The sequence below is a fragment of the Lacrimispora sp. BS-2 genome, assembly GCF_040207125.1.
Lineage (GTDB): Bacteria > Bacillota > Clostridia > Lachnospirales > Lachnospiraceae > Lacrimispora.
Map to the genome: position 1 here is coordinate 2476058 of NZ_CP157940.1, position 461373 is coordinate 2937430.

A 461373-nucleotide genomic window follows, 5' to 3' on the forward strand; every position below is an offset into this window, starting at 1 on the left:
CGGAGGGAAATAAAGGTTCCCTTTATCCGGTCTTTTCTTTACTATGTTCCTTATGTGACATTGTCGGTAATGACCTTTCCTGCCATCCTTACGGCCACGAAAAGCATATGGTCCGGCGCCGCAGCACTTTTGACGGCTGCCATTCTGGCTTATAAAGAAAAAAGCCTGTTTCAGGTTTCCATAGCCGCCTGCATGGTGGTTTTTGCAATGGAATTGTTCCTGTGACCATCCTTTTCTGCAATCAGCTTATAGGCCTTAACATATGCAACAATATTAACAATAGGTAACATGTCAGTAAAATCCACCTGGATGGCTTGCCGCATGGCAATCAGGTATTGAAAATTTGAAAAATAAAAATGCCTCCCCGCCGTTTCTAAGAATCCGCAGGGAGGCTGTATTGTTATTGTTTCATGGTTTTCTGATGAAGACCTGTGGAAGCTAAATCCGTCAGCCTTTGTTTTGACTGCATTTAACCGCATCAATGGCAAGGACCACCATAAGTGCCAAAAGGCTGTCCTGCCCATTGGCCACATCGATCAAGTATGTATCGGTAAATTGAAAAAGCTGCTTTTCAATCCGTGCAACAACGCTTCCGGTCTGGGAAAGAATGGAGTAATCCCATTCCATGAAACTGCCTTCCACATGCCAGCCATTGCAGTCAACGGAAAAAGAAGGTTTGAAAAAAGTAAACTCTTTTGTAATGGTTCCCACCGTTTGTCCGCCGATCTGGATGGCAAACCGGGGCAGAAAGGTAAGCACCTGCTCCCTTAAGGTGGCCAGGTGATTGCCGCTGTTGTCATAGATTTCCAGCTTGTGGCCCCAGGCGGGCCTTCCGCAGACCGTGTATACGGCAGCACCACTTTCATCATATATATCGTAACTGTCAAACCAGGAAAAAAAACGCTGTTTAAACATAAGCTTCATGATATCTCTTTATCTCCTTTTCCATCTTTGTCCATTATCTGCTCACACCATTCCCTTAGCATGCATTCCCCGCATTTTGCCTTCCTTGCCGTACAGATTGCCCTGCCATGATAAATAAGCTGAAAATTGATCCGGTTCCAGTGGTCCTTTGGAAGTATCGTCTGTAATTCCAATTCTACCTCCGCCGGATTTTTCCCGGAAGCCCAGCCCAGCCGCTTAGAAATGCGGAATACATGAGTATCCACTGTGACCCCGGGTATTCCGTAGGCATCTGCCAGAAACAAGGTGGCGGTCTTTCTGCCCACTCCGGCCAGATTCAGGACCCCGTCAATATCCCTTGGAACCTGGCCTCCATATTCCTCCGCGATCTGTCTGCAGCATTTTTTTAAATTTCTCGCCTTATTCTTATAAAGCCCGATGGAGCGTATGGAATCCTCAATCTCCTCCAGGGGCGCTTCCGCCATCTGCTCTACGGTCTGAAAACGCTGAAACAGCTGGGGAAGCACCTCCTCCACCTGTTTATCTGTGCTTTGGGCACTGAGCATGATGGCCGCCAAAAGCTGCCAGGGCTGCTGATGGTAAAACCCTTCCTTTGTCACACCGTAAATCTGGTCCAGTTTTTCAAGTATATAACTGACACTTTTCTTTCTCATCGGGTATTTTCCAACCTTCCGTCACTGTATTATATCTGCTCTCCTTTTCAGGCTCAGCTGTTTTTTCCCCGCTTGCTGATTTCCTCCGGCTCAAACAGCCGGATGATCCCATATTCCCCGTCATATCCGGGAGAACATATGACCCTTCCCTCTCTTAACCGCCTGATTCCCTCTGAAATCATATCACCGGAAGCATGCCTGATGTCCTCCAGGGGCAATTCCCGAAGGATAGGAAATTCCGGTCCTAAATCTCTTATCATGGATTCATACTGGTTCTGGACCCTTTTACTTGCAACCGTATATCCGATAGAAGCCGCAATGACTTCAGAAAGAGGAACCAGATTCTCAAACGGCTTTCCGCCGGGAAGAACAAAGCCCTGGCTGCGGTCAGCCAATTGATCGATCCGGTGGGACACGCCGGTGGTCAGCTTGCGGCCGCATACCGGACACTTGCCGGAATACTGCTTTGCTTCTGACGGAGAGAGGCAGAGGCTGCATTTCCGGTGGCCATCATAATGGTATTTCCCCTCTTCCGGAAAGAACTCTACGGTCCCCTCTAATCCCTCTCCCTTTTGTATGGCATTCCAAAGCCCGGTATAAGACAATTCAATATCCAGAAGATTGGCTTCCCTGCCCAGCTTTGATGGGGAATGGGCATCGGAATTGGAAATCAGCTGAAAACGGTCCAGAGCCGACAAACGCCATATCATAGGAGGATCCGAAGAAAGCCCGGTTTCCAGTGCATGGACATGGGGAGTCAGATCCTCAAAACACTCCTCAATGGAATCAAAACCGGAAAATGCCCCGAACAAAGAAAAATGGGGCGTCCAGATATGGGCCGGAATGTAAATGGCCCTGGGGCATAATTCCAGGGTGATCTCCAGAAGGTCATGACAATCCAGTCCCAAAATAGGCCTGCCGTCTGAATGAAGGTTCCCAATGGTCTCCAGTTTTTTTGAAAGCAGCTCTGCCTCCTCAAGGCCTGGAAGGAGAATGACGCTGTGAACCTTTCTCACTTTCCCATTCTTCTTATAAATAGAGCTGATCTCCCCGGATATCACAAACCGTGGAGTACTGTCCTCCGGCCCGGCTCCCTTGTCCACCCGGTATTCTTCTTTTAATATGTAAAGCCCTTCCTCTGCAGGAGTCAGCTTATCCTTTAATTCCTCACGCCACGCCGGATGGGTAAAATCACCGGTCCCCAGAATACCGATTCCCTTGCGCCTTGCCCACAAGTCCAAATACTCCAATGAACAATCCTTACTGGTCGCCCTGGAATAATGGGAATGGATATGCAAGTCTGCTATATACATAAATTTCACCTGCTTCTATTAATTTATGTTTTATTATAGCCTTCTTTGGCGCGATCTGCAAGAAGCAGGCCCTTCCTTTTCCCGGCATATTTTTCATAAATTCCCATGGCCAGCTCTTCCATGTCTTTTCTGAATTCCTCTGGCTCCATTAGTTCAACCTGGTCTCCCATGCTTAAGAGCCATCCAAAGAGATTATCCTTGTTGGAAAAGCCTGCTTCAAACAAAAGCTTTCCATCCTCCTGTTCCTTAAAACAACCGATTCCAAACTCTTCGATCAGACGCCACTTTATCCCCGGCTCGCAAACCGCGGTAACATTAAAACTAACGGGGTATGGATTTTCCGGAAAGCACTCAAAGGGAGGAATGGGAAGCCTTTCATAATGTTCACCGGTATCCCCAAGCTCCTGGATCCGGTTCAGCTTGAACATGCGGAAATCCTTCCGTTCCCTGCAATATCCCCACACATACCAGGAGGACCACTGGAATACCAGCAGATAAGGGTCAATGATCCTTTCCGTCTCACCGCCGGGAGCATAATAATAGAATTTTATGGAGTGGCTGGCTTCAATGGCTTCCTGAATCAGCTCTATCTTTGGGGACAGGGAAGATTTATACCAGGAGGACAGGTTAATCATGATATGGCTTTCCGGGACCTGTACCGATGCCTGGTCCACTGACAGCTTTTTCATTAACTGCTGGTACCGGCTGGTTCCCGCCACACTGTCCAGACTTCTGAGTCCGGTCAGTATGGATTGCATTTCAGAGGAAGTAAGCACCGTCCGGTCGATCCGGTAGGCAGGCATGATGGATATCCCCCCATTCTTCCCCTGGGAAGTTGCAAGGGGAATGCCCGCCCTTAACAGGACTTCCACATCCCGGTTTATGGTCCTTCTTGAAACCTCAAAGATTTCTGCAAGATAAGAAGCCGTTACCTTTTCCTCCTGAAGCAGAATGGACAAAATTCCGATAAGTCTGTCAATCTTCATAGGCAATCCTTTCTTTTATGTTCCCATTATACCGTGAAAGCAATGAGTAAGGCGCCGCAAGCCGGCATTTGGCAAATGCAGCACAATTATTGACTCCTTTTTCCATTTATGCTAGGATATGCCTAACAATCAAGAAAGAAAGGATCAGTTAAATGAACTTAATGAACCTGATGCAGTTAAAGGAATCCTGGGCTGTTTTTAAAGATAACCACCCTAAATTCCCCCTGTTCTTAAAAGCAGCTTTAAACGGCCCGTTAAAAGAAGGAAGTGTGATGGAAATTCGCATTACATCACCGGAAGGAAAAGACCTTACAACTAATTTAAAGCTTAAGGCTTCCGACATGGAGCTGTTTGAACACTGGAAAGACTCCTTTGTATGATATTAAAAAGTCGGCAGGCTGCCGACTTTTTTAACACTTGAATACCCCTATGAAACGATTATTTGCTTTCAACCAGCGGAAGGTTCCAATCCAGCAGGTAAGGGCTGTTATCCCTTGTTTTGATATCTTCATAGACTTCGCGCCGGGCATCTCCGCTTTCATATGCCCAATATTCATACCCTCTTAAGTAACTGTCCATCATTTCATCCCATGATGAAAACCTTTTCTGAATCATCTGTGCTATTTCAAGGGACTTGTCCAGTGCCTCCTGTTCCGTATAATATCCGGCAATATAATACCAGCCGCACAAGGATGCAGCTCGGCAGTAATCCCAGCCGTCAATGGCCCCTGCTCCGTATTTTATGTAGTCGTCATATCCTTTTGCAAGATAAAAAGCTTCATTTTCATCACCTGTAACATCACTAAAATATTCAACCAGTTCCGCCTGTTCCAGTTCCGATGCGCCATCCTCCTCCAGCGACTGCATCAGCGAAGCATAATCGGTCCGGTGCCCTTCGTCAAGCAGCCAGTTTAAATTTTCGTCCGCGCCGGCTCTGTCCGTTACACCCCACCATTCGTCCAATGCCCTGAGCTCAAGCTGTTTATTGGCTTCATTCGCCTTCATTCCCCCAAAGAGCGTATAATCTCCGCCGTTAAGCTCTGTTAAAACTGCATAAGTACCGTTGATCCAAAGAATTTCCGGCTGTACCTTTTTCTGTGGCACACAGCCGGCACAGCCACACAGGATGATCCCTATGATACTAAGAAGAATAGCATTTTTTGTAATCTTTTGTTTATTCATGTTTTGTTTTACCTTTCATAAAATTAATTCATTTCATAAATCGCTTCATCATCGATTGCAAAGAACCGGAGTACATACCCGGCACTCCCTGCATCCTCTTTTTATTCCTTCCATATTTTAACATATTGACAAATATTAATCAATCATTATTGGGAACAGTAAAATCCTGATCGAACACCTGAGACAGTATTTTCTTGTTGTATTTACCAAAATATGGTACAATAATAAATAAATGCAGTAACCGGAAGCTTTGTCTAAGCCTTTCTCACCATAAGGGCGAATATAACAAGCAGGAGGAATGAAAAAGCATGAAAAAAATCATAAAATTATTTGCAGTTGCATCGCTTCTCTCCATATCCATGGCATCAACCGCCCTTGCGGGAGTCTGGAAGCAGGATAGCACTGGCTGGTGGTGGCAGGATAAAGATAAATCCTATCCCTCCTCCGCCTGGAAATGGATCGACTCCGACGGAGACGGAACAGCAGAATGCTACTATTTTGATGAAAACGGTTATCTTCTGACCGAAACCACTGCCCCGGACGGCAGCACGGTCAATGAATCCGGCGCATGGACTGATCAGGGCATTATCCGCCAAAGGGCATCAAACCCGTCTGCGGCGCGGATCATCAACCAGAAGGGGCTGGAGCTTTACCAGGAAGCAGACCAGAAGAGTTCCGGGCTGCCGGGCCTTGATATCGCGGCAGACATCCAAATGAACCTTTCCTATGACTGGCTGGAGATCCCGGTCTCCATGAATATGCTGCTTCAATACCATGACTTAAATACTCCGAACATGGAATTTCTCTCCCAGACCAGGATGGATATGCTGGGGATACGCAATTCAGAAACCTCTTTCTACACCAATGGCTGCTATTATCTGGATGGGGGGATGTATGAAAAATATAAAATGAAAATCGGATATGAAGATATGACCAGAAATATCACTTTAGGAGGACTGACCGGGCAGTTTGGAGCTTTCCTGGATAACGTACAGATTGCAGACGGTGACGCCGGTAATAAGATTCTTTTGTATTCCAGCAAAACAGAAGGACTGGAAAGGTACCTGGCCGATTTCTGCGACGAGATATGGCCCACCCTTTCTGATTCCAATTTTAAGATCAGCCGGGTTGACGGAAAGGCAGTCATCAGCCCGGAAGGCTATTTTTCCAAGGAGGCAATCTCCATATACATGACCATAACCGAAGAGGACGAAACCATGGGTATGCTCATGAACATGAATCTGGATTACAACAATCCAGGAAAGGCTGTTTCCATTGAGTTTCCTTCCACAGAAGGATATCAGGAAGTCGTCTATTAATAAAGAACAGGAGGGAAAACCGCTGGCGGCTCCCTCCTGTTCTTTTATCAATCCTTTAAACCGATATAAATATGAATCAGTGCATCCTCCATGTCCCCATTCTGATATTCTTCAAAATCCCAGGCAAAGGCTCTCGGCAGATCCATCTTCCAAAGCTCCTGCCAGAATTCTGCCACTGCCGTTATCATGTTTCCCCTTACCACAAATTTTGCATACGTTCCTGCTGGAATGGTCCTTGCCACCGTGCCCTCCGGGATCTCTTTTGCAGCCTCTACTTCACAGGCTGTTATCACACTGTAATCGTCCATTTCCCTTCCTGCATAATCTGTATAGATTCCCAGGGCCTTGTCATTGCTCTTATTTTTAATGGCAGAATAAATGCCCTTTCCGTAAAAGCCTTCCCACAGGCCGCCGATCACCTTTCCCATATCCGGTGATGCGTTGTTTGTCCGGGCCAGCAGCCCAACTACCTTTTTTTCCTTAAGTTCAACCCTCTCAAAATCCATTTTTCTTACCTCTTTTCCTTTTTCCCGCCTGATTTGTGGCATAGTGGGATATCTATAAGGTATTTCTTTCTATGATAAGAGGATTGTAGCATACCGAATATGACATCTATATGTCGCAATTCATCTGCTCCTGATTATTTTTTATAAAAATCTCTGGGTGCTTATGGTTCCATTCTCTTATTCGTATATTTTACCGTATCCAAATGCGCCGCTGATTCCGCAGACTTTTGCTGCAAAGCCTGCTGCTTTTTGCAGGCTTTCTGTAATTGCACCGGCATCTGCCTCACCTTTTTTAAGATGAGCAACATAACTAACCATGAAGGAAGTGATCAAAGAATCTCCGGCACCCATGGTATCCACCACTGTTTCAACAGGTGCAGCCTTTTGCATAAAGAAACTTTTACCATCGTACAGGATACAGCCGTCAGCACCTCTTGACGCCACTGCCAGCTTCGGGCCGTAGGAAACCACCTTTTTCAAATGCTCTTTTGCTTCTTCATTGGTTCCGTCAAAGGAGCAGAAAGCAAAATCAACATCCGGAGCCACCTTTTGGTAATATTCCTCTGTGGAGTCATCGGAAAAATCAAAGGAAACAAGGATCCCTGCCTCACGAATCTTATGAAGTTCTTGTTCCATAAAGCAGTAATTTCCTGAATGAACCAGGTCAAACTGTTTTATATACTCCAGATCAAAACGGTCCAGAATAAAAGGAGTTTTTCCCCTGATACCGCCTTCATTAGAACCTAGAAATATACGGTCCCCATCAATGACAGTTGCTTTTGCACAGCCATTCTCACCTTCCAGCTGCTCACATTTAATCATTTCAATTCCGATTTCTTCTAAAGTGGCAATTACATGCTCAGCTTCTGCATCATCTCCGAAGTATCCCATATAAGCGCTTCTTTTTGCTCCGAACATATCTGCATATACTGCAAAATTCACGCAGTTTCCGCCTGGATACATCATCTTGATATGCACATATTTATCTACCACATTGTCACCAAATCCCAGTACACTTACATCATATTTGTCCATGATCCACACCTCGCCATTTTATTTATTTTAGTACTCTACAACCCCCATGTAACGTCTCATATCTGTTGGATGGCATCTTTTGTCCTGAAGCGCATTTCTGTAAGCAACGCTCATTGCGTAGAATACCATCGGGTTGAAATATTCAACACAGCTGTCATCGATCATGTCCAGGCCTAATTCCTCCGCATCAATTACTTCGTATTTTTTTCCGTATTTTTCAAGGAAGGCAAGACATCTTTCATCCATGATACGGTTTCTTCCTCTGCTCATCAGCAGGATGTATAGATGCTCCTCATCGGTCACCTCAAACGGTCCGTGGAAATATTCTGCCGAATTTAAGTAGCAGCAATCCATCCATTGCATTTCCTGAAGGGAACAGATTGCAAAACCGTAAGCTGCTGCATAGGAAGCGCCGGAGCCCATAATATATAGAAAATCTTCCTTATAATATTTTTCTGCAAAAAGCCATGTCCGGTTTTTTACCTTTGTTATGGCTGCACGGACGATTTCGTCTGCTTTTTCCAGACCGTCTTTTACCGCATCGTATTTTATATAATCCGGCTCCTGAGCTTTCATGAGTTCATTTAATACACGGAGAACAATTCCCTGTGGTTTTTCTTTTTCATTCACATGATCTGACCAGTCATAAATAACCGGCATCATAGAATCATCGTTACACGCAGAATCAGGATTGTGGGTCATTGTGATTACTGCGGCGCCCAAGTCTCTTGCCATATGGGCGGCTTCGACGGTTTCTTTTGTATTACCTCCATGGGAGCAGATAAATACAAGACTGTTTTTTCCAAGGTGGATTGGAGGAGTTACCACAAATTCCTTGCTTGTAATCCAGTCAGCATGCATTGTTTTGGACTCACTGCGTACAAAATAATATCCTGGATACAGATCCACCAAGGAACCTCCGCATGCCACAAAATAAACATCCTCTATTTTTTCTCTGCCAGATAAAATTGCTTTTGTCATTTCTTTTTCGTTCATGATTTTTCTTTCACCCTTTTTTATTTATTTCTAATGATTGCTTATGTTTTTTCTGCAGGCATACAGCGTCTTATAAGATTGCTGATACCGCACAAAATACCAAAGCTAATACGGTTACTGCCATAAAAAATTTCCAGATCGTCTTCCACCACTGTCCGAAGGAAATCCTGCACACTGCAAGTCCTGCTACGGTCATACCTGCGGTTGGACTGATCATATTGGTCAACTGGTTCGCAAACTGCAATACGGTTACGCTCGCCTCCGGATTCACTCCCTGCAGATCACAAAGAGGCGCCATAATCGGCATGGTCAATGATGCCAGCGCAGAAGAAGAAGGTACCAGGAAGGACAGGAGTGACTGAACCACATACATCACTGTAGTAAATGCCACACTGTTAAAGCTTTCAAGGCTGCTTGACAGTGTATTTAAGATTGTATCAATGATCATACCGTTTTCTGCAACGACCAGAATACCGCGGCAGACACCGACTACAACTGCTGCAAATGCCAGGTCTTTTACACCAATTACGAATTCTTCTGCGATTTCCTTTTCTTTCATTCCTCCTACGATTCCCATAAGAATACCCATAACCAGGAAGATTGCAGAAATTTCATCCATGTACCATCCATATTTTAAAATTCCAAAGATAATAGTTGCCATTCCCAGGCCAAATACAACAAGCACCAGTTTGTCACGGAGCGTAAAGGATGTATCGCCTTCATCCATTGCAAATTCCTGTTTTTTCAGAATATCATCATTATAAGTAATAGAAACCGAAGGATTTTTGTGTACCTTAGCGGCATAGCGCATTACATAAGCAACAGATACAGCCATCATGATGATCCACCATGCAAAACGGTAAATGAGTTGCGGATTCCCCTGAATTCCAGCTACACCCTGAGCAATTAATACATTAAAGGGGTTTGTTGTAGACGCTGCATAACCGATCTGCGGACCTAAGAATACAACCATGAATGTCGTCATGGAATCATATCCCATAGCAAAGAAGATTGGCATCAGCATGATATAAAAGGGAATGACTTCTTCCGACATACCAAACGTAGTTCCTCCGATTCCCAAAAGAATCATCATAATAGGTATCAGCAGCCTCTCTTTCCCCTGAAGCTTGCTAATGACCTTTCGGATTCCCCTGTTCATGGCATTTGTTTTTGTAAGTATCTGGAATGTGCCGCCAATTAAAAGGATAAAAGCCACTACGTCCGCAGCTGCCTGAATACCTCTTGTAGGCGCCATCAGTATTTCCAGAATACCCTGGCGCAGATCCCCGCCGTCTGTCACCTTGTCAACCACCTGGTAAGTACCTGAAATTGCCACCTCACGTTCACCTGCCGGTGTATCAATCAGCTGTCTTTCAAATTGTCCGCTTGGCACTACCCATGTCAAAACGGCAAATACAATAATCAGAATAAATGCAAGAGTATAAACGTGCGGCAGTTGAAGTTTAAATTTCTTTTTTTCATTCATATTCTGTTCTCCCATTATTCTCGTATACAACCTCTCCGTTAACTATCGTCAAAGAAACTTTTACGTCTCTCATCTCCTCCATTGGTACTTCAAATACATTGCGTTCCAAAACTGTGATATCTGCCAGCTTACCATCTTCCAAGGTACCGAGTTTTTCCTCCATACTTAAATTCACCGCACCGCCGTAGGTCCATGCTTTCAGCATTTCTGAAACCGTAATCGTGTTCTGCTTATTAAAAGGCTGTCCACCTTCCGGGAAGTAACCGCCGCATCCATGATAAATCGCTTGGGGAATATCGGTAATCATAAGCGGTAAGTCTGTGGCCCCTGAAAGTACAGCACCGCTGTCCAGCATTTTTCTCCGGTTCCAGTAGTATTTCCCACGCTTCATACCAATAGTCTTCCCGATGTTTTCCTTAACCGCATCTCCGGGATCAAGGGACATAATCTGGAAATAAATCTCTCCTATCACACCGAGCTCTCCCATTTTCTCCAAATCTGCCGGATTGGAAAATTCCAGATCAGTGACCGCATGCCGGTTCACTAGCTTACCATTCTCTTTCTTACATTTTCCGAAAATCTCCATCACTTTATGCACCGCCCCGTCTCCCTGTGCATGGAGGGAATAACGAAATCCATTTTCATCTGCCAAATGTACTTCCTTCTCAATTAAGTCATAGTCAATGTGGACTCCGCAGCAATAGTCCTGCCCTTCATATGGCTCTAACAGATCCCCTTTATGGCTTGCCACCGTGCCGTCCGTCATACGGTTGTAACCGGAAAATCTTACAAAATCCCCTGTAAATTTCTCCCGCATCCGAATGCCGTGTTCGATGTTGATCTGTTCTCCTACCGGCTGGGACATGAAGAAGATCCGCATGGTCAGCTCTTTATTTTCCTCCTTTTCCTTGAGAAAATTATCAAAGCCATAATAATCATCGAAGCCCATTTCCTTAACTGTCGTTACACCCCTGCTATTCATCAACTTCATATAATCTGAAAATTCTCTCTGGATGAAGCCTCTGTCATTGAGATACTCTCTCATGATTTTGTAGTAAGCTTCCGGATAACATTTCTCCGGGGTAAATCCGTAGGTATTCCTGGCATGATCATTCATGATGCAGGTGCTTCTGTCCGCCGCGAAGATAATAACGCCTCTATCTGGATAAGCCTCGTTTAAATGCCGTTCCATTGCTTCTGCCGGAAATCCCTCCGGCTTCCAGCCATGTCCGAAAAGCGTATCCTTTGCGCCCTTTTGTCCGGCGTAGATCTTCAGGCGTTTCATACACTCCTCCGGGGTCTCTGCACCAGCCATGTCCATACCGATATGAAAAATAGCGTATCCGGTGAAGAAGGTATGAACATCAATAAATCCAGGTGCTACCAGTTGTTCCTTCAAATCCAATATTTTCGTCTTTTCTCCAACCAAGGTCTGATAATCATTGTTGGTACCAACTTTCAGTATCTGATTACCTTCAATAGCGACATAGCCCTTTATCAGCTCATCCGTAAGTCCAGTAAAGATGTTGTCAGAGAATAAAAGAATATCTGCTGTTGTATTGGTCATTTCTTATCCCTCCTTGTCATTATTTGTTACTTACTTTATAACATAATATAACGTTATATTCAATGGTTATATAACGTTATATTATCTTTTCTACTTTTTATCCAATTTTTTATTCTATTTTTTATTGATTTTTACCAAACAAAAAAAATCCTATCATTTCTCTTACCAAAGACAGGATAATAAAGTCATTTTAATAAAGGCTTTGACCCTCATAGCACAACTATAGTATAATTGAAATAACGAGTATGAATTAAAGGAGTATGTATTATGAAATTAGACATAGGTAATGAAATTCCACTTTACCAGCAACTAAAAGAAGAATTAAAGACTGCCATCAAGGATGGCACTTTTCCATATGGACAGAAAATTCCTACTGAAACAGAGTTAAGCAAGCTTTTCAATGTAAGCCGTATTACTGTGCGGCGTGCAGTGGAGGAACTATGCCAGGAGGACTTTTTATCAAAAAAACAAGGGAAGGGTACCTTTGTTAAGCATGCAAAGGTAAAACGAAAAATTGAACATCTATTAAGTTTTGGACAGGCATGTGAAGCCAACGGCATGGTACCCTCGCGCCTGGTTACCAAGCGGGAAGTTATCGCTCTGTCTTCGGAGGATGCCAGTGCCATGGGCGTACCTGCAGGCAGTCCGGCAATCTCTATTCAGCGTGTGAATATGGCGGATGGGTTTCCTATCATGTGTGAAAACAACCTGTATCCTTATGACCGGTTTTCTTTTTTGTTGGAAGAATCTCTTGACGGCCCTCTTTACAAGCTTCTTGAAAATAAATACCAGATTAAGGTCACCTATTCCACTGACTCTTACCTGGATATTGTACGAGCCGGAGGTGACGTAGCCAAACTTCTCCAGGTATCCAACGGAGAACCTTTGTTTTTCCTGTACTGCCAGATTTACGACCAGAACCATGAGCTGATTCATATAGGCAAACAGTACATTAATGGTGACCAGTACCGTTTCTATCTGGAAGACTATAAGGTTCTATAACAGCAACCAGCAGGAAATTATTAACCAGAAGCCAGGCCCAGCCCTATAAACCAGAAAATAAAGAATATCAAAAAGTACACGAGTACCGCCAAAAGACAAATTTCACCTGCCAATCGGTATTTAATTAACCGAAAGCCTTTCATCCATTGATAGAAATAATAAAAAATCAAAGCAATTCCCAACGCTCCAATAAGGATTGGAAGCCAGGCCATTAAAAGAAAGATAAGATTCATCGCATTACTCCCCAAAACCGTCCTGTTCTTATCTTCCCCTCATTCTTCCTCTATTATAAGCAAAGGGCTGACCGGAATTACCTTTCTTCCATATTTCCCTATTCTATGTCAATCTTTTCTCCGTACAGGTGATAATATAAGGCTCCATACAGATTCGCCCTGCTGCCGTTTGTGCAGGCTGTGATCCTTGGTACCAGGTAGCCCTGCTGCTGTCCTTTTAGCAGGGAAACCACCGTCTTCTGGATCCGGTCAATGATTCCCGGATTGCTGCTGATCCCACCGCCGATTGCAATGAGTTCCGGATCAAAGGCAAATTCCAGGGTTATGCAGCCCATCGACATCCAGTAATAAAATTCCTCCATCAGTTCTTCTGCCAGAATATCCCCTTCCCTGGCAAGCTGGTCCAGCCTTATCCCATCAACGGGGGGCTCTGACGGCTGCTTTCTTTTATTGTATTTCTGCGCTTGTTTTTCCAGGGTATAATTGCTCCAGGAAAGGAGGACGCCGTCCTTAAAGCCTCCCATGGGAAAATTTCCGAATTCTCCCCGGTTCATGGTCACTCCCATATCAAGCTTTCCGCGTTCGATCACTGCGCCCCCGATACCGGTACCACAGATGACGAACACTACACTTTGACATTCCTTTGCCACCCCTTTCCAAAGCTCCCCCATGGCAGCGCAGTTGGCATCATTGGCCATGGTCACAGGAAGTCCGCCAAACCTTTCCTCCAATATAGCCTTTAAAGGGATTTCATGAAGATACGCTACGGCACTGATGCCTTTTATTACCCCTTCCCTGCTGTGCACCTCTCCCGGAAAGCTGAATGCCACGCCGTCAATACCGTATTCCCTGACAGCCTTTTCAAAAATACGTTCTGTCACCTGCAGAAATTCTCCCACATCTTTTTTCGGCGTAGGCACCGAATCCGTGAAAGAAAAATTACCTTCCTCATCTGCAACGCCGAATTTCACTGACGTTCCGCCTATATCAAACACCAATTTCACGCTGATTCCTCCTTACATTTATAGATATAAGCCCTATTTCCCTGTACCAGAAGCTTTGCCTGCCCGCAGGACTTTACGACATGACCTGTCAAAAAATTCACAAGCTTCGTTTTTTCAACACTTGCGGTCATGCCTTTCATGATTTGATTATAAGACAAGAAATACATAATTACAACCGGTAAGGCGGAAACAGCCGTTACTGCCTTTCAGCCTGTAAATAAAAAACAAGGGGCACCGCAAAATCAATGCCATGGGGTTTTATCTAATGACATTGATTTTGCAGCACCCTTTTAGTATAAGTACTGCCTACTTGCTAAATAAAAATTTCATATAGCGGATGAATACGTAAACCACCAGACATACTGCAATAACGGTTTCAGCAAGCACTATGACCGGTAAAACTCCTACGGCATATCCCATTTTTGCCAGGAACCCTGTTGACATCTTCATTGCAATAGCACTGATCACTACCGGAAATGTAAAGGCCGCATAGCTTGGATAAAAAGGCAGAGCAAGGAACCTTGGCAGATAAACCAGCACGGTTACATACAATACCCCGGCTAATACCATGAGCAGGATAACCAATGTTACGGATTTTGTTTCCGCGGACTGAAGGTATCCAGCCAGGCAAAGGCTCACCGGAGCCGTATAGATACAAAACAGCGGTCTTGCCGGTTCTGCAATTTCCCTGTATTTCACATACCGGGCCGTAACAAGAACCAGTAAAATCAGGCAGCAGACCAGGCCGAACCAGAAAATTCCAAGCCCCAGGGCCGTTCGTCCAAATGCAGGGGCCGTCACGCTGGCCGTCACAATCCCCACATACACGATGTAATAGCTGGCAAATACAGCTTTCATATTCAGCTTATAAAGAAAACGCGCGGTAAAATACACCATGAGAAGAAGGTGCAGGGCGATCCCCAGATACCAGATATAGACCGCACCATCTCCAATAAAAGGCTTGGCATAGGCGGACAGAAGAATCACTGCCATGGAAAAGGTCCCTGATACGCTTGCCATCACCGGGTTTTTCATATCTTCTTTTGCCATATCAAAATGAAAAATACACTTACATAAAAACAAAATCGCCAATACAGCGGATATGGCTCCGCAAACCAGGCGGATGGTTTCTGAATAGCTTTGAAGGAGATTGCCCAGGGCTGCAAACCCAAGGGAAAGCCCTGCCATGGGAATGGGAACTTTTTTAATCATTGCATCCCTCCGCAGATTCCAGTTCATCGGTATTGGTAAGGCCGTATTCCCGCACCACGATCTCAGCTACTTTTCTGGCTACCAGTCCTGTGAAACGAATACACTGTTCCTTGTGCTCTCCTTTTCCCATATCAAACTCTTTGGTAAGGATCCTGCAGCATAATGCATTCTTTCCGTTGTTTTCCTTGAACCAGTCGTGAAGCTCCTTTGACACTTCTAGATTCTTTTCCACTTTGGGGTCACCCTGTTTTGTCCGTCCAAAGAACAGGCCAAGGGCCATAACCCCGCCGGATACCGCTCCGCACAGACATTTGGAACGTCCGATACCTACCGGAAAGCCGGAAGCCATGGCTATGACTTCTTCTGGTATATCCAGTTCAAAATTGGACCTCATGGAGCTTACAACCGCCTCCGAACAAAAAAAGCCTCCCCGAAACAGAGCTTCCGCATCATCTCCGATCTTCTTAACACTAACCGCCTGTTTCACATTCATCCTTTGCATCCTCCTGCATGTTTATTGATAATTATATTCTATTAAGATTTAAGGCTTACGTCCAATTCATAAAATCTATAAATAAGCCGTACTTATAGGAAATATCTATTACATGCAGTCAGAAACTGTATTTTCTGCAAAAATCGGCTGCAATCAGCCGTTTTCCGGTCCCGCGCATACTCAAAGCTTACATGGTCACTTGTTAAATCAAATATCAGTTCCTCCTCTTTATACAGTAAAAACCTTGCCAGCAATAAATGCTCCTCTTTTATGAAGCGAACCATCTTTCCCTGATCCGGAGCCAGGAGCCTGTGGGAAAACCCCCCATTTTTAATTCTGTTCCGGTTTGTTAAAAATATTTTAAAAGTGTATTGGCCCTGCTTTAATATAACTGCAGTTTCTCTTTTGCATACCACCTTTACTCCCAGATAAGTGGCAAAACGGTATTCCTGCCCTTTATACTGGATGACACAGATGCAGCCCTGAAAGCTATGTCCGATAAAAGGAATATGAGCAATGGAAACCATGACCGATGCTTCTTCCGGAAACCGGTTGCATTGAAGCCATAAGTAATCCCTGGGAAAGGATCTGCCCCTGTCTCCCTCTATATATCCCTTTTCCCCATGAAAATCCAGGACCTTTCCATTGACATTAAGAACTCCTTTAAGGGCATGGGCCATGCTGATAATTTCATGCCTGCATTCCATATGATTTGCAGAAACGGGCGCCTCACTCCCCTTTCATCCACACTATGGCCGGGAATAAAGGCTAAGACCGTGTCTGCGTTCTGATGCTTGAAATACCAGCCCTCAAAATACTTCTTCCTCTTTTGATGGGACGGACAGCTCATGCAAAGATCTTTTAAATCATCTCCTAAACCAGACATTCTGGTTTTTATGATTCTATTAAGGTTTTTTATTACCACAATGGATTCCATATCTCCTTTCTTTTTAAGCATTGGATGATTCTAAACATAGGGTTTCCAAATGTCACGTGATATAGTCAGAAAAGCCCGTCCCTTTGCGGGACGGACCTTCCTAATATCCTTTTTTATATTAAACGCTGACTCCCATGTCATAAACTACCTTATCTATAAATACATCGACGTACTCCCTGCAAAACTGCGTACCAGCGCCCTTAACCAGTTCACTGATCGCATATTCCCTGGATAATGCATGACGGTAGCTTCTTTCACTGATCATGGCGTCGTATGCATCTGCAATAGCAATGATCCTTGATTGAACCGGTATTTCATTTTCCTTAAGTCCCTTGGGATAACCACTTCCATCCCACCATTCATGATGGGCCAGAACGTAATCTGCCATCTCTGACAGTTCATTGACCGTGCTTAAAATGCGGTAGCCGATCTCCGGGTGCTTTTTAATTTCTTCCCATTCCTTTTCCACCAGTTTTCCGTTTTTATTAAGTATCCCCTCTTCAATTGCCACCTTACCGATATCATGGAGCATTCCAACGGTCCTTAACTCTTTTATTTCATCTTCCTGCAGTCCAAGGGCTGTCCCCATCTTTTCGCACAGCTGAGACACACGGAGGGAATGCTGTTCTTCCCTGGGATTTTTCTCATGAAGGGCAGTCATAATCGTATAGATAGTCTTCCCCCTTATTCCCGCGCTTTCCAGCAGCTTTTTCTTGTACATATAGTCCTCGGCCTTTTTAAGGACTTCCAATATGGATTCCTCATCCTTATATTTCGCGTTGTATCCAAAAGATACGGAAAGGGTAATCTTATTTACGGCTTCATGCTTTGTCCGTTTACTGACCCTGCCGATCATCTCCTTTATTTCCTTAACATCGGTATTGGGAGAAATTATGATGAATTCATCGCCTCCCAAACGGCATATGATATCCTTTTCCCTGAAACCTTCTCTTAATACTTCAGCCACTTTTTGAATATATTTATCTCCCACCTTGTGTCCAAAGGAATCGTTCATGAGCTTTAATCCATTGATATCGGCCATGGTAATCATTAGCGGATAATAGCTTTTGGAATTCAGCCGTTTTAACTGTTCTTCAAAAAACCTTCTGTTGTATAATCCCGTCAACTGGTCATGATAGCTTAAATAATGGAGCCGATCCTCCGCCTGTTTGCTTTTGGTAATGTCATTTAAAATAATGGCCAGCTGGTTTTCCTTTGGGCGGGACGCCAGAACCTCATAGTAATAATTCGTATTCTCCTGAAACCGCTGGTAGCTGGTCGATTCTCCTGTATTTATGGTCCATATCAGCTTGTCCAGGTTTTTTGGTTCCATATTTTTATGTATATCAAAAAATCTTTTCCCTAAAATATCTTCTTTTTTTAATCCGGTCAAGGCCTCATGGCTGTAATTGGAATCTACCAGCCTATATTCAAAAATATCATCGCCGGCAGCTCCCTCATACAATGCCATGCCTAATTGCATCTGTCTGATGATGGCCTTATATTTCTCTTCGCTTATTCTTAACCTTTGATCATACTCCATGATTTTTTCATACTGTATCCTCAGCTCTTTTTCTGATGCAGTGAGCTGTTCCACGTATTCCTTAAGCTCTTCATTGGCGGCGGACAGATCGTCATAGCTTTTGCCCAATCTTCTCTCTGCCAGCTCTACCTTTCGTAAAAGGTTGGAAATTAAATAATAAAGAACCGAAGCAGTAATCAAAACATACATAATTCCCTTATAAGTATGGATCACCATCCTTGCAGAAGGATTATAAACGAGCCGGTTCACGATTCTGTCGGAGAAATAAACCCAGACAAAACCAAAAAGAAAATACATAATGCAGATTTTAATTCCTTCCTGTTTTAAAGGATCTCTCTTTTGCTTCATATCATTCTTTTTAGCCTTTAACCATTTAATCATGCTACTCCCCCTTTAAACGGTATTATACACTATTTTGATTCCATAGGAAACATTTTACCAATTTTTCCTTTTAATAATAATCCGTAAAACAGCAAAAAAAGAAGGGCCTGCGTGTGCCCTTCCTTCTTATGGTTTTTAACAGTATTTTTGAAAGCGGCTTTCCATTAGTCGGCCTTTAATACTTTGACGATTTCTCCTATAATATAATCATGGTAATCCTTTGCCGGATAGTTTTGCTTGTCAAGGGTTTGATCAAAGAAACCATTGGGATCAATCCTCTGCTTATAAAGCTTACGGCAGATAAGCACCAGCCTTGCTTCGGAAAAATAAGGTGCTTCCGCATCAAAAACAGGCGTAAGCCCGGACTCTTTCTCCTTATCTACGTCACGTCCGGAATGGGCGCCGCAGTAGTTTAAAGCAGATCTGCAGTTGTCACCGAAAAAGCTAAGAGCGTAATACTCGCTTTTATCAATAAATTCCAAAGTATATCTCTGGGGACGGAGCACAATGGTGGAAACACTCTTATTCCACATGATTCCCAGGCCTCCCCAGCTGGCTGTCATCATATTATACTTTTCCTCGCTGCCGGCGGAAATAAGCATCCATTCCTTTCCTATCATTGTGATCGGGTCCATGGTCACTTGTTTCAGATCAACAGGTCTTAACATATTAATACCTCCATATTTTTGATATTTGTTTATTATATGTCTTAACAGAACTTGCAACGCAAGTGAAGATCAGGATTCAGAATTATTCCGCACATCAATATCCACCAATTCCAGGCCATCCACTACCTCGTGAAGGTATAGATCTTCAATATGTCTCCGTATGACCCGTTTTCCGCCCACATCTCCTTCTAATTCCAGAAGCTCCTTAAGATAATTTCTGGAAAAGATGGCCGGGTTCCCCAAAGCGCCCATGTTACACAGACAGCCGATCCCTTTTTTGCTGTCCCGCCAGCTTTCCACCAGATCTCTTATGGTAGCCGCTTTTAAATATGGCTGGTCACAGACCGCAAAACAATAATCTGTTTCTTCATTTTCAAGCTCTTTCAGCGCCAGATGAATGGAATGGGAGATACCAAGGCTGCTTTCCCTGTTTACCACTACCTCATAACCATAGTTTTCCATGGTGTCCATAATCTCCTGGTACTGGGTGACAACCATTTTCCTGTCAAAGATACCATCCGGAAGCGCTTCTACTTCCTCTAAAATATATCGGTACATGGGTTTTCCTTTGAATTCATGAAGCAGCTTATTGCCGTTAAATCTGCGGCTGTCCCCCGCTGCCAGAAGGATAAGTGCCAGTTTCATGCCATCAAACCTCCCCTTTTCATTGCTTTTCCGTTTTTGCCGCCGCCCTTTTTTTCTTTTTCATGCTCAAAATCGCCTCCAGGACGCCTCCGCCTATGGAAGACGCCTTGTCTGAGATCGTATAGCAGTTTTCAATGTTTCCTCTGGGGTCAACATCTCCTGACTTCATTCCCTTTGTCACTGCCACACCGTCCTGAAGCAGACCTCTTACAACGCCTCCCACCTGGGCATATATGGGAGCATCGCCTGAATAGCCTACCAGGTCGCCTTTTTCTACCAGATCACCGATCTTAACATGGCCTTTAAAAATTCCATCATCGGTTGCACGGATTATCCGTTCCTTATCATAACCGCCGATCATGCCTGGAACTCCTGTATTGGGAAAAGCGCTTCCCTCCCAGATGCAGCGGCCCAGATTATGGCCTCTTTTTGTCTCCACCACCACATGACAGTCAAGTCCGGCAGTAAAGCCGGGGCCAACGCCTACTACCACATCTGCGTCAGTTATCCTGGTTCCCAGGTTCTTTTTTGCAATAATGGCATCCACCACCACATCCGGCTTCCAGGTTTCCCGGATCTTGCATTCCTCGTCTGCCACTACCGCAACCTGATCCCCTGCTATGGCTCCATGGATTTCCTCCAGACTGCGGCATAAAACACCGGTGATATCCTCCACCTTTGCCTCTTCCTCATAAACTGCCCTTGAAAAGGCCACTGTCCGCCGTACCGTGGTTGGAACGGCGATATCCGTCATGACCAGTTCAAAGCCGCAGCGGTGCAACCGGCATCCGATGCCTGTTGCCAGGTCACCGGCTCCTTTTATCAATACCTTCATTATAGTCTCCTGATCTTCTGTTTTATTTCTGCAGGGTATCTGATGTTCTGGCACATTCTCCGCCTCTGCCTGAAAGGATTTCCAGACCGTGAGAAAGGGTATCTAAAATGTATTCCAGGCTCTCTCTCACCGCCTTGGGGCTTCCCGGAAGATTGATGATAAGGGTCGATCCCCTGATGACACTGGCTCCTCTGCTTAACATGGCCCGTTTGGTCACAGTCATGCTGTAAGCCCGTATGGCCTCGGCAATTCCCGGTGCATTGCGGTCCGCAACGGCCAAAGTGGCCTCCGGGGTCACATCCCTGGGAGAAAACCCGGTGCCGCCGGTGGTCAGAACCAGATCACATTCCACTTCATCACTTAAGCGCATGAGTTCTTCCTTTAAGTCTTCTCCTTCATCGGCTAAGAGCCTGTAGCTGACCACTTCATAGCCTGCCTCTTCCAATATCTCTCTTATGACGGCGCCGCTTACATCTTTCCGTTCTCCGGCGGCTCCCTTGTCACTTAAGGTTACGATTCCTGCCCGGTACATACTGTGATCTCATCTCCTTCCTTCATGGTCCCTCCCTGAAGAACTCTTGTAAAGATTCCGTTTGTGGGCATGATGCATTCTCCCATTTTCTTGTATATCTCGCAGTGGCTGTGACATTCCTTTCCTATTTGAGTCACCTCCAAAAGGATATCTCCGCTCTTTAACCTGGTGCCAATGGGAAGATGAATCAAATCAATTCCCTGGACAATGATGTTTTCACCAAAGGCTCCGTTTCCGATCTTAGCACCTCTGGCCTTAAAATCCTCTATGGTATCAAAGGATAAAAGGCTTACCTGCCGGTGCCATTTGCCTGCATGGGCATCCCCTTCTATCCCGTATTCTTCTATTAGATGGCCTTCATCCACTTTGGTTTTCTGAGTTCCCTTTTTTTCGCTGATACAGACAGCCATTACCTTTCCCATCTGCTTATCCTCCTATCTGGTTCATGTTGGGGCCCGTTTCTCCCAAAGCTTCTTCAAAATGATGGCTCTCCGGTTTGTTCCGGATGCTCTGCTTCATCAGATTAAAAAGGCTGTCATCGGAAATTCCTTCGCGCAAAGGCCCTTTTAAATCCACTCCCGCAGGGCTGTCCAGGCAAAGCTTTAGAAATCCGTCAGAAGTCAGCCTTACCCGGTTACAGGTACGGCAGAATTTGTGGCTTACGGCACTGATAAAGCCGATAAAGCCTGTTTCATCTCCCCATGTATAATAAACGGCAGGACCGTTGCCTTTTACCTGGCGGCTTTCCTTAAGTTCTCCAAAAGCCTCTGACAGGATTCCCGCCAGATCATCATTTTCCAGTGCTTTGTAATGTTTCCCCTGTCCAATGGGCATCATTTCAATAAAACGGACAGGGATCCTGCGTTCCATGGAAAACCGGGCAAAGGCCAGCACCTCTTCCTTTGTTAATTCCTCCATGACCGCACAGTTTATTTTTACCTTGATTCCGGCTGCCAATGCGCTGTCGATTCCTTCCATGACGGATTCAAAAGAGTCTCTTCTTGTGATTCTGGCAAACCGCACGGGATCCAGGGTATCCAGGCTCACATTGACGCTTGATAAGCCTGCAGCCTTTAGTTTAGCTGACTTTTCCTTTAACAGGCAGCCATTAGTGGTCATTGTCACATCCTCAATTCCCGGAATCCTTGCCAGCTCCTTGATCAGGACCTCTATGTCCTTTCTCACCAAAGGCTCCCCTCCGGTTACCTTTACCTTACGGATTCCAAGGCGGGCACCTGCCTTACAGATCCGCAGGATTTCCTGATAGGTGAGGATGTCCTCATGGCGCAGAGGGGAAATCCCCTCCTCCGGCATGCAGTAGAGACACCTTAAATTACACCGGTCCGTAACGGATATCCGGATATAGTCAATGGTTCTATTGCAGCTGTCTTTCATCCTTTGCTCCCCCTGCTGCCTGAATCCTTTTCATAAAGTCCGCTTTTACCGCCATCCTTTTTCAAAAGGCAGATATGACTGATGGTCATCCCCCGGTCCATGGCCTTGCACATGTCATATATGGTAAGAAGAGCGATATTCACCCCTGTCAGGGCTTCCATCTCCACCCCTGTCTTGCCCTGGGTTTTAACCGTACAGACTGCCTCTACAGAAAGCTGTTCCTCATGAAGTACAAAATCCACCGCGCATTTTGTAAGCATCAGTCCATGGCACAGCGGGATCAGTTCAGAGGTCCTTTTTGCTCCCATGATACCTGCTACCCTGGCTACTCCCAGAACATCGCCCTTTTTTGCGGTTCCAAGGGAAATGGCTTTAAAAACCTCCTGATTGACTGTAATAAATCCGTGGGCAACGGCGATCCGGTCTGTTTCCGCCTTTTCCCCAACATCTACCATGCGGGCATTTCCCTGTTCATCAAAATGTGTCAGTCCATTCATATTTTTCTTTTAACCTCTCCTCCTGTAGCGTCTACCAGCCCTTTCCGAAGCCGCAGTTTGGATAATAGCATACGTCACAGGAAAGGCAAAGCCCTCCTTTGCCCAGCTTATCAAGATCTTCCTTTATCACCGGGTCATCGGTCATAAGCCTTGGGAGCACCAGATCAAACACTGTCCGTTTGGAATACATGACGCATCCGGGAAGTCCGGCTATAGGAATAGTTTTCCCGTCCTGTCTGTAATAGGACAATAAGAACATGGCTCCCGGAAGCACCGGAGCACCGTAGGAAATCACTTCAGCCCCTGTATTGCGGATTGCCAGAGGAGTCTTATCATCCGGGTCAACGCTCATGCCTCCGCTGACAAGGACCATGTCAGCCCCCTGGCCGATGAGGTCAAGAATGGCCTCTGTGGTATGCTCCGGCTTATCATCGGTGACTGTCTGGCCAAGGATCCTGCCGCCTAGCTCTTCCACCTTTGCCTTTAAGACAGGTCCAAAGGAATCCTTTATCCTGCCATGGAATACTTCGCTTCCCGTGGTCACGATTCCCACCTTTTTATCCAGGTAGGGCAGTACGGCAAAGATCTTCTTTTCTCCACAGACCGCTTTCGCCTCTTCCATCTTTTCCTTTTCAATGACAAGGGGAATGATCCTAGTGCCGCACAGCTTGTCCCCAGGCTCCACCGGGGTGTTGGGATGTCTGGAAGCGATCATCATATTCCCCAGGCTGTTTATTTTATCTAAAAGTCCGGTATCTATTTTTAACAGGCCCCGAACAGTTGATTTCAATTCAATTTTTCCTTCCTTTACCTCGCTTCGTTCCATATTGTCACCAAAACAAAGGCTGCACAGGATTTCAGCAGCTTCATTTTCATGGTAAAGAGAATCATCCTTTTCCCAAACATAAATGTGTTCTTTTCCCATGGACAGCAGCACCGGAATGTCCTCCTCTGTCACTACATGTCCTTTCCTGAATCTTGCATCCTTTATGACTCCTGGTATGATCTGAGTCATATCATGGCAGAGAACCTGTCCTACCGCATCTACTGTCTTGATTTCCTTCACGTTCCCCTCTCCTTTCGTTCTTAGGCTTAACAAGTTATTCTCAAGTAAGAATATCCCTATTTACAGAAAATTACCATATCCACTCATTATATCATCCGGGAAAATATTTGTAAAATAATTCTTCCACCGCTGATTCTGCCTCCTCTACAAAGGCCAGATACCGGTCTAAGAACTTCTCGCCCTCTTCCGTTAAAACAGTAGTTCCTCCGTTTTCCCCTCCCCTTCTTCCTTCCATCAGGGAAAATCCCAGGTCCTCTTCTGCCTTGTTGATAATCTTCCACGCTTTTGAATAAGCCATGTGCAGTTCCTGGCAGGCGGCAGAAAGGGATCCCCTCTCCCTTACAAGCCTCATTAAGTCTGCCACTCCCGGCCCAAAGTTACGCTCTTCATAATAAACACGGAGCTTTAAATGATACTTAAGCGTTCTTTCTTCTTTGTTTATTTCTTTCATTCTGATCCTTTTCTATGGTGTAAAAAACTGGTCATCACACAGCGTCCGGCCCATTCTTCTCCCAGACATTTCATGACCTGGATCCCCTGGAACAGCCTGTTTTCATTGTCAGCCTTATTTAACAAAATCCGGTATTCCATGGATTCTGCTCCCTTTCTGGTTCCACTGCTGCTTATAAGAATCCGGGCTGCCTGGGCCGGTGTAATAAAACTTTTTTCCGTCTGCCAGCCAAATGCGGCTTTTGCAAGCTCCCACCGGAAGCACGTTTCTTCCCATGGACTGCCGATGGCATCTAAGCCGGCGCATCCGACCACCCCATGGGTGCCTTTTAAAAGAACAGGCTCCCCTTCCCTTGGGATCTTCAGAGGCAGACGCTTTGCTCCGTCCGCCTCCACAAGAAGCACATCGGAAAGGCCTGAAAGCTGCTCCATTTCTGAAAGAGCCATGCCCTTTAATTTTCCCTCACCTGCAGGCTGCCCTGTTACCAGAACCTGGCCTGTATGGTCAGAATGCCATTCCTGATCATCTTTTAAGAAATCTTTTACTGTCCCGGCCTGGTCTGCCAGCACTACCTTACGGTTCTCAGGATAGAATATGTGGGTGCTGGTGGTGACAATTACCCGTTTCCCCATGTCCGCAAGTTCATCGGCCAGGGCAAACATGGCACTTGTCTTACCGCCTCCGCCGGTAAAGCAGATGATCATATGGTCCTTAAGGGGAAAACCCAGGGCTTCCCACAGGCAGCTCCTCCTTGTCACGGCCGTTTTTCCATGACGGCCGTTTAAGGTATAGACACTTTTTAGTCCCATTTATACAGCTCCATACGTTTCTTTCTCGGAACATAAGAACCGGTTTTCTCCAATACCACTTGACCGTCTTTTGCAGCCAGGCGGCCCTTTAAGAATACAAGCTCTGCTTTTCCCTGGACAGAAGTTCCTTCAAAAGGACAATAATCCACATTTGCCACCTGGTTTTCTACAGACATGGTCCACTGGACATCAGGATTCCACACCACGATATCCCCATCGCTTCCAGGAGCAATCGCCCCTTTCTGAGGATAAACACCATAAAGCTTTGCCGGATTTTCTGACAGCAGACGGCACATCTGTTCCAGCTTTAAGTTATGCTCCAGCACTCCAAAGCTGTATATAAGGACCGGACGGGATTCCACTCCAGGCATTCCGTTTGGAATCTTTGTAAAATCCTCTTTTCCCGCTGCCTTCTGGCTGGTGGTAAAGCTGCAGTGATCCGTTGCTATGGTCTGGATATGGTTCTTAAGGAGGGCATTCCACAATCTGATGCTGTCCTTTTCCTTCTTAATGGTGGGAGAGATCACATACTTACTGCCCTCAAAGCCAGGAAGATCATAAACGCTTTCATTAAGAAGCAGGTACTGGGGACAAGTCTCCAGATAAATCTCCTGGCCCCGTTCCCTGGCGTATTTCACCTCCTGATAGCCCTCTCCGGAGCTTAAATGGACGATGATCACCGGAGTATCCGCCAGATCTGCAATTTTTAACAGTCTGCCAATGGCTTCCGCCTCCACTGCGGCCGGTCTGGTTTTTTTATGGGCGCTGATGGATAAATTACCTTTTGCTTTCTCTTCCTCTACCAGTGCCTCTATGAGTCCCATATTTTCACAATGGATGCCGGCAATTCCTCCCACCTCTTTCAGACGCTTCAGTACCTGATAGATTTTCTTATCATTTAAATACATCTCATCATAGGTCATATAGAGCTTGAAGGAGGTTACGCCACTCTCAACGATTTCTTCCAATTCCTTGCTGATAGAAGGATTCCAGTCGGAGATTGCAAGATGAAAACCATAATCACAGGATGCGTTTCCATCTGATTTTTTATGCCAGTTCTCCAGAGCCTTTTCAAGAGTCTCTCCCTGATACTGGGTGGCAAAATCAATGATCATAGTCGTACCGCCTGACAATGCGGCCTTTGTTCCTGTCTCAAAATTATCTGCTGTCACAGTACCTGCCACATGAAGATCAAAATGCGTATGCGCATCGATAAAGCCAGGGAATAAAAGCTTTCCCGTTACATCAATAACCTCCGCTTCTTTTTCCTGGATTCCTGGTTCCACTGCCTGAATCTTTCCCTCATCCATGAGTACATCTGCCTGGATCAGGCCGCTTCCCGATACTACGGTTCCACCCTTTAATAGCGTCTTCATAAAATATCTACTTCCTTTCTTTCAGCTGTATCGGCGGGTCTTCCTGCCTGCTTTTCATTTTCGTCCATTGGCTGCTGTCATTTTCAAAGCTTGAAAGGCGCAGGGAGAAAACTGTTCTCCGACTGCGCCGATTCATTACCATTACAATTACTTATTCTTTTTGCTTGTTTCCGGACTTTTCTTATCCTAAGATATAGTCGTAGTCACTGCAGACAGTTTCCATAACTTTTCTAAGTCCTTCCGGAATCACGCTGTCCTTTTCACCGGCTTTCCAGGTGAGAATATTTCCAAGGTAACGTACCTTGCAGGCAACTGCTGCCTTATCTAATACAACAAAGCCCTCGTTTTTGCTGTTTTCCATGTCAGCCTCATTGGCGAACAAGGTAAACTTATCCAGGTAAGGAGCGCTGTCATATGGACAGAAGCTCTTGCAGTTTCCGCACTCGTTGCACATATAGTCCACATGAACGATCTGGTGCATGGATAAACCAGGAATATTCAGTGCCAGGTTTGCACGGTTTGGACAGACCTCAGCACAGTTTTCACAGACATTGGAACAGCCAAGACATCTGGCATCTTCTACCTTATATTCCCTGGTTCCTTCAAGAATACCGCGCTTGTCATAAATCTTATCTAAGTTATCCACTGTGTCATCAAAGTCCACAACAGCTTTTTTACCTAAAATAGCTTCAGCCGCAATGCGTGCATCTCTCATCGCCTCTACCACAGTAGCTGGTCCATAGAGTCCGTCGCCTACCACATAAACACCTGATGCGCTGGTCTCTAAGGTTTCCTCGTTTACAAGGGCTTTCCCGCGGTTGCTTACGTTAATGCCGTTTGCTTCATAGAATTCTGTTGGAACCTGCTCGCCCACTGCTGCGATCACTGTATCTGCAGGAATCTCTACGGTTTCTTCTGTTTCCACAATGCCCCTTCTGCCGGTAGCATCGGTATCGGAAAGCTTCATAACCTTGCAAAGGAGTTTTCCATTCTTAAGTTCTACAGGAGACAGCAGTTCCTTAAATTCCACGCCGTCTTCCAGCGCCATCTCTAATTCTTCCTCATCTGCCGGCATATAGCGTTTGGTTCTCCGGTACACCAGGTAGGAGTGTTCCACGCCTTCTGTTCTCTTCACTGCTCTTGCTGTATCCATGGCAGTGTTGCCGCCGCCGATGACCACTACGTTTTTACCGATGTTTAATTTTCCGTCGGCTGCCTTGAACTGAGCCAGGAAATCCAGTGCATTTATGGTCTCTCCTGCCTCAAGCTTTAACACGCCTGGTTTTGAAGCACCTGTGGCAAGGATAATATAGTCAAAGCCTTCCTTCTTTAAGGCTTCCAGATCTGTCACTTCAGTATTTAATCTCACCTCAGCTCCAAATGCCAGAGACAGGGCAGCATCCTTGTCAATCGCCTCATTGGGAATACGGAATCCAGGGATCACATGCTTTACCACGCCTCCCAGGCTGCCGCTCTTTTCAATAATGGTTGCAGGCATTCCGTTCTTTGTCAGGAAATAAGCTGCTGCAAGTCCAGCCGGGCCTCCGCCGACTACTGCCGTCTTTTTGCCTTTCAGCTCGCCGGCTTCAATCTTCTTCATGAAGGCATCATAGCCGCCTTCCGCACAAACCAGCTTGACTCCGCGGATGTTTACCGGATCTTCATAATAATTCCGGTTACACTTGCTCATGCAGTTATGAGCGCAGATGGTTCCGGTTATAAATGGAAGCGGATTCTTCTCTGCAATCACCTTCATGGCATCCTCGTATTTTCCTGCACCGGAAAGCTGTAAATAAGTGGTGATATCCTGATGAATCGGACATCCTTCCTTACATGGAGCCACATAGCAGTCAATAAGCGGAACGCTCTTTGGCATCTTTCTGATAGGAAGAGGTTTTACTGCCTTTCTGTGATGAGGATCATGAACTGCATCTGCTGCCAGTTTCGCTGTCTTTTCCGGATCAACGCCTGTAAACTCCACATTGCCGGCTTCCAGCTTCTCTGCGATCTGGTAAAGTCTCTGATAGCCGCCTGGCTTTAAGAGAGTGGTCGCAACGGTAACAGGCCAGATTCCTGCATCAACGATTGCCTTGATGTTATGGTAATCTGCTCCGCCTGAGAAGGAAATTCTTAATTTTCCGTCAAATTCCTTTGCCAGCTTAGCTGCCAGGGTAATGGAAAGCGGATATAAGGACTTTCCGGACATATACATCTCTTCGCTGGGAAGCTCTTTATTTTTTACATCAACCGGGAAGGTATTGGTAATCTTTACACCGAACTCCAGGTTCTTTTTCTCTGCCAAAGCCATAAGAGTCTTTAACATAGGAACCGCATCCTCGTACTGTAAATCATCAAGGAAGTGGAAATCGCCGAATGCGATATAATCATATCCCATATCATCCATGGTCTTTCTGGCAAATTCATATCCAAGAAGAGTCGGATTGCACTTAATGAAGGTATTCAGTCCCTTTTCCTCGATCAGGTAGGTAGCGATTCTCTGAATCTCCTGTGGAGGACATCCGTGAAGAGTGGAAAGGGTCACGGAATTGCAGATTGTGGAAGGAATGTTCTCAATATCCTCTTTCGTCACATTCTTGAACAGATCTAAATGATCTAAAAGATATTTGATGCTGTTCTTGAACATATCCGTATCTTTTGCTTCCTTCATGGAATCGATAAAGGAGTTCACCTTCGGGGATTTAATTCCTTCTAAGTCATAGCCTACGCTCATGTTGAACTGGAAGCCATCCATTGCACCAAGGCCGTATTCCTTGGCAATGATGTGAAGCAGGATCCATGCCTTGATATACTCGTCCTGAGCCTGGGGAACATAAAGCTCTGTAGACCACTCACAGTTGTAGCATTCATCGTCTGCCTTGATACATGGTTTGCTTACAGGCAGATCCTCTCCGTCTAAGAGCTGAACAGTCTTTAACTCGAAGAAACGGCTTCCGGCATAATAGGAAGCCACAATGTTCTGGGTGAGCTGGGTATGAGGGCCGGCTGCCGGTCCCATAGGAGTCTCCAAAGTGCGTCCGAATATTTTCCGGTTGTTTTTCTTGTCTGCCTTGTAAGGTCTGTAGACTCCGAAAACAGTCTCATTTTTTCCATATTCATTAATAATCCAGTCCACTAACTGCCCAAATGGCATTGGGGTCATTCTATCTCCCATTTTTTACCTCCTGTAACGGGGTTGTCCGCTTTCTTTCTCTGCAGACAACCCTCAGTGAATATTCTATATTTGTATATTTTACTATTTTACCTGATTTTATGAAACTGTTATTACCTGGAATTGATCCGGTTTGCCAGTTCAGCTGCTGCCTGTCTGCAGTCTGCCATCACCTTTTCTTCATCAATGGTTGTAAGGATACGGTCCTTCATCAGCACTTTTCCGTTGCCTACTGTGGTTACCACACTGCGTCCTGTCATTCCAAAAAGGATATGGCTGTTGCAGTTATCCCCATTCATTGGTGTTAACGGAATGTAATCGGTAACGATTACGTCAGCTGCTGCACCCTCTTTTAATACGCCCAAAGGCTTCTTAAAGTAACGGCCTGCAATCTTTGCATTTCCTTCAAACAGCATCTTGGGAACTTCGCCCCATGCCGCATTAGGATCGCACAAATGATGCTTGTGCAGAACATTGGCTACTTTATAGGATTCTGTCATGTCGTGGGTATAACCATCAGTTCCAAGACCTGTTAAGATTCCTCTGTGAACCAGTTCCATGGTTGGCGGGCAGCCGCATGCATTGCCCATGTTGGATTCCGGATTGTGAACTACCATGGTATCTGTATCCTTAATCAACTGCATCTCATGAGGATTGATATAGATGCAGTGTCCAAGAAGGGTCTTTTCTCCCAGGATTTTGCAGTCCATCAGACGATCTACGATCCGTTTGCCGTGTTTCTTAAGGCAGTCATGAAGATCTTCGATTCCCTCTGCCACATGGATGTGGTAGCCCACACCTTCAGGCTTGTGGGAAGCTGCAAGCTCCATGGTCTCATCAGAAATCGTAAACTGGGCATGCATTCCCATCATTCCTGCAATCATGTCGCTGTCATCTGCCAAAGCATGCTTAATGAATGCTTCATTCTCCAGAACCCCTTCTTTTGCCTTTTCTTTGCCGTCACGGTCAGAAACCTCATAGCACAGACAGGAACGGACGCCAGTCTCTTTTGCAGCCTCTTCGATCTTAAACAGGGAATCTGTAATATGTCCGAAGCTTGCATGATGGTCAAAAGTCGTTGTCACACCGTTCTTAATAGAATCGATGTAAGTAGCCATAGCACTTAACCGTGTTTCTTCTAATGTGAGGTTACGATCAATGGTCCACCACATTCCGTCTAAAATCTCCAGGAATCCGTGAGGATCATATCCTTTGATGCTTAAGCCTCTGGCAAAAGAGCTGTAAATATGTTCGTGAGCATTAATAAAGGCCGGCATGATAACTCCACCCTTTGCATCAACATACTCCGCATTCGGGTATTCTTTCTTAATTTCTTCCGTGGTTCCTACCTTACGGATCACGCTTCCCTCCATTGCAACTGCACCGTTCTCAAAAAACGGATTTTGGGGGTCTCTTGTAATCATTCTTCCATTACCGATAACCAGCATGTTTCCATCTCCTTTTTTTCCATTTTTTAACATAATTTGAGTTAAACCTAAAAATTTCCAACTGTACAAACCTAACATAGGAATCTCCCCTATGTATGTACTTCATTTCCGCAATCTGCTGATACAGGATCCTATAATCCGTCATTTTCTATACAGATTACACCATAAATTCCTCACTAGGTACAGTGTATCATTTCATATAAAGAAATGCAAGTAAAAAATACAAAAAAAATTAGAGAACCTAAAAAATTTTTAGAAAACCACTTGAAATTTTAAATTTTTATGCTATGATGAGTGTATAAGATGTTCCAATGAGGGGAGGCAAACGATGGATTCAAAGCTTGAACTGCTGACGCAGATCGCACGTGGAATCGCTACTCATTTTGGCAACAACTGTGAAGTAGTTATCCACGACTTAAGGAAGGAAGATATAGACAGCTCCATTGTCTATATTGAAAACGGCCAGGTAAGCAACAGACAGCTGGGGGACGGTCCCTCTGAAATCGTTTTGGAAACGTTAAAAAAGAACCCGGATCTTTTAAAAGACCGCTTATCCTATTTAACAAGAACCGATGACGGCAGGATCTTAAAATCCAGTACCATGTATATAAGAGGGAAAGATAATACCATTGACTACATTCTGGCTCTTAATTATGATATCACAGGTCTGCTTACCATAGACAATTCCTTAAAATCTCTTCTCTCCACCTCGGAAACAGAAGACGATGAGAAGCAGCCAAAAAGAATCACCCATAATGTGAACGATCTTCTTGACGCACTGATCGAACAGTCTGTGGCCCTGATTGGCAAACCGGTCGCTCTCATGAGCAAGGATGACAAAGTTACCGCAATTCAGTATTTAAATGACGCAGGAGCTTTCCTTATTACTAAGTCAGGCGACAAGGTTTCCAATTATTTTGGCATATCCAAATTCACTTTATACAGTTATATGGATACAAATAAAGAAAAGTAACATAATTAATGAAGAAAAAGGAGTGTAAAAAATCATGAAACCAATCCAATGGGTTGTAAACACCATGCCAAAGACCGATGATAAAAATTTGCCGGTTATGGCAATTGATGAAATCAAGAAAGCAAGAGTGTTCCACGAAAGCTTTCCTCAGTACAGCAAGACTCCTCTTGCAAAGCTGGATCACATGGCAGATTATTTAGGTCTTGGCCAGGTCTACTTAAAAGACGAATCTTACCGGTTCGGCTTAAATGCATTCAAGGTATTGGGCGGATCCTTTGCCATTGCAAAGTACATTGCAAAGCAGACTGGAAAAGATGTTTCTGATCTTCCTTACAGCGTACTCACATCTGATGCTTTAAGAAAAGAGTTTGGCCAGGCAACCTTCTTCACCGCTACCGATGGAAATCATGGACGTGGTGTTGCATGGGCAGCAAATAAATTAGGCCAGAAATCTGTTGTCTATATGCCAAAGGGCTCCACCATCACCCGTTTCAACAATATTAAAGCAGAAGGCGCTACCGTTACTATAGAAGAAGTCAACTATGACGAATGCGTCCGTATGGCTGCAGATGCCGCTTCCAAAACAAAGAACGGCGTTGTGGTACAGGATACTGCCTGGGATGGTTACGAAGAGATTCCTGCCTGGATCATGCAGGGCTACGGAACCATGGCACTGGAAGCGAACGAGCAGCTTGAGGAATATGGCTGCGACAGACCGACCCATGTATTTGTTCAGGCTGGTGTAGGTTCTCTTGCAGGCGCTGTTCAGGGATATTTTGCAAACCGCTATCCAGAGAATCCGCCTAAGGTTGTGGTTGTGGAAGCTGATGTAGCAGACTGTCTCTATAAGGGTGCAAAAGCCGGCGACGGAGCGATCCGTATCGTGGACGGTGATATGCAGACCATTATGGCCGGCCTTGCCTGCGGAGAGCCAAACACTATTTCCTGGGATATCTTAAAGAATCACGTAGATACCTTTGTTTCCGCTCCTGACTGGGCAGCTGCCCAGGGCATGAGAATGCTTGCCGCTCCTATCAAAGGCGATACACCGGTAACCTCCGGCGAATCAGGCGCTGCTCCGTTCGGAGTTCTGGCCTGCATCATGCTTCTTGATGAATACAAGGAGTTAAAAGAGCATTTAGGACTTAATAAGGATTCAAAAGTTCTCCTCTTCTCTACTGAGGGTGACACCGACCCAGATCGTTACAAAGCAATTGTCTGGGAAGGAAAAGAACGATAATAACTTATAAAAAATATGGAGGACAAAAACATGGATTACAAAAAAATCAAAGAAGCAGCACAGAATTATGAAGCCGACATGACAAAGTTCTTAAGGGAAATCGTTAAATTCCCAGGCGAAAGCTGTGATGAAAAAGCTCACATCGACCGCATCGCAGAAGAAATGCGGAAGCTGGATTTCGACAAAGTAGAAATCGACGGCATGGGCAACGTATTAGGTTATATGGGAACCGGCAAAACTTTAATCGGTTTTGATGCTCACATTGATACTGTTGGTATCGGCAACAAGAACAACTGGACATTTGATCCATACGAAGGCTACGAGAATGATACAGAAATCGGCGGCCGCGGCGTATCCGATCAGTGCGGCGGTATCGTATCCGCTGTTTACGGTGCAAGAATCATGAAGGACTTAGGTCTTTTAAATGACAAATACACCGTTCTGGTTACAGGTACTGTTCAGGAAGAAGACTGTGATGGTCTTTGCTGGCAGTATATCATCAACGAAGGCAAGGTTCGTCCTGAATTCGTTGTTTCCACAGAGCCGACTGACGGCGGTATCTACCGCGGACAGAGAGGCCGTATGGAAATCCGTATTGACGTAAAGGGTATCTCCTGCCATGGTTCCGCACCAGAGCGCGGTGACAACGCAATCTACAAGATGGCTGATATTCTTCAGGACGTTCGTGCTCTTAACGAGAACGACGCTGCTGATGACAAGGAAATCAAAGGCCTTGTAAAAATGCTTGATGAGAAATACAACAAAGAGTGGAAAGAGGCTAACTTCTTAGGACGCGGTACTGTTACTGCTTCCGAGATCTTCTTCACCTCCCCAAGCCGCTGTGCAGTTGCTGACTCCTGTTCCGTATCCTTAGACCGCCGTATGACCGCAGGCGAGACATGGGAAAGCTGTCTGGATGAAATCCGCAATCTGCCAAACGTGAAGAAATACGGCAACGACGTTACTGTTTCCATGTACGAATATTCCCGTCCTTCCTATACCGGACTTACTTATCCGATCGAGTGCTACTTCCCGACCTGGGTTATTCCGGAGGATCACGACGTTACCAAGGCACTGGAAGAAGCTTACAAGAACCTTTACGGTGATGCAAGAATCGGTGCAAAAGAAACTCTTGATATGAGAACTGCCCGTCCTCTTACCGACAAGTGGACCTTCTCCACAAACGGCGTTTCCATCATGGGCCGCAACGGAATCCCATGCATCGGCTTTGGACCTGGTGCAGAGGCTCAGGCTCATGCTCCTAACGAAAAGACCTGGAAACAGGATCTGGTTACCTGTGCAGCTGTATATGCAGCACTTCCAACCGCTTACTGCAAATAATAGAAACAAGCCATTAACAACCATTTTACCATAATTCTGGCAGCAGGCCCTTTAAGGCCTGCCGCCACTCCTAGCAATCATTTTTGCAGACTGCCGATCATTCCTTCCCCAATCAATGCCTGGCAGACTGCATGAAGGATAGATAACAATAAAACAAGACAAGAATCAGGAGGCTAACTACTATATGAAAACCTTACAGGATTACATCGACAAACTCAACTCCTTAAACTTTAAGGAAATGTATGAGAATGATTTCTTCTTAACATGGGAGAAGACCGACGACGAGCTGGAAGCTGTCTGGACCGTTGCTGACGCACTTCGTTTCATGAGAGAAAACAACATTTCCACAAAAGTATTCGAGAGCGGTCTTGGAATTTCCTTATTCCGCGACAACTCCACACGTACCCGCTTCTCCTTTGCTTCCGCATGTAACTTACTTGGTCTGGAAGTTCAGGATTTAGACGAGGGCAAATCCCAGGTAGCTCACGGCGAGACCGTTCGTGAAACAGCTAACATGGTTTCCTTCATGGCAGATGTTATCGGTATCCGCGATGATATGTATATCGGCAAGGGAAATACCTATATGCATGAATTTATGGACGCTGTTACCCAGGGTAATAAAGACGGCATCTTAGAGCAGAGACCAACTTTAGTAAACTTACAGTGCGACATTGACCATCCAACTCAGAGTATGGCTGATATGCTTCACATCATCCATGAGATGGGCGGCATTGAGAACTTAAAGGGCAAAAAGCTGGCTATGACATGGGCTTACTCACCTTCCTACGGAAAGCCATTATCCGTTCCTCAGGGAATCATCGGCTTAATGACTCGTATGGGTATGGAAGTTGTTTTAGCTCATCCGGAAGGCTATGAGGTTATGCCTGAAGTTGTTGAAGTTGCAAAGAAGAACGCTGAGAAATCCGGCGGTACTTTCCGTGTATCCAACGACATGGCTGACGCATTCAAGGATGCTGACGTTGTATATCCAAAGAGCTGGGCTCCATTTGCAGCTATGGAAAAGAGAACCAACCTTTACGCTGAAGGCGACACAGACGGCATCAAGGCTCTTGAGAAAGAATTACTTGCTCAGAACGCAAGCCACAAAGACTGGTGCTGTACAGAAGAGCTGATGAAGACCACAAAAGACGGCAAGGCTCTTTACATGCACTGCTTACCAGCTGACATCAACGATGTAAGCTGCAAGGACGGCGAAGTAGTTGCTTCCGTATTCGATCGTTACCGCGATCCGTTATACAAAGAAGCAAGCTTCAAGCCATATGTAATTGCCGCTATGATCTTCTTAAGCAAATTTGAGAATCCACAGGAAATCTTAAAGAAGCTGGAATCTGGCAAAAAACCAAGAATTTTTGAATAATTAAATATCGGGGCAACTGTCCCTTATTTAAGAATTCCGGGCGCACCTGCAGCCTACTAATGGATACGGGTGCGCCTTTTAAATAATTCTTAATCGTTAAGAGGATAACAAAATGGAAAAGAAAAAGAGAATTGTTATTGCGTTAGGCGGCAATGCTTTGGGAAACACTTTGCCGGAGCAGATGGCTGCAGTAAAGATCACGTCAAAAGCAATCGTTGACCTGATCGAAGAAGGCTGTGAAGTGGTGGTGGTTCACGGCAACGGCCCACAGGTCGGTATGATTAACAATGCAATGAGCGCATTAACCCGGGAAGATCCCAAGCAGCCCAACACTCCTCTTTCCGTCTGTGTAGCCATGAGCCAGGCTTATATCGGCTATGACTTACAGAATGCTTTAAGAGAAGAGCTGGTAAACAGGAACTTAAACAGCATTCCTGTAACCACCATGATCACACAGGTACGTGTGGATGAAAACGATCCTGCTTTCAACTCTCCCAGCAAGCCTATCGGTCACTTCATGAGTGAAGAAGAAGCAAAGCTGGCTGAGGAAAAGTACGGATACATCACAAAGGAAGATGCCGGACGTGGATACCGCCGTGTGGTAGCATCCCCAAATCCTGCAGAAATTATTGAAATCGGCGCGATCCGCTCCCTTGTGGAAGCAGGACAGCTGGTTATCGCCTGCGGCGGCGGCGGTATTCCCGTAACTCGTCAGGGAAACCACTTAAAAGGCGCAAGTGCAGTTATTGACAAAGATTTTGCAAGTGAATTGCTGGCTGAGGAACTGGATGCAGACTTCTTAATCATCCTCACAGCAGTTGAGAAAGTAGCAATAAACTTCGGTAAACCGGAAGAGAAATGGTTGGACGATATCACAACAGACGATGCCCGCAAGTATATTGGAGAAGGACACTTCGCTCCTGGCTCCATGCTGCCAAAGGTTCAGGCTGCCGTGAAATTCGCAGATTCCAAGGAAGGGCGCAATGCGCTCATCACCTTGCTGGAAAGAGCAAAAGAAGGAATCCTGGGGAAGACCGGAACTCATATTCATAAGTAAACCGTAAATCTTTCCTAAAGGAGGAATTTTACAATGACGGAATCTAATAAGCAATACGCTTCTATATTTGAAATGGATGGTATCCCAAAATTTTCACAGGCTATTCCACTGGCTATTCAGCATCTTGTGGCCATGATCGTAGGCTGTGTAACTCCTGCTATTATCGTATCAAACGTTGCCCAGCTTAGTGATGCGGACAAGGTCATCCTGATTCAGGCTGCTCTGGTAGTATCCGCATTATCCACCCTGCTTCAGCTTTTCCCTGTAGGCAAAAAAGATGGCTTCCACTTAGGGGCCGCTCTTCCTGTTATCATGGGTATCAGCTTTGCCTATGTTCCAAGCATGCAGGCCATTGCCGCAGATTATGGCGTGGCCGCGATCTTAGGAGCACAGATGGTCGGCGGTGTGGTTGCATTTATCGTAGGCTTTGGTGTAACACGTATCCGTAAATTCTTCCCACCGCTCATTACCGGAACGGTAGTATTCACCATTGGGCTTTCTCTTTACCCAACAGCCATCAATTATATGGCCGGAGGTGTTGCCAATAAGGATGTAGAAGGTCTACTGCGGTACGGCTCCTGGCAAAACTGGCTTGTGGCACTTATTACCCTGGCTGTTGTAACCGGTCTGAACCACTTTGGAAAAGGCATTTTTAAGCTGGCTTCTATTCTGATCGGTCTTATGGTTGGTTATGTCGTTGCCCTCTTCTTTGGCATGATAGATTTTGCCAGCGTGGGAGCTGCAACCATTTTCCAGGTTCCACAGCCGCTTCATTTTGGAATTGTATTTGAACCATCCTCATGTGTTGCCATTGGACTCTTATTTGCGATCAACTCTGTTCAGGCAATCGGTGACTTTACGGCCACTACAACAGGATCTATCGATCGTGAACCAACGAATAAAGAACTTCAGGGCGGAATTATGGGCTATGGCTTTACCAACTTCTTTGGTGCCCTTTTAGGAGGCCTTCCCACTGCAACTTACAGCCAGAACGTAGGAATCGTAACAACAACTAAGGTTGTCAACCGTTGCATTATGGGACTGACTGCAGTCATCTTATTAGCAGCCGGATTAATTCCTAAGTTTTCCGCTCTACTTACTACGATTCCCCAGTGTGTTCTTGGAGGTGCTACCGTATCGGTATTTGCTTCCATCGCCATGACAGGAATAAGACTTATTACATCAGAGAAGATGACCTTCCGGAACTCTTCAATCGTAGGTCTTTCTGTTGCTCTCGGTATGGGAGTTTCTCAGGCTCCGGCCTCTTTACAGACTTTCCCAGCCTGGGCTACCACCATTTTCGGTCGTTCCCCAGTCGTTGTAGCAACAATTTTAGCAATCTTTTTAAATATTATATTACCGAAAGATCAGGCAAGTAAGAATTAAAAGAGAGCAGGTCCTTTCAGGACCTGCTCTCTTTACTGGCTGAGGGTGTCCCCACCTGTGTAAGCCTTACCATGCACGTATTAATTGGAGCCGTTCTGCAGCTCCCATGGTCCCCCGGCAGAAGGGATATCACCTTTTGTCCACCATTTGCACAGGTAAGTCTTCCCCTGGTATATCACGGTCTGGCCGGCAGTGTAGACAACATCGGCCTCCCATGTATCACCGCCAGGCAGCTGGTTCTCCGTAACCGATACTGTTACCGCATTGCTTGCCGCTGTGGCAGTTTTGTTACCTGCAGCCGCGCTGTCTGTGTTGATGACAAGGCAGTAGTAATAGTTCGTACCTTCTGTGCCTGTGGGCGGGTTGTAAGTTGAACTTGTTGCGCCGTTTATAGCGGTGCCACCGGTGTTAACTTTGCCGGAGACCTGATACCACTGGTAGCTGAGCGTACCTTTCGATACAGCAGCCGCCACTGTCAGAACCGCCGTCCCATCAAGACGTACCGACTGGTCAGACGGCTGGCTGGTGATGATGGGTGTTTGCGCATCCGCGGACGGCTGGAGATTGTTTGCTGCGGTGATAATCGGGGCGATTGTGTTGACAAAGCTGTTGCCGCCACTTTCATCCCAGCCGATAGACCAGGTCATAATTCCACGGTAAGTGGGATATTGGGCAAGCAGGGTATTCAAGGCTGAAGCATAAACTGAAACGCTTTGTGCGCCACTGCCCGCGCCATTGCGTGCAGGAACTCCAAAAGCTACCTGATCGGGCCTCAATCCCACAAAAGTTCCTTTGTCCATAGATACAAAACCTGTTATGAGCATCTCCGAAAGACGGATATAGCCTTCGGCAGAATATACTTGCGTAAAAGGCGGGCCGGCATTTGCCGATGGCTGTAACCAGGTAAAGTCCGCGTTAAAGCCATTATAGTACTGGGGATGAATATAGGTCAGGATATCGCGGCAAGCGTCAAGAACAGGCAGGAAGGCACCGTAATTCCCTGTGCTGATAGCACCGCCCTGAACGTAGCAATACTCCGGAGCGGCCGAAATAATAAAGTCAGATCCGTAAGTATTTTTGAGGTTACGCAGGATATATTCCAGATTTATGGACTGTTGCGTGGTAAGGCTGCCAATTCTGTCAGCATTCATACAAGAGATGGAACTACCCTCAAAATCCACATCAAAGCCGTCAAAATCGTATTCATCAATGATTGCTTTGACCCCATTAAGGAAAATATCCCGTTGAGAAGCATTGTCAAGGTGGACAACGCCATTTTGTCCGCCGCAGGAGATTACGACTTTCTTGCCCTGTGCTTTCAACGTTTGAATATCCGCTTTGAATGCTGCTGCCTGCTGAGCCTCCGAGCCAGAATAAACGGCTGAAAGGTCCATTGACAGGCATGGAGTGTAATAATTCCCTTTTGTCTCAATAAATGAAACGTTTATAACGTCCCATCCCTGACTCGCCTGAGCCAATGTTTTGTTGCTTCCCCCGTTTCCGCCCAGCCAGTAACCTATATTTACATGCGGTTTAAGCGGTGTGCCTGATGCGGCAAACGCAGGTGCTGCCGGCATCATAGAGGAAAGCAGGATTATTACGGCCAAAAATGCCGCCGTAATGGATTTTCGTTTGAATCTACTCATAAAAACCCCCCATTTCTGATTTAATTTATTTACCCACTGATTCCTGTAACATCAATCCGGCCATAAATAAATCTTGCAAAGTTAGAAAATCAACCTTTTCACCTCCTGTCTTTTCCATTCTGTCATTCGTGGATTGATTGCCCCAGGTCAATAGTTTGCCACAAGTTATACCGTCTATTTCACTTCTAACACTTATGACACATAAATCCTATATACCTGACATAAAATTGTAATTATATTACTTAAATCATATCATGGGTTTCAACATTATCCTAAACAAACTCATAGCAAGTCACGATAAAATTCGACAATAAATAGTGACCCCACATCTGTATGTTCATGGATTTGTCGAAAACTGTTCATAAGAAAAGAACAGAAACCGAGTTTACCACATACAGAAGGAGGTCACTGCAATGAATATAGCCCCTTTCCTATTGTCCTAAAGCTTCCAGATATCCTTATTATATTCCAGAATAGTCCGGTCTGAAGAGAAATACCCTGCCTTGCTGATGTTTATTAACATCTTTTTCGCCCAGCCTAAAGAATCCTCATAATCCTTGTAGATTCTTTCCCTGGCAGCCGCGTAAGCGCTGTAATCCAGCAGGGTCATGAACCAGTCCTTTTTTAATATCTCATCATAAAGCCGTTTTAAGTTCTCTTTATGGCCGATGGCAGTCATCTCCGCTCCCACCATAAAGTCCAGAGCTTCCCGGATATCAGAATCCTTTTTATAATAGTCCTTAGATACATAATCCGCTTTTTCGTAATGCTTGATTACCTTTTCACTGGATTCCCCGAAAATATAAATATTATCCTTTCCCACCAGCTCTGCAATCTCCACATTGGCACCATCCATGGTTCCAAGTGTTACCGCACCATTTAGCATGAACTTCATGTTTCCGGTCCCGCTGGCCTCCTTGGAAGCGAGGGAAATCTGCTGGGAGATATCACAGGCAGGAATCAGCTTTTCCGCCTTGGATACGTTATAGTTTTCCACCATCACCACCCTTAAATAAGGGCTTACCTGGGGATCATTGTTAATTAACTCCTGAAGGCATAAGATCAGGTGAATAATATCCTTTGCAATCACATAGGCAGGAGCCGCCTTTGCACCGAAAATCACGGTAATCGGAGTGGAGGGCAGGTTTCCTTTTTTTATCTCTAAATACTTGTGTATCACATAAAGGGCATTCATCTGCTGTCTTTTGTACTCATGGAGGCGCTTGATCTGGATATCATAAATGGAGTTTTCATTTATTTCCGTTCCCTGAGTTGACATGAGATATTCTTTTAATGCTATCTTGTTTTGTTTTTTGATATCCAGGATTGCCCTTAAGGTCGCTTCATCATCAAATGCAGCCAGTTTTTCCAACTCCATGGCATCCTTCTTATACCCCTCTCCGATTCTGGAAGTGATCAGCTGAGTAAGCAGCGGATTGCAGTGGAGAAGCCACCGGCGGAAAGTGATTCCGTTGGTCTTATTAGAGAATTTCTCCGGATAAATATCATAAAACTTCTTTAATTCGCTTTTTTTCAGGATTTCCGTATGAAGGTACGCCACTCCATTGACGCTGAAGCCATAATGGATATCCATATGGGCCATATGCACCAGATCCTTTTCATCTATAATACCAACGGAAGGGTCCTTATGAGCCTTGCGGACCTGTTTATCAAGCTTCTTTATAACAGGCACTAACTGGGGTACGGCTTCCTCTAAATATTCCATAGGCCACTTTTCAAGGGCTTCCGCAAGAATGGTATGATTGGTGTAAGCACAGGTTCTGCTGACAATCTCCGCCGCCTTTTCAAAGGAAATTCCCTTCAGGGTTAAAAGACGTATCAGCTCCGGGATCACCATGGAAGGGTGGGTATCATTAATCTGGATCACCGCATAATCCGGTAAGTCATATAGCTTGCAGCCCTTTTTCACACACTCATCAAGAATATACTGGGCACCGCTGCTGACCATAAAATACTGCTGGTAAATACGAAGCTTTCTGCCAGCCTCATCGCTGTCATCAGGATAAAGGAATAAGGTCAGGTTCTTTTTAATATCCTCTTTATCAAAGGAAATCCCATCTTTTATGATCTCCTCATCAATGGTTTCCAAGTCAAACAGATGAAGCTGATTGGTCCGTCCCTCATAGCCGGTCACCCCTATATCATACATTCTGGAACGAACGGTCATCCCTCCAAAGGTTACGGGATAACTGACCTCTGTCTTCTTAAGCCAGCTGTTTTGCTCTATCCAGGGATTGGGATTTTCTGCCTGAAGATGGTCCTCAAAGCTCTGCTTAAATAAACCAAAGTGATAATTAAGCCCAATTCCGTCTCCGTTTAAGCCAAGGGTTGCCATGGAATCCAGAAAACAGGCTGCAAGACGTCCCAGGCCGCCGTTTCCAAGAGACGGCTCCGGCTCTATTTCCTCGATCTCACAAATATTTTTACCGTTTTTTACAAGAACCTGGCGGACCTCTTCATACATTCCCAGGTTGATCAGATTATTGGAAAGCAGCTTTCCCATCAGGAATTCCGCAGACAAATAATATACTTTCTTCTTTCCTTCTTCCTGCCGTCTTTTTTCCGCCTCTTCTCCCACGATTTTCAGCAGTGCAGAATAAATTTCCTTATTAGAACACTGACTTACTGCTTTCTTATATATTTCAAAAATCCGCTGCTCAAGATTCATAATGACCTCTCCTTTTTTGTTTTTTAACATTACTCTTGTATTATAGTATCCCATGCAGTGTTTATCTTGCAGCATTCTGGCATATTATGATACAATACTATCATCAACCATTAAAATTTTTCGAAAAACAGGAGTTTTATGAATATCATACAGTACGAAAACTATCAGGAGAAGCATGAGCAGGACCCTTCCGGTTTTCCTTACCTGACTTATCCCTGCACCATACCCCTGGATTTTAACAAGGTTCCCCTGCACTGGCACGATGAGATGGAATTCATCTACATTAAAAAAGGAACCGGACTGGTGTCCGTGGATTTTATTCCCTATGAAGTCCACGGTGGCGACATCATCGTCGTCTGCCCCGGTAAGCTTCATACCATTGAAAAATGGAACCAGGAATCCATGGAATATGAAAATATCATTTTTGATTTAAACCTGCTGCGGTCCAGGCAGCCGGATATCTGCTGGGAAACCTATCTCTCCCCCATCAGCCTGGGACAGAAAAATCTTCCGGTGCTCTTGACGAAAAGCCTTTCCAGTTACAGCAGGATTGCTTCCTGCTTAGACCAGATCGATCAGATCCGCGAAACATTTCCGGAGGGCTATGAGCTGTTAATCAAAGGAAAGCTATTTGAACTGTTTTTTCTTTTCTGGAACAATGAGCCGGCGTCCCCCTCTCCTTCTCCCCGTCCCCAAAAGGAGCTGGAACGGACCAGGCAGATCCTTAAATATGTGGAGCAGCATTACAGCAGGCCGCTTTCCATAGAAGAAGTATCAGCTGCCTGCGGCATGAGCCAGTCTCATTTTATGAGATTTTTTAAGAAAACCATGGGAATGCCCTTTACCGCTTACTTAAATGATTACCGTCTGACCATGGCCTCCAGGCTGCTCCTCTCCTCCGAGGATTCTATTCTGACCATTGCAGGAGATACGGGGTTTAATAATCTGTCTTATTTTAACCGGATCTTTAAGGAAAAATTCGGAATAACCCCCAGGGAATTCAGAAGGCATATGGATATTCCTCCCTCCGTCTGAATAAGATAGTATCAAATCAGAGACAGGAGAATCCATATGGATAGAAACCGGATTAAATTATATGCTTTCACCGCCGTTCCTTTAGGGGTTGGGGCTGTGACAGCATTTTGGGTGAGAAACAGCTTGTCCATATATAAAAGCTTAAATCATCCTGCCCTTTCTCCCCCAATATGGCTGCTTCCCATCATATGGACCCTTCTATATATCCTCATGGGATTCGGCTCCTATCTGGCCGCTTCCTCACCTTCTCACAGAAAAGGAACGGCTCTCCGGTTATATGGAATTCAGCTGCTGCTGAACTTCCTCCGGATCCTGGTGTTTTTTAACTTAAAAAACTATCTGCTGTCATTTTTGATTCTCCTTTTCCTTTGGTACTCTGTTGTAAAAATGATATCAGCCTTCTGGACCGTCAACCCGGATGCGGCGGTCTTGCAGGTTCCTTATCTGCTGTGGATCACATTTTACGGGTACTTAAACCTGGGAATCGTGTTTCTTAACTAAAGCATGAACCACTCTCCATAATGACACAAAAAAGGAGCAGGGCCAAGGCAACATTCTCTGTTGCCTTGGCCCTGCTCCTTTTAAGCTGCTCTTATCATCTGCATTTAGGATGGCAGCTTTCCCAATCTGCGGAGCATGGTTTTCTCTACCGCATTCAGGATATTCTCATAGCCTGTGCACCGGCATAAATGGCCGGACATCAGCTTTCTAAGTTCATCTCTGGTATACTCTTTTCCGCTTTCCAAAATTTCCACTGCTGACATGATAAATCCCGGCGTACAGAATCCGCACTGGACTGCTGCCTCGTCGATAAATGCCTGTTGGATGTCAGATAGCTCTCCATTTGGTCCCATCAGACTTTCCAGAGTTTTAATTTCTTTTCCATCTGCCCAGACTGCCAGATAGATGCAGGAATTGTAACATTCATGGTCTATGATCACGTTGCAGGCTCCGCATTCTCCCACTTCACAGCCCTTTTTCACGGAAGTCAGACGGTAATCATCCCGCAGCATATCCGTAAGGGAAGCCCGTACATCCACCATTGTTTCCGTGTACTTTCCATTGATGGTACATTTTACTAACTTATATTGTGCCGTCATTCAATCTCACCTCCTGAAAGTTTCACTGATTCTATGAAACAGCGGGTTGCCATTTCCACAGCAACGTGCTTACGGAAATCCTTTGAAGCACGCCAGCTGTCGCGGGGATTGATGTCTGCAAGTACTTCTTTTCCAAAGGCTTCTGCCAGTTCTTTTGATACAGGCTGTCCCTTTGCCAGGTTTTCTGCGCTTTTTGTGCGCATGGGAATAGGGCCTGCCACTCCATAAGCGATCCTTATGTCTTCCACAGTCTTTTTATCCTCTGACAGCTTTACATTTACGGAACAGCCTGTGGTGGCGATATCCATGGCGTTTCTGTTGGCGTATTTGATGTAATGGCCTTTGTAGCCTTCATAACTTTTCTTTGGAATGATCACTGCTGTCTGAAGCTCTCCCTCTCTGATATCCACGGTTCCAGCCTTTATATAGAAATCGCTGATGGGAATCCGGCGGATGCCTTCCGGGCCTGTCAGTTCGATGATGGCATCCCATGCAAAAAGCGTGGAAGCTGAATCCGCTGAGGTAACCCCGTTGCAGGTGTTTCCGCCGATGGTGGCGATGTTTCTTATCTGGGGGCCACCCACCATATCCACCGCTTCACCAAGGACATTGATGTATTTTTGAATGATGGGGTCCTTGGTAATATGAGAGAAACTGGTGAGAGAGCCTATGCGAATGGCCTCTTCTCCGTCCAGCTTTACGCCTCTCATTTCATCGATCATATAAATGCTGATCAATTCCTTTCCGGCGCGTTTTCCCTCCCGCATCTGTATTAAAACGTCGCTTCCGCCTGCTATGATCTGGGCCTCAGGATGTTCCAAACGAAGCTTTACCGCTTCCTTTACGGTATTTGCTTCATATAATGCTTTCATATCATACATAAAGCTTTCCTCCTTGCTATTAATGGCTGAACTGTAATATCAGAAGAGTCCCTCTTCCTTGAACCGTTTAAATAAAGCCTGGGATGTCATCGGTATCTGGTACATGTGCACGCCTGTTGCATTTAAAATGGCATTGCGGATGGCCGGAGCCACCGGACAGGCCGGAGGTTCTCCCAGGGACTTTGTTCCAAATGCGCTGGTAGGCTCATAATTTTCCACAAACTGTGCCTCAAGATGAGGATGATCCATGGTAGTAGACAATTTATAGTCCAGCAGATTGTCATTTAACGTTCTGCCTGTTTTCCCGTCAATGAGAAGCTGTTCTGAAAGGGCATAGCCGATTCCCATGCTCATTCCTCCATGAACCTGGGCCTGGGCAAGAGCCGGGTTGATCAGCTGACCACAGTCATGGACATTGATAATATCCAATAACTTTACCTTGCACATGGGAATATCCACCTCTACCTCTGCAAAGCAGCAGCCAAAGGAATAAGCATTGGACTTTATCTGATAGGTGCTTTCAGAGGTCAGATGCTGGCTGTTGGACAGGCTGTAAATGGCTTCTGTGGCCAATTCCCCCAATGTTATAAGCTCTCTTCCATCTGTAGTCCGCACGATTTTTCCATCCCTGATATCCAGGTTAAAGGCCGGCATGCGAGTCAGCTCATGAGCATAATTTAAAATCCTCTCTTTTAATAAAAGAGCTGTCTGCTTGATGGAAAAGCCTCCCACATAGGTCTGTCTGGAAGCATAAGATCCTGTTCCGAAAGGAGTGACATCCGTGTCCTGACAGGAGATCACATGAACCATTTCAAAAGGAATTCCAAGGGTATCCGCCGCCATCTGGCCAAAAGCCGTATCAGCACCCTGGCCGATTTCTGTCTCACCAAGCTGAACCTGTATGGAGCCATCCTGGTTCATTACCATCCGGCAGGAAGAGGTTTCCAGGCTGATTGGCCATACCGCGGTGTTATACCAAAATACCGCACAGCCCACGCCTTTGCGTACAGGTCCGGTCTGGTTTGCGTATTCCTTTCTTTTCCTGTCAAAATCTATATAAGCTTTTCCCTTTTCCATACACTGGTTAAAGGTATCAAAATAATTTTCATTTTTAGAGAAACCATCCACATAGCCAACGGGCATCAGGTTTTTACGGCGGAATTCCACCGGATCCATGCCGATTGCAAGGGCAATGTCATCGGACTGGCTTTCCACCGGGAACATGGCCTGAGGGATTCCATAGCCGCGCATGGCACCTGCCACAGGCATATTGGTGAATACCGTATAGGCATCGCATTCTATATTTTCGCAGGGGTATAACTGTGGAAAAGCATTCATGCCCTTTGCCGCGATTCCATGTCCGTGAGAAGCATAAGCTCCCTGGTTGGAAAAGCACTCCAGTTTACGGGCTGCAAAGGTGCCGTCTTTGCGCACCCAGCTGATGATATGGCTGCGGATAGAGTGTCTTGTACGGTTGCTTACAAAGGTTTCTTCACGGGTCACATCAAGCTTGACCAGCCGTCCTCCCACCGCCGTTGAAAGATAGGCGCAAAGAGGCTCATACAGAGCATCCTGCTTATTTCCAAAGCCGCCTCCTATATATGGCTTAATGATGCGGACATTTCCCCAGGGGATTCCAAGGGCCTGCCCCACCACCCTCCTGACGATATGAGGGATCTGGGTAGAAGATACCACGGTTATTTTTCCGTTTTCCATGCTGGCAAAACAAATATGGTTTTCAATATGGCAGTGCTGAACAATGGGAGTATCATACCACTGGTCGATTTTTACAAGTCCCGGCTCTTTTATAGCCTCTTCCAGATTTCCCTTTCTGACGCTGGAATGGCCCAGAATATTATTGATAAATTTCTCGTGAAGCTGGGGTGCTTCCTCCTTCATGGCCTCCTGAACGTCCAGAACAAAGGGATATTCCTCGTATTCCACCTTTAAGGCCCTGATCGCCTGCTTTGCAGCGATTTCATTTTCCGCGACTACCGCCGCCACCTCATCGCCGCAAAAACGCACCCGGTCCGTTAAAAGAAGCCGGTCAGCCACATCCTGATGTGCGATATCCGTTGACCAGGGATGGCCGGCCGTTGGAAAATAGTTTTTAGGCACGTCAAAGCAGGTGACTACCTTAACCACTCCCGGTATTTTTTCGGCCTCTGAGGTATCAATAGATTTTACGACTCCATTGGCTATGGAAGAATGGCAGATCTTAGCTACCAGAGCATTTCTCTCACAAAGATCATCGGTGTATTTGGATCTTCCCGTGACCTTATCAAATGCATCCACACGGGCAACACTTTTTCCGATTATCATATTTACGCCTCCTATTTCTCATTCTGATGTGTAAACAGCCTGCGGTCTCTTCCCTTATGAAAAGGACCGACGGAGACGAGACTTTTTCAAAGCGTAAAACGCTTATCAAAGTGATGTCGCCGCCAGTCCATGTATCTGTTGACCGGTTGTTCTGATATGAATCAGGCTGCTTTATTGGGTTGCTTTTTGGGCTGAAGAACAGCTCTTTTATCTTCACTTGCTTTGCAATTTCAGATAAGCTATATTATGGTCACAAGAACGTGACCATAATCGGATGGACGGGGCAAAAACGCCCCTTTTATCAGAAATCTGAAAAGAGATTTCTGATAAGTTATATTATAGTCACAAGGACGTGACCATAATCGGATGGACGGGGCAAAAAACGCCCCTTTTATCAGAAATCTAAAACGATTTCTGATAGGTTATATTATAGTCACAAGGACGTGACCATAATCGGATGGACAGGGCAAAAAACGCCCCTTTTATCAGAAATCTAAAACGATTTCTGATAAGTTATATTAATACATATTTTAGCACAAACAATACTGCTAAAATATACATAAGGGTACTGATTTTCTTTTCTTTTGCTCTGCCTGTTACCACATTAATAACAACATAAGAGATAACTCCCATGGAGATTCCCTCGGAAATACTGTACATAAAAGGCATGGCAATAATTGCGATATAGCTTGGAATTGCCTCTGTGAAATCTGCAAAATCAACCTTGGTGACGGAAGTCATCATTAAGAAGCCTACCACTACCAGAGCCGGAGCCGTAGCAAAGGACGGAATGGCTAAGAAAATCGGGGATAAGAACAGGGATAAGCCAAACAGGATGGCTGCAACCACTGCTGTTAATCCGGTTCTGCCGCCTTCTGCAACACCGGCAGCACTTTCTACAAAGGTGGTGGTGGTGGATGTCCCAAATATTGCGCCTGCGGTAGTACCGACAGCATCTGCCAGCAATGCGCCCTTGATCCGGGGAAGTTTTCCCTCTTTATCAAGCATATCCGCCTTGGAAGCCACACCGATTAAGGTTCCCAGAGTATCAAATACGTCTACAAACAGGAATGCAAACATAACTACCAGGAAATCCAGGGAAAGGATCTTTGAAAAATCCAATTTAAAAAAGGTAGGGGACATATCCGGAATACCAAAACCAGCTGAAAAATTAGGAAATACGCTGAACATTCCCAGCTCCGGATCCGGTCTGTACCAGCCGATGGCCTGACAGACCATACCCAGTACCCATGTAATAATAATTCCCCACAAAATATTGCCCTTCACATTTTTTACTACCAGCACGGCTGTAATCAGAATGCCGATAATTGCCAGCAATACGGTAATGCCGACTGTCTGGAAGGAACCATCTGCCAGGGCCCCCTTAAAAGAAAACATGGTGACAAGAGTTGCTCCATCCACAACGATCTTTGCATTCTGCAGTCCGATGAATGCGATAAACAAACCAATGCCAACGGATACGGCATGCTTTAAATTCATGGGAATTGCATTAAAAATCGCTTCCCGCACATTCGTCAATGAAAGAATGATGAAAATAATACCTTCAACAAATACGGCGGTCAAAGCGATCTCCCAGGAATACCCCATGTTAAGGACTACGGTATATGCGAAATACGCATTAAGTCCCATTCCCGGTGCCAGTACAAAAGGATAATTTGCAAGTCCTGCCATTAAAAGGGTGGCAAATAGTGATGCAAGAGCCGTTGCCGTGAATACTGCCCCGCTGTCCATTCCCGCCGCACTTAAGATGCTGGGGTTTACCGCCAGGATATAAGCCATAGTCATAAATGTGGTGATACCGGCTACAATCTCGGTCCTTGCATCCGTATGGTTCTCAGATAAGTGAAATACTCGCTCCAGGAACCCTGCATTTTTTTGTGTTTCCATACCTCTACCTCCTTGATAGTTAAAATATTTTCCTTGCTGTATAAGAGCTGCCCCATGCAGTTCTTTCTTTAAGAAATAAAACTAAAAAATCCTGTTTCCTCCCGCATATTTCCCCTTCAAGTGTCTGTCATCAGATAGGTAGATGAACCGTTCCAGCCTCTCTTTCAAGGTAAGAGACTGAGGATAAGGCAAACCGCTGTCATCAAGAATCAGCGCATCAAATTCATATCCTTCCAGGAAGGTTCCAACCTTTCCAAAGAAGGAGCCTCCCCCTAAGGTTCCCAGGTAAAAAGCTTCTTCCACAGTAAGAGGTTTTAAGTTTTCATCTTTTAGCCTCCATCTCAGCTTTGATACCTGAATCGCATCTGCCATGGCGCGGAAAATGGATTCCCCGCTTCCTCCTGCCACATCACTGCCAAGCCCCACATTGATCTCCCTGTCCAGATAGGTCCTGACCGGAGCGATTCCTGAGGATAGGTTGGTGTTTGACTGCGGACAATGAGCGATATAAACCTCACGCTCTTTTATTAATTTAATTTCCTCTTCTGACGAAGAAACACAATGAGCCATTACTGTCTTCCCGTTTTCTCCAAACAGGCCGAACCTGTCATAAGCATCCCCATAAAATCTGGAGACCGGGCAAAGCTCCTTTACCCATGCCACCTCGCCCTGATTTTCCGACAAATGAGACTGGACCGGGAGTCCGTACTCCTTTTGCAGCCTTCCCAGCCGTTCCATCAGATCATCCGTGCAGGACGGAATGAACCGGGGTGTTAAGATGGGCTTTACGTTCTCGTATCTGGATCCTGTTTCCTTAAGCCAGCGGAGGGTCTCCTGCTCTGACTCTTCTGCGCCTTCTTCCCTTAAGTAATCCGGTGAATTTCGGTCCATATTGACCTTGCCGATCATGGTCTTTAAACCGGTTTCCTCCATTAAGTCCATTAAAAGTTCTGTTGCCTGCCTGTGGATGGTGCCAAAAATACAGGCCCTTGTAGTAGCGCTTTTTTTCATGGATTCTGCAAAAATACCATAAGCTTTATTTGCATATTCCAGATCAGCATACTTGGCCTCCTCCGGAAATGTATTGGTGTTCAGCCAGTCTAAAAGCTCCAGATCCATCCCCAGGCCGCGAAAAGCAAACTGGGGCGCATGAATGTGAAGATCCACAAGGCCGGGGACAATGAGCATATCTCCCCAGTCCTTCAGAAGATAATCCTGAAACTGCGCCGGAAGTTCTTTATAAATTCCTGCCGACTTCCCGTCCCGGCAAACTAAATATCCCTGCTCCACTGTCTTTAACGTGCGGACATCCTCACTGTAACAAATATTCCCCTTTAAAACAAAATTATTTTTACCAGTCATAGAACCTCCTATTCCGTATCAGAAAAATTTAAAATACGGCAGCCATAATTGCGGCGTTTCATTCATTCCGAAAATTCTGCGCAATAAAAAAACCACCGTTCATTCCATCCGTTCACACGCACATCATAAAAACACAATGAAAAATATGGGCTTATTATGGCGTGGAAACTTATAGGCAACTATTACGGTAGTTGGTAGAAACGCTCAACCAATTATGAGCATATATAAGTCCCTTATGAATACTGATACTAAAAAAACCTGTAATTTGTGACAGGTTGACTATATCATATTGTACAACTATTTGTCAATACCCATTTCATTTTTGTGCATTTGCTATAATTTTATAGTTTTCTTACCATTTAATCAACAATTGTCGGTGAATTATTAATAGATTTTTTCTATAAATGAATTTTCTATTTATCTATCTTTAAAAAAAGAGTCGGAAAAAACAGCCGCAGCCGTTCCCTTCAGACTCTTTCTCTTTAAATTTGTTAAAACTTTCACATATTTCCTTGATAAGATCAGATCAGATATTCCCCATACTTTTCCCAGCAAAGTCCCCTGCTTTCCATCCACTGTCCAATGTCTCCCTCCCAGTCAACGGGCATAGCCCAGGAAAGTCCGCAGCCGGAAGATATTTGTCTGGGAACCGGAATGAGCCGTCCCGGTATTCCCTCTTTCTGGCATTGGGATTCCAATGCAATGGCCTCTGCAGTTGTGCGGAAGGTAATAACAATTTTTTGTTCTTTTTTTCTCATGATCTCTAACCTGCATTTCCATAATAATTCCTGTATCATCCGCCCTTTAAGTCTTATAGGAAGACTCTATAAATACGCATATATCTCCCGGATAAAACGGATAAATAATCTGGCTGCCTTGCCAGGCTTGTGATTTTTGCTCCATACCATATATAATTTTCGGCAAACTTCCTGGTCCCCCGGTGAAAAACGAAGCAGAGATCCCTGCTCTACATAATCAACCACAGCTGCAGCGGATATGATGGAAATGCCCATAGCCGCTTCCACTGACTTTTTAATGGTTTCCTGATTGCTGATGGTTGCCACGATTTCCAGACGGCTTAAATCCACACCCATTTCCTGTAAATGACGTTCCGCTTCCTTTCTTGTGCCGGAGCCTTCCTCCCGGAGGATCCACCTCTCTTCATAAAGCTGTTCTATGGGAAACCCGGTTTTGTCATATTGGCGGTATTTGTCATTATTGGGGGTAATAATCACCAGACGGTCAGAATAAAAAGGTTCAAACACACAGGTAGAATCAGAACACAGAGTTCCTGTAAAACCTATTTCCACCTGTCCATCCTGAACCATCCGGACCACTTCCATGCTGTCTGCCTCCTTTAATTCCAGCTGGTTTCCAGGGTAGGTTCTGGAAAACAGGGAAAGAATCTGAGGCAGAATGTACTGTCCGGGGACCGTGGAAGCGCCCACTATGATTTTATTGGCTGTTTTTAAATCCTTCTGAGTGAAATCCCGGAGGATATTTTTTTCCAGCTGCAGCATTCGCCTTGCATTGCCATAAAGCATCTCTCCCTCCTGGGACAGCTCCACATCCTTTGTGGTACGGACAAACAGCCGGACCCCCAATTCCTTTTCTAAAGAGCTGATATGGGCGCTTACCGTAGGCTGGGTCAGATAAAGCTTCTTGGCAGCCGCTGAAAAGCTTTTTTCTTCCGCTACGCACACAAACGCTTCCAATTGTTTCAAATTCATAAGCTCAGCTCCCTTACTGCATGAATGGCTTCATCAATTTCTTCTTCTTTATTATAATGGGACATGGAAAAACGCACGGCTCCCTGCTCCACCGTTCCAAGAGCCTGGTGCATGAGAGGAGCGCAGTGCGCTCCCGCCCTGGTATAGATTCCGTAAGAGTTTGCCAGTTCGTCAGATACTTCCCCGGAATCGTAATCTCCAATGTTAAGAGCCACCACCGGGGCGCGGCAAAGAAGGGCCTTTTCTGAAAAATCCCCATATACGCGGACTCCCGGAATATCCTTTACCCCTTCATAGAACCTCCTCATGAGAAGCAGTTCTCTTTCCCGGATGGTTCCGATTCCGGTCTTCTCAAGATACAAAAGAGCTGCATGAAGACCTGCAATCCCGTGTCCGTTTAAGGTTCCGGCTTCCAAAACCTCCGGCATCTCCTCCGGCTGGGTTTTTAAGTAGCTTTTAACTCCGCTTCCGCCCACCATAAGAGGGCGGATGGAAACTCCCTGACGGACACAGATTCCTCCTGTTCCCTGAGGGCCCAAAAGCCCCTTGTGACCGGTAAAGCACAAAACATGGATTCCCATTCTCTCCATATCGATGTCAAACACTCCTGCGGTCTGGGATGCATCCACCACCAGGAAAAGCCCATTCTTTTTACAGATTCTCCCAATGGTTTCTAAGTCATTCATATTTCCTGTTAAGTTAGAAGCATGAGTACATACCACTGCCTTTGTATTTTGTCCCACTTTGTCCTCAATGTCCTCATACCGGATCTTCCCCTTTTGATCTGCGGGAAGAATGGTAAGCTCCACTCCCTGTTCTTCCATTAAGTACAGGGGACGCAGTACGGAATTATGTTCCATCATGGTGGTAATTACATGATCACCTGGTTTAAACAGACCCTGGATGGCCATATTTAAGCTGGCCGTGGAATTGGCTGTAAAGGCCACCCGGGAAGGATCTCCTGCATGAAAAAGCTCTGCAATAAGCCTGCGGGTATGGAAAATCAGACGGGACGCATCTAAGGATGCCCCATGGGCTCCCCGGCCGGAATTCCCAAGAGTGACCATGGCCTCAGTCACTGCCTTTATCACTTCCTCCGGCTTCTGGCAGGAGGTTGCCGCATTATCCAGATAGATCATGTCCTTACCTCAACTTTACTGATTTTTCTTCCTGTTCCACCACCTGTCCGATGATGCCGTAGGCTGTCTCCATTTCCGCTTCTTTTAAATCCTTCATAATGTTTTTTGCATCCTCAGGCGAAACACTGATTAAAAGTCCTCCTGAAGTCTGGGGATCACAGAAAATATCACGGATGTATTCCTCTGTCTCCCCAAAATCCAGCTTGCTCTCCGTATAGGAACGGTTCCGGTAAGCACCTTCCGGAATAAGTCCCATCTGGGCAAGGCTCTTCGCTTCCTTTTGGATCGGTAAATCCTTAACGAAAATTTCTATTGTAACACCGCTGCCCTCTGCCATCTCAACCGCATGACCTGCCAGGCCAAAGCCTGTGATATCGGTGCAGCTATGAATTTCATAATGCTCGATCACCTGCTTTGCCTTCTTGTTTAAAGAGGTCATGACACGGATCACTTCCTGTTTCGCTTCTTCTGATGCCATATCCGCCTTGACAGCGGTGTTGATAATTCCGGTGCCCAAAGGCTTTGTCAGAATGAGAACATCTCCCGGTCTGGCTTCGCAGTTTTTAAAAACCTTGTCCGGATGAACAAAGCCGGTAACACTTAAGCCATATTTAGGCTCGTCATCCTGAATGGAATGACCTCCGGCAAGTACAGCACCTGCCTCAAGAACCTTGGAGGCCCCTCCCTCTAAAATCTTCCCCAAAAAAGCCGGATTGACGCAGTTTGGCCATGCCACAATATTAAGAGCCACTTTGGGTTCCCCTCCCATGGCGTAAATATCACTCAGTGCATTGGCGGCCGCTATCTGGCCAAAGGTATAAGGATCATCCACCACCGGAGTGAAAAAATCAAGGGTCTGGATCAATGCGGTTTCCTCATTTACCTTATAGATGGCTCCGTCATCAGAGGTTTCAATCCCCACCAACAGATTGGGATCCTGAAATTTAGGCAGGTTCTCTAATATCCCGGCAAGGGTTCCAGGGCCGATTTTAGCGGCGCAGCCAGCAGTTTTCGTCATTTGGGTAAGTCTTACTTCTTGATCTGGTATCATGCCTGTTCTTCTCCTTGTATTCATAGATATCTTCTATTATTTTAACATATTGTCGTTTTTTAGCAACCCTCCAAAGCGTTCAGCTCAGGGTTATTTCCTTTTCCAGTGTCATGGAATAAATGATTTTTTCCCTGACCTTTTTCCCTGTCATCTGTTCCAGGGCACGTTCATAATAATCCATCTGCATCTGATACCGGTCTACCAGCACCTTTTCTTCTCCAGGCTTTATATGATCCGTTTTATAGTCCACCAAAACCAGGCCTCCTTCCTCTTCCATATAGGCATCCATGATACCCTGGATGAGGATCAGTTCATCAGAATCCCCTGCATCTATATCCCGTGCAGGAAATCCTACTACAAACTGCTGTTCCTTTTTCAAACGCCCTGAGACTTCTGCCGCCGCCAGACGCTTTCCTAGGGAAGAGTTCAAAAAAGCCATAAGGGTTTTCTCCGACAAAAGGGAAAGGCTTTCTTCATCCATCCGCTGATCCCTGCGGAATCCTTCCAGGGCATCTCTTAAATCTTCCCTGGTTCTTACCTTTCCAAAGTCCAAAAGCTCCATAGCCCTGTGATAAGCAGTTCCCCGGAATGCTCCTCCAGGGCGTTCCACCTTATCATCTTCTCTTAGGAATAAGGGAATCGTGGGAAGAAACTCACTTTCTTCCTCATCTGCAAACTGTCCCTGCTTTTTTAACTCGGATACGGTCAGCTTGGTATGGAGCCTGGTATCAGCCTCATGGGGATAACAGTACTCAAAGGCAGCCCTTAGATCCGCTGCAAATTCCTGGTCATAAACTCTGACCGTATCAAGGGACAGGAGCGCGTCCTTTGTCAGCTTCTTTTCAGCCTGCCGTTCCATCTCTCCTCCTACTAAATCAGATACCGACAATTCCTTTAGAATCAAATTCCCGGTGTCCGCTCCTTCCTCCCCCTGGATTTGGGAAATGGAATATTTTCCTGAAAGGCTCATGAGCATCCAGTCCAAATAAGAATCCGCGGAACCGAGAATGGTAAAGGGGATCTGGCCCTCCACTCTTAAAATCTCGGCAAAGCGCTCCAGTTTTTTGTCCAGATACCGGTCAAGTCCGGTCATCACCAGCTTTTCCTTTGCCCTTGTCATGGCAACATAAAGCACCCGAAGCTCCTCTCCCATGGCCCCAAGATCCATTTTTCTGCGAAGGACATGCTTTTTTAAGGTAGGCGCCTTGATTCGGCGTTCAAGATCCAGATGGTCGGTCCCGATCCCTAAGTCCGGGTCTATGAGAATCTTTCCATAAGTGTCCTGCTTATTAAACTTCTTTCCCATGCCCGCCAGAAACACCACCGGAAATTCCAGTCCCTTGCTCTTGTGGATGCTCATGACCCTGACCGTATTCTCCTCCCCGGCCAGGGAAGCCTCCCCAAAATCCGTATCGTATTTTTTTAAGTTTTCAATGTAACGGATAAAATGGAACAATCCGGTATAGCTGGTCTTCTCATAGGCAGACGCCTTTTCCACCAGCATGGAAAGATTGGCCCTCCGGACCTCTCCTGCCGGCATGGCGGAAATGTAATCATAATAACCGGTTCCTTCATACAGGTCATAAAGCAGTTCATGAATGGAAAGATAAGATGATTTCTTCCTGTAAATGGAAAGCAGCTCAAAAAAAGTCTCCAGCTTCTTAAACAGGTCCGGATAATCCGGATCCTCCATCTCCCCATATTCCTTTCTGTAATGCTGCCATGCTCCATATAATCCCCTGTCCTGGCCTTTTTTAGCCGTCTTTTTCCAAACAGCCATCAAATGAGCCATTTCCTCATCCATCACCCTGCCTATGGGTGACTTTAATACTGCCGCCAGAGGGATATCCTGCATGGGGTTGTCAATAATATTCAGCATAGAAAGGATGGTTTCCACCTCAGGTGCAGTAAAATATCCGGTTTTCCGTTCCGCATAGGCAGGGATCCCTTCGTTCATCAGGACGTTTACAAAGTCTTCCGCCCAGCCGCTTAAGCTTCTTAGCAGGATGACCACATCCCCATATCCGGCGATGTGGTAGCCTCCCTTCCCCCCCAGCCTTTTATCCCAGATCAGAAGGCCGTTTACCGGGTCCGTAAGCTCCTTGATCTTTCCTGCAATGATCTTTGCCTCCATCTCCCGGCTGGTATAATCAACGGCATCCTCATCAAGCTGCTTTAATAAGTTCCCTGATCCATGGATCATAAGAAGCTCTGTTTTCTCTCCAACACGCCCCTCTTCTTTAGGAAATTCTGCTCCCGGATGGAGTGCCGCATCCTTTGTATACTGTATATTTCCCAGATTTTTTGTCATGATCTGGTAAAATACCTCATTAATGCTGGAAAGGACTTCATCCCTGCTTCGGAAATTCTGGTGCAGCTCGATCTTCTGATACTTTCCTTCCTCTTTGGAATAGGAGTCATATTTCTCTAAAAACAGTTGGGGCCTGGCAAGACGGAACTGGTAGATGCTCTGCTTCACATCGCCTACCATAAACACGTTAGGGGTTCCGAACCGTTCTCTGGAAATGCTGCCGATCAGGGCCTCCTGGACATCATTGCTGTCCTGGTATTCGTCTACCAGGATTTCCTCAAACTGCCTGCTAAGCTCGTCAGCTACCTCGGTCGGCATGATCTTTCCATCTTCCTTTGTAAGCAGTATTTCCAAAGCATAATGCTCCAAATCATTAAAATCTACCAGGTTCTTTTCCTTTTTCTTTTCCTGATACTTACAGGCATATTCTCCTGCCAGATGAAGAAGAGTCGTCACTGCGTCCCTGGTTCCCCTGATATCGGAAAGAACCTCCTCCGGCGATTCAAAGCAGTATAAATCCAGGAGCTTTCCAACCGCCTTTTTCACCCTGTCCCGGATCCCTGTCACAAAAGCCTTCTTTTCTGCATCAATATCCTTGCTGCGGATAGAAGCCAGGCGGTCAAAGGCGACCTTTTTTAACTGCTCATTAAACGTCTCATAATCCTTGGCAAGACTTAAACGGTCCAGCATCTGTAAGTCATTTGCCAGCATGGGAAGATAGGCCTCCGGCCCGTTTTCCTCCTCGCAGACCTCCATGGCCTTCTCCACCTGGAATTTTAATTCCGAAAGCTGAAGCCCTGCATCCTTCATTAAAAATTTCATCCAGCCGGTATCCATGATCTCATCCATGTCAGAAGTCTCAAGTTCTTTCCTGCATCGGTCGAGCCATTCCATTGGCCAGGGATTGCTCTGGGAAAAGGTATATACCTGCATGATATAATCCTCAATTCCTCTGTCAGACTTTCCCGTGGCATAGGTTTCCACAAACTTCTCAAATAAGGGATCGGCCTTTTCGTAATACTCTTCCAGCATCTCCTTCATCACATCAGCCCGTAAAAGGATCAGCTCTCCCTCATCCCCTACCCGGAAGGCAGGATCAATATCCAGCTTATTATAATGATCTTTAATAAGTCCAAGGCAAAAGCTGTCAATGGTGGTGATCTGGGCATAGGGAATCATGGCTGCCTGCATCTGTAAATGAGAGCTGTCAGGATTCTCCATAAGCTTTTCATCTACGGCCTTTAACACCCGTTCCCGCATTTCATCGGCAGCCGCCTTGGTAAAGGTCATGACCAGAAGCTGATCGATCCTTAAGGGAGTTTCTCCTTCCGTGATCATGCGGATGATCCTTTCAACCAGCACAGCCGTTTTCCCACTTCCTGCTGCTGCCGATACCAGGAGATTCCTGTTTCTGCTTTCAATGATAGCCTTTTGTTCCTCTGTCCAGCTAATCGCCATTTGATTCACCTTCCTCCTCTTCTCCTTCAATGACCGGCCATATTTCCTGGGATTTTAAGGCTTTAAATTTCCGGAAACCATATCCGGTTGTCTTTAAATCGAATCCGCAGACCGCATGGTAAGGGCAGTAATCGCAGGCGCTCCTGTTTCCCTGTTTATAGGGATTTACATCGATGACGCCGTCAAGGATCTCTCTTCCTTCTGAAGTCAGCTTTTCCCGCACAAATTGTCTTAATGAGGAAAAACGTTTGCCGCCTGCAACCGATGACCTTGCTTCCTGTATGATTCCATTTTTCATTGCAACAGGAATTACATCAGATTCTGTTTCAATCTCATGATCTAAGTGGGCGATGGCGCTTAAATCGCTGTTGACCAGGCCATTCATGCGGAGCTGTTTCAACATCTTTCCGCTGATTTCCTCATCAGTCATTTCGCCTTCCCTGTCAATGACCGGATCATTGATGTTATAATAGAAGATGCCGGCAGGAACCACAGGCTTGTCCTGCTTTTTCCTCTCCTCCATCTCGAGAGCCGCATCCATATAGACCACCAGCTGAAGCTGAAGTCCGTAATACAGGGCCGTCAAGTCAAATGCCGTGCTTCCTGACTTATAATCGATGATCTTCACATAAACTGCGTCTTCATCCTCGCATAGATCCATGCGGTCGATCCTGCCTCTTAAATGAATGGCTTCCTCCTTTGACAGAGGAATTCTCATGGCCTTCAACTGGTCGGCAGCGGAAAAGGAAACCTCAAATCCCACCGGAACAAAATCTCCCTTTTTCAGCTGCTCGGAAAGGGCCCATACCGTCCGGTCCGTAATCCGTTCCACCTTGCCTGCCAGATAAGCATTTCTGGCAGAGCTTTTTAAAATAGTATTGCCGTATTCTTCTGTCACCTTAGCCACGCATTCATGGACCAGGCTTTTCCTCTCCTCCTCTGTAATGTTCCTAAAATCTCTTCCTTCCTCTTTCATCCGCTGAAACCATAAGTCAATAGAATCATGAAACAGGTTCCCGATATCCATGGCAGCCAGCTCATATTCCTGCCGTTCCATCAGCTCCAGCCCGTAATTTAAGAAATGGGCATAGGCGCAGGAGGCGTACTGTTCCATTCTCGTAACACTTCCGCTTATAACAGAACCGTAAAGAGCTTTTGCTGCTACTTTTCCGATTCCCCTCTGCTCATAGGCATAGAAAGCGGCTTCTGCCAGCCTCTTTCCTTCCTCCCTGTGGTTCTCAGATAAAAGAAATGCCTTTAAAAGCTCCAAAAGCTTCCTGTCTTCCCCGGTCTTTCCAAACTCACGGAGTCCGTCTGCCAGCCGGTCCTTTGCCTCCCTCATGGACAGAGGAACCCCCAGCCTGGAAGGGGAGATCTCCAAAAGGCCGGGAAACAGCCTTTTCAGTTCTCCCACCAAAGTGGAAGGACGCAGGCTTTTCCCGCTGCCATCCATGGCTGCATAGGATAAAACCAGCCGTTTCTCCGGTTTTGTCAATGCCAGGTAAAGATAAAACCTCTGCCGTAATCCCTCTTCCCTGGCAGTTGGAGCCAGTTCCATATCATGATTTCCCAGAAATTCTCTTTCCCGGTCCGTAAACAGGCTGCTTTTTTCCTTTTTCACCGGCACGATCCCGTCGTTGACCCCGACAAAAAACAATACCTTAATGTGATCCAGCCTGGTTCTGGTGATATCCCCCACCACCACCCGGTCCAGAGTGGCCGGAATCAGTCCTACCTGAATCTCGGAAAATCCGGCCTCAAGAATCTCTCCATACTCCTTGCGGCTTACGTGTTCTTCTCCTAAAAGCCCTGCCAGCCGGTCAAATAAATCCATGACCAGCCCATAAACCTGGCTGTATTCCATGACAAGGGTGAATTCTCCCATTGCCCGGAATTTTTCTTCAAAGGTCAGCATCTTTTCTTCGATCCCGGTCTCCATAAGAAGGGCTGTCACTGCCCCCGTCATGGAGGCCACCGTGGAATCTGCATTTTTAAATGCCTCTCTTAAGCGCCTTAAAGGAGCCATGATCTCTTCCCGGAATTCGTTTAATTCTTCCAGATTAAGCTCCTTGCCGCCCCGGTACCAGCCTTCCCACAGGGTATCCCACTTTTTAAATCCCCGGATTCCCATGGCAAGGACATAATTTTCCAGACGGTCTGTTTTTTCTTCTTCCTCTTTGGACGTAATAAGACCGGTTCTCAAATACCTGAAAACAGATTCATAGGAAAAATCCTTTTGAATGATCTCCATGGCAGCGCGGATCAGTTCTACCATAGGATTTTTTAAAATGCTTTTTTTATTGTCCAGGAAATAAGGGATTCCATTCAGCTGAAACTGATGAATGATTTCATTGGAATAGCCCCCGATATCCCCGGTAATGACCGCCATATCCCGATAACGAAGCCCATGGCTCCGAATCTCCTCTTCCATGGAACGGATCACAAAGGCAATCTCCTCCATTGGATTTAAAGCCTTAATCAGACGTATGGAACCGGAAACCTCATGACAGGATTTCCCTTTATAACGGTACAGGTTTTGTTCCAGAAAATCCAGGGCATTTTCCCCGCAGCCCTGCCCTTCCCGGTCCTCCCCTTCCGACTCTCCTAAGTAACGGACAGCAGGGTGGTTCTTAAGAAGGATATCCTTCTCTTTTCCTGCCTCTGTCTCTTTTGCCAGTTCATTTAATTTCCAGATCATCTGACGGCTCATATAAAACAGCTCCTGAACTCCGGATCTTCTGCTCATGTTTTCAGCAGGATCTATGGTCACAGTAACTATGACCCGTTTGCTGTAACGGAGAAACAGCTCCAGGATCCGGTATTGAACCGGAGTAAAGCCGGTATAGCCGTCAAGGGTGATCACGCTGTTCTTAATCAGCTCAGACCGGGGCAGAACTCTGCACAGTACGTCTAAAATCTCCTCCGTGGTGATATATTTATCTTTGATGTAGTCCTTAAAGCCCTGATAAATGACAGAGATATCGGAAAGCTTCTGACGGAGCATGGGACTTATGGTATCCGGTATCTCTTCACTCAGCATTTCCGGTGATATGCCGTACTGGTAAAGCTCTGACAGCATGGACTTTAGCTGGGAGATGAAACCTGACTTTGACAAGTGTTCTTTATAAAGGACCAGGTCCTTTTTCTTATTGGCAGCAACCTTCCGCAGCACCATGGATTTTCCCATATCGTCAAGAACCTGGGGATTTGAAATAGCAAGCTCCTCAAATACCCGGTAGGCAAGACGTTTGAAGCTTACGATATCAATATTCATGACTCCATGGTTTGGATGAAGGGAAACGATCTCCTTCTGGGTCTGCATGGTAAACTGTTCCGGTACAATGGCGATATACCGGGTATCCGGCTGCTCTATGGACTGGCGGATCAATTCCGTATAAAGACGATAGGTCTTGCCGGAGCCGGATCCTCCCAGTATCAGTTGAAGGGACATAGCTTTTCGCCTCCTTTCTATGCGGAAAACAAAACTCGTGTTCGTTTATCATCTTAACACAGATTTCCTTCTCCAACAATGAAATCTTAGGTATGAAACACCTGGCCCCTTTCATACATTATAACAAAACTGTACGGAGGGCTTTTTTTTATGAGCTCAAAAACAAAAATTGTTGTGTTACGAATGAAAGAAATTATCTATACCGCAATCTTCGTCGGCCTTGGAATCCTACTCATCACTTTGTTTTTAGTCATGTTCCGTCCGAAGAAGGATACTGTCCCGACTTCCGGCGATCCTGTGCACTATGTTCCGGGAGTGTATTCCTCTGTCATTACGCTGAACAGCCAGGATATCAATGTCGAGGTTACGGTTGACTCCAAAAAAATCACTTCCGTTACCCTGGTTCCTTTAAGCGAGGCCGTAACCACCATGTATCCCCTGATGCAGCCGGCCATGGATAACCTGTCACAGCAGATTATTAAAAACCAATCCACAAAGAACATCTCCTATTCAACCGAAACCCGCTATACCTCGGGCGTGCTTCTAAAAGCCGTGGATCAGGCCATTACAAAGGCGCAGATAACCGAATAAGACCGGGGATTGTATTTTTCCATTTTTGACAGTATAATGGAAAAAAAGACTACATAATTACTTGAATGAGGATATACCCTGCGGGTATCCCTCTATGTCCGGAAAGCATGGGCAGGAAAGATGAAACGGATATGAACCAGAAAGCAGACACGGCAGATGTACTTAAGCATAATCAGATTACAGAGGGAGTGATATGGAAACAGCTTCTTCTGTTTTTCTTTCCCATTTTATTTGGAACTTTTTTTCAGCAGCTTTATAATACCGCCGATGCAGTTATTGTGGGACGGTTTGTAGGAAAGGAAGCGCTGGCAGCCGTTGGAGGCCCTACAGGACCCCTCATCAATCTTTTGATCGGGTTCTTCATAGGGCTTTCTTCCGGTGCCGGTGTCATTATTTCCCAGTTTTACGGAGCCAGGCAGGAGGAACGGGTGAGACAGGCGGTCCACACTGCAATCGCATTTTCCATCCTATGCGGCGCAATCGTGATGGTTGTGGGCATCCTGGCAGCGCCTTATGCTTTAATAGCAATGGGAACACCTGATGAGATCTTATACTATGCAGTTCTGTACATACGGATCTACTTTGCAGGAGTGATCCCAAATCTTGTTTATAATATGGGCGCAGGAATCCTGCGGGCTACCGGGGATTCCAGGCGCCCTCTTTACTTTTTGATTGCAAGCTGCTTCACCAATATCATCCTGGATATCCTATTCGTGGTCTACTGGCATATGGGCGTCATGGGAGCGGCCCTTGCCACCATAATCTCCCAGTTAGTCAGCGCCGTTCTTGTGATCCTGGTTTTAATAAGGACAAAGGAAGCCTACCATCTGGTGCCAAAGGCCATCAGGATCGACCGGGACATGCTGAGCCGCATTATAAGGATCGGATTTCCCGCAGGACTTCAATCCGTTATGTACTCCTCTTCCAATATCATCATCCAGTCCAGCGTCAATACTCTGGGAACCAATACCATTGCAGCATGGACAGCCTATGGTAAGATAGACAGCGTATTCTGGATGATCATCAGCGCTTTTGGAATTTCCATCACTACCTTTGTGGGACAGAACTATGGAGCAGGGAAAAAAGACCGGGTCTATAAAGGGATCCGGGTCTGCATGGCCATGAGCTTTGCTTCTGCTGCCGTACTCAGCGTTCTTCTTTATACCTTTGGAAATTACATATATCTGCTGTTTACCACCGACGAGGCTGTAATTGAAAAAGGAACGGAAATACTCCGTTACCTTGCTCCAACACTTTTCACCTACGTCTGCATAGAGATTTACTCCGGTTCCCTCCGGGGAGCCGGTGACTGCTGGATTCCCATGATACTCACCAGCCTTGGAGTCTGTGCGCTCCGTATTATCTGGATCTGCATAGCAGTTCCCCTGCGTCCCACCATTGAGACCGTGATTTTCAGCTACCCATTGACCTGGGCCGCCACCTCGTTACTGTTCATCATATACTTTAACTGGTTCAGCAAACTGAAAAGGAAACGGCTTCCCGCTCTTTTTAAAAAATAACCTCTATGAAACCTGTCATGGGAGACTTTTACTGCATGATCTTTAAGCAGTAAAAGTCTCCCTTCCTTTTTAAAGGCCGCCGGAATCATTCCATGGGCGCTCTGTAAAAAGTTCCGTAAAACTGCTGGGTTTTAAACATGTTTACGATCACATGCTCATCCACCTCATGGAACAGCGCTACAATGTCGGCTACCTCATAGGAAGACACCACGGTATGAAGAAGATACATCTTCTTCTTGCTGTAGCCTCCTACCGCATCCACGCAGGATATTCCATGATGAAAGGCCTCAACATATTTATTAGCAAGCTTTGGCCCCTCCACCGTAGTGATCTGGAGAGTAACTCTTTCGTATCTGTGGTGAAAAGTAGAGATAACTTTCGTCCCTACAAACTGGAACAAAATGGAATACCCTGCATAATCCCATCCGAAAATCCCTCCGAAAATACAAAGCAGCAGCACATTTCCTATAAAAACCTGGGACCAGATGGAATTGCCCGTCTTATTGGAAACATACAGGGCGATAAAATCCGTTCCTCCGCTGGAAGCGTTGCCCTTAAGAGCAAGAACAATGCCAAAGCCATAAAGGACACCGCCGTAAATAACATTTAAAAGCCGGTCTTCAAATATAGGTGAAAAATTCAATATCCTTAAAAACCCACTGGTCAGGAAAACCTGCATCAGGGAAAAAAAAGTGAACCGTTTGCTGATATTCCTGCTGCAGGCCCATGCCACCGGAATATTCAAAGCAATCATGCCAAGGGAAGTGGAAATATTAAATCCATACAGGGACGTCACCCGGTCAACTAAAATTGCAATCCCCGTAAAACCTCCTGACAGAAGGCCTGCCGGTTTGATAAATGCCTGGATAACATAGGTCTGCAAAAGTGCGGAGACTGCAACTGCCATGGTCGTTATCGCATTACGGGCGCGCTTATCTCTCCTCAGTTTCTCCCACATAAAAATCCTCCTCATTTCTTTATTTTTGCCCTGTCTCTCCGGGCATAAAGGTATCCCTGGACGGGATTTCTCTTTTTCGCTCAACCTCTCAGGGCATAAAAGTATCCATGAAAGGGATTTCTTGATATTATATGTAAAACCTTCTCCTGTATCAATCTTTTTTAAATTAATAGAGGACTGCCCTTCCCCCACAGAAGGCAATCCTCCGTCACGATCTGAAACCGTCACATTATTCAGTTTCTGCTACCTGGCATCCCCATGCCAAAATCACGCACACAAAAAACCCCTTTGTGCTTCTCACATGGACGATAATACCATCTATTGCCTAAAAAGTCAACGTTTTTAGTACATTTTACTAAAAATCTTTTTATAAAAAAGGATCATTCTCATATCTTTTCATACAATACCGGGGCGAAATCCCTTATCATACATGCAGATTTTATAAAACATAATTTCATAGAAAATGCACATACTTACTTTATTGCCGTATTTTCGCTATTTTATTTGCAAGGAGATAATCGCTATGGAATTTACCAACAGCCTTTCCAATAACATGAACCATTTAAGCACAAAGCTGGATGTAGCCGGAAACTTTGATATCGTCTACCGGACTTTTTATATCGGGGAACAGGAAGCCTGTCTTTACTTCATCGAAGGATTTACTCAAAGTGATGCGTGGCAGAAGATCCTGAACAGCTTTTTATCCATTAAGGCGGGGGATATGCCGCCAGATGTCCATGAATTTTCCAAAAGGTATCTTCCTTATGGTCAGGTGGGCCTTGTAAAGGACGAAGAAACCATGATCAAACAGCTTTTATCCGGAATATCCTGCCTGTTTATTAACGGTTACGACAAATGCCTGACCGTGGACTGCCGCAGTTATCCCGCCAGAAGCGTTTCAGAGCCGGAAAAGGACAAGGTTCTCAGAGGATCAAGGGATGGATTTGTGGAAACCCTGGTTTTTAATACCGCTCTCATCCGCCGCAGGATCCGTGATCCCAAGCTTACCATTGAAGTCATGAATGCAGGGGAAAGCTCCCACACGGATATCGCCATCTGCTATTTCAAGGGACGGCATGATGAAAAGCTTCTCAACATGATCAAGGACCGGATCAACAAGCTTAAGGTAGACGCCCTTACCATGAACCAGGAAAGCCTTGCGGAATGCATTTATCCCCATAAATGGTTTAACCCTTTCCCAAAATTCAAATATTCCGAACGGCCGGATACTGCCGCCGCTTCCATACTGGAGGGCAACATCATTGTCCTGGTGGATAACTCTCCTTCTGCCATGATTTTACCGTCTTCTGTCTTTGATATCATTGAAGAAGCCGACGACTATTATTTTCCGCCTGTGACCGGGACCTATCTGCGGCTGTCCCGCCTGGTCATTTCCATTCTGACCCTGTATTTAACGCCTTTGTGGCTGCTTTTCATGCAAAATCCGGAAATGATCCCCTCCTGGCTGCAATTCATCCGCTTGTCTGAGGATCCCCAGGTGCCCTTGCTTTTCCAACTCCTGATCCTGGAATTTGCCATTGACGGACTAAGGCTTGCCGCAGTCAACACCCCCAGCATGCTGACCACGCCTCTCAGTGTGATCGCCGGTATTGTATTGGGTGAATATTCCGTAAAATCCGGCTGGTTTAACAGTGAGACCATGCTTTATATGTCCTTTGTGACCATTGCTAACTACTCCCAGTCAAGCTTTGAACTGGGCTATGCCTTTAAATTCATGCGTATGATCATGCTGATCACCACCGCATTGTTAAACTTCTGGGGATTTGTGGCCGGCGCGGCGCTTTCCATATTGGCCGTTGTCTTTAACAAAACCATAGCCGGAAAGAGTTATATCTATCCCTTAATTCCCTTCCACTTTTCCGAGTTAAAGAAGCGGTTCTTCCGGGGTAGGCTTCCTCACAGGGAGAAGTAACCGGACAACAAATGTCTTTCCTTTCACTTGATTTCTTCCTTTCCCTATAATACAATAAAGGGCGAGGAGGAAGCCATGAAAATCGTTATCATTGACGGGCAGGGCGGCAAAATGGGACAGTCCGTCATCGCCCAGTTTAAGAAATCCTTTCCCAAACTTCCGGTCATTGCAATCGGGACCAATTCCATTGCTACTTCCGCCATGTTAAAGGCGGGAGCTGATGCAGGAGCAACTGGTGAGAATCCGGTCCTTGTAGCCAGCCGGGATGCAGATATTATCATCGGTCCCATTGGGATCGTCATTGCCGACTCCCTCTTAGGAGAGATCACTCCGGCCATGGCTGAGGCCATCGGTAAAAGCCGTGCCTATAAGATCCTTATACCGGTAAACAAATGCAATCATCATGTGGTGGGCTGTGAAAACCTGACTTTAACGGAATCCATTGCCCTGGTAATCAAAGAGGTGGAGAATCGTTTATGATCTCCACCTCTTTGTTTATGAGGAAATTGGCTTGGCCCCCGGCTTATCCAACGTCTGTTTATTCATCAATGCTATAGTTAGGTGCTTCCTTTGTGATATGAATATCATGAGGATGGCTTTCCTTAAGGGAGGCTGCCGTAATCTTTATGAATCTTCCGTTTTCCTGCATGGTCTTGATATTCATTGCTCCGCAGTATCCCATACCGGACCGTAAGCCGCCCAGCATCTGGAATACAGTATCCTCTACCATTCCCTTGTAGGCCACACGGCCTTCCACGCCCTCGGGAACCAGCTTCTTGGCGTCAGTCTGGAAGTAACGGTCTTTGCTTCCGTTTTCCATGGCAGCGATGGAACCCATACCACGGTATACTTTATATTTTCTTCCCTGATACAGTTCAAAGGTTCCCGGGCTTTCGTCACATCCGGCAAACATGCTTCCCATCATGCATACGCTTCCGCCGGCTGCAATGGCCTTTGTTAAATCTCCGGAATACTTGATTCCTCCGTCAGCAATGACGGGGACACCGTATTCCTTAGCAACTGCATAGCAGTTCATAACAGCCGTGATCTGGGGAACCCCGATGCCGGCTACCACACGGGTGGTACAGATGGATCCTGGTCCGATTCCTACCTTCACCGCATCTGCTCCTGCCGCTATAAGAGCCTTGGTAGCCTCTCCGGTTGCCACATTCCCTGCAATGACTGAAAGAGCCGGATAAGCCTCTTTGATCATCTTTACGCAGCGGAGAACGTTCTCAGAATGGCCATGAGCGGAGTCTAAAACGACCACATCCACCTTTGCCTTTACCAGAGCGTCCACACGGTCCAGCACATTGGCGGTGATTCCAACGGCAGCGCCGCACAGAAGCCTTCCCTGTCCATCCTTTGCGGACAGCGGGTATTTGATCTGCTTTTCAATATCCTTGATGGTGATAAGGCCCTTTAAGTTAAAATCATCGTCAACGATAGGAAGCTTTTCCACCTTTGCCTTTGCAAGGATCTTCTTTGCCTCCATAAGGGTAATGCCTTCCTTGGCTGTCACCAGGTTTTTAGAAGTCATGCACTCCTTGATCTTCCTGCTGAAATCCTCTTCAAACTTTAAGTCCCGGTTGGTAACGATTCCCACCAGCTTTTTTCCTTCTGTGACCGGCACTCCGGAAATACGGAATTTGCCCATAAGCTCATCCGCATCCTTTAATGTATGTTCCGGAGAAAGATAGAATGGGTCCGTTATGACGCCGTTTTCCGACCTCTTTACCTTATCAACCTCTTCTGCCTGTTCCTCTATGGACATATTCTTGTGGATGATACCGATACCTCCCTGTCTTGCCATGGCAATTGCCATACGATGCTCGGTAACGGTATCCATGCCTGCACTCATAAGCGGAATATTGAGCTTGATGGTCTTTGTAAGATTGGTCGTTAAGTCAACCTGATTAGGAATGACTTCTGAATAAGCCGGAACTAACAGCACATCATCAAAAGTAATGCCTTCGCCAATTATTGTACCCATTAACTTTTCCTCTCCTTCTTTATATTTTTATTAATAATACTAATAAGCCTTTTCACTTGTTAGTTACATAGTTTAACAAATTTTACATGGGTTGTCAACGGACATTTTCCGGTTTCTTTCCGTCCTCCATGGACAGTGGGAGCTGTCTTTCCTGTATAAAAAGGAACCGGACAGTCTTTTACAAAACCGCCTGGTTCCTTTTTCTTTTATACCTCTTTTACAACCTTACGGGGCGCTGTCATCCTCATACATTGAAGCAGCTTTTCGTTAGGTTCAAATATGATCTTGGTCGTTTCAGCACCGGACTGGCTGATCAGCGTATAGGTCTTTGCACCTGGTACGTGAGAAGAAAAGTCCAATACCTTCATGTTTTTTGTTTCATGATCCCTGGCCTCTGTAGAGCCGGTAGGGGCAACGATCTGTATCCCTTCCATGGAACCTTCCCAGGCCTTCTTTCTCTTGCTTCTGCCATAAATCCGGTCAATGGAAAGAGTGTTTGTAACATACAGATATTCAAATTCTACTTCGCTGTTGCGGAATACAAAGTATGTAGCTGCAACGGCTGCAAGCAGGATGATCACTCCAAAGATTCCGAAAACCGGGGACATGGAGAGGAAAAATGCAATTACGCACAGGATTCCCATCGCAATTTTTATCAACATGGTATAGGCTGGAGACTTTCGCTTCACAAGCCATTCTGCATACATTTCATTCATAACGATTGGGGTCCTTTCTTCTCCTCTTTTTTGTCAGGTATTTAAGGGGCGGGGGGGTATCACTTATGTTGGATGGAAGGGGATAGATGAACGGAAGTCCGCAGTGGAGGGAGTAAAGCCGCAGGCTTTACTCCCTCACGGGCATTCGCCCTATGAAACAGAACATGGAAATTTTTTCTTATGTGCAAGCACAACGAAAAAATTTCCATGTTCCGTTTCGCACTGCTCATTGCTTTCGTGAATGTTACATCATATCCATTCCGCCTGGTGCTGGCATGGCGGGGGCTTTTTCTTTAATATTAGCAACAACGGACTCTGTTGTCAATAAGGTTGATGCAACACTTGTGGCATTTTGAAGCGCGCTTCTGGTAACCTTAGTCGGATCCAGGATGCCTGCTTCTACCATGTCTACGTATTCTTCTTTATATGCATCAAAGCCGGTTCCTACCTTGGACTCTCTCACCTTGTTGATGATTACGCTTCCTTCCAGGCCTGCATTGGCTACAATGTGGTATAACGGAGATTCAAGAGCTTTTAAGATGATCTTTCCTCCGGTCTTCTCATCGCCTTCCAGACCCTTCACAACATCCTCAATCTGATTGATGGCATGAACGTAAGCAGAACCGCCGCCTGCGATAACGCCTTCCTCAACTGCTGCTCTTGCTGCGGATAAAGCATCTTCCATACGAAGCTTTGCTTCCTTCATCTCGGTTTCTGTTGCAGCACCTACACGGATCACTGCTACGCCGCCGGATAATTTTGCAAGTCTTTCCTGTAATTTTTCTCTGTCAAAATCAGAAGTAGTTTCTTCGATCTGGCCTTTGATCTGGCCAATTCTTGCAGCGATTGCTTCCTTATCGCCGCAGCCGTCCACGATTACGGTATTTTCCTTCTGAACCTTAATGGATTTTGCACGTCCTAAAAGGTCAAGGGTCGCATTCTTAAGCTCATATCCCAGTTCGTCGGAGATTACGGTACCGCCTGTTAAAACAGCGATATCCTGTAACATCTCTTTTCTTCTGTCTCCATAGCCTGGAGCCTTCACACCGATTACATTGAAGGTTCCTCTTAATTTATTAACGATTAAGGTTGTTAAAGCCTCGCCTTCCACATCTTCTGCGATGATAAGAAGTCTTGCGCCAGACTGAACTACCTGCTCTAATAAAGGAAGGATCTCCTGAATATTGGAAATCTTCTTATCGGTAATAAGAATGTATGGATCGTCTAAATTTGCTTCCATCTTTTCCATGTCGGTGCACATGTAAGCAGAAATATAACCTCTGTCAAACTGCATACCTTCAACCAGATCCAGCTCTGTCTTCATGGTCTTGGATTCTTCAATGGTAATAACGCCGTTGTTGGAAACCTTTTCCATAGCGTCAGCTACCATCTCGCCGACCTCATCATCTGCTGCGGAAATAGCTGCAACTCTTGCGATGGATGCCTTTCCCTTGATCGGCTCGCTCATCTTTGCAATTGCTTCTACTGCTGCTTCTGTTGCTTTTTTCATACCCTTTCTTAAAACGATAGGGTTAGCGCCTGCTGCTAAGTTCTTCATTCCTTCGTTGATCATAGCCTGAGCTAAAACGGTAGCTGTGGTAGTACCGTCACCGGCTACGTCATTGGTCTTTGTAGCAACTTCTTTTACAAGCTGAGCGCCCATATTCTCAAAAGCATCTTCCAGCTCGATTTCCTTTGCAATGGTAACGCCATCATTTGTGATTAGCGGTGAGCCAAAAGATTTATCCAGTACAACGTTTCTTCCCTTGGGCCCTAATGTTACACGTACAGTATCTGCTAACTGATTCACTCCAGATTCAAGTGCTTTTCTGGCATCTACGCCATATTTAATCTGCTTTGCCATGATTCATTCCTCCAGTTTTCTGTTAAAATAAAGATACGTATTATCTAAAATCTGACCTTATGACTAGCGATATCGCTTTCTTAATTATTCGATCACTGCTAATATGTCATTCTGCTTTACAATCACATATTTCTCGTTCTCTTCTCCGGTCTCTATTTCTGTTCCTGAATACTTGGAGAAGATTACTTTATCGCCCACTTTAACCTGCATGGTAACTTCCTTGCCGTCTACCAGACCGCCAGGACCCACTGCGATGACTTCCGCCTGCTGTGGCTTCTCTTTTGCCTGCCCCGGCAGAACAATACCGGACTTTGTTGTCTCCTCTGCAACCAATGGTTTTAACACAACTTTGTCAAATAATGGTACTAATTTCATTGCAATTCCTCCTCATAACTTTCTTCTAATTATTTCTTTCTTTGGCCTTCCGAAAGAAGTTTTATTTTATTCACATACTAAGTTATATCACTCATTATTAGCACTGTCAATAGTTGAGTGCTAACTTTATATATTTTTTACATTTTTACCATATTTGTGCGTTTTTTACCTTTACTTACATAGTTTATAGAAATTTTCTTATTATATACCTTTATTTTTTTCAATGAACGTATTACAATAACTAAGAGAATAAAGCGCCTTACAAGCGCACCATTATGCCCATAAAGCATAAGCCGTGAAAAGCAAGCGCCTTGCAGGCATACCTCTATGCTTAGAATACATGGACGGCAATAAGGAAAGGAGTGTTTCAAATGGCAAAAAATGGTAGTGGGTTTGGGAAATTTGTGGCATTGGCCACTGTGGCCGGCGTAATTGCTGCCGGTATCTCTTATTTAACGAAGTACAAATCCTTCCACAAAGAACTGGAGGAAAATTTCCATGATTTTGAGGACGAGGGAAATGACGACATTTCTAAAATTGACAGCACGATGAACCGCAACTATGTTTCTTTGCATGCCAATAAGGATGAATTTAAGGTCGCCGCTGATCATATGGCAGACGCTGCCAAGGATGCGGTGAGTGCGGCAAAAAACCTGGTAAAGGATGCGGCCAGCATTGTCTCTGATACGGCAAAGGAAGCGGCTTCTGCCGTTGCATATACCGCAAAAGACATGTTTGATAACGCAAAAGAACAGACCGATACGTTTTTAGATGACGAAGATACTACAGAGGATGGCGGCCTGGATTATGCTGCCGGAGCCGCAGACCATCTGGCAGATAAAGCCAGAGAAACAGCAGACTCTATAAAGGAAACAGCAGAAGTTGCTGCCGGTGCAGTAAAAGAAGCGGCACAGGATGGGTTTGATGCGGCAAAAGAAGCGGTACAGGATGGGTTTGATGCGGCAAAGGAAGCAGCACAGGATGGGTTTGATGCAGCAAAAGAAGCAGCACAATCCACTGGGGCGGCCCTTAAGGAACTAGCCGATGAAACTACTACCATTGTGGAAGAAGAAATGGATTGATCATAATCTGGAAGCAGAAATCAAGCATAGCCACTGGAAAGCATACGCTCTCCAGTGGCTTTTTTCACAGGTTATTTATCATACAAAAATTCTTCCGGCAGACTCACTTTAAAATCAACCGCCAGATCGCGGAAGTTCTGGGACGTGATGGTCTGAAGCTTATCCGGACGGATGGAAAGCACTTTAACAAGGATTTCCGCAGACTTTTCCACCGTATGCATAAGACCAAAGGTCAGGTCAAAGTCCTCTCCTGACGCAAATAAGCCGTGATGGGCCCAGACCGCCACATCGTACTTCTTCATCAGTTCACTGGTCGCCACTGCAATATCACGTCCGCCAGGCACCATCCAGCCGACCACGCCAACGCCGTCGGGGAAGACCACCGGACATTCCGTAGCCATCTCCCATAATTCCCTGGTGAAGACTTTATCCTCTAAGGGAAGAACAAAGGTAAGGGCAATTACATTTGCAGGATGGGCATGATAGATCACCCTGTGTTTATCGGCTGTAGCCTCTTTCTTTACTTCATGGTTCATGAGATGGGAGGGAAGTTCACTGGTAGGACGCCCGCCGTTTACTAACCCCCAGCAGATCCTGTAATTCTCTCCGCTTTCATCCACCTCAATGATACAGGTATTTGCTTCCGTATCCAGGATTACGTTGCGGAAAAACTTCCCGCTTCCGGTCACCATGAAATACTCTCCTGCCAGCCCTTTTACGCAGGTTCCGATGGGCTGCCAGGGATTCTTATCCGTAAAGCCTTCTCTCACTGATTCCACCTCTGACGTCTTAATGCGGTAGCTTAAATTACCGCCGTTTCTCTCATGCCAGTTCTGGCGGAAGCCATCGTCACACAGACGGATAAAGCCTTTTACAAATTCAGTATCTAAAATATTCATATTCTTTTCTCCTCATTTCCGATTAAGCAGCACTTCTTTTTCATAGCTGCGTATTTCTTCAAACCAGTCTTCCTTTGCGGGAACTCCGTTTATCTCACAGAAGTAGTTCCATACATCACCTACGGGATAAAGCTTAAGCTCCTCCTGAAGCATCATCTGTTCTGTGAAATTGCGTTCCTTCTGTAATTTTGAAAGCATTTCATTAGGAAGAAGAAGGGCATTTAACAACGCCTTCTGCATGTTGCGCATTCCCACGATCCAGGCGCTTAAACGGTTAATGCTCGCATCAAAAAAGTCAAGTGCTAAAAGAACGCGGCCGGCTCCGCCCCGTATGATTTCCTTTGCGATCTCCTTTGTCTCATCATCAAATAATACTACATGATCGCTGTCCCACCGAACCGGCCTTGTCACATGAAGGGCTACCTTGTCAAAGAACAGGAGCATGGAAGAAATCTTATCGGACACCATCTCCGTAGGATGATAATGGCCGCTGTCCAGCAGGCAGAGGATATCATTCTTGGAAGCGTAATTCATATAAAATTCATGGGAACCAACCGTACAGCTTTCCATACCGATCCCAAATACCTTGGATTCTACTGCCACATATACCTTGGTCTTATCGTAATCCACGGAAAGGATCTGGTCAATGGAATCCTTTAACCGCGCTCTTGGGGAGGTACGATCCGCCGGAATCTCCTTAAACCCATCAGGAATCCAGATGTTCATGGTACAAGGAGTCCCCTGCTCTTTAGCAAAATATTCGGAGATACGGATACATGCCTGTACGTGTCTGATCCAGAAGCTGCGGATTTCCTCATTTTCACTGGATAAGGTTGAGTTTTCCGCCTTTGGATGGGAAAACAGGGTGGGATTAAAATCAATGCCTATTCCTCTTTCCTTTGCAAATTCCACCCATTTCGCAAAGTGCCTGGGTTCTAACTGGTCACGGTCAGCCCATTCCCCCTCATTAAATATGGCGTAGCTTGCATGAAGGTTTATTCTGTGCTTTCCCGGAATCAGGCTCAGTACCTTATCCATATCACTCATCAGCTCCTGAGGATTTCTTGCCCGGCCCGGATAATTGCCTGTGGTCTGTATGCCGCCTGACAGCCCGCCTGCCCCGTCAAATCCAATTACGTCATCTCCCTGCCAGCAGTGCATGGAAATAGGAATCCGCTTCAAGGCCTCCACTGCCTCATCCGTGTTTACGCCAATGGCCCTGTATGCTTCCTTTGCTGCTTCATATCTTTCTTTTATTGTCATGGCTCTCTTCTCCCTTTCTTATGATCTGTTTCAGTCCAAATGAAATACTGGCTTTAAGCCAACGGAAACCGGACTGTTGTCCGGGTTGGTTTTCATGATGTCAGCCATGTAATCCCACCATTTCCGGTTGATTGGCGTGTCTGCCGATTTTGCCCATTTCTCTTCATCCTGGATTTCAATGTATCCGTAAAGGACATTGGTTTCCTGGTCTAAGAAAATAGAGTAATTATGTCCCCCGTGCTGGCTGATCATTTCCTTCATTTCCGGCCAGAGCAGATTGTGCCTTTTCTCGTATTCCTGGGCCATTCCTTCATTTAAATACATTTTAAAAGATTTTCTTATCATGCGATTTCCTCCATTTTATCCATGCTTTTTGGACATAAAGGGATACCCGAAGGGTATCTCCTCCATTTCATGACAGCTTATTGCCTGGCTTATACTTCTTTATATCAAAGGACCGGTATACTGCTTCCCTTGCCTGTTTTAAGCCTTCAAATTCTCCGGCAGCCAGCATCTGAGCCAAAAGATTTCCAATAGCAGTGGCTTCTCCCGGTCCGGCATAAACGGTCCGGCCTGTGCGGTCTGCCGTCAGTTGGTTTAAGTACTCTGCATTTGAGCCTCCTCCTACCACATGGATGTCCGGATAGGTTTTTCCAGTGATGGATTCCAGCTCCTTCACCGTATTACCGTAACAGTCTGCAAGGCTGTTGTATATGACTGCCGAAATCTGTCCCGGAGTCTTTGGTACTTCCATACCAGACCTCCCGCAGAAATCCTGGACCTCCCGGATCATGCTCTCCGGAGCCAGGAATACGGGGTCATTGCAGTCCACAATGGAGGGAATCCCTTCTTCAGAAGCCATCCGGCAAAGCTGTGCAAAGGAGTACGCCTCTCCCTTTTCTTCCAGCTCCTTTTTCACAGACTGGATCATCCAAAGGCCCATGATATTTTTTAAATACCGGAAATGGTAATCATAGCCGCCCTCATTGGTGAAATTTGCTTCCATGCTTTTAACGGAGCAATCTGCCTTAGGAAGCTCTGTTCCCATCAGGGACCAGGTTCCTGAACTGATGTAAAGAAGATCGCCCATGGAGTCCTCTCCGTCTGGAACCAGGGGAACCGCCATAACGGCAGAACCAGTATCATGGGTTGCCGGAAGGACCACCTGGCAGGAAAACCCTACTTCCTCCTGGGTAGCCTTTGTCAATGGTCCCACCGTTGTTCCCGGCATGGACAACTCCCCAAACAGCCCTTCAGACAGGCCCAGCTTCCGGATCAGTTCATAATCCCAGGCTCCGGTTTCCCCATTGACCAATTGGGTGGTCGTTGCATTTGTATATTCCTGCTTTTTCACCCCTGTCAGCAAATAGTGGAAATAATCGGGTATCATAAGGAAGGATTCCCCTTTTTCCAGATATTCCGGAGTTTCTTCCCTGACAGCCATGAGCTGGTAAATGGTGTTAAAGATCTGCTTCTGGATACCGGTTCTTCCATATAAATCTTTTAAAGAAATGATCTCATATAATTTTTCATCCATTCCCTTTGTTCTGCCAGCCCGGTATCCTGCCGCGTTTCCCAGCATCCGGTTCTCTCCGTCCAAAAGGACAAAATCCACAGCCCAGGTATCGATCCCCATGGCTGCCGGGATCTTCCCCAGCTTCCTGCACTGCTTCATGCCCTCTTTGATTTCGGAAAATAAGGACTCCACATCCCAGCACAAATGACCATCCTTCCGTTTCATACCATTGTTAAACCGGTAAATTTCCTGAAGGACCAGCTTTCCTTCCCTTACGTTTCCAAGAATATGGCGGCCGCTGGATGCGCCGATATCTACGGCAAGATAATACCTCTCCATGTAAACCACTCTCCCATTGTTTTCTTCTTTGCCCACGCCCGTTGGGCATAAAGGTATACCCGAAGGGTATTTCTTCTTCTATAATAATGGATTTGTTCAAAAAAATAAGGACGCTGTTTATTTAAAACAACGTCCTTATTTGCATTATAGGCAATGCAACACCTATGTTTACTACATTTTGCCACCCACTACCTGCTCTTAATTTGTTGATTGACGCCAATTTTACACCAAATGATATGAAAATAAAGAAGGACCATCGTCTTTAATGGCCCCCTCATACTACGCAATTTTTATGAACTCCTGTATCTTCTGAATTTCATTTTTTCGCTTCTCTTCCATGATATGCGTATATCTGTTTATCATTGTAAGGTGAAGAAGACGAATCCATTTTTTAATTCCCCACTTACAACGAGTAATGAATGGCAGTGAAGGAATGGCTATTGATATGTGCATGGAATCAGAACAATCTGAATAAGAATCTGACTCAAGAAATTATCTATATGTAATTTAATACTTAATACGTAACTTAATTCATATATTTCTTGAATCTTGCTACCAGATATGCTATATTAGAATTACAAAAGGAACAACCGCCCACAAGGGGTTGACCCGAATTAGGATAGAGAATCCACCCGTACCGGTCAAGTATCAGGGTGGTTTTTCTTATGTATTGTTACTTACTAAACGTAAAAACGAACGTAAGTAATGCCAGAAGGAAAAGACCAAAGGTCATAAGATCTTTAAAGTCGAACTTCATTAGCACCACCCCCATTCTATCAAAGAATGAGGTCAACACACCCTGCACTCTTTCACTAACCATAAAATTGTTGCCGGCTCAGCCCATGGTACGAACGGAAGGGGTATTAATCTGTCCCCCCGATTTAGCACTTCTTTCCCTTCTGGCCTGTTGCGACCGTCGCAACTCCTCCCGAACCGTTTCAAGCTGCCGCCTATGCTCTGCCATTTGTTACCATTGATTAATGCATTGAGTTCTCCGTGGGATATACAGTTATCGACAGCCCTTAAATAATGACTTTTATAAAACTAAAGTCAAATTTCATAGCAATCTTTTCAGTAGGGAATCTCTATGATTCACAAAAAGACTTGTTATTTGATAACTCTCCGTTGAATAATAATCTATTGGTTCGATTGTACTACCATTAAAAGACAAAATTTCAGCACTGGGTATTCCTAATAAAATTGGAGAATGTGTGGCAATAATAAATTGAGTACCCTTTTGGGATAAATGATATATTTGTTCAAGGACCGTTAATTGACGTTGTGGAGACAATGCGGCTTCTGGTTCGTCCAATATGTATAAGGAGTTTGGGTAAAATCTCTCTAATATCACATTAAGAAAACTCTCTCCGTGCGATTGATCATGAAGAGAGCTGCCACCATAAGAATTGTAATAAGAATCTTCGCCCATACTATATTCGTCTGCTTTACTTGCGACATTATAAAAACTTTCAGCACGCAAAAAAAAGGCATCACACACCTTTCTAGGCCCTTTGTATAAAGTAATAGCATGATGTAAATCAGAATGCGTATTTTGAGTAGAAAAATTAAAATTTCTACTTCCCCCTTCAGGATTTAGTCCATAGGCAACAGCAATCGCTTCGAGTAAAGTAGATTTACCCGAACCATTTTCTCCAGTAAACAAAGTAATTGATTTATGTAAATTGATTTGACTCAGATTCCTTAAAAAAGGTATTGTTTTCAAATAAGAATCTGGAGAAATTTTATCCCAGCTAATTTTTATTCCAGATATAAACAGTGAATTCATATTTATCCCCAAATATAAGAAAAGGGAGCCAGCAGATCCCCATACTTATGGTTACGTGTTTAATATAACAGACGATTTTTACCAAATCAACATTAAAACACCAAATTACTGAAAACTCAATAAAAGATTAAGAATCAAACAGTAATCCATAATATATATATAAAACCATTACATAAGCAAGTGAGTAATCTACGGAACAACGTCCCTTTTGACAGCTTCTTTATTTTCACCTATATGCCGGTGCTTTATTTGCTGGATCAACGACAACTTTTAATCTTCCTATTGTTGAAACACGCCGTAAATACATGGGCTTGTGACATTCTTCAATACTATGCCGTATTTTAATTAAAATTATGTCCTTATTTGGGTAATGCCAGGCGGGAATATATCTTCTTTAAAGAATACAGCACCAAAGGCATTATATAAAACAAAGGATAGGAATAATTCAGTACTATATGGTACAATTTGTTGATATTAGCTGTATAAAAGGAACTATTGAAGCAGTTTAGCATCTTATCAAAATATATTATTCCTAAATATTGTACAATAATAAAAGTTCCTCCCAGTGCAAGATATTTTTGACAGGTAATTTTCTCCCTGAATAAAGCAATTCCACCAACACATATGGTTCCATATATTAAGATTGGAAAAAAAAGATCGATATAAGTGTTCCTCAACATTAATTGATCCATAATCTTTTCAGCTATATCCGCCTTTTCGGAATATTGCATATCTTCCGTGAAAATGGTCCGGGTTATTATGGTCAGCTCTTTACTTCTCACCCCCTCAATAACATCTCTAAAGATATATAGATTTATACTTCGTAAAACAGTGGGCAATAACAACAGGAATAAAATCATTATATCAACCTTGGTTAAACCATTTTTTGTTTTGTCATTCTTACTTTTTATTGCATAATACACTAAAAAAATTACATATAGGATAGAAAACACATGGCTGACCATAATATCATGAAACACTACATTATTTAAAGCTATATTATAATATTTCAATAATAACTCAAATTGATATACACCTGCAAATTGCAGCAATATAAAAATTCCAGAAAAAAGCCATATTTTTTCCAGTGTATAATCTTTTTTTATTAATTTATAAATTCCAAGGATAACTGCAGCAATGAGCAAAATGCAAAAAAGGGTACAAAGAACAGCCATTCTTTTTTCCTTATCATACTTTTTTCATAATTCATAAGCAACCTCTCTATTAATATATGGCAGCGCATGGTTTTTACTATTCAAATCACCTTAAGTTTCTGGGATCTTATCCCCGAAAAACCTGTACCATCCTTTTTTCCTCCTGATGACCAGTTCTTTTATTTCCTTCTCTGCCAAGTCCGGTTGAAAACCGATTCAAACTCCTTAAGTCACTTTCCACTACCAAATATATTAAATGGTATTACAATGACAATGGTATCTCAAAAATACTTTTCCAAACTAATAGTACTTCCTTTTGGATACCATTGTCAAATAAATATACTACTTTACCCCCCAAGCCTCTCCACCTATGGCAGCAGTTCTGGCTCACATATTTTCACCCCAAATCATGCCACCGTATTCAAATTTACCAGTAATCACCATCGTTGACCTTCCACTCTCTAAAATCTTCAAATCCGACTCTTTAAGCCAGGAAGTTTTTAAGTTTATACCTATATCCCTCCCCCACACAAAAAAATATGCCAAACACCCAATGAGGATATTCGGCATATAGACTATTCTTTATTGGTAAGTATATCTTTTAATTCTGATATCGACATGTTTCTCTTTTCGAGAATAGCTGATATTTCCTTGAATTCTTCCAATTTAATTTCTTCTTGTATTTGTTTCACTCTTTCTTCCTGAGTCTTAATAGAAGTCTTATATTGCTCTATGGCATCTTGAATATTTTTTTGTTCTTCCCGTAGTTTTTCAAGCGATGATTTACGTACACCTCTAGGCATAATGGCCCCTCCTTATTTTACCCCAAATCGTCTCGGCTTTGGCCGACACAAAACGATTAATAATGACAACTTTTAATTGTAGTATTGTTGAAAAATGCCGTAAATATGTGTGTTTGTGACATTCTTCGATACTATGTCGTATTTTAATTAAAACTGCGTCCTTATTTGCATATCCTCTCCAGTCATCCAAGCATGTTATTCTGCCTTTGATGAAACAAGCAACTCCTTTAAATCCATAATTGACATTTCATGCTCGTCCAATATTGTTGATACTTCCTTAAATTGTTCCAGCTTAATCTTCTCCTGAATCTCTTTCTCTTTTTCACCCAAAGTTACCAGATTGTTCTTATATTGCTGAATTGTTTCCTGGACCTCTTTTAATTCTTGCTGAAGTTTTTCAAGTGGTGTCTTTCTTACTCCTCTTGGCATACTGGTTCTCTCCTTTACAGAAATATTTTATCAACCATATATTACCAAGTATATGCAAAATTCCTTTTGTTTATTACTTTATGGTTACCATTGTTGAAAAATCTTCGGGGAGAACTTTTATAGAAACCTTCTGGTTTTAAAGGTCCTTTCATGGCTTAATCAAAAGAAAAGGAAAGCAGATAATATCCGCTTTCCTTTCCCTGTCTCAAATAACTCTTTTCACATTCTATAAAACCTTTCGATACCGGTTCTTTACCCTTTTACTCCCGTGTGGGCCACTCCTTCTATAAATTGTTTCTGGAAAACAAAAAACAAAACAATCATTGGAATGACAGCCAGAACAGCGCCTGCCATCTGTGCCGGATAATCATTAAGATGCTGCCCCTGCAGGGTGGAAAGAGCGGGAGCCAGGGTCATTTTTGTTGTGCTGGTATTGACGATCAAAGGCCACATAAAATCATTCCAGGCAAACTTTGCCGTGAAAATCACAAGGGCCACGACCCCTGATTTCACCAGAGGCATCATGATCTTAATTAAAATCTGGAATCTGCCGCACCCGTCAAGTATAGCCGCTTCCTCCAGCTCATCAGGAAGAGATAAGAAAAACTGCCTCATCATAAAGGTACCGAAGGCGCTGAATAAGTTGGGCAGAAAAAGGGCCGGCATGGTATCTAAAAGCCCCACCTTTTGTATGATAAGATACTGGGGCACCAGAAAGATCTGTCCCGGAACCATCAGAACGGAAAGCACCACCAAAAACAAGATATCTCTTCCCGGAAACCTAATCCTGGCAAAGGAATAAGCAGCCAGGGTGCAGATCATTACCTGCCCTGCAACCGTTATGACCGTGGAAAATATGGTGTTCATATATATTCTTCCAAAGGGAAGTGCGGTCAGAACATTATAATAGGCCTCTGTAACAAACCGTTCAGGCAGAATCGTGGGCGGGATTGCCATGGACTCTCCCTTTGTTTTAAATGAGGTGCACAGCATCCAAAGAAACGGAAGCGCGGTTATACCGATTCCTGCAATCAGAATCAGGTGGGTCAATAGCTTTTTATAACTGCTTGTTCTTTTCATCCTGCACCCCCTTTAGTCGTAATTGACCCATTTTCTCTGTCCTATCATCTGAATCACCGTTACCAGCATGATAATAGAAAAGATTAAAATGGATATGGCTGCTGCATAACCTTTGTGGCCATAATCAAACGCATTGCGGTAGAATATCATGACCAGGGTCTGGGTACTCCGATAAGCCGTATTTGCCTTACCAACCATCATGTAAATGGTGTCAAACACCTGAAATCCGCTGATGACAGAAGTGATCAAAACGAAAAATATGGTCGGGGACAGCATTGGAACCGTGATCTTGAAAAACTGGCGGATACCGCTTGCGCCATCCACAGCCGCCGCTTCATAATAGGACCTTGATATCCCCTGCATACCGGCTAAAAGAATGATCATGTTATAGCCTACGGTTCCCCAGATCCCAACGATCATAACCATGAACAGGGCTGTTTTTGGGTCCGTGATCCAGCCGTGAGGAGAAAGACCAAGGGCCTTTACAGCCGCATTTAAAAGGCCGTACTGCTCATTATAAATCCATCTCCAAACCATTGCCACTGCAGCCGACATGGTTACAGAAGGCAGAAAATAAATGGTCCGGTAAAAGGAAGTTCCCCTGATTTTAGTATTGAGCAGGGCCGCTACAAACAGGGATAAGGCAAGGCCTAAAGGAACGGTGATCCCCACGTAGAGAAGTGTATTGCCAAGAGCCCTCCACAGTTCTTTATCTTTAAACATTTCTATATAGTTGTTAAGACCATAAAAGGTGGCTACATTGAATTTATTCACTTCATTAAAGCTGAACCAGAAATTCTGAATGAAGGGGAAAATGTAAAATATGAAGATTCCAAGCAACAGAGGTGTTATAAATAAATACCCCTCTCCCCATTCTTTCCATTGCCGCTTTGCTATTTTCTTTTTTGTCGTACCCTGCATTTCATACACCTACTTCTTATTTTTTGCCAGAATCGCATCTGCATCCGTCTTAAGCTGTTCGCATACATCTGCCAAAGGCTTCTCGCCGGAATAGGCTGCCTTTAATGCCTCTAATTCCACATCATAGATCTCTGCCACGGATTTGCACACAGGAAGGGGATTTGCTTCACTGGAATGATTGGTGTAAGCAGCCAGGTTTAAATCCTTGTTGGAATCGGCAAAATACTTCTGGGCATCATTCCGTGCGGAAATGACCACGCCGCTTTCGCCCTGGATCTTCATAGCCTCTTCACTTCCCAGCCACAATGCAAAATCTGCTGCTGCATCCTTATTTTTACTTCCTGCAAACACCGCATAGCCAAGTCCGTTGATGACATTTGGCTCTTTCCCGTTAAATTCCGGGAATTCTACCAGGTTGATCTTGGTGTTAATGGCATCATTGGAAGTATACTCCGGCGTCATATAGGAACCTGCCAGAACCATAGCCAGAGAGCCGCCCCCAAACATGGCATCAGGAAGAGTTTCTGATAATGCGGCTGCTGTCGGCGAATAGCCTTCCTCAAGCAGATCAATCCAGCACTGGATTCCTCCCTGGGTCTTGGGATCTGTATAACCGGTCTCAGTTTTGTCAGCATTTAAAATCCAGCCTCCATTGGCATATACGGTGGGGTAATACCAGGTCTGGAAGTCAATGGGGCAGGCAAAGGGATACACTCCTTCGTCAAGTCCAGCAGCCTTTAAGTCCTTACAGGCCGCTGCAAGGTCATCATAGGTCCAGTCATCGGTAGGATATGCCACTCCTGCCTTATCAAAGATTTCCTTGTTATACCACAGGGCATTGGTATCAAAATCCTTTGGTATGGCGATCTGCTTATTCTCAAAGTTATATGACTTTACAAGTGCTTCCGGGAAATTCTTTTCTAAATCCAGGTCTGATTTTTTCAAATAATCATTTAAATCAAGGAGGATTCCTCCGTCATAATAATCCTCTGCATGGAGTACATTGAGCCAGAATACATCCGGCGCTGTTCCACCTGTTGCCGCAGCCTCCAGCTTGGTCCAGTATTCTCCTCCCTTATAAGGTGTAAGCTGGATATTAATCTTTACATTTTCATGGGTTTTCTCGTATGCCTGAATCATGGATTCCATGACCGGACGCTGCTTTTCATCCCAAATTCCAAAGCTTAAGGTGGTAGCACCTCCCTTGGAAGCACTGCCTCCGCCTCCACATGCGGTAAGGCTCATTGCCGCCATGGCAAATGCCATTCCCATTGCCAGCACTTTGAATCCTCTCGTTTTCTTCATAAATTGCTCTCTCCTTTTTTATTGATATTTTAAAAGGTATATTTCTTTCAACCTTTCATTTAACGAATATCCTCTAAATGAATCAGTTTTCCTCCCGAAAGTCTGGACTGTTCCGCCGCCAGGGCAATATAATGGCTTTCCATTGATTTTTCCAATGTGGTCATGGAACGGCTCGGTTCGGTTCCTTCCCTGACCATATCAAGAAACTGCTCCACCATCCGGTTGTCGCCGCCGGCATGGCCGGAAAAGTCATCGGATAATTTGGAAACGTCTATGGTTTCCTTTTCTTTTCCAAAAGGCATTACGAATATGAGATTGGAATGAAGGTTGGCCTCAATTTCTCCCTTTGTTCCCATAAATCTGGCGAACCGGGAATTTTGTTCCGTGCAGCCTGTCATGGTAAAGCTGATGGTAGAGCCGTCTGTCATATCCAGATTTACTACCTGATGATCCACCACATTGTTGTCGCAATGGTACACACATCTTCCATAAGGTCCGGTCTTTATGGCTTCCATAACCGATTCTTCCGTAGGGTGAAGAGTCAGCACGTTGCATGGCCAGTCAGATTTGCCATGGGCGATGCCGGTCTTTTCATTGGTTATGTAAATCTTTTCCGCATCAAAGGGACATTCTGCCTTGGCAGCGCATCCATCCAGACAGCGTTTTGCCGCACCCTCCGGCGCTTTTTCCTCCTTGAATAAATAGGTGCTTCCAAAGGAGGTGACGGACTTACAGGCCTTTCCTGTCAGCCACAATAAAAGGTCCATATCATGACAGCATTTTTGAAGAATCATGGGGCTGGTTTCCTCTGAATTTCTCCAGTTTCCCCTGACAAAGCTATGGGCCTGATGCCAGTAGCCTACATTTTCAATGCCCATAACAGTGACCACATCCCCGATCACACCGGAATCAATAAGCTCTTTTACCTTTGTGTAAAAAGGCGTATAGCGCAGAACATGGCAGACTACCACCTTCCGCCCTCTCTCACTGGCAGTTTTTAAAAGCTCCCTGCATTCGTCTAAATCCGGTGAAACAGGCTTTTCCAGCAAAAGATCATACCCCTTTTCAAGAGCCGGGATGGCATGGCCCACATGTTGTCTGTCCTGTGTGGAGATAAACATCACATCAGCAAGCCTTTCCTGTTTTAACATCTCCTCTGCACTGGAATAGCACCGTTCCTTTGGAACCCCGTATTCTCTGGAAACCTCTTCCACCTTTGCCTCATCAATATCCGCTATGGCAGTGATCTCCATTTTTTCAGGAAGCAGCTTAGCAACCGGTGCATAGGTATCCTTTCCTCTGCTTCCCAAGCCCGCAAGGGCAACTGTAATCCTTTTCATGTTATCTTCCCCTTCCTATATCATGAACATACGGTTCATGACCGGCATTCAGCCTTCGCGCCGATGAGCAGGCTCCTCTTTGCTCTCCTGCGCTCGTTATCTATTGATTCTGTCTTCATTATATAATGAACCAGGAGGATATGCTTATACTATTATCCAGACTCATTGCCAAATTCCTTATTTTTTTCGTTATTATGCACAAATTAAATCAGAAAGTATCCCATCATTACGGTATTTTCAACAGAATCCTTCTAAAAATACAAAAAGAGGCATCCATACGAATCGATGAATGCCCCCATTGGCCGGATAAATATTTTTCTCTATTATACACTCATACTATAGTTTTGAATTACAGGATTGTCCTGTCTTGTTATCAAATTAACCAATCTTGCCAGCAGCAGCATTTCATGCTACCATAAATGCCAAAGGAGGTATTTCAAATGGCATACTGCAGCACAGCGCTAACCATAGAATTTGAAATCCATGAGATCATAACCGTCCACTATTTTGAATACATGAAGGATTTTGTATTTTCAGGGGAATCCCACGATTTCTGGGAGTTCCTTTACGTGGACAAGGGCGAGATCACCGTACAGGCAAACCAGTCTATCTACCATTTAAAGGCTGGGGATGTGATTTTTCACAAGCCAAATGAATTCCACGCCTTAAATGCGTCCGGAAACAAGGCTCCCAATCTGGTAGCAATTTCCTTCCGCTGCTCCAGCGAAAGCATGAGATTTTTTGAAGAGAAATCCTGTTCCTTAAATCAGGAGGAACGTTACCTTATTTCCATGATCATTGCAGAGGCAAGACAGGCTTTTTCCACCCCGCTTCACATCCCTTCTGTGGAAAAGGTGGAGTTAGCCCCTTCCCCGCCCTTTGGAGCTGCCCAGCTCATCCTTTTATATCTGCAGATTTTCCTGATCCATGTGAAACGGAATCATTTTGGAGAAGACAGCACGCCCATTCAAGCGGTTCCAACCGAGCCCATGGCTCTTTCCTCCAATTCCAGCCATTTGGATCAGATCATTCAGTATATGGAGTTTCACATTTGCGAACACCTTTCCATAAAAACCATTTGCGACGAATTCTGCATAAGCCGTTCCACCCTTCACTCCCTGTTTCACAAAGAGAAAAACTGCGGGGCAATCGATTATTTCAATTTTATGAAAATCGAGCGTTCCAAGGAGATCATGCGGGATGGCAACATGAATTTTACGGAAATCGCGTATTTCCTTTCCTACAGCTCCCTGCAGTATTTTTCCAAGCAGTTCAAAAAAACAACCGGAATGTCTCCCCTGGAATATTTTAAATCCGTCAAAAAATATTCCAATGAAGTCACAAGCGCAAGTAAGAAAAGAAGAGAGAATAATAGGATGATTTGACAAGCTTCCGTGATGATTCCGTAAGGTTTTTTCCTGAAAAAATGATATATTAGAACCATCAATTCAGTGGAGGATCGACAATGCAGGATATTATATTCAATCAAACCACCTTGAGCTTTGAGGAGAGCTCCCTCCTGTTTTCCATAAAGCATGGGATGGCACTTTGGAAATGGGATGCAGAATACAAACCGCGCCTTATGGCCGGCGGACAGACCGTTTATTTTCACGATGCAGCTTCCATTACCCATAATAAATGGAAGACAGGAGTCGGAGAAGGGATCATCAGCCATTACCAGGGCTTCCTGTTAGACGGCATTGATCTGGAACTGGCCTTTGAAACGGTTTCATGGATCGAATATGCCACGGAGGACGTTCATTTTGAATGGATCCCTCTGACAGAAAGCAGCATCCCGGTTTCAGAAATATACTGGCCGGGGTACATGGAATTTGAAAAAGAAAGTGACCGCTGGTATACTCTTTTGAACATCCAGCAGGGGCTTCTTATCCCAAATACCTGGGAAACGGCTCTTGAAAAGCTGCCCTTTGACGGCATGATGTGCACAGCGGGCTCATATATGCCCTGGTTTGGGCAGGTAAAGGACAAAGAAGGTTACATAGCCATCTGTGAACAGCCCTGGGATGCCGCCTATTATGCGGAGCATCCGGCAAAGGGTCCTTATACCCACACCGGCATCAAATGGTTTCCAAGCCTTGGCAGAATGAACAGCCGAAGAACCCTGCGGTATTCCTTTCTGTCGGACTGCGATTACAATGATATCTGCAAGCATTACAGAAGCTACGTAAAGGAGCAGGGTACTTTCTGTTCCCTGAAAGAAAAAGCTGCCAAGGCACCTGTTCATAAGCTGGTTGGCGCTTCCTTCATCCATAAGGGGATCAAAACCCAGGTCATGCCGGATTCCCGCTTCTTTGACCCGGAAAACCCGGACAAAAACAACCATGTATACAGTTTTGAGAAAAGAACCGGCGAGATCCGGCACTTCCACAGGGATCTGGGCATTAAAAAGCTGTATCTCCATCTGGATGGCTGGGCGGAGCCAGGCTATGACAACCAGCATCCCGACTATCTTCCTGCCTGTGAAGAAGCAGGAGGCTGGGAAAAGATGAAGGAGCTTGCAGATACCATGCACAAATATGGATATTCCTTTGGCATCCACGACCAGTACCGGGACTATTACCACAGGGCCAAAACCTTTGACCAGAATTTTGCAGCCCAAAAGCCTGATGGAACCCTTACGGAGCATGCCAACTGGGCAGGCGGCCCCCAGACCTATCTGTGCGCCACCCAGGCTCCCTATTATGTTAAAAGGAATTTTACTGAGGTTAAGAAAAACGGAGTGGAATTAGACTGTGCCTATTTAGATGTGTTCACCTGCAACGAGCCTGACGAATGCGATCACCCCTGGCACCGGATCAACCGGAAGGAATGCTTAGACTACCGGAGCCTTTGCTTTGAATACCTGCTTTCCCAGGGGATCCTTCCAAGTTCCGAGGAAGTGACGGACTGGTCTGTAAGAAGCCTTGTGTTCTGCCACTATGCCCCCTATTCCTTTATGATGCACGAGCCGGGAGCTGAGCGCCAGGGAATTGCCGTACCTCTCTTTAACCTGGTATACCATGACTGCCTGATCATTCCATGGATGATGGAAAAATATGAAAAAGAAGATTTCATGCTTTACGCCCTTTTAAACGGCGGCGCGCCGTATTTTATCCGGGACGGGGCTTACGAGAACATTGACGGCTCCTTTGGCGGCCATCAAAGCCTTTCAGAAGAGGAAATGGCAGCCCGCTGCAAAGTTGTTGCTTCTCTTCACGAAAAGGTCGCCATGTGTGAAATGCTGTCCCATGAATTGATTGACGGAGATCCGCTGCGGCAGCGCACCACCTTTGCAGGCGGTACTGCAGTGGAAGCTGATCTCCTTCGCGGGACCTATGAGATCAAAACAGGGCAGGAAAGGGCCTAAGAATTTAACGCCCTGTATTCCTTTGGTGACATTCCGTAATAATTCCGGAAGATCCTGTGAAAATAGCTGGTATTATCATACCCAATGGCTATGGAAATGTCAGTCACGGAAAGCCTGGTATTTAAAAGAAGAACAGAAGCCTGATTCAGCCGCTTTACCTGTAAAAGTTCCTTATAGGTCCGCCCGGTCAATCGCTTTATGGCCCGGCTCAGCCAGTAAATGTTATAATTAAGGAGGGCCGCAAGCTCAGTCAGCTCTCCCTCCTTATAATTTTCATCAATATAGGTAAGCACCTGAAATATAAGCTTCTGTTCAAAGCTCTCCAGGGTATGGCTGATCTTATCCGTATGATGCATGAGATGAAGGAACAAAAGCTCCATGGTGATCTGATTGATGCTCTTTTTATTGGGCTGGTCGCTTAAAAGGGTCCACACCATGTTTTCTACCAGATTCTGTACGGTCAGCACATCTGCCACCTGGAAATGCAGGCAGCTGGCATAACGGGTATCAGAGCAGAGACAGCCTACCAGGAAATCCCGTAGCAGGTTTTCTTCTTCTCCCATCATTTCAAAGGCAGTATCAAAAAATTCCGGCAGGATGATAAAGTTTATTCCAATATCCTCCTCTCCTGCCGGAAGGATCTCCTGGGTGGCATGCTGGTTTAAAAACAGCAGCTCCCCTGTCTTTAAAACCACCTTTTCCCCATCAATAAAATGGACTGTTTCTCCTTTGCACATATAGATCACTTCAATATAATTATGCTTGTGCCTGGGAAAATGGACGAACCTAGTGTGAGGCCTGATGCTGATCATTTTCCCGTGTTCCAGCATCTTTTTGCTGTCAATGACCAGCTCCTGCCCCTCGGTATACCGGTTGCGGTCAATTTCCGTCCGTCCATTCATGATTTCCCGTTCCTCGTCTGTAATGACTCCCAGACGGTCTAAGATTTCCTGATTCACCCGTCAAGGCCTCCTTTTTAAACATAGGGAAACAGGATCAGATTTTTCCACCTGACCTCTCCCATGGCGTTTTCTCCCAAGGTATAGGCATGAACATCATCATCTTTTGCCATCAGCTTGTAAATAACGGCCCCGGAGCTGTCCATACCCTGAATCCATCTTTCATCCTTTACGATCACGCCATCAAAAACCTGAAACTGCCAGACAGCAATTTCCCCTTCTGCATTGGTGCTGGTATAGGTAATCTCTCCCTGCATCAGATCATCTTTAAAAACAGCCCTTTTTGCATTGAGCTTTGTGACATCCTTTGTTACTCCGTCATAATAATTATAACCGCATTCGCCATTTCCGTTCATCTTTCCGCTGACCCATGTCCCATAAGAGTAATCGTAGCGTTTCCCCTCCTCCAGTTCAAGAATCTGCAGGGCCGCACATTCTCCCTCCGGTTTCCCGTAATCAAAACTCCCGTAAAAAACCGTGGAAGCCTTTACAAATACCAGGCCTTTGCCGGAGGATATTTTCCCTCTCATGGCCGCTCCATCATACATGCAGGGAAACTCCTTCCAGGGGATGTCATAACTGTTTAACAGCCTGGCCGCTCCTTCTAAGTCTCCCTGGTCAAATAACCAGGTGAGCTGGGTTAAGAACTCCTTATCCCCGGGAGAAAGGATTATCTCATCTGATAAGGTCTCATTCAAAGGCATGGCCATGGCCCTTGGTTCCACCTTCTCTGCCTCTGTAATATCCTGGTTGGGTTCTTCCCCATTCCTTATACTGCCTGCCACGCTAAGCAGAAGCAAAAGCACCGTAATAAGTCCGATCCAAAGGAGGACGTGAAGATTTTCCCTCTTTCCCTGATCCGTCCATTTTTCAAACACAAAATCCCTCCTTCCCGTCATATACGGACCAGGCCTGGCAAAGAAGCGCAAGTCCTGTCCTTATCTCTTCTTCCGTAAGGCTTGCAAACCCAAGGATAATGGTGGAAGGATAGGCACCAGGCTGTTCATGGATAAAGTCTCCCGACATGCCATAGACCTTAACCCCGGATTTTGCCGCCATGGTTATGAGCAGGCTTTCCGCCCGTCCCTTACGGTCCGTTAAAAGCAGATGGAGCCCGGCATGCTCACCTCTGATTAAGAACTGGCTTTCAAAGGGTTTAAGCCCTGCCGCCAGTGTATCATGCTTTGCCTTATAGACCGCCCTCATCCGGTTCAAATGGCGTTCGTAGTGTCCCTCTGCCATAAATTGATAAAGGATGTTCTGGTCAATACGGGATACCGTGGAAGCATAGAAATTCATCCGGTCCCGGTAAACAGCCAAAAGTGGGCCTGGCAAGACCATATAGCTTACACGGATGGCCGGGGCAATGGATTTGGAAAAGGTTCCGTAATAAATCACCCGGTTTCTTCCGTCCATTCCCTGTAACGCAGGAATCGGCTTTCCCTTGTATCGGAATTCACTGTCATAATCGTCCTCAATAAGATACCGCCCTTCTTTTTCATAAGCCCAAACAAGAAGCTCCTGTCTCCGTTTTACCGGCATAACGATACCGGTGGGATACTGGTGGGAAGGCATGACATAGGCGATATCTGCCCCGCTTTTTTCCAAAAGCTCTATATCCATGCCAAAACGGTCCATGGCAACGGGAACCACCTGGTATTTTAAGCTGTCAAATACCCGGTATGCCTGCTTATACGTAGGGTTTTCCATGGCAATTACCCGGTCGGTTCCAAGGATCTGGGACAGCAGCATCAAAAGGTATTCACTTCCGGCACCTACGATGATCTGCTCTGCCTGACAGTTTACCCCGCGGGCGGAATGGAGATAGGAACGGATGGCCTCCCTGAGAACCGGTTCTCCCTGGGGATCTCCCGGCATGAACATCTCCCGGTTATCATCTACAAGGGTATTTTTCGATATCTTCCTCCATGTATTAAAGGGGAATGCACAAAGATCAATACCCCTTGGAGAAAAATCCACCTTCCACTCCGGGACATTTTCCCTGCCAAAGGGAGAGGAGCCAAGAAGAGAAGGGATCTTATCCCTTTGCTCCTGCCCGGTATGCACCAGATTCTCGATCCTGCATACAAAATACCCCTTACAGGGAACAGCCTCAATATATCCTTCCGATAAAAGCTGTTCATAGGCCATCTGGGTGGTACTGCGGCTGACCTTTAAATTCTCGGCCAGCCTCCTTGTGGACGGAAGGCGGGTGGCCGGCCTTATATTTCCTTTTTTTATTTCCTCTTTGATGTAGCTGTAAATCTGGCTGTAATAAGGTGACCCAGACTGGTTTCTTAAGGGTATCATTAACTCCATGGAAAAAACTCCCCCTTTCCTCTTTCCCGGATATGAAGAAATGCCACACGTCCCCTGTTCTCCCGGCCATGCAGCATTCTCCTCATTTAACCGGCCCTTCGGCCTGTCAAAGGTTATTTTGTTATTTTAAATGAACTCTTTAATGAAACGATCCGATTAAATACCAGATGGTCCGCCCCGCTGTCCTTGCAGTCAACGCAGAAAAATCCGTTTCTCACAAACTGGAAGCTGTCATAAGCTTTTGCACTTAAAAGGCCTGGTTCCACATAACAGTTCTTTAAGATCGTCAAAGAATTTGGATTTAAGTTTAAGCTGCCGTCTTCATTAAGCTTTCCTTTTTCTTCATCCACAATGTTTTCATACAGACGGACTTCCGCCTGTACTGCGGTGGAGGAAGCTACCCAGTGAATCGTTCCCTTTACCTTTCTGCCTTCAAAGCCTGAGCCGCTCTTTGTTTCCGGGTCATAGGTACAGTGAACTACAGTGACATTGCCGTCTTCATCCTTTTCACAGCCTGTGCAGGTTACAAAATAGGCGTTCATCAGGCGGACTTCATTGCCTGGGAAAAGGCGGAAATATTTTTTAATGGGTTCTTCCATAAAATCTTCCCGTTCAATGTAAAGCTCTTTCCCAAAGGGAACCTTTCGCTCTCCTAATTCAGGATTTTCCATGTTATTTGCAACATCCAGATACTCTACGGTATCCTCAGGATAGTTGTCGATGACCAGCTTAATGGGATCCAGGATGGCCATCATTCTCGGCCTTTTCAGCTTTAAATCCTCACGGATACAGTATTCAAGCATGGCATAATCCACGGAGCTGTTAGCTTTTGATACACCTACCAGATCCACGAACATGCGCAGGGCCTCCGGCGTATAGCCTCTTCTTCTTAAAGCTGCAATGGATACCAGGCGGGGATCATCCCATCCATCAACGATCCCATCCTCAACCAGCTTCTTGATATAGCGTTTTCCCGTTATCACATTGGTAAGATACAGCTTTGCAAATTCAATCTGGCGGGGAGGAGCCACGAATTCACACTCCTTAACCACCCAGTCATAAAGCGGCCTGTGATCCTCAAATTCCAAAGTACAGATGGAGTGGGTGATGTGCTCAATGGCGTCCTCAATGGGGTGGGCAAAATCATACATGGGATAAATGCACCACTGGTCGCCGGTGTTATGGTGGGTCATGCGGGCCACACGGTAAATGACCGGATCACGCATGTTGATGTTGGGAGATGCCATATCAATCTTGGCGCGGAGAACCTTTTCCCCATCCTGATATTTGCCTTCCTTCATCTCTTCAAACAGCTTTAAGTTCTCTTCCACGCTGCGGTTCCGGCAGGGGCTTTCTTTACCAGGAGTCTTAAAATCTCCACGGTATTCCCTGATTTCCTCTGCAGTCAAATCACAGACAAATGCCTTTCCCTTCTTTATTAAAAGGACAGCACAATCATACATCTCCTGAAAATAATTGGAAGCAAAGAAAAGGCGGTCCTCAAAATCAGCTCCCAGCCACTTCACATCTTCCATGATGGATTCTACAAATTCTGTCTTCTCTTTTGTCGGGTTCGTATCATCAAAACGGAGGTTGAACTTTCCACCATACTTCTGAGCCAGGCCATAGTTAAGTAAAATCGATTTTGCATGTCCGATATGCAGATAACCGTTAGGCTCAGGTGGAAATCTGGTCTGCACGTGATCATAAACACCTTCTGCAAGATCCTTATCTATCTCCTGTTCAATAAAGTTTTTAGAAACCACTTCTTCTTTATTCTCTTCCATTTCTCTTCCTCCATGTCAGTAATCCCAATATTACACTATCATACCATACTTCATCCATTTAGAAAAGGGGGAAAATGCAGCGAAAAACCGGGCTTTTTGTAATGGTCCTGCCATGCCATTCATCATTTTTCGGATAGAAAATTCATTTTCTTGCGGCCTTTTCCCAGACCGGCCGGTTTTCCTCATACTTCTCATTGATCCAGTCCACGACCTGCCCCCTTCCCTCTTCCGTAAAGGGAAAAGCTGCTCTTATTTTCTGCTCCTCAGGAGTGGCTTCATAGCAATAAGGTTCCGGATATACGGCAGCAGAAAACTCCTCTTCCTCCTTTTTGACCCAGTAACGCATTCCCTTCATGCTCCCGGTGTAAGCCTCTTTTTTAAAAAACTGCATGGGCACGAAGGTATCTTTATTAAACATTTTATTCTCCTCCTTACATATAGCTTTGATCTATTGAAACCCTATACCAGTATGATGCCATTGTCAAGAAAATCCTTTGTTTCATAATAAGAATCTGCTTTACAGACTCTCACGCCGGAGCGAGGCTGCCTTTGCAGCCACTTTTCCATGATATAAAACAAAAGGCCGCGGTGCCGGCTCGTATAAATAGCCGGTACCGCAGCCCAGGGGCTTTGCATTACTTATGCGCGCCAGGCCCTGTTTTCTTTTTCTCTGAGCGGGTGGAAACTCCAGGCCCGATCTCGCCTTCTTTGGAAGGAGCGCTTGTTGAAATCTCTGTCTCCGGTTCCTTGGTTGCAGGAGGAGCCGCTGTAGTGGGAGCCGCTGTGGTGGGCGGAGCCGTTGTCGGTGTTTCCGTAGGCTTTGCTGCGGTGGTCGGCTCTGTGGCCGGCTTTGTCTCTCCTGGTTTGGAAGTTCCGTTAGAGGCTGTCTGGGATTCCGTTCCAGGCAAATGATAACAAAGAACAGGAACCCCTGCTGCAATATTCTCAAATATGGTCTTTGCCACTGCCGGGGGCAGATTGACACAGCCGTGGGAACCGCTGGTCTTATAGATGGTTCCGCCAAAGGTACTGCGCCATGTGGCATCATGGAGGCCGATATTTCCGTTAAATGGCATCCAGTAAGACACGGGAGTCCTGTAAGTTTCTCCCTTTAGGGTGGCATCCCTTTGCTTATAGGTAAGAGGGAACACACCGGCAGGAGTGGACCACCCCTTTGACTCATTGCCGGATACGAAATCCGATTCCACCAAAAGCTTTCCGTCTTTATAAAAAAACAGGTGCTGGGCCGTTAAGTTGATTTCCACATACGTGTTGCCGAAATCAGTGTCTCCGTGGCTGGCTGCCTTTTGTTTGTAGACAGGCTCTCTCACCAGGCTTTGACCGGAACGGATCAGCTCCGCCAGCTCATCCGCCTCGGCGCTTTGATCGATTTTCCAGCCATAGCTGCCTCCAGTGATCCTTACGTTCTGTCCATAGGAGGTCTTTAAGTTTTTAGCCCTTGTGGACGTATCATACTTGGAAGCCAGTTCTTTCACATATGCGGTAACTGAGGAGCTGTTTAAATAAACCTTGCTATCCTCTCCGATCCCGATCCATTTGGAGATCGTATCACCGTTTAACACCTTTTTTTCATTTCCAAAGCTATATGTAATTGTGGCATTGGCATATTTATTCAATGTCTGCACCTGGGCGATCAGCTGCGGATCGTCAGACGGAATCTGGGGCTTTACGTAAGCATCAAACTCTTCCAGGGATATTTCCGGCTTTAAATTTATGATAGCCTCGGAAATTACCGACTTCACCTTTTCCGGATCAAGCTGGTTTCCTTCCTTAGCAGGAACGATTGTGTAGCCCTGTCCCGATACATAATCGGACACATGTGCATTCTCCGGCTTTTCCACAAGCTCATCCTTTAAACAGGCCAGGCTGGAAACAGCCGATTCATATTTGTCCTGGTCATACTGTATCATAGTCCCTATATCAAATTCCTGGGGCGTTTTCCTATGTTTCAACCATTCATAAGTCTTCTGGTCTGCCAAAAGCTTTTCAAGGCTTCCGTCAAAAACTGACTCAAGGCCGATATCCCTTCCCTTTATTTCTTCTGTGCTTCCTCCTCTTTCCCCGATTGACAACACATAGTCATCAATACCGGAAGTAATTGACTTCTTTACTTCTTCTATGGACTTCTTTGAAGCGTCCATTCCATTGATCGTGGTGTTGGGGAAAAACACCTTCTCATACTGCCTGCCTATCTGAAGATAGGCCAGAGCAGCAATCAGCGCCGCTGCAGCTACAGTCCCGCTTCCAATTGCTGCCCAGCCCCTTAATCCAAGTGGCTTTTTCTTCCTGCTGCGCGGTTTTACATTTTCCATTAATTTCCTACCTCTTATCAGCCTATTCGTTCAGAATCCATTATACCTTAAAACCGCGAAATTTGTCTAAATTTTATTGGTATATTTCTTGACATTTTTATTACGATTTCATTTTCCCCTTGTTTCCTAAGGCATATAAAGATTCCTGAATTCCAGCTTTCCACGGTGACAAAATATTTCATAATACCCCCGCAGTCTTCATAAGATAAAATTAAGAATGATAAAAAAGGATTCCTTTATGGCACGCTATACCCCTGTCTACGGATCAGTAATGTCCGTCAACCCTTTAAGGACCTCCTCTGCCGATAAAAGCTGTACTATGATCATTTCCGTAATGAGCGAGAGCCTGGGACAGACCAACTTTATTGTCACTCCCCAAACCTATGTTGTTAACCAGCATACCTTTAACCCCGGTGATACCATTGTGGCCTTCTATGATACACAAGCGCCTGTTCCCCTCATTTATCCGCCTCAGTACACAGCAATCATCCTCGCGGAAAACATAGATGGGTATGAGGTTGTTTTTGATTATTTTGATGAAAGTCTGCTAAATTCATCAAAAACCCTGAAGCTGAGCTTAAACGACCTAAGTGAGACAACGATCCTCCTTTCCAACGGCCAGACCTTCTTTTATAATCCTGGCGGCCATTTTCTTCTTGTCTTTTATGCGTTTACCACCCGCAGCATTCCGGCAGTCACCACTCCCCAGAAGATTGTGGTCTTCTGTGCTCCAGAGAGGAGAACCCAGGCAGGCCCCTGATTACGGCATAAAACAAAGAGTCTGCCAAAAAAACACCTGGCTTCAAAGGAATTCCTCTGAGCCAGGCGTTTCTTGCCTTAACATATTAACGAAAAAGCCTGTAGGCTACCTGCCTGCAGCTTTCATATCTTCTGCTGTCATAAATGCACCCTCATAGCCCAGGAATTCACATAGCCTGGCCGTATGGGGCTGCTCCAGCCGGGCCTTTATAAGGCTTTCTTTCTCATAAAAGACCTTTTCTCCAGGTCCATCCGAAAGCACCTTTCCATGGGCCATAATAATGACCCGTTGAAAGTACTCCGCCACAAAGTCCATATCATGAAGGATCGCCAGCACAAATTTTCCCTTTTCGCTTAAGGTACGGACAATCCTTCCAAGCATTGCCCGGCCTTTTGCATCCTGGGCAATGGTCGGTTCATCTAAAATAAGCACCTTGGGATCCATGGCCACCACCGATGCAATGGCTACCATTTTCCGTTCCGATAAATCCAGATCATAGGGATTTTCCTCTGCTGCCTCCATAAGCCCTACCATCTCAAGGGCCTCTGCTGCCAGCTTTTTTGCCTCTTCCCTGCTCTTCCCCAGGTTTAAGGGGCCCACCATGACCTCTTCCATTACCCGGTTTTTGAAGATCTGGTCATCCGGATTCTGGAACACATATCCCACCTTTCCGGCAAGCTGTGCCACGGTCCTTATGGAAATATCCTGGCCTTCAAAGAAAATACTCCCTGAATCCGGCTTTAAAAGTCCCTTTAGCAGCTTGACCAGAGTGGTCTTTCCCGCACCGTTCTGGCCGATGATGGCGGTAGGCCTTTCATCAAGACAGAGATCCAGGTGTTCGATCACCGGAGTGTCAGGCTGATAATGAAATACAAGATCCTGGATCCGGAACACTTCCTGACCATGCTTTTCCTCCTGGCATTTTACAAAAGACCTGCCAGAAAGTTCTGGAGGAAACTGTTCCCTTAAACGCTCCATCTGCGCCAATGTGACCGGATAAAGTTTGTCCTCTCCCTCTTTCCTGTACACCCCAAGGGCTCTGCACACCTGGGTGTAGACCGGCGGCTTAACGCCCAGTTCCTCCAGATCATCCCTGGAAAAAATCCGTTCCGGTGTATCATAGGCGATCTGCTTCCCTTTATGGAGAAGAAGGATCTTATCACAGTAGGAAGCAAGCTTTTCCATCTTCTGCTCCACCATGATAATGGTTATGCCTGTTTTTGCCAGCTTGTCAACCACCCGGAATACCTCTTCGCTTCCCTGAGGATCTAATTGGGAGGTGGGCTCATCAAGCACAATGACCTTAGGCTCCATGGCAAGGATGCTGGCAATGGCCACCCGCTGGGTCTGTCCTCCGGACAAATCAAAGGGATTCCTGTCCCTGTATTCCTCAATATCCAGAAGCTTTAAATTCTCTTCCACTCTCTTAAAAATCTCTTCCCTGGGAATCCCCAGATTCTGAAGCCCAAAAGCTATTTCCTCAAAGACCGTATCCTTTGCTCCGGAAAGCTGGTTAAAAGGATTCTGGAACACCAGACCAACCTTCTGGCACAGCTGGGCAATCGGCGTTTTTGCCGCTTCTGCTCCGTCAATGAGAAGCTTTCCGCCGTAAGCCCCGCGGAACATGGTGGGAACCAGACCGGCAAAGGCCTGGCACAACGTGCTCTTTCCTGCCTTGTTTTCACCGACGATCCCGATAAACTGCCCCTTTTCCACCTGAAGAGCAATTCCGTCAAGAGCCAGGCTTTCTGTATGGGGATACCGGTATTTCAAATTATTAACTTCAATCAAAGCCATGTAAGCACCCTCCATACAACAGATAACACAATGAGCAGAGCCATCAATGCCATCAATGCCTTGTCCCTGCCCGCAAGCTTCCGTTCCCTTAAAAATGTCTTTTTACTTTTTGAATCAAATCCCCGCACTTCCAGGGCAATGGCCCTTTCTCTTGTATTGATCAGGGAGCTGCTGACCACAGGTGAGATCAGGGGGATAAATGCCCTGGCTCTTACAAGCAGGCTTCCTTCTGTTTCCATGCCCCGGCTTCTCTGGGCATCCATGATGGTATTCATGGTTCCCATCATCTGGGGAATGATCTGAAAAACAGAGCTGATCATATACCCGAACCTGGGAGAAAAGCCTGCCTGCTCCAGATCGTCAACCAGGTCCGCAGGCTTGGTGGTCAGTACAAAGGTGGCAAAGGCCAAAAGCATATTCAGGATATTAAGACCGATCCTGGCGGCATAGAGAAGTCCTTCCTGATAAAAGGCAAGAGGCCCTAAATGGAACAGAATCTTCTCATTTTCCTGATTAAAAAGGCCGTGGATCAAAAAAATGGTGATTATGATGGTAAAAGAAAATGCAATCAGGGGGAAAACCTTCCGTATTATTTTCCCGCTGATCAAAAGGCATAGGCTGATGGCCAGAAACAGGCCGTATATCCACAGCGCACCCCCGATCAGGGGTGCGCTGACGGCTGCCAGAATATAAAACATCTTGGCAAATGGATGGAGCCTGGTCAGGTATGTATCTTTATCCACGTAAAGACTGATACTTTTCATATGATTCTGCCTTTCCTGCTTTAATCCAGACTTAACACTTCATCATCAAGTTCGTAAAGGGAAGTCAGTTTCTTTGGAAGACCCTTGATGATGGCGTACACGATCAAAAGGGTGATCAGTTTATCCGGCACATCCACGATGACCTCATCAAGGAAGGAGCCAAAGGCAACGGGAAGCCCTGATGCCTGTGACCAGGCAAAAACAGCGTCTCCCCAGATATTGCCTGTGGTTCCGCCCCAGAAAATGATATTTAAGGGAGTGGAGATTACAACAGCCGTAATTCCTGCCACGCAGGCGGTTAAAATGGCTCCGGAAAGCTTTTCCATACGGCCAAGCCTTGCCATGATTCCTACCGCGACACCGATTCCCAGGCTGGTTAAGGCATATACCAGGGTAATGGAATCACCTGTGGTAAAGCCGTAAATCAAGTTGTTTGCCGCACCGCAGATTCCCCCTATCACGGGTCCCCCAAGAATACCGCCGATGCAGGTACCGATAGAATCCAGCCAAAGAGGCAGCTTTAAAACAGACGCAAAAAGCTTTCCTAAATAATTGATTCCAATACAGGCTGGAATCAGCACAAAACAGGCCGCATTCAATTTGGTTTTAAATAAATTTTTCATCTCATAATCCTCCATTCATGTTTTCCTTCAACCCTGGTCCATACGGACAAATGCCTCTAATGCCGTAAGGATCTCCAAATGCTCTCCCCTCATCATGGCGGACTCTCCGCCGGTGTAGCTGTTGATGTTGTCTTCTATGGACTCCTCACTTTCGACCACCACGTTTAAAATGGAGGCGGTTTTCACTCCCCGCAGTCCGCCCACCACAAATAATGCCGCGGTTTCCATATCAGAGCCCATCACTCCTTTTTCTGCCCAGTAAGCACAGACCTCTTTTTCCTCATCAATGTAAAAGCTGTCATGGCTTCTGACTATTCCCACGTGAGATTTTGCTCCCAATTCCCCGGCCTTTTCCATGCAGGCCAGCAAAAGCTTTGTATCCGGTATCGCCGGATAGATGGAGTCCGTATAAGAGGACGAGGCTCCGTCATCCCGGAGAGCTCCATTTACAAGAATCAAATCCCCAAGACGGATCCCCTTTTGAAGCGCCCCACAGCTTCCGATCCGGATCATGGCCTTAACCCCGATTCTTGCCAGTTCCTCCACTGCAATCGCTGCAGACGCACCTCCAATTCCTGTAGACACCGCCATAACGGGCACTCCCCTGTATTTCCCCTTAAGACTTCGGAATTCCCTGTTATAGGCCAGTTCCTCCGTATCCGTCAGACAGGCTGCAATCCGGTCCAGGCGTTTTGGATCTCCCGGCAAAAGCACATAGGGAACGGCCTGTTCTTCCGACAACTTGATATGAGGCATGATCTCAACCACAGGTATCATCTCCTTTCACCCTTTTTATGTCCTGAATGTAGCACAAAGAGGCCATCCTGTCAATCGGTTGAAGCAAACTATAACCTGATAATAACGCCATTTTCACGAAGGAGTCCGTCTATTTCCCGCCATCTGCATTGACTTATTAAGTATTCGTGATAAAATAAACCGAGAGATTTACAAGGAGGTTTCCCATGGTCACACTTCATCTGGATGACGCCGTTATTAAAAGCCTGAGCAACAATGAACTGAATGTCCTTAAATTTGTTTATGAACACATTGACGAGGTTTTGGATATGAGCATACAGACACTGGCCGCCAGGACCTCCTATTCTTCTGCCACGATTCTGCGTTTCTGCAAAAAGCTTGGATATTCCGGCTTTGCAGAATTAAAATATGCCCTCCGTGCCGAGGGAAGAAAAGAAAATCCCGTTAAAGCGGCTTCAAAAGCCCAGGATTTTAGTACCCGGATCATGATTGACAGCCTGTGTTCCAACGTGGAAGGGACCTCTAATCTCATATCCGAGGATCAGCTCAGCCTTACGTTCCGGTATTTTGACAGTAACTGTCCCATCTACTTATGGGCCCCGGGAGGGATTACTTCTATTCTCAGCGACTATTTTGAGAAGCTCCTTTTCTCAATCGGACGCCAGAATGTATACAAGATTGAATCCAGCAAAATGGGGGAACACATTTTAAAAAATATCCGCACGGAATCCCTGCTGATCTTAATCAGCACCACCGGCGATTTCGGGCCGACCGTACGTTTGGGAAAGATCGCCAGGATGAACAATGTCCCGATTCTATCCATCACCCCATATACCAACAATGAGGTTGCCAGCTTAGCCACTGTCAACTTCCGCTTCTTCACCAATCAGCGTGAGAACCGTGGAGCGGAGTTCACCTCCAGGCTTCCTGTGTTTTATATGATCGACGTGATTATACGCTGTTACCTTCAGTACAAGCTGGCCGGCCAGGATCAGGCAAAACAGGAGGAAAACCATGATTCCTTTATTTGAAAAAGCACATCATCTTCCCCTTACCGATACGGAGAAAGAAATCCTGCGGTATTTTGAAACCAATCTTCCCTCATCCGTGTATGCCAGTTTAAATGACTTAAGCGCCATCCTGTATACCTCCAATGCTACCATCGTCCGTTTCTGCCAAAAGCTGGGGCTAAAGGGCTATAACGAATTCAAATACCAGGTGCGCAAGGAATTAAAACAGCTTCATCCCCAGAACTTCCGTACCGATGATCTGGTCCATCATTCCCTCGCCCTGTTTAAGGATAATCTGGAGCAGATCGATGAAGAAAAGCTGGAAGAGATCGCCGGGCTTTTAACCAGCGACCGTCCCATCTATATTTATGGCTCCAATTTAAGCTCCCTGGCCGCCAAATATCTCCAGACCGTCTTAAATACACTGGACTATCCCTGTATTCTGGTTGAATGGCAGCGCCTGTTAAATGGCCTTGTGCATGAAATCAGCAGCGATGCCGTTCTTTTCATTATCACAGCCCATGGAGATGCCAGGCGGTATCTGTCTGCATTCCGGAAAGCTAAGGCCCGCGGCACCATCACGATTCTGCTCACCTGTGAGAAAGACAGCCCTCTGATTCCCTACAGCACCATTGCGCTCTGCACCAATGACCGGAATGAGGAATACCGCCATGTAGATATTAATCCCAGACTGGGAATCTTCACCATTGTCCAGATTCTGATTGAGCTGGCCGCCAGGATCAAACAGAATTCCCAGACAGACGGTGACACCTTTGGTTCACTGCCTTAAAGGAAATAAAAAGGCTGCCCGGTTCCATGTTTCCCATGGCCGGGCAGCTTTCGCTTTGTTTCTTTAATATTTTAATACTTCCCTCACATTTGATGCAATTCCTTCCACCTTTGGCCCATAAATCACCTGGATATGTGTATCGCTGGTTCGGACAACTCCCATGGAACCTGTTTTCTTTAAAAGTTCGTCACTCACCATTGCCATATCCTTAATATCCACCCTAAGTCTGGTCAGGCAGTTATTTACTGCCGTGATATTATGAAATCCTCCAAGTCCTTCTATAATCTTTGATGCAAGGACTTTCTGTTTCTCCTCCATAGTGCTTCCCTTACTATCCGCCTCCTGCTCTTCGTCGGATACATCGATGGAAAGCTGCTTTCTTGTCAGATAGCTTTTAAATACGTAATAATAAATAACGGAGAAGAACGGCCCTGTAATGATCACCCAGTACCAGCGGGACCCTGGCTGGAATACGCCCCAGATCAGGAAATCGATGAGGCCGCCGCCTGTATTGCCGATAATGACTTTAAATGCCGCCATCAGCAAAAAGGACAGACCGCCCATTACCGCATGGAATAAAAACAGCGGCGGAGCTATAAACATAAATGAGAATTCCAATGGTTCTGTAATACCGGATACAATGCTGGCTGCAACACCTGCAATCATGAGGGCCTTTACCTTGTTCTTTTTCTCCGGAGGAGAGGTCCTATATATAGCCAGAGCTGCTGCCGGAAGACCAAACATCATCATCGGCATTTTACCCTGTCCTAAAAATACTGTAAAGGGCCTCAGCTCTGAGATGTCTACCTTATCGACAAATTGAAGGAAGATATTTAAGCATCCTTCCACTCCTTCATAGGTTCCTCCAATGGAGGTGGTACGGAAAATGCCGTTTAAAACATGGTGCAGACCGGTGGGAATCAGCAGCCGCTCCAGGAATCCATAGCCAAATACTCCCACCAGTCCTGTGGCAGATATCAGACCTCCCATCCCGTCAATGACCATGGATACGGGGGACCACAGGATGGGTGCAGCAAGGCCCACAACCGCCATAGCCATGATAACAACAATGGCAACAAAACGTTTTCCTCCGTAAAAGGAGATTGCCACCGGAAATGTGATTTTATGATACCGGTTATGGAGTGAGGCGGTTATAATACCTGCCGCAATACCTGCGACCGCCCCCATATCCAGGGTCTCTACGCCCAGAATCGTGGATATCTTCAAAGCACCGAAATTCATAAAGCCGGAATTAATCATACATGCCGATGCCACCAGAAACGTATAATACCCGATAAAACCTGCAAATGCCGCTATTTCCTTTTCCTCTCTTGCCATGCCAAAAGAAATGGAAATGGAGAACAGCACCGGAATCAATGTAAATACAACACCTGACACTTTATTTAAAGTAGAAATAATGAAATAGATAAGCCCCTGCTGTAAAAATGGAACAGCCGCCTGTACCTGCGCTTTCATAAGCGCGGAAGTCAACCCCAAAACGATACCGCATGCGGCCAAAGCGGCAATCGGCATCAGCAAACTACGTCCAAGAGCCGAGAAAAAATCCATTGCCCTGTTTTTTTTCATGATAATATCCTCTCCCGTCACAGGCATCCCTGCTCTGTAACGTTACATCCTGTTTTCTTATGTTTCTCCATAGGAGCACATTTCATTTCACTCCCGCCAAGTTTTTGCTTTCCCCTATTTTAACTCCGGCCACATGCCTTTATTAGCCTCGATCAAGGCATCCAGTACCTTTCTTGCTTTCTTTGCATCGCCTATCAGCCTGTTTAAGGTAAATGCTTCCAGAGCTTTCTGATAGGAATTCTCAAAATAAGCATCTACAATCAGCTTTTCACAGGATACCTGATTAACCAGAAGTCCCAGATAGAACTGTGAGATGTTTCCTACCCTCATGGGACGTGGGCCATTTGCTCCAAGTTCGCACACAACCTCTACCATGGCATCGTCCTGCATATTGGCTATTGCACCGTTGTTTTCGACAATTAAGATATGCCTGTCATTTTTATTAAAAGCAATGGATTCTGCAACCTTAATCATCATTTCGGCATGTGCATCGGAAATCTCATCAAACTTATCTCCCAGCTTCCCTTCTTTGATCACCTGGGCACACTCGTGAAAGACCCGCTTTTCTCTTCCCGCCATAACCTCATCCGCACGGGTAAAACCAGCATCCAGATGGCTGGCCTTGTATTCCGGATATAAGTAATACTGGTCATAGGTGTTGGGCAGAAAATCCGGGAAGTCCTCCATGATTGTCTGTACCATTCCATAGGTATCCAGCCAGGACTTGTCTCTCTGTTCCGCATCCTGGGGAAGGAAGCCGTTTTTAGCAACCATTTCCCTGATCTTTGGAAGCAGGTCTTCTCCTGTGCGGACGTCATACATATGGGTGAACCAGCCATAATGATTCAGTCCAAAGTAAACCGGGTCTAAATCCTCCCAACTGCATTTTAAAAGTCTGCTGCAGGAGCGTACCACATTCTCCGGCTGGTCGCAGATGTTTAGGATTCTCCTGTCATCCGGAAATTCTCTGCGAAGTGCTTCCGCAACGATTGCAGCGGGATTGGAATAATTTAATACCCATGCATCCGGCGCAAAGGTACGGATATCGTGTACGGCCTTTATCATATCCACACAGGATCTTAAGCCGTAGGCCATTCCTCCTGCCCCGCAGGTTTCCTGTCCGATGATTCCCATGCTCAGCGGAATGTGTTCATCCTTTGCACGCATGGGAAGTCCTCCGGAGCGCATCTGCATGAATACGAAATCCATTCCCTCATAAGCTTCCCTGATATCGGTAGTGTAAGAGAAATCCAGTTCCGGAAATCTTTCTTTAAATAGAATCTCACCATACTTTCCAATGGGTTCCTGACGGTCGTTGTCGATATCAAACAGCACCAGCTTCTTTAAGGGGAACTCCTCTTTGAGTCTGACAAATGACTTTAGAAATCCAAGTGTAAAAGTACTTCCTCCTCCAACGATGCATACGTTAAATGTTCTCATTGTTTTTCTCCTTTTCCGTTGCTTATCCTTATCTGATGGCCTTATGATACTTCATTTTATTTGACGTGTAAATAGTTTCACATGCATACGGATACCATCCCATATTTCAATATTTGTTACTATTATAGTAATATTTTTCACTTCCTCAAAAACAACGTTTCTGCCGGAAATAAGGGCTGCTGCATCCATGCAGATAAAAAACGGACTTCCGACGAATCCGTCAGAGGTCCTGTTAAAAAAGCCGGTTCGGATATAAATACCCGAACCGGCTTCCTCTTTTTTATTGTCTTTTAGAAGGCCCATCCTTTGTCTATCTCATGCACCTGACTTAATTGTGACAGATTACGGGGATTCCGGAATAAACAAGGCCATATAAAGCCTTTGCCTTATCCGGGGGAAGGTTGATACAACCATGGCTTCCCTTTGTCTGATAGATGTCTCCACCGAACCTACTTCTCCAGCTTGCGTCATGAAGACCAATTCCTCCGTTAAACGGCATCCAGTAATTCACATGGCTTTCATACTCATAGGTGCCGTCTGCTTTTTTCTCTCCCCGCAGGACCCGGTCTGCCTCCTTATAGTAAAGGGTAAAAATGCCCTCCGGAGTTGTGTATTTTTTGGAAACATTTCCTGTCACGCAGGGAGAATCCCAGACCAGACCACCTTTTTTATACATGTAAACATGCTGGGCCGTCATATCTATCTCCACATAAGTTCCGCCCCAGGCATTACTCCGTTCAGCTACTATCTGAACATACTTGGGTTCCCTTTTCTGACTTTTCCCGGACTGAATGAGAGCTGTCAGGGCAGCGGTTTCCCCCGCCTGATCAATCTTCTGGCCATAGGAACCAGGAAGAAGGCGGGCTTTTCCATCTGTGACACGAAATGCCCGTTCCGTTCCTGCTGTATCATACTTATCCGCCAGAGCCTTTATGTAAGCCGAAGCCTTATCTTCTCTTACGTTTATCACTTCTCCTGTCATCCCCGATATCCAGGAACAGATTTCCTCTCCTTTTAAGACCTCTGACTGGTCTTTAAAGGCATAGGTGATTTCCATTTCCCTTACACGGTTGAGCGCCTCCCGCTGGGCAATCAATCCGGCATCCTCTGAGGTGACGGTGACGGTGTCATAACAGCCTGATTCCTCCATATTTATTTGAGGAAGTTCTTCATTTAACGCAGCCTTGACTGTTGCTTCCAGTTTTTCTAAGTTCACGCTGTTTCCCTGTACTTCCGGAAGGATGGCAAAGGGAACCCCCTGCTGCCAGTCAGAAATCCGGGCATTCCTCGTGACCGTAATATCCTTTCCGTTTATGCAGGGAAGGGAATTCAGCTTTTCTTTTAACTTTCCTTCATCATAGCTGACCACTCCCTTTGGGTTATGGGTATTGTCGACGGCAGGCCCTGCCATACGTCCCGTGGCATTCTGTTCCTCCAGAATCGTCTGAAGCCCTTCCGTAAGGACCACCTGATAGTTGATTTCAGGGCCGCTTATCACCTCAGTTACGCCATCCTTTGCCTTAATGGAGAGCTGATATTCCCTGCCATAAAAGCCTTCTATCTGTATCTTCGCTTCTTCAACTGTCATTCCTCCCACAAGAACGCCGTTGATCCTGGTCCCCGGAACAAATTTTGAAGCGTCATCTGCCAGTGCAACTGTCGTCCCTGCCAGCATAAATAGAACTGCCAGGAGAACGCTCTTTCTCATCGTACCCGCATGATTTCTTTTCCTGATCATTATTTAAATCCTTTTCTAAATATTATGGAAGTAATTCCACGTTTTCTAGGGTAACACGATTTCAAGGGAATCTCAAGAAAAATCATTCCCCATTTTTCTCCACCTTGGAATACAGAAACACGCCGCCGATGGTAATCAGACCTCCCACAACCTGTAAAAGAGCCGGAAGCTCGGTAAAAAGGAAAACGGCAAATATGGCCGCAACCACAGGCTCACAGAGCTTGGAAGCCGATACAAAAGAAGGAGACAGGAATTTTAAGCACCAGCTGAAAATGCTGTGTCCAAGGAGGGTGGAGAATACAGCCAGTAAAAGCCCCACCACCACAGAACTAATCCCATATCCATGGAAAGGAATTCCGGCGGCTGCCGTAAATATGTAAAGTACCAATGCACAGAAGAAATAGACGATATAAGTGTAGGATGTTGTCGACATGCCTTTTCTCACTTCCCGGCCGATCAGGGTATAGACGGCTGAAAATATTGCCGCTGCCAGGGCAAGACCATCTCCGGACAGATGATCTCCTCCTGCCGAATAATCGGATAATGCAATAAGCAGGCTGCCCAACACGGTAATGGCAATGCTCATAAGAGCAGCTTTTCCAATCCTTCCTTTTAAGAACACTACAAATCCCAAAGCCACCCAGATGACCTCCGTGCAGACGATTGCCGTTGAGCTTGCCACAGAAGTCTGCTTTAAAGATTCAAACCATGCCGTAAAATGAAGAGCCAGAAAAACTCCGCTTACTGCACATAACACTATAGTCTTCCCATCTGTCCGTTTCAGTTCCTCCCGGACCTGGGCTTTCCCAAATACCACCGGAGTCATAAGCCCCACCGTCCATAAAAGCCGGTACGCAGCTGTCACTACGGAAGGCGCGTCAGAATATTTGACAAAAATTGCAGAAAGGGAAATTCCTATGACACCGATTACGATCATGACCATGGGATGCTTTTCAAGAACTTTCATTTTTCTTCTCCTTTGTTATCCTTGTCTCAATATATGCCTCCTGATTATAGCATCACTTCCGGTATTGTCAAAGCATTATAGGGAAAGAAAGATAATCCATGTTTGCTGATCCATATCATTTTCATCATGCTTTTCCCGTCGTTCATTAGAGTTTGCTGTTGCATTCTGTCGGTTTTGGAGTTGTTTTTCACCTTTTATGCAAAATTACTTATATATCTACATTTATTTATTATCAATCACTTATCATTCGTCACTTTTCGACCTTACTCAACCTTCCGTTTGAATATTGAGATGATCCATCTTGTGCTGCCGTAGTTTTGAGCGGCGGGAACCGTTTCCTTTTGCATCGGTAAACAGTGTTTTATATTCAAATCTTTCCATCTTCTTACCTCCTGTCATTTTCTGTCATTACTTACAAATTATATTATCGTTCCGTTCAATAGACCTGCAGTCCCACTTAATAATACCATGTTCCATCAGACAAGAAAAGGCACAATTTTCCTCGGTGGACTGCCCTTCCAGTTCTGTGGGAACCGGCTGTTTACCTTTTTTCTATGACATACAATAAAATCCGCAGAGTCATTCTCTCTGCGGATTTCTGGTTTTTACATATTCTCCTGAAGTCTTAGATTTCCAGATATAAATGCATTGGATAAGACATGTATTGAACATCGTCAAGCTTTTCTACTGTTACAAACCCTGCCGGAGCATTCAGTATGGTTGGAATGCGGTTTACAACGGTTGCACAGGTATGCTCTACTGTAGCCGGTTTCTGTACGAAGAAGGTGGTGTCCGGCTCTCCGATGATCTTCCAGTCGCACATGTCACCGTCATCCGGGCCGTAAACCTTGCCAATGCACTGAGTCTCAATAATTGGTCCCTGGAAGGTTTCCGTGGTAACAACTGCGCTCATGCCGATGCAGTTGCCCTTTGGGATGGTAGCTCCCAGAGTTTCGGAATATAAGTCTTTATCATAGAAATAAGGAACGCATTTCTGTGTCTGGGATTTGATGGTCCAGCCCATCTTATTGCACAGCGCTTCATTGGAGTTCCATACATAAGAAGGCTCCAAAGTAGTTGGGTGGGCGATTTTTTCCTCGAATTCCTCAGGAGTCATGCCTGCGCCGTGAGCCTCGGCAAGGGCCAGTCCGTAGTCTTCCACATTATAGCTGACTGCGCCTTCAATGCGGTCGATCCGATGAACGCCGCCAGCCACACAGCCGATCATGTTGATCCAGTAAATATCCTGCATTCCTGCACCAACAATGGTACAGCCGTTTTCCTTGGCCAGACGGTCCAGACGGTTGGTAATTGCGGAAGCAGTTGTCCATGGATAAATAGCTTCCTCACAGGTCGTCACCACATTGATTCCTCTGGAAACACATTTCTCGAAATGCGGATACACGTCATCCATGAAACTGAACAGGGTCACAATGGCGATGTCTGCATTACACTCATCTAATACTGCATCTGCGTCACTGCGGATGGGAACACCGATTTTAAATCCAAGGCCGGCAAATTCGCCCACATCCATGCCTACCACATCAGGGTTCACGTCAATGGCACCTACAATTTCCGCACCCTTTTCATACAAATATCTTAAAATATACTTTGCCATTTTTCCACAGCCATACTGTACCACACGGATCTTTTCGTTATTCATCATCGTCGTCATCCTTTCCATATAAGAACTTGTTTTGGAGCAAAGCTCCTGATGCATTCATTATAAAGGTTATAGATGGTATCAGGTCAATGGAGCAAAATAACCAAATATCAGGACAGGCGGACCGGCACCTGAAGGCGCAGGAACATACCCCTTTCCTTATAATCCAGAGGCATCTCAACGATGACTTCGCAGATGTAATCTCCGATCACCGTGTAATGATTTTCTTCTATGGTGGCAAGCAGGCGGTCTATGTATTCTTTTTCTTTGGAAAAGCGGTCACAATAGATACAAAGATAGGAATTGGCCGGTATGACGGTAATCAGCTCTTCCTCAACGTATTCCTGGTCCACGAATACGAACACCTGAGTGGAATACAGGTTTCGCTTCATAAAATTCTCCCGTTTTAAAATGGTCCCTGCATTGGCAAAGTAAAACGGAGATATCTTACGGGCGCCCATATCCTCTTTTAGGCTGCGCAGAAGACGTTCGTATTCATCGATTTCATAGTCATAAAAATTAGTTTTGGTCTCTTTTACATACATCCGGCGTTTTGGTATGTACTCCATAACTATAGCCCCATCGGGAGGAGCCGCCTCATAACGGTCATAGCTGTCAAGAGTCCGTTCAATGGCCCGCTTTTGAAGATTAAGTTCCACGATCTTCTGGTCAATGGCATCTCTGTTTTCCCTAAGAAGCTGTTTTACCCGTCCCATATCCCACTTTTTCATGTGAATCCGGATCTCCTTTAAGGGCATCCCCAAGGCTTTCATGTACCGGATCATGTCAAGCTGGGCACTTTGGCGAATGTCATAGTAGCGGTATCCTGTATTTTCATCCCTGTTTACGGGCGAAAACAACCCTTCCCTGTCGTAAAGTCTCAGGGTCTGCTCTGATATGTGATTGATTTTCGCCATTTCTCCAATCGTCATTTTTTTAACATTGAAATTTGTCAACTTTATCATATTCATCAATCTCCGCAGTCAATCTCCATGGTTTCTCTCTTTATTATACAAAATTAACTTGATACTTACAATAAGGTTTTTGATATTTCTTTCACATAATCCAGACAAAAACAGCGGGCTTTTCAAAAGCCCGCATGCTATCATATTCCTTCCAAATGCTTTAAAATCTCTCTCTTATATTCCAGAAATTCCTTTGAAATGTTAAAATCCTTTTCCCGGGGTTTTGGTTCCTTTATGACGATCTCCTTTGTAATCCGGCCGGGATATCCGGTCAGAATGCAGATACGGTCTGATAAAAGAATGGCTTCGTCAATATCATGGGTAATAAAAAGGGTGGAAAGATGAATGTCATCCATCACCTTTAAATACCACTCATGTACCCCCCGTTTTGTCATCATATCAAGAGCGGAAAAGGGCTCATCAAGAAGAGCGATTCGATTGGAAAAAAGGTAGGTCCTTAAAAGGGCCGCCCTCTGTCTCATGCCGCCGGATAACTGGGAAGGATACTGCTTTTCCGTTCCCTCCAGGCCAAACAGCTTAAAATATTCTCCCGCTTTTTTCCTGGCGCCGGCTTTCTTCATGCCCTTAATGAGAAGGGGAAGGGCCACGTTGTCCACGATGGTGCGGTAAGGCAGCAAAAGGTCCTTTTGCAGCATATAGCTGACAAACCCAGGTTTTCCTGTGATTTCCTCTTCATTCAGATACACATGTCCCTCATCCGGCAGAGAAAGGCCTGCAATGATATGAAACAATGTGGTCTTTCCTCCTCCGCTGACTCCAAGAAGAGATACCAGTTCCCCTTCCTTAAGCTCTAAGGACACTCCTTTTAAGACCGCCTTTCCATCAAAGGATTTTGTAATGCCTTCCACCTTTAAGTGCGTCATGGTTTCCTCCTATATTTCTGCAGGCAATGAGCCTCCCCATATCTTACTTGGGAGAATTTTGCTGAGGCAGATAATCATTTGAAAATCCGGCGTTTTCCGGAATCTCAGAACCGGAAAGGCCGTTCTCATTCAGCCAGCCATAAAACCTGTTCCACCGTACAGGGTCTATATATCCCCATGCATCCACTTCAGCCTTATACTGATCCGCCAGATATTTCTGGCTTTCCATTACCAGTTTCTCATCAAGCTCCGGCGCTGCCTTAAGTAATATGCCGGCCGCTCCTTCCGGATCTTTTACGGCCTCCTCATACCCCTTGCTCACAGCCCTTAAAAAGGCTTTGGCTGTCTCAGGATCCTGCTTTAAGAATTCATCTCCCGCAATAATGACCGGCGTATAATAATCAAACACAGGATTCAAATCTGCAAATGCAAAGTAATCCGTATCAAGGTCTTCTACTTCCATCTTAATACCTGCCCATGCATAAAAGATCCAGATGGCATCTACTGATTTTGACTTTAATGCGGAAACCTCATCCGTTACCGTACTGGGAACCAGCTGAACTTTGGAAAAATCGCCTCCATCGGCTTCTACCACATCTTTGACCATGGCCTTTTCCACCGGAATATCCCAGGTGGCATATTTCTTTCCTTCCATTCCCTTTGGAGACGCCATCCCCTCCCCTTTTCTGGAAATGATTCCGGAGGTGTTATGCTGGATGACCGCTGCTACTGCTGTGATGGGAAGGGCATCTTCCCCTGCCAGGGCCGGAGCCATGGAATCCTGAAAAGACATACCAAACTGGGCTTTCCCGGAAGCTACTAAAACTGCCGCCCCATCCTCGGGGGGCTGAACGATTTCTACCTGAAGCCCTTCGTCTTTGAAATACCCCTTTTCTTCTGCAACATAAAGTCCAGTATGATTGGTATTGGGCGTCCAGTCCAGAACAAATGTTATCTTTTTCAAATCCGATGGATTCGTACTTACCGCCTGTTTCCCACTTCCTCCGCAGGCAGTTAAAAATGCGGCGGCCACTGCAGCCGTACAAATTGCCAAACCTGTTTTTTTCATTTTTTCCTCCAATTCTATCCTATCACTGATTATCCCATGGCATGCATTTCTTAGACAGCATGTCCACACCTTTCATAAGAAGAAGACTGATGGCCGATATGAGAAAAATGACCGCAAACATCTTATCAAAGGCAAAGGATTTTTTCACCCGGGTCATGTAAACGCCCAGCCCGCCAAAGCCTCCCAGCCATTCGGAAATGACTGCCCCAACCACTGCATAGGAAACCGAAATCCGAAGGCTTGCAAAAAACTGCCCCATGGCTCCGGGAAGCTTGATATAGCGGAATATTTTTACTTTTCCGGCTCCCATGGACTTTAAAAGGTTCACTGCATCCGGATTTACTGACTTAAAACCTGTAAGCATGCCCACGGTTATGGGAAAGAAGGTGGTCAATACGATGAGGATCACCTTGGGAGCCATTCCATAACCAAACCATAATACCAAAAGAGGGGCAATGGCTACCGTTGGAACGGTCTGGGTCAGGACAATAAGCGGATAAAAGGCCTGGTAAAGACCTGCAAAATGATCCATGATCACAGCGATCACAAAACCGGTCGCCACCCCCAGAAAAAGCCCGGTGAATGCCTCGGCAAGGGTGATTCCTGCATTGACCGCCAATACCGGGAATTCCGTTACAAATGCCCTCCCAACGCTGATGGGCGATGGGAGCATAAACCGGTCCACAAGGCCCAAAGTACTGATTCCCTGCCATAAGATGAAAAGACAGGCAACCGCCGAGCAGGACCAAAGCTTACTTGTGATGCTTTGTGACTTTTTTATCAATGGTAAGTACCTCCCCTTCCGGCCGGTAGGTGACTTTAATATAAGCGGCAACAGAAGGGGCACCTGCCCTGATGGCAATGTGCTGGCATTCCTTAACAATATCCATCAGCTGGTCATAATCCCCTTCAATGGCGGTTTCAAAAGGCCCTACATAATAATTCAGTCCGGTGCTTTTGATATAATCAATTACCTGGTCAACGATACGGATCAGTTCCTCATCATTTTTTGCCTCCGGCAATGTCTGGATCGCTACGCTTGCATTCATGTCTCATCTCTCCTTTTATCTATTAGAAAACAAAAAAACCGCCCGGATATCCGGGCGGGTGAACAGGCTTAGCCTGAAAGCTTCCTACGCTGGCATTATCCAGATCAGGTTACAGGGTTTAAGACAATACTGTCTTATCTCAGCCGGACTTTCTCCAGCACCCCTTTTAATTTTCAATGCAAGTATACATCAGACAGACGGGAATGTCAATCCCGGCTTCCTAGGTCAGCAGATTCCGCATGCTGCTCAAACTGATCCCCAGGGTGGACGTATTATGAAGCAGAGCCGAGACCGTGGGGGACATGGCCCCTCCCACTCCCAGAAGGATAAGGCCCGTATTAACGCCAACAATGCTTCTGTAATTTTTATGGATCCGCTTCATCAGGCTGTCACTTAACAGCTTCAGCGTAACGATTTCATAAAGATTGTCCGCCGCAATGGTGATATCCGCAATTTCCCTGGCAATCTCAGCTCCGTCACTGATGGCGATCCCCACATCCGCTGCGGAAAGGGCAGGCGAATCGTTGATCCCGTCCCCCACCATGATGACCACATTTCCTGATGCCTTTTCCCGTTCTATAAAACGGGCCTTTTCCTCAGGGAGTACCTCTGAATAATATTCATCCACCCCTACTCTGGCGGCAACAGCCGCTGCGGTCCGCTCGCTGTCTCCTGTCATCATGACCGTTTTGCATATCCCTGCCTTTTTAAGGGAATTTACAACTGCCGCAGCCTCCTCCCGAAGAGGATCTTCAATGCAGATCACTGCTGATAGCTTTTGGTCAATGGCAAGATAAAGGTGGGAACAGTCCTCGGGCAGGCTCTCAAATTTCTCCCGGTAAGCCTCAGCCACCTTACAGCCTTCATCCTCAAAGATAAAATGATAACTGCCAATGACCACTTTTCTTTCGTTTATGGACGAAGCAATCCCGTGAGCCACGATATATTCCACCTTGGAATGCATTTCCTCATGCTCCAGCCCCTGGTTTCTGGCAGCCGTCACCACTGCCTTTGCCATGGAGTGGGGGAAATGCTCCTCCAGACAGGCGGCGATCCGAAGCATTTCTTCCGGACTCTCTTCTCCAAAGGTAACCACGTCCTTCACGGTTGGCCTTGCTTTTGTAAGAGTTCCGGTCTTGTCAAAGACAATGGTCACAGCCTCTGCCACTGCCTCCAGATATTTGCCTCCCTTAACGGTTATGTGGTACATGCCTGCCTCCCGGATGGCTGATAGCACAGAAATTGGCATGGCAAGCTTTAGCGCGCAGGAAAAGTCCACCATCAGCACGGAAAGTGCCCTTGTCACATTTCCCGTAAGCAGCCAGGTAAGACCTGTGCCCATAAGTGTATAGGGCACCAGCTTATCAGCCAGATGACCGGCCTTGCTTTCCATGGAAGATTTCAGCTTTTCCGATTCCTCGATCATGGTAACGATCTTTTCAAACCGGGTGGAGCCGGAAACTTCCCGGACCTTGATGGTCAATTCGCCTTCTTCCACCACGGTTCCTGCATATACATATCCATCCGCCTCTTTTTTCACGGGAAGGGATTCTCCTGTCAGGGAAGCCTGGTTGACCATACCTTCTCCGGAAATCACGGCTCCGTCAAAAGGAATGACATTTCCCATGTGCACCACCACCTCATCTCCAGGTACAATGGAGGAAGCCTCCACCAGCACTTCCTGTCCGCCGCTTAAGAGCCAGACCCTGCTGACATTTAAGGACATGCTTCTGGCCAGATCACCAACGGATTTTTTATGGGTCCATTCCTCTAAAAGTTCTCCGATCCCAAGCAAAAACATGACGGAACCTGCTGTCTCCAGTTCGCCGCGCAGCACGGATACGCCGATGGCCACGGCATCTAGGACCGCCACCTCAAGCTTTCCTCTAAGAAGAGACTTGATCCCCCTGACAAGATATTTCATAGACTGAAGCCCGATATGGAACGTTTTTATGGGGCCGGGAATAAAAAGCTTCCTCACTGCCCGCATCATCACCCTGCCCACAAGCCTTTCCTGGTACTCAGCATTCAGCTCACGCCCGGAATGCTCGATCACCCCGGCAGGTACTTCAACAGAATCATACCTAAAACGTTTCAGGGCTTCCAGGATTTCCTCTCTGATACCAACGTAGGAGATCACCGCATCGCCGGTGCGCTCATAGACCTTAACTCCAGTCACATTTTTCAAGCCGTGAAGGTAATACAACAAAGTGTCGGCTTCCCGGCAGGTCATCCGCGGCTGGGAAAGACGGACCCGGAGTCTTCCTGACATTTCATGTTTGATGATAAATCTCACGTCTGATCCTCCTATAGAAAACGGGGCCCTTTTCTCTTTTGGCCCCGCTCTCTCCTTTTCTTTTGTCGTCTATTGCGCCTTACTGCTGCCGTCTTCAACTGATTCCGGTTCCTCTCCGACCTCAGCTTCCTTTGCTGCCCGCTCTTCATTGATCTGCTTTGCTTCCGCAAGGATGTCCTCTGCGTTCTCCTGAACCAGGGTGGCCGTCTTCATCACGCAATCCTTTGCCCGTAAAGCGGCTGCTGTACAATTGGTGTAGACCTTCTTCGCATCCTTACTGGAAAGAAGCTTGACTCCCGCTGTTCCAAAGAGCACGCCTCCGGCAAAGATTCCTGCCTTTTTAAGCTTTAAAATATCCCACATCTTTTGTGTCCTCCTCTATGCTTCCAGATTTTCTCTTTTGTAGTGCAATCATATCAAGCATAGTTTTACCAGTCAAATACAATTCCGTTTATTGATAAATTTTATCATTTTCGGGCCGTTTTGGTCACCTTGTCCCAATGCTTTAATGCCAATGCCCCGATCAGCGGATCGTACATCACTCCCAGATTCTTTTCGATTTCTTCATAGCAGTGTTCCATAGAATAAGCACTCCGGTATCCCCGGTCCGACGTCATAGCATCGATGGAATCACAGATGGCTATGATCCTGGCGCCCAGAGGGATCTCCTCTCCCTTTAAGCCTTCCGGATACCCTTTTCCGTCAAAGCGTTCATGGTGATGCAGGACAATATCCTTCAGCTCCTTTAAATGACGGGACTTGCTTAAAATATCAGCCCCTATTCTGGGATGCTTTTTCATGGCCGCCCATTCTTCCTCGGAAAGCTTTTCCGGCTTATTTAAAATAGAATCAGGAATCCCGATTTTTCCGATGTCATGAAGGTGAGCGGCTATATGTATCTTCTCTATTTCCTTTTTATCAAGCCCTAAAAACTCCGAAAGGGCCAGCGCCATATCGCTGACCCTCTGGGAATGCCCCGCGGTATAGGGGTCTTTGGCATCCAATGCACTCACAATGCATTCGATGATTTCATGATAATCCACACTGCCTGAACATAATTCTAATTCTGGTCCCCTATCCATAAATTTCTATACTCATCCCTCCAGTTAGTCAATGCTAACCACATATTAAATGCAATCTGCATTCTCACAATCACAGGGCTTTACTATAATAGAAGATATCTTCTGGCCATCCAAATATCCGCAGGCACTAAGCCCTGCCTGAACCACCTGATTCCAGTTCTTGGCAGAAAGCTGATAAGTAGTCTCATCGTCTAAAACCACCGTACATGCCTCTTCCATGGGACAGGTATCCGAATAAACAACTTTATACATGTTCTTCCGGCTGATGGCTCCGATTTCTTCCAGGATATTGACCATCCGGTAGACGGTCGCAGCACCGATGGTTTCATCCACGCCTGATGCCTTATAATAAATCTCCTTGCAGCTGGAACATTCATGCTCCAGTATAACATCTAACAGCGTACAACGCTGCTTTGTGATCCTGCAGCCTCTTGCCTTCAGCTTCTCAATGATCAGTTCTTTCTGCATTTTTGTCCTGCGATAGCTTCTGGAGTCAGGCATTTTTCTTTTCTCATTGATGTTCGTTTGTCTCTCCACTTGCACGCCTCCGTTTACAGGTTTTTAAGGCTAAAACAGCTTTTAATTCTGCCGCCCGGGTTAATGGCAATGTCCTCCGCAATTTTTGCATTCTCCGCCACACTGAATGGATTTCCCGTTCTTTTTATCACGAATCATGCTCTTTACTGCCAAAGCCACTGCTCCGGCAACAACGACTAAAACAACCAGTGTTCCCATAAAGTACCTCCTTATATTTTGAGCCTGCAGGTAAGTGCAGGCTTCCAGCCGTGGCCGGAGCTTATTTAGCTCCTGCCACACTGTTTAAATGAATGTTTGATGTCTTTTCTTCCTTTGCCGGTCTTACCATCAGGTAAATGAATCCTGCGATCAGGGCAAAGGCAACAACAGTAAAGATTCCAAAAGTTCCTGTGAGCACCAGGTTTCCAACCTGGTAAACGCAAAGGGATACTACATAAGCCAGAAGGGTCTGATATCCAACGGCAAACCAGAACCATTTGGTATTGTTCATCTCTCTTTTAATGGCTCCCATAGCGGCAAAGCATGGAGCGCAGAGAAGATTGAATACCAGGAAGGAATAAGCTGCTAAAGGAGTCATGCTGCTTGCAAGCGTTCCCCAGATTTCAGATCCATCTTCTGCAACTTCCGCAAAACCGAACAGGATACCGAAAGTACCTACTACGTTTTCTTTTGCAACCAGTCCGGTGATAGCTGCAACTGCAGATTTCCAGTCACCCCAGCCAAGAGGTGCAAAGATCCAGCTGATCGTGTTTCCGACTGCCGCAAGGATGCTGTGGTCAAGTTCCAAATCGTCTAACATTCTGAACTGGCCGTCAACCCAGCCGAAGAAGGATGTAAACCAAACAAAGATAGTTGCCAGAAGAATGATGGTACCTGCTTTTTTAATAAAGGACCAGCCGCGTTCCCACATGCTTCTTAAAATATTTCCAACTGTAGGCATATGGTAAGCCGGAAGTTCCATAACAAATGGTGCCGGGTCTCCTGCAAACATTTTTGTCTTCTTTAAAATGATTCCTGAGCAAATGATCGCTGCTATTCCTACAAAGTAAGCACTTGGAGCCACCCAGGATGCTCCGCCAAACAATGCACCTGCAATCAAAGCGATGATGGGAAGCTTTGCTCCGCAGGGAATGAATGTAGTTGTCATAATAGTCATCTTACGGTCACGGTCATTTTCAATGGTACGGGAAGCCATGATTCCAGGTACGCCGCAGCCGGTTCCGATTAACATCGGGATAAATGATTTGCCGGAAAGACCAAACCGGCGGAAAATACGGTCCATGATGAATGCAACTCTCGCCATGTAGCCGCAAGCCTCCAAAAATGCCAGGAAGATGAAAAGCACCAGCATCTGAGGTACGAAACCAAGAACAGCGCCAACACCTGCTACGATTCCGTCAAGAATCAGGCCCTGGAGCCAGTCTGCACATCCTACAGCAGTTAAAACGCCTTCAATAACAACCGGCACGCCAGGAACTTCCAGACCAAAGAAGCTGAAGCCTTCACCGAATAAGCCATCATTGGCCCAGTCAGTTGCCCAGGTTCCAACGGTTGTTACAGAAACATAATATACAATATACATAACCAGTGCAAAAATAGGCAGAGCCAGGAAACGGTTTGTTATAATCCTGTCAATCTTATCAGAAATGGTCAGTTTTTCTACCTTGTTGCGCGTAAAACACTCATGGATGATGGATGAAATATATACGTAACGCTCATTGGTGATGATGCTTTCCGTATCGTCATCCATTTCCTTCTCGATCCGGCTGATCTCTTCTGAAACATCCGGTACATGCTTCATCTGGGTCTGGATCTTATTATCCTTTTCCAGAAGCTTGATGGCAAAGAAGCGCTTCTGATCTTCCGGGATTTCATTTTCCAGCTTATCTTCAATGGAATCCAGAACAGATTCCACTTCCAGTGCAAATTTATGAACCGGGACAGTACTGTTCTTCTTATTTGCCAGAGCTACGGCTTTTTTCGCCGCCTCCTGGATTCCGGTTCCTTTTAATGCGGAAATCTCCACTACTTCACAGCCCAGTTTCTGGCTCAGCTTTTGGATATGTATCTTGTCTCCGTTTTTCTCAACAATATCCATCATGTTGACTGCCATGATCACCGGGATACCCAGTTCCATAAGCTGGGTGGACAAGTATAAGTTACGCTCAATATTGGTTCCATCCACGATGTTTAAAATCACATCCGGACGATCTGTGATCAGATAATTTCTGGCCACCACTTCTTCCAGGGTATAGGGAGAAAGTGAATAAATGCCGGGAAGGTCCATGATGATCACATCCTTATGGCCTTTCAGCTTTCCTTCTTTTTTCTCTACTGTTACGCCCGGCCAGTTCCCCACAAACTGATTGGATCCCGTAAGCGCATTAAACAGCGTTGTCTTTCCGCAGTTCGGATTACCTGCTAATGCAATCTTAATTGACATACTCTACCTCTTTCTGCCTGTCAGCACCTAAATTATCCGGTATTAGTTATACCTAACTCATCTGTAAAAAAAATTACTCCACAAGAATCATTTCCGCATCCGCTTTCCGCAGAGACAACTCATATCCTCTTACGGTCACTTCAATCGGATCCCCAAGGGGAGCTACCTTTCTTACAAAAACATCCACGCCTTTTGTAATTCCCATATCCATGATACGTCTCTTGACCGGGCCTTCCCCGGTGAGCTTTGTTACCTTAACTGTTTTTCCGCATGGAATTTCCTTTAATGTCATTGTCTGCCTCCCTCTCTATTCCACCAGGATCTTATTGGCCATATCTTTCCCAATCGCCACTCTGGAATCCTTAACATTTACAATCATATTTCCGCCTATTTCAGAAACAACAGTTACAACTCCTCCGGTGACAAAACCCAGATTCTCTAAAAAGCGTCTTGTTTCTTCCTTACCGCCTACCTTGCGGATCACATTAGGTTCACCTGTCTTCACCATTGTCAAAGGCATCATCCATCATCTTCTTTCTTTTTCATATTGCCCTTGCATCTTAAGCAGGGGCCAGCCCCGCACAGCGGGACGTTTCAGTACGCCAGTGAAATATTTTCAATAATATTAATGAGAATCATTCCCATCACGCAATAGTTAGTATACACTAACCCTTAAATATTGTCAAGATTTTTATGAAATCTTTTTGTCGATAATAAAAAAATCATGCCATGGGGGAACCTTCCGGGCATGGCATGATTTTTTCCGTGCTTTTACCAGATCTTCACACGTTTTTGAGGTGCCACGTACATGGCATCCCCCTCCTTTATTTCCGGATAAGCTCTATAAAAGGCGTCAACAGCACTAAGAACTGCATTGACCCTCACCTTTGCCGGGGAATGGACATCAACGTTCAGCCTTCTGATCATGCTCTCCGGCGTATATTTCGACGCCCATATGGTTGCATACTGCTTAAAGAGCAGCTTTAAGCTCTCCGCATCATCTCCCACAATGGAAGTGATGGCGGCCATGGAACCTAAATCCGCGATATTCTCATTTAAGGTCTGGGCACCGTTTACGTGACGTCCCTTATAGCCGTCCTGTCCGTCATAGTAAGCCACCACCCGGTCTGCCAGCTGTTTGAATTTAGCCCTGTCCTCATTGGTCCACCATACATGGTAATTCCCCTTTTCGTCATAAAGAGAGCCGGAAGAATCAAAGGCATGGCTGACCTCATGGGCAATGACAGATCCGATTCCTCCAAGATTTGACGCATAATCCTGGTCAGGATCATAGAAAGGAGCCTGCAAAATGCCGGCCGGGAATACAATTTCGTTTCCGGTGGGGTTATAATAGGCATTCACCGTCTGTGGCGTCATGCCCCATTCCGTTTTATCCACCGGTTTGCGGACTTTTTCCTTGTTCACGGTATTTTGTGCTTTCATAAGGGAAAGGACATTATCAATCAGGTTCCCCCCTTTTTCAGCCGGCGTGATGGCGGCCTTTGCATAATCATCCGGCCACTTGTCAGGATATCCGATCTTAAGAGTCATGTTGTCCAGCTTTTTAATGGCTGCCGCCTTAGTCTCTTCTCCCATCCAGTCAAGGGCCATGATCTGCTTTTTGTAAGCCTCAAGGATATGGCGGACCATCTTTTCAATGTCCGTCTTATCTTCTTTTGAAAAACGCTTTTCCACATAAAGCCTGCCGAATTCAAACCCAAGCATGTCCTGGGTCCTTTCACTGGCCAGTTTTTTATCCGTCTTTCTCTCCTTAATGCCATTCTGGGTATTATGCCAGTCCAGATTATTATCTCTTATCTCAGGGGTGAGATAAGGGGAAAAATCACTTACCAGGCTGAATATGGAATAGTTTTTTAAAACAGGGAGATGATCCTCTGTCAGATACCTGCCGATTTTTACCATCTGAGCCTTCTGGGTCACAACTACGGAATCAACATCTGACAGCCCGGCTGACGATAGATAGGAATCGGCAGCACCTTCCGGGAGCAGGGCTTTTATTTCCTTCATGGAATAAGGGTTGTATATAATATCAGGATCACCCTGCTGGCTTAAGGGAAGGGCACTTTCAGCCAGATCCTTCTGGAATGCCAGAATTTCAGAAGCGGCTTTTTTTGCTTCCTCACGGCTCTGTCCCGTATATTCCAAAGTCCGACCGATATAGTCTTCATACTGCTCCATGAGCTTTGCCTGCGTCTTATCCTCCAGTGTTTCCTTTCCCGGCCCCAGATCCGCCCCAGCCACATACAGGGCATACCGGCTGGAGTCCTTCATATCTTCCATCCACTGTGCCATGAGAATGCTGCTGACTCCCAGATCCCCATAAATACTTCCCACAGCCTTTAAATACTCATTGATGTCAGAGGCATTTCTCACCTGGTCTATATAGGGCTGAAGCTGTCCAAAACCCGCCTTTTTACGCCCTTCCATATCAATGGCCGATAAATACACATCCGCAATTTTCTGCTCCAGAGAACCTGGTTCCGCCTCTTTCCGGTTCTTTACTGCCTCCTCAAGCACTCCTTCAAGAACTTCATAGGACTCCTTTTCTAACTGATAAAAATAACTCCAGCCGCTGGAATCCCTTGGTATCTCCACCTGATCCAGAATATCCTGGTTGGTATAATCATAATAATCGTCCTCCAGCCTCACCCCATCTGATTTTTCCGCTGCAGCGCTTCCTGCTTCCCCCTGAACATTAACCGGCTGGGCCGCTGTCTGCTCTGGCTCTGGCTGTGTCTCCATCTTCTTCCCGCACCCGGATAGGAGAAAAGACAGCATTACAATGGCTGCCAGACAGAACCTGATCCTGTTTTTCATTTTATCCCTCTCTTCTTTTACAGGTTTTTCAAACTAAAAAGGAAGTGGATCTCTCCACTTCCTTATCAGTTAGTTCTGTCTATTATTATGCTTAAACTTCGTCAGAATATACTGTCCCATCTTCTGATAAAGACTCATCCTGTGACTGAAGTGCTTTGATGCTTAAGCTGATCTTCTTTTCGCCTTCGTTGAAATCAACCACTCTGGCCTCGATCTCCTGGCCGATAGCCAGAACGTCAGCAGGTTTATCCACATGCTCCTTGGAGATCTGGGATACGTGAAGCAGTGCATCCACGCCTGGTTCCAGCTCAACAAATGCGCCGAAATCTGTCATACGTGCAACTCTTCCGCTTACCACGTTGCCTACTGCATATTTTGAAGATGCGTCCTTCCATGGATTTGTCTCCGGGAACTTTAAGCTGAGGGCGATCTTATCACCGTTGATATCCTTAATCAGGACTTTAATTTTCTCTCCGGCCTTGAAAGCTTTCTTCGGGCTCTCTACTCTGCCCCAGCTCATCTCAGAAATATGAAGCAGACCGTCAGCACCGCCAAGGTCAATGAATGCGCCGAAATCGGTTACATTCTTGATGGTACCTTCAACTACATCTCCTGCATGGATTCTTTCAAATAATTCTTTCTGAAGCTCGGCTCTCCTTGCAACCATGATCTGCTTTCTGTCGCCGATGATTCTTCTTCTCTTAGGATTGAATTCGGTAATAATGAACTCAATCTCCTTATCTGCATATCTGGATAAATCCTTCTCATAAGTATCAGAAACCAGACTTGCAGGAATGAAGACTCTTGCTCCCTCTACAACCACACTTAAACCACCGTCAAGTACCTGCGCAACTTTTGCAATAAGTACCTCGTGGTTTTCAAATGCTTCTTCTAATCTCTTATTGCCTCTGTCTGCTGCCAGTCTCTTATAAGACAGGGCTACCTGGCCTTCGCCATCGTTTACCTTGATGACTTTGGCTTCCATCTCTTCTCCAACCTGTACAACAGTTGTAAGATCTAAATTCTGGTCATCCGTGTACTCACTACGCGGAATGATGCCGTCGGACTTGTAACCTATATTCAAGACGATTTCATCTTCCTTTACGTCGATGACTTTACCAGTGACGATCTCTCCTGTACGTATAGTTTTCAATGATTCTTCTAACATTTGTTCAAAACTTAATTCTGACATTAGTATGAACCTCCTCGATAATATAATTCGGGGTTGAAGCCCCGGCTGTAATACCTACGCTGCGCACAGAATTTCCACAATCAGGATCTAAATCACCTAGTGTCTGGATATAGTAAGTATTCTTACATTCCCTTCGGCATATGTCGTACAGCTTCTGGGTATTGGAACTACTTTTTCCGCCTATAACAATCATGGCATCCACTTCTGAAGCTATCCGCTTTGCTTCCACCTGTCTTTCCTGTGTTGCATTGCAAATCGTATTTAAAACAAGTATATCATACCGCGTTTCAGAAATTTTTTCAACTAAATCTTGAAATTTATTGTAATTAAATGTCGTCTGTGATACAATACACAGCTTTTCCCCTTCTGATAGAGGTAATCCTTCCACTTGCTCGGGTGTTTCCACCACTAAAGTATTGTCATTTCCCCAGCCTTTAATACCTTCTACCTCCGGATGGTTTTCATTGCCGATGATAATAAGCCGTCTGCCCGCCTGATTCTGCTCCTGGGCGATCCTGTGGATCTTCTTCACATAAGGACAGGTGGCGTCTACGATCTCGATCCCGTTTCGTTCCATGATCTCATAAATATGCTTCCCTACTCCATGGGATCTTATGACAACGACTCCATCCCTGATCGTCTCAAGCTCCTCCTCCGAATGAATGACCTTTACTCCCTTTTCCTCCAGATCACGTACCACTTCCTCGTTATGGATAATGGGGCCATAGGTATAGATGGGCTTGTCATCTCTTTTCAGCTGTTCATAAACCTGTTCCACAGCCCGCTTTACTCCAAAGCAGAACCCGGCGGTTTTGGCAACAATCACTTCCATAGGCTGCCTCCTTCCATTTTTCTCTCATGAAAAAGTTCAAGGATCCGGTCCACCACTTCAGGAACAGTCATGTCAGAAGAATCTACAAGGACCGCATCCTCAGCCTGCTTAAGGGGAGAATTTTCCCGGTTCATATCCCGGTAATCCCGTTCAATGATATCCTTTTCAATGTCCTCCAGGCTGCATTCCTCTCCCTTTGCCCTAAACTCCCCATACCGCCTTTTTGCCCGGACCAGGCTGCTGGCCGTTAAATATATCTTTAGATCAGCATTCGGAAGCACGCAGGTTCCGATATCCCGGCCATCCATGATGACATTTTCTTTTAAGGCCAGATTCTTTTGAAGCTCCACCAGCTTATTTCGCACCGGCATATAGACGGAAACCGAAGAAGCCATGGCGCTGACCTCTTCTGTACGGATCAGTCCTGAAACATTTTCCCCGTTTAAAATCACCTGCTGCACTCCATTTTCGTAGGAAATGGTGACATTCACTTCTTTGGCAGACCGGGAAATCCCTTCCTCATCGCCTGCCGGTATCTCATTTCTTAAAAAATGCAGTGCCATGGCACGGTACATGGCTCCCGTGTCCACATAAACGAAGTTGAGTTTTTCTGCAACAGACCTGGCAATGGTGCTTTTTCCTGCCCCGGCCGGTCCGTCGATCGCTATATTATAAACCTTTTTCATCCTTTGAATTTCTCCTCTCCGGCAGCACTTCCGGCCGCCCAACCGGTAGACCAGGCAATTTGTAAATTAAAGCCTCCGGTCACTGCATCAAGATCCAGCACTTCTCCTGCAAAATAAAGACCTGGAAGAAGCTTGGATTCCAGGGTGGAGGGATTTACCTCCTTAACGGAAACACCGCCCTGGGTGATAATGGCCTCATTGTAGCCCCGAAGTCCTGTAAGCGTCAGAACAAAGCCTTTGGTTGCCCGGACAAGCCGCTGACGTTCTTCCCTGGTGATTTCATTGACTTTCTTTTCCGGTGGGATTTTGCTTACATCCACCATGACAGGCACCAGCTTGGAAGGATACAAATGCTCCAGAGAATTCTTAAACTGCTTATTTGCAGCCTCTTCAAAATCCCGTAAGATCCTGGCATCAAGCTGTTCTTCGGAAAGAGCCGGTTTTAAGTCAATGGAAAGAGTCAGGGGCCCTTTTTTCAGTTCCTTTACCGCATAGCTGCTGGCGCTTAAAAGGACCGGACCGCTGACCCCGTAATGGGTGAACAGCATTTCCCCGAATTCCTTATAAACCACCTTTTTTCCGTTTAATATGGAAGCCTCCACATTGCGAAGGGACAGGCCCTGCAGTTCCTTTACCAATGGTTCCTCTACCACAAAGGGAACCAGGGCAGGAGAAAGAGACGTGACTTTATGGCCGGCTTCCTTTGCCAGCTCATAGCCGTCTCCTGTGGAGCCGGTTGCCTGATAGGACAATCCGCCGCATGCCACGATTACAGCATCTCCGTACACCTTTGATTTTTTACCACCGTCTTTTAAAACCAGTCCTGAAAGTCTGCCGTCTTCTATCAAAAGCTTCTCCGCCTGGGCGCGGTAATGGATGGAAACCCCAAGCTCCAAAAGCCTTTTTGTAAGAGCCTTAATTACGTCCGAAGACTTGTCCGATGCCGGAAATACCCGGTTGCCCCGCTCTGTCTTTAAAGAACATCCAAGCTCTTCTAAAAGGTCCATCATATCAAAATTGGTAAAGCCATAAAAGCTGCTGTAAAGGAATTTAGCATTGGTCACTACGTTTCCAAACAACTCCTCAGTATCACCGGCATTGGTCACATTGCAGCGCCCCTTGCCGGTGATATAGACTTTTTTGCCAAGTTTTTCATTTTTCTCAAAAATGTGGACGGTACTGCCCTTCATGGCTGCTGCTATTCCAGCCAGCATCCCTGCAGCGCCACCGCCCACGATCAAAACCGTATTCATGCAGTTTCCTCTTTTCCGCCCATGCTATTTGGGCATAAAGGTATACCCGCAGGGGTTTCCCTCCTGCTTTCGTTCACCATTTTTCTACTTTACACGAAAAAGAGGGAAAAAACAAGCGGTCATGAATTTTTCTTTCCATTTTTTTTGCCCGCTTCCCGGGCCATATAGGGTTGCCCACTGAGGGTTCTTTCTTTTATCTTTGCCTCTAAAGCCTCCACAACGGTTTTTAGCACCTTGATCCTGGCATAATATTTGCAGTTTCCCTCCACGACCACCCAGGGAGCATAGGTGGTGGAAGTCCGCACCAGCATCTCATTGACCGCAGATTCATACTGATCCCATTTCTCCCGGTTTCTCCAGTCCTCTTCCGTGATCTTCCACTGCTTTGACGGATTGTCCTGACGCTCCTTAAAGCGCTTTTCCTGTTCCTCTTTATCGATATGGAGCCAGAATTTAATGACTACGGCTCCTGCATTTGCCATGTGGTTTTCCATTTCATTTATTTCCTGGTAAGCCTGTTTCCACTGGTTCTCACTGCAAAAGCCCTCGATCCGCTCCACCAGAACCCGTCCATACCAGGTACGGTCAAAGATAGCGATATGGCCTGCTTTTGGCACATGGTTCCAGAAACGCCACAGATAATGATGGACCCGTTCCAGATCATTGGGTGCCGATGTAGGGTACACTTTATAGCCTCTGGGGTCTAAATGGCTGGTAAGGCGCTTGATTGCCCCGCCCTTTCCTGCCGCATCCCAGCCCTCAAAGCCTAAGACTAGGGGAATTCTTAAGCGGTATATTTGGCTGTGAAGAGATTCCAGCTTCTTCCATAGCCGGTCCATCTCCTTCTTATAATCTTCCTTTGTTATGGTCTTTGTCAAATCCACGCCGGACAAGACTCCGTTCTGGTATTTCTCAGAGCGGACCGGTACTTCCTTTTCCTTTCTCTCTCCCCTTAATTCCCGCTGCCTTAAGGCATCCTCTAAGCAGTCCGCCACCTGGGTCATGATCTTGGCGGAGGCAAAATCCTTGTCAGTTGCTTCGATGATGGTCCAGGGGGCGTAGTCCATATCTGTCCGTTCAAGCATTTCCTCGCAGATTGCCAGATAACGGCCATACTCCTTATTCCTCCGCCAGTCTTCCTTTGTTACCCGCCAGTCTGTCTCCCTGGAACTTTCCAGTTTGTTAAACCGCTTTTTTTGTTCCTCCCTTGAAATATAGAGGAACAGCTTTATGATGACCATACCGTCATCGGTCAGCTGACGCTCAAAGGACTGAATGTCATGGAAAGCCTCCGGCATGGCTGTTTCCGGGATCTTTCCCTCAAACCACTCTATGGTCACCTGCCGGTACCAGCTTCTGTCAAAGAGGGCGATTCTGCCCTGGGCCGGAAGCTTGGTCCAGAAACGCCATAAAAACGGGCGCATCCGTTCCTCTTCCGTTGATTTATCATTGGCATATACATCAAAACCTCTGGGATCCAGCGCCTGAATCAGGCGGTTGATCTGGGTTCCCTTTCCTGATGCTCCCATGCCTTCAAACACCATCATGACAGGAATTCCTGCCTCCTTGCATTCCCGCTGCAAAAGGCCCAGCCTTTCGCTCTGCTCCTTTATTGTCTTTTTATAGGTATCCTTGTCCATTCTTTTCGATAAATCAAGTTTCTCCAGCATAAACCGTCCCTCCTTTGTCTAAACCGTTAAGCTTAAAGCTTTGCAAACACTTTAGCCACCGACCGCATGACCTCACTGATCTTAATCATCTGCGGACATTCCTTTTCGCAGTGATGACATGCCTTACAGCCTTCCGCCTTTACCCCCATGGCCTCGTATCCGGCCTTTGCCTCCCTCTCTTTATGGGCGGCAGTCATGTTATAATAAGAGAAAATCTCCGGGATCTCTAAGCCAAAGGGGCAGGGGAGACAATAACGGCATCCGGTGCAGCCCACCAGAGCCATGGAGTCAAAGATTTCCTTTGCCTTTTTATAAACCTGTTTTTCATCATCCGTCACCATCCCGATATGGCTGCGGTCTGCAAATTCCAGATTTTCCTCAAGCTGTTTTTCGTCGCTCATTCCGCTTAGAAGAAGGCTCACCTCTGGCTGGTTCCACAAAAAATCAAGAGCATATTCCACAGTACCTTTTCCCTCAGGGAAAACCTTTTTTACATGATCAGCAGGATCAGCCAGCTTTCCTCCAAGAAGCGGTTCCATGACCACCACGGCAAGTCCCTTTTCCGCTGCAGCTTTTAGTCCCTTAACTCCGGCCTGATGCTCTAAGTCCACATAGTTATACTGAATCTGGCAAAAATCCCATCCGTCATAATAATCTAGGATATCCTGAAACACATCGTATGAATCATGGAAGGAAAATCCAAGATATTTTATTTTGCCCTCATCTCTGGCCTTTTCCATGCGTTTTACAAGATCGAATTTTTTGACCTTATCTTCAAAACGGTCCCTGCTTAAGGCATGAAGCAAATAAAAATCAATGTGGTCTGTCTGAAGCTTTTTAAGCTGTTCCTCTAACACCTCATCAAAATCGCCGGGTTGTTCAAGCTTCCATACCGGACATTTGGTAGCCAGATATGTTTTCTCCCGGTAGCCATCCCTTAATGCGTTTCCCACGATCCTTTCGCTTTCTCCCTGGTGGTAAGGATATGCCGTATCAATGTAGTTGACTCCTTCATCAATGGCATGGCGGATCATGGACACCGCCCGTTTTTCATCCACCTGCTCTTCCTGAAGGATAGGAAGCCTCATGGCTCCAAACCCCAGAGCCGATACCTTAATTCCTGTTTTTCCAAAATCACGATACTGCATAATCTTCCTCCGGATCATATGTATTGCAGCTTTTTCTGCCAGCCTGCTTATCTTTATTTTATCATACTTCAATCCTGCACCAAAGACTTTTTTCTTAATTCGGCTGATAAATCACCAGCTTAAACTGCAAATCTCACGGCGCTGTTATAATACCCATGAAAGCGGTCTGAAAACCATGGGAAAAATACAAAAGCGCCGCGGCAATACTGAATTTCAGTATACCGCGGCGCACTGCAGACTCCCCTCGTCTTAAATATCAGAATCAGATTGTCATGATATTTTATCTTATTTTAACTCTGGCCAGTAATCCTTATTCGCTTCAATCATTTCATCCAGAATCTTTTTTGCCGCCATCGCTGATGGTATGGTCTTATTTAACGTAAATGCGGCTAATGCTTTATCATAGCTTCCTTCAATTGCCGCCTCTACGATCAGCTTTTCACTGGCCTCCTGCTGCTCAATCATACCTTTATAGAAAGTCGGAATTTCCCCTACTCTGGTGGCTTCCGGTCCTTCCTTGGTAATATAGCAGGGAATTTCTACCATGGCATCGTCCGGTAAATTTTTAACGGCACCATTGTTCATGACCATGACCAGATGGCGTTTCTTTAAATTATATGCCAGGCTCATAGCCACTTCCACAATAAATTCTCCATGAACGCCGGTAAAAAATGGAGTCATATCGATTTCTCCAGTTGTTTCGAACTGTTCGACTGCCTGGAAAATCCGTTTTTCTCTTCCCTCCATGACTTCATTGGCTCTTGTATAATTCTTATCCGAATGTTTTACAATCTCATCACCTAACAGATAGTATTGCATATAGGTATTAGGGAGATAATCCGGGAACATTCTCATTAAGTTCTTTGCATTGTCAAAGGTATGTTTCCAGGATGCATCATTATGGCGTACCTCACTTCTTTCATCCGGCGGCATATAGCCATGTTCCCTTACATATGCCTTTAATTCTTCGGTACGGTCCTCTTCTCCTACACGGATTTTTGTAAACCAGCCAAAATGATTTAATCCAAAGTAATCCGGCACAATATCTTTTCTGTCACAGTCCAAAATGTTCGCCATGTTTCTCATGATCGCTACCGGCATATCGCAGATATTTAAGATTCTGGCATTTGGCCGCAGCTTATGCATTGCTTTTGCAACTATGGCAGCCGGGTTAGAATAGTTTACAATCCAGTATTCCTTGCTTGCATACTTTTCACAGTAATCGATCATATCTACCATGGGATAGATGGTTCTAAGGCCATATGCAAGGCCGCCTGGCCCGCATGTTTCCTGGCCTACCACATCATATTTTAAAGGGATCTTTTCATCAAGCTCTCTCATATGATATAAGCCTACCCGCATCTGGGCAAAGATAAAATCTGCATCCGAAAATGCTTCTTTGGGATCGGTTGTAAGAACCAGCTTTACTTCCGGATCAAACATCTCAATAACCTTTTTTACCAGAACTCCTACTTTGTCCTGGCGTTCTTTGAAATTATCATAAAGCCTTAATTCAGAAAGCTTAAACTGATCCTTCTGATCCAGCAGACTCTTTACGATTCCCGGTGTATAAGTACTGCCACCGCCTACGATGACTAATTTAAATGTTTTGTTCATAGCTTTACCTCCTATTTATGTGAATCCATCTGTTCCAACACATCATCCACCAGGGTTCTCATTTTGGAAACGGTGAGACCATATACTACCTGGACATTATTTCCCTTTTTCATGATACCGGCTGCTCCGGTGCTCTTTAATGCTTCTTCATCAATCCTTGAACTGTCTGCAACTTCCACTCTTAACCTGGAAAAGCAGTTTTCCAGACTTACAATGTTTTCTTTTCCGCCTAATGCTTCTACGATGATCCTGCCCTGGTTCAATCTGTCTTCCCCAGTTTCTCCGCTGGCGGACTGCTTTGCTTTTAATTCTTTTTTCACTGCTGCTGCATTGGCATTTAAATCCAGGGCCGCATCCGTATCGTCATCTTCACGTCCCGGAGTCTTTAAGTTGAACTTTTCAATCATAAACTTAAAGACCAGGAAAATCACAAGGATCTCCACAAGACCAACCAGCACATACAAAGGCCATAAGGTCCTGCCGATTCCTGCCGGAAGATTTAACACAAGGAAATCCAGGATCCCATTGGTGGCGCAGACACGGACACCGATCAAATAAACTACCATCTGAAAAAATCCATCCAGAACGGAATATACCAGCCATAATAAGGGAGCTGCAAAAATAAAAGTAAATTCCAGTGGTTCTGTAATTCCGGCGATCACCGCCGTTAAAGTAGCCGGGATCATCTGAGCCTTTAAGTTCGCTTTTTTCACTTTCCTGGCAGTTACATAGAAAGCCAATGCCACACCAATGATACCAAATGTCTTCATAAGACCATAAGTTAAGAAGCGGCTGGTATCCGGCATCATTCCTGCTGCGGGATCACTTAATAACGCCAGGAAGATGGGTTTTGCACCAACAACATTTTCCCCGCCAATCACCGCCTGTCCGCCGACCGCTGAATAAAGGAAGGGTGACCAGATTAAGTGGTGCAGTCCGGTTGGAATCAAAAACCGGTTTAAGAATCCGTATACAAATACACCTGCTGCTCCGGCCGTACTCATAAAACCGGTCAATGCGGATATTCCGTTTGCAACGCCCGGCCACACATAAGTCACGCCAACGCTTAATGCTGCAATGACCGGAATCATGATCATGTAAACAAGTTTGCTGTTGCCATAAGGTGCGAATCCGCCCTTAAACTCGGTATCGCAGTATTTGTTGTGAACCAGAGCCACAAGAACGCCGATGATCATGCCAAGAAACACGCCCATATCTGTTACATGGAATCCTAACTGAATGGTTTGGCCCGTACCATATAAGGCGCCGGCAGTAGCCCCTTCCGCCATCTTTCCTGACAGCTCCAGCCACTTGCTGTTAGAACCTAAAAACATGATATATGACATTAAAGCTACGAATGATGCATCTGCTTTTTTCTTTTTTGCCATACCATTTGCAATTCCCACACAGAATAAAATGCTTAAATTCCCCATAATCGAATTCAGCATGCTGTTAAAAAATTTCCCCACAGTCCACATCAGCCCGCCTTCAGAAACAAAAGCGGTATTGGTCATGATCGCAGTTAAGGCAATCAACATACCTACGACAGGTAAAAATAATACCGGTCCAATCATCGCTTTTGAAAAGCTTTGCATGGCTTTTACTACTTTATCCTTCATTTCATATTCCTCCATACATATTTGTTTTCACTGGTAATTACCTGTGGTGAGATTCTATCATACTTGAATTCAAATCAAAATATATTCTGCATCATTCCCAACATGTTGACCATATAGTGAACAAATTTACTTAGGTTCATTATATATTTTTGTGCCAGCTCAGGTAAAAAGCATTAAAAAAGCGTTGACACTCAATTCTTATAATAAAATGAGTGTCAGCGCTATCCTTTGCTGCTGCCCTTTATTCACGTTGTCAAGCGAAAATCGCAATGACCAATGGGTCACAGTGCGCCCCGCGTCACCGGGCATAACCGAATAGCTGCTATTCGGTTAAAAAATTGATCAAATTTCCATTACAAGGAACTGCCAGCCCTTCAAATGTATCCTGGCTCCGTCAAATGACACTTCCTGGCAGTTATTGATCAAAACTGTCTTTGGCATATGGGGAAGAGTAACTTCCTGTGCATCTTTTTGAAAATTTCCAATGATAAGGAGTGTTTTTGGCCCTTTCCGGCAGTAAGCCATAATATTCTTTTCATCCTCAAGAACCGGTTCCAGAGTTCCATAGATTACGGTTTCCTTCCACTGGGGATGTTTCCTTAACTGAATCAGTTTTTTATAGAACATGAAAACCGAATTATCATCAGAAATCTGATCAGCCACATTGATATCCTTATAATTAGGATTCACCTTCAGCCAGGGAGTGCCTTCCGTAAAGCCTGAATTAGCCGATGCATCCCACTGCATGGGCGTTCTTGCATTATCCCTGCTGTAGTGGCTTACAATACCCAGTGCCTCTTCTGGTGAGTACCCTGCCTCCAGGGCGGTCTGGTATTGGTCAAGGGTGGCAATATCATCCACTTCGTCAATGCTGGAAAAAACAGTATTTTCCATTCCGATTTCCTGACCCTGATAAATAAAGGGGATCCCCCTGAGCATAAAATTCAGTCCGCCAAGCAGCTTTTTGGCTTCCAGGGTACATTCTCCTGCCGGAAGGTAATGGCTGACCCCTCTTGGCTCATCATGGTTTTCAATGATGTTGGATAAAAATCCTGTAGTGCCCGCATGCCTTTGGGCTGCAAAGCAGCAATGCTTATAATCTTCCGGAGTAATGGTTTTGGAATCGTACCAGCCCTTTTCACTTCCGCCGAATATGGTCTCATTAAAATCAAATTTACTGGAAAAGTAACCATTTTCACCAATAAAGGATTCTAATTCTTCCGGCTTTTCATCAAAGACTTCTCCAACAGTAAAGGCATCATGAGGGACAAAACAGCGGTCCCGCATCTCACTTAAAAACTCACCCACCCCATTGGCTTTGGACAGCATTTCCTGGATGTCTGCATAAACCATCTTCCCTGTCCGGTTCGTAGTCCTGAAAGGGAAAGGCCTTTTTTATATTGATGATTGCATCAATCCGGAAACCGCCCAGGCCTTTATCCAGCCACCAATTGATATTTTTATAGATTTCCTCCCGGACCGCTTCATTTTCCCAGTTTAAGTCCGGCTGTTTTTTATGGAAGGAGTGGAGATACTGCTTATTGGTACCGGGAATATCGCTCCACACAGAATTCCCAAAGTAAGAGCGCCAGTTGGTAGGTGACTTTCCGTCTTTTTTCTCACGGATATAAAAGTAGTTTCCATATTCGCCATCCGGATCGGCACAGGCCTTTTTAAACCATTCATGCTCGTCGGAGCAATGGTTTACCACCAGATCCATGACGATATACATCTCCCTTTCTTTCGCTTTTTCAATGAGTTCTTCCATATCCTCCATAGTCCCGAACCTGGGATCTATGTTGTAATAATCAGCAATGTCATACCCCTGATCCGCAAAAGGGGAAACGTAGATTGGGGAAAGCCACAGGATATCCACTCCTAAGCTCTTTAAATAATCCAATTTACTGATAATCCCTTTTAAGTCTCCAATGCCGTCCCCATTGGTATCCAGAAAACTCTTCGGATAAATCTGATAAGCGGTTTTATCATGCCACCATTTCTTAGTCATCGTATGTAACCTCTCTTTTTTGTAGTAGCCTTATTCTACCGCTCAGAGCAGGATTTGTCTTACGATTCTATGATTAAAAAATACACTATCTTGACTTTTCTTTCCGATATCGAAGGGGCGTGGTCCCGGTATACCTTCGGAATATTTTCAAAAAGTTCCCAAGGTTAAAAAAACCGGAATCCAGGCATATGTTCATGACCGGGAGATCGGTGGTCTCAAGCAGAGAAATTGCCTTCCGGATCCGGTAATCATTGATGTATTCAGTGGGGGTCCTTCCAAGGGCCTTTTTAAAAAAACGGCAGAAATACTGTTCATTCATATTGACAAGGGAAGCAAGGTCGCGGATATAAATCTTTTCTTTGTAATGATTTCTTATAAAGGTAATGGAGGTTTTGATCAGTTCCACCCGCGTGTCTGTATCGCGGTAAGAATCGGAAAAAAGACGGAATCTGTACAAAACAGCAAGCATTTTAATCAGCGATGACTTGATCTGAAGCTGGGAGATAACGGTTTTTCCAACCTCTCCCTGCATCTCTAAGCCTTCCTCTCTTTCAAAGGAATCGGTCACACTGGTAAAACAATCCAGAACGGAAGCATAAGCCGGATGATCTGGATAAAGACATCTTGGAAAGGAAAGCTCATTGTTTTTTAAGGGATTGAGCAGGTACATCTGAGCGGAGTCATAAGCCTCAAAGCTAAGAAGCCCAGGCTGAAACACAATGGCATGCTCCTCATTTAAGCTTTTGGATTCACTGATGATTCCATGAAGCTCTCCTGGATTGACAAAAAAAATACATTCTTCCTTGATTTCATAGGACTCCATGTTCACTAACAGGCGAAAATCCCCTTTAATAAAGTGGATGATCTCAATTTCTTCATGCCAGTGATGCTTCACTATAATCCCCTTTTGAGCCGACTGTGTCCGATATATCCCACAGGGGAAAGAACTGGTGCCATGGGGACGCCCCTCTTTTAATTTGGATTTTATCTCTGGATTCATGATTATCCTCATTTCCCGGCCGCTTTTACGCCATGATTTAAACATATGGTATTTTACGTGTATCATAACACAGGAAGGGAAAAGGATTCAAGTAAAAGCATACTGTTCAAGAGGTAATGTTTATAGTACACTTAGTATCATAACCCAAGCCAGATTACCAGGAGGAATATTATGATCAGACGATTCCGCAGATTATCTTTTCAATCCAAGATACTGCTTACCTATTTGCTCTTACTGCTGTTTACCGTGATTACTTTTGCCATCTGCTATGTTCAGGGGGTTTCTTCGGCCCTTACCTATAACATTGAATACATGAAACAGTCTAACCAGCAGAAAAACATGAACTTAGATATTGTCATGGGAAATAACAGCTCCCTAAATCTTCTGCATCTGATCGATCCCAAGGTCAATGTCATACTCCATGAAAAAGTCAGCAAAATGTCTCCCGAAGATCGTTATGAAAGAGAGTATTATATGCAGAACGTTCTTAAAATGCTCACGGTCATCAATCCCCATGTACAAAGAACAACCATCCTGACATCAGCAGGCGACACCTATTGCAGCATAAACAATATATCAGAGGATTATATTAAAAACGCATGGAATACCATCGGACGTGTGGATTGGAAAACAAAGAGCCAGAAATGCTATACAATCCCTTATCCACAAAAAATAGGAAATACCGGCTATTCCCTAGTAACGGTATACTACCAGCTTTCGGATATCGGCGAGTATAAAACCTATGGATATCTGCTGGCAGACTTGGATTTTGGTTCCATTGCAGAAGATTTTAATTCCATTGATGCAGCCGATGGGCTGGCATCTTCCTTTGCCATTGTATACAAAAACCAGGTCATCTATAATTCCAGAAACGCCTACATCAACCTGGAGACCGACCTCTTAGAAAAGGAAAAACAGGAAGCCTTTCCTCAACTGGAGCAGATTGAAGCTTCGGGGAAGGGAGCAGGTGAGCTTTATCTAAATGATACTCTCTGTATTGCCGCTGTTTTAAAAAACGAATCCACCGGCTGGTATCTGGTGCAGTATATCCCAAAACACCTGCTGATCAACACCAGTATGGAAAGTATGTTAAATGTCATGGCATGGGTGATGCTTATCCTGACTGCAGCAGGGATCTTAAGCCTCATATTATCAAAGCAGGTCAGCCGGCCTATTAAGGCACTGGCAGAAACCATGAACCAGGCAAGGCAGGGAGAAGTAAAGCTTTTAAAAGGATTAAAACCCAGGGAGGATGAAATCGGCAACTTAATTGAAAGCTATAATGAAATGGGAAAGAGGATCAATGACAGCATTACCAAGCTGTATATTATGCAGTTAAATCAAAAGCAGGCGGAGCTTAAAATGCTTCAGTTCCAGATCAATCCCCATTTTTTATATAACGCGCTGAACACGGTAACAGCCATTGCAAGGCTGGAAGAAATTGAAGAAATCCCTGCAATCACGGAAAGCCTGTCGGATATGTTCCGCTACAACATAAAGGGAACTGATTTTGTAACCATAAAGGATGAATTGATTCAGCTAAAGAACTATATTCGAATCCAGTCCATCCGGTTCCCCGGGCGCTTTGCAGTGAAGTATGATATCCCCGTGGAATACGAAAATAACGGAGTTATTAAATTCATCCTGCAGCCCATTGTGGAGAACTCCATTCAACATGCCTTTAAGAGAAAACGGAACCAGGATTATTTAAAAATCTCCGTATCAGCAGATTCCGAAGATTACCTTTTGATCTCCGTATACGATGACGGGTGCGGTATGCCAAAAGAGAAGGTGGATGAATTAAACCATGCATTATGCAATACCAAAGCCAACACCCTGTTGGGAGAAGATGGAACAGGCATCGGGCTTGCCAATGTAAATGCAAGGCTTAAAAACTTTTATGGAGAAGATTGCGGAATTGTGGTGGAAAGCAGGTACGGAAGCTTTACCTGCATTCATATGCGGATAAAGAGAAATAAGGAGGGGTAGAATGAAGGTCATCATTGCAGAGGATGAATATTACGCAAAAAAAATGCTCGTTAAGCTTTTAACTAACATCAATATGGATATAACCGTTTGTCTGGAAGCCGAAACCGGGAAACAGGCGGCAGATTATCTTGGGTCTAAGGACGCAGATCTTGTCATAACCGATATCCGTATGCCGGAGATGGACGGGCTGTCCCTTGCAAAATATGTGGAAGAAAACTGTCCTTTAACGGATGTAATGATTGTAAGCGGCTACTCGGATTTTAATTACGCCAGGGAAGCCATGAAGTATGGAGTCAGGTATTACCTTACTAAACCGGTAAAGCCGGAGGAACTGGAAAAGGCCATATGGGATATTACAAAAGCCAGGGAAGAAAAGAAAATGCAGCTTGAAAAGCAGGTGGACCGCAGGCTTTTGCAGGAATCCCTCCAATATGTGAATATCTCCGGCATTCTGGCAAACCGGGCCTTGATGGATACCTTCCGTAATTTGTGCGGCGGCCAGCTAAAGGAACACTCCTACCAAATGCTCTTATTGCAAGGGAAACAGCGCATGAGCCGGGAAGATGCAAGGGGGCTGTCAGATTTTCTGGAAGCTGCTTCCGACCATACCAATATCCAGGTCTTTTATTTCCAACAGCCGGACGAGGTAATTGCCATGAGGTTTGGCAGACAGGAGGTACTGTCTGATAAAAGGCTTTTACTGCGGCTGAAGCAGAAGCTGCCACAATGGGAAATGGAAATCACCTGCGGAATCAGCAGGATTTACAAAGGGGAAGAACTGCTTGGAGACGCTTACCGGGACTGCGTTTATGCCATCAATGGAAGACTGCTTGATGAAAAGACCAGGGTTTTTGAATATGAACCGGAGCTTTCCATGGAACAGATTCTGACCCAGCAGGAGGAGCTTGCTATTTATGAGAGTGTGATGAAGGGAAGCTACCAGCAGGCAGAGGCAGCTCTTTGTCAGTTCTTTGAAAAATGCGGGAAGGGAAGCTGGAATGTATATTCCTTATACAGCGGGATCATGCAGATCTTTTCTGTTATCAGCAGAGCCTATTGCAGCAGGGAGGCTCCTTCTGAATCAAAGGAGGTAAACCGGTATCTTTTATTTTCCTTTAAATCAGACCTTTACCAGTTCCGGACCAGGCAGGAGCTTGAGCGGTATATGCTTAAAATCCTGGAAAACACCTGCGGCTCCCAGGTGGAAAAAGGAAGCATCATCGAGGACATCAAAAATTACGTATCCTTAAACTTCCGGTATGAGATTTCCTTAAATGAATTGGCAGCCCACAAGTATTTTATGAATTCCAGTTATTTAAGCCGTCTGTTTAAATCGGAAACAGGGATGAATTTTTCCAAATACTTAATCACCTACCGCATGGAACGGGCAAAGGAGCTTTTAAAGAATACGGTCTTTAAAATAAATGAAATTGCCGATTATGTAGGCTATAATGATACCTCTTATTTTATCCACACCTTTAAACGCCTTTACCAGATGACCCCCGAGCAATATCGCGCCCAGGAAGAAAAAAGGTAAAAAATGTTTTACGAAACATCTCAGATACCTTATATAGGGAAACACGATTTTTTTTGTATACTGGTACTACTAAATAATCAGGAAACAGAAAGGGAGAGATGATGTATATGAAAACGAAAAAAATGTTGGCAGTTGGTTTGAGCTGTTCCATGGCAGTGATGCTGGCTGCAGGATGCAGCGGAACAGGCAAAACCTCAGGCAAGAGCGCTGATTCCGGAGTTACAAAACTGGAATTTTTCTCTTCAAAAATGGAAAATGTATCCACCATGCAAAAGCTTGTGGACAAATTTAACACACAGAATACCGATGTTCAGGTCACCTTAAATTCCCCGGCAGATGCGGGAACCGTATTAAAGACCAGGATGACCAAGGATGATTTACCGGATATCATCGCCTATGGTGGTGATAACATTTATACAGAGCTTACAGAAGCGGGGATCTTACTTGATTTAAGTGACCAGGAGGTTTTAAAGACCATAAACGATTCTTATATGCAGATGGTCTATGATATCAATGGGGATAAGGCGGAAAAGGCATACGGAATCCCATTTGCTGCCAATGCTTCCGGAATTATCTACAATGTAGATCTGTTTCAAAAAGCAGGTGTTGAGATTCCAGAGACCTGGGATGAGTTAATTGAGGTATGCGAAAAGCTGTCCGCAGCAGGCATCCAGCCCTTTGAATTAAGCTTTAAGGATAGCTGGACCATTCTTCCATCCTGGAACTCCCTGGCACCGGCAACACAGCCTGAAGGATTTTTAGATGCAAAGAAAGAAGGAACAACAACCTTTTTAGGCACCCATGAAGAAGTTTTGGAAAAGTACAGCAAGCTGGTGAATTATGCCCAGACAGATTTTATGGGAACTTCCTATGATGACGGCAACCGCAGCTTTGCTAATGGCGAAGCCGCAATGTTGATTAACGGCGTGTGGACCGTACCGGAAATCAAAAAAACCAATGAATCCATCAATCTTGATATGTTTGCTTATCCGGCAACCAATGATAAAAGTAAAAACAAGGTTGTATCCGGTATCGATGTCATGCTTATGGTGACAAACCACTGCAAGAACCCGGAAGCTGCCAAGCGTTTTGTAGCATTTATGCTGGAACCGGAAAACAGCCAGCTTTATATCAACGAACAGTTTGCATTTTCACCGGTAGAAGGCGTTGTACAGGAAGATGCTTCGGTGGCTGGCCTGGCAAAGGATATTGCAGATGGAAAGGTTACGGATTTTGTAGATCATTATTATCCCAACGGTTATAATCTGTCCTCAATTTTATCCGAGTTCTTTTTAAACAGGGGCAATGGTATGGATGAAAGCGGGAACATAGCTGCAACACTGAAAAAATGTGATGAACAATATGATATCCTTAATACCCAGTAAGCCTGGTAAAAGGAGGATAAGGCGTTGAAAAAGCATAGAAATAACCATATTAATCCGGCGTTCTATCTTATGGTAGTTCCCATGGCAGCACTCTTCTTTTTATTCCATACGGTTCCCTTTTTAAGGGGTATCTTTTACAGCTTTACCAACTGGAAGGGCTATGGGAACTGGGAATTTATCGGGCTTAAAAATTTCCTGCAGTTTTTTAAGGATCCTTCCATAAAGCAGGCCTATGGCTTTACCTTTCAGTTTGCGCTTTCCGCCACTGTCCTTGTCAACGTGTTAAGTTTGGCGCTGGCATGCGGACTCAATGGAAAAATTCTGGGAAAGAACCTTTTAAAGGCGCTGTATTTCCTGCCATATATGCTGGGAACGCTGATCATCGGTTTTGTATTTAATTTTATCTTTGGCAATATCATTCCAGGGTTAGGAAGATCAGCAGGTATCGATGGGCTGAGCGTAAATATCCTTGGTACCAGCAAAGCATGGCTGGGGGTTTTATTTGTGACCGTCTGGCAATCCATGGCCTTTAACATCATGATATATCTCTCCGGCCTTCAGACGGTGGATAAGGATATCTATGATGCAGCCGACCTTGACGGCGCTGTTGGCCTCCAGCGGTTTACCAAGATCACCTTCCCGCTGATTGCCCCCTTTTTCACCATCAATATGGTATTAAGTGTCAAAGGTTTTCTTATGGCATTTGACCAGATCATGGCAATGACAGGGGGAGGGCCTGGAACCGCAACCACTACGATCTCCATGTTGATCTATAAGAGAGGATTTGACGGCGGACAGTTTGCCTATCAGTCAGCCAATGCCGTTATTTTATTCCTGGTTGTGGCGGCAATTTCCGTATTACAGTTGAAGATATTAGAAAAAAGGGAGGCGAAAATAAACTGATGGAAGGAAAAGAAAAGACCAATTGGCCCCTGACAATCCTTTTGGCGGCAATCGCTGTTTTAGTTATTCTTGGCCCCCTTTATATTACTGTGGTAATTGCCTTGAAATCACCGTCAGATATGGAAAACATATTAGCCCTTCCGGCTTCCCTCCACTTTGAGAACTTTTCCAATGCCTGGAAGCTTACCGACTATCCCAGGAAGTTCCTTAATACATTTTTTATCACAAGTATTAATCTGGTGTTTACCATCCTGACCAATTCCATGGCAGCATACGCCATTGTACGAAATAAGGATAAAAGCAAGTTTTTCAATCTCATGTATTATTATTTTATCAGTGCCATGTTTATCCCTTTTAATGTGATTATGCTTCCCCTGGTAAAACAGGCCTCCTCCTTACATTTGGATAACATCTATGGTATCACATTAATTTATATTGTTTTCGGACTTCCCATGAATACATTTCTTTATTCGGGATACATCAAATCCCTGCCCGTGGCTTTAGAGGAGGCGGCAAGGATTGACGGAGCGGATACGATCCAGACCTTTTGGCGCATTATATTTCCGCTTCTTAAGCCGATGAGCGCTACGGTGGCAATCTTATCCTTTATGTGGACCTGGAACGATTTCCTGATGCCCCTGGTTTTATTAAGCGATGCAAGCCAGCAAACCTTGCAGCTGGCACAATATGTGTTTAAAGGCCAGTTCTCTACACAGTATAATCTTGCCTTTGCCTCATATTTAATGGTGCTGCTGCCGGTTTTAGCTGTATATGTTTTTTGTCAGAAATGGATCATCGCAGGAGTTACAAGCGGTTCTGTAAAAGCTTAAGGGAAGGAAGAAGAAAATGGACAGAAAATGGTGGAAACAAGCGGTTGTATATCAGATTTATCCCAAAAGCTTTCAGGATAGCAACGGTGATGGGATCGGAGACCTTCAAGGGATCATCTCCAGACTTGATTATTTGGAAGAGCTGGGGGTAGATGCTCTCTGGCTCTCCCCAGTCTATTGTTCCCCTCAGGATGACAATGGTTATGATATATCCAATTACCAGGATATTGATCCCATGTTCGGGAACTTGGAAGACATGGAAGAACTGATTAAAAAGGCAGACAGGCGGGGCATCCGCATTATCATGGACCTGGTTTTAAACCATTCTTCCGATGAGCATCCATGGTTTATGGAGGCGAAAAAAAGTAAGGATAATCCCTATCATGATTACTATGTGTGGAGGGATGGGGTGGAAGGAATTTCCCCCAATGAACTAAGAGCCGCTTTTGGAGGCTCTGCCTGGGAGTGGGTTCCGGAACTGGGGCAATACTATTTCCATCAGTTTTCAGTGAAGCAGCCGGATCTTAACTGGGATAACCCAAAGGTACGCCAGGAGATCCGGGATATGATCCTTTGGTGGATGGAGAAAGGAGTCGGGGGGTTCCGGCTGGATGTCATCGATTTAATTGCCAAGGAACCTGACCGGATGATCACAGCTGATGGGCCAAAGCTTCATGAATTTATACAGGAGTTAAGCAGGGAGACCTTTCAGAAAGGAGATTTAGTCACCGTAGGGGAAGCATGGAGTGCAAATACAGAAAATGCCGTACTTTACAGCAACCCGGATGGCAGTGAGCTTTCCATGGTATTCCAGTTTGAACACATCTGCCTTGACCAGAAAAAGGGCGGAGAAAAATGGGACTTATCCCCTCTTCCATTCCTGGAATTAAAGCGTGCCTTATCCACCTGGCAGGAATCCCTTTACTGCAAAGGCTGGAACAGCCTGTTCTGGAACAACCACGATCTTCCGAGAATTGTATCCCGCTGGGGAAATGATAAGGAATATCGAATAGAATCTGCCAAAATGCTGGCAATACTCCTTCATGGAATGCAAGGTACCCCCTATATATACCAGGGCGAAGAACTTGGGATGACCAATGTAAAATATGATATGGAAGACTACCGGGATATCGAAACTTTAAATATATACAAAGAAAGAACCGGGGCCGGATATAAAAAAGCAGAGGTCATGGAGTCTATCTACACAAAAGGCCGGGATAATGCGAGAACACCCATGCAGTGGAATAGCGGCAAAGAGGCCGGGTTTACAGATGGAACCCCCTGGCTTAAGGTAAATCCAAACTATTCCGAAATTAATGCAGAGTCCGCAATGGCAGATGAAAGCTCCATCTTTTACCTTTACCAGAAGCTGATTCGGTTAAGAAAAACCTATGACGTATTCGTAGATGGGAAATACCAGCTCCTGATGCCGGAGGATCCCGATATCTTTGCTTATACCCGTACACTGGAAGGAATTACTTTACTTGTAATATGTAACTTTTTCGATAAAATGGTTTCTTTTCAGCTTCCTGAAGAGCTTGACCGTGAGAAAAAGCAGTTGATCAGTTCTTATACGGATGAAGGCCTGGCAGATGTGCTCAGGCCGTATGAAGCCAGAATGTATCTGATCAGGAATTAAAAATAAAAAGAGCCGAACGGCTCTTTTTATTTCTTTGCATGCCATGGGCTTCTCCAGCGCGCACTAATCCAGTTCCTCCAACACCTGGCTCATCAAATATTCGAATACCACAATCACCCTTGCATAAAAATAATTAGACTGCAGATTCCGGTCATCCAGGGTCTTGTCATCCAGAATGGGAATATTTACTGTGGACGAGCGCCCGATATAATTGCTCTGTTCTCCTGTAAATGAAACAACATCCACCTGATTTTCATTTGCATAGTCAACAAGCTTTGCAATGGTATCTGTCTCCCCGCTTTTAGAAATCACAATAACCAATGATGCGCCAAGACTGTTCTTATCATATACTGCATAGGCATTGGTCTTTATAACCCTAAAACCGGTCACCAAAAGCTTGCGCTCCACATATTCCGCCAATGGGGAGGAAAATCCGGTAGCTGATACTAAGATAATATCATTTCTGTGCGCTTTCAACTGGTTCATAAAATCATTTAATATTCCATCTGGTATATCGTTGATAAAACTGGTGATGTCCGACAGCCTTTCTTTATTTTTCCTGTGACTTGTCATCATGAAATTAAGACGGTATATCATATCCGTATATCCGGTAAACCCCATCTTTTTTGATAATTTAATGATCGTTGCAGCAGATACAAAATTTTGATTTGCAACTTCACGCACTGCCATATGAAGTACCTGTTGATTATTTTCCAAAATATAATTTAATATCTGGGTTTCTGTATCTGTCAGCTTGTATTTATCCGCCAGTTTATAAACATCAAATTTCATATAATCCCCTCACCTTATTCCCTTCCGTTTTTATGATCTCCCCTTCTGTCAATATCATTCACTCCATTTGTCCATGGATCGGCGGCCGCTGACAGCACCCCAGCCTTAAGCCGCAAACCTTGAGCACAGGAAAAAAGACAGGCTGTCAGGTACTTCCTTTCAGCCTGTCTTTCAATCTTAAACCTCAGTCATAATAAACATATCATAAATTGCCTTGATCGCTTCCTCAAAATCTGCGTTCTTTACGCCAATGATGATGTTGAGTTCACTGGAGCCCTGGTCGATCATTTTAACGTTTACCCTGGAATGGGCAAGGGCCGAAAAGATTCTTCCGGCAGTCCCTCTGGTCGCCTTCATGCCACGGCCCACCACAGCGACCAGCGCAAGGTCTGATTCCATCTCAAGGAAATCAGGTTCTACCGCCCTGTGGATTCCTGCGATAACGGACTGCTCATATTCTTCAAATTCCGACTGATGGACAAAAACGGTCATGGTATCGATTCCCGACGGCATATGCTCAAAGGAAATGCCGTACTTTTCAAATACTTCCAGCACCTTTCTCCCAAAACCAACTTCAGCGTTCATCATGGCCTTTTCAATGTTGATGGAGCAGAAGCCCTTCTTACCGGCAATTCCCGTAATGGTATAATGAGGCTTTCTGCAGGTGCTTTCCACGATCAGAGTCCCCTGGTCCTCCGGCTTATTGGTGTTCCGGATGTTGATGGGAATTCCTTCTTTTCTCACCGGGAAAATGGCATCCTCATGGAGGACACTGGCTCCCATATAAGCAAGCTCTCTTAACTCCCGGTATGTAATGGTCTCAATGACCTCCGGATTTTTAATGATCCTTGGATCCGCAACCAGGAAACCGGAAACATCCGTCCAATTTTCATACATGTCCGCATGAATGGCCTTTGCAACAATGGAGCCGGTTATATCGGAACCGCCTCTTGAAAAGGTCTTTATGGTTCCGTCCGGCTTTGATCCGTAAAAGCCCGGGATCACCGCTCTCTCCACATGCTCCAGGCGCTCACCAAGTTCTGTATTGGTAAGCTCCGCATTAAAACTGCCATCTGTATCAAAGAAGATTACTTCAGCTGCGTCAATGAATTCGTAGCCTAAGAATTCTGCCATCACCATTCCATTTAAGTACTCTCCTCTGGAAGCCGCATAATCACGCCCGGCCTTTTTAAGGAAATTTTCTTCAATGGCTTCAAACTCATGATCCAGATTCAAATTCAGATGAAGCCCGTCAATAATTTCCATATAGCGTTCCTGAATCTTTTCCAGAATCTTTTTGTAGCTCTTGCCCTCTGCCGCAGCATCATAGCACTGGTATAACATATCCGTGACCTTTTCATCCTTGTCATTTCGTTTGCCCGGCGCAGATGGAATTACAAACCGCCTGCTTTTTTCTGCACGAATGATGTCACCCACCTTTTTGAACTGTTTTGCACTGGCTAAAGAGCTTCCTCCAAATTTCACAACTTTTTTCATAGCCTTTTTCTCCTTTGATTCAGGTTATTTCCATATTTAACGGAAATAATATCCTAATTGCAGGTGGCTGTCAAGTATTTTCTCCGGCCGGTCCATAATTTCCCACTTAAGAATCTTTTCATCCTTTTCCCTGATTTCACTTCCAGGCGGCTACCGCAAACATGACGGCCCTTGACGAAGCAGAGGGCTTTGTGTACTGGTTATTCCATCTCCCAATGCCCAAAAGTTTTTCTAAATCCCTGTAGCAGCAGACTCTTTCCGCCCCTTCTTTCCAGAGCTTTACCATGTCCCACTCCGGACGGTCCGTCCTGGTGATTTCCAAATCACGGGCTATAAAATTCCTCATTTTCAGCTGCTCCAGGCTCTGGGTGGGATGGCTGGGCGTCTCTCCCCTTGCATCTGCCTCATTAAAGGCCCTTCCATAATTGGAGTCCATATTCAAGAGGACCCCTCCAGGCCGGAGGACCCGCATCATTTCCTCATAGGCCCTGGCGGCGTCGGGCAGCACCCAGGTAACATTTCTCGTAACGATGAAATCAAAGGTTTCATCGGAAAAATCCATATTTTGAATGTCCATGTGTAAAAATGAAATGCGGTCATGTCCCGTATCACGGGCATTTTTAGCTGCCTGCCGGAGCATGTCCCGGGAAAAGTCCACACCCGTGACCTCACACCCTAATTCCGACAGCAGCATGGAAAAAAAGCCCGCGCCGCAGCCAGCATCCAAAGCCTTTAAAGGTGCTCCGGTTTCCGGCATATTTTTCCTTAAAAATTCCTTAAAAGCCGGGTAAAGGGGGGAATCATAATCCTGCATCCGAAGCTGGGAAAATTCCTCCGCCCTCTGGGACCAGTAAGAATGGGAAAGCCTTTGTATATTATCCTGTTTTTCCATATTTAATCCTCATCAATTCTTCCCGGAATACAAATACTCCGTTTTCCAAAGGTCTTAACATTTACTTCTATCTGATAAAGCTCCTTCATATTCCGGCTGGTGACCACGTCGGCGGCCGGTCCTGTCTTAACAATTCCCCTGTCTTTCATTATTGAGGTTTTCCCTTTTAACTCCAGCGCATGATCGGGGAAATGGGTTGTCATAATAACTCCCATCCCTTCCTTTTGAAGCTTTCCAATCAAATGGATAAAACGGTACTGGTTCCCAAAATCCAGATGAGAGGTGGGCTCGTCTAAAATCAAAACCTCAGGCTCCTGGTTTAAGGCGGCAGCAATCAATACCAGCTGCCTTTCCCCGCCGGAAATATCTGTATAGGGCTTATCCCTCAGATGGCCTATATTTAAAAATTCCAGCCGCTTCATGGCAGAGCCTTCCTCCGCCTTTCCCGGTGTGGAAAAATAGCCAATTCTGGACGTCCGGCCCATAAGAACTACATCCATAACAGAAAAGGGAAAGGCGGGCACATGGGTCTGGGGAATGTATGCGATTTTCTGGGCCAGCTTTCTGGCGGAATAGTTTTTCAAAAGCTTACCGTCAATCAGAATTCTTCCTTCTTTTGGCTTATACTCCCCAATGATGTTTTTTAATAAGGTACTTTTCCCCGTACCGTTAGCTCCCAACAGGCAAAAAATTTCCGGTGATTGATAAGATAAGGACACATCCTCAAAGACATTTTTTTCCCCGTCATAACTGAATGTAAGGTTTTGTATCTCCAGCTTCATTACCATCTCACCTTCCTCTTATATATGAAATAAATAAACAAGGGAACTCCGATAATGCCTGTAATCACGCCAATGGGGATTTCCACGGCCGTCAGGGCCCGGCAGATATCGTCAATCACCAGGAGATAGCAGATACCTAATGAGGCGGAAACGGGAATGATCCGCCTAAAATCAGGCCCCGTAATCATGCGGGTCAGATGAGGAATGACGATTCCCACCCAGCCGATGATGCCTGAAATGCTCACCACCAGGGCCGTCAAAACGGAGCAGGCAACAATAGCAATGCCCCTCTCCCGCCTTACGTCAATTCCAAATGATTTTGCCTCCTGATCCCCCATACTTAAGACGTTTATCTTCCAGCGGAAAAGGAAAAGAAGGACCATTGCCATGGAATAAAGGGGAAGGATTGTCAGGATTTTCACGTAACTGATCCCTGAAAGAGAACCCATGAGCCAGAATACAATTGCCGGAAGCTTATCAAAGGGATCCGCCACAAATTTTATAAGAGACACCAGAGAGGAAAACAGGGAACCCACCAGCATTCCTGCCAGAATGAGTGTGACTGTGTTTTTCTGTCCCCTCATGGACAGGAAAAATGTCAGGCCTACAGCAAAAAGGCCGAAGAAAATGGCGGTCATCTGGATTTGCATGGAAGAAAAAGTTAAAATAATGGCTAATCCGGCCCCAAACCCCGCTCCATTGGAAACTCCCAGGGTATAGGGGGAGGCAAGAGGATTTTTAAACAGCCCCTGAAACACCGCACCGGAAACGGAAAGACCGGCCCCCACCAGGGAAGCTCCTATAACCCGTGGGAAACGTACCTGCCACAACAGTCCGGCCGCCATGGAATCGGAAACCAGCACCTGCCCTGTTATCCGTCCGTAAATGATTTTTATAATATCAATAGGGCCGATATGATACGGCCCTATTGTCAATGATATAAGAATACAGAATACAGGAAGAAGAACTATTACAATTCCCGTTATATTTTTTAAAACAGATTTTTCTTTCATAGGCTTCACATGATTAAACAGAGCCGTTAAAATCTACACCGTAGAAATTCTTGTAAAAGGCTTTGGCTCTTTCCAAAACCACATCTTTGCTGATTTTATCAGGATAGAACTGGGAAGCCAGCCACAATTCACCCAGGGCAATGGAATCCGTATCCGGATTTCCCCAGGGCTTTGTCCAGTAGGGAGCCAAAAGGACTTTGTTTTCCTTGACCGCTTTCAGTTCCTTATATTTTGCATCAACGGTGATTTGATCGTATACGTCCTTATAACGGTCCTGCACGATAATCACATCAGGGTTCCATTCCGCCAGCTTTTCAAAGGTATAAGGCTTATAGCCCTGGATTTCCTGGGCTGCCACATTGATTGCACCTGCCCTTAAAAGCTGGGAGCCCACATACTTGTCATTGCCGTAGGTTTGTTCTCCTTCATTGGCAATAAATACCCTGACTCTCTGGTCATCCGGTATGCTGCCAACGGCGTCATCCACCAGTTTGCGGCTTTCCAGGCAGAAATTCCATATATCATCCGCCTTTGAATCGGTCCCGGTCAATTTTCCCAGGGTCTTTACCGCCCATTCACAGCCATCTGTATAAGCCTTGTCCGCATCGGAAAGTCTGGGGCTTTGAGCCTCTGCCTGCTTCCCCTCTCCCCGTAAGGAAACCACCACCACCGGAATTCCCAAATCCTTTAATTGCTGAATGGCTTCCGGCTTTGCCTGGGAGGCGGCAATGACCACATCCGGCTTTAATGCCGCGATTTCCTCCACATTCCACTCCGTTAAATCGCCTGGCGTGGGAAGGCTGTCAATGCCTGGGAATACGGTTTCCATATAAGCGCCTAAATCCTTTTTCCAGTTTTTCTCCGTAGCCACCACCTTGTCCTGGGCTCCTAACTGGGCCAGAATGTCCAGAGAATGATGCTGCATAACCACCATGCGTTCCACCGGAATCTTTACTGTCACTTCATTGTCCGCCTGATCCTTAAAGGTCCAGCTTTCCTGTCCTGCAGCTTTCTGGGATTCCTTTTGAGCCTCCGCCTGGGACTCTGTCTTTGACTGCTCCGTTTCTGCCGCCGCAGAGGACTGGGCCTCTGTCGTCTGTGAAACACTTCCCTCTTTCTTTCCGCAAGCAGTCAGAAGAAAAAGAGCAGCAAGAATCAGAACGGCCACTTTTAACCTGAGTTGTTTCATAACATTTCTCCCTTCGTAATTAAGAAATCAACATCCCCCGTTTCGGCAGGCGGCTATAACGCCAAGCAACGGACAACCACAGGCTCAAAGGACAGGGGAGTTTCGATATAAGTATAAAATTACATCGGAAAAATGTCAATCACCACTTTAATAAAGTGGTGATGTCAATGAATCTTATTATTCCAACGCATCCATCTCCTGATTCACGGCTTCCTCACAGGAGCGCATTGCCAGGATGGTCTTCTCAAACAGTTCTTCAAGAGTCCAGCCCAGATTTTCTGCACCTGATGCGATCACATCCCTGGAACAGCCTGCTGCAAACCGCTTGTCCTTGAATTTTTTCTTAAGGCTGGAGACTTCTAAATCCATAACGCTTTTTGAAGGGCGCATCCTGGCCGCCGCTCCGATGAGTCCGGTCAGTTCATCCGCTGCAAACATGATCTTTTCCATCACATGTTCCGGTTTTACCTGGGAACAGATTCCATAACCATGGCTGCATATGGCATGAATAAGTTCTTCCTCTGCCCCGATTTCTGTCAGAAGCTCCGGAGCCTTTGTACAATGTTCCTCCGGGAATTGTTCAAAATCCACATCATGAAGAAGTCCTGCGATTCCCCAGAATTCTTCCTCTGACCCAAATCCCATTTCTCCTGCATACCAGCGCATCACCCCTTCCACGGTCAGACCGTGAAGCAGATGAAACGGTTCCTTATTATATTTCTTTAGTAACTCCAGTGCCTGTTGTCTTGTGATTGCTGTTTTCATAACTCCTCTTATCTCCTTTCCTATTTGCCGCCCATGCTCTTTGGGCATAAAGGGATACCCGAAAGATCCTATGCTGCTCTCTCCTGATACGTGGATTCCGTTTTCTTCCAAAAGCCTTGCGGTCACACCGCTTCCCGGAACCTTTGTCCCTGAAAACGTCCCATCATAAATGGACCCATGACCGCAGGACGGACTACGCTCCTTTAAAATCGCCCGCTTACAGCCATAAAGCCTGGCAAGCTTCAGGGTTTCTTCTGCTCCCTTTAAAAAGCTGTCCGTCACATCTTTCCCTGACCGGTCCATCACACGGATCTTATTATAATTCCCGTTTTCACCGCAAACAAGCTGCTCTGCAGGCTCTCTGGGCGTTCCCAGGCCACCAAGCTGCTCCGGGCAGACCGGTATGAAGTTGTATTTCTCCATAAGCCCGATCAGGCTTTCCTGCCTGCCGCTTCCGCCGTCATAGCGGCAGTTAATTCCAAGCAGACAGGCGCTTACCAATATGTTTTCTTTTTCCCCGCTCATTTTCTGCCTCCTTTTATAGATCCTGATGCATCAAAATGAAAAACTTCACCATGATAGAAACGATCCCTGTTTATTTCTCTGAAATATTAAAGTTTTCCACACCTTTGTGTAAAAAAACATCCTCCAGGCAAAAACCCAGAGGACATCTTTTCTTAATCTATTTATTATAACATATACGACAAAATTTGCAATAATTTTAAGGTCTAAAATGTTTTTTCAGTATATATAAAAAAAAGTTTGATAACAGTAAAAATTGCCTTATTTTCCCGGCTTTACTTATAGATATTTTCTATAAATAAAACGGATGAAACCTCCTGTTTAAGCGAAAAAGCAGGTGTTCTAACTTTTTTTGTATATAACTAAAAATTTTTTATATTTTCATGGAATATGAATTGTTTTTATATTATTTGTATGTTAAAATGTCTGTGGAAGCAGAAATAAAAACGCCATTTTTTGATAAAATTATATAAAATAGTATTGTTAGAAAAAATGTGCGGAATTATATAATATCAACCAGTATATTAGAGAGAGAGGTATTGTCATGTATGTAGTAAATGTCAACGGTAAAGATTACCAGTCAGAAGAAGATTTAACATTAATGGATTTTCTCAGAAACAAGCTTGGTATCACTTCCGTTAAAAACGGATGTAAGGAAGGTGCCTGCGGGACATGTACGGTAATTGTGGATGGGAAAACAATCCGCGCCTGCATACAAAAGCTGTCCAAACTGGAAGGCAAAAAGATTCAGACCATAGAAGGGTTTACACAGAGGGAACGGGATGTATTTGTTTATGCTTTTGCGGCAGCAGGAGCCGTACAGTGCGGCTTTTGCATTCCTGGCATGGTAATCAGCGGCAAATGCTTAATTGACCAGAATCCCAATCCAACCAGAGATGATGTTAAGCAGGCGATCCGCACAAATATCTGCCGTTGTACAGGCTATACCAAAATAGAAGACGGTATTTTGCTGGCAGCAAAAATGTTCAATGAAAACTTAGAGGTTCCTGAACTTAAGCAGACCGGTACAGTAGGAGAAAGAACCTGCCGTGTGGATGCAGAAGCAAAAACACTGGGTACCGCCAATTATGCAGATGACTATTATCTGGAAGACATGCTTTACGGAAAGAACGTGTTCAGCAAATATGCATGCGCTAAAATTAACGGGATCGATACCAGCAAGGCTCTTGCAATGCCAGGCGTAGTCGCTGTTTATACGGCAAAGGACATACCCGGAGACAGGTATATCGGCCATCTGGCACACGACTGGCCCGGCATGATCGATGTAGGCGAAGAGACAAAGTGCTGCGGCGACACCCTTGCCATGGTCGTGGCTGAAACGCTGGAACAGGCGACAGCGGCAGTTAAAGCCGTAGAAATAGATTATGAAGAATTAGAGCCGGTCCGCTCCCCAAGGGAAGCCATGGTTCCAGGCGCCCATCAGGTTCATGGCGAAGGCTTTATGCAATTTGGCAAATTCAGAATTCCAGAAAATAACCTTCTTGACCATGAAGAGGTAAAACGTGGTGACGCAGAGAAAGCTCTTGCAAATTCCAAGTATATCGCAGAAGGCACCTTCTATGTTCCGCCCACAGAGCACGCTTTCATGGAACCGGAAACTGCTGTTGGTATTCCTGACGGCGACGGAGTAAAGGTAATTACCGGATCACAGGGTATTTATGATGAACATCACGAATTAAGTGCATATCTTGGCCTCCCTATGGAGAAAGTAAGAATACAGAGCGCATTTGTCGGCGGCGGCTTCGGCGGAAAGGAAGATATGAGCGTACAGCATCAGGCTGCTCTTTGTGCTTATCTATCAAAGAGACCTGTAAAAGTATCCTTCTCCCGTCAGGAAAGCATAAATTATCATCCAAAGCGTCACGCCATGGAAATCTACTGCAAGATCGGCTGTGATGAAAACGGTATTATACAGGGAATGAAGGCAAAGCTTCTCTCTGATACGGGAGCCTATGCTTCTCTGGGCGGACCGGTTCTTCAAAGAGCCTGCACTCATGCGGGCGGACCGTATAATTACCAAAACGTGGATATTGAAGGTGATGCTTATTATACCAACAATCCTCCTGCAGGCGCATTCCGTGGATTCGGAGTAACCCAGTCCTGTATGTCAACGGAAGTTTTGATCAACCAGTTAGCGGAGAAGGTTGGAATTTCCGGTTGGGAGATCCGTTACCGCAATGCCATCAGGCCAGGCCAGTCTCTGCCTAACGGACAGATCGCTGACGAAGGCACCGGTATGGTGGAAACTTTGGAAGCAGTAAAAGAAGATTTTGAAAAATATGAAGCAGATCCTAATTATTTCGTAGGTATTGCATCTGCCATGAAGAACGCAGGAATCGGTGTGGGCCTTGCAGACGTTGGCCGCTGTATCTTAAGAATACGTGACGGAAAGGTTATTACAGGCTCTTCCGCTGCTGCTATCGGCCAGGGACTTCAGACCATAACCTTACAGATGGTCTGTCAGACCACAGGTCTTAAACCGGAACAGGTAGTGGTTGGACATCCGGATACAAAATACACACCAGACTCCGGAACTACCACCGCATCCCGTCAGACCGTATTTACAGGAGAAGCAATCCACATTGCAGCCATGAAACTGAAAGAGGATCTGGATGCAGGACATTCTTTAAGTGATTTGGAAGGCAAAGAATACTACGGCGAATTTGACTATAAAACAGATCCTATCGGCAGTGACAAGCCAAATCCAGTCAGCCATATTGCTTATGGATATGGAACACAGCTTTTTGTTATTGACCAGGAAGGAAAGGTTGTAAAGGTAATCGCAGCTCATGACATAGGCAAAGCCATCAATCCTCTTGCCGCAGAAGGACAGGTAGAAGGCGGTGTTGCAATGGGTCTTGGTTATGGACTGACAGAGGACTTCCCGTTAAAGAACGGCATTCCTCAGGCTAAGTTAGGTACTTTAGGTCTCTTTAAAGCACCTCAGATGCCTCCTATCGACGTACGGTTCATTGAAAAGAATCCATCTGAAGTTGCATTTGGAGCAAAGGGCGTGGGTGAGATCGTATGCGTTATGGGAGCGCCTGCACTGCAGAATGCTTACTATAAAAAGGATGGTGTATTCCGTTACAAACTTCCTCTGGAAGATACATTCTACCGTAAGCCTAAGCCTGCAAAATAAAAGGAAACCACAATACCCGAAAAAGGGCGGAATGAATACCGCCCTTTTTTATTATAAAAGCACGAGACAGCAAAAGGGAGCAATCATATGACAGCAGGATTTTATGAAGAATTAAAAAATGCCGATAAAAGCACCACCTTAGTCAGCCTGACAATCATCGAAGGTCAGGGACTTGGAGCCAAAGCCCTGTGGTCTGGCGGAGAAATCATCTGCAGGCAGGGAGATGAAAAAGCTTTTGATGCTTTTTCAGAAGATTTAAAGAGCATTGACAAAACCCAGATCATTAAATCTCAGAAAAGCACTCTGTTCTGCGAATTTATAACAGGGGAAAAGTATATGGTGGTGTGCGGAGCCGGACATATCTCCATTCCCATCATCAGGATCGGAAAAATGCTGGGATTTCATGTTACGGTTATTGATGACCGGTTATCATTTGCCAATACCGCAAGAAAAGAGGAGGCTGACACCGTTATCTGCAAGCCCTTTCGGGAAGCCCTGGAAGAGATAGAGGGAAGCACAGGCCATTATTTTATCATCGTCACCAGAGGACACCGGTATGATCAGGACTGTTTATCCCAGATCATAGGCAAAAAAAACGCCTATATCGGCATGATCGGCAGCAGAGCCAGGGTAAAGCTTGTAAAGGATTATTTAGAAGAGCAGGGAATAGACAAAGAGCTTCTTGAACAAGTTTACACTCCCATCGGACTAAAGATCAATGCCCAGACCCCGGAGGAAATCGCCGTAGCCATTATGGCGGAGATCATTCAGGTGAAAAACGGAAGCCAAAAAAGCTTTGGCTATCCAAAGGAAATCCTTGACGGACTTACCTCCGGAGAACTGTCAGACATGCCAAAAGCCCTTGTGACCATCGTATCCAGAAAAGGCTCCGCTCCCCGGGATGTTGGAACAAAAATGGTTGTAATGCTTGACGGAAGCACCATCGGAACCATCGGAGGCGGCTGTGTGGAGTCCGAGGTGTGTCTTGCAGCAAGAGATGTTGCCAGGGATAAAAAGCCGGTATTAATGAAAGTTGATATGACTCCGGGCAACGCAGAAGACGAAGGTATGGTATGCGGAGGCATCGTAGAAGTATATATTGAGCCGGTTTTCAATTGACCGGACAAATTGGACCTTAAAAAACACAATGACATTTTCCTGAAAATATAGTATACTTTTAAGGATGGAATAGAACGAAAGAAAGGAAGGCAGCACCATGTATTGTATAAAAACTATTAAAGATGACTTGTTCTGGGTGGGAGGAAGTGACCGCCGTCTTGCCCTGTTCGAAAACGCCTACCCCATTCCGAAAGGGATTTCCTATAACTCCTATGTCCTGCTAGATGAAAAAACCGTTCTTTTTGATACCGTTGACCGGGCCATCACCGGACAGTTTTTGGAAAATGTGGAAGCAGTTCTTGGCGGACGTGATCTGGATTATATCATTGTAAACCACATGGAGCCGGACCACTGTGCCACCTTAGGGGAAATGGTCAGAAGATATCCGGAGGTTCAGGTGATCTGCAATGCCAAAACAGTCCCTATCATTAACCAGTTTTATGAATTCGGCGTTGATTCCAGAGCTGTTGTTGTAAAAGAAGGGGATACTTTCTGCTCCGGCAAACATACCTTTACATTTTATATGGCTCCCATGGTTCACTGGCCGGAAGTAATGGTCACCTACGACACTACGGACAAGGTTCTTTTTTCAGCCGATGCCTTTGGCACCTTTGGCGCAATGAACGGAAACCTGTTTGCCGATGAAGTGAATTTTGAACGGGAATGGCTTGATGATGCCAGAAGATACTATTCCAATATTGTAGGAAAATACGGGCCGTCTACCCAGACCCTTTTAAAGAAAATTGCTGATCTGGACATTCAGATCCTTTGTCCGCTTCACGGGCCTGTATGGCGTTCCAATATTTGCTGGTATATGGACAAGTATCTCGCATGGAGCAGCTATACACCGGAAGAAAATGCCGTAATGATCGCCTATGGCTCCATTTACGGAAATACGGAGAATGCCGCCAACATTCTGGCATGCCGCCTGGCAGAACGCGGGGTCCGCAATATTGTAATGTATGACGTATCCAATACTCATCCGTCTGTAATCATTTCAGAAGCATTTCGCTGCAGCCATCTGGTATTCGCTTCGGCCACCTATAACGGAGGAATTTTCAGCAGCATGGAGCACTTACTTCTGGATATGAAAGCCCATAACGTGCAAAACCGCACCGTTGCTCTTATGGAAAACGGTTCCTGGGGTATCATGGCAGCTAAAAAGATGAATGAGATTCTTTCAGGAATGAAAAATATGACCATACTGGATCAAACCATTACCATCAAATCTTCTGTAAAAGAGGACCAGCTGGCTGAGATCGGGGCTTTGGCTAATGCCATTGTAGAATCAATAAAATAAAACAGGTAAGAGCAAGGGGAATGGCCGAGGAATGCCAGGTACCTTGCTCTTTGCGTTTTCTATATAACTGCTTTTTTATATTCTTTGTAGCATACTAAAATTCATGTCCATATTCTGTGTCAAATTCCTTTATTAGAGTAGTTGTTTCATAAGCGCATAACAACAAGGTCCCTTACGTGGTTGTTGTGCGCTTACCTTGGACAGAAAAAGGCAGTAGATTTCCCAATCTCTTAAAACATAAGTTTTATGATGCCTTTTTTCTATTTGCCATCAAGCATATTTTCCACTATAACATACTCGCCGTTTAATTCACCAATATAGTCAAACACCGGCTCTAGTCTTAGATTCCCCTTCAATACTCGTCTTTGGTAAGATGAAAATTTGTGAGTATATCGCCCGCTTTTTCGATATTTTGCTGAGTTGGTATATTGTTTGCAACTATATTTTGACAACTATATAGCAAAATAAGAGCCAATAGTAATGCAGTTATTTTAAAGATATTTTTCGTTTTCATAGTTTTTGCAAAACTATTGGAAAATGCTCCACCTAACAACTCCTTGCATGAGGGCGATTAAAAACCTCCAGAAGTGAAGCTATTTACTAAATAGATTTGCCTCTGTCCTCCTTCTTTCTTCGTATGTATAACTGAGGTTTGCACCTTTGCTGTTTACAAATAAGAACTCAAGATTAATTATATCTTATCCCGACTGGCTTGCTAACGAAGAACCATACCTACACCGGCAAGGTTTTCTGGACGTGGTAAGGACTATAAGTTTGTTGGGAAAATTATAATTACTTAAATAAAATGGGCTTGTGTTGCAGTTTTTAAAACAAGCCCAAGTAATTCCTAAGTACATATGAATTTTATTGTTTTATATCTAGGATTTGGGTTTGTAATGTACCCTTCTTATTCGAGAAAAAGTAGTTAATAATCTGACCGCTTTCATAATAAACTCCTGAGAAAGTTTCTCCATACCTTTCCATGTCAGCTTCAGTAAAAGTCCACTTTTCTAACGGTATTCTTTTATTCTCGCCAGAATCAAATTGTTGAATTAACAAATAGGGAACATCTGTATTTATATGAATTGATACAAAATACTTATCATCAATAACGATATTTCCGAAAATCCCATTAGAAAACGACCACTCATTCATATCATCTGTTTTTACATTCCCGACCTTTTGGTTACTTTTTCCATCCCAAAGCATAAGATTCATCTGTGAAGCAGAATCACTTTCCTCCAGATAAAAAAGTCCTCTGGAATCATAAAGTACCGGAATGCTTGGTTTTGTTTCTATTATTGGAAATAAAGTCTTTTCTTCATATTTAAAGTAACGAGTTATTGCTCTATCCAGATTTTCGGAAATAATCACCTCTCCATTTTCATTTATAATAAACCTAAATAGCTTATCGCTTTCACATGAATAGATATCTTTTTCTTCTAAGGAGTCCAATTTAATGGCTGTTAACGTTCTATACCCTGAAGAAATAGTATAACCATAAAGTACGTTTGCATAAATATATTCCGGACTGATAAGATTTATTTCCTTCCTATTTTGAATTTTGAATTCCGAATTATATATAATGATTTCATTATTCCCTTTTTCATTTTCAGAAATGCAAATCAACTGATTATTATGTTTAATAACATAGTGTACTTTTGTTATTCCTGTAAATAAATCCTTAGGGCTTTCCCATAAATGATAATTGCCATGTTCATCCTTACCAGAAAAAATATAGTCTGCATACATTGATTTTATATATAAATAATCACCAAATAAAATAGCCTTATTATTTAAGTGTTGGAAAGAACTATCTGCACTGCCATCAAACCTTAACTGCTTTTCTTCTTTTGGTAACTCCTCTCCAGAAAATATTTCTGGGGAGGAATCAGTAATCATATTCTGATTTTCTTGTATAGTTTTATCTATTCTGTGTCCATTACAAGCACATAAACTTAAAGAAATTAACATAATGGAACAAGCTTTAATTGTAGCTATCCGCATGTAAAAAGCCTCCGTTAAATGCAAGATCATTAACATCATTCATATATTGTACTTTATGGGTACTCCCATTATACTCTTGTGCAGCAAGTAATACATTACCATTAGCAGCATCTAATTTTATTGCATATGTTCTAATACCAAGTGCTACGCTTAATAACTGCGATGAATTTTGGTATTGATAATGATAGTATCCATCGCTAGCTTTATTAAATAATCGATCCGCTACAGGCGTATTATAAGTTGTCCTTGATTTCTGGTAATTATAGGTGGAATCGATTGTATGAGGAAGGACATAATTACCATTACCATCAAGAATTTTAACATTTGTTGTTGTATCAAGATTATATGTACAAAATTCATATATCATAGGGTTTCTCGGGTCTAGGACTTGCAGTATATCTATACTTACGTTGGCATTAGGACTTGAGCTGGTATAATACCCCATTTTACTCTCTTTCCATATCATTGCCTTTATTACTGCAGCATCATTATCTGAAAGATTTCCTTGTAAATAGGAATCAAGCTTTTTAAACAAATCTTCCTGCCCCGTACCCTCAACATCAGAAGTTTTGCTTTTGCCGTAACTGGAAGCTTTAGAAGCTCCAATCATACCAGCAACCGCTTGTTTCGGCATACCAGGTATGGCAGCTAATCCAGCTGCGGCCGCCCCCATAGCTGGCGATTCCGCATTACTTCCCGGAGATCCTGACAGAGGGACGTAATGGGGGCTGATTTCTACCTGTGGCATATCCCCTGCTTCCGGTTGTCCTGAATCAATGATTTCTATTTCTCCACCATATAAACAATAAACCTTTGCGCCTGCAAGTAAGGGGACTTATTTACTTCTACAGTATTACCCCCGTTATCCCATTCTGCTGATATGATTTTAGGGGTGCATATACCGACCACCCGTAATGGAACATCGGAACTTTCTTTCTGATCCTTTTTTGCAAAAAAATTCATTACGGTATCTGTAAAAGTATTTGGGCAATCTTTTTCAACATCCATTTGTATCTTTTGAGCCTCTGCTGCAGTGTCCGGATTTTCCATACTGTAACAGCCGCCAAAATAGTACTAAAAACGGTGCTATTACAAATAGCCTCGAATCATAATCCGTTTTTTTCTATATTAGCCACTTATAATCACAGGTTCTTCTGAGCCGCCATCATATGAAATTCTAGTGTATTCAACGCAATAATGACCCCTATACACAATTAGTGTGTTTTCATCTTTAACAAAAAAGCTGCTGACCCCAAAAGATTCATCTGATGCTGTTTCAACCTCTACATATACGAAATAGTTACCTTCTGCTTTTGTTAGCCCAATATCCTTCAGTGTCATTTCAAAGTGGAGATGATAGTTGTCGGTTGCGGGAAAAATACTATATTTATACCTAATGTTTTCAATCATTTCGTTTCCATTTATAACGATATTTTTCTGCGTAAACTGAATGGTCTTTGTACTAATCCCTTTGAGGATAGATGCTTTTTGCTCTTCAACTTCATATTCAGAATAATGTATTCCTCTAAAAGGTGTAGGGTCCACATAGATATGATCTGTTACCTCCCACTCCCCATAAAACATTTCATATGCGGCGTTTTTACAAAGTTGTGATTTTAATATATCCTTATCTTTATCGGACTTTTGTTGTTCTACTTGTAATTCCGCTAAAGCCTTATCAGAAGCTTGTTTTTCTTCAGTTAACCTCTCTATGATCTCATCATACGTACGTTTCTTAGCTGACTCGGCAAGATTCAGCGTATTTAAAGTATAAAACACTATAATCATAACTGCTAATAAAATAAGTATCACAATAATAACGGTTTTCTTCATCTCAAACATCCTCTTTTCTTTTAATGGTTTCTTTTCTCGTCACCATCAAAGAATAATTCAAGTTCATCTAAAATACGGTTTTTCCAGCCATCTTCATAAATTTTGTAATCAGCCTCATTAACAGTATTTTTTAAATCTCCCAGCATTGCATCAAACAATTTATCCCAATATAGCTTTTTGAGGTTTGGATCGTTAGCATCGTTGTTCTTAAACATTTCGATAAGTGCGTCCTGTGTTTTAGAACCTAGCCTATACGTTAAATGCCTATGCATAATAAGTGCATCCAATTGGTTTTGATTTAGCCAAATTTGATCGTCGTTTGTGAACTTATAAAGAGCAGGTAAATTCTCATTAACATAATCTTGATACATTTTTTCGCAAATGGCAATTGGTACTCTTGTTTTCTCAGCAAATTCAAGCCCATAAATGTCTTTAAGTCTTTTTCTCTCTTCTGGTGTGTTTTTGAACAAAACTCCATATCCATACGTAATATTACCTTTACCTTCTACATCACGTGATAGTATGGCAACCAGTTTGCCACTTTCATAAACCTTATAATCTTCTCCAAGATTTTCATAATCTATTAAAAGTGCCGTCCCTTTTGAACCAATACTTCCAGTTCCGGGAGCTAACTTATCTCCCGGCCCCTCAACATCAGAAGTTTTGCTTTTGCCGTAACTGGAAGCTTTAGAAGTTCCAAGCATACCAGCAACCGCTTGTTTCGTCATACCAGGTATGGCAGCTAATCCAGCTGCGACCGCCCCCATAGCTGCCGATTCCGCATTACTTCCCGGAGATCCTGACAGCGGGACGGAATGGGGGCTGATTTCTACCTGTGACATATCCCCTGCTTCCGGTTGTCCTGAATCAATGATTTCTATTTCTCCACCATATAAACAATAAACCTTTGCGCCTGCAAGTAAGGGGACTTATTTACTTCTACAGTATTGCCCCCGTTGTCCCATTCTGCTGATATGATTTTAGGGGTGCATATACCGACCACCCGTAATGGAGCATCGGAACTTTCTTTCTGATCCTTTTTTGCAAAAAAATTCATTACGGTATCTGTAAAAGTATTTGGGCAATCTTTTTCTACATCCATTTGTATCTTTTGAGCCTCTGCCGCAGTATCCGGATTTTCCATACTGTAACAGCCGCCAAAGCAAATGATATTTTCAGGCTTACAATCATTAACCGTCATCAGTGCCCTGTCCTTAAAAAAACTCCGTGGCTTTTTTCCAGTACAGTTCTGCTTTTTCTCATACCACAGGTACATGTAGTACATTGACTGCTCTCTTTAATTGAGTGTGTTGATTCTAGAATAATTAATTTGTTCCTTCATACAAAACAGTCCATTCAATTTCATTTTTTACTTGCTCAATACCAGCCTCATCAATATATAAAAACCTTTTAGTCAATAACTCCCATTGTTCTTTTGTAACATTGACCCCATCAAACAAATATTCATCACTATCATCATAAATTTCATTTTGATTTTGATCATATTTGGAAAAACTAAGACCATAAATTTCATTTCCCAAATAATCCATGATAATATAATTATAAACATCATGCATTGGTCCAGCCCCAAATTTTCGACTAATAAATGCACCATTATTTAATGCATAGTAGTGTGGATATGGAGATAAGTCCTTCCATACAACCATTTCACTATCTCTAATTGTAAATACATAATAATATCTTGCCGCATTTATATGTAACTCTGGAATTTCATCACCATTAGAATCGAAAAAAGCATAGCTTGTTGCATAACGTTTGTCTGGTTCACCAGTTGGAATAGTCATTTCATTTATATCCCAACCAGCAGCTTTCACATTGCCAGTCAAGAATGCATTATATATTTCAATCGCCAATTCCTGCTCTGTTTTTGTTTCTGTCGTAACAGTTAATTCTTTCTTTGATTCCGTTAAAACAGGATTCTCCTTGTCTTGTTGTAAACTGTTTTGACATGCTATTAAGTTCAAGGCTACTGTAGCAACCATTGCCATATATATCATTCTTTTCATATCGCTCTCCTACATATGCATACGGCAAAGACATCAGATATGCTTTGCCATATGCAAAAATATTACTTAATAATTAACATTACCATCATAGACAATTAATTCGATCAACTTATAATCGTTTGTATAATTTACTGTGCTTTTGCTGCTTCCGTTGGCATCTATAAAAGTAGTAATACCATATCCTATAAATTCAACAGAGCTACCATCCCCTAACACTGTCGGTCTATTAGTGCCAAAGGGAACTCCTGTTTGATATAATCCATCAGGTTTTGAATGTTCTTTTGCATCGCCAACAACAGCAGGAATATAATAGTCTTTTCCATCATGCTGGCCAACTACATGTATATCAATTTTTGTTCCATAAGACATTTTTTCTGGTTTGAGTTGCATATTGCTAGTATGATTAGGATTCATGAAATTTGGACCAACTGCTACCCAATATCGTCCCTCATCATCTGTGTAAACATTATTACCTTCTTTTTTTACGGTAAGTGTACCACCTGCCCCATTTATCATCGTTGCCGCCATTGAAGCTGTTGAGTAATTCTCGGGATTAAGATTATTGTTGCTGTCGTATTTCAATAATTCTTCAGGCATTCCCCAATCATAATTATTGGCATTGGGGTGTTTTGCAACATGGCGACCAATACCAGATACAGTAGGACTACTATAAAGTCTTAACCAATCCTTGGTTATAGCTGGCTGCCCCGAACCCTCAGCATCAGAAGTTTTGCTTTTGCCGTAACTGGAAGCTTTAGAAGCTCCAATCATACCAGCAACCGCTTGTTTCGGCATACCAGGTATGGCAGCTAATCCAGCTGCGGCCGCCCCCATAGCTGGCGATTCCGCATTACTTCCCGGAGATCCTGACAGCGGGACGGAATGGGGGCTGATTTCTACCTGTGACATATCCCCTGCTTCCGGTTGTCCTGAATCAATGATTTCTATTTCTCCACCATATAAACAATAAACCTTTGCGCCTGCAAGTAAGGGGACTTCCCCATTTACTTCTACAGTATTACCCCCGTTGTCCCATTCTGCTGATATGATTTTAGGGGTGCATATACCGACCACCCGTAATGGAGCATCGGAACTTTCTTTCTGATCCTTTTTTGCAAAAAAATTCATTACGGTATCTGTAAAAGTATTTGGGCAATCTTTTTCTACATCCATTTGTATCTTTTGAGCCTCTGCCGCAGTATCCGGATTTTCCATACTGTAACAGCCGCCAAAGCAAATGATATTTTCAGGCTTACAATCATTAACCGTCATCAGTGCCCTGTCCTTTAAAAAAACTCCGTGGCTTTTTTCCAGTACAGTTCTGCTTTTTCTCATACCACAGGTACATGTAGTACATGCTCCATGAACGACATAAGTATCTTTTAAATCTGCCATTTATACTCCCCCCTATCTCTTAAGATATTTTTATTATAATAAAAACATCTCTTAAATCAAGTCCATATGTAAAACTAACGGTTTATATGTAATTTTTGGCAGAGGAAAGCCTGCTTTATTCTATGACCATGGACTTATATTCTCATGTTCATCCAATGTAAGTGTCAAATAAGTTGGTGTATAGAAAAACAGACAGCCCCTGTTTATAATTAAAGGCTGTCTTTTAACGGCAAAGTTTTTGAATCGTCGTATACCATGCATATATTCTCCCAGGTATTCTGGAAATTCGTATTCACATAGTCTTGATTTATTATTTCACAAAGTCCAATTGGAACTCTTACTTTTTCTGCAAAATCAACACCATAAATATCTTTTAGCCTTTTCATTTCACCTTTTGTGCTTTTAACCAGTATTCCATATCCATACGTAATATTGCCCTTTCCTTCTACATCACGTGATAATATAGTAACCAGTTTTCCGTTTTCATAAACTTTGTAGCTTTCCCCAAAACTCTCATAATATATTAAAAGTGCTGTTCACTTTGAACCAATGCTTCCAATTCCCGGAGCTATTCTAGCATCCCCCGAACCCTCAGGTGGAAGACCCTAGTCCTCAGATTTATTGTGTTGCATCCTATCTTTTTTTTAAATCTAACATATTCCAAGCTACAAAAGAAAGAGAATTTATTCCTCTGTGGCATTATTTTCAAGCGTAAAAGGACGATATTCCCTCTTATTCTTCATTATTCCGTAAACGATATTGACCAGTCTTCGCATAATGCACACCAAAGCCTGTGATTTCGTCTTGCCTTCGCTGATTTTTCGCTGAAAACAGGCATAAAATATCGATTGATTCGGCTTGCCACTTTTTGGAACGGTAACCATGCTGACAGCAAGGAAATAGAATAAGCCGTGTAGTTGGCGGTTGCCTTGGCATCCCCCAAAAGCCCGCAGTGCGGGCTTTTTCAGACCTTCAAAAAGGTGCTGTAAAATCAAAAGCGGTGCTGTTTGGGGTGCTGTGGTTGAAATTAAACTGCCAATAAATTCAAGTGTTTAGGGATTTTCCGTGTATAAAAGACAGATCTATCAACGGCGCTATGTCAAAAACGCTTATTCTGATTCTTTAATTAAGGTATTTCCCTTCCATATCAGTTTTTCCTTGATACTTTCTTCAGGGCTACCTCCTCTTATAAAATTTTCAATATAACCCTCATGAACGGTAAACCAAACAAGCATATCAAATCCCTCATAAATGACCTTAATAAGGTTTTTAGAAGAAGTGTCCCAAATATATAAATCGTGTGTCTCATTTATAGTGCCGCCTGTGTTCAATACAATGTCTGTATACCCATCCAAATTTACGTCCTCAAATTCTGTTCTCGTTATTACTGGATCCCACCCTAGTTCAATTACTTGCAACAGAGTAGATTTTTCATCAACAAGCTGTAGGGTGTAACCGTTTTCTTTATCATATAAAGCAATTATTTTGTATGTCGAATTGTCCTTTTCATGATGGATCGCATATATGGTACTTTGCTTTTTCTCTGTAGTTTCTTTAATGCCACCTGACTCAATAGTTGCAATTTGGGGATCTTCAGTTACACTTGAAATCATTGAATTATCTGGTTTCAAAGTTGTCGATGCATCAGGTGTTGTTTTTTTACTTGGAGTAGAAGAAATGTACTGTTGTGTTGTGTCTTTTTCTTGTGAAATATTGATTTCATTTTCGTTTTTATTCTCTTTGGATAATGGTTCAGAACACGCAGATAACATAATAAAGATTAAAGTTAACCCGGCTGTAATTATTCTCAGTTTCAAATGGATACTTTTTTTAATCACAACTATCTCCTTTCATTACAGCATATATTGCCTGTGCGTCTTTTGCTCTAATGGGCGCTTTAGAGTTAGCATTCTTAGGATTTTCGTATTTCATGCATACGTCATATCCAGCATTATAAGCCGCCTGACTCGAATCTAAATTTCCCTGATTAGTGTTCAACCAAGGCATATAAACTCTATTATAATAAGTACCAGTCAGCTCACGAACAACCATTATTCCTTCTGCTTCTGTCGCTTGCTCTTCAGTTATTGTGTCACTTCCCTTGGCCACTTCCATATATATATTCCAATTAATTGATATGTCCGGTCAAAAGTCCATTGTACACATCCAAGGCCAAACCCTACTCGACTTTTTTCCTGTGTATCATACCAGTTCATATTGTTGAAATTTGTTAGTATTGCATTTAATTTTGATAGACTTTTTCCCACGATGCTTTGTCCTGAATAATCATTTCGATAATTATGAAATTTATCCATATACTTAAGATAATCTGGTTTATCGCCTGGGCTAGAGGCATAATTAGAACTCTCAAACATTCCGATATTACCCTCATTTTTTATATTACCAAGTACCCCTGCAATAAATGCCAACTCAAATTTTTGTTCTATCAACACGCTTGCTGCAGTGATCATAGCTTTTTTCTTTACATTTGTAAGGGATATGGATGTATCATTCTCCAGATTACTTAACCAAGCGTTACTCCCCGGCCCCTCAACATCAGAAGTTTTGCTTTTGCCGTAACTGGAAGCTTTAGAAGCTCCAATCATACCAGCAACCGCTTGTTTCGGCATACCAGGTATGGCAGCTAATCCAGCTGCGACCGCCCCCATAGTTGGCGATTCCGCATTACTTCCCGGAGATCCTGACAGCGGGATAGAATGGGGGCTGATTTCTACCTGTGACATATCCCCTGCTTCCGGTTGTCCTGAATCAATGATTTCTATTTCTCCACCATATAAACAATAAACCTTTGCGCCTGCAAGTAAAGGGACTTCCCCATTTACTTCTACAGTATTGCCCCCGTTGTCCCATTCTGCTGATATGATTTTAGGGGTGCATATACCGACCACCCGTAATGGAGCATCGGAACTTTCTTTCTGATCCTTTTTTGCAAAAAAATTCATTACGGTATCTGTAAAAGTATTTGGGCAATCTTTTTCTACATCCATTTGTATCTTTTGAGCCTCTGCCGCAGTGTCCGGATTTTCCATACTGTAACAGCCGCCAAAGCAAATGATATTTTCAGGCTTACAATCATTAACCGTCATCAGTGCCCTGTCCTTAAAAAAAACTCCGTGGCTTTTTTCCAGTACAGTTCTGCTTTTTCTCATACCACAGGTACATGTAGTACATGCTCCATGAACGACATAAGTATCTTTTAAATCTGCCATTTATACTCCCCCCTATCTCTTAAGATATTTTTATTATAATAAAAACATCTCTTAAATCAAGTCCATATGTAAAACTAACGGTTTATATGTAATTATTAGCAGAGGAAAGCCTGCTCTATTCTGCGACTATGGACTTATATTCTCATGTTCATCCAATGTAAGTGTCAAATAAGTTGGTGTATAGAAAAACAGACGGCCCCTGTTTATAATTAAAGGTGTCTTTAACGGCAAAGTTTTTGAATCATCGAATCCCATGGTATAGATACCCGCACTTGCTTCTGCTCCTTTGGGACTTCCTGCGAAGCCAGTAACAGTTTCTGGGAATCAGTTGTTGCGGTTAAGTGATCCATAGATAAATCTCCAATCCTTTAATGTACTTAAGTTCCTTAAGACTTTTAGAATTATAGACATTATCTCACAATTAAAAATCAAAAAATATACACCGACATATTTGACGGTTCTTTCCAGAGTTAGTTGATTTGATAATAATATTCATTGAGAAGCAGCTTTGCTTTTAATAGCAAAAAGCTGTTTCTCCCATACATAATTCGTTTGATCAGCTTGATTTTATTCACACTTCCTTCAGCCAACCCATTATTATATTCAAAATCTATACCATTTTTTACTGCTGTAATATCATATTTCAAACCATTAATATATGTATCCACCTCATCAATTTCTAATTGTTTTGCTTTTGTAATCCATGAATCCAATTCCTTACTTTGACGGGAAAATATAATACGATGAAATTCCCTAAGCAGCCAATAGATTTTTCCTAAGACAGGATATCTTTTAATTGCAGCTTCATATTGTTTAAGTGTTAACCCTTTTACACGTTCTAATTCCCTATAAATAAGCTGACAAAAGAACTTGCGTGGAATATATTCAACAGGCTCGTTCTCATTTTTTGATACGTTCTTTAAATGTGTTCTTTCTTTCTGCATAAACATTCTTAAAGAAGCAACCGTGCCTGTGTACCCATTTTTACAAATATGCTCATGAATTTTGTCATAAGTTATTCCATTTGAACGCATTTCAATGACTGTTTGCTCGTAAGGTGCCAATTTGCCTGGCCTCCTGCAATCGTAGTGTCCATTACTCAGTGGGCAGTCTTTTTTCAGATAGTTTTTTACCGTTAAGGTAGTATGACCAGTTAAATATGTGATTTTGTCAATTGCATTCCCCTGTGCATATAAAGTTCTGACTTCTTCAATTGCTTGCTGTTTATTTTGCATTTGCCTGATATGCTGACGTTCCCGGGCATTTTCCTTCGCTTCAGGGATTTTATCTTTTGGAATAGCAAGATATTTTCTTATTGTAGAGGATAATGAGTGCAAAAGCAAAGCAATATCATCCGTCATATATCCTTCCTGACGCTTTTTATGTGCAAAATGGATTCTTTCTGTACGGTTTCTTGTATCATATAGCGCCTGCATTTCTGCATTCTGTGAAGTGGCAGATATCACCAATCTGGAAGGAAATAGACGGTACATATATTTTTGTACTGCATCCGATAGATTTTTCAACAGATGAAATCTGTCACTGATTTGAAGTGCATCTGGATGAGAATTTGTTGAAGCAGATGAATATGTTTGGGCTCCATCACGCGAAATAACCACTAAGTTAGGATAGGATTTTAGCCAATCCTCAACCTGTTTCGTTTCTCTTGAGTCGATAATATCAATAATTCTGTGTGTTTCTAAATCGACCATAACTGTGCCATAAGTATATCTTTTTCGAAAAGCAAAATCGTCCACACAAACTTTTGTAACAGCAGATTTATCCACAAGGGAAGGCATTTTTTTTAATCAGGTCACAGATGCTGCTTTTACTGGTTTTGACATAATCCGCTTTAAGTAAAGATGATGCACTTACTGAACTTAATTTAACAGATGTCACTAATATCTTTTCAACAAGACGTTTCGTTTTCTTTCCGTTAGGTACAACAAAATCAAAGCGTTCCGAAAAAGTTTTGTGACTGCACTCCGGATTATCACAGTATACTTTTCTTGTATCCAATAGTAGAATTGTTTGTTTCTCATGTAAAGGGATATCCTGAAGTTCCCTTTGATAAACAGAATGTATTTTTGAAGATGCATTACCACAATAAGGGCAGATCAGTTTTTGCTTTGTGGAATAAATATGTAGAATTATCTTATCATCTTTAATTTTACAAGCAATACATTCTAAAGAAGAATCTAATAGTTTTATAATTTTAGTTTCCATGTAATCACCGTCCTATGGAGTAATTATACACCTTTAACAATGTGAACACAACTAACTCTGGAAAGAACCTATTTGACGCTTACAATTCATGTCCATATTATCTATCAAATTCCTTTATTAGAGTAGTTGCTTCTTTGTTATCCTTATAGACAGCACTGTAAATATGCCACTCATTTCCCCAAAATTCCGCAGTGAGGGATTTTTCAGACCTTTAAAAACAGAGCTGTACAATCAAAACTGGAACTGTTTTTTTACTTCATTTTTTCCAATCCAAGATTGCTTTTAATACTATTAAAAGCAACTTTTAATTTATGTGGGTATCTATCATCAATTAATAAAATTATGCCGTCTTCATCAAAGAAAAAGTTTGTTAGCTCTTTGTTATTATATTGTTGATTCTTTAGAGATGTCTGAAACATTTGTGCAAAATCTTCTCCAGAATAAGTATCACTTTCATCTTCTATAATACCAATATATTTATAAGAACCATTGGAAATAGCATCATATAGAGACTGAATATCAACAATATCTGAAATGCCTATTCTGTAAAGATTTGGTAAATAATCAATTTGATGTAAATCTAAATTTACTCCATATTGGACATAACTGACTCTGGATCCATCTGTATCTCCTTTGCCTGTAAACTCTATACTAATATAGTTCTTATCCATGTAATGAATTGAATAATCTACTTGAAGACTTAAATTACTAATAGTCCAATTGTCAAAATAGTCATTTAATGCATATATGTATAGAGCATCGTTTACTATTTTTTCATAGGAGCTATCATTTAATCCCCTAAGTTGGGGGTAGTAAATTTGTATTTTCCCCTCATTCGCAACATACTTACATTTTTCCAGTTTAATATATTCATCTTGATATTCTGTGTTTTCCACTAATGCGGTCTGAGAGACCGTCGGAGGAATAACACTTTTACATGAACTTATTGAAAATACTGCTAAAAAGGCAAAAAACAAATATAATCCTTTCATAAATCTAATCTCTCCTTAATATGTAATTCATACCATAACCAAATATTAGTATATAAATAAAAATAAACAATGGCGCAATCTCATATCTGCACATTATTTTAACAAATCTATGCGTATATACAAGATTTGCGCCATTGGATTTAGATAATAACTCATTCAATCATATTATAGAATTGTTTTTAGCCTTTCATAAAAGTTAGTTCTTTCTTCCAGTCCATTACTACCACCATTTATGACTCTTGTTACTTCCTTTACGGTAGTGCCGTTTTCAATTTTAATGTTTAAGTTCTTATAGTTATCCCAAAACCAACCAGCTGACTCCCATGAATAATGCTCAGCTACATAGCTTGCACCATACAAAACAACATTCTGATCCCCAATGAAATCTGCAAAATCCTGATATGTACTTTTCCATGTTAGCTGCATATACCCAGCACCTCTATATTTTGCGCCATCTCCTTTTGTATTGTGTCCATATTCTGTACGAAAGTCTCTATCCGCAAAATATTCTTCAGCGCTATTTCCGTTATACTTCTCAATCAGCCCAACTTTTGACTCATGGGAAACTTGAGCAAAAAAGTGCCTAGCTTTTTCAACCGAATCGATGTTGTATTTTTTTAGGACTCGGTTTATCTCATCTAAATCTTCAATATTTGCCTTTAGGCTGATACCACCAGTCCCATCTTTATTATAAGGCTGCATCATTAATTCTAGCTGTTGCCTTGTTATTAGATCCCCCGCCCCCTCAACATCAGAAGTTTTGCTTTTGCCGTAACTGGAAGCTTTAGAAGCTCCAATCATACCAGCAACCGCTTGTTTCGGCATACCAGGTATGGCAGCTAATCCAGCTGCGGCCGCCCCCATAGCTGGCGATTCCGCATTACTTCCCGGAGATCCTGACAGCGGGACGGAATGGGGGCTGATTTCTACCTGTGACATATCCCCTGCTTCCGGTTGTCCTGAATCAATGATTTCTATTTCTCCACCATATAAACAATAAACCTTTGCGCCTGCAAGTAAGGGGACTTCCCCATTTACTTCTACAGTATTACCCCCGTTGTCCCATTCTGCTGATATGATTTTAGGGGTGCATATACCGACCACCCGTAATGGAGCATCGGAACTTTCTTTCTGATCCTTTTTTGCAAAAAAATTCATTACGGTATCTGTAAAAGTATTTGGACAATCTTTTTCTACATCCATTTGTATCTTTTGAGCCTCTGCCGCAGTATCCGGATTTTCCATACTGTAACAGCCGCCAAAGCAAATGATATTTTCAGGCTTACAATCATTAACCGTCATCAGTGCCCTGTCCTTTAAAAAAACTCCGTGGCTTTTTTCCAGTACAGTTCTGCTTTTTCTCATACCACAGGTACATGTAGTACATGCTCCATGAACGACATAAGTATCTTTTAAATCTGCCATTTATACTCCCCCTATCTTTTAGGACATTTTTATTATCATAGGAAATAATGCCTTTTCTTCATATTTAAAATAACGAGTTATTGCTCTATCTAGATTTTCGGAAATAATCACCTCTCCATCTTCATTTATAATAAACTTAAATAGCTTTTCGCTTTCACATGAATAGATATCTTTTACTTCTAAGGAGTCCAAATTAATGGATGTTAACGTTTTATGCTTTGAAGAAATTTGATACCCTCCACGTACTCTGCCAGCTGGTCCAGTTTCCAGTCTGTTTTATTGGATCGTTTAATCATCCGGCTTGGATAAATCCTTACTCCCATTTATCCCTCTCTCTTTCTCAAAAACTTTTTCATAATATCGCTTCACTTTTACCCTGTATTCATAAAAATATGCTTAAGTGTTTATACAGTCAAGTAAAGGTCTTGACATAGCTAAATTAATTCAAATTTAATACTGGTTACTTTTCCATCTTTATCTACATAGAATGTTAATATTTTACCGTCATAATGATACGTATATGAATTTCCGTCAACGAAATCATATTTTTCAAGAACATCTGAAACAGAATCCCCCTACGCTAATACCTCTAAAAGTCTTAAACTTTGGAGTCACTAAATTAATAAAAAGTATAGTATTGTTAACTGGTCAAACTGATACAATAAAATTTTCATAAACATAAGTATCATAAACGTGATTCTCGTCAAGATAACTAATACGTGCTATTTTTTCATTTGTAATTAAGTTGTCATAATTACCTTTTAATTCAATAAAGATATCCTTACTCATTACAATAAAATCTTCATCAAATAAAGCGGTAAGAATGTTTTCATCTGCTTTATCTGTAATATTGGAGTATAGGGGCATATTCTCTTTTGTTTGAGTCTGCTCAGCTTTTTCATAAAATACTTGGAAATTATTAATACATCCAGTTGAAACAATGGACAGTATAATAGTAAGTAAAAGAGACTTAGTCTTAATCATTTTAAAATCACCTTCCCACTCACAGCGTCAATAGGAATATACCATAAGCACCAGCAAAAAAGATAATTTGGTAAAGCAGGTGCCTATGGCACCTATTCAGGCTTTACCTTCATATGCTTTTTAAGGTCACTATACTTAATTTCAAATTCAGCATGATCCCCTATTGAATGACTAACAGGAATTGAGATTCCCAACCCATCAGGTGTAAAATAGCTAAATACATCTGATTGATTTCCCGAACCAATATTATCTAATGAATCAGCATCTTTAAGATATCTTAACATATCATTTTTAGAATAATTACTAATGTACTCACCTTGTCCATGCCACAATGCTTCAAAATCCCCATTATATAGCTTATCAACAAAATCTGAATTTATCTCTACTATATCACTTAGTCTTAATTTTGTTCCTTCCTGAATATCAATATTCACAGTGTAAAACAGATTGTTAGGATGTGCCGCATTATCTACATTCCCAGTCCCTGAAAACTGGATGCTAAGAATGCTTTTGTTTGAGAAAGTGATTTGATATCCAATTGCTAATTCAGTAAAACCAAAAGAGTCTGTATAGTAGTTTAATACTTTTAAAGCTTCATTTTTTAATATAGTATTGATCTTTTTTTGATTTTCTTGATCATTAAGTCCAGATATTGAAGGGTACTCGATATTACAAAAAAAATTTTCATTAGTTTCTTCATAATTATTCTTCTTTACCTCATAAATATTGCTCGAATTACAGGCAATAAGGCTAATGGCAATTATTACTATAGCAATGGTAAATATAGGGTTTCTTTTCATGTTATAACTCCTTTTTATAAGCAACTATTACTCTGATATAGCAGAATATAAACATAATATCAAAGTAATAATTGCAAGATATATAAATCCACTATTACCTATTTAATTCACTTATAACTGCATCATAAACAGCAATGCGCTCAACTAATCCATTTGTTCCTCCATTTACTCGCTTACTAACATCTGCTATTGTTGCTCCATTATCAATATATTTGTTCATGCCGTTACTTTTCCACCACCAGCCGGTTGCTTCCCAAGCATAGTTTTCTGCAACATAGAAAATGCCTTGATTATAAATTTCTTCATTTTGCATAGCATCAGAAAATGCTTTGTAGTTACCTCTTCCGGTCAACATAATGTATCCCCCGCCACAGTACCGCCTCAACCCATTCGATATGTCTACAATATCTCCAAATTTCTCTTCGCTTTTATAAGTTCGGTAAAAATAAGTTTTATCTCCGTAGTCATTTTCCATTGTTTTTTTCCAAATTCAGACTCTACACTTATTTGAGCTATAAACTTTGCAATTCTTTCATTATTTACCGACTCATCTGAACTTTGACCTATTATAAATGTTTTTAGTGTATTATCAAGACCTATTATAAATTCATCAGTAAGTTTTTCGCTGCTGAATCCAATCTTCATAAGTAACTGCTTCGATATGATGTTCCCCGTGCCTTCAACATCAATAGTTTTGCTTTTGCCGTAACTGGAAGCTTTAGAAGCTCCAATTATACCAGCAACCGCTTGTTTCGGCATACCAGGTATGGCAGCTAATCCAGCTGCGACCGCCCCCATAGCTGGCGATTCCGCATTACTTCCCGGAGATCCTGACAGAGGGACGGAATGGGGGCTGATTTCTACCTGTGACATATCCCCTGCTTCCGGTTGTCCTGAATCAATGATTTCTATTTCTCCGCCATATAAACAATAAACCTTTGCGCCTGCAAGTAAGGGGACTTCCCCATTTACTTCTACAGTATTACCCCCGTTGTCCCATTTTGCTGATATGATTTTAGGGGTGCATATACCGACCACCCGTAATGGAGCATCGGAACTTTCTTTCTGATCCTTTTTTGCAAAAAAATTCATTACGGTATCTGTAAAAGTATTTGGGCAATCTTTTTCTACATCCATTTGTATCTTTTGAGCCTCTGCTGCAGTATCTGGATTTTCCATACTGTAACAGCCTTTCAAAAACAGTGCTGTGAAATCAAAAGCGATGCTGTTTTAGGTGCTGTAGTTGAAAACATACGGCGGATAAATCCGAGTCTTTAGGGATTGGTCTGTTTCTCAAATACGGCTCTATAAACGATGCTGTAGATAAAATGCCTTAATTCCGACTCATTTTTTTATTGCCTTTGCTGAATGGATTCCTAATCATTTTTTAGGCATACTTAATCCAAAAATAAGACAGATTTATTCTATTTTAAAAAAATTTCAACATATTCCATGCCACAAAAGAAAAAGAATTTATTCTTCTGCGGCCTTATTCTCTATCACAAAAGGACGATATTCCGTCATATTTTTCATCATGCCGTAAACGATATTGACCAACCTGTGCATAATACACACCAAAGCTTGCGATTTCGTTTTACCTTCGCTGATCTTACGCTGAAAATAGACATAAAATATAGGCTGATTTGGCTTGCCCGACTTTGGAACGGTAACCATGCTAACAGCGAGGAAATAAAACAATTCGTGCAATTGGCGGTTGCCTTTGTTGGCTGTTTGAATTCCGGTGCTCAAACCGATGTCGTTGTTGATTCTACTTATACCTCAATTCATATCTATTCTCAAAAAGTCTTTAATTTTAGAATATTCAGCCTCGTAGAGCACATAAGAACCCATTGAGTGTGGAACTGTAATACTAATAATTAATGAGTCATCTGTGAGGAAACTATGAATTTCTGAATTTAATCCTTCATCAGAAATTAAGAGGCTTTCTCGTGAAAGAATACCCGACACATATTCGTTTACAACATTTTCTTCTTCAATTGAATTATATTTACTGTAAAGATGAAAGTTATTAAAAAACAAATTGATGAAATCATCATTAATATCTATGATTTTAGTGAGCTTAATGATATCACCTGATTCAATAGAAAAAGTTGCAGCTGAGATACGAATCAACGGATATGCTTGTGCAGGATGAAACGACTCTGCAACAAAATATAAACTCAATATATCAGATGTAGAATGTGTTATTGTATAGGTCACGTTTACCTCCATTTCATTAAGAGTAGTAAACTGTTCTAGTATTTCTAGCGCTAAAGATTCAATAGAATTATTTATTAATTGCTCAACATCTATATTTTTAAGATTGCTTATTTGTGGATAGCTAATACTAACTTTTTGATTTGTAGCATCAATATTATCTGTATAAACAGTCTCGACTGTGTTGTAGTTGCCAATACCTTGCGAATGTTTCTCCGGACTTTCCGCCGAGCATGAACATAGGCAAGTAAATAAAAAGCTAAAGATAATAACATGTAATGCTCTATTCACGATAACTCCTTTCACTTAAAAATATTTTGTGCAATTCCATAAAAATGGTTTCTTTCATTCCATCCATTAGGTGTTCCCGTATAGCTTGGACCCCCATTGATAACTTGGGATACTTTATAGAAATCTTCGCCTCTATCGATTCTTGTATTAATAATGTTTCCTTGAGCAGTCCAATGCCATCCCGCAGCTTCCCAAGCAAAATTTTTTGCTACATATTCGGCTCCTCCACCTATCGATGTTATTGGATTACTACCGTCTGAACTTAATGCTACAAGTCCTTCTTTTTCCATCTGTTCAGCGAATGGCTTATAATTAAACTTGTAGCCGGTAATTTGTGAATATCCTCCACCACGATAGTCAACACCATCTACAACATATGTATTGCCCACTCCACCTTCAACTAGGGCAGTTTTAGACTCATGGCCGATAGTTGCCATAAACATGGCTATTTTTTCCGGAGTGTTGATTTCGTACTTTTCTAGCATTCTATTCAAGTCTTTTACCATAGTGTCCGTAACAGCATTAGCTTGAAAATGGCCTATTTGAGTAAAAAAATCTTCCAGTTGCAATTTGCTGACTAAATCCCCCGCCCTCTCAACATCAGAAGTTTTGCTTTTGCCGTAATTGGAAGCTTTAGAAGCTCCAATCATACCAGCAACCGCTTGTTTCGGCATACCAGATATGGCAGCTAATCCAGCTGCGGCCGCCCCCATAGCTGCCGATTCCGCATTACTTCCCGGAGATCCTGACAGAGGGACGGAATGGGGGCTGATTTCTACCTGTGACATATCCCCTGCTTCCGGTTGTCCTGAATCAATGATTTCTATTTCTCCGCCATATAAACAATAAACCTTTGCGCCTGCAAGTAAAGGGACTTCCCCATTTACTTCTACAGTATTGCCCCCGTTGTCCCATTCTGCTGATATGATTTTAGGGGTGCATATACCTACCACCCGTAATGGAGCATCGGAACTTTCTTTCTGATCCTTTTTTGCAAAAAAATTCATTACGGTATCTGTAAAAGTATTTGGGCAATCTTTTTCTACATCCATTTGTATCTTTTGAGCCTCTGCCGCAGTGTCCGGATTTTCCATACTGTAACAGCCTCCAAAGCAAATGATATTTTCAGGTTTACAGTCATTAACCGTCATCAGTGCCCTGTCCTTTAAAAAAACTCCGTGGCTTTTTTCCAGTACAGTTCTGCTTTTTCTCATCCCACAGGTACATGTAGTACATGCTCCATGAACGACATAAGTATCTTTTAAATCTGCCATTTGTACTCCCCCCTATCTCTTAAAATATTTTTATTATAATAAAAACATCTCTTAAATCAAGTCCATATGTAAAACTAACGGTTTATATGTAAGTTTTAGCAGAGAAAAGCCTATTATTGGGGGGAGAATTATACATATTAATGCTTTTGTTTATAACACGTAAAAAGTGAAAAGAACCGTTTTCTATGGCTCTGGTTACGAATGTGTATCAAATTGGCATTGCCCCTGGGACAGCCTGCTTTATTCTATGGCCCTGAGCTTATACTCATGTTCTTCCAACGACCAGAGCGAAAGAAATGGATCTAATAGCAAAGGCATTTTAACTATCTATGGAGAGATCCACAAAGGTTCCTTTCTACATTTCAGGACAAAAATAAATAAAGGCATTCCCCGCCATGATACACTGTTTCTATCATGGCAGGGAATGCCCTTCTTCCGCATTATGGTTATAATCTTATGGAGAGCCAAACGGATATTCCCAATCCGCGACCCTGCTGCATTCGGTTAAATTACAAGAGACGCCGGTGTATAGACCCTTGCCGCTAACTCCGTATCCAGCAAATACAATCCCTTTGCATCATTTCCAAATAAGTCATATCTCTTTATAATCTCATCCGTATTTTTTTCCTCTTCATTCTGTTCTTTAACAAACCAGTCGAGAAACTGCATGGTACGGAAATCTTTTAATTCATAAGCGGCTCCGTAAATATCATGAATGGAAGCCGTTACCTTCACCTCATGTTCATAGGCGGTCATAGCCGGCTGGCGGAAATCCGTGTAAACAAAATCAGGAGCTTTAATATCTTCCAGTACAACCTTTTCGCCATTGTTAAGTAAATAATCCATAAAGAGCATGGCATGATCCCGCTCTTCCTGAGTCTGAATCTTAAACCAGTTTGAAAAACCGTTTAAATTACTATCTGCATAATAGTTGGATATGTCCAGATAGATATATGCCGAATACAGTTCAAAATTAATCTGTTTGTTTATTTTCGCAACAATTTCTTTATTTAACAAAACCTTCGCCCTCCTTTTTCTCTGTTTTTTTATTAATCATTTTCTGTCAGACTGTATTGAATGCATCTTTCTCAAAACCGCAGATCAGGCATGTCCAATCGTCCGGACATCCTTTCTTTTGCATTTAACACCTCCATAAAAATGATTTATTATATTCTAACATCTTTTACCATGTTATTCAATGGTGTAATAAGAATATTTTATTTCTGATAACGTCTGACAATAGCCTCAACCCGCAAAAGTTACGATCACCTTCCTAAGAAAAGAGCCGCTGCTTTGCCTCTGATTCTTCAGCGGCAAAGCAGCGGCGTTTAAAGGCTTAAAAAACACTTTTTACTTTTTTTCCTTTTTCTTTTCCCACATAGCCCAGAGCGTACCTGCCACGCAAATGGAGGAGTAGCACCCGGTCAGGATACCAAAGAACATTGGAAGTGAGAATTCCAAAATAGAGCCGATCTGGAAGTAAACCGAAGCTCCCAGAATAATAAGCACACAGATTCCCGTAGTACAGGACGTATTAATGGATCTTCCAAGGGTCTGGGAGGTACTGATATTTACCAGCTCATCCACCGGCATCTTGGAGTCCTTCTTTCTGTTCTCACGGATCCGGTCATAGATAACAATGGTATCATTGATGGAATAACCGATAATCGTAAGAACTACCGCCACAAAGGCATCATTTAACGGAATCTGGAACAGCACAAATGCAAAGAACACCACAATCACATCATGGACCAGTGCGACCATTGCAGTAACTCCTGCCGAAAGGCCGGATATAGTTGAAAAACGGATCCAGACATAGACTACAATGAAAAGCAGGGACAGTACAATGGCAACCACTGCATTCTTTAACGCCTTTGCTCCGATATAAGGTTCAACCACATAAGTCTCCGACAGCTTTGCATCTACCTTGTCAGAGGTACTGTTGATGGCATCTGTTAAATCCTTCTGATCTTCCGGAGACATACCCGCATTTCCTGCAAGGGTGACGGAAAGCCTTTTAAGCCCGGTCATGTTATCTTCCTTGATCTGAACCGTAACCGGACGGTTTGTCTGCTTTTCAATAGCAGCCTGAATCTTACCTGTATCCGCCTCGTCTGATACGGAATAGCTTAACACTGCCCCTCCGGTAAACTGGGTATCCAGCTTAACTCCGAAAACAAAGCAGCCAACAATTCCGGAAAGGAAAATCAGTCCGGAGATGATTCCAAAAATATGTTTCTTCTGATAGAATGGTATGATTTTTTTATCTTTTCTGATCCGGAACCATTTCTCATCGCGCCATGGATCATACTGGACAAGAGATAATAAAAGCTGCTTGGAAACAGAAACGCCCACCAAAAGGTTGACGATCATACCGATCAATAAGGTATAACCAAAGCTGAGCATGGTACCTGAACCTAAAAACATCAGGATCACTGCAACAATGGCTGTAGTAACATTTCCGTCTAAAACAGAGGAAAAAGCATTTTTATATCCGGTGAGTACCGCGCCTTTCACGGAAATACCCTTTTTCAGCTCGTCCGATATACGTTCTGAAATAATAATATTCGTATCCACCGCCATACCTATGGTCAGGATAATACCGGCGATACCCGGAAGAGTCAGTGTATACTGTGGAATAGAGACGGCAAGCATCTGAAGAACCGTCTGCAGGACCAGGGTGACACATGCAACAGCGCCTGGCAGCTTGTAAAATACCAGCATAAACAGACAGATTACTAAAAACGCAGCCATTCCCGCATACACCATAATCCCCAAAGCATTGTTTCCAAGGGAAGGGCTTATGGTGGAGAAATTGGTGGTCTTAAGAGAGAATGGAAGAGAACCTGCATTGATCTTCTCAGCCAGGTTCTTTGCATCATCATAATCCTCCATTCCTGTAATAACTGCCTGACCGCCTGATATCTTGGTCTGTACTGTGGGGCTTGATATCAGATCCTGATCCATGTAAATGCTCATCCGCTTTCCGATCAGCTTTCCAGTCGCTTCTTCAAACAGCCTGGAACCTTCTGCGTTAAAGCTAAGAGCTACCTGATAGCTTTTGATTCCGTTGTTATTTGCGGTCTCAGGTGCTGCACTCTGCACGTCTTTTCCCTGAATCAGCACATTTCCATCCGGATCCCGGAACGTAAGCTCAGCCATTTCTCCTAATTCTGCAATGGCCTCTTCCGGGTTAAAATTGGTCTCCCCGGACTTCCATGGGAAACGAACGATAATATATCCTCCGTTTTTATCCACGGTCACCTCGCGGTCAACGATATTCTGGTTATCCATACGGGTCTCAATGACCTGTCTGGCTGTCTCAAGCTCCTTTTCTGATGGGCTGCGGTCAAGCCCCTGGGGTTCAAATACTGCCTCAACGCCTCCGCGGATGTCGATGCCGTAGCGCATTTCACGTACGCCCTTAATACTGCTTCCGGCCCCAAATGCCCCAACATAAATGAGAGCTGCAATTACCACTAAAATTGCAGCAAGCATTTTCTTTCCTGGTTTCATAGGTAATCCTCTTTTCTTGTTAATATTTTAATTATTTTTTAAATTCCTGCCCTTACTCCTTTCTCACCATCCGAATCATGGATGTACCTGATCAGATACTTTCTGCCGGCATACCCCTCCTTCATCATCATGATTCGTTCCGACCATAAAATAAGCGGGACAAGCAGGAAAAGCTCCCTGACCGCCAGATACTTTAACGGCAAGATTCCGGCCATGAACCTGCTCCAGGTATCAACCAGGGTTTCATCCCCGGCTTCTTCCTCCAAAGCCCCCGGAAATCCGGCGACTGCATCATTCTTTCTCCAATGGGCATATCCCTTTGGCAGGGCTTGTGTTAAAACCAAACATGCCCGGACCGGATTCCAGTCCATGCCCAGCACATTTAATTCTCCAAAAAGCAATGCAATGCAACAAAATAATGCCAGTATCCAGCTGACAGACCTGGTTTTCTTTACCTGAAATCTCAATGGTAATCCTCCTGCGGCAGCCGCATCATAAAAAATATAATAATCGGATGATATCCTGTTGCATTGTACTACAATTTTTCCCGAAACACAACCCTGGCATTATGGAAAACGCTATATTCGCGGAGCAGTTCGTTCACTTCAGGATTTTTTTCAGGATATATTCAAGAAAACTTTTTTCTTCCTCAGTAAGCGGGGAAAAAACAAAGTCATTCCCTCTCTTCCAGTCCCTCATATGTTCTTTGGCTGCCTCCAGCCCCTTACCAGTCAAAAAGACCTTTTTTGCTTTTCCTTCATCCTGTTTCCGGCTGACCCAGCCCTTTTTCTCCAGCTTATGCAAAGCCTCTTCCAGTTCCCTGAAATGCAGCCCGGAATTTTCCTTAAGTTCCTTTTGTGTCAGGCCGCCTTTTTCTGCCAATGCTGCCATGATATAAAGCCTGACCGCTTTTCCGCCCTGCTTTCCTGCTTTCCGGTCCGGTTGCAAACGGCAGCCGGTCTGGCAAAGGCGCAGCAGCCTGATTTCAGACTGGATATTAATCCAATCGTCTGTTTCCGGTACTGTGACCGGTTCCTTTTTTTCTTCTTTTCCCCTCTTTTCTTTTTTTATCTTCTTCTCCGCCAATGCTTTTCCCTTTCCGCAATGGGGATCTTTTAAAGAACAATGTCTTTTACAGTATGGGCAGTGTTCTTTTGCAAGTATCTCATTTTTCATTCCTGCTCCTTCATATGTGCATTCTTACAGTTCCGCTTTAAGTATTGCAATGCTTTCGTTCATCCGTTGATACTGTTATTATATTTTTCTGTACCGGTTATTTCAAGTTATTTTTTTTAGATAATCCTTTTATTTTCCATGAATTTGCAGAAAAAGGCCGGAACCCCAGACTTATAAAGCCTGCAGTTCCAGCCTGACAGAAATCCTGCCTTTTTCCAATCCTTACAGTTCTAATAACAGCACCTGACAGCCTTTTTAATGGAGCATCTTTCCCCCACAGGAAATCTCCACGTGGTTATTTAACAGAACCCGGCTGCTTCTTATGAAAGAGGGGAAGTTAGTACCGGTCCCATCTCCGATCCGTTCCCGGCGCTTCTAATCAAATGTTTTCATAATATACAATCGCTTCGTATGGAAGAAGCCTGTTTTTGTCATCTCCGGTCCGATGCTCATAATTCCCGATCAGGCATTCCCCATCTTCCCCATGGAATTCATCAGGTATGGAAACCTGTAATTCTTCATCCGTGAAATTACACAATACAAGTAATTTTTCCTTTCCCAGCCTTCTAATGTAGGCAAATACCCTGAAATCCTCTTCCATTAAAGGCTCGTAGGTGCCGTACACAATGATGTCATGGCTTTTTCTCAGTTGGATCAGCTTCTTATAATAATGGAATACCGAATTTTCATCCGACACTTCCTTTTCAGCATTGATTTCTTCATAGTTTGGATTTACCTGAATCCAGGGAGTGGCTGATGTGAATCCTGCATGGGGATCATCATTCCATTGCATGGGAGTTCTTGCGTTGTCCCTGCTCTTGAATCTTAAATAGCTCATCATCTTCTCATGGCTCACCAGTCCTGCGCCAACAAGCTGCTCATAGATGTTCAGGCTTTCAATATCTTTAAACTGGGACATATCCTGGAACGGAAAATTCGTCATCCCCAGTTCTTCTCCCTGATAAATGTAGGGAGTCCCCTTCAGCATGTGGAGACATGTGGCAAGCATCTTAGCAGAAACTTCCCGGTATTTTTCGCTGTCATCTCCAAAATAGGAGACGGCCCTTGGCTGATCGTGATTATCCCAATACAGGCTGTTCCATGCACAATCCTCAAGCCCTGTCTGCCATTTGGAAAAAATGCGTTTTAATTCCACCAGATCCGGCTTTTTATCCGTCCACTTCCCGATTTCACCATTCATAGTCACATGCTCAAAATGGAACACCATATGAAGCTCCGATTCCTTCTCACCGGAGTATCGTTTCGCTTCCTCAAGGCTGACACCAAAGGTCTCTCCCACGGTCATTAAATCATATTTTGACAATACCCTGCGGTTCATTTCCTTCAGATAAGTATGAACATTCGGACCGCTGGAGGCATATGGGGAGAAATCTCCATACAGCCCATCCGTTACCGCTCCATCCGGAAGGCGCGGGTCTTTTGATATCAGGTTTATAACATCCATGCGGAAGCCGTCAATGCCTTTCCTGCACCACCAGTCCATCATCTCAAATACTTCATCCCTTACCTTTGGATTATCCCAGTTTAAATCAGGCTGCTTCTTAGAAAACAGGTGAAGGTAATACATTTCCGTTTCCCTGTCATATTCCCATGCAGAACCTCCGAAGCAGGCGCCCCAGTTGTTAGGACAGCTCCCGTCTTCCTTCCCTTTCCGCCATATGTAGTAATCCCGGTAAGGATTATCCTTACTTTTTCTGCTTTCCACAAACCACTTATGCTCATCTGATGTGTGATTTACCACCAGGTCCATAATAAGCTTTATGCCTCTTTGATGGGCTTCCTGTAAAAGTTCATCAAAATCTTTCATGGATCCGAACTCTTTCATAATCTCCTGGTAATCACTGATGTCATACCCATTGTCATCATTGGGAGACTGATAAATGGGAGAAAGCCAGATTACATCAATTCCTAAAAGCTTTAGGTAATCCAGCTTTTCCGTGATCCCCCTTAAATCTCCCACTCCATCTCCGTTGCTATCCTTAAAGCTTCTAGGATAGATCTGATACACCACAGCTTCCTTCCACCACTTTCGTTCCATTTTAACACTCTGTCCTTTCTAAAATTTTATTTGATCGCGCCTTCTACCATGCCCTGAATGATCTGTTTCTGTGCCAGCAGAAAGAGTATGATAATCGGTATCATGGCTAAAAAGGCCGCAGCCAGTATTAAGTCCCACTGCTTTACATAAGAGCCTACAAAGCTGCTTACCGCTACGGGCAGCGTCTTGATCCTGCCGTTTAACCCAAGCATCAGAGAAGGCAGAAGGTAATCGTTCCATATCCAGATTCCATTTAATATGAGAACGGTCATCTGAACCGGTTTTAAAAGGGGAAATACGATTTTGAAAAAGGTTCCCTCAGGGCTGCATCCGTCAATCCATGCCGCCTCTTCCAACTCCCTTGGAACCCCTTTGATAAAGCCATGAAGGATAAAGATGGACATGGAGCCGCCAAATCCCAGATAAGCAATGATAATTCCAGTATAACTGCTGAGAAGCCGGATACCGATAAAGGAAGAGAGCTCCCGGAATGTGGATAAAAGAGGGAGCATGACCACCTGAAAGGGGATTACCATAGCTGCAACAAAGGTCATGAAAATAACATTGGACCACCTCGTCTTATTGCGGACCAATACCCAGGCCGCCATACTGGAAAAGAGAGTTAAAAGTCCAAGGCTGACAATCGTTATAAACAGGGAACTGGAAAAAGACCTCCAATAGCTGAAATTCTGATTATGGATCACGTTCTGCAGATTAACTATCATCTGCCCCCAGTTATCAGGCGGAGCAATGGGACTAATAACAATGGCCGCACTTTTCTTGGCCGCATTGAAAATGACCAGAATAAAGGGGGACAAAACCAAAAGGGATAAAATAAGGGCTATCAGTTCGATTATGGTTCCTCTGAATTTTCTTCTGCTCACAGTTCAATCTCCCTCCTTTTGCTGATGGTCACCTGGGTCAGGGACACTATTGCCAGAATAATGAAGAATACAACCGCTTTTGTCTGCCCCTGGGCGTACTGGTTCTTGGCAATGGCCGTATTGTAAATATTAAGTGCCAAAAACTCGGTGGAGGCAATGGCCTTGGCACCCAGGATCCTGCTGGGCGCTCCATTGGTAATGGCAAAATTTAAGTCAAACTGTTTAAAAGAATTAACAAGGGTTAAGAAGATGCAGACCGTAAAGGTATTGGCGATCATGGGCAGCTTGATATGAAACAGGGTCTTTAAGCCGTTTGCCCCATCCACCCCGGAAGCTTCCAATACATCTTTGGGTACCGATTGAAGCCCAGTCACATAAATCATCATAATATAACCGGCATACTGCCAGGTACTGACGATCAGTATAGCTAAAAAAGCCAGATCAGGGTCCGTCAGCATGGATAGGCTTCCCTTAAAAAGAGATGGGAACACCTTGTTAAAAATGAACTGCCATACATATCCCAGAACAATTCCCCCGATTAAGTTGGGAAGAAAAAATGACGCCCGGTAAAAGTTCCTTCCTCTTGCCCCTGATGTGCATAAAAGCGCCAGAGCAAAAGCCGTGAAGTTTACAAAGATCATATTGACCACCGTAAACAGGAAGGTGATCACCAGGGAATACAGATAATCAGGGGACCGGAACATATTCACATAATTTGCCAGTCCAACGACCTGTGTAAACCCGATTCCATTCCAATTTGTGAAAGAATAAAAGATGCCGAATAAAAAAGGAATCAGGACCGTTATGACAAATGCCCCCAACAGAGGCAGTAAAAACAATCCATTCACGATCATCCTGTGTCTCTTTCCCGGAAGGAAATATAATCCGGCAATGACCAGAAGAAATCCAAGAACCAGAAGAATTCCCCTGTATGCCATATTCTTATAGAACAAATCTAAATAAAGTGCATAAATAACCATCAACACGCCAAGCAGCACGGGCAGCATGAATACAACCTTTTTTGCATTTCCATCCATATATATTCTCCTAACCTTTTCACCGATCCTCCATGGTGGCGACCACTTAGTTAAGGCGGCTTTCATAAGCCGCCTTTTCCCTAATTATTTTTTCACATAATCGGCAATTGCGGTTTCCATCATGGTGACAAACGTATCCCTGTCGATTTCTCCTTTTGCATATAATTCAAAAACTGCTGCCGTAGCGTTCATTGCCATGCCTTCCGGCATCTTCGCCCATTCCCAGGAATAGGTATTTCCTGCATCCACATAGGTTTTTAAGCTCTTTGCAAGAGGTGTTTCAGGGCTTACGGTACAGGTGGTATAGGGAGAAATCATTCCGCAATCGGTCACAAGGCTTTTCTGGCCGTCTGCCGAGGTTGCAAGTTCTTTTAAAAACGCTTTTGCTGCGTCAGTATTATTTCCTTTGTTATAAACGGCCCACCAGGATGGACAATCAGCAAGCACGCCCTTCATCTCTTCTTTGGTAAATGCCAGAGGAGCGATTCCGCAGTCAAACTTGACCTGATAATCAGGAAGGGAAGGATCGATCCAGTTTCCCTGAGTGATAAATGCAGTCTTTCCTTGAGCCCACAGCGCAAGCTGATCATCATAGGTTCCTGAAATCAGAGTATTCTTATCGGAATAATCAAAGAGCAGCTTCATAAAATCAGCAAACTGTCCCAGACGTTCCTCATCCACTGTGCCGGCTTTTAACATATCAATGTATTTGGCATCCCCTCTTTCTAAACCGCCGGATAAGTAATACCCAAACAGATGATTTCCTGTTGCCCAGTACATCTGTCCGGATTCCGCCGCAACAGAGCATACCGCGGTGATTCCCAGCTCCTCTTTTTTGCTGTCAATGGTTTCAAATACCTGCTTGAACCCATCATAGGTTGTCAGGGAAGCCGGATCAATTCCGGCAGCTTCCAGAACGTCCTTGTTATATGTAATTCCATATCCTTCCACGGCATAAGGAAAACCAACGGTTTTACCATCTGCCGACTGAAAACCGAAATCAGTCTGGGAAGCCCATTCTTCTCCGCTTAAATCTACCATGTAATCCTTCCAGGTCTGATAATCGCCTTCTCCTCCGAATACGAAGATATCAGGCATGTTTCCTGCTGCCAGATAATTTTTTAAAGCGCCGTTAATATCCACTCCGCCCCCCAGGGATTCAATCACCACTTCCTGGCCGGTTTTTTCCTGATACTGTTTTGCAAAGGCCTTTAATGGTCCGTCAATTTCAATCTTCCCATTTACAATGCGGATTGCCTCCCCGCCTTTGCCTGAGACAGCTTCTTCCTTTCCATCCTTGGAAGCCGGGCTGCCTGTATGATCAGTATTGCTCCCGCAGCCTGTCATTGCGCCCAAAACCATTGCTCCCACTAGTGCCATAGTTAATAACTTCTTCTTCATAATACACCCTCCATATATTAATTTTTGCTGTTAATTAGTGAAAAATTCCCGCTTTCATTGTAACTTATGCGCATAAGTTATTTGTACATTATATTATCATCTCTCAGGCAAGTTATCAAGTGTTTTTTTCTTTTTTTTATAAAAAAATGGATATTACCAGATTCCTAAGCCTAAGATCTGTAAATCAAACAGTCATTCATTACTTATACGCATAAGCTGCTCCGTAAATGTAGATGTCTAAGGTATACTTCACCGAAAAATCACAACCTGCTGACAGCTCTGCCGCCGTTACTACGGGCACTTGCCTGCCTATAAAACAAGGAAGCCTTACTCCCGCCCCTTTCGGGAAAGTAAGACTTCCTTGATATGCCATACTATCTTATTTCCTTTACAGAATTTCTTTCCACAAGAGAAACAGGAAGCTGTTCAAACTTGTCTCCATAATCCTCTTTACGGATCATATGAAACAGCTTTTCAACTGCAAGCCCGCCCTTCCTGGTAACATCCTGGTGAACGGTGGTCAGTGCCGGCCTAACCATCCGGCTGTAAACATTATCATCAAATCCCACCACAGATAAATCTTCCGGTATCTTAAGCCCATGATCCTGCAAATAATTCATGATATTGGCCGCATAGTAATCGGAGGCGCATACAAAGGCGGTAAAATCCCCTGCCCTGCGGTATACATCGGCTAAAAGCAGAGACATATCCGAGCCATTGGGTTCCAGCATGATAAAATCTTCTTCCTCATAAGGAAGCCCTGCTTCCATAATTGCCGCCTTATATCCCTTAAACCGCTGATAGTCTACTCCCACACAGTTATCCGCAAGAAAAGCAATCTTTTGATGGCCTTTGCGAATGAGGTATTCCGTTATTTCATAGCCTCCCCGTTGGTCATCTACCCCAACATTGACATATTCAAAAATCGAATCATCAAAATAGCAGTCAATAAAGACCATGGGCTTTTTTACCTTTTGTTTCAGAAGAATTCCATCCGCCCTCTGCATTCCCAACAGGATAAGGCCATCAACATTCCAACTGGCAACCGAATTTATTATTTCAGTGACATCATCAGAAATATACACCATGGTAAAGTATCCTCTTGCCCTGACAAAGCTTTCAACAGCTCCGGTCAGTTCTCCTGCAAAGGGATCCTTCATAAAGTTATCATATTTGTCACGGTTTGTTCTCATAGCCAGTCCAATAATGCCAGATTGGTTTCTGGCAAGATTCCTGGCATTAATATTGGGAACATAATCATATTCTTCGATCAGCCGTTTTACCTTTTCCACCATGGCAGGAGAAACCTCGCCTGTTTTTCCATGAATGACATTAGACACCGTGGTCGTACTGGTTCCAAGCATTTCCGCCATTTTTTTAATAGTAATCATACCATTCTCCTTAAATTTCCAGTAATGGCCATGATCAGATACCATTACGAATTTCCTCTAATCATTTTATTACTACTCTATTAAATATGCAAGTACCAGATGACCAAAGCTTTTGCTCCAGGGATCTTGTTGGTAAATAGGTACAACTTTTAAAAATTCTGTTGCATTTCATTTTAAATCATTGTACTGTGAAAAAGGACCGGCCCGGATGTGCATCATGGCAGCATTGCCGGAGGAAAGTATGGTGTTTTTACCATAGACCACACAGCCGAAGCAATGAAGCAGGCATGGGGAGCGGTTTTCCAGCAGCTTTTTACAGAAAACCATGTTCCTGACCCTTCGCGGCCGGTTTTAGAACGATACAAGGCCGAGCTGTTAGAGCGGCATCTTTGTGAAATCTGTATCCCTATTCAATAACCCCCCAATGCAGGTCCTGATTTAAATTTTACATTGTCAGCCTTGTTGCACTGAATCAGGAAATAGAAAAAGAAAAAGGCGAAGCCTGAAAAGACTTCGCCTGAAACAACTGATTATTCTCCAAATACTGCCTTATAATCCGCCTTGAATTTCTCAATTCCCTGATCAGTCAGCGGGTGCTTTACCATCTGAATCAGTACACTGTAAGGTACGGTAGCAATGTCCGCTCCTGCCTTTGCACAGTCAATGACATGGATCGGGTTGCGGACGCTGGCTGCAATGATTTCTGTCTCAATTCCGTGTTCCATGAAAATATCCATGATATCACGAATCAAATCAATACCCGGCATGGAAATATCATCCAGACGGCCTAAAAACGGTGAAACGTAGGTCGCACCTGCGCGGGCAGCCAAAAGCGCCTGAGCGGAAGAAAATACCAGTGTCACATTGGTCTTAATTCCTTCTGCGTTCAACACCTTAACGGCTTTCAGCCCTTCCACGGTCATAGGGATCTTTACAACCATATTGGGATGGATCGCTGCAATTTCACGGCCTTCTGCGATCATGCCTTCTGCATCTTCGGTCGTCGCTTTTACCTCTCCGCTGATGGGCCCGTCCACGATGGATGTGATTTCTTTGATGACTTCCACAAAATCCCGTCCCTCTTTGGCAATCAGGGAAGGATTGGTGGTAACACCACAGATAATTCCCATGTCGTTTGCTTTCTTTACATCTTCCGTATTTGCTGTATCAATAAAAAATCTCATAGCACTTCTCCTTAAATATTTATTTGTTAATAATTAATAACCAGCTTTGAAAATTCAATTTTCTCCCCATTAAAGCTTAAGGTGCCTCCTATGCCAGCAGGCTCTTTACATATTCGGCAATGGATTCATCCTTGCAGTTTGCGAAGAACAGCTCGCCAAACTTCTCGCCGCCAACGGCTCCCTTCACCAACTCCTGGTCAAGTCCCCTTAAGCAGGTCAGGATATCCTTTAAGTTATTTTCTCTTACCACATCTAAGATTTTCTTATTTCTCTGCTCCGGAATGGCCCTCTCTCTTGGGTAGCCCTGTCCGCTTGCTTCAGAGAATAACTTTTCAAATGTATATTCCAAATTCAGCTCTGCTCCCCAGCCAAAGCCCTTTGCAAACGGCATGGAGATTGCATTGCCGTCGTTGATCTGTGCAAACATGTAGCCGTCGCTTGGATCACACACATGGCCGCAGATTACGCCCGGGAAGCTGTTTAAAGCCAGCATGGCACCTTCTCCGGTTCCGCATCCGGTAACCACATAATCCGCTGCACCGGAGTTTAAAAGAATGGCCGCAAGGATTCCGTTCTGTACATAGGTCAGGGAATTGCTGTCCTCCGGGGAATACATGCCATAATTATCCACCACATAACCCTTTGAATCTGCAACCTTCTTTAAGCTGTTGTAAATCAATTCATTCTTAGCCGCCTGGCTGTTCTCATTAATTAATGCGATTCTCATGCTTCCAACACTCCTTTTATCTTATATACCTGTTTCTCACTCAGTCCGTATTCCCAGGAAGCTCTTCCGGTTTTCCGGACTGGCTGAATCGGTCCTGTACACCGATCTTCGCCAAGCAGATATTCGCAATCCGCTCTGCTGCTTGATTCGGTTAAATATTATGTTACACTTAACAGCATATTTTAAAATCCACTTCCTGTCAATAGGCTTAATGGTATACTTATTGACTAATGCAATGAGTATCTGTCTTTACCAGAGAAATTTCTCCGGGCAGATGTCCTCCCACTTTCTCTTTTACAAGGGCTGTCATTGGATTATTCATGGTATAGCCTTTTGGATTGTTTTTGCCTTTTTCCAGTCGCCCTTGTGGGGATAGATGAAAAATACAAAGCTGTGGTGTTCCTTACTGGGATCTAATCTGCCCCCATCTATCCGTCAGGTCAACGCCAGGGCGGTTACGGATTTAAACCGATGCCCTTCTTCTTCAATTTCACTGATCAGGACCTTTACTCCAAATGCCTCTTCCATATGCTCTTTTGTCACCACTTCATCCACTTTGCCAAATATGCTTTTTCCGCTGCGGTTCAAAATCAATGCCTTATCGGATATCTTCAATGCGTGTGCCGGATAATGGGTATTAAAAATACAGGATATGTTCTTTTCATCGGCCAGGCGCCGGATGGTATCCAGAATAATCAGCTGGTTTTTAAAGTCCAGATTGCTCTCCGGCTCGTCCAGCACAAGAATCCGGGGTTTCGCAGTCAGAGCCCGGGCAATCAAGACCATCTGCAGCTCTCCGCCGCTGATCCGGCTCACCAGCTTTCCTCTCAGATAATCAATTCCAACACTCCGGATGGCCTCATCGGCTATTTCCACATCCATCGTTTTCGGACGGCTGAAATTTCCGATATGGGCACTGCGCCCCATTAAAACCATCTCTTCCACCGTATAGGAAAAAAGGGACGCCTTTGCCTGGGGGACATAGGCGATGGTCTGCCAGACATCTTTTACAGACATATCTGTCAAACACGTTCCATCCAGATAGCTTCCCCCTGATTTCCATTTCAGCAGTCCCATCATATTGCGAAGCAGTGTGGTTTTTCCTACACCGTTAGGCCCCAGGATCGACAGTACCTCTCCATCCTGAAGCCGGAATGTGATTTCCTTAAGAATTTCTTCCCCTGCCTTATATCCAAAGCATCCTTTCTTTACTTCAAAAATCACAGCCATCCTCCTCCTGTCTTTCTCAGCAATAAAATAAACACCGGTGCTCCGATTACTGCCGTCAGGATTGACAGGGGAATTTCAGCAGTCGTTGCAGCCCTGGCAGTCGTATCCATAACCAGCATAAATATTGCTCCCAGGCTGATGCTGGCCGGAATGACCCGCTCGTTATTGCTCCCAAACAGCATCCGGACCCCATGGGGAATTAACAGCCCCACCCACTCAATCCGTCCACACATGGAAGCACAGGATGCAGTGATCAATGCTGCTGAAAGAATAATGATAATGCGAAGTTTTTTCAAGTCAATTCCCATTGATCTTGCTTCATCTTCAGACATTGACAGGATATTTAACCGCCAGCGCAGCAGATAGATCATCAGAATTCCCCCGCAGACCAGGGGACCGCCGATAGCCAGACTCTTATAGGTAATTCCAGCCATACTTCCTAACAGCCAGTAGGTAATGGTCGGCAGCTGAGACTCCGGATCAGCTACATATTTAATCAGCGATACCAGCGAAGTGAAAAGAGAAGAAACCGCAATTCCCGCCAGAATAATCATAAACGTGGAAGACTGACCTTTTACCTTGCTGATGGAATAGGTAAGCATAATTGCAATCAGGCCAAATACCAGGGCCACCAGCTGAACCCATAAAAGGCTGTCCGAAAACAAAAGAGCCAGTGCCGCACCAAAACATGCTCCCTGTGCCACTCCCAGGGTATCGGGAGTCGCCAGTGCATTGGAAAATAAAGGCTGAAAGGCTGCTCCAGAGACAGCCAGCCCTGCTCCGCAAAGAACTGCCAGAATGATTCTCGGCAGCCGGATATTGAATACAACGCTATATGCCTGAGGCTCGATTGCATCTTTTCCGGAAACCGCATAGGTATATAACAGTTTACAGATATCGGCCAGGTTAAAGGAATATCGTCCGATGCCCAGACAGATCAGGGCAGTTAATACCGGAGCCAGGATCAGTAAAATCCTGGTTCCGGCTCCATATCGTTTCATCAGCATGTTTATACTCCGTCTGCTGCTTCACGGGGAGGATTGAATATGCCTTCTACTTCCTCATCCGTCAGCTCCACATTATAAAATTTCAGATAGAAATCTTTAATTGTCTGGTTCAAATCAAGATCTGCAAAAGCTTCCGGATGATTTTTCTGGGCCATCCAGTAAAGACACAGAGAAGAATCAGATGACGGCGGGAACCAGCGGTACATTCCCAGAGGGAATTTATAAACTTTCTTTTCCCGTACTGCCTTAACCGGACTCCAGTCAAATCCTTCGATGCTGTTGTCATAGAAGTCCTGAGGCAGGTAAGGACTGAAGTTGGTTACATAGATAATATCCGGATCCCACTCATAGATCTGCTCCATGGTCAGATCCACGCCTGACCCCGGAATATCCTTTGATACGCTGACAGCTCCGGTGGCGTCGCACCAGTACTGACCGAAGAACTGGTTGCCGGAGGTCTGGAATACCCCGTCTTTATAATGATAAATAATCATTACTTTCGGTTTATCTTCCTCTTTTACATCTTTTAGCCGTTTTTCAATATCAGCGGCCGCTTCACGTCCGTAATCAGTAATACCGGCTACTTTATCCGGCTCATCAAATACTTCTCCCAACAGCTCAACCCATTTGTTTACAGTTTCCACCGTATTAAACCCGGCAATGGAAGTACTGAAGCCAACCACCGGAATACCGGTCTTTAACAGAACTTCCCTTTCTTTTGCATTATTGGCGTTACAAAAGATCACATCAGGCTTCAGCTTAATGAGTTCTTCCACATTGACCTCGCCGCCCTGAATAAAGGAGGTATCCACATCCTTTAATTCCGGAGCCACCTTCATTAACAGAGAATGCTCTGCCGCACTTTTAGAAGCAGGATGCATGCCCACCAATTTGGCGCCTGAGCCCTGATACAATGCATAAACCGACGGCAGCGGCCATAAGGACGCAATGGCCACACGCTTAATATTAACCGGAATAACCACCTCATTGCCGCCATGGTCAAGGATGGTCTTGGTCTCGCCGGCTGCCGGTGCAGATTCTTCCTTTTCCCCGGCCTCCGTTTTGTCTTCCGCTGACGCTGCCTCTGTACCGGCTGCGGTTGCCGGAGCCTCTGTGGAGGCTGTCTTGGCCGTACAACCGGATAATAAAGCCAGACACAGAGCCATGCTCAATACACGCGTTACTGTCTTTTTCATCATTTCATTTCTCCCTTCTTCATATCATGAGCCTGCGGTTCCTGACCGGCATTCCCTGCTTGTGACCATGAGCAGGCTCATCTTCGCTCTCTTTTGCTCATTCTATCATTGGAAGCCGAATAAGCTTCCGCTCAATCGTTCTCCCATCAGCTGGGGTGCATGATCCCAGCAGATCTTGCTGGAAACAGCCACATGGGGCAGCTCGATGAACCGTACCCTTTCTTTTTCCCGGATCAGCTGCCGGATCAGCGGATCAGCTATAATTGTGTGATATCTTCCACTGTTCACCAGTTTTCTGATATCACTCTCACTGTTCAGCGCAAGGCTGTCCTGCCGGTACACTCCCTGTGTTCCGCCAAATAAAACCGCCGTCTGAATTCCCCCTATTCCCCTCTCTTCACGAAAGTGAAATGCCAGCGACCGGATCAGAACCTCTTCACCGATGATCAAAACCTGACTGGTTTCTTCTGCCGCCGTTTCCAATACCCTTTCCCGTTTATCTGCCATTGTTTCTTTTAACATTACCGCCAGACGGTCGGCCGCCAGTTCCCCAGCCGGCACTCCCACCACGTAAGGAATTTGATACCTTTTTTTCATATATTCTGCCAGACCCAGGCCGCTCTTTGATACTACCAGGTTTACACTGGCTGACGGTGCCTGGCAAGCCTTGTGGAAATCAGATACCATAGAAAAATCCGCCTGAATTGTAAAGCCCCGCTTCTCCATTTCACCGATTAAGTCATCCGCATTGCTGTTGTTGGAGAAATCAAGGGGGGTCAGCCCAAGAATATTGATCCTGTCCCCAGACGGGCGAACCGCCTGAGGCAGCGGAAAGAACTTTTTCGCAAAAGCTATGTAAGCATCCGAAACCCCTTTATCATAGTAATGCAAACCGGTTGTGGCCAGTCCCATGGAAGGAATTCCGGTACGTTCTTCCAGCTCTGCCGCAATCCCTTCCAGATCTGTACCAATAACCATGGGAACAGGACTTCCCAGAAAGCAGAGGAAATTCGGCTTTAAATCATTTGCGGCGTTTTCTATCTTTTGTATAAATTTTTCATCATTGCCAAGAATCGCATCCATTTCCCTGAGTCCTGAGCAGTACACCAGACTGTGGGAATCATACCATCTTGGTTCATCATAACCGGTATAATTTCCTGTGCAGCCGGACGCATCATGAATCACCAGCAAGCCTCCAAATGCAAACAGCGCGGAGCATACACCGGAATAGTCAGGAGCAAACGGAGGCAGTTGTATCGAAAGTTTATGCATTATATCACCAACCCATAATTTTTTATCAGCGTTTCTAAATCTTCTTCCACTTGAACCGCATGAACGATTCCCTGCATCAACCGGACTAAACCGTCAAATCCAAAGTTCCCTTCATTGTTCACCAGACCATACACATGGCGGGAACGGGTAACATAAGCAGCTTCAAAGCCAATGGCAATGCTGTCCTCCGGAAATGTCCCGATCTTTCCAGGAATATCATGGGCGATTGGATTCATAATCTGAATTTGAGGCATATGTTCATAAATCCAGTCCGCATGTTCCTTTTCCTGCGCCCCGATGGTCCGGGCAAAAATTCCGGCCACATGGAAGCCTGCCTCACATAATGCCCTTGCTGCCGCAAAAGGAAAAATCACAGCCGTGTAATCGATAAATACCGGTCTGTCCCGTACTGCCTCTCTAGCCTCCCTGACAACCTCCCTAGCTCTCCTTTGGTACGGCTCCAGATCAAACCGGACGTCCTCTTTGTCTGCCAGCTTTTTCTTCAGCCGTTCATAGGTACTTAGAATATCTTCTTCCCGATAGTTAGTTATGGCTAACTCAAAATCAATATTCAGCCGTTCTTTCATGTCCATGGCCGTTTTCACTGCCGGCGGGGCTATGACCAGGTTCCATTGGGCAGCCGCCATCTGCTGGTATGCTTCAAATGTTTCAAACTGTGCAATGTGGTTGACCCGTTCAATTCCCAGTGCCTGTAAAAACCCGAACAGTTCGGATTCCGGACGGATCTGCACCGGATTCCCAATGAGATTGACCTGCCGTTTCTTTCCTTCCGACGGTTCCAGGAGACCGTACATCTTCCGGCGGACATTGACCGGAGGAGGATTATCCGTATCCAGGGTGATGGGGTTCATATGGCAGAAAGTAAACCGTACATCTTCATGCTGTTCCCGTAAAACAGCCAGTATGGACTCATGATCGGTTCCCAGCAGGTCATCCAGGCAGCTGACAAAGATCATCAGAACCTTAGGCTTTTTCTCCAGAGTTTCCAGAAGCTCTGCCACTGCTTCCGGAATTAAATCTTCATATCCTCCCGATACAATATCACTTTCATCAATGTATAAATAGGAGAGACGGTCTTTTAAGCCATGCCCGATGGCCCCCAGCGCCCCATGTCTCCCACAGGCAAAGGGGCAGACAAACAGCTGGTAACTTTCCGGAACCAGCATGGCCAGGCGGACTACTCCCCAACCGCCGTGGGCAGGCGATGTATAATGAAGAGTATTGCAATCAGTTTTCATGACCACATACCTCCAGAATAGATTTTGCCAGTGTACGGTATTCTCCTGCCATAGCACTGTCCGGAAATGCCTCCACAACTGTTTGCTTCTGGTGTTCTGCCTCCTGTACAATTCCATCCCGCGGCAGAATCCGCACGATCTTCCCGCCGCTTTCCTCTGCAAACTCTGATACAAGCTCCTGTTCTTTTTCAATATTTCGTGAGTTTAAAATGATACCTGAATACCTGGCATATCCCCGCCTGGAAAACTGCCCCACCGCACTGACAATATTAGCTGCCGCATAAAGGGACATCTTCTCACCCGAAGTAACAACAAATACATGTTCCGCATAGCCGCCCCGAATGGGCATGGCAAAGCCTCCGCATACCACATCACCAAGAACATCATAAAGTACGATATCCGGCTTGTATACCTCATAAGCATTTAATTCTTCCAGCCGCTCAAAAGCGGTAATAATGCCGCGCCCCGCGCAGCCGATTCCAGGAGTCGGACCTCCGGCTTCCACACATAACACCCCATTGTAACCAGGAAATACAATATCTGAAAGCTCCACATGGTCAGACTTTTCCTTAATTGCATCCAAAACCGTCTTTACCGGTTTTCCCAGTGTCAGATTCTGTGTGGAATCCGCTTTCGGGTCACATCCGATCTGCATCACCCGGTATCCCATATCAGACAATGCCGCTGCCAGGTTTGAGGTAGTTGTGCTCTTGCCAATTCCTCCCTTCCCGTATACTGCAATCTTTAACATATATGACTCTCCTTAGTCCGCTTTTAGTTAGCTTCAACTAACCCCTGCATACTAACATGTAGCCGCCTGGGAGTCAAGCTGATACCGGGAAAATTGTCTCAAATGAGATACATCCCGGATCACAATCTTCTGATCCGTATATTCAATCGCCTGAGAAAACCGGAAGTTGTCCAGTTCCCGATACAGACTGGCACGGCTGATTCCCAGGCTGGAACAGAGTCCGGTCTTGCCTGTACGCAGGAAAATCACCCCATTGCTATTGGCGTGGCTCACTAAATAATCTGCCAGACGGGCTTTTGCAGAGGTAGTATTAAGCATTTCGATTTTCTTCTGCAAAAACAGTATCTTTTTATTAAAAATCGTCATGATATGAAGCATCAGATCCGGATCCCTTTTAAACACCTTCAAAAGTTCACTTTTTTTTATGTACAGTACGGTTGTGGGGCACATGCACTGGAGTGTGTTAGGCATCTCGGCATGAGTAAAAATCGTGCAGATACCAAAGCAGTCTTTCGGGTAAATCCGTTTCATGGTCAGTTCCTTCCCATCCTGGGTAACCGAAGAGACCGCAATCTCGCCGGTTACTACAATGCCGATGGATTTCTCTCCTAAGTAGTGGTTGCTTACCAAGGTGCCTTTTTTTAAGCTGCTCATTCCATACTCCATATCCCTCACATTCATTCCCCGGAACAATTCTGTGGTTTTTAAAAATTCCAGGTCCTTTTCCCGTTGTGTCACATGAGACACCTCCCTCTTCCTATGTCTGCTATAATACGTTGGAAATACCATTATTATACAAGGAGACTGGAAAAATGAAAAGTAAAATAATTCTCATTAGCGGGGGAGCCGCCGCCGGTAAGACTCTGGCTGCCTCAAATCTGATCCGGCATATTCAGTCCGCCGGTAAACGCTCCTCTGTCTGCAAGATTGACTGTCTGCATTCTGATGATCCGGCTGCCTATCAGGCTTTGGGTGTTCCGTTTATACTGGGCCTGTCCGGTGACATATGCCCGGATCATTTCCTTATATCAAACCTGGAGGAAATGATCGCCTGGAATGAACAGCAGAAAACCCAATATCTGATAATTGAAACTGCCGGACTCTGTAACCGCTGTTCACCTGCCACCGCTCACACGGTCAGCATCTGTGTGACAGATTGTACCAGCAGCCTGCGTTCCCCCAAAAAGCTGGGTCCAATGCTGACAACCGCTGATATCATCCTCATGACCAAGATCGATATGGTTTCACAGGCAGAAAAAGAAATTATCCACTATAATATAAGCTCCTTAAACCCAACCGCTCATATCTTTCCGGTAGACGGATTATCCGGTTACGGCAGCGGACTTCTCTTCCAGTACTTAGAAAGCCTTCCCCAAACAGAGTGGAACAGTAGTGACACCCTGCGCCACACCATGCCTGCCGGTGTCTGCTCTTACTGTGTGGGAGAAAAACGGATCGGCACCATGTATCAGCAGGGCATTGTGGAAAAAATGGAATTTAAGGAGGTACCCCATGTTTCATGAATTGACAATTATTCCGGGCCGCAATAAAAACGGACAACCGGAATCCTTTGCTCCCCTTACCATGAAGCCGGGACAGCTGTACGCAGTTGTAGGCCATACCGGTTCAGGGAAAAGCCGGCTGATTCAGGACTTAGAGCAGCTGGCCTGCGGCGACACGGTCTCCGGGCGCCATGTATGGATCAACGGAAACTTACCGGATAAACAAGCCCGGTTCAACATCTCCAGGCAGCTGATCGCCCATCTCAGCCAGAATATGCGTTTCGTATTGGATGGGACGGTTGAGGAATTTATCCGCATGCACTGTACCTGCAGACAGCGGGACTGGCATAGGGTCCTTCCGGAAGTCATTGACCAGGCCAATGCTATCACTCCGGAGCATCTGCATGGAAGTGACGGCTTAAATCTTTTAAGCGGCGGTCAAAGCCGCGCCCTGATGATCGCTGATGTAGCGGTTTTGTGTGAAAGTCCCATTGTTCTGATCGACGAAGTGGAAAATGCCGGTATCCATAAAGAAAAAGCTTTGCACCTGCTGCTGAAAAAGCAGAAACTGGTACTGATCGCCACACACGACCCACACACTGCTTTAATGAGCGACTGCCGGATCTGTATGAAAAACGGCGGAATACAATCAGTAATTGAAAGAAATGAAAAAGAACAGGAAACCTGGGAACGCCTGCATACATACCAGCAATATATTGTAGAAATGCAAAGAAAGATGAGAGTCGGTGAATTATGCGTAAAATAAGTATGTACTGGAATAATATCTGTGTCCTGCACCGGTATGAAAAGAAACATATAGAAGAGGTAACATCGCTTTTAAAAGAACAGGATATCCTGCTGGAAACAGAATATTTTGGTCTGGGATATCCCAAAAAACTGTCGGAAGAGGTAAAAAAAACCGGGATCACACCGGACATCATAGTTTCCACCGATTTAGAGGTGTTTGAAGATCCGGATATCTATGGTTTGTTTAAAGAAGACCTGCTGGAAATACAGGACCTGCTTCCATTAAAAAAAGAGATTCGTAACAGCAATCTCTGTCAGGACAAGCGCCTTCTTCCTTTTTTAGTGATCCCGCTTATCATGGTATTTAACAGACAATTATTAGCCGGTCAGCCTTTGCCGGCATCTCTTAAAGAACTGGCAGAGCATCCCAAGGCCTTTGGCGGAAAGACAAATTCAGCCGGGAGGGGTGTTTTCAAACAGCTTACCTGGTTATACGGCAAAGAGTTTACCGATCTTTTTATGGAAAATGCCACGATCTTTGATATGCCGGTCCAGTCTCTCCAAAGTGTCCAAAAAGGGATAAGCCCTGCTGCAATTACTCCCTCCATCTTTGCTTTCCGGGCAGATGAAACACTGCTTTCACTCCGGTATCCCAAAGAGGGAGCCTTAACCGTTCCTTCTTTTATCGCTGTAAAAAACACACTGTCCGCCGATCTTGCCGGATGGATTCTGTCAAAACTGTTTACGGCCGGCTTTTGTAATTACTTTGCTGAATATGGGGAAATACAGCCCTGTTTCCAACATGCCAAAGATGTAAACATGGTGGCTGAGCATCAATACCGCTTTGTTTATCCTGACTTTGCAAAATCACCGGAAGGGTATGCGTAACATTGTCTATCGCATGTATCTCCCGATTCTGGCAGAAGGGGACAGCCTGAAAAACCAGCCAGGAATAAAGGGTCTGTCCGATATAAACGAAAAACAAGGCTTCGGCAAAATCGCCGAAGCCTGTCTATTCATCTTCCAGGAACATTTCATTTCCCGCCTAGAATCTAATTTAAACCCATTTTTCGTCTTTTTTTCATAATGTGATCTTCAATATCATTGGCTACCTGTACCGGATCATCTCCTAAAGCCACTTTACCGCCGGTCAGGCCCTCTACGTCTTCTGTGAGCAGCTTTACAAGCTTTGGTGCGCCGGTGATAAAGGGAGTGGGAGAAAGATGAGTATAAGCTCCATATGCAATGGCAAATAAGCCATCTATGGTGGCCTTCTGTTCCATCCACTCCGGTGCGGTCACTGCAATAGGCAGGTCAGAAATGTCTGCATCCAGATGGTCAGCCAGAGCCGTTACAAGCATGGAAATCCTTCCTGTATCCGTACAGGTTCCAAAGCTTAACACAGGGGGAATTCCCAAAGCCCTGCACACTCCCTGCAGTCCTTCTCCCGCCTGATCGATGGCGTCTAAATTGCACATACCCGCAACCTCTAACCCATGGTTTCCGCAGCCTCCAGCCACAACAAGGATGTCTTTTTTAATCAGTTCTTTTGTTAAATTCACCGTATTCCAATCCTGGGGACCATTTCTCAAGGTGGAGCAGTTTGCCAGAGCGACGATTCCTTTTAACTGGCCTTTTGCAATTACCTCCACCAGGTTATCTAAATCATTTCCGATTGCATTTAACACTGCTTCCGTAGAAAATCCGGCAATGGCTTTTTCCCTGTATTTTGGTACCATTGGCTTGATCTGGCCATGTCTTTTCTTAAAGTTCTCAATGGCAACGTTAATGCAAGTTTCCGCCATCTCCTCTGCCTTTCCAGGATAATATGGCATCTTATGTTCGGTGCCTGGAACACCGATAATCGTACTGACGCTTACAAGGGCAACCTGATATTTTTCCGCATATTGATCAATGGCAGGCGGGGAGCAGTTTTCCTCCATTACAAATGCATCCACCGTTCCTGTTGCTAAAAACGGCTCAATGGATAACCAGTTTCCCATAAGGCCCACAAACACATCATCCATTTCAAACCTCTGCAGTAATTCCTGTCCTGTTTCAATGGAGCCTACGATGTGGATACCCTTTGCTCCGGCCTGTCTGGCCATATCCTGATACTTCTCCATCCTTGCCTTCTGTAAAGTGGCGACCCCAATCCAGGGCTGATGTCCATTAAATGCAATATTTACGTAATCAGGATCCATAATTCCCAAATCCACATCCACTTCATGAGGCATTGGGGTTCCAAATAAAATATCCTGTGTCATTTCAAGGCCAATTTGCGCAGTATAAATAGTGGACAGACCCAAACGCAGGGCTTTTGTTGCCAGGGAAACATAATCACCATCTACGTTGGTAAGGCAGCTTGCAATGCTGTTCTGTACCTCATGTTCAACTCCTGAAGGGTAAATGTGTAAATCTTCCCAAATCTTTTTTCGTTTTTTGGGTGAAAAAACTTCTACCATAACACTTTTCTCATCAGGGCCTGATTTCATCTCCCGGTCAAGAAATTCTGCCAGGCAGACAGCCATCTGGTTTACATCCTGATTTGTATTGATCCCGGTTTTTTCACACATCCATTTTAATTTGTCAACGTCTGTAATCTGAAAAACTGTGTTCCCTTTTCCTGTTTCTTTTAAGGTCCGGAAGGCCTCATAAGCATGATGGGCATAAGTGGCAGCTCCCATAATGTTTCTCATAAGAAGATTTCTCATGGCCATGGCATCAGGGCCAATTCCGCAGACACCCTTTTCCGGTCCCTTCTGTTCGTTGATTCTGCAGGGTCCATTGGTACATAATTGGCAGCTTAATCCCTGCAGGCAAAACTTACATCGTATCTTTTCCTGCTCGTCCCATCTGGAAAATACGCTTGATAATCCGTCATCCCTTATCCTTACAAGCATCTCTTCCACGGAATCATGATAGCTTACCCGTCCTTCTGTCTTTTCTAAAACCGTCTCTGGCATAATTACCTCCATTAAAATATAATTCTGTCTGTAGTATGCCAAATTTTAGAAACCCTATTCTTTTTGCAGCGGAATCAAACGGTCTGTTTTGTGTATCTTTAGCCTCCCAGGGTTACATCCTGCCTGGAATACCATTCAATCGCATCGTATACGTGCTGCGGCGTAAAATCCGGCCAATAATCATCGATTACATACATATCCGAGTAAACGGACTGTACCGGCAGGAAACCGGACAGCCTTCTGCGGCCTCCCCACCGGATCACCAGATCGATCCTTGAAACATCGGCGGTTTTTAATTTAGGACCTATGGCTCCGTCATGAAGTCCCAGATCCCACTCCCAGCTGTAATTGACCAGAAAATTGATCTTCATTCCCCCCTTGCCGAACTGGTGTCTGTTGGTATATGGCTTCAGCTCCTCCGGAAACATGGCTGACGTTGTCTTTCCCAGAACCAAAAGCTCGGCATCTTCCTTTGACAGTTCCTCAACGGCTTTTACGCACGCCTTTGTAAATGCCTCCCTTTGAATTGACGGACGCTTTGTATTATCCACCGTAAAACCGTAAAAGGTCATTTCCTTAATCCCCAGTTTTCTGCAAAGGTTGTAAAGGACCATTCCAGGGGATATTCCATTGTCATACCCTGCCTCTTTTCCCATTCCCTTTCCAAGGGCCCAGCGGCGGTTGCCGTCTGGTATGATCCCAATGTGCTTTGGAATTCTCATACACTTCCTCCATCTTTTCCTGCTATATTTAAATTATATAGAAAGTATAGCCATTTTTTTCTCTTCCATAATTCTTCCTCCGGTAAATCATTATGGACAGGAAATCAAACAGACGGCACGCCCCTCTTCCCAGGGCATGCCGTCCATCTCCATACATGACTTTTATAGAAAATTATATTCTGTTAGTATCTTCTCCCGTCCCGTAGTCATATCCATAAAATATTCATAATAACTGATTCCCAGGAAGGAACCGGAAATGTTAATGATATTGTCAAAACCCCGGCCCTTTAAGGTCATGATTGCATTATAGCTTCTCTGGCTGGTCCGGCAGTGTAAGTATACCGGCCTGTCATGAGGAATCTCTGATACACGCTGCCTTAATTCACCCAAAGGGATATTCACAGCTCCAATGAGATGCCCCATCTCAAACTCATCCCGGCCTCTTACATCAATGATGCAGGCTTTGCTCTCCACCAGCTTACGCACTTCACTTACATGAACCTGTTTAAAGACTCCGTGAAGGACATTAAGCGCCACCAGTGCTGCCAGATTAACCACATCTCTTGCTGTGCCGAACACCGGTGAGTAGCAGAGCTCCAGTCCTTTCATATCCTCCAATGTTCCATTCATGGCAATAAGGGTTGCGATCACGTCGATTCGTTTGTCCACATTGCCTTTGCCGATGGCCTGGGCCCCCAGGATCCTTCCTGTGGGCACTTCGAATACAAGCTTAAAGTGCATGGGAGAACTGCCGGGCATCAGGCCTACCTTATCCATGGTCATGGTGTAGACAGAATCGCATGGTATATTATTTTCTTTTGCGGTTCTCTCATTTAAGCCTGTGGCAGCAGCGTTCAACTGGAACAGCTTAACAGCGCAGGAGCCAATGACTCCGTTATTCCTGGTGGACATGCCATACATGGCATCAGCAGCTGCCCTTGCCTGGCGCAGAGCCGGACCAGCCAGCGGGAGCCTGGTTGGTTTGTGGGTCAGACGCTGGTAGACCTCGATGGCATCACCCACTGCATAGATATGCGGGTCGCTGGTGCGGTAATCCGGCGACACCTTGATTGCACCTGTCTCACCGATTTCCAGACCGGCCTGCTTTGCCAGCTCTGTTTCCGGCAGTACGCCAATGGAAAGCACCACTGCATCGCAGGCAAGTTCCCTGCCTGAGTTTAAGATTACCTTATCCTCAGTGATGGCCTTCACACCGTCACCCACAGCCAGTTCCACACCCTGATCGCAGAGCTCTTTTTGCAGGATCTGGCTCATATCATAATCAAAAGGTGCCATGATCTGGCCGGCAGCCTCTGCCACAGCTACCTGCTTTCCTGCTGATTTCAGATTTTCCGCCACCTCCAGGCCGATAAAGCCGCCTCCGATTACCACCACACTGCGGACTTCTTCCCTGGCAACATATTGATCCAGCGCTGCAATATCATTTACATTGCGCACTGTGAATACATGAGGGAGATATACCCCCTCGATTGACCTGGGGCGGATAGGATAGGATCCCGGCGAAAGCACCAGCTCATCATATGATTCTTCATATTCCCGGCCGGATGCACCGTCTTTAATACGTATTTTCCTGAGGGCGGGGTCAATGCCGTACACCTCACTGTTTACACGCACCTCAATATCATAGGAATGTTCAAATCCCTCCGGCGTCATCAGCACCAGATAGTCCTTATCCTCCACGGTCCTGCTTAAATAATAAGGAAGTGAGCAGTTGGAGAAGGATACATGCTCTCCCCGTTCAAATATGGTTATGGACGCATCTGCATCCAGACGCCTGATCCTGGCTGCGGCGGACGCACCGCCGGCAACACCTCCTACAATAAGAACACGTTTACCCATGATCACACCTCCTTTGTAAATAATTTTCTTATTAATCTTCTTTTGCTGAAGCCGGCTTCTTTTCCAGGTTCAGCGACTTGTCATTATATACTGTCATATCAATATTATTGGTCAGTTTTGCAGCAACCAGACCGGTTACCATGCCATCGCTTACATTCAGGGCAGTTCTGGCCATGTCGATAACAGGCTCAATTCCTACCAACAGGCCTGCAAGGCCAACCGGGAGTCCAAGTGCAGATAACACGGTGATCCCTGCAAAGGTTGCGCCGCCGCCTACGCCGGCGATACCGATAGAAGCAAACGTGATGATGACTACCATCAGGATAAAGAAGGAAGGGGTAATGGGCTGGCCTACAGCAGGAGCCACCATGATTACCAGCATGGCAGGATAAATAGCCGCGCATCCATTCTGCCCGATGGAGGTACTGAGGGAACCGGCCAGGTTGGAAATTCCGTTATCCACGCCCATCTCATCTGTCAGGGTTCTGATGGTCAGCGGCAGGGTTCCTGCACTGGTACGGGAAGTAAATGCAAATACCAGGGTTGTCATGGCCTTCTTAAAATAGGTCATAGGGCTTACTCCCACTGCAGCCAGTATCAGCCCGTGAATGATGAACATGATAAATATCGCTGTATAGGAAGCAAGAACAAAGGTTACAAGCCGCAGGATACTGGTGTAGTCACTTCCGGCAATGGTCTTGGTCATCAATGAAAAGATGCCGAATGGAGTCAGCATAATAATCATCATGACCACTTCCACAACCAGGGTGTTCAGCGAATTCATTATTTTCCCGAAAAACTCCGCCTGTTCCGGGGCATATGTCCGTACCCCGATTACTCCGATTCCAAGGAAAGCCGCAAAGAGCACCACGGAAAGGGTTGCATTGTTTCCCTGTCCGGTAAGGGCATAGATCGGGTTGGATGGAATGATATCAATAATGGTATCTTCAATGGAAAGACCTTCTTTCGCCTTTTCCTCCAGCTGGGAAGTCTTCTTGCTCTCAGCCTCTCCAATCTCCAGTCCCTCAGCACTGACACCAAATGCCGCAGCTGTAGCACCGCCTACCACTGCTGCAATTGCTGCCGTGGACAGGAGGATTGCCAGTACAAGAGCGGTAATCTTGCCAAGGTTCTTGCCTGACTTCTGGTTAATGATAGCGCACACGATGGATACAAAAATCAGCGGGATAACCATCATCTTCAAAAGTTTGGTATAAGCAGTACCCACCAGGCTGATCCAGCGCAGGCTCTCAGAAACCGCCGCATCATCTGCCACTGTCTTTAAAACCGCACCAAATATAATACCGCCGAACAAACCGGCTATTACACGTACATTAAAAGATTTGCCTTTTTTCTGCAATACAAACAGAACACCCAGATAGATTAAAAAACAGATTACACTAATAGAAACAGCCATTTATTCCCCCACCTTTTCTTTGATATTTTTGATAATGCTTTCAACAGCAGTAACAACATTCTTTGCATCTGTAGCCAGGTTAATACGGATAAATCCGTGTGCCATAAGGCTGAACCATTCCCCAACATCGCAGGCAAGACGGCACTTGTTCTGGATAAAGCCGGCAGTCTCTTCCCCCGTAAGATAGCCCCTTAAGTCAATCCAGGACAGATATGTTCCTTCAAGAGGCGTAACCACGATCTTTGGAAGCTCCCTTTCAAACTCCTCCTTCATATAATTGTAATTGTGAATAATCAGTGCCTTCACATTCTCCAGCCATTCTTCCCCTCCCCGGAAAGCGGCCTCCACCCCTGTAAGCCCCATGAGGTTGACTTCCGGTGAACCAATGCCTTTGATGTACGCATCGTAGGTTTCCATCAACTGTTTGTCAAATATGATCACATGGGAGTGAATCAGCCCGGCCAGATTAAATGTCTTGGAACCTGCATTTAAGGTGATCAGAATATCCTTATACTTGCCGTTACTGACCACTGCGGAAGATACGAACTTCTTCCCCTCATAGGTAAAATCCTGATGAATCTCATCTGAAACCACCAATACACCATGTCTGTGGCAGATACCGAACATGGTATCCAGCTCTTCCTCTGACCATACCCGGCTTACAGGGTTATGGGGGGAACACAGAATGAACATTTCTGCCTTGTTGTCCACGATTTCCTTCTCAAACTTTTCAAAATCCAGGGTGTAATAACCGTTGTCATTATCAAGCTCACAGGTTACCAGCTTTCTGCCAGTGTTCAGTATGGCATCATAAAATGGGTAGTATACAGGAGGGCAGATAATAACGGAAGCTTCTTCTTTGGTATATGCCCTTACAGCCGCATATAAGGATCCCACCACCCCGGTAGCAAACCTTACATTTTCCCTGTCAAGTTCTACATTATGATGCTTCTTCTGCCATGCAAAGAAAGACTCAAAGCATGCATCCTCCACTGTGCCATAGCCAAACACGCCGTGGTCCACACGCTTTGCCAGCGCTTCTCTTACTGCTGCCGGTGACTGGATCTCCATATCGGCAACCCAGAGGGGAAGCAGGTCTGCATCTCCAAAAATCTCCTGAAGTGAGTCCCATTTTAATGTACCTGTTCCCCTCCGCTCCACACAATTTCCCCTACAGAACTTCTCAATGTCCATAAAAATACCATCCTTTTTCAAGTATAAGCGAGATGTTGCGTAATATTGTTAACTAACTTAACTATATTATAAAATGTATAGTGAATGTTGTCAATATATTTTTAATATACTTTTTATAATTAGGGCATTTTAAACATAAAATATTAATTTTTAACTTTTATAGTTAATTTACTTAACAATATTTCCATTTTGTTTGAAATAATATATTGAAGCCCTATTCTATATATGGTACTATTACATGTACAGATATCATCAATGGAACAGGAGCATCTATATGAGTCATATTTCAGATATAAACAGTGCGTATCAAAAGTTGAATGCACGGGCAGATACATTGTATGAATTTATTATCTTATATCACAACTACATCTATGCCCATCACACATATGAGAATGAAAACTTTAACATGATGGAAATACACACCCTTACCTACATTGACGACTCCCCCGGTATTACTGCCACTGAGTTGTCAAAAATATGGCACAAAAGCAAAAGTGCCATTTCCCAGGTTATCAAGAAGCTGGTTGACAACGGATATATAGAAAAACGCTACAAGGAGAACAATGAAAAGTCCGTATGCCTGTACGTAACAGAAAAGGGGCAGAGACTTTCCTCGGTTCACAAAGCATACGATGTTGCAGACATCACACAGACCACCTCCTATCTGATTGAACAGTGCGGTGAGGCAGACCTAGACGCCTTTTACCGGATTATTGAGAAGTATAATGAACTTCTGAAATCTGATTTGGAATCATAGGCATATCAGCTGTTAATATATTTAAGAAAAGCAAAAAAGCTGCATGATCGAAACCGTATGGTCAGATCAAGCAGCTTTTCTCATATGTTGCATTCCTTTTGTATTTCAAGTATCCCTCTGATGCCCAAAGGGGCCGTGTACTAAACAGCCAGTACACAACCCCTTTTGAGTGTCATATATAGATTTTCATATAATATCTTTAATCGGTTATTATCCTTAATTGTTCAATGCTGCCTGTGCTGCTGCCAGTTTTGCAATCGGCACACGGAATGGAGAACAGGATACATAATCCAGACCGATCTTATGGCAGAACTCTACAGAAGAAGGATCTCCGCCGTGCTCGCCGCAGATACCAACATGCATTTCCGGACGAACGCCCTTGCCTAACTTGATTGCAGTTTCCATAAGCTTGCCTACACCGGTCTGATCCAGTTTTGCAAATGGGTCATTCTCAAAGATCTTGGTGTCGTAGTAAGCATCTAAGAACTTGCCGGCATCATCACGGGAGAAGCCATAAGTCATCTGAGTCAAGTCATTGGTTCCGAAGCAGAAGAATTCTGCCTCTTTTGCAATGTCATCAGCGGTCAGGCATGCTCTTGGGATCTCGATCATGGTACCTACTTCATATTTCAAATTGCTTCCTGCTGCAGCGATCTCTGCGTCAGCAGTGTCAACAACGATCTTCTTAACAAACTTTAATTCTTTCTCATCACAGATCAGCGGGATCATGATCTCCGGGCAAACGTTCCAGTCTGAATGTGCCTTCTGTACGTTGATGGCTGCACGGATCACTGCCTTTGTCTGCATTTTTGCGATCTCAGGATAGGTAACTGTCAGACGGCATCCACGGTGTCCCATCATTGGGTTGAACTCGTGTAAGGAATCGATGATGCTCTTGATCTGAGCAACAGTCTTGCCCTGTGTATCTGCCAGCTTCTTAATATCATCTTCCTCTGTGGGAACAAACTCATGAAGAGGCGGATCTAAGAAACGGATGGTAACAGGATTTCCTTCCAGAGCCTCATAAAGTGCCTCAAAGTCGCCCTGCTGTACAGGAAGGATCTTTTCCAGAGCTGCTTCTCTCGCTTCAACGGTATCGGAGCAGATCATCTCACGGAATGCATCGATTCTGTCTCCTTCAAAGAACATATGCTCAGTACGGCAAAGGCCGATTCCTTCTGCGCCCAGTTCTCTTGCTTTTCTTGCATCAGCAGGTGTATCAGCATTGGTTCTTACTTTCAGTCTTCTGTACTTATCTGCCCATGCCATGATTCTTCCGAATTCTCCGATAATGGCTGCGTCTACTGTCGGAAGGATTCCGTCATAGATCTTTCCGGTAGAGCCATCAAGGGATAAGAAGTCTCCTTCATGATATTCCTTGCCTGACAGGGTGAATTTCTTGTTCTCTTCATCCATAGCGATTTCAGAACAACCGGATACACAGCATGTACCCATTCCACGTGCAACAACTGCTGCATGAGAAGTCATACCGCCGCGTACGGTTAAGATACCCTGAGCGGCCTTCATTCCTTCGATATCTTCCGGAGAGGTCTCAAGACGAACCAGGACAACCTTCTCGCCTCTTTCATGCCATGCTTTTGCATCGTCTGCTGTAAATACGATCTTACCGCATGCAGCTCCCGGAGATGCTGCCAGAGCCCGTCCAACAGGTTCTGTCTTCTTTAATGCTTCCGTATCAAACTGAGGATGGAGTAAGGTATCGAGGTTTCTTGGATCGATCATCTTAACTGCCTTTTCCTCTGAAATCATGCCTTCATCGACCAGATCACATGCAATCTTTAAAGCAGCCTTTGCTGTTCTCTTGCCGTTACGGGTCTGAAGCATGTAAAGCTTTCTATCTTCAATGGTAAATTCCATATCCTGCATATCTCTGTAATGGTCTTCCAGTGTGTTGCAGATTCCTATGAACTGCTCATAGGCTTCCGGCATAACTTCCTTTAACTGGTCGATCTTCTGAGGAGTACGGATACCTGCAACTACGTCCTCACCCTGTGCGTTCATTAAGAACTCGCCCATAAGGTGTTTTTCACCGGTTGCCGGATCACGTGTAAATGCAACGCCGGTACCGGAGGTCTCGCCCATGTTTCCGAACGCCATCATCTGAACGTTAACAGCTGTACCCCAGGAATATGGGATATCGTTGTCGCGGCGGTAAACATTTGCTCTTGGGTTGTTCCAGGAACGGAAAACAGCCTTAATGGCTTCCATCAGCTGTACCTTTGGATCTGTCGGGAATTCAGCTCCGATTTTCTCCTTATATTCATCCTGGAACTGTTTTGCAAGCTCCTTTAAATCATCGGCCGTTAAATCTACGTCCTCTGTGATTCCCTTTACTTCCTTCATCTTATCGATGAGTTCTTCAAAATACTTTTTGCCGACTTCCATAACTACGTCGGAGAACATCTGGATAAATCTGCGGTAACAGTCCCATGCCCAACGGGGATTACCGGATTTTACAGCCAGAACTTCCACTACTTCTTCATTCAGACCAAGGTTTAAGATGGTATCCATCATACCTGGCATGGATGCTCTTGCACCGGAACGAACAGAAACTAAAAGAGGATCTTCCTTATCGCCGAACTTCTTTCCGGTGATTTCTTCCATCTTTGTGATGTGTTCCATGATCTGGTTCATGATCTCATCATTAATCTTCTCGCCGTCCTCATAATACTGAGTACAAGCCTCTGTTGTTATAGTAAATCCCTGGGGAACCGGAAGTCCTAAATTTGTCATCTCTGCCAAATTAGCTCCTTTTCCACCTAACAGGTTTTTCATGCTTGTATTACCTTCGGTAAACAAATAAACCCATTTTCTTGCCATAAGTATAGTTCCTCCTCAAATTGTGTTGGTTATTCGGCCTTTCTGCCGATTTCTTATGCGGAAAAGCCCTGCAGATATTATAGCATAATTCAAACGCTAGTAAAGGGGTTTCTTTAATTATTGCCAAAAATCAGCTCTTTTTTCAATACAATTATCTTGAAAGCACTTCCATATTCTGTCATTTTCTGATATGCGATTTTATTTCGCATATGCGAATTTATCACCTGAAAACCTCTCCTTTCCCCCTTGATTTTAACAGGAAAATTTCAGATTTTTTCAGGCAGAACAGATTTCTTTTCCTTCAGCAAGATCAGACAGATTCCCATCGCCAGAAATTCTGCTGCCGGCATGACCGACCATATCCCGGTTACTCCAAATACCATTGGAAAAAGAAATACCAGTACACTGCTTAAAACAAGCCCCCTCATCAGACAGATGAACAAAGCCTTTCCCGGCTTTAACACAGACTGGAACCAGGTGCTGAACAATATATTAAATCCCATGGGCAGAAATGACAGGAAATAAATCCTGACAGCAGGGACCGACATAGCTAAAATCTCATCCGTTGGTCCTACAAAGGCCTTTGTTACCAGAGCCGGAAAAAGCATACCGATCCCCACAAACAGCAAACCGGAAAAGCATACCGCCAGCTCTCCCATGCGGCGTGTTTCCTTTAACCTCTCCTTTTTTCCTGCCCCATAATTCATAGCAAGAATGGGCTGGGATGCCTGAGAGATACCATTATTAATAGAAGCAACGATCAGAGCGCTGTTGGATATGATACCGTATACCACCACTCCAAGGTCGCCAACGTAAGCCAAAAGCTGGCGGTTGAATAAAAACATGACAATTCCGCTGCACGTTTCCAATAAGAAGCTGGAAAGGCCGTTCACCAGGATTTCCCCTGCCCTTCTCCATTTGATGCGAAGGACGATTTTCAAGGAATTCCCCTTGGAAAACAAATGGGTGAGCAAAATGCCAAGAGTTAGGCAGGAGCCAATTGCAGTGGCCGCCGCTGCTCCCACCATTCCCATATTCATAGGAAAGATAAAAATATAATCCAGGATCACATTGGTGATACCGCCGGAAATCACGGCTGCCATGGCCACTTTAGGAGCCCTGTCATTTCTGACAAAGGATTGCAGAAAAGAAGAAAGCAGGAATACAGGCGCCCCTGACACCAGTATCCTTCCATATTCCCTGACATAGAGATCCATGGATTCATTTCTCCCCAAAAACTTTGTTACAGGATCAAACAGCAGATGCCCTGCCGTCACATAGAACACGCCGGCAGCAGCCGCCATGCAGAATGCAGCCGTAAAATACTCCCTGGCCCCCTGCTCATCTCCCTTTCCCTTGGAAATGGATAAGAGCACTCCCCCGCCTACGCCAAACAGCAGGCCGGTTCCAAAAAACAGGCTGTATAAGGGCAGAAGTAAGTTTAAAGCAGCAATTCCCATGGGACCTACTCCCCGCCCGATCATCAGGGTATCCGCCAGGATATATATGGAGGTGACCAGCGTGGCGCTGATGGAGGGCATCAGATACCTTAAAAATAATCTCTTCACCGGTTCTTCCAGTAGATTTGCTTTTTTCATAAGCAGCCTCCTTTTCAAGTCTTTTAACAGTTTAGCATTTTTTTCTTAAATAACAAGCAAAATCAGAGAAAACCGTCCTATATGCAGAGTTAAGGAATATATTCCATAAAATGCTTGATTCTTTTTTGATTTTTTCTGTAAAATAATACCAAATGAGATTGTTTCTGGGACAAAAATGTGGTACATTAGTGGTATCTCTAAAATCAATAAAAAACAGGAGGAAAAACAAGATTATGAAAAAGAGAGCACTAGCATTAGTAATGGCAGTTATGATGGCTGCAACCTTAAGCGGATGCGGTTCTTCCAATCAAGGCGGTGACGCTACCACAGCGGCACCTGCAGAGACCACAGCTGCTGAAAAAACGGCAGAGACAACCGCAGCTTCAGAAAAGCCTGAAAACGGGTATGAGCTTGCATTGGTTACAGACTTAGGAACCATTGATGACAAGTCCTTTAACCAGGGTGCATGGGAAGGCATGAAGAAGTATGCGGAGGAAAACAGCATTTCCTACAAGTACTACCAGCCCCAGGAAGGTACTACCGATTCCTATCTTGAGACCATCGGACTTGCTATCGAAGGCGGCGCTAAGCTAGTTGTTTGCCCGGGATTTTTATTTGAAGAGCCTGTATTCCTTGCCCAGGATCAGTACAAGGATGTTCATTTCATCCTTCTGGATGGCGAGCCTCACAATGGTGATTATTCCGAATTCAGAACAGAGGCTAATGTAATGCCGATCCTGTTCCAGGAAGACGAGCCTGGATTCTTAGCCGGCTATGCAGCAGTAAAAGAAGGCTATACAAAACTCGGATTCTTAGGCGGCATGGCAGTTCCGGCAGTTATCCGTTACGGCTACGGATTTGCAGAAGGTGCTGACTTTGCAGCAAAGGAAATGGGAATCGATGGCATAGAAATCATGTACAACTACACAGGTGCATTTGCCGCTACACCGGAAGCACAGTCCATGGCAGCTTCCTGGTACCAGAACGGAACAGAAGTGATCTTTGGATGCGGCGGAGCTGTTGGTAACTCCGTTATGGCTGCTGCTGAAGAAAAAGGCACAAAGGTTATCGGCGTTGACGTTGACCAGAGCTATGAATCCAATACTGTTATCACTTCAGCTATGAAAGAACTGTCCGTTTCCGTTTACGACGGAGTGAAAGCATTCTATGACAATGCTTTCCCAGGCGGAAAGACAAGCATATTCACTGCCAAGAACGATGGTATCGGACTTCCAATGGAAACTTCCAAATTCACCAAGTTCACACAGCAGGATTATGACGCTATCTTTACACAGTTAAAAGACGGTAAAATCGAACTTGTACAGCCTTCTCAGGATAACAACAATCCTACGGTTGACTTAAAGCTTGAAAAAACAAAAATCAGCTTTGTAGAATAGTCTTCAGGCATACCTATACACCCGGTAAAGCAGGGTGGGCACTGCCCAAAAAGCGCGGGCAATGAAAAAGAAAAGGAGATGCCGTTTGATTCACCAGTCATAACAGACCTGGTCTCTTACGGCATCTCTTTTTTATTTTCTTAAAAGCGGAAAAATACCAAGGTATATTTTATTAACCAGGTCCCATAGATAGGTACCGAATTAAGGGGGATTTTATGGACTACATTATTGAGATGCTTCACATCACGAAAGAATTTCCTGGTATCATCGCAAATGATGACATCACTCTGCAATTAAAGAAAGGCGAGATCCTTGCTCTGCTTGGTGAAAACGGCGCAGGAAAATCCACGCTCATGAGCGTCTTATTCGGCCTGTACCAGCCGGAAAAAGGCGTCATTAAGGTCAGAGGCAAGGAAGAAAAAATCACCGGGCCTTTAGATGCCAATGCCCTGGGTATTGGTATGGTTCATCAGCATTTTAAGCTGGTCGAGAATTTTACCGTGCTCCAGAATATTGTTCTGGGCATTGAAACAACAAAACGCGGGTTTTTAAAAATGGATGACGCCCGCAAAAAGGTTATGGATTTAAGTGAGAAATACAAATTATTCGTGGACCCGGATGCAATCATATCAGATATTACCGTTGGCATGCAGCAAAGGGTCGAGATTTTGAAAATGCTTTATCGCGATAACGAAATCATGATTTTTGACGAACCCACTGCGGTTCTTACCCCTCAGGAAATTGAAGAACTGATGCAGATCATGAAAGATCTGGTAAAGGAAGGCAAGTCCATCCTGTTTATCACCCACAAGCTCAATGAAATCAAGGCGGTTGCGGACCGCTGTTCTGTCCTGCGCCGCGGTAAATATATTGGAACGGTAGAGGTAGCAGAAACAACGCCCGAAGAAATGTCAGAGATGATGGTTGGCCGCAAGGTGAACCTGACCGTTGACAAGAATCCTTCCAAGCCCGGAGATATTGTGCTGGAAGTTAAGGATCTTTCCGTAGAGGCCAAAAGAGAAGGCCAGACAAAAAAACTGGTCCATGATGTCTCTTTCAAGGTAAAAAAAGGAGAAATCGTATGCATCGCCGGAATCGACGGCAACGGCCAGACAGAGCTCATCCATGCGATCACCGGCATTTCCGATATGAGCACCGGTACCGTTACCATCAATGGGGAAGACGTGACAAAAAAAAGCATCCGTTACAAAAATACCCATGGATTATCCCACATACCGGAGGACAGGCACAAACACGGCCTTGTCCTGGATTACAACCTGGCTTATAACCTGGTCCTTCAGCAGTATTTTGAAAAGGACTTCCAAAGCAGTACCTTCTTAAAAAATGACAAGATTTATGAATACGCAGAAAAGCTGATTCAGGATTATGACATAAGAAGCAGCGAAGGCCCCTTTACCACAACCCGCAGCATGTCCGGCGGAAACCAGCAAAAGGCCATTGTGGCAAGAGAGATCTCTAAAGTTCCCGATATTCTTCTGGCTGTTCAGCCCACCCGCGGCTTAGATGTGGGGGCTATTGAATACATCCACCGCCAGCTTGTAAAACAAAGAGATGCCGGAGCAGCTATTCTCTTAGTATCCCTGGAATTAGATGAAGTCATGAATTTAAGCGACCGGATTCTGGTCATGTTTGAAGGCGGAATCGTAGCCGACTTAAATCCTAAGAACGTCACGGTTCAGGAATTGGGTCTTTATATGGCAGGCGCAAAGAAAGAAGGTGGCAAATCATGAAACCGAAACAGATAAAGGATCATACAGGAATTCTCTCTTCCATCTTTGCCATTATACTTGGATTGATCGTAGGCCTGATCATTCTGTTCCTCTGCAATCCGAAGCAGGCTCTTCCAGGATTTGCAACGATTTTATCAGGGGCATTTACCCATGGAGCCAAAGGCGTAGGACAGGTATTTTACTATGCAACTCCCATCATCCTCACCGGTCTTTCCGTGGGATTTGCCTTTAAGACAGGGCTTTTTAACATCGGAACTCCCGGCCAGTTCATCATGGGAGGATTTGGCGCTGTCTATGTAGGAATCCTCTGGACATCCTTAGGACCTGCCCACTGGGTAGTCGCCCTTCTTGCCAGCATCATCCTGGGCGCCGTATGGGGCCTTGTTCCAGGACTTTTAAAAGCTTATTTTAACGTAAATGAGGTAATCGCCTCCATTATGATGAATTACATCGGCATGTATCTGGTAAACTGGATCGTAAAAAGCTATAAGCCCTTATTTAACAACCTGCGCAATGAGTCCAGGAATGTGGCGGCAACAGCCAACATCCCAAAGATGGGGCTGGACAAGATATTCCCAGGCTCCAGCGTAAACGGGGGAATCCTTATTGCAATCCTCACGGTAATTCTGATCTGGCTTCTCCTTAACAAAACCACCTTTGGCTATGAATTAAAGGCTGTGGGCTTTAACCGGGATGCCAGTAAATACGCCGGCATCAATGAAAAAAAGAGCATCATCCTGTCCATGATGATCGCAGGAGCCATTGCAGGACTTGCCGGAGGGCTTTTGTATCTGGCTGGTACCGGAAAGCACATTGAAATCAAGGACGTGCTGGCATCGGAAGGCTTTACGGGTATTTCCGTTGCATTGCTGGGCTTAAGCAACCCCATCGGAGTTCTCTTCTCCGGCATCTTCATCGCATACTTAACAGCCGGAGGCTTTTACTTGCAGCTATTTGAATTTTCAACGGAAATCATTGACATCATCGTAGCGGTCATCATCTATTTCAGCGCCTTTGCCCTTATGGTAAAGATTATTCTTTCTAAAATCCACAGGCAGAAAGATGAAAAAGCTGAAAGTGCAAAGGAAGGAGGGATGAAATCATGAACGTAATTTATTTTATTTTCCAACAGACCATGTATTTCATGATTCCTCTCATGATCGTAGCTTTGGGAGCCATGTTCTCCGAACGAAGCGGCATCATTAACATCGCCCTGGAAGGAATCATGACCATGGGAGCTTTTACCGGAATCCTGTTCATTCATTTTACAGGCGGCTCCATGACCGGACAACTCCAGCTCATCATTGCGGTGCTGATTTCCATGGCAACCGGTATGGTATTTTCCCTGTTCCACGCTTACGCGTCCATCAACATGAAGTCCAATCAGGTAATCAGCGGTACTGCATTAAATATGTTTGCTCCCGCCTTTGCCATTTTCGTGGCCCGTGTCATTCAGGGCGTACAGCAGGTACAGTTTACCAATACCTTCCGTATTGTATCCGTTCCGTTATTGGGAAAGATTCCGTTTTTCGGTCCTCTCCTGTTCCAGAACGCTTATATCACCACTTATATTGGCATTGCAATCTTTTTGCTTTCAACCATTGTCCTTTATAAAACCAGGTTTGGTTTAAGGCTTAGGGCCTGCGGCGAGCATCCCCAGGCGGCCGACTCTGCCGGAATTAACGTATACCGGATGCAGTATGCAGGCGTCCTGATCTCCGGCGCACTTGGCGGGCTTGGAGGACTGGTTTTTGTGGTTCCCACCTCCACCAATTTTAACGCAGACGTAGCCGGATACGGCTTCCTGGCTCTGGCTGTTTTGATCTTCGGCCAGTGGAAGCCGGTCAATATCATGCTTGCCTCCCTTTTCTTCGGGCTCATGAAGGCGATCGCATCCGCTTATTCCGGAATCCCGTTCTTAAGCGCAATGGGCATTCCAAGCTACTTCTATAAAATGGTGCCTTATATCATCACCCTGATCGTGCTGATCTTCACTTCCAGAAACTCTCAGGCTCCAAAAGCAGAGGGTATTCCTTACGATAAGGGACAGAGATAAAAGACAGAAAATTGCAGCCGCAAAAAAGAAAGTATGGATTTTCTTTTTTGCGGCTGTTTCTTTTTTATCCTGCCGGCTGTATTCTTCCTGTTTATGGGGAAATCCCTGATTTCTCCTAATATCTAGTCACTCAGAAAAGACAAAGCCATATAATACACTACAATGCACGAAAAGAGTGAGTCTAATGATGTCATATAGCTGTTATGTCAGTCATTCTAACTGCGTATCGGACAATGCTTATCTTACCTGGGATATAAATGACTACGGACCGGCGCCGCTGGTGCTCAACATTGTCCATGATACTCTCCGGAACCCCACCTTTCTCACGACCCGCTGGACCGGGGACCATATGCAGCTTGCCCTCATGAGCATTCCTGTGAACGGGGAGACAGGTCTGGGAAACAATCCGGAGTTAGATCAGTTTATACGCATAGAATCAGGAGAAGGGCTGCTACTTATGGGAGACAGTCCTTATAATCTTACTTTCCAGGAGCCTGTAAATGACAAATGCGCTATTATCATCCCGGCGAATACCTGGTACAATCTCAAGAATACCGGCGAAGATGCCTTAAAGCTTTTTACCATTTATTCTCCCGTCGTACAGCCCTCTGGAACGGTACATTGGAGAATGAATGATTTAAAAAAAGGGGAATAACAGTGAAATAAAAAAAGGTGCAGGAAGAAGGGGTTGCCTCTTCCTGTACCTTTTTTACAAATCCCACGGGCTGCTTCCCGTCAAAGGGAAACGATCCTATTTAGAAACGGAACTTATCTTCAAAATAACTTTTCAGCTCTGCAATGGGAACTCTCACCTGGTCCATGGTATCACGGTCACGGACAGTTACTGCAAAGTCCTCTTCGGAATCAAAATCATAGGTAACGCAGAACGGGGTGCCGATCTCATCCTGTCTTCTATAGCGCTTTCCGATATTGCCTCTGTCATCGAATTCGCAGTTATAGTATTTGCAAAGCTCTTCATATACCTTTTCCGCGCCTTCATTCAGCTTTTTGGAAAGAGGCAGCACACCGATCTTAACAGGAGCAATGGCAGGATGGAAGTGAAGCACCGTACGCACATCTCCTTCTGCGATCTCCTCTTCATCGTATGCAGCGCAAAGGAATGCAAGGGTCACACGGTCAGCTCCCAGAGACGGCTCTACCACGTAGGGAACGTACCGCTCCTTCTTTTCATCATCAAAATATGTCAAATCCTGACCGGAGGTATTCTGGTGCTGGGTTAAGTCATAATCTGTTCTGTCTGCAATTCCCCATAACTCACCCCATCCAAATGGGAACAGGAATTCAATGTCAGAGGTTGCCTTACTGTAGAAAGAAAGCTCTTCTTTCTCATGATCCCTGACACGCATCTCGTCTTCTTTGATTCCCAGGGTCTTCAGCCAGTTGATGCAGAACTCTTTCCAGTATGCGAACCATTCCAGATCCGTATCCGGCTCACAGAAAAATTCCAGCTCCATCTGCTCAAATTCCCTGGTACGGAAGGTGAAGTTTCCCGGAGTGATCTCGTTACGGAAGGATTTTCCGACCTGTCCGATTCCGAATGGTATTTTCTTACGGGAGGTTCTTTGTACGTTTTTGAAGTTTACGAAAATACCCTGAGCTGTCTCTGGTCTTAAGTATACGGTATTTTTGGCATCTTCTGTTACTCCCTGGAAGGTTTTGAACATCAGGTTGAATTGACGGATATCCGTAAAATCATGCTTTCCGCAGCTTGGGCAGCAAATGTTCTTCTCATCAATATAGCTCTTCATCTCTTCCTGGGACCAGGCATCTACAGAGCCTTCGATGGTGATATTGTTTTCAGACATGTAATCTTCAATCAGTTTATCTGCACGGAAACGCTCCTTGCATGCCTTGCAGTCCATCAGCGGGTCGGAAAAGCCGCCTAAGTGTCCGGAGGCGACCCAGGTCTGGGAATTCATCAAAATGGCACAGTCCACGCCCACATTATAAGGGCTTTCCTGAATGAATTTCTGCCACCATGCTTTTTTTACATTGTTCTTCAGTTCCACGCCTAAGTTGCCGTAATCCCAGGTATTTGCAAGGCCGCCGTAAATTTCGGAGCCAGGATATACAAATCCTCTTGATTTTGCAAGTCCCACAATCTTTTCCATTGTCTTTTCCATGATCTTAACCTCTCTTATTTAAAAATGATGTAATTTTTCCCTTGCGCTGTCTGAACGGTATAGTGATCCTTTATAACTACATTATTGGAAACAAATAAAAGCTTTCCCTGGGTTTGTATTGTCACCGGCTGTTTAGACTCCACAACAACGGCGAAGCACTCCCCTTTGCTGGATAACGCTTTTTTTTCTGCCTGTTTCCCATCAGAGGCCTTTACAAAAGTCACTCCTTCTGACTCACTCTGCCCTAATACATCGGACAAAGGGGTCACAGAAATGGAATCCACCTGGTTTTCTTTATCCTCATACTCAGAGGAAAAGCCGACCAGATCGCTTCCTGACCCATAGCGGAAAACCATTCTGGCATTCCCCTTTTCCAGAGTACAGGTATCCAGGGTTACTGCTCCCTGACCATGGGACTCATTATATCTGGAAACGGCTTCTTCCAGATATGCTTTTAATTCATCTGCACGATAGTAATCCTGTTCCGCATAGGTTTCCACCGTCGCGGTCTGAAGGGTTCCTTCTTCCGTTACATAAATTCTGCTGCTCTCCGAATTCAAGGTGCCGCCGCCGCTTCTGCCTAAGCAGCCTGTCAGCATTCCGGCAAACAGAAAAACAGCCAGAACGGCTTTCTTCTTTTTCATTCTTTTCCTCCTGCTTTGAATCCGATGTAGTGCTGCTTGTGAAACGCAGTGCTGGCCGCGAGAACGTTGGGCTGACTGTGAGAACGCAGTGCACCCGCGAGACCGCAGTGCAGCCATGGAATCCCGAGGATTCCATGGCTCACGGGCATTCACCCTATGAATCAGGGCACGAGAAAATTTTCTTATGTGCAAGCACAACGAAAATTTTCTCGTGCCCTGATTCGCACTGCTCATAGCATTCTTGAACATTATACCAAATCCCCCCCGTCATTTCAATACTTTCCCCCCGGTCATGGTGTGTAAAATCTCTAACGAATGAAATTCCCTGTCCACGTAACGTTTTTTATTGATTTCCACGCAGCGGCCAAATTCCTCCAGCACCGGGTCTGTCAGGGTAAATGTGTATAAGTGTTCTGCGGGTGAGGCAATTACATATTCCCACGCATAGCCTGCCGAATCACTCACTGGGCAGGGTGGGGCTTCTGTGTATTCTCCGTTTAGTACCATTGCTTTCAGTTCAAAAACTCTTTGTACCAGCTCATTTTTCAGAGCCGGTTTTAACAGCGCCCGGATGGACTGGTAAAGAAGCTTTAGAAGCCCTGTTCCGTCCATATTCTCCCGGGCATAGTAATCAGCCAGTTCCAGAAAATAAGAGCCATAACAGGTTCCTTCCATATCCAGGGCCAATGCTTCAAAATAATTGGTGATCTCCGCTGACCTAAGGGTGTAGGAATCCCTGCCCTCGTACAGGGAAAACTGCCCGAAGGCAAAGGGGCGGCTTACCGCCATAAGCGGATTACCCGGCCGCCTGGCCCCTCTGGCAAATGCGGTGATCTTTCCTCTTTCCCTGGTGAGTATCACAAGGCGCTTATCCATTTCTCCAACCGGGGACACTCTTATTACCATCCCCATCATGGTTTCAACTTCCCTCAATTTCTACCACCACTTTTAAATATCTTTTTCATTATATCCATAATTCTTCATATACAGATCGCTGTCACGCCACTCTTTCCGGACCTTGACCCAAAGCTGTAAATTTACCTTTGTATCCATCAGGCCTTCTATTTCCCTGCGGGCAGCGCTTCCGATCTTTTTAAGCATGGAACCGCCCTTTCCAATGATGATTCCTTTGTGGGATTCCCGCTCGCAGATAATTTCGGCTTCTATATCCATGATGCCGTTATCCCGCTCCTTCATCTTCTCAATGGTCACCGCGATCCCGTGGGGAATCTCATCGTTTAAAAGACGAAGGGCCTTTTCCCTGATAAGCTCCGCTGAAATCTGGCGCATGGGCTGGTCTGTAACCGTATCCTCATCGTAATACTGAGGTCCCTTTGGAAGATATTTATAGATAAGCTCCAGCATCAGATCCGTATTTTTGGCCTTTAAGGCGGAAACCGGCACGATCTCAGCAAAATGGCACACATCCTTGTAAGCATTTATAAAGGTCAGGATTTCCTCCTGGTTTTTCAGTGTATCAATTTTATTGATAACAAGGATCACAGGAGTTTTAACCTGGCTTAACTGCTCTGCAATATGCTGCTCCCCGGCCCCGATGTAGGTAGTCGGTTCCACCAGCCAGAGCACCACATCCACTTCCTTTAAGGTGCGCTCCGCAACGCTTACCATATATTCACCCAGCTTGTTTTTGGCTTTATGGATTCCGGGAGTATCGAGAAAAATGATCTGTCCTCTCTCATCCGTATATACGGTCTGGATTCGGTTTCTGGTAGTCTGGGGCTTATCAGAAGTAATGGCGATCTTCTGGCCTATGAGCTGGTTCATCAGGGTGGACTTCCCAACGTTGGGACGTCCGATCAGGGTTACAAAGCCTGATTTATAGTTGTTTTCCATATAGGTTTTCCTTTCCTCTTTCGTGTCCATGTTCTTTGGACATAAAGGTATGCCTGCAAGGCTTAATGTCATGAGTGGAACAGGTTCTTTGTTTCTCCAAACAGATCCTTCTCCGCCATGATTTTTTCTTCATTTCCAATAACGCAGAGACTTCCAGTATCCAATACGGCCTTTACAAGAGAAGCCAGGCTGCGGATGTCTTCCTGGGTAGCGTTTAATACCTCTTCCCGCTCTTTTTCCATCATTTCCTGGGTGACGCCGGATAAATAGGCGGAAAGACCCCGGTTTCCTCTGGTAGACGGCGGATATGGCACATCCATGTCGCTGATGGTGCCAATGACGTACTTTGTCATATCCCGGTCCGTGGCCTGGAAGCTCTCCAAATAATCCACGATTCCGTCATAAATCTGGTTTGTTTCTCTTACGTTTGGATCCCGGTAGGAAGTAAAATACCCTTCTCCTGAGCGCCCAAAGCCGCTCATACAGCCATAGGCTCCTCCCTTGACCCTTAAATTGATCCACAGGTAATCATAGCTTAAAATGACCTTTAGTATTTTAAGAGCTCCGGTATATTCCTTGCCGCTTCCTGCAAAGGATCCGCATCTGGCCACATAATTGACCTGGGAAGCGGTGCAGAAGCCTTCGTTCCTTTTTCCTGCCAAAAAGGTAAAGGGATATCGCTTTCCTTCTCCTTCCGGCAGCAAATCCGTAAGCTTTTTAAGTGCCTCGGGAAGCAGCTTATATCCTTCTTCATCTGCCGTATAACTGACCAGCATGTTCTGGGTGGTGAAAAGCTTTTCCATAACCGCTTTTAAGCGGGCAATGAACTCCTTCTTATGGGAAGGATATTCCTTTTCCAAATTCTCCAAAAATTCATAATATCCGATCCCGCCGGTCAAATCGTTAAAAGAAGAAGTGGCGGAGTAATAAGAAGTGGCTCTGGCCACTGCTGCCGAATGACAGGAGCCTTCCAGTTTCATTCTGGCCCTTGACCTGGTTTCACTGATGATCTCGCCTACACGCTTTTCATCATCCAAAATAGAGCGGGTCAGAATCTCGCCAAGAATGGAGAAACCAAAATCCAGTTTCTCATAAAGCACTCTGGCACTTGCCATAAAAAAGCCTTTAAACTCTCCCTTATTCCTTAAGTCAGGATAAGAGGTCACACTAAAGCTGACGCCGCCGCTGTTTAAATGGATCTCACTGGTCAGATCTCCATAGGTGAAATTTTCCGTATTCACATAGCCAAGCAGGGATTTTAAAAATCCCACATAAGGCAGATCCTCCACAGGAACTGCGGAAGTATCAAACAGAACCTTTAAATACCCGATTCCGGAGGTAAACATCTCATGATGGATCACTTTGACACCATGGGCCGTTTTCTCTTCCCATATGATCTCCTCTGCCTCCCTGCTGATATCTTCTCTTGAAAGCATGGGAATCTTTTCCAGAGTCTCCTGGGGAGATGGTGTTTCCTGGTATTCCTTTAAAGCACGGGTCTGTTCTGCAAGTTGACGAATCTCCTCTTCTGAAAGGGAGGCTTTGTATGCAGCCAGCTTCTTCGCTTCCTTCTCATCTTCCATTGCCGTTAAATTCTTTTTGGGGCTTACAGTCAAAACGGCCTCAAAAGGATTATCCAGAAGGTATTCCCTGATGAGCTGCTCAAAATATCCGTCATCCACTACCTTTTTTAAATAATCAAAGGTCTCCTGATATTCTAAGTGCATCATGGGATCCCCGTCATAGAGCCAGCTGTCCATGCATTGAAGCCCATACATCAGGCCCTTTGGCGCTGAACCGTAATCTGCTTCCCGGTAACGGAATTCGTAATAGTTCATTCCTGCTTTCAGGCTCTTCCTGTTGATTCCTTCGTCTGCAAGCTTTCTTAAAGTACCTTTTACAACGGCGAGGAATTCCCCTCTCTGCTCTTTGTTTGCATTTTTGGCAATGATGGTAAAATAGGGCTGAAGAATGCCGCTGTCATACCCGCCTAAAATGTCCTGGCCGATCCCTGCATCAATGAGAGCCTGCTTTAAGGGTGCGCCCGGCGCATCAAGAAGGGTGTATTCCAGAATCTGGAATGCAATATAAAGCCTGGGATCTAAATCGGTTCCCACTGCTGTGCTGATGGAAAGATAGGTTGCATTTTCTTCGGATTCTCCTTCGGTAATGGAATAGAAAGTCTCTCCTTCCACAGGCTCTGAAAAGGGCTTCTGTCTTGGGATTCTGGAATCAATGGTTATTTCATCGTATTGGCTTAAGTATTCTTTATCAAGCCATGCAAGCTTTTCTTCCATATCCATATCACCATAGAGGTAAATGTAGCTGTTGGAAGGATGATAATATCTTTTATGAAAGGCCAGAAAATCTTCATAGGTCAGGTCCGGAATAAAGGCTGGATCTCCGCCTGATTCCTGGCCATAGCAGTTATCCGGGAAAAGAGTTTTCCTGGTGTAGCGGTCCAGCACTTCTTCCGGGGAAGAAAATGCTCCCTTCATCTCATTATATACCACACCATTGTAAATCAGATCAGATTCCGGGCTTTCCAGCTCATAATGCCAGCCCTCCTGCATGAAAATCTTCGATTCTCTGTAAATATTGGGATGAAGCACGGCATCCAGGTACACGTTCATCAAATTCTGGAAATCCTTTTCATTGCAGCTGGCTACTGGGTATACCGTTTTATCGGGGTAGGTCATTGCATTTAAGAACGTGTTTAGAGACCCCTTTACCAGTTCTACAAACGGATCCTTTACCGGAAATTTGTCTGATCCGCAGAGAACGCTGTGTTCCAGGATATGAGCAACTCCGGTGCTGTCTGACGGCGGGGTACGGAATCCGATGGAAAATACTTTGTTCTCATCATCGCAGGATAAGAGGAATAGCCTGGCTCCGCTTTTTTTATGGCGGAGCACGTATCCGGATGCTTTGATTTCCTTAATTGCCTTTTCTTCTACAACCTCATAGGCTGCAAGGTTTTTAAACTGATTCATTCTGTGTTTTTTCCTCCTGCATGTTTATATTATACGTGAGTCCGCAGTGCAGCCAGCGAATCTGAAAGATTCGCTGGCTCACGGGCATTCGCCCTATGAAACAGGCCATGATAAGATTTTCTTATGTGCAGGCACAACGAAAATCTTCTCCTGTCCTATTTCGCACTGCTCATTGCATTCGTGTAATTACATATTGCCCACTAATTTGTCTTTTAATATCGCGGCGCACTCTCTAACGCAAAAGTGTACGAAAAGAATGGGGTCGGATTCACAGGATATGCCATAGATATCCGGTATTCCCCATTTCTTCCCAATCTGCAGCGCCCGAAATACATGAAAATCACTGGTGAGGACGCCAATCTTAATGGGCTTATCCGGCACCTCCTCAAAGGTTCCCGGCTCCATGAAAATCGGCTGATCCTCCTGACGGCGGGCTTTTCTTTCTGCCTGATCTTCTTCAATGGCTACGCGGCTGTATGCAATATTCTCAACGGTACTGGTGGAGCGGGTCTCTAATATCAGCTGTTCCTCTTTTACTCCGTTAAAGACCAGGTAATCCCGCATGGCCGCGGCTTCGCTGACAGGTTCATCATCACCCTGGCCGCCGGACAACACCAGAATTGTGGACGGATTGTCATCTAAGTACTCCATGGCTTTATCCAGCCGTTTTTTTAAGGATTTGCTGACTCCTGTTTCCTTTACCCTTGCACCCAGCACAATGACATAGTCCAGATTAGAAGTATCCCGGACAGCAACTCCTGTAAATACCAGGATCTCCACCACCAGGAACACCAGAATTCCGGTACAGCACATGGTAATCACCGACACTGGAATCCATAAGGGAACCTTATCCTTATGCTTTACATAGGTTTCCCATCCCATCGGCAGCAATATGCATATGGCAGCAAATACAAGCCATATAAATGAAAGAGATGTGGTCAGACCTGAATAAAGAATGATCACAACATAATAAATAATGCAGGAAACGGCTATCAGCCAAAAAATTAACGCCATATGCCAGCCTCCATTCTACACGTTTTAAAGCCAGGTAAATTCTGGGCATAATTCTTTTATAGCATACCACAATATAGGCATTTCTACAACAGTCGCTGAAATGATACTTTCGGAATCTTAGGATTTATCAGATATAAAAATGCCCGCTGATCAAAAACTATTAAAATCTATTATCTGTGCGATACAGACCTGCTTAAACAGATAACATAAATTCTAATAATAATGATCAGCGGGCATTCCTCATAATTTCCCGGCAGTCTTATTCCATTTCACTTCTGCGAAGAATATCATACGGCTCCATTTCCACATCCAGATCCACATAGAGGGTCTGCTGGGGATGAGGAGCACTTTCCTGGGAGATGCCCTCCTCATCATATATAGCTTTTACAACGACTTCCAGGTTCCTGCCGTCGGGCTTCATCACCTCAATGGTCTCTCCTACGGTAAACTTATTCTTTTGCGAGGTACGGGCAAAGCCTCTTTCATCCACCGCCTCAATGGTACCCAGATACGTATAGTTTTTCACATAAGTATTATTGTTATAGATCTGTGTGGTGGAATCAGGCTTTCCAAAATAAAAGCCGGTGGTAAATTCCCGGTAAGTACATTTTCCGATTTCAGAGCGGTACCACTCCATATTGGCCCGGTAGATTTCAGGGTCCTTGTTATAATCATCAATGGCTTTCCTATAGGTCCTTGCCACAGTAGCCACGTAAAGAGCTGTTTTCATGCGGCCCTCTATCTTAAAGCTGTCGATCCCCGCCTCCATCATCTCCGGGATATATTCGATCATGCATAAATCCTTGGAATTGAAGATGTAGGTTCCCCGCTCATTTTCATAGACCGGCATGTATTCTCCGGGACGTTTTTCCTCAACAATGGAATACTTCCAACGGCACGGATGGGTGCAGGCCCCCTGATTGGCGTCTCTTCCTGACATGAAGTTGCTTAAAAGGCAGCGCCCGGAATAGGAAATGCACATGGCTCCGTGGATAAAGCTTTCGATCTCCATATCCTCCGGAATCCGGCTGCGTATTTCCTTGATCTCTGCCAGAGAAAGCTCCCTGGCGGAAACCACCCGCTTGGCTCCAAGCTGGTGCCAGAACAGATAGGTCCCGTAATTGGTGTTGTTTGCCTGGGTGCTGATATGGATTTCCAAATCCGGCATGATACGCTTTGCGATGGCAAATACTCCCGGATCGGAAATGATCAGGGCATCAAGGCCTGTTTCCTTTAATTCTTCAAAATATTCCTCTACGCCGGTCAGGTCATCATTGTGGGCCAGAATGTTGGCCGTGATATAGACCTTTACCCCTTTTTCGTGAGCAAAGGCAATTCCTTCCCGGATCTCTTCCATTGAAAAATTCTTTGCCTTGGCACGGAGGCCAAAGGCTTCTCCTCCGATATAGACAGCATCTGCTCCGTAAACTACCGCAGTTTTAAGTACATCCAGGCTGCCTGCCGGAATTAAAAGTTCGGTCTTTCTCATAAAAATCCTTTCTTGTGTCTATATTATGAAAACAAAAAATGTTTTCATAATCGGATGAACGGCTAAAAAGCAGCCCTCTTATGGAAACCTGCTTTGCAGATTCCCATAAGCTATATTAGAATGCTGACGGTTATACCATCACCAATGGGTACAATGGTCGTTGTAAGCCGCTCAGAATGCTTTAGCTCATATAAGTATTCCCGCATCCGCCCGTGAATGGTCCGGTTTCTGCGCTCCACTGCATAGCGGGATTCTATGATATCCCCATCCTGAAGGACATTGTCGGAAATCAGCATCCCCCCGGGGGCCATAAGCTCTAAAATCCCTGGCAGCCACAAAAGATACTGCCCCTTGGCCGCATCCATGAAAACAAGGTCAAAGGGGCCGGTAAGCCCCTTTAATATTTCCTGCGCATCTCCCTCAAGGAGGGTGATCCGTTCAATTTCTCCGGCCTCTTTAAAATTTTCTTTGGCCTCCGGAATCCTTTTTTCATATTTTTCTATGGTAGTGATATGGCAGTCATGAGGCATGGCCTCTGCCATTAAAAGAGTGGAATAACCGACCGCAGTTCCCACCTCTAAAATAGCCTTTGGCCTCATGGCGGCTATCATAGTTTGAAGGAAGGCAGCGGTCTCTTCCCTGATAACCGGGACGCCTTCCTGCCTTGCCTTTTTTCCGATTTTTGAAAGGAGCGGGCTTCTGTCTGTTTCCAGAGATTTGATATAATCCGTTATCCTGTCGTTTACAATCATTTCTTCTCTTCCTTTTCCCCTGTATTCTCATTCATCATCTGAAGGATTTCCTTGGAGGTCATGGAAGTGTTAAAGGTATATCCTCCCGGATTTACCTTATAATCAAAAAATTCCGCCTGTATGATAAAGGAATATTCATTGGATATCAAACCACTGTCCTTTAAAAGCTTCGCCGTCTGGACCACAGAAGTTCCTTTGCTGATCGTTATTTCCTTATCCCGTCCCGGCTCTGAATCCACCGCGGAGGCGTAGAAAATATCATGGCCAAACTCATATCCTCTGGTAACTCCCTCATAAAGCAGAAGGATCACCAGGGCAAAGATAATAAGCCTGCTTGAAATCGCAATGACTGCTCCTGTTATTTTATTAATCTCTTTCGTTGCACGGCTCATATCCTGCTCCCTTTCCTCGTTATAGCCCGCTTCCCAGGGCATAAAGGTATACCCGCAGGGTGTTTCCTCGTTATAGCCCGCTTCCCAGGACTTAAAGGTATGGTTTCTTCCCCTGTACTATACTTCCATAATGATCGGCAGAATCATAGGATTCCGTTTCATCCGCTTCCATAAAAAGTCGCTTAAGCTGTCACGTATAACGTTCTTAATTTTCCCCCAGTCATTGACATGGCGGTCCAGACAGTCAGAAACTGCTTCATTGACAACATTCCTGGCTTCTTCCATTAAATCCTCAGACTCACGCACATAAACAAATCCTCTGGACACAATATCCGGCCCAGCCAAAAGCTGGTTGGAATATTTCTCCAGGGTCAGAACCACCACGATAATTCCGTTCTGGGCCAGGTTCTGTCTGTCTCTTAAAACAATATTTCCCACATCTCCGACACCAAGGCCGTCTACCAGGATTCCTCCTGCCTGGACGTGGTCCACGATCTTCCAGGATTCCTGTCCCAGCTCAACCACATCACCGGAGGACATGATGATCACGTTCTCCTTAGGAGTTCCCATGGCCTGAACCAGATTTTTCTGGGCCATGATATGACGGTATTCGCCGTGGACCGGAATAGCATATTTAGGGCGGACCAGGGCATACATCAGCTTGATTTCCTCCTGGCATGCATGTCCGGACACATGGGTATCATCGCTGATCACCTCTGCACCCTTCATGGAAAGCTCGTTAATGACCTTGGAAACAGCCTTTTCATTGCCCGGAATCGGATGAGAGCTTAAAATAATCACATCAGTTGGCTTAATGGAAATCTTCTTATGAGTGCTGCTTGCCATTCTGGAAAGGGCTGCCATGGATTCTCCCTGGCTTCCGGTGGTGATGAGAACGGTCTGCTCATCGGGATAATTTTTTAACTGATCGATTTCAATCAGGGTTCCATCGGGAATATTTATATAGCCAAGCTCACTGGCCGTGCCGATCACATTGACCATGCTGCGGCCCTCTACCACTACCTTACGGTCATACTTGGCTGCGGAATTGATGACCTGCTGTACCCGGTCCACGTTTGAAGCAAAGGTGGCTACAATGATGCGGTTATTCTTATGGTCTGCAAAAATGTTATCAAAGGTTTTTCCAACGGTCTTTTCCGAAGGAGTGAATCCTGGCCTAATGGCATTGGTGCTGTCACACATCATGGCCAGAACGCCCTTTTTGCCCAGCTCGGCAAAACGCTCTAAATCAGCCGGTTCCCCGAATACGGGAGTATAATCAATCTTAAAATCGCCTGTATGCAAAATCACGCCGGCCGGTGAAAAAATGGCAAGGGCGGAGGCATCGGCGATACTGTGGTTTGTTTTAATAAATTCGATACGGAAACAGCCTAAGTTTACGGACTGTCCGTGCTTGATCACCTTTCTCTTGGTGTTTTTCAGTAAATTGTGTTCTTTCAGTTTGTTCTCGATCAGGGCAATGGTAAGCTTTGTTCCGTATACCGGTACATTAATATCCCTTAAGATATAAGGAAGGGCGCCTATATGGTCCTCATGACCATGGGTGATTAAGAATCCTTTTACCTTATCGATGTTCTGTTTCAGGTAAGAGACATCCGGTATCACCAGATCGATTCCAAGCATATCATCCGTGGGGAATGCCAGTCCGCAGTCCACAATGATGATGCTGTCTTCACATTCAAACGCAGTGATATTCATACCGATCTGCTCCATTCCGCCTAAAGGAATGATTTTAACTTTCGCGTTGCTGTCTTGTTTTTTCAATATTTTACCTCCATCTTATGATTTTCCGTCCTGTTCTTCTTCCATTGCCTCCCGGCATTCCCTGCAATACCCGTGCAGCTTCACTTCATGATCGGTAACAAGAAAACCTGTCCTGTCAAGAAGGGCCTGCTCCAGCGTATCCAGTAAATCGCCTTGAAAGGAAAATACGTTTCCGCATCGGTTGCAAATCGCGTGGTGATGGTGATGTCTGGACTCACGATCCAAGCCCCCTAATTCGTAGCGGGCGAATCCATCGTCAAAACTGACCTTGTCAATTACTGATAAATCCACCAGTACCTGCACGGTCCTGTAAATCGTGGCAAGCCCAATCTCCGGGCACTTCTGCCTGGCCAGATCGTAGATCTCTTCCGCAGTCAGATGCTGCCCGGGGCGCTCTGCCATGAGCTCCAGTACCAGCATGCGCTGGTTGGTCACCTTGAGTCCTTTCTCTCGGAGCATATTTTTAAATATTTCCTGTTTCATGTAACAGTCCCTCAATTACTCACCATTAAATTTCAATATCCACATCTGCTCCGTCAAGCAGTTCGGAAAATATCTTAAATAAATAATCTATCTCGTTATCATCCTCTACAAACTCATACAAAGCCTGGCTGTCTTCCTGCTTTGACAAATCCTTCAAGATGTAACATTCGCCTTCGTCATCTTCATCTGCCGCATCAGTTACCAGCAGATAATTCATCCCATTAATTCTGGTTTCTTCCAGAACGTAAAATTCTACGGTTTCCCCTGAATCCGTTGTCAGGGTAATTTTCTTTTCTTCACTGTTCATTTCCTGTCTCCTGCCTTAAGCTGTCCAGATAGCCCTGCAGGATCAGTCCTGCCGCCACCTGATCAATGACTGCCTTGCGGTGTTCCCGTCTTACACCGCTTTCCTGTAATATTCTCTCCGACGCCACGGTTGTAAGTCTCTCATCCCAGAGGATGACGGTAAGTCCGGTACGTCTCATGAGCATCTCTTTAAACTGCTCCGTTTTCTCGGCCCGGTCACCGGCCGAATTATTCATATTTTTAGGATAACCGAGGACAATGGTTTCAATCTCATATTCCCGGATCAGTTCCTCAATCCGGGCACAGGTTTTTCTCAGTTTATTCTCGTCTTCTCTCGTAATTGTCTCCACTCCCTGGGCGGTTATACCAAGTAAGTCGGAAACTGCAACTCCTACAGTTTTAGAACCGTAATCAAGCCCCATAATCCTCATATTTTTCCTCCAAGGCGGCTCCTCTTCCAATCTTTATGCAACAAAAGAAAGCTGGTCCAAAGCCAACCGTATAAAAACAAACTGTCAGACTCCGCCTTCGTTCACTTCATCTGACAGCTAGACTTATGATTATCCACAGCCTTATTTCAACATTGTATTAATATATACCCTCATTAGCTCTTCCAGAATCTCATCCCGCTCCACTTTCATGATAAGACTTCTGGCGTTCTTATGGCTGGTAATATAAGTAGGATCTCCTGACATAATATAGCCTACGATCTGGTTGATAGGATTATAACCCTTCTCAGTAAGGGCAATATAAACCTGTTCCAGTACCTGGCTTACATTTAGTTTATTTTCCTGCACTGCCTTGAAAAATTGCGTATTATGAATATCGCCCATGTTTCTCACGTCCTTTAACTGTTCTACTATATTCTAAACCAAAATATTGGATTCGGCAAGCCAAAAATAAAATTTGTCTCTTAATGCTTTAAAAATGCCACTTCATCAGTCATCATTTCTGTCAGAGTTCCCTCTATTACCACGCCCTTTAGGCCCTCTTCAAAGGGAACCACGGCCTTCACATATTCTCTGGTGTGACCGATCATATAATGGACGTCATTTAACCAGTATTCCTCTTCCATGAGCACCTCTGTCCTGGAACCCAGACATGACTTCCGGTACTCAAGAGACATTTCTCTTTCCAGGCAAAGAAGCTCATTGCTGCGTTCCGCCTTTGTGGATTCCGGTATCTGATCCGGCATCACCGCCGCCCTTGTACCGTTTCTTTTGGAATATTTAAAAACATGCATCTCATAGAACCGGACATTTTTTAAATATTCCCTTGTCATCCGGAATTCCTCTTCTGTTTCTCCCGGAAACCCTACGATCACATCAGTGGTAATGGCAGGATTTTTAAATGCCTTCCGCAAAATCTGGCAGCGGTTCAAATAATCCTCTGTGGTATAATGGCGGTTCATCCTCTTTAAGGTATCATCGCATCCGCTTTGAAGGGATAAATGGAAGTGGGGACATATTTTATCAAGTTCTGCAAGCGCCGACGCAAACTCTTCGGTCACGATCCTTGGTTCCAGAGAACCAAGGCGGATCCGTTTTAAGCCTTCCACTTCGTGTATGCTCCGGATCAGATCCAGAAGGGTAAGACGCTCTTCCTCGGGAAAATCCTTTCCATAAGAGCTTAAATGGATTCCTGTAAGCACGATCTCCTGATATCCGGACGTGGTCAAGCGTTTGACCTCTTCTACCACCTCAGCAGGCTTCCGGCTTCTCACCCGTCCTCTGGTATAAGGTATGATGCAATAGCTGCAAAACTGGTTGCAGCCATCCTGGACCTTGATAAATGCCCTGGTATGGTCCGAAATCCTGTCAATGGACAGATTCTCATATTCCCTGGTATCATTGATGTCAATAATATTTTCCACCCCTTTATCGGGCGCATAAGTATGCTTAACGGATGCTTCTTCTTCCGTCTTCTTCCTTTGGGCAAAGTAGTCATCCAGAATAGAGACCAGCTCGGTCTTTTTGTTGTTGCCTACGACCAGGTCCACCGCTTCATCCTTTTTAAGTTCTTCTCCTGCTGCCTGGACGTAGCATCCAGCCGCCACGACCACTGCTTCCGGGTTCATCTTCTTTGCCCTGTGAAGCATCTGTCTGGACTTGCGGTCCGCGATATTTGTTACGGAGCACGTATTAATGATATAAACATCGGCCCCTTCCGCAAAGGGAACGATCTCATATCCGGCGCTTTCAAGAAGCTGCTGCATGGCCTCTGTTTCATAGGAATTAACCTTGCATCCAAGATTATGCAGGGCTGCCTTTTTCATCTTGTTTTCTCCTATCTAAATAATCAGTTCATTTTCAGTATTTTCATGTAAAATTACCATTGACTTTTATACAATATATCAGTAGTATTGAAGAGAAAAAGGGGGGTTCCTCACTTTAATTTAAATAAAAAAGCTTACCTAAGGAGGTTTTTCACATGAAAACAGTTCGTATATCTTTAAATTCCATCGATAAAGTAAAATCTTTTGTAAATGATTTGACAAAATTTGACACTGACTTTGATCTTGTTTCCGGCAGATACGTAATTGACGCAAAATCTATTATGGGCATCTTCAGCCTGGATCTTTCCAAACCCATCGATTTAAATATCCACTCAGAAAATAATGCCGATGAAATCTTAAACGTTTTATCCCCATATATTGTAGATTAATAAATCAGGAATTACGTTTTAAAACGGGGTCCGGCCTTTTCCAGAAGAGAGCCGGACCCCGATTTTATTTTTCTTTTAACACCAGACCTTTTCTACCGTGCTTATGGCCGTTTCAACCAGTTCTTCAATCTTTTCTTCTAAGTTTTCCTCTGACCGTTCAATCATCTTTAAATTTGGCTTTGTCACCGGATGCTTTGCCACAAAAATGGTGCAGCAATCCTCAAAAGGAAGCACAGAAGTCTCATAAGTACCAATCTTTTCCGATACATCCACGATTTCCTGTTTATCAAAGCCGATGACTGGGCGGAATACCGGCATGGTGGTGGCTGCATCCGTAGCTGCCAGTGACTGCATGGTCTGGGAAGCCACCTGTCCGATGCTCTCTCCTGTAATAAGGGCCATGGCACCGCTGTCTCCTGCCAGCCGCTCTGCGATCCGCATCATATAACGCCTCATGATGATGGTAAGCTCCTCATGGGGGCATTTATCATAAATATACAACTGGATGTCCGTAAAATTCACAATATGAAGGTGAATCGGCCCGGAATATTTAGAAACCAGCTTTGCCAAATCAACGACTTTTTGCTTGGCCCGCTCACTGGTATATGGCGGCGCATGGAAGTAAACGGCATCGATCTTAACTCCGCGCTTTGCGATCATGTAGCCTGCTACCGGACTGTCGATACCGCCGGACAAAAGAAGCATGGCTTTTCCATTGGTTCCTACCGGCATGCCGCCCGGACCTGGAATGGTATGGGAGTAAATATTGATCTTATTCCGGACTTCCACATGAAGCATCACATCCGGCTTATGGACATCGACCTTTGTCTCAGGAAATGCATGAAGTACCAATTCCCCAAGATCCCGGTTGATCTGCTCCGAATTTATCGGATACTTTTTGTTTCCTCTGCGGGTATTGACCTTAAAGGTGAAATTCTTATCTTCATAGAATTCATCCACATAGGACAGAACCTGTTTCTTTAAATCTTCATATCCATTGTCCTCCACCTGAACCATGGGACAGATGGCAGCAATGCCGAAAATGCATTTAAATGCTTCTATGACCTCATCAAAATCATAGTCAGACTCTGCTGTTACATAGATACGTCCTGATTCCTTGGAAACCACAAAATCGCCGTCTACCCTCTTTAAAGAGTGGCGGATCTGAGCCACCAGGGCATCCTCGAACAGATAACGGTTTTTTCCTTTTACACCGATCTCTGCATATTTAATTAAAAATGATTGATATTGCATCTGTTATCCTTTCCTCTTTCCTGCCCATGGTTACCCGGCAGGCTTTTTCCTAGCCTCTCTGATACCGCCTTAAAACAGGCATAAGCTCCTTAAGCACATCAATACAGTAATCTATTTCCTCTTTGGTGTTATAAACCCCGAAGCTGAACCGCAGCGTGGAATCCAGAAGCTCTGGTTTTACACCGATTCCTTTTAACGTCCCGCTGACAGCCGGATGGTTGGAAGAGCAGGCAGACCCGGAGGACACATAAATGTCCCTTTCTTCCAGAGCATGCAAAAGCACTTCGCTTCGGACACCTAAAAAGCTTGCGCTGACAATCTGAGGCGCTGAAAAATCACCGGGAAGGCTGTTTACCGTGACCCCGTCGATTTCTGAAAGCCTGCTTATCATGTAATCCTTAAGGGCGATCATGGACTGCATCTTCTCTCCGTGATCCGTATACATGATTTTAGCCGCTACGCCCATGCCTGCGACTCCCGGAACATTTTCCGTACCGGAACGCATGCCTCTCTGCTGGCCTCCTCCATAAATCAGAGGTCTTATTTTCACTCTCTGGTCAATGTATAAAAATCCTACTCCCTTTGGTCCATGTATCTTATGGGCGCTGACGGATAATAGGTCAATCCCCTGGCGCTTTGGCCGGATGACAAATTTTCCGTAAGCCTGAATGGCGTCCACATGAAACAGGATGGAGGGATTCTTCTTTTTTATGACCTTTGAAATGGCTTCAATGGGTTCTACTGCGCCGATTTCATTATTCACATACATGATGGAGACCAGAATGGTTTCCGGGCGGATAGCCGCCTCCAGCTCTTCCAGGCGGATGTGCCCATGGGCATCCACAGGAAGATAGGTCACGGAAAAGCCCTGTTCCTCTAAAAATGCCAGGGAGTTATACACCGAAGCATGTTCAATGCCGGTGCTGATGATGTGGTTTCCCGCCCTTTTATTGGCCATGGCAGTCTCGATCAGGGCCATATTGTTGGATTCTGAGCCGCCGGAGGTAAAAACAATCTCCTTTGGTGCAACTTTTAATGTCCCGGCTATGATTTCCGCAGCTTCCTTAGTATACCGTTCCGCTGCCATTCCCTTTTTATGCTTGGCGGAAGGATTTCCATAATCCTCCGTCATGATCTTTACAACAATATCTTTTACCGGCTCCAACACTCTGGTTGTGGCCGAATTATCAAAATAGGCTTCCATATATGGCTCTTCCTTTCCTCGTGGTTTCCCGGCCCCCATCAGCCTTCCAGCTGGAAAGCCAGCACGGATACAATGGCAAGGCCGGCAGTTTCCGTCCTCAGAATCCGTTTTCCCAGGGTAATGGGTTTTGCACCAAAACTCTTTGCAAGCTCCACTTCAGAATCTTCAAAGCCGCCCTCCGGTCCGATAAATATCCCTGCGCTCATTCCAGGTTTAATACCGGACAGGATTTCTTTTGTCTCTGCCATATCCTTTGCATGTTCAAATGGAATGACTGTTATCTCAAGCTCTTTTGCAAAGGCCAGAGCTTCCTGAAACGACATGACACCGGACACCTCCGGTATAACAAGCCGCTTGGACTGCTTGGCAGCGCTTTCAGATACTGCCCTCCAGCGGCGAAGCTTTGATTCTTCCTTCTTTTTATCCAGCCGTACCACGGCCCGTCTGGTCTCCACCGGGATGATCCTGTGTACTCCAAGCTCTACGGCCTTCTGTATGATTAACTCCATCTTGTCGCCCTTTGGCAGCCCCTGAAACAGATAGAGCCTTGCAGGAAGCTCGGCGCCTCCCTCATCTACAGACAGGATTTTAGCCGTCACTTCCAAAGAAGCCACGCAGGTTATCTCACACAGGTAATCTTTGTCTACCCCATTGCTGATTAAAATCTGTTCCCCGGCGCCCATGCGCAGGACATTTTTAATATGGTTCACATCCGGCCCCATGATCCGGATTACTGAATCTCCGATCTGATCCGGATTAACAAAAAAGTGATACATTCTGTTTCCTCTTTCTTGTCCATGTTCTTTGGACATAAAGGTATGCCTGGAAGGCGCCCTCTTCCTATTTCTTTCTGACCGTTATAGAGACCCATTCGCCCTGATAAGTGGTTTCCACAAACTCAAAGGCATCATTTTCCTCAAATGCTTTTTTCACCGCTTCTTCCTTCATGTTAATGATGCCGGAAGTAATGAAAACAGCGTCTTTTTTCATATGGACAGAAATTTCCTTCTGAAGCAGGATGATGATGTCCGCCAGGATATTGGCTGCCACCACATCGTATTTTTCAAAGCCTGCTTTCTCCTGTATTGCCCTGTCATTAATAATATTACCCTGCAATACCTGAAACTTATCCACAGGAATATCATTGGCTTCCATATTTTCCTTAACAGCAGCAATGGCATTTTCATCAAGGTCTGTTCCAAACACCTCTTTTGCCCCCAGCTTTAAGGCAGTGATCCCAAGAATTCCGCTTCCGGTTCCCACATCAAGGAGGGTTGTCTCCGGTGTCACGTATTTTTGCAGCTGACGGATACAAAGCTGGGTCGTCTCATGCTGTCCGGTTCCAAAGGCAGTTCCCGGATCGATCTCAATTAAAAGCTTGTCCTTGTGCTCCTCCGGGATTTCCTCCCAGGTAGGTTTAATCAGGATATCATCCACGGTAAACGGCTTAAAATACTGTTTCCAGTTATTGATCCAGTCCTTATCCTCTGTCTCACCGGACTCTATGGTACATTCCCCTAAATCCGTGAACATGGAAAGCTCGGAAAGCCCTTCTTCCACACGCTGTAGCATGCCCTGGATATCTGAATCCGGTTCCAGATAAAAGCTGACCTTTGCAACACCCTCATCCGGCGGAAGCTCCGGCAGAATGTCGATAAACATGCCTTTTGTCTCTGCTTCCGTAAGAGGGATATTATCTTCGATTTCAATTCCTTCTATTCCGATTTCATCAAACATGCTGCTGACTAAATCCACGGCCTCTGTGGTTGTGGTCAGCGTAAATTTCTTCCATTTCATAGCAATTCCCTATCCTTTTATAATTTTTACAAATAAACACAAAAGCACCACTAAAACTACCGGGCGCACAATCTTTAATCCATTTTTCACTACAAGACCTGATCCGATATAATGGCCTGCAATACAGAATAGTCCTGACGCCAGTCCTAAGGGAATCAAAACCTTTCCATTTATTAAAAAAGTCACCAATGCTGCAATGTTGGAGGATAAATTGATCACTTTCGTGGTACCTGATGCACTCCTGACATCCATTTTGGCTAATCCGGTCAGAATAAGCAGTAAGAAGGTTCCCGTCCCTGGTCCATAAAATCCGTCATAGCCTCCAATGATCAGCGCTGCACATATGCTGATTAAAAGCATCTTTTTCTCAGGCAGACTGCCTTCCTCCTGATCTCCCAGGTTTTTATTCCTGAGAACATAAAAAGCAACAACCGGGAGTACCGCCAGCATCATGCCTTTTAATACCCGCTCACTGGCAAGCATGGATAAATGCGCTCCGATTACAGAGCCGACCACAGCAAAAAGTGCGGCAAGCAGAGACAGCTTTGCTTTAATGTAGCCGCCCTTCGCATACCTGGCCGTAGAGATCACGGTTCCCATGGTGGAACCCAGTTTATTGGTCCCAATGGCCAAATGAGGAGGCACCCCTGCTGCCAGATATGCGGGAAGGGATATAAGTCCTCCGCCTCCTGCTATGGAGTCCACAAATCCTGCCAGAAAAACAAGAGGGCATACGATCAGATATTGGTACATAGGCGTTTTCCTTTCCTTGGCATCCGGGAGCCGGATTTTCTTATTATAGTATAGGAACGAAGTTCTTTCAGCTTTAAACCACAAAATATCATAACATACAATGAAATCCCTTGCAAGCATCTAACATCAACGAAATTTGAAGGGTTATTTCATCTTTTACAAAAAAAATAATTTTTTTTAAAAAAGATGCAATAAAATCTGTAGCTGATGCATTAACTAATTGAACGGATGAGAATAACTTTTGTTTCGTTCCGGTCGCAAGGGCAAAAAAATATCAAGTAAACGAAATTCCTTGATGCATTACACCCCATCACACCCGCCTGAGCGATTGGAATTGAAACAGGAACTATTTTCACAAATTACAAAGCAAAAAACATTTGTAATGAAAAACAGGGGACGCACCTCATGGCTGAAGCATTTCAGCCGTCAGGTGCGTCTCCTGCTTTTTTACAATGAAAGCTTTCTGTTTCATCTTTTATTGTTTTCCATCTAATGATCAATATCTCTTTTTGCCTCTAAAACTGCTTCCTGACAGATTGCCAACTCTTCCTCATTTGCAAAAAATGATTCATCTCCCTGGCCCCGGGACGAAAAATACGATCCGGAAAAATAAAAATCAAATGAAAGAAAAGGTACGGCAGAAAATTTCCGCCATACCTTTTAAAAACATTCAATCAAGTTTACTGAATCCATGCGCCGTCAGCTCCCACCTTATATCCGTCAGGAGTGGTCGTATTTGTAAGCAGCCTTCCCAGATGGCCATCGGACATGGTATTAAAGTAATAAGCTTTTCCGCCAATGATCTGCCAGCCTATTCTCATAGCACCCATTGTACCGTCATCCACCGGATTTAAGTAATACTTAAGACCTCCCTCATCTGCATACCACCCGGTCAGCATATGGCCCTCCCAATTAAACCGGTACCATCTGCCATCGATATACTTCCAGCAGTTAGATGGCCAGCTTCCGTCACTGTATTGAAACCACCAGCCGGAAGGGCTGTAGCGCCAGCCTCTCTGGCAGCTATAGCTGCCTGGGCCGTCGTCATCATCATCATCGTCCCAGTAGTCAAAAGATTCACTTCCCTCAACAGGCCCTTTGATTTTTGTACCTGAACCGTTCCAGCCGGGAAACTCCCGGACAGTCTGCCCGTCTGCGGCCATGACGGCAGCCGGAAACAGAACCGCTATCCACATAACAGCAACTGTCAGTGCCAGTTTTTTTGCAAGCCTTCCCATACCTTCCCCTCCATTTAAAACCATGTATCTTCCGGAATCCTTATTTAAAGATTCCCTTTTTTTTATGTTTGTCGCCTTCGCCTGTGCCGTTCATGGCTTCGTCAAACTTACGAAGCGCCTCTTTTTGAGCCTCTGTCATGCGTTCGGGCACTGAAACCACCAAAGTAACAAAATGGTCGCCGCGAATGGCCCGGTTGCGCAAGGAAGGGACACCCTTTCCTTTTAAGCGTACCTTGGTATCAGTCTGAGTTCCCGCCTTTACTTCGTATTCCACTTCCCCATCCACAGTCTTGATCCGGATGGTTCCGCCTAAGGCAGCTTTGGCAAAGGAAACGGGTACTGTTGAGAAAATGCTGGTATCCTGGCGTTTGAAAATCGGATGGTTGGATACCACTGCCTCTACCAGCAGATCGCCTCTCTCTCCGCCATTGGTTCCCGGCTCTCCTGCACCTGCAAGGCGCACGGACTGTCCGTTGTCAATTCCTGCCGGAATGGTAACTTTAAATTTCTTTCTTTTTGTATTGTATCCGCTGCCATAGCAGTCCGGGCATTTTTCCTTAATGATTTTCCCGCTGCCTCCGCAGTCCGGACAAGTCTGAACATTCTGTATCTGGCCGAAGAAGGATTGCTGGGTATACATGATCTTTCCTTTTCCATTACATTTCGGACATGTAACCGGTGAGGTCCCCGCTTTTGCACCGCTTCCGTGGCAGGAGGAACACTCTTCCTTAAAATTGATCTCAATCTCCTTCTCGCAGCCGAAAATCGCATCCTCAAAGGTGATGCGGATGCTGGTTCTGACATTTGCTCCCCTAGATGGCCCATTGTACTGGGCGCTGCTTCTTCGTCCTCCGCCAAAGATATCTCCGAAAATATCTCCGAAAATATCTCCCATGTCTGCTCCGCTGAAATCGAAGCCGCCAAAGCCGCCTGCTCCTCCGCTTCCGTCAAAGGCAGCAGAACCGAACTGGTCATACTGGCGTCTTTTATCAGGATCGCTAAGGACACTGTAGGCCTCGGAAGCCTGCTTAAACTTCTCAGCAGCTGCGGCATCTCCGGGATTTGTGTCAGGATGGTATTTCTTAGCTAATACCCTGTAAGCCTTCTTAATGGCTGCATCATCCGCATCCTTTGGAATACCCAGGGTTTCATAATAATCTTTTTTACTCTCTGCCATCTTAGGTCTACCTTTCATAGATTAAAGCAACTGGGAAAAAGTGCTGTATCGCTACAACACTTTTCCCAAAGTCCTGTCTACTGACCAGACTAGTTTACACCTCTTTGTAATCTCCGTCAACTACATCGCTGTCCTGGTAGGAAGCATTTTCCGCTCCCATGTCAGGGCCTGCGCCCTGGGCACCGCCCTGAGCCTGGGCCTGCTCATAAACTTTTGCAAATAAAGCCTGAGCACTGTTCATCAGTTTTTCTTTGCCGGCCTTGATGTCTTCGATCTGAGCATCAGTCATCTCATCAATAGGAGCTCTGCCTATGGCCTCTTTCAATGCATTTAAGTCCGCTTCCACAGATGCCTTATCGTTTGCATCGATCTTATCTCCTACTTCCTGCAGAGCTTTCTCTGTCTGGAATACCATGGAGTCTGCATCGTTTCTTGCGTCAATGCCTTCCTTGCGCTTCTTATCCTGAGCCTCGTATTCAGCCGCTTCCTTAACTGCCTTATCAATATCAGAATCAGACATGTTGGAGCCGGAAGTAATGGTAATATGCTGTTCCTTGCCTGTTCCCAAATCCTTAGCGGAAACATTTACGATACCGTTGGCATCGATATCAAAGGTAACCTCGATCTGAGGAACGCCTCTTCTTGCAGGAGGAATTCCATCCAGACGGAACTGGCCTAAGGTCTTGTTATCTCTTGCAAACTGTCTTTCACCCTGTACCACGTGGATGTCAACCGCTGTCTGGTTGTCAGCCGCTGTGGAGAAGATCTGGCTCTTCTTTGTGGGGATAGTCGTATTTCTTTCAATTAATCTGGTAGCAACGCCGCCCATGGTCTCAATGGATAAGGAAAGGGGAGTTACGTCCAGAAGCAGGATATCGCCTGCACCTGCATCACCTGCAAGCTTTCCGCCCTGGATGCTGGCGCCGATGGCAACACATTCATCCGGGTTCAGGGATTTAGAAGGCTCCTTGCCTGTCAGCTGTTTTACTTTTTCCTGTGCAGCCAGCATACGGGTAGATCCGCCTACTAACAATACTTTTCCTAACTCAGCAGCAGTAATGCCGGCATCCTTTAATGCATTCTGTACCGGGATCGCAGTGCGCTCGATCAGATCTGCTGTCAGCTCATCAAACTTTGCTCTGGTCAGATTCATATCCAGATGCTTTGGACCTTCAGAGGTAGCAGTGATAAACGGAAGGTTGATGTTGGTTGTGGTAGCGGAGGATAATTCCTTCTTTGCCTTTTCAGCAGCTTCTCTTAATCTCTGCATTGCCATCTTGTCGCCGGATAAATCAACGCCTTCTGCCTTCTTGAATTCATCTACCATCCACTGAGTCACGCGGTTATCGAAATCATCACCGCCCAGACGGGTATCGCCGTTGGTGGAAAGAACTTCGATGACGCCGTCGCCGATTTCAATGATGGAAACATCAAAAGTACCGCCGCCTAAGTCATATACCATGATCTTCTGCTCTTTTTCATTATCAAGTCCATAAGCCAGAGCTGCTGCTGTCGGCTCGTTGATAATACGCTTTACGTCAAGGCCTGCAATCTTACCGGCATCCTTGGTTGCCTGACGCTGTGCGTCGTTAAAATATGCCGGTACGGTAATAACCGCTTCGGTTACTTTTTCTCCTAAATAAGCCTCTGCATCTGCCTTTAATTTCTGAAGAATCATGGCAGAAATTTCCTGAGGGCTGTAATTCTTTCCGTCAATAGCCACCTTGTAGTCCGTGCCTATATGTCTTTTGATGGAAGAGATGGTGCGGTCAGAGTTTGTTACTGCCTGACGCTTTGCAGGCTCACCTACAAGCCTCTCTCCGTTTTTAGTAAATGCAACAACGGATGGTGTGGTTCTTACGCCTTCGCTGTTGGGAATTACAACTGGTTTACCGCCTTCCATAACGGCTACACAGCTATTTGTTGTACCTAAGTCAATACCAATGATCTTGCCCATAGTTTTTTCCTCCTATTTAATAAACAAAAATAAATGATTACCAATTTTATGTTTCCTGATGCCATATAACTAATTAGCCACCTGCACCATGGAATGCCTTACCACGGTGTCGCGGTAGGTATAACCCTTCTGGAGCTCCTGGGAGATTATATTCTCACCCAGTGATTCATCTTCAATATGCATTACCGCATTATGGAAATCAGGATCAAACGGCTTTCCTACTGCTTCAATCGGTTTTACACCGGCCTCTTCCAGGGTTTTCATAAGCTGTTTGTATATCATTTCCATTCCATCAGCAAAAGGAGCTTTTTTTTCCTCCTCTGAAATGGCTGCAAGGCCTCTTTCAAAATTATCAACTACCGGAAGGATGCGCTCAACAATATCCTTTGCTCCGATTTCAAACATGGCTGATTTTTCTTTTTCTGTTCTCTTGCGGTAATTATCAAATTCAGCCATGGACCGCTGCAGGCGGTCTGTCAGTTCCTCTATTTTTTCATCCCTTGGGTCTTTTTTCTCTTTCTTTTTTCCGAAAAGGCCCTTTTTCCCGGATTCTTCTTTGGAATCCTCTGCAGCCGTTTCTTCCTCCGGAACATTTTCCTGGGTTCCATTATCCCCGCAGGCTTCTGCGCCTTCTATTTCTTTTTCAGCGGAAACGGCATCCTCTGTATAAACAGTTTCGTCTGCCAGATTCTCATCTGTTTTCACATCTTCCATGCTCAATGCTCTACCCTTTACCTTTCATCTTTTTTCAAAATGGTATCCAGCTGCGTCATGAGATTGCGCAATGTGCTGAGTACCTTTTCATAATCCATCCGTTTCGGACCAATGATTCCAATGGTACCTCTTAAGCCTTCCCCCAGTTCATAGTTGGCGGTTACAATGCTGCAGTCCTTCATTGTCTTAACAGGAGCCTCATCGCCAATATATACCTGGATTCCGGATCCGCTCTCCGAACTGTTCACATCATCGATCAACCCCTGTAAAAGATCCTTCTGTTCCAGCGTACCGATAAGCTTACTGGCCCTTTCACCATCGCTTAACTCCGGATACTTGAAAATGTTCGTAGCACCGCTGGTATAAATCTGAAGGTCTTCATCATCCCCCCGGATGGCTGCGGCCACCTCGGTGAGAACCCGGTCCACCACATCACAGTGGGACCCTGCCTGAACTTTCATCCTGCTGATCACTTCAAGATTGATCTCCTCTATGGTCAGCCCGTTAAGGGCATTGTTAAGAAGAATGTTAAGATTCAGAAGTCCTTCGTCATCTAATTCCGTATGAATGGGTATCATGGTGTTCTTAATAATATTGCCTTCCACCACAATTACCAAAAGAAGCTTTTCATCATCAACCTTGGAAAGCTGAATGAACTTCAGTTTGTTCCGGTGGTACTGGGGTGCGCTGATCATTGCCGCGTAATTGGTGTTCTGTGCAAGAAGCTTTGCCATCTGCTTTAATAAGAGCTCTACCCTATCCACCCGCTTTAACATCATATCTTTGATTTCAGTGACTTCCTCTTCTTTTTCCTGCATGATCTGGTCCACATAAAAGCGGTAACCCCTGTCAGAAGGAATCCTTCCAGCGGAGGTATGGGGCTGAACAATATATCCCAGCTCCTCCAGATCAGACATCTCATTTCGGATGGTAGCAGAGCTTAAGTGCAAATCCGTATACTTTGATATGGTACGGGAACCTACCGGCTCTCCGGTCTCCAGATAAGTTTTGATGATGGCTTTTAATATAGTTACTTTTCGCTCATCCAACTGATCCCTGTCACTCAAACTGCCCCACTTCCTTTCTGAGTCTTTTTTTGTTAGCACTCAACGTTTGGGAGTGCTAACATCTTCTTTTCATAATATATTCTTTTTTTCTACTTTTGTCAATACATTCCTGTAAAATTTTTTGGTGAAGTTTTTGTGACCTGCTTGTACATTTTTCCTCAATTATCTATTAAATATTACAAAGCTATTGACATTTTTTTCTTGACATTTAACACTTTTGTAATATAATGGTAAATAAGACACCATAACAACACGATTAAGAGGCCGGTTAAAAGAAAAACTTCTTACAACCTTAAGCTTGTGAACAGCGTGCCCCGCTTTGCCGGGCGCCAGCTGGATATGCAAGCATATCCCCTTGATCCATTTGGAGGTAAATTATGAATAGTTTTTCAGGGAAAAAGAGTATCACAGGATTCCTGACACTTCTTTGTATCCTGCTGTTGTCTACAACTGCACTTGCAGCTGAGACTACGGGAAAAGACCAAACTGTGAATCAAGTACAGTCCGAAAGCGCTGGAACGGATCACCAAACCATACAAACCGAAACGGAAAGCCAGACGGCATCAGCCAGTACCGAGACGGTTTCTGGGGAAATCGGACCTGGCATTAAGAAAAAAGCGACCGAGCCGGAAAAACCGGAAGAGCCGGCAAAGCCGGTTTATGAAAAAGGAGAATCCCTGGGGCTCTTCTCCGCCACTGCATACTGTCCGAACAGCGAAAACTCCGGCAAACAGTGCCGGACCTATTCCGGAACAATTCCGCAGCCGCAGCATACCATATCCGCGGATATCACGATCCTTCCTCTTGGAACAAAGGTCATGATTGACGGCATCGTCTATACCGTTGAGGACATCGGAAGCAGCGTGAAAGGAAACAAAGTAGATATTTTCTTCGCAACCCGTACAGAAGCATTGAATTTTGGAAGACAAACAAAAGAATTATTTGCAGTCATTGAACGGTAGGAAATGCCATATGACACCGCAGAACAGCGAATCACTTCACTGTTCTGCGGCTTTTTTTTCGTCTTAACCTTGACAAATTTGGAAAAATGTGTAAAATGATTACTTGTACCTCATTTATTACAATTCTGTTACATATAATTATAAATATATTTAAAATATGTTACAGTTTGTAAGAAAGAAAGGAAGTATTTGTAATATGCAAAGAACAAAACGAATTCACTGGTTCTTAGGAACCTTACTAATGATGGCATTTTTCCTAATAAGTGCATGGAATACCCTGGCAGCCCAGACAGCAGGTATTATTGACAATGCAGACGAAAGCAGTGTCAGAGGCTGGGCCATTAACAACTCTGATCCCAGCTCTGCGGCAGAAGTAAAGATTGTCATTACCAATCAGTCAAACGGGCAGATCGTGGCAGAGCTTACCACTGCTGCCTCCAAGTACCGGGAGGATCTGGTATTCAACGGAACCGGAAATTATGGTTTTGAAATACCGGTCTCCTGGAATTCCTATGGAGACGGCACTTACCTGGTAGAGGCCTATACAGCCGGCCAGAAGCTCTCCGGTACCAGAGTTCATGGAGTCGGCGCTGCCGCTGCCGCCAGCCTTCAAAACAGCAGCTCTAATCTCCGTTCCCTGGGCGCATTTAAAACCACTGCCTACTGTCCCTGCCGGAAGTGCTCCGGAGGCTGGGGAGGACGTACCAGCACAGGAACCATTGCAACCGCAAACCATACCATTTCTGTTGATCCAAGGGTCATTCCCTATGGCAGCCGCATCATGATAAACGGAGTCATCTATACGGCAGAGGATTGCGGAGGCGGGGTCAAGGGAAACCACATTGATATTTTCTTCAACACCCATGGAGAAACCCGCGCCTATGGCTCCAGAAGTGTGGAAGTATATCTCGTTCAATAGCACTGTATCCCGGAAAGAAAGGGGTAAACGGCACTCTAATCGTTAAACACAGCGTCTTTTTCTGTGTCTTACCATTAGGATACCGTTTACCCCTTTCCTTTCAGCATACGGCTCCGGCTTATGCCAGGAACCGGCTCATGACATAGTTACTGATGTCGATCCCCCTGTACGTCAGGCGGTAATATCCGTTTTTAAACTCCATAAGGCCTTCTTCTTCCATCGCATCCAGCACCATACCATAAACATTCCTGATGTTGTGGCCAAAGCTGCTGACAAATCCCTGGGCCGAGACACCTTTCGTCAGACGCAGTCCCAGAAACATGTACTCTTCCATCTTCTCCTCTATTGTCAGCTGTTCAAACTCCTGCCTAAGCACTTTCTGAAATTCTTCCTCCTGATCCAGGCGGGCGCTGCAATACTCATTGAAAACAGGAGTGTTGTGAAAACGGCATCCATTCATATAGGAAGCAGACCCCAGACCTAAGCCCAGATACTCCACTCCTGTCCAATAGCCGATGTTATGCCTGCACTCGTAGCCCTTTTTGGAGTAATTGGATATCTCATACCGTTCATACCCCTGGTCAGCCAGAAATCCCCTGGTCAGGTAATACATTTCACGCTCTGTATCCTCATCCGGCAAATCCGGCAGGGACTTAAGACAACAGGCTTCTTCCGGTGTCAGGGATTTGCTTTCCATCTTACTATCTTCCTTATACCGGTCATAATAAGGAGTTCCATGCTCCACGATCAGGCTATAAGCAGAGATATGCTCCGGCTTCAGCATGGTCACCTTTTTTAAGGTATTCTTCCATGATTCCAATGTCTGCCCGGGAATTGCTGAGATCAAATCCACATTCACATTGTCAAATCCTGCCATACGGACTCTCTGATAGCTTTTCAGGAATTCATCATAAGTATGAATTCTGCCCAGATAGCGCAGCTCTTTGTCATCCGCAGACTGAAGTCCCATGCTGATCCGGTTCACTCCTGCTTCTCTGTAGCAGAAAAGGGACTCAGCCGTAACCGTACCAGGGTTTACCTCCATGGTGATCTCTGCATCAGCCAGGATATCAAATCCCTCCTTAAGAGAATGGAGAACCGCTGTCATGTCCTCTACACTTAATATAGAAGGAGTGCCTCCCCCTATGAATACGCTGATCACCTGGTATTCTTTGACTTTGGCACTCTGGCATTTAATCTCTTCTATTAACCTTTTTGTATATTCCCGCTTCATCTGCTGGTTTCCGGGAAATGAGAGGAAATCGCAGTAAGCGCATTTACGCGCACAAAACGGGACATGCACATAAATCTCAAGACTTTTTTTATTCATCATCTAATTTCAGTACGCTCATAAATGCCTTCTGTGGTATCTCTACGTTACCAACCTGGCGCATACGTTTTTTACCTTCTTTCTGCTTTTCAAGAAGTTTTTTCTTACGGGAAATATCACCGCCATAACATTTGGCAAGAACGTCCTTTCTCATGGCCTTCACTGTCTCACGGGCAATGATCTTGCCGCCGATAGCCGCCTGGATGGGGATTTCAAAAAGCTGTCTGGGAATCTCATCCTTTAGCTTTTCGCACATCCTGCGGCCTCTGTCATAGGCAGATAATGCGTGGACAATAAAGGAAAGGGCATCCACTTCTTCCTTGTTCACCAGGATGTCCAGCTTTACAAGCTCAGATCTCTGGTAGCCCTTTAATTCATAATCAAAGGACGCATATCCCTTGGAACGGGATTTTAAAGCATCAAAGAAATCATAAATGATCTCGTTTAAAGGAAGCTCATATTTTAAGAGTGCCCTGGTAGCTTCCATGTATTCCATGCCCAGATACACGCCTCTCCGTTCCTGGCAAAGGGTCATGATGGCGCCTACAAATTCCGTGGTCACCATGATCTCAGCGCTGACAATTGGCTCTTCCATATATTCGATTTCCGTTGGGTCGGGCAGGTTGGAAGGGTTTGTCAGCTCCAGCTTCTCGCCGTTCTTTTTATAAACACGGTAAACAACGCCGGGTGCCGTTGTCACCAGATCCAGATTATATTCCCGCTCCAGACGCTCCTGAATGACCTCCAGATGAAGGAGACCTAAAAATCCGCATCGGAAACCAAAGCCAAGGGCAAGAGAAGTCTCCGGCTCAAAGAACAGGGAAGCATCGTTAAGCTGAAGCTTTTCCAACGCATCCCGCAGATCGTTATAGCGGGCTCCATCCGCAGGATACAGGCCGCAGTAAACCATGGAGGTCACCTTCTTATAGCCTGGAAGCGGATTCTTGCAGGGCCGGTCCGCATTGGTAATGGTATCACCTACTGCAGTTTCCTTTACATTCTTTATGCTGGCTGTCAGATATCCTACCATACCGGCGCTTAATGCTTCACAGGGGAGGAACTGGCCTGCGCCGAAATAGCCTACTTCCACCACCTCTTCTATGGCTCCGGTGGCCATCATGCGTACCCTGTCGCCCTTTTTCACTGTTCCCTCCTTTACACGGAAGAAAACGATGACACCTTTATAGGAGTCATAAAGGGAGTCAAAAATCAGGGCCTGGAGGGGAGCATCCGGATCTCCCTTTGGAGCCGGGATCTTTTCAACAATGGCATCCAGGACTGCTTCCACATTTTCTCCTGTCTTTGCGGAAATCCTGGGAGCATCCTGGGCTTCAATCCCAATGACATCTTCGATCTCCTCCACCACGCGCTCCGGTTCTGCGCTTGGAAGATCGATTTTATTTAAAACCGGAAATACGTCAAGATCGTGGTCCAGAGCCATATAAACATTAGCCAGTGTCTGTGCCTCGATTCCCTGGGAAGCATCCACCACCAGGATTGCTCCGTCACAGGCAGCAAGGCTTCTGGAAACCTCATAGTTAAAATCCACATGACCCGGGGTGTCAATCATGTTAAAAATGTATTCTTCGCCATTCCCGGCCTTGTAAATGGTCCGGACTGCCTGGGCCTTAATGGTAATTCCCCGTTCCCGCTCCAAATCCATATTATCAAGGACCTGGGACTGCATTTCCCTGCTGGTGAGCAAACCTGTCTTCTCTATAATCCTGTCTGCAAGGGTTGATTTTCCATGATCAATATGAGCGATAATACAAAAATTGCGTATCTTGTTCTGCTGGGCAGCTGCCATATATTTAATTCCTCTTTTCTGATGTTTCTGGTGTTTTTCCGGCCAGCCCCCATCCCAAGGGCATAATCCGCCAGATTACTATGATATCTTTAAAAATATACCATTAAAATAGAAGATTGTCCACCTTGATAGCGTTGTTTTTCCTCGCTAATCTGTTGGAAAAACAACGGCAATGCTTGTTTTGCTGTCCTTGCTAAAAATAACGGTATCATTTTAGTATCTCAAAAGCCGCTTAGTTTGATCCCTCGTTATTATAAAGGAGGATAACTCTTAATGATCTGCTTATAAACTAATCCTTGACTAAACTAAGCCTTGAAATAATATGCGCAGTGTGATATATTAAAAGCACAAAAGGAATAACCGCCACACAAGGTGGAAGCTCCCAGAAAACAGTACAATGTCCTAACGGACACCGCCTATCCTGTTCGCAGCAGGGTAGGCTATTTTTTTAACTTATCTATGTAAGTCAGCAAGGCCAGGATAAAGGTTGCAAATAATAGCACATCTGCAAATGAAAACATATCCGGCACCACCTCCCCTCTCGTTATGGCATAAAGGCATAAAAGCGGGAAGGTTCCACCCTGTATTCGGTTACTCCTGATAGCATATTACCATTTTTTTAATTTCCCTGCAACACCATATCCAAAATTTCAGACAGAGGTTCCATGGCGTTTAATGCTTCCTGGTATGTATTGGTCTGGGCACCTACTTCGATCAGGGCAGATCTTGCCCTTAAATGCTGGTTATACCGAAGGCCTTTTATGTATATTTTCCGGGTCAGATTGGGAAAATAGGCCGCCGCATCAAGCTGCATCTGAAAGCTGAAAGCAAGATTCTGGTCTCTATAAGGATTGGGAAGATATTCAATAGTCCCTTTTGGCGTCTGGCTGACTCCATTAAAAAACATAATGGGGGCTGTTGGTTTCCCATTGACCTGGTTTACCATATGGAGATTCTCGTTTACCCCATCCCGGTGGACATCCAGTATCACCTCAATAGAGGGGTTCTTCTGAAGGATTCCTGTAATTCCATCCAGAGCATAAGTATATGCTTTGTTTCTGTCCAGCTTACCGTTTTGCAGATCATAGACCGAGGTATCATGGATCACATTGTAGCCCTTTGCAGTCAAAAGCTCCGTAAGATAATTTCCGATTCCAACTACGGTGGCACCGGGATTATCCGGCCCGTGATCTGCAAATTCCTCCTGGGAATGGGTGTGGTAAATGAGAATCTGAGGTTTATCGTTTGCTCCCTCCAGGGTAAAATCCTCGGAAAGGAACTTATCTGACTTCATTAAATCCCTGCCTGCCGTTGTGGAGGTATGGACGCTGTAAAAATGCTTTATGAGGAAGTCATAATCTGCCAGCTGCTCCTTGCGGTATAGGGTCCCTGCTATCGGCCATATGGTGCTGGTTGCACAGGTCATGGCAGGGTCTTTATCCGCCGGTCCCCCATGGCCGGTCTCTGGTGCCTGATTTTGTTCCGGTCCCTGGCTGTCTGCCCTATCTCCCCCGGCAGGCGGTTGCTCTGCCGGCTGTGCCTTATGGGTTCCCGCATTGATGCTTCCATCCTCACCGCTTTCCTCACCGCCGTCATATAAAAGAAAGCTATGTTCCTCATAAAATCTTCCGCTTTCCAGATATCCTTCATAAGCCGGATCCGCTTCCCCGTAGTCTGTTGACCCTTTGCCGCTGCTGCCGGCATACCGGTAAAGAGGGGACTGGCTGAAAAGGAAATCACAGAGAGCATTTATCATGGATCTTTCATGGGTGCCGGACTGGTTGCCCTTCTGGTCCTTTTCTTCCCATGTTGCGGCCGGATACTGGTGCCTCCAGATATAGGAAGCCCCAAGACCCGCCCCTTCTTTTGCCCAATTTTCCGCTTTATGAAAGTCCGCCTTTTTTCCGGCTTCCGAAACCTCTTTTATACTGAGAAGAACGGCCAGTACCAGGCTTACTGTAAGCATCATTTTTTTTATATACCAGTTAATTCCCTTGTTTCTCCGCCTCATAACCGCCTTCCCACATAGATTATTCATAATATCCTATGCAGAATGCCTGTCATTTACTACGAATCTTCCTGTCCCAAAAATGCCAGATGGATTCCTTCGGAGATGGTGAAACTAAGTTCCTTTACTGTTTCATCAATATCCGGAGGCGTCACATACATTGGCCCGAATTCCGGCTCCAGCAATTCCCGGATCAGATCATACTGCTCATCCGAGTTCAGCTTTCCGATAAAGTCCCCCATTCCCTTTGTTTCCATGCTTTCTGAAAGAGCGCCTATCATGGCGGAAACCGTATCATGGACAATGGCTGCCGCTCCTACAACAGTAGGGACTCCGATGGCCATGACCGGCACGCCCAGGCTGTCAAACGTAAGGCTGTGCCTGTGATTTCCCACTCCGGAGCCTGGGTGGATCCCTGTATTCGTAAGCTGTATGGTGGTTCCAAGCCGCTTTACGCTTCTGGCTGCCAGCGCATCAATGGCAATGATGATATCCGGCTTTGTTTCTTTTATAATCCCTTTTAAAATCTCGGCGCTTTCCATTCCTGTCTGGGCCATGACTCCAGGAACAATCCCACTGATTATAGGCATGGTCCTTCCCTTCCAGAAATCATCTCCGTACTGGATTTTTAAATGCCTTGTTACCTGCAGATTTTTAAGGACCCTGGGTCCAAGGGAATCCGGTGTTACGGAGTCATTGCCAAGCCCGGCCACCAGCACATGAAAATCCGGTTTCCGGTAATTTTTCCCGGAAAGGAGGCGTTCGATCTGGTTTGCCAGTTCCTCTGAAACCTCTCTGTGATAATCTTCGTCTTTCATGGAAAGTTCATCGGCCTCCAGGGTAATATAGGTCCCAATGGGTTTTCCCATGGCTTTTGAACCTTTCTCGTCAAGAATTTTTACCTCGGTCATTTTTATATGGCTGTCTGCCCGATGCCACTCCCGCAGGGACACTCCCGATATTTCGCCGCCGTCACCCGGGAAACTCTCTCTTTCTTCTACCGCAAGGTCTGTACGCACTGTAAATGTGTTTTCCATTTTTTCCACCTTTCCTCTTTACTGCCCATGCTTTTTGTGCATAAAGGTATGCCTGTATGGCTTTTCTCTTTATTGCCCATGCTATTTGCGCATAAAGGTATGCCTGCATAGCTTTCCAGCATTTCTTAGGTATTTTCTGCAAAAATGCGGGAATTATGTATTGACATATGCGTTGAAATTCGTTAGAATACAAAGGTATGTTTACATTGAACTGTCCGTGTCCAGGCTTTGATGCAAAACAAAGAATAATCATATATCATTTTATTGGAGGTGTACCGATTGGCTAACATTAAATCTGCAAAAAAGAGAATTTTAGTAAATGAAACAAAGGCTGCAAGAAACAAAGCGATCAGATCCAAAGTGAAAACATCTATCAAGAAGGTAGAGGCTGCTATCGTTGCCGGTGACAAGGCTGCTGCACAGGCAAGTTTAACAAACGCTATCTCAGAGATCGACAAGGCTACTACTAAGGGCGTATATCATAAGAATACTGCTTCCAGAAAAGTATCCAGAATCTCTAAAGCTGTAAACACAATGGCTTAATTCATAGAACAGACTTTTATCCCATTCAGAATAACCCACTGAATGGGATTTTTTATATGGTTTTAAGGCTTTTGCAAAATAGTTTCATTCAGAATCATTTTGCAAAAGCCTTTTTATTTTACAGTGAAATAAAGTTATTGATAGATCACCAGCGCTTCATAAGGTTTCAGCTCTCCGCTTTTTCTCTCCTCTGTTTCATAATTGCTGATCAAAACGGTTCCTGATTGAAATTCCTCAGGAATGCTGTAATTTACCGTCCGGCCGCAGAAGCTGCATACCACCAGAAGCTTCCGGCCTTTAAAGGTCCTCACGTAAGCATAAATAGACGGGTCATCGGGAAGCAGCAGTTCATAACTGCCGCAAACAATAATCTCATATTCATGGCGCAAAGCAATCAGTTTTTTGTAAAAGTGGAATACAGAAGTCTTTCGGTCCATCTGCTCTTTGGCATTGATCCTTTCATAATTGGGATTTACCATGATCCACGGGGAGACTTCCGAAAATCCGGCATTGGGGCTTGTATCCCACTGCATGGGTGTTCTCGCATTGTCCCGGCTCTTGTACCTTAAGTACTTCATCATTTCCTCTTTTGTGAAAATTCCTTTTTCTGTCAGCTCATAGTAGGCATTTATGCTGTCTAAATCCCGAAAATCATGAATCGATTCAAAAGGAACATTGGTCATGCCCAGTTCCTCTCCCTGATACACATAAGGAGTTCCCTGCATCATGTGGAGGCAGGTAGCAAGCATCTTGGCTGAACGTTCCCTGTATTCCTCACAGTCATTTCCAAAACGGGAAACAACTCTTGGCTGGTCATGATTATTCCAGAACAAGCTGTTCCAGGCAATTCCCTCAAGTCCTTTCTGCCATTTTGTCATAATAGCCTTAAGGTCAGGAAGATGCATCTTCTTATCCGTCCATTTGTTGTCGGGATCCCCGTCCACATCCATATGCTCAAACTGGAATACCATGTTAAGCTCACTTCCGTCAGAGGAGGCGTACCTGGCTGCTTCCTCAAGAGTCACACCGGAGCACTCTCCTACGGTCATGATATCGTAGCCGGATAAAACCTCCCGGTTCATTTCCTGAAGATATTCGTGAACCCTTGGACCATTGGCTGAAACATTAAAGCTGGCATACCCATTGATCATGGCCGGACCGTCAGGAAGTCCTTCCTGTTTGGAGATCAGGCTGATCACATCCATGCGGAATCCGTCGATGCCCTTATCCAGCCACCATTTCATCATATCGTATACCTCTGCCCGGACTTTCTCATTATCCCAGTTTAAGTCAGGCTGCTTTTCGGAAAAAAGGTGAAGGAAATACTGATCTGTTTCCTCATCATATTTCCATGCAGGTCCGGAAAAGCAGGAACCCCAGTTATTGGGCTCTTTTCCGTCTTTTCCATCCCTCCAGATGTAATAATCCCGGTAGGGATTGTCCTTTGACTTTCTGCTTTCCATAAACCAGGAATGCTCATCTGAGGTATGGTTTACCACAAGATCCATAACCAGTTTGATTCCCCGTTTATGCAGCTCTTTCAAGAGTCTCTCAAACTCCTCCATGGTTCCAAATTCCTTCATGATTTTACGGTAATCACGAATGTCGTAGCCATTGTCGTCGTTTGGGGAATCGTATACTGGGGATAACCAGACCACATCGATGCCCAGTTCCTTTAAATAGTCCAGCTTGCTGATGATTCCCCCTATATCACCGATCCCATCCCCATTGCTGTCACAGAAGCTTCTGGGGTAAATTTGATATACCACGGATTCTTTCCACCAATTTTTCATAGTCTTTTCCTTTCTAAATTCAATAAATAATCAGGCCGCAGAATAAGAAACACAGCCTTATCCAACGATTTCCAACAACTGGCTGAAGGCTGACAGCTTATAATCTGCTAAGATAGATTTTACCGCATCTCCCACTGCTGCACAATCCATTCCGCCAGATTTTGCAGCCTTAAGCCCTGCCTCGGCATCTTCTACTACAAGACAGCTTTCTGCCTCACAGCTTAGCATGGAGGCTGCCTTTTGAAATACTTCCGGATGGGGCTTTGAATGGGTGATTGTATTTCCATCAGAGACTGCGTCAAAAAAATGTTCCAATCCCAGCTGTTTCAAGATCAGCCCTGCATTCTTGCTGGAAGAGCCGATTGCCAGCTTTATCCCACGCTTTCTAAGTTCTATTAACGTATTCTTTGTTTCCGAAGACAAATCGGAGGTGGTCATGCCTTCCAGCAGCTTTTTATACCCCTCATTTTTTTTCGTAAGATACATTTCCTTATCTTCCTCTTTCATCACCTTATCATACCGTTCCAGTATGATATCAAAGCTTTCCTTCCGGCTGACTCCCCGCAGACGGTTATTGATGACTTCATCAAAATAAATCCCCAGCTCATCTGCCACCTCTTTCCATGCAAGATAGTGGTAATGATCGGTATGACAGATCACTCCATCCAAATCAAAAATAACCGCTTCATAGATTTTCTTTTCCACATACACAGATGCTTCCGGTTCCACCCTTCTCTTTCTTCCAAATACCATAAGCGACACCGGGCTGCTTCCGCTGTTTGCGATTGTGACGCCTTTCTTTTCCACTGTAACCGTCAGCTTCCGGCCCTTCCATACCAGGGGAAAACGAAGCTCATCCCATGCTTTTGGCAGCTTGGGATTAAGCTCCAGGCTGCCGTTTCGGATCCTTACTCCCCCAAAACCCATTATGCAGCTTAACCAGATTCCTCCGATGGAGGCACTGTGAACTCCTTCCTCTGATGATTTCATATCTGGTCCCAGATCAATGGAGCAGGCCGCCTGATACATTTGGTATGCCATGTCTTTCATTCCATAATCATTGGCTAACACTGCATGAACACATCGGCTTAAAGAGGAATCATGAAGGGTCTTATCTTCATAAAATATAAAATTTTTTCTTTTTGTTTCCAGGGAAAATAAATCCGGCAGCACAAAATCCAGCATGACTGTATCGGCCTGTTTGGAAACCATCAGTTTCCCCATCTGCTCCATATTATAATCCTGGTGGATTCCCAGAACCTTTACAGAGGATTTATAGGGTGCCAGATCAATGGGCTCAAGGCTCATATACTGGTCTGTCTGAGGGACAATGCCATTTTCACCGGGCACCGGCAGGTAGAGTTTTTCCCTCTTTTCCTTAAGCCTCTGTTTTAACTGGTCAAAATGGAACTTCTGGTCCAGCCGGTCTGAAACCTCCTTATTTTCCTTTGGTAAAGCTTCCATAATACGTTCTGCCAGCTCCATATTATGATCCGCCATATAATTGGTATAGGTGTTATTGTCCACATGCTCCTTATACTCATCCGGGCCGATCACATCAAGGATCTCGTAACAGGCCTTTTTCTCATTCCATTCCAGGCGGCTGGCCCAGAAAAGAGCCGTATCCAGTATGATTTCATATCCGTAGCGGTCCATATAGTCCTGATCTCCTGAGACCTGATAATACTGCCATACCGCATAAGCCACATCAGCGCTGATATGGTGCTCGATTAAACCTGTGAGGCACTTTTGCACCTTGCCCGTTACCACGTCAGTACCAAGATATAAGGGAGTTACCTCGCCGTCGTCGATCCAGGCGCACTCCCATGGATACATGGCCCCCTCCCAGCCGTTTTCGGCAGCTTTTTTACGGGCGCCATAGAGATTTCTGTACCGGTATTCCAGAAGGGTTCTGGCTGTTTTTGGCTCCGTAAGGGTAAAATACGGCAGGATAAACATTTCCGTATCCCAAAAGGAATGGCCCTTATAGCCTTCTCCTGTCAGGGCCTTTGCACCGATTCCAACCCGGTTGTCATCCTTTTTCACCATAATATTCAAATGGTACTGGGCAAACCTGAGAGCAAGCTGATCAAAACCATCATTTCCCCGTATAGTCACCTCATGGTCTTTCCAGAATTCTTCCCACGCTGCTTCTGACTCATCCAGCAGTCTGTCATATCCCTTATCAAATTCAATCCGTAAGCACTCCATGCCGTCTGCCTTCAGCCGTTCAGACATACCGGAGTGTTCTTCCTTTTCATAGGCCAGGTCCCTGGAGGAATGAAAACAGGATATCTTTTCCATGCGGATGGTTTCACCGGCCCCTGCTGTCATGGACCAGCGCAGATCCATATTTCTTCTTCCCATGACCGGAAGGGGCTTTTCCTCCCGGCTCATCCGACAGGCACTGTGGACCGCCGCAAGCACCCGGGACTCGGTCGTTTCTGCCAGAAACTGCATGGTGACGCCGTCATAGATCCTGCGCCTTAAATTCTCAAAGTGCATGGCTCCATGGTTTGTCACATCCCCATGAATTCCTGTCTCAATCACCAGCTGCGCGCTGCCGTCACAGGACAGCTCCAGGCATTCCGCCGCAACATGTTCATTTTTCAGGGACACAAACCGTTTAAAAACAGCCGTTACCTGAGTCTTAGAGGGGCATTCCCATACGACCTTTCTGGCGGTTTCTCCGTTCTTTAAGTTCATGACCCTTGAATACTCTTTCACCTTTCCTGACTGGAGGTTCAGACGGTATCCGTCAACATAGATGTCCACTGCGGTTACATCCGGAATATTGGGAAGCTCCGTCACCTCTTCATCTCCTGCTTTATTAAAGGTTCCGGTAATGAACGTGTTCCTCACCTCTTCTACATACCGTTCTTCCAGGGCGTTCCGCATTCCTATGTAACCATTTCCCTGGGCAAAAATCGCCTCGTATTTTCCCAGATTCCTGGCATCAAATTCCGTTTCCTCCACCAGCCAGTTTTTTAAGTCTCCCTGGCCCTTTAAAAAATTCATTGTATTAAGCATTATGTCCTCCTATATTGTCAGCCTTTTACTCCTGATGCCGCAACACTGGCCTGTACCTGCTCCTGGGCCAGCGCATATAAAATAATGCCCGGAAGCACCACAAGGGTCAAAGCGGCAAACAGCTTTGTATAATCATAAGAAAATGATTCGGTAAAAAATTGCAGCGCCACCGGCAGAGTCCTGTTCTTATTGGAAGAGGTCAGCAGGGAAGCGTAAAAAAATTCATTCCAGTTATTTAAAAACATGAGAATCCCGGCCGTAGCCAGTCCGCCTTTTGCCAGAGGCAGGTTGATCTGGAAAAATACCCGGAGAAAGCCTGCTCCTTCCAGCCTGGCCGCCTCATCTAAGGATGAGGGAATGGACATAAAGGTGGATTTTAAGATAAACACGGACATTGCAAGTCCCATGGATAAGTAAACCACTGCCAGCCCCCAGATGTTGTCATAGAGATTCATCTTCATGATCAGGGAGAAGATGGGCTGTGCCTTGGAATGGGATGGGACCAGCAGAGTAATGGTAAACAGGGCAAAAATCAGGGATTTTCCGGGAAAACGATACTTTCCGATCACATAAGAACCCATGGCAAAGAACAGCAGCGACAGGAGCGTTGAGGAAATGCAGACCAGAAAGGAATTGACTGCATACCGGAAAAAATCGTACTTTTCAAATAAGTATATATATGGTTCAAAACTTATGGAAGAAGGCAGTGTAAATGGATTTCCAAGGATCTGGGCATTTGTTTTAAAGGATGACATGATCATCCAGAGAATCGGAAAAACCGATATGATCACAGTAAAGATCATAAGAAGATACATACAAAATTTGGTGATTTTTTTCTTCATTGCGCCCACCTCCTAATAGATGCTGTCATTCATGCGGAATGTAATATTGACAACTGCCAGAATAATAAGACCAAGGGCAAACATGACCATACCGTTGGCATTGGCATAGCCGTATTTCATATCGGATATGGAATTGACCAAAATCAGCGGTATATTCATGGTATCATCTCCCGGCCCTCCTGCGGTCGTCAGCCTGATCTGCTCATACATGGCAATTCTGGAAGTAATGGAACAGATCACCCCGGTTCCAATGGCATTCCTGCAAAGGGGGAGCATGATATGGCGCGTCAGCTGCCACGGGGAGGCCCCGTCTACCCTTGCGGCTTCCACCACTTCCTCAGGGACTGCCATTAAGTCATTTAATACAACCAAGGTTACAATCACCGCATAAAAAATCCAGGTGCATGTAACCGCCCAGAATGCATATGGGGACTGGTAGAACCACTGGACGTGAAATCCGGGGTGAAACCATCGGATCATGTTATTTAAAATTCCCATATCATCATTGAAAATGAATTTGTATATCATGGCCCATGCAGCTGCTGAGATCACATTGGGCACCATAAAAATCACTCTGGTAAATTTCCAGCCCTTGGGCTTTGCGTATAAGACAAATGCCATCAGCACGCCGAACCCAACATGGAGGGTGGCCGCGATCACGGACCAGATAAGAAGATTTTTCAAGGATATGCGAAAGGTTTCTGAATGAAAAAGATCTATGTAATTTTTAAGTCCTATGAAAACCGGTTTGTTGAAGCCATCCCACTTGGTAAAGGAAGTGGCGATTACCGTAAGGATAGGCGATAAGTAAAACAGCAAAAATATCAGGAGGGAGGGCAGTAAAAATAAGTAGCACCACTTATAATTCCTTCTCTCCAAAACGGTGGGATTTGACTTTCCTGCTTTCATTTTCTTCCCTCTTTCTAAAAAAATACTGCTGCAACACACCCCTTTCACAGGATTTTTACAGCAGTATTTAACCGAATCAAGTAGTAAAGCGGATTGTGAATATCCCCTTCACTTCCCATGTACGATGTTTAGTTTTTAGCTTCCCCTGCCTTCTGAGTTAATTGACTACAAAATTCCTCCGGCGTAAGAGTTCCATCTGCCAGCTTTGGAAGCAGCTTTCCAAATTCCGTATCAGCAACGGAAGCTGGCATCACATCGAAAATAGATGCCGTGTATCTGGTATCTCCATCCATGCTTTCGGCAAGCTGGGATAAGATGCGGTTCTCCGCCTGTTTCTTTAAGAACTGGTCGCTGTGATCAAGTTTAGGAGCCACGCCGCCTTCGGTCAGCACCAGCTGCTCGATTTCTTCTTTAGAGTCTCGGAAAGCAAAGAACGCTTTTGCCAGTTCCTTTTCCTCATCAGAGGCGGTATTGGCGATCCAGAACTCACCAAATACTCTTGGATTTGCAATGGCGAAATTGCCGGGATAAATGTCTGAAGTCACTTCCTCACCGGTAAAGCCGTTAGACCACTTGTCTGCTGATTTTTCATCAAAATCGGAGGCCATCCAGGAGCCGTTGCATATGAGGGCAGCACTCTTGCTCATAAATGCATTGGCTGCATCTGCGTAAGCCGCGCCAATGGTATTGGATGACGCATTATTCTGAAGGAGATTCTGCAGAATGGTTATTGCGGAAACGATCTTTTCATCGGTATAATCATACAGCTTATCATCCACATACTGAGCCAGGTATGATTCTCCGCCTTCCTGATTGGCAATAAGGACAGTGAGAAAAAGTCCTGTTGTCCATGCATTCTCTGCGGTCTGGAATGCGAACTTGTTATCTCCAATGCTTTCTGTAAATTCGTCAAGGGACATATCCTTAAGGGCTTTTTCCGGCTTATACATGGTATTGTTATAATACAGACCCACAGGCTTTAACACGGAAAGGGGCTTGCAGATCAGTTTTCCGTCTACGGTGCAGTAATCCATGGAATCGTCAATCCAGTTATTCTTTACTTCCGGGTTGGCATTTGCAAATTCAGTCAGGTCGTATGCCATGTCATTGGCAAGAGCTACGCTCTTAAACCACTGAAGATCGATTCCGCCTGAACCGGGTGCATGGACAATGGCGGGAAGCTTGTTCTGCTGGGCCAGCTGCTTGATTTTTTCTGCATACTGGGCCTGAGGAACCTCCTCGACCACGATCTTATACTTGCCTGCGTACTTCTGATTAAACCGTTCTACTTCAGGGAGAAAGAAAACAGCTCCTACATTTTCACCTGCAAGATAGGTTGGAAATGTCATCTGTATTTCCTTGTTCGAAGCATTTTCCGTATTGCCTGCCCCTGGTGCCGTTGTTTTACTGTTCCCACCAGAGCAGCCGCTGATCACCGTTGCCGCAGCCATAACAGCCGCCATAATCCCCGCCAATCTTCTTTTCATAAAATTCCTCCTTTATATTTATTTATAATTGCTTCACACTTTTGCCTTCCTCAAGAAAATAGTTTGTCATATGAACCTTGGAATACTTTTCATCATTAACCATTTTCATGAGAAGCTTTGCCGCATCGTAACCTTTTTGCAACATGTTCTGGTTGATACGGGTGATAAAAGGGTCTATGTATTTCATAAAGTAATTGCCGTCATAACCGGTAATAGAAAAATCCTCCGGACTCTGATATCCCAACTCCTGAACTGCTCTTAAAACACCAATGGCCGTTAAGTCGCTCATGCAGACAAAGGCGGTGCCAGCCTCTTTTTTATACTTCTTCAGCAGCTTTTTGGTTCCTTCATATGCTGTCTGTTCCATAAAGTCCGTATAGATCACTTTGCAGCTTTTTGGATCAATACCGTTCTTTTCAAGGGCATCTAAGTAACCCTGTTGACGTCTGATAGAAACATCGGACTTTTTCCGGCCATAAACAAGAATCAGATTCCGGTGTCCGCGGTCGATCACGTACTGGGTAATCTGCTCAAAAGCTTTTCTGTCATCTGTCATAACAGCCGATGTATATGCTCCGTCCAGCTGAATATCAATGGACACACATGGAAGTGTGGAATGAGGCAGACTTTTTACCAATGGATCTGTTATCCTGAGTCCCATAATTACGGCCCCTGATAATGAATATTCTCTGCAAAATGTGTCAAAATCCTTTTTTTCCTGTTCTTCCTTCCCAATGGAATACATAGCCAGATTGATCTCATGCTTCATCATGTAGGTATAAGCTCCCTGGATAACATTCATCATGAACTCGTTTGACTGAGCCTCCTCCAAAAGTCCGCAGATGAGTAACGCCACATTCTTTTTGTTTTTAGAAGATAGATTTTTGGCACTGGTATTGGGAACGTACCCAAGTCTTTCCGCCGCCTCTTCCACGCGCGCCCTGGTTTTGGCCGACACATCACTGTATCCGTTTAAGGCTCTTGATACTGTACTTACTGATAATCCTGTTTCCTGTGCCACGTCATAAATTGATTTTGCCATTTTACACCTCTTTTTTCCAAAAACGTTTTTGTCTTTTGAATTTTTTTAACACTTCTTTTTAGAAGTGTTGCATGAAAGTCTTTTTATCAAAAACGTTTTTGATAATTACAAAATAACATTTTCTTAGGGCTGTGTCAATATATTTTGTATTGTTTGTTATAAATTCCTAATTTCAATCGTTATCTTTGGATATTTTGTCTTGTGGTGTTTGTTTGAGAAGAATGCTTTTTCTCTCCACTGGCTGGCTGGATTTCTGTTTATGTCCTTTTTTTGATATTTAATTTTTGATTTTCGTTATACATTTTGTTCGATCATCTCATAGTGTTTTGGGATTTTGTTGCAGATGGCGTTTGATTTTTTTACAGATTAATTGCTGTAATTGCAAATTGGATCTTAATGCAGGAACGGTCAGGCGATGGGAATATTAATTATTTTTTTATATTATTATTAGGGAAGAGAAAAAGAATCGGCGGTTCGGACGCCTGATGTTTTGCTGCATAGCTGCAGCAGGAAAATGCCTGGCATCCGGACCGGTCAGAAGCATGAGGAAAAGGATGTTCAAAACGAAAGCAATAGAACATCACGGATGGAATCTATTCCTTTTGTTTCGATATATATAAAAGAAAAGCACAATAAGAAAAGAAAGTGTTTGTGCAATTGCAATCCGGACCGTCAATAGTTCATCCTCGCCGGAAGCCGTAGCCACATGCAGCAGATTAACCGTGGTGTTATTCACAAAATGTGCCGCCATTCCTGCCCACAGGGATCCTGTAAGCTTGAAAAGCATGCAGTACTGAATGCCAAGCAGAGTGCTTGTGGCCACCAGCATTAAGCCCGCCATGAGTGCGCCCGCCATGGACTGATTGCCGTCTATTACATTTCTCAGGGGCTGCATGATATGCCAGATTCCAAATAGAACGGAAGACAGTATACATGCGGCGGGAAAGGAATATTTTTCTTCTGCCAGCCGGACAAACAATCCACGGAAAACTCCCTCTTCCATAATTACATTGATCATGTTTCCAGCTATGCAGATAATGATGAACAGAATACTGCTCTCCATCCCCCGGTTGCCTAAAGTGGAATAGCTGGTTACATAAAACTTAAGCCCTGAAAAATTACCTGATATCGATTGCATCAGTATTTCAATTCCATAGCCTGCCGTAAAAACAACGGCGCCAAGCAATGTTCCTAATAAAATATTGCGGAATGTGTTTTTAGGAGAAAAGCCGATTTCTGACCATGAATACCTGAAAAATGGTATGACAGCCGCCAACAGAAGAATTCCGGTCAGTTTATGTATAAATGCTTCTCCGATCATCGACTGATCAGTACGGAATATGAAATATTCTATGACCCGGAATATAAAGCAAATGGCATAAAACATAAAAATGATTGGGATTGGATTTCGTTTGTAATTAAGCATAAGGATACCTCTCTGGCTGTTGTTTATGAAATTGGAAAAATTCTGTTGCCGCTGATTCATGGGATCATCTTTTGATGTATTTTTTGATTTTTACTAATCTGTTATACTGGTCATTTTAACATAGCATGTGAATATTTTCCAGCATTTGGGGACGGCTTTCATAATTTTAGACGGGGCCGGATTGCCGGACTCCCGTCTTCTTTTCATACAATGTGCAGGGCACCTTTTTCATCAGTGCTCAGATTGATTTTTCCTTCAAACAGGCTTCCGTCTTCTGTAACACGGTATAGTTCTTCTTTCCAGATGATCCAATGGTTTTTGGCCATGGCACCGTTGTCATTTAGATAATACCATTTGCCGTCTGCCCCGGTTTTCCATGTGTCTTTTACCATATATCCGGCACCATCGAACCAGTACCAGTCTTCCCCATCCTTATACCAGTCGTTTGAAACATATTTTCCGGTATTCCCTAAGTAGAATTTCCATCCGCCCTCTTCTTTAATCCATCCGGATTTATGCTGGGGATCTTCTTCCAGTGCTGCTTTAAAATCATTCCAGGTATGCTGGGTATGATTATATACGTAAGGGTTGGGGCAGATTTTTCCCGTTACATCATAGTGGCGGATTACATGATCAGCCGGAATATTGTACTGCTCCATCAGCCCTTTTATCAGCTGGACAGCGTTTTCTACTGTTGCAGCTTCAAAATACCAGTCCCTGCTTGTATCTGTCTGACTGCCATTGTTCCTGACACAAAGCTCTATTCCCAGGCTGTTGCTGTTGCGGCATTGCGGATGAGTATATGTTTTTGATCCGCAATGCCATGCAATATCTTTATCCTCAACGGACTGCCATATTTCTCCGCTGAATCCAACAAAATAATGAGCGCTGGCCCCAATGTATTGGGAGGCGTAATATTTGCAGTTTGCTTCTGCGCCTCCAAGTGCCCCCACATAGTGGATTACTATATATTTTATCCGGTCTGTCTGACCGTTGCTGTAGTTGTAGGGTGTCAATAGTTTGTGAACTTCCATATTAAATTCCTTCCCTTAAGCCAACAAACCCCATCTCATCTGCATCAAAGGATTCCCGGAAACGTTCAATTTCTGCGTAATCGGAATTCTTTAGATTTTCCTGTATTCCCAGCAGCACCATGTTTGGCATATCTTTTGTGGCTTCGCTTATGACCATAATGTCACCTTGTCCTTTTTGATTTATCATATGATGGATTTGGTGGAGATGTACCGGGGGTGGGATGGGCTTCTAATTGGTATTATGATGTTTGTGATTTTTTGTTTAAAAGGTCTATGGCATTAATTAGAGCCGCTGGGAGAGGCAGGCCCATGAGGCCTGCATTTTCTACTATGGATATTAGCTCGTTTGCCATAAAGCCGATGATGACTGTGTCGCGTATGTAGGAGGTGCCTAGGGATAGGTCCAGGCGGTGGGCGATTAATACAAATAACAGGGTCATGCATTTTCTGCATAGACCTTTCCAGCCGGCTTTGGATTCAAGGGTGCCGGTTTTTGTTTTGGTACTCCTCTTAAAGATCCCGGCCACGGCCAATCCGGAAAGAAAATCAATTCCCATAAAAAGAATTAAAGTTCCTATCCCAGTATCCCACCCTCCAAATAAAGATACTATAAAGCTGCCTGCCACCCCCGCGGCTGTACATAATGTATTTTTCATTCTCACGTTCCTAACTCTTCCAATATTCTTTTCCGACAATCTCCTGGAACTCATCTGCATTGATCCAGCGATCCACGGCATTCCGCACCATTTCTTCTGACCATAGACCTGAATCATAAAATTTTTTTACTTTATCGAAATTCTTACTCATTGTATTATACCTCCATTTCATATCCTGACATCATAGACAGGTAAGATACCTGGGCATTCAGCGTCGGCACCTGCTGTTCTACAGCAGGAACATAATCGATTTCTGTTTCACTTCCATCCTCGCTTATGTGATAAAAAATTCCATCATGATATTTATCACCTATCTCACACGGATATTGTAAACAGTCAACTGCAAAAGCCTTATCTCCATAAGCTGCCCTTGCTAGCCAGTTTGCCTTTTCATAATTGTCACATACAATAACATTCTTTATTTCTTCCTCAAAAATTTGAGCAAATAACTGATGAACAAACATCTTAAAATTCTCCTCTCTTATTATCCCCATCGCACAATACAGATACCCGAACCACCAGCACCACTGTATCCATTGTGATATTCAATATCTCGGCCGCCACCGCCACCGCCGCCGCCTGTATTTGGTGTTCCGTGAGTTGGTGCCGATCTAAAACCACCACCATTTCCGCCTCCACCTGCTCCACCAGGTTTATTATTTCCTCCGCCCCCACCTCCACCAGCATATAGGGTATTCCATGATTCTTCAAACGCTCTAGTTGTAGTATGTTGTCCAACGCCTCCATAAACAGGTGTATCATTACCTTTATATGAGGTTATACCATCTGCTCCATCAGTTCCACCTGCTGTATCATAATGGTTCCTAAAACCACTGCTATAACTAGTAATATAATTCACACCTCCTCCTGATCCACCATTACCTGGATCACTGATTCCTGGTTTTACTCCTCCTGCAGCTGAGACTAAATTACTAAAAGTAGTAGTAGATCCACTATACGTGCCTGACTTTGAACTTTCTCCTCCGGCACCCACTGTAATTGCAAATTGCTGACCTGGAGTAACTGTAATATTTTTAAGTGTAGCAGTTCTCCCACTGCTTCCGCCTCGTCCAGCATCGCTAGAAGAGCTGCGCCCAGTGTCGCCTGAGGATCCACCACCTACACAAAACACATCAATTGTCCGTACTCCTGCAGGTACAGTAAATGTGCCAGAAGAAGTAAATACTTGCTGACCTCTTGATGTAGTGGAAGCAGCAGTATTTAATGTATTTCCCCACATATCCGAAGGGTAACCAGACACATAAGCTGTAGCACTAAAATAATAAGTAGTACCAATTGAGGGCATCGTAACAATAACTTGTGACCAGCCACCAGATGTTGCATTATTACCATATCCTGTATAAATTCTAGTTCCACCAGTTCCCGGATATCCATTGGTAGAATAGTTAATAAATACTCCGCTAAAAGGTTTTCCTCCGGCCGCATACGGATTCTGCCATTGTAATAAAATTTGGTTTGTACTGTATGCGGCCGCACTAAAATTTAATATACTGTGTACAGAAAGAATCCCTGTAAGTTTACTTCCATTCACCCAAGCCGTTTGCCCATTTAAAATCTGTGCTGCAGTAGCTGTGGCAGAAGTCTGGCTTGCAAGGCTATTTACCGTAACCTTACCTCCCCCATTGTGAAAACCGGCAGGCACTGTATAGGAAGCACCAGCATTCAAACTCAGGGACACAGCGCCATGGTTTACCATAGAACCCTTTCTCTTAATCTTTGGATTCGAGTTATAATATGTTTTTCCTTCCAGTACCTGACTATCTGATACGTCACCGGTAAGCTCTAATGTACCTTCTACCACCTCATCCTCAGAGTCAGCTGTAATCACATTATACCCCTTTAATACCTCCGCCTTTGTAGCCGTGCATTCATCTGAACCAACTCCTGATCCACCGCTTCCGGCAATAATCACTTTACCCATTATCACTCACTCCTCTCAAATACACGCTGAAATCTCCGGTCGGTTTCTTTTCTCCACAATAAAACGTTACATATCCATCTTCTGTTTCCCCATCAGTTATCATTCCAACCATTTTTCTTCTAAGCTTCACCTCTGCCGGAGATAATTCCTTTGGAGTACATGGACTGATTACCGGGTTATCTGACGCTTTTATCCCAGTTACCGCAACCTTCTGGCTATATGGAATCATATTGCTCCAACCAGAGGCAGGAATAATGACCTCTATAGGCCGCTCATGCTGCTCCTGAATCTTCTTATTATAGAAAGTATTATTGAAAAGCTGTTCTATTTCAAAAGCCATTTCCTGACCGTCTGCCAGAGTTTCCCTGTCCCACCTTCTGATTTCCGTGGTATATTCAGGCGGATTTTTTACATTGCAAAATATCATAATTAAACCTCCTTAAAAAATTTCATCCATATCATAAATCTGAGGGATGTCCGCATCTTTTCCTTTACGCATAAATGTACGATAGGCAACCAGATCGCCGTCCAAATCAAACAACCCCATTTCCGATATTTCTTTTCCTGTTAATTCGCCCTTATCCAGAGTAGCAGTAAAACGGCATGTCGATCCCGCATCAGTTATGTATGCATGCGTTTCTATTTCTTTCATCATCAACTCATTGTAAAGCCCAATTTCATTGCCTGTTGTTGTCTTAGGCTGTCCGTTTTCATCCACGCCTCCGTCTCCCCATGCCATATGAGTGATCGTCGGGAGTGTTATATCCCCGGCATGAGCCTTGCAGAACTTCTTCCTGCCTGTTGTTGTTATTACTCCATTTGATGTTTTTGTCATTTTTCTCTTCCTCTCTTATAAAATTGATAAGCCACCATTTAACTTACGCCTACTATCTAATTTCCAAGTGCTATTCACTATATTTACGTTCATAACACGGGTAGGGCCTGCTGTCACCTGTTCCTCTGTTTCGGATGCAAAAGCCGCTTTCTCTTTGCATTGTATATCTCCCCTTAAATCAGTTCTAAATCTTAAAATATTACTACCTGTGGTAATTCGCTCCACAGTTACCGTAGGTACCTTTATTCGTTCTGCCGCTTGAACAAATTCAGGAACATTCGCCCCAAATCTGGATCTTATCGGATAAAAATCGATAAATTCTCCACTGTTATACCCATTCAGACTGCGGCTGCCATCGAATGACCAGAGATTGTCCAAATATAAATGCGGTAGATTATAGCGAGGATAAAAGCCTGTCCAGTAGCGGATTGAATTTTTACAAGAAGTATGAATATTATAATTTCCCTGATATTTACTTAAAAAAAACGTCTCCAAATTGGCTGGTATCATTTCCCGAATCATTCCTTGAATACTTTTCAGGACAGTTATCGGTCTCTCCTTTACCACAAGCTTTAATTTATAAATATGATGAAAAATATATAATTCATAGTCTTCACCTAATAAAGCCGTTAGCTGTTCTCCTAATTTACTCTTCGAGTAAGGAAGCTGGTAATTCCAATTTGCCAAAACTGCTGATCTTCTCTCATCAAGAGTAAATTGAGGCTCTGGTTTTAAATCCAAAAACAGCTCCCATTTCTTTATTCCTTGATAGTCTGCCGTCAAAATGAATCCAGCGTCCCAAAGATCCTGGCAACCATCATTAAGAACTTTGAATTCTTTGGCTTCTAGTTTGGCAATACTATCAAACTCAACAAATTCCTTAACATAGTCCGGGAAATAAGATTTCAAATCATTTTCTCTCCGATCATACATGAATCTCACCCCTCACAGCTATTCTGTCTGGTGGAATTACATAATTTCCACTTTTCCCATTGATGTTTGTATCAAACACATCAAGTATTCCTTCCACATCGAGCAGTTTGCTTTCAATTCTGGAAATCCTCACTACGTTTTCACTAACCTCCTGCCAGGATTTGTTTAGTTCTGCCAGATAGTCATCTATTGCATTACTGATATCACCAAAACACCGACTAGCATCATACCCTGATTGATATGCAATATTAGTTACAACAGATATTTTCTCCTCCTCTGCGCCAACTACTGTTACTTCATGTCCAATAGGTGCTAGTCCATAACCTTTTCCTTGATTCGGCTCTGGGTCAATTTCATCCTGTACTGTTTGAATCAAATCAGCAGTAGGAATACTATAAGATGAATCAATAATAACCAGCTTCACAGTTCCACCACCAGTCCATGCAGGAAAGACCTTTACCCCTCCCACTCCGGAAATTGCAGATACCTTTTCTTTATAATCTGCTATATTTCCACCATACGCCTGTGATTTTAAACTACTAAAATAGCGCTTACGAAATCGCTCTGTTTCTTCCTCATCTTCTCCAGGTATTAATAATTCCGTCAATTCTGCCTTTGTCAGCCCTTTTATATATTCAATAGGGATTAGCCTGCCGAAGTTGCTGTTTCCTGCTGCTCCTATTGTCTCGCATCGCATTCTATATTCACCAATACCTAATCGCTCTACAGCTGTGTAATTAAAAACATTTAATGAAAAACGGCTGCCTATAGGTATTTCTATATTGAATTCTCCTTTTAATTCTGCAAAAGTAGCGGCTTTTGGTATTACTCCACGCTCTGCTGCCCTTCGAATTAAAAACTCTCGGCTTGCTGAATCAGCAAACATTTCCTTTAAAACATGGTCCAATTCAATATACGTAATTGCAATTTCCGCTGCTGACGGAGCCAAAGCCGTGTAAATGATGGATCCTTCCCTCCTATCCAGATCTTTTGGAACTCTATCCAACATCCGTCTCAAAATAACTTCATACGTCATATTCTCATACATTAAATACTCACCTCCCTTTCCATCATAATTTCACCATAAGTGGTATGAACCATAAACCTTACATGAAGGATCTTCCCATTACCTTCAAAGGAAAATGTATCAACACTCTGAATCCTGTCATCCTGCTGCAATGCTTCTTTGATTCTTTTTTTTATCTTTGCTTTTACTAGCCCTGTTGACTTCCCAAATAAGCCGTTAAGCTCCACACCATAATTCCAGCTATAAATGAGCCAGTCAAACCGTTCTGTATTAAGAATACAGAAAACCGCTTGCTTTACCGCCTCTAAGCCATCTACCGTTCCGATTACCCGTTTTCTTTCCATATCCAATCGAAAGGTCTTTGACGGCACCTGTACCACCTTAAAATCCTGTTCTAAGATATTACCTGTTACCGGAAGCATGGCAACACCCCCTTTCCTACCATGTGCCTATTACCACGTACTGTTGTCCGCCCCTTTTTTGAAGCAAAAGAACCTTCTGATCAGCTTTTAATCCATTTTTCACGGCTACAGTCACCTCTCCGACCCCAGGAATATTCATCACTTCCCCATGATCTGTAAACTGCTTCGGCAAAATAACCTGGGATTTGGATAGGATCGTTTTCTGGTCAATTTGGATTTCAACGGGATTTTCCTTTATTACAGTCCCCGGAATCACATCACATGGGTCTCCTGCTTCAACCGCCTGAATAACGATCCGCTTTATATTTTCAATCCATTCTACATCAGCCACTGATTTTCGCCCCCCTCAATGTCAAATCCATAGTATGTACCCCCTCGTCAATTTTATGGGTTGCAGACTCGACTACCAGATAATTTTTTATTCCCTCATCCTTTATATCAAGGAATACCGGAATCAGGCAGCCTGCCCGTACCCGGATATCTCCAAAGGCATCCTTGATGGTCAGGGTCCTGGATGGGCGATTATACAAAGTCAGATATGTTTCCGCTATGGCCTGGCCGTCTGCCCCTTTATCAATGGACTCATCTTTCTGGAGAATCCCCCATTTATTGATATTTTCTGTGTGCTTTGTCATATAGATTTCTCTTTGCTTTGTATCACTGTCGTCACAATACAGTTTGATCTGGTTGTAAGTATCGCTGTCAATGCTGACCTTATAGTCATAATCCTGGGCTGTCTTGTCATCAATCATGATGTCAAGCTTCATGTTCTCCATATTTTTCAAAGTGAGTTTTCCTGCATCATCATAAAATGTAAACAGGTTTTTCGTATGTATCATTGCAAGATCCAGATTGTTTAAAATAATATCAAACAGCGTTTTATCCTTTTCTTTTCTGGAAATCCTGTCTCCCGTATCCTCTAATTCCCCCGTTTTCAAATGATAGTCCCTGGCTATCATCTGGATCACCTCTCCGGCAGTTAAATCCGTATAATTATAAGTCTCCTTATTTTTTAGATATCTAAGCTGATCGTAAGCGGTGACCTTCATTTCTCCATCACTGCTCCAGCTACGCTCAAAAATAAATCCAAAGAAAACAGGTTTCCCATCCACATCCAGTCGGAGGGCATTGCCCTCCTCGATCTGGAGGCGTTTGTCCGGGATCAGGGTAAAAGAACACTTTCCTGGCTGCCCTCTGCGCTGTGTTTCCCAGGTAATAGCTCCTTTCACTACCGGTTCGTATACGGTCTGACCGTTCTGGATATATAAATGTGCTTCCATTTTCTACCTCCTATGGCATAGTGAGAACCTGTCCTGGATAAATAACGTTTGGATTTGTTATTTTGTCCCGGTTCAGATTATGGATTTCCTGCCACCGGCTTCCGTTGCCAAGCTGTTTTTTCGCTATGGACCATAGACAGTCCCCCTTTGCAACCGTATAGTTCTTTACTGGCGGCGGCTCCCCCTGGCGTTCCCCTTCCTGCTGCCCAGACTCTATTTCCTGCTTCTCCTCAACAATGGTAAAATTCATTATTTTAGTTCCATAACTTTTATATTCCTTCATTGTGAGGGAGACGATAAGATCAAGTCCTTCACTCACATCATCTGTAACCTTGTAATCTTCCAGAGTTACATCCATGCTGGTATCAAAAAGACTGTTGCCTCCCATCCCTTGCCGGATAACGGTAAATTCAAAGGGACTTTGGCCATCCTTTAACTCCTGAAGTCTTTCCAGAAAGTCCTCCGCACTGTCAATACTTCCATCCCAGACCGCACTGGGGTAATCCATTTGCGGAATGATTACATCAATGCTTATTTCGGCGAGGCCAAAGGATTTGACCAAATTGATTTCTTCTCCGTTTATCAGGTTTGCCGTCTTGTTCTGCCCGTTATACTTGACAGGGATCTTTTCCGGAGGCAGAGGGAGAAGCATATCGTCAATATAAACTTCATATGCCATTAAAAATTCACTCCTTCCGCTGCCGAAGCAAGAATTTCGCTGGTAGCATCACCAAGCCTTCGATTCAGTTCATCATAATCAGTCATGTTCTTTATGGTGTTGTTGTTATTTACATCTACCTTCAGTTCCGCCAGTGTAAAACGGTTAATGATTTCCTGCTCTGCGGCATCCCTCATATATTTCAGTTCCTCATCCACGATATCCATTGAGTCTGCCATGGCTGCCGTATTCATGGCAGTATCTCCGATACCCTGGGCAATGCTGTCAGTTGTTCCGGACAGGGCGTCTTCCGAAGTCCCTCCTCTAAAGAAGTTTTTTATGTCATCAAGTTTTCCCTTGGCACCTCCTTCTAACCCTCTTCCAAATGTATCCCACTTCTGGAAGTTTTCACCATATTTCAACCGTTCCGGTGACCAGCCAAGGTCAGCCAATACCTGATCCATATCCAGCTTATCTGCTTTGACTTCATAAGTTCCATTTCCATACTTATCAGCTAACTCATCGGCAAGATTAGACAAATCATCCCGCCAGCCTTTCACAGTATCCGCCATATTCGTACCAAATATAAAGTCCAGGCCCTCTGCTATCTTTTGTATCACTCCGAGAACCGTATCACCTAAATCCGCAAATAAATGAATCACGGAAGCGACCGGATCATTAAACAGATTTCCAAAAAAGTTTGCAAAAGCTACCCAGCCATTATAAAAGTACTCAATAATCCCAAATCCAATTTCTAAAAGCCCCATAAGAGCATTAGCTATAAATGCAACGGCTACCGCAATAACACCGCATATTAGTCCGGTTGCACTGTAAGAGGTTCCGGCGAATTTATTAACAGCAGCCACACCTGCATAAAAAAGCGCTATTAAAATGATAATAAGCATAATTATCCAGTTAAGGGGACAGGCAGCTAATGCTGCATTTAATCCATCCTGTGCAGCTATCAATGCAATTATCGCTGCAGTCTCTGCCCAATCACAGATTGTTTTCCACGCCTCACCGGCCGCATTCTTTAATACCGCAATCCATCCTTCCTCCATGGTCGCGTTGTAAACAATCAATGCTGCAATGATTCCCCACAAAACAGGTTCAATCACAGGCCATATTTCAGTAAAAGCCCTCCCCACAGTTCCTGCTACAAATCCAATGGCACCAAAGATCCCACTGATTTCACCGACATTCCCCTTAAGCCCGGTTGTAAAGCTGCTGATGGCTTTGGTCACATTGTCAACTGTATTGCCTATGGGACCAGCTAGCCCCATATTGATCGTCTTAGCCAAAGAACTCAGCGCGCTGGCTGCATCGTTGTATTTTACACTATTTAATTCTTCCAGGTGTTCCGTTGACAGCGTTACAGATCCATCCAAGTTGGACAATGCCATAATTCCTTCACTGCCAAGCTCTCCCCAAGCGCTGCCAAATAGCTTCATTCCTGCTATATTTCTACTGACAGGATCTTCCATGCTGCTTAAAGCGGCAATGGTCTGCTGAAATGCCTGCTTTGCCGTATCACCGCCGCTTCCGAATGCTTCTGTCATCTTAGCCGCGTCAAGCCCCAAAGCAGAAAAGCCTTCCTGAGCGTCCTTTCCTCCGCCAACAGTCCTTGATGAAAATTCCTTTACAGCCTCACCTAAAGTGCTGACTGATACTTCTCCGTTCTGTGCCCCATTGATAAGCATGTTAAACATATCTGCCCCGCCAAAGCCTAGATTCTTAAACTGGGAGGAATATTCATTGATCGTGTCCAGCAGTTCCCCATTTTTATCAAGCCCGGCCTGAGTTGCCTGTACAATTAAGTCCAAGGACTGAGCACCAGTTGCTCCAAACTGCTCCTGCAGCACTCCGGCACTATGGATACTGTCTGCCAGGCCGTAACCAAAGGTATCTTCAAGGAGTAATCCCGCTCTTGTAAGCTGCTCCAGGCTATTTCCCGTTTGACCAGTCATCTGATGAACCGAAGACAAACTCTTTGCTGCATCTTCCAGACTGCCGCTTATGTTATCCACGTATAGATTTTCAGCACTTTGCTTTGCCATATCCAGATCCTGCCCTTGCATTCCGGTTCTGGACTGTATGAGATTTCCGGCTGCTTTTATATCATTTGCCTGGTTGAATATTTCCATAGGGCTGGTGTTGATTCCCATCTTACCTAAGCCAGATAATGCCTTATCCCAGAGTTCCTTCATTTTCTGGACTTTTTCCTTGCCATCATCTATGGTTTTATTTAACTTTTTCTGCTGTTCCCTGGCCTCCACGATTACTTCCGTAACCTGTTCAAACTGAATTCCCATACTATGAATATCCGTTACTGCAGCCGTCATCCCAGGCAGCCCCATAAAACCACTGGCCGCCATCTGAAATTTTCGAAAGGACTCGCTTGTAATATTGATTGAATGATTGATTCTCGTTAACACGGAGGAGGCTCCATCCTGAAGCTGTATTGAATTTTGTATTGTTGCCATACGCTTTTCCCTCCTTTCCTTTTTGGAAGAACACCCTGAAAGGTGCTCTTCCATTTTTCTATCTTTTCCTTGCAGTCTTCGCCTTTTGCGCTTCTTTCTTATCATTTTCCAGCTTAAGCTGTACCGCTGCCATAACAAACGCCCGCTCATACCGGTCCAGGCTTAAAAACTCATGAGGCCATTTGTGGAGCTTGTGGAGGCAATAGTAGGCAATATTGGCCTCCATATCACCTCCTTCTATTAGTTTTTTGCTTCTTCAACCTGCTCTTCCAGAGTGATATCAAACCCGTTTACCTGCTGAATACGTTCCAGATAACCCGCGTATTCACCGGCAGTCAGCATGGCCTTTAAAAGCCCGTCTGCTCCCATGACATGATAAGAATCCTGCAACTCCTTATCATTTAAGTTGGGATAAACCGTACACTCTGCTGCCAACTTTCCAAGATAAAGGTTATAATCCGTCTCCTGGGTATACTGACCCTTTTTTCCGGTTACCTGTACCCGTTTGGTGCTCTCTTTTCTCAGAGCTTCATCTTCCTTAGAAGTAATGGCTTTAATCTCCCACTCAACCGGCTTTTTATCCGAACCTAAAAAACGTTTGGAAGCAACAAACTTTTCATGCTCAGCCTTAACTGCGTTCTGGCTTAAAAAACAACTTAAATCTCCCATTTCCTTTTATCTCCTTATTCTTTTACTGCATTCCCGCAAGGTTGCTGAATCTTTCCGGCATTTCCCAGCTTTCAAATGTAAATTCAAATTCATCTTCCAGATATTCCCCTGTTGCGTCAAATTTGGCGATAATTCCTCCATTTAAGTTGCAATCTTTTAAAATTACAGTCTGGCGGCCTACCCTGGAAGCAGGATCCTCATTGGTTACCTGGATATCAAAATAAATATCCTTTCCAGTCTGCTGGAACTTGTATAAGATATCCCGGAAAATGCTTGTATTGTAATGGAAAGTAGCTGATCCGCTTCCCTTCATTCCCACAGTCTTATTTCCCTTCATGGCACGTCCCAGAATCGGGATCTCTGATTTTACCTTTTCAATCTTTGCCTCCAGGTTCAGTGCCTGCATAAAATTGTACCGCTCATTTTCAATTGTGATAAAACACTCTGCTTTTGTGGCGCTGATCGCGTCCCATGCATCCATTGTAATATTACTCATATTTTCTTACCCCTTTCTTATGATACAACTACTGTCATGTATAAAATGCTCATGGAATTAATCGGTTTCACTGGAAAATTCACCACGACAGACCGCTTGCCCTGTCCTTTTTCCACGGTGACTTCTTCTGAATTTACAGCTTCAATGGCTCTTAACACAGCCAGCTGTTTTCCATATGTAACTATGTCATTCCAAAGGCTTACACGTCCCCCATCATCGTTAGAGATTTTGCCCAGATAACGTGTATGGAAAAGAGATGCAATATCATTTCCAATCTGATCCAGCACACGGACCGTCTGGTTATTGGAGAAATCTTCTCCCTTTTCCTCTCTATAAGTAACCAATGTGTTACTGTCAGTCAGAACCCGGATTTCACTTCCTACCTTGTGAAGCATCAGCTTGCCCGCCTTAATGGCATCCGCAAGCTGAGCCTGGGTATAAGAAGTCTTAACTGTACACTCGCCGTCGTAAACCTTATTTTCAATGGTCTTGTTGACCGTACAAGCCGCTTCTGCACCGGCAGTCCAATATACAAGCCCTGTAGCTGATTCCTCTGCCTCATTCTCCACGGAAATAACTCCCTCGTAATCAGCCTTGGAATACTGGTGTAATACTGTCTGGAACTTGACACCAGCCTCATCTCTCATGCGTTTTGTAAATGCGGTAAACAAAGCCTTCACCTTATCGTCTGCAGAAGGACAGCAAAGAATCTGGAAGGAGGAATTCTCCATTTTTTCCAGGAACTCTGCATAGTCCTCTCCTGTCACATCAGCACCATTGGTACCTCCTGTAAATGGAAGCCCTGCCGTCTCTGCAAGCGCAGCCTCCTTTTTAAATATCACATAGCTGTTGTCCTTCAGTTCTCCTGCCTCTGTGATAGTCTGGCAATCAACTTCTCTTCCGTCAAACAGTGTTTTTACATCAAATTTGGAAGGATCATCCACGTTTTTAGAAATAATGGTCATCAGACTGTTTCCCCGAATGCCGGAGTACCTTGCAGTACCGTAATCATTAGCCCCATGTACCCCTGTATTCAGGCGGTAAAAAATACCTTTCGTCATATTTCTGAAAAGCTCTCTTACCGGAAGCATGGCTGCATCATCCATTGCATAGCCAAAAATTTCTTTACACCTTTTTGGCAAATCCTCTGCGGTGACCTCGAACACTTCCTTCTCCGGCCCCCATTCAAGAACCATGGGGATTGCCGCAACTCCCCTGCTTCCCATGGCAGCACCAGTTGAAGCGGTACTGACAAAATTGATATATGCACCAGGAAATACCTTATTTTGAATTGTAAAATTTCCTCCACCTAACATACTTTCACCCTTCCTTTCATAAATTGATTCATAATTTCTTCTGCTTCTGTTACTGAGTATACTTTTTCATCGTCAAGCAAAGCGCTTAGTAAGTCCCTTTGATTGCAGTACCTTTCTGAAAGGATCAGCTGATCCTTTGTGTAGCGTACAACGGAAGTCCCGCCCGTTTCTTTCATGCTTTTTTTTGCCACAATAACACCTCTTTCACTTTATTTTTATGTCTTCCATAGACTCCTGCGGCTCTTCAGTTTTTAAAATATGAACCTGGTAATCTACCAGGAAGTTTAAAGCAGCCTCCTCATATTTTCCTTTTCTGCTGCTGCCTCTTATTAAGCAGCCATCTTCCAGAGTAATGTATTCCAGCTTGTCCATAAGAACATCCAGAACAAGATTCCTGTCCTTTAGCCGCTGTTCTGAATTCTGACCGTAATATTTCACGTACACGCTCACACTGCGGAAATAACGCTGACCGTTTACAGGTTTTTCTGATGCTTCTAAGAACCCGACCTCAAAATAAGGTTCAGCAATTCCCTCCTCCAAGGGAAGCGTACCGATTCTGGCCTCCGGAAAAAGCTCTTTTAGCCTTTTTAAGACCCCCTCCATGATTTCGTTATACATTTAATCCTCCTTTCATATGGCTCCTGCCCTTTCTTTCAGCGCCAGCTGTTTCTCACATCGGGCATATTGCTTCTGTGTAGGGCTTCTCACCTTCCCCAAATCCCTCATTTTCATAAAGCACTCCTTTCTCCACCCCCCACTTTGTAGTCATTTAGTCTACATTGTCAGCAAAAAAAATTTCGTCCTTCTTCTTCAGTGATGTAATCTTAAGCAACCGGCACAGCTCCTTGATCTCCCCTGCCTTAAACTGGTTTTCATTGTTTATCTTCCGCCAAAAACCATAGCTGGACAGACCCAGTTCTGCTGCGAGCCACCTCTTTTTCAGCCCGGACTTTTTGATTACATCATTTAGCCGAACCGTATCCGTCATACTTCGCCCCCTTTTTTGTAGTCATATTGTCTACATTGGTTATCATACTCCAATGTATCATATTTGTCAACAGCATTTTGAATTTTTGTTGAACATTCTTCTACACCGTGATATAATGATCCTATGGAGGTGATCCTATGGAAATTGGGCAGATCATTAAAAGGAGACGGGAGGCGCTTGGAATCTCCCAGGAAGAACTGGCGCAGAAGGCAGGTTATAAATCCCGTTCTTCCATTAATAAAATCGAGGTAGACGGAAGAGGGCTTCCCCAGTCAAAGATCATAGCAATCGCCAATGCTCTAAAAACAACGCCAGCCTATCTCATGGGCTGGGAAAGCGATACAGATTCTGCCTTTGACTATGTAAGCGGCTGTTTCGGGAAATTTGCCGGAGAAATGCTTGAGAATTTTCATCGTTTAAATGAGAAAGGGCAGAAGGAAGCTTTAAAACGTGTCAGGGAAATGGTTCATATCCCTGAATACGCAAAAGATCACAACCCGGTTAAGATTTTAAATACTGAAAGAAAAGCTTACCTGGACCCGGTGGCAGCCCATGAGCGGACCGACATTCAGGTGACAGAAGAAATGAAACAGCATGATGATGCCTTTTTTGATGAATAAAAAGAACTCATTGAGGTGATTTATTTGAACTATGAATCTTTATTAGAAGAAGCGGATTCCCATGGGATCATTATAAAAGAACGGCCGCTGATCGCCAATGACGGGAGGATAAGGGGCACTCAGATACTGATCCGCCAGGATATGACAGACTGCCAGAAAGCATGTGTTCTGGCGGAAGAGCTGGGGCACTACCATACCACCACCGGCAACATTCTAGATCAGTCCCAGGTATCCAACCAGAAGCAGGAACGCACCGCCCGGCTATGGGCCTACAATAAAATGATAACCTTAGAAAGGCTGGTGGCGGCAAAGGAAGCCGGCTGCCGGAACGGGTACGAGATCGCAGAGCATTTAAACGTAACCGAAGAATTTTTACTGGAGGCCTTAAACTGCTATCAGGCCAAGTATGGAAAAGGCCTGCAAAAAGATAATTACCTGATCCTTTTTGAACCTTTTAACATTTATAAGCTGGTGGATTAAACTTTTTTTGTCCTGTCTTTTATTCTGCCACATATACTATCCAGAGGTGATGTATTTATGCAACCCTGTGAACTGGTGATGTTCGTATCTTCTCTGGCCTGCTGCATTGCTGAGGACCGGTCCTCCGATGAGCTCGCTCTGCTTGGGGCTATTTTCTCCCAGCTTGGAGATTCTCTGGCAACCATTGCGGCGCAGCAGGACTTGTGTTGCGATTTAAATGAAAAAAAAGATACCAGCTAATATAATACGATAAAGGGTATATTGTAAAATCCGATCCGCAAAGAAAGGAGTGTTGTAAAACAGATGGGCAATCATCTATGGGAGCAACGCTTCTTTTTCATGTTTCAAACAGAAAAGCAGGTTCCGAAGAACCTGCCAGCCATAGTATTGCTCACAAAGCATCTGTTCCGGCCATAAGATCACGCAGACCTGCAGGCGTGATCTTTAGCCTTTATTCATTACATTCGGACGAGACCTCCGGAGCAGGATCCACCGTAATTCTCAATGTGTCTGCACAGGCTTCCCTGACCTTTTCTTCTCTGACCGCTATTAAATCCCCTGCAATGACCTTCAATATATGAACGACGGGAACTGCTAAAACCATTCCCCATATCCCGGCGATTGCGCCGCCCAAAGTGATTCCTATGACGATCAAAGCCGGACTTAAGGAAAATGAGGTCCCCATAAGCTTTGGCTGTATCACATTCCCGTCAATCTGCTGGGTAACAAGTAAAACCAAAGCAGCAATTGCCCCCGTATTGATTCCGTTTGTACACGAAATGATGATTACAACACCAATGGAACCAAAAATTGAACCAAAGTAAGGGATGATATTACAGACAGCCAATATGATCCCAAGGGCCATTGAATACCTGGAACCAAGCAAGGTAAATTCGATGGTAGTAATCACACATAAAATCAGGGAATCTAAAAGCTGGCAGACAATAAACTTTTTAAAACTGTCATTGACTATGTTTCCGTACCTTAAAACTGCTTTTCTGATTTTTTCGTTAAGAAACAAATCCATGAGCCGTCTCGTCTGGAATTTAAAATTATGAGTCTCCAGCAGGAAATAAACGGAAGTCACAATCGTAATAAATCCACTGAAAATATGGGAAGTAACTCCCAAAACCGCACTTAATGAATCTAATACCTCTTTCAGGCCGATTCCCTCCAGCATACTTTTCCAGGCGGTACGGGACGGCATAATATCTTCCAGTATTTCCGATAAGCCCAGCTTTTCAAACGGCAGATGCTCCAAGGCCATTATGGCATTATTATAATAAGTGTTGAAGTTTAATATAAAATCCAATATGCTTTTTTGAAGCAGGGGAATTACCTTATTTACGATCAGAACAATGGCAGCAATAAATAAAGCATAAATAACAAAAACACTGATTCCTCTGGAACGTTTTTGAAACGGGCTGAATTGAAGCCTGTTTAAACGCTGTTCCAGGGCAGAACATGGGATATTCAGCAGATATGCTATGACAAATCCATAGAAAAAGGGGATAAGTACCTTAGTAAATGATTTGACCCAAACCACCACATCGGAAAAATTCATAACAATTTTATAAATGATAATGACCAGCATGGCAAGCAGCAGCCTTGATAAAAATACCCTTATCTGCTTTTTTTTCAGTAAATCTCCCATCCTGACCTCCTTTCCAAATAAAATAAACGGATTTACCGGTTCGATCCTTAGACCCTAATACTTTTGCGTCAGCAGCAATTCCACTGCCATTCGGTCATTTAGCTTTCCGGTCTTCACAGCTTCTTCCGCATCCACGCACAAGTTTACATAAGACAAAATCTGTTCTTTGGAAAATGTCCTTGCCTGAGGCATGATCTTTCCTGCCGCAAAAGGAGGAATCTTAAGCTTTGAGGCAATGCCGCCCTTATCCATTCCCTTTCCCATCAGCTCCTTTACCTGCAGAATCTGGTTAAACTGCCTGGCAATAAGAAAGAGGATTCTCATGGGAGGTTCCTTTAAGGTGAGAAGGTCTTCATAAAGATCCATGGCTTTTTTGGTCTGCCGGTTCACAATCGCTGCCACCATATCAAAAATCTTATTGGTTGTCCGGACCGTGCAGATGGTTTCCACATCCTCAGCCGTAATAATCTCTCTTCCCAGAGTATAGCTTATGAGCTTTTCCAGCTCCATGCGGATATTTTCCATATCATCTCCGGTCATGTGAAGAAATAGTTCCATGGTATTTCCTGTGATCTTCTTACCTTCTCTGGAAAGCAAAGTCCCTGCCCATCTGGCAAGCTGGGCCGTATTCTGACGCTCCATTTCAGCCGCATACCCCAGTTCCTTTACCTTTTTAAACATTTTACTTCGCTTATCAACCTCAGATTCCACAAAGATCAGACATGTGGTATCCGGCATCTGGGGCAGATAAGATACCATTTCATCAGAAGCGGATTTAAAAAAACCGCTGTTTTCCACCAGGATCAGGCGTTTTTCTGCAAAGAAAGGCATGGTATCTGCAAGACTGATGACCTCCCGCACATCGATTCCCTTTCCTTCAAACTGGTTGAAGTTCATGGTATCGCCTGCCGTAATAGCTGCCTTCATTTGATTTTTATAGCTGTTTTTCAAAAATGATTCTTCTCCATATAGAAGATAAATCGGCTTGAAGCTGTGATTTTTGATATCCTGAGTCAGCGTCTGCATGGCATCCTTCCTCTCTGGCATGACTTTCTTAATAAAATTAAACACGTATTTCCTTTTTTACTCTCTCTAATTATACCGGGAGAACTTCTCTCCGTCAACGAAACTTTCAAACCGGATCCTCTCCCCATCAGTCCACATTTTTATGGCCCCTCCTTCTCCTGTTTTAAAAACCTCTGTTCCCCTCTCCTTCAAACGGTCTAAAACCTCCTGATGAGGGTGTCCGTAAGAATTATCCACCCCATAAGAGACCACAGCCCAACGGGGCTTTACTGCATCGAGAAATGCTTCCCCAGAGGAATATTTAGAGCCATGATGGGCCACCTTTAACACATTCACCTCTGCCAGCAGCAGCCTTTCTCCGGCCCTTTCCAAAAGTTCCTTCTCTCCTCTTTCTTCCATATCTCCTGTAAACAGCATGCGGCAGTTTCCATAATCTATCTTTAATACCTCTGACTCCTCATTGGTAGTTTCCGGCCTGTCTTCTATTCCTGGATACAAGCAGGTGATGCGAAGGCCCTCCACCTGGACCCAATCACCTCCTGCCACGTACTTCACTTTGGTTCTCCGCCGCCTGGCAAGCTCCTCCAGCTTCTTGATTGCCTCATCCTCCCTTCCATGATAGGGAAGCATGAGATTTTCAATTTTTATATCTTCACTGTTTTCCAAAAGATAGGCTACACCGCTTAAATGATCCTGATCCCCATGGCTGATGAATGCAAAATGAATGACTGGTACCCCTAAACTTTTTAAACAAGGCTCCAGGGAATATTTGCCCAGAGATTTTTTAGAAGAGCTTCCTCCATCCACTAAAACCGCAGATCTTCCTGCCCGTAACAGGATGCCATCCCCTTGCCCCACATCGAGAAACACAGCTTCCAGCCCATTTACAGGACCAGGCTTTAACAGCAGGATGCAAAAGCAATACATCCCTGCCAGAAAAAGGACCTTTAAACCATAGGAAGTCCTTCTCTTTTTCTCGTCTTTATTCTCCCCGGCCCTATGCTCCTCATACTCCTTCCAGATGTTCAAAGCGGACATTCCTGCAAACAGAATAAGGCCATAAGCCGCCAGCCGTCCAGGCTCCGGTCTGCCAAAGGTCAGGCTGTATCCAGGAAGCCCTTCCATGCTTTTGCAGATCCATTCATAAAAGGCAAGAATATAATGCCCTGTTCCCGCAGCAGCGGTCCCAAGAAGGGGACTGAAGCTTCCAAGAAAGATAACGCCGATTCCGGAACAAACCACCCAGTCCATTAAGGGGATAAGCAGAAGATTTAAAAACAGTCCATAGAAAGGAATCTGATAAAAATGATACAGTGTAATAGGCATGGTAACTATTTGTACCGCTGCTCCTGTGGAAATCGCGCCTGACAGAAAATTCTTCTTTCCAAGCCAGGTTTCAAGGAGGGGACCTGCCCATCCGATTGCATAGACAGCCCCAAAGGACAGCTGGACCCCTCCATTCATAAGGAGCATAGGCGACTTAAGTCCCAGGAAAAGCAGCGCCAGGGAAGTGGAGGATAAAAGATCATAGGTTCTTCCAAGATAGGCGGCCAGAAATGCGACAGACATCATAATCACAGCCCTCACCACCGAAGGACCGCTTCCTGTTAAAATCCCATACATAACCACCAGGGTGGTTCCTGCCAGACCGGCCCCTCCAAGTCCCATTCCGGTTTTCCTTAAAATCCGGTAAAAAGAAAGACCGAGGAAGGACATATGCATGCCGCTGATTGCAAGAAGATGGGAAATTCCGTTCTTTTGATATAAAGATTTAATATCCTCCGGAAGCCCTCTTGTATCTCCTAAAACGGCTGCCGTTAAAACGCCGGCATCTTCTTTTGAGGTATACTTATAAAGGAGGGAGCGTCCCCATTCCCTAGCCTGGCGTATCCCGTCTAAAAGAGGGGCTTCTCTTAAATCCAGAATCTCCAGTTCCTTACCAATAAACTTTCCGTCAATCCCCAGCCCCTGATAATATGCCTTGCTGTCAAACTCCCCCGGGTTCCTGGCAGGTGAAAAGGGTTGTACCTCCCCCTTCACTTTGATGAGCTGCCCAAGGCGCAGCCTTTTATTCCCGTTATCACCTATGGATTGGAGATCCAACGGCCTGACAGACACCATCAGACGTGAAACACGGCAGGAAATATCCTGCTTTTTCACCCGGTTTTCCTTTAGAACAATCTGAAGAGATCCATTCTTTTCTTCAAAAGAAGAAATCCTTCCCTCTGCTTCCACATAACCGGCCGAAAGCTCCTCAATGGTCCTTTCCCTCTCTTTCCACCTTTTGCAGTCATATCCGGCCCAGGCCGCGCCCAGGTATAAAAAAAGAAGAGGCAAAAGAACCCAAAGCCGGTCTCTGCCTCTCCAATAACCATAAAGAACAACCCCGGCAGCAAAAAAAGCCGGAATCAAAAGCCAGGATGTCAAAACCAGCAAAGCGGCAGTCTCTCCAAGTACAAATCCCCCTGCGATCAGACATAATGGGCGTTTTATTGTTCTGTTCCTCCTATATCATTTGGTACTTCTTCATTTTCCGCATTGTAATCCAGGTTGCGTTCAAAAAACTGGTTTAAAGAAATGGAATCCCGAAACATGACTTCCTGAGAACCGCCCACCGTAATCTGCACCTTATTGATGGAAGAGGCCGCAGCCAGGGAGTTCACAATAGAATAAATCGGGATATATTCCTTTACTTCCAGGGTGTTATTAAGAAATGCGGAATCAAAATTAATGTAACAGATGTTTTCATTGACCGACACATTGAGAAGCTTTGTATCCTTTGGCAGAGTCGGGTTCATCCCCGGCCTTCCCGGACCGGCAATCAGCTGTTCGATGACCAGCTTTTCCAGGGAAGTGTTTACGTTATGCACCACTTCTCTTGTCTCCTTAACCAGCTTCTCACCGGTATCATCAGAGAAATACAGGGGCAGCTCCGTCTTCTCATAGGAATTGACGTTACTGATGTTGTCAATGAAATCGGAATTTGCCATAGGGCCTACCGGACTTCCCGAGCTGTCCATCAGAGGCTGTTCCGCTGTATACACAGCAACATAATCCACCCCTTTTACCTGGGTCAGTGTCCTTACCAGGGAAGACCTGCATAAAATCTCTCTGGTTGCATTCATCATGGCATAATTGTTATCAAAATACAGATAAAGAACCGTGTCCTCCAGCTTATACCGCTCAAAGCCCACCTTATCCGGAACCGCGGCCTGACGGTCCAGATCCTTTGGCACCGTCCGAAGCTGTTCCATCAGATTCCTGATCCTCCAGTCCGTCACATCTTCCAAGTCCCCTTCCGGCTTCTGCGGCATGTGATACTCCTGTGGTTCCATCTTTGTCATGGCAGAATTGAGATAATAAATCTGGTAAACATCACCGGCGTTTTCTGTTCCCTTTGCTTTTCTTCCGTGACAGCCGGTCAGGCACAGAGAGCACGCCAGAAGAAGGAAAACACACCGCTTTACCGGGTGAAAAAGTATGCCTGAAAGGCGTTTCATCTAATAGCCTCCTGTTTCTAAGAAATATAAGTGAGTGGAATCCGCACGGTAAATGTGGCTCCCTCGCCCTCTTTGCTCTGAAGCTTCAGCGCTCCCTGGTGCATCAGCACAATTTTTTTTGTAATGGAAAGGCCAAGGCCTGTGCCTCCTGTTTCTCTGGATCTGGCCTTATCTACCCGGTAGAACCGTTCAAACACATGCTCCTGAAACTCTTCCGAAATCCCGATTCCGGAATCCGCCACCTTTACGTAAAAAAACTTATGATCCGCATCAAGGGTAACCCGTACCCAGCCGCCTTCCACATTGTATTTGATGGCATTCTCCACCAGATTGCTTAAGGCCAGGGACAGCTTCATCTCATCTACATCGGCAATGACCTCCCTGATGCTTTCAAAGGTAAGCTCCACATTGCGTTTTCCGGCAATGGGGCGCAGCCTTTTTAAGATCAGCTCCATCAATCCGTTGATATTCACCTGGGCAATGTTTAAATTTCCCCCGGCAGTCTTGTCCATGCGGACCAGAGACAGCAGGTCATCAATGATCTTGTTTTCCCGCTCGATTTCATCAGAGATATCACTTAAAAATTCCCGGTAAAGCTCCGCCGGAACGTCTTCCATCCCCATGAGGGAATCAGCCAGAACCCGAATGGATGTGATCGGGGTTTTCAGCTCATGGGAAACATTTGATACGAATTCTTCCCTGGACTGGTCCACCGCCTTAAGCTTCTTTAACGTCAGGTTAATGGTTTCCGTAATCTGCAGGGTTTCCTTATAAGCATAAGGACTGATATTTTCGTCCAGATTTCCCTCTGCCGCCCGGTTTAATCTCCGCTGCAGTTCCCGGAAAGGCTTCGTCAGAAGCTTGGCAAGAAGAAACACAAATATGGCCAGAACGGAAAAGATCATAAGCTGAAGAAAAGCTCCCTTTTCCGACATAGTGGATACCCGGTTCAGCAGATCCTCCGTGGATGCCGTTACAATCATGACCCCGGCAATTTCCTTTTCCTGGCTGTTGGAATAAATGGGAATCGTCAGAGCTGAATAATGTTTTTCAAAATTATATTTGCTGCCATTTTCTCCGTCAAAGCAGCGGATGACCTCTTCAGATACATTGAGCTTACCCGTAGAAAGGGAAAAAGTGTCGCTGATGATCCTGAAATTCCGGTTCACCACCACGATCCGTCCATTGAACATATCTGCCTTTACGGACATTTCATTGTCCAGCAGAGGATCCCTTGGCTCCATGGTCAAGTATCCGATTCTTGTCATTTTGTTGCTTAATATCCAGCACTGGTTTTGGATATCCTGCATTCTGGACTCAATGAGATTCTGCCGGTAAGTACCCAGCATGACCAAATTCTGGATAAATACCGGTATGGTTCCGACCACCAGAAGGGCAATGATTAGAGTGACCCGCAGGCTTATGGCATGTTTCTGATTAAAAAGCCTTATCTGGAACATGACCCTGCACCTCCAACTTTATTCCTGTCATACATCCAGCCTTTTCGTACAAGCGATTGCCAGCGCTCCCGGCCCTATGTGGCAGGACACGCTTAAAGAAAGATTGTCCACGTAGATTTCTCCCGTCTTTGGAAAAACCTCTTCTAGCTCCTTCTTAAATTCCATGGCAGCCGCCTCATTATTGGTATGGGCAACGGCAATGCTGGTGCAAAGCCCTTCCGGATCGCCGAAGCGCTCCTCCATATCCTTTTTTGCGGCTGTGATCATCATGGTTTTGGCCTGCTTCATGGTTCTTGCCTTTGCAAAGGCGTCCAGTTTTTCTCCCTGAATGGTAAGAACCGGTTTAATCCTTAAAAATGTCCCTAAAAGAGCCGCTGCCGGAGTGATCCTTCCGCCTTTTTTTAAATATTCCAGCGTATCCAGGGTAATATAAATGGTAGATTCCATCTTTGTCTCTTCCAGCTTTTCCTTAATGGCAGCGGCGGTCATTCCTAAATCTGCCATCCTCCTGGCTTCCAGGACCGACTGCCTTTGAGTGACGGAAATTCTCTGGTTATTGACCACAAACACTTTTCCTTCGTAATCTTCCGTCAGCATAAGAGCCGTCTGACATGCACTGCTCAGCCCGCTGGACATGGGAATGTGGACGATTTCCTCATATTCCTCTAAAAGCCTGTTCCATAAATCCATAAGATCGGCCGGAGATGGCTGAGAGGTGGAAATATCCACTCCTTCCTCCAGCTTTTCATAGAAATCCTTCTGTGTCAGGCTGATATCTTCATAAAACGTATCCCCGGCCATCATAAACGGCATGGGTATTACGTAAACTCCAGCTTCTTCCCCCTGTCTCTGGGTAATTCCGCTGTTGCTGTCTGTTATAATAGCTACTTTCATTTCCATTCTCCTTTATTTCTGCAGGCAATGAGCCAAGGCAGCCTGTTCTTCTTCACCCGCAGATGTATAAAGCTGATAATACATTCCCCGCTTTAAAAGCAGCTCCTCGTGATTTCCCTCTTCCACAATTTTGTTGTCGGACAATACCAATATCCGATCCGCATTCTGGATGGTAGTAAGGCGGTGGGCAATGGTCAGCGTGGTACGGCCTACTGCCAGGCGGTCCAGGGACTGGGAAACCAGATGCTCGCTTTCGTTATCAAGAGCAGAGGTGGCCTCATCAAGGATCAGCACCTGGGGATTTTTAAGGAATACCCTGGCAATGCTGATGCGCTGCTTTTGTCCTCCTGAAAGCTTTACGCCCCGCTCTCCCACATAGGTTTCATAGCCGTCCTTAAGTCCCGTGATGAATTCATGGGCTCCGGCCAGTTTTGCCGCCTGGATCACATCATCCTTGGAAGCCCCTGGATGGCCGTATTCAATATTTTCAAAAACCGTTCCTGAAAACAGATAAACATCCTGCTGCACCACTCCTACAGCGCTTCTTAAGCTCTCCAGGGTTACATTCCTGATATCCTGGCCGTCAATAAGGATCTCCCCCTCCGTCGGATCATAGAAGCGGGGGATCAGGTTGCATAACGTGGTCTTTCCTCCTCCGGAAGGGCCCACAAGAGCTACCTTTTCTCCTGCTTTGATATCAAGGTTAATGCTGCTCAACACCGGATTGTGGTCATCCGGATATTCAAAGGATACCTGATGAAAGTTGATATTACCTTTTACATCATGGAGAGGCTTTGCTCCTTCTTCATCAAAGATGTCCACACTGGCATCCATCAGCTCCATAAAACGTTCAACTCCGGTCATTCCTCTCTGGAACTGTTCCGCAAATTCGATAATCCTGCGGATTGTAGCAAGCAATGTGGTCACATACAGGGTATAAGCCACCAGATCCCCTGGCTCTATGAGTCCCTTTACCATGAATATGCCGCCGGCAACGATGACTACCACATACATCAGACCGTCAAACATCCGGATGGTGTTCTGGAAAGCAGCCATGTATTTGTAGGTTTTCCGTTTGATCTCTAAAAACTCCAGATTATCCCGGTTGAATTTTTCAATCTCGATCTTTTCATTGGCAAATGCCCGGACTACCCGGTTTCCAAGCAGGCTGTCCTCGATCCTGGCATTCAGCTCACCGATGTGGTTCCTCTGATGCTTAAAAGCCTTTCTCACCTGCAGATTAAAGTAGGTACAGGATACCCCCATAACCGGAATCAGCAGGAAAATGATAAGGGTCAGAGGGAGATTGATCCCTGAAAGGATAATAAAGGATACCACTGTCTTCAAGAAGGCAATGAAGAATTCCTCCGGGCAGTGGTGGGCAAATTCCGTCACGTCAAATAAATCACTGGTGATCCTTGACATGATCTGTCCGACCTTTGTATTGTTAAAATAGTTATCCGACAGCTTCTGCAAATGGGCAAATGCATCCTGCCTCATGTCGGTCTCAATGGCTGCTCCCATGACATGGCCTGTGTAAGCCATGTAGAAGCTGGCCATTCCGTCTATGATCCTGAGGCCAAAATAAAGGGCGCCGATCCCGATGATCATACGAACCGTAAGTGACGTCATATCTCTTAACCCCTGATTGGTAATATAACGTAAGATCAAAGGCAATACCATCTCACAGATAGTGGTAAGCGACGCACAGAATAAATCCATGACCATGACTTTCGTATATTTTTTATAGTAGGGCACAAAGCGTTTTAACAATGTGCCCGTTTTCATCTCGTTTTGTTTCATATAATCCTCTACTCTGTAATCTTAATATTTTTAATAAGCCCCAAAGCCCAATCCTGTTCTCCCGGCTTTCTGCTCACAACATTAATATTCATGCGCTGTTCCTTATAAAGCACCTGCGCGGACATCTTATAAAGGATTTCCTCTTCCTTCTCCTCGGGCTCATAAAAAGCCACCCGGGCTTTGGCTTTTCCTAAATCAAAATCCTGGATTTCCGGCCCTTTTCCCTGTTCAAACCACTGCTTTTTAAACTCGGCCTTACGCCCTTCAAAAACCGCCGCGTAGATGTAATAATCATGGCCTCCATACTCTTCACCGTCATAGTAGTGGTCCATGCTGGCGCTATTTGCCTCATCATAAAGAAAATTTCCCGGGATCCCAAAGCTCATGTTGCCGATCTTCCGGTAGACCAGATGCTTTCTGCATCCAATGGAAACCTCCTCCGGAAAGGACGACACGCCTTCTAAATCCACAGGAACATGGCCGTCAAGGCTGCATACCTCCAAATACTCCTTCTTGGGGAATGGGAGCCTGTGGTCCATGGAAAGCGCAGTTTCAAGGAGCTTGATGATCTCCTGGTTTACCTGCTCATCCTGCTTGCTGCGGACTGACGGCATGAAATAGCAGAATTGGTGAAGCAGAACCATGGCGCTGTTTCTGTAAAAATAAGCATCTTTTTCTAATTCATTCCATACAAAAAAATCCCTGGCAAAAGCAACGCCTATACCAGAATGCATCATCCCTTTTATCTCTTTAAAAGAAAATGACCGAATATGGGTGACCAGTTTCCCCTCCTGACGGTCCGGTATATAATAAACCGCAGGCCAGCAAAACATGTACTCCCCATCCCCGCTCCATCCGGACACCAGCTTCATAAGATCAGAAAACCACTGGTAAAAGTACTTCTGTCTCATGGCAAGAAAGTCCCTTTTTATAAAATATCCGGTCCTGTCCCCGAGCCTAAGCCTGAGCTTTTCTTTTTTGGCCAGCCGCTCCAGAAAATCGATGGCCGCTGCATGGAAACCAGGACCGGCAATGTTCGTCTGGCTTTCTCCCTGGAGCTTGCTCCTGCTCCACTTAAGCCAGACATAGCCTTCCTGGCATAGCTGTACAATCAAAAATCCTTCGATCCGAAAGCAGCGGTAGCCCATTTCCTTTGCCAGTTCTTTTGCCATACCCTCCGCTGACTGGTGATTCCAGTCTATACCTGAAAATATTTTTTTCTTTGGCTCCAAAGAAAATCTGATTCGAATACTCATCTGAAAACCTTCCTAAGATATCTTTCTCTATTCTATCTTATTTTCAATAGAAATGGAAGCATAAAACGAATATGGACGAATTTAATTTTCCGGTTTCCATATGATTTCTATGTATTTCGCCTCAAAAAAGCAAAAAATCAGGGCTGCCCAGTGCAGCCACTGGAAAGCCCCGATTTTTCTTTGGCATAATTTACTTCATAATGCAGCAGCTCCACAGCCTGAATTTATTTCACAAGTAAAGATTTTCCTGTCATATCTTTTGGCTGTTCTAATCCCATGAGTTCAATCAGGGTAGGAGCAATGTCTGCCAGACAGCCGCCTTCTCTCAGCTTATAGGCTGGATCTGCATTTACCAGGATAAACGGAACCGGGTTGGTGGTATGAGCGGTAAAGGGTTCTCCTGTCTCATAGTCCAAAAGCTGTTCTGCGTTTCCATGATCAGCGCAGATGAACAGAACTCCATTGGTTTCCCTGATGGCTTCCACGGTTCTTCCCACACATGCATCCACAGTTTCAATGGCCTTGATGGCCGCGTCTTCGATTCCCGTATGTCCAACCATATCCGGGTTTGCAAAGTTAATGATGATCACATCATATTTTCCGGATTTGATCGCCTCTACCAGCTTATCGCAAACAATGGGAGCGCTCATCTCAGGCTGCAGGTCATAGGTGGCAACCTTTGGAGATGGAACCAGGATCCTGTCCTCTCCCTTATTGGGCTCTTCCACACCTCCGTTAAAGAAAAAGGTTACATGGGCATATTTTTCAGTTTCAGCAATTCTGGCCTGTGTCATGTCATTCTGGGCCAAAAATTGACCGAAGGTATTTAAAATAGCTTCCTTTTTGAAAGCAACCAGCTTGTTTTTAATAGTCTCATCGTAATCCGTAAAGCATACATAGGTCAGGTTCAGGCGCTTTTCTCTTGGAAATCCCTTGAACTCATCATCACAGAAGGCTCTTGTTATTTCTCTTGCCCGGTCAGGACGGAAGTTAAAGAAGATCACAGAATCACCGTCTTTTACCGCAGCAACCGGTTCTTCAGCCTCTGTCACAACAAAAGGTTCCACAAACTCGTCGAAAACCTCTTTATCATAGGAAGCCTGGATCCCGGCAGAAGCTGATTCTGCATGATTTCCTTCACCCTTTGTCAGAGCATTGTATGCCTTTTCCACGCGGTCCCAGCGGTTATCCCTGTCCATTGCATAGTAACGGCCCATAACAGAAGCCACTTTTCCTGTGCCGATCTCCTTCATCTTTGCTTCCAGCGCTTCCACGAAGCTCTTTCCGGATGCAGGAGGCGTATCACGTCCGTCCAGGAAGCAATGAACATAGACCTTGTCCAGGCCGTTTCTCTTTGCCAACTCTAAAAGGCCGTAAATATGGGTGTTATGGCTGTGCACTCCGCCGTCGGATACCAGGCCCCACATATGGAGGGCAGACCCGGATTTCTTGCAGTTTTCCACTGCCTGTAAAAATTCCGGCACCTCAAAAAAGTCGCCGTCATTGATTGATTTTGTAATCCTGGTAAGTTCCTGATATACAATACGGCCTGCGCCCATATTCAAATGTCCTACCTCAGAGTTACCCATCTGTCCGTCAGGAAGACCTACTGCCAGTCCGCTGGCATTTCCCTTAACAAAAGGGCACTGGCTCATAAGCTGATCCATGATCGGGGTCTTGCCTTCACAAACAGCGTTATGGTCGCAGTTATCATTTAATCCATAACCATCAAGTATCATTAATACAATCGGTTTTCTGCTCATAACTAGTTCTCCTTTTTTCTTCTTCATTCTATTGTAATAGAAGCATCTTACTACGATATCGTTATGCCTCAAAAGCGTTGGAAATCATTGTCTCGCCATTTATATTTTACATGATTTGCCCATTTCTTGCAACCGGTGAATGATGAAATAATAACAGGGCTCCGGCGCCTGCTTTTTGCCATGAGGAAAAGCTGCCGTCCCCCACCGTTTAAGGAAGGGAGGCAGCAGCTTTTACCCGTTTATTTGTTGTAATTTACGATTTTTCCAAACTCTGGCTTTAAGGATGCTCCGCCAACCAGGCCGCCGTCAATATCAGGCTGTGTAAACAGTTCCGGTGCGCTTGCGGCAGATACGGAACCGCCGTACTGAATGCGGATGGCTTCTGCTGTTGCTTTGTCGTAGATTTCAGCGATGCATGCACGAATGGCACCGCAGACCTCCTGTGCCTGCTCGGTGGTGGCTACTTTTCCCGTACCGATCGCCCAGATCGGCTCATAAGCGATAACCGCATTTGCCGCATTCTCTGCCGTTATGTTTAAGAAAGCGATCTTAATCTGCTGGCGGATCCAGTCAATGGTGATTCCCTGTTCTCTCTGGGTCAGTGTTTCTCCGCAGCAAACGATAGGAGTAATGCCGTATTCAAAGGCCTTAAGAACTTTTTTGTTCACAGTTTCATCTGTTTCCGCAAAGTATTCCCTTCTTTCGGAATGGCCGATCACAACGTATTTCACGCCTGCATCCTTTAACATGGCAGGAGAAATCTCTCCGGTGTAAGCCCCTTTATCCTCATAATACATATTTTCAGCACCAATGTTAATATTGGTTCCCTTTGCAGCCTCTATAGCGGGCATAATATCAATAGCCGGAACGCAGAAAACAACGTCTGCTTCATCATTTGCCACCAGAGGCTTTAAGGTATTCACCAGCTCTACCGCTTCGGTGGGAGTCATATTCATTTTCCAGTTACCTGCAATAATTTTCTTTCTGGACATAGTATCAACCTTCCTTTATGTTCGACATTCAGAAGACCGTGATCTCCTGTTTGCAAGACCCGGACAGTCCTGCTTTGTCCGGGCCGGTATCGTGAATTGAATTTATTTATTGTCTGCTGCAGCCACGCCCGGCAGCTCCTTGCCTTCCAGGAATTCAAGGGAAGCGCCTCCGCCTGTGGAGATATGGCTCATCTTATCAGCAAAACCAAGTCTCTTAACCGCATTCACGGAGTCACCGCCTCCGATAACCGTAGTGGCGTCGGAAAGCTCCGCAACCGCACGGCATACCTCTAAGGTACCTTCCGCAAAATTAGAGAATTCAAATACACCCATCGGTCCGTTCCAAACAACAGTCTTGGCGCCCTTTAAGGCATCCTTGAAAAGTTCAATGGTTTTTGGTCCGATATCAAATCCTGACCAGCCTGAATCAATAACACTTACTACCTTTCTTTCGGTATCATTGGAAAACTCCCTGCCTTCCACGTTATCTACCGGAAGCAGCAGCTTTACGCCCTTATTCTCAGCCTTTTTAATCATCTCTAATGCATAGTCAAGCTTATCTTCTTCACATAAGGAATTTCCGATTTCCTTGCCCTGAGCCTTTGCAAAGGTATATGCCATGCCGCCGCCGATGATCAGTGTATCAACCTTATCAAGCAGGTTATTGATCACATTGATCTTATCGGAAACCTTTGCTCCTCCCAGGATTGCCACGAAAGGACGCACTGGATTTTCAACTGCCTGGCCCAGGAATTTGATTTCCTTTTCCATCAGGTAGCCAACCACATTGGTCGTTGTATATTTGGTAACGCCTACATTGGAGCAGTGAGCTCTGTGAGCGGTGCCGAATGCATCGTTTACGAAAATGCCGTCGCAAAGGGAAGACAGCTCTTTTGCATAGGCTTCTGCGCTCTCATCCTTGCCGTACTTAGTCTCTTCCACTCTGTAACGGGTATTCTGAAGCAGAAGAACTTCCCCATCCTTTAATTCCTCAGCAGTCTTTCTGGTCTCAGGACCTGTTACCTTTGGATCATTTACAAATTTCACTTCTACTCCAAGTCTTTCACTTAAAGCAGGAGCAACGGGCTCTAAAGACATCTCCGGAACAGGCTCGCCCTTGGGCTTTCCTAAGTGGGAGCAAAGAATCACTCTTGCGCCCTGGTCTAATAATTTCTTGATCGTAGGAACGGCTCCGTCAATACGGTTGAAGTTCTGAATCACTCCTTCCTTTAACGGTACGTTAAAATCGCATCTCACCAAAACTTTCTTTCCCTGTAATCCGGTTAAATCATCAACTGTTTTCTTATTAAGCATGTTTCAATGCTCCTTTCCTATTTACTGCCCACGTTTTCTGGGCATAAAGGGATACCTGAAAGGTGTTTCCTATTTACTGCCCCGTTTTCCGGGCATAAAGGGATACCTGAAAGGTACTTCCTATATTCTTTTCTTCTAAACATTTATAAAAATAAAAGGCCCGGTCCATAACGACCGGACCCTTTGTGGATCATTAGCCTAATTCAGCAAAGTACTTAATTGTACGAACCATCTGGCTTGTATAGGAATTCTCATTGTCATACCATGAAACAACCTGAACCTGGTATAAATCATCACCGATCTTGGAAACCATGGTCTGAGTTGAATCGAATAAGGAACCAAATCTCATGCCGACAACATCAGAAGAAACGATCTCATCAGTGTTATATCCGAAGGAATCGCTTGCTGCTGCCTTCATAGCTGCGTTAATGCCTTCCTTGGTTACGTCTGCACCCTTAACAACTGCTGTTAAGATGGTTGTGGAGCCTGTAGGTACCGGAACACGCTGAGCGGAACCGATTAACTTGCCGTTTAATTCCGGAATAACCAGACCGATTGCCTTAGCAGCACCGGTGGAGTTAGGAACGATGTTGGCAGCGCCTGCTCTTGCTCTTCTTAAGTCGCCTTTTCTGTGAGGTCCGTCAAGAATCATCTGATCGCCTGTGTAAGCATGGATTGTGCTCATGATACCGGACTGGATCGGTGCATAATCGTTAAGAGTCTTAGCCATAGGAGCCAGGCAGTTTGTTGTACAGGAAGCAGCGGAGATGATCTTGTCATCTGCTGTTAAAACATTCTCATTTACGCTGAAAACAACGGTTGGAAGATCATTTCCTGCCGGAGCAGAGATAACAACTTTCTTAGCGCCTGCATCAATGTGAGCCTGAGCTTTGTCCTTGGAGCAGTAGAATCCTGTACACTCAAGAACTACATCAACGCCGATCTCTCCCCATGGAAGTTCAGCAGCTTTTGCCTGAGCATAAATTTTAATAGTCTTACCATCTACAGTAATGGAGTCCTCGGAAGCTTCTACCGTGTGAATACCCTCACCATAGTATCCAGCGTATCCGCCCTGAGCAGTGTCATATTTTAATAAATGTGCTAACATCTTTGGATCTGTTAAATCGTTAATAGCTACTACTTCATAGCCTTCTGCGCCAAACATCTGTCTGAATGCAAGACGGCCAATACGGCCGAAACCATTAATCGCCACTTTTACTGCCATAATTCAATTCCTCCTAAGAATAAAATTAATTTGATTGTTAAATTTTAATCAACTATCCTTTATTTTACCTAATATTCCACTAAATAGCAAGTCCTTTTTTAATTTTAATCCTATTCTCCTTAAATCTCTTTCTTAACATAGCTGGCCAGATTATAGGAATGATCAGAAATACGTTCCAGATTGCTTATAAGCTCCAGGAACACAACGCCTGACGAAGGAATGCACTCGCCTGAGGAAAGCCGTTCGATATGCTTTTCCCTCAGCTCCTCCTCAAGAAGATCCACCTCATCCTCCCACTTGCTCACCTTTCGGACATCTTCTAAGTCTCCCTTTCTTCTGGCTTCTATGGAATGGAAAAAGGATTTATAAGCCGCCTGACAGATGACCTCCAGATCAGAAGCACCGGTTTCGGAGAAACTGATTTCATGCTGAATCATGTATTCCACCTGCTCCGCCAGGTTTTCCGCGTGGTCTCCTACCCGCTCTATATCATTAATACTGTAAAATAAGTTGTTGACTACCAATTTTTGTTCCTCTGTCAGGGACAGATTGTCGATTTTGACCAGATATTCCATCAGCATCTTTTCCATATTATTGATCGTCTTTTCTGTTTTATACACTTCCTTTACTTTATCCGCATTTTTCGTAAGAACTGCGTCCATGGCCTGCTTCACATTTTCCAGGGTGATCTGTCCCATATGTACCACCTCCATGGAAGCTGTTTCCACTGCAAAAGCCGGGGACTCAAAGATCCTCTCATCCAGGTGCTTCATGGTCACAGCTTCTTCTCCGGCAAACTCACCGTCATCGCTTCTCCCTTCCGGAATAACGACTCCTGATAAATTCACCAGCTGTTTAGCAAAAGGAAACAGGAGCAGTGTATTGGTCAGGTTAAAGAAAGTATGGAATATGGAAATCTGAACTGCGGTTATGTTATGGGCCGCCAAAACCGGAGAGACCATAAAAAGGAGGAAAGAACCGATGCCAAATATAACTGCTCCCATCACATTAAAAGACAAATGGATCACCGCTGCACGCTTTGCAGTCCTGGAGCCGCCGATACTGGAAATGAGGGCGGTTACACAGGAACCGATATTCTGACCAAGAGTGATGAAGATAGCGGCATTGGTAGTAACCACACCGTTCATGGCAAGGGTCTGCAGGATACCTACCGATGCGGATGAACTCTGAAGGAGAGCCGTCACGATGGCGCCGATCAGCATGCCCAGCAAGGGATTTTTTCCTAAAATACGGAATGCCTCAGAAAAAATAGGGGCATCGGTATAAGGAGAAATTGCTCCTGACATAAAATCCAGGCCGATAAACAGCATACCAAGGCCAACCAGGATCTCCCCTATGGTTTTCCATCTCTGCTTTTTGCTAAACAGCAGAAGGACCGCTCCGATTCCGATAAAAAGAGGGGCCGAAAAGGAGGGCTGCAATATGGAAAATGCATCTCCCAGCTGATTCATGGATACGATCCATGCTGTAATCGTTGTACCGATGTTGGCTCCCATGATAACGCCCACCGCCTGGGTCAGATTAAGCACCCCTGCGCTTACAAAGCCGACCACCATGACCGTGGTCGCTCCGCTGCTCTGGATGATAGCTGTTATGAGCGCACCCAGGAGCACTCCCAGGAAACGGTTATTTGTAAGCATTCCCAAAAACTGGCTCATCCTGCTTCCAGCACTCTTTTGCATTCCATCCGCCATGGTGTTCATGCCATACAGGAACATTCCCAGTCCCCCTACAAAGCCAAACAGACTCGATATGTCATTTATAGACATGTGTTACCTCCTTATAAACACTCATTATGGTTTTATTCCGGCGCGTCTCCTTGCTTCCGGAAGACGCACTGTTTAAAATATAGCATAGGCTGAATTGCTTTTTCAACGCTTTTTAAAAATTATGTAAAATTTTGGTGAAATTGAAGTAAAACCAGTGATCCCAGGAAAGCCAAAAAACCGCCCTGCTGATCAAAAATCAGCGGACGGCTTTTGCACGTTCCTTCACCTATAAGATACCGTTTGCTTCTCCAATTTTTATAGTAAGGGATCTCACCTTTCCATCTCTTAACTTCATGGCATCATCACCAAAAAGTCCTGCTTCCTTTATCTCCGCCCTCTGTCCATCAAGATATTCCAGTTCCATCTTTTCAATGCGGTAGGAACCCGGTATCATATCCTGCTTTTCAAAAAACTCATAGACGATCTTGGTTTTTCCTAGAAAGTTAGCTTCAACGGTTTTATCCTCCGGGATTAGATACCCGGGAATTGCCGGCTCAAAAAAGCAGCAAAGCTGCCCGTCTTCCATGCGGAAGGGCTTTTCTCCAAACATCATCATCTGCCACATTTGCAGGAATTCAGCCGTAGAACCGCTCAGTCTTGCCACAAAGCCTCTTCCATGAAGCTTATCATCAGCATTTGCACTGCTTACAAGAAAAGAGGAATTCTCTAACAAGCTTCTTCCGTATACCTTCCCATCCAAGAACGGAATGCAGGCATTGTGGAAATCCCGGAAGAATTCATCATATAATTTTGATTGAAGCAATTCCAACAGATACTTATATTCCATGTGGAGCCAGATGGACTCATTTTCCAGCCAGCCGGGAGAAAATGCTTTTGCTCTCCCGATCTCAAAGGAGGCATTGTCCAGAGATTCATTGACTTTGTACATCTTTAATTTGGTATCATATAATCCGGTCTTCTTAACCTGATGATACAAGGATAATTTTTCTTCTCTGGATACCGGCAGTTTCATATACCGGACAAACCCTTCCAGGAACAGAGGAAGCGCAGTGACCTGCAGATTTTCAGGAATGATATGAGTTCCGGCCATTTCATAACTGTCAAGCTGATGGATATAATAGGTGGGAATCCTTCCATCTTTTTTGCAGGCTGATTGTATGCCTTCTTCCACATAGGAAATCCACTTTAAAAGAATTCCACGAAACTCCCGTCCTGACATGAATATCTCATCTCCCCGGACTCCTTTGGCCGTAATCGCCCGGTAGCGCTCCTTGTAACCATTGCACTCATTCCATACCCAAAGCCTGCTCTTAGCCTTCTTTTCATAAGCTGCAAAGGTTTTATCCAGACCTTTGATAAAATCATACAGCTCGGCCGGTACCGTAACCCCTTCTTCATACCGCGCCAGAGCGCTTTCCATAAATTTCAGCAGACGGTACAGCTCAAAGGTTTCCGGCATAGAGGAGCCTAAAAGTCCGGGGAGTCCATTTAAGGCGTCATACCAGCCCGGCTTTCCCGCCTCCATTTCTATCCCTAAGCCGGACATGTCGAGAGAAGCAGTTTTATTGGCAGCCAACACCACAAGCTTTGTCATCAGGTTTGTGACATAAACGGTTCCTTTTCCATAATCAGTGGATACTGTATCCTTTAATACTTCCTTTTTCCGGTCCTCACAAAGTGCGTGGTACTGCCTGATTCCCCGCTCCGTCTGCACATAACGCTCATGGCGCGGCTTCACAACCGCCCTTGATTCATAATAAGTGTAGCTTTTATCAGAAAACAGCAGGTGTTCTTCCATTTCAGGATAAACGGAAAGATAGGTTTCAATCAAATCAAGATGATAGGTCCAGTGATCAGTCCAATATCCTTCTCCAAAATCTGCGTGGAACTTAAGACTGCTGTGTTCCACCACTGCACTTAAGAATTCCTCCCTGCCCCATTCTAAGGAAATGGAATGCTGCTCCAGATAGGCAAACAGACTTCCCGGTGAAAATTCCTTCTGGAAAAATCTCCTCATAAGGCTTTTTCCGCCCTGTTTCACGTACTCAAGAATCTTATCCGGCCGTACGGCTTTATAAGTAACCTGGCGTACGACCAGGGGATTATACCCATCCAACTGCAGCAGATTGTAAAACAGCTTGATGTTATGATCCTTTACATAAGGCGTAAATAAAACATCACTCCGCCGGTTTTGGTTTACATCCCTGAAATTTCCGTTTCCCTGAGTGTAATACTCCGGAACCATGGAAAAATCATTATAATCCCGCTCCATATCCCCATGCTTCCTGGAATACACATAAAAAACAGAATCCTTCCCTGTTTTTATTGGAAATCCGCCCCGCAGAACGTTATCCACATAGGTCTGTTGACAATAGGCATCAAACACCGGATCAGAGGTTCTCGTGTGGATAAAGCTTCCCAGTTCCCGGGTTTTTTCAGCTGCACTGATGTATTTCTCTTCGAAATAGCTCCTGTCTAATTGGCCTTCCCCATAGTCAGACAGGATCTTCTTAGAAGAGGCCTGACCTGCCACACTATTCCAGCCTGCAGACTCTCCTGCAGACAAGACCCTGGTCAGACAGGAAAAGCCGGAAGGTACAAGATTTTGGGTGATCTGCTTTTTTTGAAGAAGCTCCTCAAGGCTGTGGCGGATCAGACCCAACGGATGTTCCATTGCCGTATCATATTCAAACACAAGCTCAGGATCAGCAATAATGGGCAGCAACTGGCCGGATTCTGATAAGGAAAGGATGAAATTACCTTCTTCCACCTTTGAAACAACTGCCGAATCCCCTGTGCTGTACCGCACCCGGTAATAAGGCATCCCCTTCTCCACATCCTCCACCTGCATCCAGGCCTTCATGGTCTGGGCCATTTCCTTCATTTCTTTTAATCCGATTCCATAAGGGATGACTTCTGGCATTCCATCCAGTATCTGAAGGTCCAGCTCCTGTTTGGAGATGTTTTGTATGGTCACCCTTCTCACCAGACCGGCAACCGCTTCATCGGGAAGGGTATAATACAGGACATTGGTTTTTAAGCCTCTTTCTTCGTTGATTTCTTCCAGCTCCAGTTCATTCATGCCCACATACATTCGGGTTTTCACAGAATCCAGGCGAAAGGGCTCGTATACCTCACTCCCAACCTTTATAAAGGTGCGAAACCCCATGTTCCTCACAAGCTGGTATGCCTGATGGGCCGGATAAAATTCCATAATGGAATGATTCTTGTTTTCTACGCCAAAGCTTGCAACTGCCTGGCCCCGGTTCGTATAGAAACACCAGAGAGGGATGCCGTAAATTCCGCTGATTCCGGGCAGAAAGCTTGAGAATACCGGTTTCTGATTATAATCTTCTATCGTAAATCTTCCTTTTGAATCAAACATTGTTTTATCATCCTTTCACCGCACCTGCAACCAGGCTATCCTGAATCTGATTGCTCAGCATAAAATAAATAACAATGGTGGGCAGGGTGGCAATGACCATGCCCGCTCCGATCAGACCCCAATCAGTGGAATATTGGCCCGCAAAGGACATGATTCCTACGGGCAAGGTACGGTACCGGTCGCTGTCCACAAAGGTATTGGCTAACATCAGCTCATTCCAGGTTCCTAAAAAGGTAAAAATAGAAGCAGTGGCAACCGCCGGCTTGACGATGGGAAGTATAATGGCTGCAAAGCACCGGAAAATCCCGCAGCCGTCAATACAGGCTGCCTCTTCTATTTCTATGGGGATGCTTTTGTAAAATCCGGTTAATATCATGATGCTCATGGGAAGAGCTCCCGAAATATAAGGAATAAGCAGCCCTAAGTATCCGCCCTTTAATCCAGTTTTATCAAGTACCTGAAACAGGGGCAGCAGGGCAGCCTGGGCCGGAATCATAATTCCCAATGCGAAAACTCCAAATACCAGGGATTTTAGCTTCCATTTCATTCTGGCTATGGCATAAGCAGCCATGGCAGATAAAATTCCTGCAACGGCCACGGTGGCCATGGAATAGAATACGGAGTTTAAAAAGTACCGGATTAAGTTTGTCTGGGTAAACGCATTTCCGTAATTTTCCCATCTCCAGATCAGGGGAAGCCCGATGGGGTTTTCTCCAAATATCTCTCCATTGCTTTTTAAGGAAAAGGTAAAAAGCCAATATAAGGGAAAAAGCTGAGTCAGTGCAATGAGGCACAGCAGCAAAAACTTTATCTTTTTTTTCATCTTCATAGGACCGTCTCCTCATTTATATGGCTGATGCATTTTCTTCCGCTTTTTTAAACAGCCGGCTCACAATAAAGGTAAGCAGCAGGCATTCTACTACAATGAAAAATGCCTGTGCGCTTCCATACCCGTATAGGCCTCTGCGGAATAAATTATTGTACATCAGGGTTGCAGGCACTTCACTGGCATGGTTTGGACCGCCTCCGGTCATGACATAGATTAAGTCAAAGGCCCTTAGGGAACCGGTAATGGAGAATATGACACAGGTCTTGATCACCGGCGCTAAGAGAGGCAGGGTAATCTTTGTATTCACCTGCCACTTACTGGCGCCGTCGATTTGAGCCGCCTCATAATAATCCTGGGAAATGGATTTGATCCCTGCATAAAAAATCAGCATGTGGTAGCCGATGTACTGCCACACCGCAGGAATCAACGTGGAGAGAAATGCAGTTTTAGGATTGGAAAGCCAGGAATAGCTGAAATCAGAGGCTCCCAGAGCGCGGATCAAATGGTTTAAAAGTCCATATTCGCTGTTAAACATCTTCATCCAAAGCTGGCCGATTACCATACTGGAAATAACTACCGGCAAAAAGTAAACGGTACGAAAGAACTTTTCTCCTTTTACCCCCCTTGCCAGGACCATAGCCAGAAAAAGGGAGATGGGCAGCTGAATGAGTAAGGATGCTCCCACTAAAAGAAAGGAATTTAAAACGGCCTTCACAAAGTGGCGATCCTCTGCAAACAGCCTTATGTAATTTCCAAGTCCGATAAACTTCATTTTCCCCATGCCATCATACTGGAACAGACTGTAGGCTCCGGAAATAAAGAGGGGAATCATACTAAAGCTGATAAACAGGATGAGCGCAGGCAGCACAAAGCAGGCCACAAAGCTCTTTTTTCCCAACATGTTGTTCATGATCAATCTCCTTTGGGCAAAAAATGGGTATCGCCTGTTTCTGTAAGCGATACCCCCTTTGCTCTTACTTACTTATTAATAGCTGCTTCATGTTCCTTTATAAACTCACCCGTATCGGCGCCTGGAGCGAACAGGGTCTGCACCTGTTCATTGTGAATGGTGGCAGGCTCCGCATCAAGAGAGGTATCCCATGCAAGGACTGAGGTCTTTCCTTGGGAAAGGAGATCCTTGATCTGTACGAAAAGAGGATTTAAGCCCTTTTCATCCACCTCTGTTTTCCAGCCGCTGAAGCCTGTGCCTGACTCATAAGCAGCTTCTCCCATCTTTTCGTTTATGTAGATTGCGAATTTAGCAGCCTCCTCCGGGTTCTTTGTGCTCTTATTTACCCAGAAGGATTCTACGAATCCGCCGCAATAATCGGTTTCATTTCCTTTGCCGGTAATCATGGGGATTTTCATTGCCACCACATCCTCCGGATTGATGGTAACGGCTTTATCTGTATAAATGCCGTTAGCAAACCAGCTTCCCATAAGCCTCATGGCTGCCCTTCCCGTGCCAAAAGCTGCATTGGCATCATCGTTGCTCTGCTCCAGAGGATTGGCTCCAAATGCCCCCATCTTGTATAATTCCTGGACCTTATCAGCTGCTTCCGCATAGCCATCTCCTTCAAAGGGAGCCTGAACGGAGAGCATCTTGTTGATTCCCTCTGCCCCTACCGTTCGCAGTGCCAGCGCCTGATAGATAAATGCCGCATTCCAGCCATCCTTTGCGCCGGAAGCCAGAGGAGTTACCCCTTCAAGGGCATTCAGCTTTTCAACTGCGGATACCAGTTTGTCATATGTATCAGGAAGCTCTGCTCCTGCCTGTTCGAATAAGGCCTTATTGCAGTATAAAGTCATGTACCAGGAAAAAGAAGGAAGAGAATAGGTTTTTCCATTATATTCAAAAGCCGCTGTAGAGCCTTCCAGAAGTTTTCCCTTAATCTCATCTGTGATATAGGAATCCAGAGGAAGGAGTTTATCCGCATTGATCATCTTTCTTGCGGTTCCTGCCCCCCAGTAATAGAACACATCAATTCCCTTTGCATCTCCTGCAAACTCTGCGGAGATCTTCGTCTTATAAGCCTCTGTATCCAGAGTCTGGGTGTTGATTTCCACATCGGGATTTTCCGCCAGGTAAGCGGCAACCGCCTCATCATATTTTTTCTTAAGTTCATTGGTATCATTGGACCACTGGTGCCAGACATTTAACACCGTCTTTTCTGTCTTTCCCTCCCCTGGACTGCCGGCGTTTGTTGGAGCGGCACTGCCTTTGCTTCCACAGCCTGTCATGCCTGCTGCCAGGGCTGCCGTAAGTACCACGGCTGAAACTCTTTTTAATAAACCTTTTTTCATATCAATCTCCTCCTGGGTTTTCTTTGTTTCCTTCTGATACCAGTATACCGAAACTCTTTTTTTAACTCAATTTAATATTTTGACCCAAAAGGTTAGAAATTTTACTACCTTTGCTTAAACTCCTTAACGGTTACTCCCACATGCTTTTTAAAGCAGATGCCAAAGTAATGGGAATCCCGGAATCCCACCTTTTCTGCTATTTCGTATACCTTGAAATCCGTTGTATTAAGAAGGCGGATGCTCTCTTCAATCCTTTTTTTCAGGACATATTCAATCAGGCTCTGACCTGTCTCCTTTTTAAATACCCTGCTTAAGTAGCTTTCATTGGAAAAGACCGCCGAAGCTACGGTTTTAAGAGAAAGCGCGGGATCGCAAAAATTTTCATTGATATATTCCAGTGCCTCATTTACCACCTTATTTCCCTGCTTTGCTTTCTTGCTGTTATGATAGTTGAGAATCATACGGATGGATTCATCCAGAAACGGACGGCACTCTTCCACCGTTTGTATGGACTGTATGGATTCATACAGACGGTCTTCTCCTATGAGCTGTTCCAGACTGACCCCATACTTATTAAGGGTACTTCCGGCCTTAGACATTAGATCCATAACCGTAAGCCTTAAATATTCCACTTCTGTTACTCTTGAATTCCGGACTCCTTCCACATAATCTCCGATTGCAGCAGACACCCTGTCGGAAATTCCATTGGTCAGGGAAAAAAGAAAGTCCTCCCAGTCAAAGGCCAGCTTATCCGGATTTTTTTCCATAATATGCATATATTCTTCGTACGTGATGATCCGGTTATCCCCTAAAAGCACCGATGCACTGAGGGCATGTTCCGATTCAGCAAAGGACTCTGCAATCCCCCCATAGCCTTCATGGCTTCGGCTGATTCCAATGGTGGAACCAATGTGGTTTTCCCTCAGTCTCTGATGGATCTGCCTGGCAATCTCCCCGCTGTCCTTTAAGCGCCTGGCCGTACAAAACAAGATAATATTCTTCATGTAATGAAGAAAGGATATGGTTCCGTCAATGGGATCCCTGCCAAGGAGTTCCATGGCCCTTTTATGGAGTCTGCCGTCTGCTCCCCCTGACCGTTCCTCTTTTAAGTGGAGATTTAAGCAGCAGCACCCTTCCAGCAGCGTTTCACAGCCATAGGCAACAAGCTTTTTCTCTGTTTCCTCCTCACTGGTCCGCTTTTCCACCAGCCGCTGAAAGAAACTTTCCATTAAAATGTCCTGGTCGGCGGAAACACTCTGCTTTAACATCTCCACCTCCTTGCGGCGGGCCTTTTCCTTTAAGATTTTCCCTCTGATCTTAAGTGCGATTTCCTTCAGCTCATTCATATCAATGGGTTTTAAAAGAAAATCTTCTACTCCAAGCTTTACCGCACGCCTTGCGTATTCAAATTCCCGGTATCCTGTGATCATAATTACATGAATGCTCTCATCCAAAACGGAAATATGTTCCGCCAGCTCCAGACCATCCATATGGGGCATATTGATATCGGTTAAAACTAACTCCGGTTTTCTGTATTTTATAAATTCTAAGGCTTCCGTACCGGAGGAAGCCTCCCCAATAACTGAAAATCCATGATCTTCCCAAGGAAATCCTCTTTTGATCAGCACCCGTTCCAGTTTTTCATCATCCACAATCAGTACCTTGATCTCCATGTTCCAACCCCTTTGCTTCCATACGCTTTACTCTTACTGCTATTTCCGTCCCATTTCCGATCTCACTGTGGATAAGGACCGGTTGCCTGATTCCATGGTAGAGGGTAATCCGCTGCATCAGGTTATAAAGACCAAATCCCGACTTACCGGTCACTGTCCTGCCTTCCATGATTTCTTCGATCTTTTCCTCGCTCATGCCGACCCCGTCATCAGACACCAGAAAAATAATTTCATCCTCATCGGAAAAGGTCTTGATGGAAATGGTTCCTTTTCCTTCCCTTGGCTTGATTCCATGGTGGACGGCGTTCTCTGCCAAAGGCTGTAAAAGCAGCTTTAATATCCTGCAGTCTTTCACCTCTTCTTCCACGTCCACCTCTACCTTTATTTCATTGTCATAGCGGATATTTAAGATGGTTAGGTAGCTTTGTATACAACTTATTTCATCCTTTACCGTAATAAAATCCAATCCGCTGTTTAGGCTGTTCCTGTAAAAACTGCCCAGGGCCTGAGTCATTTTAAAGCAATTATCATAATCCCGCATGAGTGCAAGCGCGGATACCGCATCAAGGGTATTATAAAGGAAATGGGGATTAATCTGAGCCTGAAGCAGATCCAGTTCCACTTTTGCAATGATCTGCTCTTCTTCCTTTACTTTTTGGATCAGGTTTTTAATGGATCTTGCCATATGATTAAATACCCGCTTCAGATTATTGATTTCATTTTTCTGCTGGTCCACCTCCATTTCATCAAACTGGCCCTTTTCCACCAGCATCATATGCTTTTCCACCTTTAACAGGGGATGGAAGATAAAACGGGTGAGCATGACCGAGCAGACAAAGACAAAAGCAACATTCATACACATGATCAGCAGGATAACGGTAGAATAATAGGGCGCCATGACAGTCATATTATCCAGCTGAAAGGACCCGGCCAGCTTCCAGTTTTCTATGCCGATGTCCTGGGTGATCACCAGCCGGTTCTCACCAGTCCGCTGTCCGGCATTCCCAGGGGCCACAATGTATTCATCTTCATTGCCCAGGATGTAAAAATCACTGTCACTGGAATTGCTGACCCCATTAAAGTAATTGCGTATTGTTTCCTCATTGACCGTAACCAGCAGGATGGCCAGAGGCTTATATGTATTTTCATCCCGGATTTCACGGATATAGGTAATATAAGGAGTGTCTCCATAAAATTCAATGACCCCCTCGCTGCCTTTCATAAAAAAGCCGTTTCCCCTGCGCTCACTTAAGTGCCGGTACCACTCGGATTCCAGAATTTTTTCTCCGTATATGCCCTTGGGCGTCTTTTTATAAGAGCTGTACACATTATGATAGGAATCCATAATCAGGACGCTGGAAATATATTCCCCTGACAGGATCATATTCACCAGACTCTGCTTGATGGTTCTCTGGATAGACGGATCAATGGCCCTGTTATCCACATTTCTTAAAGCCTCCTGAACATTTCTATCAAAATAGATCAGGTTTGAAAACTGGGTCACATTATCAAAGATCAGGGATAAATTTCCCTTAAGGGCGCTGACCGTCTGAGTGCCTGCTCCCATAATTTCTCTTTTCGTGTAGGAGCTGTTAATGACAGACAGGACCGAAAAGGTGATTACAAAGGATAATAATACGACCGTTAAATACATAATCAGGATCTTTGTCTTAATCCTCATGTTCTTCCATGCAGCCATCAGACCAGTCATAGCAGCCTCCCATAAATATGATTTTTCACCCTTATTCTAACGAGTTTGGCATGGGATGTCAAAAGAAAGTTCGGATTGCCTCTATCTGCTCCCTGTTTAAAAACTCAGTCGGAGAATTCTTATGGCAGGTATCCTGATTTTCAATAATCAGGACACTCCCTTCCTCATCCAGGGCATGAGTGTGCCAGACGCCTTTTTTCACGTTATAGAGCTGGTTTTTTACCATTCTCACACATTCCACCTCTCCAGGCTGTTCTCCATTCCCTCCTGAAATCAGGACGCAGCTGCCTTCCAGCAATACAAATACCTCATCTGTTTCCAGGTGCCTCTGCATGGAATCCAGGTTTTCTGCTCTTACGTCATTGCAATACTTAAGCACTGCCACTCTCCATGTCTGATAATCCACAAGAGGAGTATATCCCTCTTGCGAAATTTTAATGATATCAATCAATTCTCTTTCCATTCTGTCCTCCTAAATAAAGCAAATATTCCTGATCCGTTCCTATACCTGGCGTTAAACACTGACCGTTTATACTGCGTTTAAATCAACCGTGATGGTATGAAGCTTATGATCCGGTAATTTTAATAGTTCTTCTCTTTTAATGTTCCATTCCCCACCAAGGCTCCGGCAGGGAAGCCCATTCAATGAAATACCGGTTATTCCATAAGTATCCGGGTCTAAATTCCGGGGGTTTTTGTAGATGATCTTTATGTTTTTTCCGGCAAATATTAGAGAAACCGAGGCCTCATGCTGATCGTCAAACTGTTCCTTCAAAAGCTGGGGCTTAAAAACCAGATTCCCATAATACCCTCTGATTCCAAACATCTGAGTGACAACCGTAACCAGATACCAGCTTGCGGCTCCTGTCAGATAGTGATACATTCCTCTTCCCCTGGCATCCACATATTCAGGAATTCCCGGATATATCCTGCTCTTCCCGGAATCGCTGCAATGGTCAAATAAGGATATGAGGGCATGATATCCTTCTTTTGAAGCGTTTCTCCTGTACAGGGCATTCCCAAACATGGTGGACATATGGGAGAATACTGCTCCGTTTTCCTTGTGTCCATAAGCAAAACCAAACATCCTGCCTAAATCCATTTTTACCTCGTGGAAATCCGTATTTAAACGGTATCCTCCGATCTCCTCTCTGTAAAGATAAGCATCGGAAGCCTTCACGATCTCCTTCACCTGACGGTCCGTTGCAACTCCAGACATGAGGGAAAACACCTGGCTGGTGAGCATCATGCGAACCCCTGCTTCTGCTTCACCCTCCACTTTATTTCCGGAATTGTCGTAGTATCCGTTGTACCAGCCAAACCCTTCCCTTGAAGCAGTCCATTCCGTTTCCCGTATATGATCGTATATCCAGGAAGCCTTTGCCCGCAAATCCTCCTGAAGTTTCTCTCCTTTTATCATTGCCTTTTTTCCAGAAATGGAGTGGGAGCAGCTTTCGCAATAACGAATCAGCATTTCCTGTTTCTTCCCGATGTCATCATAAACTGTCCTGTCTTCTGTCAGCAGCTGCCTTATTTCTTCGGCAACTTCAAATTCTTCCACTCCCTGTGCTTTCAGTTCTTCCAGTAAATCGGCAAGCCCCTTTAAGTTATACCCATACATACAGGTAAATGCTACGCTCTCTCCTCTCTGGGAAGCTAGGTCCAGGGCATCATTCCAGTCTGCACCTCTGAGTTTGATGTGGTTGTGCTCTCCCACATCGTAAAAGGATGTGAGGTTTTGAACCAGCAGATGTTCCAGGAGGGTTCCTGAATAAACCTGGTCCTTGCCATCCCGCAGCCGTTCCCCGTCTTCTGTCTTCCACTTAAGATCCTTTTCCTCCCCGCGGCAGACCTGCATATCCTTAAAATAGCTGTTGTTTTCCAGCAGGATCCCAAGATCCCCGGTTTGGTGGATGTATAATTCCGTGGTCAAAAAGGGCCATACCCCATGGTCCATCCAGACCCTTGTGATGTTGTTTCTATCTGCAATAAACTCTCCCTGCCCGCTTCCAATGATTGTGGCATTGGTCCCATCCATCCGCACCCCGCCAAAATTATCAATTAACATCCGGCGGACCCCTGACGAGTCCATCATTAACAATGCCAGGCAATCCTGCCATAAATCTCTCCAGCCCCGTCCACCTTTTCCATAGTCATGATGGGGCAAAAAGGAGCAGCCGTAAATTCTCCGCAGCATGGGCTGAAAGCTTACCCACCGCATCCATCGGTCAAAAACGGAGTTGCCTGTGTGAAACCTCACATTGACCTTTTGGTTCCAATATTCTGCAGTCTGTTTCCAGCACCTGTCAAATGCTGTTTCATTAAGAAACTGCTCACAGCTATGTATCAGTTCTTCTTCCGTGTTTCCATATCCCATAGCCACAAGATAAGTTACCTTTTCCTTAGGCCCTATCCGGCATTCCTGGAAACAAAGCCCTCCCAGAGCTTCATAACCGCCTGTCTCAAAATCCACCCCCTGAGGCTTTAAAGGGATTTCATATAAGGCTTTTGGATTTTCAAGATTGCCGCCTTCCCCTGTAAAATCCTCTAAAACCGGGTAATACCCCACAGGATGCTGGGATTCATTCCCCCCGAACACGCCATAAGCCCGGTGGTTTCTCTTATGGCCCCGTTCATCAAAAGTCATAGCGGGGGTCACAATGACTCCGGAAGACTTCGTCTTAATTCGATGGAGAAGGGATGTTACATGCCGGTGGTCCCTGATATTATCCCCAGACCGGGCATAGAGAGGAATGGCCGTAACGACCTGAAGACTTTTATATTCTTCCGAGATATTTTCTATCTGGATTTTCATCAGTTCCACCTTCTCCCCGGCTGCCGGAACAAGGCTGCTGATTGACCCTTTGATACCCAGTTGTTTTGAAGTTCTGGTTAACTTATGATGCATGAAGCCCGCTTCCACAGCCACCTCCTCCTTGTTTTCGGAAAAAAGCAGGGCCTGCTGCCAGGAAGAACGGCCGGTCAGGGACCATAATACCGTCCCCTCAAGCCTGCACCATACATTTCTGGAGGATTTGTCATTATGTAGATTTTCACAGCTGACCGGAGGCATAAAAAAGGAATTCTGATCCATCTTACTGTCCCCTCCCAAATCAGGAGATACACAGCTCATTACCCCGGACTCATTTGCCAGGGGAAAATACAAATAGCTGGTCAGATCCGGATTTTCCATATAAAAATCGCCCTGATTTCCTATAAACTCATATTTCATCCCAATATCCCATCCTTTCATACCGGTAGTTTTCTTAAAGTATATCCCAGGTGGATGGATTACTGAATTTAATTATTTTGCTGAAAAGGTAATTTTTTTTACTTTATCAAATTTCTTTCGGTAAAACTCCGCTCCCCTGCGTTGCTTTTCAGCCTTAGATTGATTATAATGAACTTAATTTTTGAAAGGAGAACCCCATGCTGCCAGATTATCATTTTCACACAAATTTCTCAGGAGATTCCCAAACCCCCATGCGGGCCCAGCTGGAACGGGCCATAAGCCTTGGAATGACCTCTCTCTGTGTTACGGACCACCATGATTATGACGTGGACTCTGTCATCGATTTTACCCTTCAGACAGACCGGTATTTTGAAGCAATGTCTGCCTTAAAGGAAGAATACAAAGGCCGGATCGACCTTCGCATAGGGATCGAGCTGGGACTTCAGACTCATTTAAAGGAATACTACAGGGAACTGTTATCAGGCTATGCCTTTGATTTCGTCATCGGCTCCACCCATTTTATTAATAGAAAGGATCCTGCTTATCCGGAGTTTTTTGAAGGAAGAGGAGAACAGAAGGCATATCTTCAGTATTTCCAGGCCACATTGGATAATGTGAAAAATATAGATAACTATGACGTGGCAGGCCATATCGACTACATTGTCCGTTATGGCCCCAATAAGGCTCTTTACTACAGCTACGAAGGATACCGGGATATTCTTGATGACATTTTAAGAGAAATTATAGGACGGGGAAAAGGAATTGAATGCAACACAGCCGGTTTCCGAAAAGGGATCGGACAGCCAAACCCATGTGCTGATGTTTTAAAGCGGTATAAGGAATTAGGCGGCGAGATCATAACCATCGGTTCCGATGCCCATATACCGGAAGATTTGGGAGCGGACTTTCAGACAGCCAGAGAACTTCTAAAGCAATGCGGATTTTCCTATTATACGGAGTTCCTGGGACGAAATCCGGAATTTAAGCCCCTTTAAACAAATGAGAGAATCAATATCCGGAATTGGAGAATTGGCATGGGCCTGATGTGCGACCCGGTGGCAGGTCTGGTAGAGGTTCCCTGTATCAAGCGCAATGCCATGGGAGCTGCAATGCCTTTACTGCCTCAGAGCTTGCCTGTGCCGGAATTACAAGCGCCATTCCGGCAGATGAGGTGATCCTGGCCATGAAACAGGTGGGCGACCTCATGTCTTCTGCCTTAAAGGAAACCTCAGAGGGCGGCCTTGCCGCAACCCCTACCGGCTGCCGCCTGTGCAGGCAGATCTTTGGATAAACAAAGGATACCATAAAAAACCGGAAAACAGCGGCTGACTCTTCTGCTGTTTTCCGGTTTTTTCTAAAATAATTCTATTTTTCAAGCTTTTTCTTATAAATTTCAATGACCCTTTTCATTGCTTCCTGACCTGGCGCTCCGATTGTCATCCTCTTTTCCACACAGGTTTTTAAGCTGATGGCCTTATAAATATCTTCCTCAAATACCGGACTGATGGCCTTATACTCTTCCAGGCTCATATCATCAAGGGCAATGCCCTTTTCAATGCAGAAAAGCACAAGCTGTCCCACGATTCCATGGGCATCCCGAAAAGCCACCCCATGATTTACCAGATAATCAGCCGCATCTGTTGCATTGGTAAAGCCATTTTTTGCGCTGGCCTCCATCACATCCTTTCGGAAGGTCATGGTGGAAATCATTCCTGCAAACAGGGCAAGGCAGCCTTTTACCGTGTCAATGGCGTCAAAGGCAAGCTCCTTATCTTCCTGCATATCCTTATTGTAAGCAAGAGGAATTCCCTTCATGGTGGTCAGCAGCGACACCAGGGCGCCGTAAACCCTACCGGTCTTTCCCCGGATCAGTTCCGCAATGTCCGGGTTCTTCTTCTGAGGCATGATGCTGCTTCCGGTGCTATAGGAATCATCAATTTCCACAAAACGGTATTCATTGGTATTCCAGATGATGATCTCTTCGCAGAATCTGCTTAAATGCATGGCAATGGTGGATAAAGCGCTTAAAAGCTCGATTAAGTAATCCCTGTCAGCCACGGAATCCATGCTGTTAAGAGTGGGTCCCATAAATCCTAAAAGTTCTGCCGTATATTCCCTGTCCAGGGGATAAGTGGTTCCAGCCAGGGCACCGGAGCCAAGGGGACAGTAGTTCATCCTTTTTTTGATATCATGAAGGCGGGAACGATCCCTGTCAAACATCTCAAAATAAGCGCCTAAGTGGTGAGCCAGGGTGATTGGCTGCGCTTTCTGCAAATGGGTAAATCCAGGCATATAGGTGTCAAGATTTTCTTCCATAAGCTTTAAAAGCTCGGAAAGAAGCCCTTCCACCAGAGCAGAAAGTTCATCAATCTCATCTCTTGTATACAGTTTCATATCAAGAGCCACCTGGTCATTACGGCTCCGTCCGGTGTGAAGGCGTTTTCCGGCCTCCCCGATCCGTTCCGTTAAAACTGCTTCCACAAAAGAATGAATGTCTTCATGTTCTCCCGTTATTGCCAGGGCTCCGCTTTCTAAATCTTCCCGGATCTCCATAAGGCCCTTTACGATCTTATCCCTGTCTTCCTCTGTAAGAAGCCCTTGTTTCGCAAGCATCTTCACATGAGCAATGCTGCCCTCAATATCCTGATGATAGAATTTTTGGTCAAATGATATGGATGCATTAAAATTGTGAACCAGCTGATTGGTTTCTTTTGTGAAGCGTCCGCCCCATAGTTTCATAATTGAAATCTCCTCTTTCCTTTATTCTCGTGAAGGCAAATCTTTAACCTGTGGAATGAACCCGCATGGGTCTGCGCTTCTTTCCTTTTCCTGCGGATACACCTGCAAGTATCAGCAGAAAGACAACGCTTCCAGCTGTAATGATGCCGCCTGTTTTAAGTCCCTGAGGCATATATTCCAGAGAAATATCGTGGGTACCGGCAATCACATGCACACTTAAAAACGTATCAAATATTTTATAAGGCTCCACTACTTTTCCGTCGACCCTGACGGTCCAGCCCTTGTCATAGGGAATGCTTAAAAACAGCAGCCCCGCCTTATCGGCCGTAACAGTTCCCTGTATCTGTGTATCCGTCCATTTTGTAAGGTTCATGGAATTCCTGTTTAAAATGTTATACACAGACTCAAGGCCTTCAGGCAGAAAACGGTAAGCGGCCACTACCAGATCCTGAGCATTGTCATCGTTACGCAGAGTGATCTCTTCCCCTGATTTTAAATAGCCCAGTTCCAGCAGATAGCCGCGGCTCACATTGTCAAAGCTTTTGGTCCTTTCTCCCAATTGGGCGTTTACCTTTTCCACCTTTTTATTGCTGACAAACACATAATAGTCTCCATCAGCCTCCGGTGTAAAGGTAAAGCTGGTTCCGGTGATTTCGCTTGGAACCTCAGAAAGCACAGGGCTGGCACCTAATACCACGGAAAGATCATTCTGAACCTCCGCCGGATTTGTCAGTTCCAGCTGCCAGTTATTTTCAAGGTCATAAGGCATCATAAATCCCAGAGACAGGGCGTAGGTGTTTTCACGCAGATACATCTCATCCTTTGAAGAAACCGGAACGGATACGCCGTCATCCTCCGTTTCCTCAGAGTATAGTCCATATTTGACCGCAAAAAGGGAATCTACCAAAGGCGTGCTTCCTGTAATGCTGTAAGCATTGGTGGAGCTTTCACAGCCCAGCTTTTTAAAGAAAGCCGTAAGGTCTGAATTGGCTGTGGAAGAAAAGAGAGAAACCGTGGGAAAGTTCATCCAGGCTCCGTCATTCTTGGTTTTGCGGGCGACCTTTTCGATCCTGTAAAAGGAAGTCCCCGGCATCAGGCTGTCTGCCAGCTCAGAAGACGCATTATTATCCTTCACATAGTTGGTCCTGCTGGTCGTCGTCACACTGGTGACCGTGGTATTAACCGCAGCTTCCAGGGAAATCACGCCAAGGGTGAGAAGCACCAGCACATTCCGGCTGTTCCCTTTCTGGTAAAGGTTTATAAGGCCGGCATAAATAGAAAGGAACAAAATAGCCACGTAAAATACGGAAAAATGATAAGCCTCATCCGTTATGAGCTTCTGCGCCATCAAAACAAAGGTCACCGAAGCAAAAAGGGCCATTACGACATGCTTCCATGGAATTTCGTGCAGGTGGATATAAGCCTGATAGCAGGTAAACAGCATGAGAAAAATATAAATAAAAGACTGTCTGCATGGCAGGCTGTTAGGATAATGAAATCCATGCCAGATAAAATTCAGTGTATTAACGGAAAAGCTGGCAAAGAAAAAGAGCAGCAGGGAGCACATAACAATCTTTTCCTTCTGCCTGATCTGCCTGCATCCCAGGTAAAGGAGGAAAAACATGAGGACTGCCACACCGCAGTATATATTAGGCCAGTGATCCAGTCCGATTTCCGGCTCCACTGCCGGAAGATGTCTGGCAATCATGTCAAATATGGAAAAGTAGGAACTGATTGTCTGGGGAAAATTAAAATCTCCGGAAGCAGTTGACTGCAGCGCATAAATTTCCGGAAGCAGAACGACTGCTGAAAGACCTCCTGCCAGCAGGGAAAACAGGGCAAACAGCCCCCCGCGGATGAAAATTTCCTTCCAGGATTTCAAACCTTCTAATATAAGAAGAGCAATAAAATAAAATACCATAAAAATACATATCATAATCGATATGTAATAATTAGATAAAATTGATAATCCCAGTGTTAAACAATATAAAAAACACTTCTTTTCTTTTACCAGCTTCTCAAGACCCAGCATAATGAGCGGAAAGAGAAGAATGCAATCCAGCCACATGATATTCCAGCTGTAAGCCGCCATATATCCGGACAGAGCATAGAAAATGCCAAAGAAAGCGACTCCAAAATCCATGGTCCTGTTATGCCTGCGCAGATACCAGGAAAAGGAAAGACCGCTTAACCCGATCTTAAATACGATCATATAGGTCATAAACTCTATGACATAGTTCTTTGGACAAAGTACCAGCAGCCAGTTTAAAGGGCTTGCCAGATAATAGGCATAAAGGGCTGCAAAATTCACTCCCATGCCAATATCCCAGCTGTACAGAAGGCTTCCTCCATGAGTCAGCTTATAACGAAACTCAGAAAAGAAAGGAGCATACTGGTGATACATATCAGTCCTTAAAAAGCTTTCCTCGCCAAAAGGAAATATCCCCCGCTGGGCAAATATGATGATCATAATCACAATTGGCACAAAAAATGCGGCTAAGAGACCGTCGGAAGGCCTTACCAGACTGGCGGCTTTCCCTTCTTTCTTACCGGATTCCCTTTCTATAAAGCTTTCTGGCTGCCCTGTTTCCAATTCTTCATCGTCTTCCAGTTCCTCGGAAATGTCCATGAAGTCCTGATCAGGAACAGTCTCTTTCTCCTGTTCTAAGTCCTCTCCATAATCCATATCCTCATCAAACAGCTCCTCCATTCCGTCAACCGGAATATCAAGGCGTATCCTGGGTGTGGAAGCCGGATCAAATTCCTGCTCCACCCTTTCCTCTTCATTTCCTTCTTTCAAGTCTTTTTCCCCTGTTGTATTTTCTTTTTCACCTGATGTCATTTGCAGCATATCCTCTAGTTCTTTCGATATCTTTTCAATCTCGTCATCGTGTTCCATTTCATATACCTCTCTTTACAGGGGTTTTTCCTCTCTCTTCCGGAATATGAAGGCCTTGCTGAATCCATAGTTTGCAATCACAACAACCACGGATACCAGGATTTTACTTACATATTCATCCATTTTGAGCCAGGAAACCATAATCACCATAAGAACCATTTCCATGACGCCTGACGCTGCTCTGCATGCGGTAAATGAAACAATCTCCTTCATGACAAAGCGCAGATGCAGGTCATAGCTTTGAAATACAAAGATTTTATTTACAATAAAAGCAAACAGGACGGAAACCACCCATGCTGCCGCGGTTGCGGCCCGGTAATCGATGCCAGCCCTCACCATTAACCAATAGACAACCCAGTTTACCAGGGTCGTCAGCACTCCAAATATCAGATAGGATATGACTTCCCGGTTCATGACCTTGTCCCAGATTTTTCTAATCATCCTTTTTCTCCTGTAAAACTACGTTTCCTATTTCCTGCCCATGTATTTTGGGCATATAGATATACTCCGCAGCGTATTTCCTCTATTGTATTATAGGGAAAGAAAATTGTAAAGGGATTCTAAGGCTTCCCAGCCAGAAACTCCCTGGCTCCCTGTGAATAGTGCACCTCACCATCCTCCGTAATGAACACGCCGTACACGCCGTCCGTGGAATCCAGAAGCTCCATTCCCTTTTTAAGTCCAAGGGAAAAACAGGTGGTAGAAAGAGCATCCCCGTCAGCGGACAGCTCTGATAAAATGGTTACGGACACCAGCCCGTTTTCATATGGATACCCATCCCCTGGGTTTAAAATATGGTGATAATTCACCCCATCCTTTTCAAAATGCCGCTCATACACCCCGGAGGATACCACTGACATGTCATTGATATTCAGGGTTTCTATGGTTTCATTCCGGTCTGCATAAGGCTTTTGAAGGCCGATTTTAAATGGCGTGCCGCCAGGCTTCTGCCCCACACAAAGAACATTTCCGCCCAGATTAATGACAGCGCTCTTTACTCCCTGCTCTAAAAGAAAATCCTTCATCCGGTCCGCAATATACCCCTTGGCTATTGCCCCAAAATCAAGGGAAATATCCGGAGATAAAAATGTAAGGGCATTTCCCTCAAGCTTTAAATTCCGGTAATCAACCTTTTTCTTTGCCTCCTGGATCTTCCCATCAGGCGGTACAACCGGATCAGGGGATGTGAAATCCCATAGGGAGGACAAAGGTTCCACAGTAATATCAAAAGCCCCGTCTGAGATTTGGGAATAATAAAGGCCCTTAGAAAGAAGAGCCTCCACATCCGGGGATACTGTCACGGTCATTTCACTGGCAGGCCTGTGATTTAACTTGTAAACCTCACTGCCCTCAATGGTTTTGCTGAAAATATTTTCATAGGACCGGCACAAATCCAGACAGTCAGATAAAATTTCAGGATCATCCTTACCATAAAGAGTCACAGTCACAAAGGTATTCAGCATAAAACCGGTCTTGCTTAGGGGCTCCACCCTTCTTTCACAGCCCATGAGCAAGAGCGAAGCCATACCTGTGATTAAAACAACTGCTCTCCATTTTTTCATCCCATAGCCTCCAGCTTCTTACATGCTTCTCTGGCATGATCCAGGAACATGCTGCGGACTCCCTCCAGTTCTCCCATGCCCTTTAACCGGCAGACTACCTGATAGCCTTCCGACTCCAACTGGCTTTTCCAGGACTCTTCCCCTTCTCCTGCCATATCATTGTGAGCGTGGTCACCGGAAACGATCATAAGAGGCTGGAGCACCATCCGGCTGGAACCGGTCTTTTTCACCTCTTCTTTTACGGCTTCAAAGGCTGGCTCCGCCTCCACGGTCCCTATATGATACCTGCCGTATCCGTTTTGCTTTAAAACCTCCGCCAGGCGGGGATAACATTCATTGGCCTCATGCTCCGTGCCATGTCCCATGAATAGGATCTCCGTTCCTTCCCTGTCATATTCCTTCGTATCCTCTGCCAGCACGCTGCAAAGCCTTTCATAATCCGCTTCTTCCGAAAGCAGCGGCTTTCCCCACAGGATCCGCTTAAACCGGTTCTCATATTGTTTCACTGCAGCCACCATGTGGTCATTCTCTTCCCCTCCCATAACCAGGGTAGGCTGTACGATCACCCGCTGAAATCCTTCCAGCGCCAGCTTTTCTAAAGCCTCCTCCACACTGTCTATATAAATATTGTCCCGTTTTTTCAATATTCCAATAATGATCCGGCTTGTAAATGCCCGTCGAAGCTCATATTCCGGAAATTCTTCCTTTATGGCCTGCTCAATGGCCTCTATGGTCTTTTTCCTGCTTTCCTGATAGCTTGTTCCAAAGCTCACTACTAAAATTGCCTGCTTCATTCTGTTATCCCATACTTTCTATTATAGTCCGGCCATACCACTCATAATCTGGCGGGGGTTTGACTGAATTTTAACCATTTTCCCGATTACCATATCACAGATGAACTTTGCTGTCAAACCTCTTTTCACGCACAGCAGGCGCAAAACCATAAGGTTCTGCGCCTGCTGCACACATTGCATTCATTTGCTGGAGATTACTTAAAAATCTACCTCTTTATCATAGTAACAACAGGTTAACAGTTTCTCCATCTCAGCGGGCGTAATCGTCCTTGGATTGGAGCCGGTGCATGCATCACCTACTGCCAGCTCTGCTACTGTCTTTAGTTTATCATTGAACTCTGCTTCGTCAATGATTCCGCCTTCATAGTCCTTAATACAAGCAGGAATATCCAGCTTTTCGTTCATGGAACGGATCTCTGCAATCAATGCATCAACCAGCTCCTCATCATTATTCCCTTTCAGATCAATAAAGCGGGCAATCTCTGCGTAACGCTTTGCACCCTCAGAATCCTTGGAATTAAACTTAATTACCTTTGGCAGATACATGGCGTTTGCACAGCCATGGACAATATGTCCCCCTGAATAAGCGGCACCTGTCTTATGAGCCATGGAATGAACAATTCCCAAAAGGGCATTGGAGAATGCCATACCGGCCAGACACTGGGCATTATGCATACGTGCACGGGCTTCCTTGTTTCCATTATAAGAATCAATTAAGTCATTATGTATCATCTTGATAGCATGAAGGGCCAGAGGATCGGTGTAATCACAATGAAGTGTGGAAACGTAAGCTTCGATCGCATGAGTCATGGCATCCATACCTGTATGGGCGGTCAGCTTCTGAGGCATGGTCTCAGCCAGGTCCGGATCAACGATTGCAATATCCGGTGTGATGTTGAAATCTGCCAGAGGATATTTCACTCCCTTTTTATAGTCCGTAATTACGCTGAATGCCGTTACCTCGGTAGCCGTACCAGAGGTGGACGGAATGGCGCAGAATTTCGCCTTCGTTCTCAGAGTCGGGAAATTAAAGGGAATGCATAAGTCTTCAAATGTGGTATCAGGATACTCATAGAATGCCCACATTGCTTTTGCCGCATCAATAGGGGATCCTCCTCCGATGGCTACGATCCAATCCGGTCCAAACTCCCGCATCATTTCAGCGCCCTTCATCACCGTATCCACACTGGGATCCGGCTCTACGCCTTCAAACAGCTTTACTTCCATTCCGGCTTCCTTTAAGCAGGCTACCACCCTGTCAAGAAATCCAAAACGTTTCATGGAACCGCCGCCTACAACCACGATTGCCTTTTTTCCTTTTATATTCTTAAGCTCTTCCAGGGCGCCCTTTCCGTGATATAAGTCTCTCGGTAATGTAAATCTAGCCATCGTATAATCCTCCTTGTAAAATTCCAGTTCTTTATTATAACTATATTGTAGCCTAACAAGTCGGAAAACACAAAGGTAAAAAGCTATATATCAGTATATAAATACTGATATATATTTAACGTTCTTATTTCAAAAAAATATTCTTCACTGCTTCCAGTTCATTTAAAAATTCTTTATCCCAGGCCGTAAGCGAATACCCCTTCCTGTAAATAAGCACATCCCGGAAGGTGTCTGCCTTTTTCCTGCACTGCCGTTCTACCAGGCCATACCTTTTAAGGAACTCTTCCGGCATGGGAGAAACCCACATATATGTATGAGGATCTTCCAGCAAAAGGTTGAACTGGCTTCCTCTCTCAAATACGTAAACACGTTTTGGGGATTCCAAAGGCGTCCCCTTCTTTTCAAAATTCTCCCGGCGGCCTAGCGCTCCGTCACCATGGACAATTTCTATATACGGCATCAAATCCTCTTCCGTGATTTCTTCTTTTCCTGCCAGGGGATGATCCGCAGACATGAGAAGCCTTAGGGAATATTCCAAAACCGGTTCCATCAGAAGGCCTTTCGCCGCTGCCGTATGGGCATAATGCCCTTCCAAAGAGGACTGATACCGGATGATTCCCAGATTATATTCTCTGGTTTCCACATCCCTTAAGGTATCAGCGGAATTCGTCTCCCTCAACCAGACATTCATTCCCTCTTCCCGGCAAAGGCTTCGGATGAATCTGGAAAAGGCAAGGCTTAAATAGCTTGCCCTTGGCATGGAAAGAGAAAATTCCACCCCACTTACCTCATCCGGCTTATATAAATGTTCCATCTTCTCAATCTGGTCCAGGACATTTCGGGCATGCTCCAGAAAAATCCTTCCCCTTGCCGTAGGGACCACGCCTTTGGAAGTCCGTCTGAAAATCGGCGCACCAAGGCTTTCTTCCAGGGTTTTGATCGCCTTGCTCAAATTAGGCTGATCCATAAAAAGGTTGGCGGCCGCCTGGGTGATGGAGCCTGTTTTTTCCACCTCAACGGCATATTGTAACAATACGGTATTCAATTATCTTCCTCCTTTGTCTACTGACTGCCTTCCTTATCCGCCTCATAAAGATATTTGGACAGCGCTGCCAGCGACACAGCCATGTTCTCATTCTGTACCAGCACATGGTCGGGCACGGTTAAGTGGGTGGGAGCAAAATTCCATATGGCCTTTACACCGCCGTCTACCAGGCGGTTGCATACCTCCTGGGCACATTCCGCAGGAACCGTGATGATGCCGATGTGTATGTTCATTCTCTGGCAGAGGTTTTCCAGCTTTTCCATGGGAAGAACCGGCTTTCCTCCTGTTTTTGTATTCACCCTTCTTCCATCAGAATCAAATGCCAGGACAATCTCCACTCCATACTGCTCAAACCCTTTATAAGACAGAAGGGCTTTGCCCAGGGATCCAACTCCTACCAGAGCCGCCTGATTCGTATTATGAAACCCTAAAAACTCCTCCATGTCTCTGATTAAATCCTTCACCACATACCCCAATTTGGGCTTTCCGGCTGTCTTTGCCACCATTGCCAGATCCTTGCGCACCTGAACCTCATTAAGCTGAAGATCCAGGGCAATGACCGGCGCCGATATTGTCTCTGTTCCTTCCCGGTATTTCCGTTCCAGATAATGATGATACATGGGAAGGCGCTCCAAAGTCTTCCTGGATATTCCTCCCACCAAGTTTTTTTTCTCTTCCATAATCGTGTACCCCCACCTTTTTTAACGAAAGGATTCTTCATTTCCCTTAACATCCAAAGCTTTTACGTTCCAGTTCTTAAGACTTTTCTCCATCTTGCAAGTCCGTAAGAAGCATGGCATCACCAAAACTAAAGAAACGGTAACGCTCTTTAATGGCTTCCTCATAGGCATGAAGCACATGATCCCGCCCTGCAAGGGCGGATACCAGCATCACCAGCGTAGATTCAGGCAAGTGGAAATTCGTAATCAGGCAATCCAGAAGCTTAAAACGGTATCCGGGATAAATAAAGATTTCCGTCCATCCGCTTCCTGCCTTTAAAATCCCCTCTTCAGTGGAAGCAGATTCCACCGTACGGCAGCTGGTCGTTCCCACACAGACGATGCGGCCGCCATTTTTCTTCGCGTCATTGACCTTTTTCGCTTCTTCCTCTTCTATAATATAGAACTCAGAGTGCATATGATGGGCTTCGATCTCATCCACCTTTACCGGACGAAAGGTTCCAAGCCCTACGTGGAGAGTCACATGAGCGATGTCTACTCCCATATCCTCAATTTCCTCTAGCAGCTCTTTTGTAAAATGCAGACCGGCTGTAGGCGCAGCCGCTGATCCCTCATGCTTTGCATAAACCGTCTGATAACGGTTCTTGTCCTTTAGCTGATGGGTAATGTAAGGAGGCAGAGGCATCTGTCCCAAACGGTCCAGTATCTCTTCAAAAATCCCTTCATAGGAGAACTGGATAAGGCGGTTTCCTTCTTCCACCACATCGATTACGGTTCCCTTTAACAGGCCCTCCCCAAAGGAGATCACCGTTCCTGTTTTTGCCTTTTTCCCAGGCTTTACAAGGGTTTCCCAAATGTCGTTTTCTCTTCTCTTTAATAAGAGAATTTCTATCTTTGCTTCGGTCCCCTCTTTCACTCCAAACAATCTTGCCGGAATGACCTTGGTATCATTGATGACCAGGCAATCCCCTTTCCGTAAGTAGGAAAGGATGTCCTTAAAATGTCTGTGCTGAATCTCTCCTGTGTGTTTATCTAATACCAGCAGCCTGGAAGCAGAACGGTCCTCAAGTGGATCTTGTGCAATCAGCTCCTGGGGCAGATCAAAATAAAAGTCCCTAACATTCATAAATCTGTACTCTCCTTTGCCAAAAATGCTCCTCTGCAGGGTGCCACGCAGAGAAGCATCTGTTTTACGTATTGTTTGATTGGCTGCCTGAATCGGTTGTCTCTTCCGACACTTCCGGATCTTCCTTCTCATCCATCAGAATGTGATAGACAGCCAGAAGATTTTCATCAGACTTTAAGGCATTCTCAAGACCGTTGTTTACCTCTTTTGCCTGCTTTTGCACGGCATCAGACTTGTTTGCCCCTTCCATAAACTCCGACTGTTCTTCGCTGGTATCTGAAACCAGATAATAGCTTCCGTCTGCTGCTGTTTTTACATAGCATACAACCAGGCTGGGCGCTAAGGTTTCCGCCTGACGGAATTTGATATCAAATCTGGCATATACTACGTATTCGCCCTCGTCAACTCCCGGAACCGTATAGCATACCAGGTTTTCAAAACTCTGGTAGAATTTCACTTCTTCTTCCATTCTGGTTCCCTGGTCTCTCAGTTCCTCTTCCGAATAGGTATTACCATATACCTTTGAAAGAGCCTCTATATCGCAGGTTTTCCTGGCTTTAAAATAAGCTTCCATCAAATCATGAATCGCCGGTATGGCCTCTTCCTGCAGCGTGATCTCTTTCTTTGCTGTTGATGCCGTACTTTCAGCAGATGAATCCACCGTAGAAACATTAGCCGGATTATTACCTGTCTGCTGGGGCTTATCCAAAACAATAACGGCAAAAATCAGTATAATCGCTGCCAAGGGGAAAAACAGAAACTTTAACAGCCGTCTGCCATCTTCCTTGGAACACTTCTTCCATTTTTCAAATAAGTCCTTCATATGGGCTTGACCTCCTGGAGAATCAGTCTCCTTTTCATTCTAACAAAAAAACAGACAAAAATCAACAAATACTATTGCGCTTTAAAAGAATCTATAGTAGAATATAAAAGATGCATCTGTAGCTCAGTGGATAGAGCAGTGGCCTCCGGAGCCGCGTGCGTAGGTTCGATTCCTATCAGATGCATTTTTTATTTGCCAATTTTTATTCCTCTAAAAGCCTTATTTTATAAGGACTTTCTCGTATTTATCAGCTTTTCGCGAATCTTCCCATTTCCTGGATTTTACTGGTTTTTACTGAAAGATAAGTGGTAAATAAGTGGTCGGCTTTGTGGTCAGATAAGTGGTCAAAAAATCCCCACTAAATCTTGGAGATACCGGACATTACATCTGTCATCTGATCATTTAAAACGTGGATATATGTGCTGTATGTAGTATTGATATCTGCGTGTCCTAAGAGTTTGCTGACAACGCTTATCTCTGTTCCTGCCTTTAATAGCCTAGAAGCAAATGTATGTCTGAGTGCATGAATCGTATAATACTCCGCCCCCACTACCCCAAGAACACTTTTAAACGTCCTCAATATATTCCGTTCAGAAACATAACCTCCATCAGCAGTACTTGCTACATAATCCGTTTTAATCTTCTTTCTTCTATTATAATCCTGTATCTGCATCAGAAGAGATACCGCCATGTCATTCAAAGGTATCAACCTATTTCCCGATTCCGTTTTCGTAATATCACTGAAGGTCTTCTTTTGCTTTCCCACAACGGAACCGCTTTTGTCTCGTTCTTTCGCTTTAGTTAAGGTTTTATTTACCCTTAAAGTCTTCTTATCAAAATCAATATCTTGCCATTCTAAAGCCAAAGCTTCACCAATTCTCATTCCAGTGTTTAAAATTAGCAGCAGGACAGGCATGTGCTTAAAGAACTGATTATTGCTCTCCTGTAATGTATTATTAAACTCATACATTTTGTTAGTTATGTTTTCTGGAAGAATTTCAGTCTTTCTTGTTTTTACTTTCATGTTGCGCTCAATAGGCAATTGCACAGCAGGGCATGGATCAAAGGCTATCTTTTGAGAGTTATAGGCATATTGAAAAACCCCTTTTACAAATTCATAATGCTTCTTTACCGTAGAATATGCCTTTGTAGCTGACAAATCGTTTATCATAGCCTGTATATCCTCTGTAGTCACATTTCCTACCTGAAACCAACCTATGTAATTGCATACGGTATTATACGTCTGTTCAAGTCGATCATATGATACTGGCTTTAATATTGGAAATTTCACTGTTTTCATCCAAAATTCGGCATAGTCTCTGAATGTTGTGGATTCCACTTTTACAGTATATTTTGACCTGTCCTCATTATATTCCTTAATTTTGCGCTTCAGTTCTCTTTCTGTTTTTGCATAAAAAGATTTATATATTAGCTTACCATCTGGCTTCTTACCCGCAACATACCTATATTCATATCTGCCATCACTTCTCTGCCTTATTAACCCATCTCCCTTGTCTCTTCTATTATTAATTGTTGATATGCTCATCGTATCAAATCCTTTTACATCTGAGCATCGCCAAACAATTTGACCATGCTCCTATTTTATCAAATACAGCTATATATTAATAGCCTTTCCAGCATTTTTCTTGAACCATGCGTCAAGCTCTTCTTTCGAAATTAGGTAGTCCTTATTTACACGTACTATTGGCAAAATCCCTTTTTCTAAAAACTTTTTCATTTTGTCTCGTCCAAAGCCAAATATTTCCTGTAAGTCAGCTTTGTTGTAATACATCTTTTCTATGATATATCCCTACTTTCTTAAAGTTTTACATATAAAAAGAGCCGACGTTAAGCCGACTCTTGTGATAATATTCAATACACTTATCATAAAAGACCGCGGTGTTTTGCTCGACATAATTTTCATCATGGCAGCAGGAAGTCAATTTCACTAGAATCATGTCCACCAATCTGGAAGTTTGTCAATGTTTCCCATACTTTCATGGACATAACAAATGGATCCACTTCACATTCGTTTGTCATTAAAGCACTCATTTCCTCATTAAACTTTTCGACATTACAGTCTTCTTTTAAATTGAATATAGTAGTATTATCTTCAAATCTGCAATACTGATCATTTTCGTCTTTATAGCAATACTCTTTGTAAACCTCGATAAGCTTCTTAATATAGTATGCATAATCATCAGACATGATTTTTATATTCTTCGTACACCAATAATCAACTGGAACGCCAAGATTCAATTCTTTTATCTTTGAAAGCATAACAACCCCACTAGCAATTTTATCAAATGTTATTTTCATATTTTTACTCTCCTCATTAATATACTTTTTGCATACAAAAAGGGGCTGTAAAAAAACTCCCCTAAAAAAATCGCTGAGGTCGTGAGACCACAGCGATTTTTTGGTATAATTAATTATGCGACTAAAAAACTATACTAATGCTAATTATACCTCACGTCAATTGAAATTACCATTAGATATCAAAAATTAATTAATGTTTCTGATCCGGTATACACTTTTTGCGAGATGATGGTTCACATTGACCTATCAAGATATTTTGTAGAGAAAGGATACAAAACAGGTCGTCCAAGATGTGATGAACAAAAACTCCTTAAAGTTATACTCTTTGCCTTCATGGAGCACGGTATCCGTTCTCTGCGTGAAATAGAAAAACTTTGCAGGAACGATATACGGTATATCTATCTTATTGATGATATGAAGGCTCCTTCTTTTGCAACGTTTGGGAATCTGATTCGCAATGAATTAACGGATTCGATTGAGCAGATTTTTATCGACATCAACAGCTACATTTTTGAAAAGGATCATGTGGATCTGGAGCATACATATATTGATGGCACAAAAATCGAAGCAAATGCAAACCGTTATACCTGGGTGTGGAAATAATCATGTCTTCGTAACCGTAATAAAGTTTTTGAAAAACTATCGGCATTAATTGATTCGATGAATACAAATGTTTTAGATTATATGGGAGTAAAACTTGAAAAACGAAATGAATATGCCATTGATTATGTCACGGAATTACTTGAAAGCTATAAAACAGCAACCGGCCTGGATATGATAAAGTTTGTGTCAGGGACCGGACACAGAAAAAGTATGGAACAGCGTCAATATCAGGAAATGCAAAGATTTCTGGAACGTCTGAAATCATATGCAAAGCACATAGAAATATGTGGAGATGAAAGAAACAGCTATTCAAAGACAGACTACGATGCTACTTTCATGAGAATCAAACGGGACTATATGGGAAATGACCAGCTCCTTCCGGCCTACAATCTACAGGCGGCGATATGTGATGAGTACATAGCAGCAGTTGATGTAAAACCCTACGCCTCTGATATGGAATGCTTTGTGCCGCTAATGGAAAAGTTCAACAGCCTCTATGGACGTTATCCCAAATATCCGGTTGCAGATGCCGGATATGGTTCGTATAATAATTATCTTTACTGCGAAGAACACGGCATGGAAAAGTTCATGAAGTTTACCATGTTTAAAAAAGAAACCACGGATAAGAAATACCACAATGATCCATACCGGGCTGTCAACTTTAAAAGAGCTAAGTCAGGTGCTCTTATCTGCCCGAATGGAAAAAGATTTAGGTTTAAATACAATAAACAAGTATATAAAAACAAGTATGGAAGAACAGAAGAAATATACGAATGTGAAGGCTGTGAGGACTGCCCATATAAACCTGACTGCTGTAAAAAGAAATCCGGGAACAGAACCATATGTATGAATCAGGAATTAACAGCAATCCACCAAGAAGTGATCAGTAACCTGGAATCCATTCATGGAGCACTTTTGCGAATGAATCGAAGCATTCAGGCAGAGGGAACCTTTGGGGTAATCAAGTGGGATAAGTCGTACAAACGGCTCTATAGACGAGGCGAAAAGAACGTAAATCTCGAGCTCACTTTAATTTCATGTGGTTATAATCTTTACAAGTATCATAATAAAAAAAGCCGGTTACTGACAGCTGCATAAAAAGTCAGCGGGATGGAATCATTTATCCCCTTGGATTCCCAAGGGTAACTTTGAGTACGCATTTTTTGCTTAAACAAAGATATCATAATTATTTTTCCGGGCGAAATCAATATAAAATTTGAAATAGGATTCATATCAGCGAACGCTGATATGAATCCTATTTCAGGAGGGACTTATTTTACAGCCCCTTTTCCTTTACGCGATTTATAACGTCTATAGTTCTAAAAAATTCATGATGAATGTATCATCTTTTACCTTATCACTTGTTATCATTGAGGTATCAGATAAAACCATTTTGCAGAATTCATCTCGTTTACTATTTTGAAAATCATTAAATTTGCCTATCACTATGTCTTTTATTTTCTTTAACCCATCAGATTTTTAATACACCCGCCTAAATATTGTGTTTTCCGACTAGATTGGTAACAATTAATAAGTGCTTCATGCTCATATCTACAGGAAATTTATAGTTTTGGAGAGTGCGGACATCCATATTCATATCGGAGGCCAAATTCTCTTGTGTTTTAGGATATGAATTTTTTTCGTATCCGTTTAAGTACTGATTGTTGCCATGTTCAATTCCATACAACCGTTCCAGCTCCTTAATTCTCAATCCAACTTTTTTGGCAGAACCCCCAACATCCTAGACTCCGATTGCTGCCACTGGTTTTCTAAGGCAACTGCTTATTTTTCGTTTTGCAATTTTACACGAGAATATATAACTAATACATTAATATATATATCATTCACTATAAAACAGCTTCGAACTAGAAGTAGTACTATTTACTATTATTAATGTCAGAAAACTAACAATAGACTTTTACGCAAAAATGCGTAAAACCCTTACAAATAAAGTACTTTTAACACATCATATACTTTCCTTATTGTCTGATAATTATAATTATTAACTATTTTCCGTTCGAAACCATGTTCAATAATACATCATATTTACAAATTAAAACAAATTTACTGTTAATTAATATTTAATAACTTTAATGTCTAAAATCTCTATAAACCCATAAATACAGGCTTTTCTCGAAAAATGCTAAAATTAGTATATATTCTGATATGATGGCAGCGGAATCACACAATACTAGGTAATAAAAAAAGCTATAAACCCAATATAAATAAGGGCTTATAGCTTTTATTCTATATCAATGTTACAATGAGCAATGGTAAAGCTCAATTATTAGTAGTCCGTAGTATCTCCTGCTGTCAGCAAAATCCAGTAAGTAATCCACTATGGTACGAACGTCTTATGGGAACATATTCGTACCGAAATCAGCGTAAAAGGTAATCATTTACGAATCAGAGCAATTTTACTAGGCGCCATTTTATTATATAGGAAATTCCTCAGCCTTTTCACGTTTCATTGTAATGGTATCAAAACAAGATTTGCTTAATTTTTCAAAATCATTTCTATTGGAGACTAACTTATGTATAATATCAGAACTGTCTTTTACTGATCGTACAATAAAACCATTTTTATTGTCTTTAACTAATTCTTCAACTCCGCTTGTCTTTGTAACAATAGGAACAACTCCGTTTGCCATTGCTTCTAGCATAGATAGTGAGGTTCCTTCTTTTATAGAGAAATTAACAAATACATGTTTTTCTTTCCAAAAACACTTCATATCTTCATAAGATATCTGTCCATAAAAAATTACTTTATCAGTTAATTTCGATTCTATTACAAATTCTTCTATCTCTTTATAACATTCTCCTGTACCAGCAATATGCAATTGATATTTTATTTGCTTAGATTCCATATTTTTTAATAGATCAATTAGTAAATCACTTCTTTTTACTGTTTTATCCAATCTGCCTGCATATGCAATGTGAACTTTATTCTGGATATCTTCCTTTTTTAAAGAATCTTCTTGAGGAATTGGATATTGATTTTTGATTTTTATATCATTACATCTTTCAGGCAGACGTGTCATCAACTCAGAATAAATCTCTTTACTAACACACCAGAAAATATCAATATATTTTTGATACCATATGCTTTGTATATACATAAACTCACTATCCGAATGTACAACATGGATCACTTTAATATCATAATTTTTGTCTAAAACCTGTAATGCTGCTAACATTTCAATACTTCCATTATCTATAATGAATTTTGGCCTTTCCTTTAGTAAAATCCTAACCAGTTCCTTTACATTATTAATAAATCCAGTGCCTGAATCTAAATTTAAAACACTTGTTGGCGGAATCTTATAAAAATCAGGGCCGACATAATCAAATTGTAAAAATGGATATTTTATATTTACAAATAATGTTTCTTTATTATTGCAAAAGGAAGAGTGATATAAATTAGCCGCCCAGGATTCTAACCCCCCCATAACAAAACCAAATTGTAATGTTATTAACACTTTATTATCTTGTGGAATATAATGATTAACAGCATTCATGTTTAACTTTAAATTTGAAACTAATAATTGATAAAACTCAAAATAAGAAATACATATATTTTCCCATTGCTCATTATAACTTCCAATATAATCTTTAAGCTCTTCAAACTCTTTATATTTATTATGACAAATTACAATTAAGTCTTTCTCTAAACAAATGCTATTTTTTTTACCTAGATCCAATACTTTACTCTTTATTCCTACATTATTGATTTCTCTAGAAACCTCTAATATTTTTTTTTCATTTCCTAATATATAAATATCACCTGAAAAAGCATTAATTTTCTCTTCTAAAAAAAGTTGATTTAAATAAAGATAATCTGTAAAAAATACTTTTGATTCTACATGGGATAATTTTTCAGCAACTTCAAATTCATCAAGAAAAGCCACTTTAGCGATTTCAATTCCATCTACTTGAAGCTCGCATTCTTTTCCACAGTATTCTACTAAAAAGAAATATGTTATCTGATCTTTAATTCCGTTCTTTTCTGCAACATGAGGTGGGAACTTGAAATACAAATCACTTGCTAATCTTCTTATGATTTTAAAATTATTACTTCCAAGTTCTTCATATAGTTCTCTATATAATGCCTCATTTAAACTCTCAGATTCTTCAATACCACCTTTTACAAAATCCCAGATCCCGTTTTCAGGTAAAGTATCTTTAACATTAGAGTTTTTTATCTTATTTACTAATAAATACTTATTACCACATAATATGATCGCCCCTATTGCTTTTCTGGTTTTCATTTTAATCCTCTTTTCTCTAGGCGCTATATTAGCACATTTCTTATAAATTACTTTCATAATTTAAAATTAAAAATTAAGTATCGCATGGGCTCTACATTCCTGAACCTTTCTTAAATTATCATAAGATATCATTTCACTAATATTTTCTTTTTTTATACAATTTTGCTCATTTACTTGTTTATTATGTTTAGTTTCAATTTTATTAATTTCACCAGGAAAGCATCCGATTTTTCGATTAGCCAACAAATAATCAATTTTTCTAATTATACAATAATCACATGCTATTTTGCATGATATATTATTACTCCAAGAAAACCAGCTAGAAGTGCATTCAAGTATATTGTCGTTTATCTTAAATGATAATATATTGTAATTATTTAATAGTCTTTCTGTGTAAGGTTTTGACTTAGTAATTATTTTTACGAAATTCAAATCACCCGTTGTAGCTTGTCTTAAAACTACCCTGTCATTTTTTATGTAATAGTCATATTCTAAAAAATCCAGTATTTCTAAGTTAATTGGGGTTCCCAAATCATGCATCCAGCAATCACATTGAAATTGGTTAGCAGCGGCACAAGATGTTTTATTAAAATACTCCACCCCATATTCCTGACATAAATTAATTACCTTTTCATAAAACTTTTCGTCTAGTACTTTCCGCTTATTTTCATCATGGATTCCACCCAAAATAACCTGTCTCCCCGTCTTGGAAGCAACCTGAATAATTTTTGTCATATCCTCAATATTATCATTTTTTCCAGGGATTACCGGACGAATCATTAAAGTAACCTGCCCTAAAATCTCATATAACCGATATATAGCTTCCTCTCTCTCCTTAAAACTATATCCTCCTTCATCCAAAGCAGTTAATGAATATTGAAAAAACATCATTTTTTTCAAATCAGAAGGCAATGTTTTCAGAATTTCATATACTTCTTTTGATGGTACTGCTTTGGTGCATAAACTCATTCTCATATTATTCTCATAAAGCTTGTTTATTTTATCATAGGTGTCCATAATCTGAATATCTGTAAGTGGATCACCATATGCATTATTAATCGATACTGGTATTATCCTCCACCATTCCTTGTCTACAGTCATAATCGCACTTCCTTTTCGTTATAATTTATTATTTGCTAATACAGTACAATATGCTTTATGATATCTTAATCCAGCATAATGCGGAATTGTTTCTAAATAATATACATAAAGAGAGTCTTGTTCCAATTTAGCCACTTTATGTTCATATGCAAAATATTGATTCCCTTTCTCCGCTTCTTCAAAGCACTTTAAAGCCTTATCGTATTGCTCATCAAATTGATATGCTAACCCTAAATTGACCATCAGATAATAAGCATGAGGAAATCTATGAGAGGCACTTTCCAAAAAAGTAACTGCTTCTTTGTATTTTTGCATACATAACAAAATTACACCTATATTACTAAGTATCGTAGTATCTTCCGGATCAAGCACTTCTGCCTGTTTGTATCTTTTTAAAGCTTCTTCAAACCGACCAATACCTTTATATATATGTCCTGAAAATAACTGAAATAAAAGAGACTTATCTGCATTTATAATTTTATCTCCTTTATCGCATAAGTTTAAAGCTGTTGAAAAATCCCCCTGCGCCCTATAAAGTACTGCTAAGTATCCTAATAATCCGCAGTCTTCCTCTTGATCCATCAATCTCTGTTTAAAAATTGATATATACTGTTCATTTTTCCTACAACGACTTTCAAAAGACTTTGTATGTCCAACGTGATTAATATAAGCTTTACTATTTATCGTTTTACCTCCATGAGCTTTTATACTTTCACTTACTGATTCATTAATTTTTCCGTTGAAGACTACATTATCATTTTTGAAAAAGCGTAAAGCACTACTTATATACCACCCCCCATTTTTAAAGAAATTATATTTTTGCAACCTTAGCCCCCATACTTGTTCATCTGCCATTTCTACCTCATGTTGCATAATCTGAAAGTTTTTGTAATCAATTCTTTCATCTGCATCTAATACTAAGATCCAATCTCCTTTGGCATGGCTTAATGAATAGTTTCTAGCTTCAGCAAAGTTACCTTTAAATGGATAATTATAAATTTTATTTGTAAAACTTTCTGCTATTTCCTTCGTTTTATCTATAGAACCAGTATCAACTACAATAATTTCCCATGCAAATTTTGATACTGAATCCAGGCATTCTCTAATATAATCCTCTTCATCTTTTACTATCATACATACACTAATTTTCATTGATTTAACCCTCCTATTTAGTCAATTCATACTAAAAATATGCTTTCCTTCTCACATTTTCCATTACTAGTATACCAAATTATTGTTTAATACAAAATTTTTGCAATTATCGTCGTTTTTTGTTTCCTAAGCGTAATATGTTTTTATAAAACAACAAACTTTATCTATATTCTCGCTTTATATTTCAACTACTTACAATTTTTACCTTTTTATTCATTATATATAATTTGAACATTTTATATAATATTATAATATATTTGTTTATTTTGTATTTACTAATTAGTTTCGATATTATGCACAATCTATTATTTTTTATCTTGTTTTTTATAAAATATTATGATATTATGAGCCTGCTTAGACGGAGTGCTGAACAGAGTCGTATGTCTACTTTTCTTGCTTAAAATATATTGAAATGAGATATTTTAAAGTTTAATTAGAAAAAGATAATTAAAAAAATTTCATTACATAATTTCTCTGCTTTCCTCCTTATAGTTATAAAATACTTAATTAGAATGGAGCAATATGAAAAAAATTTATTATTTATTACGTATAACATTTATAACCAAGTTTGCATATATAAAAGCATTCTGGTTTAATCTTTTTGGAACAATTGTATCTATTTTAATTTATTACTTTCTATGGAAGTCCGTATTTCTCTCGAGAAATGAGTTGAAAGGATTTACAATGGCTGAGATGACAACATATGTCATTCTATCAAGAATTTTGTCTTCACAGTTTTCAGGAGGAATTAATCGAGAATTATCTGAATGGATCTACAAGGGAAATATTATCATTGAATTATTACGACCTATAAATCTAATAACTACACTTTTAAGTAAGCGGATAGGAGAATTTTTATTTTTCTTAATTTTTAAAGGTGTACCAGCTGGAGCATTAGGTATTTTTATACTAAATGGAGTTCTTCCTCTTGATCCAATAAAATTTATATTATTTTTCTTAAGCATTATTATTTCAATTGGTATATTATTTTGGATAGAAGTTATGGTTGGCTTAATCTCTCTATTCACATTAAATTCGTATGGAGTCTCTTCAACTAAAAATGCGCTTTTATCAATTTTATCCGGAGGCGTGATCCCTCTATTTTTATTTCCAGAAAAAATATCTGTCTTTTTAAATTATCTGCCTTTTGCCGGAATGGTTTCTATCCCAATTAATATATATCTCGGAAAATATAATTTGATACAGTCGCTAAAATACATTGGTCTCCAAGTGATATGGGCATTTCTCTTGGGAATATTAACGGTAATATTGTATAATTCTGTAATTAAAAAAGTCGTTGTACAAGGAGGTTGATATGAAAACACTTAAGTATTATAGTATATTGTGGGGGGCTTATATGAAAGTTGGCCTTTTAACAATGATACAGTATCCTGCAGATACAATCATATGGATTATCTCTATGCTGATTAGAGAAGCATCGGGTTTTATTGCAGTTACAACATTAGTATACCTTGTCGGAGGGCTTGGAAATTGGAGTTTTTATGAAGTATGCCTTCTATTTTCTATGTCCGCTATCATTGAAGCAATTGGACAGACTTTTTTTGATTGTGTGTGGTCAATTGATCATGCAATACAAAAAGGGGACATGGATGTATTTCTTATTCGTCCGGCCTCTCCATTCATTCAGCTACTAGGACAAGTGATCCATTTTCAGGCACTTTTAAGTATGCTTGTTTATTTTTTTATTTTCATATGGGCATCTTTGCATATAGGCATAAAATTTCAAGTACGAGAAATACTAATGGTAATAGAATATGTTATTTGTGGAACTATCATTAACTCAGGAATCTATACAATATTTAATTGTTTAAATTTTTGGATAATTCAAGGGGATGATATTGCAATTCTTGTTCAAACATGCAGAGAATTTACAAAATACCCCCTTCATATTTTTCCTCAATTTATTAATGTTTTTTTTACATACTTACTTCCATTAGGATTCGTGGCTTATTATCCGGCTTTATACCTTTTAAATAAGACAACAATTCCAATTAATATTCTCCTTCCCGTTGTGGCAGCATTCGTATCAATAATTGGATCTACATTATGGAGAAGAGGAATAAAAGGATATAACAGCACAGGAACGTAGGAGGTTATCATGCAAATCTTAGTAGAGAATTTAGTTAAAGAATATCGCAGAAAAAAGAATCCTGAAACTTTAATAAAAACACTCCATTCCATGTTTCAACCAGATTATGAAGTAATCCGTGCTGTTGATGATATTAGTTTTTCTATTGAAACTGGAGAATCAGTAGGTTATGTAGGCCCCAATGGAAGCGGAAAATCAACTACAATCAAGATGCTATCAGGAGTATTAACCCCATCATCAGGAAATATTAGCATAAGCGGATTAAGTCCAGTTAAAAATAGAAAAGTCATAAATAAAAAAATGGGAGTAGTTTTTGGAAATCGGTCAGTATTATGGTGGGATATTCCTGTTATAGAATCATTCCGCGTTCTACAAAAATTATATGAAATTCCCGAAAAAACTTTTAAAGATAACTTAGACTTATTCTCAGAAGTTATCGGCATAGGGGCACTTTTAGGTATTCCAGAACGCCAGCTTTCCTTGGGACAAAAAATGAGATGTAATATTGCTGCCGCGTTTTTACATAATCCAGATATCATTTATTTAGATGAACCTACTATCGGTCTAGACAGTGAATCAAAAATAAAAATACGTGAATTTATTGGTAAAATAAAAGCTGAACGTAATACTACTTTTCTTGTAACGTCACACGACTTTCAGGATATAGAATCGCTTTGTGAACGCATCATCTTAATTAATCATGGCCAAATTGTGGTTGATGAAAAAATAGATTTTATACGCAAAAAATTCGATAATAAAAAACAAATGAAATTTGAAATAGATCATAACCCATGGATATCAAAAAGTGACTTTCCCTTGTATGGAACAAAACTTTTACACCAGACAGATCATACTATTACTTTAGAATGCGAAACCAGATTAACTGATATAATGTCAGTAATAGGATCTATATCACAATTGTGTGAAATCAAGGATTTATCCATCAATGGACAGGATATTGAGTCTATTATACGGGAAATAGTAAAAGGAGATAATCTATAAATCATACCTATAGTTCCCTATTCTTTTCTTTACAAAACGTGCCATAGAATTTCATTTATGGCGCGTTTTTAAAATCAAGTTGGACATAATTTCACGCCAACTGTAGCAGTAGTATCAAGACAAGCTGGTCTCGCCAAGCTCTGTTCACGTTTTCTATTCCATACAGCCCTTTTACAAGTCTTTAATGTTCTTCATAATAATTTTGGATGCTCAATAGTATGTTTACTCATTTTATCCCTCCGGATTATTAAGTTGCACTTTGTATTTTATCATTTATTACATGAAATCGAACTTTCTTTGTATACTTCAATATATTTACCTTCTTCTACCACATTACTTATCGTATATAAACAACATTCTCTGTTTTCCAGCATCAATATTTTTCTTTTAGCATCAGTTTACCGTAGCAAATCATTATAGAAATAATAAAATAAAGGTCATCAGGTAATATATGCCCTTTAAATTGATTGCACGTTTTACAAGTACAACTCAAATATTTTCCCTAGTGTCAAGATTTTTTCGCAAATTGCATTTTAGCCGGTAGGTAGCCGGTAGTCAGCCGGCTATGATATCAGATTCATTCTGGAGATCCAATTCTTTCAGATGCTCCATATTCATGTAGCGCTTTGTACCCCATTGGGTTCCGGCTACGTGTCGTAGTCTGGCACATACAAGCATTAAAGCACTCTGCCCATCAGGGAAAGCGCCAATTGCACGGGTTCTTCGTTTAATTTCCCGATTCAACCGTTCAATAGTGTTATTGGTGCGGATTCTAGTCCAATGTTGGCTGGGAAAATCCATGTATGTTAGGGTTTCCTCAATTCCATCTTCAACCTTTTTAGCTGCAGACGTTAATTTCATCTCGCGAAGTTTATCTGCTACTTGTTTAGCCTTTTCATTTGCAGATGTTTTGCATTCTTGAGCATGGATAGCCTTCAGCAGCATAGAGACTTCTTTCATCTTGTTACGAGGAGTGGCTGAGAATATATTCCGATAGAAATGAACCGTACATCTTTGATACTTTGCATTAGGAAATACTTCTGGAATGGATTCGAGCATCCCAAAGCATTTATCACCGATAATTAAGCGTACTCCAGCCAGACCACGTTCTTTTAACTGTGATTGTCAATAAAAAAGTCCCAAAAATGGCGGAGAAAATTCCCCACTTTATTTATCCTGGGAAAAGCACCGCTATTGATGCCTTTCCCAGTTTCTCCCTGCTTCTTTACACCATCTTCAAAGCGTCATGCCATAATTCATAATCAGGAATTGCGATATCATTCTTCATAAGTAATAATTCCAGTTCTTTATTACGCTGTTTGAGCAGCTCGGTTTTTCTTTGCTCATCATCAAGCATATCTCTCAGTATATCTGCCGCTTCTATTGCTTCATTTCGTGTCAGTCTGTTTTCCTGCATCTCATAAATCCCCGCTATCTTCCATTTTGCCCATTCGTTCATTTGTTCCATTTTCTGCGCTCTCTTTTTTCGGTCTGCCCCGCCGTTTCACAGCACTGATCCGCTCCCTTTCTTTCATCCGGTAGCTTTCACCTTCTATGGCAATAAAGCTGCAGTGATGCACAAAACGGTCAAGGATAGCTGTTGCCAGCACCGGATCAAAAAGAATACTCCCCCATTCATCAAACTGCTTATTGGAAGTGATGATGGTAGAGGTTACCTCGTATCTTTTAGAGATCACTTCATAAAGGTCGTCCACATTTGTCTGACCCAGCTTCTTGAGACCAAACTCATCAATCACCAGCAAATCCGGTGAAATGTATTTCTTCAGTTTCTGACGGAAAGAGTTGTCCGCACGGGAGATGTATAAATCCTCCATCATTTCCGAAAGTGTGGTGAACAGCACCGTATACCCCTGCTCAATGGCTTTGATGCCAAGCGCGATGGAGAGATGGGTCTTTCCGGTTCCGGGAAGTCCGATAAAAGCTATATTTTCTTTTTTCCTGATAAACTCGCAGGTTCCAAGGGAATAGATGACCTGACGATTTAGGCAGGGCTGCCATGAAAAGTTGAATTCTTCCATCGTTTTGTGCTGGGGCATACGTGAACGCTTCATTAGATCGTTGCGTCTGTTTCTTGAGCGGTTAAGGTTTTCATCGTTTATAAGCAGTTCAAGAAATTCGATATAGGACATCTGCTCCTTTGCTGCCTGTTCTGCCCGCATATCCGCCGTTTGGAGAATTCCGGCAAGATGGAGCTTTTTAATCTTTTCCTGTAATGAATCATTCATGACTGATCACCCCCAGTCCTGTCATTTGCCGGTAATCAGACAGATTTCTGATTTTGCTTCTTCCCTCCATAGACGATTCCTGTGCATCTTCCAGCGGAAGATTATACAGACCGCTTTCGCAGATCCTTTTTACTGCCCGGTAGGTAATGTTCCCATAATGGCATGCCCTTTTACAGGCTTTGTCTATAGCATCCTCCCCATATTTTTTCCGGAGTGCCAGGATACCGGAAATGCTCCGGTAATGATGGCACTGGTACATATCTGTATCCTTAAATGCTTCCAAAAATGCCAGTGCGCCTGACCCCACCTCCGCCATTTTTTCGCGGTAGCTTGACAAAAGCTCCTCCTGTGTTATTGTTTTGGTAGATGGGTAATGCTTCTTATCCGTCACATGTTCGCCCTTTGCATTTTCGCACAGGCTGTGGAGGGCGATCTCTTTTCCGGCATGGTAGATCTTCAGTAAATGATTCACTTCGATGACATCCACATCCATTCCGATATAAGTGTAAGGCACAGAATAATAATTGCCGCCATGAACGATATGGCAGTCTGTCCTTACGGTTGCTGTCCCGGATTTTGAAAAGAGAAAATCCTGTGCAGGGAGCGGCTTTAAATATGCTTTTTCTGTCTCAAGATATACGGTCTCCGGTTTTCGGCCGGTTGTCCCGTGTATCCGGCGGTTTGCCGTTTCTTTCAGCCATGACAGGAGAAACAGCTTTGCGTGCTCAAGCTCTTTAAAATCCCGTCCCTTAAAGCAGTTTTCTTTTACGTATTTCACGTTCGATTCTACTTTCCCTTTATCGGTTGGTGTGTATACCCGGCAGGGATTGGGCAGGAAACCATAGTGACCGGCAAAAGCGGCATAGGTACGCTGCACAGTCGGCTCATAAAAGTCTGCTTCTACGATAGCAGCCTTTAAGTTGTCAATCTTTACGGTCTGGGGAACTCCGCCAAAGTACCGGAATGCTTCTGTGTGGCACCGGATGAAGGTCTGCACGCTCTGATCCAGAGTAACAGCGACGTACATGTATCGGGAGTAGCTCAAAGACATGACAAATATCCATGCTTTACGGGGTGTTCCATTTACTTTCAAAGTTCCGATATAGCCGAAATCCACCTGTGCCTCTTCGCCTGGCAGGGAATGCAGCACCATGTAGGCGTGAGGCTGGGATTTCCTTATTTTTTTCACATAATCACGCAGGGTGGTATAACCGCAGGCAACTCCGAACTCTTTTTGCAGATCCTGGTGGATGCGGGTAATGGACAATTCCTTGGATAACTGGATTTCTATGTATTCCCGGTATTCATCCAGCATGGATGGCCAGGTTCCCTCCTGTGTTTCCTGTAGCAGCTCCTTTCCCTGCGTTTCTTCCCTGAGCACTTTGCGTACGGTTTTTCTGTCAACGCCAAGCATCTTCCCAATCTGGGTTTTGTTATATCCTTTCTGATACAGAGTCATAATTGTAGTTTTCATGTCTACCTCCAGCATAATAAATTTTCCTCCTTATGGGGAGATTCATTTGTTACGCTTTCAGTATAACTGTATCTTTATGTTAGGCATAACAAAGTGGGGAATTTTCTCCGCCAAAAGTGGGTATTTTTATTATGCCATTCACACTTTTAACCACACAAAGAATGTTCTCCAGCTTTCACGGTCTTCTTTCATGCCTTCGGCTGCGCCAATAATTTCACGACATCCATCTTCGTTGACCCCAATGGCAACAAGGATAGAGACGTTTTGTATTTCACCGCCCCAGCTGCGCTTTAAATAAACACCATCTACAAACACATATGGATAAGAACCGGTAAGCTTGCGGCTTCTCCATGTTTCAATGTGTTCATACGCTTTTTTATTTAGATTGCTTATTGTTCCTGGTGAAACTTTGGTTCCCCATAATGCCTCGGTAATATCTTCAACACGGCGAACTGAAACACCTGCGAGATACATTTCAATGAGAGCTTCTTCAACAGAGCATTCTCTACGGCGATAGCGCTCAATAATGGCAGTTTCAAACGGTACACCCTTTAACTTTGGCATCTTCAATTTGACCTCACCAGCTGTGGTTTGAAAGTTCCTGTTGTAATGCCCGGAACGATATCCTTTACGTTCACCGGAACGCTCGTATTTTTCAGCATTAACGAGTTCATCAGCCTCATGATCCAGCAAGGCGTTAAGGGTTTCCTCAACGCTGTTACGTACTAAATCTTTCAATTCGTTATGGATAAGTTCCTGATTTAATTGTATAATGTTATCGGATATGTTCTATAGCCTCCTTTGTGAGATTTGGTTGTGGTGACTTTATTTTACCAAGTGGCTATGGAACATGTCCATTTTTTATTTAATTGAATTTGCGAAATTAATTATACTTTATCCAGCGGTTATTATTGGGAAAGGTAGAACAATATAAAACAGGTAAAAAAATAGGCCAGGAGCATCATACTCCTAGCCTTTTATTATGTATTCTATGGTGTATTTCTATTGCCTTTTAAAGAGTTTTATGAGCCATTTACGGCTTGTATGTGGCAAGGTGGAGAAGTTGTTAGGCCAAGGCTAAACAATGGCAAATTGAGGTTAATTTATGCGTGTATGAGTGTGTGATGGCAGCAGGTGCAAGGGTATGGGGGGGTAGTAAACATTTTAGGAACGATTCCTGTTTCTCGAAAAGGGGGTATCTGATGTTCCCACACAATACGTTAATAATTTGACCTTTCCGAACTAGAATATAAAGATTTAATAGTCCAGCCCCTCCACAGGCAACCTACTTTCTGATTTTATTTTGTAAGACACCCTGTTTTTATAATTTTCACTTAGCATTTGTGCCCATTTTCCTGCTTCTTTACCAAATGTCTTCACGTATTCCTGAAATCTATCATTTGAAGTCTTATATGCGGTACAAATACAATCGTCTAATTTAGCAATATCTCCTATATAAAATTCATCACTAAATAGTATTGAGTGATTATCTAATGTTGCTTTAGCTGCTCCAAGAGACATTGATTCCCTAACAAAAGCCGGAGGATGTTCCTTATTAAAATCTTTCCATGTTCGATAATCTCTAAAGATATAATGCAAACAGTGAATTGCATAAATCGGCATTTTTAAAATATCTACTTTATTTGCTAAATGTAATTTATTTTTATCGGATTTATAAAATAGAAAAGCTTCTTCCATTATCCTAGTGGAGGCAAAAGTATCCGCATCCGTCTCCATAGTTTGTAGATCCAAGTAACATTGATATAGTTGCGAACCAGTACTTTCTTTTATCATTCTAGGTATATGATTATAATAAATTGAATGACCACCAAATGCATGACCAACTTCGTGTGCTATTAGATATTTTATTGAAAACATAGATAAATATTCAGCTAAATTATTTAAAATGGAATTATCTGATAATACAAATTTCTCATAGAAAGGACTGTGCGCTTTTTTATGAAAAGACGAATTTATTTCGATTAAAATATAAGGCGGTATCTCTACATCCAATTGAAACAATGAAACGCTATTTATAAGTTTATAAAAAAAACTATAAATTTTAATAACTGCACCTTCATTTAATGTAATAGAATCGTCGTATTCATTTTCAATACTTGATGCATTTACATTTATATTCCAACAATATTTAAAATTAAATTCTTTAACTTTCTTATAATTATAAGGATTGCACTCAGGTTGTAAATATCCAACTAACTGTCGAGCAAAATCTTCATAAAAATCATAGCATGTCAGCTTTTGATCAAAGTTAAAATATTTAAATGGATTTCCTGTATCCCCTTTTTTCATATATTCAATTATTTCGTTCTCGTCCATATATATCCCTCTCATAAAGCCTACTGTCAACAGCCAAAGTCAATACTTTCACCTTATTTACATTAAGTGAACTTTTCAGGAAATTATTATTAATCATATCACGCCACCCGAAAAAAGGCATACGAGATGAACTAATCCCTCAACTATTCTCCAAAATCAAACGTACATATTAGAATTTCCTAAGAACCGCTATTAAGCCGACCAAGTTATCATAACCTACAATTTCATTGCAAATTTAAACGTACACCATTAATAATGAATATAAAGAATGTTTGCCATAATTCCCATATTATCCTATCCTTCTAAATCTGAAGCACTATCTAGAATTTCTTCCGATTCAACTGAAGGGATTTCATGTACTTCTCTTAGTTTACGATTTTTTTTCCATGTTCTGACACCAAAGATTTTGTCAAATCGCTTCCGTGTTTGTTCTATACGTTTCCATGCTTCAGAAAGAATGGGATTAAGATTAGAAAAAATAGTCTCGTGATCTACCCTAATATATTCTCCAAAACAATCTATTCTTGTTACAGTTTTTAAATCCAAGTAAGATTTATTTGTTTTCTCTTTAATAATTAACCATTTACTATTTGTTTCTATATCACTACATTTAATGTCATTAATCTTAGTTCCATCATTTAATGTAATATTAATAAAATTGCATGTATAAATATCATATCTTTCTTTAAAAAACCATAGTCCACCAATAAACATTATTAACATTATAAAAGACAATGTGGGACCAGAAACTTTATAATGAAACAGTGTGTTTATTAATATTGGCGGAAGAATTATAAAAATATAAGCTACAATCTTCATTATTACATATTTTCTATGTATAATTTTATCTCTCATACTCTTAAAAGAAATACATAATGTAGTTGTAATGTACCAATTCATAATAATATGAAACTTAAAAACATCTTCATCAGTAATGATTTTAAATCTTCCATTTAGTACTAATGTAACAACAACAAGTAATAAATTTATAAAAAACCAAACGATAAACCAATAAAAATAAAATAAGCCATCTACCGATTCAATCTTTAATTTAGGATACGATTTTGTTATAAATAGCGATTCAACATGTTTTGATAAAATAAATAAGATTAAAGGAATTATAATAGCATATAGAATCTTTTCCATAATATACCTCAATATTTAAATTATAAAAGTATAATCTTGATACTTTTAATAAAATCATACCACATCTTCCAAATAAAAAAAATAGGGTATATCAGATATTTCTATCCAATACACCCTATCTCACTTAATCATCAATATCAATCTTCCAATTAATCAATGACTCATATACCTTTTCCGGTATTTTACCTTTATACTTATCAGCAATCACTAATATCAATGCTTCTTTGTGTCTCTTATATTCAGCAAAGGCTTCTTCTGGGGTATCCCAATAGTGTAGCTTAATATTATTCCCGTCAACGTTTAGAGAACTTCTATATTTTCTACCATCTTTACTTACTCCTACTGGATAATCTCCTCTTTTTGCTGTATTATTTAGAACCAGTGTATTAATACTGTGAGGAACAAATACACAAGTTTCAGGACTATAGACAGTATTATATACTTTCGATTAGTTCAGCCAATTCAGGGCATAGCAAATAGGACGTTCCCAATTCTGGGAAGCCTTATAAATCGTTTATATTCTATCTTTACTTTCATTCTTCATCAAAGGGAATAGGTGTGCTGAATTGACTTATGGCAACATAGTGATGAAATTACCACGTTAGAATTTGACGTCACGACGAAATCGTGGGCAGCATAGAATCAACCACCACAAAATCGTGTTCGTTAAATAGATTTACTCTTGAATCCTGATACTGGCTTTCTTTTACTTCCCACCAGTTAGGAATTACCATTGCAATACGGTTCAATCACCGCGGTGTTTTGCCCACTTGTCTCTTAGGACACCACCTAGGACTTGTCTTAGGTGGACTGTCTACTCCTAATCTTTTAAATATCGTTGAAACTTCATATTCCTCACAACAATAATAATCCTTATAAAACAGCTCTATAAATTGACATCTATCACATTCCTTACAATGTGGCACTCTGTTTGGCATTCCAATCCTCCGTCTAGTCCATCAATACCTTTTTCTAGGTTTTTACTTAATCTTTCCTTTAATTGTTTCTTTGACTTTTTGTATTAACCCAATATTAGCCTTTTCTGAAATTTCATTTAAATCAAGCATGCCACTTTCAACGGCATACTTTAAGATTTCTTCTTGAGTCAATCAAACCACTCCTTCAACATTGCATAAATATATTTAATAATAGCCTGAACTAACAATTGTTTGTAAGATTATAGCATAAATGGAAGCATGACGGTATTTCTCGTACAAATCTGAAATATCATAGGCAGTAAAGCTTTTAATACCCTTTTCTTCCTATATGAATCTACCAAGGTGACCGTGACAACTGGGTATGGTGAACCTGATGTAATAACATAAAGTGAAAATCATAATACAGATAAATTGTAAGACTTTGTCGTTTCTTGTACAATAATGCGATATAATTTTTCTGTTAACTTAAGTAAATATGATATAATAGCATTAGTGTTAGCAACAATTTAAAAAAGGAGGAGAACAATGCACAAAAAAATGCATAAAATTAGCACGATTTTTTTATCTGTAATATTATCTTTATCACTTATAAATGTAGCTTTCGCCAAAGAAGTATCAAACTATGGAGAACGTTCAATCACTGCTGAGCCAGAAGGAATAGTATTAGAAGTAGATTCCCAAGATGAGTTTGAAGCGCTAGTACAGGAGATCGAGGAAGGTAATGCACGTGCCAATAAAATGTGGGAGGCAGCTAAATCTAGAGCTGTGTCTTCAAATAATGAATCATTTTTAGAAAATCCTTTAATTGCACCAAGGTCTTATGGATCTACAAACTATACATACAGGTTCGATAGTAACCATAAGATTGGGTTAATCCTTCGTTATGATACATCTTCTAGTGGAGGAGTAAAACATTTTACAGATGTGCATGATTTCTTAGTTAAGCCACATAATGACTCTACTGGTGTTGATGATGTATATTGGGAGTATAGTTATTTAGACAGCAAACGTACTGTTGCTGTAAATACCTCCTTCATTGTATCGATCCTAAAAAATGATGGCTTATATCATAATTACGATGTTACAAAGTATATAGAATATTATGCTTCTGGTGGTGCTAATGGATATTAAAAAATACTTACCGCCTATACTTTTATCATTATTTTCAGTACCTCTTAGTTATATAGCAACAAGACTTATGATGTCGGCACCATTTTTAGTTAACTATAATACTACAGTGTGTCTTTTTACTTTATCATTTAATGTAACTTCTATCATTTTAATAATTATTCAGAAAAAATAATTGCTAACACTATTGAGCATCGGACTATCCGGTGCTCTTTTATTCTATTATTGGTGACTGAAATTATTTGATTGAAGTTTCGGGTATTAGTTTCTTGGGTGTATCAGTACCTTACCATTTAAACTACAGATAACAAAATGGCACTCCATTCAACACATTTAAACGTCCATAAATCCATTTTAATTTCATACCAAAACAAGTCTCTAATACCATTACGGGTCAAATAATAACGTGTATATCCATTGTGGCAACAGGTAATTCGTTTGGAAGTATTTAATTCTTTTGCGATTTCATCAAGTGTCATATTCAAGGCGCCGTCTTGGCATCTTGTACCACCATGTTTATACCCCTCAAATTTATTAAAATTTTTGCCGTTTTAAGTGTTTATCTCTTTATTTTTAGCACATACTACTCTTAATTGGAGGTATCCCATGTTTCCAGATAAGATTTATTACGAACCAGAATCCCTTGAATATGAGTTGGGTAAGTGTCTAAAGGAAAAATACAGCACAATTCCATGGATTCCTATTAAGAGCCACAATAAAATAGACGAGCTGCGAACCCGCCCAAACAGTGATTTTCCGGCCATGAAGCACCATCTCATCATAGGAGTCCGCAAAACCCACAACTACGTTCCCAATCATAAAGTATCGGATTTTCTTGTACCTTATACCTCGTCCGGCTGCACCGCCATGTGCCACTACTGCTATCTGGTGTGTAACTACAACAAATGCGCTTATTTGCGTTTGTTTGTAAACCGGGAGCAGATGCTGAAAAAAATCATGGACCACGGGGCCCGCTCTGAAAAAAATTATACCTATGAGATAGGAAGCAACAGTGATCTTGTTCTTGAAAATACCATAACCGGAAATCTGGCATGGACAATTGAAAATTTCAGTAAGAGCAACTATGGATTTCTCACCTTCCCAACGAAATTCAATAAGGTAGAACCCCTTCTTGGCATCTGCCACGGTGGCCGTGTCATCATGCGGATGAGTGTCAATCCCCAGCCCATCATCACCCGGTTTGAACCGGGTACCTCCGGCTTAGATGCCAGAATTACCGCCTTAAACAGTATGTGTGACGCCGGATACCGGGTAGGACTTTTGATTGCTCCCATCATTATGACCGAAGACTGGAAAGATCTGTATTCTCAACTGATTGATACGCTCTCAGACCGGCTTTCCAAAAAGGTAAGGGAACAGGCACCCATTGAAATCATTTTCATGACCTACAGCTATGTTCAAAACGCAATCAACACAGAGGCATTTCCTCAGGCAGAACGCCTTTATGACAAAGAACTCATGACCGGGCGGGGAAGGGGAAAATACTGCTACCGTGATGATTTAAGAAGCAGCGGGGAACAGTTTTTAAGACAGCAAATCGAAGAAAAGCTAAGAGGGATGACGATTTTATATGTAGTTTAAAAAAACACCCGGCTGTTCTTTCTTCAGAAATTATATTATAATGTGAAGAGTATCAACAGATATACCTATTTGTGAGGCGAGTTGTTCTTGTGTTGTAGACTCCGAATTATTCGTGGTCTTAAATCTATTGTTACCATGCTCAACTCGCCTATATAGGATTATAAGCATTTGCATATATATACATAATTATTATATTCATATCCATTCTTTGTTTTATAATAACATTCGAACTCAATAATGAATTTTCCTTCAATATCATACATTTTTATTCACTATTAATTATTCTTCCTAAAGCCTCAACAAATCCTTATAACCTAAGCATTTTTTCAATATTATATTATATTTTAATTGTATATATAATTATCGATTTATGCAAATATTAGTTCGGCAATGAGTTCGTGGCTTCATAGCATTTACAAGGCTTTGCAAATCATCTGACAATTCAAAATCGTCACTTATTCACTCTAAATCGCCCATAATAAACTCTCTTAAGTTATGGCACCATCAATATTTTTATTACAGCAACAGGACAAAAAGAAAAGCACCTCCTAAAGATTCCTCTCTGTCTGGTACTTTCTTAATATTACATTAATTAATAAAATCTTCTGGATCAATTTCTAGTCTGTCAAATAACTCTGTCCATTCATTGTCCGAAAGTTGAAAATCCATATCTCCGTTGTCACTACCCTCCATGCAGCCTATCGCACATGAACGAGCAGTCATGTACATATCCAACATTTACATAAACTCATTATTGATCCATTGCTTGGCTCGACCTTAACTGATGAACGCAAAAAATCATATTGCCTTCGGTAGTATTTTGGATTATAATCATTGTAATACTCTTGTAGAAAATAATTCAATGTCTGATCGACTCTTTCTGTCATCACATCAACCATACCTAACATAGTAGGTTTTAAAGCAGCAGCCAATTCATTCATATCACTTACTCTCTTTGCCATAATTCTTTGTTCCTTCCTTTTCCGTTTTTTACATCAAATGAAACCCTTGTTTCAAGATACACCTTTACAATGCCTCTAGAACGCGCTGGAATCGTCGTATTGACATTTGAAGCTAGGTATGGGGAAACTGTTTGCGTTTACAGTTTAAGACACTAAAATAAGCCCACATACTCCTATTTCTACAAGCATATGGACTTATTCAGATGTCAAATATGTTAATGGGGCAATAATGGGTCAGATTGATTATTGCCTATGTCTAATCGTTGATTTTACGTTTCCAACCATTTTTCTGTCTCTTACTGTATTTATTTGAAAGCGTAATCGCCACAGTTGTCCAATTACCAATTTATCAGCTCCTGAAGTCTCTTCATATCTCTATGCTCAAATCCCAGCTCTTTTAATGCCTTAAAGATACCTTCTGCGCATCCCCAATGCCTGTCTGATTTTCTCTGATTCCTTTCACATCTGTACATATCATCACTTTTAAAATATTGCCTTACAATTTCAAATTCTTTTCTTGACTGTTCTGCTATTCTGATAGCCTCGTATAGCAAATTCTCACATATAGAAGTTTCATGTTGTGTCATAGTGCATCCTCCTTGTGCTAAACTATAATATAACTTTAATAGCATAGGTACTGGTAATAATTTCCAGTTTCAGCACAAGACTTGCTTTTCAGTTACTTAAAATGACCCTGTTCAGTGGAAAAAATAATATTATCTTTTACCGTCATTTCTATTATTACTGTAATTCTGCAACAAGCAGTTTACATAAATAAAACTAAGGAGGTATACATATGGTATACGAAACATTTCTGGAAACTGTCAAACAATCCATGAAAGAAAAGCTGGGGCCGGAATTCACCTTATTGATCCAACCCATCACCAAGAACAACGGGCTTATCCTTCATGGGCTTTGCATTGGGAAAGCGGACGAACGGGCAGCCCCCACCATCTATTTAAACCATTTCTATGAGTCATACCAAAAGGGCAGACCTTTTAATGCCATCCTGGATGACATCATGGTTCTTTACCAAAACTGCCCTCTGCCGGATGCCCTTCCCATTGAAGAATTCCTGTCACAGGAACAGATCATGGAAAAAGTTATCTTCCGCCTTATCAATGAGCCAGCCAACCGGGAACTGCTAAAAGAAGTCCCGCATATTACCTATCCGGAGCTGGAGCTTTCCATTATATTCTACATTTCCTTTCAAAAAGACGAAGACAGTCTCATTACCGCCCTCATCCACAACCGCCATCTAAAAGCCTGGAACCGGTCTGAAGAAGACATATACCTGGCTGCCAAATCAAATACTCCCCGTCTTTTTCCCGCCCGCATCCGTTCTCTTCCCGAAGCCATAAAAGATATTATAGAAAGGTCGACCGAGCACGAAATAAACGAAGATGCCATAGAAGAGCTCTTTGATGCTTCTCCCCTGTCTCCTTCCATGTACGTGTTGTCCAATTCCTCTGGAATAAGCGGGGCCGGCTGCCTGCTTTATGAAGGCATATTAAAAGACTTCGCATCATGCAGCGGCAGCGATTTGATCATACTGCCATCCAGCATTCACGAAGTCCTCATCATTCCATATAATGAAACTATTTCTTTTGACGAATTAGCAGAAACCGTTTTCTCCATTAACCAGGAAGAAGTACCGGAAGAAGACCGTCTGTCCAATCACATCTATTTCTATTCCAGAAGCAGCCATAAGCTGACCATTGCATTCACTTCTTCTGCCCCAGTCGGAACAAAGAATCCATGATAAAAATAGCCATTGCTATGGCACCCGAAATCTGAAGCGTTTCCACCAGATAATGGCTGGAAAGCTGCGGGTTATTTGCAATCACATATGATACGCTCCGGTAAATGGACGCTCCTGGAACCGACGGCAGGATTCCTGCCACCAGAAACACCGTGACCGGAGCTTTAAAAATCCGCGCAAAGATGTGGCTGGATAAAGCCACCAGCAGACTGGATAAAAAGGCCGCAGCAATGACAGACCCGGCTGCGGCATGCACCAAAAGATAGACAAGCCAACTGGCCGCGCCGATTCCTCCCGCTAAAACCACATGCTTCTTTGGAAGCTCCAAAACCAGAGAAAAGCTGATTACAGCCAGAAAAGCCCCAATCGTCTGTACTACCATGAAAGCCCTCCTGTCAGCCACTGAAATAAGCCCATACCTGCTCCCACCCCTGCTGCCACTGCAAGAGCGATCACTACCGCCTCCATGATCCTGGCTGTTCCCGATGCATAGTCCCCATTTAAGGTATCCCTAATGGCCGTTGTAAATATAACACCGGGAACCAGAGGCATGATTGCACCGATGATGATAATGTCACTTTTGATTCCAGGCATGAACCACCGTTCCATAAAAAGGGTGGTAATTGCAATTAAGAACGCGCAGACTCCGTTGGCGCAGAAGTCATTGAGCCTGATCCTTACGGAAACCTCCATGGCTGCTGCTAAGGAAAAACCGGTCACAGCCGCCGCCAGGCAATCCTTTGCTCCTCCACCTAAAAGGAGAGTAAAAAATACTGCCACACCCATAACTCCGACATCCTTTAGTCTCCTGCCGTACTGAACCGAATTCTGAATCTCCTTCAGCCTGCCATAAGCTTCCTCCACGGTCATGCGGTCCTCACACAGCATTCTGGAAACGTCATTGACCAGATATACCCTGTTTAAGTTAGTGGATCTTATAGTAACCCTTCTGGCTACGGTTATCGCCTCAATGGCAGGATCGTTAAGGGACGCAAAGATCCCTGTAGAAAAAACAATGGCTTCCGCAGAATCCCTGCCCGCCTTTCGTAAAATGTGGTCAATGGTATTCTCCACCCGGTAAATTTCCGCTCCGCTCACCAGCATAATCTCACCAGCCAGAACCGCAGTTTCCACAAGCAGCTTATCATTCATAGGCTTATTCCTCTAAAATATTAAGTTTAAAAAATTAAACTTCCAATCTGAAATACCAGTACAGAAGCGGTCCAGGCCACTGCCAGCTGGAAAAACACCATACCAAGGGTCCATCTCATAGAACCCGTTTCTTTTTTAATCGTTGCCACAGCCGCAATACAGGGGGAATACAGGAGGCAGAAAATCATAAGAGCATAAGCGTTCACTCCGCCAAAACCAAAACCCCCAAGAATTGAAGACAGCTTTCCCATTCCTGCTGCGGAATTTATATTGTTGATTCCAAACAGGACCGAAAAACTGGAAACCACCACTTCCTTTGCAGAAAGCCCGGAAATAAGAGCCACTGCAATTCTCCAGTCTCCAAGGCCGGCAGGGCTGAGTACAGGAACTAAAACCCGTCCGATGGCGGCCGCAAAGCTTTCTGACACATCTGCCACAAATCCCGACGGCCCGGTGTTTAAAACAAACCAAAGCACAATGGTGGCAAGGAAAATAGTGGTTCCCGCCTTACTCAGATAATCCTTTACTTTGTCCCATACATAAATCGCTACCGTCCTCCCGTTTGGAGTCTTATATTCGGGAAGCTCAATAAGAAGGGTATCCTCTTCCTCTGCCTTATGCCTTAAGTGAGTCACATAAGCAATGGTAATAGCCACCATTAATCCGATGAGGTACAGGGAATAAGCTACGATCAAAGCATGTTCCGGAAAGAACATCTGGGAAAACAGCACGTAAATAGGGAGTCTGGCTGAGCAGGACATAAAAGGCGTAATTAAAATAGTTCTCTTCCTGTCCTTTTCGCTGGGAAGGGACCTGGCAGCCATAATTGCCGGAACCGTACAGCCAAACCCCAGAAGCATGGGAAGAAAAGCCTTTCCAGAAAGTCCTACCCGCCCCATGATCTCATTCATAACATAGGCAACCCTTGCCATATATCCGCTGTCTTCCAGAAAAGCCAGCGCAAGGAACAAGATAAAGATATTGGGCAGGAATGTGAGGATCCCTCCTACTCCGGCTATAATTCCGTCTACCACCAGGGAAGTGATCCAGGCAGAGGCATGGATGCCTTCCATAAACTGATTCATATAGGCAGAAAGCAAGCTTAAGGCGACTTCAAAATATCCCTTTAAAAAATCACCCACAGTAAAAGTCAAAAAGAACACCAATGCCATGATACCCAGGAAAAACGGCAGTCCCAAAATGGGATGGGTCAGATATTCATCGATCTTATCTGTAAATACTGCCTTTTGTTCTTTATTCACCAGGCATTCATGGATGATGCTTTCTATATAATCGTATTTCTGATTTATGATTTCCTTCTCATAATTATGGTCTATAATATTGCTTAAATCAAGGGGGGGATCCTCCCATACCTCTTCATCATATTCCAGGAACTTGATGGCATGCCATCTTAGATTGTCCATGCTTCCGTAATGGGCCTTTAACACGGTTTCTATCTTGGAAATTTTATTCTCGATTTTAGGTGTATAATTTACGACCACACCTTGAGGGCCTTCTTCATAATGATGAACTACCGCATGAAGCAGCACATCAAGCCCGGTCCGTTTTCTTGCGGAAACAGGAACCACAGGAATGGATCCAAGCATCTCAGGAAGACGGTGCAAGTCAATTTCCATTCCCCTGTCCTCAACAATGTCCATCATGTTAAGGGCTAAAATGACCGGTTTTTTTAGTTCCAGAAGCTGAAGGGTTAAATAAAGATTCCGTTCCAGGGATGAAGCGTCTACCACATTAATGATCACATCCACTTCTCCGCTTTCCAGGCATTTCCTGGTTACCTTTTCTTCCAGGGTATAACAGGTCAGGCTGTAAATCCCCGGCGTGTCGATTACCCGGATGGGACGTCCCTTATAGCTGGTTTCTCCTTCCACTCTCTCCACGGTAACACCAGGCCAGTTGGCCACCTTAAGCTTTGCTCCTGTAAAAGCATTGAATAAGGTTGTTTTTCCGCAGTTTGGGTTTCCCACAAACCCGACACGGATCGTTCCTTTTTCCTCACTCATGGTCCACAGCCTCCCTGATTTCAATTCCTTCCGATATCCTTCTCCCAAGAGCGAGACGGGTGCCCCTTACCTTGATAATCACAGTGCCGCTTCCCTTCTTATTCATCAGGGTAACTGGCGTCAGTTCATTAACTCCAAGGGCTTCTAACCGCCTGGTGATGGTATCTTTTACCATCACGCTGTAAACGATGTAGGTTTTTCCGATTTCTCCTTCATGTAGCTTCATAATAATCTCCTCTGGATGCAGCCATTTTATGCTAATGGCGTTCCAAAGCTCCTGCCTTAGATGCGTCCATTGAGATTTTACTCTTATTGAGAATCACTGTCAATACCATTCACCCGTTCCGGGCAACAATTTTTAGTCCTTTAATCATCCATATCCTGAAGCATCTTTTTTACCTGGACCATCCGGTCACGCAGCTTTGCCGCCTCCTCAAAATTAAGCTCTGCCGCTGCCTGGTGCATCTTCTTTGTAAGCTCTTTGGCAAGCTTTTCCAGTTCCTTTGCATCCATGGATTCAGGATCCTTCTTAAAGTCCTTCTCCCCTTCAATGGCTGCCTTTGAGATGGCAATGAGGTCACGGACCGATTTCTTGATGGTAGTAGGAGTGATCCCGTGTTCTTCGTTATAGCGCTGCTGAATGGCTCTCCTTCGGTTAGTCTCCTCAATCGCCACGCGCATGGAATCAGTCACCCGATCCGCATACATGATTACATGACCATCAGAGTTTCTGGCCGCCCTTCCAATGGTCTGGATCAGGGATGTCTCCGAGCGGAGAAATCCTTCCTTATCTGCATCCAGAATAGCCACCAGGGTGATCTCCGGAATATCAAGGCCCTCCCGCAGCAGGTTGATTCCCACCAGCACATCAAAGACATCCAGACGCATATCCCGGATAATTTCGGAACGCTCCAGGGTATCGATATCGGAGTGGAGGTATTTTACCCGGATTCCTACCTCTCTCATATAATCGGTCAGATCCTCGGCCATCCGCTTGGTCAGGGTGGTGATCAGAATCTTGTTTTTCTTTGCCACTTCCTTATTTACCTCGGAAACCAGATCATCGATCTGTCCTTCCACCGGTCTGACATCAATTTCAGGATCAAGAAGCCCTGTAGGCCGGATGATCTGCTCCACCCTTAAAAGCTCATGCTCTGCCTCATAAACAGAGGGCGTAGCAGAAACGAACATCATCTGATTGATCTTGGATTCAAACTCCTCAAAATTCAGGGGCCGGTTGTCAAGGGCTGACGGAAGGCGGAAGCCAAAATTCACAAGTGTTGTCTTTCTGGAACGGTCTCCTGCAAACATTCCCCGCACCTGAGGCAGGGTGATGTGGGATTCATCCACCATGATAAGAAAATCATCGGGGAAATAATCGATCAGGGTGCAGGGAGGCTCTCCCGGCTTGCTTCCGACCAAATGCCTGGAATAGTTTTCGATACCGGAACAAAAGCCGGTTTCCTTCATCATCTCCACATCAAAATTCGTCCGTTCCGAAATCCTCTGAGCCTCTAACAGCTTGTCCTCGCTCTTAAAATAGGCCACCTGCTCCTTTAATTCATCCAGAATGGTCTGTGCTGCACGCTCCATCTTCTCTCTGGACACAACGTAATGGGAAGCAGGAAATATTGCCACATGTCCCAGATCCGCCCGGATCTCCCCTGTCAGGGTATCTATCTCCGTAATACGTTCCACTTCATCTCCAAAAAACTCGATCCGGTAAGCCTCGCTGCCGGAATAGGCCGGGAATATCTCTACCACATCGCCTCTTACCCGGAAGGTCCCCCGTCTGAAATCCATATCATTCCGGTCATACTGGATATCAATCAGCTTATGGACCACCTCATCCCGGTCCTTTATCATGCCAGGCCTTAAAGAAATAACCATTTCCTTATAATCAATGGGGCTTCCCAGGCCATAAATACAGGAAACCGATGCCACGATGATCACATCGCTCCGCTCCGAAAGGGCAGCCGTAGCCGAATGCCTGAGCTTATCAATCTCATCATTAATCGCCGAATCCTTCTCAATATAGGTATCCGTAGAAGGCACATAAGCCTCCGGCTGGTAATAATCATAATAGGAAACAAAATACTCCACCGCATTTTCAGGAAAAAACTCCTTGAACTCGCCGTAAAGCTGGGCTGCAAGGGTCTTATTATGAGCGATGATGAGAGTCGGTCTTTGCAGCTTCTGGATTACATTTGCCATGGTAAAGGTCTTTCCAGAACCGGTAACTCCCAGCAAAGTCTGGAATTGATTGCCCTCTTTGAATCCTTTCACAAGCTGGTCAATGGCCTCAGGCTGGTCACCGGTAGGGGCATATTCTGAATGTAATATAAAGTCCATGATTATTTCACCTCCAAATCCTTTTTTGCGGACGGACGCCAGATGGACAACGCATATCCACCTGGCGGCTGCCTATGCAAAAATAACAATGTCTGTCACTGCCAATTATACCATATGGCTCAAAGAAAGTATAGCCAAACAAGGAACATCTGTTCTTTTGTATTGAAATTCTTCTCCTTTTAGTATATCATACATCCTATACTACGAAACAGCAGGAGGATAATTAATGTACAGCTTTAATAATGACTATAGTGAAGGCGCACATCCGAAAATTTTAGAAGCAATGATCAATGCCAATTTAATCCAAAATAATGGATACGGACTGGATGACCATTGCAGCGGTGCCCGCACTCTCATCAGACAGGAAATCGGCAGAGAGGATGCTGATGTCCATTTTATCGTCGGCGGCACCCAGACCAATCTGATCACCATCGCCACTGCCCTGCGTCCCTGGCAGGCTGTCATCGCAACGGATATGGGCCATATAAACGTCCATGAGACAGGGGCCATCGAAGCCACTGGGCACAAGGTCTTAGCCATGCCAAGCGAAGACGGAAAGCTGACTCCTGCCCATATCCAGAAAGCCCTGGACCTTCACACCGATGAGCACATGGTGCAGCCGAAGATGGTCTATATTTCCAACTCAACGGAGATCGGCACCCAGTACAGCAAAGCAGAGCTGGAAGCCCTTCACCATATCTGCCGCCAAAAGGGGCTTTACCTGTTTTTAGACGGAGCCCGAATTGGGTCCGCACTTACAAGCTCTGTGAATGATTTAACATTACAGGATATTGCAAAGCTTACCGATGTGTTTTATATCGGAGGAACAAAAGGAGGCGCTTTGTTTGGAGAAGCCCTGGTGATCTGCCATCAGGATTTAAAACCGGATTTCCGGTTTATGGTAAAGCAGAGGGGAGCCATGCTGGCAAAGGGCTGGCTGCTGGGCATCCAGTTTGAAGAGCTGTTTTCCGACAACCTCTTCTATGATTTGGCTTCTCACGCTAATGAGATGGCTGCCATCCTGAGGAAAGGAATTGAACAATGCGGATATTCCTTTCACTCTGGTTCCATGACAAACCAGCTTTTCCCCATCCTTCCTGACAAGGTGATCACAAAGCTGGAAAAGGACTTCCTTTTCTCCATTCAGGAGCGGATCGATGACAGCCATACTTCTATCCGGCTGGTTACTTCCTGGGCTACCAGCGAAGAAGCATGCTGCAGGTTTGTCAGTCTTTTGGAAACTTGTTAATTTTAAAACTCTGAATAAAGAAGCCCTTAAAAAAAAGAAGCCCTCTATGATCAGCAGTTAAATCTGCCGGCCACAGAAGGCTTCTTCCTTTTACGATACAGGTCAAGCGGATATTCACAATCCGCAGCCCTGCTTTATTCGGTTAAACTAACGGTTCTCATTCAATGCTTTTATCGCTTCCGCAAGCTGGTTATCTTCGCTATGCTCAATTTTGATCTTAGTCTTTAAATCCTCTTTTAAATCAACTGCAACATCCGGCTCCAGGCCTTTTCCATGCAGGTCAAAGCCGCTTGGAGTATAGTAATGGGCTACAGTCATCTTAATAGCCGTACCATGGTCAAGAGGAAATAGTGTCTGGACAATTCCCTTTCCAAAGGTCTTTGTTCCCACCAGCTTTGCCTTGTCATAGGCCTTTAGCGCTCCTGAAAATACTTCGGAGGCACTGGCGGACTGACCATTGACTAATACAGCTATGGGTACGTCTACCTTATGGCCGTCAGAAGCGTAATACTGCTCCCCTTCTCCATATTTATCCGCCATATAAACCAGAAGCGTCTTATTCTTCTTGGTCCTTACCAGATTAGGATCTCCTTCGATTACCAGATCGTCCGGAAGAATGTAATCCAGCATGGAAACCACTGCATCCACTACCCCTCCAGGATTATTTCTCAAATCCACGATCAGCTTCTCCATACCCTGTTTTTCCAGATCATCAATGGCGTTCTTAAACTGACCTGCTGTTACCGTATCAAACTGGCTCACTGATATATATCCGATATTGTCTGCCAGCATTTCATGCTCTACCGTAGGAACCGTGATCTGACGGCGCTCCATTGCCATATCAATATAGGCTCCCGTATCCGGACGAAGGACCGTAACTGTTACAGACGTTCCTTCCGCCCCTTTGATATGATCCTTTACCACCAGCTCTAAATCCATGCCGGTCACTTCCTGATCGCCCACCTTGTAGATTAAGTCGCCGGGCAGCATTCCTGCCTCAGCACCGGGCGTTCCCTCGAAGACCTTGGTCACCGTGATGATACCGGTAGTCGCGCTCTGGCTGACCATGACTCCGATTCCGCAGTATTCTCCAGCCGTGTCCTCTACCAGCTTCTCATATTCGTCTGCCGTATAGTAAACCGTATAAGGATCCTCAAGTCCATACAGCATTCCCTTGTATATCCAGTCTTCCACATTTTTTGTATCCTCATCAAAGAGGTAATACTTATCGATCACGCTCTGAATGGTCTGGATTTTGGCTACGATCCGGTTTATATCCAGATTGCCTTCCTGGTTCTCCGCCCGGGCAGATTCGGCTGCCTGATCTTTTCCATCAATTGCCGCCCTGCCGATCAGAAAGATTCCCAAAGACATACCCACAATAACAAGACCTGCCAATGTGGTCAGAAGCGCTCCTACCAGGGCGCCCTTCCAAAATTTATTCTTACTTTCCACTGTTATTCTCCTATCTAGCTCTTTATGGGCTTTTCGTATTTCACCGGATTTACATGGCGGCCGTTTGCCTGATCCCTAAATGGAGACAAGGCCCTGTGGAATATCCAGTATAACCCACATTTGCAATTACCTGCCCCTGCCATACTTCCTGCTCATATTAAAACCGGGAGCAGTGCATATAAACGGCATAAACTTCTCCGCCAAAAGAGATCATGATATATGCCGGCAGAATAACTGTATGTAGATGTGGCGGATTCCCAGCGTTAAAACCGAAATGATACAGCTAACGCACGCAGAATCATATAAATTTAATATTCCCCATAGAAACCGTATTATACGTTTTTCCGGCCCGGAAAAGCTCTCTGATGGGCCTGATCCGTTTTCTGTAACTGGAAAGCTGAGAATCTTATTCCTGGACCGGATGTCATTCTCCGGCATTTTTTATCATATGCAGCAATGCTGCTAATATATTCCCAGGTTCAAAAACTGGATTTCTTCCCTTATACTTTTAAATGCTTCCGGATGGTAAAGAAGCTTACAAAAAATCCGATTCCAACGCCAAGAGCCAGCGCCGTTGCCGCCATATAGGGGAATATGGCTTCCACCGGAAGGAACTGAAACAGCCCTGATAAGATGCTGAACTTTGTGACCACATATTCAACTGTTGACCGGTATAGAAAATAAATGGATACCAGAGGAATGCAGGCGCCTACCAGTCCAATGATAATTCCTTCCACCACAAAGGGCGCCCGGATCATATAATTGGTGGCACCAATTAATTTCATGATCTGGTTTTCATTCTTCCGGAATGCCGCTGCCACTGAAATAGTATTGCTGATCAGGAATATGGCCACAGCCAATAAAACTCCGATGATCAGCATGGAAAGAACTCCGATCACCCTGCTTAAGCTGTTCATTCCTTCTGCTGCGGTTTTGGAATAATTGACCTTCCTGACACCATCAATGCTCTTTAACCAGTCAACAACCTGTTCCTGGTCCACCAGGTCCTTTAAAAATATGGTATAAGAAGCTGAATTGGCCAGCGGATTGTCCTCCTCAAATCCTTCTGCAAGATCCTGCATATCCCCGAAGTATTCCTGCTTTGCTTCCTCCCATGCATCCTCTGCCGAGGTGAATGTCACTTCCTTCACGTCATCTCTGGCTTTGATCTTATTGCCGATTTCCTTGATCTTGTTCGCGTCCAGTCCTTCATTAAAAAACACTGTGATTCCCACTGTGCTTTCCGTATTCTTTATTACATATTGCACGTTGATAACAATGGAAAAAAACAGGCAGAACAAAAAAATGCAGGCGGAAACCGTTGCAATGGACGCCAGAGAAAACAAAATGTTCCTGCATATATTATTTACACCTTGTTTCAGGCAATACCAAAACGTACTAATTCTCATATGTATAACCGCCTTTTTTCTCATCGCTTATGATGGTTCCACGGTCCATCACAATCACCCGTTTTTTCATCCGGTCTACAATCTCCTGGCTATGAGTGACAACGATCACGGTTGTCCCCAACCTGTTTACCTCATTTAACAGCTTCATGATCTCCATGGAGTTGTGTCCATCCAGATTTCCGGTGGGCTCGTCTGCCAACAGGATTTCCGGACGGTTAATTAAAGCCCTGGCAATGGCAACACGCTGCTGCTCTCCACCGGACAACTGCTGAGGAAAAAACTTGTATTTTGAAGAAAGTCCCACCATCTTTAGCATGGCGGGAACCGATTCTTTTATGCTCCTTGTAGATGCTCCGATTACCCGCTGCGCAAAAGCTACATTTTCGTAGACATTCCGATCCTTTAACAGACGGAAATCCTGAAAAACCATGCCGAGCTTCCGCCGGTATCTGGGAATGAACCCTCTGGGCATCTTGCTTAAATTCATATCATTTACAATAATCTTACCGGAGGTTGGCTCCACTTCTTTTAACAGCATTTTTAAGAGCGTGGATTTGCCTGACCCGCTGCGGCCAATGATAAAAACGAATTCCCCGTCCTCAATCGTCATGCTGACATTACGCAGCGCCTTATTTCCGGCCTCATATGTTTTGCTTACATTCCATAATTCAATCATTTCAGTCCTCTAATTTTTGTGCTTTGATTACTTTTGCTTTTGGGGGGGATTGGGAAAAAAGACAGCTATACAACTGCTTTTGTGCAAGCACAACGCAGCTGTATAGCTGCCTCTTTTCGCACTGCTCATAGCCAGCGTTAATAGTCCTGGTTCTCCATATATTTCATGTATTTTACTACCATCAGGGCAATCTTAAAGGTGATGGCATCTTCAAATACGCGCAGATCCAGGCCGGTGCTCTTCTGAAGCTTGTCTAAACGGTAAACAAGCGTATTTCTGTGAATATAAAGCTGTCTGGATGTCTCGGATACATTCAGGCTGTTCTCAAAGAATTTATTAATTGTTGTCAGAGTTTCTTCATCAAAATCATCCGGAGACTTTCCGTCAAAAATTTCTTTGATGAACATGCGGCATAAAGGCAGCGGAAGCTGATAGATCAGACGTCCGATTCCCAGTTTGCTGTAGGCAACCACATTTTTATTGCTATAGAAAATCTTGCCAACATCCATGGCCATTTTGGCTTCCTTATAAGATCTGGAAACCTCTTTAATTTCGCTTACAATCGTACCGAATGCTACATGAACCTGGGTCATTGCTTCGGTATTGAGCATGTCCAAAACCGTGTTGGCTGTCTTTTCCAGATCCTCATAAGTTTCGCCTTCTTTTACTTCTTTTACAAGAATGATGTTCTTCTCATCAACGGCGGTAACAAAATCTTTGGTCTTTGCAGCAAATAAGTTGCGGACTGTCTCCAGTGCGTTCACATCTTTTTCATGCTGGGTTTCAATAATGAATACGACCCTCTTGATATTTGTTTCAATATGAAGTTTCTTTGCTCTGTTGTAGATGTCCACCAAAAGCAGATTGTCAAGCAATAAGTTCTTAATGAAATTATCCTTGTCAAATCTTTCTTTATACGCAACCAGCAGGCTTTGAATCTGGAAAGCGGCCAGCTTGCCGACCATATAAACATCATCACTTCCGCCCTTTGCGAGAAGAATGTATTCTAACTGGTGCTCATCTAACACTTTAAAAAACTGATATCCCTGGATTACCTGGCTGTCGGCCGGAGAATCCACGAACGCCAGGATTGAACTTTCATAATCTTCCGCATCAGGAAATGTGGTTGCCAGTACCTTTCCTTCTGTATCACAAATACACAGATCAATTCTCGTAATCCCTTTTAATCCTTCAATGGTTGTTTGAAGTATTTGATTCGAAATCATGGCATATTCTCCTTTTTCGTAAATTTACCTTATTATATATTAAAGCAAAAAGAAAAAAAAAGCAAGCGGGTAGAATAACCGCTTGCTTAAAATTTCATAAAATTTAGTTTAAAACTACGATTTCTGTATCTTTATCGAATACATGGATCTTTGTTAAGTCAAGAGCCAGCTTAATGGTATCCCCAGGTCTTGCTGTTGTACGAGGATTTACTCTTGCAGTAAAGTTTACATCTTCCACATCAAAGTATAAGTAAACTTCAGCGCCTAACAATTCATAAACTCTGATGGTAGCGTCAATTACGCTTTCCGGAGAAGATGCAAGGAAAGCTTCCTCATCATGTAAATCTTCCGGACGAATGCCTAAGGCTACGGTCTTTCCGATATAACCGGCATCCTCTAATTTTTTCGCTTTTACTTCTGGAAGAGCGATTGTATTTCCGCCAAATGTTAAAGTAACGTCGCTTCCTCTCTTAGCTACAGTCGCTTCAATTAAGTTCATCTGAGGAGCTCCGATAAATCCTGCAACGAATTTGTTGCCTGGCTTATCATATAAGTTCTGAGGAGAGTCAACCTGCTGGATCACGCCATCTTTCATTACAACGATTCTGGTACCAAGAGTCATAGCCTCTGTCTGGTCATGGGTTACGTAGATAATGGTTGCCTGAAGTCTCTGATGCAGCTTGGAAATCTCAATACGCATCTGGCCTCTCAGCTTGGCATCAAGGTTGGATAAAGGCTCATCCATTAAGAATACCTTAGGATTACGTACAATAGCACGTCCCATAGCAACACGCTGTCTTTGTCCACCGGATAAAGCCTTTGGCTTACGGTCTAATAAATGCTCAAGATCAAGGATTCTTGCAGCTTCATGAACCAGCTTATCAATCTCGTCCTTTGGAGTTTTTCTCAGTTTCAGACCAAATGCCATGTTATCATATACTGTCATATGAGGATACAGAGCGTAGTTCTGGAATACCATTGCGATATCTCTGTCTTTTGGCTCTACATCATTCATTAATTTCCCGTCAATGTAAAGTTCTCCAGAAGAAATGTCTTCCAGGCCTGCAATCATACGAAGGGTTGTGGATTTGCCGCATCCGGATGGTCCTACGAAAATGACGAACTCCTTATCAGCAATATCCAGATTAAAGTCCTTAACTGCTTCAAATCCGTTAGGATATCTCTTGACGATGTTTTTCAGTGATAAACTAGCCATTTACTAATCCTCCTAAAATAAAGTGTTTAAACTCTGATCTGAACCAACAGCCCCCACAGCTGCGGCCCTCGTTACTGAAACAATCATACATGAATTACTTTTCTTTTACCATATTGCTATTTACCAAAATACATTTGGGGCTTTTGGCTAATTTGTATAACGGGTTTTAAAAATGATTGAAACGTCAAAATATCAGGAGAAACGCTCAGATATTTCTGTTTATATTCGATAGCCAGAGTGTATTGTAGCCCAGTTTTAGTCACAAATCACAAGACGGCGCCAATAATTTTGGCACCGTCTTGTAAATCTTATACGTTGTGTCATCGCTTTCTCGCAAGAACGTTCAGCCATTTTACGTCAGAATGACCAGAACGCACATCCTCTGTTTCCCAAAGCTTTACGATATCAAACCGCTCATTATCTCTTAAAAGTTCAGTCATGGAATCCGCCGTAAAGTCGCTGAAATACCGTTTTCCTCTAAATCCCTCAAAGTCTCCCAGTTTAAAAGACATATAAAGGATTCCCTTATCATTTAAGGCCCTTGCTATCTTTGTAAGAATGTCAGACAGTTCCTTTTTCGGAGTGTGAAGTAAGGATGCACAGGCCCAGATTCCATCAAACACATTGTCAAAATCCATTTGTTCAAATGTCATCTGAAGCACTTCCAGACCAGTATGGATTTCTGCCAGCTTACACATCTCTTCCGATGCATCAAGCGGCGTCACATCATATCCCAGTTCATAGAAAGACAGGCTGTCCCTGCCTGATCCGCATCCCAAATCCAGAATCGTATCACCTTCTTCCAGAAGATCCAGAAATTCTTTCATAATTCCTGACATATCCTGGTTCACTGTTTCTTCAAATTCCTTTGCCGCATACTTATTATAATAGTCTATCGAGTCCAAAATAATCCTCCTGTTATCCTTTTACCCGTTATTTGATTCTTTCGATTTTACTTTCCGTTATCCTGACTTTTCCTTCTTTCAGAAGATGTCCGATTGCCCGCTTAAATGCATTCTTACTCATAGAAAATTCCCGCTTGATAATCTCCGGTTCTGCCTTATCGGTAAATGGCAGGCAGCCGTCAAACTGTGTTTCTATGATCTCAAGAACCTTGCCGGAATCCGTATCCATCTGAATATGAGCCTTCTGTCTGGGACTTAAATCCAGCTTCCCATCTTCTCTTACCTTAGTTACCCGTGCTGTTACCTCATCGCCTTCCCCATAATTTTCAAACACTTCTTTCCGGGGAATCAGCCCGTAATATTTATGATCCACTGCCACAAAGGCTCCCAGGCTTTCATTGATTTCATAAATGATCCCGGTCACCTGATCATCCTTTTTATAAGGTGACTGGTTGCTCATATAGGAATATACCCTCATGGTAGCAGCCAATCGTTTGCTTTTGTCAATGTAAAGGGCTACCAGCACCTTCTCTCCCTGCCTTACCTTATGGGTCTGCTCCTTAAAAGGAAGAAGCAGATCCTTTTCCAGTCCCATATCGAGAAATGCGCCGATCTTACCCACTTCCTTCACTTCAAGCACAGCCGTTTCACCCGCCTGAAGCTTCGGTGCTGCCGTGGTGGCTATCAGCCGGTCCTCTGAATCCTTATAGATAAATACAGGGATACTGTCTCCAGGCCCAGTTCCCTCCGGTACCTGCTTTTTGGGCAGAAGCACGGAAACTTCGCTGCCTGCTTCCTCTCCCAAATATACACCGAACTCCTTGACCCTCTGTACGACCAGGGTCTGCATCTTTCCTAATTCAATCATGTTACATCCTCTCTGTTGTTCCCCGCAGCCAAATGACTGCGTAAGCTGCTCCCCGTTCATCACACAGAGAAACCGTATATCCTTCCTCTGTCCGGCTTATACGGGGATAAACTGTATCTCCAAAGACTGCCGCTTTTTTATATTCCACTCTCAGTTCAGAAACCTCCATTTCATCCGGAAGCACCTCCCTGGCAATCTCTACATATTGAGCGTTATTGACATGGTGGTTCGTGTCAATATGGTGTTTTTGGGCAATGACCGGCTCTGTATCTTCATATTCCTCCGGCAATTGGATCTTACGGGAAGCATAGTCCATGGAAAGCCTCTTTTCATTGCCGCTTCCATATCCCCGGATGTCTTCCGGTTCAATTTTAACCGGACGTCCCTTTTCCGTATCAAACAAAAACCATACAGAATTGGCTCTTACCAGATAGTTTCCATTCTGATCACATATGGTAAAATTCCGGTATCCGTAAAACCCCTTAAAATCATAGGGCCAGGTACCCACCACGATCTTCTCTCCCAGCACGGGATAACGGTCCACCACAATCTGCCAGGAGGAAAGCCACCATGCCTTATGACGGTCTGTTAAATAGGAAATCCCAAGGCCGATATCCTCAGACTGAAACGTTGAGCAATCCTGCAGATAATTCATAATGCCTGTTAATGTCAGTCTGCCGCATTCATCTGTTTCACTGTAACGGACCCTGCTGCCGAATGTATACATTTCACACCTCTCATCAAAATTATATAACATTATAAAGCATTTTCATGCTCTTGTCCAGATAAACCCGAAAGAACCCTGCCCCGGTTACCAGAGAAATTCTATCAAAAAGGAAATTTTTAACAATTACTTAACAGCCTGTAATACAAAAAACGGAACCTTATAGGGTTCCGTTTTTCAGACTGGGCTACAAGGATTCGAACCTTGAAAATGACGGAGTCAGAGTCCGTTGCCTTACCATTTGGCGATAGCCCATTAATACAACGAGGTTAATTATATCCGATGATTGAAAAACTGTCAAGTATTTTTTTTCAATATTTTAAATTTAAAAAATCCCTGAAAAACAAAAAAAGCCTCGATCTTCCTGCTTCCGCTGGAAGATCAAAACTCATCAGAAAACTGGGCTACAAGGATTCGAACCTTGAAATGACGGAGTCAGAGTCCGTTGCCTTACCATTTGGCGATAGCCCATCAACGCAACGAATGTATTATACTATAGCTTTTCATTCTGGTCAAGCACTTCTTTTATCTTTTTAAAGATCTTTTAAAAAACAGCCGGTCAGGAAGAGCTTCCCGTTTTAGAAGGCTCTTCCTGGCTTTTTGTTGTACGGCTTTCTTCCGGAGAAACGGTCTTCCCGGTTTCCGGAACATTCTTCACCGTTTCAGACGTTTCTTCACTGGGAGGGGCCGGAGCCGTCTGATCGGGCTGACTTGTGCCCTCGCTCTCTTCTTCCGTCTCTTCCGGATCTGCATTCCCGTCTCCGATCACAGGAGTCTCAAAGATTCCCTTTACGGTTGTCTGTTTCCCTGTTTTAGGAGAAATACCGCCCAGGGTAAAGGTATATTCCATTCCTCCCTGAAGCCCTGTCACATGAATCTCACAGGAGTAGGAATCCGTATCTCCCACTTTGGCGGAATAGGAATTTTTATCCCCGTCATTTACAGAGACCGTAGGATTTTTCCATTTTACTTTGGTTTTAAAATAAACCATAACAACGCCGTTGTCATAATCCACATAATCGATTTTAATCTTTTCCGTTGATACGACTTCCTCTTCTGAGGTAGTCTCTTCTGCTATAGTTGCCGCTGTGGAGGCGGTTGGCTGAGTTGGGGAGACTTGCGTCGGCGACTGGCTTTCTGTCTCCGAGGCAGATGCAGCCGTCTTGGATTCTTCCGGCTCAGAACTCTCCGCTATGGTCTCCGGTTCCGTCACAGCCTGGGTTGTATTCGCCGGGGTTGTTTCTTCCCCCGCAGCAGTCTTTCCGTCCACCGCATAAGAACGTTCCGTTATTACTTTTGCAATCTCTTCCATAGTAAGAGGCGCCAGTGCTTTCATATCCTCCATGGAAAGAGAAGGGTTCTGCAGGATCAGCTCCCTTAAAAAATAGGCTTTTCCATAAGAAATCTTATATTCTTCTGCCAGTTGCTTTACTTCATCTTCTTCCATGACCTGCTGGTCGTACACAACTGCCTTCAGTTGTTTTTCCTCCAGTGTACTGCGGATGTCATTAACCACCGCATGGCGAAGGCCCTGGGCCTTGCTGATGCTGTCATTGGACACCGTAACCAGAATCGCATTATCCAGCTCACTTAAATAACCATGGGTAACCATGGAACCGATCACAGCGTTGACGGCCGTGTTCAAGTCCACACCCTTTAAATCCATGTCCTGCATGATGCTTTCCCCGTCTTCATTGAGGGCCTTTGCCGCCAGGACCTTATTCCTTTTATTTACAGATAATTCCACGCTTGGATTTACGTCAATTCCAATGACTGAATCAACTTTTCCATTTTGATACGTATAGGTTCCCCCTGCCAGAGCGATCATGCAAAAGCATGCAGCCACCAGGGTAGCAATGACCCTCTGCCTCAGAAAAAAAACAGAACGTCTTTCCTTCTCTGCCTTTATCTGAGGCGTACTCAAGTCAATCCGTTCCAAAACATTAGGAGTCAAGTCACTGGCCGCAGATTTTAAGCAGGCTTCAATCTGTTGTCTATTCAGTTGTCTGCGATTTAATTCAGCCATCTTAAAGCCTATTCCTCTCTCAAATAGTTTTCCAGTTTTTTCATTGCACGGTTATATCTGGAAAGAGCTGTAGCCAAAGGAATCTTAAGGCTGGCGGCGATCTCTCTGTGCTTCATACCTCCGGAGGTATGAAGGAGAACGATCTCCCTTTCCTCTTCCTTAAGAATCTGCAGAGCGGCAAGAAGCACCATCTTATCTGCCGCCATCTCAATTTCAGGGCAGACTTCACCTGTTTCCGCCCCTGTTAAATCCTCCAGTGTAACATCCGAATCATGTTTTTGCTCACGGAATTTCATATAGCATAAATTCCGCGCTATGGTAAACATCCATGCCAAAGGCTTCCCCTGGGATTTATAGCCTGACGCAGAAGTCCATATCTTAAGATATACCTCCTGCATGATCTCCTCTGCATCCTGGGGGTGCCTTACAATAGACAGGATAAAACTGTACATTGTCCGGTCCGTATTCTGATATAGCTGCCGAAAGGCCTCCTGGTCTCCAACCGCAACTTTTTTTAGAAGCTCTTCGTCGTTCAAACGCCCATAATCCTCAGGCTCGCCAAGGCTCATCAATCCCATAAATAACATGGATCCGATTTCCTTTCTACTAAGTTAATGCGGAATACTGTCATCTTATTGCATAATCTGGAAAATTTTTATTACCTTATTTTTCCACTCCAAAACCGCTTTCCGCCGTTATGATCAGACAGCACCGTTTATCTATTTCGGTTACCTTTTTCGTGACTTCTTCTTTTAACCAATCCTTCTTTTCCCTGTCATATTCCCGGGGCACCACCAGATCAAAGATCAGATTGATCTGGTTTTTTCCCTCTACCATACGAAAATCGTGGAAAGAAATTCTGGAATCTATTTCCTCCAGCACATGTTTCACCATGTTCCCAAATTCCATAACCCTGGAATCTTTTGTCTCTACCGGGTCCATATGAATTACCAGAAATATCCCAAACTTTCTTACTGCTTCCCTTTCAATGGTATCAATAATTTCGTGAGACACTTCTATATCAACATCATTCGGCACCTCTGCATGAATGGAAGCCATGCTCCTGGAAGGTCCGTAGTTGTGTACAATTAAATCATGACTTCCTATAATACCATCGTAGCTTTCTACAAATTCTGTGATCTCACCATATAGCTTCGGGTCAATGGGTTCTCCAATGAGAGGAGTAAGGGTATCCTTGGCTATTTTCACTCCTGCCCACATGACAATGACAGAAACCGCAATCCCTATGATTCCGTCAATATTAAGCCCCCATATTCCATAAACCAGGATCGAAAGAATTGTGGCAGAAGTGGTTATTACGTCCCCAAGGGAATCTGCCGCTGTTGCTTTCATGACCGCAGACTGAATTTTTTTTCCCAGAGTATTGTTAAATAATGCCAGCCAAAGCTTTACACAGACAGATAACAGTAATATGACTACAGATACAGCCTTAAAAGTCATCTCTTCGGGATAAATGATTTTCCCAATGGATGTTTTTAAAAAAGAAAAACCCACCTGAATAACCAAAAAGGCTACAATAAAGGCAGCAATATACTCCACTCTTCCGTGTCCAAAGGGATGATCTTCATCCGCCGGCTTACCGGCCATTTTTACACCCACAAATCCAACAACAGAAGAAGCAGCATCAGAGAGGTTATTAAAGGCATCTGCCATTACAGAGATACTGCCTACCAGCATTCCAACAAAAAGCTTGGCGCCAAATAGCAGAATATTGCAGCAGATACCCACAATACTTGCCATAAGCCCGTATCGGGTCCGTACCTGGGTATCCTCTGTGTTTTTATAGTCTTTAACAAATGTCCGAACTAAAAAATCTGTCATAGTACTCCTTTTCAGCGTTTATTTCCGTAAAAGCAACGAGCCAAGATAAATCCCGCTTGACTTTTCGATTGCCCTCAGGGGGCAATATCCAATAGACCACTGCGGGGTATTAGACCCTTAATATCGTACCTGCTCAAGAAAAAGCCCTTCCGGCGGTGCCGTAAAGCCTGCCCCATTCCGGTCTTTTGCATTTAAGATTTCCTTCATCTCTTCCGCCTTACGCTGTCCTAATCCCACCTCGACCAGCGTGCCCGTTAAGATCCTGACCATATTATATAAAAAGCCGTTTCCCGTATAACGTATCAGAAGCCGGCTGCCCTGCTGTTCAAAATCAATCCGCTTTAAAACCCTGACCGAAGACTTCTTCATTTTCCGGTTAGCGCAAAAGCTCTTAAAATCATGTTCACCTGTAAGAAACGATGCGGCCCGTTCCATGGCCTCTATATCAAGCTCCTTAAATAATCCATAAATGTATTTTCTTTCAAATACCTGCTTCTTTTCACCCATTTCGATCCGATACAGATAGGTTTTTTCCTGGGCATTCAGACGGCTGTGAAAGCGTTCTGCTACTCGTTCCACGGTTTTTACACGAATGTCTTCCGGAAGATATTGGTTTAAATATTCCATGATCTCCTCTTCCTTCAGCCTGGTATCCCCATGAAAATTAGCCACCTGAGCCAGTGCGTGAACGCCTGCATCCGTTCGTCCTGAACCATGCACCTCCACTGCCTGTCCCATCATTCGCTCCAAAACATGCTCTATCTTCCCTTGTATGGTCTGTTCCGTATTTCCCTGTTTCTGCCAGCCGTCGTAACGGCTTCCGTCGTATTCCAGAATCATTCGATAATTTTTTATCATATTGTTTTCGACCTTCTTCTATATTTAAGCAGAAAAGCAGCCAGAAAAATCCCAAAAGCCACTCCTGTGCAATCCAGCCACACATCAGATATCTGGCCAGATCGTCCCTCTACCATAAGCTGTATGGTCTCATCTACAAATGGTACCATAAATCCAGTTGTTAACCGTATAAAATATCTTCTCTCCGCCGGGAAGTCATAGGACCGTATACATCTGTACAGCAAAATCCCCAATAAGGTATATTCTGAAAAATGCGCGGTTTTACGGATTATGTGCTCTGTCAGCCACCATGCACTGATTCCCATGGATCCAAGTGATTTCTGTGCCACCTGAAGAACCCATCCGCTGTCCGCCGATGAAATATCCGCCGGCTTCATGGAATTTGAAAATATGAACAGGACATAAAGAACGGCCGCCGCCGTCCATATCGCCTTCTTTTTCATAGCCGTCACCTTAAAAATCCGCTTTTTTCCGCCGGTTCCATGATTAATGATAATGCCTCCTGCTTTTCCAGCCCATAGCCGATCCGGATCATTCTCTCAGAAAAATACATGAATATTCTTTTCCTCAATCTTCCATATTTTATCATAATTTCATCTATTATAGTACAACAGCAGTTATAATACAAGGACAGGCATTAAAAAAATCCCCAAAAACGGCCTAAAACCGCACATTTGGGGAAATTCCTTTTATGGTCCTATGGTAACTGGTACGCCTAAATTACAGTAGCTCCATAATACATCCATGTCATTGTTATCCACTGCAACACAGCCATGAGTGGTTCCGTCAGGAACCCTGCAGCCATGAATCTCAATGGCTCCTCCAAGGGGCGTATCCCATGGCGGCTGCTTGCCTTCCTTATTGGCCTTTATTATTTCATCTCTCTGGGCCTCAGTGATAATGCCGTCCGCATATCCTCTTTCCGCATCCTTAATGGCCGGATAGGAAAGGCCCAATGCAAGATAAGCCACGCTCTTATCATTTCTCGTACATACATAGAACTCCCCGCTGGGTGTCCTCATATCACCCTCTACCTTTTTATTTCCTTCCGCTGAAGCCGCGCCCAGGGAAACCGGGTATTCTGCGATCAAGACTCCATTCTGCTTTAATGAAAGCGTCTTCGTTCTCTTGCTCACATATATGGTCACGTTATTTGTTGAACCGGAATTGCCGGAGGTAATATTGGCACCGGGACCGGATACCGGCTCTGCGTACCCTGTAACAAGGGAAGATGCCGCCAAAGCGATGACCAGAATGGCTGAGATAAGACACTTATATCCTTTTCCTGCCCATTTCATCATTCTTAACACTCCTTTTTTTGTTACATTATACCATCCATTTTGGAAACTATCATTTACAATATTCTTACATTTCCATCCAAAATTTACCGTTTTCTATATTCCATCTGTTTAAATTAAGCATTCTAAGTAGGCCAGCGCAGCATCCAGGCAGCCTTCCACTCCCACCAGACTGCTTTCCAGACAAAGGTGGTAATTCTGTGCCTTGCCCCATTCGCATCCGGTATAATACTGATAATAATCTCTTCTCTTTTTATCTATCTCCCGGATCCGCTCTTCCATAACTTCCGGATTGACACCTGTTTCAAGAGTATTCATCCGGTTAATCCGGTTTTCCATTTTGGCATACACAAACAAATTAATACTGTTTTCCAGAACTCTGTCCGCGCATCGTCCCACAATGATACAGGGGCCCTGTTCTGCCAGCTTTCGTATCACACGGGACTGGGCCAGAAAGATCTGATCTGACATGGAAACTTCATAAACCGTGGAGAAGGGAGAATAATGATACTGTTCCAAAGATTCCTGCTGAACGGGGAGATGTTCGTCATAATGCAGAAATGCCTCTTCTGCCAAATCACTTTCTTCCGCAGATAAGGAAATCAGCTCCTTATCATAGAATGGAAGTCCCAGCCTTTCAGCCAGATTCATGCCCAACTCTCGTCCGCCGCTTCCAAACTCCCGGCTAATTGTAATCACCTTATCCAACATATGCTCCTCCTTATCTTCTGCTGAGTAATGCTCGTCTACCCATCATATTTTCTGTATGGCAAGATATCTGCAAGGCTGTCAAATGGGCTTTGGATCTCCTGTTAATCTTAATAATCTTAATATATTTGCATTTTACCACATTCTTAAATGCATGTATACCACAATTAAGTCCTTCTTATTCACAGTTAAGGAAAATTCTTGAAAAGTATTGGGGCAGAGAAAAGCCCTCCAATCGCAATCCTGCCATTGGAAGGCTTCTAAAAACAAGCTATTGTCAGCCTGCCGGCTGTTTGAACTTTATCTTATCGGTAATGCAGAGTGTTAAAAGTTAAATACGTCTTCCCAATCAAATCGTTCTGATTCATCTAAACTTTTAGGCCAATGACTGCACCATTTTGGCACACCGGGAGTTTCAATTCTGTCAAAGCTTGGTGTGTACGGTTTTATATCAAGCACAGGCGTTCCGTCATTTGCATCAATATAAGCAATTTGAATGATGCCTTTTGAGAGGTTGATATCAATGACCTGTGCCGCAGTTAATGCAATAGGATTGGGCCGAACAGGCGACCTTGTGGCAAATGTGCCCATGACAGCTGGAGCATTTTTATACGGCTGGGGCGTTTCAAGGGTACTTCTTGCTTCCTCATTATCAAAGTCACTGAACCACCATATAACATTGATATGGCTAAATCCGTCTAGTGCCTGCAGCGCAGGAATATACCTTGGTTCAAGTCCAATGAACATTCCATCTTCGTTTACGCTGATTTTGCCGATAGGGCTTACCTTAAAATTCTGCATAATGCATTCCTCCATATTTAAAATAAATTTACCTGCAAATTCAGTGTAGACCCTCACATCATGTGAGAGTCAATCATAAAAAGCATCCTGCAAAATCTGCAAAATGCTTATATTTTCTCCAATGGTATCTGGATTTCGGTCAGGTAGTTATCAGGACTATCCTCATTCCATGGTCCCCGGTGGACAATCTGCCTGCTCTGTCCCCTCATTTTGTATTGGTTATGTGCCTGCATCCAGTCTGCAAAAGCAAGATATGCACCCTTTATGTTTTCAAAAGACCCATATATCATAGTACATGCCATAATGGGCACTGGTTCTGTGTTTCTATAGGTAAAACCGCACAGATTCTTTCCTGTTCTGGCTACGGGGGCGCATATTTCAATGTCAACGCCCGTTTCTTTATAATCTGTATCATGATAGACCGCAAAGGTATTGGCCGAAATAGGGATATTATTTTCTTCTGCAAAGGCCGACATTTCTTTCCACATCTGGCCCTCGGCATAATAATCCTGAACGACCCGCCTTAAAGAAAACACCTGATAGCTGGGTATGGATTTAATGGAAACATTGTAATGTATCGCAATCTTTTCCTGTAAAATATCTCTCTTTGCAAGTTCGATTTTCGATAGCCTGTCCTGCTCCGCTTTTATCGCTTCCTCAATTTCCAAACGCTTATTATCAAGCTGATTTGTTATAAATTCATCATTCCAATGATTAAGGGCAGCCGCAATTTCAGAAACAGTAAACCCTAAATCCCGTAAGAATATTATTTTATTTAAAACAGGGATTTGTTCTGTGGAATATAGTCTGTAGCCTGTAAATTTATCTATTTCTGCTGGTCTTAATAATCCTGTTTCATCGTAGTATCTTAGCATTCGGATCGATACCTGTGTCAATTTGGAAAACTCGCCTATTTTAAACATGTGCACCACCTCTATAAGGACTGATTATACCGCAAGCAGAATCAAACTGCAAATATAATGCAACACGCAAAAATAGCGGAAACCCCAGTGAATAATGGCTTCCGCTATAAATAAAAAGAGCGAGAGACGGGACTCGAACCAGCGCCCCCGGCCTTGGCAAGGTAACTTATTCTATATTCACATAATACCCGCTTCAATATGGTTTTTGCAATTAACCGAATAACCTACTTAGTCTGCCACAGGCTGACCTCCTGACTGATATCCCACAGATCTTTATAAAGACCGTGGTTAAGGCGAAGTGTATCATGCTTTCCTGACTCTGCAAGCTGGCCATGATTAAGAACGAGAATTTGATCCGCAGTTTGAACAGCGGACAAGTTGTGTGCTATAATAACGAGTGTTTTATCTTTAATCAAATGATTGATTGCCTGCTGTATCAAGGCTTCGTTTTCTGGGTCTATACTGGAGGTCGCTTCATCTAGCAGGATAATCGGAGCGTCTTTCAGGATGGCTCTTGCAATAGATATTCTCTGCTTCTGTCCACCGGAAAGTGTATTTCCTCCTTCTCCAATTACCGTGTCAAAGCCATTCTCCATTTCCATAATAAAATCATAGCAACAGGCTTTTTTCGCCGCCTCACTAAGTTCCTCCATGGATGCGTCCTGCTTGCCAAAACGAATATTGTTGGCTATGGTATCTCCAAACAGATATACCTTCTGAAATACCATACTGACATAAGAAAGGACTTGATCCAGAGACATATCCCGTATGTCTATACCTCCAATTTGAATCTTTCCCTGTGAGACATCATAGAAACGGGGAATCAGCTTTGTAATGGTGCTTTTTCCGCTGCCGGAGGGGCCGACAAGTGCCACAGATGTATGCTCCGGCACATGAAACGACAAATCCTTCAACACTGGTTCTTTTCCATAGCCGAACGTTACATGATCAAATGTGATATCAAAGCAATCAGGTATGGCACCAGCCGTTTTTTTAGGATTGCCTTCTAATCCAGCATTGGTGATTTCCTCCACACGATCCAGAGAAGCCTCCATTATGCGCAGCATAGGCGTTTGGGAAGCACACTGCTCAAGCCCTGCAAACATTGTCAAGGAGGCAACCAGAAGCATCAGATAGGTGGATAATTCAAGACTTCCGGAAAGTGCTGCCAAAGATGAAGCAAGGGCTATCGCGCATCCTGCCAGCTTTACAATCACCTGGAAAATTGACACCCACTTTACAAACCCGCGTTCCACCTGAAAGGAATGTATGTTGCTGTTATGAAACGCGTCAGAAATGCGCTTTGCCTGTCGGCTTTTCATGCCATATGCTTTCGCCGTCATGATTCCCTGTGCATATTCAATAACAGCCGCGCCCAGCTCCGCCTGGGTGTTCTGCCGAAGAGGCCCCAGCTCTTTACCCTTTTTCTGAAGCACAGCAAAAACAATGATCGACGGTAATAATACCACAATGGCTGTAAGTCCTATCCGCCAGTCAAAAGCAAACAGAAACACCGCTGTTATAGCAGTCATCAAAAACCCGTTTACAACCTTATCCAGAATAAACATAACATACATCTCGATAAAACCCAGATCGGTGGTCACACAGGCAGTTAAATCACCTTGCTTGTGTATATCAAAAAACGACATAGGTGCCTGCCTCAACAGGTTGCCAATTTTCAGGCGGTTTTCCGCAACCATTTCAAATCCTGCGGAGGATTGAAATCTGGATAACAAATAATGAAACAGTATCCGTCCCATGAGCCCAATCAAAAGTAAACCGGTGGTGACTGCCACCTCCCTGCCGGATATGCTGCTGTTGACAGCGTAAAAGATTGCGATCAATGGGAATACGTTAAAAATGCCGTCCATAAACCCGAAGGCAAAGCCCCAAAGAATGCGCGGCTTTAGGTTGCCGGACATTTTGAGTACACGGCGCAGCAGCTTAATCATGTTCATTCCCCCCAATACTCCATGTCTCTGCACTGACACAGGCATTCCATAGCCTTGTGTAATGCGGGCACCGCTGCAGCAGCACGGCATGGTTTCCGCTGTCAAGCAGTTTCCCGTGATCCATTACGAGAATTTGTTTCGCACCTGCAACGGTCTTTAGCCGATGCGCTGCCATAATGACAGTTTTTCCTTGTACCAGCTCCTGTAAGGCCAACTGCACCTTTCGTTCGTTCTCCATATCCATGCTGGCGGTAGGCTCATCTAACAGCAGAATCGGGGCTTTTTTCAGAATGGCACGTGCAATGCAGACCCGTTGACGCTCACCACCGGAGAGCAAATCGCCGCCGCTGCCTACAACGGTATCCAATCCCTCTTTCAGCCTGTCAATGATTTCCCCGCATCCGGAAGCCTGCACCGCTTTCAAAAGCTCGTCTTGCGTTGCACTGGGCTTCCCCAGCAGGATGTTGTCCCGAATACTCATGTCAAACAGGAAATTGTCCTGATCGACAATGCTGATACTATTCATCAGCTGTTCCTGGGGAATATCACGGATGTCCCTGCCACCGATGCATATCTTTCCGCTGTCTATATCCCAAAATCTTGAAATCAGCCGCAAAAACGTGCTTTTTCCAGAGCCAGATTCCCCGACAATCGCTGTAATACCGGAGGATGGGAACTCTGCGCTCACGCCGTCCATCACAAGGGCTTGGTTGTAGGAAAACCGGACATTTTCTGCAGTAATCCCGTAATCGCTTATTTCTACCAAAGCAGAAGCATATTGGGGTTCTTCCTGTGCAAGAAAATCATGCACCTCACGTTCTGTTTTAATAATAAGGGCAAAGTTATCAATAAATTCAGTTAGCTTAATCAGCGGTGAAATTAGCGCAAACGAGAGCAGGATGAACAAGAGCAGGGTCGCTAAAGAAATCTCACTCCGCCCAAGTAAAACCATGCCTACCGGCAAAACACCGATAATAGCAGAAGGTAAAATCACATAGTATGCCGATTTATAGAGCCAGTTGTGCCGATACCATCTCAGTGTGAACTCCTTGTAGCCGTTAACAGCATGATGAAGCTTTTCAAAGCTGCTGTCCGCCTGATTAAAAATCTTTATGACGTCAATTCCATCAATATATTCCACCACGGTTTGGTTGAGAACATCTCCCGCCTTCATAAACTGCTCATATCGCTGCCCATATCCACGAAACATAGCTTTCATAATCAATATTCCTATGGGAATCGTAATCAGAGCGCTGAAAGCCAAACGGACATCCATATACAGCATGAGAACAAAAGCCATTAAAAACGCAGACAGGTTGCCGGTTACCTCTGGAATTGCATGGGCAAGGGGGTATTCCAGCTTCTCCACCTCATCCAGTACAAGGTTTTTATATTCACCCGATGAGTACTTCCGAATTGTGCCCATAGAGAGCCGGCTCATTTTATCGGTTACACTTTTGCGAATGTTTTCAAGAATTTCAAAGGTGTACCGATGGGATATGAGCGTACTTCCACTGTGCAGTATCCCTTGGAGAATATATGCTGCTGCAGACAAGGCAATTGAGAGCAGCAAATTTTTATAGGTCAGTCTTCCTGAAAGATAGCTGCTGGCAATCTGACCTATCATGAGATAGGGAACAAATCCACTTACAACCCCAAGAATAGACAATAGGGCAGAAAGCAGCATATGCCCCTTTTTCCCTTGTGCAAAGGTCATGATTCCCCCCACAGCGGAATGTTTTGCAGCAGTTTCTGTATTCAACCTCCCTCACCTCCTAACAACTATTTTTTCTTAGCCTGATTTATACAGTCCTTTACCGCAGTCTTGATTGCATCACTGGTCACCGTAGCAGAGGTAACCGCATCCACCTCCCAAGTTAACTCCTCCACGATTTTTGGGGGCAATTCTTCAATCGCTCTGTCACCAATACCAACGGTTTCGTTGTGATCGGTTACTTTTACAGAAAGGATGGATCCCTGATCAAACTCCACCTCCACTTCCACATCACCGGCATACCCTTCGGCGGCAGCCGTATAAGTTCCAGCTTTATAAGTATCCGCAGAACGGCCGCAGCCGGCGAGAAGTGTCAAGATACACAATGTCGCAGCCATCACTAAAGTCATTTTTTTCATTGCTTATTTCCTCTGTTTTCCATTTTTTGATTCTATTTTTGAAATACCTGTCCTCTTACGCCGTAAGGCAGACATACGGGAACATCCAGAACAGGATGACGAATCACCGCCGCCTCCATATCGAAAACCTCCCGAAGCGTCTGGGGTGTAATCACATTCTCCGGCGAACCGGTGCTGTGTTTTTTTCCATCCCTGATTGCCACTAAATAATCGGAAAACATCATGGCGTGATTCAGGTCATGGAGAACCATAACCACAGTAACACCCTGTTCCTTATTTAATTTCCGCAAAAGCTGCAGGATTTCCAGCTGATGCGAAACATCCAGATATGTAGTTGGCTGATCCAGAAACAGGATATCTGTTTTTTGTGCTAACGCCATGGCAATCCACCCCCGCTGCCGTTGTCCGCCGGAAAGCTGATCCATTTCCCGGTCGGCAAGCTCTGTCATGCTTGTGCTGGACAACGCCCATCGGATGATTTCCTGATCTTTTGATGTAAGCCCTGACAGCTTGGTGCGGTGGGGAAATCGTCCGTATTCCACTAAATCGCTCACTGTAATACCGGAGGGCGTTTGGGCTCCTTGGGGAAGGAGTGCCAGCTTTTGTGCCACCAGCCTGGTTGGCATACTGTGAATGGACTGACCTTCCAGATAGACTGCTCCGCTGTCCGGCATAATAAGGCGGGACATGGTTTTCAAAATGGTTGATTTGCCAGAGCCATTGGAGCCAATCAGGGTTGTTATTTTCCCTGCGGGAATGTCAATATCCATGTCACGGAAAACCGAAATGCCGTTATACCCGGCGGACAGCTTATCAGCTGTAATACATGATTGCACAATTTTTCACCTCCTTATGTCTGCCTGCGAAGCAGAATGAGAAAATAGGGTGCGGCCAGAACGGAAATCACGATTCCAACTGGAATTTCAATGACTCCAAAAAGAGAACGCCCTATGGTATCCGCAAAAAGCAGGAGTAATCCTCCAAGCAGCATGGATACAGGCAAGAGCACATGATGCCGCCCTCCTGCAAATTTTCTTGCTATATGGGGAGCAACCAATCCGATAAAGCCGATTCCGCCGCTGACGGAAATACAGCTGGCTGCCAATGCCACTGCCACAACCAATAAGATTCTTCGTTCCCTCTCCACCCGAACCCCCAATGCAAGGGATGCTTCTTCTCCCAAAAGCAGTAAGTCTAAAATATCTGCTTTGGCAAGAAGAAGCGGAATCAGAATCAGCAGGTAAGGAAGCAGTGCCTTCACCTGATACCAGCTGGTGCCCCAGATATTACCTGACAGCCATCTGGCTACCAGCTGATAACTGCTGTTTTCCATGTCGGCAGCCATAATCAGCATCAGGGACGAAAAACCGGCCGAAATGCCAATGCCGCCAAGCAAGAGATAAGACGGTACGATCTTCCCGTTTCTTTTGGAAAATCCGTATAGTATGCCTGCTGCCGCCACTCCACCCGCCATGGCAAAAAGCGGCTGATAGACCATGGTGCTGATGTGCAGGGAAGGGAAAAAAGTCAAAAACAGCATAACTGTAAATCCAGCTCCCGCATTGATTCCCAATATCCCCGGATCAGCCAGTGGATTTTCTGTCACAGCCTGCAGTGTGCAGCCGGACAGTGCCAACCCCATTCCGCATAAGACAGCAAGGATAATGCGCGGAAAGCGGATATGCAAAAGAGTGACGGAGGCATCCGGGCCGCCTGGATGGCGCAGGCTTGCAGCCACGTCTGAATAAGAGATATTTGAATAGCCGCTGTTGATTGATAGCAGGACAGCCCCGATTACCGCCAACAGGAGAACCCATGGCACAAGCTTTTGCCTGTGTTTCTTTTTCATAAAACTGCTCCTTTCTTCCGGTACGTCAGCACCAGAAAGATCGGAACGCCAATGGCTGATACCAGCGCACCTACCGGTGTGTCAAAAGGAGCGTTAATGGAACGGGCAGCGATATCCGCCAGCACAAGCAGTATTGCCCCCAACAGTGCGGATACCGGCAAAAGCCTGCGGTAATCCTCACCGGCAAGGAATCGTGCAATATGCGGCACGATCAGCCCCAGGAATGAGATTCCGCCTACCAGGGATACGCTGGCTCCCGCCAAAATCAACACCACTCCGATGCCGGCCATCCGAACAGCCCATACGTTTACACCGAGTCCCGCTGCACTTTCCCCTCCCAGGGCAAGCACCGATAACCTTCCAGAAAGAATCTGGCTGATAAGCCCGGCCCCCGCAATCCATGGAACGGTCAGGAGAAGGCTCTGCCATGTAATGCCGGACAAGCTCCCAGCCGTCCAAAATGACATCGATTTTGAAAGTCCGAAGGCGAGAGAAATCCCTTGACTCAATGCAGTTAACAGAGTGGAAACAGCGCTGCCGGCCAAGATGAGCCGAATAGAGCCGGATTTATGCTTGCTGATTCCTATCCTATATACTAGCAGCACGGCCAGTGCCGCTCCCATAAACGCGAAAATCATCGTACCGATGCTTGACAAGGGCGGCAAAAGGACTGCGGTTAGAGCAACAAAAAATCCGGCTCCCGCATTGACTCCTAAAAGCCCGGCATCTGCCAAAGGATTTCTCGTCACACCCTGCATTACGCCACCTGCAAGGGCAAAGGCTGCCCCGGTAAAGCAGGCAGCTAATGCTCTGGGCATACGCATCTCCAGCATAATTCTTCCCATGTCAGAAGATGCTGCAGGATGAAAAAGTGTATTTATTAAAATACTAATATTCCCGCCCGCCACACCGACGCTGGCTGAGAACAGGAGGGAGAGCAGTAACCCACTCCCCATCAAAACAAGAGATAGCGCAAAGCCTGTTTTGGTTCGAAGCCATCGCACAGGCATAGGCGAAGGGCTTGCCGGGGCTTTGGGATTATTCAACATTGCTGCGGTTGAGGATGGTGTTTGCCAATTTTTCCATATACAGCAGTTTGCCGTTTGCCGTATATGCCATATTGTATTGCGCCTCATTCTTACCATAATATACATTTCCGGCCTTTACGGCTTTTAGATTCTGCCAAACAGGGCTGTTTCCTGTATCTCCAATCCGGCCGTCATCGCTGAAAAAGAAAATGTGATCCGCATCAATTTTTGAAAAGTACTCCGCATCAACTACTTCTCCCCAGACATTCTCCGGAACTCCCGAGGAAGGTGTCAGCTTTAATTCATCATATATCAGTTCACCCGGGCCTCCGGTCCGATAAACATAGTAGGAACCAAAATGCACCGAATTGGCTTCCACAACAGCAAAGGTTTCGTCGCCAACCATTTCCTTAACCTCTGCGGAAAGCTCAGCGGCCTTTACATCATAATCAGCAAGCCACTGTGTCACAACATCCTCTTTCCCAAACCACTCCCCTAATTGCTGAAAGCGCCCCCGCCAGTTGACATAGCTGATGTCATCGTTAATCATCACCGTGGGAGCGATGCCTTTGAGCTGCTCATATACCTTGTCATGCCGGATATTCATAATAATAAGATCCGGTTTTAGCTCCGCAATCTTTTCAAGGTTCAAATCACCCGATGCGGCGGCTCCGGAATAGTTGCCAACGATTTCAATCTTGTTATTGGTGAAATACTCCTGAAGATAGTCCGGAACGGTTATGCCATCATACATACTGGTATTGGCTGATGCAATAAATGGCATGTCCAGAATGATTAGTTCATCTGCTAAACCGGAAACGTCCACAATTCGCTGCGGATTAGCGGGAATTTCAACCTGGCCCTTCATGTCTTCAACCGTAATGGTATCGCCATTTTGACCTGCTGGTTCTGCAGTCTGAGCGGAAGGTGTTGATTGGCCTGATGCTTGTGAGTGATCTGCCGCAGGTGCGCATGCGGCCAGTGCCATCACCAGCATAAGACAAATTGTAATCATAAGTTGTTTCTTCACTTTAAACCTCCTAATGTAAATCGTGCATTTTAGTTAGGAATAGCTAACCTTAATTAGTATACAAAAAGTCCGGCTTACCTTCTGCCCTTAGACGGAGTTTTTCTGCCCCTTGACGGAATTATATGGGTCAGTCGTATTCTTGCAGTACGCACTGGATATTTGTTTCAGAAAGTAACTATTGACTAGTTAGTTAAAGCTAACTATAATATAGTAGATTAATAAAATATTTTCTGCCCCTCGGCGGATTTTCTTTGTTCGAAGACGGACATTACAAAGGACTGATAAAATGTCATATTTACCGTTGAAATTTGAATCATCAAATATATTTCCGAAAAAAACAATTGCAATACGTCCGGATGTACATATCATGGTATCCTCTGGTATATTTTCCAATAATACAAAGAGACAATCTGGCACCACAGCCCCTGTGTTTGAACTAAGCTATACTCGAAAAAATTTCATATACGGCGAGGTAAATCGTGTGCCTGTGGAGCTTCGACCCGGATATTCGTCGCTGGGTTTTTTAGGAGAGGCTTGCGCACATTCAGAATACAGCAGTGGCGAAGAAGTTCAGCTATACTCTATTTGGGTCAGCCCTTACACGTTCGATGGTTTTTGTGAAGCGGTTTGTGGTAAAAGCAATATTGGATTTCGCTCTTTCCAAAAAGATAGGTATTCTTGCTGTGGTTTTAAAAGCGATGCTCGGGAAGAAAGCATTATAAATAAATTGGATATGTGTTTTATAAAAGAAGCGGATCAAATAAACAGGCTTTTGTTAGAAAGCTATATTTTAGAGCTGTTATCCATTAATATAGAAAGGCTGATTTACAAAGATAACAGCAGGGAATATGTAAGCCAGCTATCCAGAGCAGATATGGATCGTTTGACTTATGCACGTGAGATTCTTCTGAATCGGCTGGAGTCACCCCCAACATTGCTGGAATTATCCCGGATAATCCATATGAATGATTGTAAGTTAAAACGTTCTTTTAAGCAGTATTTTGGGAAAACCGTTTATGAGTTTATTCGGGAGCAGCGGCTTGAAAAAGCGTTTGCGTTATTAGAGCAAGGGGAACATAACGTGAGTGAATCGGCCTTTGCTGTGGGGTATACAAACGTAAGCCATTTCTCGGAGGCGTTTCAAAAGAAATTCGGAATTCCTCCGCGTGTCCTGATAAGATAATTTGATATAAAAATAGTTTTATAAAGGCTGCAAGGTCAGCGCCAGAACAAAGGGGCTGACTTAGCTGGCACTCAATAAAAAAATCAAGGAACACTCAGATTATGTAGGCGGCAAGCGGGATGTGGCAACAAAAGACGGAGCTGATCAAAAAATCTTATTTAAATAGAAATAGCTGGACAAGGTTTTTCCCCTTGTCCAGCTTGAGTGTTACAACTTAATTATATCAGGTTAATAAGCTTATTCTAAAGTAAGTAAAAGTGCCATTTTAAATTTTCCTTCTGCCTTAACACTATGAAGTCCATTATTTTCAAAACGAAAGTTTTCACCCTCTCTTATATGATAGCTTTTCCCTTCATAGGTAATCGTTGCCTTTCCTTCCAGTGCAAAAAATAATGCATCCCCAGGAGCTCTGTGTTCAGAAAGCATACAGCCATCATCAAACGATAGAATCATAAACTTCATACCTTCGCCAGATGCAAGGTCAATATTAGCAATGCTCCCCTCCTCATAGTCTATAAGATTCTTTAAATCAAATACCTCATTGGCTTTTAAAATTTCGTTCATTTTACTCCCCTTTTCAAATTGTATTTCTGTGTATATGAGTCCCTTTTCTCCTACGGAATTAACTCCACACAATGTTCCCTCATGTAAAAAAATTATATTTTGTGAATTCATCTGCAGCTTACAACTACCATCTGTGCCAATATCAAATAAACCTGTTCCGCAGGCTCCAATATAGATCACAGGATTATCATAAGCTTCTGAACTTATATCAGTGCCACTTCCCAGTGAAAAATGGTGTACAATAGACTGTTTCCCTAGTTTCGCATTTGTTGATATTGTCATGCCTGATTTTGGCACATGCTTTTTTGAAATTGAATATACCCCTGTTTGCAAAATACTGCCTCCTATGATTTTTCAGATACGCCCAAGCTCATAACAATCCATATAAGATAAATCCATTCCTTCTGGAATCGCTGCAAACGTAGACTTATAATACGATTCCTTATCCCTTACTGAAGCACTAAATATATAATTATATCCGAGATCAAACAGATATTCCGGACATAATTCAGCGCTTGGACCATAAATCCCTCTGATTTTTGTATTTTTACATGCTTTGAGAATATCTTTATAGGTATTATTTACGATTGTACAACCAGTCATTATTACTATATCCAGACTTTCAAGTACATCTTTATGTTCAAGAGCATTATCTCCAAGATGCCAATAGATGTTTTCTGGATATACTTTTGTCTCATTTCCAATTCTATAATTCAAAATTCCCTTGGGGTCTCGAAAATCAAAAGCATGAAATTCCTTACACTTTCCAAGAAAAACCTCATTATATAGACCATAACCTATGATTCCAACCTTTTTATCTTTTACATCATAGTCAAATATACGCCCTTCTGTTCGGATAATTCCTCTATCTTTAAGTCTGTCTGCTGAGTTAAATGGCTTGCTTAAGAGATTGCATAAACAGGCTGCTATTGTTCTAAGTTCGGGATCAGACCGCTTAATAAGGTCATAAACACAGTCGTCTGCCGGTCTGCCAATGAAGGATTTTAGTATTTTCTCATATTCACCAAAATCTTTTTCCTGTCCCACTCGCAGCGACATGGATAATCTGTCATTGGTGTCAGATACCATGAACCATCTGTATCCCATTACAAATTCTTTTATGATTGGAATAGGATCCTTATATTTTTCATAGTTTTTATGTATCATTTCCAGTGCTATACTTAAATCATTCATAATCTGCCTCCTTTATCGTTCGTAATTGAAATTGGAACAATGCTCTTTACAATACGATCGCTATATTGAAATTGATTCACTGCAACATTCACATTAAATGCTTTTGAAATATTCTCTTCATTAAGGATATCCTGAGTTTGTCCATATACATACTCGCCAGTACTATTTAGCATGAGCGCTTCATCAGAAACAGAAATTGCATTTGTAGGATAATGTGTATTCATAACAGCACATATTCCTTCTTCATGCGCCATACGCTCAATCAGACTCAGCACCAGTATCTGATTATGGAAATCAAGACCTGTTTCTGGTTCATCAAGAATAATGAGATCAGGCCTGTTTATAAGCGCTTTTGCTATAAGCACCATTTGCAGTTCTCCCCCGCTCATATGGTTACAGTCTTTATTAGCCAGCCTCTCTATCCCTATTTGCTTCATTATTTCTTCCGCCATCTCTATATCTTTGATACCTGGTTGTTCAAAGACTCCAAGATGTGCACTACGTCCAAGAACAACCATCTCAAGACCTGTAATTGAAAATGCAAATGCATGAGACTGGGGGATATAGGAAACCTTTGACCACAGTTTTTTTGAATTTATGCTTTTTATATCCTCTCCATATAAAAAGCTTTTACCATCCACCCAGTCTAAAAGCCCAACCATACATTTTAAAAGTGTTGTTTTCCCTACTCCATTAGGGCCAAGCACGGATAAAATCCTGCCCTTATTTAATTTAAAGTTAATATTCTTTAATATCTTTTGTTGGCCTGGATAGCTGAAACTTCCATTTTGTATTTCAAATATCAATGTAAGCTCCCCCTATTTCTTTTTAGCAATGATATAAATACCGGTGCTCCAATAATTGCGGTAAGAATGGACAGTGGAAGTTCTATGACACTAATGCTTCTTGAAAACGTATCAATGATAATCATAAAACTAGCGCCAATGCTGATTCCTACAGGAACCACATAACGATTGTTACTTCCTACAAGCATTCTTGAACAGTGCGGTATCAGAAGTCCTATCCACCCAACCTGTCCACACATTGAAACACATGAAGCTGTTATTATAGTAGCCGCCAGTACAAAAACTAAGCGCGTTTTCTTTAAATCCATTCCGCTCGCTCTTGCCTCATCACTGCTGAGTGATAATATATTTAATTTCCATCTCATCAGATATATAACTGCAATGCCTGTAAGTATCAGTGGCGAGCCTACCATGATTTTTTTATAGGATGCACTTGTAAAGCTTCCCATAAGCCAATATGTTATCGCTGGAAGTTTATCTAAAGGATCGGCAGTATATTTCAATAAAGAACCTACTGCATTAAACAATGCCGATATGATTACTCCAGCTAGTACTAGAAATACTACCGACTGCCCATTTCTATCTCTTGCCAGTACCATGGTAATCCACACAGCAAAAAGTCCAAAAGCTAATGCAAGCAACTGAGTCTCCATGATGCCCATGGACATAATAATGGCAATGATTGCGCCCACACAGGTTCCACTTGTAACACCTAGTACATCTGGTGTTGCAAGCGGATTAGAAAAAAGTGACTGGAAGGCATTTCCCGCACATGTAAGACCAGCTCCGACAATGATTGCCATTATTATTCTTGGTGCTCTTAAATTTATAACAATTGAATAGTTCTGGCTTTCTCTATTCCCCTTTGCTGCATCAAATAAAGTGTTCATAACCTCTATAATAGAAAGATTCATTCTTCCTATACACAAGCATATTATTGCAGTAGCAATTGGTAATAGTATCATTGTCAGTTTTGCAGCAATCGTGAATTTGTTATGCCTGATCCAAACTGTATTTTTCATCGCAATTGGAGCATTCCCTTCATTTCATCATCAGTAATTTCGTACCCATAAAAGTTCTGGTAATAATCACGTATTACTGTTTCCAGAGGGTAGTCCGCAAATTCTTCCGGATAAGTATTATATGCAAGCCAGGCTAATACAAGAGGTGCATCGGGATTAGGGGTGAACCAGTTCCACATACCTAGTGTTGTGTTATATACACGCTTATCTTTTACTGCCTGTATTGTTGAAAAATCTACACCCTCAACTTTATTATCTATTACATCCTGCCTGTTTAGTTTTAGCAGACCCGGGCCATTTAAAAATAATACCTGGGGATTCCATTCATATATTTGCTCAAAGCTAACCTGTGCAAACCCCATTGCCTCCTCTGCAACATTTTTAACTCCAAGGTGCTGCAGCCAATAATCACCAAATACGCCTTTACCAGCAACTTGAGGAACGCCATCTATCAGCTTAAATAAAATCATTGTACTTGGACGCTTATCCTCTGGTATATTTTCTATTCTGGTTTCCACATCTTCAATGATTTTATCACCTGCTTCAATAAGGCCATTCATCTTACCCTTCTCTCCAAACACTTCCTCAAGAAGTATCAGCCACTGCTTATACCTTTCTATTGGATCTGCTGGGGAATCTGCGCCTACTGTGGCAAATCCTATGGATGGAATTCCACTTGAAGCTAATATTTGTGCATGCTCATTATTATTCGCATTATAAAAAATCACATCTGGTTTGAGCTTTATGATCTCCTCTATATTCAGGTCTGATTGTGCATATACTGTATCTGATGATTCAAGCAGCTCAGGTGCAATGTTCTTTAATGCCGTCTCTGATATGGTTTCCTTAAAAGAACCACTATACCCAACAATATGCGGCGCTGAACCTTCAAAATATGCCATGTATGTAGACAAGATTGGAATCTGGTCTATTACAATACGCTCTATCTTATCTGGAACTTCAACACGATTTCCAGCATGGTCTACTACCATATGAGTACCTGATAGCCCGCTATCTGCTTTGGAATCTGTTTCATCTTCCTCAGCAGCCGTTATTGCTTCTTCAGATGTGGTTTCTACCACTGATGAGGCAGCCGTATCTTTATTATTATTTGAAACACATGCAGTTAATAACAACATTGATGCTAATAAAAGTGAACTTGTTTTAATTTTTAATTTCATAATATCCTCCTTATCCTGTTAGTTATGACTAACTCCTATATAAGTTTATATTAAAAAAAGGATTATTTCCATTGCAACTGCAACGAAAGTAATCCTTTTATTGATATTTATTTATTATAAATACATTTTTTCTATAATCTATAAAGCCCTCTTTTTTCATTCTGCTGAGTTCTCTTGATAATGCACTTCTCTCAACACCAAGATAGTCTGCCATTTCCTGTCTATTCATATTGATCAAGCATCTATCCCCTTCAAGAGGAGTATAGTTTAACAAGGTCCAAATTTTGTCTCGTATAGAACGCCTACTCATAATATGGATCCTTCTATTCTGTTCAAGATTTGCAAACGCTGTCTGCCTCAACAAATTAGCTGTTACAAACGATGCAAATCTACATTTTATAGCTTCCTGGCTAAAAAGCTTTGACATTTTTAAAAATAGAATTTTTGTTTTTTTACTTGCAATAACAGTCACAAGTGAAGGCTGGTCCGTTATACATGAATGTGAACATCCAAAAGAATCCGAAGGGATAGCCACCTTTATACTTGAATCATCTCCGATTGCTCCTGGTACAATAAGTTCCACCTTTCCTTCTAGAACGATACCAGCATTCGATATCATATCTCCATAATGATATATTATTTCACCCTTGCCATAGAGCCTGATATGCCCCTCTAAACAATAGAGGACACGTTTTATAGTCTCATCATCGGCCAATTGAAATATATCTGATTTTCTTAAAATTCCAAAATATTCTTCCATTTATTCTCCATATGTAGTGTGTTAGTTGTATCTAACTCTATATCATTTTGTTTTCTTTGTCAAATAATTGCAGGCTGTTGCTTCAGGATTTTTTGATTACTCCTTATCCTACCGCGGTTAAAAGCTGCGGAGGAAGAAATATGAAATTAAGACAATGCCTTTAAAACAAAAAGCAGCTGGAAACCCTTGTAAAATCAAGGTTCCAGCCACCTAATTAAAAGAGCGCGAGACGGGACTCGAACCCGCGACCCCGACCTTGGCAAGGTCGTACTCCACCAACTGAGCCACTCGCGCACATCTCTTTTTAACTTTTTCTTTTGAGGCATATACCCTCAAAACCACACATTGTTACATATCTATCTTCATCCGTTCTTCCTCTTACCTAAACCAACCTGGTTAAGCCCTCGACCTATTAGTGACAGTCAGCTGCACATGTTGCCATGCTTCCACCTCTGCCCTATCTACCTCGTCGTCTTCAAGGGGTCTTACTCTTGCGATGGGATATCTCATCTTGAGGGGGGCTTCACGCTTAGATGCCTTCAGCGTTTATCCCTTCCCGACTTGGCTACTCTGCCATGGCTTTGATAGCCAACAGATACACCAGAGGTCAGTCCATCCCGGTCCTCTCGTACTAAGGACAGCTCCTCTCAAATATCCTACGCCCACGCCGGATAGGGACCGAACTGTCTCACGACGTTCTGAACCCAGCTCGCGTACCGCTTTAATGGGCGAACAGCCCAACCCTTGGGACCTACTACAGCCCCAGGATGCGATGAGCCGACATCGAGGTGCCAAACCACTCCGTCGATGTGAACTCTTGGGAGTGATAAGCCTGTTATCCCCAGGGTAGCTTTTATCCGTTGAGCGATGGCAATCCCACTTTATACCACCGGATCACTAAGTCCTAGTTTCCTACCTGCTCCACCCGTCGGTGTCGCAGTCAAGCTCCCTTATGCCTTTGCACTCTTCGAATGGTTTCCGTCCATTCTGAGGGAACCTTTGAGCGCCTCCGATACCCTTTCGGAGGCGACCGCCCCAGTCAAACTCCCCGCCTGACATTGTCCCCCAGCCAGGTCATGGCTGCAGGTTAGAAATCCAATACCGCAAGGGTGGTATCCCAACATCGGCTCCACAGAGACTGGCGTCCCTGCTTCATAGCCTCCCACCTATCCTGTACATGCAGTACCGAATCCCAGTATCAAGCTGGAGTAAAGCTCCATGGGGTCTTTCCGTCCTGGCGCAGGTAACCAGCATCTTCACTGGTATTTCAATTTCACCGGGTGCATTGTTGAGACAGCGCTCAAATCATTACGCCTTTCGTGCGGGTCGGAACTTACCCGACAAGGAATTTCGCTACCTTAGGACCGTTATAGTTACGGCCGCCGTTTACTGGGGCTTAAATTCAGAGCTTCGCGTTGCCGCTAACCCCTCCTCGTAACCTTCCAGCACCGGGCAGGCGTCAGCCCATATACCTCACCTTTCGGTTTTGCATAGACCTGTGTTTTTGCTAAACAGTTGCTTGAGCCTATTCTCTGCGGCCTGGTTTCCCAGGCACCCCTTATCCCGAAGTTACGGGGTCATTTTGCCGAGTTCCTTAACAATGCTTCTCCCGCCGGCCTTAGGATTCTCTCCTCATCCACCTGTGTCGGTTTACGGTACGGGCACATATCACACAATAGCGGCTTTTCTTGACAGCCCCTACAAAGACTTCCCTACTTATGTTCGGTACGCGTCACACCTTCCTGTTGCTGGGCGGATTTGCCTTCCCAGCCAGTCTAGTGCTTGCCCCGGTCTTTTCATTCCCGGGTTCTTCTTCGGTTCTGTGTCCCCACAGTTCTGATGATATGCGGTACAGGAATTTCAACCTGTTGTCCATCGACTACGTCTTTCGACCTCGCCTTAGGCCCCGACTTACCCAGAGCAGATCAGCTTTACTCTGGAAACCTTAGATATTCGGCCTGGAGGATTCTCACCTCCATCTCGCTACTCATTCCGGCATTCTCTCTTCTTAACACTCCACATCTCCTTACGGTAATGCTTCTGTGCGTTAAGAATGCTCCTCTACCAATGTGTATAAATACACATTCCACAGCTTCGGTGTCGTGTTTCAGCCCCGGACATTTTCGGCGCAGGACCTCTCGACTAGTGAGCTATTACGCACTCTTTGAATGTGTGGCTGCTTCTAAGCCAACATCCTAGTTGTCTGTGAAATCCCACATCCTTTTCCACTTAACACGCACTTTGGGACCTTAGCTGGTGGTCTGGGCTCTTTCCCTTTTGACTACCCAACTTATCTCGTGCAGTCTGACTCCCGTACATCATCTGGCCGGCATTCGGAGTTTGATATTCTTTGGTAAGCTTTGACGCCCCCTAGGAAATTCAGTGCTCTACCTCCGGCAGACTAATACGAGGCTAGCCCTAAAGCTATTTCGAGGAGAACCAGCTATCTCCGGGTTCGATTGGAATTTCTCCCCTACCCACACCTCATCGCCACCCTTTTCAACGGATGTGCGTTCGGTCCTCCATTTCCTTTTACGGAAACTTCAACCTGGACATGGGTAGATCACCCGGTTTCGGGTCTACCTTTACTGACTCATTCGCCCTATTAAGACTTGGTTTCCCTTCGGCTCCACACCTTAAGTGCTTAACCTTGCCAGTAACGGTAACTCGCCGGACCGTTCTACAAAAAGTACGCGGTTCCACCTTTAACGTGGTTCCACAGCTTGTAAACACAGGGTTTCAGGTTCTCTTTCACTCCCCTCCCGGGGTCCTTTTCACCTTTCCTTCACAGTACTATGCGCTATCGGTCACTAAGTAGTATTTAGCCTTGGGGGGTGGTCCCCCCGAATTCCCACAAGGTTTCTCGTGTCTCGTGGTACTTTGGATCCTGCTCGCTGACTATTGCTTTCCCATACAAGGCTTTCACTTTCTATGGCCGGTCTTTCCAGGACCGTTCTGGTAACAAATCGTCTCACTTATTGCAGTCCATAACCCCAGTATGCACGCATACTGGTTTAGGCTCCTTCCATTTCGCTCGCCGCTACTTTGGAAATCGAGTTTTCTTTCTTTTCCTCCGGGTACTTAGATGTTTCAGTTCCCCGGGTTCCCGACGTATGGCTATTTATTCACCATACGACAACTGAGGTTTGCTCAGCTGGGTTTCCCCATTCAGATATCTCCGGATCAAAGGATATTTGCTCCTCCCCGAAGCTTTTCGCAGCTTATCACGTCTTTCATCGGCTCTTAGTGCCAAGGCATCCACCCTGTGCTCTTTATAGCTTAACCAATTCGATGTTCACCTGCGGGTGCGGGCTACTAATCTAAGATACATAGCGTTGTATCTCTGGTCTTAGGTTGTTATTTCACCGTACGTTACGGTTACTTTAACGAGTTTTGTTTGGTTACATCGTTAGATGTAACACCTCGGATGTCTTGATATTGTCTTTATACTTTGACATATAAAAACTTTATCTAGATATATTTCAATATGTGGTTTTCAAGGTACATGCGTGATGCAATCAGAAGCGTGCACAATGGAATGGAAAACTGTGTTGAAAGCTTGCTTTCATAAGCAGTTTTGTATTTCATTGTATAGGCGTGGAACGCCGTGACTGAGAAAAGCGTCAGCTTTTCGAAGTACACCTTCGTAACTACACCAAATGGAGATGGAGAGATTCGAACTCTTGACCCCCTGCTTGCAAGGCAGGTGCTCTCCCAACTGAGCTACACCCCCATAAAGTAATCTGGCACCCACCTGCTCTCCCATGCCGTCTCCAGCATAGTACCATCGGCCGCTTAAGTCTTAACCATCGTGTTCGGGATGGGAACGGGTGTCTCCCCTAAGCGCATCGGCACCAGAAATCTTTTGTCTTTCTTGGTGTTTCTATTATTCTTTTTTATTTCTTTGAAAACCAAAGACTCAACAGTATATAAAACCCTTACTTCTTCTTCCTTAGAAAGGAGGTGATCCAGCCGCACCTTCCGATACGGCTACCTTGTTACGACTTCACCCCAGTTATCAGTCCCGCCTTCGGCAGCTCCCTCCTTACGGTTGGGTCACTGACTTCGGGCGTTACCAACTCCCATGGTGTGACGGGCGGTGTGTACAAGACCCGGGAACGTATTCACCGCGGCATTCTGATCCGCGATTACTAGCGATTCCAGCTTCATGTAGTCGAGTTGCAGACTACAATCCGAACTGAGACGTTATTTTTGGGGTTTGCTTAAGATCGCTCCTTTGCTTCCCTTTGTTTACGCCATTGTAGCACGTGTGTAGCCCAAATCATAAGGGGCATGATGATTTGACGTCATCCCCACCTTCCTCCAGGTTATCCCTGGCAGTCTCCCCAGAGTGCCCAGCTCTACCTGCTGGCTACTAAGGATAAGGGTTGCGCTCGTTGCGGGACTTAACCCAACATCTCACGACACGAGCTGACGACAACCATGCACCACCTGTCTGGAATGCCCCGTAGGGAAGGCCCCGTTACGGACCGGTCATTCCGATGTCAAGACTTGGTAAGGTTCTTCGCGTTGCTTCGAATTAAACCACATGCTCCACCGCTTGTGCGGGTCCCCGTCAATTCCTTTGAGTTTCATTCTTGCGAACGTACTCCCCAGGTGGAATACTTATTGCGTTAGCGGCGGCACCGAAGAGCTTTGCTCCCCAACACCTAGTATTCATCGTTTACGGCGTGGACTACCAGGGTATCTAATCCTGTTTGCTCCCCACGCTTTCGAGCCTCAACGTCAGTTACAGTCCAGTAAGCCGCCTTCGCCACTGGTGTTCCTCCTAATATCTACGCATTTCACCGCTACACTAGGAATTCCACTTACCTCTCCTGCACTCTAGCAACACAGTTTCCAAAGCAGTCCCGGGGTTGAGCCCCGGGCTTTCACTCCAGACTTGCATTGCCGTCTACGCTCCCTTTACACCCAGTAAATCCGGATAACGCTTGCCCCCTACGTATTACCGCGGCTGCTGGCACGTAGTTAGCCGGGGCTTCTTAGTCAGGTACCGTCATTTTCTTCCCTGCTGATAGAGCTTTACATACCGAAATACTTCTTCACTCACGCGGCGTCGCTGGATCAGGGTTTCCCCCATTGTCCAATATTCCCCACTGCTGCCTCCCGTAGGAGTTTGGGCCGTGTCTCAGTCCCAATGTGGCCGGTCACCCTCTCAGGTCGGCTACTGATCGTCGGCTTGGTGGGCCGTTACCTCACCAACTACCTAATCAGACGCGGGTCCATCTCATACCACCGGAGTTTTTCACACCGTACCATGCGGCACTGTGTGCTTATGCGGTATTAGCAGCCGTTTCCAACTGTTATCCCCCTGTATGAGGCAGGTTACCCACGCGTTACTCACCCGTCCGCCGCTCAGTCAATTTTAATTCCGTCCGAAAACTTCCTTAAAATCGCTTCGCTCGACTTGCATGTGTTAAGCACGCCGCCAGCGTTCATCCTGAGCCAGGATCGAACTCTCAAATTTAAGCAGATAGTCTTTGAAAGCGGCCGGTGATTTGTAGAAAAGTCTGTTGAAAGCTCGCTTTCATAAGGACTTTTTTGCGAATCTCCGAACATTTGCGAAGCAAATGGTAGCGAATGAAGCAAAGCTTCATGAGCGTACCGCTTGGACTTGCCATTCGGTTCAATCCGGGGTCAAAATCAACTAACTAGCTAATTTATTTCCCGTTTTACTTGTTGTTTGGTTCGTATACAATTGCTTGTATTCGTTCTGAAATTTTCTCATTCAAAGCCATCAAACATGACTTATTTTATTAGAATTTTCAGGGTTTTACATACTGTTCAATCTTCTGTTTTCAAAGTGCTTTTTCCTGTGCCGCTGTCTCAGCAGCAACTTTTATAGGATATCATAACTGGTTGTTTCTGTCAATCTTTTTTTGAATTTTCTTCAAAACTTTTTTCATCGTTCATCGATGTGTTTTAGAAGAAATTTGCCGCCGTTTTCAGCGGCGAGTTATATCATACCAAAGCATTTGACAAAAGTCAACATTTAATTTGAAATTTTTCAAATTAATATTTTAAACATTATATTGCAAAGTCGAAATATAATACAATATGGTACATATCAATGTTTTTCTTCTATATTACAGAGTTTAAATGCCTGTATATTCATCTTTGCGTATTTAATATCGTCCAATTAGATAAATCATTTTCAACATTATACCTGCGCCATTTGTTTGTGCTTCTGAGAGTCTTCCTTATATCAAGCGTCTTTTAGTGGTTTTTCAAACGATGAAAGGCTATGCAGTCTTATTCTTCATGCTCATTTCCTCAGCCATAACTTTTAATGAATATAAGTTCTTTGAATATCTGTTAAACATCGATCCCGTTGGCCGAACTTTTGATGCCGAAACTGATGCTGCTCACTCCACGGGCAAGCTTGAAAGATGGAAGACTGCATTATACTCGTCAAAGACTGCCATGTATACCAGTCGATAGCCGCATATGGTAAGATTTGTTCCGACCGGCATTAAAGTTGCATTGAGGATAAATATGAGTTCTTTACGATTAATATTATTTAAATTCATAATTATGATTCTTGAAAATGTAACACGGCAAGGAATCAGAAGCATTGCCGAAAAAACAAAATACCGGAGCCCCCCTGTATTTACAAGGAACTCCGGTATTTTCATCAAAGTAGAATCATGCGGGTAACAGGACTTGAACCTGCACGGTCTCCCACCAGAACCTAAATCTGGCGCGTCTGCCAATTCCGCCATACCCGCTGACAACAACATAGATGATACCATTTGACTGTAAAATTGTCAAGAAAAAGGAGTCATTTTTCCAAGACAAATATAAAACAAAAGCTCATGCAAAGAGATTCCATAAAATTTTCATAGTCAGGCTCCACTCTCATAAAAACTACCGCCACAATTTTACTATTACAGGCTCACTTAAAATAATCAGCACAAACATTTAAACGTATATCTTCTATAATAAGGCTAAGTCTCCTTCATACCGTCACCAATTATCCCAGCACTTTAATAATATCATATTTAATCAAATTCTTTTTACTCAAAGATCGACTTATATAAATCACCCATCTTTTGGACTGAATTAGGATTTAAAGTATTACTGCACATTGGAAAATTAATATTGATTGATAGTTAGTAAGTATGGTGGTATTCTACTCATGAAAGTTATTTATATTTGATGAAAGAAAACAGGTAAATACTATGGTTGAAACAATATATTTTGCAGGTGGCTGTCTATGGGGTGTACAAGCATTTATCAAAACACTAAAAGGTGTTATTAATACTCAAGCAGGACGAGCAAATGGTTATTCAAATACTCTCGAAGGCGGGTATGATGGTTATGCTGAATGCGTAAAAACAGAATTTGACCCTGAAATAGTAACTGTTTCTCAACTAATGGATTATTTTTTTGAGATTATAGATCCTTACAGTGTGAATAAACAAGGTAATGATGTAGGAGAAAAATACCGCACAGGGGTATATAGTAAAGTGCCTCGACATTTGGAAGATGCCAAGAATTATATAACAGAAAGAGCAGATAGGGACAAAATTGCAGTGGAAGTTCTTCCGCTAATGAATTACGTTAAAAGTGCAGATGAACATCAAGATAGGTTAGATAGGTGCCCTAATGACTATTGTCATATTCCTAAAAATTTATTACATAAATATTCATAACTTACTGTTATAAGCATAATATGAAGCTTGTTTTGGGATCAAAAAGGCTGCTGACCTAATATTATGGTCAGCAGCCTAATAATTTCACTGCAGTCACCTGCCGGATACCTAATCCAGAATTGTTTTCCAGTCTCGTTCCGAAAAAGCCTGAAAACACATTTTTATTTGTTCTGCATTGTTCTTTTCCGTAGCAAGGGGCGGTAATTCTTCCAGTGAAAAATACCGGCTGTCTGTAGTCTCATTATTTGCTTTAAATGAACCGCCAAGAACGGAACACTGTATGAAAATTTTACAAACCTTATAGGCATAGGCAGGAAGATTATGTTTTTCTCTGTCCTGCACAGCAATGACTTTTTCGACCTTGACATTGAGACCGGCTTCTTCCATGACTTCTTTTATGATATTCTCTTTTACCGATAAATTCACATCGACCCAGCCTCCTGGCAATGACCATTTTCCATCGGCTTCTTTTACCAGGAGAATCCTGTTGTCCTTAAAAATAGCAGCCCTGGAATCTATCTTGGGAGTTTGATATCCTGTTTCACAACAAAATAAATCTTTGACCTTTTTAACAGGCATTTCTGATTGCCTGCTGATTATTTCAGCCGAAATCTCCCGGATCCTCTCATACCGTTCCTGGTCAAAGCAATCCTTCGTATAATACAGTCCAGCCTGTGCAATTGCCTGCAATTCAACCGCCCATTCAAGCCACTTTTTATCTTCCATAATTCTTTCCTTTCCCAGTCCTTCATAAATAATATATTATCTTACTAACTCATAACTATCAAGATTATCTTTTCAGTCCCTCCGCAGTCACAGCCGGTAAAACAATGGGAAAAACCGCAAAATGGCGGTTACGGAAATATCAGAAAAAGAAGGCTGTTATTACCGCCCCTGTTAACTTTCTCAGCGATCAGCCGAAAGATTAACCAAAGCATACCTGCCACAAAATAAAAGGAAGCATAGATCTAGAAAGGGGCGTCAATATGAATACAAGGACAATCATGATATTTCCAGAGTTTCATAACATGGATGTGATTCAATTCTATAGGGATCAATACGACCCATTATCCGCTCTTGTTAAACCGCATATCACTTTAGTTTTTCCGTTTCAAAGCAACATTAGTAATGATAAATTAAACAGACATTTAAATGATAAGCTTATGAATATCAGACCCTTTGAAATCACTCTCCATGGAGTTTCGAAGCAGCCTGATGAATTTGGGAATTATTTATTTTTAAATATTATAGAAGGAAAGGAACATATTCTTAAAATCCATGAAAGGCTATATTCCGGTGTATTGAGGGAGTATAACAAAGGACAGCCTTATTGTCCCCATTTAACTCTTGGAAATCTGCACTCTATAGAAAAACTGGAAAGGGCTTATTTTGATGTTTCTAAGTGCAATGAGACATTTAGGACCGTGATAAACACAATTTCAGTAGAAATGATTGGATCATTGGAGGAGTCAATTATAATAAGCGAACATAAGCTGTGGAAATAAGCTTCCAAAAGACAGGATTCCTCCTCTCTCTTCTTTTGTTCCTGACCTGATAAAAACACCGAGATTTCTTGTAAATACAAGTCTTCCCGGTGTTTTTGCCTTTTGTGGAAGATCTGCCAATCCATCTCTCATATTTTTTCGTCTGCTGCCATATCATTTAACATGCATATCAGCCCGGCATCACTGCCAGGACAGCCCAATTTCAGACAGCCTCTCTCATTTTGCTTAATACATGATTGCTGCTGTCAGTAACAGCAAGGAGATTTAACTGTGAAAAAAGTTTTGGATAACAATTATTATGATTTAATCATTACCAATCCAGTGGTTTCAGCTCCCAGTGATGATAACATTACCTATTTAAATAACCGGCATTCCTTGCTGCATGTCCCGACTGTAGACATAAACACCTGCGATCTGGTAAATTATCCCTATCACACTTTTCCGGCTATATATACCCCCACTTCTACAGTCAGTCTTGAGCAGACCGGTATTGGGGAGGTGCAGCGAAATCCTGCCTTAGCTCTGTTCGGACAGGGCGTAATTGTTGTAGTCATTGATACAGGTATTGATTACCAGCATCCTGCTTTCCGCAACAGCGATGGTTCGACCCGTATCCTCACCATATGGGACCAGACTCAGCAGGAGGGTACTCCACCTGATACGTTTACCTTTGGTACGGAATACAGCCGGGATACAATCAATGCTGCATTGAATTCTGAAGACCCCTTATCCGTTGTGCCAACAACAGACACCAACGGACACGGAACAGCCATTGCAAGCGTTATCGCCGGTACTCCCAATATACTGGAAGCCTTTAGCGGGGTAGTCCCTCAATCTGACCTGGTGATCGTAAAGCTGAAGGAAGCAAAACAAAATCTAAGAAAATTTTATTTTATTCCCGATGATGCTTTATGCTTTCAGGAATCCGATCTTATGCTCGGCTTTCGTTATTCCCTTACCATTCAGGAAAGATTTAACCGCCCTGTGGTCACCTGCTTTGCCGTTGGGAGCAACCAGGGAGGCCATGACGGGAGAGGCGCTCTAAGCGGTTACCTAAATGACCTGTCAATTCAGCCCGGTATCGGCATATCCGTCTCTGCCGGTAATGAGGGAAATAGCCAAAGACATTATTTTAATTCCACCTTATTAGAGCCTTATTACAATGATTTCGAATTGAGAATAGGGGAAAATGATAAAATGTTTGGCATGGAAATCTGGTCATATTCTCTTGCACGGCTTTCTATTGACATTTCCTCACCAAACAGGGAATCCACCCAACAGGTTTATCCTGCCATCGGCGACTGCAGAACATTCAACTTTGTATTCACTCCTACTACACTTTATATCAACAACTATCTGTTTGAAGAGGAAACCGGAGACCAGATGATCCTGGTCCGCTTTCAGGACACCACTCCCGGAATCTGGCGTATACGGATAAGGAGTGTAGATAATGAACCTATGTCCTTTCATGCCTGGCTTCCTGCAGACAATCTTATATCCGACCAGACCTTTTTTCTTAATTCCTCTCCGGATACCACCATCACCTCACCTGGAAACGGCAGACGCCAGCTGACTGTTACTGCCTACAACCAGATTAATAATTCAGTTCTCGGTGAATCAAGCAGGGGCTATACAAGAATCGGCCTTGTTAAGCCGGATATTGCAGCTCCCGGTTACCAGCTCACCTGTGCAGTTCCTGGAGGCGGATACGGTTCTGTAACAGGAACAGGCGCTGCTGCTGCCCATGCAGCCGGCATTATTTCCATGGTTTTTGAGTGGGCCATTGTCAGGGACCATTACAACACGATCAACGGCATTGATGTCAGCCGGCTGATTATGAGAGGGGCCACGCGGGCCAGCTCATCCACCTATCCCAATAACATATGGGGATACGGCCAGGTGAATGTGACTAATTTATTCAGGCAGCTTACCAGCATTTAATGGAATGAGAACTATAATTGTCTCTAAAACTAACTTTCTTCCCTATATCCAGAACATTACATAAAAGTAGCTTTACAACTGTTATATAATTTTCTGGGAGGTGATAGTATGAGACACTGGAATAAGAAATACGAAAAAAGCCTGGAGAAAGAATTCAACCGGTTAGAGGCAGCCAGCAGGGAGGTAATCCCTCCTTCTGCTCCTCCCGGAGAATTCGAGAACATCATGGCTGAAATGGAGCGCAGAGGAATAGAACCCAGGATCAGAAAAGAACTTAAAAAAAGGAAATAGGCGGGCCGGGTTTCCGAAAACCCGCCATTTTGATCTATGCATCATATGATAAGGGCCCGGGCAAATCCCAGACCCCTGTCACAAACGGCATACCTTATTCTGTTTTACCAGATTGCTTGATCAGCTGATTAACGTACGTGCTCAGCCCCGCAGCCAGTATTCCCTGGGTAATTGCTGTAAATGCTGCCGTAGCGATCTGCTGGATGGTGTGAACCTCACATATGGACATTACGTAAACACCGCATAAAACAATGCCCACTGCTCCGTTAATCATCGGGATATATTTATCTTTAATCGTCTGGCTTTGCTTGATCCACTGCCCCAGCAGGTAAAGGACCACCGCCACTACAACCAGTTCTGGTTTCACATATTTTATAATTTCTTCCATAATAATCCTTTCCCCACTCAGAAATTTAGCCTTAACCCCTTTAGCCCGGTGATAATCACCTGATTTAATTGATGCTTTCTTTTCCTCAAACGTTCCTGTTCTCCCACCGGATACATGTCCGGCCCATCACAGAAAAGACCTTCAGACTGCCGAAGAAAATCCCCCGCCCAGTCTGAAGGTCCTGATCTTAAAATGTTGTCATCTGTCTAAACATATTTTCCGCATCCAGCCGCCCGTACCCCCATACATTGTTGGGATAAACATACGATGGATCCCGCTTTGCTCCGCGTATCATCAGGCGGTTGACCTGATATCCGGTAACAGCCGTATAGTTTCCTTTATTGTAGGACCATTCCATTACCATGGCCGCGATCCCTGCCGCATGGGCGGCCGCAGCTCCGGTACCGGTAGCGGTTCCATATTGAAAGTCAGGAAGCGCACAGGGAAGCTGGTAGCCGGGAGCCCCAACATCAGGCTTTACCAGCCCCATTCTGGTATATCCTCTGCTTGATTCATTAAGAATATTATCATCCATAGAATTATAGGCCGTAACAGTAAGAGGATGTACTGCATCTCCCTGAGCGGTTATGGTCGTATTCGGATTGGAATCCAGGAAAAAGGTCTCATTTGATATTAAATTTCCAGAAGGCAGCCAGGCATGAAATGAAAAAGCTTCATTCTCAGTGCTTCCAACTCTAAAATACCAGGTTCCGCTGGCTATATTTTGAAAACGTACCAGAATCAGCTGATCACCGGTTCCCTCCTCAAAAATAATATTATTCACCCAGACAGTGCTTCCTACGGATTGAAATTCAATTTTTTTGCATTCTCCAAAGGTCGGATAAATGATCGGTGATGACTCCCAGGTGGGAGCGGTGATCTCTATAAAAAGCCTGGAAGGTATGTATGGCCAGATTTCCATGGAAAGTCCCTTATCATTGGTTCCTACGTTTAACCGGAAGCCGTTTACATAAGGCTCTGACTGAGTACTGTTGAAATAATGCCTTCGGCTGTCTCCTTCGTTCCCGGCAGCAACGGTCACCCCGATTTTGGGCTGCTGTACCAGATAATTCAGATAGACGCTGGAGGCTCCCCTTCCGTCGTGCCCTCCCTGACTGCTTCCAAGAGCAATGCATATGACCAGAGGCCGGTTCAGCCTTTGGGCAGTAGTAACCAGATACCGGATTCCAAGGATGATGTCGGATTCCTGATAGCACAAAGCATTTTCCGGAACAAAGAACAGATTCTTTAAGTTTTCTTTTGCCGTTTTTAATTTTACAACCAGAAGATCCGCATCAGGAACAATACCGCTGAAATTATAAGCATCATTAGGCCGTCCGGCAATGATGCTTGCAATGGCGGTTCCGTGACGTATCGTATCAACCGTGGGAACAATTGCATAAGGATTTTCAGATATCAATGCAAAATTAATCAGCTCTTTGGTATATTCAGCTCCAAAGGTAAACCCCCTTGGAGGTGTACTTCCCACCTGTGTCTGATCCCATATGGATAGAATTCTGGTTGTTCTGTCATTATACTTAAATGCCGGATGGCGGTAATCAATACCGGTATCCACAATACCGATGATTACCCCTCGCCCAATCAGACCAAATCCAGGCGTTCTCTGAACCGCTCCAACGCCGGATTTCTCAATGCTGACCGATGATTCCAGGGTATATAAAGCCGGAAAGGAATGATAGGGATTTGCACCAAGATCACAGGCATCCATCTGATCCTTTGTTATATGCAGCAGGGAATTCATTTCATTCAGCATAGTAATATTATCACCAGTATTATAGGTTGGAACCATGGCATTACTTATGATCAGATCATAATACCGATTATCCAGTATTTTTTCCATTTTGCAGCCTCCTGCCTGTTTCAAATGAAGCATATGATATATTTTATGCAGAAGGGCTTCCAATATGAGCAGAAGAATCCGCCACAATCCCAAGAATAAAATGGCAATAGGGAATTAACACTAGTATTTATATTTTATATTGGGAATTATGATATATTCACAAAATATTAACATATAATCTATAAAAAGTTACTTATTTCTCTTTACTTAATCGATTACTTGCGCTATAATTTATATAACTCTTCTTAGGAGTGCCGTATTTCCCCAATCCTGCGGTGCTCCATTTTTATTTATTCTTTTCACAATTTCTTCACATTTTCATCAAATTCTCAACACATTTCCACCGTATATTAATTCCTGTAAACAGGCCAGAGAGACCTTTTATATACATTTTTTTCATACTTAGCCGACAGGCCCCCCCCCTCCTGCCGGCTTCCTCCATTTTTATAACATCAAAAAACTATTTATAAATCACAAAGTTATTGTATAAAACCACCGAATTCCTTTTCTCCGACTGTCTCCTCTTACTTATTTTCCGGCAGCTGATGCAGATCTTCCTCCTCTTTGACCCCATTGCTCTGTTCCTGTACAGAATCCTCTGCAGCATCATCCAGAGATCCGCCTTCTTCCTCCGACAGATTTTCCTCTGATGCCTCCTCTCCATTTTGTTTCTGGGAACCATCCGTCTCCGTTTCCTCAGCCGGGTTTTTTTCTGTTGGATTATCTTCCGGACTTTCTTCTGCCGGGGTTTCCTCTGCCGGAGTTTCTTTTTCCTGATTCTCCTCCGTTAGATTTTCTTCTTTATTTTCTTCTGTCAGATTTTCTTCTTCATTTTTTTCTGTCAGATTTTCCTCCGCATTTTCTTCTGAGGGCTTATTCCCTTCTTCTCCCTGATTCTCTGCGGTTTCTGCAGCTGGTTTTTCCAGGGCTAATTCCATTACTTCCATAGCCAAACCATTTTCACTTTTCTGAGTTATTACTGTGATTTCATATGGTGCATAATTGGAATACCCTGTATAAATAAGCCTTACCGTATGCTCCCCGGAAGTAAACTTATCTGCGAAAATAGTCAGGCTATAGGGCGAAGTATTTGTATTCATGCTATAATCTGTATTACGGACCAGCTTTTCGCCATCCAGATAAACCGTATTGTAGGAACTGTAGAAATAGTTGAATGTATCAGTGGAAAGCTTCAGGTCTCCATTTTCCATCCACTCATCTTCTATTTTCGGCGCTTTCTGGTAAGGAGTAAAGGTGAGGCTGCAGGAACGGTATCCCGGCACTGAAATTGTCACGGTATAGCTATAGGAATATGACAATGAATCCTTTAACTCGATCGTCAGCTGATCTGCTGAGCTTGCATTAAATCCGGTAACCGTCTGACTGGTGGAAGAACGTTTTACGGAAATGTGGGACTGTTTTAAAGAATCCCACCACTCCTGATCTCCATCAGCAGCGATCAGAACAATTGCGTTTTCCTTATCCAGGGGGCTTCCCATTTCTATTTCCAGCTTTGGTGCCGATTTAGCAGCAATGTACTTTCCAAAGCTCATTTCCACCTTCTGGTAGGTCTCATTATATATAACCAGATGATTCTCTTCTTCCGTGAGCAGGGCAGCAGGAATATAAATCATTTTGCTTCCGCTTGTTGTATAACCTGTGCCCTTCACCAGTTGGGTTCCATTTAAGGATACGGCTGCATTGCCATAAAAGTAGGAATCACTGGTTGACAGCTCCAGACGTTCTTCGTCATAATTCACTGCGCCCGTAACCACAACCGTATTTAAGATCTTCACTTCTGCCTGAGCCGTCCGGTAGCCATTGGCTTTTACTGTGATGATATAAGTTCCGGAATAGGAAAAGTTGCTGGAATTTAAAATCAATTCACCGTCTGTTTTAGTATAACTGGCTGCACTGCCGGAAGAACCGGAGGAGCTTGCCACTGTTATTGAACTGATCTTATCCAGCCATTTGGCTGCTTCTCCTGATACCGTCACCGTTACATCACTTCCCTTTGGCACGGCTTCCGCTTTAAGTGCCGGGGCTTCCAAAGGAGTTATTAAATCTGCGGGAGTTGTACCTTCCAATACAGTCATAGCATAGGAAGAAGCATAAAGCTCAATTTTATATGAAGTTCCGGCTGTAAAGTTATGGGCAAACATTTCGATCCCACGGTCATAGGAAACCGTATAATCAGCGCTTTCTCCTTTTTTCAGCTCCATTCCATTTAAAATTACCTTTGTCACATAGGAACTTAAGTACATGGCATTGGAAGAACTGGTAAGATTCAGACTATAATTTTCTAAGTTCCATTGCTGTGTTACAGCAGGCGGTGCTTTTACGGGAGTAAAGGTTACGGTTACTATATCGTATCCCGGTACTGCGATCTGCATAGTGTAATTATTGTAATAAGACATTGCAGTACTTTTTGCAGTGACCGTAAAGCTGTCGCCTTCTTTTGTAAGAGAAAGACCTGATACGCTTCCATATGATGAATATGTCAGCTTTAGATGTCCGGCTTCCAACGCCTGGAACCACTCCATCTCTTCACTTCCCTCCTGGCAGGAGCCGATGTCAAATACCATAGTGGAAGAACCGTCAATCACTTCTCTCGCTGTAACAGACGCTGCTTTCTTAGGAGTGACAAACCCTGCCGGAGATTCAACCTCAAAGCTGGTATTTTCATACCCATCTGCCTGAATTTCAAAGGTATTTTTCCCGTTTACCAGATAACGGTAAGAAATATAAAGACTATTGATATCATTTTTAAAACTGCCGGTTTCCAGTCGGTTTCCGTTTACAGTGACTGCCTTTACCCGGTCTGCATAGTAAGAAAAGTCCGCTTTTAATCTTAAACGGCTGTTACTGTCCTCCCATGTGGGAGTAAAGTTTGGAGCCTGCTCTACTACAGAAAGAGTACCTTTCACATCATCAAACCCGAAGGAATGAATCGTAACCTCATAAGTCCCGGCGTAATTCATGGGACCGCTGATGGCCTCCACTCCCAGTGTCACAGTTTTTCCATCTGAGGACAAGGTATTGGTTTCCTGATAATAATGGGTCTTGGTTTCACCGTAAGGAATTTCAATTTCAGTAATTGAACGGTACCAGGATTCATTTTCCTCACTTAGCTGTATGACCGCACTCTTTCCTTTCAATGAAGGGGCAATGGTCAGCTCAGGCGGATTGGTATTATCCGTTTTTCCTGTTAACAGCTCAACTTTTGTTCCGTAACCGCCTTTGTCTGTTAAATACTTCACATATCGGGGCAGTTCCTCAGCTTTTTTCCAGGTTCTTGTTTTGAGGTCTTTCGCCTCTGTGCTCAGGGTCAGGTTCTCATTTAACGCAATCAATTTCTCCGAGGACTCCCATTTAGACAGAAACGCCTCTACAGACGAGGTTTCAATTTCCAGACTGTCTGCAATGATATTATTGGCTGCCAAATCAAACAATACGGCGATTGTGGCCGTTTCTTCCTTTCCCTCCAGGCTCGCAGGCGGTGCGGCTGTCGCACTTGCTACCGCATCCGAAGCAAACCTCATAAGGCCGGTTGTTGTCCGGTTATCTTCCTCTATCAGGATATAGCTTTTTTCCACTTTCGGGCTTGGACTCTGCACGTTTGCCAGCGCTTGGACCTCTGAGGTATCTACCGTAGTTGCGGTGGGCTTTATGAAGAGGTCATCACCCTGCCGGATAAATTTCACGTACTGGGTCAGAGGAATGGTTGCCTTTGTAAGTATCACATATGGAATATCTGATGGAAGGGAAAGATCTGCTTCCATAAGCTCTTTCTCCGCCACAGCGCTCTTTCCCCGCTCTCCCAGCGTAATCACAGATACTGTCCATTTCCCGGAGGTTATGGCCAGTGTATGGGTATTTTCATCCGGCAAAGGTATTTTTACAATCCTGCCTGAGGATGTCACAGGAGTAACGGAGGATGTGGCGTCTTTTCCTGCTATGGAATAACGGAATTTTTCCGTACCTCCTGCCTGATCGGAAAACGATATGACTGCATACGGAAGCCCCATAACAGATACGATTCCAGTTTGTTCCAGGATAACAGGACTTTTGTTTTCCCAGGGATTTTCGCCGCCCTCGGTTCCATTATTTCCGGGATTCTCATTTCCTCCTCCAGGTTGATTATTTCCTTCTCCCGGCTGGTTGTTTCCGTTCTCCCCTGTATTGTTATTACGTGAGGTTTTGTCATCTGAACTGCTGTCATCGTGGTTATTCCGCGATGAACCGCCGTTCCATGCCCCGCTGCCGTCCACATAGTATCCATCGGGCGTGTAACCATTTACGATTGCCTCCCCCGACTTCTTGTCAAGATAATACCACTTCCCATTGATCTCTTTCCAGCCGGAAGCCATGGAACCGTCCGAGTCCAGGTAATACCACTTCCCATTGATCTCCTTCCAGCCGGAAGCCATGGAACCATCTGACTCCAGGTAATACCACTTCTGGTCCGTGTCCTGGTACCATCCAGTTCTCATGATTCCGTTCTCATCAAAATGATACCATTTGCCGTCATCTGTTTTCAGCCACGAATTCCTCTGCTCCCGGCCATCCTCCAGAATATAGCACCACCGGTCTTCATTTTGCCTCCACTCCCCCGCAAACGGCTGGATAGTAAATACCAGGTTCATGGCAGTCAGAACCGCCAGTAATTTAACCTTATTTCTATTTCTCATATATTCCTCCTTGCATATAATCGAGGTTAGTTATGACTAACCAGCGTATTATAAAATATTCCCAATCATTGGGCAAGCGGCTAAACGAGAAAAATCTTCAACTGGTGTCCAGTGATAATTTATCACCATTAAAAAAAGCAGGAAAACAACTAAGCGGTTTTCCTGCCTGAAAATTTACTTTACCCTTTAATTCCTGTGGAAGCAATTCCTTCCACCAAATATTTCTGCATGGTTAAGAAAATTATAAAAATAGGAATCAGGGAAAAGGTTGCCATTGCAAACATTGCGCCCCAGTCAGAACCGGCTGTTGGATCAGAAAACATTTTAAGCGCATAGCTGACCGGATATTTCAGAGGGTCGCTTAAGAAAAGGAGGGCCGTCATGAAATCATCCCATCTCCACATAAAGGAGAAGATGGCACTGGTCACCAGAGAAGGCTTAACGAGAGGAAGGATGATCCTTATGAATATGGAGTATATGGTGCATCCATCCATTCTGGCAGCCTCATCTAAATCAATGGGGATTCCCTTTATGAACTGCACATTTAAGAAAATGAAAAAGCCCTGGCCAAAAAACTGAGGTACAATGATGGGAAGATAGCTTCCCACCCATCCCATTTTGTTAAAAATGATATACTGGGGAATCATAATGATCTGGAACGGAAGCATCATGGCAAGCAGCATACATGCGAACCAGAAATTTTTAAACTTGAAATCAATACGGGCAAATCCATAGCCTACAATGGCGGAAGAAACGACCGCCCCAACAGTGGAAAGACCTGCAATGATAAAGGAATTTTTAAAAAATGTGCCAAAACGGTAGCCGGCAAACCCCTGCCAGCCTATGCGATAGTTCTCAAGGGAAAATTTATCAGGCAGCAGTTTGGCAGCAGTCCGGAATATTTCATTGGAGTTCTTAAAGGAACTCATCACCATCCACACAAGGGGATATATCATAACACATGCCAGCAGAAAGGTGAACACATGATAAACCACTGTAGCGGCTATTCTTCTTTCTTTGTATCCTGTTTTCATATTTTGTCTCCTAATAAATCAAACGGATATGCTTGCATATCCAGTTGATACCCGATAAAACGGGGCACGCTGTTCATAAACTCAAGGTTGAAAGGCGTTTTTCTTTCAACCTTGTCACCCTTCTGATTCATAATATACCCATTTCTTCTGTGTCTTGAAAAGTACAAAGGTCAAAAGCCCAACAACGAACACCATGAACCATGCCATTGCACAGCCGTAGCCCAGCTTATTATACGTAAAGGAATTCTGGTACATGTATACTGTATAAAACAGTGTGGTATCCCTGGGTTTTCCCTGGGTAATAATATAGCTTTGGGTAAATGCCATGAAGCCGTTGATCAGCTGGTTAATGAGGTTAAAGAAAATCGTCGGTGTCAGCATTGGAATCGTGATCTTAAAGAAACGCTGAAAACTATTTGCACCATCTACGGTAGCCGCCTCATAAAGACTTATGGGAATCTGCTTTAAACCGGATAAAAATATGAGCATGGAAGAACCGAACTGCCAGACAGCAAGGATAATCAGGGTCCAGATCGCGGTATCCGCTCTTCCCAGCCATGCAATGTCGGAGGGCAGACCAACGATCTTTAAAATTGCATTAATCACACCGTCACTGGCAAACAGCCGCTTCCAGAGAATGGCAACAGCCACACTGGAGCCAATGATAGAAGGAAGATAATAAACAGCTCTGTAAAAACCGGACAATCTGGTGCTTTTCACAAGCAGCATGGCTACAAGTAAAGCCATGAGAAGCCGGAGGGGAACCGAAAACAGAACATAGTACATGGTCACGCCAAATACTTTCCAGAATTTTGGATCCGCTGTAAACATGGTTTTGTAATTTTCCAGACCTATAAAAACCGGCGATTTTAAAATATTGTATCTGGTAAACGAAAACCCTAAAGAAAAAATCATCGGAACGGCCAGAAAGGCAAGAAAGCCTATGATGAAGGGCAGGATAAATACATATCCTGCAACCTTCGGTGTGTTCATTACCTGGGAAAATGATTTTTTTCTTTTGGGGATCATTTGATTGTTCTTCATCTTATTCCCTCCAGACTTTTCTGTCACTATTTCGCTGCTTCTTCCAAAATCTTTTTCGCTTCAGGCACAAAGCTGGCTGCCGCTTCCTCAGCGGTTGTATCACCATAGCGGATTGCTTCTACCACGCTCTTTGTCAATGCCTCCACTTCGCCCTTTCCGGTCGGATCTGGAGCATCAATCGGAACCGCAATCTCTGAAACCCTTGCAACGTAGTCAAATATCTTCTGCGCAACAGCATCTACCTTTGGCTTAATCGCATCCGCTACCTCAGTATTAACCGGGATTCCTCTTTCTGCCATAAGGATTTCATTACATTCCACGCTGTTGGTGAACCAGTCAATGAACTTTGCAGCTTCCTCTTTATTCCCCGAAGTTTCAGCAATGGAGAAGAACTGGCTTGGCTTTAAATACATATTCTGCTTACCGTTTGTCAGAATCGGGTTCATAGTTACTTCTAACTCTCTTCCGGCTGCGTTTGAAAGGCTGATAAACTGATTGGAATATGGGAAGTCATTCCATGTGGTTTCATCCACGATCGGCTTTGTTTCAATGTTATCCGGATTCTTTTCAACCAGAATATCTGGCGCAATAGAAAATTCTGCTTTCTGGAATTTCTCCACATTGGCAAAATGTATCATGGTAGAATCTTCTTTACCCTCAGTTAACTCATCGAAGATATGGGAACCATTGGTTCTTGCCGTCATCTGCAGCATGTTGATCCAGCCGTCATAAACGGTTTTTACTCCTGTTTTCTCGTAAATGGTCTTGGAAATATCATATAGCTCATCAAAGGTCATCTGCTCAGGAATGGTCACTCCGGCTTTTTCTATAATGGCCTTATCATAAACCATTAAAGGAGCATTGCTTCCAAGGCTTAAAGCATAGCATTTTCCATCGATAGAACCGCTCTCAATGATGCTTGCCGGAATCTTTGAAGTATCAATGACACCTGCGGACATAAATTCGGATAAATCAGCCAGCTGTCCGCTCTTCTGGTACTGGTTTAAGTAGGAATAGTCCATCTGAATGATATCCGGTAAGTTGCCGCCGGCTGCCATAGCAGAAAGCTTGTCCCAGTAACCGCCCCAGTCGGTAAACTCAACCTTGATCTCCACATTTGGATTTTTACTCATGTATAAATCCGCAGCTTTTTTTGTTACGTCATTTCTGGTCTGATTGCCCCACCAGCAAATGTTTAAGGTCACCTTATCCCCTGAAGCTGTCTGTGCTCCGTCATCTGACTTTATGGATGATGCCTCTGTTGCAGCAGCCTCAGTCGTTGCTGTACCCACCTTTTCTGTCTTGGAACCACAGGCGGTCAAAGATGTTGCTGCAAGCAATGCAGCAAGTGATGTTGCTAATAATCTCTTTCTCACTTGTAAAACCTCCCTTTGTTTTTTTGTGTTATCCACATTTTATGGCAAATATGCACAAGGGTAAAGTTAAAATTCGGCTTTTTATGATTAAAAAAACAGCTTTTTGTGATTTTAAGCGGTTTTACAATTTCTTTTTTTACTTTTTTACTATATAATACGATTACTCGGGAAAGGATATGTGATTATGAAACGATGTACTGTATGGTTTAACAACCTGTCTTTATACAAAAAAATGCTGACCATTTTCCTGCTGGCCCTGCTGGCGCTTTGCATTACCTTCCTTATCGGCATCAGGATTCTCACCTTACGCTATAATGAGGAGCTGTACCGTACCAATGCCAATTCCTTAAATCATGTAACCACTTATCTGGAATCGGAAATGCAGTTGATCCAAAGCATATCATACAACATGATCGGTGATCCCATTCTTCAGGATAATCTGGTATTTTTAGCTGATAATCCTTACAACAACCGCCGGTCCCTGGCGCGCCGGAATATTTACCAGCAGCTTTATTCCTATGTTTACCGAAGCAAATATATAAAATCCATTAACATTATCCTGGCTGACGGAACCAATATCTGTATGGGAAGCTCTGACGAGATCCTTAAATTCAACCTGAAGGAGCTTAACGGAATAACCAGCAGCCTAAAAGGAAAAGCCATCTGGGCTCCTGCCATGGAACCGGGAGATGATACGGTATGTGCCAGGCAGATATTAAAACTTAAATATTTAAACCTGAAAAAGCTGGCCGGCCTCTACATTACGGTGGACATGGAACGAATGATTGAGGACGGCTTAAAAAGTGCCGGAAGCCTTGTAGAAGACTCCAATTTCATCCTGATGTCAGGGGAAAAGAGGATTTACCCTGCAACTGCCTTTCACGATGGATACTGCGCGGAAATCATTGCCGGCAACAAACAGCGTGAAAACACCTACCGTATTTCCGCACTGGACAATAAAAAGGAATTTATCATTACCGGTCATATCCCCTATGTGGACTGGAATTATATTTATTTCAGGGATTACGATCCGCTGTTTTACAGAATTCAGCTTATGAGCCTTCAGATCCTTGTATTTACTGTCTTTATCATTTTCATTACTGCAACTTATGTGAACCTGATTTTCCGTCATATTTTCCGCCACCTGGACTATCTGATTGAAAAGATCCGGAAGTTTGGAAGCGGGAAGTCCCCTGCCTGTAATGTGGAATGCTATGACTATGAAAACCGCCAGGATGAAATCGGACAGCTTCACCGGAGCTTTGATGAAATGACCCACAGCGTCAAGGTCCTGCGGGATGAAAATTATGACAAGCAGCTTCTTCTGAGAGATTCCACCATTAAGATGCTCCAGCAGCAGATCAATCCACACTTTTTATATAATACTCTGGATACGATCAACTGGATGGCGCAGAAATACGGGGCCGAAGATATCTCTGTTATGGTACGTTCCCTTGGAAACCTGTTCCGGGCCTCCATTGCCGGACAAAAAGACATCATACCTCTTGAAGATGAGCTGGAGGTGCTGGATAATTACATCCGCATTCAGGAAATACGTTTTAAGGACAGGCTTCACTTTGAGCTTAAAATACCGGAAAACATTTCCCATATTTTCGTTCCAAAGCTCTGTATTCAGCCCCTGGTTGAAAACGCCTTAAAGCACGCCATGGAGGATACTGATGAGATGTGCATGATACGGGTCGTCATTGAGGAAATGGAGAAAGACTATGAGATCCGGGTATCCAACACCGGCTCCCGGTTCGAACCGGATCTTTTAGAAAAAATCCGGCATAAGGAGATCAAACCACAAGGCTCCGGTGTGGGCCTGACCAACATTCATTCCCGGCTAAAGCTGCTTTATGGAGAACATTATGGCCTGACATTTTATAATGAAAAAGAAATGGCAGTGGTAATGCTGTCCATTCCTAAGGAAGGGGAGATTTGATATGCTGAGACTGATGATTGTAGATGATGAACAGATTATAAGAGAGGCTCTTTCCCAGATGATCGACTATGAGTCCATGGGCTATGAGCTCATTGCCACTGCGAAAAATGGAATGGAAGCCTACGATATCATCTGCGACGATTATCCGGATGTGGTGATTACAGATATCCGGATGCCCATCCTAAACGGTCTGAATTTAATTGAACGTTCCATAAAATCAGATTCCCATATCACCTTTATTCTTCTTTCCGGCTACAATGATTTTGAATATGCCAAACAGGCCATGAAATACGGGGTACGGTATTATCTTTTAAAACCAACAGATAAAAATGAGCTGATCGAATCTCTGGTCTCCATAAGAAAGGAACGCCTCGAGGAGGAAGAAAGCAGGAAGATGCAGCAGCAGGATTTCTTAAGAGGCCTGCATTTTCCCCTGGAGCAGAGCTTTATTATGGAAGCACTGGAGCACCAGGATTCCTTTTCAGCCGTATTCCGCAAATACCAGGGACTTTTATCCCTTCCAAAGAACTGCATTTATGCCTGTATCTGTTCCTTTGTGGAGGAAAGCTATTTAAAAAGCTTTATCTGTGACGTCAGAAAGCTTTTAGAGGATTCCAAGGTTCCCATACAGTTTTCCATACTTTATGTAAAAAACACTGCGGTCCTTATATTCCCGGCCTTTACTCTGGCAATCCAGGAACGGATCGAAAACGCCATAACCAGTCTCCGGTATCCCGGCCAGTCCGTCACCTTTGAAGCGGAATTTCTTCACAGGGCTTCCGCTGAAAAGCTTTTTCAGGAAATCATTCAAAAGGTTTCCCGTTTTGAGCGGATCCTTCTCATCGGGGAGGGTGGAGATGCCCACGAAATCAGAAATCACATTGCTTCCCCCTGGATGATCAGCCGGCTTGAGGACTCCATAACCTCTGCCGTGGATACCATACAGGCCGGGGAACTCCTTGATTCTGTTTTTATGGACTCCATCCCCTTACCCACTGCAAGAAACCTTGCATTAGGCTTATTCCTTCAGACAGGGCCGGAACGGGAAAAGCTCCCTGTGGATGCTGCCTGTGACTTTTTCCGGCGTCTCTACTCCTGTGATACTGTGTCCGGAATCCGGGAACTTCTTCGTGTGGTGCTGGTCCGCAAGGACGCCGTATGCGAAGCTCATAAGGCGAGATCCAATATCTCCCTGTTAAAAGCCTATATCAGGGAACATTTATACTCTGAAAATCTTTCCTTAAAGTGGCTGGCTGAAAATTATCTTTTCGTAAGTGTAGGATACTTAAGCAAGCAATTCGTAAAGGAAGAGGGGATGCGTTTTTCCGACTACTTAAACAAGGAGCGGATGGAGGAAGCAATCCGGCTGATGACTTATTACCACAGTGATAACATAAAGCACATTGCCCGCCAGGTAGGATTTGGCAGCAATCCTCAATATTTCAGTCAGATATTTAAGCGGTATACCGGCTTTCCGCCGACCGAATATATAGAAAAGCAGAAAAATAAACTTTAATCAAACACGGAAAAGGAGAAAGTGCAATGATGACAAATGAGCTGCTGCTTGAAAAGATCCATTTGGTTGTGGATAAACTGATGAAACTTGGAGGATATGACTATAACAAAGACAAGAACGTCAGCAGCACTGACACAAAAAAAGGACTCATCCAAAGGGATTTCGGCATAGAGGAATGGGACTGGCCCCAGGGAGTCGGACTGTATGGCTTATACAAGCTCCAGGAGTTTTACGGAGATGGCCGGTATCTCCTATTCTTTGAGAAGTGGTACAGCGGCCATCTAAAGAAGGGACTTCCTTCCAAAAACATCAATACTACCGCTCCCTTTCTTCCCTTGTCCTTTTTATATGAAAGCCTTGGCAATCCGGAGGAATTTTACAACCTGTGCGCTCAGAGGGCGGACTGGCTCATCAATGACCTGCCAAAAACCCCTGACAACGGATTCCAGCATGTGACCAGTGCCATCGGAAACCGGGATGGCGTAAGTTTAAATGATGGACAGATCTGGGTGGACACTCTGTTCATGTCCGTGCTCTTTTTAAACCGAATGGGATACATATCAGAAAATGCTCTTTGGAAAGACGAGGCCCTTCATCAGTTCCTGGTCCATATCAAATATCTCTTTGACAAACAGACCGGTCTCTTCCATCACGGCTTTAGTTTTGATCGGATGGATAATTTCGGGGGCATCTTCTGGTGCAGAGGAAATTCCTGGTTTACCTACGGGATCATGGAATACTTGGATACCTGCGGGGAAGGCTTAGACAAAGGAGTAAAGGCTTTCCTGACCGACACCTTCAAATCCCAGGCTTTTGCCCTTTTACGCCTTCAGTCCCCATCAGGACTGTGGAACACCGTTCTAACCTACGCTTCCAGCTACGGTGAAGTCTCCGGCTCTGCAGCCATTGCCGCCGGGCTGTTAAGGGGTGTGAAGGCAGGAATCCTTGACAGTTCTTACAAGGCTTCTGCTGACCGGGCCATTGAAGCCATCTGCGCCAATATCTCCGAAGACGGAACCGTGTTAAACGTATCGGCCGGAACCGGAATCGGCATGGATTCCGATCATTATAAGAACATTGCACTCATGCCCATGGCCTATGGGCAGGCTCTTACCCTGACCGCTTTGTACGAGGCTCTGGATAAGAAATAACCATAGGGCAGCGCTGACCCGAAAGGAAAGAAGGAACATGGCTATGCTCTGGCCCTGTTCCTTCTTTTTATGCCTTTCTATAAATTCTCTCAGATACCGCTTAAACCACCGGGCCCTCCCCTGCCTTTCTGTATTTTAAAGGCGTCACATCCGTATGCTTTTTAAATACCCGTTCAAAATAGGTAATACTTTCAAATCCAAGAATTTCCGATATTTCCGTAATGGAATACCCGCTGTTTGCCAGAAGCTCTTTCGCCTTTCTCACTCTTGCCAGGTTCCGGTATTCATTTACGGAAAATCCGGTCACTTCCCGGAAAATTCTGCTTAAATAGGATTTGCTGATAAAAAAAGCCTCTGCCAGCTCCTCTAAGCTCTCTCCTGTCTCACAGTGAAGTGTTAAATATTCCGCCACCTCATGCACCTTTCCATGCTTTGCAGTCTGTACCGTCGGCGGTATCTCCTTAAGTATGGTTTTCTTCCTGTTTCGGTAGACCATTAATAAAATCTGGGAAAGCTTAAGCCTTACCATTGTCTCATACCGCTCTTTCCTGTGGATCAGCTCCTCGGAGATCCCAAGCAAAAGTTCCTTCATTTCTTCCCATTCTCCCTGGGACAGCCTGGCCACCCCATAATAATCTCCAAACAGCTTCTCAAGGGAAGAGACTCCTGCCTGCTTAAGCCATGGTTCCAAAACCCTCCCGCTTAGCTGGAGAAGAATCCTGTCATGCCTTTTGCTTCCAGCCTGGCTTGTTTTATGAACCTGTTCCCGGTTTACCAAAACTACATCCCCTGTTTTCACATAATAGGTTTCTTTCTCTATGAAATAGTAACGTTCTCCTTCCAGAAGAAAATAAAGCTCATAGGTATCATGAAAATGCTTCCTGGTCATGGAATATTCCTGGTCCCGGACCACCTCATCAATGGTGATTCCCTCCATGCTCTCCGAAAATATGGTTCTTTCCATTCCAGCCTCCAACATAGTAGCCAAAAGTATGATTTTATTAAAAAAGGTCCCAATTATATAAGATTTATAATACTTTAATCCATTATAATATAACTTATCTTCACTTGCAAAGCAAGTGAGGATAAAAGGGCTGTTTTTAGCCCATCCATCCAATTATTGAAAGTGCTCTTTGCTTTCCATAAAATGTGCAATGCAGAACCTAAGAAACCTTTTATAAAACGAATTCTTTTAACAGGAGGAAACCCTTATGAAATACGCAGACAATAAAGTAAGCGATATTAATATCGCCTATATCGGAGGCGGCTCCAGAGGCTGGGCCTGGACCTTTATGACAGATCTTTCCATGGACGATTCTTTAAGCGGAACCATCAGTTTATATGACATCGATAAGTCAGCCGCAAAAAATAATGAAATAATCGGCAACAAGCTGACAAACAGAGAGGATACCACCGGAAAATGGAACTACGTCATAGCTGTCTCCTTAAAGGAAGCTCTGACCGGCTGTGACTTTGCAGTCATCTCCATTCTCCCGGGAACCTTTGATGAGATGGATTCCGACGTTCATCTTCCCGAAAGGCTTGGCATCTACCAGTCCGTTGGTGATACCGCAGGCCCTGGAGGAATGGTCCGTGCCCTCCGCACCATTCCCATGTTTGTGACCATTGCAGAGGCAGTAAAAGAGTATTCGCCAAATGCCTGGATCATCAACTACACCAATCCAATGTCCCTGTGCATAAAGACTCTTTACCACGTATTCCCCCGGATCAAGGCTTTCGGCTGCTGCCATGAAGTATTCGGCACCCAGAAGGTTTTAAAGGGAATCTGTGAAGAAACCTTTGGCTTTGAAAACATTGACCGCCGGGACATCAATGTAAACGTTCTGGGAATCAATCATTTTACCTGGTTTGACCAGGCTTCCTACAAGGGAATCGACTTATTCCCTGTTTACCGTGATTATATTGACGCCCACTACAGGGAGGGCTACAATGAACCGGATAAGAACTGGGCAAACAACAGCTTTGAGTGCGCTCACAGAGTAAAATTTGATCTCTTCCGCCGCTACGGCCTGATCGCTGCTGCCGGTGACCGCCACCTTGCAGAATTCATGCCTGGAAGCGATTACTTAAAGGATCCGGAAACCGTAAAGAGCTGGAAATTCGGTCTCACCACTGTTGCCTGGAGAAAAGAGGATTTAAAAAACCGTTTGGCCAAGAGCCTCCACCTTGCAGGGGGAGAAGAGGAAATTGAACTGAAAGCATCGGGAGAGGAAGGGATCCTTCTGATCAAAGCCTTGTGCGGTCTTGAAAAAACCGTGAGCAATGTCAATATCCCCAATTCCTTCTTACAGATTCCAAACCTGCCGGCAGAAGCCGTTGTTGAAACCAACGCCCTGTTCAGCCGGGACAGCATTAAACCGGTGGCAGCCGGCTCCATACCGGAAAATGTCCTTGAACTGATCAAGCCCCATGTTGCCAACCATCAGCTCATTCTGGAAGCCGCTCTCACTTATGACCGCGCTATGGTGTACGAGGCCTTCTTAAACGATCCTCTGGTAAAAGGCCGGGCAGGAGAAGAAGAAATCAAAAAACTGGCAGACGACATGATTGAAAACACTCTGGCCTATCTGCCAAAAAGCTGGAAATAATGCTACAAAAAAATAAGGAGTTACTGCCAAAAGTATAGATTAGCCTTTTTTGTCTTTTGCAGTAGCTCCTTAAATGTTTATTTCTCCAGAAATTTCAGGGTAAAATGTGCCTCCCCCTGTTCATTAATCTCCATCATCATGTAGGAGGGCTTTCTCCCTTCCTGCCTGGGATAGGAAAGGCTGCCCGGATTTAAGATCGTAATCCCATTATGTACCTCATAATAAGGTCTGTGGGTGTGACCGTACATGGCAATATCAAAGCCTCTTTCCGCCGCCTCCTGCTCCAGGCGCTCAACTCCAAGGGATACATTATAATAATGACCATGGGTAAGCAAAGCCCGGTACTTTCCTATTTTCACTTCTCTCTCCCGTTCCAGATCCGAGAAAAAATCATTGTTGCCAAGAACCATCTGAAGCTCACAGCCAGCGGGAATCCAGCCGGCTATTTTATCTTCGCTGCCTTCCGAATCCCCCAAGTGGATCAGCATGTCCAGCGGCCCGATTTCTGCAATGATCTTATGTAAACTCTCATCTTTACGGTGCGTATCACTGACAATCAGTATTTTCATTATTCTCCCCTCCTGTAAAAACTTCCATAAGCTGACCTTTCATGGCTTCCAGAGCCTTTCCCCGGTGACTGATTTTATTCTTCTGTTCCAGGGTAAGCTGGGCGCTGGTTACTCTGAATTCCGGTATATATAGGATGGGATCATAACCAAAGCCGCCTTCTCCGGCAGGCCGGTCAGCAAGAAGACCTTCCATGGACTCTTCTGTATGGATCACCTGTCCATCGGGCAGCACTGCGGCAATATTGCATACAAAACGGGCGCTTCTTTCCCCGCCCTTTGCATGGGCAGTCCGGTCAAGGATATTCTGGTTTTTGATCTCATAAGAAGTGTCTTCTCCCATATATCTGGCAGAAAGGATTCCCGGTTCTCCGTTTAAGCAGTCTACCACCAGGCCGGAATCATCTGCAAGTACGATTCCTCCGGTCACTTTCCACACTTCCCTGGCCTTTATCTCAGCGTTTTCCCCAAATGTAGCTCCATCCTCCACAATATCCAGGCTTGCACCGGCCTCTTTCATGGAGAGGATCTCCATTCCCAGGTCCTTTAGGATCTCCCTGATCTCTCTCATTTTTCCTTCATTCCCTGTGGCAAATACGATCTTTTTGTCGCTCATCTCTTCCGTCCTCCATAAACATTTTCACCGGTCTTTTGTGTACGCCTTTAAACACAGGTTACAGTTCTTTTCTTCAGCCCGTTCCCATGATATGCCATCAGCGCTGATATAACCTTCCCCGTCTGAGACATTGACAAAGGTACGTCCATCTCCCGCATCATACTCAATGGCCGCAGGATGGACTGCATCAGGTGTGGTGATTTTTACGATCACCGCAAACCGTTCCCCTTGGGAAAGCGCTAAGTCTTCCGGCTCATTTCCCTTAAGAGGCACCGTATAATATCCCCCATAGTCAAAGCTTCCCTTAGAAAGAAAAACCTTCCTGCTAAAATCCCGGCCTTCCAGAATATCGGATTCTTTCCCTGCATGACGCACCACGTAAACCTCATAGGATGTGCCGGGACCTGTGGCATAGAAGCCTGCCGCTTCAAGACGCTGGGAAGCTCCTGCTTCGTATACATTGGAAAACCACACGGTATCCTGTCCATATCCCAGCTGGCCGACCCAGCCCCGGAGATCCGTCTGATAAATATGGTCATAATTATCCGTGTCTTCCACAACCGTATAAACAATGTTACTAATTCCAATATTGGAATCATAATAGGATACATAAAAATATCCCTGGTCTCCGAATCCATCCCCCCAGCTGTTCATACAGATAAATGCCCCGTCTCCCTGAACTTCCCCTTGAAAGTTCTCCTTAGGATAAGCATCATCCCAGCCAATGATCACGGAATCATGATTGGGTGGCTCAGGGCCTGTATAGCAATAGGCAAAGGCCTCATCATTGTAGGATTCAGACCGGCTGTCCCCAGCCTCCATGGAAGTGTAAAGGGAACTTTGGACCCCGCCATAGGCAAGAACAGCCCGTTTAATCTTCTCATAATCCTTATCTGGAAGGATCTGGATCTCCTGGACATGTTTCTCCGCTTTTAAGCCGTCAGGGGAAATGCCGTCACCGTATGGGTCGTCTGCTTCCAATACCGGACCTCTCCATGACAGCAGATAGGCCATTGACATGGTATATTCCCCGCCTTCTTCCTGGGGGATGCAAAAACCATTGTTTAAAGACATATGGTCTTCCGAAAATTCATAGTTTTCATCTGGCAGCAGCCCTGCTTCCAGAGCCTGCAGCGAGGCAAAGGCCCAGCAGGTTCCAATAGAACCCTGGTTTTTCACAGGGGGAACCCGGCCTTCCTTTCTCCCATCATAGAAGGCCGGGAGCTGTTGGTTTAAAACTTCCGTTTTCAATGACGGCATCGGGCTGTATACCTGAACGCTTCCTGACTCTTTTAAATAATCCTGTCCTGCTTTGTCCACAGGATCAGGCTCCAGACCAGCGATCCGGAAGCCTGCGGAAAAACAGATGATCATCAGAAGGAGGAAAAACCATTTTTTATTCTTCAACCAAATCTCCCACTTTTCTTTTCGGGGGCTTTGGCCCCATAAACTGATAGAAATAAGTTTTCATCATACCATTATAAATCTTCCGGTTTTTATCCGCCTTTTTACCGATGTATTTCTCAGCGTCCTCATAAGCAGTGATCATGTACAGGGACCAGGCGTCAAGAGCCTTATACCGCTCTCCGATCTGCCGGTACAGCTCCGGTAAATTCTTCTTTTCCTCAATTCGCTCCCCGTATGGCGGATTCGTAATTATAAAACCATACTTTTTTGGATGACTTAAAGAAGCCAAAGGTCTTTGCTGAAAGTGAATCATGTGGTCCACTCCGGCTGATTCTGCATTAGCTCTGGCAGCTTTTACAATCTCACCGTCTATGTCATAGCCCTGTATGTCCACTTTGACATCGGAATCCATAAGGTCGTTTGCCTCATCCATTGTCTCATACCAGCATTTTCTTGGAATCAGGTTTTTCCAGTCCTCGGCAAGAAAGGAACGGTTCATGCCGGGCGCCATGTTGGCCGCCATCATGGCCGCTTCGATCACAAAGGTTCCGCTTCCGCAGAAAGGATCTACCAGGATCCGGTCTTTATTCCATGGAGTCAGCATAATAAGGGCAGCAGCAAGGGTCTCCGTAATAGGAGCCTTGCTGGTTAATGTACGGTATCCTCTCCTATGAAGGGAATCTCCCGTGGTATCAATACCAATGGTCACCTCATCCTTATGAAGGAATACACGCAGAGGGTAGCTGCTTCCGCTTTCCGGAAACCACTGAACGCCATAAGCCCCTTTTAACCGCTCCACCATGGCTTTCTTCATGATGGACTGGATATCTGAGGGGCTGAATAATTTACTTTTAATAGAGGAAGCCTTAGCGACCCAGAATTTACCTTCCTGAGGAATAAAATCCTCCCAGCAAATTGCCCTGGTCCCCTGAAAAAGCTCTTCAAAAGATTCCGCATGAAAGCTTCCCACTTTTAATAAAACTCTTTCTGCAGTACGCAGAAATACATTGGCACGGCAGATAGCCTCATCATCTCCAATAAAGGTGACTCTTCCGTCTTCTACTGATGCAATGTCATAACCCAGATCCGTGATCTCTCTTTTTAAAACCGCTTCCATGCCAAAATGACAGGGTGCGATCAGTTCAAATATTTTTTTCACTTTATTCTCCTAAGTTCATTTCTTTTATAACATTCCCGTCAAAATCCATGATACGGAACACCTGATCCTCCAGCATTCCGTAAGTAGGAGGATTGCCGCCCTTTGGAATGGACACGGAGCCTGGATTTAATATGGTAATATCGCCAAAACGCTCTGCAGTCAGGATATGAGTATGTCCATGAAGCAGAATATCTCCCTTCTGTACCGGAGGCAGGTTTTCCTTATTATAAATGTGCCCATGAGTGGCATAGATTGTCAGGCCGGGGGCAGCAAGCAGGGCATAGTCCCCGAGAATCGGAAACTCCAGCACCATTTGATCCACTTCTGTGTCACAGTTTCCCCGTACACTATAAATCTGATCCTTGAAGCCATTTAACATGGAAATCACCTCTTTTGGGGCATACTCCCTTGGAAGGTCATTTCTGGGACCATGGTAAAGAATGTCTCCTAACAGGATCAGCCTGCCTGCTCCGGAAGTTTTATATACATCTAACAGCTTCCTGCAAAAATAGGCAGAACCATGAATGTCGGAAGCAATCATATATTTCATAAGTTGTTTTCTCCTTTTGTATTTAATAGGTATATTTTAAGGCTAGCGGGGTATTTCTGTCAATGAATTTACCTATCCGCGAACCATATATTTTCCTCTGTAATATGCGATTCCATTGGCTATATTGACCACATTATATCCGGACTGCTCCAATTTCCTGCAGGCCATCATGCTTTGTCCGCCCCGGGAACAGTAAAATATCAAAAGTTTATCCTTTGGCAAGCTGCTCACCCAACGATCCATATCTTCATATGGCAGATTTACCGCTCCCTGAATATGGGATTGCCTGTAGGACGATTGACTGCGAAGATCTATAATCATAATATCACTGTAATAATTAATATAATGATCGACTTCCCAAATCGGTATGGTCTTAAACATACTATCACCTGTCCTTTCTAGTAATAATATATTCCATATTTTCAGGTTTGCGAAAATCATATAGAATCAGAAGGATTTCAACAAAAAAACGCGGGAAAGGACCTCTGTCACTTTCCCACGCCTTTTCTCAAGAACAATTGGATCAGCTTCCGTTATTAGTTGAATCTGTTGCGGTTGTTGTCTTTGCTGGAATCGCGGCAGCAATCCTTGCTGGAGTTACGGCTGTTATCCTTGCTGGAGTTGCGGTTATTGTTCTGATTGTTGTTCTGGTTGTTGTTCTGGCTGTTGTTCTGGTTGTTGTTCTGGTTGTTGTTCTGGTTGTTGTTCTGGTTGTTGTTCTGGTTGTTGTTCTGGGAGTTTCTGGAATTTTCCATATCATTGTGGTTATTCTTAGACATATTAAATACCTCCTGTCGGCGTTTTTCGTTACATCGTTAGTATGGCGTGATTCAAAAATATTATACAATTGTTTTTTTATTTTAAAATTAAAGAAGAAATGGTATATTATTCGAAAATGCGACTGTATTTTGTAAAAATACTTTGCATTTTTATCACAGCTATATTATAATCAAAATGAGGGGTTTTCCCCTCATCCTTATTAATTATTTATACTCCCCTCAGAAGCAGCCGAGATAGCTCCCCTATTCCGGCTGTTTCTCTTTTTTAACCGAATTAAGAACATGACTGATTGCAGCATCAAAAGACCCCCGGCATAAAATGCCGAGGGTCTTATATCCCTTTCCAAAATCCGGTTGTCCGCTATTTCATTAATCGCCAAGAACATTGACGATTTTTACAGGTGTCCGATAATTCCACGGAGAAGTCTTAATACCTGTACTATAAGTTGATGAATGTACTACCTGTCCATTGCCGATAAACATGGCAACATGGTTTATGGATGATCCTTTTCCATAAAAAATCAAATCGCCTGGGCGCATCTGATCTGCGCTGACTGATCTTCCCTGGGAAGCCTGTCCACCTGAGGAACGGTTTAAGGTAAGGCCGGCTGCGTGCTGCATCACATATCTGGTAAATCCGGAACAGTCTACTCCGGTGCGTGGATCGCTGCCGCCATAAGCGTAACGTCCGCCTACAAACTGAAGTGCGTAATTAACAATGCTCTGTCTGAAATTAACGGCTTCCTCTGCCTGAACCTTTACATCCAATGCAGCCAGTGTTTCCTCATCAGTTGAGGATACGGTTGCATTGCCCTTTACCGGCATATAGCCATATGTATCATTGATCTTAACTTTCATGTATCCATCGCCCATATCCTGTATAACTTCAAAGGAAGATCCTTTAGAAGCGGTCATGAGCGCTTCCTGACCAGCTTCATCCTTGCTGATCGTTACATTATCTGCATCAACGGTCACCATATAATTCCCATAAGTGAGTCCCGGACCGGAAATTTCATCTGCTCTTACATCTGAAGGAACTGCCACTACCATTGCTCCGCAAAAAGCCATAAGTCCTAACGTTTTCCATGCTTTATTTATCATCGGGAAATCTGCTCCTATTTTTACTTTTTGATTTTCAAATGTTACGTAAATATTAAATTCATTACGGTTATTATACAATTATTTTATCTTTTCGTCAAGTATTATTTAAAAGTGCACGAATTTCGAAATATTTTAGTTTAAAACCCTGACAAATTTCACAGGCTTGCGATACATGACGTTTGTTACGATAATTCCGGTCTTTTCTGTGGAAGCATGGACTACCCGGCCGTCTCCCATGTATAAAGCCACATGGTTAATGGAACCATTTTTTCCATAAAATACCAAATCTCCCGCACGGGCTTCTTCATAGCTGACACTGCGTCCTTCCCTTGACTGAGACTTAGAACTATGGCTTAAATTGACCCCGGCCGCATTTCTTAACACATATCTGGTAAACCCGGAACAGTCCACTCCTGTTTTGGGATTGACTCCTCCATAGACATAGCGTCCACCCACAAACTGAAGCGCATAATCTACGACTTTCTGGCGCTGCAGAACAGACTTGTCCACCTTTTCCTGAGTTTTCTCAATCAGGGTCACAGCACCGCTTTCTATGTAACCTTCTCCTTCAGGAGTTTTTATTTTAAGCCATCCAGCATTTGGGGATTCAACCACTTCATAAGTCTGGCCTTCCCCAGCCAGGGAAAGAGCCGTTCCCGCTGTATCGGCAGCTTCTCTGACAGACACAGGCATATCCATTTTCGCATAAAGTGTTGTGCTGGTTTCCACAGCAATCTCTGCTGCGTTCGCCTCTACCTGGGGAATTCCGCTTAAGCTTGCAAAAAGGCCTAAAAGCCCCATCGCCTTCCACATTTTATTCTTCATATTAAATCTCCTGTTTTTACGTTTTTCTGTCGTTTCCACAAAACTTCTTTAAATTGTTACATAATCGTTACATAATTATTACATTTCGAATTATATACTTATTCCTCGTATTTGTCAAGCAAAAACGGCAGTCATGGCGCTTTATGCGTCATAACTACCGTCATACATTCGTAATATTTATTTGAATTTATTAAATATATTTAACTTTATCGTTTCGAACCTCTTACAAACCAGACAATGAGAAATATCAAAAGCAAGGGGCCCATAATCGGCATCAGAAGGCTGAAAATCCCTGTAACAATGCTGGCAATCAGAAAGAAAAACAGGATAAACACCACGACTCCCAAAAGCTTCCAGTACCATTTACTCAAGTCAATGTAATGCATATGACGTCCGAAATTCCCCGGCTCCTCATACACATTTCGATCCGCACCGGAATAGGATTCATAGTAAGTTCTTCCGGATCCGCTGCTCTTTGCATTCTCGTTGGCCTCAAAAATTGTCCTGGCAATCAGCCTTGGATCGCCGATAGCAGCTATCACCGCCTCTTCCGCAGATCCATTGCTCACTTCCGTGCTGATATATTCTTCATAGTACCTGATATTTTCTTCGATCACACTTCCAGGAACTTCACCTGATAAAGCCTCCCTTAAGCGCTGTAAAAACTCCTGTCTGCTCATCTGAGCCTCCTTCAATTAAGTAAATAGCTTTGATTATTGTATCATCCGACAGGGATTTCGTAAAGAAACCTTCTCTGAATAAATTCTTAAAATTTCATAATCGGATGGACTACTCTACCTTTTCCTTAATTACGCCATCCCGGTATGCCGCCACCAGCTCCTTTAAGTCCGCAATCCGTTCCGCCAGTTCAGCGCCCTTATCCGTATCCGCCACCATGACCCGTTTCTTCATGTTCTCCACAACCGAAACCTTTGGCGTGCTTTCCTTATTGGGATCAAAGGGCTTGTGCTCCGCAAGAGCCAGATGATTGGAATTATAAATCAGCGTATAGCCTGCGATTCCTGTCTTGGACTGGTAAGCCTTTGACAGCCCTCCGTCTATGAGAAACAGCTTGCCGCCTGCCTTTACCGGGGATTCCCCTTCCTTTATTTTCACCGGAACATGGCCGTTGATGATGTGGGATCCTTTTTTAGGAAGGCCGAATTCTTCCAATATCTTATCACAGTATTCTTCTTTCATGCTAAGCCTGTAATAAGGGTTCATAGGCTCCTTACGGGCGGAAGTATCTTCGATAAAATAATGCTCAAAGGTCGTCATCTTTCCCTTACCGTAGACCGGGGATTTGGCTCCGCACCATAGATACCACATGAAATCCCTGGCATCCTCACTTTCCGCGGAACCCTCCGGCATAAAATATGCATTTTGAACCTTTCGGTCCACGTAATCCATCAGCGCCTTTCCCGAATAAGCATGGTGATCCACCACGATCTCTTCAAAGGAGCCATCCTCCCTCATAGGAATGCAGCCATGGTACAAAAGGTTTGAATTGTAGCATTTGTACATGCTTCCATGAGAATACAGAAAACGAACATGCTTATGAAGAAGCTCGTTATGCATGAAGGAAAGCTGAAGGGTATGGAGAAGCTCTCCCTCCTCTTTGCTCAGCTTTAACGGTTCCTTGGGGTCTACCGTTGGAAAGAACTTATCAAGCATTGGATATTCTTTACCCTCCACGGTCACAACGCCCCGTTCAAAGTCAATGGCCTCAATCAGAATCCGGTCACTCATTTCATATTCCGGATGGCGTTTTATAATCTGTCCTTCTACCTTGAACTGAATGATTGCAATGGCCTTATGCATCTTGGCCGCCAGTCCCGGGTCCACCGCGTCATAGATGTTTTCATCAAGAATCTGGGGAATGAACTGGTCGCAGGGATCCTCCCGGTAAACCCTGGCTGCAAACATGGATAAAGGACGCAGGTTGATGCCATATCCGTCCTCCAGTACATCAAAGCTGTTATAGCTGATGGCAATACGCAGTACGTTGCAGATACATGCCAGATTCCCGGTGGCTGCTCCCATCCAGGAGATGTCATGATTGCCCCACTGTATATCAACGTCATGAAATTGCAGCAGTTCATTCATAATGATATCCGCCCTTGGGCCACGGTCGAAAATATCTCCGATAATATGCAGGCTGTCAATGGTCAGATTCTGGATCAGCTCACATAAGGCTATGATAAACTTATCTCCGACCCCGATGTCAATGATGGACCGTATGATTTCATTATAGTATACACGTTTATTGTCATCATTATAATCCACATGAATCAGCTCATCAATGATGTAGGAAAACTCCGGGGGCATTTTCTTCCTTACCTTGGATCTGGTGTACTTTGATGAAACCATTTTACAGATCTGTACCAGCCGGTAAATGGTCACTCTCTGCCAGTCACCGTCTGCCAGACCCTTAAGCTCCAGCTGATTCATGATCCGCTCCGGATAGTAAATTAAGTTCGCTAACTCCACTTCTTCTTTCTCTGGTATGATGTGGCTGAAGGTTTCCGTGATTTTTTCACGGATAACGCCTGAGGCACTCTTTAATAAATGGACAAATGCCTCGTACTCGCCATGCAGGTCACTGAAAAAATATTCCGTTCCCTTTGGTAAGCCCTGAATGGCCGTAAGGTTGATGATCTCACTGGAAGCAGCCTTAATTGTAGGATACTCCCTTGCCATCAGTTTCAGATACGCCAGATTTCTCATAATACCTCCCCTTCTTTTTGAAGTGATACTGCATCTCTATAAAGCTATAGTATCATAAAAGATATCAATTTAAAACCCTTTTTAGCAGGGTGGCTCCCATTGATCCAGGGCTTCCCTTGATTTGATCTCACATAATAAGAAAACTACCGGCTAAAACACCATAGCCAGTAGTCCCGCATTTCATTTATTCATGACAGAATGCCGGTAATCTGCCTAAAAAAGCCACGACGAGTGGCTTATGGACATGACCCAATAAGTACAATGAATCAGGCGATTAGTGAGGTACATTATAAGGTTATGTAAGAGATTGGCACAATCAGGGCAATATTTCAAATTCATGCATATAATATAGAGATTATATAAAATCTCTAAGAGGCGGCCGCAAATGCACATGAATGATTTAGGTACACTCACACAAATAGGACAAATACTGCAAGTTAATAATGGAGTAGTTACAGAGGTTTTTATCCGCAGCAGAACTACCGGATATATTGACATTATCTATGCCAGGCCTGAACTAAATGAAATTATATCCGAACCCTTAAGGCTTAATGTAGACTTTTACACTGATATTATAAATTCATTCGGCCAACATATGTGCTTATGTGACATCCAGGAAGGCATGCTGGCAGACTCCTTATTTTCACTAATTATGGAAAGGCGCATTCCTCCACAAGCTAATGCTTATTTAATTGTTATAAGAGAATATGGCCAGCCGCCATTGAGCTCTACTACGGCCCGAATCACAAGAGTAGATGTGGATAATCTTCTTCTCTATACTAATGACCCTGGTAATCCAGATAATCAAATAGAATTTAGTATTAGTAAGATGGCTACTATCCGCGATAAAAATGGCAACCCGGTTTCTTTTCTTTTACTTCGCCCTGGTTTATTCGTAAACGTGACTCATTCCAATATTCAAACTGAAGTTTTCCCCCATCAAGCTGATGCTTTCCATATTCAAATATTATAAATTTTACTTAATGATGCTATAAAAAGGTGGGACCGGAATCCCGGCCCCACCTGTATCTTTGCTCTGATTGCCCCGGATTCTACACTCTCCTGCTATCATCTGGAGCGATCTTTACCACCACCAGTTACATCTATTATTACAGAAGCAGCAGTTATTACAAAAGTTGCATCTGCAATTTCTTCGGCAACACCTGTTAAAACAGCACATGTATTTCCCCCCTTTCAAACAGTAATATTATACTTTATGAAAAAAGTAGACAAGATGTGAAAATCGGATCATATTCCATAGGCCCGGAGCCTAAAACCCTGGTACCATTATGATCCGTCTTTGCCAATTACTTCTTTGCATTCCACCTTTTATATATTACAATTCTGTTACATAAGTGTTACAATAAAGTTGTTTCAAGAAAGCGAAAAATAATAAGGAGGTTACGTATCATGTTCTTTGACTTCAGCTCATGTAACTTAAGTGATTTATTAGATTTAATTTCCCAGTTCTGCAAATAATTTTTTAAAAAGGTTCAGCCTTTACGGTTGAACCTTTTTTGAAAATATATCCCCAGTACGATTTCCAGATACGTGGGTAACCGGCTTCACATGTTCCTTACTTTCTATCCATTGCCCCATGACTAAAATTCAGTCATTTTGCAGCACCCCCGGAATCATCCAGTTTTATTATGCATGAAGCACTTCCCCGGCATAAAGCCTTTCTCCCATTTTCCTGTCACTGACATTGAAAACACAGACATTTCCTGTAGCAAAGCATTCATCTGCTATCACTGCATCTGAAGTATGGAGGACCTCATCATTGCAGAGAATCACAACATAGCTTCGCTTTCCAACGGTGATTTTCACAGCCTGGGCTTCGCTTTCTGTCAGTGTTTTATGAAGTGTATGGCTGACTGTCTCTACAAACCTCACTTCAGCCGGTTCTGCTGCAGAAGAACTCCCGCCGTTTATGACTGTAATCATACTGGCAAACCCTTCTTTTCTAAGGACCGCAGTAACTACATCATTTTCTTCCCACTGATTGTAATGTCTTGAGGTCATTCCCCTGTTACTTTCAAGCATGGCATCCTTTGTCAAAAAGTTCAGAAATGCACTGGTCTCTTTTCCCCGGAAAGTCACCAGATTTGCTTCTGTGAAAGCCTCTCCTTCCGGCGCAAAATGGAAATGCTGCCTGTATTCATGCTCTCCTTCTGCATAGAACTGATCATTGATCAGATAAATATCCGGTTTAATCCAGATGATACGCCGATTCACAAAGATACCCTTTTTCATATATCCCAGATGACCGCCCTGCACAAATTCTGCAATTTCTCCGGCCCTGTATGTTCTGTTTACAGGCAGAGAAAGCCTATTGGTATACCAGGAATCTTCAAATGCAGTAAAGGACTCCCCATCTATTGTTGTGGTATTATGGCCCGGATTATCTTTCAAGATAAAACGTAGGGGAACGTTCATATAGGTGGCTCTGCCGCCATCGACCAGCACATCTTCTCCATTCATGACCAGATCCACATGCATTTTATCCCCATGGCAATGACCTGTACTCATTGCACCGCATGTAAAATGAAGAAGATTAGAATTCCTTTTCCAGCTTTCCCTTAAATAATAATTTCCGCTATCCTCCAGATATGCTGATATAAAATCCGGTTCTTTCGCAGGAAGAAGGGCATACTCAGCACAGGCACTGCTTCCGAAATCCCAGGCGCCTTCATAATCCATAAGCTTAAAGCCGCTCCATTTCAGGATAGGATCCTGGAATAACCAGGCTCCCATGGTGATTTTATCCCGTAAATCTGTGTCATCAGAATCTCCATGAGTGAATTGATGACTGTCCGGCTTTTTCCAGATAACGTTTGCCTGTGCCATGTGATGAACCGTTTCCTCCAAATCCGGCTTAAGTGGTATCCCATTGGCTCTTGCAAGGAAAATCACACAGCACAGGCAGTGGTATACTTCATTGTGATACATAGGGGATTGCTCCCACTGACTGCCGTCTTTATAAATCTGTACCTTCATTGACTTATAAATTCTCTCCAGAGCAATGGAAGCCCACTCTCTTGTTTCACCGTTTTGAGGAAGTCCCAATGCAATCTCAAAAAGCCCGCTGTTCTCCAGAATACACCAGTTGCTCTGCAGCCTTTCGTCTCCGCCCTTTTCCACCAGTCTTCTGGCATGAAGCCGCAGCGATTCTTCAAATTGATCTAAAAAGTTTTCTGTTATTAAGCTGCTGTCCTTAAAATAGCGGACCGCTTTCGTCCATGTCTCTCCCCGCAGCCCTGTCTCCAACAGGCGCCAGGGCCCCATCTCTGTTTTTTTCTCCAGCAGAACGCTGCCCATCCAGTCATTGATCAGCCGCAGAAAGCATGTTACATACTTTTCATCTCCGGTCATCTGCCAGGCCTGCCCCAGGCAAATGAAAAATCTGTGTCTGTTGAACTGCCAGACAAATTCCGGATCACCGGAAGGCATATAGCTCCAGTCAATTTCCCCGGAAAATACCACAGGCTCATAGGTACGCTCCATATCCCAGTTTAAGTCAAACAGAAATGTATTTTCACATACTTCATTTGCAATCCGTAAAATATGCTCTGCATCTTCATTCCAGTATTCTTTACAATAACAGGCTGAATGCTCCGGATCAGGTACAAAATAACAAGTATCCGGTCTGTCAAAATATTGTTCTATTGTCATCTCCAATTCCTCATCAATACCAGTATGGCTCCCAATCAGTTGAAAGCCGCGTCAATGCCTCCATATAAAAGTAGTCGCCCCAAAGAACGCACTCATCAACTCCGTGGTTTGGACATGTGTTATAGGGAGAACTTTTTGCATAGGTTCCATGTAACAGAAGACCGTTGGATACAGCCGGATCAGTCACCGCGCACTCCGTTACCAGTGCATACAGAAGCCTTTTCGCCATACCTTTATAATATTCTGCTTTTTCCTTTGAAAGATATTTGCTCATCTCAAGCATACCGCAGGCTGCAATTGCTGCTGCAGAAGAATCCCTTGGTTCATTGCTTCCGTCACTAAAATCAAAATCCCAGTAAGGAACCATATCCTTAGGCAAATGCTCCAGAAAATAATCCGTTACTTTGCAGAAAATATCAGCATATTCCTCATTCCTAAGAAATTTATAAGCAAGTGCAGATCCGTAAATTCCCCATGCCTGACCTCTTGCCCAGGCAGAACCATCCCGGTACCCCTGATGGGTAACGCCCTTTTTGGGTTCTCCTGTTTCTATATCAAAGAAAAATGTGTGATAGGTGGAATGATCTTCTCTAATAATATTTTTCATTGCAGTCTTAATATGCGCTTCTGCCTTTTTTATGAAGTTTTCCTCTCCTGTGACCTCACCTGCCCAGAAAAGCAGAGGCATATTGAGCAGACAGTCTATAATCATGCGGTAATTCTTCTCATCCCCCAGCCTTCCCCAGGCCTGAAAGAACTGGCCCTTTTCATGAAATCTGGTCATCAGATTATTAGCTGCCATAATAGCAGCTTTCTTACCTGTGAGATCTCCCGTAAGTTTGTATGCAGCCACACAGGAAGGACAGTATAAAAATCCCATGTCATGGTGATCCACGCCTTCTTTTTCTTTGATCCTTCTATAAAAATCCTTTACTTCAATTTCAGCTGTATTTCTTAATGCCCTATCCCCTGTTTTCTCATAAGCCAGCCATACTTCCCCAGTCCAGAATCCAGGTGTCCATTCGTAGTTGGTTCCCTTCTGATAGAAATTATTTATACTGGCCTCCTGAGGAAATTGTTCCGTAAACTGATCCGTGGCTTTTTTAATCAGCTCTGCTGCCTTATCATAGGCAGTCCCTGACATTTCATCATCAATTTCCTTGTACTGTAATAGTTCTTCCCTTGTTTGCATATGCCTTACCCCCTTTATACTTGCTGATATCGATTGATCCGCCGCAAAAACTATTCCTTCACAGCTCCGATCATAACTCCCTTTGTAAAGTATTTTTGTAAAAATGGATATACGAACAGAATCGGAACTGTAGCAACCATGATTGTGGCATACTTAATGCTCTGTGCAATGGCCTCCGCATCAGCTCCCGCACCTCCGTTCATCGCCTGTAAATCATTGGATATAAGGATTTCTCTTAAGATAACCTGAAGGGGATATAATTCCCGGTCTCTTAAAATCGCAGAAGCCCAGAACCATGCATTCCATATGGAAACGCCATAATACAGAACCATAACTGCCATAATTGATTTGGACAGGGGCAAAATAATTTTAAACAGAATGGTAATATGGCCAGCCCCATCAATTCTGGCCGCTTCCGTCAAGCTTTCAGGAATGGATTCAAAGGATGTTCTTAAGATAATCATATTATAAGTGCTGATCATAAAAGGAATGATGAGCCCCCATCTGCTGTTAATCAAATGCAAATCTTTCAGATTCAGATAAAACGGAATCATACCGCCTGAGAAAAACATGGTAAAAAGCACCAGCAGCATCAAAGGCTTTTTAAACAAAACACCCTTTCTGGAAAAGAAATAAGCTGCAAGTGAAGTCATTACCAAATCCAGGGTAACACCGACCACCAGAATAAACAGTGTATTTACATAGCCTTTCAAAATCATAGGGTTTTCAAATACCTTCAAATATGCCTGAAGATTAAATCCCAAAGGCTTTAATAAGAATCCTGAATGTGCCATAAGCTGGTTGCTGTCGCTGAATGAAGCCATAGCCACAAACCACATAGGATATAAACAGATCAATGCAATGATGGTCAAAAGAATATAATTAACTACATGAAATATTCTTTCTCCCCGGGAAACTTTAACTTTCATCTCTCTCCTCCTTTACCACAAACTGTTTTCTGTTGTTTTTTTAGATATTTTATTAGTAATATACAACAGAACACAGTTGATCACAGAATTAAACAGACCAATAGCAGTTGAATAACTCCAATCCTGCTCAATCAGACCAGCACGGTATACATAAGAAGAAATAATATCTGCAGTTTCATAGGTAGACGGATTATATAACAGAATCGTCTTTTCATATCCCATACTCATCAGGGAACCCATTCTTAAAATCAGCATGATGATAATAGTCGGTGCAATTCCAGGCAAGGTTACGTTGAGAAGCTGTTTCCATTTCCCTGCACCATCAATAGAGGCTGCTTCATATAGCTGGCTGTCAACACCTGATAATGCAGAAAGATAGATAATAGATCCCCAGCCTATCTCCTGCCATATGCTGGAGGCTGTATAGATTGTACGGAAGTTCCCAGGATTTTGAAGAAGAGGATTCCGCGTTCCTCCAAATAACGCAATAATATCATTGAAAAGACCGGTTGTCAGACAAAAGTCCTTAATCATACCACAGGCAACTACCAGGGAAATAAAATGAGGCAGATAGGTAATTGTCTGAGAAACCTTCTTAAATTTTCCATTTTTCACTTCATTCAGCAAAAGGGCCAGAATAATAGGAGCGGGAAACCCAAATATAATATTATAAACACTTAATAACAGAGTATTTTTCAAAAGCCTTCCAAAATAAGGACTTGTAAAAAATCTGGTAAAATTTTCAAACCCCACCCATTCACTGCCAAATACTCCTTTGGCAGGCGTAAAATCTTTAAATGCAATAATTGCACCATACATCGGTTTATACATAAAAACAGCATAAAAAATAATGACAGGAAGCACCAGCAGATATAAAGTCCAGTTTCTCTGTAAATCTTTCCTGATTCTATAGCTCAACGAATTTCCCTTCATTCCTTCCATCCCTTCCTTTCATCTGAATACTTGATCCGAAAACCTTGATCTTAAAACAGCCGGGGACTGACTATGCAATCGCCCGGCCGTATCTTTATTGGAAATCAACCAGAATTATCTAGCTTCATAACGCTCTAAAGCTGCGTTCTCAATTTCAAGTGCACGGTCCAGTTTCATATCCTTTAATGTCTGGATATAATTATCCCATTTATCAAAGCTTTCTGTACCAAAGATAAATTTAAGGGCCATTTCATCTACATAAGTATTAAGTTCATTGGTAATAGTCGCCAGTTCCTTAGACTCCTCCTGTGTTGGAGTGATGTTTGGAACCGTATGTTTGCCTGCATCTGGAACTTCCCAGACACTTGGACAATCCTTAACAGTAGGAAGTTGTAAATACTGCTCAAGATAGTTAAGATCCTGTACAAATGGTCCATTATAATTAGCACGAATGTATTTTGATAAAGACTGTGCCAGAGGCCAGCCGTCCGGATTATTCATGACCAAATCGGAATAAACAGCTTTTCCATCCTTCATCTCATAAGAAACACCTTCCGTACCATAATTAAACAAGTTATGTCCTGCCTCAGAATAACCGTAATCCAATAATCTGGCTGCCAGTTCTACATTTTTACAGCTGGAGGTGATGGCTGCTCCCACATCAGGGAACTTATTTTCCATATAGCCATATTCAGGTGCAGCACCCTTTTCTAAAGTTGGAGTTGGAGTCGGAACCAGCAAATAGTCAGGATTATTCTTCTGTGAACTTGTCATAAATACCTGCATACGGCTTGCTGCCCAGCCTACAGAAGCACCGGATTTATCACTGGTCATCTTTGCAGTTACCTGATCACTGTTAAGAGTAGCAATATCCTTATCAATCAGTCCCTCCTGATACCACTGGTTCATGGTCATCAAATAATCCTTATATCCGTCCTGAGCAGGCGCAAAAGCGACTTTTCCCTCATCATCTAATATAAACCATGTGGCGTTTGCAGCTCCTACTTCATAGGCAAATGCAATTGGATTGGACTGCTTGAAGTTGGTCCAGTCAAAACAAATAGGAGCCTCAGCACCCTTCTTTTCCTTAAATGCAGTCAGTACAGTATGCCACTCATCAACAGTTTCAGGAACTGGAAGCTCCAGCTCATCCAGCCAATCCTTACGGATGAAACCACCTACTGTATAGCGCAGCTTATCTTCGCCGCGGATGAATGGAAATGCAAAGTAATGGCCTTCATCTGTCTTGATCATCTTATCTACATCAGGGTTTTCTGCCAGATAGTTTTTGAGATTTGGACAATACTGATCAAAAACATCATTTAATGGAATGATGACTCCATCCTTAATTGCCTTTTCCGGACCGCCTGGATACATTTTTACCCATTGCCACTCCATAATGTCAGGGAGATTTCCATCGGCAACGATTAAATTAAACTGTTCCTTTGCCTGGTCCGAACCTGCTGCGGGATGCTGGAATTTAATTGTAACACCGGTCTGTTCTTGTAACGCTTTTCCAAATTCCGTTTCGCCTAAATTAGTATAGTTAGCTGATACGTTGGGATTTAGCTGAAGCCAATAGGTAAGATCTCCTCCCTTAGCCAACGGATAAGATACCTCTCCCCCTGCTTCTGCATTAGAACCGGCTTCTGCTGTTTTTGTTGTTTCTTTTGTGTCACTGCCTGCAGCTGAATTTCCCCCTGTTTTACTTCCACATCCTGCCAGCAGAGAAGTGACAGTAACCATTGCTGTTAAAATAGCAATCGGCTTTTTAAAACTTTTCTTCATGAACCTTCCTCCTTATCCTTGTGCATCTTGCACATCTTTTCTCTATACTATATACGCTTTTATGTATATTTTATATATTCAAATATTAAAAAAGGTTGACAAAATCACATGATTCCGTCAACCTTTTTTGACTAAAACTAAAATTCATATACAATTTATCGAATCCCTACCGCCCGCTCTTTAATTGCCCAGGCGTTGCTCCTGTAAATTTCTTAAAGGTTCTGATAAATGTGGAGCTGTCCCGAAAACCTACTCTCTCAGCTACCTCGACCACATTAATTCCCTCTGCCAAAAGTTTCTCTGCTTCATCGATCCGCTTTTGATTGATGACCTTTAGGAGACTTTCGCCTGTGTGTTTTTTATAAATGGAGGAAAGATAAGCAGGGGTCATATGAAAATGCAGTCCTGTCTGAGAAATATTTAAGTCAGGGTCGCTGAAATTCTCCTGAATATACTTCTGTATCTTTTCACATAATTGTTGGTTTTGTCCGTATTCTCTGGAATTATCAGGGGATTTACACAATTTCTCAACTGCTTCTCTAAAGGTTTCCTTGATTTTCTCAAGAGGCATTTTCACGGAAATACCCTTTAATCCTAAATCTTCATCAGAAACCTCCTCTACCTCCTGTGCCCCTTTCATAATTGTTCCCATTAAATCATACAGAAGGCATTTTAACATAGCCAGAGACGCCTTGTTGTCCAGATAATTGACATCCAGAATTTTGTTAATATAGGAAGAAGCCAATGTGCTGTTACGGTCCTTGATTGCTGCAATAATCCGCAGTTCCTGATTGGTTGGATAATCGTATTTTTTATGGGAACTGTTTTTAATATCCCGGTAGCTGATATATTCAGGATCCAGAACAGCCACAAATTCCTCTGCTTCCCTTGCTTCCATATAAGATAAATGAATTCCCTCCAATCCCTTATGAGCTTCTCCTGCCAATACAACCGCCATGAATCCAAAATTCTCATAAATATATTTCTGCATTGCATCTATGATTTCTTCTGACCTTTCATCATATCCTGCAGCAGTATCAGGAATGTTGGCAATCATTGCAACGGTATCGCCCAGCTCCACCTTTTCCTGACTAAAACTGCCTGCAATTCCTTCGCCGAACACATTTCCAACAATAAACTTTCTCAGACTGTTTATTTGTATGTATTCTTCCTGGTTTTCCTCCCGAGGGGAATCGTCCTTTATGGTAAAAAGCAGTACAAGGTTGCTTTCTTCCCGGAACTTCTTAACAATTGCTTCCCGATCCGGTGTATCTTTACTCTGTTCATAGGAATTTACCATCAAATCCATTAAATAATACTGCTTTACCACTTCCTGGCTTCTGCTCACCATCTGTTTAAAATCCGACCTTTCTGCCAGCAGTGAAATGGTCTTTTCCTCCAGATACAAATATTCATTATCAACAAATACCTCCTGACCATCATCGTGCTTCCGGAACACCTCCATTAAAACCTTCAGGGGATTGTAGTTAATTTTCATCATCTTGGAGGAAGCCCAGAAACCGGTAAACAGACAGATAAATATGCCAATAACAAAAATATTCTGCATTTTTCCTGCTGAGCCGGTTATCATTCTCTCAGGCATCAACAGAACGTATTTCCAGCTAAACACATGGGAAAATACGGTGCGTATAATATAATTTTGCCCATTCCACGTTATTTTCTGATCCCCATCCTGATACAGCTGGTCATATGGGATTTCAATGCTTGAATAATCTTCAGACCGGTTCATAATCTGATTTTCTTCGTTTATGATCAGCCAATCTAAACCTGACTCCCAGGAAGCCATTTCAATACTGCTGTTCAAGGCATCCATATCCAGCCAGATTCCGACCATAGCGGAGGATTCTCCAAATTCCCCTTTTAAGTTATTCATTGTCAAAAGAAGGGTGGGTCTTCCCTGAGTCCATTTGGTATTCATTTGGATCGTATCACGAAAATGATATTCAGACAGATGTTTTCTCAAGATTTTAGATGATTTTTTATCTTCCTCCCCAAAACAATAAAGATCACTGTACATGGAAAAGTCCATGTTTCCTAAAGAAGAAACCACTTTGTCACAGTTCTTAAAATAAACCATGATATCTTTGCAGTAATCGCCGCCTTTATTGATCGTTACCTTAATATCCATAATTTCATTCTGAGTCCTATAAAGCTGGTAAAAATCTTCAGGCCGAAATTCCTCCTTCACCACAGACAACTGCTGCACATTCTTGTTAAGAGCCAATTGTGTCAAAATATTCTCATAGTATTCCAGCTCTCTGTCACAGGTGTTTTTCACAGTCTGAATCAAACTTTGGTTAGAGGCATCCGCCTGTTCCTTTGCTATATAATAAGCATAAAAATAAAACAAGATTCCCATGATAATTGGGATTAAAAAAATGAAACCGTAAGATAAATACAGCTTTCGATAAGCCTTACCCTTATTTTTCATACCTTCTTCTTCCTTTAATCGTATCTTCTTATGGTGTATTTTAGCATAAATCTATACGAAACACAGATGTTTTGGTCATTTTTTCTTGTGCCATCAGGTCAAGTTCCGCAAAAAAACAAGTCACCATATCATAACTATATGGCAACCATTTCTTCATTATCGAAAGCAAATGATGAAAGTGACTCACGCTCGTCCCCGAAGCCGCATATGATATAACAATAGAAAAGGCAAAGGAGTTTCTTATATGTGCTGCCCATGCAATTTTACCCCCTACCGCGATGTAAACTGTAAGGACCTGGCCATCTTCTTTGAAGCCACCAGGGAATTACGGGGTGCAACCTATAAGCCCTACCTGGTAGCCACTCAGGAAGCCAGGGGAACCAACTTCCGCTTTATCTGCAATTCCTTCATGATGACCCGTCCCCCGCAAAATGCCATAACCATGGTATCCATTTTCAAACCCTTTTGCAAAGAAGGGGAAAAGAAGGAAGCAAAGGCGATCGTAACGAATATATGCAAAATGGGTTGTTATAAATGTTAGTGAAGGCCCGCAGAAAATATCAGGATATTATATCCCCTTTACCTCGCTGCGAAACAGAAAGGTAAGGTGATTTTATGAGATATATAAGACCATATTTGAAAAGTTGCAAAAACACAAGCTATAAAGCCAAAACCAAGATCGGAGATTGGATGTTATCCTGCCCCGATTTTCTTTCATTAAAGATCATGGGGAAACAAATAAGCGGCCTGCCTGATCATCATCTAAACGGTATTCTTTATTAATATCGTTTTGATCTGATCAAGGCAGGCCGCTTCTACGCTGCTTAACGTCCTAAAACGCCAGCCGGTACACATCAATCATCTCCGGTTTCCCCAGTGACCGGATTCCAGGCAAGGTTCTGGTTCCGTAAAAGGAGCATTTATCCGCCAAAACTTCCAAATCCGTTTCCTTTATCCCCGCATTCAATTCTCTTAAGCTGACAGGCATTCCAAGGCTCTTAAAAAATTCTTCCAGTCTTTTGATCCCATTAAGAGCTGTTTTTAAAGGTTCTTCAAAGTTCATTTCTACATTCATTACCCGGACAGCCAGCTGGGCAAAACGCATGGGATCGGTTTCGCATACGTACCTGGCCCAGGAACAGAACAGGGCAGACAGTCCGGCGCCATGAGCAATAACCGGATACCTCCCGGACAGTTCGTGCTCCAGTTGGTGAACCTGCATCATAAACTCCCTTCCCAGACCGGTAAGCTCATTATGGGAAAGGCTGCCTGCCCACATAAGAGTGGCACGGGCCTCATAATCTTCCGGATTTTTGTCCGCCACGGCTCCCGCTTCCATAACAGAGGTCAAAAGACCTTCTGCGATCCGGTCGGTCAAAGGCGTATCCTTTGTGGTCCCTCCCAGATACCGTTCCAGGGTGTGCATCATAATGTCCACGGTCCCGCATCCGGTCTGAAATTTGTTAACCGAAAAAGTAAGCTCCGGATTGCAGATGGCAAACAAAGGGCGATGAGTCGGGCTGTTGAACCCTCGTTTTAAATCCCCCTCTTCATTTGTGATAACGCAGGATAAGCTTGTCTCACTTCCTGAAGCGGACAGGGTAAGAATGTTGCCGTGGGGAAGGGCTTTTACTGGAACCTTTTCCTTTAAAAAGAATTTCCATGGATCAATTTCCGGATTTGGTGTTCCGTCAGCAATGCACTTGGCCGAATCAATGACACTTCCGCCTCCAACTGCCAGGATAAACTCCACATGTTCCCTTCTGCATAGTTCCATGCCTTCTTTTGCCAGGGATAAAACCGGATTTGGCTGTACTCCGCCGAAAAGAACATACTCTATTCCATGCTCTCTTAAGGATTCTTCCACCAGTCCAAGCAGGCCGCTTTTCTTAACGCTTCCTCCTCCATAATGAATCATGATCTTACGGAATCCATATTCAGAAATAATGGCTCCTGCCTTTTTATGGGCATCACGGCCGAATATCACCCTTGTAGGTACACAATACTCGAAATTATTCATTCCAGCCTCACTTTCCGCTGCGGTCTAAGTCCTCATCTTCCGCATCATTTATATTCTTAATAGGGATTATACCACGAACAATTATTTTTTCCAATATAGATTCTCCCCCCTGTTTCCCTTCATATTTTTTAATGTCTTTGCATATCTTATATAGGAAAGCCCTAGTAATCTGCTTTCCTTTTTCATATGTAAGAAGTTCGACCCACCTGGCGGCTCATCGAACGGCTGATCTGCTGCATTCAGACCGGGCCTGGCTTGCCTTTATTAAGTAAATCATGCCATGGAATGACAAGGAGAACGCTTATGAACTTATTTAAAAAAAATATTAAACTTTCCAATGTATCCAGACACCATATCATTATTTACATAGAAGTCATCATTCTGACATTTCTTCTGGTCTCCTTGTTTTTCATATCCCCAGGCGGGAAGCTCTCATTTCCGGTTGTAAATCAGGGCAAAGACGCCAGTCCCTCAGAAGCAAAAAAATTCATTAAATGGGTGGATTTTGATGTGACCTCAAAGGCCATGCAGGAGGCCTTCCGTTATGACGTCAACACCTGTCAGTCTGAACCTCATCTAAACTGGGTGGATTTACTTGCTTATCTAGGCGCCAAGTATGGAGGGGACTTTTCCAGATATTCCACCAAAGACTTAGATGGACTTGCGGAACAGCTTCTTTCCGGCAAAACCATGGAAGAGCTGACTGCAAAAATGACCTATTATTCCTATTACAGAGAAGCCTATGGTGCTGTTTTGGATGGCCTTGTAGGCCAATATGAGATTCAGATTCCCTCCGAAAACGCTCCCCTTTACGCCACTCCTGCCCTGCTTCCCGACGGCAGCCTGGATCCGGATAAGGTTTGGGTAAAGAAGTATGGACTGAAAGGCTTTTCCCCCATTGCCAAGGGCTTTCCCTATAATGACTTTGACGATTTTGGAGTCGCGCGCTCTTATGGCTACAGACGGCAGCATTTAGGGCATGATATGATGGGGCAGGTAGGAACTCCCGTAATTGCAGTGGAAAGCGGCTATGTGGAGGCCATCGGCTGGAACCAGTACGGTGGATGGCGTTTGGGAATCCGCAGCTTTGATGGAAAACGGTATTATTATTACGCCCATTTAAGAAAGAATTACCCTTATCATAAATCCTTAAGCCAGGGCAGCATCGTTACAGCAGGAGATGTGATCGGTTATCTGGGCCGTACCGGGTACAGCCGGAATGAAAATACCAATAATATCAATGAACCCCATCTTCACTTTGGACTTCAGCTCATTTTTGATGAATCCCAGAAGGAAGGGAACAACGAGATCTGGGTCAGCTGCTACGAGCTGACTAAATTCCTTGCCATGAACCGTTCCGAGACTCTTAAAAACCAGGAGACAAAGGAGTATAACCGGGTTTATGATATGACAGATCCTGGAATCCCTGAAAATTTCATTCCCCCAGAACCTCCCAAGGAAGAAAATTAACCCATAAATATCACAGGGGCTGTTGCGGCAAGTGCAACAGCCCCTGTGCATACATTGGAGGAGATGTGTGTGAATTCCTTTATTTAGCTTTTGGCTGCTGCTGGGTAATGCAGTGAATATTTCCGCCCCCAAATGCAACCTCTTCAGTACGTACTCCAACGACTTTACGGTCCGGGTACATTTCCTGGATCTGCTGTAAGGCTAGTGCATCGTTTTCATCGCCATACTGGGGAACGATTACGCCTCCATTTACCACTAGGAAATTCATATAGGAAGCGATGGAGACCTCGCCATCCTCTCTTGGAAGAGTTCCTTCTACCATATCAATGGCATCTGCGCCGTGAAGCAGAACCGGCTTCTTAGTCAGGCAAAGCTTATGTACCTTTAATTTACGGCCCTTTGCGTCTACTGCTTCGGATAATGTTTTATAAGCTGCCTGAGCTTCTTTATAGAAAGGATTCTCTTCATCTTCTGTCCAGATGCAGGCAACCTCTCCTGGTTTTACATACTGGGCAACATCGTCAACATGTCCATTGGTTTCGTTGGGATCAATGCCATCCTTAATCCAGATGACCTTCTGGCAGTTTAAGTATTCATCAAGCATCCCTTCAATATCCTCTTTTGTCATATGAGGATTTCTTCCCTCACTTAACAGGCACATTTCTGTTGTAATAATGGTTCCTTCTCCATCTACATGGAAGGAACCGCCTTCCAGAACAAAGCCTTCGGTACGATAGGAATCGATTCCTTCTATTTCACATACCTTATGGGCCACAAGATCATCCTGATCCCATGGGAAGTAAAGTCCGTCTACCAGGCCGCCCCATGCATTAAAGGTCCAGTCGCAGCCTCTGATGCCGCCTTTATCATTGATGACAAAGGTAGGTCCGCAGTCACGGATCCAGGAATCATTGCTTGTCATTTCAACCACCCGGATCTCAGATGGAAGATGAGCGCGGCAGTTCTGATATTGTGCCGGGGATACACAAACGGTAACCGGCTCAAATTGAAGGATGGCTTTCGCAACCTCAGTAAATACAGCCTGTGCAGGCTTTCCGCCATTTCGCCAGTTATCCGGCCTTTCCGGCCATAACATCCAAATCTGTTCCTGCTCTTCAAATTCTGCAGGCATACGGTATCCGTCCTGCTTTGGAGTTGTGTTCTCAATTCTATTTGCCATAATTTATCCCTTCTCTTTCTTATTTATCTCTTTTTCTGTTTACAATCAGCTCGCCAAGTATGAGGAATATCACTGCCCCAATGGTGATCGGAAGAACTGCTTCCAGAGTCTCCGGATCAAAGCTTAAAGGAACTGCGGTGAAAATCAGCGCAACGATGATCAGTATCATTGGAACGGTTGCTAAAACCTTTAAAAAGCCATTGCTTCCCGGAACTCTAAAGGGCCGTTCTGTATCCGGGTCTATCTTTCTAAGCTTTAAGAATGCCGGAAATACAGGTATATAGGAAAGCAAAAACATAACCAGATTCAATGCGAAAAAGCACCAGAACAGATCCTGATTGGGTATTAAGGGAGCGATGATTAAAACCGTGCTGGCTACCAGACCATTCATGATGGAGGCGCCAATGGGCATATCATTCTTTTTGCTTCTTATTTTAAATACCGCCGGCATATCCCCATTCTCTGCTGAATAAGCCGCAACATTGTTTACTCCCAGGGACCAGGAAACCATATTTCCAAAAAGCGTAAGCAGAAAACCAATGGCAACAACTGTTACAATGACTCCTCTGGTGCTGCCGGTCAAAAGCTGGACACTTGCAACCAATCCGGTACTGGTACTGATCTGATCAGCCGGAATCGCAACACCGATTCCGAATGCCATAAAGATATAGATAGCAGCAATGACAAAACCTCCTGCAATAATGGCCTGGGGAATCTGCTTCCTGGGATTTTCCATATCATCCGCAAAGGTACAAACAACTTCAAATCCAAGGCAGTTAAATAAAATAACTGATATGTAGGACAGGCTGTTTAAATTAAAGCTTGGCATCAAGGATGCTAAGGTGTATTCGTTGGCAACTCCATGAGTAACCGCACCATAGATACCAAGGCATCCCAGGATTAAAGCTATGAGGATCTTAATCACAGCCGCCCCGTTTAAGATCCACGTACTGTCACAAACCGAATAAAAGCTGATAAAAACAATGATCCATACAAAAGCAAGCTCTATGATCAAGGATGGGAAAAATCCCAGTTGTCCTCCGGTCAAAAGACTAATGACCTCGGGGAACATAAGCGCCAAAGAAGCCATCCAAAGCGGAAAGTTGATCCAGTAGTACCAGGACACCCTTCCTCCCCATTTTTTACCAAAGGCTTTTGTCACCCAGTCATACAATCCACCGTCACCCTCATAGGTTGTCCCCAGTTCTGAGGAGATCAAGCCATATGGCAGCAAAAATGCTATTAAGAGGAAAATCCACCAGAAATACTGGGAATTACCAATGGCTGCCACCGGACTTGCTGCTTCTGCCACAAATACAACGCATATTACCGTCATTATGGCATCAATTAACCGAAACTTTTTCTTTGGCGCGTCTGACATAATTCTCCCCCTATCTGATATTTCTATCATCCATGAATTTCTCTAGCTGTTCCTTTGCTGCTGCGGTCTGAAGCTCACTTGGCGCCTGATCTCTCTGATACTGTGTAAAGTAAACAAGCAGGCCTCTCATTGCTGTCAGGCGGTTTCCTGCCTCTAAGAATGCAATGGAGCTATCGCTGTCAAGGACTTCATCGGTCACGTCTTCCCCTCTGGTAGCAGGCAGGCAGTGCATGAATTTGCAGCCGATATTTCCAAGAGACATTAAATCTCTGTTTACCTGGTAATCCTTGAATGTAGCAACACGCTCTTCCTTTGGAGTCTCGTTTTCATACAGTCCATACCATACGTCTGTGTAAATGAAATCCGCTCCCTTTACGCTGTCACGGTTATCGGTCACTTCCCATGTACCGCCGGAAATCCTGCAGTTTTCCTCCATGATCTTCTTGTGCTCTTCTACGAGCTGGTTGTTCTTTGGTCCGTAATGAACGAAATGCATGCCAAGCTTTGTGGTGATAAAGCCAAGAGAAGCACATACCTGTGTTCCATCTCCTACGAAAACAACCTTGCAGTCTTCCAGCTTTCTTCCTCTTGGAAGATGCTCTACGATTGTACAAAGATCGCCGATTTCCTGGGTCGGATGATTGTAATCACTCATGCCGTTTAATACGGGGATGGTGCAGGCTTTGGCTAACTCTACCACTGTGTTGTGTTCGACGACCCTGGCCATTACCACATCGATCAGCTGGGAAAGCACTCTTCCTGTATCACCGATGGTCTCATGTCCGCCGAGCTGGATCATGCCAGGCCCTAAGTACTGGGCATGTCCGCCAAGCTGTTCCATGGCTGTTTCAAAGGAAACCCGGGTTCTTGTTGAAGACTGCTGGAAAATCATTCCCAGTGTTTTTCCTTTTAACAGAGGAGGATTATAGCCTGCCTTGATACTTTTTTTAATTGCCAGGGACAGTTCGATGATGTCTAAGAGCTCCTCCTTTGTGAAATCGTTGGTATCAATAAAATGTGTAATTCCGTTTGCTTTCATGGCAAAGTCTCCTTATATGAATTTTTATTGTTGATCAGTTAAATGTGAATGTGGTGCCTGTTTTTCCGTCCAGGGCTTCAACCGCTTTATCAAGGGAAGTGATGATCGCCCGTTTTGACGGATTGGACCTTACAAACTTCATGGCTGCCTGAACCTTTGGAAGCATGCTTCCCGGAGCAAACTGCCCTTCTTCACAATACCGGTTCGCTTCCATAAGGCTAAGATGATCCAGATTCTTCTGATCCGGCTTGTTGTAATTGACTGCCACCTTTTCCACTTCCGTTAAAATCATCAGGATGTCTGCGTCCACCTGTTCTGCCAGAAGCTCTGCTGCAAAATCCTTATCAATCACTGCTGCTGTTCCATGGAGAGCGCCGGCTGGATCTTCAATGACCGGAATTCCGCCTCCTCCGCAGGTAATGACAATTGCCTTTGGCCATAATTCTTTTACCGCTTCAATCTCCACAATCTTTTTAGGAATAGGAGATGCTACCACTCTGCGGTATCCCCGGCCGGCATCTTCTTTCATAACGTATCCCTTTTCCTTTTCCAGTGCGTGAGCCTCTTCTTTTGTATAGAAGGGTCCGATGGGTTTTGTCGGATTATGAAAAGCCGGATCATGTTCCTCTACAATCATCTGGGTAGCGATGGTGACAACAGGAAAGTTCTGATTTCTCTTATTGAGCGCATATTTCAGGCCCTGCTGCAGATGATACCCGATATAACCCTGGGACATTGCCCCGCACACGTCAAACGGCATAGGCGGTGTTACATCTTTTGCAGTTTCAGATGCCAGCAAAATTCTTCCTACCTGAGGTCCGTTCCCATGTACAATGGACATCTCATATCCACGCTCATTTAGTTCTGCTATATACTCGCAAGTCTTATGAACGACTTCAAGCTGTGCGTCAGCAGTTGCTTCTCCTTTTCCTGACTGCAGCGCATTTCCGCCTAAGGCAAGGACTATTTTCTCTGCCATCAGTAAAACCTCCTTTTGTGATTTTTGTTTTGCTGTGATCTGCGTTTTGCCGCGTCGTCACAAGATGAAAATAGCAGTTCTCACACCGGTTGAGAATGCAACCAAAGGGTAGATATTTATAACACTTTTAACTCTAATCCACATAAACTTTCCTAAACTTTTGTGCAACATGCACTAAAAAATAGGCTTTTCATAAAAATTTGCAGTTGAAAAAACTTTTTTATTTGCTATACTGATGATGGACAACATGCAGACGAACAAAAGGCGGGAGACAGGTTGAAAGAAAACCATCTTTCAACCTTGAATTTGTGAATCAACTGGATATGCAAGCATATCCTCTTGATTCATTAGGAGACAAACTATGGAAAAAGGAATCATCTTCATTTACAATCTTGTTTTAATTACGATCTACTCCGGTATCCTTTTTATGTCTTTCTCACTTTTCTTTAATGGGAAGGAAAAGATTCTGTTATGGATCGGCATTATATTCGGAGCAGTTCTATCAGATGATATTGTGATTTTTGCATCAGAAATGTTTGGGAATTTTGCAGAGAATTATAACAGGATTTTCATGATCGTTCCGACTCACAAGACATTGATCTATCTCATCTTGTCTTTGGGCTGCCTGACCATTTTCAAGCGGCTGCTAAACAGAACAATTACCCGGCGTGATTATGGGATTTTAATGGTATACGTGACTTTCATGCTGTTTGTACCTGCCATGGACAACAGTGCCTGGAAGATATGGCTCTATTTCCTCCCAAGCCAGCTTTACAACACTTATTTAGGTGCAGAATGTTTCGGGATAATAAAAAAGAACCCTGAGGAATATCAGGATCCTTTCTATAAGTGGTGCAAAATACTTTTTTTCATTACGATTATCATGAATATCTCCATCATTGCCGAAGATACCATTGTGATCTTTAACTTTGATACCTATTCAAAATATTATATTAATATGAATAACAGGAGTTTTACCTCCGACATCCTATACCTTATCTATGCCATATTTTCTGCCGCATACCTTATGTACTACTTAAAGATATTATTAAAGAATAATACCATTGTTTCGGAGGTGACCAGCCATACCCGTGGAAATCTGCCCTCTGATATAGAAGAAAGCATTCTGTACCGCTTTAGCGAGGCTTACCGTCTTACCGCAAGGGAGAGAGAAATACTGAGGGTGCTTCTTATGGATAAAACCAACCAGGAAATAAGCCAGGATTTATACATCTCCCTTGGAACAGCAAAAACCCATGTTCACAACATTTTTCAAAAAATTGAGGTTGTAAAGCGTCCTCAGCTCTTAGAGGTCTATGCCGCCTACCGGGAGGAACAGTTAAAAAAAGAACCTGAAAAAGAAACGCCGTCCCCATAGGCTTCTGTCTACCGGGGACGGCGTGTTTTATTTTAGAAGATGGATAAATAATCCGCTGCGGAGCTTTGGTTCGAACCATGTGGATTTAGGGGGCATCAAAAGCCCTGCATCCGCCACATCAAACAGTTCCTGGATGGAGGTGGGGTACATGGAAAATGCCACCGCCATATCCTGGCTGCACCGTTTTTCCAGCTCTTTAAGACCTCTGATCCCTCCGATAAAATCAATTCTCTTATCTGTTCTGGGATCTCCGATTCCCAAAACAGGACCCAGCAGATTATCCTGGAGAAGGGATACGTCAAGCCCCTTTACCGGATCCTGGGATTTTAAGGAATTTAAAGCCTTTAAGCAGTACCATTTCTTGTTCAAGTACATTCCAAAGGACCCTTTGCCAGGAGGTGCGAAGGCTTCGGTCCCCATGCAGGCCACTTCAAAGGACTGCTCTGCTTTTTTAAGAAAATTATCTTCTGAAAGGCCGTTTAAATCCTTTACCACCCGGTTATAAGGCATGATCATCAGCTGGTCATGGGGAAACAACACGGAAAGGAAATAGTTAAAGGGCTCTTCCCCTGTATATCCCGGATTTTCCATCCGCCTCTTAAGCCCTACCTTTACGGCGGAAGCTGCCCTGTGGTGGCCGTCTGCAATATAGGTAGAGGGGATCGTGTGAAAGGCCTCTTCAATCAGGGAGATCTTCTCTTTGTCATGGATCCGCCATACCCTGTGGCTGATTCCGTCTTCTGCCACAAAATCATACAAAGGCTCTGTGTTTGTTACTAAATTAACGATTTCATTGACCGCTTCATTGGAACGGTAGGCCAGGAAAATAGGGCCGGTCTGGGCATCTGTGGTATCCACATGGCGGATCCGGTCCACTTCCTTTTCTTCTCTGGTGTTTTCGTGTTTTTTAATGACTCCATTTACGTAATCATCAATGGAAGAACAGGCCACCATCCCGGTCTGACGCCTTCCATCCATGGTCAGTTCATAGATATAATAGGCTTCCAGACAATCTTTTTTAAATGTCCCGTCCTCGATCCAGCCTTTCAGCATCTCCCCGGCTTTTTCATACACACGGTCATCATAGGTGTCCACATCATCGGAAAACTGGGTTTCCGGTCTGTCAATGTTTAAAAATGACCTTGGGTTTGCTGCCGTTACCTGGCAGGCCTCCTTACGGCTGTATACGTCATAGGGCAGAGCTGCTACCTGATCAGCATACCGTTCATCAGGCCTAACGCATTGAAATGGTTTTACACTTGCCATAATATCTCCTTTATTTGATCACCCTTACCCGGAGTACGCCTTTGATATCATTTAGCTTCTTTATGCTCTCTTCATCCGGAACGCTTTCCAGATCAAGCAGAGTATAAGCGTATCTTTCACGGCTTTTGTTGGTCATATCGGAGATGTTCACATCCCCTGCTGCCAGCGTTCCCGTAATCTGTCCGATCATGTTGGGGATATTTAAGTGAAGCACTGCGATACGGCTGGCCGCCTTGCACACTCCCATATCACAGGAAGGAAAGTTTACGGAATTGCGGATGTTGCCGTTATCTATGTAATCCATGATCTCCTCTACCGCCATTTTGGCGCAGTTATCCTCGGATTCCTCGGTAGAAGCGCCTAAATGAGGGATAACGATGGCTCCCTCCATATGTGCTGACTTTGAATTAGGGAAATCAGTCACATATTTCTTTACCTTCCCTGACTTAAGGGCCTCTGTCATATCATCCTCATTTACCAGGATATCTCTTGAAAAGTTCAGGACCACAGCGCCGTCTTTCATCAGGTCAAGGACAGCCTTATTCACCATTCCTTTTGTGGAATCAATTAAGGGCAGGTGAAGAGTGATGTAATCGCACTCCTGGAAAATGGTATCCACGGAGGTGATGTGCTTGATATTTCTGGAAAGCTTCCATGCTGCGTTTATGGAAATAAAGGGATCATATCCGTAGACCTCCATCCCCAAGGAAGAGCAGGCATTGGCAACTTCTGAGCCAATGGCTCCAAGACCGATAACGCCCAGCTTCTTTCCCTTGATCTCACATCCTGCAAAGTCTTTTTTGGCTTTTTCCGCAGATTTTGCAATATCTGCATCGTCCTTATTATCTTTACACCAACGGATACCTCCTTCAATATCCCTGGAAGCTATCATAAGGCCTGCTATGACCAGCTCCTTGACTCCGTTGGCATTGGCTCCAGGGGTGTTGAACACCACGATTCCCTTTGCAGCACACTCTTCCAGAGGAATGTTATTGACTCCTGCTCCTGCTCTTGCAACGGCCAAAAGGCCCTCAGGAAGTTCCAGCTCATGCATGGAAGCGCTTCGTACAAGAACACCATCCGCTTCTTTTATGTCATCTGTTAATGTATAATCTTCTGTCAGCAATGCGGTTCCGCAGGCGGAAACCCCATTAAGGCAATGAATTTTCTTTATCATGATTCCTCTCCTCCCGGTATGGTTATTTCCCATGCTTTGCTTCAAAATCCTTCATAAAGGAAACCAGCTTCTCCACACCTTCTATTGGCATGGCGTTGTAGATGCTGGCCCGCATACCGCCCACGCTCCTGTGGCCCTTTAGGTTTTCAAGTCCTGCCGCCTTTGATTCCTTTACAAACAGTGCATCCAGTTCTTCATCTCCGGTCACAAACGGTACATTCATAAGGGAACGGTCCTTCTTTACTACGGTACCGGTAAACATCCGGCTCTGGTCCAGGTAATCATAAAGAATGGCCGCCTTCTTTTCATTGAATTCTTTCATGCCCTCTAAGCCGCCCCGCTTCTTTAACCATTTAAACACCTTTCCGCAGATGTAGATTCCATAAGCCGGCGGTGTGTTATAAAGAGATTTCTCATCGGCATGGGTCTTATAACGGAGCATGGTAGGAGTTCCCGGAAGCACATCCTCTGTGATCAAGTCTTCCCGGATGATGGCGATTACCACGCCTGCAGGCCCTACATTCTTCTGGGCGCCTGCAAAAATCAGGCCGTACTTTGAAACGTCAACAGGTTCCGATAAGAAACAGGAGGAGAGATCAGCAACAAGTGTTTTTCCTTTTGTATTTGGTAATTCTTTGAACTTTGTACCGTAGATCGTGTTGTTTTCACAGATATAAACGTAATCCGCATCATCGGAAATGGGCAGATCCGAAACATCCGGGATATAACTGAAGGTCTTGTCGGCGCTTGAGGCAACCGCATTGGCCGTACCGTAAAGCTTTGCTTCCTGGTGCGCCTTTTTTGCCCACTGTCCCGTAATGATGTAATCTCCCACACGGTTCTTAAATAAGTTCATAGGAACCATAGCAAACTGCTGGGAGGCACCGCCCTGCAAAAACAATACCTTGTAATTGTCCGGAATCTTCAATAAATCCCGCAAATCCGCTTCTGCATCACCGATAATGGTCTCGAACAGCTTAGACCTGTGGCTCATCTCCATGACAGACATACCGCTGCCCCTGTAATCCATCATCTCCTCTGCTGCCTCTCTTAAGACTTCTTCCGGCAACACGGCTGGTCCTGCGGAAAAATTGTACACTCTGTTCATAATCTTCCTCCTCATACTTTTGTCTTAAATCTTTAGGTCTTCTGCGTCAAACGCATCCTGGATGGGCGCTCCCGGGGATACCATTGGGAATACCTTGTCATCGCAATGAATCTGACAATCTATAACAACAGGAACGTTTAACTCTATAGCTTCTCTGAGGACAGGCTCAAATTCCTCCTGACTGGTCACCCGGTAAGCCTTGGCTCCCAGCCCTTCCGCTACCTTTACAAAATCCACCTGGTCATTAAGCACTGTATGTGAATACCGCTTTCCATAGAACAGGGTCTGCCACTGACGGACCATGCCCAGTACGTGATTGTTTAAAACCACCTGGATGATGGGGATATTGTAACGGGTAGCTGTAGCGATCTCATTCATGTTCATCCGGAAACAACCGTCTCCTGCCACATTAATGACTACCTTATCCTTACAGCCCAGCTTTGCTCCCAGGGAAGCCCCCAGGCCGTAGCCCATGGTTCCAAGACCGCCGGAGGATAAAAAACTTCTGGGGTATTTATACTGGTAAAACTGAGCAGCCCACATCTGATGCTGGCCTACCTCTGTTGTGATGATGGCGTCTCCCTGTGTGATCTCATAAATCTTTTCAATAACATAGGGACCGGTCAGAGTGCTTTTATCAAAGCGCATGGGATACATATCTTTCAACCGGTCGATATGTGCCAGCCACTCTTCATGGTTGATGGGATCTAAACGGGCATTGAGCTTTTTTAAGATCACTTTTACATCACCCACCACGCTGGCATAGGTCTTGACATTCTTATTGATCTCCGCCGGGTCCACATCAAACTGAAGAATCCTCGCCCTTCTGGCGAACTTGGCGGCATTTCCGGTCACCCGGTCACTGAACCGGGCGCCCACTACGATCAATAAGTCGCATTCCGTAATTCCGAAATTAGAGGTCTTGGTCCCGTGCATCCCTACCATTCCGGTATATAATTCATCGGTTCCATTAAAGGCTCCTTTTCCCATAAGACTGTCTGCCACCGGGGCCTGGATCTTGTGGGCAAAGGAAGAAAGCTCTTCCGAAGCATTGGCTGCAACCGCACCTCCTCCTACGAAAATATACGGCTTCTGGGATTTCCGGATCAAATGCAGCGCTGTCTCTAAATCCTCCTCGGTTATGGTATCCTCCTGCCTTTTAATCGGCTCCGGAGACTGATATTCATATTCAAAGGTGCCGGCAGTTACATCCTTTGTAATATCCACCAGCACAGGGCCCGGTCTTCCGGTCTGAGCGATGCGGAATGCCCTGCGGATGGTGTCTGCCAGTTTTGTTATATCTTTAACGATAAAATTATATTTTGTGATGGGCATGGTCACACCGGCAATATCGATCTCCTGGAAGCTGTCCCGTCCAAGGAGGTTCACCGCCACGTTGCAGGTAATGGCCACCATTGGGATGGAATCCATAAAGGCGGTTGCAATTCCGGTCACCAGGTTGGTTGCTCCAGGTCCTGAGGTGGCAAGACATACGCCGGTCTTGCCTGTGGCTCTTGCATATCCGTCCGCAGCATGGGCTGCCCCCTGTTCATGGGAGGTCAGGATATGGGTTATCTCATCCTGGTGCTTATAAAGGGCATCGTATATATTCAGGATCGTACCGCCCGGATAACCAAAAACAGTATCCACTCCCTGCTCTTTCAGGCATTCGATCACAATTTCTGCTCCTGTCAATGTTTTCATAGGCCGCTCCTTTTGTCTTATATTTCGAGAATTGCTCCCCGGCTTGCCGGGGCTGCCATGGCCGCATAGCGGGCCAGGTATCCTGTGGTCACCTGAGGTTTCCTTGGCTTCCAATCAGCCTTTCTTCTTGCCATTTCTTCATCAGATACCTTCACATCTAACCGGTGGTTATCAATATCAATGGAAATGATGTCTCCCTCTTCCACCAGGGCAATGGGACCTCCCACCGCCGCCTCCGGACATGCATGCCCAATGGAGGCTCCTCTGGAAGCGCCGCTGAACCGGCCGTCGGTAATGAGGGCCACCGTGGAACCGAGCCCCATGCCTGCAATGGCTGAGGTGGGATTTAACATCTCCCTCATGCCCGGGCCTCCCTTGGGACCTTCATAGCGGATAACAACCACATCCCCTGCTACGATCTTTCCGCCCTTAATCGCTGTTATGGCATCCTCCTCACAGTCAAACACTCTTGCCGGACCTTCATGCTTTAACATCTCAGGCGCTACGGCAGAGCGCTTTACCACTGCAGAGTCAGGAGCCAGGTTTCCCTTTAATATGGCAATGCCGCCGGTCTGGCTGTAGGGATTTTCAACTGGCCGGATCACTTCAGGGTTCTTATTTACACAGTTCTTTATATTCTCTCCAACCGTTCTTCCGGTTACAGTCATACAGTCTAATTCCAGAAGCCCCAGCTTACTGACCTCGTTCATAACAGCGTAAATACCGCCTGCTTCATTTAAATCTTCCATATAAGTAGGTCCTGCCGGAGCCAGATGGCAAAGGTTAGGAGTCCTTGCACTGATGGCATTTGCGATTTCCAGATTTAAATCTACACCGGCCTCATGGGCAATGGCCGGAAGGTGAAGCATGCTGTTGGTGCTGCAGCCCAGAGCCATATCCATGGTCAGGGCATTGCAAAAGGCTTTTTCCGTCATGATGTCACGGGGGCAGATGTTCTTCTTAAGCATCTCCATGACAGCCATTCCCCCGTGCTTTGCCAGCTTAAGGCGTTCCGAATAGACTGCCGGGATGGTTCCGTTGCCTTTCAGTCCCATTCCCAGGACCTCGGTCAGACAGTTCATGCTGTTTGCCGTATACATACCGGAGCAGGAGCCGCAGGTAGGGCACGCCTTCTGCTCATATTCCCTCACATCCTCTTCGTTCATGTTTCCTGCGGTATAAGCTCCCACCGCTTCAAACATGCTGGAAAGACTGGTTTTATGGCCTTGCACACGTCCAGCTAACATTGGTCCGCCACTGACGAACACTGTGGGTATGTTAATGCGGGCTGCTGCCATTAAAAGTCCAGGAACATTCTTATCACAGTTGGGTACCATGACCAGGGCGTCAAAGGCATGGGCTCTGGCAAGGCATTCTGTGGAATCTGCAACCAGGTCCCTGGTGACCAGGGAGTACTTCATGCCAATGTGTCCCATGGCAATTCCATCACATACCGCAATGGCCGGAACCATCACCGGTGTACCGCCTGCCATGGCTACTCCCATTTTAACGGCATCCACTATTTTGTCCAGGTTCATATGGCCTGGTACGATTTCATTATAAGAACTGACTATACCGATCAGAGGTCTTTCCATCTCTTCCTCTGTCATTCCCAGCGCGTTAAACAGGGAACGGTGAGGCGCCTGCTGCATCCCTTTTTTTACTGAATCACTTTTCATGTGCTGCACACTCCTTTTCTTTTCCAATCCGTTCTACAATCAGATCTCCCATCTCTGCGGTTGAGACTTTTTTACACAGTTCCGAATAAATGTCTGCCGTCCGGTATCCTTCCTTAAGCACCTGTTCCACGGCTGCCTCCACTGCTGCCGCTTCCCTGTCCAGATCAAAGGAATAGCGAAGCATCATAGCTGCAGAAAGTACGGTTGCAATGGGATTTGCAATATTTTTACCCGCAATATCCGGGGCAGAGCCATGACTTGGTTCATACATTCCAAACTTGCTTTCATTCATGCTGGCCGAGGAAAGCATTCCAATGGAGCCTGTGATCATGCTGGCTTCATCGGATAAAATATCCCCGAACATATTTTCCGTCAGGATCACATCAAACTGTCCCGGGTTCATGACAAGCTGCATGGCACAGTTATCCACCAGCATATGGGTTAACGTCACCTCAGGATAATCCTTTGCCACCTCTTCCACCACATTTCTCCAAAGCCTGGAGGAATCCAGCACATTTGCCTTATCCACGCTGGTCACTTTTTTCCGGCGTTTCATGGCAATATCAAAAGCCTTAACGGCGATTCTTCTTATCTCATTCTCATTATAGGTAAGGGTATCCACGGCAGTCATAACGCCATCCACCTCTTTGGTATACCTCTCCCCAAAATACAGGCCTCCGGTCAGTTCTCTCATGATGACCATGTCAAACCCATCTCCGATAATCTCCTTTTTTAAAGGACAGGCATCAGACAGCTCTTTATACAGATAGGCAGGGCGGATATTGGCAAATAAATTAAGACCCTTACGGATAGCTAACAGCCCCGCTTCAGGTCTCAGATTCGGTGCCACATCGTACCATCTTGAATTTCCTACATCTCCGCCAACTGCCCCAAGGAGAACGGAATCACTGTTTTTTGCTGTTTCAAGGGCTTCATCTGTTAAGGGAACGCCATATGTATCAATGGAAATGCCGCCCATCAATACTTCGGTATACTGGAAATCATGACCAAATACACTTCCCACTTTATCAAGGACCTTTCTCGCTTCTCCAATAATTTCAGGCCCGATCCCGTCGCCGGGAATCACTGCAATGTTGTAATTCATCTCTTCCTCTCCCTCTATGCCACTGTACTTTGCTAATATAACTTATCAGAAATCGCTTTTCAGATTTCTGATAAAAGGCAGTGCTTTTTACTGCCGTCCATCCGATTATCGAAGGCGTTTTTTGCTTTTGATAATATATTTCTTCTCATAATAGAACATTTATCGGGATTTTTCAACTAAAATAAAATAATTTTCAGGAAAAGAATATATAAGATTGGAATTGATACTATGAATTTAAGTTATAAGTAAAAAAGTGTCTTCGACACTCTCAGCTCCCCTGCCCCTCACTCATGAGGGGTTTGGGGTTTTTCTTTGTGCTACTTTATTGTAAAATTCTTTTATGAATATCTTACAAACCATTTTTTCTGACTATTATGAACACATCATTTATGATCTTCGTCCCAGGCGCTCTGTTGTTGAGAATGTAGAACGACTGATTGACTGTGGGGATCCCTCCAAAGGTGGCGCTATGTTTGGCTGCCCTCTTTGTGGTGACCTCAAATTTGTTCCGTTTCGCTGCAAAAGCCGCTTCTGCCCTTCTTGTGGCAATAAATACAATCAGTTTCGCTCTCTTCACATGTCCTCTAAACTCATTTCTTATGCTCACAGGCATTGCGTTTTTACCATTCCCGAAGAGCTTCGTTTTTACTTCTTAAATGACCGTTCTCTTTTGAGCTGCCTCTTTCATTCTGTCCGTGATGTTGTTCTTCGTATGTTTTTCAAGATGAATAAGACTGAACGCTTTACTCCTGGTTTCATCTGCGTCCTTCATACCTTCGGCAGGGATCTCAAATGGAATCCTCATATCCACTCCCTTATTTCTGAAGGGGGTGCTGGCAACTTTACTCCATGGAGAACTGTTAAGCACTTTGATTATAACTTTCTTCGTAATGCTTTCCGTAAAGTCCTCCTCGAACAGCTTTCCAAACGACTCGGGCCTTCTTTCAACAAAATCAAAAATTCCATTTATAAAAAGCATGAAGATGGCTTTTATGTTCGGGCCATACCAAACCTTTGCACTCCGGATATCACAATTAAATACATCAGTCGTTACCTTGGGCGGCCTGTCATTGCCAGTTCCCGAATTGATGACTATGATGGGGATTTCGTTACTTTTCATTACACACGGCATGAAGATAACAAAACCATCATTGAGCGTATACCTGCCTTAGATTTTATCAAACGGCTTATCATTCATATCCCGGAGAAGCATTTTAAAATGCTTCGCTATTATGGCATTTATGCCAAACACCACAAACAAGAGAAAAATCTTCGTAAGTGTCTTTCTCCGGAAAAACGAAATTTTCTCTTACAACATTTAGACTGGCGTAATTCTATCCTTTTAACTTTTGGATATGACCCA

At 44.1% G+C, this 461373-nt stretch carries 399 protein-coding genes, 6 tRNA genes, 3 rRNA genes, 6 pseudogenes and 2 riboswitches (2 of these 416 only partly in view); of the genes and pseudogenes, 74 read left to right on the forward strand and 340 right to left on the reverse strand.

Features of this window, described 5'->3' with window-relative positions; all coding sequences use genetic code 11:
- A protein-coding gene (locus ABFV83_RS11760) for an AzlD domain-containing protein (RefSeq protein ID WP_349944028.1) crosses the window boundary here: on the forward strand, positions 1-225 show its 3' portion. 81 nt of this gene lie to the left of the window's left edge; only the last 225 of its 306 coding nucleotides appear in the window; its start codon lies off the left edge, out of view; its stop codon occupies positions 223-225.
- Between the two features lie 222 nt (positions 226-447).
- Here ABFV83_RS11760 and ABFV83_RS11765 read toward each other — a convergent pair whose 3' ends face one another.
- The 4 genes and pseudogenes from ABFV83_RS11765 to ABFV83_RS11780 all read right to left on the reverse strand — a co-directional run bounded on the left by ABFV83_RS11765 (position 448) and on the right by ABFV83_RS11780 (position 3876).
- Positions 448-924: an LURP-one-related family protein gene (locus ABFV83_RS11765; protein WP_349944030.1), complete on the reverse strand. Its 477-nt coding sequence runs from the start codon at positions 922-924 to the stop codon at positions 448-450.
- Positions 921-1577 carry an endonuclease III gene (gene nth / locus ABFV83_RS11770; RefSeq protein ID WP_349944031.1) on the reverse strand — a complete coding sequence of 219 codons (657 nt, stop codon included), beginning with the start codon at positions 1575-1577 and terminating at the stop codon, positions 921-923. Before nth ends, ABFV83_RS11765 begins: the two co-directional genes overlap by 4 nt.
- A 77-nt stretch (positions 1578-1654) precedes the next feature.
- Positions 1655-2890: pseudogene (locus tag ABFV83_RS11775) on the reverse strand (endonuclease Q family protein); the annotation flags it as partial.
- 23 nt (positions 2891-2913) lie between these two features.
- Positions 2914-3876, reverse strand: a complete 963-nt coding sequence (locus tag ABFV83_RS11780) for a YafY family protein (protein ID WP_349944033.1) — start codon at positions 3874-3876, stop codon at positions 2914-2916.
- 152 nt (positions 3877-4028) lie between these two features.
- Here ABFV83_RS11780 and ABFV83_RS11785 point away from each other — a divergent pair, with 152 nt between their 5' ends.
- Positions 4029-4256: a hypothetical protein gene (locus ABFV83_RS11785; RefSeq protein ID WP_349944035.1), complete on the forward strand. Its 228-nt coding sequence runs from the start codon at positions 4029-4031 to the stop codon at positions 4254-4256.
- 58 nt (positions 4257-4314) lie between these two features.
- On the opposite strand, the gene ABFV83_RS11790 is transcribed toward ABFV83_RS11785, so the two are convergent.
- Positions 4315-5058, reverse strand: coding sequence for a DUF1266 domain-containing protein (locus tag ABFV83_RS11790; protein ID WP_349944036.1), 744 nt, complete (start codon positions 5056-5058; stop codon positions 4315-4317).
- Between the two features lie 308 nt (positions 5059-5366).
- On the opposite strand from ABFV83_RS11790, the gene ABFV83_RS11795 reads away from it, so the two are divergent.
- Complete coding sequence (locus ABFV83_RS11795; RefSeq protein ID WP_349944038.1) at positions 5367-6377, forward strand: hypothetical protein; 1011 nt, start codon at positions 5367-5369, stop codon at positions 6375-6377.
- Between the two features lie 47 nt (positions 6378-6424).
- Here ABFV83_RS11795 and ABFV83_RS11800 read toward each other — a convergent pair whose 3' ends face one another.
- From ABFV83_RS11800 to ABFV83_RS11820, 5 genes are all read right to left on the reverse strand, one after another.
- The gene (locus ABFV83_RS11800; RefSeq protein WP_349944039.1) at positions 6425-6883 is read right to left on the reverse strand and encodes a GyrI-like domain-containing protein; all 459 of its coding nucleotides are present in this window, start codon (positions 6881-6883) and stop codon (positions 6425-6427) included.
- A gap of 177 nt (positions 6884-7060) precedes the next feature.
- Positions 7061-7918, reverse strand: a complete 858-nt coding sequence (locus tag ABFV83_RS11805; protein WP_349944040.1) for a PfkB family carbohydrate kinase — start codon at positions 7916-7918, stop codon at positions 7061-7063.
- 27 nt (positions 7919-7945) lie between these two features.
- Positions 7946-8914, reverse strand: a complete 969-nt coding sequence (locus ABFV83_RS11810; RefSeq protein WP_349944041.1) for an SIS domain-containing protein — start codon at positions 8912-8914, stop codon at positions 7946-7948.
- A 70-nt stretch (positions 8915-8984) separates the two neighbouring features.
- Entirely contained in the window at positions 8985-10400 is a 1416-nt protein-coding gene (locus ABFV83_RS11815) for a Na+/H+ antiporter NhaC family protein (protein WP_349944043.1), read from the reverse strand.
- Positions 10393-11967 carry an amidohydrolase family protein gene (locus ABFV83_RS11820; protein WP_349944044.1) on the reverse strand — a complete coding sequence of 525 codons (1575 nt, stop codon included), beginning with the start codon at positions 11965-11967 and terminating at the stop codon, positions 10393-10395. Before ABFV83_RS11820 ends, ABFV83_RS11815 begins: the two co-directional genes overlap by 8 nt.
- Before the next feature lie 267 nt (positions 11968-12234).
- Between ABFV83_RS11820 and ABFV83_RS11825 the strand changes: the two genes are divergently transcribed.
- Positions 12235-12969 (forward strand): GntR family transcriptional regulator, encoded by a 735-nt coding sequence (locus ABFV83_RS11825; protein ID WP_349944046.1) that lies wholly within the window; start codon positions 12235-12237, stop codon positions 12967-12969.
- A 331-nt stretch (positions 12970-13300) separates the two neighbouring features.
- On the opposite strand, the gene ABFV83_RS11830 is transcribed toward ABFV83_RS11825, so the two are convergent.
- The 18 genes from ABFV83_RS11830 to ssnA all read right to left on the reverse strand — a co-directional run bounded on the left by ABFV83_RS11830 (position 13301) and on the right by ssnA (position 31663).
- Positions 13301-14206 carry an ROK family protein gene (locus tag ABFV83_RS11830; protein WP_349944048.1) on the reverse strand — a complete coding sequence of 302 codons (906 nt, stop codon included), beginning with the start codon at positions 14204-14206 and terminating at the stop codon, positions 13301-13303.
- 306 nt (positions 14207-14512) lie between these two features.
- A complete protein-coding gene (locus tag ABFV83_RS11835) occupies positions 14513-15418 on the reverse strand; it encodes a TDT family transporter (protein ID WP_349944050.1) in 906 nt (301 codons plus the stop codon).
- Positions 15411-15911: a C-GCAxxG-C-C family protein gene (locus tag ABFV83_RS11840; RefSeq protein ID WP_349944051.1), complete on the reverse strand. Its 501-nt coding sequence runs from the start codon at positions 15909-15911 to the stop codon at positions 15411-15413. The genes ABFV83_RS11835 and ABFV83_RS11840 overlap by 8 nt, the downstream gene beginning before the upstream one ends.
- A 92-nt stretch (positions 15912-16003) precedes the next feature.
- Positions 16004-16618 (reverse strand): tocopherol cyclase family protein, encoded by a 615-nt coding sequence (locus ABFV83_RS11845; RefSeq protein ID WP_349944053.1) that lies wholly within the window; start codon positions 16616-16618, stop codon positions 16004-16006.
- 348 nt (positions 16619-16966) lie between these two features.
- Positions 16967-18772 (reverse strand): HD domain-containing phosphohydrolase, encoded by a 1806-nt coding sequence (locus tag ABFV83_RS11850; protein ID WP_349944055.1) that lies wholly within the window; start codon positions 18770-18772, stop codon positions 16967-16969.
- Between the two features lie 164 nt (positions 18773-18936).
- Positions 18937-19440, reverse strand: coding sequence for a flavin reductase family protein (locus ABFV83_RS11855; RefSeq protein ID WP_349944057.1), 504 nt, complete (start codon positions 19438-19440; stop codon positions 18937-18939).
- 69 nt (positions 19441-19509) lie between these two features.
- A complete protein-coding gene (locus tag ABFV83_RS11860) occupies positions 19510-20085 on the reverse strand; it encodes a nucleotidyltransferase family protein (RefSeq protein WP_349944058.1) in 576 nt (191 codons plus the stop codon).
- Between the two features lie 19 nt (positions 20086-20104).
- Entirely contained in the window at positions 20105-20920 is an 816-nt protein-coding gene (gene yqeB / locus ABFV83_RS11865; protein WP_349944060.1) for a selenium-dependent molybdenum cofactor biosynthesis protein YqeB, read from the reverse strand.
- A 22-nt stretch (positions 20921-20942) separates the two neighbouring features.
- A complete protein-coding gene (locus ABFV83_RS11870; RefSeq protein ID WP_349944061.1) occupies positions 20943-21452 on the reverse strand; it encodes a MogA/MoaB family molybdenum cofactor biosynthesis protein in 510 nt (169 codons plus the stop codon).
- Positions 21431-21874 (reverse strand): MOSC domain-containing protein, encoded by a 444-nt coding sequence (locus tag ABFV83_RS11875; RefSeq protein WP_349944063.1) that lies wholly within the window; start codon positions 21872-21874, stop codon positions 21431-21433. Before ABFV83_RS11875 ends, ABFV83_RS11870 begins: the two co-directional genes overlap by 22 nt.
- Positions 21875-21878: 4 nt before the next feature.
- On the reverse strand, positions 21879-22847 hold the full coding sequence (gene moaA, locus ABFV83_RS11880; protein WP_349944064.1) for a GTP 3',8-cyclase MoaA: 969 nt from the start codon (positions 22845-22847) through the stop codon (positions 21879-21881).
- On the reverse strand, positions 22844-23344 hold the full coding sequence (moaC, locus tag ABFV83_RS11885; RefSeq protein WP_349944065.1) for a cyclic pyranopterin monophosphate synthase MoaC: 501 nt from the start codon (positions 23342-23344) through the stop codon (positions 22844-22846). Before moaC ends, moaA begins: the two co-directional genes overlap by 4 nt.
- A 31-nt stretch (positions 23345-23375) precedes the next feature.
- Positions 23376-24410 (reverse strand): molybdopterin-binding protein, encoded by a 1035-nt coding sequence (locus ABFV83_RS11890; protein ID WP_349944066.1) that lies wholly within the window; start codon positions 24408-24410, stop codon positions 23376-23378.
- 91 nt (positions 24411-24501) lie between these two features.
- Positions 24502-24861 carry a LysR family transcriptional regulator gene (locus ABFV83_RS11895; protein WP_349944068.1) on the reverse strand — a complete coding sequence of 120 codons (360 nt, stop codon included), beginning with the start codon at positions 24859-24861 and terminating at the stop codon, positions 24502-24504.
- The gene (yqeC, locus tag ABFV83_RS11900) at positions 24858-25670 is read right to left on the reverse strand and encodes a selenium cofactor biosynthesis protein YqeC (protein ID WP_349944069.1); all 813 of its coding nucleotides are present in this window, start codon (positions 25668-25670) and stop codon (positions 24858-24860) included. Before yqeC ends, ABFV83_RS11895 begins: the two co-directional genes overlap by 4 nt.
- The gene (gene hydA, locus ABFV83_RS11905; protein ID WP_349944070.1) at positions 25661-27046 is read right to left on the reverse strand and encodes a dihydropyrimidinase; all 1386 of its coding nucleotides are present in this window, start codon (positions 27044-27046) and stop codon (positions 25661-25663) included. Before hydA ends, yqeC begins: the two co-directional genes overlap by 10 nt.
- A 181-nt stretch (positions 27047-27227) precedes the next feature.
- Positions 27228-30218: a putative selenate reductase subunit YgfK gene (gene ygfK, locus ABFV83_RS11910; protein ID WP_349944071.1), complete on the reverse strand. Its 2991-nt coding sequence runs from the start codon at positions 30216-30218 to the stop codon at positions 27228-27230.
- Between the two features lie 110 nt (positions 30219-30328).
- Positions 30329-31663 carry a putative aminohydrolase SsnA gene (gene ssnA, locus ABFV83_RS11915; protein ID WP_349944072.1) on the reverse strand — a complete coding sequence of 445 codons (1335 nt, stop codon included), beginning with the start codon at positions 31661-31663 and terminating at the stop codon, positions 30329-30331.
- A 328-nt stretch (positions 31664-31991) separates the two neighbouring features.
- Here ssnA and ABFV83_RS11920 point away from each other — a divergent pair, with 328 nt between their 5' ends.
- From ABFV83_RS11920 to ABFV83_RS11945, 6 genes are all read left to right on the forward strand, one after another.
- Positions 31992-32636, forward strand: a complete 645-nt coding sequence (locus tag ABFV83_RS11920; RefSeq protein ID WP_349944073.1) for a helix-turn-helix transcriptional regulator — start codon at positions 31992-31994, stop codon at positions 32634-32636.
- Between the two features lie 34 nt (positions 32637-32670).
- Positions 32671-33876 (forward strand): diaminopropionate ammonia-lyase, encoded by a 1206-nt coding sequence (gene dpaL / locus ABFV83_RS11925; RefSeq protein WP_349944075.1) that lies wholly within the window; start codon positions 32671-32673, stop codon positions 33874-33876.
- 30 nt (positions 33877-33906) lie between these two features.
- Positions 33907-35217: a YgeY family selenium metabolism-linked hydrolase gene (locus tag ABFV83_RS11930; protein WP_349944077.1), complete on the forward strand. Its 1311-nt coding sequence runs from the start codon at positions 33907-33909 to the stop codon at positions 35215-35217.
- Between the two features lie 184 nt (positions 35218-35401).
- Positions 35402-36595: a knotted carbamoyltransferase YgeW gene (gene ygeW, locus ABFV83_RS11935; RefSeq protein WP_349944078.1), complete on the forward strand. Its 1194-nt coding sequence runs from the start codon at positions 35402-35404 to the stop codon at positions 36593-36595.
- Positions 36596-36707: 112 nt separating this feature from the next.
- Positions 36708-37652: a carbamate kinase gene (gene arcC / locus ABFV83_RS11940; protein ID WP_349944079.1), complete on the forward strand. Its 945-nt coding sequence runs from the start codon at positions 36708-36710 to the stop codon at positions 37650-37652.
- Between the two features lie 33 nt (positions 37653-37685).
- Positions 37686-39038: a nucleobase:cation symporter-2 family protein gene (locus ABFV83_RS11945; protein ID WP_349944081.1), complete on the forward strand. Its 1353-nt coding sequence runs from the start codon at positions 37686-37688 to the stop codon at positions 39036-39038.
- 80 nt (positions 39039-39118) lie between these two features.
- On the opposite strand, the gene ABFV83_RS11950 is transcribed toward ABFV83_RS11945, so the two are convergent.
- Entirely contained in the window at positions 39119-40684 is a 1566-nt protein-coding gene (locus tag ABFV83_RS11950; protein ID WP_349944082.1) for a glycosyl hydrolase family 18 protein, read from the reverse strand.
- Positions 40685-41123: 439 nt separating this feature from the next.
- Complete coding sequence (locus ABFV83_RS11955; RefSeq protein WP_349944083.1) at positions 41124-43373, reverse strand: glycogen/starch/alpha-glucan phosphorylase; 2250 nt, start codon at positions 43371-43373, stop codon at positions 41124-41126.
- 138 nt (positions 43374-43511) lie between these two features.
- Between ABFV83_RS11955 and ABFV83_RS11960 the strand changes: the two genes are divergently transcribed.
- Both ABFV83_RS11960 and ABFV83_RS11965 read left to right on the forward strand, forming a co-directional pair.
- Positions 43512-44408 (forward strand): AraC family transcriptional regulator, encoded by an 897-nt coding sequence (locus ABFV83_RS11960; RefSeq protein ID WP_349944085.1) that lies wholly within the window; start codon positions 43512-43514, stop codon positions 44406-44408.
- Between the two features lie 36 nt (positions 44409-44444).
- Positions 44445-44909 carry a TspO/MBR family protein gene (locus tag ABFV83_RS11965; protein WP_349944087.1) on the forward strand — a complete coding sequence of 155 codons (465 nt, stop codon included), beginning with the start codon at positions 44445-44447 and terminating at the stop codon, positions 44907-44909.
- Between the two features lie 104 nt (positions 44910-45013).
- Here ABFV83_RS11965 and xdhC read toward each other — a convergent pair whose 3' ends face one another.
- The 11 genes from xdhC to addB all read right to left on the reverse strand — a co-directional run bounded on the left by xdhC (position 45014) and on the right by addB (position 63121).
- Positions 45014-45508, reverse strand: coding sequence for a xanthine dehydrogenase subunit XdhC (xdhC, locus tag ABFV83_RS11970; RefSeq protein ID WP_349944088.1), 495 nt, complete (start codon positions 45506-45508; stop codon positions 45014-45016).
- Positions 45505-46389, reverse strand: a complete 885-nt coding sequence (gene xdhB / locus ABFV83_RS11975) for a xanthine dehydrogenase subunit XdhB (protein ID WP_349944090.1) — start codon at positions 46387-46389, stop codon at positions 45505-45507. The genes xdhC and xdhB overlap by 4 nt, the downstream gene beginning before the upstream one ends.
- A gap of 39 nt (positions 46390-46428) precedes the next feature.
- Positions 46429-48711: a xanthine dehydrogenase subunit XdhA gene (gene xdhA, locus ABFV83_RS11980; protein ID WP_349944091.1), complete on the reverse strand. Its 2283-nt coding sequence runs from the start codon at positions 48709-48711 to the stop codon at positions 46429-46431.
- A 513-nt stretch (positions 48712-49224) separates the two neighbouring features.
- Positions 49225-50619, reverse strand: a complete 1395-nt coding sequence (locus tag ABFV83_RS11985; protein WP_349944092.1) for an NCS2 family permease — start codon at positions 50617-50619, stop codon at positions 49225-49227.
- A gap of 81 nt (positions 50620-50700) precedes the next feature.
- Positions 50701-51981, reverse strand: a complete 1281-nt coding sequence (locus ABFV83_RS11990; protein WP_349944094.1) for an amidohydrolase family protein — start codon at positions 51979-51981, stop codon at positions 50701-50703.
- Between the two features lie 152 nt (positions 51982-52133).
- Positions 52134-52229: riboswitch (purine riboswitch) on the reverse strand.
- A gap of 273 nt (positions 52230-52502) precedes the next feature.
- A complete protein-coding gene (locus ABFV83_RS11995) occupies positions 52503-52739 on the reverse strand; it encodes a DUF3343 domain-containing protein (RefSeq protein ID WP_349944096.1) in 237 nt (78 codons plus the stop codon).
- A 66-nt stretch (positions 52740-52805) separates the two neighbouring features.
- Positions 52806-53711 (reverse strand): selenium metabolism-associated LysR family transcriptional regulator, encoded by a 906-nt coding sequence (locus ABFV83_RS12000; RefSeq protein WP_349944097.1) that lies wholly within the window; start codon positions 53709-53711, stop codon positions 52806-52808.
- Positions 53708-54850: an aminotransferase class V-fold PLP-dependent enzyme gene (locus ABFV83_RS12005; RefSeq protein WP_349944099.1), complete on the reverse strand. Its 1143-nt coding sequence runs from the start codon at positions 54848-54850 to the stop codon at positions 53708-53710. The genes ABFV83_RS12000 and ABFV83_RS12005 overlap by 4 nt, the downstream gene beginning before the upstream one ends.
- A gap of 4 nt (positions 54851-54854) precedes the next feature.
- Positions 54855-55901, reverse strand: coding sequence for a selenide, water dikinase SelD (gene selD, locus ABFV83_RS12010; RefSeq protein ID WP_349944100.1), 1047 nt, complete (start codon positions 55899-55901; stop codon positions 54855-54857).
- 79 nt (positions 55902-55980) lie between these two features.
- Positions 55981-59670, reverse strand: a complete 3690-nt coding sequence (addA, locus tag ABFV83_RS12015; protein WP_349944102.1) for a helicase-exonuclease AddAB subunit AddA — start codon at positions 59668-59670, stop codon at positions 55981-55983.
- A complete protein-coding gene (gene addB, locus ABFV83_RS12020; RefSeq protein WP_349944103.1) occupies positions 59660-63121 on the reverse strand; it encodes a helicase-exonuclease AddAB subunit AddB in 3462 nt (1153 codons plus the stop codon). The genes addA and addB overlap by 11 nt, the downstream gene beginning before the upstream one ends.
- A 150-nt stretch (positions 63122-63271) precedes the next feature.
- Between addB and ABFV83_RS12025 the strand changes: the two genes are divergently transcribed.
- Together ABFV83_RS12025 and ABFV83_RS12030 are read left to right on the forward strand one after the other, a co-directional pair.
- The gene (locus tag ABFV83_RS12025) at positions 63272-63712 is read left to right on the forward strand and encodes a hypothetical protein (RefSeq protein ID WP_054737855.1); all 441 of its coding nucleotides are present in this window, start codon (positions 63272-63274) and stop codon (positions 63710-63712) included.
- A 131-nt stretch (positions 63713-63843) separates the two neighbouring features.
- The gene (locus ABFV83_RS12030; RefSeq protein ID WP_349944104.1) at positions 63844-65232 is read left to right on the forward strand and encodes an MATE family efflux transporter; all 1389 of its coding nucleotides are present in this window, start codon (positions 63844-63846) and stop codon (positions 65230-65232) included.
- 85 nt (positions 65233-65317) lie between these two features.
- Here the strand turns inward: ABFV83_RS12030 and ABFV83_RS12035 are convergent, their stop codons facing one another.
- Entirely contained in the window at positions 65318-66190 is an 873-nt protein-coding gene (locus tag ABFV83_RS12035) for a YitT family protein (RefSeq protein WP_349944106.1), read from the reverse strand.
- A gap of 523 nt (positions 66191-66713) precedes the next feature.
- On the opposite strand from ABFV83_RS12035, the gene ABFV83_RS12040 reads away from it, so the two are divergent.
- On the forward strand, positions 66714-68123 hold the full coding sequence (locus tag ABFV83_RS12040; protein ID WP_349944108.1) for a spore germination protein: 1410 nt from the start codon (positions 66714-66716) through the stop codon (positions 68121-68123).
- A gap of 75 nt (positions 68124-68198) precedes the next feature.
- Positions 68199-68603 carry a DUF3842 family protein gene (locus ABFV83_RS12045; RefSeq protein WP_349944109.1) on the forward strand — a complete coding sequence of 135 codons (405 nt, stop codon included), beginning with the start codon at positions 68199-68201 and terminating at the stop codon, positions 68601-68603.
- A gap of 58 nt (positions 68604-68661) precedes the next feature.
- Here the strand turns inward: ABFV83_RS12045 and guaB are convergent, their stop codons facing one another.
- The 4 genes from guaB to ABFV83_RS12065 form a co-directional block, all read right to left on the reverse strand.
- Entirely contained in the window at positions 68662-70116 is a 1455-nt protein-coding gene (gene guaB, locus ABFV83_RS12050) for an IMP dehydrogenase (protein ID WP_349944111.1), read from the reverse strand.
- Between the two features lie 206 nt (positions 70117-70322).
- Entirely contained in the window at positions 70323-70832 is a 510-nt protein-coding gene (locus ABFV83_RS12055; RefSeq protein ID WP_349944112.1) for a DUF6106 family protein, read from the reverse strand.
- 244 nt (positions 70833-71076) lie between these two features.
- Positions 71077-72696, reverse strand: coding sequence for a chaperonin GroEL (gene groL / locus ABFV83_RS12060; protein ID WP_349944114.1), 1620 nt, complete (start codon positions 72694-72696; stop codon positions 71077-71079).
- Positions 72697-72780: 84 nt separating this feature from the next.
- Complete coding sequence (locus ABFV83_RS12065) at positions 72781-73071, reverse strand: co-chaperone GroES (RefSeq protein WP_054740574.1); 291 nt, start codon at positions 73069-73071, stop codon at positions 72781-72783.
- A 371-nt stretch (positions 73072-73442) separates the two neighbouring features.
- Here ABFV83_RS12065 and ABFV83_RS12070 point away from each other — a divergent pair, with 371 nt between their 5' ends.
- Positions 73443-74153, forward strand: a complete 711-nt coding sequence (locus ABFV83_RS12070; protein WP_349944115.1) for a hypothetical protein — start codon at positions 73443-73445, stop codon at positions 74151-74153.
- A 71-nt stretch (positions 74154-74224) separates the two neighbouring features.
- Here ABFV83_RS12070 and rhaD read toward each other — a convergent pair whose 3' ends face one another.
- The 12 genes from rhaD to ABFV83_RS12130 all read right to left on the reverse strand — a co-directional run bounded on the left by rhaD (position 74225) and on the right by ABFV83_RS12130 (position 86988).
- Positions 74225-75052, reverse strand: coding sequence for a rhamnulose-1-phosphate aldolase (gene rhaD, locus ABFV83_RS12075; RefSeq protein WP_349944117.1), 828 nt, complete (start codon positions 75050-75052; stop codon positions 74225-74227).
- Between the two features lie 12 nt (positions 75053-75064).
- Positions 75065-76315, reverse strand: a complete 1251-nt coding sequence (locus ABFV83_RS12080) for an L-rhamnose isomerase (RefSeq protein WP_349944118.1) — start codon at positions 76313-76315, stop codon at positions 75065-75067.
- 30 nt (positions 76316-76345) lie between these two features.
- Positions 76346-76660, reverse strand: coding sequence for an L-rhamnose mutarotase (rhaM, locus tag ABFV83_RS12085; protein WP_349944120.1), 315 nt, complete (start codon positions 76658-76660; stop codon positions 76346-76348).
- A 67-nt stretch (positions 76661-76727) separates the two neighbouring features.
- Positions 76728-78170 carry a rhamnulokinase family protein gene (locus ABFV83_RS12090; protein WP_349944122.1) on the reverse strand — a complete coding sequence of 481 codons (1443 nt, stop codon included), beginning with the start codon at positions 78168-78170 and terminating at the stop codon, positions 76728-76730.
- A gap of 1057 nt (positions 78171-79227) precedes the next feature.
- Positions 79228-79956: an AAA family ATPase gene (locus ABFV83_RS12095; RefSeq protein ID WP_349944123.1), complete on the reverse strand. Its 729-nt coding sequence runs from the start codon at positions 79954-79956 to the stop codon at positions 79228-79230.
- A gap of 359 nt (positions 79957-80315) precedes the next feature.
- Positions 80316-81131, reverse strand: a complete 816-nt coding sequence (locus tag ABFV83_RS12100) for a hypothetical protein (RefSeq protein WP_349944124.1) — start codon at positions 81129-81131, stop codon at positions 80316-80318.
- Between the two features lie 554 nt (positions 81132-81685).
- Positions 81686-81913, reverse strand: coding sequence for a hypothetical protein (locus ABFV83_RS12105; protein ID WP_349944126.1), 228 nt, complete (start codon positions 81911-81913; stop codon positions 81686-81688).
- A gap of 195 nt (positions 81914-82108) precedes the next feature.
- Entirely contained in the window at positions 82109-82342 is a 234-nt protein-coding gene (locus ABFV83_RS12110; RefSeq protein WP_349944127.1) for a hypothetical protein, read from the reverse strand.
- 252 nt (positions 82343-82594) lie between these two features.
- The gene (locus ABFV83_RS12115; RefSeq protein ID WP_349944128.1) at positions 82595-83422 is read right to left on the reverse strand and encodes a carbohydrate ABC transporter permease; all 828 of its coding nucleotides are present in this window, start codon (positions 83420-83422) and stop codon (positions 82595-82597) included.
- Positions 83423-83434: 12 nt separating this feature from the next.
- The gene (locus tag ABFV83_RS12120; protein WP_349944130.1) at positions 83435-84343 is read right to left on the reverse strand and encodes a sugar ABC transporter permease; all 909 of its coding nucleotides are present in this window, start codon (positions 84341-84343) and stop codon (positions 83435-83437) included.
- A gap of 9 nt (positions 84344-84352) precedes the next feature.
- Positions 84353-85648 (reverse strand): sugar ABC transporter substrate-binding protein, encoded by a 1296-nt coding sequence (locus tag ABFV83_RS12125; protein WP_349944132.1) that lies wholly within the window; start codon positions 85646-85648, stop codon positions 84353-84355.
- Positions 85649-85707: 59 nt separating this feature from the next.
- Positions 85708-86988, reverse strand: a complete 1281-nt coding sequence (locus ABFV83_RS12130; RefSeq protein WP_349944133.1) for a Gfo/Idh/MocA family oxidoreductase — start codon at positions 86986-86988, stop codon at positions 85708-85710.
- 440 nt (positions 86989-87428) lie between these two features.
- Between ABFV83_RS12130 and ABFV83_RS12135 the strand changes: the two genes are divergently transcribed.
- The gene (locus ABFV83_RS12135; RefSeq protein ID WP_349944135.1) at positions 87429-88373 is read left to right on the forward strand and encodes an AraC family transcriptional regulator; all 945 of its coding nucleotides are present in this window, start codon (positions 87429-87431) and stop codon (positions 88371-88373) included.
- An 80-nt stretch (positions 88374-88453) separates the two neighbouring features.
- On the forward strand, positions 88454-90355 hold the full coding sequence (locus ABFV83_RS12140) for a DUF5696 domain-containing protein (RefSeq protein WP_349944137.1): 1902 nt from the start codon (positions 88454-88456) through the stop codon (positions 90353-90355).
- On the opposite strand, the gene ABFV83_RS12145 is transcribed toward ABFV83_RS12140, so the two are convergent.
- From ABFV83_RS12145 to ABFV83_RS12170, 6 genes are all read right to left on the reverse strand, one after another.
- Positions 90352-91314 carry an AraC family transcriptional regulator gene (locus tag ABFV83_RS12145; RefSeq protein ID WP_349944138.1) on the reverse strand — a complete coding sequence of 321 codons (963 nt, stop codon included), beginning with the start codon at positions 91312-91314 and terminating at the stop codon, positions 90352-90354. The two genes, ABFV83_RS12140 and ABFV83_RS12145, sit on opposite strands and share 4 nt — an antisense overlap.
- 17 nt (positions 91315-91331) lie before the next feature.
- A complete protein-coding gene (locus ABFV83_RS12150) occupies positions 91332-92192 on the reverse strand; it encodes a hypothetical protein (protein ID WP_349944140.1) in 861 nt (286 codons plus the stop codon).
- Positions 92185-93633, reverse strand: a complete 1449-nt coding sequence (locus ABFV83_RS12155; protein ID WP_349944141.1) for a PLP-dependent aminotransferase family protein — start codon at positions 93631-93633, stop codon at positions 92185-92187. The genes ABFV83_RS12150 and ABFV83_RS12155 overlap by 8 nt, the downstream gene beginning before the upstream one ends.
- A gap of 113 nt (positions 93634-93746) precedes the next feature.
- Positions 93747-95420 (reverse strand): glutamine--tRNA ligase/YqeY domain fusion protein, encoded by a 1674-nt coding sequence (locus ABFV83_RS12160; RefSeq protein ID WP_349944143.1) that lies wholly within the window; start codon positions 95418-95420, stop codon positions 93747-93749.
- Positions 95421-95562: 142 nt separating this feature from the next.
- Positions 95563-95838: a GNAT family acetyltransferase gene (locus ABFV83_RS12165; RefSeq protein ID WP_349944144.1), complete on the reverse strand. Its 276-nt coding sequence runs from the start codon at positions 95836-95838 to the stop codon at positions 95563-95565.
- A 217-nt stretch (positions 95839-96055) separates the two neighbouring features.
- The gene (locus tag ABFV83_RS12170; protein ID WP_349944145.1) at positions 96056-97753 is read right to left on the reverse strand and encodes a L,D-transpeptidase family protein; all 1698 of its coding nucleotides are present in this window, start codon (positions 97751-97753) and stop codon (positions 96056-96058) included.
- A gap of 238 nt (positions 97754-97991) precedes the next feature.
- Between ABFV83_RS12170 and ABFV83_RS12175 the strand changes: the two genes are divergently transcribed.
- Positions 97992-98513, forward strand: a complete 522-nt coding sequence (locus ABFV83_RS12175) for a hypothetical protein (RefSeq protein WP_349944147.1) — start codon at positions 97992-97994, stop codon at positions 98511-98513.
- A 105-nt stretch (positions 98514-98618) separates the two neighbouring features.
- Here ABFV83_RS12175 and ABFV83_RS12180 read toward each other — a convergent pair whose 3' ends face one another.
- From ABFV83_RS12180 to ABFV83_RS12195, 4 genes are read right to left on the reverse strand one after another with little or no spacing between them, the layout of a single operon-like run.
- Positions 98619-100310 (reverse strand): energy-coupling factor transporter ATPase, encoded by a 1692-nt coding sequence (locus ABFV83_RS12180; protein WP_349944148.1) that lies wholly within the window; start codon positions 100308-100310, stop codon positions 98619-98621.
- The gene (locus ABFV83_RS12185; protein ID WP_349944150.1) at positions 100301-101074 is read right to left on the reverse strand and encodes an energy-coupling factor transporter transmembrane component T; all 774 of its coding nucleotides are present in this window, start codon (positions 101072-101074) and stop codon (positions 100301-100303) included. The genes ABFV83_RS12180 and ABFV83_RS12185 overlap by 10 nt, the downstream gene beginning before the upstream one ends.
- Before the next feature lie 20 nt (positions 101075-101094).
- Positions 101095-101697: an ECF transporter S component gene (locus ABFV83_RS12190; RefSeq protein WP_349944151.1), complete on the reverse strand. Its 603-nt coding sequence runs from the start codon at positions 101695-101697 to the stop codon at positions 101095-101097.
- Between the two features lie 27 nt (positions 101698-101724).
- Positions 101725-102474: a nucleoside phosphorylase gene (locus ABFV83_RS12195; protein ID WP_349944152.1), complete on the reverse strand. Its 750-nt coding sequence runs from the start codon at positions 102472-102474 to the stop codon at positions 101725-101727.
- 185 nt (positions 102475-102659) lie between these two features.
- On the opposite strand from ABFV83_RS12195, the gene ABFV83_RS12200 reads away from it, so the two are divergent.
- Together ABFV83_RS12200 and ABFV83_RS12205 are read left to right on the forward strand one after the other, a co-directional pair.
- Positions 102660-103484, forward strand: a complete 825-nt coding sequence (locus ABFV83_RS12200; protein WP_349944154.1) for a MurR/RpiR family transcriptional regulator — start codon at positions 102660-102662, stop codon at positions 103482-103484.
- Positions 103468-104253 carry a MurR/RpiR family transcriptional regulator gene (locus ABFV83_RS12205; protein WP_349944156.1) on the forward strand — a complete coding sequence of 262 codons (786 nt, stop codon included), beginning with the start codon at positions 103468-103470 and terminating at the stop codon, positions 104251-104253. Before ABFV83_RS12200 ends, ABFV83_RS12205 begins: the two co-directional genes overlap by 17 nt.
- Positions 104254-104316: 63 nt before the next feature.
- On the opposite strand, the gene ABFV83_RS12210 is transcribed toward ABFV83_RS12205, so the two are convergent.
- The 29 genes and pseudogenes from ABFV83_RS12210 to ABFV83_RS12350 form a co-directional block, all read right to left on the reverse strand.
- Positions 104317-105840 carry a PTS transporter subunit EIIC gene (locus ABFV83_RS12210; RefSeq protein WP_349944158.1) on the reverse strand — a complete coding sequence of 508 codons (1524 nt, stop codon included), beginning with the start codon at positions 105838-105840 and terminating at the stop codon, positions 104317-104319.
- Positions 105841-105954: 114 nt separating this feature from the next.
- Positions 105955-107280 carry a 6-phospho-alpha-glucosidase gene (locus ABFV83_RS12215; RefSeq protein WP_349944160.1) on the reverse strand — a complete coding sequence of 442 codons (1326 nt, stop codon included), beginning with the start codon at positions 107278-107280 and terminating at the stop codon, positions 105955-105957.
- A 328-nt stretch (positions 107281-107608) separates the two neighbouring features.
- A complete protein-coding gene (locus ABFV83_RS12220) occupies positions 107609-109018 on the reverse strand; it encodes a L,D-transpeptidase family protein (RefSeq protein ID WP_349944162.1) in 1410 nt (469 codons plus the stop codon).
- A gap of 82 nt (positions 109019-109100) precedes the next feature.
- Positions 109101-109985 carry a DMT family transporter gene (locus ABFV83_RS12225; protein ID WP_349944163.1) on the reverse strand — a complete coding sequence of 295 codons (885 nt, stop codon included), beginning with the start codon at positions 109983-109985 and terminating at the stop codon, positions 109101-109103.
- Between the two features lie 625 nt (positions 109986-110610).
- Positions 110611-111651 (reverse strand): dihydrodipicolinate reductase, encoded by a 1041-nt coding sequence (locus ABFV83_RS12230; RefSeq protein ID WP_349944165.1) that lies wholly within the window; start codon positions 111649-111651, stop codon positions 110611-110613.
- A gap of 107 nt (positions 111652-111758) precedes the next feature.
- On the reverse strand, positions 111759-112613 hold the full coding sequence (locus tag ABFV83_RS12235) for a MerR family transcriptional regulator (protein ID WP_349944167.1): 855 nt from the start codon (positions 112611-112613) through the stop codon (positions 111759-111761).
- A gap of 140 nt (positions 112614-112753) precedes the next feature.
- A complete protein-coding gene (locus ABFV83_RS12240; protein WP_349944169.1) occupies positions 112754-113497 on the reverse strand; it encodes an ABC transporter ATP-binding protein in 744 nt (247 codons plus the stop codon).
- Positions 113498-113540: 43 nt separating this feature from the next.
- The gene (locus ABFV83_RS12245; protein WP_349944170.1) at positions 113541-114566 is read right to left on the reverse strand and encodes an ABC transporter substrate-binding protein; all 1026 of its coding nucleotides are present in this window, start codon (positions 114564-114566) and stop codon (positions 113541-113543) included.
- Positions 114567-114588: 22 nt separating this feature from the next.
- Positions 114589-115350 carry an ABC transporter permease gene (locus ABFV83_RS12250; RefSeq protein WP_349944172.1) on the reverse strand — a complete coding sequence of 254 codons (762 nt, stop codon included), beginning with the start codon at positions 115348-115350 and terminating at the stop codon, positions 114589-114591.
- Positions 115319-115615, reverse strand: a complete 297-nt coding sequence (locus ABFV83_RS12255) for a thiamine-binding protein (protein WP_349944173.1) — start codon at positions 115613-115615, stop codon at positions 115319-115321. Before ABFV83_RS12255 ends, ABFV83_RS12250 begins: the two co-directional genes overlap by 32 nt.
- A 63-nt stretch (positions 115616-115678) precedes the next feature.
- Positions 115679-115790: riboswitch (TPP riboswitch) on the reverse strand.
- Positions 115791-115835: 45 nt separating this feature from the next.
- Positions 115836-117911: a heavy metal translocating P-type ATPase gene (locus tag ABFV83_RS12260; RefSeq protein WP_349944174.1), complete on the reverse strand. Its 2076-nt coding sequence runs from the start codon at positions 117909-117911 to the stop codon at positions 115836-115838.
- Positions 117912-117980: 69 nt separating this feature from the next.
- Complete coding sequence (locus ABFV83_RS12265; RefSeq protein WP_349944175.1) at positions 117981-118274, reverse strand: DUF6110 family protein; 294 nt, start codon at positions 118272-118274, stop codon at positions 117981-117983.
- A gap of 104 nt (positions 118275-118378) precedes the next feature.
- Entirely contained in the window at positions 118379-118993 is a 615-nt protein-coding gene (locus tag ABFV83_RS12270) for an HD-GYP domain-containing protein (protein ID WP_349944177.1), read from the reverse strand.
- A 45-nt stretch (positions 118994-119038) separates the two neighbouring features.
- A complete protein-coding gene (locus ABFV83_RS12275) occupies positions 119039-119494 on the reverse strand; it encodes a transcriptional repressor (RefSeq protein WP_349948915.1) in 456 nt (151 codons plus the stop codon).
- Positions 119495-119590: 96 nt separating this feature from the next.
- The gene (locus ABFV83_RS12280; RefSeq protein ID WP_054740533.1) at positions 119591-119728 is read right to left on the reverse strand and encodes a FeoB-associated Cys-rich membrane protein; all 138 of its coding nucleotides are present in this window, start codon (positions 119726-119728) and stop codon (positions 119591-119593) included.
- A gap of 61 nt (positions 119729-119789) precedes the next feature.
- Complete coding sequence (gene feoB, locus ABFV83_RS12285) at positions 119790-121973, reverse strand: ferrous iron transport protein B (protein WP_349944178.1); 2184 nt, start codon at positions 121971-121973, stop codon at positions 119790-119792.
- Between the two features lie 73 nt (positions 121974-122046).
- Positions 122047-122265, reverse strand: coding sequence for a FeoA domain-containing protein (locus tag ABFV83_RS12290; protein WP_054740531.1), 219 nt, complete (start codon positions 122263-122265; stop codon positions 122047-122049).
- 15 nt (positions 122266-122280) lie between these two features.
- A complete protein-coding gene (locus ABFV83_RS12295; RefSeq protein ID WP_349944179.1) occupies positions 122281-122496 on the reverse strand; it encodes a FeoA family protein in 216 nt (71 codons plus the stop codon).
- 248 nt (positions 122497-122744) lie between these two features.
- On the reverse strand, positions 122745-124811 hold the full coding sequence (locus tag ABFV83_RS12300; protein ID WP_349944180.1) for a M13 family metallopeptidase: 2067 nt from the start codon (positions 124809-124811) through the stop codon (positions 122745-122747).
- A 91-nt stretch (positions 124812-124902) separates the two neighbouring features.
- Positions 124903-126003 (reverse strand): 30S ribosomal protein S1, encoded by a 1101-nt coding sequence (gene rpsA, locus ABFV83_RS12305; RefSeq protein ID WP_349944181.1) that lies wholly within the window; start codon positions 126001-126003, stop codon positions 124903-124905.
- Complete coding sequence (gene ispH / locus ABFV83_RS12310) at positions 125984-126835, reverse strand: 4-hydroxy-3-methylbut-2-enyl diphosphate reductase (RefSeq protein ID WP_349944183.1); 852 nt, start codon at positions 126833-126835, stop codon at positions 125984-125986. The genes rpsA and ispH overlap by 20 nt, the downstream gene beginning before the upstream one ends.
- Positions 126826-127521 carry a (d)CMP kinase gene (cmk, locus tag ABFV83_RS12315; RefSeq protein WP_349944184.1) on the reverse strand — a complete coding sequence of 232 codons (696 nt, stop codon included), beginning with the start codon at positions 127519-127521 and terminating at the stop codon, positions 126826-126828. The genes ispH and cmk overlap by 10 nt, the downstream gene beginning before the upstream one ends.
- Positions 127518-128774 (reverse strand): NAD(P)/FAD-dependent oxidoreductase, encoded by a 1257-nt coding sequence (locus tag ABFV83_RS12320; RefSeq protein WP_349944185.1) that lies wholly within the window; start codon positions 128772-128774, stop codon positions 127518-127520. Before ABFV83_RS12320 ends, cmk begins: the two co-directional genes overlap by 4 nt.
- A 119-nt stretch (positions 128775-128893) precedes the next feature.
- The gene (pap, locus tag ABFV83_RS12325) at positions 128894-130444 is read right to left on the reverse strand and encodes a polyphosphate:AMP phosphotransferase (RefSeq protein ID WP_349944186.1); all 1551 of its coding nucleotides are present in this window, start codon (positions 130442-130444) and stop codon (positions 128894-128896) included.
- A 32-nt stretch (positions 130445-130476) separates the two neighbouring features.
- Positions 130477-131592 (reverse strand): aldo/keto reductase, encoded by a 1116-nt coding sequence (locus ABFV83_RS12330; protein WP_349944187.1) that lies wholly within the window; start codon positions 131590-131592, stop codon positions 130477-130479.
- A 285-nt stretch (positions 131593-131877) separates the two neighbouring features.
- Complete coding sequence (locus tag ABFV83_RS12335) at positions 131878-133209, reverse strand: 6-phospho-alpha-glucosidase (protein WP_349944189.1); 1332 nt, start codon at positions 133207-133209, stop codon at positions 131878-131880.
- Positions 133210-133220: 11 nt separating this feature from the next.
- Positions 133221-134828: a PTS transporter subunit EIIC gene (locus ABFV83_RS12340; protein WP_349944190.1), complete on the reverse strand. Its 1608-nt coding sequence runs from the start codon at positions 134826-134828 to the stop codon at positions 133221-133223.
- 342 nt (positions 134829-135170) lie between these two features.
- Positions 135171-136836 (reverse strand): annotated as a pseudogene (locus ABFV83_RS12345) (alpha-glucosidase).
- Positions 136837-136921: 85 nt separating this feature from the next.
- On the reverse strand, positions 136922-137836 hold the full coding sequence (locus ABFV83_RS12350; protein ID WP_349944192.1) for an AraC family transcriptional regulator: 915 nt from the start codon (positions 137834-137836) through the stop codon (positions 136922-136924).
- Between the two features lie 171 nt (positions 137837-138007).
- Between ABFV83_RS12350 and ABFV83_RS12355 the strand changes: the two genes are divergently transcribed.
- The 6 genes from ABFV83_RS12355 (at position 138008) to ABFV83_RS12380 (ending at position 146119) form a co-directional block, all read left to right on the forward strand.
- The gene (locus ABFV83_RS12355; protein WP_349944193.1) at positions 138008-139825 is read left to right on the forward strand and encodes a histidine kinase; all 1818 of its coding nucleotides are present in this window, start codon (positions 138008-138010) and stop codon (positions 139823-139825) included.
- 1 nt (position 139826) lies between these two features.
- Positions 139827-141362 (forward strand): response regulator, encoded by a 1536-nt coding sequence (locus tag ABFV83_RS12360; RefSeq protein ID WP_349944195.1) that lies wholly within the window; start codon positions 139827-139829, stop codon positions 141360-141362.
- A gap of 107 nt (positions 141363-141469) precedes the next feature.
- Positions 141470-142747: an extracellular solute-binding protein gene (locus tag ABFV83_RS12365; RefSeq protein WP_349944196.1), complete on the forward strand. Its 1278-nt coding sequence runs from the start codon at positions 141470-141472 to the stop codon at positions 142745-142747.
- 24 nt (positions 142748-142771) lie between these two features.
- A complete protein-coding gene (locus ABFV83_RS12370) occupies positions 142772-143650 on the forward strand; it encodes a sugar ABC transporter permease (RefSeq protein ID WP_349944197.1) in 879 nt (292 codons plus the stop codon).
- Complete coding sequence (locus tag ABFV83_RS12375) at positions 143650-144480, forward strand: carbohydrate ABC transporter permease (RefSeq protein ID WP_349944198.1); 831 nt, start codon at positions 143650-143652, stop codon at positions 144478-144480. Before ABFV83_RS12370 ends, ABFV83_RS12375 begins: the two co-directional genes overlap by 1 nt.
- 16 nt (positions 144481-144496) lie before the next feature.
- On the forward strand, positions 144497-146119 hold the full coding sequence (locus tag ABFV83_RS12380; RefSeq protein WP_349944199.1) for an alpha-glucosidase: 1623 nt from the start codon (positions 144497-144499) through the stop codon (positions 146117-146119).
- 63 nt (positions 146120-146182) lie between these two features.
- On the opposite strand, the gene ABFV83_RS12385 is transcribed toward ABFV83_RS12380, so the two are convergent.
- The 8 genes and pseudogenes from ABFV83_RS12385 to ABFV83_RS12420 form a co-directional block, all read right to left on the reverse strand.
- A complete protein-coding gene (locus ABFV83_RS12385) occupies positions 146183-146911 on the reverse strand; it encodes a MurR/RpiR family transcriptional regulator (protein WP_349944200.1) in 729 nt (242 codons plus the stop codon).
- A 177-nt stretch (positions 146912-147088) separates the two neighbouring features.
- The gene (locus tag ABFV83_RS12390) at positions 147089-148408 is read right to left on the reverse strand and encodes an aspartate kinase (protein ID WP_349944202.1); all 1320 of its coding nucleotides are present in this window, start codon (positions 148406-148408) and stop codon (positions 147089-147091) included.
- Positions 148409-148544: 136 nt separating this feature from the next.
- The gene (locus ABFV83_RS12395; RefSeq protein ID WP_349944203.1) at positions 148545-149300 is read right to left on the reverse strand and encodes a class I SAM-dependent methyltransferase; all 756 of its coding nucleotides are present in this window, start codon (positions 149298-149300) and stop codon (positions 148545-148547) included.
- 2 nt (positions 149301-149302) lie between these two features.
- The gene (locus tag ABFV83_RS12400; protein WP_349944205.1) at positions 149303-150088 is read right to left on the reverse strand and encodes an ABC transporter ATP-binding protein; all 786 of its coding nucleotides are present in this window, start codon (positions 150086-150088) and stop codon (positions 149303-149305) included.
- Entirely contained in the window at positions 150082-151095 is a 1014-nt protein-coding gene (locus tag ABFV83_RS12405; protein ID WP_349944207.1) for an iron ABC transporter permease, read from the reverse strand. The genes ABFV83_RS12400 and ABFV83_RS12405 overlap by 7 nt, the downstream gene beginning before the upstream one ends.
- A gap of 13 nt (positions 151096-151108) precedes the next feature.
- Positions 151109-152284: an ABC transporter substrate-binding protein gene (locus ABFV83_RS12410; RefSeq protein WP_349944208.1), complete on the reverse strand. Its 1176-nt coding sequence runs from the start codon at positions 152282-152284 to the stop codon at positions 151109-151111.
- A gap of 177 nt (positions 152285-152461) precedes the next feature.
- Positions 152462-153049 carry a hydrolase gene (locus tag ABFV83_RS12415; RefSeq protein ID WP_349948916.1) on the reverse strand — a complete coding sequence of 196 codons (588 nt, stop codon included), beginning with the start codon at positions 153047-153049 and terminating at the stop codon, positions 152462-152464.
- A gap of 66 nt (positions 153050-153115) precedes the next feature.
- Positions 153116-153574, reverse strand: a pseudogene (locus tag ABFV83_RS12420) (DUF523 domain-containing protein); the annotation flags it as partial.
- A gap of 541 nt (positions 153575-154115) precedes the next feature.
- On the opposite strand from ABFV83_RS12420, the gene xdh reads away from it, so the two are divergent.
- From xdh to ABFV83_RS12435, 3 genes are all read left to right on the forward strand, one after another.
- A complete protein-coding gene (gene xdh, locus ABFV83_RS12425; protein ID WP_349944210.1) occupies positions 154116-156734 on the forward strand; it encodes a selenium-dependent xanthine dehydrogenase in 2619 nt (872 codons plus the stop codon).
- Between the two features lie 87 nt (positions 156735-156821).
- On the forward strand, positions 156822-157853 hold the full coding sequence (locus ABFV83_RS12430) for an XdhC/CoxI family protein (protein ID WP_349944212.1): 1032 nt from the start codon (positions 156822-156824) through the stop codon (positions 157851-157853).
- A 97-nt stretch (positions 157854-157950) separates the two neighbouring features.
- On the forward strand, positions 157951-159153 hold the full coding sequence (locus ABFV83_RS12435) for an FprA family A-type flavoprotein (RefSeq protein ID WP_349944214.1): 1203 nt from the start codon (positions 157951-157953) through the stop codon (positions 159151-159153).
- A gap of 864 nt (positions 159154-160017) precedes the next feature.
- On the opposite strand, the gene ABFV83_RS12440 is transcribed toward ABFV83_RS12435, so the two are convergent.
- The 34 genes from ABFV83_RS12440 to ABFV83_RS12605 form a co-directional block, all read right to left on the reverse strand.
- On the reverse strand, positions 160018-161160 hold the full coding sequence (locus tag ABFV83_RS12440) for a hypothetical protein (RefSeq protein WP_349944216.1): 1143 nt from the start codon (positions 161158-161160) through the stop codon (positions 160018-160020).
- Complete coding sequence (locus tag ABFV83_RS12445) at positions 161141-161908, reverse strand: hypothetical protein (protein WP_349944217.1); 768 nt, start codon at positions 161906-161908, stop codon at positions 161141-161143. The genes ABFV83_RS12440 and ABFV83_RS12445 overlap by 20 nt, the downstream gene beginning before the upstream one ends.
- Before the next feature lie 35 nt (positions 161909-161943).
- On the reverse strand, positions 161944-162168 hold the full coding sequence (locus ABFV83_RS12450; protein WP_349944219.1) for a hypothetical protein: 225 nt from the start codon (positions 162166-162168) through the stop codon (positions 161944-161946).
- Positions 162169-162288: 120 nt separating this feature from the next.
- Positions 162289-162993: a hypothetical protein gene (locus ABFV83_RS12455; protein ID WP_349944221.1), complete on the reverse strand. Its 705-nt coding sequence runs from the start codon at positions 162991-162993 to the stop codon at positions 162289-162291.
- Positions 162994-163013: 20 nt separating this feature from the next.
- Positions 163014-163835: a hypothetical protein gene (locus ABFV83_RS12460; RefSeq protein ID WP_349944222.1), complete on the reverse strand. Its 822-nt coding sequence runs from the start codon at positions 163833-163835 to the stop codon at positions 163014-163016.
- Positions 163836-163870: 35 nt separating this feature from the next.
- Positions 163871-164278 (reverse strand): PAAR-like protein, encoded by a 408-nt coding sequence (locus ABFV83_RS12465; RefSeq protein ID WP_349944224.1) that lies wholly within the window; start codon positions 164276-164278, stop codon positions 163871-163873.
- Between the two features lie 40 nt (positions 164279-164318).
- The gene (locus ABFV83_RS12470) at positions 164319-165020 is read right to left on the reverse strand and encodes a hypothetical protein (RefSeq protein WP_349944226.1); all 702 of its coding nucleotides are present in this window, start codon (positions 165018-165020) and stop codon (positions 164319-164321) included.
- A 66-nt stretch (positions 165021-165086) separates the two neighbouring features.
- Positions 165087-166415: a DUF4280 domain-containing protein gene (locus tag ABFV83_RS12475; RefSeq protein WP_349944228.1), complete on the reverse strand. Its 1329-nt coding sequence runs from the start codon at positions 166413-166415 to the stop codon at positions 165087-165089.
- A 683-nt stretch (positions 166416-167098) separates the two neighbouring features.
- The gene (locus tag ABFV83_RS12480) at positions 167099-167410 is read right to left on the reverse strand and encodes a hypothetical protein (RefSeq protein ID WP_349944229.1); all 312 of its coding nucleotides are present in this window, start codon (positions 167408-167410) and stop codon (positions 167099-167101) included.
- 114 nt (positions 167411-167524) lie between these two features.
- Positions 167525-168253, reverse strand: coding sequence for a hypothetical protein (locus tag ABFV83_RS12485; protein ID WP_349944231.1), 729 nt, complete (start codon positions 168251-168253; stop codon positions 167525-167527).
- Positions 168246-168530 (reverse strand): hypothetical protein, encoded by a 285-nt coding sequence (locus ABFV83_RS12490; protein ID WP_349944232.1) that lies wholly within the window; start codon positions 168528-168530, stop codon positions 168246-168248. Before ABFV83_RS12490 ends, ABFV83_RS12485 begins: the two co-directional genes overlap by 8 nt.
- The gene (locus tag ABFV83_RS12495; protein WP_349944234.1) at positions 168500-169645 is read right to left on the reverse strand and encodes a DUF4280 domain-containing protein; all 1146 of its coding nucleotides are present in this window, start codon (positions 169643-169645) and stop codon (positions 168500-168502) included. The genes ABFV83_RS12490 and ABFV83_RS12495 overlap by 31 nt, the downstream gene beginning before the upstream one ends.
- Before the next feature lie 470 nt (positions 169646-170115).
- Complete coding sequence (locus ABFV83_RS12500; protein ID WP_349944236.1) at positions 170116-171432, reverse strand: transposase; 1317 nt, start codon at positions 171430-171432, stop codon at positions 170116-170118.
- Positions 171425-171871: a transposase family protein gene (locus ABFV83_RS12505; RefSeq protein ID WP_349944237.1), complete on the reverse strand. Its 447-nt coding sequence runs from the start codon at positions 171869-171871 to the stop codon at positions 171425-171427. The genes ABFV83_RS12500 and ABFV83_RS12505 overlap by 8 nt, the downstream gene beginning before the upstream one ends.
- Positions 171872-172122: 251 nt before the next feature.
- Positions 172123-172863, reverse strand: coding sequence for a hypothetical protein (locus ABFV83_RS12510; protein ID WP_349944239.1), 741 nt, complete (start codon positions 172861-172863; stop codon positions 172123-172125).
- A 165-nt stretch (positions 172864-173028) separates the two neighbouring features.
- Complete coding sequence (locus tag ABFV83_RS12515) at positions 173029-174288, reverse strand: PAAR-like protein (protein ID WP_349944241.1); 1260 nt, start codon at positions 174286-174288, stop codon at positions 173029-173031.
- Between the two features lie 648 nt (positions 174289-174936).
- Positions 174937-175272, reverse strand: coding sequence for a hypothetical protein (locus ABFV83_RS12520; RefSeq protein ID WP_349944243.1), 336 nt, complete (start codon positions 175270-175272; stop codon positions 174937-174939).
- Between the two features lie 92 nt (positions 175273-175364).
- On the reverse strand, positions 175365-176072 hold the full coding sequence (locus ABFV83_RS12525; RefSeq protein WP_349944244.1) for a DUF4163 domain-containing protein: 708 nt from the start codon (positions 176070-176072) through the stop codon (positions 175365-175367).
- Positions 176073-176166: 94 nt separating this feature from the next.
- On the reverse strand, positions 176167-176427 hold the full coding sequence (locus ABFV83_RS12530; RefSeq protein WP_349944245.1) for a hypothetical protein: 261 nt from the start codon (positions 176425-176427) through the stop codon (positions 176167-176169).
- Between the two features lie 44 nt (positions 176428-176471).
- The gene (locus ABFV83_RS12535) at positions 176472-177251 is read right to left on the reverse strand and encodes a PAAR-like protein (protein ID WP_349944247.1); all 780 of its coding nucleotides are present in this window, start codon (positions 177249-177251) and stop codon (positions 176472-176474) included.
- A gap of 294 nt (positions 177252-177545) precedes the next feature.
- On the reverse strand, positions 177546-177821 hold the full coding sequence (locus ABFV83_RS12540; RefSeq protein ID WP_349944248.1) for a hypothetical protein: 276 nt from the start codon (positions 177819-177821) through the stop codon (positions 177546-177548).
- Positions 177822-177851: 30 nt separating this feature from the next.
- Complete coding sequence (locus tag ABFV83_RS12545) at positions 177852-178580, reverse strand: hypothetical protein (protein WP_349944250.1); 729 nt, start codon at positions 178578-178580, stop codon at positions 177852-177854.
- 11 nt (positions 178581-178591) lie between these two features.
- Entirely contained in the window at positions 178592-179854 is a 1263-nt protein-coding gene (locus ABFV83_RS12550) for a PAAR-like protein (RefSeq protein WP_349944252.1), read from the reverse strand.
- Between the two features lie 504 nt (positions 179855-180358).
- Complete coding sequence (locus tag ABFV83_RS12555; RefSeq protein WP_349944254.1) at positions 180359-180871, reverse strand: ferritin; 513 nt, start codon at positions 180869-180871, stop codon at positions 180359-180361.
- 333 nt (positions 180872-181204) lie between these two features.
- Positions 181205-183370 (reverse strand): protein translocase subunit SecD, encoded by a 2166-nt coding sequence (gene secD, locus ABFV83_RS12560; RefSeq protein ID WP_349944256.1) that lies wholly within the window; start codon positions 183368-183370, stop codon positions 181205-181207.
- 38 nt (positions 183371-183408) lie between these two features.
- Positions 183409-183837, reverse strand: coding sequence for a hypothetical protein (locus ABFV83_RS12565; protein WP_349944258.1), 429 nt, complete (start codon positions 183835-183837; stop codon positions 183409-183411).
- A gap of 133 nt (positions 183838-183970) precedes the next feature.
- Positions 183971-184546, reverse strand: coding sequence for a MarR family transcriptional regulator (locus ABFV83_RS12570; RefSeq protein ID WP_349944259.1), 576 nt, complete (start codon positions 184544-184546; stop codon positions 183971-183973).
- A 379-nt stretch (positions 184547-184925) separates the two neighbouring features.
- A complete protein-coding gene (locus ABFV83_RS12575; RefSeq protein WP_349944260.1) occupies positions 184926-186605 on the reverse strand; it encodes an alpha-glucosidase in 1680 nt (559 codons plus the stop codon).
- 26 nt (positions 186606-186631) lie between these two features.
- On the reverse strand, positions 186632-187489 hold the full coding sequence (locus ABFV83_RS12580) for a carbohydrate ABC transporter permease (protein WP_349944261.1): 858 nt from the start codon (positions 187487-187489) through the stop codon (positions 186632-186634).
- Positions 187486-188526 carry a sugar ABC transporter permease gene (locus tag ABFV83_RS12585; protein WP_349944263.1) on the reverse strand — a complete coding sequence of 347 codons (1041 nt, stop codon included), beginning with the start codon at positions 188524-188526 and terminating at the stop codon, positions 187486-187488. Before ABFV83_RS12585 ends, ABFV83_RS12580 begins: the two co-directional genes overlap by 4 nt.
- Positions 188527-188610: 84 nt before the next feature.
- Positions 188611-189927: an extracellular solute-binding protein gene (locus ABFV83_RS12590; RefSeq protein ID WP_349944264.1), complete on the reverse strand. Its 1317-nt coding sequence runs from the start codon at positions 189925-189927 to the stop codon at positions 188611-188613.
- A 199-nt stretch (positions 189928-190126) separates the two neighbouring features.
- Positions 190127-190300: a hypothetical protein gene (locus ABFV83_RS12595; protein WP_349944266.1), complete on the reverse strand. Its 174-nt coding sequence runs from the start codon at positions 190298-190300 to the stop codon at positions 190127-190129.
- 1 nt (position 190301) lies between these two features.
- Positions 190302-191318 (reverse strand): LacI family DNA-binding transcriptional regulator, encoded by a 1017-nt coding sequence (locus ABFV83_RS12600; RefSeq protein WP_349944267.1) that lies wholly within the window; start codon positions 191316-191318, stop codon positions 190302-190304.
- A gap of 168 nt (positions 191319-191486) precedes the next feature.
- Positions 191487-191645, reverse strand: a complete 159-nt coding sequence (locus ABFV83_RS12605) for a hypothetical protein (RefSeq protein WP_349948961.1) — start codon at positions 191643-191645, stop codon at positions 191487-191489.
- Here ABFV83_RS12605 and ABFV83_RS12610 point away from each other — a divergent pair.
- The gene (locus tag ABFV83_RS12610) at positions 191574-191735 is read left to right on the forward strand and encodes a hypothetical protein (RefSeq protein ID WP_349948917.1); all 162 of its coding nucleotides are present in this window, start codon (positions 191574-191576) and stop codon (positions 191733-191735) included. The two genes, ABFV83_RS12605 and ABFV83_RS12610, sit on opposite strands and share 72 nt — an antisense overlap.
- A gap of 113 nt (positions 191736-191848) precedes the next feature.
- On the opposite strand, the gene fsa is transcribed toward ABFV83_RS12610, so the two are convergent.
- From fsa to ABFV83_RS12655, 9 genes are all read right to left on the reverse strand, one after another.
- A complete protein-coding gene (gene fsa / locus ABFV83_RS12615) occupies positions 191849-192502 on the reverse strand; it encodes a fructose-6-phosphate aldolase (RefSeq protein WP_349944268.1) in 654 nt (217 codons plus the stop codon).
- Positions 192503-192590: 88 nt separating this feature from the next.
- On the reverse strand, positions 192591-193229 hold the full coding sequence (locus tag ABFV83_RS12620) for an RpiB/LacA/LacB family sugar-phosphate isomerase (RefSeq protein ID WP_349944270.1): 639 nt from the start codon (positions 193227-193229) through the stop codon (positions 192591-192593).
- A gap of 435 nt (positions 193230-193664) precedes the next feature.
- Complete coding sequence (locus ABFV83_RS12625) at positions 193665-194453, reverse strand: ABC transporter ATP-binding protein (RefSeq protein ID WP_349944272.1); 789 nt, start codon at positions 194451-194453, stop codon at positions 193665-193667.
- Positions 194450-195466, reverse strand: coding sequence for an iron ABC transporter permease (locus tag ABFV83_RS12630; RefSeq protein WP_349944273.1), 1017 nt, complete (start codon positions 195464-195466; stop codon positions 194450-194452). Before ABFV83_RS12630 ends, ABFV83_RS12625 begins: the two co-directional genes overlap by 4 nt.
- Positions 195467-195468: 2 nt before the next feature.
- On the reverse strand, positions 195469-196665 hold the full coding sequence (locus tag ABFV83_RS12635; protein WP_349944275.1) for an ABC transporter substrate-binding protein: 1197 nt from the start codon (positions 196663-196665) through the stop codon (positions 195469-195471).
- 102 nt (positions 196666-196767) lie between these two features.
- A complete protein-coding gene (locus tag ABFV83_RS12640; RefSeq protein ID WP_349944276.1) occupies positions 196768-197847 on the reverse strand; it encodes a nitrogenase component 1 in 1080 nt (359 codons plus the stop codon).
- Between the two features lie 86 nt (positions 197848-197933).
- Complete coding sequence (locus tag ABFV83_RS12645; protein ID WP_349944278.1) at positions 197934-199193, reverse strand: nitrogenase component 1; 1260 nt, start codon at positions 199191-199193, stop codon at positions 197934-197936.
- Positions 199183-199944: a nitrogenase iron protein NifH gene (locus ABFV83_RS12650; RefSeq protein WP_349944279.1), complete on the reverse strand. Its 762-nt coding sequence runs from the start codon at positions 199942-199944 to the stop codon at positions 199183-199185. The genes ABFV83_RS12645 and ABFV83_RS12650 overlap by 11 nt, the downstream gene beginning before the upstream one ends.
- 51 nt (positions 199945-199995) lie before the next feature.
- Positions 199996-200682, reverse strand: a complete 687-nt coding sequence (locus tag ABFV83_RS12655) for a Crp/Fnr family transcriptional regulator (protein WP_349944280.1) — start codon at positions 200680-200682, stop codon at positions 199996-199998.
- Between the two features lie 74 nt (positions 200683-200756).
- Here ABFV83_RS12655 and ABFV83_RS12660 point away from each other — a divergent pair, with 74 nt between their 5' ends.
- From ABFV83_RS12660 to ABFV83_RS12670, 3 genes are read left to right on the forward strand one after another with little or no spacing between them, the layout of a single operon-like run.
- Positions 200757-201467, forward strand: a complete 711-nt coding sequence (locus ABFV83_RS12660) for a GTP-binding protein (RefSeq protein WP_349944282.1) — start codon at positions 200757-200759, stop codon at positions 201465-201467.
- Positions 201457-202212, forward strand: coding sequence for an ATP-binding cassette domain-containing protein (locus ABFV83_RS12665; protein WP_349944283.1), 756 nt, complete (start codon positions 201457-201459; stop codon positions 202210-202212). The genes ABFV83_RS12660 and ABFV83_RS12665 overlap by 11 nt, the downstream gene beginning before the upstream one ends.
- Complete coding sequence (locus ABFV83_RS12670; protein WP_349944285.1) at positions 202200-203081, forward strand: hypothetical protein; 882 nt, start codon at positions 202200-202202, stop codon at positions 203079-203081. Before ABFV83_RS12665 ends, ABFV83_RS12670 begins: the two co-directional genes overlap by 13 nt.
- Before the next feature lie 164 nt (positions 203082-203245).
- Here the strand turns inward: ABFV83_RS12670 and cooS are convergent, their stop codons facing one another.
- The 5 genes from cooS to ABFV83_RS12695 form a co-directional block, all read right to left on the reverse strand.
- Complete coding sequence (gene cooS / locus ABFV83_RS12675; protein WP_349944287.1) at positions 203246-205159, reverse strand: anaerobic carbon-monoxide dehydrogenase catalytic subunit; 1914 nt, start codon at positions 205157-205159, stop codon at positions 203246-203248.
- A 98-nt stretch (positions 205160-205257) separates the two neighbouring features.
- The gene (locus ABFV83_RS12680; protein WP_349944289.1) at positions 205258-205881 is read right to left on the reverse strand and encodes an undecaprenyl diphosphate synthase family protein; all 624 of its coding nucleotides are present in this window, start codon (positions 205879-205881) and stop codon (positions 205258-205260) included.
- 162 nt (positions 205882-206043) lie between these two features.
- Positions 206044-207741 (reverse strand): FAD-dependent oxidoreductase, encoded by a 1698-nt coding sequence (locus ABFV83_RS12685; RefSeq protein ID WP_349944290.1) that lies wholly within the window; start codon positions 207739-207741, stop codon positions 206044-206046.
- 31 nt (positions 207742-207772) lie between these two features.
- Complete coding sequence (locus ABFV83_RS12690; RefSeq protein ID WP_349944291.1) at positions 207773-209158, reverse strand: cation:dicarboxylase symporter family transporter; 1386 nt, start codon at positions 209156-209158, stop codon at positions 207773-207775.
- Positions 209159-210352 carry a MalY/PatB family protein gene (locus ABFV83_RS12695; protein WP_349944292.1) on the reverse strand — a complete coding sequence of 398 codons (1194 nt, stop codon included), beginning with the start codon at positions 210350-210352 and terminating at the stop codon, positions 209159-209161.
- A gap of 274 nt (positions 210353-210626) precedes the next feature.
- Between ABFV83_RS12695 and ABFV83_RS12700 the strand changes: the two genes are divergently transcribed.
- Positions 210627-211109 carry a MarR family transcriptional regulator gene (locus tag ABFV83_RS12700; RefSeq protein WP_349944293.1) on the forward strand — a complete coding sequence of 161 codons (483 nt, stop codon included), beginning with the start codon at positions 210627-210629 and terminating at the stop codon, positions 211107-211109.
- A gap of 216 nt (positions 211110-211325) precedes the next feature.
- On the opposite strand, the gene ppdK is transcribed toward ABFV83_RS12700, so the two are convergent.
- Together ppdK and ABFV83_RS12710 are read right to left on the reverse strand one after the other, a co-directional pair.
- Positions 211326-213950: a pyruvate, phosphate dikinase gene (gene ppdK / locus ABFV83_RS12705; RefSeq protein ID WP_349944295.1), complete on the reverse strand. Its 2625-nt coding sequence runs from the start codon at positions 213948-213950 to the stop codon at positions 211326-211328.
- A 266-nt stretch (positions 213951-214216) separates the two neighbouring features.
- A complete protein-coding gene (locus tag ABFV83_RS12710; RefSeq protein ID WP_349944297.1) occupies positions 214217-215548 on the reverse strand; it encodes an MATE family efflux transporter in 1332 nt (443 codons plus the stop codon).
- Between the two features lie 233 nt (positions 215549-215781).
- Between ABFV83_RS12710 and ABFV83_RS12715 the strand changes: the two genes are divergently transcribed.
- The 5 genes from ABFV83_RS12715 to ABFV83_RS12735 all read left to right on the forward strand — a co-directional run bounded on the left by ABFV83_RS12715 (position 215782) and on the right by ABFV83_RS12735 (position 221407).
- Positions 215782-216945, forward strand: a complete 1164-nt coding sequence (locus tag ABFV83_RS12715; RefSeq protein ID WP_349944299.1) for a BMP family ABC transporter substrate-binding protein — start codon at positions 215782-215784, stop codon at positions 216943-216945.
- 215 nt (positions 216946-217160) lie between these two features.
- Positions 217161-218696 (forward strand): ABC transporter ATP-binding protein, encoded by a 1536-nt coding sequence (locus tag ABFV83_RS12720; RefSeq protein WP_349944301.1) that lies wholly within the window; start codon positions 217161-217163, stop codon positions 218694-218696.
- Entirely contained in the window at positions 218693-219802 is a 1110-nt protein-coding gene (locus ABFV83_RS12725) for an ABC transporter permease (RefSeq protein WP_349944302.1), read from the forward strand. The genes ABFV83_RS12720 and ABFV83_RS12725 overlap by 4 nt, the downstream gene beginning before the upstream one ends.
- Positions 219799-220752, forward strand: coding sequence for an ABC transporter permease (locus ABFV83_RS12730; protein ID WP_349944304.1), 954 nt, complete (start codon positions 219799-219801; stop codon positions 220750-220752). The genes ABFV83_RS12725 and ABFV83_RS12730 overlap by 4 nt, the downstream gene beginning before the upstream one ends.
- A gap of 184 nt (positions 220753-220936) precedes the next feature.
- Positions 220937-221407: a cupin domain-containing protein gene (locus ABFV83_RS12735; protein ID WP_349944306.1), complete on the forward strand. Its 471-nt coding sequence runs from the start codon at positions 220937-220939 to the stop codon at positions 221405-221407.
- A 100-nt stretch (positions 221408-221507) separates the two neighbouring features.
- Here the strand turns inward: ABFV83_RS12735 and ABFV83_RS12740 are convergent, their stop codons facing one another.
- From ABFV83_RS12740 to mtaB, 15 genes are all read right to left on the reverse strand, one after another.
- Positions 221508-222896: a glycine--tRNA ligase gene (locus ABFV83_RS12740; protein WP_349944308.1), complete on the reverse strand. Its 1389-nt coding sequence runs from the start codon at positions 222894-222896 to the stop codon at positions 221508-221510.
- Positions 222897-222910: 14 nt separating this feature from the next.
- Complete coding sequence (locus tag ABFV83_RS12745; RefSeq protein ID WP_349944309.1) at positions 222911-223540, reverse strand: hypothetical protein; 630 nt, start codon at positions 223538-223540, stop codon at positions 222911-222913.
- 267 nt (positions 223541-223807) lie between these two features.
- On the reverse strand, positions 223808-224473 hold the full coding sequence (gene recO, locus ABFV83_RS12750) for a DNA repair protein RecO (protein ID WP_349944310.1): 666 nt from the start codon (positions 224471-224473) through the stop codon (positions 223808-223810).
- A 15-nt stretch (positions 224474-224488) separates the two neighbouring features.
- Positions 224489-225394, reverse strand: coding sequence for a GTPase Era (gene era / locus ABFV83_RS12755; protein ID WP_349944312.1), 906 nt, complete (start codon positions 225392-225394; stop codon positions 224489-224491).
- Between the two features lie 68 nt (positions 225395-225462).
- Positions 225463-228387, reverse strand: a complete 2925-nt coding sequence (locus tag ABFV83_RS12760) for an insulinase family protein (RefSeq protein ID WP_349944313.1) — start codon at positions 228385-228387, stop codon at positions 225463-225465.
- Between the two features lie 186 nt (positions 228388-228573).
- Complete coding sequence (locus ABFV83_RS12765) at positions 228574-229401, reverse strand: YdcF family protein (RefSeq protein ID WP_349944315.1); 828 nt, start codon at positions 229399-229401, stop codon at positions 228574-228576.
- 259 nt (positions 229402-229660) lie between these two features.
- A complete protein-coding gene (locus ABFV83_RS12770) occupies positions 229661-230890 on the reverse strand; it encodes a U32 family peptidase (RefSeq protein WP_349944317.1) in 1230 nt (409 codons plus the stop codon).
- A 110-nt stretch (positions 230891-231000) separates the two neighbouring features.
- Entirely contained in the window at positions 231001-231642 is a 642-nt protein-coding gene (locus tag ABFV83_RS12775) for an O-methyltransferase (protein WP_349944319.1), read from the reverse strand.
- Positions 231639-232076, reverse strand: a complete 438-nt coding sequence (locus tag ABFV83_RS12780) for an aminodeoxychorismate lyase (RefSeq protein ID WP_349944320.1) — start codon at positions 232074-232076, stop codon at positions 231639-231641. The genes ABFV83_RS12775 and ABFV83_RS12780 overlap by 4 nt, the downstream gene beginning before the upstream one ends.
- A gap of 75 nt (positions 232077-232151) precedes the next feature.
- Positions 232152-233819 carry a ribonuclease J gene (locus ABFV83_RS12785; RefSeq protein WP_349944322.1) on the reverse strand — a complete coding sequence of 556 codons (1668 nt, stop codon included), beginning with the start codon at positions 233817-233819 and terminating at the stop codon, positions 232152-232154.
- A gap of 15 nt (positions 233820-233834) precedes the next feature.
- Entirely contained in the window at positions 233835-234302 is a 468-nt protein-coding gene (locus ABFV83_RS12790; RefSeq protein WP_054740585.1) for a Fur family transcriptional regulator, read from the reverse strand.
- A gap of 25 nt (positions 234303-234327) precedes the next feature.
- On the reverse strand, positions 234328-234609 hold the full coding sequence (locus tag ABFV83_RS12795; protein WP_349944324.1) for a DUF1292 domain-containing protein: 282 nt from the start codon (positions 234607-234609) through the stop codon (positions 234328-234330).
- Positions 234599-235039, reverse strand: a complete 441-nt coding sequence (gene ruvX / locus ABFV83_RS12800; RefSeq protein ID WP_349944326.1) for a Holliday junction resolvase RuvX — start codon at positions 235037-235039, stop codon at positions 234599-234601. Before ruvX ends, ABFV83_RS12795 begins: the two co-directional genes overlap by 11 nt.
- Positions 235040-235180: 141 nt before the next feature.
- Positions 235181-235441: an IreB family regulatory phosphoprotein gene (locus tag ABFV83_RS12805; protein WP_054740595.1), complete on the reverse strand. Its 261-nt coding sequence runs from the start codon at positions 235439-235441 to the stop codon at positions 235181-235183.
- A gap of 80 nt (positions 235442-235521) precedes the next feature.
- Positions 235522-236883, reverse strand: a complete 1362-nt coding sequence (gene mtaB / locus ABFV83_RS12810; protein WP_349944328.1) for a tRNA (N(6)-L-threonylcarbamoyladenosine(37)-C(2))-methylthiotransferase MtaB — start codon at positions 236881-236883, stop codon at positions 235522-235524.
- Positions 236884-237038: 155 nt separating this feature from the next.
- Between mtaB and ABFV83_RS12815 the strand changes: the two genes are divergently transcribed.
- A complete protein-coding gene (locus ABFV83_RS12815; protein WP_013271604.1) occupies positions 237039-237272 on the forward strand; it encodes a PTS sugar transporter in 234 nt (77 codons plus the stop codon).
- A 75-nt stretch (positions 237273-237347) separates the two neighbouring features.
- On the opposite strand, the gene thiI is transcribed toward ABFV83_RS12815, so the two are convergent.
- From thiI to hrcA, 10 genes are all read right to left on the reverse strand, one after another.
- Positions 237348-238526: a tRNA uracil 4-sulfurtransferase ThiI gene (thiI, locus tag ABFV83_RS12820; protein WP_349944329.1), complete on the reverse strand. Its 1179-nt coding sequence runs from the start codon at positions 238524-238526 to the stop codon at positions 237348-237350.
- A 49-nt stretch (positions 238527-238575) separates the two neighbouring features.
- Entirely contained in the window at positions 238576-239730 is a 1155-nt protein-coding gene (locus ABFV83_RS12825) for a cysteine desulfurase family protein (protein WP_349944331.1), read from the reverse strand.
- A 38-nt stretch (positions 239731-239768) separates the two neighbouring features.
- Positions 239769-240506: a 16S rRNA (uracil(1498)-N(3))-methyltransferase gene (locus ABFV83_RS12830; RefSeq protein ID WP_349944332.1), complete on the reverse strand. Its 738-nt coding sequence runs from the start codon at positions 240504-240506 to the stop codon at positions 239769-239771.
- A gap of 64 nt (positions 240507-240570) precedes the next feature.
- The gene (gene prmA / locus ABFV83_RS12835; RefSeq protein ID WP_349944333.1) at positions 240571-241527 is read right to left on the reverse strand and encodes a 50S ribosomal protein L11 methyltransferase; all 957 of its coding nucleotides are present in this window, start codon (positions 241525-241527) and stop codon (positions 240571-240573) included.
- Between the two features lie 9 nt (positions 241528-241536).
- Entirely contained in the window at positions 241537-242280 is a 744-nt protein-coding gene (locus ABFV83_RS12840) for a TSUP family transporter (RefSeq protein ID WP_349944335.1), read from the reverse strand.
- A gap of 680 nt (positions 242281-242960) precedes the next feature.
- Complete coding sequence (locus ABFV83_RS12845; RefSeq protein WP_349944337.1) at positions 242961-243518, reverse strand: glucan-binding protein; 558 nt, start codon at positions 243516-243518, stop codon at positions 242961-242963.
- 40 nt (positions 243519-243558) lie between these two features.
- Positions 243559-244695, reverse strand: coding sequence for a molecular chaperone DnaJ (gene dnaJ / locus ABFV83_RS12850; protein ID WP_349944338.1), 1137 nt, complete (start codon positions 244693-244695; stop codon positions 243559-243561).
- 94 nt (positions 244696-244789) lie between these two features.
- The gene (dnaK, locus tag ABFV83_RS12855) at positions 244790-246652 is read right to left on the reverse strand and encodes a molecular chaperone DnaK (protein ID WP_349944340.1); all 1863 of its coding nucleotides are present in this window, start codon (positions 246650-246652) and stop codon (positions 244790-244792) included.
- A gap of 69 nt (positions 246653-246721) precedes the next feature.
- Positions 246722-247366 (reverse strand): nucleotide exchange factor GrpE, encoded by a 645-nt coding sequence (gene grpE, locus ABFV83_RS12860; RefSeq protein ID WP_349944341.1) that lies wholly within the window; start codon positions 247364-247366, stop codon positions 246722-246724.
- Between the two features lie 17 nt (positions 247367-247383).
- Complete coding sequence (gene hrcA / locus ABFV83_RS12865) at positions 247384-248433, reverse strand: heat-inducible transcriptional repressor HrcA (RefSeq protein ID WP_349944343.1); 1050 nt, start codon at positions 248431-248433, stop codon at positions 247384-247386.
- 377 nt (positions 248434-248810) lie between these two features.
- Here hrcA and ABFV83_RS12870 point away from each other — a divergent pair, with 377 nt between their 5' ends.
- Positions 248811-249395, forward strand: a complete 585-nt coding sequence (locus tag ABFV83_RS12870; protein WP_349944344.1) for a 3D domain-containing protein — start codon at positions 248811-248813, stop codon at positions 249393-249395.
- Positions 249396-249591: 196 nt separating this feature from the next.
- The gene (locus ABFV83_RS12875) at positions 249592-250314 is read left to right on the forward strand and encodes a 3D domain-containing protein (protein WP_349944346.1); all 723 of its coding nucleotides are present in this window, start codon (positions 249592-249594) and stop codon (positions 250312-250314) included.
- A gap of 118 nt (positions 250315-250432) precedes the next feature.
- On the opposite strand, the gene hemW is transcribed toward ABFV83_RS12875, so the two are convergent.
- The 4 genes from hemW to gpr all read right to left on the reverse strand — a co-directional run bounded on the left by hemW (position 250433) and on the right by gpr (position 256496).
- The gene (gene hemW / locus ABFV83_RS12880) at positions 250433-251647 is read right to left on the reverse strand and encodes a radical SAM family heme chaperone HemW (protein ID WP_349944348.1); all 1215 of its coding nucleotides are present in this window, start codon (positions 251645-251647) and stop codon (positions 250433-250435) included.
- Positions 251637-253451, reverse strand: a complete 1815-nt coding sequence (lepA, locus tag ABFV83_RS12885; RefSeq protein WP_349944350.1) for a translation elongation factor 4 — start codon at positions 253449-253451, stop codon at positions 251637-251639. The genes hemW and lepA overlap by 11 nt, the downstream gene beginning before the upstream one ends.
- Before the next feature lie 619 nt (positions 253452-254070).
- Positions 254071-255462 carry a stage II sporulation protein P gene (locus tag ABFV83_RS12890; RefSeq protein WP_349944352.1) on the reverse strand — a complete coding sequence of 464 codons (1392 nt, stop codon included), beginning with the start codon at positions 255460-255462 and terminating at the stop codon, positions 254071-254073.
- A gap of 56 nt (positions 255463-255518) precedes the next feature.
- Positions 255519-256496: a GPR endopeptidase gene (gene gpr, locus ABFV83_RS12895; protein WP_349944354.1), complete on the reverse strand. Its 978-nt coding sequence runs from the start codon at positions 256494-256496 to the stop codon at positions 255519-255521.
- 279 nt (positions 256497-256775) lie between these two features.
- Here gpr and rpsT point away from each other — a divergent pair, with 279 nt between their 5' ends.
- Complete coding sequence (gene rpsT, locus ABFV83_RS12900) at positions 256776-257039, forward strand: 30S ribosomal protein S20 (protein WP_349944355.1); 264 nt, start codon at positions 256776-256778, stop codon at positions 257037-257039.
- A 134-nt stretch (positions 257040-257173) separates the two neighbouring features.
- On the opposite strand, the gene ABFV83_RS12905 is transcribed toward rpsT, so the two are convergent.
- The 29 genes from ABFV83_RS12905 to ABFV83_RS13045 all read right to left on the reverse strand — a co-directional run bounded on the left by ABFV83_RS12905 (position 257174) and on the right by ABFV83_RS13045 (position 282307).
- Positions 257174-258832 carry an alpha-glucosidase gene (locus tag ABFV83_RS12905; RefSeq protein WP_349944356.1) on the reverse strand — a complete coding sequence of 553 codons (1659 nt, stop codon included), beginning with the start codon at positions 258830-258832 and terminating at the stop codon, positions 257174-257176.
- 57 nt (positions 258833-258889) lie between these two features.
- The gene (pgmB, locus tag ABFV83_RS12910) at positions 258890-261862 is read right to left on the reverse strand and encodes a beta-phosphoglucomutase (protein WP_349944357.1); all 2973 of its coding nucleotides are present in this window, start codon (positions 261860-261862) and stop codon (positions 258890-258892) included.
- Positions 261863-261879: 17 nt separating this feature from the next.
- Complete coding sequence (locus tag ABFV83_RS12915) at positions 261880-262704, reverse strand: carbohydrate ABC transporter permease (RefSeq protein ID WP_349944359.1); 825 nt, start codon at positions 262702-262704, stop codon at positions 261880-261882.
- Between the two features lie 12 nt (positions 262705-262716).
- The gene (locus tag ABFV83_RS12920; protein WP_349944360.1) at positions 262717-263613 is read right to left on the reverse strand and encodes a sugar ABC transporter permease; all 897 of its coding nucleotides are present in this window, start codon (positions 263611-263613) and stop codon (positions 262717-262719) included.
- A 128-nt stretch (positions 263614-263741) separates the two neighbouring features.
- Entirely contained in the window at positions 263742-265100 is a 1359-nt protein-coding gene (locus tag ABFV83_RS12925) for an extracellular solute-binding protein (RefSeq protein ID WP_349944362.1), read from the reverse strand.
- A 22-nt stretch (positions 265101-265122) separates the two neighbouring features.
- On the reverse strand, positions 265123-266142 hold the full coding sequence (locus tag ABFV83_RS12930; protein WP_349944363.1) for a LacI family DNA-binding transcriptional regulator: 1020 nt from the start codon (positions 266140-266142) through the stop codon (positions 265123-265125).
- Positions 266143-266722: 580 nt separating this feature from the next.
- Positions 266723-267568 (reverse strand): CPBP family intramembrane glutamic endopeptidase, encoded by an 846-nt coding sequence (locus ABFV83_RS12935; RefSeq protein ID WP_349944364.1) that lies wholly within the window; start codon positions 267566-267568, stop codon positions 266723-266725.
- 203 nt (positions 267569-267771) lie between these two features.
- Positions 267772-268602, reverse strand: coding sequence for an N-acetylmuramoyl-L-alanine amidase (locus ABFV83_RS12940; protein ID WP_349944366.1), 831 nt, complete (start codon positions 268600-268602; stop codon positions 267772-267774).
- Between the two features lies 1 nt (position 268603).
- Positions 268604-268759, reverse strand: a complete 156-nt coding sequence (locus ABFV83_RS12945) for a hypothetical protein (protein ID WP_349944367.1) — start codon at positions 268757-268759, stop codon at positions 268604-268606.
- Positions 268760-268841: 82 nt separating this feature from the next.
- Positions 268842-269258: a phage holin family protein gene (locus ABFV83_RS12950; protein ID WP_349944368.1), complete on the reverse strand. Its 417-nt coding sequence runs from the start codon at positions 269256-269258 to the stop codon at positions 268842-268844.
- 10 nt (positions 269259-269268) lie between these two features.
- A complete protein-coding gene (locus ABFV83_RS12955; protein WP_349944370.1) occupies positions 269269-269409 on the reverse strand; it encodes an XkdX family protein in 141 nt (46 codons plus the stop codon).
- Between the two features lie 4 nt (positions 269410-269413).
- Positions 269414-269722, reverse strand: a complete 309-nt coding sequence (locus tag ABFV83_RS12960) for a hypothetical protein (protein ID WP_349944372.1) — start codon at positions 269720-269722, stop codon at positions 269414-269416.
- Positions 269723-269742: 20 nt separating this feature from the next.
- Positions 269743-271200 (reverse strand): glycine-rich domain-containing protein, encoded by a 1458-nt coding sequence (locus ABFV83_RS12965; RefSeq protein WP_349944373.1) that lies wholly within the window; start codon positions 271198-271200, stop codon positions 269743-269745.
- Positions 271193-271627, reverse strand: coding sequence for a hypothetical protein (locus ABFV83_RS12970; protein WP_349944374.1), 435 nt, complete (start codon positions 271625-271627; stop codon positions 271193-271195). The genes ABFV83_RS12965 and ABFV83_RS12970 overlap by 8 nt, the downstream gene beginning before the upstream one ends.
- A gap of 12 nt (positions 271628-271639) precedes the next feature.
- The gene (locus ABFV83_RS12975) at positions 271640-272035 is read right to left on the reverse strand and encodes a phage tail protein (protein ID WP_349944375.1); all 396 of its coding nucleotides are present in this window, start codon (positions 272033-272035) and stop codon (positions 271640-271642) included.
- Between the two features lie 15 nt (positions 272036-272050).
- A complete protein-coding gene (locus ABFV83_RS12980) occupies positions 272051-272968 on the reverse strand; it encodes a putative phage tail protein (RefSeq protein ID WP_349944376.1) in 918 nt (305 codons plus the stop codon).
- On the reverse strand, positions 272961-274016 hold the full coding sequence (locus tag ABFV83_RS12985; RefSeq protein WP_349944378.1) for a baseplate J/gp47 family protein: 1056 nt from the start codon (positions 274014-274016) through the stop codon (positions 272961-272963). Before ABFV83_RS12985 ends, ABFV83_RS12980 begins: the two co-directional genes overlap by 8 nt.
- Positions 274016-274417, reverse strand: a complete 402-nt coding sequence (locus ABFV83_RS12990) for a DUF2634 domain-containing protein (protein ID WP_349944380.1) — start codon at positions 274415-274417, stop codon at positions 274016-274018. The genes ABFV83_RS12985 and ABFV83_RS12990 overlap by 1 nt, the downstream gene beginning before the upstream one ends.
- Positions 274418-274433: 16 nt before the next feature.
- Positions 274434-274748, reverse strand: a complete 315-nt coding sequence (locus tag ABFV83_RS12995; RefSeq protein WP_349944381.1) for a DUF2577 domain-containing protein — start codon at positions 274746-274748, stop codon at positions 274434-274436.
- Positions 274741-275697: a hydrolase gene (locus ABFV83_RS13000; RefSeq protein WP_349944383.1), complete on the reverse strand. Its 957-nt coding sequence runs from the start codon at positions 275695-275697 to the stop codon at positions 274741-274743. Before ABFV83_RS13000 ends, ABFV83_RS12995 begins: the two co-directional genes overlap by 8 nt.
- Before the next feature lie 10 nt (positions 275698-275707).
- Positions 275708-276376: a LysM peptidoglycan-binding domain-containing protein gene (locus ABFV83_RS13005; RefSeq protein ID WP_349944384.1), complete on the reverse strand. Its 669-nt coding sequence runs from the start codon at positions 276374-276376 to the stop codon at positions 275708-275710.
- On the reverse strand, positions 276376-278838 hold the full coding sequence (locus ABFV83_RS13010; protein WP_349944386.1) for a phage tail tape measure protein: 2463 nt from the start codon (positions 278836-278838) through the stop codon (positions 276376-276378). The genes ABFV83_RS13005 and ABFV83_RS13010 overlap by 1 nt, the downstream gene beginning before the upstream one ends.
- Before the next feature lie 58 nt (positions 278839-278896).
- Complete coding sequence (locus ABFV83_RS13015) at positions 278897-279064, reverse strand: hypothetical protein (RefSeq protein ID WP_349944387.1); 168 nt, start codon at positions 279062-279064, stop codon at positions 278897-278899.
- A gap of 14 nt (positions 279065-279078) precedes the next feature.
- A complete protein-coding gene (locus ABFV83_RS13020) occupies positions 279079-279507 on the reverse strand; it encodes a phage portal protein (RefSeq protein WP_349944389.1) in 429 nt (142 codons plus the stop codon).
- 22 nt (positions 279508-279529) lie between these two features.
- Positions 279530-280003 carry a phage tail tube protein gene (locus ABFV83_RS13025; RefSeq protein WP_349944391.1) on the reverse strand — a complete coding sequence of 158 codons (474 nt, stop codon included), beginning with the start codon at positions 280001-280003 and terminating at the stop codon, positions 279530-279532.
- Positions 280004-280020: 17 nt separating this feature from the next.
- Positions 280021-281319 carry a phage tail sheath family protein gene (locus ABFV83_RS13030; protein WP_349944393.1) on the reverse strand — a complete coding sequence of 433 codons (1299 nt, stop codon included), beginning with the start codon at positions 281317-281319 and terminating at the stop codon, positions 280021-280023.
- Positions 281313-281510 carry a hypothetical protein gene (locus ABFV83_RS13035; RefSeq protein ID WP_349944395.1) on the reverse strand — a complete coding sequence of 66 codons (198 nt, stop codon included), beginning with the start codon at positions 281508-281510 and terminating at the stop codon, positions 281313-281315. The genes ABFV83_RS13030 and ABFV83_RS13035 overlap by 7 nt, the downstream gene beginning before the upstream one ends.
- A gap of 13 nt (positions 281511-281523) precedes the next feature.
- Entirely contained in the window at positions 281524-281937 is a 414-nt protein-coding gene (locus tag ABFV83_RS13040) for a DUF6838 family protein (RefSeq protein WP_349944396.1), read from the reverse strand.
- Positions 281938-282088: 151 nt separating this feature from the next.
- Positions 282089-282307 (reverse strand): hypothetical protein, encoded by a 219-nt coding sequence (locus tag ABFV83_RS13045; RefSeq protein WP_349944397.1) that lies wholly within the window; start codon positions 282305-282307, stop codon positions 282089-282091.
- A gap of 137 nt (positions 282308-282444) precedes the next feature.
- On the opposite strand from ABFV83_RS13045, the gene ABFV83_RS13050 reads away from it, so the two are divergent.
- Genes ABFV83_RS13050 through ABFV83_RS13060 form a run of 3 tightly spaced genes read left to right on the forward strand, consistent with a single transcriptional unit; the run spans position 282445 to position 283647 of the window.
- Positions 282445-282927, forward strand: coding sequence for a helix-turn-helix transcriptional regulator (locus ABFV83_RS13050; protein ID WP_349944398.1), 483 nt, complete (start codon positions 282445-282447; stop codon positions 282925-282927).
- Between the two features lie 24 nt (positions 282928-282951).
- Complete coding sequence (locus tag ABFV83_RS13055) at positions 282952-283407, forward strand: ImmA/IrrE family metallo-endopeptidase (RefSeq protein ID WP_349944400.1); 456 nt, start codon at positions 282952-282954, stop codon at positions 283405-283407.
- Between the two features lie 57 nt (positions 283408-283464).
- Positions 283465-283647 carry a DUF6774 domain-containing protein gene (locus ABFV83_RS13060; RefSeq protein WP_054740645.1) on the forward strand — a complete coding sequence of 61 codons (183 nt, stop codon included), beginning with the start codon at positions 283465-283467 and terminating at the stop codon, positions 283645-283647.
- A gap of 211 nt (positions 283648-283858) precedes the next feature.
- On the opposite strand, the gene ABFV83_RS13065 is transcribed toward ABFV83_RS13060, so the two are convergent.
- From ABFV83_RS13065 to ABFV83_RS13165, 21 genes are all read right to left on the reverse strand, one after another.
- Positions 283859-285061 (reverse strand): AI-2E family transporter, encoded by a 1203-nt coding sequence (locus tag ABFV83_RS13065; RefSeq protein ID WP_349944401.1) that lies wholly within the window; start codon positions 285059-285061, stop codon positions 283859-283861.
- 54 nt (positions 285062-285115) lie between these two features.
- Entirely contained in the window at positions 285116-286087 is a 972-nt protein-coding gene (gene holA / locus ABFV83_RS13070) for a DNA polymerase III subunit delta (RefSeq protein ID WP_349944402.1), read from the reverse strand.
- Between the two features lie 66 nt (positions 286088-286153).
- On the reverse strand, positions 286154-288523 hold the full coding sequence (locus ABFV83_RS13075; RefSeq protein ID WP_349944404.1) for a ComEC/Rec2 family competence protein: 2370 nt from the start codon (positions 288521-288523) through the stop codon (positions 286154-286156).
- Positions 288524-288576: 53 nt separating this feature from the next.
- Positions 288577-289587: a GerMN domain-containing protein gene (locus ABFV83_RS13080; RefSeq protein WP_349944405.1), complete on the reverse strand. Its 1011-nt coding sequence runs from the start codon at positions 289585-289587 to the stop codon at positions 288577-288579.
- Between the two features lie 17 nt (positions 289588-289604).
- Positions 289605-291047, reverse strand: a complete 1443-nt coding sequence (locus ABFV83_RS13085; RefSeq protein ID WP_349944407.1) for an ATP-binding protein — start codon at positions 291045-291047, stop codon at positions 289605-289607.
- Positions 291048-291074: 27 nt separating this feature from the next.
- Positions 291075-291941, reverse strand: a complete 867-nt coding sequence (locus tag ABFV83_RS13090; protein ID WP_349944409.1) for a DegV family protein — start codon at positions 291939-291941, stop codon at positions 291075-291077.
- A 12-nt stretch (positions 291942-291953) separates the two neighbouring features.
- Positions 291954-293744, reverse strand: a complete 1791-nt coding sequence (locus tag ABFV83_RS13095; RefSeq protein WP_349944410.1) for an ABC transporter ATP-binding protein — start codon at positions 293742-293744, stop codon at positions 291954-291956.
- Between the two features lie 8 nt (positions 293745-293752).
- The gene (locus tag ABFV83_RS13100; protein WP_349944412.1) at positions 293753-295000 is read right to left on the reverse strand and encodes a hypothetical protein; all 1248 of its coding nucleotides are present in this window, start codon (positions 294998-295000) and stop codon (positions 293753-293755) included.
- A 224-nt stretch (positions 295001-295224) separates the two neighbouring features.
- On the reverse strand, positions 295225-296763 hold the full coding sequence (gene gpmI, locus ABFV83_RS13105; RefSeq protein WP_349944414.1) for a 2,3-bisphosphoglycerate-independent phosphoglycerate mutase: 1539 nt from the start codon (positions 296761-296763) through the stop codon (positions 295225-295227).
- A gap of 239 nt (positions 296764-297002) precedes the next feature.
- On the reverse strand, positions 297003-297755 hold the full coding sequence (tpiA, locus tag ABFV83_RS13110; RefSeq protein ID WP_349944416.1) for a triose-phosphate isomerase: 753 nt from the start codon (positions 297753-297755) through the stop codon (positions 297003-297005).
- A 102-nt stretch (positions 297756-297857) separates the two neighbouring features.
- Positions 297858-299069 carry a phosphoglycerate kinase gene (locus ABFV83_RS13115; RefSeq protein ID WP_349944418.1) on the reverse strand — a complete coding sequence of 404 codons (1212 nt, stop codon included), beginning with the start codon at positions 299067-299069 and terminating at the stop codon, positions 297858-297860.
- A 193-nt stretch (positions 299070-299262) separates the two neighbouring features.
- Positions 299263-300294: a type I glyceraldehyde-3-phosphate dehydrogenase gene (gap, locus tag ABFV83_RS13120; RefSeq protein WP_349944420.1), complete on the reverse strand. Its 1032-nt coding sequence runs from the start codon at positions 300292-300294 to the stop codon at positions 299263-299265.
- 119 nt (positions 300295-300413) lie between these two features.
- Positions 300414-302084, reverse strand: a complete 1671-nt coding sequence (locus ABFV83_RS13125) for a Na/Pi cotransporter family protein (RefSeq protein ID WP_349944422.1) — start codon at positions 302082-302084, stop codon at positions 300414-300416.
- A gap of 226 nt (positions 302085-302310) precedes the next feature.
- Positions 302311-305430, reverse strand: a complete 3120-nt coding sequence (locus ABFV83_RS13130; RefSeq protein WP_349944424.1) for a hypothetical protein — start codon at positions 305428-305430, stop codon at positions 302311-302313.
- A gap of 7 nt (positions 305431-305437) precedes the next feature.
- Entirely contained in the window at positions 305438-306259 is an 822-nt protein-coding gene (locus ABFV83_RS13135) for a carbohydrate ABC transporter permease (RefSeq protein ID WP_349944426.1), read from the reverse strand.
- Positions 306260-306275: 16 nt separating this feature from the next.
- Complete coding sequence (locus tag ABFV83_RS13140; RefSeq protein WP_349944428.1) at positions 306276-307169, reverse strand: sugar ABC transporter permease; 894 nt, start codon at positions 307167-307169, stop codon at positions 306276-306278.
- A gap of 68 nt (positions 307170-307237) precedes the next feature.
- Positions 307238-308563: an extracellular solute-binding protein gene (locus ABFV83_RS13145; protein WP_349944430.1), complete on the reverse strand. Its 1326-nt coding sequence runs from the start codon at positions 308561-308563 to the stop codon at positions 307238-307240.
- Positions 308564-308667: 104 nt separating this feature from the next.
- Positions 308668-310236 carry a response regulator gene (locus tag ABFV83_RS13150; RefSeq protein WP_349944432.1) on the reverse strand — a complete coding sequence of 523 codons (1569 nt, stop codon included), beginning with the start codon at positions 310234-310236 and terminating at the stop codon, positions 308668-308670.
- Positions 310208-311947 carry a sensor histidine kinase gene (locus tag ABFV83_RS13155; RefSeq protein WP_349944434.1) on the reverse strand — a complete coding sequence of 580 codons (1740 nt, stop codon included), beginning with the start codon at positions 311945-311947 and terminating at the stop codon, positions 310208-310210. Before ABFV83_RS13155 ends, ABFV83_RS13150 begins: the two co-directional genes overlap by 29 nt.
- A 58-nt stretch (positions 311948-312005) precedes the next feature.
- Positions 312006-312410 (reverse strand): hypothetical protein, encoded by a 405-nt coding sequence (locus ABFV83_RS13160; RefSeq protein WP_349944436.1) that lies wholly within the window; start codon positions 312408-312410, stop codon positions 312006-312008.
- A 66-nt stretch (positions 312411-312476) separates the two neighbouring features.
- Positions 312477-315179 (reverse strand): cellobiose phosphorylase, encoded by a 2703-nt coding sequence (locus tag ABFV83_RS13165; RefSeq protein ID WP_349944437.1) that lies wholly within the window; start codon positions 315177-315179, stop codon positions 312477-312479.
- Between the two features lie 197 nt (positions 315180-315376).
- Between ABFV83_RS13165 and ABFV83_RS13170 the strand changes: the two genes are divergently transcribed.
- On the forward strand, positions 315377-316174 hold the full coding sequence (locus ABFV83_RS13170) for a histidinol-phosphatase HisJ family protein (protein WP_349944439.1): 798 nt from the start codon (positions 315377-315379) through the stop codon (positions 316172-316174).
- Positions 316175-316207: 33 nt separating this feature from the next.
- Positions 316208-316470: pseudogene (locus ABFV83_RS13175) on the forward strand (L-serine ammonia-lyase, iron-sulfur-dependent, subunit alpha); the annotation flags it as partial.
- 74 nt (positions 316471-316544) lie between these two features.
- Here ABFV83_RS13175 and argH read toward each other — a convergent pair.
- The 10 genes from argH to ABFV83_RS13225 all read right to left on the reverse strand — a co-directional run bounded on the left by argH (position 316545) and on the right by ABFV83_RS13225 (position 328236).
- Complete coding sequence (argH, locus tag ABFV83_RS13180) at positions 316545-317918, reverse strand: argininosuccinate lyase (RefSeq protein ID WP_349944441.1); 1374 nt, start codon at positions 317916-317918, stop codon at positions 316545-316547.
- A 43-nt stretch (positions 317919-317961) separates the two neighbouring features.
- Positions 317962-320817 carry a YfhO family protein gene (locus ABFV83_RS13185; protein WP_349944442.1) on the reverse strand — a complete coding sequence of 952 codons (2856 nt, stop codon included), beginning with the start codon at positions 320815-320817 and terminating at the stop codon, positions 317962-317964.
- 15 nt (positions 320818-320832) lie between these two features.
- Positions 320833-321258: a GtrA family protein gene (locus ABFV83_RS13190; RefSeq protein WP_349944444.1), complete on the reverse strand. Its 426-nt coding sequence runs from the start codon at positions 321256-321258 to the stop codon at positions 320833-320835.
- A 119-nt stretch (positions 321259-321377) separates the two neighbouring features.
- Positions 321378-322343, reverse strand: coding sequence for an FAD:protein FMN transferase (locus ABFV83_RS13195; protein ID WP_349948918.1), 966 nt, complete (start codon positions 322341-322343; stop codon positions 321378-321380).
- 32 nt (positions 322344-322375) lie between these two features.
- Positions 322376-323173, reverse strand: a complete 798-nt coding sequence (locus tag ABFV83_RS13200) for a sirohydrochlorin cobaltochelatase (protein WP_349944446.1) — start codon at positions 323171-323173, stop codon at positions 322376-322378.
- Between the two features lie 198 nt (positions 323174-323371).
- Positions 323372-324562 carry an iron-containing alcohol dehydrogenase gene (locus tag ABFV83_RS13205; RefSeq protein WP_349944448.1) on the reverse strand — a complete coding sequence of 397 codons (1191 nt, stop codon included), beginning with the start codon at positions 324560-324562 and terminating at the stop codon, positions 323372-323374.
- A 124-nt stretch (positions 324563-324686) separates the two neighbouring features.
- Positions 324687-325607, reverse strand: a complete 921-nt coding sequence (locus tag ABFV83_RS13210) for a LysR family transcriptional regulator (protein ID WP_349944450.1) — start codon at positions 325605-325607, stop codon at positions 324687-324689.
- A 17-nt stretch (positions 325608-325624) separates the two neighbouring features.
- Positions 325625-326287, reverse strand: a complete 663-nt coding sequence (locus ABFV83_RS13215; protein ID WP_349944452.1) for a redox-sensing transcriptional repressor Rex — start codon at positions 326285-326287, stop codon at positions 325625-325627.
- Between the two features lie 76 nt (positions 326288-326363).
- Entirely contained in the window at positions 326364-327413 is a 1050-nt protein-coding gene (gene queA / locus ABFV83_RS13220; protein WP_349944454.1) for a tRNA preQ1(34) S-adenosylmethionine ribosyltransferase-isomerase QueA, read from the reverse strand.
- 64 nt (positions 327414-327477) lie between these two features.
- A complete protein-coding gene (locus ABFV83_RS13225; protein WP_349944455.1) occupies positions 327478-328236 on the reverse strand; it encodes a hypothetical protein in 759 nt (252 codons plus the stop codon).
- Between the two features lie 112 nt (positions 328237-328348).
- Between ABFV83_RS13225 and ABFV83_RS13230 the strand changes: the two genes are divergently transcribed.
- Positions 328349-328420: transfer RNA gene (locus tag ABFV83_RS13230), tRNA-Arg, on the forward strand.
- Between the two features lie 174 nt (positions 328421-328594).
- Here the strand turns inward: ABFV83_RS13230 and ABFV83_RS13235 are convergent.
- The 3 genes from ABFV83_RS13235 to ABFV83_RS13245 all read right to left on the reverse strand — a co-directional run bounded on the left by ABFV83_RS13235 (position 328595) and on the right by ABFV83_RS13245 (position 330555).
- Positions 328595-329782, reverse strand: coding sequence for a tyrosine-type recombinase/integrase (locus ABFV83_RS13235; RefSeq protein ID WP_349944456.1), 1188 nt, complete (start codon positions 329780-329782; stop codon positions 328595-328597).
- A gap of 69 nt (positions 329783-329851) precedes the next feature.
- Positions 329852-330028 (reverse strand): helix-turn-helix domain-containing protein, encoded by a 177-nt coding sequence (locus tag ABFV83_RS13240; protein WP_349944458.1) that lies wholly within the window; start codon positions 330026-330028, stop codon positions 329852-329854.
- A gap of 131 nt (positions 330029-330159) precedes the next feature.
- Positions 330160-330555 (reverse strand): hypothetical protein, encoded by a 396-nt coding sequence (locus ABFV83_RS13245; protein ID WP_349944460.1) that lies wholly within the window; start codon positions 330553-330555, stop codon positions 330160-330162.
- A 333-nt stretch (positions 330556-330888) separates the two neighbouring features.
- Between ABFV83_RS13245 and ABFV83_RS13250 the strand changes: the two genes are divergently transcribed.
- Positions 330889-331158 carry a transposase gene (locus ABFV83_RS13250; RefSeq protein WP_349944462.1) on the forward strand — a complete coding sequence of 90 codons (270 nt, stop codon included), beginning with the start codon at positions 330889-330891 and terminating at the stop codon, positions 331156-331158.
- 57 nt (positions 331159-331215) lie between these two features.
- Positions 331216-332256 carry a transposase gene (locus tag ABFV83_RS13255; RefSeq protein ID WP_349944464.1) on the forward strand — a complete coding sequence of 347 codons (1041 nt, stop codon included), beginning with the start codon at positions 331216-331218 and terminating at the stop codon, positions 332254-332256.
- 1337 nt (positions 332257-333593) lie between these two features.
- On the opposite strand, the gene ABFV83_RS13260 is transcribed toward ABFV83_RS13255, so the two are convergent.
- The 3 genes from ABFV83_RS13260 to ABFV83_RS13270 all read right to left on the reverse strand — a co-directional run bounded on the left by ABFV83_RS13260 (position 333594) and on the right by ABFV83_RS13270 (position 337679).
- Positions 333594-335426 carry a glycosyltransferase gene (locus tag ABFV83_RS13260; RefSeq protein WP_349944465.1) on the reverse strand — a complete coding sequence of 611 codons (1833 nt, stop codon included), beginning with the start codon at positions 335424-335426 and terminating at the stop codon, positions 333594-333596.
- Positions 335427-335492: 66 nt separating this feature from the next.
- Positions 335493-336527, reverse strand: coding sequence for a hypothetical protein (locus ABFV83_RS13265; RefSeq protein WP_349944467.1), 1035 nt, complete (start codon positions 336525-336527; stop codon positions 335493-335495).
- 18 nt (positions 336528-336545) lie between these two features.
- On the reverse strand, positions 336546-337679 hold the full coding sequence (locus ABFV83_RS13270) for a glycosyltransferase (RefSeq protein WP_349944468.1): 1134 nt from the start codon (positions 337677-337679) through the stop codon (positions 336546-336548).
- Between the two features lie 522 nt (positions 337680-338201).
- Between ABFV83_RS13270 and ABFV83_RS13275 the strand changes: the two genes are divergently transcribed.
- Genes ABFV83_RS13275 through ABFV83_RS13285 form a run of 3 tightly spaced genes read left to right on the forward strand, consistent with a single transcriptional unit; the run spans position 338202 to position 340791 of the window.
- Positions 338202-338993, forward strand: a complete 792-nt coding sequence (locus ABFV83_RS13275) for an ABC-2 family transporter protein (RefSeq protein ID WP_349944470.1) — start codon at positions 338202-338204, stop codon at positions 338991-338993.
- Position 338994: 1 nt separating this feature from the next.
- Positions 338995-339789: an ABC-2 family transporter protein gene (locus ABFV83_RS13280; protein ID WP_349944471.1), complete on the forward strand. Its 795-nt coding sequence runs from the start codon at positions 338995-338997 to the stop codon at positions 339787-339789.
- Positions 339790-339798: 9 nt separating this feature from the next.
- Positions 339799-340791 (forward strand): ATP-binding cassette domain-containing protein, encoded by a 993-nt coding sequence (locus ABFV83_RS13285; protein ID WP_349944473.1) that lies wholly within the window; start codon positions 339799-339801, stop codon positions 340789-340791.
- 555 nt (positions 340792-341346) lie between these two features.
- Here ABFV83_RS13285 and ABFV83_RS13290 read toward each other — a convergent pair.
- From ABFV83_RS13290 to ABFV83_RS13325, 8 genes and pseudogenes are all read right to left on the reverse strand, one after another.
- Positions 341347-341907 (reverse strand): annotated as a pseudogene (locus ABFV83_RS13290) (transposase); the annotation flags it as partial.
- 109 nt (positions 341908-342016) lie between these two features.
- Complete coding sequence (locus ABFV83_RS13295) at positions 342017-342259, reverse strand: hypothetical protein (protein ID WP_349944474.1); 243 nt, start codon at positions 342257-342259, stop codon at positions 342017-342019.
- Positions 342210-343037 (reverse strand): IS21-like element helper ATPase IstB, encoded by an 828-nt coding sequence (gene istB / locus ABFV83_RS13300; RefSeq protein ID WP_349944476.1) that lies wholly within the window; start codon positions 343035-343037, stop codon positions 342210-342212. Before istB ends, ABFV83_RS13295 begins: the two co-directional genes overlap by 50 nt.
- Positions 343030-344526, reverse strand: a complete 1497-nt coding sequence (istA, locus tag ABFV83_RS13305) for an IS21 family transposase (RefSeq protein ID WP_349944477.1) — start codon at positions 344524-344526, stop codon at positions 343030-343032. The genes istB and istA overlap by 8 nt, the downstream gene beginning before the upstream one ends.
- 129 nt (positions 344527-344655) lie before the next feature.
- Positions 344656-345297 (reverse strand): annotated as a pseudogene (locus ABFV83_RS13310) (transposase); the annotation flags it as partial.
- A 471-nt stretch (positions 345298-345768) separates the two neighbouring features.
- Positions 345769-346848, reverse strand: a complete 1080-nt coding sequence (locus ABFV83_RS13315) for a hypothetical protein (protein ID WP_349944479.1) — start codon at positions 346846-346848, stop codon at positions 345769-345771.
- Positions 346849-347142: 294 nt separating this feature from the next.
- On the reverse strand, positions 347143-347994 hold the full coding sequence (locus tag ABFV83_RS13320) for a hypothetical protein (RefSeq protein WP_349944480.1): 852 nt from the start codon (positions 347992-347994) through the stop codon (positions 347143-347145).
- Between the two features lie 980 nt (positions 347995-348974).
- Positions 348975-349103 (reverse strand): hypothetical protein, encoded by a 129-nt coding sequence (locus ABFV83_RS13325; RefSeq protein WP_349944482.1) that lies wholly within the window; start codon positions 349101-349103, stop codon positions 348975-348977.
- Positions 349104-349457: 354 nt separating this feature from the next.
- On the opposite strand from ABFV83_RS13325, the gene ABFV83_RS13330 reads away from it, so the two are divergent.
- Both ABFV83_RS13330 and ABFV83_RS13335 read left to right on the forward strand, forming a co-directional pair.
- Entirely contained in the window at positions 349458-350063 is a 606-nt protein-coding gene (locus ABFV83_RS13330; RefSeq protein ID WP_349944483.1) for a hypothetical protein, read from the forward strand.
- Positions 350064-350666: 603 nt separating this feature from the next.
- A complete protein-coding gene (locus ABFV83_RS13335; RefSeq protein ID WP_349944485.1) occupies positions 350667-351662 on the forward strand; it encodes a spore photoproduct lyase family protein in 996 nt (331 codons plus the stop codon).
- 719 nt (positions 351663-352381) lie between these two features.
- Here ABFV83_RS13335 and ABFV83_RS13340 read toward each other — a convergent pair.
- A complete protein-coding gene (locus tag ABFV83_RS13340) occupies positions 352382-352624 on the reverse strand; it encodes a hypothetical protein (protein WP_349944486.1) in 243 nt (80 codons plus the stop codon).
- A 338-nt stretch (positions 352625-352962) separates the two neighbouring features.
- Positions 352963-353211 (reverse strand): hypothetical protein, encoded by a 249-nt coding sequence (locus tag ABFV83_RS13345; protein ID WP_349944487.1) that lies wholly within the window; start codon positions 353209-353211, stop codon positions 352963-352965.
- 209 nt (positions 353212-353420) lie between these two features.
- Between ABFV83_RS13345 and ABFV83_RS13350 the strand changes: the two genes are divergently transcribed.
- A complete protein-coding gene (locus ABFV83_RS13350; RefSeq protein WP_349944488.1) occupies positions 353421-354386 on the forward strand; it encodes a DUF5688 family protein in 966 nt (321 codons plus the stop codon).
- Here ABFV83_RS13350 and ABFV83_RS13355 read toward each other — a convergent pair.
- From ABFV83_RS13355 to uvrB, 5 genes are all read right to left on the reverse strand, one after another.
- Positions 354349-354768, reverse strand: coding sequence for a threonine/serine exporter family protein (locus tag ABFV83_RS13355; protein ID WP_349944489.1), 420 nt, complete (start codon positions 354766-354768; stop codon positions 354349-354351). The two genes, ABFV83_RS13350 and ABFV83_RS13355, sit on opposite strands and share 38 nt — an antisense overlap.
- A complete protein-coding gene (locus ABFV83_RS13360) occupies positions 354762-355538 on the reverse strand; it encodes a threonine/serine exporter family protein (protein ID WP_349944491.1) in 777 nt (258 codons plus the stop codon). Before ABFV83_RS13360 ends, ABFV83_RS13355 begins: the two co-directional genes overlap by 7 nt.
- Before the next feature lie 26 nt (positions 355539-355564).
- Positions 355565-357562 carry a ferrous iron transport protein B gene (feoB, locus tag ABFV83_RS13365; protein ID WP_349944492.1) on the reverse strand — a complete coding sequence of 666 codons (1998 nt, stop codon included), beginning with the start codon at positions 357560-357562 and terminating at the stop codon, positions 355565-355567.
- Positions 357555-357794 carry a FeoA domain-containing protein gene (locus ABFV83_RS13370; protein WP_349948919.1) on the reverse strand — a complete coding sequence of 80 codons (240 nt, stop codon included), beginning with the start codon at positions 357792-357794 and terminating at the stop codon, positions 357555-357557. The genes feoB (ABFV83_RS13365) and ABFV83_RS13370 overlap by 8 nt, the downstream gene beginning before the upstream one ends.
- A gap of 134 nt (positions 357795-357928) precedes the next feature.
- Positions 357929-359914 carry an excinuclease ABC subunit UvrB gene (uvrB, locus tag ABFV83_RS13375; protein WP_349944494.1) on the reverse strand — a complete coding sequence of 662 codons (1986 nt, stop codon included), beginning with the start codon at positions 359912-359914 and terminating at the stop codon, positions 357929-357931.
- Positions 359915-360140: 226 nt separating this feature from the next.
- On the opposite strand from uvrB, the gene ABFV83_RS13380 reads away from it, so the two are divergent.
- The gene (locus tag ABFV83_RS13380) at positions 360141-361163 is read left to right on the forward strand and encodes an aminotransferase class V-fold PLP-dependent enzyme (protein WP_349944495.1); all 1023 of its coding nucleotides are present in this window, start codon (positions 360141-360143) and stop codon (positions 361161-361163) included.
- Between the two features lie 147 nt (positions 361164-361310).
- On the opposite strand, the gene ABFV83_RS13385 is transcribed toward ABFV83_RS13380, so the two are convergent.
- From ABFV83_RS13385 to ABFV83_RS13515, 27 genes are all read right to left on the reverse strand, one after another.
- Positions 361311-362618, reverse strand: a complete 1308-nt coding sequence (locus ABFV83_RS13385; RefSeq protein ID WP_349944496.1) for a S41 family peptidase — start codon at positions 362616-362618, stop codon at positions 361311-361313.
- 49 nt (positions 362619-362667) lie between these two features.
- Positions 362668-362736: a hypothetical protein gene (locus tag ABFV83_RS13390; protein WP_349948920.1), complete on the reverse strand. Its 69-nt coding sequence runs from the start codon at positions 362734-362736 to the stop codon at positions 362668-362670.
- Between the two features lie 382 nt (positions 362737-363118).
- Entirely contained in the window at positions 363119-364027 is a 909-nt protein-coding gene (gene ftsX, locus ABFV83_RS13395; protein WP_349944498.1) for a permease-like cell division protein FtsX, read from the reverse strand.
- A complete protein-coding gene (gene ftsE / locus ABFV83_RS13400; RefSeq protein WP_349944499.1) occupies positions 364017-364703 on the reverse strand; it encodes a cell division ATP-binding protein FtsE in 687 nt (228 codons plus the stop codon). Before ftsE ends, ftsX begins: the two co-directional genes overlap by 11 nt.
- A 137-nt stretch (positions 364704-364840) precedes the next feature.
- Entirely contained in the window at positions 364841-365929 is a 1089-nt protein-coding gene (locus ABFV83_RS13405) for a helix-turn-helix domain-containing protein (RefSeq protein WP_013271513.1), read from the reverse strand.
- Between the two features lie 103 nt (positions 365930-366032).
- On the reverse strand, positions 366033-367145 hold the full coding sequence (gene ugpC / locus ABFV83_RS13410) for a sn-glycerol-3-phosphate ABC transporter ATP-binding protein UgpC (protein ID WP_349944500.1): 1113 nt from the start codon (positions 367143-367145) through the stop codon (positions 366033-366035).
- Between the two features lie 320 nt (positions 367146-367465).
- Positions 367466-368050, reverse strand: a complete 585-nt coding sequence (locus tag ABFV83_RS13415; protein WP_349944502.1) for a class I SAM-dependent methyltransferase — start codon at positions 368048-368050, stop codon at positions 367466-367468.
- Positions 368051-368078: 28 nt separating this feature from the next.
- Positions 368079-368918 (reverse strand): S1-like domain-containing RNA-binding protein, encoded by an 840-nt coding sequence (locus ABFV83_RS13420; RefSeq protein WP_349944503.1) that lies wholly within the window; start codon positions 368916-368918, stop codon positions 368079-368081.
- Position 368919: 1 nt separating this feature from the next.
- On the reverse strand, positions 368920-369645 hold the full coding sequence (locus tag ABFV83_RS13425; RefSeq protein ID WP_349944505.1) for an acyl-ACP thioesterase domain-containing protein: 726 nt from the start codon (positions 369643-369645) through the stop codon (positions 368920-368922).
- Positions 369646-369824: 179 nt separating this feature from the next.
- A tRNA-Gln gene (locus tag ABFV83_RS13430) sits at positions 369825-369897 on the reverse strand.
- Between the two features lie 144 nt (positions 369898-370041).
- Positions 370042-370113: transfer RNA gene (locus ABFV83_RS13435), tRNA-Gln, on the reverse strand.
- Positions 370114-370201: 88 nt separating this feature from the next.
- On the reverse strand, positions 370202-371668 hold the full coding sequence (locus ABFV83_RS13440; RefSeq protein ID WP_349944506.1) for a hypothetical protein: 1467 nt from the start codon (positions 371666-371668) through the stop codon (positions 370202-370204).
- Between the two features lie 8 nt (positions 371669-371676).
- The gene (locus tag ABFV83_RS13445; protein ID WP_349944507.1) at positions 371677-372255 is read right to left on the reverse strand and encodes an RNA polymerase sigma factor; all 579 of its coding nucleotides are present in this window, start codon (positions 372253-372255) and stop codon (positions 371677-371679) included.
- A 76-nt stretch (positions 372256-372331) separates the two neighbouring features.
- Positions 372332-373510, reverse strand: coding sequence for a cation diffusion facilitator family transporter (locus tag ABFV83_RS13450; protein WP_349944508.1), 1179 nt, complete (start codon positions 373508-373510; stop codon positions 372332-372334).
- Between the two features lie 117 nt (positions 373511-373627).
- Entirely contained in the window at positions 373628-374368 is a 741-nt protein-coding gene (gene truA, locus ABFV83_RS13455; RefSeq protein WP_349944509.1) for a tRNA pseudouridine(38-40) synthase TruA, read from the reverse strand.
- Positions 374365-374811, reverse strand: a complete 447-nt coding sequence (locus tag ABFV83_RS13460) for a VanZ family protein (RefSeq protein WP_349944511.1) — start codon at positions 374809-374811, stop codon at positions 374365-374367. Before ABFV83_RS13460 ends, truA begins: the two co-directional genes overlap by 4 nt.
- 246 nt (positions 374812-375057) lie before the next feature.
- Positions 375058-375669, reverse strand: coding sequence for a L,D-transpeptidase family protein (locus tag ABFV83_RS13465; RefSeq protein WP_054740721.1), 612 nt, complete (start codon positions 375667-375669; stop codon positions 375058-375060).
- Between the two features lie 108 nt (positions 375670-375777).
- Entirely contained in the window at positions 375778-376374 is a 597-nt protein-coding gene (locus ABFV83_RS13470; RefSeq protein ID WP_349948921.1) for a cytidylate kinase-like family protein, read from the reverse strand.
- A gap of 324 nt (positions 376375-376698) precedes the next feature.
- A complete protein-coding gene (locus ABFV83_RS13475) occupies positions 376699-377175 on the reverse strand; it encodes an SAM-dependent methyltransferase (RefSeq protein ID WP_349944513.1) in 477 nt (158 codons plus the stop codon).
- A 107-nt stretch (positions 377176-377282) separates the two neighbouring features.
- Entirely contained in the window at positions 377283-378098 is an 816-nt protein-coding gene (locus ABFV83_RS13480; RefSeq protein ID WP_349944515.1) for a MerR family transcriptional regulator, read from the reverse strand.
- A 224-nt stretch (positions 378099-378322) separates the two neighbouring features.
- Positions 378323-380050: an ABC transporter ATP-binding protein gene (locus tag ABFV83_RS13485; protein ID WP_349944516.1), complete on the reverse strand. Its 1728-nt coding sequence runs from the start codon at positions 380048-380050 to the stop codon at positions 378323-378325.
- Positions 380043-381812 (reverse strand): ABC transporter ATP-binding protein, encoded by a 1770-nt coding sequence (locus ABFV83_RS13490; RefSeq protein WP_349944518.1) that lies wholly within the window; start codon positions 381810-381812, stop codon positions 380043-380045. Before ABFV83_RS13490 ends, ABFV83_RS13485 begins: the two co-directional genes overlap by 8 nt.
- A 20-nt stretch (positions 381813-381832) precedes the next feature.
- Positions 381833-382183: an FMN-binding protein gene (locus ABFV83_RS13495; RefSeq protein WP_349944520.1), complete on the reverse strand. Its 351-nt coding sequence runs from the start codon at positions 382181-382183 to the stop codon at positions 381833-381835.
- A gap of 32 nt (positions 382184-382215) precedes the next feature.
- A complete protein-coding gene (locus tag ABFV83_RS13500) occupies positions 382216-383019 on the reverse strand; it encodes an ABC transporter ATP-binding protein (protein WP_349944522.1) in 804 nt (267 codons plus the stop codon).
- Positions 383020-383033: 14 nt separating this feature from the next.
- Entirely contained in the window at positions 383034-384032 is a 999-nt protein-coding gene (locus ABFV83_RS13505; RefSeq protein ID WP_349944524.1) for an iron ABC transporter permease, read from the reverse strand.
- Positions 384029-385042 carry an iron ABC transporter permease gene (locus ABFV83_RS13510; protein WP_349944526.1) on the reverse strand — a complete coding sequence of 338 codons (1014 nt, stop codon included), beginning with the start codon at positions 385040-385042 and terminating at the stop codon, positions 384029-384031. Before ABFV83_RS13510 ends, ABFV83_RS13505 begins: the two co-directional genes overlap by 4 nt.
- A gap of 28 nt (positions 385043-385070) precedes the next feature.
- Entirely contained in the window at positions 385071-386090 is a 1020-nt protein-coding gene (locus ABFV83_RS13515; protein ID WP_349944527.1) for an ABC transporter substrate-binding protein, read from the reverse strand.
- 286 nt (positions 386091-386376) lie between these two features.
- Here ABFV83_RS13515 and ABFV83_RS13520 point away from each other — a divergent pair, with 286 nt between their 5' ends.
- Positions 386377-387273 (forward strand): AraC family transcriptional regulator, encoded by an 897-nt coding sequence (locus ABFV83_RS13520; protein WP_349944529.1) that lies wholly within the window; start codon positions 386377-386379, stop codon positions 387271-387273.
- Between the two features lie 237 nt (positions 387274-387510).
- Here the strand turns inward: ABFV83_RS13520 and ABFV83_RS13525 are convergent, their stop codons facing one another.
- The 12 genes from ABFV83_RS13525 to ABFV83_RS13580 all read right to left on the reverse strand — a co-directional run bounded on the left by ABFV83_RS13525 (position 387511) and on the right by ABFV83_RS13580 (position 399549).
- On the reverse strand, positions 387511-388170 hold the full coding sequence (locus tag ABFV83_RS13525) for a cupin domain-containing protein (RefSeq protein WP_349944530.1): 660 nt from the start codon (positions 388168-388170) through the stop codon (positions 387511-387513).
- Between the two features lie 21 nt (positions 388171-388191).
- On the reverse strand, positions 388192-389031 hold the full coding sequence (locus ABFV83_RS13530) for a DUF364 domain-containing protein (protein WP_349944532.1): 840 nt from the start codon (positions 389029-389031) through the stop codon (positions 388192-388194).
- On the reverse strand, positions 389028-389837 hold the full coding sequence (locus ABFV83_RS13535) for an ABC transporter ATP-binding protein (protein WP_349944533.1): 810 nt from the start codon (positions 389835-389837) through the stop codon (positions 389028-389030). The genes ABFV83_RS13530 and ABFV83_RS13535 overlap by 4 nt, the downstream gene beginning before the upstream one ends.
- Positions 389834-390859, reverse strand: a complete 1026-nt coding sequence (locus ABFV83_RS13540) for an iron ABC transporter permease (protein WP_313185456.1) — start codon at positions 390857-390859, stop codon at positions 389834-389836. The genes ABFV83_RS13535 and ABFV83_RS13540 overlap by 4 nt, the downstream gene beginning before the upstream one ends.
- Entirely contained in the window at positions 390856-392040 is a 1185-nt protein-coding gene (locus ABFV83_RS13545) for an ABC transporter substrate-binding protein (protein ID WP_349944535.1), read from the reverse strand. The genes ABFV83_RS13540 and ABFV83_RS13545 overlap by 4 nt, the downstream gene beginning before the upstream one ends.
- Before the next feature lie 97 nt (positions 392041-392137).
- Positions 392138-392800 carry a Crp/Fnr family transcriptional regulator gene (locus tag ABFV83_RS13550; RefSeq protein ID WP_349944537.1) on the reverse strand — a complete coding sequence of 221 codons (663 nt, stop codon included), beginning with the start codon at positions 392798-392800 and terminating at the stop codon, positions 392138-392140.
- A gap of 221 nt (positions 392801-393021) precedes the next feature.
- Positions 393022-393094, reverse strand: a tRNA-Gly gene (locus ABFV83_RS13555).
- Positions 393095-393192: 98 nt separating this feature from the next.
- A 23S ribosomal RNA gene (locus tag ABFV83_RS13560) occupies positions 393193-396085 on the reverse strand.
- Positions 396086-396460: 375 nt separating this feature from the next.
- Positions 396461-396533, reverse strand: a tRNA-Ala gene (locus ABFV83_RS13565).
- Positions 396534-396541: 8 nt separating this feature from the next.
- A 5S ribosomal RNA gene (gene rrf, locus ABFV83_RS13570) occupies positions 396542-396659 on the reverse strand.
- 97 nt (positions 396660-396756) lie between these two features.
- Positions 396757-398288 (reverse strand): 16S ribosomal RNA (locus ABFV83_RS13575).
- Together the 16S, 23S and 5S rRNA genes with 2 tRNA genes alongside form the textbook arrangement of a ribosomal RNA operon.
- Positions 398289-399469: 1181 nt before the next feature.
- Positions 399470-399549 (reverse strand) — tRNA-Leu (locus ABFV83_RS13580).
- A 453-nt stretch (positions 399550-400002) separates the two neighbouring features.
- On the opposite strand from ABFV83_RS13580, the gene ABFV83_RS13585 reads away from it, so the two are divergent.
- Positions 400003-400476 carry a peptide-methionine (S)-S-oxide reductase gene (locus ABFV83_RS13585; protein WP_349944539.1) on the forward strand — a complete coding sequence of 158 codons (474 nt, stop codon included), beginning with the start codon at positions 400003-400005 and terminating at the stop codon, positions 400474-400476.
- A 108-nt stretch (positions 400477-400584) separates the two neighbouring features.
- Here ABFV83_RS13585 and ABFV83_RS13590 read toward each other — a convergent pair whose 3' ends face one another.
- Entirely contained in the window at positions 400585-401205 is a 621-nt protein-coding gene (locus ABFV83_RS13590) for an NUDIX hydrolase (protein WP_349948922.1), read from the reverse strand.
- Positions 401206-401462: 257 nt separating this feature from the next.
- Between ABFV83_RS13590 and ABFV83_RS13595 the strand changes: the two genes are divergently transcribed.
- The 3 genes from ABFV83_RS13595 to ABFV83_RS13605 all read left to right on the forward strand — a co-directional run bounded on the left by ABFV83_RS13595 (position 401463) and on the right by ABFV83_RS13605 (position 404213).
- Complete coding sequence (locus tag ABFV83_RS13595; RefSeq protein ID WP_349944540.1) at positions 401463-401981, forward strand: 2'-5' RNA ligase family protein; 519 nt, start codon at positions 401463-401465, stop codon at positions 401979-401981.
- A gap of 270 nt (positions 401982-402251) precedes the next feature.
- The gene (locus tag ABFV83_RS13600) at positions 402252-403922 is read left to right on the forward strand and encodes a S8 family peptidase (protein WP_349944542.1); all 1671 of its coding nucleotides are present in this window, start codon (positions 402252-402254) and stop codon (positions 403920-403922) included.
- A gap of 108 nt (positions 403923-404030) precedes the next feature.
- Positions 404031-404213: a hypothetical protein gene (locus ABFV83_RS13605; protein ID WP_349944544.1), complete on the forward strand. Its 183-nt coding sequence runs from the start codon at positions 404031-404033 to the stop codon at positions 404211-404213.
- Positions 404214-404307: 94 nt separating this feature from the next.
- Here ABFV83_RS13605 and ABFV83_RS13610 read toward each other — a convergent pair whose 3' ends face one another.
- The 6 genes from ABFV83_RS13610 to ABFV83_RS13635 all read right to left on the reverse strand — a co-directional run bounded on the left by ABFV83_RS13610 (position 404308) and on the right by ABFV83_RS13635 (position 414607).
- On the reverse strand, positions 404308-404601 hold the full coding sequence (locus tag ABFV83_RS13610; protein WP_349944546.1) for a phage holin family protein: 294 nt from the start codon (positions 404599-404601) through the stop codon (positions 404308-404310).
- A gap of 187 nt (positions 404602-404788) precedes the next feature.
- Complete coding sequence (locus tag ABFV83_RS13615) at positions 404789-406462, reverse strand: S8 family peptidase (RefSeq protein WP_349944547.1); 1674 nt, start codon at positions 406460-406462, stop codon at positions 404789-404791.
- 524 nt (positions 406463-406986) lie between these two features.
- Positions 406987-411153 carry a hemoblobin-interacting domain-containing protein gene (locus ABFV83_RS13620; RefSeq protein WP_349944549.1) on the reverse strand — a complete coding sequence of 1389 codons (4167 nt, stop codon included), beginning with the start codon at positions 411151-411153 and terminating at the stop codon, positions 406987-406989.
- Positions 411154-411332: 179 nt separating this feature from the next.
- Positions 411333-412187 (reverse strand): carbohydrate ABC transporter permease, encoded by an 855-nt coding sequence (locus tag ABFV83_RS13625; protein WP_349944551.1) that lies wholly within the window; start codon positions 412185-412187, stop codon positions 411333-411335.
- Positions 412188-412301: 114 nt separating this feature from the next.
- On the reverse strand, positions 412302-413216 hold the full coding sequence (locus tag ABFV83_RS13630) for a sugar ABC transporter permease (RefSeq protein ID WP_349948923.1): 915 nt from the start codon (positions 413214-413216) through the stop codon (positions 412302-412304).
- A gap of 41 nt (positions 413217-413257) precedes the next feature.
- Positions 413258-414607, reverse strand: a complete 1350-nt coding sequence (locus ABFV83_RS13635) for an ABC transporter substrate-binding protein (protein ID WP_349944552.1) — start codon at positions 414605-414607, stop codon at positions 413258-413260.
- A 184-nt stretch (positions 414608-414791) separates the two neighbouring features.
- Here ABFV83_RS13635 and ABFV83_RS13640 point away from each other — a divergent pair, with 184 nt between their 5' ends.
- From ABFV83_RS13640 to ABFV83_RS13650, 3 genes are read left to right on the forward strand one after another with little or no spacing between them, the layout of a single operon-like run.
- Entirely contained in the window at positions 414792-416552 is a 1761-nt protein-coding gene (locus tag ABFV83_RS13640; RefSeq protein WP_349944553.1) for a sensor histidine kinase, read from the forward strand.
- Between the two features lies 1 nt (position 416553).
- Positions 416554-418068, forward strand: a complete 1515-nt coding sequence (locus ABFV83_RS13645; RefSeq protein ID WP_349944555.1) for a response regulator — start codon at positions 416554-416556, stop codon at positions 418066-418068.
- 26 nt (positions 418069-418094) lie between these two features.
- A complete protein-coding gene (locus tag ABFV83_RS13650; RefSeq protein WP_349944556.1) occupies positions 418095-419219 on the forward strand; it encodes a glycoside hydrolase family 88 protein in 1125 nt (374 codons plus the stop codon).
- A gap of 100 nt (positions 419220-419319) precedes the next feature.
- Here ABFV83_RS13650 and ABFV83_RS13655 read toward each other — a convergent pair whose 3' ends face one another.
- Positions 419320-420183, reverse strand: coding sequence for an AraC family transcriptional regulator (locus ABFV83_RS13655; protein WP_349944558.1), 864 nt, complete (start codon positions 420181-420183; stop codon positions 419320-419322).
- A 247-nt stretch (positions 420184-420430) separates the two neighbouring features.
- Between ABFV83_RS13655 and ABFV83_RS13660 the strand changes: the two genes are divergently transcribed.
- Positions 420431-421828 carry an alpha-glucosidase/alpha-galactosidase gene (locus ABFV83_RS13660; RefSeq protein ID WP_349944560.1) on the forward strand — a complete coding sequence of 466 codons (1398 nt, stop codon included), beginning with the start codon at positions 420431-420433 and terminating at the stop codon, positions 421826-421828.
- Positions 421829-421905: 77 nt separating this feature from the next.
- On the opposite strand, the gene ABFV83_RS13665 is transcribed toward ABFV83_RS13660, so the two are convergent.
- The 11 genes from ABFV83_RS13665 to ABFV83_RS13715 all read right to left on the reverse strand — a co-directional run bounded on the left by ABFV83_RS13665 (position 421906) and on the right by ABFV83_RS13715 (position 431558).
- Complete coding sequence (locus ABFV83_RS13665) at positions 421906-422397, reverse strand: metallophosphoesterase (RefSeq protein WP_349944561.1); 492 nt, start codon at positions 422395-422397, stop codon at positions 421906-421908.
- Entirely contained in the window at positions 422375-423010 is a 636-nt protein-coding gene (gene rdgB, locus ABFV83_RS13670) for an RdgB/HAM1 family non-canonical purine NTP pyrophosphatase (RefSeq protein WP_349944562.1), read from the reverse strand. The genes ABFV83_RS13665 and rdgB overlap by 23 nt, the downstream gene beginning before the upstream one ends.
- Positions 423011-423034: 24 nt before the next feature.
- Positions 423035-424417 (reverse strand): lectin like domain-containing protein, encoded by a 1383-nt coding sequence (locus ABFV83_RS13675; protein WP_349944563.1) that lies wholly within the window; start codon positions 424415-424417, stop codon positions 423035-423037.
- Positions 424407-425534 (reverse strand): class I SAM-dependent RNA methyltransferase, encoded by a 1128-nt coding sequence (locus tag ABFV83_RS13680; protein ID WP_349948924.1) that lies wholly within the window; start codon positions 425532-425534, stop codon positions 424407-424409. The genes ABFV83_RS13675 and ABFV83_RS13680 overlap by 11 nt, the downstream gene beginning before the upstream one ends.
- Positions 425535-425577: 43 nt before the next feature.
- A complete protein-coding gene (gene yfcE, locus ABFV83_RS13685) occupies positions 425578-426126 on the reverse strand; it encodes a phosphodiesterase (protein ID WP_349944564.1) in 549 nt (182 codons plus the stop codon).
- 72 nt (positions 426127-426198) lie between these two features.
- On the reverse strand, positions 426199-426507 hold the full coding sequence (locus ABFV83_RS13690) for a rhodanese-like domain-containing protein (protein WP_054742302.1): 309 nt from the start codon (positions 426505-426507) through the stop codon (positions 426199-426201).
- 155 nt (positions 426508-426662) lie between these two features.
- Positions 426663-426905, reverse strand: coding sequence for a hypothetical protein (locus tag ABFV83_RS13695; RefSeq protein ID WP_349944566.1), 243 nt, complete (start codon positions 426903-426905; stop codon positions 426663-426665).
- A gap of 369 nt (positions 426906-427274) precedes the next feature.
- Positions 427275-427955 (reverse strand): C40 family peptidase, encoded by a 681-nt coding sequence (locus ABFV83_RS13700; RefSeq protein ID WP_349948925.1) that lies wholly within the window; start codon positions 427953-427955, stop codon positions 427275-427277.
- Between the two features lie 183 nt (positions 427956-428138).
- On the reverse strand, positions 428139-428831 hold the full coding sequence (locus ABFV83_RS13705; RefSeq protein WP_349944567.1) for a C40 family peptidase: 693 nt from the start codon (positions 428829-428831) through the stop codon (positions 428139-428141).
- Positions 428832-429037: 206 nt separating this feature from the next.
- Positions 429038-429511 (reverse strand): DUF1700 domain-containing protein, encoded by a 474-nt coding sequence (locus tag ABFV83_RS13710; protein ID WP_349944568.1) that lies wholly within the window; start codon positions 429509-429511, stop codon positions 429038-429040.
- A 109-nt stretch (positions 429512-429620) separates the two neighbouring features.
- Complete coding sequence (locus tag ABFV83_RS13715; protein ID WP_349944569.1) at positions 429621-431558, reverse strand: fructose-1,6-bisphosphatase; 1938 nt, start codon at positions 431556-431558, stop codon at positions 429621-429623.
- A 391-nt stretch (positions 431559-431949) separates the two neighbouring features.
- On the opposite strand from ABFV83_RS13715, the gene ABFV83_RS13720 reads away from it, so the two are divergent.
- Positions 431950-432531, forward strand: coding sequence for a hypothetical protein (locus ABFV83_RS13720; protein WP_349944571.1), 582 nt, complete (start codon positions 431950-431952; stop codon positions 432529-432531).
- 674 nt (positions 432532-433205) lie between these two features.
- Here ABFV83_RS13720 and ABFV83_RS13725 read toward each other — a convergent pair.
- The 6 genes from ABFV83_RS13725 to ABFV83_RS13750 form a co-directional block, all read right to left on the reverse strand.
- Complete coding sequence (locus tag ABFV83_RS13725) at positions 433206-435230, reverse strand: heparinase II/III family protein (RefSeq protein WP_349944572.1); 2025 nt, start codon at positions 435228-435230, stop codon at positions 433206-433208.
- Between the two features lie 13 nt (positions 435231-435243).
- Positions 435244-436422: a glycoside hydrolase family 88 protein gene (locus ABFV83_RS13730; RefSeq protein WP_349944574.1), complete on the reverse strand. Its 1179-nt coding sequence runs from the start codon at positions 436420-436422 to the stop codon at positions 435244-435246.
- A 50-nt stretch (positions 436423-436472) separates the two neighbouring features.
- A complete protein-coding gene (locus tag ABFV83_RS13735) occupies positions 436473-437351 on the reverse strand; it encodes a carbohydrate ABC transporter permease (protein ID WP_349944575.1) in 879 nt (292 codons plus the stop codon).
- A gap of 12 nt (positions 437352-437363) precedes the next feature.
- Positions 437364-438284 carry an ABC transporter permease subunit gene (locus ABFV83_RS13740; RefSeq protein ID WP_349944577.1) on the reverse strand — a complete coding sequence of 307 codons (921 nt, stop codon included), beginning with the start codon at positions 438282-438284 and terminating at the stop codon, positions 437364-437366.
- Positions 438285-438398: 114 nt separating this feature from the next.
- On the reverse strand, positions 438399-440072 hold the full coding sequence (locus ABFV83_RS13745; protein ID WP_349944578.1) for an ABC transporter substrate-binding protein: 1674 nt from the start codon (positions 440070-440072) through the stop codon (positions 438399-438401).
- A gap of 166 nt (positions 440073-440238) precedes the next feature.
- Entirely contained in the window at positions 440239-442524 is a 2286-nt protein-coding gene (locus tag ABFV83_RS13750; RefSeq protein ID WP_349944580.1) for a helix-turn-helix domain-containing protein, read from the reverse strand.
- Positions 442525-442768: 244 nt separating this feature from the next.
- Between ABFV83_RS13750 and ABFV83_RS13755 the strand changes: the two genes are divergently transcribed.
- A complete protein-coding gene (locus ABFV83_RS13755) occupies positions 442769-443065 on the forward strand; it encodes a hypothetical protein (RefSeq protein ID WP_349944582.1) in 297 nt (98 codons plus the stop codon).
- 291 nt (positions 443066-443356) lie between these two features.
- Here ABFV83_RS13755 and ABFV83_RS13760 read toward each other — a convergent pair whose 3' ends face one another.
- The gene (locus ABFV83_RS13760; RefSeq protein ID WP_349944583.1) at positions 443357-444544 is read right to left on the reverse strand and encodes an iron-containing alcohol dehydrogenase; all 1188 of its coding nucleotides are present in this window, start codon (positions 444542-444544) and stop codon (positions 443357-443359) included.
- Between the two features lie 303 nt (positions 444545-444847).
- Between ABFV83_RS13760 and ABFV83_RS13765 the strand changes: the two genes are divergently transcribed.
- On the forward strand, positions 444848-446014 hold the full coding sequence (locus tag ABFV83_RS13765; protein WP_349944585.1) for a M23 family metallopeptidase: 1167 nt from the start codon (positions 444848-444850) through the stop codon (positions 446012-446014).
- 79 nt (positions 446015-446093) lie between these two features.
- Here the strand turns inward: ABFV83_RS13765 and aguA are convergent, their stop codons facing one another.
- The 4 genes from aguA to arcC (ABFV83_RS13785) are packed head-to-tail and all read right to left on the reverse strand — an operon-like array spanning position 446094 to position 450593.
- The gene (gene aguA, locus ABFV83_RS13770; RefSeq protein ID WP_349944587.1) at positions 446094-447194 is read right to left on the reverse strand and encodes an agmatine deiminase; all 1101 of its coding nucleotides are present in this window, start codon (positions 447192-447194) and stop codon (positions 446094-446096) included.
- A gap of 19 nt (positions 447195-447213) precedes the next feature.
- A complete protein-coding gene (locus ABFV83_RS13775; protein ID WP_349944589.1) occupies positions 447214-448575 on the reverse strand; it encodes an APC family permease in 1362 nt (453 codons plus the stop codon).
- A 10-nt stretch (positions 448576-448585) separates the two neighbouring features.
- Entirely contained in the window at positions 448586-449614 is a 1029-nt protein-coding gene (gene ptcA, locus ABFV83_RS13780; RefSeq protein WP_349944590.1) for a putrescine carbamoyltransferase, read from the reverse strand.
- 34 nt (positions 449615-449648) lie between these two features.
- Complete coding sequence (arcC, locus tag ABFV83_RS13785; RefSeq protein ID WP_349944592.1) at positions 449649-450593, reverse strand: carbamate kinase; 945 nt, start codon at positions 450591-450593, stop codon at positions 449649-449651.
- A gap of 361 nt (positions 450594-450954) precedes the next feature.
- Between arcC (ABFV83_RS13785) and ABFV83_RS13790 the strand changes: the two genes are divergently transcribed.
- Positions 450955-451971, forward strand: coding sequence for a helix-turn-helix transcriptional regulator (locus ABFV83_RS13790; protein ID WP_349944594.1), 1017 nt, complete (start codon positions 450955-450957; stop codon positions 451969-451971).
- Positions 451972-451998: 27 nt separating this feature from the next.
- On the opposite strand, the gene ABFV83_RS13795 is transcribed toward ABFV83_RS13790, so the two are convergent.
- From ABFV83_RS13795 to leuB, 6 genes are read right to left on the reverse strand one after another with little or no spacing between them, the layout of a single operon-like run.
- The gene (locus ABFV83_RS13795) at positions 451999-453237 is read right to left on the reverse strand and encodes a DUF1015 family protein (protein ID WP_349944596.1); all 1239 of its coding nucleotides are present in this window, start codon (positions 453235-453237) and stop codon (positions 451999-452001) included.
- A gap of 10 nt (positions 453238-453247) precedes the next feature.
- The gene (locus ABFV83_RS13800; protein WP_349948926.1) at positions 453248-454411 is read right to left on the reverse strand and encodes a phosphoglycerate dehydrogenase; all 1164 of its coding nucleotides are present in this window, start codon (positions 454409-454411) and stop codon (positions 453248-453250) included.
- Positions 454412-454436: 25 nt separating this feature from the next.
- Complete coding sequence (serC, locus tag ABFV83_RS13805; RefSeq protein ID WP_349944597.1) at positions 454437-455522, reverse strand: 3-phosphoserine/phosphohydroxythreonine transaminase; 1086 nt, start codon at positions 455520-455522, stop codon at positions 454437-454439.
- Between the two features lie 24 nt (positions 455523-455546).
- Positions 455547-457226 (reverse strand): biosynthetic-type acetolactate synthase large subunit, encoded by a 1680-nt coding sequence (gene ilvB / locus ABFV83_RS13810; protein ID WP_349944598.1) that lies wholly within the window; start codon positions 457224-457226, stop codon positions 455547-455549.
- 17 nt (positions 457227-457243) lie between these two features.
- Positions 457244-458905: a dihydroxy-acid dehydratase gene (gene ilvD / locus ABFV83_RS13815; protein WP_349944600.1), complete on the reverse strand. Its 1662-nt coding sequence runs from the start codon at positions 458903-458905 to the stop codon at positions 457244-457246.
- Positions 458895-460010, reverse strand: a complete 1116-nt coding sequence (gene leuB, locus ABFV83_RS13820) for a 3-isopropylmalate dehydrogenase (protein WP_349944601.1) — start codon at positions 460008-460010, stop codon at positions 458895-458897. The genes ilvD and leuB overlap by 11 nt, the downstream gene beginning before the upstream one ends.
- Before the next feature lie 340 nt (positions 460011-460350).
- Here leuB and ABFV83_RS13825 point away from each other — a divergent pair, with 340 nt between their 5' ends.
- Positions 460351-461373, forward strand: the 5' portion of a protein-coding gene (locus tag ABFV83_RS13825; protein WP_349944603.1) for a transposase. 138 nt of this gene lie beyond the right edge of the window; the window shows 1023 of its 1161 coding nt (coding positions 1-1023); it begins with the start codon at positions 460351-460353; its stop codon lies beyond the right edge, outside the window.

Coding starts and splice junctions, on each gene's coding strand:
- ABFV83_RS12225 (WP_349944163.1), bottom strand. CDS start 109,985: ATGAAAGTTCTTGAAAAGCATCCCATGGTCATGATCGTAATCGGTGTC.
- ABFV83_RS13530 (WP_349944532.1), bottom strand. CDS start 389,031: ATGAATGATTTAAGTATAGCACTGGAAATGATACATAAAAACTATGAA.
- ABFV83_RS13540 (WP_313185456.1), bottom strand. CDS start 390,859: ATGAAAAATACAGTTTGGATCAGGCATAACAAATTCACGATTGCTGCA.
- ygfK (WP_349944071.1), bottom strand. CDS start 30,218: ATGGGAGATAGAATGACCCCAATGCCATTTGGGCAGTTAGTGGACTGG.
- ABFV83_RS12845 (WP_349944337.1), bottom strand. CDS start 243,518: ATGGGAAGGCTTGCAAAAAAACTGGCACTGACAGTTGCTGTTATGTGG.
- ABFV83_RS12870 (WP_349944344.1), top strand. CDS start 248,811: ATGAATAGTTTTTCAGGGAAAAAGAGTATCACAGGATTCCTGACACTT.
- rdgB (WP_349944562.1), bottom strand. CDS start 423,010: ATGAGCGACAAAAAGATCGTATTTGCCACAGGGAATGAAGGAAAAATG.
- ABFV83_RS13190 (WP_349944444.1), bottom strand. CDS start 321,258: ATGATTAGAAAAATCTGGGACAAGGTCATGAACCGGGAAGTCATATCC.
- istA (WP_349944477.1), bottom strand. CDS start 344,526: ATGCTGGAGGTAGACATGAAAACTACAATTATGACTCTGTATCAGAAA.
- ABFV83_RS13715 (WP_349944569.1), bottom strand. CDS start 431,558: ATGAGAAATCTGGCGTATCTGAAACTGATGGCAAGGGAGTATCCTACA.
- ABFV83_RS13440 (WP_349944506.1), bottom strand. CDS start 371,668: ATGGCTGAATTAAATCGCAGACAACTGAATAGACAACAGATTGAAGCC.
- ABFV83_RS13270 (WP_349944468.1), bottom strand. CDS start 337,679: ATGAAAATTAGTGTATGTATGATAGTAAAAGATGAAGAGGATTATATT.
- ABFV83_RS12790 (WP_054740585.1), bottom strand. CDS start 234,302: ATGAAACAGGAAATATTTAAAAATATGCTCCGAGAGAAAGGACTCAAG.
- ABFV83_RS12415 (WP_349948916.1), bottom strand. CDS start 153,049: ATGAAAACAGCAATCACAAGACAACAGGCACTGGAGTTACTAAAGAAA.
- holA (WP_349944402.1), bottom strand. CDS start 286,087: ATGCAGACGCTGACTCAGGATATCAAAAATCACAGCTTCAAGCCGATT.
- yqeB (WP_349944060.1), bottom strand. CDS start 20,920: ATGAAGGTATTGATAAAAGGAGCCGGTGACCTGGCAACAGGCATCGGA.
- ABFV83_RS12970 (WP_349944374.1), bottom strand. CDS start 271,627: ATGATATTTTGCAATGTAAAAAATCCGCCTGAATATACCACGGAAATC.
- ABFV83_RS12530 (WP_349944245.1), bottom strand. CDS start 176,427: ATGTTGACCGGAAGAGGTAACTACAAAGCATTTTCTGATGCTATGCAA.
- ABFV83_RS12025 (WP_054737855.1), top strand. CDS start 63,272: ATGAGCTCAAAAACAAAAATTGTTGTGTTACGAATGAAAGAAATTATC.
- ABFV83_RS11820 (WP_349944044.1), bottom strand. CDS start 11,967: ATGACCAATACAACAGCAGATATTCTTTTATTCTCTGACAACATCTTT.
- groL (WP_349944114.1), bottom strand. CDS start 72,696: ATGGCAAAGCAGATTAAATATGGCGTAGATGCCAGAAAAGCACTTGAA.
- ABFV83_RS11795 (WP_349944038.1), top strand. CDS start 5,367: ATGAAAAAAATCATAAAATTATTTGCAGTTGCATCGCTTCTCTCCATA.
- ABFV83_RS12600 (WP_349944267.1), bottom strand. CDS start 191,318: ATGATTACTATTAAAAAAATGGCGGAAATGCTTGGAACCAGTACGACC.
- ABFV83_RS12465 (WP_349944224.1), bottom strand. CDS start 164,278: ATGTACTACATGTACCTGTGGTATGAGAAAAAGCAGAACTGTACTGGA.
- ABFV83_RS12570 (WP_349944259.1), bottom strand. CDS start 184,546: ATGAAAAATGAGATACTTGCAAAAGAACACTGCCCATACTGTAAAAGA.
- ABFV83_RS12065 (WP_054740574.1), bottom strand. CDS start 73,071: ATGAAATTAGTACCATTATTTGACAAAGTTGTGTTAAAACCATTGGTT.
- ABFV83_RS13585 (WP_349944539.1), top strand. CDS start 400,003: ATGGTTGAAACAATATATTTTGCAGGTGGCTGTCTATGGGGTGTACAA.
- ABFV83_RS12925 (WP_349944362.1), bottom strand. CDS start 265,100: ATGAAAAGAAGATTGGCGGGGATTATGGCGGCTGTTATGGCTGCGGCA.
- ABFV83_RS12090 (WP_349944122.1), bottom strand. CDS start 78,170: ATGGAGAGGTATTATCTTGCCGTAGATATCGGCGCATCCAGCGGCCGC.
- ABFV83_RS13330 (WP_349944483.1), top strand. CDS start 349,458: ATGCACAAAAAAATGCATAAAATTAGCACGATTTTTTTATCTGTAATA.
- rhaD (WP_349944117.1), bottom strand. CDS start 75,052: ATGAATATTTTAGATACTGAATTTGTAAAAGGCTTTATCCGTCTGTGT.
- ABFV83_RS13205 (WP_349944448.1), bottom strand. CDS start 324,562: ATGGCTAGATTTACATTACCGAGAGACTTATATCACGGAAAGGGCGCC.
- ABFV83_RS13050 (WP_349944398.1), top strand. CDS start 282,445: ATGGAAATTGGGCAGATCATTAAAAGGAGACGGGAGGCGCTTGGAATC.
- ABFV83_RS12140 (WP_349944137.1), top strand. CDS start 88,454: ATGCAGGATATTATATTCAATCAAACCACCTTGAGCTTTGAGGAGAGC.
- ABFV83_RS12180 (WP_349944148.1), bottom strand. CDS start 100,310: ATGGCTTTGATTGAAGTTAATAATTTGAAATACCGGTATCCCCATACA.
- yqeC (WP_349944069.1), bottom strand. CDS start 25,670: ATGGGACTAAAAAGTGTCTATACCTTAAACGGCCGTCATGGAAAAACG.
- ABFV83_RS11950 (WP_349944082.1), bottom strand. CDS start 40,684: ATGAGTAGATTCAAACGAAAATCCATTACGGCGGCATTTTTGGCCGTA.
- ABFV83_RS13015 (WP_349944387.1), bottom strand. CDS start 279,064: ATGGAGGCCAATATTGCCTACTATTGCCTCCACAAGCTCCACAAATGG.
- ABFV83_RS12055 (WP_349944112.1), bottom strand. CDS start 70,832: ATGAATGAAATGTATGCAGAATGGCTTGTGAAGCGAAAGTCTCCAGCC.
- ptcA (WP_349944590.1), bottom strand. CDS start 449,614: ATGAAAGCAAACGGAATTACACATTTTATTGATACCAACGATTTCACA.
- ABFV83_RS13595 (WP_349944540.1), top strand. CDS start 401,463: ATGAATACAAGGACAATCATGATATTTCCAGAGTTTCATAACATGGAT.
- ssnA (WP_349944072.1), bottom strand. CDS start 31,663: ATGCTGGTTATCGGTAATGGAAGAATGATTACAAGAGACCCCCAAAAT.
- ABFV83_RS11955 (WP_349944083.1), bottom strand. CDS start 43,373: ATGAATCTTGAGCAGCGGATTTTTGAAATATATAAGAAAGCAGTAAGT.
- feoB (WP_349944492.1), bottom strand. CDS start 357,562: ATGAGTGAGGAAAAAGGAACGATCCGTGTCGGGTTTGTGGGAAACCCA.
- ABFV83_RS13260 (WP_349944465.1), bottom strand. CDS start 335,426: ATGAAAACCAGAAAAGCAATAGGGGCGATCATATTATGTGGTAATAAG.
- ABFV83_RS12950 (WP_349944368.1), bottom strand. CDS start 269,258: ATGAAAAATACATTATGTACAGCCGCGGGGGTGGCAGGCAGCTTTATA.
- ABFV83_RS13045 (WP_349944397.1), bottom strand. CDS start 282,307: ATGACGGATACGGTTCGGCTAAATGATGTAATCAAAAAGTCCGGGCTG.
- ABFV83_RS12940 (WP_349944366.1), bottom strand. CDS start 268,602: ATGGAAGTTCACAAACTATTGACACCCTACAACTACAGCAACGGTCAG.
- ABFV83_RS12825 (WP_349944331.1), bottom strand. CDS start 239,730: ATGGAAGCCTATTTTGATAATTCGGCCACAACCAGAGTGTTGGAGCCG.
- ABFV83_RS12080 (WP_349944118.1), bottom strand. CDS start 76,315: ATGACAATAAAAGAAAGATATGAAGCAGCAAAGGAAGCATACAGGGCC.
- xdhB (WP_349944090.1), bottom strand. CDS start 46,389: ATGTATGATATGAAAGCATTATATGAAGCAAATACCGTAAAGGAAGCG.
- ABFV83_RS13080 (WP_349944405.1), bottom strand. CDS start 289,587: ATGAAACGCCTTTCAGGCATACTTTTTCACCCGGTAAAGCGGTGTGTT.
- ABFV83_RS13625 (WP_349944551.1), bottom strand. CDS start 412,187: ATGAAAACAGGATACAAAGAAAGAAGAATAGCCGCTACAGTGGTTTAT.
- ABFV83_RS12280 (WP_054740533.1), bottom strand. CDS start 119,728: ATGGGAACACTGGTTGTTTTAGTCGTTGTTGCCGGAGCAGTGGCTTTG.
- ABFV83_RS13705 (WP_349944567.1), bottom strand. CDS start 428,831: ATGAAGAATAAAATGTGGAAGGCGATGGGGCTTTTAGGCCTTTTTGCA.
- ABFV83_RS12985 (WP_349944378.1), bottom strand. CDS start 274,016: ATGTATGAGAATATGACGTATGAAGTTATTTTGAGACGGATGTTGGAT.
- ABFV83_RS12840 (WP_349944335.1), bottom strand. CDS start 242,280: ATGTACCAATATCTGATCGTATGCCCTCTTGTTTTTCTGGCAGGATTT.
- ABFV83_RS12375 (WP_349944198.1), top strand. CDS start 143,650: ATGGAAGGAAAAGAAAAGACCAATTGGCCCCTGACAATCCTTTTGGCG.
- ABFV83_RS12450 (WP_349944219.1), bottom strand. CDS start 162,168: ATGGATGTTGAAAAAGATTGCCCAAATACTTTTACAGATACCGTAATG.
- ABFV83_RS12915 (WP_349944359.1), bottom strand. CDS start 262,704: ATGAAGAAAAAAATCACCAAATTTTGTATGTATCTTCTTATGATCTTT.
- ABFV83_RS13285 (WP_349944473.1), top strand. CDS start 339,799: ATGCAAATCTTAGTAGAGAATTTAGTTAAAGAATATCGCAGAAAAAAG.
- ABFV83_RS12700 (WP_349944293.1), top strand. CDS start 210,627: ATGAGTCATATTTCAGATATAAACAGTGCGTATCAAAAGTTGAATGCA.
- ABFV83_RS13755 (WP_349944582.1), top strand. CDS start 442,769: ATGTGCTGCCCATGCAATTTTACCCCCTACCGCGATGTAAACTGTAAG.
- ABFV83_RS12780 (WP_349944320.1), bottom strand. CDS start 232,076: ATGCCCTGGGAAGCGGGCTATAACGAGGAAAGGGAGCAGGATATGAGC.
- ABFV83_RS12125 (WP_349944132.1), bottom strand. CDS start 85,648: ATGAAGAAAACGAGAGGATTCAAAGTGCTGGCAATGGGAATGGCATTT.
- guaB (WP_349944111.1), bottom strand. CDS start 70,116: ATGGGTACAATAATTGGCGAAGGCATTACTTTTGATGATGTGCTGTTA.
- ABFV83_RS12110 (WP_349944127.1), bottom strand. CDS start 82,342: ATGCCAAGAGGAGTAAGAAAGACACCACTTGAAAAACTTCAGCAAGAA.
- ABFV83_RS12980 (WP_349944376.1), bottom strand. CDS start 272,968: ATGTATGATCGGAGAGAAAATGATTTGAAATCTTATTTCCCGGACTAT.
- ABFV83_RS13085 (WP_349944407.1), bottom strand. CDS start 291,047: ATGTTCCAGATAAGGCTTTTTAATCAGAAACATGCCATAAGCCTGCGG.
- ABFV83_RS12575 (WP_349944260.1), bottom strand. CDS start 186,605: ATGGAACGAAAGTGGTGGAAGGAAGCTGTGGTGTATCAGATCTATCCT.
- ABFV83_RS12290 (WP_054740531.1), bottom strand. CDS start 122,265: ATGACATTAAAGGAAATTCCATGCGGAAAAACAGTTAAGGTAACAAAG.
- ABFV83_RS11985 (WP_349944092.1), bottom strand. CDS start 50,619: ATGGAAACACAAAAAAATGCAGGGTTCCTGGAGCGAGTATTTCACTTA.
- ABFV83_RS12235 (WP_349944167.1), bottom strand. CDS start 112,613: ATGATAAAGTTGACAAATTTCAATGTTAAAAAAATGACGATTGGAGAA.
- ABFV83_RS12035 (WP_349944106.1), bottom strand. CDS start 66,190: ATGTGGGAGAAACTGAGGAGAGATAAGCGCGCCCGTAATGCGATAACG.
- ABFV83_RS13030 (WP_349944393.1), bottom strand. CDS start 281,319: ATGTTAGGTGGAGGAAATTTTACAATTCAAAATAAGGTATTTCCTGGT.
- ABFV83_RS13060 (WP_054740645.1), top strand. CDS start 283,465: ATGCAACCCTGTGAACTGGTGATGTTCGTATCTTCTCTGGCCTGCTGC.
- dnaJ (WP_349944338.1), bottom strand. CDS start 244,695: ATGGCAGAGAGTAAAAAAGATTATTATGAAACCCTGGGTATTCCAAAG.
- ABFV83_RS12460 (WP_349944222.1), bottom strand. CDS start 163,835: ATGTCACAGGTAGAAATCAGCCCCCATTCCGTCCCGCTGTCAGGATCT.
- arcC (WP_349944592.1), bottom strand. CDS start 450,593: ATGGCAGAGAAAATAGTCCTTGCCTTAGGCGGAAATGCGCTGCAGTCA.
- ABFV83_RS13545 (WP_349944535.1), bottom strand. CDS start 392,040: ATGAAATTAAAAATTAAAACAAGTTCACTTTTATTAGCATCAATGTTG.
- ABFV83_RS13200 (WP_349944446.1), bottom strand. CDS start 323,173: ATGAAGCAGGCAATTTTAGTAGTGAGCTTTGGAACAAGCTATCAGGAA.
- ABFV83_RS11835 (WP_349944050.1), bottom strand. CDS start 15,418: ATGATTAAAAAAGTTCCCATTCCCATGGCAGGGCTTTCCCTTGGGTTT.
- gpmI (WP_349944414.1), bottom strand. CDS start 296,763: ATGAGCAGAAAACCGATTGTATTAATGATACTTGATGGTTATGGATTA.
- ABFV83_RS13710 (WP_349944568.1), bottom strand. CDS start 429,511: ATGAGCAGACAGGAGTTTTTACAGCGCTTAAGGGAGGCTTTATCAGGT.
- ABFV83_RS12120 (WP_349944130.1), bottom strand. CDS start 84,343: ATGCAGGGTACGACAAAAAAGAAAATAGCAAAGCGGCAATGGAAAGAA.
- cooS (WP_349944287.1), bottom strand. CDS start 205,159: ATGCCAGAGACGGTTTTAGAAAAGACAGAAGGACGGGTAAGCTATCAT.
- ABFV83_RS12670 (WP_349944285.1), top strand. CDS start 202,200: ATGCGTAAAATAAGTATGTACTGGAATAATATCTGTGTCCTGCACCGG.
- ABFV83_RS12725 (WP_349944302.1), top strand. CDS start 218,693: ATGAAACCGAAACAGATAAAGGATCATACAGGAATTCTCTCTTCCATC.
- ABFV83_RS11895 (WP_349944068.1), bottom strand. CDS start 24,861: ATGAAAGAAATAAACAAAGAAGAAAGAACGCTTAAGTATCATTTAAAG.
- ruvX (WP_349944326.1), bottom strand. CDS start 235,039: ATGAGGATTATGGGGCTTGATTACGGTTCTAAAACTGTAGGAGTTGCA.
- ABFV83_RS13510 (WP_349944526.1), bottom strand. CDS start 385,042: ATGCCTGTGCGATGGCTTCGAACCAAAACAGGCTTTGCGCTATCTCTT.
- ABFV83_RS12990 (WP_349944380.1), bottom strand. CDS start 274,417: ATGCTTCCGGTAACAGGTAATATCTTAGAACAGGATTTTAAGGTGGTA.
- xdh (WP_349944210.1), top strand. CDS start 154,116: ATGTATGTAGTAAATGTCAACGGTAAAGATTACCAGTCAGAAGAAGAT.
- ABFV83_RS12935 (WP_349944364.1), bottom strand. CDS start 267,568: ATGCTTAATTACAAACGAAATCCAATCCCAATCATTTTTATGTTTTAT.
- ABFV83_RS11930 (WP_349944077.1), top strand. CDS start 33,907: ATGGATTACAAAAAAATCAAAGAAGCAGCACAGAATTATGAAGCCGAC.
- ABFV83_RS12215 (WP_349944160.1), bottom strand. CDS start 107,280: ATGAGAACATTTAACGTATGCATCGTTGGAGGAGGAAGTACTTTTACA.
- ABFV83_RS13660 (WP_349944560.1), top strand. CDS start 420,431: ATGAAATACGCAGACAATAAAGTAAGCGATATTAATATCGCCTATATC.
- ABFV83_RS12245 (WP_349944170.1), bottom strand. CDS start 114,566: ATGAAAAAAACAGGTTTGGCAATTTGTACGGCTGCAGTGGCCGCCGCA.
- arcC (WP_349944079.1), top strand. CDS start 36,708: ATGGAAAAGAAAAAGAGAATTGTTATTGCGTTAGGCGGCAATGCTTTG.
- cmk (WP_349944184.1), bottom strand. CDS start 127,521: ATGAAAAAGGTTTATAATATAGCGATCGACGGACCGGCCGGGGCAGGA.
- ABFV83_RS12975 (WP_349944375.1), bottom strand. CDS start 272,035: ATGACAAAAACATCAAATGGAGTAATAACAACAACAGGCAGGAAGAAG.
- ABFV83_RS12875 (WP_349944346.1), top strand. CDS start 249,592: ATGCAAAGAACAAAACGAATTCACTGGTTCTTAGGAACCTTACTAATG.
- ABFV83_RS11765 (WP_349944030.1), bottom strand. CDS start 924: ATGAAGCTTATGTTTAAACAGCGTTTTTTTTCCTGGTTTGACAGTTAC.
- ABFV83_RS13720 (WP_349944571.1), top strand. CDS start 431,950: ATGAATGATTTAGGTACACTCACACAAATAGGACAAATACTGCAAGTT.
- ABFV83_RS12130 (WP_349944133.1), bottom strand. CDS start 86,988: ATGAAAAGGATTACAGTTGCCCTTGCGGGCTTGGGAAGCAGAGGAAAG.
- ABFV83_RS12805 (WP_054740595.1), bottom strand. CDS start 235,441: ATGGGCGATATTCATAATACGCAATTTTTCAAGGCAGTGCAGGAAAAT.
- gap (WP_349944420.1), bottom strand. CDS start 300,294: ATGGCAGTAAAAGTGGCGATTAATGGTTTCGGCCGTATTGGCCGTCTT.
- ABFV83_RS13750 (WP_349944580.1), bottom strand. CDS start 442,524: ATGAAAAATAAGGGTAAGGCTTATCGAAAGCTGTATTTATCTTACGGT.
- ABFV83_RS12355 (WP_349944193.1), top strand. CDS start 138,008: ATGATCAGACGATTCCGCAGATTATCTTTTCAATCCAAGATACTGCTT.
- ABFV83_RS12795 (WP_349944324.1), bottom strand. CDS start 234,609: ATGAACAGTGAAGAAAAGAAAATTACCCTGACAACGGATTCAGGGGAA.
- ABFV83_RS12920 (WP_349944360.1), bottom strand. CDS start 263,613: ATGAAAGCAGGAAAGTCAAATCCCACCGTTTTGGAGAGAAGGAATTAT.
- ABFV83_RS12335 (WP_349944189.1), bottom strand. CDS start 133,209: ATGAACAAAACATTTAAATTAGTCATCGTAGGCGGTGGCAGTACTTAT.
- ABFV83_RS12470 (WP_349944226.1), bottom strand. CDS start 165,020: ATGAAAAGAATGATATATATGGCAATGGTTGCTACAGTAGCCTTGAAC.
- queA (WP_349944454.1), bottom strand. CDS start 327,413: ATGAATGTTAGGGACTTTTATTTTGATCTGCCCCAGGAGCTGATTGCA.
- ABFV83_RS12550 (WP_349944252.1), bottom strand. CDS start 179,854: ATGGCAGATTTAAAAGATACTTATGTCGTTCATGGAGCATGTACTACA.
- ABFV83_RS11995 (WP_349944096.1), bottom strand. CDS start 52,739: ATGAGAAAAAAAGAACAAAAAATTGTTATTACCTTCCGCACAACTGCA.
- ABFV83_RS13360 (WP_349944491.1), bottom strand. CDS start 355,538: ATGAATGATAAGCTGCTTGTGGAAACTGCGGTTCTGGCTGGTGAGATT.
- ygeW (WP_349944078.1), top strand. CDS start 35,402: ATGAAAACCTTACAGGATTACATCGACAAACTCAACTCCTTAAACTTT.
- ABFV83_RS12070 (WP_349944115.1), top strand. CDS start 73,443: ATGGCAAAAAATGGTAGTGGGTTTGGGAAATTTGTGGCATTGGCCACT.
- ABFV83_RS11840 (WP_349944051.1), bottom strand. CDS start 15,911: ATGAATGTGAAACAGGCGGTTAGTGTTAAGAAGATCGGAGATGATGCG.
- ABFV83_RS13790 (WP_349944594.1), top strand. CDS start 450,955: ATGGAAAAAGGAATCATCTTCATTTACAATCTTGTTTTAATTACGATC.
- ABFV83_RS12815 (WP_013271604.1), top strand. CDS start 237,039: ATGAAAACAGTTCGTATATCTTTAAATTCCATCGATAAAGTAAAATCT.
- ABFV83_RS13505 (WP_349944524.1), bottom strand. CDS start 384,032: ATGAAAAAGAAACACAGGCAAAAGCTTGTGCCATGGGTTCTCCTGTTG.
- ABFV83_RS12505 (WP_349944237.1), bottom strand. CDS start 171,871: ATGGAAACTAAAATTATAAAACTATTAGATTCTTCTTTAGAATGTATT.
- ABFV83_RS13700 (WP_349948925.1), bottom strand. CDS start 427,955: ATGGTAGTGGCAGTTCCTTCAGATGTAAGAGCAGATGAAATTTCCGGT.
- ABFV83_RS12390 (WP_349944202.1), bottom strand. CDS start 148,408: ATGAAAAAAGTTGTGAAATTTGGAGGAAGCTCTTTAGCCAGTGCAAAA.
- ABFV83_RS13065 (WP_349944401.1), bottom strand. CDS start 285,061: ATGGGAGATTTACTGAAAAAAAAGCAGATAAGGGTATTTTTATCAAGG.
- serC (WP_349944597.1), bottom strand. CDS start 455,522: ATGAACAGAGTGTACAATTTTTCCGCAGGACCAGCCGTGTTGCCGGAA.
- ABFV83_RS12730 (WP_349944304.1), top strand. CDS start 219,799: ATGAACGTAATTTATTTTATTTTCCAACAGACCATGTATTTCATGATT.
- ABFV83_RS13265 (WP_349944467.1), bottom strand. CDS start 336,527: ATGACTGTAGACAAGGAATGGTGGAGGATAATACCAGTATCGATTAAT.
- ABFV83_RS11815 (WP_349944043.1), bottom strand. CDS start 10,400: ATGAATGAAAAAAAGAAATTTAAACTTCAACTGCCGCACGTTTATACT.
- ABFV83_RS13445 (WP_349944507.1), bottom strand. CDS start 372,255: ATGTTATTTATGGGATTGATGAGCCTTGGCGAGCCTGAGGATTATGGG.
- ABFV83_RS12350 (WP_349944192.1), bottom strand. CDS start 137,836: ATGAATCCAGAGATAAAATCCAAATTAAAAGAGGGGCGTCCCCATGGC.
- ftsE (WP_349944499.1), bottom strand. CDS start 364,703: ATGATTGAATTATGGAATGTAAGCAAAACATATGAGGCCGGAAATAAG.
- ABFV83_RS13235 (WP_349944456.1), bottom strand. CDS start 329,782: ATGAGCATATCAACAATTAATAATAGAAGAGACAAGGGAGATGGGTTA.
- ABFV83_RS11965 (WP_349944087.1), top strand. CDS start 44,445: ATGGATAGAAACCGGATTAAATTATATGCTTTCACCGCCGTTCCTTTA.
- ABFV83_RS12955 (WP_349944370.1), bottom strand. CDS start 269,409: ATGAGTAAGAATTTCGATAAAGTAAAAAAATTTTATGATTCAGGTCTA.
- ABFV83_RS13020 (WP_349944389.1), bottom strand. CDS start 279,507: ATGGGAGATTTAAGTTGTTTTTTAAGCCAGAACGCAGTTAAGGCTGAG.
- lepA (WP_349944350.1), bottom strand. CDS start 253,451: ATGGCAGCTGCCCAGCAGAACAAGATACGCAATTTTTGTATTATCGCT.
- leuB (WP_349944601.1), bottom strand. CDS start 460,010: ATGAATTACAACATTGCAGTGATTCCCGGCGACGGGATCGGGCCTGAA.
- ABFV83_RS12255 (WP_349944173.1), bottom strand. CDS start 115,615: ATGAATGCAAGCGTAGCGATCCAGACATTGCCGGAGGCAAAAAATGAT.
- uvrB (WP_349944494.1), bottom strand. CDS start 359,914: ATGGACTTTATATTACATTCAGAATATGCCCCTACCGGTGACCAGCCT.
- ABFV83_RS13680 (WP_349948924.1), bottom strand. CDS start 425,534: ATGGAAGCGGTTTTAAAAAGAGAGATCACGGATCTGGGTTATGACATT.
- ABFV83_RS11945 (WP_349944081.1), top strand. CDS start 37,686: ATGACGGAATCTAATAAGCAATACGCTTCTATATTTGAAATGGATGGT.
- ABFV83_RS13115 (WP_349944418.1), bottom strand. CDS start 299,069: ATGCTTAATAAGAAAACAGTTGATGATTTAACCGGATTACAGGGAAAG.
- ABFV83_RS13355 (WP_349944489.1), bottom strand. CDS start 354,768: ATGGTAGTACAGACGATTGGGGCTTTTCTGGCTGTAATCAGCTTTTCT.
- ABFV83_RS12135 (WP_349944135.1), top strand. CDS start 87,429: ATGGCATACTGCAGCACAGCGCTAACCATAGAATTTGAAATCCATGAG.
- ABFV83_RS12680 (WP_349944289.1), bottom strand. CDS start 205,881: ATGAGAATTCCAAAGCACATTGGGATCATACCAGACGGCAACCGCCGC.
- ABFV83_RS13275 (WP_349944470.1), top strand. CDS start 338,202: ATGAAAAAAATTTATTATTTATTACGTATAACATTTATAACCAAGTTT.
- ABFV83_RS13010 (WP_349944386.1), bottom strand. CDS start 278,838: ATGGCAACAATACAAAATTCAATACAGCTTCAGGATGGAGCCTCCTCC.
- aguA (WP_349944587.1), bottom strand. CDS start 447,194: ATGGCAAATAGAATTGAGAACACAACTCCAAAGCAGGACGGATACCGT.
- ABFV83_RS12930 (WP_349944363.1), bottom strand. CDS start 266,142: ATGGCAAAATCAATTTATGACGTGGCACAGGAAACAGGATTATCAGTA.
- ABFV83_RS12360 (WP_349944195.1), top strand. CDS start 139,827: ATGAAGGTCATCATTGCAGAGGATGAATATTACGCAAAAAAAATGCTC.
- ABFV83_RS13345 (WP_349944487.1), bottom strand. CDS start 353,211: ATGACACAACATGAAACTTCTATATGTGAGAATTTGCTATACGAGGCT.
- ABFV83_RS13240 (WP_349944458.1), bottom strand. CDS start 330,028: ATGTATTACAACAAAGCTGACTTACAGGAAATATTTGGCTTTGGACGA.
- ABFV83_RS12330 (WP_349944187.1), bottom strand. CDS start 131,592: ATGCAGTATCGTGATTTTGGAAAAACAGGAATTAAGGTATCGGCTCTG.
- ABFV83_RS11825 (WP_349944046.1), top strand. CDS start 12,235: ATGAAATTAGACATAGGTAATGAAATTCCACTTTACCAGCAACTAAAA.
- ABFV83_RS11810 (WP_349944041.1), bottom strand. CDS start 8,914: ATGAACGAAAAAGAAATGACAAAAGCAATTTTATCTGGCAGAGAAAAA.
- moaC (WP_349944065.1), bottom strand. CDS start 23,344: ATGAATGGACTGACACATTTTGATGAACAGGGAAATGCCCGCATGGTA.
- ABFV83_RS12630 (WP_349944273.1), bottom strand. CDS start 195,466: ATGCTGATGAAACGATATGGAGCCGGAACCAGGATTTTACTGATCCTG.
- ABFV83_RS13765 (WP_349944585.1), top strand. CDS start 444,848: ATGAACTTATTTAAAAAAAATATTAAACTTTCCAATGTATCCAGACAC.
- ABFV83_RS12365 (WP_349944196.1), top strand. CDS start 141,470: ATGAAAACGAAAAAAATGTTGGCAGTTGGTTTGAGCTGTTCCATGGCA.
- xdhA (WP_349944091.1), bottom strand. CDS start 48,711: ATGATAATCGGAAAAAGTGTTGCCCGTGTGGATGCATTTGATAAGGTC.
- ABFV83_RS12195 (WP_349944152.1), bottom strand. CDS start 102,474: ATGATACCTGTGGTTGAGATCATGCCTCATATCAAGTTGTCGGAAGAA.
- ABFV83_RS13655 (WP_349944558.1), bottom strand. CDS start 420,183: ATGGAAAGAACCATATTTTCGGAGAGCATGGAGGGAATCACCATTGAT.
- ABFV83_RS12535 (WP_349944247.1), bottom strand. CDS start 177,251: ATGGAAAATCCAGATACTGCAGCAGAGGCTCAAAAGATACAAATGGAT.
- ispH (WP_349944183.1), bottom strand. CDS start 126,835: ATGGAAGTGATTGTTGCCAAAACCGCCGGGTTCTGCTTTGGAGTAAAG.
- ABFV83_RS13760 (WP_349944583.1), bottom strand. CDS start 444,544: ATGAATAATTTCGAGTATTGTGTACCTACAAGGGTGATATTCGGCCGT.
- ABFV83_RS13040 (WP_349944396.1), bottom strand. CDS start 281,937: ATGTATAACGAAATCATGGAGGGGGTCTTAAAAAGGCTAAAAGAGCTT.
- nth (WP_349944031.1), bottom strand. CDS start 1,577: ATGAGAAAGAAAAGTGTCAGTTATATACTTGAAAAACTGGACCAGATT.
- ABFV83_RS12385 (WP_349944200.1), bottom strand. CDS start 146,911: ATGAAATTTGATGTTTATAAACTGGCGGATAAATACAAGCTGACAGAT.
- ABFV83_RS13730 (WP_349944574.1), bottom strand. CDS start 436,422: ATGCAAACAAGGGAAGAACTATTACAGTACAAGGAAATTGATGATGAA.
- ABFV83_RS13335 (WP_349944485.1), top strand. CDS start 350,667: ATGTTTCCAGATAAGATTTATTACGAACCAGAATCCCTTGAATATGAG.
- ABFV83_RS12045 (WP_349944109.1), top strand. CDS start 68,199: ATGAAAATCGTTATCATTGACGGGCAGGGCGGCAAAATGGGACAGTCC.
- ABFV83_RS12380 (WP_349944199.1), top strand. CDS start 144,497: ATGGACAGAAAATGGTGGAAACAAGCGGTTGTATATCAGATTTATCCC.
- ABFV83_RS12660 (WP_349944282.1), top strand. CDS start 200,757: ATGAAAAGTAAAATAATTCTCATTAGCGGGGGAGCCGCCGCCGGTAAG.
- ABFV83_RS12210 (WP_349944158.1), bottom strand. CDS start 105,840: ATGAAAAAAAACAGGGCAATGGATTTTTTCTCGGCTCTTGGACGTAGT.
- ABFV83_RS13485 (WP_349944516.1), bottom strand. CDS start 380,050: ATGATTAAGCTGCTGCGCCGTGTACTCAAAATGTCCGGCAACCTAAAG.
- ABFV83_RS13170 (WP_349944439.1), top strand. CDS start 315,377: ATGCTGCCAGATTATCATTTTCACACAAATTTCTCAGGAGATTCCCAA.
- ABFV83_RS12595 (WP_349944266.1), bottom strand. CDS start 190,300: ATGGCATATCAAGGAAGTCTTACTTTCCCGAAAGGGGCGGGAGTAAGG.
- ABFV83_RS12760 (WP_349944313.1), bottom strand. CDS start 228,387: ATGAATCAGTTTAAAAACCTTGCAGCCTATGAGGTTGTAGAAGAAAAG.
- ppdK (WP_349944295.1), bottom strand. CDS start 213,950: ATGGCAAGAAAATGGGTTTATTTGTTTACCGAAGGTAATACAAGCATG.
- ABFV83_RS11790 (WP_349944036.1), bottom strand. CDS start 5,058: ATGAATAAACAAAAGATTACAAAAAATGCTATTCTTCTTAGTATCATA.
- secD (WP_349944256.1), bottom strand. CDS start 183,370: ATGAAACCAGGAAAGAAAATGCTTGCTGCAATTTTAGTGGTAATTGCA.
- ABFV83_RS13480 (WP_349944515.1), bottom strand. CDS start 378,098: ATGTTTAAAATAGGCGAGTTTTCCAAATTGACACAGGTATCGATCCGA.
- ABFV83_RS12960 (WP_349944372.1), bottom strand. CDS start 269,722: ATGTTTGTTCATCAGTTATTTGCTCAAATTTTTGAGGAAGAAATAAAG.
- ABFV83_RS12590 (WP_349944264.1), bottom strand. CDS start 189,927: ATGAAGAAGAAGTTATTAACTATGGCACTAGTGGGAGCAATGGTTTTG.
- ftsX (WP_349944498.1), bottom strand. CDS start 364,027: ATGAGAATTAGTACGTTTTGGTATTGCCTGAAACAAGGTGTAAATAAT.
- ABFV83_RS13165 (WP_349944437.1), bottom strand. CDS start 315,179: ATGAAATATGAGTTTATAGGAAATCAGGGCGATTTTTATATGGAAAAT.
- ABFV83_RS12170 (WP_349944145.1), bottom strand. CDS start 97,753: ATGGAAAATGTAAAACCGCGCAGCAGGAAGAAAAAGCCACTTGGATTA.
- ABFV83_RS13745 (WP_349944578.1), bottom strand. CDS start 440,072: ATGAAGAAAAGTTTTAAAAAGCCGATTGCTATTTTAACAGCAATGGTT.
- ABFV83_RS12740 (WP_349944308.1), bottom strand. CDS start 222,896: ATGGAAAAGACAATGGAAAAGATTGTGGGACTTGCAAAATCAAGAGGA.
- ABFV83_RS13520 (WP_349944529.1), top strand. CDS start 386,377: ATGTCATATTTACCGTTGAAATTTGAATCATCAAATATATTTCCGAAA.
- ABFV83_RS12220 (WP_349944162.1), bottom strand. CDS start 109,018: ATGATCAGGAAAAGAAATCATGCGGGTACGATGAGAAAGAGCGTTCTC.
- ABFV83_RS13135 (WP_349944426.1), bottom strand. CDS start 306,259: ATGAAGATGAAAAAAAAGATAAAGTTTTTGCTGCTGTGCCTCATTGCA.
- ABFV83_RS13795 (WP_349944596.1), bottom strand. CDS start 453,237: ATGGCAAGTGTAAAACCATTTCAATGCGTTAGGCCTGATGAACGGTAT.
- ABFV83_RS13145 (WP_349944430.1), bottom strand. CDS start 308,563: ATGAAAAAAGGTTTATTAAAAAGAGTTTCAGCCGTGGTACTTACGGCA.
- ABFV83_RS13340 (WP_349944486.1), bottom strand. CDS start 352,624: ATGGCAAAGAGAGTAAGTGATATGAATGAATTGGCTGCTGCTTTAAAA.
- ABFV83_RS12155 (WP_349944141.1), bottom strand. CDS start 93,633: ATGGAGTTAATGATACCCTTAAGAAACCAGTCTGGGTCACCTTATTAC.
- ABFV83_RS12965 (WP_349944373.1), bottom strand. CDS start 271,200: ATGGGTAAAGTGATTATTGCCGGAAGCGGTGGATCAGGAGTTGGTTCA.
- ABFV83_RS13150 (WP_349944432.1), bottom strand. CDS start 310,236: ATGGAGATCAAGGTACTGATTGTGGATGATGAAAAACTGGAACGGGTG.
- ABFV83_RS13695 (WP_349944566.1), bottom strand. CDS start 426,905: ATGTCTAAGAATAACCACAATGATATGGAAAATTCCAGAAACTCCCAG.
- ABFV83_RS13185 (WP_349944442.1), bottom strand. CDS start 320,817: ATGGAACACGATGACGAGATTGAAAAGATATCGAAAGAACTAGAGGAT.
- ABFV83_RS11780 (WP_349944033.1), bottom strand. CDS start 3,876: ATGAAGATTGACAGACTTATCGGAATTTTGTCCATTCTGCTTCAGGAG.
- ABFV83_RS13005 (WP_349944384.1), bottom strand. CDS start 276,376: ATGGCATATGAAGTTTATATTGACGATATGCTTCTCCCTCTGCCTCCG.
- ABFV83_RS13605 (WP_349944544.1), top strand. CDS start 404,031: ATGAGACACTGGAATAAGAAATACGAAAAAAGCCTGGAGAAAGAATTC.
- ABFV83_RS12400 (WP_349944205.1), bottom strand. CDS start 150,088: ATGGTAATGAAGCTGGAGATACAAAACCTTACATTCAGTTATGACGGG.
- argH (WP_349944441.1), bottom strand. CDS start 317,918: ATGAAACTATGGGGCGGACGCTTCACAAAAGAAACCAATCAGCTGGTT.
- ABFV83_RS13195 (WP_349948918.1), bottom strand. CDS start 322,343: ATGGCTTCGCTCTTGCTCATGGGCTGTGAAAGAAGGGTGGAGCCCCTA.
- ABFV83_RS12405 (WP_349944207.1), bottom strand. CDS start 151,095: ATGAAAGAAAAATCTGTTTTAAAAAATATAACGGGAATTGTAATAGTT.
- ABFV83_RS11800 (WP_349944039.1), bottom strand. CDS start 6,883: ATGGATTTTGAGAGGGTTGAACTTAAGGAAAAAAAGGTAGTTGGGCTG.
- ABFV83_RS13160 (WP_349944436.1), bottom strand. CDS start 312,410: ATGGAAAGAGAATTGATTGATATCATTAAAATTTCGCAAGAGGGATAT.
- rhaM (WP_349944120.1), bottom strand. CDS start 76,660: ATGATAAGAAAATCTTTTAAAATGTATTTAAATGAAGGAATGGCCCAG.
- ABFV83_RS13645 (WP_349944555.1), top strand. CDS start 416,554: ATGCTGAGACTGATGATTGTAGATGATGAACAGATTATAAGAGAGGCT.
- ABFV83_RS12430 (WP_349944212.1), top strand. CDS start 156,822: ATGACAGCAGGATTTTATGAAGAATTAAAAAATGCCGATAAAAGCACC.
- ABFV83_RS11960 (WP_349944085.1), top strand. CDS start 43,512: ATGAATATCATACAGTACGAAAACTATCAGGAGAAGCATGAGCAGGAC.
- ugpC (WP_349944500.1), bottom strand. CDS start 367,145: ATGGCTAGTTTATCACTGAAAAACATCGTCAAGAGATATCCTAACGGA.
- ABFV83_RS13295 (WP_349944474.1), bottom strand. CDS start 342,259: ATGGAACAAATGAACGAATGGGCAAAATGGAAGATAGCGGGGATTTAT.
- ABFV83_RS12095 (WP_349944123.1), bottom strand. CDS start 79,956: ATGAATTCACTGTTTATATCTGGAATAAAAATTAGCTGGGATAAAATT.
- ABFV83_RS11845 (WP_349944053.1), bottom strand. CDS start 16,618: ATGGAATGCAGGCATGAAATTATCAGCATGGCCCATGCCCTTAAAGGA.
- ilvB (WP_349944598.1), bottom strand. CDS start 457,226: ATGAAAACATTGACAGGAGCAGAAATTGTGATCGAATGCCTGAAAGAG.
- ABFV83_RS11785 (WP_349944035.1), top strand. CDS start 4,029: ATGAACTTAATGAACCTGATGCAGTTAAAGGAATCCTGGGCTGTTTTT.
- ABFV83_RS12265 (WP_349944175.1), bottom strand. CDS start 118,274: ATGTGGGATATTTTAAAGCTTAAAAAGGCAGGAATCTTTGCCGGAGGC.
- dnaK (WP_349944340.1), bottom strand. CDS start 246,652: ATGGGCAAGATCATTGGTATTGACTTAGGTACAACAAATAGCTGTGTA.
- ABFV83_RS12745 (WP_349944309.1), bottom strand. CDS start 223,540: ATGAAAAAGAAGAAAGCCGTTCTGGCTGTTTTTCTGTTTGCCGGAATG.
- ABFV83_RS13225 (WP_349944455.1), bottom strand. CDS start 328,236: ATGAAGGACTTATTTGAAAAATGGAAGAAGTGTTCCAAGGAAGATGGC.
- ABFV83_RS13350 (WP_349944488.1), top strand. CDS start 353,421: ATGGTATACGAAACATTTCTGGAAACTGTCAAACAATCCATGAAAGAA.
- istB (WP_349944476.1), bottom strand. CDS start 343,037: ATGAATGATTCATTACAGGAAAAGATTAAAAAGCTCCATCTTGCCGGA.
- yfcE (WP_349944564.1), bottom strand. CDS start 426,126: ATGAAATATATGATTGCTTCCGACATTCATGGTTCTGCCTATTTTTGC.
- ABFV83_RS13320 (WP_349944480.1), bottom strand. CDS start 347,994: ATGGAAAAGATTCTATATGCTATTATAATTCCTTTAATCTTATTTATT.
- ABFV83_RS12435 (WP_349944214.1), top strand. CDS start 157,951: ATGTATTGTATAAAAACTATTAAAGATGACTTGTTCTGGGTGGGAGGA.
- gpr (WP_349944354.1), bottom strand. CDS start 256,496: ATGGAAAACACATTTACAGTGCGTACAGACCTTGCGGTAGAAGAAAGA.
- ABFV83_RS12440 (WP_349944216.1), bottom strand. CDS start 161,160: ATGCGGATAGCTACAATTAAAGCTTGTTCCATTATGTTAATTTCTTTA.
- ABFV83_RS11875 (WP_349944063.1), bottom strand. CDS start 21,874: ATGGGAAAGGTAATGGCTGTCTGTATCAGCGAAAAAAAGGGAACTCAG.
- ABFV83_RS12295 (WP_349944179.1), bottom strand. CDS start 122,496: ATGATGCCTTTGACAATGGTGAAGACAGGTGAACCTAATGTGATCCGC.
- hemW (WP_349944348.1), bottom strand. CDS start 251,647: ATGATGAATAAAAAAAGTCTTGAGATTTATGTGCATGTCCCGTTTTGT.
- ABFV83_RS12270 (WP_349944177.1), bottom strand. CDS start 118,993: ATGGATAGGGGACCAGAATTAGAATTATGTTCAGGCAGTGTGGATTAT.
- era (WP_349944312.1), bottom strand. CDS start 225,394: ATGGAAAACAACTATAAATCAGGCTTTGTAACCCTGATCGGACGTCCC.
- truA (WP_349944509.1), bottom strand. CDS start 374,368: ATGATAAAAAATTATCGAATGATTCTGGAATACGACGGAAGCCGTTAC.
- ABFV83_RS12905 (WP_349944356.1), bottom strand. CDS start 258,832: ATGAAAAATTGGTGGAAAGAATCCGTGGTATATCAAATTTACCCCAGA.
- pap (WP_349944186.1), bottom strand. CDS start 130,444: ATGCTGGAGAAACTTGATTTATCGAAAAGAATGGACAAGGATACCTAT.
- ABFV83_RS12690 (WP_349944291.1), bottom strand. CDS start 209,158: ATGGCTGTTTCTATTAGTGTAATCTGTTTTTTAATCTATCTGGGTGTT.
- xdhC (WP_349944088.1), bottom strand. CDS start 45,508: ATGACGGCACAATATAAGTTAGTAAAATGTACCATCAATGGAAAGTAC.
- ABFV83_RS13425 (WP_349944505.1), bottom strand. CDS start 369,645: ATGTATACATTCGGCAGCAGGGTCCGTTACAGTGAAACAGATGAATGC.
- prmA (WP_349944333.1), bottom strand. CDS start 241,527: ATGAAATGGAAGAAATTTACGCTGACCACAACCACAGAGGCCGTGGAT.
- ABFV83_RS13095 (WP_349944410.1), bottom strand. CDS start 293,744: ATGAAACAAAACGAGATGAAAACGGGCACATTGTTAAAACGCTTTGTG.
- ABFV83_RS12890 (WP_349944352.1), bottom strand. CDS start 255,462: ATGAGGCGGAGAAACAAGGGAATTAACTGGTATATAAAAAAAATGATG.
- ABFV83_RS13475 (WP_349944513.1), bottom strand. CDS start 377,175: ATGCAGAATTTTAAGGTAAGCCCTATCGGCAAAATCAGCGTAAACGAA.
- ABFV83_RS13630 (WP_349948923.1), bottom strand. CDS start 413,216: ATGATCCCCAAAAGAAAAAAATCATTTTCCCAGGTAATGAACACACCG.
- ABFV83_RS12030 (WP_349944104.1), top strand. CDS start 63,844: ATGAACCAGAAAGCAGACACGGCAGATGTACTTAAGCATAATCAGATT.
- ABFV83_RS11855 (WP_349944057.1), bottom strand. CDS start 19,440: ATGTTAAGACCTGTTGATCTGAAACAAGTGACCATGGACCCGATCACA.
- ABFV83_RS12455 (WP_349944221.1), bottom strand. CDS start 162,993: ATGAAGAAAACCGTTATTATTGTGATACTTATTTTATTAGCAGTTATG.
- ABFV83_RS11920 (WP_349944073.1), top strand. CDS start 31,992: ATGGATTCAAAGCTTGAACTGCTGACGCAGATCGCACGTGGAATCGCT.
- moaA (WP_349944064.1), bottom strand. CDS start 22,847: ATGAAAGACAGCTGCAATAGAACCATTGACTATATCCGGATATCCGTT.
- fsa (WP_349944268.1), bottom strand. CDS start 192,502: ATGAGATTTTTTATTGATACAGCAAATACGGAAGATGTAAAGAAAGCA.
- ABFV83_RS13610 (WP_349944546.1), bottom strand. CDS start 404,601: ATGGAAGAAATTATAAAATATGTGAAACCAGAACTGGTTGTAGTGGCG.
- ABFV83_RS13665 (WP_349944561.1), bottom strand. CDS start 422,397: ATGAAAATACTGATTGTCAGTGATACGCACCGTAAAGATGAGAGTTTA.
- dpaL (WP_349944075.1), top strand. CDS start 32,671: ATGAAACCAATCCAATGGGTTGTAAACACCATGCCAAAGACCGATGAT.
- ABFV83_RS13640 (WP_349944553.1), top strand. CDS start 414,792: ATGAAACGATGTACTGTATGGTTTAACAACCTGTCTTTATACAAAAAA.
- addA (WP_349944102.1), bottom strand. CDS start 59,670: ATGGCGATTAGCTGGACAGAGGAACAAAAGGCTATCATTGAAAGCAGA.
- ABFV83_RS12410 (WP_349944208.1), bottom strand. CDS start 152,284: ATGAAACAACTCAGGTTAAAAGTGGCCGTTCTGATTCTTGCTGCTCTT.
- ABFV83_RS12320 (WP_349944185.1), bottom strand. CDS start 128,774: ATGAATACGGTTTTGATCGTGGGCGGTGGCGCTGCAGGGATGCTGGCT.
- ABFV83_RS12515 (WP_349944241.1), bottom strand. CDS start 174,288: ATGGCAGATTTAAAAGATACTTATGTCGTTCATGGAGCATGTACTACA.
- ABFV83_RS13155 (WP_349944434.1), bottom strand. CDS start 311,947: ATGACTGGTCTGATGGCTGCATGGAAGAACATGAGGATTAAGACAAAG.
- ABFV83_RS13420 (WP_349944503.1), bottom strand. CDS start 368,918: ATGATTGAATTAGGAAAGATGCAGACCCTGGTCGTACAGAGGGTCAAG.
- ABFV83_RS12775 (WP_349944319.1), bottom strand. CDS start 231,642: ATGATTGTAAACGACAGGATAACGGATTATATCAAATCTCTGGAAACA.
- ABFV83_RS12040 (WP_349944108.1), top strand. CDS start 66,714: ATGGAATTTACCAACAGCCTTTCCAATAACATGAACCATTTAAGCACA.
- ABFV83_RS12200 (WP_349944154.1), top strand. CDS start 102,660: ATGGTCACACTTCATCTGGATGACGCCGTTATTAAAAGCCTGAGCAAC.
- ABFV83_RS13495 (WP_349944520.1), bottom strand. CDS start 382,183: ATGAAAAAAATGACTTTAGTGATGGCTGCGACATTGTGTATCTTGACA.
- ABFV83_RS11860 (WP_349944058.1), bottom strand. CDS start 20,085: ATGAAACTGGCACTTATCCTTCTGGCAGCGGGGGACAGCCGCAGATTT.
- ABFV83_RS12735 (WP_349944306.1), top strand. CDS start 220,937: ATGATGTCATATAGCTGTTATGTCAGTCATTCTAACTGCGTATCGGAC.
- addB (WP_349944103.1), bottom strand. CDS start 63,121: ATGTCCCTTCAACTGATACTGGGAGGATCCGGCTCCGGCAAGACCTAT.
- ABFV83_RS12165 (WP_349944144.1), bottom strand. CDS start 95,838: ATGTTTAATAAAGATACCTTCGTGCCCATGCAGTTTTTTAAAAAAGAG.
- ABFV83_RS13130 (WP_349944424.1), bottom strand. CDS start 305,430: ATGTTTGATTCAAAAGGAAGATTTACGATAGAAGATTATAATCAGAAA.
- ABFV83_RS12175 (WP_349944147.1), top strand. CDS start 97,992: ATGGCACGCTATACCCCTGTCTACGGATCAGTAATGTCCGTCAACCCT.
- ABFV83_RS12495 (WP_349944234.1), bottom strand. CDS start 169,645: ATGGCAGATTTAAAAGATACTTATGTCGTTCATGGAGCATGTACTACA.
- ABFV83_RS11850 (WP_349944055.1), bottom strand. CDS start 18,772: ATGATTAAATGGTTAAAGGCTAAAAAGAATGATATGAAGCAAAAGAGA.
- pgmB (WP_349944357.1), bottom strand. CDS start 261,862: ATGCTTAATACAATGAATTTTTTAAAGGGCCAGGGAGACTTAAAAAAC.
- ABFV83_RS12190 (WP_349944151.1), bottom strand. CDS start 101,697: ATGAAAAATTTATTTAAAACCAAATTGAATGCGGCCTGTTTTGTGCTG.
- ABFV83_RS12490 (WP_349944232.1), bottom strand. CDS start 168,530: ATGGAAGTGGCCAAGGGAAGTGACACAATAACTGAAGAGCAAGCGACA.
- ABFV83_RS11990 (WP_349944094.1), bottom strand. CDS start 51,981: ATGACTGGTAAAAATAATTTTGTTTTAAAGGGGAATATTTGTTACAGT.
- ABFV83_RS12230 (WP_349944165.1), bottom strand. CDS start 111,651: ATGATGAATAACGAAAAGATCCGTGTGGTACAGTATGGCTGTGGAAAA.
- ilvD (WP_349944600.1), bottom strand. CDS start 458,905: ATGAAAAGTGATTCAGTAAAAAAAGGGATGCAGCAGGCGCCTCACCGT.
- ABFV83_RS12830 (WP_349944332.1), bottom strand. CDS start 240,506: ATGTATCACTTTTTTGTTAATCCGGATCAGATCGGAGATTCAGTAATC.
- ABFV83_RS12720 (WP_349944301.1), top strand. CDS start 217,161: ATGGACTACATTATTGAGATGCTTCACATCACGAAAGAATTTCCTGGT.
- ABFV83_RS12520 (WP_349944243.1), bottom strand. CDS start 175,272: ATGATTAAGACTAAGTCTCTTTTACTTACTATTATACTGTCCATTGTT.
- ABFV83_RS12715 (WP_349944299.1), top strand. CDS start 215,782: ATGAAAAAGAGAGCACTAGCATTAGTAATGGCAGTTATGATGGCTGCA.
- ABFV83_RS13465 (WP_054740721.1), bottom strand. CDS start 375,669: ATGATGAAATGGGCAGGAAAAGGATATAAGTGTCTTATCTCAGCCATT.
- ABFV83_RS13450 (WP_349944508.1), bottom strand. CDS start 373,510: ATGACAGATTTTTTAGTTCGGACATTTGTTAAAGACTATAAAAACACA.
- ABFV83_RS12445 (WP_349944217.1), bottom strand. CDS start 161,908: ATGCCACAGGTAGAAATCAGCCCCCATTACGTCCCTCTGTCAGGATCT.
- ABFV83_RS13315 (WP_349944479.1), bottom strand. CDS start 346,848: ATGGACGAGAACGAAATAATTGAATATATGAAAAAAGGGGATACAGGA.
- ABFV83_RS12340 (WP_349944190.1), bottom strand. CDS start 134,828: ATGAAGGATAAAGTAGTAAAAGCCATGCAAAGCTTTTCAAAAGCGATG.
- ABFV83_RS13775 (WP_349944589.1), bottom strand. CDS start 448,575: ATGTCAGACGCGCCAAAGAAAAAGTTTCGGTTAATTGATGCCATAATG.
- ABFV83_RS12240 (WP_349944169.1), bottom strand. CDS start 113,497: ATGACGCACTTAAAGGTGGAAGGCATTACAAAATCCTTTGATGGAAAG.
- ABFV83_RS13255 (WP_349944464.1), top strand. CDS start 331,216: ATGAATACAAATGTTTTAGATTATATGGGAGTAAAACTTGAAAAACGA.
- hydA (WP_349944070.1), bottom strand. CDS start 27,046: ATGAAGACGCTATTAAAGGGTGGAACCGTAGTATCGGGAAGCGGCCTG.
- ABFV83_RS12525 (WP_349944244.1), bottom strand. CDS start 176,072: ATGAAAAGAAACCCTATATTTACCATTGCTATAGTAATAATTGCCATT.
- ABFV83_RS12510 (WP_349944239.1), bottom strand. CDS start 172,863: ATGAAAGGATTATATTTGTTTTTTGCCTTTTTAGCAGTATTTTCAATA.
- ABFV83_RS13725 (WP_349944572.1), bottom strand. CDS start 435,230: ATGACAATAGAACAATATTTTGACAGACCGGATACTTGTTATTTTGTA.
- ABFV83_RS12160 (WP_349944143.1), bottom strand. CDS start 95,420: ATGGAAGAGAATAAAGAAGAAGTGGTTTCTAAAAACTTTATTGAACAG.
- ABFV83_RS13245 (WP_349944460.1), bottom strand. CDS start 330,555: ATGAAAATAACATTTGATAAAATTGCTAGTGGGGTTGTTATGCTTTCA.
- ABFV83_RS13690 (WP_054742302.1), bottom strand. CDS start 426,507: ATGTTTAAGACCATACCGATTTGGGAAGTCGATCATTATATTAATTAT.
- tpiA (WP_349944416.1), bottom strand. CDS start 297,755: ATGTCCAGAAAGAAAATTATTGCAGGTAACTGGAAAATGAATATGACT.
- ABFV83_RS12770 (WP_349944317.1), bottom strand. CDS start 230,890: ATGAGAAAGACCGAACTTTTAATTCCGGCAGGCAGCCTGGATGTACTT.
- ABFV83_RS12620 (WP_349944270.1), bottom strand. CDS start 193,229: ATGAGAATCGCATTAATTAATGAGAACAGCCAGGCGGCTAAGAATGAA.
- ABFV83_RS12005 (WP_349944099.1), bottom strand. CDS start 54,850: ATGATCTATCTGGATAATGCGGCAACCTCCTGCCAGAAGCCGGAGGAA.
- ABFV83_RS13025 (WP_349944391.1), bottom strand. CDS start 280,003: ATGAGTAATATTACAATGGATGCATGGGACGCGATCAGCGCCACAAAA.
- ABFV83_RS13620 (WP_349944549.1), bottom strand. CDS start 411,153: ATGAGAAATAGAAATAAGGTTAAATTACTGGCGGTTCTGACTGCCATG.
- rpsA (WP_349944181.1), bottom strand. CDS start 126,003: ATGTCAGAATTAAGTTTTGAACAAATGTTAGAAGAATCATTGAAAACT.
- ABFV83_RS13650 (WP_349944556.1), top strand. CDS start 418,095: ATGATGACAAATGAGCTGCTGCTTGAAAAGATCCATTTGGTTGTGGAT.
- ABFV83_RS13215 (WP_349944452.1), bottom strand. CDS start 326,287: ATGGAAGAGAAAAAAAACTTGGTGGGAGGAATATCCAGGAAGACTTTG.
- ABFV83_RS12710 (WP_349944297.1), bottom strand. CDS start 215,548: ATGAAAAAAGCAAATCTACTGGAAGAACCGGTGAAGAGATTATTTTTA.
- ABFV83_RS12300 (WP_349944180.1), bottom strand. CDS start 124,811: ATGAAAAACAGGATCAGGTTCTGTCTGGCAGCCATTGTAATGCTGTCT.
- ABFV83_RS12945 (WP_349944367.1), bottom strand. CDS start 268,759: ATGGTCATAAGCGAAGCCACAAAAGATATGCCAAACATGGTGCTGCTG.
- ABFV83_RS13615 (WP_349944547.1), bottom strand. CDS start 406,462: ATGGAAAAAATACTGGATAATCGGTATTATGATCTGATCATAAGTAAT.
- ABFV83_RS12650 (WP_349944279.1), bottom strand. CDS start 199,944: ATGTTAAAGATTGCAGTATACGGGAAGGGAGGAATTGGCAAGAGCACA.
- ABFV83_RS13550 (WP_349944537.1), bottom strand. CDS start 392,800: ATGGAAGAATATTTTGGAATTTTAAGAAAATCAGATATATTTCAATTG.
- ABFV83_RS13090 (WP_349944409.1), bottom strand. CDS start 291,941: ATGAAAGTAGCTATTATAACAGACAGCAACAGCGGAATTACCCAGAGA.
- ABFV83_RS13250 (WP_349944462.1), top strand. CDS start 330,889: ATGGAGCACGGTATCCGTTCTCTGCGTGAAATAGAAAAACTTTGCAGG.
- ABFV83_RS12475 (WP_349944228.1), bottom strand. CDS start 166,415: ATGGCAGATTTAAAAGATACTTATGTCGTTCATGGAGCATGTACTACA.
- ABFV83_RS13140 (WP_349944428.1), bottom strand. CDS start 307,169: ATGAACAACATGTTGGGAAAAAAGAGCTTTGTGGCCTGCTTTGTGCTG.
- thiI (WP_349944329.1), bottom strand. CDS start 238,526: ATGCAATATCAATCATTTTTAATTAAATATGCAGAGATCGGTGTAAAA.
- mtaB (WP_349944328.1), bottom strand. CDS start 236,883: ATGAAAAAGGCAGCCCTGCATAATCTTGGATGCAAGGTTAATTCCTAT.
- ABFV83_RS12645 (WP_349944278.1), bottom strand. CDS start 199,193: ATGAAAACTGATTGCAATACTCTTCATTATACATCGCCTGCCCACGGC.
- ABFV83_RS13125 (WP_349944422.1), bottom strand. CDS start 302,084: ATGTCTATAAATGACATATCGAGTCTGTTTGGCTTTGTAGGGGGACTG.
- ABFV83_RS12395 (WP_349944203.1), bottom strand. CDS start 149,300: ATGGAAAAACAGGATAATATACAAAGGCTTTCCCATTCTTACTGGTCC.
- ABFV83_RS12585 (WP_349944263.1), bottom strand. CDS start 188,526: ATGGATGGAAATGCAAAAAAGGTTGTATTCATGCTGCCCGTGCTGCTT.
- ABFV83_RS12665 (WP_349944283.1), top strand. CDS start 201,457: ATGTTTCATGAATTGACAATTATTCCGGGCCGCAATAAAAACGGACAA.
- ABFV83_RS11805 (WP_349944040.1), bottom strand. CDS start 7,918: ATGGACAAATATGATGTAAGTGTACTGGGATTTGGTGACAATGTGGTA.
- ABFV83_RS12765 (WP_349944315.1), bottom strand. CDS start 229,401: ATGGCGTTAATTTTTTGGCTGATAGCCGTTTCCTGCATTATTTATTAT.
- ABFV83_RS13735 (WP_349944575.1), bottom strand. CDS start 437,351: ATGAAAGTTAAAGTTTCCCGGGGAGAAAGAATATTTCATGTAGTTAAT.
- ABFV83_RS12605 (WP_349948961.1), bottom strand. CDS start 191,645: ATGGTTTTCTGTAAAAAGCTGCTGGAAAACCGCTCCCCATGCCTGCTT.
- ABFV83_RS13380 (WP_349944495.1), top strand. CDS start 360,141: ATGTACAGCTTTAATAATGACTATAGTGAAGGCGCACATCCGAAAATT.
- ABFV83_RS13100 (WP_349944412.1), bottom strand. CDS start 295,000: ATGAGTATTCGAATCAGATTTTCTTTGGAGCCAAAGAAAAAAATATTT.
- ABFV83_RS13280 (WP_349944471.1), top strand. CDS start 338,995: ATGAAAACACTTAAGTATTATAGTATATTGTGGGGGGCTTATATGAAA.
- ABFV83_RS12635 (WP_349944275.1), bottom strand. CDS start 196,665: ATGATGAAAAAGACAGTAACGCGTGTATTGAGCATGGCTCTGTGTCTG.
- ABFV83_RS12000 (WP_349944097.1), bottom strand. CDS start 53,711: ATGAATTTGAAACAATTGGAAGCGTTTGTGTGCGTAGCGGAAGAAAAA.
- ABFV83_RS12685 (WP_349944290.1), bottom strand. CDS start 207,741: ATGGGTAAACGTGTTCTTATTGTAGGAGGTGTTGCCGGCGGTGCGTCC.
- ABFV83_RS12695 (WP_349944292.1), bottom strand. CDS start 210,352: ATGGACATTGAGAAGTTCTGTAGGGGAAATTGTGTGGAGCGGAGGGGA.
- ABFV83_RS11870 (WP_349944061.1), bottom strand. CDS start 21,452: ATGTACCGGGCAGGAATCGTAACCTTAAGTGACAAGGGAGCCGCCGGA.
- ABFV83_RS12275 (WP_349948915.1), bottom strand. CDS start 119,494: ATGCCTGACTCCAGAAGCTATCGCAGGACAAAAATGCAGAAAGAACTG.
- ABFV83_RS12185 (WP_349944150.1), bottom strand. CDS start 101,074: ATGAAAAGTATCAGTCTTTACGTGGATAAAGATACATACCTGACCAGG.
- selD (WP_349944100.1), bottom strand. CDS start 55,901: ATGATACCAGATCAAGAAGTAAGACTTACCCAAATGACGAAAACTGCT.
- ABFV83_RS12115 (WP_349944128.1), bottom strand. CDS start 83,422: ATGAAAAGAACAAGCAGTTATAAAAAGCTATTGACCCACCTGATTCTG.
- ABFV83_RS12105 (WP_349944126.1), bottom strand. CDS start 81,913: ATGCCTAGAGGTGTACGTAAATCATCGCTTGAAAAACTACGGGAAGAA.
- ABFV83_RS13000 (WP_349944383.1), bottom strand. CDS start 275,697: ATGGAAGCACATTTATATATCCAGAACGGTCAGACCGTATACGAACCG.
- ABFV83_RS12100 (WP_349944124.1), bottom strand. CDS start 81,131: ATGGCTGTTCTTTGTACCCTTTTTTGCATTTTGCTCATTGCTGCAGTT.
- feoB (WP_349944178.1), bottom strand. CDS start 121,973: ATGTCAATTAAGATTGCATTAGCAGGTAATCCGAACTGCGGAAAGACA.
- ABFV83_RS13460 (WP_349944511.1), bottom strand. CDS start 374,811: ATGAAAAAGAAGGCGATATGGACGGCGGCGGCCGTTCTTTATGTCCTG.
- ABFV83_RS12205 (WP_349944156.1), top strand. CDS start 103,468: ATGATTCCTTTATTTGAAAAAGCACATCATCTTCCCCTTACCGATACG.
- ABFV83_RS13740 (WP_349944577.1), bottom strand. CDS start 438,284: ATGAAGGGAAATTCGTTGAGCTATAGAATCAGGAAAGATTTACAGAGA.
- grpE (WP_349944341.1), bottom strand. CDS start 247,366: ATGGAAGATGTGAAAACAGATGAGAATCTGGCAGACGAAACTGTTTAT.
- ABFV83_RS13405 (WP_013271513.1), bottom strand. CDS start 365,929: ATGATTTCGAATCAAATACTTCAAACAACCATTGAAGGATTAAAAGGG.